This window comes from Bradyrhizobium sp. SZCCT0231 (assembly GCF_018130245.1).
In the GTDB taxonomy this organism is placed as follows: Bacteria; Pseudomonadota; Alphaproteobacteria; order Rhizobiales; family Xanthobacteraceae; genus Bradyrhizobium; species Bradyrhizobium japonicum_F.
This window is the reverse complement of sequence record NZ_JAFCKP010000003.1, coordinates 112814-569896: the sequence shown is the minus strand read 5'-3', so window position 1 is coordinate 569896 and position 457083 is coordinate 112814. Positions and strand designations below refer to the sequence as shown.

Genomic DNA, 457083 nt, shown 5'->3' with positions numbered 1-457083 from the left:
CCAATGTCTCCACGTCCGCGGCACTGAAGGCCGGGTGGGTGGCGATGTTCTCCGCGACCAGCGGCATCGCGGTCGCAACGATCTGGTCGACCGCCCTTTGCGGCAAACGCCCGCGGTAGCGTTCGTCGCTGCCTTCGCTCCAACCGGCACCGACCGCGAGATCGGGAATGCCATCATCCGACAGCAGCGCGACGACGCCATGGCGCATCTGAAGAAACGATTGCAACAGATTCACGACGTTGGCGAGCGTGGTCTCCAGCCGCGTCGGTGCCGTCAGTATCTTGGAGATCTCGAAGATCCCGGTCAGCGCGATTTCATTCAGCGGCACGATCGGCGCCGTCTGATCGGCTCTGTGTCGTTCAATCACGGGAACAGCGTGCAGCATGACGGAATCTCCGTTGCCTGAAACATCCTCCCCGCAGCCTTCTTTGGAATTTGTCTTATTCTCATTCATGTCATGTCAGGAGTCGCGCTCAACTTGTCGGCAACGCTGCAAAAAGATTCCATCGCGCTTGCACGCTTTGTCATCCGATTTACGGAATTTACCGTCGTAACGCGCGACATGCTCGAAAGCGGAGTCTCCGCATTGATCTAGCGCAAATCGGCAACTTTTCTTTCGCGACTGGCAATGACCGTTGCATCACACGTGCTGCCCTCCGTTGATCGGTACTTCCGCACCTGTGACGTAGCTGGCCGCCTCCGAGCACAGGAAGAAGATCACCTTGGCGACCTCGTCCGGCGTACCGACGCGATGCAGCGGTATGATCGGCGCAAGCTGGGCCTCCGTCTCCGGCGACAGGATGTCGGTCTTGATCTCGCCTGGCGCGATCGCATTGACGCGAATTCCGAACGGCGCGTAGTCGTGCGCCATCTCGCGGGTCAGGCAGGCGAGCGCGGCTTTCGACGTCGCATAGGCGGTGCCGGCAAACGGATGCACCCGTGAGCCCACGATCGAGGTGACGTTGACGATCGAGCCGGCGGCCCGCTTCAGCTCGTCGACCAGTCCCTGCGCGAACAGCACCGGCGCGAGCAGGTTGACGTGGAACACGCTCATCCACGTTTCGACCGGCGTCGTCAGCGAATTCAATCTCGTACCGTCAGCGGCTTTGGGCGAAATGCCGGCATTGTTGATCAGTGCGTGCAGAGGCCCGCCACCGAGCCGCTCCCTGATCTCGGCGACCGCGCGGGGCAGCGCGCGATGATCGCTCAATTCGACCTGTACGTGGTTGTCCGTTCCCGAGTCCCAGGGACATCGGTCGCCGTCGAACGGCTGCCGCGAGCAGGTGATGATCCGCCAGCCTGCTTCGGAGAACAGCTTTCCCGTCGCATGGCCGATCCCGCGCGATGCGCCGGTCAGCACGAGCGTCTTCCGTTCGCCGTGTTGGGCCCGCGACTTGTCGCCATGAAACGGACAGAGCGCGACATCGGGCGCCGACGCACGATCCGTCGCACCATCATGGTCCAGTAGATCGAGCGTCACACCAGCTCCTCACTGCGTCCGGATCGGACGCCTGCCAATTGCACACCGAGCAACTTTGCAGGATTTGGGCCACGCCGCACCGACCGATCGTTGCGATTTTCGCGGTCGAATGTCGGCTTCGCGACACGTTGCAGGGTTTGCAACAAGAGCGCGTTGGCTTCTGAACCAGGGAGGGCAGTCGCCGGTCGGAACCCGTTCCTGAATGATAGCCGGTGGTTGAGCGCTGATTTTCAATGGTTCCAAATGGCCCGGCTCTTGCTCTTCCGATTTCAGGTTCACACGCGTCCCGGCGTGCCGCGCCTCGCCTGCAAACGTGGTTTCAAATGCCCCAGCCGAACGACCAACGTCTTTTTACTGTTATCCTCGGCACCAATGAGATCGCCTCTGCGATCGGCATCCAGCTCGTGCGCGCCGGACATTGCGTGGTGCTGTCGCACGATCCGGATCCGCCGGTGATCCGGCGCAAGATGACCTTCCACGATGCTCTGTTCACCGATACGGCGCGGCTCGAGGATATCGTCGCCGAACGCGTCGACGACGGCATGCAGGTCTATCAATCCCTGCGTCGGCCGCCACGGATTCTGGTGACCTGGCTCGGCCTGCTCGATCTGCTCCCGGTCCGCCAGATCGACCTGCTGATCGATGCGCGCCTCCAGAAGCGCCGGATCACCCCCGATCTCAGGCGGCTGGCCCTGCTGACCATCGGGCTGGGCCCGGGATTTTCGTCGAACTTCAATTGCGACGCCGCGGTGGAGACCCGTCCCGGCAAGATCGGGTTGGTCACGGGCAGGCGCTGGACCGACGCCGCCGATGGCATCGCAAGTTCGCTGGGTGATGTCGGCGCCGAACGTTTCGTCTACGCGCAGTTCGCGGGCCGCTGGCACACACCGATCGAGATCGGCACCCGCGTCTACAAGGATTTCGTGCTCGGCCATCTCTCGGGGGTTCCGGTGCTCGCACCCCGCGACGGCATCCTGCGCGGCATCGCGCGCGACGGCAGCGAGGTTCCGGCCGGCGTCAAGCTGCTGGAGGTCGATCCGCGCGGGCGTGACGCCCAGTGGACCGGAATCGACGATCGCGGGCGTGCAATTGCCGATGCAACGATGGCAGCCGTCAGGCTCAACGCCATCCGACGCTCCACACAACGGAATCCGGCATGATCGTCTGTTCCTGCAACGTCATCAGCGATCACGACATCAGGGGTGTCGCGTCGAGCGACGACGAACTGTGCTCGGCCGCGCAGGTCTACGGCTGCCTCGGATGCACCGTCAGATGCGGGCTGTGCTCGCATTCCGTTAAGCGAATTCTCGAGGAGCGGCCGGCTCGCGGCGTACGATATTCGAGGATTTTGGAGCCATAGCCGTACGACGTCCGACCACAAAAACGTCGCTCGAGGCGCGTTCCGTTCTGATGCCGGGAATGAAAAAGCCCTGCATCAAGAGGGCCTGGAAATGGTGGGCACACCAGGGCTCGAACCCGGGACCCGCTGATCAAGAGTCAGCTACGGGCCGAGCACACAGCGCAAACGCCAACAAGTCGTCGATTTAGATTGGCTGAGACGAATGGGAAATTGGTAGCGGGGAGGGACTCGGACCCCCGACCCCAGGATCATGATTCCTGGACCGAATAGCGCCGCGTAAAACGCTCTCAGTTTAGCTCTTCGAGCTCGGCATCTCAGGACCGATACTATCACCCGAAATAACATCGCAGCATCGGGTGCATGCCAAATGTATGCACCGACGACGAGACAATCTGCAGTTATCTAATGCCGCTAAAGCAGCTAATTCTCGGGACAACTAATGGAAAACGTTGTCTGGCGCGCCACCCAGAACAAAACTGCGAACTCTTATGTTGTTGAGATCGCTTTGTAATGTGAATCCACGGTGTCAAAAGACAGCTTGCGCAGATAGTCTCGTGGCGGCAGCTTATCTCAGACACACGCGTCCACAGGCCGTACGCATTGCCGCGAGGGAGTTTGTGCATGTCAGCAGAGATGCCGAACGTACGTCAGGTGCAAGGTTACTGCAGTCTGTGCATCGCCCGCTGCGGTACCATCGCGACGGTGACGGATGGCAGATTCACACGCCTAGACCCCGATCCGACCCACCCGACCGGCGCTGCGATTTGTGCCAAGGGCCGAGCGGCTCCCGAACTGGTCTATCACAAGGAAAGGCTGAAGCGACCGCTGCGTCGAACACGGCCGAAAGGCGACGCCGACCCCGGATGGGAAGAAATATCATGGGATGCGGCGCTTGATCAGATCGCAACCGCCATGCGGCGCATCGCCCAGCAGCATGGACCTGAAGCGGTAGCGTTCAGTCAATCATCGCCTTCGACGACCGCAATTGCGGATTCCGCTGCGTTCATTGCCAGACTTATGAATGCATTCGGCACGCCGAACCACGTGTCGGCGCTCGAGCTGTGCGGCTGGGGACGCGGCTATGCGACACGCTACGTCTTCGGCGTCGGCAGCGTTGCGACTGGAAGTGCTGGCGGAGCGATGGCCAACATTGCCGAATCTGGCTGCCTTATCCTGTGGGGCTACAATCCATCGTTTACGCGCATTACGCATGCGACTGCGACGGTCGCCGGCCTGAAACGCGGAATGAGGTTGATCGTGATCGATCCGCGCAACGTCGGCCTTGCCAACAAAGCCGATGTCTGGCTGCGGGTGCGCCCCGGAACCGACGGCGCGCTCGCGCTGGGTCTGGCCAACATCATGATCGAGCGCGGATGGTACGACGAGGCGTTCGTCCGGACGTGGAGCAACGGCCCCCTTCTGGCGCGCTCCGATACCGACAGGTTGCTCAGAACGGAAGACCTCCTTTCCGGCAGCGGCTCGGGACAATTTGTCGCCTGGGATTCCGAATCTAGCCGCGCCGTCAGCTATGATCCGGCGACCGGCTGCTACGAGGCATCCGCTAACCATCTTGCCTTGCGAGGCGAATACACTGTCGCAACCAGAGACGGTCCGATCTCCTGCCGGCCCGTCTTCGACCGCTACGCAGCGCTATGCAGCAAATATTCGCCCGAAATGATTGAAGCGACATGCTGGATTCCTCCTGGCCACTTGGAGGAAGCTGCCCGCATCATCTGGCACGCCCGGCCTGTCTCATATTATGCCTGGAGCGGGCACGAGCATCACGCCAACAGCACGGAGACGGCGCGGGCGATGGCCATGCTCTATGCTCTTACCGGCAGTTTCGATGCGGCCGGGGGCAATGTGCTGTTCCCTGCAGTGCCGGCCGGGTCGATCAGTGGAGAGAACTTGCCTGCGGCAAAGCGGCTTGCTCCCGCAATCGGGGTCGCCGAACGTCCGCTCGGACCTGCGCGCTGGAACTATGTCTCCCCTCAGGACTTTTACCGAGCCGTTCTGGAAGACACGCCATATCCCGTCCGCGGATTAGTCGGGTTCGGCGCAAATCTGCTGCTCGCTCACGGCGATCCGGTTCGCGGACGCGCTGCGCTGGCCGCGCTCGATTTCTACGCACATGCCGATCTGTTCATGACGCCGACGGCGGCGTTTGCGGATGTCGTGCTGCCTGTCGCGTCCTGCTTCGAACGCGAAGCTCTCAAGATCGGCTTCGAAATCAGCGCGGAGGCGCAATCGCACGTTCAGCTCAGGCAGGCCATCGTCGCGCCGCCCGGCGAGGCACGGTCCGATACCGATATCGTCCTCGGCCTTGCCACACGTCTCGGTCTCGGCGAGGATTTCTGGAACGGCGATGTCGACGCCGCTTACCGTCACCAGCTTGGTCCCAGCGGCTTCTCCCTGGAGCAGCTTCGAGCGCAACCCGCCGGGTTGCGGAAACTGCTGACGACACAGCACGTCAAATACGCCGCGCGCGACGACAGGGGAAACCCGCGCGGCTTCCCGACGCCCTCGCGGAAAGTCGAATTCTGGTCGGAAACCTTCCTTGATCACGGCTATCCGGCCATGCCGGATTTTGTCGAACCACCCATGAGCCCCGTCGCCCGCCCCGACCTGGCCGCGTCCTTCCCTTTGATCCTGACGTGCGCGAAACCCAGTCTTTTTTGTCAGACCCAGCATCGTGCACTGCCGGGCCTGCGCAAGCGCGCATTGGATCCGGAGATCGAGCTGAATCCCGCGACCGCCTCGGCACGCGGCATCAGGAATGGAGATTGGGTTGATGTGCGCACTCCCGCCGGCGGAATGCGCGCCCGCGCGCGCTTCAGCGAAAAGCTCGATCCGCGCGTCGTCGTGGGCGAGCATGGCTGGTGGCAAGGTTGCGATGAACTGGGAGTTGGCGATTGCGATCCGTTCGGTCCGAACGGCGCGAACTTCAACCTGACGGTCGACACGAGTGTCCGCGATCCCGTCAGCGGCACGCCATCCCATCGATCCAACCTTTGCGAAGTCCGGCCGGTGCGGGAATCTCGTGCAGAAGAGCGTTAGGCCTACGCGAGCGATCAGTCATCGCGCGACGCTGAAGCCCGGGTCACGTGGGGCAATGTCGTAGAACAGCGCGGAATATCGTGGCTTGGCGCGCCACCCAGAATAAAACTGCGAACTCCTATATGATTGAAATTCCTTTATAATCCTGCACCGCGCTGTAATGCATCGCTGTTCACTACTGCGCCGCGCCGATCGCCGCTGAGGACGCTGCATTGCAATAGGCGCCTCCTCTCATGTGCAAGGACGGAGCGAGCAAGCCTCGCCAAGTCGTCTGAAACGATCTAAACTTCGTATTGGCTCGTAACGCCCCTGCTGGGCGTTTCGCATGAATTGCGCTCCCGCCGTGGCATAGGGAGTGCCCGGATGATCAAATTTCTTCGACGTGCATTCTTGAGACGGCCTCGCGCTGCGAGCGCCGCTGGCGCCCGTTTGCGTGAGAGCATCCCCCGACCGATGTGATTTCGAGGTTACGCGATACCTTGGGAGACAACGTATGTCAGAGAAAATAACGGCAGAAGTGTCGGAAGCCGAGATCGCGGTCCACTGGCAGGAAGAGAACTACGTCAACCCGCCGGAGCGATTTGTCGCACAGGCCAACCTGACTGACAAAACGGTCCTTGATCGATTCAGTCTCGATAATGTCCCGGACTGCTTCAAGGAGTACGCCGCTCTTCTTCACTGGTACCGGCCCTGGGACATCACGCTTGATACGAGCAATCCGCCGTTCTGGCGATGGTTCGTCGGCGGCACGATCAACGCCAGTTACAACTGCGTCGATCGCCATCTCGCCAAGTACAAGAACAAGACGGCGATCCACTTCGTCCCTGAACCGGAGCGCGAAGCAATTCAGCACGTCACCTACCAGGAGCTCTATGTGCGCGTGAACGAGGTCGCCGCATTGTTGCGAGATGGCTGCGGTCTCAAGAAGGGCGACCGGGTGACCTTGCACATGCCCATGGTGCCAGAGCTTCCGATCACGATGCTCGCCTGCGCCAGGCTCGGCGTCATTCACTCGCAAGTCTTCAGCGGCTTCAGTGGGAAGGCCACCGCAGATCGTATCGTCGATTCCGAGAGCCGTGTGCTGATCACGATGGACGCCTATTACCGTGGCGGGCAGCTGCTCGATCACAAGGAGAAAGCCGACATCGCCGTCAGCGAGGCGGAGAAAGAAGGCGTCAAGGTTGAGAAGGTGCTCGTGTGGCAGAGATACCCGGGGCGATACTCAAGCAAGACACCATTGGTTAAGGGCCGAGATTTCGTCATGAACGAGATGTTGTCGGGCTATCCGCGGCGCCGGGTCGACCCTGTGGAAATGCCCGCGGAAGATCCGCTGTTCCTGATGTACACCAGCGGCACCACCGGGAGGCCGAAGGGATGTCAGCACTCTACCGGTGGATATCTGTCCTACGTCGCGGGAACGTCGAAATACATTCAGGACATCCATCCGGAGGATGTCTACTGGTGCATGGCTGATATTGGCTGGATCACGGGTCACTCCTACATCGTCTATGGGCCGCTGGCGCTTGCCGCCTCGTCGGTGGTGTATGAGGGGCTTCCGACCTATCCCGACGCGGGCCGTCCGTGGCGCATCGCCGAAGAGCTCGACGTCAACATCTTTCATACCTCGCCGACGGCAATACGGGCGCTTCGGCGCGCCGGACCGGACGAGCCGCCAAAGTACCATCACCACTTCAAACATATGACCACCGTGGGCGAACCCATCGAACCGGCCGTCTGGAAGTGGTACTATGACGTTGTTGGCAAGGGTGAGGCGGTCATCGTCGACACCTGGTGGCAAACGGAGAACGGCGGTTTTCTGTGCAGCACGGTGCCGGCTCTTCATCCCATGAAGCCGGGAAGCGCGGGGCCGGGCGTGCCCGGCATTCACCCGATCATTTACGACGAGGCAGGCGCCGAGATTCCACAGCGCTCTGGCCGTGCCGGAAACATCTGCATCCAGAACCCCTGGCCGGGCTCATTCCAGACGATCTGGAAAGACCCCGATCGTTTCGTCCAACAGTACTACGCGCGTTACTGCAAGGACCGATCGAGCCGCAACTGGCGCGATTGGCCGTACATGGCCGGCGACGGCGCCCTGCAGGCAGCCGATGGCTACTATCGCATCCTGGGTCGAATCGACGATGTCATCAACGTGGCCGGGCATCGGCTTGGGACCAAGGAGATCGAGTCCGCGAGCCTCCTTGTTGAGGAGATCGCCGAGGCGGCAGTGGTTCCTGCCAGGGACGAAATCAAAGGCAAGGTCCCTGACCTCTACGTATCGCTGAAGCCTGGGCTCGCCCCCAGCGAGGACATCCGCAAGCGAGTGGAAGACTCCGTGATCCGCGAGATAGGAGCGATCGCTCGCCCGCGTCGTGTCGTGATCGTCCCCGATATGCCGAAAACCCGTTCCGGAAAGATCATGCGCCGCGTTCTCGGGGCGATTTCGAACAACGAGGATGCCGGCGACATCTCGACGCTCGCCAATCCCGAGATCGTCGACGAGATTCGAAAGATGAAATCCTAGTCCGCGGTCTTCGCGGCTTGTCCCGCGAAACGCGTCGGACAGAACAGTGAGGAACGATGGAAACAAACGAAATCGTCGAGTGCATCCGGCCATTGCTGGCAAGGTTCTCCGAGGATGAAGAGGTCGTGCGCCGATTGGTGGCGACAGACGGAACCTTCGACGCGCTTTGCCACCAATTCCGCCGCGTCACCGATCTCCTTAAAGCTTACGAGGCGGAAGCCGATCAGGAGGCGGAAATTGAGTGGCTCAAGCGGCGCCGGGCCGGGCTGGAAGAAGAACTGCTGACGCGCATTGAGGGATATCAGCCGCGGTAGTGCTGTTCCTGCGGGGCGTGGAGTGCGCAGCAGTCGTGGATCGAGAGCTGATTGCCCGGCGGGCGATCGGGTCGTTGGCACTGACTGCCCGATTGACTTGACAAGTCTTGAATACTCTTCGTCGGACAAGTTATTTTTCATGTAGTGAGCAATGCCATCCAAGTTCCCTCACACCCCCAAGAGCATTCCGTCGGTTCTGATCGCGATCTCTCTTTCCATGATTCCTCCTGCCATCCGGTCCTCTTCTAGACTACATTGGAAAGTGTCTATCCCGCCGAGGAAATCCCGAGTTTCCTACCCGATCGGCACGCAAGCATGCAAATATTCCGAAATCTGATGTTGGGAGGGCAAGAGCTGTGCATCGATCAATGCAGGCTTGCTTATTGTCTCCGCACGTTGAGGATCCGAAGGACTATTCTGCGGGGTGGAGGTTCGATCAACGCGCATCCGCAAGGGCCCGAGGCTCGACCAGCAGGCCTTGTCGTTCGTAGCGGCCGCGGGTCCTGCTGAAGCGTACGACAACGGCGTATCTGGTGCATTTCGCCTTCACGCGTCGCGTGAGCAAGGCATCGCCCGCCGGCAGAAATTCGAGATCATCGAGGCCAACGCAGCGCAGACACGCCGGGCCGGGAGGCTCCATCATCAGGAGATCACCGGTGCCGCCGCAGCGATGGCATGTCCACTCCGTGTTCAATGGCTGAATAACCACCAGTTCCGGGGCGCGGCTTGCTTTCGCCACCAGACGTTCGCGCTTCTTCTCGGAAAGCTCCGGCGAGACCCAATGCGTCCGATATGACGCCTCGATCCCAGGATCTCCGCTTCGACTGAAGCGCAGCTCCCGGCGTTGCGGCGTACGATCAACATAGGCTGTGGGGCTTGCGATCAGTCCTGTCTCGGTCGCCCAGGACTGGAATAGCTGCATGGCTTCCAGGATACGCGGCGGATCGATTTGGACAACTTCCTCCAGGCAGCCGACCTGTCCGCGCTGCCAGCGCTCGACCGCTCCGGGATCAAGCCACCCGATCCCGATGAGGATGTCGGTGGCGCTCACAAATTGCCGGGCCGCCAGCGCCCTTTCGGCTGCTACGGCGACGCGATCGCCAAGTGGAACCCGATTCTTCCGGCTCATTGCAACTCTCGGCACACCTTCGACTCCGGACCCGACCCGCTCGTCTCGACAGGGGCGATCCGCGATATGATCTTGAGCAGAGCCCAATCGTGGCGCCGCGTTCGTGATGGGGGTGGGCACTACTGGCCGACGGGACGTCGGTTCATTTCCTCCAAGAGCTCGCGCATTGCGTCGAACTGCGTGCCAAAGCCTTTCCAATCGCCGGAGCGCAATCGTTCAACGGCCTGATTGTAGCGATCGAGCGCCTCCCTTGCCTGACTTGTCGACGGGCCTGTAACAGGCATTTCCCCATTTGTGCTCGAGACCGGCCGCGCCCCGCCAGGCTCGATGAACAACGCGGACAAGGCCTCGCCGAGCGTCTCCCTCATCACCACATGTTCACCATAGGCTGCGATCACACGCTTTAGTTCTGGCAGGTGTCCGTGCTCCGCTCGCAAATAGAGCGGCGATACATACAGGATCGAGTTCTCGATCGGGATCACAAGCAAGTTTGCGCCGCGTATCACCCGCGAACCCATCTGATTCCACAGCGTGATTTGTTGCGATATCTCGGTACTCTGGTTGATCCGCGCCTCGATCTGGAACGGCCCGTAGACGAGCTTCTCCTTGGGAAATTCGTAGACGATCAGCTTGCCGTAGTCGGGCGCGTCACAGCGCGCGGCGAGCCACGCGATCATATTGTCGCGGCGGCTGGGCACCATGGGAAGCATGAGGAAGAACTCGGCCTGCGGCTCTCCGGGCAGCCGCATGACGATGTAGTACGGCGCCATCGTTGCAATGCCGCCGCCGCCTGGCTGGCGCGGGAATTGCCACAGATCCTCGCGGTTATAGAAAACGTCGGCGGCCTCCATATGGTAGGTCTGATAGAGCCGCGCCTGGATCAGGAACAGGTCCTCCGGATATCGAATGTGCTTCTGCAAGTCCGGAGGCATCGCCTCGAACGGCTTGAACAAGCTCGGAAAGATACGCTGATAGGTCGCCGCGACCGGGTCGCCGGTGTCAATGAGGTAAAAATCGACGGTCCCATTATAGGCATCGATGATGACCTTCACTGAATTGCGAATGTAGTTGAGATCGAAATCCTGCGCTGGCTGCGAAGAGGGGAAATAGGAACTCACCGTGTAGGCGTCCTGCATCCAGAACATCCGCCCATTGCTGATGACCAGATAAGGATCGTGATCGAGCCTGAGGAACGGAGCGATCGTTTGTACCCTTTCCCCGATATTGCGGCGGATCATGATCCGACTGTCGGTGGTGATGTAGCTTGACAGTAGCAGGTTCGGGTCATTGAAATAGTAGGCAAACAGGCCTCTCCACACCGCCGCTCCTATCGGAATGCCACCCGTGCCGTCATAAGCCGCGTAGACATTGTCTTTTCCCTTCGGATAGTCGAACTCAGCTGTGCTCCCCTTGACGATGACGTAGTTGTTGCTCTGTTCGCTGTAGTAGATGCGCGGCTCGTGGATTTTGGGGCCTCCATCCGCAACGGGCGGGATATCCCGCAAATAGAGGAGCGGCAGACCTTCAGTGCTCTTGCGCGTGACCGGGCTCATCACCGCACCATTGCCATGAGTAAACAGCACGTGGCGGTTGACCCATGTCTGGGCGTTCGGCGGCAGCAGGGAGGGCCGCAGTTCGCGTGCCGAGAGCATCACACTTTGGTAGGAGCCGTCGAGCCAGTAGCGATCGACGTCAAGATCATGGAATTTGTAGTAAGTGCGGATCTCTTGCAGCTGCGCGTAGGTGTCCGACAGAGGCAGCCAGTCCCACAGCCTGATATTATCGATTGTCGCCTTGTTGGCGTCGAGCGTCTTGGAGGTAAGCTTCTGTTCGGCCGCAAAGGGCCTGGCTGCGATCTTGTCCAGATTGTAGGCCTGCCGGGTGAGCGCAATGTTGCGCTCGATGTAGGGCTTCTCCAGATCCAACTCGCTTGGTTTGACGAAGAATTGCCAGACCAGAATGGGGACTACGCCGGACAGCACGAAAGTGCCGATGACGACGAGCAGGAACGCGGCGACAGGAAGCCGGTAGCTGCGCGTCCGCAAGTTCGCCCACGTGGCGAGAGCCGCGACGATCGAAAGTCCGATCATCAGCCACAGGGCCGGCAGCCCCACATGGACATCGGTGTAGCTTGCGCCGACCACCACGCCGTTGTCGCCGTAGAGCAGCAGATAGCGATCGAGACTATAGGACCAGGCCTTCACCGCGAAGAAAAGACCGAGCAGCGCCGAGCCGTGGCCAATCGCTGTCGGCGACATTGAACGGTGTTGAGAGTCGTATTCGATATCGCCGTGAGCCCAGTAGATCGTTCCGGCGACAAGCGCACTCAGAGCGAGCGTGAGCATCATCCAGTTCTTGATCAGGATATAGGCGGGCAACGAGAACAGATAGAAACCGATATCCTTGCTGTAGAGCGGCTCGTCAGCACCATATGGCACCTGATAGAGAAACTGCAGGAAGGTGCCCCAGTTGCCCAGTTCGGCCGCTGCGACGAGAACGGCGAGCAGGACAGCCGCGCCTGCGATGATAGAGCGCCACGGCAAGCGATCGCGCCACTGTGCCAGCGGATCCGGCGGCGCGCTGCCCGCGGCCTGCCACACCGCAGCCGCCGCAAGCTGTGTCGACCGCTTGCCGGCGACACGCAGCGCGAGCCACCCGTTCACCCAAAGTACGAGAGCAGTTGCTGTCCAGATCGCGACAAAGACTGCGGCTTTGGCGCCGATCGTCATCCAGAAGACCTGCAGATAGCCGACCGACGAAAACCATAGCCAGTCGACCAGGAAATCGCTCGCGAGCCCGAGCAGGATCAGACAAATCGTAGTGACGACAGCCGCAACGGTCAGCCCGACCACGCCACTTAGCCGTGGTGCCTTGCGTTGGGGTCCGGCAATCCGGATCGTCATGGACCTGATCATAGCGGAAATGACGGACGTCCGCCGCTTGATTCGGGCCGGGATTGCACCCACGGCGAGGGACGCACGTGGGCGAAGCCCCCGGGCGCACGCGGAACAACACAAAGCGGAAAGCTCGGCGATGCCGCCGACGCAATCAGTCAGCCCTCGCCGGAGATAGTGCTGCGGCTGCGGAGCCGTATCGTACAACGTGATAGTATAGCGCGGATTTGGCGCTCCATTCAGAATAAAACTGCGAACTCTTATGTAATTGAAGTTGCGATATAATTCTTGAATCTTCCCGAAGGTATTCAGCGCGGAGGATGGGGGCTTCCTTTGGAGGTCGGCTGTCGGAGCGCTACCGCCTTTCCCGACGCCAACCAAACCTTCGATATCGAGTATCTATAAGGCAGCCGTTTGGCACTCCAGGCCTCTCAATTGACCCGCTTGACCAGTGGGCATTCGCTGTCAGCCAATGAGGAGTAGACGTCGCCGCTCGGAACTTTCTCGAGCACGTTATAGTACTCCCAGGGCGCCTTGACCTCGAACGGATCCTTCACCTGCACAAGGTAGAAGTCGTGCACGAGCTTGCCGTCTTCGCGCAACCTCGCGCCGCGTGCGTAGAAATCGTCGACGGGCGTCGAGCGCATCTTCTCCAGCACCGGATCCGTTGCATCCGTGCCCACGGCGGCGACTGCTTTCAGATAGTGGCTGACGCCGGAATAGACCGCGGCTTGCGGCGCCGTGGGCATGGCGTTGCGAAGCTTGAAGAAGCGCCGGCCGAACGCCCTGCTGTCATCATCCAACGCCCAGTACCATGCCGTCAGCGTGGTCAGGCCCTTGGCGATTTTCGGACCCATGGCATGAACGTCGGTGTCGAACATCAGTTCGGCCACCGGCTTCTGACTTCCCGTGTTCATGCCGAACTCGTTCCATTGCTTCATCAGATTCACCAGCTGGTCGCCGGCATTGGCGAAGGCGATCGCCTTGGCGCCGGAGGCTTTCGCCTGCAGGATGAATGAGCTGTAGTCCGCGTTGCCGATCGGGTGATACACCGCGCCGACCGACTTGCCGCCCGCCGCCGCCAGCACGCGCTGCGATTCCGACACCATGTTTTTGCCGAACGCGTAATCGGCGGCGATGAAGAACCAGGTGTCGTAGCCCTGGCCGACCAGGGTGCGGATCGGTCCCGACACCAGATTGTAGGAATCGTGCAGCCAGGCCAGGCCGTTTCGCGAACATTGCTTGCCCGTCAGTTCGGTGGTCGCCACCGCCGAATAGACCGCAATCTTGTTCTTGTCGCGCGCCAGCGACTGGATCGCCAGCCCCACGGCCGAATTGGACACGTCGGCGACCATGTCGACGCCGTCGACGTCGAACCATTTGCGGACAATGCCGACGCCGATATCAGGCTTGTTCTGGTGGTCGGCGGCCAAAATCTCGACCTTGATCGACGGCACCAGCTTCTGAAAGTCTTCCGCCGCCATCTTGGCCGCCGCGACGGAGCCCGATCCGGACAGATCGGACAATGGCCCGGTCTGGTCATTGATGATGCCGATCCGGACCACGCCACCGGAGAGTTCGGCGGCGCGAGCGGCCGGAAAAGATGCGATGAAAGTGCCAACGACGAGAAGGGTAGCGATGCGACCGTGCCAGATCATGCGAACACCTTTCCAATAATGGCGCTTGTGGCATTCCTCCCTGTCGCGAACGAGCTTAAGCCGCCGTCGCTTTTGCCTTGAGTTTTGAAACCGCCTTCTGCACCGCGGTTGCGCGCTTTTGCAGCCAAGGTTCGGCCTCGCGGCGCATGCGGGAAATCAGCTCACGCGGCGCGTTCTGCACGGTGATATCGAATGGCGGCTGCGGCTGGTATTCCAGCATCAGCTGGAGGTTTTTTGCAACTTCTTCGCCGCACAGTTCAGCGGCGACCTGAAAACCGAAATCGATACCGGCGGTGACACCGCCGCCGGAAATGCGGTTGCGATCGACCACGACGCGTTCGTCGACGGCGATGGCGCCAAAGGCGGCAAGCTGGTCACTCATCAGCCAATGGCAGGCTGACCTGTATCCGTCGATAAGGCCTGCGGCGCCGAGGATCAGGCAGCCGGCGCAAACCGATGTGATGTAACGCGCTGATCCGCCCTTGTCGCGAACGAAGGCAATCACCTCGTCATCATCCATGGTGACGACCTGCCCCGGGCCGCCGCCGATGCAGAACACCTCGAGGTCCGGACAATCGGCGAAGGTCGTGGTCGGCAGCAGCGGCAGACCGACGTCGCTGACCACGGGCTCAATGCGTTTCCACAGCAGGTGCATGCGAACGTTCGGCAGGCGGGCGAACACTTCGAAGGGGCCGGTGACGTCCAGTTGCGTCATCCCGGGATAGTACAGAATTCCGATCTCGATCCGTTTGCCGGACATGTAGCCCTCCACCGCTGAACAAACCAATGTTGACAGCGGAGGCCATTTGCCGAAATGTCATAATGCACGCAATTCCTGCCAAGCGCTCCCCTGACAAAGGCGCTGCCAATGGCCCGTTCCGCCGCCCGCCGTGTGGTCTTCGTCCTGTTCGACGGTTGCCTGCTGCTCGACTTCGCCGGGCCGCTGCAGGCCTTCGAGCTGGCCTGCGAAACATCGGAGGTGGGGCGTGCGCCCTATGTCTGGCAGATCTGCTCTTTGAATGGCGGACCGGTCAAAACTTCGTCCGGCCTGGAGGTGATGACGTCAGCGCTTGCCGATTGCGACCGCAGGAATATCGACACCCTCATCGTCGGCGGCGGCCCCGGCGTTCATCGTGCTGCCGCAGAGGCGGCGCTGGTGGACTGGTTTCGTCTAGCGGCGCCGAAGGCCAGACGCGTCTGCTCGGTCTGCACCGGTACATTCGTCCTGGCCGCAGCCGGCCTCCTGCGCGGGCGGCGCGCGGTCACTCACTGGGGCTCCTGCGACCTGCTGCGCGCAAAATACCCGGACGTTTCGGTGCAGGTCGATCCGGTGTTCGTGCATGACCGCGGCATCTGGACATCGGCAGGCGTCACGGCCGGCATCGATCTCGCACTCACGCTGCTGGAAGACGACCTCGGGCATCGCGAGGCCATGCGCATTGCGCGCCGCCTGGTCGTGTTCCTGAAGCGGCCCGGCGGGCAAGCACAATTCAGCGTGCCGCTGTCCATGCAAGCCTCTGAAGACCGGGCGTTCGAGAAAATCTCGAGCTGGATGCAGGACAATCTCGGCGGCGATCTGCGCGTCGAGAGTCTGGCTGAGCGAGCCGGCATGAGCCCCCGCACCTTCGCGCGCGTGTTTCGCCAGAAAACCGGCCGCACGCCCGGCAAGGCGGTGGAAGAGCTTCGCGTCGAGGCCGCCCGCCGCGCGCTGGAAGAATCCGCGTCTCCCATCAAGGAGATCGCCGCGCGCGCAGGCTTTCAAAGCGAGGAGCATCTGCGCCGTGCGTTCCGCCGCCGCCTCAACGTGCTGCCGCATGATTATCGGGTTCGGTTCTATCATGGGCAGAGGCAATAACCGGAGGGCGGATTAGCCTGACCTTTGCGCGATTAGCGAATGCTTGGCTCGGTCATATATCGCTCAAACGAACTGATCTCGTCGCGGTTGCACGAGTTTTGGCGCGCGCTCCTCCAACAAAGCTGCCGCTAAAAAATCAACAAATCGATACTGTGCGTGGCAAGGGACTCAGGAAGCAAGGTCTGAGCATCACTTCGACGACCGTCTTATCATCCAGAGATCGTACGATGCAGGTCCAAGCGCGGTATGCAGCATCAGTGCCCGTGAACGATCGCCTCGGACTGATCGAAATGGATCGCCACCACTGTCCCAATCAAGTGACGTCGCTTTTGGGCGCCTGAGATAAGAGCGCTGAATAACGGCAGCCGATTCCTGAGAAACGACTCAATGGCCGTCTGGCGCTCCCTAGTCTAGATGCCGAACGAAAGCGGATATCTGAGGAGTTGCAGAGTGAGCCGCCCGCCCCGAAGGAAGTCGCGCTGCATCCGGCTATTCTCAAAAGATATGAGGAGCAACTCGGTCGGCTTGAAGAAGCACTGGGTAAAGGTGTCAGTGCGGGCGACGGAGAGGCCATCAGAGACCTGGTCGAGACGGTCACTGTGTTCCGCGATCCAGGACGTCCAGGTGGCGTAGCCGTGGAGATAGCAGGCCGGCTAAACGCCCTGCTCGGGGAAAAGGCCTATCCAAACCACGTCAAAGGAGTGTGGGGAAAGGTGGTAGCGGGGGAGGGACTCGAACCCCCGACCCCAGGATTATGATTCCCGTGCTCTAACCAGCTGAGCTACCCCGCCACAGGGATCGCGGCGGCGAATAAGGCCGATCTCGCGAACGCGCGGCATATAAGGAAGGGGGCGGCGGGAAGTCAAGCAAGGTGGCGGCGATCGATGGGTGATTTCGCCGGCGAAATCACCCGGTTTAGGGCCGGACTCGCCTGTTTTCATACACCAGACGCGCGGAGAGGCGAAGGACGGACCGGCCTCCGCCTACGCCAAGGCTTCGGCGCGACAAAAGCTATTTCGGCCTCACATTCGGATCGCCGCCGGGGCTGCCGGGGGGCGGGATGACCGGGGTGTTGCCACCGGTGTCGGGGGCCGGGGCGTGCATCTCGGGGTCGATGCCGGAGGGCGGGCAGAGCACGCCCTCGGATTTGGCCAGCTTGTCGCCGAGCGGTTCCCGGGACTGGCCGGTGGTGGTGCCATCAGGTGAACGGTTCGGACGGTCCTGCGGGGTGCAACCCGTCGCATGCTGCGGGGATGGCGGCGCGGTCTGTTGCGGCGGCGTTGCCGGGGCGGGCGGGGCCTGTGCGATCGCACTGCCGGAGGCGGCGATCAGGAGGCCGGCCAGAATGATGTTGGATGTCGTGCGCATGGAACGGAAACGCGCGGGGCTTGGCGCGCGTTCCCGCGGCGCGATCACGATTTGCGGTAGCGGATCAGGGAGAAATGGCCCATCGGCGGCATGGGGCGGCGCTCGGAGAGGGTGATGCCGCCGTGCCTGGCGGCCCAGCCCTCGAGGCGGGCCCACGGGAATTCCGGGCGCCAGCCGAGGCGGCGGGCGATGGGGGCGAAAGCGAGTTCGAACAGTTTTCGGGGGCCGCTCTCGGCGCCGATGTGGTTGACGAGGATCAGCTCGCCGCCCGGTTTGAGCACGCGCACGAACTCGTCGAGCGTGCCTTCGGGATCGGGCACGGCAGTGATGACATATTGCGCGACCACCGCGTCGAAGGCGTTGTCGGGGAAAGCGAGGTTTTTCGCATCCATCACCGAGAGCACCTCGACATTGGAGAGGCGCAGCGCGCGCACGCGCGCCTGCGCCTTGCGCAGCATCGGCTCGGAAATGTCGACGCCGCAGATCTTCGTGGTGCGCGAATAGTCCGAGAGCGAGAGGCCGGTGCCGACGCCGACGTCGAGAATGCGGCCGCCGATGCGGTCGGCCTCGGCGATGGTCGATTGCCTTCCGGCGTCGAACACCTTGCCGAATACGAGATCATAGACCGGCGCCCAGCGGCCATAGGCCTTCTCGACCCCGGCCCGCGAGATGTCTGCTGCCATGCCCCCTGCCCTTGCGCGAAAATTCTCTAAGGTGTGTTTGTTGGTGAGAACGGATCTTGCCCCGCGCGCGGTCTGGAGCCTCTCCCGCTTGCGGGAGAGGTCGCACCCACCGGGTCGCGCCGAAGGCGCGCCCGATGACAAGCTCCGGCGCGGGTGAGGGTTCTCTCCACACTCGGAGTATCCCATTGCGGAAGCACCCTCTCCCGCAGGCGGGCGAGGGTGCGCACTTCCGGCGTCGCGAGAGTGCGATCCAATTTCATGATCAGCCGCGCACGGCTTCCGCGAGCGGGCGCGATGTGCCCGCGCCGACCTTCGCCGCGGCGCTCTGGATGAAGCCGCCGCCGAGCACGCGGGCCTGGCCGCCAGGTGCGTCATAGAACACGCAGGCTTGTCCCGGCGAGACGCCCTCCTCGCCGGCGACGAGCTCGACCTCATAGTGACCATGGCTGCCGCGCAGCCAGGCCGGCTGGGGGCTGCGGGTCGAGCGCACGCGCACGAACATCTCTAGGCCGCCGCCGATGGCGCGGTCGATGTCGCCGCCGCCGATCCAGTTGACGTCGCGCAAGCCGATACGGTGCATCTTCAGCGCATCGCGCGGGCCGACGACGACGCGGCGGCTGGCTGCCTCCAGCCGCACCACGAACAGCGGCGAGCCGGAGGCGATGCCGAGGCCGCGGCGCTGGCCGACGGTGAAATTGGCGATGCCGTGATGCTGGCCGAGCACGCGGCCGTCGAGATCGACGATGTCGCCGGGGTCCATCGCGTTCGGCCGCAGGCGCGTGATGATGTCGGTGTAGCGGCCCGTCGGCACGAAGCAGATGTCCTGGCTGTCGTGCTTGTCGGCGACCGCGAGCCCAAAGCGGCGCGCGAGCTCGCGCGTTTGCGGCTTGGTCATGTCGCCGAGCGGAAAGCGCAAGAAGTCGAGCTGCTCCTGCGTCGTCGCGAACAGGAAATAGCTCTGATCGCGGTCGCTATCCGCCGCGCAGACCAGCGCGCGCGAGCCGTCGCCCTGACGGCGCGAGGCGACGTAATGGCCGGTGGCGAGCGCCTGCGCGCCAAGCTCGCGCGCGGTCTTCAGGAGGTCGCGGAATTTTACGCTGCGGTTGCATTCGATGCACGGCACCGGCGTTTCACCAAGAGCATAGGAGTCGGCGAAGTTGTCGATGACGGACTCGCGAAAGCGGTCCTCGTAATCGAGCACGTAATGGGGAATGCCGAGCTTGGCCGCGACATCGCGGGCGTCGTGGATGTCCTGGCCGGCGCAGCAGGCGCCCTTGCGGTGGGTCGCCGCGCCATGGTCGTAGAGCTGCAGCGTGATGCCGACGACGTCGTAGCCCTCAGCCTTGAGCAGCGCAGCCGTCGTCGAGGAATCGACGCCGCCCGACATGGCGACGACGACCCTGGTGTCCTCGGGACGGCCTTCGAGATCCAGACTGTTGAGCATGGGCCCTAAAGCGTTGTGACGGCGGCGTAGCGCGATCCGCGATTTCTGTGCTTTCTCGCGGGACATCGGCAATCCCCCGGAACTTTAGTTCCCGAAGAGCACGGCTGCCCAAGTCGAAAGCGGCTGAGGTAACCTCTTTAATATAGGCGGCATTCCGGTGAAGCAATCACGCGGGCGGCCGGCTTAGGGCAATTCTTGCCGGGGCGGCAGAAATGGCGGGGTCGCAGCGGGCTGCCCGGCAGCGCCCTCAAGCAAACAACCCATTGTTTTTGTTATATAAATAAACGAAGAGGGGCACTGGCCCGCTCCTTGCTACCCCTTGTCCGAAGTTGCTTCCAAGGGGTTGCCTGTGGTTGGTCGTACGTCAGATGTCGTGGCAAGCGTGCAAATTCAGAGCGCGCAGCAAAAGCCTGCCCGGCCGCAAGGGCCAAAGGACATGCCCGCGACCGACGCTTTCGGCTCGCTGGTCGACAGCAACACCCAGGCGATCGCCAACAATGCGCAGGCACAGGACACCGCGCCGCGCCGGAGCGATTCCACGGCGTCCGACCGCAGCCCGCGCGACGCCTCTTCCACGGACCAGCCTTCGCAGAGCAAGGCGAGCGACGACACCGACACGTCTGCGCCGGCGAAGAACGACAAGAGCGAGGCGACCAGCGATCCGGCCAAGGACCCGGGCAAGGACGCCGGCAAGATCAAGGACAAGTCCGAGACGGCAGACGCCAAATCGGCGGAGACATCCGACGAGACCAAGGGCGACAAGAGCGACGGCACCGACGCCTTCACCGCCGCCGATGCGGCTGCCGCCGTGCCGACGGATGCGACGCAGATCGCCGTGCCAGATCCGAACGTCGTCGTTGCCGCGCCTGTCGTCCCGGCCGGCCCGAATGCGGCTGCGAGCCAGGCCGGCGATGCCGCCGCCTCGCCGCTGACGATCGCCGCCGCAGGTCTTGCCGCCAGTGCCTCCACTGCGGCGCAGATCGCCGGCACCAAGACCGATACCGCCGGCGACAAGAGCGCCAAGGCCGCAGGCGCCGAGGTCGACGCCGACACCACGACGACGCTCGGCGAGACCGCAACCGGCACGAGCGAGGCCAGCACGACCGATGCGAAAGCCAACGGCGGACTGATCGCCGTCGCCAGTCAGAGCACGCCGAAAACCTCGTTCAAGGACGCTGTCACGGCGCAGGCCCAGGCCGACGTCTCGAATATCGACCAGGACACCGGCAAGGCGAACGCCGCGACGGCGCAGGCTCCGGCCAGCGCCGCGCATGCGCAAGGCCTCAAGCCGCAGGCAGATGGCGGAGCGAGCGAGGCGAAGGCAGGTCCCGCCGACCGCACCGCCGATCCGACACAAGGCGCGCCGGCCGCGCACGCAGGCACGCAAGCCGCCATCGCTCCGACGGACACCAGCGCGCAAGCCGCTTCCGCGGTGCAGGCGCCACTGACCAATACGACCTCGGCTGCCACGGCATCGACCGCGACGCTCACCGCGACCGCGGCGACCCACAACACGGCCGTGCCGATCAGCGGCGTGCCGATCGAGATCGCAGCCGCCATTCGCGCCGGCAGGTCCCGCTTCGACATCAGCCTCGACCCTGCCGAGCTCGGCCGCATCGACGTGCGCATCAATGTCGACCGCAACGGCCAGGTCACCTCGCATCTCACGGTGGAGAAGCCGGAGACGCTGCAAATGCTGCGTCAGGACGCGCCGCAATTGCAGCGCGCGCTCGACGATGCCGGCTTCAAGACCGGCAGCAACGGGCTGTCCTTCAGCCTGCGCGACCAGAATTCATCGGGCCAGCAATCCGGCCAGAACAACGACAATGGTGGCAACGCCCGCCGGCTGATCATCAGCGAGGACGAAACCGTTGCTGCCGCGCCTGTCGGGCGCGGCTACGGCCGCATGCTCGGATCGAGTAGCGGCGTCGACATCAGAGTGTGAGGAGTATCGAGACATGGCCACCACGAATGCCGCGACCGCCCCTTCCGTCGTCTCCGGGACGACCGACATCCCGAAATCCTCGTCGAATTCGTCGATGAGCTCGACCACGGGGTCGACGCTCGCCGGCAACTTCCAGACCTTCCTGACGCTGCTGACGACGCAGCTGCAGAACCAGAACCCGCTGGATCCGCTCGACACCAACCAGTTCACCCAGCAGCTGGTGCAGTTCGCCGGCGTCGAGCAGCAGCTCAAGACCAACGATTCGCTGGCCCAGCTCGTCACCCTGCAGCAGACCACGCAGGCGACCCAGGCGCTGGGCTTCGTCGGCAAGACCGCCCTGGTCGACGGCTCGACCGCCACCATGAAGAACTCGTCGGCGACCTGGCATCTCAACGTGCCCACCGACTCCACTGTCGAGATCTCCGTGGCCAATTCCAGCGGCCAGACCGTGTTCACCGGCAAATATACCGCCGCCGCCGGCACCGACATTCCCTTCACCTGGAACGGCATGGGCAATGACGGCACGCAATGGCCCGACGGCAAGTACACGATCTCGGCCACGGGCAAGGACGTCGCGAACAACAATGTCGGCATCGCCGCGCAGGTGCAGGGCGTGGTGTCGTCGGTCGACCTGACCCAGTCGCCGCCGCTCCTCACCATCGACGGCGCCAGCTACACGCTGAGCCAGGTCAAGAGCATCATCGCGACCAGCAGCAACTGATAGCACTGCAGCAACAGATTCAGTGTCATCCCCGCCCAGTGCGCAATTGCGCACGGGGGCGGAGATCCATAGCCACAGGGAGTGGTTGTAGCGCGCAGCTGGTCACTCCGAGTCTTCGTCAAACGACTCCCTGGGGTTATGGGTCCCGGGCTCGCGCGGAGCCTGTCATCGGGCCGCGCTTCGCGCGGACCCGTTGGCGCGCCCCGGGACGACGGTCAGGGCCTTTGCGACACCACGGCAGGCCCGGTTCGTTAGTAAAGTATTTACCTTCTGCCCCGCTCAGCCGGCCGAGATTGCGCCTCCCGCCGGCCGAGACGGCCGCGTTCCCGCAAGTTTCAACGAGAATTGTATTGAAGCCTTAGGCTTAGCGGATTTTTAAGCCGCCGGGGTTACGGTTACGGCGTGAGTTCAGTGGTTGAGAGTTTGTGAGTACGCCATGACAGAACCCCATCGCCCGAGGGTAAAATACGTCATCGGGCCGGACGGCAGTCCGTTGACGATCGCGGATCTGCCTGCACCCGGCACCAAACGCTGGGTCATCCGCCGCAAGGCCGAAGTCGTCGCCGCTGTCCGTGGTGGACTTCTCTCCCTTGAGGAGGCCTGCAGCCGTTATACCCTGACGGTCGACGAATTCCTCTCCTGGCAGTTTTCCATCGACCAGCACGGTCTGGCGGGTCTTCGCACCACCCGCATCCAGCAATATCGCCAGTAGGCGATCCGGAAATCTGCGGCTTTTGACGAAAATCGGCCTCGCCCAGCGAGGCCGATTTTTTTTCATGATGCACTTTTGTCCGACCTCTTAACCTTCGTTAACCATATCGAAACCATCCCCTAGGCAATAATTGCCCAGTCGGCCGCTCGGTTGCGGGTCGGATTGGTCGGGGCGGTTGCTTGCAAGGTCTTGGGGACTTCTTAAAAAGTATCGGCGCCGCCCGGTTCGGGGCGATGATCGCGGTCACCGCCGCGCTCATCGGATTCTTCGCGTTCGTCATCATGCGCGTCACCACGCCGCAGATGACGACGCTGTTCACCGACCTCAGCGTCGAGGATTCCTCCGGCATCATCAAGGACCTGGAACGCCAGGGCATCCAGTTCGAGATCCGCAACGAGGGCTCCATCATCATGGTGCCCAAGGACAAGGTCACGCGGCTCAGGATGAAGCTCGCCGAGGGCGGCCTGCCCAAGGGGGGCGGTGTCGGCTACGAGGTGTTCGACAAGTCGGACGCGCTCGGCACCACCTCCTTCGTCCAGAACATCAATCATCTCCGCGCGCTCGAGGGCGAGCTCGCCCGCACCATCCGCGCCATCGACCGCATCCAGGCCGCCCGCGTCCATCTGGTGCTGCCCGAGCGGCCGCTGTTTGCGCGCGAAGCGCCGGAGCCGTCGGCCTCGATCGTGGTGCGGGTCCGCGGCTCGCTGGAGGCCCAGCAGATCCGCGCCATCCGCCATCTCGTCGCCTCCGCCGTCAACGGGCTGAAGCCGCAGCGCGTCTCGATCGTCGATGAGGCCGGCCAGCTGCTCGCCGACGGCGCGGCGACCGATCCGGAGCAGGTCGTCGGCGACGAGCGCCGCACCGCCTTCGAGAAGCGGATGCGCAAGCAGGTCGAGGACATCGTCTCCTCGGTGGTCGGCTCCGGCCGCGCCCGCGTCCAGCTCTCCGCCGATTTCGACTTCAACAAGGTCACCCAGACCTCGGACAAGTTCGACCCCGAGGGCCGCGTGCTGCGCTCGAGCCAGACCCGCGAAGAGCAGAGCATGACCGCCGACAATAACGGCCAGGTCACCGTCAACAACGAGCTGCCCGGCAACCAGCAGAACAACGGCGCCGCGGCCAAGGACCAGAGCAAGAAGACCGAGGAGACCAACAATTACGAGATCTCCCGCACCACCAAGACCGAGGTGACCGAGGCCGGCCGGGTCAACCGCATCTCGGTCGCGGTGCTGGTCGACGGCATCTACACCAAGAACGACAAAGGCGAGCTGGCCTACCAGGACCGCACCAAGGAGCAGCTCGACCGTATCGCCACCCTGGTGCGCTCGGCGATCGGCTTCGACCAGAAGCGCGGCGACCAGGTCGAGGTCGTCAATCTGCGCTTCGCCGACGCCCCCTCCACCGCTCCGATCGGCGAACCTGGCGGCTTCCTCGGCATGCTGCAGTTCACCAAGGACGACGTCATGTACTTCGTCGAGCTCGGCGTGATGATGCTGCTCGGCCTCGTCGTGCTGTTCCTGGTGATCCGCCCGCTGGTCAAGCGCATCCTCGCCTCCGACGATGTCGCCGCCGCCATCTCCGGCGTGCTGGCGGGCCCGGCCGCCTCGGAAGAGGCGGCGCCGGCCGCCGGCCAGCAGCTGCTGCCGAGCGGCGCCGCCAGCGCCATCGACGTCGCCACCATCCAGGGCCAGGTCCACGCCCAGTCCGTTCATCGCGTCGGCGAGCTCGCCGAGCGCAACCCCAACGAAACCGTCGCGATCATCCGCCAGTGGCTGACCGAACCAGCCAAATGAACCAAGTAAGTAACTGCCAAGTGAATCAAGAAGTGATCTGACATGGCCGCCAATTTGCAGAACGCCAACTCGAACGACATCACCAGCGTGATCTCCACGCTCGGTCAGCGCGCCGGCAGCCGCGCGGGCGGCGCCAAGACCGAAGGGCTGGCCGGACCGAAGCGCGCCGCGATCCTGATGCTGGCGCTGGGCGAGCAATATGGCGGCAAGATCTGGTCGCTGCTCGACGACGACGAGGTGCGCCAGCTCTCGCTGGAGATGTCGACGCTCGGCACCGTCGAGGTCGATACCGTCGAGGACATGCTGCTCGAATTCGTCTCGCGCATGTCGGCTTCGGGCGCGCTGATGGGCAATTTCGACGCCACCGAGCGCCTGCTGCAGCAATACCTGCCGCCGGAGCGCGTCAACGGCATCATGGACGAGATCCGCGGCCCTGCGGGGCGCAACATGTGGGAGAAGCTCTCCAACGTGCAGGAAGAGGTTCTCGCCAACTACCTCAAGAACGAATACCCGCAGACCATCGCGGTGGTGCTGTCGAAGCTGAAGTCGGAGCATGCCGCCCGCGTGCTCGGCATCCTGCCCGAAGAGCTCGCGCTCGACGTCGTCAACCGCATGCTGAAGATGGAGGCGGTGCAGAAGGAGGTGATCGAGAGCGTGGAGAAGACGCTGCGCACCGAATTCATGTCCAACCTGTCGCAGACCCGCCGCCGCGACGCCCACGAGGTGATGGCGGAAATCTTCAACAATTTCGACCGCCAGACCGAAACCCGCTTCATCACCTCGCTGGAAGAGGACAATCGCGAATCGGCCGAGCGCATCAAGGCGCTGATGTTCACCTTCGACGACCTCGTGAAGCTGGATTCAGGCTCCGCCCAGACCCTGATGCGCAACGTCGACAAGGACAAGCTCGGCGTCGCGCTCAAGAGCGCCAACGAGGACGTCCGCAACTTCTTCTTCGGCAACATGTCCTCGCGCGCGGCCAAGATGCTCCAGGACGACATGGCGGCGATGGGCCCGGTACGCCTGCGCGACGTCGACGAGGCGCAGGCGCTGCTGGTCAACCTCGCCAAGGACCTCGCCGCCAAGGGCGAGATCATGCTGACCAAGAACCGCGCCGACGACGAGCTGGTGTACTGATGGCCGCTCCGGCAAAATTCCTGTTCGATACCGACTTCGCGGCGCCCGAGCGGACGACGCGCGAGAAGGCCGCGACCGCAGCCGAGATCGCCCAGAAGGTCGCGGAAGCCGAGGCGCGCGCCTATCAGGAAGGCTTTGCCGCCGGCCAGCGCGAGGCCAAGGCCGAGAGCGACCGCCGCGTCGCGCTCGCCATGGAAGAGATCAACATCGCAATTCGGGGCGTCGCCTCCGGCATCGGCAACATCGAGACCAGGATGGAGACCGAGGCGGTCGAGGTCGCGGTCGCGGTGGCGCGCAAGCTGTGCGCCGATCTCGTCGCGGCCGAGCCGCTCGGCGAGGTCATCGCGCTGGTCAAGGACTGCTTTTCGCATCTGGTCGCGACGCCGCATCTCGTCGTCCGCATCAACGATGCGCTCTACGACGCCGCGCGCGAGAAGATCGAGCGGCTCGCCAAGCAGAGCGGCTTCGAGGGCCGGCTGGTGATCCTGGCCGAGCCGGAAATTGCCACCGGCGACTGCCGGATCGAATGGGCCGATGGCGGCGTCGTGCTGGAGCGCGGCGCCATCGCGGCCAAGATCGACGAAATGGTCGGACGCTATATCGCGTCCCGCAGGGGGAGCTAAGCCATGAGCGACACTGACGGACAGGTCCCGCTGCCCGATCTCAACGGCCCGATGCCGCCTGCCGGCACCGACGTCGGCTACAACGAGGACGAATATGCGGCGCGTGCCGCCGCCGACCTCGAAGCGGTGTTCGATGTGCCGGTGCAGGTCTCGGCCGTGCTCGGCCGTTCCAAGATGGACGTCGGTGAGCTCCTGAAGCTCGGACCAGGCACCGTGCTCGAGCTCGACCGCCGCGTCGGCGAAGCCATCGACATCTACGTCAACAACAAGCTGGTCGCCCGCGGCGAGGTCGTGCTGGTCGAGGACAAGCTCGGCGTGACCATGACAGAAATCATAAAGGCCGAACGCGGCTAGCCGGAACAAGCGAATAGCGCGCGGCAGCGCGAACAGACGGACAGGAGACTGACATGCGGCTTCTCATCGTTGGCACATTGAAGGGCCAGCTCACCACCGCCACCAAAATCGCGATGGAGAACGGCGCCACCGTGACCCATGCCGAGGATCACGAGCAGGCGATGCGCGTGCTGCGCGGCGGCAAGGGCGCAGACCTGCTGCTGGTCGACGTCGCTCTCGACATCCGCGACCTCGTGCTGCGGCTGGAGGCCGAGCACATCCACGCCCCGATCGTCGCCTGCGGCATCACCAACGACGCCCGCGCCGCGGTCGCCGCGATCCACGCCGGCGCCAAGGAATACATCCCGCTGCCGCCGGATCCGGAACTGATCGCCGCGGTGCTGGCTGCCGTCGCCAACGATTCCCGCGAGCTGGTCTATCGCGACGACGCCATGGCAAAGGTGATCAAGCTGGCGCAGCAGATCGCGGGCTCCGACGCCTCGGTGATGATCACCGGCGAATCCGGCACGGGCAAGGAAGTGCTGGCCCGCTACGTTCACTCCCGCTCGGCCCGCGCCAAGCGTCCGTTCATCTCGATCAACTGCGCCGCGATCCCCGAGCACCTGCTGGAATCCGAGCTGTTCGGCCACGAGAAGGGCGCCTTCACCGGTGCGGTCGCGCGCCGCATCGGCAAGTTCGAGGAAGCAACCGGCGGCACGCTGCTGCTCGACGAAATCTCGGAGATGGACGTCCGCCTGCAATCGAAACTTCTGCGCGCCATCCAGGAGCGTGTGATCGACCGCGTCGGCGGCACCAAGCCTGTCGCCGTCGACATCCGCATCATCGCGACCTCGAACCGCAACCTGGCCGAGGCCGTGCGCGAAGGCACGTTCCGCGAGGACCTGCTGTTCCGCCTCAACGTCGTCAATTTGAAGATCCCGCCGCTGCGCGAGCGCCCCGCCGATATCCTCGAGCTCGCCCAGCATTTCGTGAAGAAATACGCCGAGGCCAACGGCGTGCCGCTGCGCCCGATCTCGACGGAAGCCCGCCGCGTGCTCTCCGCCAACCGCTGGCAGGGCAACGTCCGCGAGCTCGAGAACACCATGCACCGCGCGGTGCTGATGGCGCAGGGCGACGAGATCGGACCCGACGCCATCATCACGCCGGACGGCGACCGCCTCGACCTCGCCAAGACCGCCCCGGCCGTGGCGCATGCCACCATGGCCGCCGAGCAGGTGACGCGGGCGCTGGTGGGGCGCACCGTGGCCGATGTCGAGCGCGACCTGATCCTGGAGACGCTGAAGCACTGCCTCGGCAACCGCACCCATGCCGCCAACATCCTCGGCATCTCGATCCGCACGCTGCGCAACAAGCTCAACGAATATGCCGACGGCGGCATCCCGATCCCGCCCGCGGGAACGCCGGGCGAGTATCCACGGATGCCGATGGTGGGGGCGTGAGGCGGCGTCAGCTCAAATTGAGGATGCGAATGCCCGGGCTAGACCCGGGCATTTTGTTTTGTGCGTCCACCGGGAAGGTCCCGTAGCCCGGATGGAGCGAAGCGTAATCCGGGGTTGGCTCCGCGATCGAGATCCCGGATTACGCTTCGCTCCATCCGGGCTACGAGAGCTGAACACATGGCCGCACCGCATCCGGCGACTAGGTCACGCCTGCGCAAGGTCCTATAACCACGCCCGAAAACCACACGAGGGACCACATGTCTGAAGCTCAAATCACGGATTGGCTGGCGTCGCAGAAGCAGGCCATGATCGATCTGCTCCGCGACGTCGTGAACATCGATTCCGGATCCTACGACAAGGAAGGCGTCGATGCGGTCGGTGCGCGGTTCGAGCGGCATTTTGCCGAGCAGGGCATTCCGTTCCGGCGCGAAGCCAACGCCAGCTTCGGCGACGCGATCCATGCCGAGGTGGCAAAGCCCGGCAGCAACGAGAAGCCGGTGCTGTTAATGGGGCATCGCGACACCGTATTCGGCAAGGGCGAGGCCGGACGGCGGCCGTTCACCATCAAGGATGGCCGCGCCTATGGTCCCGGCGTTGCCGACATGAAGTCGGGCCTCGTCATGAACGTGTTCGTGGCAACCGCCTTCCACAAATTCGGCGGCGCACCGCATCCGATCAAGGTGCTGATCACCTCGGACGAGGAGATCGGCTCGCCCTCCTCGCGCCCGGTGATCGAACGCGAGGGGCGCGCCGCCCGCGCAGTGTTCAATTCCGAGCCGGGCCGTCCTACCGGAAACGTCGTCACCGGCCGCAAGGGCGGCATCTTCATGCATCTCGCCATCACCGGCAAGGCCGCGCATTCCGGCGCGAACTTCGCTGCGGGCGTCAGCGCGATCGGCGAGCTCGCGCACAAGATCGTGCAGATCCATGCGCTGACCGATCTGGACAAGGGCATCACCCTGAATGTCGGCCTCGTCTCGGGTGGGCAGTCCGTCAACACCACGGCGCCTTACGCGGAAGGGCAGATCGACCTGCGCTATGTCGATCCGGCAGATCGTGCGACCGTGATGGCCGCAATCGAAGAGATCGTCGCAACGTCGTACGTGCCGGGCACGAGCGCGACGCTCACCATCAAGGGCGAGTTCGTGCCGGTGGTGCAGAGCGCGGAGTCGAAGACGCTGTTCGAAGATTATCAGGCCGCCGCAAGAGATGTCGGCCTCACCACGCTGCAGGGCGAGTTCTCCGGCGGCTGCGCCGATTCCGGCTTCACCGCCGCGGTGGGCACGCCGACCATCTGCGGCCTCGGCCCGGTCGGCGGGCTCGCGCACACGCCGGAGGAATATCTGGAGGTCGACAGCATCGTGCCGCGCGCGCAGGCGCTGGCGCTGGCGATTTTGCGGGGGTGAACACAGGTGCCGTAGGGTGGGCAAAGCGTAGCGTGCCCACCATTCCCGGTTGTCGCCCCGGATGGATGGTGGGCACGGCGCAAGGGCGCCTTTGCCCACCCTACGAGACCGACCAAGCTCTACGAATAACTCGGCGCGTCGGGCTTGCGGAAGATGTGGATGGGATCGCCCGGCACGATCGGGTGTCCCGAGAACATCGCGTAGGCGTAGAGCGCGAGATAGGCGATCGCGAGCGCGCCGATGGCGTAGAAGACCCAGGTCGCCACGCGCTTCATCGTTCCGCTCCACTACCGTCCCGATACGGAAGGCTCTGGGCGCTTCTAGAGCGACGACGGAGAAAAGGCCAGCCTCTGCGCCGACAGCCTGCGGCGATCAAATGCCGCGCCGGCCGCGCGCGGGAACGCTGACGTCGGCGAGCCTTGCCGCATCTTCGTCCTGGTCGACCGCCACATATTGGCCGTGCCAATAGGCCAGTGCTGCGGTGCGGGTGGAGCTCCTGACGTCCCTGACGCGGCCGATGACGATGCCGTGCGAGTGCCGCTCGACGATCTCCTCGACCTCGCAATCGAAGGCCGAGAGCGCACCGACCAGGAGCGGAACACCCGAGACTGCCGTCACCCATGTCGCGCCGGCGAAGCGGTCGACGCCCTTCAGCCCGCCCTTGCCGGCAAAGCGCTCGGCGACATCGAGCTGGTCGGCGTTCAGGATGTTCACGCCGAAGGCACCGTGGCGCTTGATCAGCGGAAACGACGAGGCGTCGCGGTTGATGCTGACCAGCAGCGTCGGCGGCTCGACCGACAGCGAGGTGACCGAGGTCACCGTCATGCCGGTGATGTCCTTGCCCCGCCCGGCGGTGATGACGCTGACGCCGCCGGTGAGGTGGCGCATGGCGCCGCGGAAATCGGCGGACGAGACGGGGATTTCAGTCATGAGATCGCGGGGCACTACATTCATGGCGTTGCTCCCCGCAAGCGGGGTTCCCTGTATTTAGGTACGATCGTCCGCCGACAAAAGGTGGCTCAGGATCGAGCCTTCGAGGCCGGCAAGCTCGGCCGAGCCGCGCTGGCGCGGCCGGGCTGCGTTAACCACGACGTCATGGGCAATCCGGCCCTCCTCGATGACAAGCACCCGGTCGGCCAGGGCGACGGCTTCGGAGACGTCGTGGGTCACCAGGATCGCGGTAAAGCCCTGGTCGCGCCAGACCCGCTCCAGCAGCCGCTGCATCGAGATGCGGGTCAGCGCATCCAGCGCGCCGAGCGGCTCGTCGAAGGCGAGCACGCGCGGGCGGGACACCAGCGCGCGGCCGAGCGCGACGCGCTGTTTCTGGCCGCCCGACAGCACCGAAGGCCATTGGTCGCGCTTGTCGGCGAGGCCGACCTCGGTCAATGCCTTCTCGGCGCGGGCATGAGCATCCTGCGATGCGCGATCGCGGCCGAGACCGACCTCGACATTGGCGAGCACGCGGGCCCAGGGCAGCAGCCGCGGCTCCTGGAACATCACGCGGATGTCCTCGGGCTGGATGGCTTTTGGCTGAATGTCCTGGCCGAAGCTGATGCTGCCGGCATCGATCTTGTCCAGGCCGGCGATCAGGCGCAGCAGCGTGCTCTTGCCGCAACCGCTCTTGCCGACGATCGCGACGAACTGCCCGGCGGGGATGTGCAGATCGATGCCGCGCAGCACCTCGTTGTCACCGAAGGATTTGCGCAAGCCCCGGATGCTGAGCGGCAGGCCGCTGGCCTGAACCGGCCGCTCCTCGCGCACCACGCGGGCGTGTGGCGCGAAATTGGCGCGGCTGGCGAGCTCGGTCTCGGGAAGGGAGGTACGAAGCGCTGTCTGCATGTGATTCCCAGTATTTCTGCTCAACGTTTCTGGAAGGCGGGATGCCAGGAGAGCGTCAGGCGCTCCAGCACGCGGGAGGCGCTGTCGGCGAGCTTGCCGAGCAGGGCGTAGATCAGGATCGAAAGCACGACGACGTCGATCAGCATGAACTCGCGCGCCTGCATCGCCATGTAGCCGAGCCCCGAGGACGCCGCGATGGTTTCGGCGACGATCAGCGTCAGCCACATGATGCCGAGCGCGAAGCGGATGCCGACGAAGATCGAGGGCAACGCGCCCGGGAAGATCACGCGGCGGAACAGTTCGCCGTCGGTCATGCCGTAGATGCGGCCCATCTCGATCAGCTGCGGATCGACGGTGCGGATGCCGTGCAGCGTATTGAGGTAGATCGGGAAGAACACGCCCAGCGCCACCAAAAACAGCTTTGCGCTCTCGTCGATGCCGAACCAGAGGATGACCAGCGGGATCAGCGCCAGATGCGGCACGTTGCGCACCATCTGCAGCGTGGTGTCGGTGAGCTTGGCCGAGAGCTGCGACAGGCCGTTGGCGAGGCCGAAGGCGAAGCCGATGCTGCCGCCGATCAGGAAGCCGATCGAGGCGCGCCAGAACGAGACCCAGATGTTGCGGACGAGCTCGCCGGAGAGCAGCAGCTTCCAGCCGGCCAGCACGACGTCGCTCGGCGCCGGCAGCACGCGCGTCGGCACGAAGCCCGTGACGCTCGCGACCTGCCAGATCGCGATGATGGCGAGCGGCACGATCCACTGGATCAGGCCATCGACCCGCGGCAGGCGGATGCTGCGCGGGAGCGAGATGCTGTCGATCAGGCTCATGACTGCGACACCCGGTGCTGCGGACGAAGATCGCTGCCGACCGTCTCGCCGAAAGGACCGCCGTTGAAATGAAGTTTGGTGACGTTGCTCGGCTGCTCCAGCGAAAGCAGCGGGAACACCAGCTCGGCGAAGCGGTAGGCCTCCTCCAGATGCGGGTAGCCCGACATGATGAAGGTATCGATGCCGAGATCCTGATACTCCTTGATGCGGGCCGCGACGGTCCGGGCATCGCCGACCAGCGCCGTGCCGGCGCCGCCGCGCACCAGGCCGACGCCGGCCCAGAGGTTCGGAGCGATCTCGAGCTTGTCGCGCTTGCCGCCATGGAGCTGCGCCATGCGCTGCTGGCCCACGGAGTCCATCCGCGCAAAGTTCTTCTGCGCCAGCTCGATGGTCTCGTCGCTGACATGCTTGATCAGCTCGTTCGCCGCACTCGAGGCCTCTTCATTGGTCTCGCGGACGATGACGTGCAGACGAATGCCGAAGGAGAGTTTGCGGCCGCGCGCATCGGCGACTGCCCTCACCTTGGCGATCTTCTCCGCAACCAAAGCCGGCGGCTCACCCCAGGTGAGATATTTGTCGACGGTGTCGACTGCGACGTCGATGCCGGCATCGGACGAGCCGCCGAAATACAACGGCGGGCGCGGCGACTGCACCGGAGGGAACAGAAGCTTGCCACCCTCGATGCGGATGTGCTTGCCTTCGGCGTTCACCGTCTTGCCGGCGAGCAGATCGCTGTAGACGTTCAGGAACTCGCGGGTGACCTCGTAGCGCTCGTCATGGCTGAGGAAGACGCCGTCGCCCTTGTTCTCGATGGGATCGCCGCCGGTGACGACGTTGACGAGCAGCCGGCCATTGGTGACGCGATCGAGCGTCGCGGTCATGCGCGCCGCCACGCTTGGCGATTGCAGGCCGGGCCTGACCGCCACGAGGTAGCGCAGCCGCTCGGTGAAGGGCGCGACGCTGGATGCAACGATCCAGGAATCCTCGCAGGAGCGGCCCGTCGGCAAGAGCACGCCGAAATAGCCGAGCTGGTCGGCGGCCTGCGCGACCTGGCGCAGATAGTTGAAATTGACCTCGCGGCCGCCGATGCCGGTGCCGAGATAGCGGCCGTCACCGTGCGTCGGCAGGAACCAGAGGATGTTGGCGCTGGATTGGCTCATCGGATGTGCCCCTAGCCGTAAGTCGTGCCGACGGCGGCGGCGACGATGCCGATCGACAGCACGATGGCTGCGATCACGCGTTGAACGATGCGCTTCATGTTCAGACCTTTTTGGATGGGAAGGCTGGTCGGCACGGTCAGGCTGCCGGGTTGCGCCAGACGATGTCGCGGATGACGATCGGCTTGGGGATCAGGCCGAGCCTGTAGAAGCGGTCGGCGACGCCCTGCTGGGTGGCGACGATCTCGTCGGTGATGGGACCGACCACGAAGTTCGCGCGATTGGCGGCGACGGTCTGGATATCAAGCGGGACGAGTTTCAGAAAGTCACGACGCTGCATTCCACTCTCCCGGCCGCCTGCGGCCGTCATCGTTCACGTGCCGGCAAATGATGGTGCGGCTCGGGAGATGTGTCGAGACGTCCAGGAAAATAGCGATGCGAGCACTGTGCGTGTGGCGGAGGGCATGATTAATCTTTCAAGCGGCCGCGACGATGCAGACGGAATTTTTCCGCACGCGAATGTGAGGGCCGCACGGATTCCGTCCGGGCCCAGACCACCGGAACATAAAAGTCGCAAAACAACCCCATGCACAGTAGCCGGGGCGTGCGAAAACAATGACTTGCGTATTATCCGAAGTTCGTTTGACTCGTCGGGCAAAACAGGGGCAGAATGGCATGATCGCAAAGTGGGTGCTGAGGCGCGGAGCTCCCTCCACCCTCTCGCCGTCATTCCCCGCCTTGTGCGCAATTGCGCACTGGGGCGGGGAATCCAGTACGCCGCGGCCAATCGATTCAACCACAACTGTCTCGGATTACTGGATCGTCCGGTCAAGCCGGGCGATGACACCGAACGTGTGACGGGACACGTGCCACAAGCACCACCGGCCTAATGCCTCCACTTCACCGGCAAATTCTGCAAGCCCCGGAACGCCCAGCCGCCGATCCGCACCTCTTCGTCGCCGGCGATCTCGATGCGCCCCGCGCGCGCGAAAACCGCCGGCAGCGCGACGTCGGCGATCATCGCGCGCGAGGCGAAGGCGCCGGCGCAGAAATGCGGGCCGGCGCCGAAGGCGACGCTCTTGGTGGTGTCGCGCCGCACGTCGAACTCATCGGCGCGCTCAAAATGCTTCTCGTCGCGGTTGGCTGAGCCGAACATCAGGAATACGCGTTCGTCGAGCTCGAACGACACATCGCGAATGGTCCAGGGTCTTGCGATGCGACGCGGCGACATGCCGATCGGCGAGATCCAGCGGGCATATTCCTCGAAGGCCTGCAGCCAGGACACCTCACCGCGCAGGACCAGATCGAGCTGCTCGGGATGGGTGAGGAGCGCCCAGACCGTGCCGGCGATGGCCTTGCGCGGCTCGTTCTGGCCGCCCGAGATCGCGAGTTTTACATTCGCGCGCACGCTCTCCATGGCCATGCCCGAAGCAAGGAGCACGCCCAAAATGCTCTGGTCGGGATGCTTGCGCATCACCGGCAGGATGTCGTCGATCGCCGCGTCGATGCCGGCGGTCGCGGCGTGGCAGCGCGCCTCGACCGCGGGATCGCCGGCATAGTTGGCGATGCCCTCGATCATGCCCTGCGACCACGCGTCCATGTCCTCAAAGCCGATATTGGTGAGGCCGGTGATCGACTTCAGGCATTCGCCGGAGAACGGCAGCGCGAAGTCGCGCATGAAGTCGATCCGCCCCGGCTCGATGCGCTCGAGGATGCGGTCGGCATGGGCCTGGAAAAGCGCGGTCCAATGCGCCTTCACGGTCTTCGGAGAGATCGTCGGAAACATCGCGCGGCGCTCGACCAGATGCGCCTCGCCGTCCTTGCGCATCATGTTGTGGCCCATCAGCCGGTTCATCAGTCCGGCCGGCTGGTGCGAGGAGAACACGTCGATCTGCTTCTCGGAGATCGAGATGTCGTCGCGGCTCGTCAGCAGCGTCGAGCCGAGTTGCGGCACGAAGGCGATCGGCGCTTCTTTCCGCATCCTGGCGAGCATCGGATAGGGGTCGGCCCAGAATGTATCGGGGTCGATGTCGATGCGCGGCGCGGTGCTCAAGGCGGTTTCCCCTGATCGTCGTATGCTTCAGGGCAGACTAACAAACTCCGAAACCGGCGTCTGTCCCTAGCGCTAGGGACGGACAGATTGGGCGCGACCAGGAGCGAGGACTGAGCTACTGAACCTCGGCGATCCTCGGTCCAGATGGCAGCATCTGCGCGTTAGCCGCCGAGGGCCGGTGCGACGGCGACGCCGGGTCGGGCGATCGGGAAGCGGCGTCGGGCGGCGCTCCCTGGGATGGCTTGCGGGCAGCGGTGGCCGGAAGCACGATCACTTTCGCTCCGACCTTCACCCGCTCATAGAGGTCCACGACATCCTCATTGGTCAGCCGGATACAGCCGGACGAAACCCGCTTCCCGATCGTATCGGGCTTGTTGGTGCCGTGAATTCGATATTCGGTCTCGCCGAGATACATCGCCCGGGCGCCGAGCGGGTTGCCGGGACCGCCCGCCATGAAGCGCGGCAGATAAGGCTGACGCGAGACCATCTCCGCAGGCGGGTGCCAATCCGGCCATTCTGCCTTACGGGCCACAGTCTGCTCGCCGGACCATGTGAAACCTTCACGGCCGACACCGATGCCATAGCGCATCGCCTGCCTGTCGTTCAGGACGAAATAAAGGAACGTGTTTCCGGTATCGATGATCACGGTTCCCGACGGCTGGCGGCTGGCGTAGTCAACCACCTGCCGAACCAATGCTCCGGGAACGTCAGCGTCGGCTTTTGGCGGTTCGACCAGAGGCGCCGGGGCTGGAATCGGAGCCGGAGCCGGCGCGGATGCATGAACCGGAGGTGCCACATAAACCGGAGTCGACGATGCTTGGGCTTGGGCTGCGGACGGCTTCCGTATCGGTTGCACGCTCGCCGGGCGAGACAGCAAGCTGTACCCCAATGCGGCGACGGCCACGGCGCCAATTGCAACTCTCGCGACCATGGGGAGTGCGAGCGTCTCTGCCTTCCGACGTTTGGCCCGCTTGCTCATATCCTTCCCCAGGTCACCATGCCCTGAAGTGGTACCCAGCAAAATTTAAGAAACCTCGAAGCGATTTCGCCCAGACTGGAACCGTTCGTTGTGGTTAACACCGAACTCTCGTTCGGCTGGGAGGTCATCGCATTTGAGAGCTGTTCCCTGCGGCCATCCTTCGAGACGCCCGCTTGAGGCGGGCTCCTCAGGATGAGGGCGGAGTGCGCGGCAGCAGCTTCAACGGGCCCTGACGCCGATTAGCCTCATCCTGAGGAGGCGCGTAAGCGCCGTCTCGAAGGACGAGGCGTGCGCGCAGGTCGCCGCCGCCAGTCATATGCGATAGCCCTGGCGTGGGCTGGGAGGCTAAGCCGAAGGATCGTCCGCGATGCGCGCGCGGAGAAGGTCAATGACTCAGCCGCTCAAACCTGCAAGCTGTCGGCACCCTAATCGTCGGACTCGAACTCGCGTCAACATCGATCAAGTCCGCTGCGCTCATCGATCCCCGACGGCACGCCTGTGCGACACACAATGCGCTGCTCGATTATCGGTCTAGGTTCGGGACCCATTCCTCTGCGGTTGAGTCCCAATGATGGGTGTCGTCAAAGCGCTTCCAGAGTGGCTGCTTCTGCTTGCTTTCACCGTTCCGCCGGTTTGCCTGTCTGCGGAGCTGCAAAGCAGGAACCACAACCATCCTTACCCATTCGCGAGCACTATGTCGGGAGTTCCATTTGATTGCCGCAAGCATTGGAATGCCTCCGTCAAAGTAAGAAGCCTTCTTGAATATTAGCCCGCGCCGACGGCGCAGGGATGTAAATTAGTTCACACGCCGTCAAAATCTGGGAGCCGCAGGCGGCTCGACAAGCCAGTCCGCGTTCCATTGCGGAGGAGCAGATCGAAGCCGACAATCTGTTTGCAGGCGGGCGCGCGCCGGTTTGCTCGCTCCGGCACCTGCAAATGTCCTCTCCGTCGTGAGATGGAATGGGCCCGGAATAGAAGCAGCAATTCCTGCAACAACCGGCTCGCCCAATGATGTCGCTGCAATTGAGATTGTGACCACAGATATGGCGACTACAAGCACATCGGCCACAAGGCGGCTCCAAAAGTGCGTAGTCATGAGTTGAGCCTCACAACCAAAATGAAGTACTGCGGAGAAACAATCCTAGTTCGTGCGCAAATGGGTATTTGAACGAGCGCTCATCGCACGTAGCTTTCTCGCTCTTATAGGCCCGCAATGAACAATGTTGTAGCAGCGATACAGACCTAGACTGGCGTCGCTTCTTACGCAGGCTCAAAGTGGGGGATACTCTCATGAGCTGCATCAGTGAGGGCCGTGCACGGGAATGTGGTCGCGATCATGCGGATCACGGACCTGAAGGCATAGAGCTCGCCTCTTCGCAAGAAACCGACTCAGTTCAGGCCGTGCGGCCCCGCGAGCAGGCGCAGCACGATTCCGAACAATTCATTCTGCGAGGAGATGCCGAGCCGCTCATAGGCGCGCTTGCGGTAGGTCAGGGTCGAATGCAGGCTGATGCCAAGTCCTTGCGAGATCGCCTCGGAGCTGAAGCCCGCGAGGATGCGGCGGCAGACGTCCTGCTCGCGCGGCGTCAGAGCGGAGAGCGGCGCGCGGGTGGCGAACAAGGCAGCGAGGGACTGATCCGGCGTTGCGTTCGGCGTTGCGTTCTCCTGGAAATGCCGCGCAACACTTGCCGCGATCACCGGTGCAATGGCCTCGAGCCGCTCGCGCTGCGCGGCGCTGAAGCGGCCCTGCGCGACGATGCGGTAGAAGTTGACGTAGAAGCAGGTGTCGCCCGTCCAGATCGCGGTCGCGCATTTGTCGACGATGCCGGAATCCTGGAAGAAGATTTTCCGGTAGCGCGCGCCGTACATGCGCGGCGCGAACGCCGGCAGCATGATCGGCGCACCGCCGTCGCCTTCGAACAGCGCGTCGCGGTTGGGATCGGATTCGTGGAAATGGCCGGCATAGGCCGCCCCGAGATCGCCGCCGATCGGGATGTTGCCGGCATCGAGCAGGCAGCGCGCCGCACCGCCGCGGCTCAGCGCAAACACCATGCAATGGCCGACATCGGCCTGCCGGCGCAGCGTATCGATCAGGACATTTGGGAAATCGGAGCGGCCGATGGCGAGCACGGCCGGCGCGACATCACCCGCCGACGGATTTGTGGGCACCGCCTGAGACCGCATCGCTTCCTCCACAAGACGTTGTTTTGCGAAAGGATAGCAGCAGGGCGATTTCCACGGAAGGCTGAGACCTTTCAGCCCCCCGATCGTCATCTGAGGTGTTCAACCCACCGGCCCCAGTGTCCAATCGTCCCCCGAAAGCGGGATGACCCTTACGTCCTTAATGACTCCGCGCTCCAGACTCGGATCGAAATGGCGCATCGTTCGCTCGTTGAAGTCGATGATGCGGCCGGGCCTGAGCGGTCCGACGTCATTGATCTTGACGATGACCTTCTTGCCGACGGCCTCGACGAGCGCATATTTCGGCCTCGCGCCGAATTGGACGCCACCAAATTTCCGACGCAAGGTCGTCTTGATCGCAGCCGTCCAGGCAGAGGGATCATAACGCTCGCCGGAGGCTGTCTTCGGACCGCCCTCCTCCTTGCCGGGCTTGAAGGGATTGTACATGGATGCGGCGCCGACGACCGCATCCCCGGAGGCGGCATCGACGACGGCCTTTGAGTAACCCCCACGCGTTTCACATCTAGCAACGGTAACAGACACGGCAAGCGCAACCAGGGCGCCGCAAATTGCGGCGCTCGAGCGGAACGTCATCATAACTCCTGTGATTTTCGATCGTCGGTTCCGGCACCGCAAACGGGGCAAGCGAACGCGGAAGCGTTCATGAAGCTTGCACCGATGTTTTGCGGATTCGCGCCAACCCCTTGGCTATGGAACCGTTGTGCGAACCAGGGCGGTTCCCACGCAGTGTTTTAAGTTGTCACCGACTAAGACAGAGATTGCGTCAGCAACATGACTTAACGGACAGCTTATCCTGCGGCTGCACTGGCCGGCGCGACATTGATCGCGAGCTTGCCGTAACGATCCGTAAAAGCACGGGTGTCGATCTCTTCCAGCTTGATCTCGCCGCTCATTACGCCCTGTTTCCACGCCGTCTGCGCCCGATCGTTCTGGAACTCCGGCATCACCGCGCGGCCGAACAGCTCGAGCGAGATGGAGCGCGAGCTGGCACGCAGCCTCAGACCACGTGCAGATGCTCGCTGCCGGTCTTGGGCTGACCGAGCAGAGCCGCAAGGGCTGCGATCGCATCCTGGCGCGGCTCCGGCGTTGCCTCAACGGTCCTGAAGAACTCGCCGCAGAATTCGGTCCAGGCCTTAAGGTTGCTGCGGGGAACGCCGATCACGAGGCTCTTGCCGGACTCGATGCAATGGGCAATCAGGTCGCGCAAACCCCCGCCTTCCGCCTCGGCCTTGCCGAACTTGTTGAGAAAGACGATCTCCGCGTCGGCAAGCCGGGCTTCGACCAATTGTGCCGCTTCGAGCAGGCGCGGCGTGGAAAGACGGCAGGAGATCGCCCCTGCTCCGAGATCCTCGGAGATCGAGATCGACCGGCCGGTGGCGAGCTCGTGCAGAACCATGTCGCAGCGGGACCGGCCTGCCTGAGGTACGTCCTGCTGGATCAACCCAGCGAGGCTCTTGCCGGAGCGGCGAAGCTCGGCGACGAGCCCGGCGAACCACCGGTTGAGATCGGCGCTGGCATCATAGACCAGGGCAACGCAGATGGCAGCGGAATGTCCCGCCGCGCCGCCCGTCGCATCGCGACCTTGCGCAAGCATGTCCATCACCTCGCCGCCTTCGCCTTGGCGACGTCCGCATCCTGCAGGAAGTCGATGATGCGCTGCACGGGGCCGACCTCGTCGATATGGTCGAGCATGTCGCGGTACTCTTCCTGCGCCTTGGGCGGCAGCTTGTGTGCGATGCCCTGGTGGCAATCGATGCAGGTCTTGCCTTGCGCGAACGCGGTCTGGTGCAGCTTGGAGGCGCGAGGCTCCTGTACCGCGTACTCCATGTGGTCGAACTTGTGGCAGTTGCGGCATTCGCGCGAGTCGGTCGTCTTCATGCCGCGCCAGACGCTCTTGGCGAGGTCGATACGGTGCGCGTTGAACTTCTCCGGCGTGTCGATGGTGCCGAGGATCTTGTGCAGCACCTCGTTCGAGGCCTGGATCTTGCGGACCACCTTGTGTCCCCATTCCTTCGGCACGTGGCAATCCGGACAGCTGGCGCGGACGCCGGTGCGGTTCGAATAGTGAACCGTGTTGCGGTATTCGAGATACACGTTCTCCTTCATCTCGTGGCAGGAGATGCAGAACTGCTCGTTGTTCGTCATCTCCATCGCCCAGTTGAAGCCGCCCCAGAACACGACGCCGGCGCCGAATCCGACGACGACGATCAGTCCCCAGGCATAGCGCGCCGTCGGCGAGAAGAACCATCGCCACAGCCGTTTCAGGAGGCCCGGCCGCGCGGCTGCGACGGCGGCAGAAGTGCTGGTGTCCTGCATGTCCGCCTCACTTCGCCTGCGTCGCGTTCTGGAAGATGTTGCCGACCAGCGGCTTCGCATCGGCCTGCGGCACGTGGCATTGCTGGCAGAAATAGCGGGTGCCGGCGACCTTATCGAGCCGGACGCCCTGGCGGTCGACATAATGCGTTTCCGAGATCTTCGGCGCGTTCACCCGCGTATTGCCGGGCCAGTCGTGGCAGCCCATGCAGGCATTGTTCTGGGTGGTGATCTGGTAGCCGTCGACCTTGTGCGGGATCAGCGGCGGCTGCTGGCGATAGGCGCGCTCGAAGCCGCTCGCCGGCACCGACTGCTTGGTCACGTCGGGCGGCGGCGACATTTCGGTCAACGGGGTCTCACGCAGCGCCTTGGGCTGCTTGGCCTCCTGCGCAAGCGGCCCCGACACCGCGAACGGAATCACAAGCGCGACGGCCGCGGCTGCCGCCGCGAGCAACGGAATCAGTCGAACAAGCGTCATGGGAGGTCCCTTTCAAGGACGGCCGGCTGGGAAGAAACGACGCGCGCCGCTGGCGCCGGCGCGGTTACGGAAGAATCCGGACGCACGGCGTCGCGGCCGCGCAGACCGAGATGGAAGACCTGCTTGGAGCAGACGTCGATGCAGGCGCCGCAGAGCGTGCAATCGCCCGCGGTGATGACGGGCGTGGCACCGCTGCGCTCGCCCTTGAGCGCAGGGCTGATGACATGCGGCTCCGGACAGACGGCGAAGCAATCCATGCAATCGTTGCAGGCGGCACGGTTGTCGGCGGTGACGCGCAGCAGCGCGACCCTGCCGATCTGGCCATAGAATGCGCCGACGGGACAGAGATGACCGCACCAGCCGTTCCTGGCGACCAGGAGATCGAACACGAAGATTGCGGCCGCGCCGCCCGCACCGAACCAGAGACCGAAGACCAGCGCACGATGCAGCGCCGTCACGGGATTGATCAGCTCCCAGGCGATCGAGCCCGACAGAGCCGAGGCCGCGAGCACCGCGCCGACGAAGTAGAGCCTGAGGTCCGGGCGGACCTTGGCCGTGAAGTTGATGCCCAGCCGCCGCCTCAGCCATGCCGCGAAATCGGTCACCGGATTGACCGGACAGATCCACGAGCAATAGCTGCGGCCGCCGAACAGGAGATAGCAGGCGAACACGATGGCGGCGCCGATCGCCGAGAGCCCCTCCGGCCAATGGCGCGCGGCGAGCGATTGCAGGAAGACGAAGGGATCGGTCAGCGGCAGCGTGCCGAGCGTCATGGACGAAGCCAGCGTGCCCTTCGCGATCCAGACGCCCAGAAGCGGTCCCGACAGGAACAGTGCGAGAAAGAACAGCTGGCTGGTCCGCCGCAGCACGAGAAACCGCGTGGAAGCCCAAAGACCCTTCGCGGCGCGCGCTTCGACATATGGCCTGGCGTTCGCCGTCATGGCGCGCCTCCTTCCGGCCTGCGCACCGGCAGCTTGAGCGGCGCATCGACGAGGGCTCCGCCGGCCCTGGTCTTCTCTTCCCAGCCGCGCTTGTAGTGCTCGTCCTGCTTCAGCGCGGCGACCTCGACCGGCAGCACCTTGATCGCGGCGTCGGTCAGCACGCAGGACTTCTCGCACTTGCCGCAGCCGGTGCAATATTCGGCATGGACGACGGGCTCGAAGATCGCATGCTTGGCGGTGCGTGCGTTATGCGAGACCTCGAGCGTGATCGCCTTGTCGATCGCCGGGCAGACCCGATAGCAGACGTCGCAGCGCAAGCCCTGCAGATTGAGGCAGGTCTCGCGGCTGGTGATCACCGCGACGCCCATCCTGGCCTTGGCGATGTCCGTCAGCGCGTGCTGGAGCGCGCCGGTCGGGCAGGCCTTGACGCAGGGAATCGTGTCGCACATCTCGCACGGCACGCTGCGGGCGACGAAGAACGGCGTGCCCACGGCCGGGCCATCCGCCCAGTCCGAAAGCTTCAGGGTGTCGTAAGGACAGTCGCGAACGCAGAGGCCGCAGCGGACGCAGGCCGCCAGGAAGTCCTTCTCGGGCAGCGCGCCCGGAGGGCGCAGCGTCTGCGCGGGCCTCGCGCGCGAGGACACGCCGAATCCCGTCAGCATCGCGGCGGCGACGGCTGCGCCGCCGCCGAAACGCGTCATATCCTGCAGCGCCTTGCGGCGCCGCGGATCGCGCGGGATGCTCGAGCTCGAATCCGACATGGCTCGTCCATCGAGGGGTTTAGGCCGACGTCACGCGGCAGGCGCACTTCTTGAAGTCGGTCTCCTTCGAGATCGGACAGGTCGCATCGAGCGTGAGCTGGTTGGCGAGCTGGCTTTCGTCGAAGAACGGGAAGTAGACGAGACCCCGCGGCGGCTTGTTGCGGCCCTTGGTCTCGACCCGTGTGATCACCTCGCCGCGTCGCGTCTGGATCTTCACCGGCTGTCCGCGCAAGAGCTTGCGCTCGGCCGCATCATCCGGATGCATGAACAGCGTCGCGGCCGGCACCGCACGGTGCAGCTCGGGCACGCGGCGCGTCATCGAGCCGGAATGCCAGTGCTCCAGCACGCGGCCGGTGCACAGCCACAGATCGAACTCCTTGTCGGGCGTCTCGGCCGCCGGCTCGAACGGGCAGAAGATGATGCGCGCCTTCTTGTCCGGCTTGCCGTAGAACGACACCCCCTCGCCCGGCTTGACGTAGGGATCGTAGCCCTCGCGGAAGCGCCAGAGCGTCTCCTTGTTGTTGACGACCGGCCAGCGCAGGCCGCGCGCCTGGTGGTACTGCTCGAAGTCCGCCAGATCGTGGCCGTGGCCGCGACCGAACTTCGCATACTCCTCGAACAGGCCCTTCTGCACGTAGAAGCCGAACGCCGCGCTCTCGGAATTCTCAAAACCCTTCTGGCATTCGGTGATCGGGAACTTGTTCACCTCGCCATTGGCATAGAGCACGTCGTAGAGCGTCTTGCCGCGCACCTGCGGCTTCTTCGCGATCAACTCCTCCGGCCACACCTCCTCGATCTTGAAGTATTTCGAGAACTCGATCATCTGCCAGAGATCCGAGCGCGCCTCGCCCGGCGCCTTCACCTGCTGCCGCCAGAACTGCGTGCGCCGCTCGGCGTTGCCATAGGCGCCCTCCTTCTCCATCCACATCGCCGTCGGCAGGATGAGGTCCGCCGCCAGCGTGGTCACGGTCGGATAGGGATCGGAGACGACGACGAAGGCGGCGGGATTGCGATAGCCGGGATAGCCCTCCTCGTTCATGTTCGGGGCCGTCTGCATGTTGTTGTTGCACTGGACCCAATAGGCGTTCAGCTTGCCGTCCTTGAGCATGCGGTTCTGCTGCACGGCATGGTAGCCGACGTTGCCCGGGATGGTGCCTTCGGGAACCTGCCACAGCTTCTCGGTCGCCTCGCGATGCTTCGGGTTGGTGACGACCATGTCTGCGGGGAGGCGATGCGAGAACGTGCCGACCTCGCGCGCGGTGCCGCAGGCCGAAGGCTGGCCGGTCAGCGAGAACGGGCCGTTGCCCGGCTCCGAGATCTTACCCATCAACAGATGCACGTTGTAGATCATGTTGTTGACCCACGTGCCGCGCGCATGCTGGTTGAAGCCCATCGTCCAGTAGGAGATGACCTTCTTCTTGGGATCGGCGTAGAGCTTGGCGAGCCGCTCGAGATTCTCCTTCGGCACGCCGGATGCCTTGTGGGCATAATCGAGCGTGTAGGGTTCGAGCAGCTTCCTGTATTCCTCGAAGCCGATCTTGTCCCTGAAGCCGGCCGGATCGAGCGCGCCGTCCTTGCCGGCCTTGTGCGAGGCGTTGACCGCCTTCGCCTCGAGCGCGTGGGTCGGGCGCAAGCCGTAGCCGATGTCGGTGACGGTGGACGCGAACTCGACGTGCTTCTCGACGAAGTCCTTGTTCATCGCGCCGGAATTGACGATGTGGTTCTGGATGTAATTGAGGATCGCAAGGTCGCTCTGCGGCGTGAACACCAGCGAATTGTCGGCGAGCTCGAACGAGCGGTGCTCGAAGGTGGAGAGCACGTGGACCTCGCAGCCTTCATGCGTCAGCCGGCGATCGGTGATGCGCGACCACAGGATCGGGTGCATCTCCGCCATGTTCGAGCCCCAGAGCACGAAGGCATCGGTCTGCTCGATGTCGTCGTAGCAACCCATCGGCTCGTCGATGCCGAAGGTGCGCATGAAGCCCGCGACCGCCGACGCCATGCAGTGGCGCGCGTTCGGGTCGAGGTTGTTGGTGCGGAATCCGGCCTTGTAGAGCTTGGCCGCGGCATAGCCCTCCCAGATGGTCCACTGGCCCGAGCCGAACATGCCGACGGTCGAGGGACCACCGGCCTTCAGCGCCGCCTTCCACTTCTCGGCCATGAGCTTGAAGGCGTCGTCCCAGGAGATCGGCGCGAACTCGCCGTTCTTGTCGAACTTGCCGTTCTTCATGCGCAGCATCGGCTGGGTCAGCCGGTCCTCGCCGTACATGATCTTCGACAGGAAATAGCCCTTGATGCAGTTGAGGCCGCGATTGACCGGCGCATCGGGATCGCCCTGCGTCGCCACGACCTTGCCGCTCTTGGTGCCGACGATCACGCCGCAGCCGGTGCCGCAGAAGCGGCATACGCCCTTGTCCCAGCGGATGCCGTCGGTCTTGCCGGGCTGCGCGGCGGCGACATCCGGCAGCGTGACGCCGATCGTCGAGGCGGCAGCAACCGCAGCGGCCGCCTTGAGCGCATCGCGGCGGGTCGTCGCGGCTTCATTCCCGTTCGTCAATTTCGTAACCATCGTCGGTCTCTCCGGCTCAACGAATCTCAATCCACGGAAGGGCGCGCATGCGCGCCGGAATTCTGGCAGGGGCCGCCGCAGCACTCGGCCGCGTCGCACTCGACGACGTCTTCGTCGTCGAGCGCATCGAATGCATGGAAGATCAGCGACGCCGCGACGACGCCGGGCAGGCGGTGCATCGCCGCGATCTGATCGATCGCGAGCGAGGCCGGCGTGTCGATCACGGTCAGCGCCAACCGGTGTTCGCCGGATGCGGCTCCCAGCTCGACGCCGGGCATAGCGAGGATGCGGTCCGTCAGATCGCTCCCGGCATCCGGAGCCAGATAGACCGCGACGCCGCAGATGTTGGTGACTTCAGCCATTGTGGACGATCAGGTTTGCAAATTCGGAGACGAGCTCGATCCGGTCCCGCGGCGCGAGCGCGATGGCTTCGACGGGACAGACCGGAATGCAGTCACCGCAGCCCGTGCAGGCCGCGGCATCGATCGCGGCGCCCAGCTTCTCGCGCGCGAGAATGCGAATGGCGGAATGCTCACAGGCTTCGACGCAACGGCGACAGACCACGCCGTGCCTTTCGACGCAGGCGTTCGCGCTGGAGACGGTCGCCACCTGTTCGGCGCACGGCTGTTCCAGACGCGGCGCAAGCGCGTCACGGCCGGATGCGAAAGGAAGAACGGCGGAAAATAACGAGCGTCGTGACATTGGTCTCGGCATGTCCGAATCCCCACGGGCATGCCCGCTTCAGGAATAACCCAGGAGGTTGCGCCCCATCGGGCACATCTCGGTCGACGCCGTTGTCACCGCCGCGGACCATAGGTTCGCGCTGTCCAGATCGCATTGCGCTAGATCAAGCCGCAGCGCGGAGGCGCGCGAGCAACGACCAAATCAAGCTGCGTGTCGTTCGCCGCACGAAATTGCGTCAGCTGGCCCAGTCGTTTACCAGGGCTTTACCTCCGCTCCGGCGAATCGAAGCCGCGCCGGACCGCGGTTGCCGGCGTCGATCTTCGCTGCTGCATCCGTCTTGAAAGCAGAGGTCGAATGGTTAACTTGGAACGTGGCGAATCGCCGCCTTTCGCCCTCTTTCAAGACAGACATGGCCACTTTCACCCCGCATCAGGATGCCGCTCTGAAGGCCGTCGGCGACTGGCTCAAAGCCAAGCCGGGACGGGGCGGCACGCCGCCGATCTTCCGCCTGTTCGGCTTTGCCGGCACCGGCAAGACCACACTGGCGCGGCACATCGCCGACGGCGTCGATGGCGAGGTGAAGTTCGCCGCGTTCACCGGCAAGGCTGCGCTGGTCATGCGCAACAAGGGCTGCGACGGCGCCTCCACCATCCACTCGCTGATCTACCGTGCCCGCGAATCCGGCGAGGAGCAGCCGAGCTTCGAGCTGTGGGACGATGCGCCGGCCTCGAAGGCGAAGCTGATCGTGATCGACGAATGCTCGATGGTCGACGCCGAATTGGGCCGCGACCTGATGTCGTTCGACTGCCCGCTGCTGGTACTGGGCGATCCCGCGCAGCTGCCGCCGATCCAGGGCGGCGGCTTCTTCACCAATTCAGAGCCGGACGCGATGCTGACCGAGGTGCACCGCCAGGCCCAGGACGATCCGATCGTGCGGATGTCGATGGACGTCCGCGAAGGCCGCGAGCTCGATATCGGCCGCTATGGCGAGAGCGAGGTCGTCTCGCGCAAGGAGCTCGACCCTGATCGCGTCATGGGCGCCGATCAGATCCTGGTCGGCCGCAACAACACCCGCCGCGCCTACAATATGCGGGTGCGCCAGCGCCAGAACATCGAGGACACCTTTCCAGTCGCCGGCGACAAGCTGGTGTGCCTGCGCAACAACCGCAAGAAGGGCCTGTTCAACGGCGGCCTGTGGCGCGTCAAGTCGCGCAACACCTCGCGCTCGAAGTCGCGCATCCTGTCGATGCGGCTGTCGCCGGACGAGGATTTCGGCCACAAGGTGACCAAGGTCTCGGTGCGCGCCGATTGCTTCGAAGGCGGCATCGAGCAGATCGCCTGGGAGCAGCGCAAACCTTACGACGAGTTCGACTACGGCTACGTGCTGACCGTGCACAAGTCGCAGGGCTCGCAATGGGACGACGTCGTGCTGTTCGACGAGAGCTTTGCGTTTGGGGATTCGCGGGCGCGGTGGCTTTATACGGGGATCACGCGGGCGGCGAAGCGGTTGAGTATCGTCGTCTAAAGCGCCGCTGCCGTAGGGTGGGCAAAGGCGCAAAGCGCCGTGCCCACGATCTCTCTCCATAAGCGAATAAACGCGTGGGCACGCTTCGCTTTGCCCACCCTACGGCAGCTGCGCTTACGCTTGTCCGGGACGACACCGGATGTGTGGCACCGGCGCTCCGCACATCACGAGGCTATTTCCCCATCGCAAAATAAAAATCCTCCCGCCCCGGGGGCGAGCCGTAGGTGAACGGCTGCTGCGCGTGCTGGGTTGCGGCCCAGACGTCGTCGCGGATGATGTCGAACAATTTCCGGATCTCTACGCGCGGCTGCTTGATCTCGCGCGCCAGCGCAGTGGCGAACGGGCTGTTGGCGCTGCCGTCGCCGTCCATCGCGGTCTCGCCATGCTTGGCGGCGTAGACCACCATGAAGCCGGCGCCGGGCTCGATGTTGGAAAAGCCCTTGTCGACCAGCTTCAGCGCCAGCGTGCGCTGCATGGTGGGCGCGAACGGATTGTCGCGGCAGGCATCGAGCACCACGAGACGCATTTTTCGCGCGGCACCGACTGCGGCGATCACCTGCTCGAGCGCGACCGCTTGCGTCTCGGCGTCCTTGTCGGCGGCGAGCTTGGCATCGACCGGAACGAGATAGTTCACCCCGCCGATCTCGAAGCCGTGGCCGGCATAATAGACCACGGCCCAGTCGGCCTTTTCCGCCTCCTCCGCGAAGGCCTTCAGCGCGTCGAAGAACTTGTCGCGGGTGAGGTCGCTGACCGATATCACGGTCTGGAAGCCGACGTCGCGCAGCACGCCAGCGATCAATTTCGAATCTCGTGGCGGATTGGGCAAGGCGTGGACATTCTTGTAGGCGCCGTTGCCGATCACCAGCGCGACGCGGCGACCGGTGGGCGCGGCCCCCGGCGCCTGCGGCGTCAGGGCGGCGAGCCGCTCCTGCGCGATGGCGCGGGCGCGCGCAACCTCGGTCTCGTCGAACCTCGTCAGCGAATAGGCCGCGGCGCGATAATCGGCGCGGGCCTGCGCGAGATCCTTCCTGCGCTCGTAGATCTGGCCGCGGCCGGAATGGGCGCGGACATTGTTCGGGTTGATCTGGATGGCCGTGTTGTAATCCTTCAGCGCGGCCTCCAGGTCGCCCTTCATCATGTTGACGTCAGCGCGGTTGTTGATCGCGAACACATTCCTGGGCTGCCTCTCGATCAGGCCGTTGCAATCGGCCAGGGCCCGGTCGAACTTGCCCATCATGCCGTAAGTGACGCAGCGGTTGCCGGCGATCTGCGGCGCGGCCGCATCGATCTTCTCGGCCTCGGCGAAATCCGCGATCGCGCCGTCGAAATCCTTCATCAGCGTTCGCACGCGGGCGCGATTGGTCCAGGCGAGCAGTAATTTCGGCGTGTATTTGATCGACAGGCTGAAATCGTCGATCGCGCTCTGCAGCGCGCCGCGGCGTGCGTAGATGACGCCGCGGTTGTTGTAGGGAACGCCGTAGGCCGGGCGCTTCTGGAGCGCGAGGTTGTAGTCGGCCATCGCGAGGTCGTCCTGCCCGCTGCGCTCATGGGCGAGGCCGCGCAGGTTGAGCGCAATGACGTTGTCCGGATCGAGGTCGATGGCCATGGACAGCGTCTCGATCGCATGGACATGGTCGCGTTTGCTGAGCAGGGTATTGCCACGCACGGACAGCGCGATCGCCTTGTCCTTGCCGGTGAGACGCTCGGCGTTCAGCAGATTGTCGCAAGCCAAGGCGCGGGCCTGCATCTCGGCCTGGCGGTCGCGGCAAAGGGCGAGATCGTCGCCGGTTTGGGGATCGGCCGCGGCAGTCGCGATAAAGGCGGCCAGGGCGGCGAGGGTCAGGGAAACGACGCGCAGCATGTTGTCGGGTCAGCTCCAGCCACCATTTCGTATAGTCAATCGTCGATCGCGCCGGTTCATCTAACGCGGAGTTCCGCATCCCGCCAAGCCGCGTTCCAAGTCGGCTCCAAGTCGGCTCCAAGTCGACTCCAAGTCGCGCAGCCCGCCCCGGCGGTCTTCACGGCCTCGTGTCCGCCCCGCCGTAACAATCACCGGCGGTGCCCGTATCTCGGATGATGCGGAAACACCCCGGGCAGGCTGTTCGCCCGGTCCCGTCCGCCCTAGACTGTCAGCCCTTCCGAAAGAGGATTGCCATGCGCCGAACCGCCCTCGCCTCCCTGCTCGCCGCAACCACAGCCCTGTCGCTGGCTTTCACGATGCCGTCCCGGGCCGCGGAGGATGCGGTTGTGATCCCCGCCCCCGCATTGGACGCAGCGCCCGCGAGCGGCATCCAGACCGCCGTGATCGCCGGCGGCTGCTTCTGGGGCGTGCAGGGCGTCTTCCAGCACACCACAGGCGTCGTCAACGCGGTCTCCGGCTATGCCGGCGGCACCAAGGCGACCGCCGACTACCAGACCGTCTCGAGCGGCCGCACCGGCCACGCGGAAGCGGTCGAGATCAAGTACGACCCCAAGAAGATCTCCTACGGCAAGATCCTCCAGATCTACTTCTCGGTGGTGCATGACCCGACCCAGCTCAACCGCCAGGGTCCCGACGTCGGCCCGCAATATCGCTCGGCGATCTTCACCACCTCCGACGAGCAGAAGAAGGTGGCGGAGGCCTATATCGCCCAGCTCAACGGTGCGAAGGTCTTCAACAAGCCGATCGTGACCAAGGTCGGCGCGCTGGAGGCGTTCTACCCGGCGGAAGCCTATCACCAGGATTATCTGACGCTGCACCCGAACCAGCCCTACATCGCCTATAACGACATCCCGAAGGTTCAGAACCTGAAAAAGCTGTTCGCGGATAACTACATTGAAAAGCCGACGCTGGTGAATGCCGGCAAGGCCACCAACTGATCGCAAGATCACCAGAAAACGGGAGACCCATGCCCGACACCAAAGCGAAAACCACCGACGACAAGGTCATCAAGAACGAAGAGCAGTGGCGGCGCGAGCTGACGCCGATGCAGTACGCGGTGCTGCGCGAGAAGGCGACCGAGCGTCCCTTCTCGGGCGAATATGAGCACGACGAGCGTGCCGGCACCTATGTCTGTGCCGGCTGCGGCAATGTGCTGTTCTCTTCGGATGCCAAGTTCGATTCCGGCTGTGGCTGGCCGAGCTTCACCCAGCCCGCGGTCGAGAGCCATATCGACGAGGAGCGGGATACGAGTCACGGCATGATCCGCACCGAGGTGCTCTGCTCCAAATGCAGCGGCCATCTCGGCCATGTCTTCCCCGACGGCCCCGGGCCGACCGGCCTGCGCTACTGCATCAACTCGGCGGCGCTGAAGCTGGAGCCGAAATAAACAGCGCACGCCCGCGGGTTCCCCCGTGGAACCCGGGGGCGCGATGTGCTTTTCTCCTCTGGCGGTGCGGCCGATCATCGCATTTCGGCGACCGCCAGGGAGGATGCCATGACGCTTGGGACCATCCTGATCATCCTGGTGATCATCTATCTGGTCGGCGGCCTGTCCGGCCGGTTCGGCGGCTACGGCTATGGCCTCGGCCATTCCGGCATGGGCATCGGCGGGGTCGTGCTCGTGGTGCTGATCGTGCTGCTGCTTCTTGGCAAGGTGTAAACGATATAACTATTTGATATTACTTGTTTTATTTCGACCGCGGAGCTGCCATGCGCCGATTCATCATCTCGCATCGCAGGGGTCGCAATTTTGTCAAATCGGCTTATATTAGTGGACGAAAATGACATGCGGCGGGCCCGCTTGATTGCGGCCCCTGCCCTCCCAACCCCACGCGCTTAAAGCCCCAGAGAAGATCACGAGGTCTTTGACCATGCGTCCACTGCGTCCGTTCAACTTCAACACTTCCGCCGAACTCTTCCCCGCCGCGATCCGCAAGAAGAAGCGTGCGGGCTTCACCTATCGGCGGTTCGGCACTGCGGCCGAGGCCGTGCAGTTCGCGATGGAGCAGTTGCCGACGGATTCGCTGAACGGCGCCTATCTCCAGGTCGAGGAAGCGCGCTTCGACCAGAACGGCATCCGCTCGCTGTACGAGAGCGATGCCTTCCCGCTGCCCCGTCGGCCCAAGCCGGCTCCGGCCGCGGAGACCGACGCCGACGCGGCGTAAGCTTTTCGCAAGACTGTTCGATGTGCGCAGAAGGCGCGATGGCCGAAAGGTCGTCGCGCCTTCTGCGTTTGCGCCTCTCGTGCCCCGGACGCCATAAGCGCGTTTACGCGCGTCTTCGACGCGCTATGGCAGCGCTCCTTCAGCGGTGCGCTGCAGAGCCGGGGCCCACGGATCGACATCCCCCGTGGTTCCTGTTGGGTCCCGGCTCTGCGGCGCCGCGCTTACGCGCCGCACCTTGTCCGGGACACACGAGAGCAAGGCGGAGGAATTAAAGAGACACTACATCCGCGGCTGCTTGTCGAGCCAGCGGCGCAAGAGACGCACGTTGCGCATGTTGGCGCGGAACATGACGTCGAAGGCATCGCCCGCGAACGGGACCATGCCGACCACGCCGTCGAGCGCGACATTGCCGAGCATGCGCGCGGTGATGTACCAGGGCGCCCCCAGCGCGCGGGCCTCGCGCACCAGCCACAGCGAGATCGCAGTGGTGATGATGTCGCCAACGACGGGGATCAGGCCGATCAGCCCGTCGATGCCGTAGCGGATGTTGGTGCCGGGCAAGATGAAGGCGACGTCGAGCAGCTTTGCGATCGCCTCGAGACGCGCGATCCGCTGCTCGCGCGTCAGATTGCCGAACGGGCTCGCTTGCCCGAATTCGGAGCGAAACTCGCGAAAGCCCTGCTCCAGGCTTTCCGGCCTGATCTCGTGGCCTTCCTGGTCGATGATCGGCCCGCGCGCCTCGTTGCGAGAAAAGGTCGCGCGCGAGCTGCCGCCCGTACGGGATTTGCGCGGAGCAAGGATGTCGTCCTTGGACATGATCATGGCCTTCGGTGAACGCCCCAGCGCGGCGGAGGTTGCTGCCGCGACCGGACGCCGCGCGTCAGGTCGGCGCCGCCGCCGCTTGCGGCTCCTCGATATAGCGATGCACGAGCCAGGATGAAATCGCCGACGGCACGAACCCGACGAGGCCATACAGGATGAACTGCACCGCGCCCGAATCCGGCCCGCGCGAGCTGTAGGTGAGCGAGGCCAGAACGAAGGCGAACAGGCCGACCAGGAGCATCCGCAGACCCGGGCCGATCCGTCGGATGTGGATCAGGATGTCGTCGACCGCGCCGATCATCAGCGAGGGCAGGAAGCCGAACAGATAGCTGTATTGCAGGGTCTTGAAGAACACCGCGAACAGCTTGCCGACCTCGCCGAGATTGGTCTGGGCCCAATAGCCGGACTGGTAGGTCGTCGTCAGCAGCAGCAGGAACCCGCCGACGAACGGGCCGACCAGCGCAAACACCAGATAGCGTTTCATCAAGCACCTCACACTTTGGCAGCGTTATAGCAGCGCAGCGGGAACCTTGAACAGCCGGGGCGCGGGGTGCTGCCTTTGGGGAACAAGTGGCAGGGCGACGAGTTCAGACAGGACCAGAATTTTCCCTGCCGGACTGGAGGGGCCGATGGCCCGCAAATTTCTCCTGGCCAAATTTCTGCTGGCGACGATCGCGCTGGCGGCCCTGAGCGGCCTGTCCGACGCGCCCGCTCTTGCCCAAGGCCATAAGGGCACGCCGCAGGAGCAGCAGGCCTGCTCGCGCGATGCCTCGCGCTTCTGCCGCAAGGACCTCGGCAATGACGGCGCGGTGCAGAGCTGCCTGCAAGCCAATCGGGCCAAGCTGTCGCGCGCTTGCAGCAAGGTCTTTCAGAGCCACGGCATGTGAGGATCGGACCCATCCCCGCGAACGGAGAGTGAAGCCATGTTGCGCGACGAAGAACTCTCGATCCTGCGGGACATCAGCCAATCCGTTGCGTTTGCCGACGACCGGCAGGGCAAGGTGGGGCAACTGATCGCCGACGGCTACGTGATGAAGGACGGCGATCTGTTCGAGCTCACGGCCAAGGGCGTCACCGCCGTCGAGGAACACTCCGCCGCTCTCGGCGTGAGCGACGCGGAACCAGCATCCTCCGATCGGCCGATCTGATCGCGCGCGACGTGACTCGCGTGCAACAATTGCGAATTCCTTTGCGCTGACCATTGCAGGCTCGTGACAATGGCGCATACTTCGCTCGGGCGGCGCAGCACTTTCGATTCGACATCAAGTAATCGAGCGACCACATGCGGGACAAAGTTCCCGACGTGAAGGCTGTGACATGCGGCAGCTCAAGCCGCGTGCGGCGCCCCAAAAACCAAGTGGCTCAAGCCCACGGGAAATCGGGGACCCATTCCACATGACACGCCTTCAGACGATCGCTTCGCTCTTCGCTTGCGCTATCACCAGCCTCGCGCTCCAGACATCACCCGGCCTCGCCTTCTCGTCCGAAGCACAGCAGATGTGCTCGGGCGATGCGATGCGGCTGTGCTCCCGTGAAATTCCGGATATCCCGCGGATCACCGCCTGCATGGTGCGGAACAAGGCCCATGTCAGCCCCGGCTGCCGCGCCGTGATGGACCGCGAGCACGCAGCCGCCGCAGCATCGCGCAAGCGGGAAGCGGCGGCGCAGTAGTAATCCATACAGAATGTCATTCCGGGGCGACGCGTAGCGTCGAGCCCGGAATCCATTTCCCGGCATCACGCGCAGCACGATGGATTCCGGGCTCGCGCTTCGCACGCCCCGGAATGACGAGGATAGTGCTCGCTTGCCTCAATCGCCCCACTGCGCGAACGCGTCGTTGAAGGCGCGCTCGCCGGGGGCGCCCTTCTCGATGGCGATGATGGCGCGGCGCTGGTTGGCGTAGACCAGCGGCACGTCGAACCAGGAGCGCTCCTTCAGGAGCTGCACGTTGCGGGAACGGTCGGCATCGACATTGGAGAGGCCGACCAGGAAGAAGCCGTCGGTGACCTTGACCGCGAGGCCGGCGAGCGGGGTGCCGCGCGCCTGCTCGTTCGACTTCATCAGGATGCCCGGCACGTTGGAGACGCTGCCGCCGGGAAAATCCTGCGGCAGGATGAAGGTCAGCTCCGCAGTGTGGCTCGCCGGCAGCGAGGAGTCGGTGTTGCGGCGGAACGACATCGTCATCTTGAACTTGCGGTCGGGGATCTCGATGTCCGCGCGCACGGCGACGTCGGCCTTCTGGTTGCCCGAGGCCTTGATCGGCTCCAGCCGCCACACCACCGAGCCGACAAACTGCTTGCCCTTCGGATCGGACGGATCCTCGTCGTAGAGCACGACCTTCTGCGCCACCGGCGCGACCGGCTGGTCGCTGGCCGAGGGTTGACCGACGCGATCGGGAATCTTCGGCTTGCTCTGCGGCTGCGACGGATCCTTCGGCGCCTCCACCACCTGGGTCGGCGAGGACTTGAACAGGTTGGTGGCGGTCCGGACCAGCGACTCGCGCGTGACCATTCCGACGCCGATCAGGATCAGCACGATGCCGACGGCGATCGCGCTCTTGAACGGGAACGCGGAGCCGGCGCGCTTAGCCTTCTTGGCGTCACGGTCAGGCGCGATGCGCGGACGCGGCGAGGGCGGCTGCGGCGCGTAGCGCTCGGCCTCCTCGACCGACTCGTCGTAGGAATAGGGCGCCTCGGACTCGCCGGCGCGGCTTTCCAGGCTCGGCTCCAGCCGGTCGAATTCCGGCGAGGGCGAGGGCACGTTGGCATAGGTGCGCCGCGCGGCGCGGCTGGCCTGCGCGGCAGCGCCGCCGAGATCATTGGCATCGGCCGTGATGTCGCGGAAGCCGCGCACGCCGGGCGACTGCGGCGGCGGTGGTCCGATGTCGGGCGGACGGCGCGCAGCTTGGCGATCGCGCCCGGCCGGCGGCTCCGGCGTCGGCGGCGGGGCGGAGGGTCCCGCCTGACGCGGGGCGTCGAAACGGGGAGCGCGCGGCGGACGCGGGGCCTCGCCCTGGTCATCGACGTTGAACGACGGGCGGTCGGCCCGCGGCGGCGTCGGGGCCGGACGGGTGCGCGGCTGGGGCGCAGGCGGGCTCGCCTCGGTGGCACGGGTGCTGGCGCGGCGGAAGGCATCGCCACTGCCGCTGGGGCGGGCGCCGCCACCGGGACGCGAGGCCTCGCGGGCACGCTGGGCGGCCTCCGATTCGACCTTGCGGACGGCCTCTTCCAGCGACAGCCGTTCGCGCGTGATCTCGGATTCGGAAAGCGGCGGCTGCACACTGCGCAGCTGCGCGATCAGGGCCGTGCGCGCCCGCTCATAGAGCGCGCGACGGCTTTCGCCGGGAGCGTTGGGGTCCAGGGCGGCAATAGCGCGGGCGATCAGCGGGTAGTAATCAGCCATTTCTACTCAACTATACGCGCGTCCCGGTAAGATATCGTTAAGCCTCAAACGGATTTTGCACCAGGATAGTATCCTCGCGTTCCGGGCTGGTGGAAAGCAGCGCGACCGGGCACCCCACCAATTCCTCGATCCGCCGGACATATTTGATGGCCTGGGCCGGCAGGTCGGCCCAGGACCGCGCGCTGGCGGTCGGCTCCTTCCAGCCCTCGATGGTCTCGTAGATCGGCTCGACCCGCGCCTGGGCGCCTTCGCCGGCCGGGAAATGGTCGATCTCCTTGCCGTCGAGCTTGTAGCCGGTGCAGACCTCGATCGAATCGAAGCCGTCGAGGATGTCGAGCTTGGTCAGCGCCAGGCCATTGATGCCGCAGGTCCGGACCGCCTGGCGGACCAGCACGGCGTCGAACCAGCCGCAGCGGCGCGGACGGCCGGTATTGGTGCCGAACTCGCGGCCACGCTCGCCGATCTTGCGGCCGATCTCGTTGTCCTGCTCGGTCGGGAACGGGCCCTGGCCGACGCGGGTCGTATAGGCCTTGCACAGGCCGAGCACGTAGCCGACCGCGCCCGGCCCGAGGCCGGCGCCGGTTGCGGCCTGCGCCGCCACCGTGTTGGACGAGGTGACGTAGGGATAGGTGCCGTGATCGACGTCGAGCAGCGCGCCCTGTGCGCCCTCGAACAGCATGCGCTTGCCGGCGCGCCGCTCGATGTCGAGCAGCCGCCATACCGTCTCGGCATAGGGCAGCAGCTGCGGCGCCATCGCCATCAGCTCTTTCAGGATCACCGCACTGTCGAATTCCGGCAGGTTGAGGCCGCGGCGCAGTGCGTTGTGGTGCGCCAGCAGGCGGTCGATCTTGTGCGGCAGCGTCTGATGGTCGGCAAGGTCCATCAGGCGGATGGCGCGGCGGCCGACCTTGTCCTCATAGGCCGGGCCAATGCCGCGGCGGGTGGTGCCGATCGCGGTCGCGGCGCTGGCGGATTCGCGGTGCGCATCGAGCTCGCGGTGCAGCGGCAGGATCAACGTGACGTTTTCGGCGACACGCAGGTTGTCGGGGCTGACATCGACGCCCTGGGCCCTGAGCTTGGCGACCTCGTCGAGGAAGGCGGCGGGGTCGAACACGACGCCGTTGCCGATCACCGACAGCTTGCCCTCGCGCAGCACGCCGGAGGGCAACAGCGCGAGCTTGTAGGTCTTGCCGTTGATCACCAGCGTGTGGCCGGCGTTATGGCCGCCCTGGAAGCGGACGACGATATCCGCCTGCTCCGACAACCAGTCGACGATCTTGCCCTTCCCTTCGTCGCCCCACTGGGCGCCGACGACGACAACATTGGCCATGCGCGGGTAATCCTTCGAAGATTTCTCTGTAAGTGGCATGATCCGAACGGAAAACGGGGACCCACTTTTCCGGGATCATGCCTGCGCCCAGCCGAATTCCCGGCCGAGGCCGTTCGCACGCGAGGCAGCCCAACCGGATAAAGGAAGCGGCCCCTCTAGGCAAGCAAGAACGGGGCTTTTTTCAGGCCCAGCGCGCACTCCAAGCCTTTGATATCCCCGGAAAATCCAGAAACCTTCAGAGCCGGCGCGATGGCCTCGACCAAAGCATGAGAGGCCGCCTTCGCGGCCAGCATGGTCGCGATGCGTCCGCCCCCCGTTGATGCAACCTCGATTTCCGTGTCTTTGGACGGCGCCGGGTGATCAGCCGGCCCGGATCTCGCCGGGCCGGAGGGCTCGGCGTACTCCACGCGGGGCCCGCACATCACAATGTCCGCCACCGGCCAGACCACGAGCGCGGCAACATCCGGCCACAGCTGGATCGCCAACCAGCCTTATCTGCTGCTCAGCATCACCGCGCTGTGCTGGGCCGGCAACGCCATCGTCGGGCGGCTCGCCGCCGGCCACATCCCGCCGGTCACGCTGTCGTTCCTGCGCTGGTTCTTCGCCTTCCTGCTCGTGCTGCCGTTCGCCTGGAAGCACCTCGTGCAGGACTGGCCGGCCATCCGCGGCAAGCTCGGCCTGATGGTCACGCTCTCGGTCACCGGCATCGGCGCCTTCAACACGCTGCAATATTGGGCGCTGGAGCATACCCAGGCGCTCAATACGCTGCTGCTGCAGTCGGCCGCGCCGCTGCTGGTGGCGCTGTGGTCGCTGGTCATCCTCGGCATCCGGCTCACCGCGGCGCAGGCCTTCGGCGTGCTGCTGTCGATGTGCGGCGTGCTGACCATCCTGCTGCACGGCGATTTCACCACGCTGTCGAGCATCGACTTCAACAAGGGCGACCTGATCTTCCTGCTCGCACTCCTGATCTTCGCGCTCTATTCGGTGCTGTCACTGAAGCGGCCGCCGATGCACGGCCTCTCGTTCCTCGCCTTCACCTTCGGCTGCGGCGCCGCCTGTCTCATTCCGCTGGAGATCTGGGAACTGTCCGCGCGCCCGGTGATGAAGCTCGACGGGCCGAACCTCTTGACCCTGTTCTACGTCGCCGTTTTCCCCTCGGCGCTCGCCTATCTCTGCTTCAATCGCGGCGTGCGCCTGATCGGCGCCAACCGCGCCGCGCCGTTCTTCCACGTCGTGCCGGTGTTCGGCTCGATCATGGCGATGGCATTTCTGGGCGAGCACCCGCAGGCGTTCCACTTCATCGGTTTTGCGCTGGTGCTGGCCGGTGTGTTTGCGGCCTCGAGGAAGCAGGCGACATAGCCGCAAGTATTTTTCAAAGCGCGCAGCTGAGGGTTAGCAAGTCCGCGCACTACCTCACTTGAACTTGCTGTAGGCCTCGCTCGTCGCGATGATGACGTGCTCGGCGCAGCCGTTGACGCGATGCGGGTCGGCTTCACGCTCGTAGGCTTCCGACGTCATCATGTCGAGAAAGGCCGCGACGGACGGGTAATAGACCAGCGCGACGAAGTCCCACTGGTTACCCTGATGTGGGCCGAGCGCGACCGCCTTCGCCTCGCCGGTCCAGAGCAGCGTGCCGCCGCGCGCCCTGATCATCGGCACCGTGATCGCGCTGTAGCGCAGATACGCATCCCAGCCCGACCCATCGCCGTCGCGCGAGCGCGCGTGGAAGCGCATCAGGTTCAGCATCACCACCGGTGCATTCGGATCGAGCCGCTCCAGGCCCTCGATGTTCAACATATTAACCGCCAATGGCGCCTCCCCGGGTCATACCTGCATTGTAGCATTGCGGCCCTGTGACTTGTGTCATCACGGCAATCCGGCGCAAGCTTGCATGCAACGCTCATGACGATCGCTTCGCCCGCGCCACCGGCCGCCAGTCCGGCCAGTTGGCTCAACAACCAGCCTTATCTGCTGCTCAGCCTGACCTCGCTGTTCTGGGCCGGCAACATCGTGCTCGCACGCCATGTCGGCGCGCATGTGCCGCCGCTGACGATCACCACGATCCGCTGGTTCGGTGTGTTCCTGATCCTGTTGCCGTTCGCCTGGCCGCATCTGAAGCGCGACTGGCCTGCCTTGCGCAGGAGCCTGCCCTTGATGCTGTTCCTGTCGCTGGTCGGCTTTGCCTTCAACAACGCGATCTCGTACTGGGCGATGCAATACACCGAGGCGCTGAACGCGCTACTGATCCAGTCGGCAGGTCCGCTGTTCGTGGCGCTGTGGTCGCTGGTGCTGTTCGGCGTACGGCTGACCGGCGCGCAGCTCGGCGGCATCGCGATCTCGCTGCTCGGCGTGCTGATCATCATCCTGCGCGGCGACCTCGCCGCGCTCGCGAGCATCAGCTTCAACAGGGGCGACATCATGTTCGCCTCCTCGCTGGTGGCGTTCGGGCTCTACTCGGCCTTCATCCCGCGCCGGCCGAAGATCCATCAGCTCTCCTTCCTGTCCTTCACCACCTGCTGCGGCGCGACGATGCTGCTGCCCACCGCGATCTGGGAGGCGGCGAGCGGCCGCGTGCTGCAATTCGACGCGATCACGCTGGCGACGCTGGGCTACATCCTGATCTTTCCCTCCACCCTCGCCTATCTCTTCTTCAACCGCGGCGTCGCGCTGATCGGGCCGAACCGGGCGGCGCCGTTCTTCCATCTGGTGCCGGTGTTCGGCTCGGCGATGGCGATCCTGCTGCTGGGCGAAAAGCTCCAGCCGTTCCACCTGATCGGCTACGCGCTGGTGCTCGCCGGCGTCGTGCTCGCATCGCGCCAGGGCTCGGCGGTGAAGTAATTCCGTAGCGCGGTCATTAGGCTCTCGTGTCCCGGTTCAGCAGTGCATCACGTCGCGTAGAGCGGTGCGCTGCACTGTGCCCGGGGCACGAAACTCACGTCTTCCGATCTTGACGAAGAGAAGCTAGGTTCCCCGCCAACCAAAAAGAGGGAACGACCAGACATGATTTCAGCGTTGATTCGAAACCTGCGGACCGTCGGCGCGGCCGCACTTTGCCTCACTGCGGCATCCACGGCCCAGGCCGACAACTATCCCAGCCGCAACATCACGCTGGTGCTGCCGTTCGCGGCCGGCAGCGGCACCGACACCACGACGCGCCTGATCTCGCAGCATCTGTCGCAGGCGCTCGGGGTCGGCATCGTCATCGAGAACAAGGCGGGCGCCAACGGCATGCTCGCCGCGAGCTACGTCGCGAAAGCCGCCCCCGACGGCTACACGCTGCTGGTGACGACCAACACCACGCATTCGGCCAATCCCTATCTGCTCAAGAGCCTCACCTACGATCCGGTCAAGGATTTCACCCCGATCGCCCGCACCGGCGATTTGCCCTTCATGCTGGTCATCAATCCGGAAGTGCCGGCCAAGTCCGTCGCCGAGCTCGTCGCGTATGGCAAGGCCAATCCGGGCAAGCTGAGCTACGCCTCGGGCTCGTCGTCGGCGATCGTGTCGGGTGCGACCTTCGCGCACAATGCCGGGCTCGACCTCTTGCACGTGCCCTACAAGAGCTCGCCGCCGGCGCTCAACGACGTCATGGGCGGCCGCGTCTCGATGATGTTCGTCGACATCCTGACCGGCCTGCCCCACGTCAACGGCAACGCCCTGCGCGCGCTCGCCGTCACCACCAAGGAGCGCTCGCCGCTGGTGCCGCACCTGCCCTCGATGCAGGAGGCGGGCGTGCCGGATTTCGACATCTCGTCGTGGCAGGGCTATTTCGGCCCCGCCGGCATGCCGAAGGAGATCGTAACGCGGCTCAACGCCGAGATCCGCAAGATCGTCGAGAAGCCGGAGATCAAGGCCAAGCTCGCCACGCTCGGCATGGACGCCTTTTCCGGCACGCCGGAGCAGCTCGGCACTTTCGTGAACGAGCAGCTGGTGCTGTGGGAGAAACTGATCACGAACGCGAAGATCGAGAAGCAGTAGGCGTCCTAGGAAACTGTCATCGCCCGGCTTGACCGGGCGATCCAGTACTCCGAGACAGCGCGGCTAGAACCGAGAAGCCGCGGCGTACTGGATGCCCCGCCTTCGCGGGGCACGACAGTCAAGAAAAGAAAAGGTGGGCACGACGCTTCGCGTCTTTGCCCACCCTACGAATTCAGCGCAAGAATTTACGCCGCCCGCACCTTGGCGAGGAAGCCATCCACCGCGTTGCGCAGCGCGCCGGATTGGCTGTCCAGTTCGCGTGCGTTGGTGAGCACGTCGCCGGCCGCCGTGCCGGTCGCTTCCGCGGCCGAGGTGACGCTGCCGATATTGGCGTTGATCTCGCTCGAACCGGCCGCGACCGACTGGATGTTGCGCGCGATCTCGCGCGTCGCCTCGCCCTGCTGCTCGATCGACGCGGAAATGCCCGCGGTGATCTCGCTCATCTCGGCGATCGTCTGGGTGATGCCGGAGATGGCCGCGACCGCGTCGCTGGTCGAGGTCTGCATTGCCGCGACCTGGGCGGAGATCTCCTCGGTCGCCTTCGCGGTCTGGTTGGCGAGCGCCTTGACCTCGGAGGCGACCACGGCGAAGCCGCGGCCGGACTCGCCGGCGCGGGCCGCTTCGATGGTGGCGTTGAGCGCGAGCAGGTTGGTCTGCGCCGCGATCGAGTGGATCAGCTTGACGACCTCGCCGATCTTCTCGGCGCCGGAGGAGAGCACCTGGACGGTGGCGTTGGTACGCTCGGCATCGTTGACGGCGCGGCTCGCCACTTCGGTCGAGCGCGTGACCTGGCGGGAGATTTCCGCGACCGAGCTCGACAGCTCCTCGGCGGCCGCCGCGACCGTGCCGACATTGCCGGAAGCCTTTTGCGAGGCAGCGCCGACCGTCGCCGCACGCGACGAGGCGTCGCTGGCGGTTGCGGTCATCGACTGCGCCGTCGTCTGCATGCCGGCCGCGGCCGAGGAGACCGAGCGGACGATACCGTTGACGCTGCGTTCGAAGTCGTTGGCGATCTCGTCCATCGCACTGCGACGTTCCGCCGCGGCGCGCTCCTGGGCATCGGCTTCGGTCTTCTCGAGGTCGCGGATACGGACCGCATTGTCCTTGAAGATCTGCACCGTAGCGGCCATTGCGCCGACCTCGTCGCCGCGGCCGACGCCCGGAATGTCGCCTTCGAGCTTGCCGTCGGCGAGGTCCTTCATGCGACCGCCGAGCAGCGCCAGCGGGCGGCTGATGCCGCGGCCGATCAGCCAGGCGACGCCGCCGGCGACAATGAAGATGCCGAGCATGGCAAGGCCAAGCAGCCAGTAGACCGGGCCCATCTTCTCGTCGATGTCCTCGAGATAGGCGCCGGTGCCGAGATACATCTCGAAGCCGGGCACCGCGACGGCGTAGCCGAGCTTACGGATCGGCTTGGCCTGGCCGGGCTTCATATATTCGTAGAACAGCAGGATCTCGCCGTTCGCCTTCACACCGTCCATGAGCTCGCGAGACAGCTTCCGGCCGTTCGTCTCCACGTCCATGCGGTTCTGGCCGATCACCTTCGGATCGGGCGCAAGCTGCGTGATGCCGTCGTAGGTGGTGCCGAACAGATAGCCGGAGCCCTTGTCGTAGGTCATCGCATTGCCGTAGCGGCGCAGCTCGGCGAGCGCGGCATCCTTGGTCATCTCGCCGGCATTGACCCGCTTCACCAGCGTGGCGGCGTAGTTGCGGGCCAGCTCGACGATTGCCTTGGTCTGGTCGATGCGCGCATTCACCATCTCGCGCTTCATCAGATAGCCGGCGAGGACGCCGGAGACGCACAAGCCGAACAAGGTGACGCCGACAAGAATGCCCAGCTTGGGCGCGATCTTCAGATTGCTCAACTTCACAGGTTAACTCCGGCAATGATGGGACACGGGCACGCGATCAGATCGATCAAAATCGAATCAATTTTTAGTGGGCGAGCCCTTAGCAAGTTACTTACGTGCCTCCGTAGAAGCCCTGACCGCGCACGGAAAAACGGACATATATCGCGCTCGTGACAACCGGGAATTGTACGCACCCGCCCCGATTTCGCGTAAAAGACGCAAAGGCCCGCCACGAAGGCGGGTCACAACAAGAAACCAAATCGGGAGCAGGACATGCCGAAATACAGGGTGGTGACGCCGAAGGGTGCGAGCTTCACCGTCGCGGGCAGCGATTATTCCTACGAGCGCGAGGCGCTCGATCCGATCGATGCCGAGATCGTCGAGGCGCCCGCCGACGAGGCCGGGTTCATCGCCGCCGCGAAAAATGCCGACGCCATCTACGCCAAGGGCATCCCGATCACCAAACCGATCATCGACGCGCTCGAGGGCTGCAAGGTCATCACGCTCGGCTCGGTCGGCGTCGACAGTGTCGACGTCAAGGCCGCCACCGCCCGTGGAATTCCGGTGACCAACATCCCCGACACCTTCATCGAGGAGGTCGCCGACCACGCCATGATGCTGCTGCTCGCGGGCTTCCGCCGCCTGGTCGAGCAGGACCGGATGGCGCGTGACGGCCGCTGGGCCGAGGGCCGGCCGGCACTGCTCAAGATCCCGAGGCTGATGGGCCAGACGCTCGGCTTCATCTCGTTCGGCCGCGTGGCGCGTGCTGTTGCGAAGCGCGCCGCGCCCTTCGGCCTGCGCATGATGGCCTACGATCCCTTCATCCAGGAAACGCTGATGTACGACCACGGCGTGATCCCGGCGACGCTGAACGAGGTGCTGTCGCAGTCCGACTTCGTCTCGATGCACGCCCCGGCACGGCCCGAGGTGCATCACATGCTGACCGAGAAGCATTTTCGGCAGATGAAGAAGGGTTCGATCTTCATCAACACCGGGCGCGGGGCCACCGTGGACGAGGAGAGCCTGATCAAGGCGCTGCAAGAGGGCTGGATCGCGCATGCCGCCCTCGACGTGCTGGAGAAGGAACCGCCCTCGCACAACAATCCCCTGCTCGGCATGGAGAACGTGACCCTGACCGCCCACGTCGCCTCGGCCTCGGCACGGTTTGACGAAGCGCGCAAGCGCCGCGTGGGCTACGAATTGTCACTGGTGCTTCAGGGCATGTGGCCGGTAAGCTGCGTCAATCCGTCGGTGCTGCAGAACACCGCGCTCCGCCGCTGGCAGCCCGTCAGCATGGACCGCGGACCGAACAGCTAGACGGGCCGGCGCAAAGCGCGCCGACGACAGAAACGGCCCTTCACCGGCGGTCAACGCCGGGAAGGGAACATCATAGGGAGGTACTGATGAGGAACGACATCACACGTCGTGATGCCTTGGCGCTGGGCCTGTCCGCTGCAACGCTCGCCGCCACCGGTGCTGCAGCGCAAACATCCAATATCAAGGCTGCCGACGTGCCGGCGCCCAAGCGCGAGATCGAGAAGGGCGCATCCTTGCGCATGCTTCGCCCGGTGCGCTTCGTGCAGGCCGACGAGGACGTATTCCGCGCCAATGCGGCAAAGTTCACCAAGGAGACCGGGGTCGAGGTCAAGGTCGACTTCGTCGGCTGGGAAGACATCAACCAGCAGACCGCGGTGACCGCCAATTCCGGTGCCGGTCCTGACATCATCATCGGCTTCTCGGATGCGCCGCACATCTACATCGACAAGCTGATCGAGCTGACTGATGTCGCCGACTATGTCGGCAAGCGGTATGGCGGCTGGCTGCCGCTGGCGCAGCGCTATGGCAAGAAGAACAAGAGCGACGCCTGGATCGGACTGCCGTTCGGTGCCACGGCGGGGCCCCTGATCTACCGCAAATCCATCCTGCAATCGGTCGGCTTCGACAAGGTGCCGGAAGACCATGCCGGAATCCTCGATCTGTGCCAGAAGCTGCACAAGGCCGGCAAGCCGGCCGGCTTCGCGCTCGGCAACGCCAAGGGCGACGGCAACGGCTTCGCGAACTGGGCGCTGTGGTCGCACAACGGATCCCTGCTCGACGAAGAGGGCAACGTCGTCATCAACAGCAAGGAGACCATCGCGGCGCTGAACTGGGTGAAGCAGCTCTATCCGACCTTCATCGCCGGCACGACGTCGTGGAACGACGTCAGCAACAACCGCGCCTACTCCTCGCAGGAGATTTCCCTGACCGCCAACGGCGTCTCGCTGTACTTCTCCTTGAAGAACGATCCGGCGACCAAGGCGATCGCCGACGATAGCGAGCATCAATTGCTGCCGAAGGGCCTGGCCAAGGTGTCGCCGATGGCGGGCCTGACGCTGAACGCGATGGTGTTCAAGCACAGCCAGTATCCGAACGCTGCCAAGGCCTTCCTGCAATACATGCTGGAAAAGGATCAGTACGAGCCGTGGCTCAACGCCAACTCCGGCTACTGGTCTCAGCCGCTGGCCGCCTATGCCGAGTCCGCCGTATGGTCGCAGGATCCCAAGGTGAGGCTGTTCAAGAACACGATGAACAGCACCTATTACGACGGCTACAAAGGCCCGATCTCGACGGCGACGGGGGCCGTCAGCGCCGACTACGTGCTGATTCAGATGTTCTCGTCCGTTGCGACCGGCGCGGCCACGCCGGAGGCCGCGGCCGCGGAAGCCGAGCAGCGCTGCAAGCGGTACTTCCGGCGGCAGGGCCGGTGAGCATCGACAAAACCGCTGTCATTGCGAGGAGCTCTTGCGACGAAGCAATCCAGACTATCACCTCGAAGACAGACTGGATTGCTTCCGCCTTTGCCGAGGCTTCGGCGGACAAGTCGCTCCGCTCGCAATGACGGTGTGGTGACACTCAACGGCAGGACCACAAGCTGATGTCCGTGACGACGCTTTCCTCCCACGTACTGGCGCAGCGGCAGCCGAACTGGCTGGTCCGTCTGTTCGACTACAAGCCGTTCCTGATCGTGATGTGCCTTGCGCCCGCGATCGGGCTGCTCACGGTCTTCCTGACCTATCCGCTCGGGCTCGGCATCTGGCTCGCCTTCACCGACACCACGATCGGCAGGCGTGGCATCTATGTCGGCCTGGAGAATTTCCAGTATCTGCTCACCGACTCCCTGTGGTGGAACGCGGTGTTCTACAGCGTCCTCTACACGGCCGTCGCGACCTTCGGGAAGTTCGCTCTCGGCTTCTGGCTCGCGCTGCTGCTCAACAACCATTTTCCGTTCAAGAGCCTCTTGCGTGCGATCATCCTGTTGCCCTGGATCGTGCCGACCGTGCTCTCGGCGCTGGCTTTCTGGTGGATCTACGATCCGCAATTCTCGATCATCTCCTACCTGCTGGTCGACGTGCTGCATTGGCGCGACAGCAATATCGACTTCCTCGGCTCGCCCTGGCCGGCGCGCTTCTCGCTGATCGCCGCCAACATCTGGCGCGGCATTCCGTTCGTCGCGATCTCGCTGCTGGCGGGCCTGCAGACCATCTCGCCCTCGCTCTACGAGGCCGCGATGCTGGACGGCGCCAGCGCCTGGCAGCGCTTCCGCTACATCACCTTCCCGATGATGATGCCGATCCTCGCCATCGTCATGACCTTCTCGATCATCTTCACCTTCACCGACTTCCAGCTCGTCTACGCCATCACCCGTGGCGGTCCCGGCAACTCGACTCATCTGCTGGCAACACTGGCCTTCCAGCGTGGCATTGCCGGCGGCGAGCTCGGCGAAGGTGCAGCGATCGCGGTGTCGATGATCCCGTTCCTGGTGTTCGCGACGCTGTTCTCCTATTTCGGCCTGGCGCGCCGCAAATGGCAGCAGGGAGAGGCCAATGACTGACACTGCCGCGCAAGCCGCCGTCGCCGACGCGAAGGCGGCACCCGATACCATGGCCTGGGATTCCGGGCTGCGGCGGCTGATGATGATCTATCTGCCGCTCGGCTGCTTCGTGCTCATCCTGCTGTTCCCGTTCTATTGGATGGCGATCACCTCGTTCAAGCCGAACGCGGAGCTGATGAATTACAAGGAGCACAATCCGTTCTGGATCTCGTCGCCGACCCTGGCGCACATCAAGCACCTCCTGTTCAACACCGCCTATCCGCACTGGCTGTGGACGACGATGCTGGTGGCGATCGGGTCGACCACGCTGTCGCTGATCGCGAGCACGCTGGCGGCTTACGCGATCGAGCGCCTGCGCTTCCGCGGCAGTCCCTATGTCGGCCTCGGCATCTATCTCGCCTATCTGGTGCCGCCGTCGATCCTGTTCATTCCGCTCGCGACCGTCGTGGTGCAATTCGGCCTGTTCGACTCGCCGCTGGCCCTGATCCTGGTCTATCCGACCTTCCTGGTGCCGTTCTGCACCTGGCTCCTGATCGGCTATTTCAAGTCGATCCCCTACGAGCTCGAGGAATGCGCGCTGGTCGACGGCGCCACCCGGCTGCAGATCCTGCGGCGGATCACGCTGCCACTGGCGGTGCCCGGGCTGATCTCGGCCGGCATCTTCTCGTTCACGCTGTCCTGGAACGAGTTCATCTACGCGCTCGCCTTCATCCAGAGCGGCGCCAACAAGACCGTGCCGGTTGCGATCCTGACCGAGCTCGTCACCGGCGACGTCTACCAATGGGGCGCACTGATGGCGGGATCGCTGCTCGGCTCGCTGCCGGTCGCGATCTTCTACTCGCTGTTCGTGGATTACTACGTCTCGTCGCTGACCGGCGCGGTGAAGGAGTAGCAAAACTAGGCCAGCCGCGCCTTGAGGCGCGGCGTGGCCCAATCCAGAAAGGCCCGGAGCTTGAGCGGCGCAGGCTTTCGCTCCGCATAGACGATATGCACGGGCCAGAGCTCCTGCTCGAAATCCTCCAGCATGAGGACGAGCTTGCCGGAACGCCGCGCAGCCTCCATCTTGTAGGACATCACGCGCGCGATGCCGGCACCTGCGGCGGCAGCTTCGACCGCCGCTTCCGAATCGCTCACCGTCAATCTCGACCGTATCGGCGTCGTGACTTCGCTGCCGTCCTTGACGAACTTCCAGCTCTTCTGCGCCGCATGGCTGTCGACGCCGATACAATCGTGCGACGCGAGATCGGCGGGCTCGCTCGGATGCCCCCGCCTCGCAAGATATCCGGGACTGGCGCAGAGCACGAACCGGACCGAGCCGACCCGGGTCGCGATCAGGTTGCTGTCCGGCAGAGTGCCGATTCGAATCGACACATCGATATTCTCCTCGACGGTATTGACGATGCGATCGGTAAGGACGAGCCGCAGCGCGATCTCGGGATAAACCTCCATGAACTCGAGCGCGATCGGCAGAAGGTGCATGTGGCCCAGTCCCCACGGCGCCGTGACCGCGAGGTCGCCCCTCGGACTTCTGTACTCGCCGGAAACCTCCCTCTCGGCATCCTCCACCTGCCCGATGATCCGCTTGCAGGCTTCGATATAGGATCGTCCCGCATCGGTCAGCGTCATCTGGCGTGACGACCTCTGAAACAGCTGGGCATTCAGCCGCGCCTCCAGCTCGGCAACCGCTCGGCTAACCGTTGCGACCGGCATCCTGAGGCGCCGGGAGGCCGCCGAGAAGCTTCCTGTTTCATTGACGGCGATGATCACCGACATCGCCTCCAGCCGGTCCATCAGACGCGTCTTTCCGTAACCTGAGAAGTAGCTTCTCGATCATATGGACTGATCCCGCCGGTCGCAATCGGTTACCCGAAGCCTGCTACGGACTTTGGAATCGACGGCTGGAAGGTTGCCTGGAAAACGATCATGAGCACAGAGAACATCACACGCCCATCAGCCGGCCTCGATCGCCGACACCTCGTCCTTGGCTTGTCCGGGGTTGCCGTTGCCGCGGCTACGCCGGCTGCCGCGGCGAAACCGCAACGCGATCGCTCCGGGACCGGCGGAGGCTATCCGGTCACGTACCATCGGACCAAGACCATCGACGGGATCAATATCTTCTACCGCGAAGCCGGGCCGAAGGATGCGCCCGTGGTACTGCTGCTGCACGGCTTTCCGACCTCCTCCCACATGTTTCGCAACCTGATCCCGGCTCTGGCGGATCGGTATCACGTGATCGCTCCCGATTATCCCGGCTACGGCCAGAGCGACATGCCGCCACGCGCTTCATTCAAGTACACGTTCGATCGCTTCGGCGAACTCGTCGACGGCCTGCTGGACCAGCTCGGCGTCAGGCGCTACGCGATGTACGTCATGGACTACGGCGCTCCCGTGGGCTGGCGCCTGGCGCTGAAGCATCCCGAGCGCGTCAGCGGCCTCATCGTGCAGAACGGCAACGCCTACGATGAAGGACTGAAGGAGTTCTGGAATCCGATCAAGCAATACTGGGCCGACGGATCCGCGACGAGCCGTCAGGCGCTGATGAAGCTGTTGACGCTGGAGACGACCAAATTCCAGTACACCGACGGCATGTCCGACGTGAGCCGGATCTCGCCCGACAACTGGGTCCACGACCAGGCGCTGCTCGACCGGCCGGGCAACAACGACGTCCAGCTCGACATGTTCTACGACTATCGAACCAATCTGCCGCTGTATCCGGCGGTGCAGGCCTACTTCCGCAAGCACAAGCCGCCGACGCTGATCGTCTGGGGCAAGAACGATTTCATCTTTCCTGCCGACGGTGCCCATCCCTACAAGCGCGACCTGCCCCAGGTGGAATTTCATCTGATCAACTCCGGTCATTTCCTGCTCGAGGACAGGTTCGACGAGGTCACTCCCCTGATCCGCGATTTCCTGGCCCGCAAGATCGCCTAACCCTGTCGGATTTCGCGAGGTCGCCGCGCCGGCGGTTACCCCTCGTGAGATTCGATCGGGGGCGGGAGAGCGCTGCGGCGTTTGGCCCGGCTTCACAATACTGCAACATGCGATCCGCATAACGCGTGCGTCCGCCAACAGGAGACGCACATGCGCGCGACTTTTCTCAGCACCGTCGCAACGATCATTCTCACCGCGAGTTCTGCGCTGGCGCAGAGCGAGGGCGAATTCCCGGCCAAGCTCGCCGGCCACGTGGTGATGCCGGCCGAGTCGTTCATCGACGCGCCGGCTGACGCACCCGCCGATCTCAAGACATCGGGCAAATATACCACCGGCAAGCGGGTCGACGCGGTTGGCACCGTCATGGGCAAGTCCTATGAACGTCCGACCGGGGTGTCGCTGCCGTTCAAGGGCCAGCCGCTGCAGGGCCATTCCGGCATCAAGACCATGCCCGACGGCAGCTTCTGGGTCATCGCCGACAACGGCATGGGCGCGCGCGCCAACTCGCCGGATTCGATGCTGTACCTGAACCGCTACAAGATGGATTGGGCCAGCGGCAAGATCGAGCGGCAGGAGACGATCTTCCTGCACGATCCCGACAGGAAGGTGCCCTTCCGCATCGTGCACGAGGACACCCAGAAGCGTTACCTCACCGGCTCGGACTTCGACACCGAGGGTTTCCAGATCATCGGCGATACCTTCTGGATCGGCGACGAGTTCGGCCCCTACATCCTGAAGGCCGACAAATCAGGCAAGATCCTCGGCGTGTTCGACACGATTGCCGACGGCAAGCCGGTGCGCTCGCCGGACAATTGGGCGGTGGCGACGCCCGGCGCACCCGGCGCCACCTACACCAACGTCAATCTCCGCCGCTCCAAGGGCTATGAGGGCTTCGCCGCGTCGAAGGACGGCAAGTTCCTCTACGGCCTGCTCGAAGGACCGCTGTGGGATGCCGAGAAGAAGGACTGGGAGAAGGTCGACGGCAAGGAAGCCTCGCGCATCCTCGAATTCGACGTCGCCGCGCAAAAATTCACCGGCCGCTACTGGCAATATGTGTTCGAGCAGAACGGCAACGCCATCGGCGACTTCAACATGATCGACCCCACCAACGGTCTCATCATCGAGCGCGACAACGGCGAAGGCACGGCGGACAAGGCCTGCCCGCAGGGCCAGCGCGGCGAGAGCTGCTTCCCTGACCTCGCCAAGTTCAAGCGCGTCTACAAGATCGAGCTCTCCGACGCCAATGTCGGCAAGCCCGTGCGCAAGATCGGCTATATCGACCTGATGAAGATCAGGGATCCCGACAAGAAGGCGCGGAAGCCGCTCAACGACGGCGTCTACACCTTCCCGTTCTTCACCATCGAGAACGTCGATCGCGTCGACGACACCCACATCATCGTCGGTAACGACAACAACCTGCCGTTCTCCTCTAGCCGCGATCCCAACAAGGCCGACGACAACGAGTTCGTGCTGCTCGAGGTCGCGGATTTCCTGAAGGCGAAGTGAGGCGTCGCTCTCTCCTCTCCCGCTTCGCGCGGGAGAGGAGTTCACCGCCAGTCACTAATACCCGAACGCCACGCCGATGCTGATGGGGACCGTTGCATAGGTGATCTCGGGTGGGGCCGGCGGAAATGGCTGAGCCTGGCGCAACATCGCCATCGCCTGGGCGTCGAGGACTGCGACGCCCGAAGAGCCAGCGAGACGGCTGGACAAGACCTGTCCGCCGCGCCCGAGCGTGAAACTCAGCTTGGCCACGCCCTTCTGGCCATTGGCGCTTGCCGGGTATTGGTGGAAACGCATCAGATGCGCGCGGACCCGCTGGTTGTACGACGCGATCGCGGAAGCGACCGAGCCCGCACTCACGGCGGATGCGAGCGGGGCCTGGCGCTCCGCACGCGGCGGCGCGCTGGTGCGCGGCGCGGGTGGCGCATCCGACGGCTTCCGCGCGTCGGGGCGGACCACCGTGGGCTTTGCCGGCGCCAGCTTCTCGACCGGCGCAATCTTCGCCGGCTCCGGCTTCGGCGGAACCGGCTCGAGCTTCCGCTCCGGCGGCGCAACCACGTCCGGCTTCTCCTGCGGCGGCGTCGGCGGAAGCATTTCTTCGACGACCTGCTGCTGCATCGGCTCCGGCGGCGAGGCGTCGGCCTGCTGCATCACCGGCCCCGGCGCAATATCGAGCGGCGTCGACTGCGGCGCCGACGTCTCCGGTGTCATGTCGATCAGGATGGCGGGCATGTTGACGCCCTCGTCCGGCGCGTGTCTCAGCCAGCTCATTGCAAGCAGCGCGGCGGCGACATGCAACGCCACGATCACCGCGCCAGAGGCGCCCCAGCGCGCGCCCTCGCGCTCGCCGAGCGGCTCGTGCAGGGCGAAAGCGTTCGCGGCCATCAGCTGCGTCCGTCGAGGCCGACGAGGGCGACCTTGAGATAGCCGGCATTGCGCAAGGTGTTCATCACCTCCATCAGGTCGCCATAGGAGACGGCCTTGTCGGCGCGCAGATAGATGCGCTCGTCCTTGCGGCCTTTGGTGGCGGCATCGAGCGAGGTGCTGAGCGCGTCGCGACCTACCATGTCCTCCCCCACCGCGATCGACAGGTCCGGCTTGACGGTGACGAACACCGGCTTGTCGGGCCGCGGCGCCGGTTCGGCCGCGGTCGCCGGCAGATCGACGCCGATGTCGACGGTGGCAAGCGGAGCGGCGACCATGAAGATGATCAGAAGCACCAGCATGACGTCGATGAACGGGGTGACGTTGATCTCGTGGGTGACCTCGAGTTCGCCGGGGTCGCCGCGCGAGCCGAGCTTCGATGTCCCGAGCTTGGCGGCCATGACCTACTCCGCCGCCCGCGCCAGGCGGAAGTCGCGGTGGTCGCGCTGGCGGCTCACCAGCAGCATGAGCTGCGCCGAGGCGTCACCGAGCAGCGCGCGGTAATTGGCAATGCCGCGGACGAGATGATTGTAGATCACGACCGCCGGAATCGCGGCGACGAGACCGAGCGCCGTCGCGAGCAGCGCTTCCGCAATGCCGGGCGCGACCACCGCAAGGCTGGTGGTGTGGCTCTCGGAGATGCCGATGAAGGAATTCATGATGCCCCAGACGGTGCCGAACAGGCCGACGAAGGGCGCGATGGCGCCGATGGTCGCAAGCGCGCCGGTACCGCGCGCGATCTGCCGCGACATCGCCGCCTCGACCCGCTCCAGCCGCAACGCCACCCGCTCCTGCAGGCCGTCGTCGAGAATGCCGCCGGAGAGCTCGGCCTCCCTGGCGCAGGACTGGATGAGCTGGGCGACCGCGTCGCGCGCGTCACCGGCCCGTGCGGATGCCTCGGCCAGCGTCATGTTGCCCTCGAGGGCGTGCGTCCGCTGCAAGGCGAGCGAGCCCTTGCGGCGCAGCTCGACGGTCTTGGCGAGCCACACCGTCCATGTCACCAGCGAGGCGATGGCGAGCCCGACCATCACCGTCTTCACGACGATGCCGGCACCGACGAACATGCCCCAGGGCGACAGATTGCGCGGCAACAGGGCTTCGTCGATCGCGAAGGCCGGTGTCGGCGTGAAGGCCAGCGCGATCGTTGCGATCACGTGCCGAAGCCTGAAAATGCCCTGCATCCTGATCTCCCGACAGATGGAAGGAAGCTACGCAGCAGGCTGCGCCGCGACCCGGTCCGCAAGCTGCCGGAACCGCGCCAGCTGATCCGCCCGCAGCGCCCGGGTCTCGTCGCGACCGACGAAGACCTTGAACATGATGCCGCCGTCGGCGTTCACGAACGCGACGAAGGCCGACGTCTTGCCCATGAAGGGCCGCTCGACAAAGGCAACGCCTGCACAGCGCTCGTGGCGGAGATGACCATGCAGGCCCTTCGGCTGCATCAGGTTGAAATAGCCCCGGCCGATCTCGCCCGCGGGAATTGGGCCCGTGAACTCGAAGATCGCATCATCTGTGTGCACGATCAGCGTGACCTCGCCCCATTCCGCAATGTCCTGCATGGCGGCGGCAAAGTGCTCGCCGCCCCCGATACGCATCATGGACGGCGGCAGCGCCTCGATCACCGCACGCGGGGAGACCTTGCGCTCGCGCGCAACGTCCTCGATCACCGCGCCGGGATTGTCGGCCATGTACGCCTTGAGATCGGCGAGATCGGTGCTCAGCATGTCGGGCTCCTCTCGTGCGTCATTGACTCAGGCAGCCGCGGCCTTGCGCTCGCTCTGGATCACCTCGAAGCCCTCGAACTTGGGATGGCCGAGATACAGGCTCTCGCCAGTCCTGTTGTCGGCGCGTGCATGAGCGCGACGGAATTCCTCCGAGCGCGTCCAGGCCTCGAACGCCGCCTTGTCGACCCAGCTGGTGTGCGACGAATACAGCGTGTGGTCCTCGGCCTCCGGGCCCTTCAACAGATGAAACTCGATGAAGCCCGGCATGCCGCCGAGATAGGATTCGCGGGTCGCCCAGACGGTCTCGAACGCGGTCTCCGCGCCCTTCTTCACTTGAAAACGATTCATGGCGATGAACATGAAAGTCTCTCCTTGCTATCAAGACGAAAACGCGCCGAAGCCGCGCTGGAGCATCAGCGCGGCCCGGCGGAGGTTGTGGTGTTGCGGCGCCTTCAGGCTTACGCACCTCCAAAGTGGATCTTCATGCCGGCCTTGTAGACCCTGCCCGGTCCGGGGCTCGACCACAGCACGTCGTTCTGCGAGGTGCCGTCAGTCGAGCTGCCGGGAACGGCGTAAGGCCGGTAGTACTGGTTCAAGAGATTGTCGATCGAGGCCGTGAACACGATGTCCCTTGTCGCGTTGTAGGTCATGTACAGGTTGACCAGTTCGTAGCCGGTCGCGGGCAGATAGCCGGCGGGCACGTCGTTGTTCGCGCCGAACGAGGCCCACTGCGCCGACAGGATCAGCGTCCGATCGAGCAGGCGGACGCCGCCGGTCGTGACGACCTTGCGCGGGGTGATGGTCGCGAGCCCGATATTGGTGGCGACGTTCTTGCCCTGGATATAGTGACCGGCGACACCGATGAACCAGCTGCCGGCATCGTACATCGTCTCCGCCTCGAAGCCCTGGATGCGGGCCTGCGCGATGTTCTGGTACTGATAGTACTGAGCGAATGTGCCAACGCCCGGGAAGGTCACGAAGCCGAACGGCACGAGATCGATGTAATCGCTGACGTCGTTGCGGAACAGGTTGATCTTGCCGCGGAACGAGTCGTTGGCGCTGAAGATGTTGTCATACTTCAGATTGAAGCCGACTTCCTTGTTCTTGCCGACCTCGGGACGAAGGTTCGGGTTGGGCAGGAAGCAGAACAGGCCGACGGTACCGTTTGGACAAGGGAACAAGGCCGGTCCGCCACCGGTCGCATGCGCGCCCGAGATCACCGTCTCGGTGATGGACGGCGCGCGATAGCCTTCGGCATAGCTGACATAAGGCTGGAAGCCCGGGACCGGCGTGACGCCGATTGTGATCTTCGGCGAGAATCGGTCGCCGCCGGCGCTGGTCCTGCCGGAATCGAGGTCGTAGCGGTCATAGCGGATCGCGCTCACCGCCTCGAACCAGGTGCTGTAATTCTGCTTCAACTGAACGAAACCGCCCGAGACGGTGCGGATGCCGCTCGGCGTCGTGATGTTGGAGTTGCCGCGGCTGTCGGTCGTGATCACGTCGTCCTGGAAGGCGTCGACGCCCCAGGTGACGGCATTGCGCCAGTCGCCCACGTTGAAGCGCGTGGTGTTGTTGACGTCGATGCCGTAGGTATTGAGGACATAGCTGCGCTTGTCGCCGACGCAGCCCGAAATGTTGTTGCCGAAATTGCCGGCGCCGCAATAGGCCGCGCCGCCGGTCGAGTAGTGATAGGTCTTGGTCTGGTCGTTGTCGACGCGATTGCCGTAGATCGACATGTGCCAGTCGAACAGATTGTCGCTCGGCAGCGAATAGTTCCAGGTGATGGTGCCGGTGTAGTTCTTCGCATCGGAGGCATAGACCGACGAGCCCTGATAGAGCGCGCGCTGGGCCGCCGTTACGACCGGACCGCGATTGAACTGGCCGATGTCGTATTGGTAGTCCTGGAACACGGCGCCGAACTTGACCTCGTGACCGAGGGCCGGCCGCACCGTGAGCTTCATCAGCCCGGCCTCGACCTGGTTGCCGGTGTTGCCGATCTCGGTGCCGTTGCCGTCCTTGTAGTTGCCTTGCGTGCGGTAAACGGCGCCGCCGAAAATATCGACATCGGGCGTGGCGCGCACGCCGCCGAACACCGAGCCGAGGCCGCGATTGTTGTTGGAGCCGTAGGAGCCGGAGAGATCGACACCCCAGCGCTCGCCGGGACGCAGCACGTCGTCGATGTCCTTGGTGCGGAACGAGACCACGCCGCCGATCGCACCGGAGCCGTAGATGTTGGCGGTCGGTCCGCGCACGACGTCGACGCCGCCGATCAATTCGGGATCGAGGAAGAAGGAGCCGTTGGCGTTGTGGCCGGTGCGTTGGTAATTCTGCCGCGCGCCGTCGACCACGACCGCGACGCGGCCGAAATCCTGCAGGCCGCGGATGTTGATGACCGTTGCGGGATCGTCACCGCGCTCCTGGAACGACACGCCGGGCACCGCATAGAAGATGCCGGACAACCGGTTCGGCTGAATCCCCTGGATCTGGTCGAGCGTAATCGAGCTGACAGGCGCGAGCGCGTCGATGGCGCGCTCCTTGGTCTTGGTTGCGGCGACGGTAATGGTGTCGAGCACCTGAACGGGCGCCGTGCCGCCGGCCTGGGCGCGGGCGTTCATGACCTCAGGCGTTGCCTGCTGAGCGACTTGCGGCTTGGACGGCTTGCGCTTGGCCTGTTTCGGTCTTTCCGAGGACGCGTTTTCAGCCTGCGGCGAAGCGGTCTGCGCGAGACTGCCCTCCGTCATCATTGCCGCAATTGAAACCACCGACGCGCCCAAAATCAGGGCGCGCGAATACCTAGCCCCGTCAGCCATATCAGCCCCAGCCTGCACTTTACTTTAGCTTTTTCAGTCTGTTGGCTGGCGTACGCTCGCAACGCGAGCGACTGGCTGGCTGATTGTCTCAAAAGGCGGGCATGTTCCCCGCTGCAAGAAATGGTTACGTGGCAACACTCTGACGGTCAATGACATCGGGTTGCACTTTATATCGATTGTAAATTGCGACCGTTGGAATGCGCTTCGCGCCGCCTATACAAACAAGCGGTACTCCAAGTTTTCGAAGGCGCATCGCACCGACAATGTCAGCAACATCAGGAGACAGCAGCGGCAGCGCGGCAGGACGGGCACAAAGCCCTTCCGCAACAACGCGAACTCTCACCATGCGCGGGACCCGGATCGACAGCCGCGAGCTGTTTGCGGCCGAGCGCGAGATCATCATTGCGCATGGCGAGGACAGCTATCGTCTCCGCTTGACCTCGCAGAACAAGCTGATCCTGACGAAGTAACCTTCAATGACATTTTGCCGCACCCTCGCCAATCTCCTGCTCTCCGGCGGAATCGCGCTCACATCTGCCGCGCACGCGGCCGGCATCACCGTGCATGATGCGCGCAATCGCGAAGTTACTGTTGCCGATTTTGCGCGCACGGTCTCGATCGGCGGCGCCATCACCGAGATCCTCTATGCGCTCGGGCTGGAAAGCCGGCTGGTCGGCGTCGACACCACGAGCCTCTATCCGGCAGCGGCGCTGCACGACAAACCCAATGTCGGCTACATGCGCCAGATCTCGGCCGAGGGCGTGCTGGGCCTCAACCCCACCCTGATCCTGGCGATCCAGGGCTCGGGCCCGCGCGAGACCATGGATATCCTGGAGACGGCGAAGGTGCCGCTGGTGCTGGTGCCCGAGACCTTCTCCGAAGAAGGCCTGATCGAGAAGATAAGACTGGTCGGCCACGCCATGGGCGTCGACGCGCGCGCCGAATGTCTGAGCGCCGCTGTCGGCGCCGATCTTGCGCAGCTGCGCGCACTGCGCGCCAAGGTGACGAAGCCGGTGCGCGTGATGTTCGTGATGTCGCTCCAGAACGGGCGGGCGATGGTGGCCGGCCACAAGACCGCGGCCGACGAGATCATCCAGCTCGCCGGCGCGGCCAACGCGGTCGACGATTACGACGGCTACAAGATCATCGGCGACGAGGCGATCGTGGCCGCAAAGCCGGACGTCGTGCTGTCGATCGAGCGCGGCAAGGATTCGCTGCAAGCCGATGCCGTCTACGCGCATCCCGGCTTTGCGCTGACGCCGGTCGCGGCCAACAAGAGCTTCATCACCATGGACGGGCTCTATCTGCTCGGCTTCGGGCCGCGTACGGCGGCAGCGGCGCGCGACCTCTCGGTCAAGCTCTATCCGGCCTTGGCCGATGGCGGTGCATTCACGTCGGCTCTGTCGGCGGCGAATTGCCGGCAATGAGCGTGGCGGTCGGGACCGAGGCACGAAGCCTGCGACGACATGCGGGACGGCGGTCCGCATCGTTCGCGATCCCTCTTCTGCTTGCGGTGCTGTTCACCACCACCATCGTCGCCCTGACGGTCGGTGCAGCCGGCATTCCCCTGTCCCGGTTGCCTGCGGCACTCGGCTTTGCAGGCAACACGACCGCCGATGCCATGACCGCCCGCGACCAGCTCGTGCTGTGGTCGATCCGCATCCCCCGCATCGCCGCGGCCGCGATGGTCGGCGGCCTGCTTGCCGCGGCCGGCGCGATCATGCAGGGGCTGTTTCGCAACCCCCTCGCAGATCCCGCGCTGGTCGGCGTCTCCAGCGGCGGCGCGCTCGCAGCCGCAAGTGCGATCGTCTTCACGGATTCCCGCTTCGGCGAGGCATTGCGCTTTCTCCAGACCGAGCTGTTGCCGCTCGCGGCCTTCGCGGGATCGCTGGCGACGACGGCTGCCCTCTACGGCATCTCCAGCCGCTCGGGACGGACCTCGATCGCGATCTTCCTGCTCGCCGGCGTCGCCATCACCGCGATCGCCAACGCCGGCATCGGGCTGCTCGTGTTCATCGCCGACGACCGCCAGCTCCGCGACATCACGTTCTGGATGCTCGGCTCGATGAGCGGCGCGACCTGGACCAAGGCCGCCGTGCTCGCGCCGATCCTCGTCGCGGGACTCGCGTCCTGCGCCTTCATCGCCCGCGGCCTCGATCTGCTGGTGCTCGGCGAGGCCGATGCCTTTCACGGCGGCGTCGATGTCGAGCGTCTGAAGCGGATCTCGATCGTCATGGTGTCCGCCATGACCGGTGTCGCGGTGTCGATCAGCGGCGTCATCGGCTTCGTCGGCATCGTGGTGCCGCATCTGCTCCGTCTCGTGATCGGGCCGGCGCATCGCCTGCTGCTGCCGGCCTCGGTGCTATCAGGCGCGATCCTCATGGTCGGCGCCGACACGCTGGCGCGCACCATCGTCGCGCCGGCGGAGATGCCGATCGGCATCCTGACGGCGGCCGTCGGCGCCCCCGTCTTTCTCTTCATCCTGCTGCGGCAGCGTGGGCTGACGGCGCTATGACCGCGGTGATCGAGGCACGACGCTTGAGCAAGCGCGCCGGCCGCGCGACGCTGCTCGATGACGTCGGCCTGACGGTCGCGGCCGGCGAGATGGTCGCCATCATCGGCCCGAACGGCGCCGGCAAGTCTACGCTGCTGCGGCTGCTCTCCGGCGATCTTCGCCCGAGCGCAGGCGAGGTGCGGCTCAAGCAGCGCGACATCGGCAGCTTCACGCCGCGCGAGCTCGCCGCACGCCGCGCGATGCTGTCCCAGCACGTCAACGTCACCTTCCCGTTCACGGTCGAGGAGATCGTGCTGATGGGCGCGGGCGAGCGCAGCCTTCGCGATGCCGGCCCGCTCGTCGACGCCGCGCTGGACGAGGTGGGCCTGGCGCATTTCCGCGAACGGCAATTGCCGACGTTGTCGGGCGGCGAGCAGCAGCGCGCCCATTTCGCCCGCGTGCTGGTGCAGCTCGCCTGCGGCGAGGCGGAGCACGGACCGGGCCTCCTGCTGCTGGACGAGCCGACCTCGAGCCTCGATCTGCGTCACCAGATCGACCTCGTCGAAGCGGCGCGCCGCCGCGCGGCTGCCGGCACCGCCGTCATCGCCATCCTGCACGATCTCAATCTCGCGATCCGCTTCGCCGACCGGCTGGTCGTGCTGGCCGGCGGCAAGCTCGCTGCAGATGGCCCGCGCGCGGGTGTCGTCACGCGCGAGACGATCCGGGATATTTTCGAGATCGACGCGGCGGTCCATCGGGACGACGGCGGCGTACCGTACGTGCTGCCGCAGTCGATGCGGGCGAGCTCGACGTCGCCACGATGAAAGTACGCCACCTCGCCCCGCTTGCGGGGCGAGGTGAAGGGCGCCGTCTACCCCGCCGGGACGATCACCATGCTCTTGTCCTTCGGCCAGCGGACGCGCCAGGCGAAGTTGATGTCCTTGACCTCGCCGGGCTTGGCGTCGAACGACCATTCCAGCACGCCGCGCTTGTCGCGGATGTTGGTTGCGGTCGGCTGCGTGCTCGACGGCAGCATCTCGACGACGATGTCCTCGTTCTCGCTGACCGGCAGCTGATCTTCGATCGCCACGCGAATCGGGAAATCATGGCCGTTGCGGATCGTGGTCTTGAACGAACGCTCGTCGGTCTTCGACGTCGTCACGAGCAGGCCTGCAGAGCCTTCGTTGCGCTTGAGCACGGCGCGCTCGATTCTCACCTTGTCGTCGGCGCCGAAGCCGAGCCGCACGATGTCGTCCTTGGCGGACGCTGTGATCTTGCCGCGACCGACAAAGGTGCCGTCGCGGTAGATCGCGACCTTGCCCGGCAGCAGGGTCGTGTCGTCCGTCTGCTTGAAGCTGGCTTCGAGGAACGCGGTGGGATTCATCACCGGCGCGGCGCGCACCGCGAGATCGGCGGGTACATTCACCGAAGCGATACGGAGGCTCTTGGCGCCCTCGGCAGCGCCGAGGCTGACGCGGCCGGGAATCTTGAAGGTGGCCTGGAAGTCGCCGATCTCGGCGACGGCCTGTTGCTCGTCGGCCCGCTCGCGCGGCTCGGCTTCGAGGGCCTTGGACAATGGCATGAGTTGCGCGGAACGCTCCCGCATGGCGGGCGCGGGCCGCGCCAGATCCGACGCGGTCCCGAGCGCCAGCGGCTTCGGCACTTGCGGATATTGCGCAACCAGCGAGTTCAGCTCCGGGGCACTGCCGCCGCGGCTGATGCGGACCGTGGAGACGCCGAGCGTCACGTTCGACCAGTCCTCACCGGTCGACTGCGTGACCTCGGCGCGGCGAACGAGTTCGAGCTGCGGCTTGCGCTCCTTGGCGCCGGTATCGAGCCGGGCGTCGTAGAGCGGCACCCAGCGCGCGTTGCGCACGGCATAGGTCACGCGCAGCGTCGCCTTGGTCGCCGCGGCTGAGGCGATGTCGATCCGCACTTCCAGCTTGCTCGGCGGCTTGGCCGAGCGCTCGGCTTCCAATTCCGCGATCTGGCGGTCGATCTCGCGCTGTTTTCGCCCGGCGTCGCGAATGGCGGTGTCAGCGGTCGCGATCTCCTCGGCAACCGCGGCAAAGGCCGCGCGCCATTCGGTAATCGGGCGCGCCTCGCCTTTCTCGCCGAGGCCGGCCGGCGACGCTTCGGCAAAATGCTGCGCAAACTTGCGCCGGGCGTTGGCCGAGTCGATCGCACCCTGCAGATCGGCCCGTTGATCCCTCAATGCTTCGATGCGCTTGTCCAGCTCGGAGAGGTTCGCGGGCGGTGCGGCCTTCGGCGGCCGCGCATCGATCGTGCCGATGGTGAGCCTGGCGCCCGCCTCGCCTTCAACGCGGAGGGAAGACGGATCGAGCGAGAGCGGAAAATCCTTGGCGACCAGCGTCGAGTCACCGGAGGCGAGATCCAACGAGATGACGCGGGTGACGGTGGCGCCGTCGGGATAGACGGTGACCGTGTCGATCGTCGACGTGGCGTCCACGTTGGCCGCCCATGACGGCGACGCGAGCGCCGTGGTCACCAGGACCAGGCTCGTGGTTGCCAAATATTTCGCGGTGATGCGCATAAAGTCCCTCCTGCCGGTATCGCCGCGCCGCCAGCCGGACGCGCGCGATGAAATGCCTCGCCATCGTGGTTGGACGCGGCAGGGAAGGAACTGGTTCGATTGAGGTTTCTGTGCGGCGCCGCCACGGCGGCAGCATGGCCGCGGAACGCTTTGTCGTCCCCGGCAGCCCTTAAAACTGGGTCGGCGAGGCCTGGCCGAAGATGCGGCGCAGCAGATCGGTCACATTGCGGGCGCCGGCCTTCTTCAGGACGCTGGCGCGGTAACCCTCGACCGTCCGCGCGCTCAGATGCATGCGCCGGGCGATCTCCTTGTTGGTGAGACCGGCGGCGAGATGCTCGAGCACGTCGGCTTCGCGCTCGGTCAGGGGCTCGCAACCGGGCAACCAGCATTGCCGGATCGCGGCGGGCTGGGAGAACTCATCGATGGCGGCATCGATCCGGCCGACGATGTCGTGGGTGCGGAACGGCTTTTCGATGAAGTCGGCCGCGCCGCTCTTGATGGCGTCGACCGCCATGGCAATGCTGCCGTTCGCCGAGGTCACCAGCACCGGCGCCATGCAGTTCTCGCCGCGCAGCCGCTTGAGCACCTCGAGGCCCGAGTGATCGGACGGCAGCTCCAGCAGCACGCAGGCCGGCATCCGCGCCCTTGCTGCGGACAAGAGAGACGCACCGTCAGCGAAGCAGATCACCTCATAGGCGTTCTGTTGGAGCGCGGTCGAAAGCTGCTCGCGGGAGGCAGCGTCGGTGTCGATGACGAATATCTCACCCTTGGAAAGCATGTTTCCCGGCATGATCCCGATCCAGCAATGTCTTGGTCAAATGGTCCGAGACGGTAGCGGGCTCCATCGCCCTGCCGCGCCGTCGTAAACACGGCATTCACGCCCGTGCTTCGGTTTCCCCTATGTATGTTCCGTCCGGTTCCTGGGTTTGACTGATCGGGACAGAAAATTTACATTTCGAGACATCTGCAGGGATGGCTGGCAGGAACGGTTCGCATGACCGACCTCATTCGCAGCTCAAGCCTGAGTTATTATCCGGACGTCGCCCGGTCAGTCGGGCTCGACCCCAGGCAGATGATGCGCAAGGCAAGGCTGCCGCCAACCTGCCTCGACAAGCCCGACACGCCCATTGCCGTCGCCGGCCTGCGCCGTCTGCTCGAATCGTCGGCGGAGGCGTCCGGCGCCGAAGATTTCGGCTTGCGTCTCGCCGAGCGCGGCGGCCTGACCAATTTCGGCGCGGTCGGCCTGATCGTGCGCGAACAAGCGACCGTCGGTGAGGCCATCGATGCGTTCTCGCGCTTCATCCATATCCATCATGACGGCATGCGGCTGGACGTTGCGCGCAGCAGGCAGACCGTGACCATCACGATGCATCTGCGTGGCCGGCACCCGAGCGCGTCGCGGCAGTCGATCGACATGGCGCTCGGCAGCGTCCACCGCATCATCCGGTCGCTGTTCGGTCACGACTGGCGGCCGCAAGAGGTGCACCTGCATTATCCACCGCCGCACGACCGCAAGCGCTACCGCGAATTCTTCGGCTGCCGCGTGATCTTCAACGCGAAGGATAACGCGATCCTGTTGTCGCCGCACGATATGGAACGCCGGATCCCGAGCGCGCATCCACTGATCGCGAGCTATCTGCGCAGGCGGATCGAGGCGATCGAAACACGGCCCGCAAGCTGGGAGCAGAAGGTCGACGAGGTCGTACGCTTCCTGCTCGCCGGCGGCGACTGCACGATCGAGCGCGTCGCCGAGCATCTTGCCTGCACCCGCCGTACCATCCACCGCCGCCTCGCTGCATCGGGCACCAGCTTCTCGGCCATCCTGGACGCGCAACGCACCGATCTGGTGATCCGGCTGATCAAAGATCCCGGCCGGCCGCTGGCCGACATCGCGGTACAGCTTGGCTTCTCCGCGCGGAGCGCCATGGCGCGCTGGTTCCGCGGCCGGTTCGGCTGCACCATCACCGAGTGGCGCAAGGGCGTGCGCCCTCTGACAGCGCCGCCCTCGGCGACTGCCGCTTGAGTTCAGCGTGCCGGAGCGGGCACGCCCATCGTGGCGAGGGCACGCCACCGGCTGCCGGCGAGCAGCGGACCGAACGCGATGGCAAATCCGAGGAAGGCGACGATCCAGCCGCAGGCGGCGATGTGCAACAACACATCGTTATGCGCGGGCAATAGGACGGCAGCGACCCGGGCCAGGGCCGCGATGACGACTGCGGCATAGATTCCCTGGATCGCCGGCGACGCCGTCAACGCCTGTCCGGTATGGCCGAGGCTCGCGCGGGTCATCACCGCGAGAGTCATGGTTCCCGCCGCACCCGCCATCCAGGCGTGGATGCCGGCGCTTGGCGGCAGCACGCCGAAGGCGACCAGAGCGTTCAGAATGAAACCCAACGGCACGAAGACATAACCGACATGCAGGATCAGCAGCAGCCGCTCGCGCGTGGTGCGATCGCCGGCCCAGCGTCCAAGCCGAACCAGATGCAGCACGCCAACCACCGCCATCACGATGCCGGTGATCATGTTCAGCGGCGCCACGATCCATGAGACGAGCGCGAGCGCGCTGCATCCGATCACTGCGCCGTCGAAGCGTCCGAATGGCACGGGCAGACGGCCGGGATTGAACTTGACCAGCCAGTTGCGGGTGAAGCTCGGAATGATGCGGCCTCCGATCAAGGCGATCAGCAGGATGACCACGCCGATGCCGACGCGGATGCTGACGTCGGCCGCGCCCTCGTAATGCGTTTCGACATGAAAGGCGACATTGCCGGCGAGCAGAGCGAGCACCAGCCCCACCACGGGCAGGTTGCGCCAGTTGCCGCCTGCGATGATCTCGCGCGTCGCGGCGGCAACGACCAATGCCAGGAAGGCGGCATCGACGACCAGCGCAAACGCCCAGCCGATATTGGCCGACACCGTCACCACGATACGCCCGGCAAGCCAGACCGCCAGCAGCGCTCCCAGCGGCGTGCCCCGGATCGGCAGCCGCCCCGTCCAGTTCGGGATTGCGGTGAACAGGAACCCGGTAATCACCGCCGGCAGGAATCCATAGAGCATCTCGTGGATGTGCCAGTCGCGCGGCGCGAATGCGGAACTCACGGACAATTCGCCGTAGAACATCGGCAGCCAGGCCAGGATCGACAGCGCCGCCTGGATCGCGGCGAGCAGGAAAAAGGGACGAAAGCTGTTCGCAAACAGCGGCCAGCCCGCAAAGTTGCGGGATCGGGCGCCAGCCATGGGATCAACTCCAATGAATTCAGACCGTTATTTGGAAAAATACTGCCACCCGCCCGGCCCGTTTTGCGCTATCGCAAACTACCTGACGATTGCAGGTGCCATCACACTCCCGAGCGTCAAGGAGGCAGAATGGCCAAGGTCGACACATCGCTGGTTGCGCATTTGCCGCTGTTTGCGGGGGTGACGCCGGAAGCTCTGGACGAGATCCTGCGTGAGGCCCGCTCGGCGCGCTATCCCAAGAACAGCGCCATCTTCGAGCAGGGGGCGGACGCGCAGTCCTTTTTCCTGCTGCTGCACGGCCATGTCCGCGCGGCCAAGACCACGCCGACCGGCGAGCAGATTGTGGTGCGCTATGTCGCGCCCGGCGAGACATTCGGGCTCGCGATGGCGATCGGAGCCGCGCGGTATCCGGCGACGGCGATGGCGGTCGATGACAGCGTCGTGCTGATCTGGCCGACCTCGGCCTGGCCGCGGTTGGTCGAGCGGTTTCCGGCGCTTGCCGCCAACACTCTCCAGACCGTCGGCACGCGGCTACAGGAGAGTCACACCCGCATCCTGGAAATGTCGACCCAGCAGGTCGAGCAACGCGTCGCGCACGCACTGCTGCGCCTCGCCAAGCAATCCGGCAAGAAGCTCGACCACGGCATCGAGATCGACTTCCCGATCAGCCGCCAGGACATCGCGCAGATGACCGGCACCACGCTGCACACGGTCAGCCGCATCCTGAGCGGCTGGGAGAGCCAAGGCCTCGTCGAGAGCGGCCGCCAGCGCATCATCCTGCGCGAGCCGCACAAGATCGTCGTGCTGGCGGAGCGGAGCGCCGACGGCGGCGCGACGTGAGAGCCGCATCGGGATATCTCCGCTCAAGGTAGGGGTGAGGGGCGCTTCCGCTTACGGCGAAAGCGCTCCCTCATCCGGGAATTCGCACGCACCCGCGCGAATTCCGGACCGCGTCACGCCGGCACGCAATCGCTCAGTGCAGCGAGAAATTTCTCGCAGTCGATGCCGTGCTCGCGGCAGGCGTCATCCACGGTGTGGAAGATCGCGATCGGACAGCCGACACAAGCCATCCTGAAGGCGAGAAACACGCGGATCGTGTGCGGCGCCGTGCGCATGATGTCATCGACCAGATCGTCGGATCGGAAGGGCATGGACAACTCCGTTCCGAATTGACGATAGCGGCGAGGTCGGAAGTCTCTTTGTTGAAGCGCAAGCTGGCTTGTCATTCCGGGGCGCGCCCGGAATGACGGGAGAAAAGACCTCACACAGCCCGACTATGCAGCTGCTTGTCCGGATCCAGATGCGCGTCGAACGCGGCTGCGACGCTGCGCACCAGGAAGCGCGAGTCCTTGGCGACCGCGAGCCGATCGCCGTCCAACCTCACGACGCCGTCGGAGATCAGCGGCTTCAGACGCGCCGCCGATCTCAACATCGCGCCGGCCTCTGCGCCATGGCGCGCGCAGATGTCGCCGAGATCGGCACCGAACTCGCACATGATGCGTTCGATGATGTCGGCGCGCAGCCGGTCGTCGTCAGTGAGCCCATAGCCCTTCGCGGTGGCGAGGCGGCCGGCGGCGATGCTCTGCGCATAGGCGCCGATCTGCACCTCGTTCTGGACGTAGCCCTGCGGCAGATGTCCGATCGCGCTCGCGCCGAAGCCGAGCAGGACGTCACACTTGTCGGTGGTGTAGCCCTGAAAATTGCGCCGCAGCGTTCCCTGCTCGAACGCCACGGCCATGGCATCGTCGGGTCGCGCGAAATGATCGAGCCCGATCTGCACGTAACCTGCCTCCTTCAGGGCATTCGCGATCGCGCAGGCCTGGTCGTGGCGCGCAAGGCCGTCGGGCAGCATGGCCTCGTTGATCATGCGCTGGTGCTTCTTGAATTCAGGCACATGAGCATAGCCGAACACCGAGAAGCGATTGGGCGCGAGCGCGAGGCTGCGCCGCACGGTGTCCAGGCACGACGCGACGGTCTGGTGCGGCAACCCGTAGATCAGGTCGAAATTGATGCCCTCGATCCCGGCGCGGCGGAGCATGTCGACCACCCAAGCCGTCTGCTCGAAACTCTGCACGCGGTTGATCGCCCGCTGCACCACGGGATCGAAGCTCTGCACGCCGAGGCTCGCGCGGTTGACGCCCGAGAGCCGCATGGCCTCGACCATGTCCCCGGTCAATGTGCGGGGATCGATCTCGACGGCGATTTCGGCCGAAGGCAGCACGAAGAAGTCCTGGCGCATCGTCGCCATCAGTTCGGCGAAAGCCTCGGGCGCCATGATCGTGGGCGTACCGCCGCCGAAATGGATGTGCTCGATCTTGATACGGCGGCCGATGGTTTCGGCGACGAGTGCGATCTCGCTGCGCAGCGTCCGCTGGTAGCCGGCGATGAGCTCGTCGCGGCGGACGATCTGGGTATGACAGCCGCAGTACCAGCACATCTCGCGGCAGAACGGCACGTGCAGATACAGCGACGCGCTCGCGCCCGGCGGCAGTTCCGCCAGCCACCGGGCATATGTGTCCGGTCCGACCGCGGGCGTAAAGTGCGGTGCGGTCGGATAGCTGGTGTAGCGTGGCAGACGTTCCTCGCCGTAGATCGCCGCAAGGTCAGCTCTCATATCTTACCCATTCGTAAATTTCCGCCGCGCGCAGACATCGCGGCAAATCAGGGAATGAGTTCAATTAACCCGGATGCGCGGAAGCGACTTTGCGCTCGCGCAAAGCGCGGCGGTGGGTTCCCGACCATGATGAGAATAATTCGCGCGGCCATCCGGAGCGTTCGCCATGAGGCTTCTCGCACTCGAACTCATTCTCTCCCTGCTCGACGTCCGCGGCCATATCCCGCGTTTCGACGACTTCCGGCCGGCCCCGGCCACGCCAGCCGCCGCCGGCGTGGTGCGCGCCCTGGCCGCAGCAATCGCCGTCTTCGTCGTGCTGTCGCTGGCGATCTGGGGAACGGTCTGGCTTGCCGTGCATCTGCTCTAACTAAGACGGAATGGCTTTAGGTCGAATTGATTGCACGGCTTGATCCCTCTCCCGCAAGCGCGGGGCTATCGCATTTGAGAGCTCCCTGCGACTATCCTTCGGGACGTCCGCTGGAGTGCGCGGCTGCAATTTCCAACGGGCACTGACGCTGACCAGCCTCGTCCTGAGGAGGCGCGTAAGCGCCATCTCGAAGGACGAGGCGTGCGCGCAGGCGTCATATGCGATAGCCGGCGCGGTCGAGATCGCCATCCAACTTGAAGATGCAAACGAGTTGCGGCTGAGTGCCGATGCGGTTGCGCCGTCGTCCGCGCTCGACATCCGCATCACGCCTTCGGACGCGGTCTGGGTGACATCACCGATCCTGCCCCGCTGAGGCACCTAAGTACTGTTGCGGAGGAGGTGAATCCAGCGAAAGCTTGTCGCAGCGCAAACACGCTTGCCGCGATCGGCGCACACTGCATCCGTCATCAAAACCTTTTCACATGAAGGATGCTTCCGATGTTCACCCGCAGAGCCGCATTGATCAGCGCCGCCGCGACCGCCCTGATGCTGGCGACGCCGGCTTTCGCCGCCAGCGATCTCAAGCTGCCGCGTCAGAAGGTAGAGCTGGTCGCTCCGCCCTTCGTGCATGCGCACGAGCAGGCCACGACGCAGGGCCCCAAGATCGTCGAGTTCAAGATGACGGTCGAGGAGAAGAAGGTCGTCATCGACGACAAGGGCACCACCTTCCAGGCGATGACGTTCAACGGCTCGATGCCGGGACCGCTCATGGTCGTGCACGAGGGTGACTATGTCGAGCTGACGCTGGTCAATCCCGCGACCAACACCATGCCGCACAACATCGACTTCCATTCCGCGACCGGCGCGCTCGGCGGCGGCGAGCTCACGCTCATCAATCCCGGCGAGCAGGTCGTGCTGCGCTGGAAGGCGACCAAGACCGGCGTGTTCGTCTATCACTGCGCACCGGGCGGCCCGATGATCCCCTGGCACGTCGTCTCCGGCATGAACGGCGCCGTGATGGTGCTGCCGCGCGAGGGGCTGAACGACGGCAAGGGCCACGCGCTGAAATACGACAAGGTCTACTACATCGGCGAGCAGGACATGTACGTGCCGCGCGACGAGAAGGGTAACTTCAAGTCCTACAACTCGCCCGGCGAGGCCTACACCGAGACGGAAGAGGTGATGAAGAAGCTGATCCCGACCCATGTCGTGTTCAACGGCAAGGTCGGAGCGCTCACGGGCAAGAATGCGCTGACGGCCAATGTCGGCGAGAACGTCCTGATCGTGCACTCGCAGGCCAATCGCGACAGCCGTCCGCACCTGATCGGCGGCCATGGCGACTACGTCTGGGAGACCGGCAAGTTCGGCAATGCGCCTGAGGTCGGGCTCGAGACCTGGTTCATCCGCGGCGGCTCGGCGGGAGCTGCGCTCTACAAATTCCTGCAGCCCGGCATCTACGCCTATGTCACGCATAATCTGATCGAGGCCGCCGATCTCGGCGCCACTGCGCACTTCAAGGTCGAAGGCAAGTGGAACGACGATCTGATGACCCAGGTGAAGGCGCCTACGGATATTCCTGGACCCAAGACCAACTGACAAGAAAGGGGCCGGCGAACAACCGGCCCCTCTTCCTTTCGGGGTGACGTCATGCTGCTCGCATTCAAGCTCAAGCTGGCACTCGCCTGTGCGGCTGGCCTTGCCGGGCCGATCGCCGTCGTGCCCCTGGTTTCCGATATCGCCGCACGGCGCCCCCCGACATGGAACGAACCGGCGATCGTGCAGATCGCTTCCGGCACCCTGTCCTATCGCGCCGCCGGCGATTTCACGCATGCCGGCAAGCAGGCCGAGGCGCCGATCGTTACCGTGCGTGTTGCAAAGCCGGTTTCGATCATGAAGCACCAGGTCTCCAGCGCCGATTATCAGGTCTGCGTGCAGGACGGTGCCTGCCGTCCGCTCGAACGGAGTGTCGCAATTGCGCCGGACCTGCCCGTCGTCCAGGTGAGCTGGCATGATGCGGACGCCTATGCGAGCTGGCTGTCGCGCAAGACCGGCAGGACCTATCGCCTGCCGAGCGACGAGGAATGGGCCTTCGCTGCCGGCAGCAAATTCACGGACGACGGCGTGCCTGTGGATGTGAATGATCCCTCAAGACGCTCGCTCGGCCGCTATGAGCGCGAATCCGATCGCAACATCTCGGACCCCACCGTCTATCCGTTCGGCAAGTTCGGCAGCAACGAACATGGCGTCTCCGATCTCGCCGGCAATGTCTGGGAATGGACCTCGACCTGCTTTGTGCGCGGCCAGCTCGATGAGACCGGTCATATCACGCGCCAGCACGCAAATTGTGGCGTCCGCGTCGCCGAAGGCGCCCATCGCGCCTATGTCACCGACTTCATCCGCGATGCCCGCGCCGGCGGCTGCGCGCAGGGCCTGCCGCCCGCCAATCTCGGCTTCCGCTTGGTGCGCGAGGAGACGCCGTGGCTGGTGAGCCTGTCGCACCGCCTGAGCAAGGCGTGGCCGGCGAGGTCATAGCGGCCTGCATCATTTTTCCCTTCATCGTCTGCGGCTGCGCAGACGACAATTTGGAATGAGTCTAAAGAATACACTGGAATCGCTCTAAATCGCACCCCTTCGCGACATCGCGTCGCTGACTTTGCTACATCGCCTGCGCTACTCAATCCGGCGTTCAATCGCCCGTTGGGAGCAGCCTTTATGATCGATCTTCGTGTCCTCGCCGCATCCGCGGCGATGCTGTGCCTGACCTCCTCCTTCGTCTCGAAGGCAGCCGCCGACAATGGCGAGGTCAACGTCTATACCTATCGCGAGACCAAGCTGATCCAGCCGCTGTTCGACGCCTTCAGCAAGGATACGGGCATCAAGGTCAATGTCGTCTCCGCAAGCTCCGGTCTGGAGCAGCGCATGAAGGCGGAAGGCGCCAACAGTCCGGCCGACGTGCTGCTGACGGTGGACATCGGCCGCATCGACGAGGCCGTGCAGGCTGGCGTCACCCAGCCGATCAAGTCGGAGGTGGTCGACAAGGTCGTGCCGGCGCAGTATCGCGATCCGGACGGACACTGGGCCGGCATCTCCATGCGCGCGCGCGTGATCTATGCCTCGAAGGATCGCGTCAAGCAGGACAAGATCACCTATGAGGAGCTCGCCGATCCCAAGTGGAAGGGCAAGATCTGCATTCGCTCGGGTCAGCACATCTACAACAACGCCCTGTTCGCGGCCTACACGGCCAAGTACGGCGAGGCCAAGGCCGAGGAATGGCTGCGCGGCGTGAAGGCCAATCTCGCTCAGAAGCCGTCAGGCGGCGATCGCGAAGCCGCCCGTGACGTTGCCGCCGGCAAGTGCGACATCGGCATCGGCAACACCTATTACTGGGCGCTGATGATGAACAACGATCCCGAGAAGAAACCGTGGGCGGAGGCGACCCGCGTCATCCTGCCGACCTTCGAGGGCGGCGGCACCCACGTCAACCTCTCCGGCGTGCTGCTCGCCAAGCACGCGCCCAACAAGGCCAACGGCATCAAGTTGATCGAGTGGCTCGTTAGCGAGCAGGCGCAGCAGATGTATGCCGACCAGAACTACGAATATCCGGTTCGGGGCGGTGTCGCCATCAACTCTACCATCGCGGGCTACGGCAAGCTCGGCCCAGATCCGTTGCCGATCGCAAAGATCGCCGCCAACCGCAAGGCTGCGGCCTCGCTGGTGGACAAGGTCGGCTTTGACAACTGATCTCTGGCGGCCCTCGTCTCTCAAACTGGCAGAAGCTTCGGGCGCACGGCCTCGTTCGAGAGGCCGCGCCCACGCCGGGCGCGCCGCGACCGCAATCGCGATCGCAACCGCGATCCTGGTCGCGGCGCCCGTGATCTCGATCGTTTCGCTGGCTTTGCGGCCGGCGCCCGATGTGTGGCACGACCTGATCAACTACGTGCTGCCGGCCGCCCTCCTGGACACCGCCCTTCTGCTCGTCGGGGTCGGCGCGCTCACACTTCTGATCGGCGCCGGCACTGCATGGGTGATATCGCGCCACGATTTTCCTGGCCGGGGCATGCTCCTGTGGCTGATGCCGCTGCCGCTGGCGATTCCGACCTATCTTGCGGCTTACGTCTATGCCGACCTGTTCGAACCGCTCGGCCTGGTGCATCGCACCCTGGCGATCTGGCTGCCGCTGCGCGATGCCCTCGGCCATCTGCCCAACCTGCGCTCGCTGCCGGGCGCCATCTTCGTGATCGGGCTCGTGCTCTATCCTTACGTCTATCTGTCGGCGCGCGCGACGTTCCAGGTTCAGTCTGCCGAATTCGCCGAGGCGGCTACGACGCTGGGGGCCGGCCGATGGACCGTTTTCTGGCGCGTTTCACTGCCGATGGCGCGGCCGGCGCTTGCTGTCGGCGTGGCGCTGGTCGCGCTGGAAACGCTCAACGACATCGGCGCCAGCGAATATCTCGGCATCCGCACGCTGACGGTCTCGATCTTCACCACCTGGCTCAACCGCGGCAGCCTTGCCGGTGCGGCGCAACTCGCATGCCTGATGCTTGCGATCGTCGCCGGCCTTATCGCGATGGAGCGTTACGGCCGTCGCAACGCCAACGCCGAATTCTCGGCCGAAAGCCCGCATGTGAGGCAGCGAACCCCACTTTCGGGCGCAAGAGCGTGGATCGCGTTCGCGGTCTGCGTGCTGCCGGTGCTGATCGGCTTCGTCGTGCCGCTGTTCTATCTGGCGCATCAGGCTCTCGGTCGCGGACTGCTTGCAAATTTCGACCCGCTCCTGTGGCGCCACACCTTCCATTCGTTTGCCTATGCAGCGCTCGCGACGCTCATGGCGCTGATGCTTGCGCTCGCCACGACGATCGCGCACCGCTTTCGGCCGGATCCTCTGCGATATGTGGCGATGAGCATCGCGCAGACCGGCTACGCGCTGCCGGGTCTCGTGATTGCCCTCGGCCTGCTGACCCCCGTACTGGCGGTCGACAACGCGCTGAGCGCGGTCGCTACCTGGACGGGACATTCGCTGCCTGGGCTGATCCTGGTCGGCTCCGGGACGGCCGTCGTCATCGCCTACACGATTCGTTTTCTGGCCGTGCCGGTCGGCATGATCAAGGCCGGGTTCGACAGCATTCCGCGCGACTATGACGAGAGCGCGCGCACGGTCGGCGCTGGCCAGGCGATCATACTAAGGCAGATCTATCTGCCGTTGCTCCGGCCCGCGATGCTTGGCGCCGTCATCATCATGTTCGTCGACTGCCTGAAGGAGCTCCCGGCAACGCTGCTCTTGCGGCCCCTCAACGTCGAAACGCTGTCGACGTCGATCTACCAGTTCGCAAGCCGCGGCAATTTCGAGGACGGCGCGCTTGCGGCCCTCCTGATCATCGCCGCCAGCATCGGCCCGGTTGTCTGGTTGACCCGGTTCTCCGAGGTGCCGAGCGGCCCCGCTTGAAGGCAGGGGCCAATCGTTCGCGCATCCGTGGTGCTTCGACCAATTGAGTCGTCATCGGCCAACCTGATCGCTGAACCAAAATCGCAAGGACGCGCAGACCGTATCGTCATGCGCGCCCCCAGGGTTTCTCGCCTACGTGTTCGTCAGCGCGACGCGGAATTCGGCTTCGGTCTTGGACTTGACCTCGTCGAGCGAGACGCCGTCGGCGAGCTCGATCAGGGCCATGCCGCCGTCGCCGTGCTTGTCGATGGTGAAGACGGCGAGATCGGTGACGACCATGTCGACCACGCGCTCGCCGGTCAGCGGCAGGTTGCACTTTTTCAGCAGCTTCGGGCCGTCCTTGGCCGAATGCTCCATCACCACGACGACGCGCTTGACGCCGGCGACGAGATCCATCGCGCCGCCCATGCCCTTGACCATCTTGCCGGGGATCATCCAGTTGGCGAGATCGCCATTCTGGGCCACCTGCATGGCGCCGAGGATCGAAAGATCCATGTGGCCGCCGCGGATCATGCCGAAGGAATCCGCGCTGGAGAAATAGGACGTCGAGGGCAGCTCGCTCACGGTCTGCTTGCCGGCGTTGATGAGATCGGCGTCTTCCTCGCCCTCATAGGGAAACGGGCCCATGCCGAGCATGCCGTTCTCGCTCTGCAGGCTGACGTCCATGCCGTCCGGGATGTAATTCGAGACCAGCGTCGGGATGCCGATGCCGAGATTGACGTAATAGCCGTCACGCAACTCCTTCGCAGCGCGCGCGGCCATCTGTTCACGGGTCCAGGCCATCAGATTTCAACTCCAGTGCCGGCCGCCGGCGCCGTCGTCGGACGCGGGCGGGTGTTGCGGAATTCGATGCGCTTCTTGGCCGTGCCGACCTCGACGATGCGCTTCACGAAGATGCCGGGCGTGTGGATGTGGTCGGGATTGAGTTCACCGGCGGGAACCAGATGCTCGACCTCGGCCACCGTGATCTTCGCGGCGGTCGCCATCATCGGATTAAAATTGCGCGCGGTCTTGCGGTAGATCAGGTTGCCGGCGGTGTCGCCCTTCCAGGCGTGCACGATGGCGAGGTCGGCAAACAGGCCGCGCTCCATCAGGTATTTCTCGCCGTCGAACTCCTTCACTTCCTTGCCTTCGGCGATCAGCGTGCCGACGCCGGTCTTGGTGTAGAAGGCCGGGATACCGGCGCCACCGGCGCGGATGCGCTCGGCCAGCGTGCCCTGCGGGTTGAATTCGAGTTCCAGCTCGCCGGCGAGAAATTGCTGGGCGAACAGCTTGTTCTCGCCGACATAGGACGAGATCATCTTCTTGATCTGGCGGGTTTCGAGAAGGCGGCTGAGGCCGATACCGTCGACACCGGCATTGTTGGAGACCACCGTCAGGCCCTTGACGCCGGACTCCCGGATCGCGTCCGACAGCTCCTCGGCAATGCCGCAGAGGCCGAAGCCGCCCGACATGATCATCATGTTGTCTTTTAGAATGCCTGACAGCGCCGACTTGGCGTCGGGATAGACCTTGTTCATGCAAAAAACCTCGACTGAACCTTCGGCTTGCAGGCGTCGCGCCCTATTGGCGGCGATTATTAGGCGAAATCGTCCGAAGCCGTCAATGATAGGGGGTTCTCCACTCCTCCCCTGGGTGATAGAAGCTGCCCATGCGGTGGGCATAGCCATGCCGCGGCCTTGAAAGCGTCAAGAAAACCCATCAAGTTGCGGGGGTTGGGTGTGGGCGCGCAGGGTTTCCCGGCCCGCCCTTCTGGCTCCAACGACCAACCCGATCAGGACATGCCATTGACCATGGCCCAAGGAATGAAGCGCCTCGGGACGCCGATCGCGGCGCTGCTCGGCGTCGCCCTGATCGCCCTGATCGCGACCTCCTGGCTCATCAACCGCGACGCGCTGCGCAGGGCGGTCGAGGCGCAGATCCGCGACGTCACCGGGCTCGAGCTCAATGTCGCAGGCAACATCGACATTTCGCTCCTGCCGGCGAGCTACATCTCCTTCCAGGACGTCGGCCTCAAGGGCGGCGGCGCCAACGATCCCGCGCTCCATATCGACGTGCTCACCGCCAATTTGCGGCTGCTGCCGCTGCTGCTGCAGCGGTTCGAGATCGCCGACCTGATGCTGCTGCGGCCGCGCATCCACGTCAGCCTCAAGCCGGACGGCGAGAGCAACTGGACGCCCTTCATCCAGACCATCGCGCGCACCATGAAGCCCGGGGCCGAGAACCAGGTCTCGTTCTCCGAAATCCGGATCCAGGACGGCGTGCTCGACTACGAGGACGCCGCCACGCATGCCACCGAGAAGCTCGAGGACATCGACCTGTCGCTGGCCTGGCCTTCGATCTCGCGCTCCTTTGCTGCGACCGGACAGTTCGACTGGCGCGGCGAGCGCGTCGACGGCTCGATCAGCTTTTCCGATTTCGTCGCCGCCCTCTCCGGCGATCGGTCCGGCCTGAAGGCGCGAATCGCCAGCGCGCCGCTCAAGCTCGCCTTCGACGGCAGCGTCGCCAATCGCACCAGCCCGATGATGGAAGGCACGCTCACCATCGACAGCCCGTCCTTGCGCAACGCGCTGCGCTGGACCGGGCAGCCGCAGCCCGGCAGCGGCGGCTTCGGCCGCTTTGCGCTGAAGGCGCGCGCCAACGTCGTCGGCGCCTCGATCGCGCTCACCAATGTCAATGTCGAGCTCGACGGCAATGCCGCCGAGGGTGTCATGACCTACGCCAATAACGGCCGGCAGACGCTGCAGGCGACGCTCGCCGCCGACGCGCTCGACTTCACACCTTATATCTCGACGTTCCGCCTGCTCGCGAGCGGCGCGCGCGACTGGAACAGGCAGCTGTTCGACCTCAACGGATTGTCGACCACCGACCTCGACATGCGCCTGTCGGCCGCAAGGCTGACGGTCGGGCCGACGAAGCTCGGCCGCACCGCGATCGGCGCCAATTTGCGCAACGGCACGCTGGCGCTCTCGGTCGGCGAGGCGCAAGTCTATGGCGGGATCGCAAAAGGCTCGTTCGGCATCGCGCGGTCCGACACCGTCGCCGACATCAAGGCGCAATTCCAGTTCACCGACGTCGATCTCCAGGCCTGCGCCACCGAACTGTTCGGTCTCAACAAGCTGTCCGGCCGCGGCAACATCAACGTCTCGCTCCTCGCCTCCGGATCGAGCCCGTTCGGCCTCGTGCAGTCACTCGACGGAAGCGCCACGGTGACCGGGCATGACGGTGCGATCTCGGGCTTCAACGCCGAGCAGCTCCTGAAGCGGCTGGAGCGGCGGCCGCTGTCGGGCGGCGGCAATTTCCGCAACGGCTCGACGCCCTACAACAATCTCACCATCGCCGTGAAATTCTCCGACGGCATCGCCACCGCCGAAGACATCCGCGTCGAAGGGCCGGCGGCGAAGATCACGCTCACCGGCACCGCCTCGGTGCCGGCACGCGAATACGACATGAAGGGCGTGGCCAGCCTCAACAGTGCGTCGGGTTTCGAACTGCCCTTCGTGGTGCAGGGCCCCTGGGACGATCCGCTGATCTTCCCCGATCCGGAAAGCCTGATCCGCCGCTCGCCGGCCTCCGCGCCGCTGCTCGACATGCTGAAGGACCGCAAGGGAGGCGACGCCGTTCGCTCCGCAATCGAGCGCATCACCGGCAGCGGAAAGCGCCCCGCACCGGCGGAATCGCCGACGGCAGAGAACGCCAAAGAGAACGCCAAGTCGAACTAAAGCATGATCGGGAAAAGTGCGAAGCGGTTTTCCGAAAAGACCATGCGTAAACAACAACCTAAAACGCGATGACGATTCATCCGAATCTCATCGCGCTTTAGACTGATCGGCGTCGCGCTCTTCGGGTTCAAGCGGCCGATTGCGTCGTCGAAATCCAGCTGTTGTCCTCCCGCACCACTGGTGCCGCAGCGATCTTCGACGCGACCTCGCCCTGTCCCAGTTCACGGGCCAACACCTCGCGATCACAGGCGTCCTCCCACAGCGAGATGGTGATGGATGCGACACAGTTGCTGATCATGCTGGTCAGTGCCCGCGCCTCCGACATGAAGCGGTCGATGCCGACAAGCAGCGCCACGCCGGTCACGGGCAGGTCCGGCATCACCGATAGAGTCGCGACGAGCGCAACGAAACCGCTACCGGTGACGCCGGCGGCCCCTTTGGACGTCAGCAGCATCAATCCGAGCATCGCCGCAATCTGCCCCCATGACAGGTGAATGTCGCAGGCTTGCGCGATGAAGATGGACGCCAAGGTGAGATAAATGGCGCTGCCGTCCAGATTGAAGGAATAGCCCATCGGCAACACGAGCCCCGATACGCCTTTCCGGCATCCGAGCTGCTCCAGCTTGCGCAGCGCGCCAGGCAGCGCCGGCTCCGACGACGACGTGCCGAGCACGATCAGCAATTCTTCCTTGAAGTAGCGGATCGTCTTCCACAGGCTGAAGCCGTTCAGCCGCGCCAGCGTACCAAGCACGACCACCACGAAGACGGAGCAGGCGATATAGAAGGTCAGGATCAGCAGTCCGAGCGAGCCAATCGAACGGATGCCATAGCGGCCCACGGTGAACGCCATGGCCCCGAAGGCGCCGAGCGGAGCGAGCTTCATGACGAAACCGAAGGCCACAAACAGCACGTGCGAGAACGAGGTGACGGCCTTGGTCACCACCACACCGTCGTCACCGGCGCGGCTCAGCCCAAAGGCGATGAGAATGGAGACCAGCAGCACCGGCAGCACTTCACCATCGGCGAACGCTCCGAAGAACGAATGCGGGATGATGTGCAGGATGAAGTCCGCGAAGCCGGATACCCCTGCCTGCTTGGTGAATTTCGCGGCCACTGACGGGTCCAACGTATTGACCGCAACATGCATGCCCGCGCCCGGTTGGATCAGCGACACAGCGATCAGCCCTGCCAGCAAAGCGAGCACGGTCAGCAAGTAGAACAGCGCCATGGATTTCACCAGCGTGCGGCCGACCTCGCGGGAATCGCTGATGCTGTTGATGCCGCTCACGATGGTGCAGAATACGATCGGCGCGATCATCATCTTGACCAGCTTGACGAAGCCATCGCCAAAGGGCTTCAGCGCGGCGCCGAATTCGGGCCAGAAATGGCCGGTGAGGACACCAAGCATGAGGCCGATCAGCACCTGGACATAAAGAATCCGGTAGAACGGCTTTCGCGGCTCACTGCTCGCGGACCCAGCCAGCGCTCGCATCTGCATTCTCGTTTCTCCCTTGTCTTATTCTTGAGGTTTAAGTGCAGTCCGGCGTCAGGCCGCTAGCACCGAATGAGGCACGTGTGACCGGCGGGCGAAGACGTGGCCCTCGAAGATTCGCCGGGCCGTCCGCAGCACCCGGGCAACCGGGCCAGGCTCAAGCCTGACCACGAGCTGGCCGGAGGGGTGGGCGAGCGTGATCGGCACCGGCGGCGTCAGCGGTCCGACCATCTCTGCAGCGATCGTTCCGGGCGTGACGCACGCCGTGGCGATCGCGACGGCGCCGGTCACCGCCAGCGCGCTATGGCAGTCGTGCGGCATGAAGTATCTGGTGTTCAACGTCGCCTCGCCCCCGCGCGCAATGAGGACCGGCTTCGGGATCACCATCGTCGCCGGATCTGGAAAGCCCATCCGGCGTCCGGCCTCGATGCGCAAAGCTTCGAGACGCGCGCGAAAACGATTGTCGGCGAAGTCCGAGGGAGCCTCGCGGCCGGTCCATCCCAGATCCGCCGCGCGGACCAGCATGACGGGCATCGCCGCGTCGATGCAGGTCACATCGATCCCTTCGATGCGATCGACCGGTCGTCCGGTGGGCAGGAGACGACCGGTGCGTGCGCCGGCCGCGTTGGGGAACGACAGTTCGATCGGCGCGGCCGTTCCCGGAACACCGTCGATCTGCGCCTCGCCGTCGTAAGTCACGCGTCCTGCGGGGGTCGGAACGGTCGCGTCAATCAACTTGCCGGTGTTGACATTGTGGATGCGCACATGGGTGCGATCTGCGGCAGCGGCGACCAAGCCGGCTTCAATTGCGAACGGCCCCACGGCCGCCAGCATGTTTCCGCAATTCGGCGAGGTATCGACGATCCCTTCACGAACCCGCACCTGGGCAAACAGGTAGTCGACGTCGGCGCCGGGCACCGTCGCCGGCCCGATGATCGCGACCTTGTTGATGACGGCATTGCCACCGCCGATCCCGTCAATTCCAAGGTCGTGCCCCCCTCCCATCACGGACAACAGGACCGCGTCGCGCAGATTGGCGTCGGCCGGAAGATCACGGGCCAGGAAAAACGGCCCGCGCGAGGTGCCCCCGCGCATGACCACACAGGGAATGGCAATCTGATCGTTCATGGAACTCTTCCGTTGGGCGACATCTTCGCGCGAGCCAGAGCATCCTTCGGCAGAACTCTTTTGTGAAATGCAAATATCTGAGGTATTATTTCGTTTGTCGAAATAATGGAGCCTGCCATGAACGCGGAACTGCTCGACCTCAAGGCGTTCATCACCGTGGCGGAGACGGGAAGCTTCGTCCGCACCGCCAGGGCGCTGAACCTGTCGCAGCCGGCGCTGAGCAGACGCATTCAGAAACTGGAAGAAGGCCTCGGTGCGCCGCTGCTCGAACGGTCGACGCGCCACGTCAATCTCACCATGACCGGGCGCGACTTCCTGCCGAAGGTGCGCCGCCTCATCGACGAGTTCGAGACCTCGGTGCTCGCCATCCACGATATCGGCGCGCGAAGTTCAGGCCTCGTCTCTGTGGCTGCGGTGCCGACAGCGGTGTTCTATTTCCTGCCGCGTGCGATCGGCCGGTTTGCCGAAGCGTATCCGCGCATTCGCATCCGGATACTCGACATCGGTGCCAACGAGGGATTGGAAGCGGTCGCGCGCGGAGAAGCCGACTTCGGCATCAACTTCATCGGTTCTTCGCATGCGGAAATCGAGTTCGAGAAACTGGTTGAGGACCCTTTCGTCCTGGCCTGCCGTCATGACCATCCGCTGGCATCGCGCAAGCAGGTCAGCTGGTCGGAAATCGTGTCGCACCGGGTCATCACCGTCGGTCGCAACAGCGGCAATCGCGCGCTGATCGACAATGCGCTGGCGCGACACGGCTTGCAGTTGAACTGGTCTTATGAAGTCGCTCACCTCTCCGGCTCGCTTGGCCTGGTCGAAGCCGGCCTCGGCATCGCCGTGCTGCCGAGGCTCGCGACGCCAGCGGCCGGCCATCCGATCATTCACACCATTCGGCTGACCGAGCCGGAAGTATCGCGGACGATCGGAATCGTGCGCAGGCACGGGGCGACGCTATCGCCCCATGCCAGCCAATTTCTCAAGATGCTCCTCGAGGCATGGCGCTCGCCTGCCCGGACGAGCGTGCAAGCCAGGCCGCGCTCCCGATCTGCCGACACGAGTCCAGCCGCCGCCGCGACCGGTCCCAGAGGGAAACGCTGAACAAGGCCGCACACCACGAGGGAATTGATTGGCATGTATCGATGCGGCCTTTGGATCGATGCGCGAATTCGCATGCCCACAGCCACTCTCCAACCGCGACATAGGTCTGACAAGATGCGTTGATTGCGCTACCATCCTGCGCTAGTGTTTTATACGACCGGTTAAAAACACCGGCCGTTTGAGGGAGAAAAACGTGAGATCCAAGGTTATTGGCGCAGTATCATTGGCGGTCGCTACGGTTGGGCTTTTTGCCGCCACTGCACCCGCCTTTGCACAGCAGAAGACGATCACAGTCTGGTGGGGCAAGGGCTTCTATCGCTCCGAAGACGACGCGCTGATCGATACGATCAAGAAATTCGAAGCCAAGACCGGCATCAAGGTCGAATTGTCGCAATACGCGATCCAGGACATGATTCCGAAGACGGTTGCCGCGCTCGATGCCGGCACCGTGCCCGATGTGGCCTATTCCGATTCCTATGACGTGCAGGCGCAGGGCAAGTGGGCCTATGAGGGCAAGCTCGAGGACCTCACGGATGTCATGGAGCCGATCAAGGGCCGGTTCGTGCAGAACACGCTGGATGCGTCGATCCTCTACAACGACGTCGCCAAGAAGAAGGCCTTTTATGGCTTTCCGCTGAAACAGCAGAGCATGCACGTCCAGATCTGGAACGATATGCTGGAGAAGGCCGGTTTCAAGCAGAGCGACATCCCGAACGACTGGACGGGCTATTGGACGTTCTGGTGCGACAAGGTGCAGCCGGCGATCCGCAAGGCCACCGGCCAGCGCATCTACGCCGTGGGCCAGCCGATGGGCGTGGAATCCACCGACTCCTTCCAGTCGTTCTACACCTTCATGGATGCCTACCACGTCAAGCTGGTCGACGACGACGGCAAGTTGCTGGTCGACGACCCGAAGGTCCGCGACGGCCTGATCAAGGCGATGAAGGACTATACCGACACCTACATCAAGGGCTGCACTCCGCCCTCCTCGACCACCTGGAAGGATCCCGACAACAACGTCGCCTTCCACAACAAGACCATCGTGATGACCCACAACTTCACGATCTCGATCGCGGCGAAGTGGTTCGAGGACTCGCAGAACCAGGCGCTCACCCAGGAGCAGCGCGACGCCGGCAAGAAGGCATACGAGCAGGACATCGTCACGGCGTCCTTCCCGAAGGCGCCGGACGGCTCGACCATCCGCTACCGCTCCGACGTCAAGACCGGGCTGGTGTTCACCGCAGCCAAGAACAAGGCCGAGGCCAAGCAGTTCATCAGCTTCCTGCTCCAGGAAGAGAACGTCCGTCCCTATATCGAGGGCGCGCTCGGCCGCTGGTTCCCGGTGACCAAGGAAAGCCAGGAAAGCCCGTTCTGGCAGGCTGACAAGCACCGCAAGGCGGTCTACACGCAGTTCAAGGGCGGCACCGCGGCGTTCGACTTCACCAAGAACTGGAAGTTCACGATCCTCAACAACGAGAACGTGTGGGCGAAGGCGATGAACCGCGTCGTCAGCGAGAAGGTTCCGGTCGACAAGGCCGTCGACGAACTGATTGCCCGCATCAAGCAGGTCGCGGGTTAAGGTCTATCCCCTCCCTCTCTCCGTCCTTTGCGGGGAGAGGTGAAATGCTAACACCGGCCGCCTCGTGCGGCCGGAAGTCCTTTCAAAGAGTTTCGAAAGAATGGCGATCACGCTCTCTGGCGATCAGTCGATCCCCGCACCGCCCTTGTCGTCGCGGCTGACCCCGGCGCAGGTCTGGGGCATCATCCTGCTCGCGCCCTATCTGCTGGTTTTCCTCGCCTTCGTCGTCTATCCCGTCTGCTACGGGCTGTGGCTGGCGCGCGCTCCGGAGAACTACGTCGCGCTGTACAACGACCCGATCTTCGCGCGCGCCGCGGTCAACACGCTGATCTTCCTGGTCATCGGCATCAACATCAAGATGCTGATCGCGCTGCTCCTGTCCGGCTTCTTCGCGCAGCAGCGCACCTGGATCAAATGGCTCTCGGTGATCTTCATCCTGCCCTGGGCGGTGCCGTCGATCCCGACCATCCTGTCGGTGCGCTTCATGTTCAATCCCGAGTGGGGCGTCATCAACCACCTCATCTTCTCCTTCACCGGCGATGACGGCCCGAACTGGCTGAACGACCCGACCGTGGCGCTCAGCATGGCGATCGGCGTGCACATCTGGAAGTCGCTGCCGTTCTGGACGCTGATCCTGATCACCGGACGCCTTGCGATCTCGCACGATCTGTTCGAGGCCGCCGAAGTGGACGGCGCGAGCTGGTGGCAGAAATTCCGCTACATCACCTGGCCGTCGATGCAGACGCTCTACGTGACCTGCACGCTGCTCTCGATGATCTGGACGCTGGGCGATTTCAACAGCGTCTACCTCCTCACCGGCGGTGGCCCGGCCGACCTCACGCACGTGTTGTCGACGCTCGGTATCCGCTATCTCCGGCTCGACCAGCTCTCGCTCGCGATGGCCTCCATCGTCTGCGCGATGCCCTTCGTCCTGCCGCTCGTGTACTTCATGATGAAACGGTTGTCGCGATGAAGCTCCCCGGCGTAAGAGAGTTTTCCTGGCGCGAAGTCGCGACTGAAGCGCGGCTGCTGCTGATCGGCATCCCCGTCTTCCTGTGGACGATGATCCCGATCTATCACATGTTCCTGTTCGCGATCTCCCCGAAGGAGGACGCGTTCTCGGGCAAGCTGTGGCCGGACCATCCGACGCTGCACAATTTCGAGATCGTGTTCAAGCAGCAGCATTATTTCCTGCGCGACTTCTACGTCCAGTTCTGGAATTCGACGGTGATCGCCGTCTCCGTCGGCGTGCTGACGCTGTTCATCGCGACCGCCGCGGCGTTCTCGATCTCGCGATTGAAGGTGCCGGGCGGGCGCACAGTGCTGAACCTCGCGCTCTTCACCTACTTCATCCCGGCGGCGTTCCTCGCCGTGCCGATGTACCGCACCATGGGCAATTACGGCCTGCTCAACAATCACTGGTCGCTGATCCTGGCCATGGTGACGATCGCCTCGCCTTATGCGATCTGGGTGCTCAAGCAGGCCTCCGACAAGCTGCCGGTCGAGCTGGACGAGGCCGCGGTGATGGACGGCGCCACGACGCTGCAGATCTTCCGCCTGGTCTATCTGCCGCTGATGATGCCCTCGCTGGTCGCGATCGGCACCTATGCGGTGCTGCTGGCCTGGAACGAATATCTCTACGCGTTCCTGCTGCTGTCCAACGACCGCGAGATCACCCTCCCCGTCGCGCTCGGCAACTTCCTCGCCGCGGACGACTCGCCGTGGGAGCTGCTGATGACCACCGGCTTCATCTACGCGCTGCCGCCGGCCGCGGTCTACTACGCCTTCCGCCGCTACATGGTGGGCGGGCTCACGGCGGGTGCGGTGAAGTCGTAGTCTCGATCTCGCCGTACGTCATTCCACATACCTGTCGTAGCAACCGCTACGGCAGGTCGATGTCCATCATCTTCGCCAATCGTTGAACCTCAAGTTTCTGGCTCGCTGAGGGCTGGAGACGATTTTCCACGACTGAAGAGTGCAGCCATTCCAGCGCGACACCAAATTCTCGATTGTCGATAAACTCCGCCAGTAGCGCGCAGTCTCTGACAGAGAGTTGAGACGACATCGAGCCTACGAGGTTTGTCAGAGCCTCTTCCAGTTTACGCCATTCTTCGGCACGATTCATCGTTGCTCTCCGATAACACTACAGCGGCGCCGCGCTCTCGCCCTGCGAGCTCGACAGCTTCGAGGCGAGCGAGGCGATGACGATGACGACCGCGATCAGGGCGATCACCAGCGTGCAGATCGCGTTGATCTCGGGCTTCACCCCCAAACGCACCTCGGAATAGATCCGGATCGGCAAGGTGGCCGAGCCGGGGCCGGTGGTGAAACTCGCGATCACGAGATCGTCGAGCGACAGCGTGAACGCCAGCATCCAGCCGGCGACGATCGCGGGCGCGATCAGCGGCAGCGTCACGGACACGAATGCGCGCACCGGGTCGCAGCCGAGGTCCATCGCGGCCTCCTCCAGCGAACGATCGAGCGAGCCGAGACGGGACTGCACCACCACCGCGACGAAGCACATCGTCAGCGTGGTGTGGGCGATCGTCACCGTCCAGAAGCCGCGCTCGGCGTTCAGGGCGACGAACAGCAGCAGCAGCGACAATCCGGTGATCACCTCCGGCATCACCAGCGGCGCATAGAGCATGCCCGAGAACAGCGTGCGGCCGCGGAACCTCTCTCCGCGCGACAGCGCCACCGCCGCCAGCGTGCCGAGCAGCGTCGCGATGGTCGCGGAGGAAACCGCGACCCGCAGGCTCATCCAGGCCGCCTCGATCATGGCGCGGTCGTTGAAGAACTCGTGATACCAGCGCAGCGACCAGCCGCCCCACACGGTCACCAGGCGCGAGGCGTTGAAAGAGTAGAGAACGAGGATCAGGATCGGCAAATAGAGGAAGGAGAGCCCCAGCGCCAGCGAGGCGATGTTGAAGCGGGACAGGCGGGAGACCTTGCGCATCGCCCTACCTTCCCTGTTCCAGCTGCCGCTTCTGCAGCCGCTCGTACAAGAGCAGCGGCACCAGCAGCACGACCAGCAGCGCGATCGCGGCAGCAGAGGCGACCGGCCAGTCCTTGTTGGTGAAGAATTCGAGCCACAAGGTCTGGCCGATCATCAGCGAATTGGAGCCGGCCAGAAGATCCGGAATCACGAACTCGCCGACGATCGGGATGAAGCACAAGAGCACGCCGGCGCCGACGCCGGGCAGCGACAGCGGAAAGGTGACGAGCCAGAACACCTGCCACGGCGGCGCGCCGAGATCGGAGGCCGCCTCCTCCAGCGCCGGCTCCATCTTGGCGAGCGTGGCATAGAGCGGCAGGATCATGAACGGCAAATAGGAATAGACGATGCCGATATACATCGCGCTGTCGGTGGAGAGCCAGACCACGGGCTGGCTGACCAGATGCAGCGTCAGCAGGATCTGGTTGAGCAGGCCGTCGTGCTGCAGGATGTTGATCCAGGCATAGATGCGGATCAGGAACGAGGTCCAGAACGGCACGATCACCAGCACCATCGCCACCGCCTGCCAGCGCTTCGGCAGCCGCGCCATGCCATAGGCGATGGGATAGCCGATCAGGAGCAGCAGCGCTGTCGCGGTGATCGCGACGGTGAGGCTGCGCACATAGGCGAATACATAGATGTCGTCGGAGACGAGCAGCCTGAAATTGTCGATCGAGAATGCGGCAAAGGCGCTCCTGAGCGCGTCCCATCCCGCCGTCAGGTCGAACACCGGCTCGTAAGGCGGCTGCGCGATCGCGGTCTGCGACAGGCTGATCTTCAGCACGAAGGCGAATGGCACCAGGAAGAACAGCACCATCCAGACATAGGGTGCGATCGATGCGAAGCGCGCCGGCCTTGCGAAGATGCGGCGGGTGCTCATGATTGCAGCACCACACAATCGTCGGGTGTGAACCAGGCGACGACATGCTGGTTCAGGCTGTAGGCGTCGACGTCGAGTCGCGCGCTGTTGGCGACGGACGCCTGCACCGTTCCGCCGGTATCGAGCTTCACCTTGTAGGTGGTGGTGCCGCCGAGATAGCAGATGTCGGCGATGACGCCGTCGAGCCGGTTGATCGCCGTCTCACGACCGACCTCGCTCACCGGGCCGCGGCGCGAGAGCTTCACCTTCTCGGGGCGGATCGCGATCGAGAATCTTCCCGCACCGACCGGCTCGCGCGGCTCGGCCACCACCAGCGCACCCGCATCGCGCGTGCCGATGATCAGACGATGACCATCGCGCAATTTTGACTCGCCGTCGAACAGATTGATGTCGCCGACGAACTCCGCGATCCAGCGCGAGCGCGGCGCCTCGTAGAGCTCGCGTGGGCTCGCGACCTGGGCAAGCTTGCCTGATTTCATCACGCCGATCCGGCTCGCCATCGTCATCGCCTCCTCCTGGTCGTGGGTGACGATGATGAAGGTCATGCCGAGCCGCCGCTGCAGCTCCATCAGCTCGGCTTGGGTGCTCTCGCGCAGCTTCTTGTCCAGCGCTGCGAGCGGCTCGTCGAGCAGCAGGAGCTGCGGCCGGCGCGCCAGGGCGCGGGCAAGCGCGACGCGCTGGCACTGGCCGCCGGACAACTGGTCCGGCTTGCGCTTTTCCAATCCTTCGAGCTTCACCAGCGCGACCATCTCCGCAACGCGCATGGCGATGTCGGCGCGCGCCATGCCGGCGCGCTTGAGGCCGAAGGCGATATTGTCGCGCACGGACAGATGCGGGAACAGCGCGTAATTCTGGAACATCATGTTGATCGGGCGCTCGTGCGGCAGCGCCTGCGCGATGTCCTTGCCGCCGAGCAGGATGCGCCCCTCATCCGGCGCCTCGAAGCCGGCGAGCATGCGCAGCAGCGTGGTCTTGCCGCAGCCGCTCGGGCCGAGCAGCGCAAAAAACTCGCCGGCCTTGATATCGAGCGAGACGCCATCGACGGCCCGGAACGTGCCAAAGGTCTTGGCGACGCCCTCGATGCGCAGCAGCGGCTGGCCTGCCGCGGGCAATGCATCTCCGCCAGCCGATTCAGCCGCAACGTTCGTTCCGGGCAACTCTTCCGCCATGGTCCCTGCCAACCCCGATTCCGCCGCACGCTAGCGGCCGATCGTCCCTAGCTCAACCGGTTCGGAGCGGATCATCGGAAATTGGCCTTCATGCGAGGCGTCAAAGGGCGTATGATGACGATATGACCAAGTTGCTGGATCAGGCCCTGGAGATCGCGCGCAGTCTGCCCGCGGACGCGCAGGACGACATTGCCCGAATCGTACTCCAACTCGCCGGTGCCGACACAGCACCTCCTGTCATCCTGTCGGATGATGAAAGGTCGGCGATCGCCGCATCCAAGGCGGCGGCTGAACGGGGTGAATTCGCAACCGAGGCTCAAGTCCGAGCGACTTGGGCCAAACACGGCCTGTGAATATTCGCTACACACTTCCGGCGCTCGCCGATCTCGATTCCATTCTGACCTACATCGCAGAAGCGTCTCCTCAGGGAGCGGCACGCGTCCAAAAGCGCATTCGGGACGTCATTGGTCTGCTGCTCACGCATCCCGAGATCGGTCTACGAACGGACGATCCGGACATCCGGAGGCTGACCACAACGCCCTACCCCTTTCTCATCTTCTACGAGATCGGAGACCAGGAGATCGTCATCCATGCCATCCGCCATGGCGCTCGCGATCCCGGAGGGATGCCGGGTGCACGAGATCCCGCCTAGCTCACATCCGCCATAAACGCAGCCAGCGCGTCGCGGTCCGCCGCAGGCATTGTCAGGCCCAGCTTGGAACGGCGCCACAGAACGTCATCCGGAAAGCGCGCCCATTCGTGGGTCATGAGATAGCGCACCTCGGCGGCGGTCAGCTCGGGGCCGAAGGTGGGACCGAGTTCGCCGCGGGTCTTGGCCTCGCCCAGCACCGCCGACAGCCGCGAACCGTAGGCCGCAACCAAGCGCAGAGCTTCCGGCTCCGACAGAAAGCGCCAGCGGTCGCGTGCGAGGTCGACCTCGGTGTCGAAACGGTCCCAGGCAAAATCTCCACCCGGCAGCGCAGCGCCGGCGGTCCAGGGCGGCGACATCGGGTAGAACGGCGTCAGCTTCGTCACCGCCCGCTCCGCCCGCAGGCGCGAGGTGGTGACATCGCCGCCGAACATCGTGATCAACGGCGCCCTGCGCCGACGCGCGTGGAACAGAGTCGTGCCGTCGCGTCGCCGCGCGGACGCCGGCCTCAGATTGACGCCGGAGACCGTCCGGACCACGTCGGTCGGGACGACGCGCTCGCGGAAATAGCGGCTGGCCGCTTCGCAGAGATAGCTGACGTCGGACCCAGACATCGCCACGATGGCGGGATCCCCGGTGAAATCATGCGTGACCGTGCCGATCAGCGTGAACTCGCGCTCGAACGGGCTTGCGAAAATCAGCCGGCCATCACTGTTCTGGAAGACGTAGACATTGTCTGAATCGAACAGCCTGGGCACGATGATCTGGCTCATCTGCATGGCTGTCACGGCGGGCTGCGGCTGGCGCAGGACCGTCTCCGCGACCATCGAGGTCCAGCCACCGGTGGTGTTGGCCAGCGCCCGGGTCGTGATGGTGCGGCGATGGCCGCGATCGACCACGGCGAGCCGCCAGATGTCGGTCCTGTCGGCACGCACGCAGCGTGCCCCGGTCCGGATCGCCGCGCCACGTTCCGACGCGTCCAGCGCTGTGAGCACGACAAGGCGGGAATCGTCGACGACGCAGTCCGAATATTCGAACGCCGTGCCGAATGGGCGCTTCAGCGCGTTGCCGACCGGATGATGGGTGATGTCGAGGGTCGTCGACCCGGGCAGGCCGCGCCGGCCGGCGAGGCTGTCATAGAGGAACAGGCCGGCGCGGAGCAGCCACGGTGGACGCTCGTCCGCATGCGCAGGAATCACGAAACGCATCGGCCGGACCAGATGCGGCGCGATCCGGAGCCAGGTCCGGCGCTCGGCCAGAGCCCGGCGCACGCGCCAAAAACCGCGGCGCTCCAGCACCGAGAGATCGCCGTGGATCAGCCGCGGTGTTGCCGACGATGCCGCGCCGCCGAGATCGCCCTGCTCGAACAGGATAACCCGCAGGCCGCGACCCGCCGCATCGCGGGCGAGGCTGACACCGTTCAGGCCGCCGCCGATGATCGCAAGATCGTAATCCGCCATGAGGCCGTCGAATGGGAGCGAAGCACTCCCACCACTAGCCGGTCTTGAGCGCAAGCTCCATGGCTTCGGCGCGGCCGACAAGGCCGGCATATTTCCCGATCGGCAGCGGCTTGCCGAGCAGATAGCCCTGCACGCCGTCGCAGCCCTCCTTGGCGAGGAAGGCGAGCTGGTCCACCGTCTCGACGCCCTCGGCGATGATCGACATTTCGAGGCCGTGGCCGAGATCGATCACGGCGCGCACGATCGCCGCCGATTGCGGGTTGCGGCCGAGATTGGTGATGAAGGCGCGGTCGATCTTGATCTTGTCGAACGGGAACGCCTGGAGATAGCTCAGCGACGAATAGCCACTACCGAAATCGTCCATGGAGATGCGCACGCCGAGCGCCTTCAGCCGGCGCAGCAGCGCAAGGCCGCGGTCGAAATCCTCGATCAGCACGCCCTCGGTGATCTCGAGCTCGAGCCGCCCGGGTGCAAGCCCCGTCTCGATCAGGATCGAATGGACGAGGCCGACCACGTCGCCGTGCATGAACTGCGCCGGCGACAGGTTGACCGCGACCTGGAGCGGCTTCGGCCAGGACGCCGCCTCGCGACAGGCCTCGCGCAGGATCCACTCGCCCATCTCGACGATGAGGCCGCTCTCCTCGGCGATCGGAATGAATTCGGCCGGCGAAACCTGGCCGCGCACCGGATGCTGCCAGCGCGCCAGCGCCTCGAAGCCGATGATCTCGCTCTCGGCGACGCTGTGGCCGGCGGCCCCCTGCGGCTGGAAGGCGAGCGACAGCTCGCCGTTCTTCACCGCCATCGAAAGATCCTGGTGCAGCACGCGGCGATCGCGGATCTGCTGGTCCATCTCCGGCTGGTAGAGGCTGATCGTGCCGCGCGATTTCTGCTTAGCGCGGAACAGCGCCGCGCCGGCATTGGCGAGCAGCGAGGCGCCATCGGTGCCATTGTGCGGGAAGACCGACATGCCGGTGGTGACGCCGGCACGGACCGGCCGGCCGTCGATCTGGAATTCCTGCGCGACGGCCTCGCCGATCTGCTGCGCCAGCGCGAGACCCGCGTCCGGCTGCTTGCCGTCGATGATCAGGCCGAACTCGTCGCCGGACAGGCGCGCCACCACGCCGCCTCGGGCGGAGTCCTGGAGCCGCTGGGCCACCTCGATCAGGAGCTTGTCGCCGAGCGCATGGCCGAAGACGTCGTTGACCTCCTTGAGCCCGTCGAGGTCGACGCAGAGCACGGCGAACTCCTCGCCGGTGCCTTCGCAGGCCTCGATCATCTGGGTCAGCGCCTGCAGGAAGGCGGCGCGGTTCGGCAGATCGGTGAGGCCGTCATGATAGGCCATGTGCGCCATGCGCGACTCGGTCTGTCGGCGGTCGGTGACGTCCTCGTGGGTCTTGATCAGATATTGCGGCTCGCCGGCGTCGCTGAGCACCGTGGCGCGGCGGGTCAGGAACAGCCGCAGGCCGTCCTTGGTGGAGATCGGATGCTCCTCGGTGATCATCCCGCGCTTCTTGATCGCGGCCTCGTCGCGGGCGATGATCAGCTTGGCTTCCTTGGCGTTGAAGATGTCGGAGGCAGTCAGGCCGGTGGCTTCCTCGCGTTTGCGGTTCAGGATGGTCTCGGCGCTGCGGTTGGCGAGCAGGTAGCGGCCATCCTTGACCTCCTCCACGATCAGCGCGACCGGGATGTTGTCGACCACGAGCTCGAGGAACTTCTTGGTGCTCTCCAGCTCCTGCGACAGCGAGCGGCGGTCGGTGATGTCCTCGAACACCAGCAGCAGGAATCCGGGCCGGTTGCTTTCATTGCGCACCGCGATCCGGATCGAGGCGACCATGCGCCGCTCCCCGCCGCGCTCGACCTCGAATTCGTTGCGGAATTGGCCGTCCGGCGAATTGAGCGCGGCCTGGTCGGTTGCCTCGATCGTGGCCGCCGAGACCGGCGCAAACAGCTCGCGGGCGTTCTTGCCGACGACGTGGTCCCGCGAGAAGCCCCAGAAGCGCTCATAGGCCGTATTGGCGAAGATGTAGCGGCCATCCTCGATGTTCTTGGCGGCGACGCAGGCCGGCACGTTGTCCAGCACCGTCTCCAGGAACTGCTTGGTCGAGGCGAGCTGTCGCGACAGCCTTCGCTGGTCGCTGACGTCGAGATGCGTCGCGACCGCGCCACCGTTCGGCAGCACGAAATATTTCACCAGGATGGCCCGTCCGTCAGGCAGTTCCGTGATCAGGCCATTGGCGCTTGCCGCCTTGTCGTAAAATTCGTCGTCGGAGGCGTCCAGCACGCCGCGCTTGCGTCGCAGCTCGAGGAGTTCGCGGCCATGTATGCCGGGCCGGACATCCGACCGCGTCAAACCATAGATTTCGAGGTAGCGGTCGTTGCAGAAGATGATACGGCGCTGCGCTTCCGTCATCACCACGCCCTGATTGAGATTGTTCATGGCGGAGGAGATGAAGGCATTGCGCCGCAACTGCAGACGCCGGGTCTGGCGCAGCGAGGAATGGATCCACAGCGCGATCGCGGCGAGGAACGAGCAGACGACGATGCCGGCGATCAGGACCTCCCAGATCACGTTGGGATCGAGCTTGGCGAGATCCGGAGCGGAGAGGCCGTCCGACAGCGCAAAGGCGCGCGCAGGCGCGCCCGCACCGGCCAGGCATAAGAGGGCCTGCACAGCAATCGAAAGCGTGCTGCCCACGTGCCAGTTGTTCTCAGCCATCAGCCACCCGCGATTTCAACGTCGGATTGTCTGGCCTCGCGGGTTTGGATCGGGTAAACGCCTGTACGCACAACAGAAAAAATGCGACGCGAAATACGGCAATTGCCCTGACATGATAAATGTTTTCTTAACGGAAAATTCCCCTGCGCTGCCGCTCCCGGGCCCGATGCCACCGGTGCCGCCCGCGGACATCCTGCACAGCCATGGATAGGGTCGACTGCGTCGTCATCGGAGCGGGCGTGGTCGGTCTCGCGGTGGCCCGAAAGCTCGCGCAGGCCGGGCGCGAGGTGATCGTGCTCGAGGAAGCCGAGGCCATTGGAACCATCACCTCCTCGCGCAACAGCGAGGTGATCCATGCCGGCATCTACTACCGCGCCGGGAGCTGGATGGCGCGCATGTGCGTTGCCGGCAAGCACGCGCTCTACCGCCACTGCGCCGAGCGCGGCATCCCGCACAGAAATTGCGGCAAGCTGATCGTCGCGACCAGCCCGAAGGAAACCGAGAAGCTGCAATCGATCAAGGCGCATGCCGAAGCCAACGGCGTGCTCGACATGCAGCTGCTCTCGGGCGAGGCCGCGCGCGCGCTGGAGCCGGCGCTCGCCTGCGACGCTGCGCTGCTGTCGCCGTCAACCGGCATCATCGACAGCCACGCCTACATGCTATCGTTGCGCGGCGAGGCCGAGGACGCCGGCGCCGCCTTCGCGTTTCACACCCCGCTGGTCCGCGCCAAGGCCGCGGCCGGCGTGATCGAGGTCGAGGCCGGCGGCGAGGCGCCGATGACGCTGCAATGCGACCTTCTCGTCAACGCCGCGGGGCTGTCGGCGACGAATGTGGCGCGCAACATCGACGGCATGCCGCTGGACCGGATTCCGCCGGCCTATCTCGCCAAGGGAAACTACTTCAGCTGCAACGCCAAGGCGCCGTTCTCGCGCCTGATCTATCCGGTGCCTGAACCCGGCGGGTTGGGAGTCCATCTGACCCTGGACATGGCCGGGCAGGCGCGCTTCGGGCCTGACGTCGAGTGGATCGAAACGATCAACTACGAGGTCGACCCGTCACGGGCCGAGCGCTTCTACCCGGCGATCCGCAAATACTGGCCGACGCTGCCCGATGGCGCGCTGATGCCGAGCTATTCGGGTATCCGCCCGAAGATCGTGCCGCCGGCTGTGGCCACGCAGGACTTTTTGATGCAAGGCCCGCGCGATCACGGCGTCGCAGGGCTGATCAATCTGTTTGGCATCGAATCGCCGGGATTGACGTCGTCGCTCGCGATCGCCGATCACGTCGCCGAGCTCGCAGACATCTAGAGCGTTTTCGAGCGGAGTGGATACCGGTTCGCGTCAAGACAACGCGTCCAAACAAAAAATAGCGCCGCGCAACGATCTTGCACGGCGTTCACCTTGCAGCAGGGATGGGCACGAATGCTCTCACCCCTGCGCGAAAGGATGTGATCAACTCTACACTGTTTCGGGGGTTACTAGTGGAGCGTATCGCCTTGCTTGAGACGCTCGATCTGGTCCTTGACCATCAACTTCCGGCGCTTCAACTCAACAATTTGCAGGTCGTCTGTTGAAAGGTGCACGAGAGCTTCGTGCAATTCGTTTTCGAGAAGTTTGTGCTTCCGCTCCAATTCAACAAGATGTGCCTGAATTGTCATTCGAAACCTCCTCGGTAGGGGTGAACCTCAGGATTCGATCCGGACGGCGAAGTCTACATCACCGATTCGTTCTGTCGATGGGTATCCGTCGCCGCAGCGTCATTTTTGAAAGTTCATATGTAACGAAGCGTGACTAGGGGAACCACGCGGGAAAAATCCATGATATCAATGCGCCTGCGCAACGCCGCAGCTCCTCGCAGAAATATGTTGCGGGAGATCGGCGAGCGAGGGCCGTAGATCGCTTGCGGTCACGCTGCGCAAGGACGATAATTTCCACAGGGCGTCCACAGCCCAGATTTCACGCCTATCGGTTTTCGGCCACCGCAGACATGACCAATGAAGATGAGCGTGAGCTCGAAGCCGAGCTCACCCGGTTGCAGCAGGAACACCGAGATCTCGATGCGGCGATCGATGCGTTGCATCAATCGCCCGCCCCCGACCTGTTGCGGTTACAGCGGCTGAAGAAGCGCAAGCTGTTGTTGCGCGACCGCATCGCGTTCATCGAAGACCAGATTACCCCCGACATCATCGCCTGACCGTGAGCCGGCGTTCGCCGCGGCTCGCCACGTGAATCCGCTTGACTCGAATAGAACAAAAGAGGAACATTCGCGAGCGCCCCCCACACCTCAGAGAACGCCCGAGCACGAGACACGAGGACAACGCAGATGTCGGCAACCGCCCTTCTCGACAACAGCCACTACGAACAGGCCTGCGATCAGGCGATCGCGATGTGCGACGGCAATCTGCGCAGCACCATCAAGGCGCTGATCATGGCCAACGAATATCTGGAAGCCGAGCTGGAGGAATTGCAGGCGGCGATTTCCGCCGGCTGCATTCCGGAGACCTCGCGCAGCAAGATGCGGAGCAAGAGCAGCGCCGCCTGAGTTCATCATTGGAGCAACGCCATGTCGGATGTGACCTACTACGTTGCAATGCCCTTCTTGATCGATGCCGACGGCTCGCCGGTCGCGGGAACTGCCGAGGAATGCCAGACCTCGGCCGCCGCGTTGCGGCGCGCCGAGATATTGGCGCACGGTGCCGGCCACATCGGCGCGGTCGCGTTCAGCCGCAGCGGCGATCCCATGACCGGCGAATTCGGCGACGCCAGGCTGCTGCGCAAATTCGGCAACGTGCCGGAAGATCTGGCGACGCTGTAAATTCAGCTGCTGACCAGCCTGATCCGCGGCTCGTGCCGGCGGTGCGCCTTGCGCACGTACATGGCGGCATCGGCCTCCTCCAGGGCGCGGCCTGCGTCGGAGTGGGGACCAAGCAACGCGACGCCGGCAGAGGCGCCCGCGGTCACGTGCTGGCCGCGGAAGGCGAAGGACAATTCGTCGATCGCCTGCTCCAAGGCCGCAGCCTTCGCCTTGGCATCGGTCTCGCTGAGATTCCAGAGCAGCAGCGCGAACTCGTCGCCCCCGAGCCGGCCGACCACGTCGGAGGCACGGATTTGTCGCGTCAGCGTGGCGACAATCGCCTTGAGCACCTCGTCGCCGGCGGCATGGCCGAAGGAATCGTTGATCGGCTTCAGCCGATCGACGTCGAGCACGATCAGCGCCCCGCTGGCGCGGTAGCGCTTCATATAGGCGATGGCGCGCGCGAGCTCGCGCTCGAAGCCGCGTCGGTTGGGAATCTCGAGCAGGAAATCGGTGTCGGCCGCGGCTTCCAGTTCCGCGACCCGGCGCTGCGCCTCCTTGAGCTTGGTCCGCAAGCCCCGGATCGTCGCCCTGAAATCGTCCTTGGCTCCATCGTCGCCCAATGCGGCGCGCCGCGGCGGCTTCGCCGGACGCTTGGTCAGCCGTTTGGGGGCGGCATTGGATCGGCCGGGGCTGGTCTTCCGGCCAACTTTGGCCTTCGCAGCGCTAGCCCTTTTTGGTTTCTTCATGGGCATCCTGCTCAATGAAGGCTTGCGGGGATTCACCAAGACAGGATAGTGGATTCCCTTCTCCTTGCCACCGCCTTGCGAGCCGCCGGCCGGAACCGTTAATCTGGCCTATCTTTCTGTTTTTCCGGGCACAATTGACGTCATGACCGCGCCGATCGCCATCATCATGGGAAGCCAGTCGGACTGGGACACGATGCGGCATGCCGCCGACACGCTTGACGCGCTCGGGATTGCCGCCGACAGCCGCGTCGTCTCGGCCCACCGCACTCCCGACCGGCTGTTTGCTTTCGCCAAGGGCGCCAAGGCCGCGGGTTACAAGGTCATCATCGCCGGCGCCGGTGGCGCCGCACATCTGCCCGGCATGGCGGCGGCGCTGACGGAACTCCCGGTATTCGGCGTTCCCGTCGAATCCAAGACGCTCAAGGGCGTCGATTCGCTCTATTCGATCGTCCAGATGCCCGCGGGCGTCCCGGTCGGCACCCTCGCCATCGGCAAGGCCGGCGCGATCAACGCGGCGCTGCTGGCAGCTGCCGTGCTCGCCTTGTCTGACCCCGCCCTGTCCGATCGCCTCGCCGCCTGGCGCAAGGCGCAGACCGACGCGGTTGCCGAGCGTCCGGAGGACAAGGCGTGACTGACGCAAAGCAGGTGAAGCTGAAGCCCGGCGACACCATCGGAATTCTCGGCGGCGGACAATTGGGGCGGATGCTGGCGATGGCTGCGGCGCGGCTCGGCCTGCGCTGCCAGGTGTTCTCGCCCGATCCGGATTCGCCGGCCTTCGACGTCGTGCTGAACGCGACCTGCGCCGAATATGCCGACGTCGAAGCGCTGGAGCTGTTCGCGAGCGACGTCGACGTCATCACCTACGAATTCGAGAACGTGCCGGCGGCCGCCGCGATGGTGCTGGACGCGCGCCGCCCGGTGCTGCCCAATCGCAAGATCCTCGAGACCACCCAGGACCGGCTCGCCGAGAAGGATTTCGTGACGAAGCTCGGCATCCGAACTGCAGCCTATGCTGACGTCACCTCCGTCTCCTCGCTGCGCGAGGCGATCCTGAGGATCGGCCTGCCGGCGGTGCTGAAGACCCGCCGCTTCGGTTATGACGGCAAGGGCCAGGCCATCATCCGCGAGGGCGACGACATCGCCAAGGTGTGGACCGGTCTCGCCACCAAATCGGCAATCCTGGAGGCCTTCGTGCCGTTCGAGCGCGAAATCTCGGTGATCGCCGCGCGCTCAGTCGCGGGCGATGTCGAGTGTTTCGACGTGACCGAGAACGAGCACCGCGACCACATCCTGAAAGTGTCGCGTGCGCCCGCGCCGATCCCCGACGCGCTCGCGGACGAGGCGCGCAACGTCGCGAGCAAGATTGCGACTGCGCTCGACTATGTCGGCGTCCTGGCGGTGGAGATGTTCGTGCTTGCCAACGGCACCGGACCGAAGGTGCTGGTCAACGAGATCGCCCCGCGCGTGCACAATTCCGGGCACTGGACGCTGGACGGCGCCTCCGTCTCGCAGTTCGAGCAGCACATCCGCGCCATTGCCGGCTGGCCGCTCGGCAAGCCGGTGCGCCACGGCGAGATCGTCACCATGACCAATCTGATCGGCGACGAGATCAACGACTACGACAAGTGGCTGACCGTCCCGGGCGCGACCGTGCACATCTACGGCAAGGGCGTGCCGCGCCCCGGCCGCAAGATGGGCCACATCACCGAAGTTCGGCCGCCCAAAGGCAAGTGAATCAGGGGCAAGTGAGGGGACTGCAGCAGAGGCTGCAATCCCCTTGGTAATTGGATTTTTATTTTGACGCGTTTTCTTGACGCGAACCGGTATCCACTTCGCTCTAAAGCGCGATGAGATTTGGATGAATCGTCATCGCGCTTTAGGTTGTTGTTTGCGCATGATCTTTCCGGAAAACCGCTTCGCACTTTTCCGGATCATGCCTTAAGCCGTCTTCACGCCCGCGACGACGCCGGTGGGCTCCTCGCTGAGCCAGCGATAGATCACCCCGCCCAGCGCGCCGCCGATCAGCGGTGCAATCCAGAACAGCCAGAGCTGCGACAGCGCCCAGCCACCGACGAACAGCGCGGGGCCGGTGCTGCGCGCCGGATTCACCGAGGTGTTGGTGACGGGAATGCTGACGAGATGGATCATCACCAGCGCGAGCCCGATCGCGAGCGGTGCGAAACCCGCCGGCGCGCGGCCATGGGTGGCCCCCATGATGATGAACAGGAACATCATGGTCATCACCACCTCGGTGAGGAAGCACACGATCATGCTGTACTGACCAGGCGAATGCGCGTCATAGCCGTTGGAGGCAAAGCCCTTGGCGACATCGAATCCGGGCGCCCCGCTCGCGATGACATAGAGGAGCCACGCGGCAACGATCGCGCCCGCCACCTGGGCGATCACGTAAGGCAGGACCTGGCCCGCCGGAAAACGGCCACCGGCGGCGAGACCGACCGTGACGGCCGGGTTGAGGTGACAGCCCGAGATGTGGCCGATCGCATAGGCCATGGTGACCACGCTCAGTCCGAAGGCGAAGGAGACGCCGACGAGGCCGATGCCGACCTGGGGGAAGCCAGCGGCGATAACTGCGCTTCCGCAACCCGCGAATGTGAGCCAGAAGGTGCCGATGGCTTCGGCGGCGTATTTTTTCATGTCCATTGTGGTCCCCTCATTGCAAAGATTCCGGAACAAAGCTCCGGCTGCGGCCCCGTCCACGGCGTCAAACCGCCCAAATCGGGGCCGCATGGAGGTATTTTCGCCGCATTTAATGGCCGAACTTGGCCCGAAAACCCGCTTGGCCGGTGGACATCTCCGGTTTTGTCTGATACATCCGCGCGCTCAAGGCTAAGGGCTTGCGCGTTTTGCCATCCCCTTTGATTTACCAGAATTCAAATCCGATCCACCTGAAGAGGATGCCGCGTGCAGGTTCTCGTTCGCGATAACAATGTCGATCAAGCCCTCAAGGCGCTGAAGAAGAAGATGCAGCGCGAGGGAATTTTCCGCGAGATGAAGCTCCGCGGTCATTACGAGAAGCCGTCCGAGAAGAAGGCCCGCGAAAAGGCCGAAGCCGTCCGCCGCGCGCGCAAGCTGGCCCGCAAGAAGCTGCAGCGCGAAGGCCTGCTGCCGATGAAGCCGAAGCCGGTGTTCGGCGCCGGCCCGGGCGGTGATCGCGGCGCTCGTGGCGGCGCCGGTGCAGGCCCGCGCGGCCCGCGCTGATTTGCCGAACCTGTAAGACCTCGGTTTTCGATGACGCGGGCCCTTGGCCCGCGTCATTGTTTGTGAGCGGTGCCTTTCTGGGACGGGCACTACCGATGCGGCGCTAAAGCGCGATGAGACCAGGACGGATTATCATCGCGCTTTGGTTTTGTTTGAGCATGATCTCTTCGGAAAACCGCTTCACACTTTTCCGGATCATGCTCCAGCGCGAGCGAACCGTAGATGGCCTCTCCTTTCCCCGAGCGTGGCTTGCCGCGGCTACGCCAGATCTGGCGGCAGCCGCTCGCGCTGGCCGTGATGGGGATCGCGCTCTGCGGCTGCTCCTTCGATCTCGGATCGCTACTCCCTGAGAAGGACAAGCCGCAGGAAGCGCCCAAGGCGGCCGCGCCCGCCGAGAGCGCGGTGAGCGCCGGCAACGTCACCGAAGCCCAAGCCCACGCTGCAAAGGCCCAGTCCCTCGCCAAGTCAGGCGAGACCGCGGCAGCACTCGACGAGTTCAATCGCGCGGTCGGGCTCGATCCCTACAATGCGCAGGCACTTTATGGCCGCGCCCTGATCTACCAGGGCAAGGACCAGCACGACTTCGCGATCGCCGATTTCAGCGCCGCGAGCGGGCTCAACCCGCAAAAGGCCGAGCCGCTGCTCGGCCGTGCCAGCAGCTATCTCGCGCTCGGCAAGGTCAAGGAGGCCGCAGCCGATCTCGATGAAGCCTCCGAGGCCGATCCGCACAACGCCCAGGTCTGGACCACGCGCGGACAGGCCTATGAGCGGCTGGGCGACAGGGCCAAGGCGGCGGCGTCCTACACCAAGGCCGTCGCGCTGCGCCCACGCGATGAGGCCGCCCGCAGCGGCCTCGCCCGCGTCGGCGGCTGACGGCTTGGCGCAGCCTTAGTCGGGGGTGGCGCTCTTCGGCAGAACGGCGTTGAACATCGACTTCATGCCCGACAGCATTTCGTCGGCGACATTGGTCTTCTTCGGCCGCGGCATGGAGGCGCCAGCATCGGCACGCAGATCGAGCGGTGGCGCGATGACCGGCACGGGAATGTCGGCCGGCGGCGTCACCCGATTCGGATCGTCGCTGCCGATCGAGGCCGTGTAGGGCGGATTGGAGCCAGCATTGCCATAGGCCTCGGATGAGGGCGTCGATACCGTGATCGGCGGCGGCAGCGGACGGACCGGGGTCGGCTCCGTACTAACGACCCGCGGAGCCTCCGGCGTGCGGGCGGCTTCCCGCACCACAGGCTCTGCCGGTCTCTCGGCCGGCTTGGTATCCGACGAGCGAACCTCGGCGGGCCTGGTTTCGGAAGATCTGGCCTCCGCAGCCTTGCCCTCAAGTGACTTGCCCTCAGATGACTTGCCCTCAGATGACTTGCCCTCAGGTGACTTGCGCAGGCGCTCGATCGCAGCACGCGCGAGATCGTTGGCGTCGGGGGTGGTGGCCGGGGACGCCGCGGTCGAGGCCGAATTGGCCTCCACCACGGGAGCAGAGGCAGCCGGAGCGGACTTGGCCGCGGCCTTGTCGCGCGCAGAGGGACGGCCGCGCGGGCTGGTTTCAGCGGGAGCCACGTCCGCGGCCTTGGTCTCGGCAGCCGCCTGACGATCGGCAGGCTTCTCGACCGCCGCCTTGTCCGTGACGCTCTTCTCGGAGATGCCCTTGGCCTTGACGCCGGGGGCGGGAAGGTTGGCGGTATCCGTGGGCTTGCCGTCACTGCCGGTCTGGGCAGGCGCGACCACGGCGGCTGGGGTGTCGGCCGCCGGCTTGGCGTTGATGTAATGATTAACGATGTAGGCCCCGATGATCGTCGCGAGCACCGAGGGGAAAATGTCCATCGAAATTTTTGCGAGGTATTTCAGCATTCCGACCACTCCCCGCGCGATCTGATGCGGGAACTTTAGGGCATTGTGAGGGATCAACTGCGACGGATCGATGGCAAACAGCCGCGCCAACTTAACGTTTTAGCTCGATCTCAAGGAACACGATCTCAGTTGAGGTTTCGTTAAGTACGTCATGTTGGACGCCCGCCTTGCGGAAGTAGGATTTTCCGGCGGCGAGCTGCGCCTTGGACCGCTCGCCATTGGGCGCCACGATGGTCATCTCGCCGGCGACGACTGGAACAATCACATAGTCCATCCCGTGGGTGTGGTGCCCGGTCGCGCTGCCCGGGGCGAGCCGCCATTCGGTCACCCGGACCTCTTCGTTTTCGACCTGAATCTCGGACTTGGCGGCAAGCATTGGAATTCTCCTCACAGCATGATCCGGACCCGAAGGGCCGCGCCAGCGAAAAGTGTGGAGCGGTTTTCCGGAAAGATCATGCTCAAACAATAGCCTGAAGCGCGACCGCGCTTCAGGGCACGAAGACCATGAACACGTAGACGGCAAATACCACCATATGGACCAGGCCGAACAGGACATTGGTCCTGCCCGTGCCGAAGGTCAGCATGCTCAGAAAGAAGGTCAGCAGCAAGAGTACGCTGCCCTGGGCGCTGAGGCCGAGCTCGAGCTCCTTGTCGAGCGCGTAGGTGGCGACGCCGACGGCAGGGATCGTGAGACCAATGGTCGCCAGCGACGAGCCGAGCGCAAGGTTGATGCTCTTCTGCAGGTCGTTCCTGCGGGCCGCCGCGATGGCCGCGACGCCCTCGGGCATCAGGATCAGCAGCGCGACCAGAAGGCCGGCGAAGGCCGCCGGCGCACCGATCCTGGCACCGACGGCATCGACCACCAACGAGAATTTCTTGGCGAGCAGCACGACCGCCAGCAGCGAGACCAGGAGCAGCGCCACAGTGAGCGCGAGCGCCCCCGCCGACAGGCGCACCTCCCCGCCCTCGCCTTCCGCCCGTTCATGAACGAAGTAATCCTTGTGCAGGACGGTCTGGGTGTAGAGAAAGACGCCGTACAGCGCGAGCGTGACGACGTCGACGAAGCCGAGCTGAACCGCGGAATAGACCGGGCCCGGTGTGGTGGTGGTGTAGTTCGGCAGGATCAGCGTGATGGTCGCGAGCGCGAACAGCACGCTGAGATAGACGTTGGCGCCGGAGAGCTGAAAACCCTGCTCGCGATAGCGCAGGCCGCCGATGAAGATGCAGAGGCCGACGAGGCCGTTGCAGACGATCATGACCACGGCGAACACGGTGTCGCGGGCCAGTGCCGGGGCAGGCTTGTCGCCCAGCATGATCGTGGTGATCAGCGCCACCTCGATGATGGTCACCGAGAGCGTCAGCACCAGCGTGCCATAGGGTTCGCCGACCCGCTCCGCGATCACTTCGGCATGATGAACCGCGGCGAACACCGTGCCGAACAGGATAACCAGAAGGACGATGGCGAAGACGAGCCCGCCAAACGACAGCGTGAACACATAACCCGTCGCGCCGACGGCTGCGAACAACAGCACGGCCAGCGCCGGGAATATCCAGGCCGACCGGGGCATCGGACTATGCGCGCTCATCAACCGCTTCCATTTGCTCGAGTGAGCAGTATCAAATCAGGCGCGAGATTCAATGCCAGTGCAGGATCGGCGCGACCGGCAGGAACGTCAGCAGCAGAAATAGCGGGATCAGCACGGCGCCCGCGCGCAGGAGATAGCCGAAGAAGCTCGGCATCTCGATGCCATTCTCGCTGGCAATGCTGCTCACCATGAAGTTCGGCGCGTTGCCGATATAGGTGAGCGCGCCCATGTAGACCGCCCCCATGGAGATCGAAGCGAGCGTGCCAGAGAGCTCATGCATCAGCACCTGCGGGTCGCCACCGGCGAGCTCGAAGAACAACAGATATGTCGGCGCATTGTCGAGGAATGCCGACATCAGGCCGGTGAACCAGAAATAGGCGACCTCGCGCGGTGCGCCGTTCGGCTCCGTCACGGCCGACAGCAGCCAGGCGAACGCACCGTGATGGCCGGCATTGAGCATGGCAATGACCGGGATGATGGCGACAAAGATCGCTGCGAACAGTTTGGCGACCTCGCGGATCGGCTCCCAGGTGAAGCCGTTGGCCTGCCTGTGCTCGTCGGGCGTCAGCCACACCGACAGCGCCGCGATGGCCAGCAGCACCAGATTGCGGACGACGTCCTCCAGGTCCAGCTTGGTGCCGAGAACATCGAACGCGATGCTGGGCTTCCACATCGCCGAGGCGAGCAGGCTCGCGACGATGGCCGCGATCAGCAGCAAATTGACGAGGCCGCGGATGCGGACCGGCCGCGCGGGGCCGGTGTCAGCGGGCGGCGGCTCGCTCCGGAATCGCCAGACGTCGATGGCGACGAAGATCGCGAGCAGCAGTCCGGCGACGATCACGGTCTGCAACCAGATGGTCCGCGTGGTCCAGAAGAAGTCGACGCCGTGGAGGAAGCCGACGAACAGCGGGGGATCGCCGAGCGGGCTCAGCGCGCCGCCGACATTGGCCACCAGGATGATGAAGAAGATGACGACATGGGCGTTGTGGCGCCGCAGCCGGTTGGCGCGGATCAAGGGGCGGATCAGGATCATCGCGGCACCCGTGGTGCCGACGATGCTCGCCCCGAACGTGCCGAGCGCGAGGATGCCGACATTGGTCGCCGGCGTCGCCCTGATGTCCCCTGTGATGAGGATGCCACCGGCCACGACATAGAGCGAGAACAGCAGCACGATGAAGCCAAGATATTCGGCGAGCATGGCGTGAACGAGCGCCGCCAGCGTCGCCATGCTGCCGGCGAAGACGACGAGCGAGGCGAGCGCCAGCAGCGACCAGGCCGCGGCGATCTTGCCGTAATGATGGTGCCAGAATTTTGCAAAAAGCAGCGGCCCCAGAGCGATCGACAGCAACAAGCCGGCAAAGGGCAGCGCATAGGGCCAGCGCATCGCCGAACCGTCGAGGCCGGTTGCGGCCCACGCCTGATGCGGCAACAATGTGAGGATGGCGGCGAGGGTTAGGCTCCAGAGCCGCGTGACGAGCCGTTCAGGATCCAATGAATTGCCTTGCCTTTTCGACCGCACCGAAGGCGTCGAGATTGTCATGTCCGCCACCCGCGAAGCGAACAAACTGCTTCGGTTCGTGCGCGAGCGCGAACAAACGCTCTCCGAACATGATCGAAATGGCAAGGTCATCGGTGCCATGCATCACCAACAGCGGCACCGTGACGCGCGCAATCCGTTCGTCGGAGCGAAACTGGTCGCGCATCAAAAGGCGAACCGGCACGAACCGGAATGCCAGTGCGGCGATATCGACCGTCGAGGTATAAGGCGCTTCCAGGATCAGCCTGCCGATTGGATGTTCGGATGCGAGCGCAACCGCCACGCCCGTCCCGAGCGAAAAGCCCCAGACGACGATTCGTTCCGCTCCATAGCGCGCAGTGGTGAAGGCGTAGGCGGCTGCGGCATCGCGCAGCAACCCCTGTTCGCTCGGCATCCCGCTCGAGCCGGCATAGCCGCGATAGGACAGGGCGACGAGGCCGGTGCCGTCGGCGGTCATCGCCTTGAAACGGCTGACGCGGCCGGCGAGAAAATCGCCATTGCCCGGGAAGTACAGGATCACGGGACGCCCCGGCTTCGCCGGCGCGTGCCAGACGATGACTTTCTCGCCATCCGTCGTGGTCAGGACGTGCTCTTCCGCCTCGGGAAGGCCCGCGGCATCGGGAGCTGTGCGGCCGATGGGCGGGATCGGAAACAGCATCTCGCGCTGGCGGACATACAGCACGAGGAGACCGGCGCAATAGACAGTCACGAGGACAATGGCGATCCACTTGACGATGGTCATCATGGCCCAGCCCACCCCTCGGTTGAGACTAGGGCTTGCGCCGGCTCCGCAGCAATTTCATGACATCGGGCCGGAGGTCCGGCGGAACGTCGCGGCAACCGCACGCCGCCTTGTGGGCAGCGTGCCAGGCGATTCGCTGCTCGCGCGTCGCCTTGGCCGGCATGGGATGGGAACGGTGCCATTCCTTGTTGATGGCCACGGTCCCTTCCGTCTCACATCGCCTTGACGATGTTCTCGGTGACCTTCTTGGCGTCGCCGAGCAGCATCATGGTGTTGTCGCGATAGAACAGCGGATTGTCGATGCCCGCGTAACCCGACGCCAGCGAGCGCTTGATGAACATCACGGTGCCGGCCTTCCAGACCTGCAGCACCGGCATGCCGTAGATCGGCGAGGACTTGTCCTCTTCCGCCGCCGGATTGGTGACGTCATTGGCGCCGATCACGAAGGCGATATCGGCCTGCGCGAATTCGGAGTTGATGTCCTCGAGCTCGAACACCTCGTCATAGGGCACGTTGGCTTCGGCGAGCAGCACGTTCATGTGGCCGGGCATGCGGCCCGCGACCGGGTGAATGGCGTATTTCACCTCGACGCCCTCCTTCTTCAGGATATCGGCCATCTCCCGCAGCGCGTGCTGGGCCTGCGCCACCGCCATGCCGTAGCCGGGCACGATGATGACCTTGGAGGCGTTCTTCATGATGAAGGCGGCATCGTCAGCCGAGCCGAGCTTGGCGGGCTTCTGTTCGCCCGTGCCGCCACCGCCGGCTGCGGCGGTCTCGCCGCCGAAGCCACCGAGGATGACCGAGATGAAGGACCGGTTCATCGCGTGGCACATGATGTAGGACAGGATCGCGCCCGAGGAGCCGACCAGCGCGCCGGTGATGATCAGCGCGGAATTGCCGAGCGTGAAGCCGATGCCGGCCGCGGCCCAGCCGGAGTAGGAGTTCAGCATCGAGATCACGACCGGCATGTCGGCGCCGCCGATCGGGATGATCATGAGCACGCCGAGCAGGAGCGCCAGGATGACGTTGAGCCAGAAGAACACCGGGCTGCCGGTGACGACGAGGCCGACGATGCAGGCGACCAGCGCCACCGCGAGCGCGACGTTGATCACGTGGCGGGCCGGCAGGATGATCGGCGCGCCGCTCATCCGCGCCGAGAGCTTGAGGAATGCGATCACCGAACCGGTGAAGGTCAGCGCGCCGATGGCGACGCCGAGCGACATCTCGACCAGGCTCTGGGTGTGGATATTGCCGGGCGTACCGATGTCGAAGGCCTCGGGCGCATAGAACGCGCCGGCGGCGACCAGCACCGCGGCCATGCCGACCAGCGAGTGGAACGCGGCGACCAGCTCCGGCATCGAGGTCATCGGCACGCGACGGGCGATCACCGCGCCGATCGCGGCGCCGATCGCGATGCCGACGATCACCAGCACCCAGGCGAGCCCGTCGGCCGGCGGATGGTTGGCAAGCGTGGTGGCAACCGCGATCGCCATGCCGATCATGCCGAACAAATTGCCCTGGCGCGACGAAGCCGGGCTCGACAACCCGCGCAGCGACAGGATGAACAGCACTCCCGCCACGAGATACAGAAATGCAGAGAGGTTGGCGCTCATCTCAGGTCCCCATTGATCCCATCAGCCCGAGGTGGCCGCTTACTTCGACTTCTTCTTGTACATCGCCAGCATGCGCTGGGTGACAAGGAAGCCGCCGAAGATATTGATGCAGGCAAAGATCAGCGCAACGAAGCCGAAGGCGCGCGCCCAGCCCGAACCGCTCGAAACATTGGCGACGCCGCCGGCAAGCAGCGCGCCGACCACGATCACCGAGGAGATCGCGTTGGTCACGCTCATCAGCGGCGTGTGCAGCGCCGGCGTCACCGACCACACCACGAAATAGCCGACGAAGACGGCGAGAACGAAGATCGACAGCCGGAAGATGAAGGGGTCGACGACCTGTGCGGCATGCTCCATGGCGATCTCTCCTTACGCTTTCGGCTGGAAGTTCGGGTGAATGACGGCACCGTCCTTGGTCAGCGCCGTGGCCTTGACCAGCTCGTCGTCCCAGTTCACGGCGAGCTTCTTCTCTTTCTTGTCGACCATGGTCTCGATGAAGGAGAACAGATTGCGCGCATAGAGGCTGGAGGCCGAGGCCGCGACGCGGCCGGCGACGTTGGTGTAGCCGACGATCTTGATGCCATCGAGGTCGACGACCTCGCCGGGCTTGGCACCCTCGACATTGCCGCCGCGCTCGACGGCGAGGTCGACCAGCACCGAGCCGGGCTTCATCGACTTGACCATCTCGGCACTGACGAGCTTCGGCGCCGGGCGGCCCGGAATCAGTGCGGTGGTGATGACGATGTCCTGCTTCTTGATGTGCTCGGCGGTGAGCGCGGCCTGCTTGGCCTGATACTCTTTCGACATTTCCTTGGCGTAGCCGCCGGCGGTCTGCGCGTTCTTGAACTCCTCGTCCTCGACAGCGAGGAACTTCGCGCCAAGCGATTCCACCTGCTCCTTGGTGGCGGGACGCACGTCGGTCGCGGTCACGACGGCACCGAGACGGCGCGCGGTCGCGATCGCCTGGAGGCCGGCGACGCCGACGCCCATCACGAACACCTTGGCGGCAGGCACGGTGCCGGCGGCCGTCATCATCATCGGAAAGGCGCGGCCGAAGGCCTCGGCGCCCTCGATCACGGCGCGGTAGCCGGCGAGGTTGGCCTGCGAGGACAGCACGTCCATCACCTGCGCGCGGGTGATGCGCGGCATCAGTTCCATCGCGAAAGCGGCGACGCCGGCATCGGCGATCGCCTTCAGCGCGGTCTCGTTGCCATAGGGATCCATGATGGCGATGACCAGCGCGCCGCGCTTGTACTGCGCGAGCTCGGACGCCTCGGGGCGTTTCACCTTGATGATAATGTCCGCGTCCTTGAGCGCGTCAGTGCTGACGGTGGCGCCCACGGCGGTGAATTCGGAATCCGGCAGGCCCGACTTGATGCCGGCGCCCGGCTCGACGGCGATTTCGGCGCCCAGCGCCTTGAATTTCTTCACCGTATCAGGCGAAGCGGCGACACGCGGCTCCGACGGATCGATTTCCTTGGCAACGGCAATCTTCATAGGCCCTCCGGCGGCGCGGGAAAAAGCGCGCACGCGAACTTAGCGTCACTCCCGCAACGTTGGATACCGGTTTTGGCACCGGCTTGAATGCAAATTTTATGAGCACCGACGACGCTGGCGGTGCATCAGGCGATGGATCAGGTGAGGAAGATCGCCATCAGGATCACGATGAGCGCGACCGAGGCCGTGCCGTACTTCACCAGCTTGATGAAGCCCTCGTAGGTCTGCTCGTGGGCAACGTAGTCGTTGCCGTCGGCAGTGGTGTACGCCACTTCGCTATGGTCAGCCATGGATTGTCCCCAGTCGAAAGCCGAATTCTCGGGCTGGGATACCGCAAAGCTTTGGACAGGGCAACGGCACCGAGGCGGGGTTTTCCCGCAAATCGGGTCATTTGGAATCCCAATTGTCGCGGATCCAGCGCGTAAGGCTCTCCTCGCTGACTTCGCCGGCGGCGAGAGAGAGGATGATGGCTGCCGCCTCTGCTTCGGGCACGACGAAGTCGACTCCGTTGACACCAAGGAAAGTGTACAGCGCCAGCAGAGACGTGCGTTTGTTGCCGTCGACTAACGGATGGTTGCGCGCAATGCCGAAGGCGTACGCTGCCGCCAATTCAGCAAGATCTGCGTTCTCGTAAGACCATTTGTTTCTGGGCCGATCAAGCGCGGATTCGAGCATGCCTTCGTCCCGAAGGCCGCTTGCACCACCATGGATCGCGAGTTGCTCGTCGTGGATCGCAATGATGATCCGACGCGTCAGCCAGAACGGCTCGCTCATTTGGCAAGCTTGGCGAGGGCGTTGTGATAACGCTTCATTCCTCGCCGCGCGATTTCCATCGCTTTCTCGAAGTCGGGATCATGCGGCGTCAACAAGACGCCACCGTCCGATTGCTCGACCGGAAACAGCTTGTCGCCCTCTTTGAGATTCAGGCGAGCTGCGAGCTCCTTCGGCAGGATAACGCCAATGGAATTGCCGATCTTACGCACCTGAAGCACGGTAGAATCGCTCTTCAGGTCCTTAGGGTCCGCATTCTCGTTCATGGCCGCACCTCGTTATACATCTGTATAACATTCAGCACGCGGACGTTCAACAAATGTTTTACGGGCCGCCGCCCACCTCACCCCATCGCCTCGAGCTCATCGATCATCCCCGCGATGACCGAGAGCCCACCGTCCCAAAACTTCGGGTCCTTGGCATCTAACCCGAACGGCCGCAGCAGCTCGGAATAGTGCTTGGTGCCGCCGGCGGCGAGCATGTCGAGATAGCGCTCGGCAAAGCCTTCGGCCGCATTCTCGTAGACGGCGTAGAGCGAGTTCACGAGGCAGTCGCCGAACGCATAGGCGTAGACGTAGAACGGCGAGTGGATGAAGTGCGGGATGTACATCCAGTAGTTTTCGTAGCCCGCCTTGATCTCGATCGCCGGCCCCAGGCTCTCGCCCTGCACCGACAGCCAGATCTCGCCGAGCCGGGTCGCGGTGAGCTCGCCGTTCTTGCGCTCGGTGTGGACCGCGCGCTCGAAGGAATAGAACGCGATCTGCCGCACCACGGTGTTGATCATGTCCTCGACCTTGCCGGCGAGCAGCGCCTGGCGCTGCTTTGCGTTCTTGGTCTGGGCAAGGAGACGCTTGAAGGTGAGCATCTCGCCGAACACGCTCGCGGTCTCCGCCAGCGTCAGTGGCGTCGGCGCCATCAGCGCGCCGTTCCTGGCCGCCAGCACCTGATGGACGCCATGCCCGAGCTCATGCGCGAGCGTCATCACGTCGCGCGGCTTGCCTTGGTAGTTCATCAGCACGTAGGGGTGCGCCGACGGCGTGGTCGGATGCGAGAACGCCCCCGGCACCTTGCCCGGCCGCACCGGCGCGTCGATCCAGCGGTCGGTGAAGAAGCGCTCGGCGATATCGGCCATCTTGGGCGAGAAGCCGCGATAGGCGGTCAGCACCATGTTGCGCGCATCGGGCCAGCCGATGACGTCAGTCGCAGCGAACGGCAGCGGCGCATTGCGATCCCAATAAGCCAGCCGCTTCTTGCCGAACCACTTCGCCTTCAGCGCGTAATAGCGATGCGACAGCTTCGGATAGGCGGCGCGGACCGAGGCGACCAGCGCGTCCACCACCTCGCGCTCGACGCGGTTGTTCAGATGGCGGGAATCCGCGACGTCCTTGAAGCCGCGCCAGCGGTCGGAGATGTCCTTGTCCTTGGCGAGCGTGTTGGTGATCAGCGCAAAGGTGCGCTCATTGGCCTTGAAGGTTTTCGCCAGCGCCTCCGCCGCGCTCTTGCGCTTTGAGCCGTCACGATCCTGCAGCAGATTGAGCGTCGGCTCGATCGCGAGCTCCTTAGGCCCGACCTTGAAGCGCAGGCCCGAGATGGTCTGATCGAACAGCCGGTTGAAGGCGGAATAGCCGGTCTGCGCCTTCTCCAGGAAGAGCTGCTCGAGCTTGTCGTCGAGCTGGTACGGCTTCTCCTTGCGCAGATCCTCGATCCACGGACGATAGTGCGCGAGCTCGGTGGCCTGCATCGCGCGGTTCAAAATATCGTCATCGATACGGTTGAGCTCGAGCGCAAAGAACAACAGATGCGTGGATGCCGCCGTCAGGCGTTCGGACACATCGCCGTAAAACTTTGAAATCGCAGGGTCCACGCTGTCGCCGGCATGGACGAGGCCGGCATAGGAGCCGAGACGGCCGGCGAGATCGTCGATCGCCTCATAGCGTCGCACCGCCTCGGCGAGCCACTTTCCGCCATCTTCGTTTGCTGTCCCTGTCGCCAGCTTGCCCTTGTAGTCCGTCTCGAAGGCGACGCAGTCGGCATCCAACTTTTCGAGATCGCGCGCCACTTCCGGCGCGTCGATCCCGGAATAGAGATCGGCCAGGTTCCACTCCGGAAGCTTGCCGGTCTTGCTCGCAGGCTTTGCGAGCGAAGGCTTTGCGGGCGACGGCTTGGAGGGTTTTGCCTTGGCGGCAGATTTCTTGACGATGGATGTCTTGGTGGCTGGCTTGCGGAGAGCAGACTTCGTGGCAGCGGTCTTGGAGCGCGAATTCATTGTGTGGGAAACCTGTGTTCAACAATCGCGGCGGCGGGCGGGGGCATCAAGGTTTAAGCGTGTGTTAATCGGCTTCGGCCAGAGTGCCCCGATTCGAGACAGATAGTAGTAGCGTGCGGGGAACACCATGGCTGCCAGTATTTTGATCGCCGACGACGACGCTGTAGCCCGCCGGCTGGTCGAGAACATGGTGCAGAAATGCGGCTATGAGACGATCGTCGTGGACTCCGGCGATGCCGCAATCGCCACCCTCACCGCCCCCGATGCACCGGCCATCGACGCCGTCATCCTCGATCTCGTGATGCCCGGCCTCGACGGCATGGGCGTATTGGCCAAAATCCGCGAAGCGGGCCTCAGCCTCCCCGTCATCGTGCAGACCGCCCATGGCGGCATCGACAACGTGATCTCGGCGATGCGCGCGGGCGCGGCCGATTTCGTCGTCAAGCCGGTCGGCGTGGAGCGGCTGCAGGTCTCCTTGCGCAACGCGCTCAACACGTCCGCGCTCAAGGGCGAATTGCAGCGTATCCGTCACAGCCGCGAAGGCCGGCTGACCTTCTCGGACATCATCACGCGCGCTGAGGCCATGACGGGCGTGATGCGAGCCGCACAGAAGGCGGCAAACTCCTCGATCCCCGTGCTGATCGAGGGCGAGTCCGGCGTCGGCAAGGAGATGTTCGCGCGCGCCATCCATGGCAGCGGCGAGCGCAAGGCAAAACCGTTCGTCGCGGTCAATTGCGGCGCGATTCCCGACAATCTCGTCGAGTCCATCCTGTTCGGCCACGAGAAGGGCGCCTTCACCGGCGCGACCGAGCGGCACATGGGCAAGTTCGTCGAGGCCCATGGCGGCACGCTGTTTCTGGATGAGGTCAGCGAGCTGCCGCTGACCGCGCAGGTGAAGCTGCTGCGCGCGCTCCAGGAAGGTGCCGTGGAGGCAGTCGGCGGCCGCAAGCCGGTCAAGGTCGACGTCCGCATCGTCTCGGCCACCAATCGCAAGCTGCTGGAGCGGGTGAAGCAAGGACATTTCAGGGAAGACCTGTTCTATCGCCTGCACGTGCTGCCGCTGACGATCCCTTCGCTGCGGGCCCGGCGTGAGGATATCCCGCATCTGCTCAGGCATTTCCTGGCACGCTTTGCCGCCGAGGAGAACCGCTCGATCACCGGCATCAGCGGCGAGGCGATGGCGCAGCTTGCCCAGCTCGACTGGCCCGGCAACATCCGCCAGCTCGAGAACGCGGTCTACCGCGCCGTGGTGATGAGCGACGGCGACCAGCTCGGCCTTGGCGATTTCCCCCTGCTCGCTTCGCAGCCGCATCCCCTCACGGATATTCCAACCGCCCCGCTGATGCTCGAGCCGGCGGCGACGCCTTCTGTGATATCGGGTAATGAAATACCAATCGCTCCGCTCCCCGTCGTGGGAACTCTCGCCATGCTCACCGCGACCGGGGATGTGCGATCGCTGGAAGACATGGAGAACGAGATCATCCGCTTCGCGATCTCGCACTATCGCGGCCAGATGTCCGAAGTGGCTCGCCGCCTCAGAATCGGCCGGTCAACGCTCTACCGCAAACTCGACGAGGCAGGGGTTCCCGGACATGGCGGCAAAAGCGGTGAGGAGACGCACTGAGCCGACTTACGAACGGGGGGTCGCGCGGCGGTGCGAGACGACCGTAAGCCGTTCGCACGACGACAGAATTCGACTGCGATTTGAACCGTGACCCGGAAGTGACAGACAGAGGGAAAAGCGCGTGGCAGAAGCGCACAATCCGTTGCCAAGAGGCTCCCTTGAAGTCAGTTTGTCGTGAGTTGTCCCGGGTGGCGCTGGCTGCAAAATCGGGGCCTGTATATCGTCTGCGTAGGAATCGTTGCGTGCAGGCGTGCAACTTTCGAGAGGCCGGCGCGGTTTAGCCGAAACTCACCAATAGGCGATAACGAAGCTGTTCCACGAGGGACAGCTCACCCGAGGGGTGCGACACAATGCGTGACTGTTTGAACCACCGTGCGGGCTTTGACCGTGTCTTGATGACGGTCGCGGCGACCTTCCTCACGGTGTCGGCCAGCTCGGCCCTGGCGCAGGATCAGGCGCGCAGCAGCGCCGCAGAGCTCGCGATCGAAGCTGCGATCCCGCGCCCCGAGCCGGCAAACGTCCCGCCCCCGACTGCAGCCGACATCAAGCTCGACACCACCGCCGCGGTGCAGGATCCCGCCAAGGAGACTGCGAGGGAGTCGATTAAGGCGGATGCCGCGCCTGCGCCGGACAAGGTCGAGACCAAGCCGTCCGACGTCGCCACAACGCCCGCGCCTGAAGCGCCGAAGAGCGAGACGGCCAAATCCGAACCTGCAAAGACCGAGCCCGCCAAGACCGAACCTAGCAAGTCTGACACCGCAACCGTCACGCCGGCCGCTCCCACGGCACCTGCTGCTGCAGCTGCTCCCGCCGCCGAGCCGGTGAAGGCCGCGAGCAACGTGCCCGCCGCCGACCAGCCGGTCGCGGACAAGCTCAAGGACATCATCGGCGCCAAGACCTTGCGCCATTTCGACCGCAAGAACGAGCGCGCAGCGATCGAGAAGTTTTACGGTGCGCGCGATTTCGCGCCGGTCTGGACGCAAGGCGGCAGCCTGACCACTTCGGCCAAGGGCGTGATCGCGCGGCTGAAGGACGCGGCGTCCGACGGCCTCAATCCCGCCGACTATCCGGTGCCGGACTTCGCCGCCGCCACGACGCCCGATGCGCTGGCGGATGCCGAGCTCAAGCTCACCGCCAGCATGTTCGACTATGCGCGCCACGCCCAGAGCGGCCGCATGCATTGGTCGCAGGTCAGCGGCGACATTCTCTATCCCGAACATCCGGTCGACCCCAACGAGGTGCTCGCCAAGGTCACGACCGCGGCGGACGCCTCCGCAGCGCTCGACAGCTACAACCCGCCGCACAAGCTCTACAAGGAGCTGAAGGCCAAGCTCGCCGAGCTGCGCGGCCAGGGCAACGGCCCGGTGATCGAGATCGCCGACGGCCAGGCGCTGAAATACACCCCCGCCGGCAAGAAGCAGGCCGAGATCGTCGTGGAGGATCCGCGCGTGCCGCAGCTCCGCGCCAAGCTCGGCATCACCGAGAACCCGGGCGACACCCGCTATGACGCTGTGGTCGCCGACGCCGTGCGAAAATTCCAGAGCAGCGTCGAAATGAAGGCGACCGGCATCCTCGATGACAAGACGGTCAAGGCGCTCAACACACCGAAGCGCGACAAGCAGATCGACACCGTGCTGGTGAACATGGAGCGCTGGCGCTGGCTGCCGCGCGATCTCGGCGCGCCTTCGCTGGGGGATGCCTATGTCATCCTCAACATTCCCGACTTCACGTTGAAGGTGATGCAGCGCGGCCAGCAGGTCTGGACCACCCGCGTCGTGACCGGCAAGCCGGGAACGCATGCGACCCCGCTGCTCAGCGAGACGATGAAATACATCACGGTCAATCCGACCTGGAACGTGCCGCCGTCGATCGTCTACAACGAATACCTGCCGGCGCTGCAGCAGGACCCGACCGTGCTTCAGCGCATGGGCCTCAAGCTCGAACAGAACCGCGACGGCTCGGTGCACATCTCGCAGCCGCCCGGCGAAGCGAACGCGCTCGGCCGCGTCCGCTTCAACTTCCCGAACAAGTTTCTGGTCTATCAGCACGACACGCCGGACAAGCATTTGTTCGGCCGCGACGAGCGCGCCTTCAGCCATGGCTGCATGCGCGTGCAAAATCCGGATCAGTATGCGTCCGTGCTGCTCAACATCACCATGCCGAACGAGAGGTACACGCCTGAGCGCGTACGCAGCATGTACGGCAAGAGCGAGATCGATCTGAAATTCCCGACCCCGATCCCGGTCAACATCACCTATCAGACCGCGTTCGTGGACGACGCCGGCAAGCTGCAGTTCCGCAAGGACGTCTATGGCCGCGACGCGGTCATGATCAACATCCTGAAGAACAACCGCGGCAAGGACCTCGAGGCTGTCGTCGCCCATTCCCAGCCGAGCTATTCGCGCCCGGCGACGACGCTGCCGGCAGGGGTCGCGGTGGCCAACAATGGCGGGGGCTTCGGCTCGTCTGGGCCAAACTTCTTCGAGCGGCTGTTCGGAGCGCCGGCCCCGGCCCAGCCGCCGGCGCCGATCGGCCGTCGTCCGCAGCGGGTGTTTACCCGCTGAGGCCGGCTCAGCGCCTGGCTCACAAGAATTCTGCAATGAAATCAGCGGCCCCGTCCTCTGGATGGGGCCGCTTAACGTTAACCATGCGCCAACCTGCGCTCGGGCGGCGGGCGTTTTTTTGCCACAGTCAACCGCTTAGGATCGTACTCTGACTTGGTTTGGGGGCGGGAAGGTCAACGTCGAATTAACCTTCTCGCTTTAAGAAAGCGTTCATCCTCTTTCGCGCTGCTAACGGGGTTGGCGGGAGAGTCCATTTGAACGCTCGTCGACTGGGTGGGCTCATACGTGCTGACTGGTCTCGCACGCCAATTTGCTGTGCTGTCGTTGTCCCATGCGGGCGTGAAGGCCGGATCCCGGATCGGCCTCGCGGCTGCATTGCTGCTTGCGGCTGCCGGTTCGGTTCATGACGCGGCCGCGCTGAACGAGACCAAGACGCTCTCCTTCCACCACACCCATTCCGGCGAAGACCTCACCGTCACCTTCAAGCGCGATGGGCGCTACGACGAAGCGGCGCTGAAGCAGCTCAACCACTTCCTGCGCGACTGGCGCACCCAGGACGAGACGGTCATGGACCGTCGCCTCTTCGACATCCTCTGGGAAGTCTATCGCGACGTCGACGGCAAGCAGCCGATCCAGATCATCTCCTCCTACCGCTCCCCCGCCACCAACGCCATGCTCCGCCGCCGCTCCTCCGGTGTCGCGCGCTTCAGCCAGCACATGCTGGGACATGCGATGGACTTCTACATCCCGGGCGTGCCGCTGGAGCAGATCCGTTTCGCCGGCCTGCGCCTGCAGCGCGGCGGCGTCGGCTTCTACCCCACCTCCGGCTCGCCCTTCGTGCACCTCGACACCGGCAGCATCCGGCACTGGCCGCGCATGACGCATGACCAGCTCGCCCGCGTCTTCCCGGACGGCAAGACGGTGCATCTGCCGACCGACGGCACGCCGCTGAAGGGTTATGAGCTCGCCAAGGCCGAGATCGAGCGGCGCGGCAGCGGCGACGATGCCGGCAGCAAGCCGAATTTCTTTGCCGCCTTGTTCAGGAGCAAGCCGGCTCCCGCCGCCGCGAACAGCGACGAGGATGACGAGGGCGCGCCGGCCCCGGCCGCGAAGCCGGCGGCGCCGACCGTGGTCGCAGCCGCCGCCAAGCCCGCCGAGCCGGTGCCGACGCCGCGCGCCAAGCCGCAGATCGCCGCAACCCTCCAGCTCGCATCGGCCGATGCACAGATCGTCGCGCCGCCCAAGCCGAAGCCCGTGGCCGACAAGCCGGCGACCGGCAAGCCTGTTGACGGAAAGCCCGAGACTCCGGCCGACATCATCAATGCCCGCGGCTTCTGGGATGATGTCCCGGCCGCGCCGCAGCAGGCGACGCCGGCGCAGGTCGCAGCGTTGAAGGCGCGCCAGGCGCTGGCCGCCGCCACCGATCCGCAACCAACCGCGAGCGTGTCCAACGCAGCCTTCCAGGCCCTGGCTTACGCGCCGGCCGCCTCTCCGGTCGACCGCGCCAATGTCGTCGCCGCCTCCGCGCCGATCCCGCGCACCGGCCGCCCCGCCGCGGCGTCCCGCAGCGTGGCTCAAGCGACGGAGATCAACACGGTGGTCGGCAAGAGCATCGACGGCAGGATCGCAACCGCCACCCGCCTCTCCGCGGCCAAGGGCGAGAGCATCTGGCTCAAGATCGTGATGCTGTCGCCGAGCGCCAGCCGCGCGATGTCGGTGACGCTGATGGGCGAGCTCGATACCGCGGCGCTGCGCGGCTATTTCGTCAAGCCGCACGCCGTGATCGCGATGGGCTTCTCCGACGATCCGATGCCGGGCCTGTCCTGCGACAGTTTCTCGGGCAGCGCGACCGCAAAGCTCGAGACGACGTCCTTCGTCGTGCGCACCGCCGCGCTGCGCTGAGGCGCAGAACAACCTCCACGAACTCAGCCTCGCAGCCCGGATGAGCGCAGCGACATCCGGGAAAGCGGCGCGCGCCGAGCCATCCCGGATGTCGCTGCGCTCATCCGGATCTACAGGTTCACAGCTTCTATTTTGCTTTCCGGCCCCGCCGATCCAGATGATAGGTCAGCGCCAGCGACAAGCAGACGGCGAGTTCCCGCTTCGGCAATTTGCCCGCCACCGGCAGCAGCAACGCCCTGGTCTGCCGATACTCGAACTGATCTGGAAAGCGCTCGCGAAAGGTGTCGACCAGCGTCGTCTTGCAGTTGAACAGAATGGCGGCGCGATCGGAATCCTTCAGGCGGCCGAGCCTAATCGTCGAGCCGCTGCCCGTCTGTTCGGTCAGATAGGCGGGCTCGCCCCATTTCAGGGTTTCGCTGAGCCGACCGACCTCCTCATGCGCCGCGGCGGTCGCAAAGATCAGATCGCGCACCTGAAGGAGCCGCTTGCGCATCGGCGCCGGAAAGGCGTCGAAGGCCCGCCTTACCTCGCGCGGCAATATCGGCCCGGTCACAGTCTCACTCTCGATGGATCGGCAATTGGTCTCCGTCGTGCGCGAGATCAAGCCGGCAGGCCTGCCCGGAGCAGGCCTGCCTCATAGCGCTGACGATCAATCTGCCGCTTGTAATGCTGGGTAGCAAGATGACTGGCCACGGAAAATGCCGGCTCACGCTTGAGAACTTCGGCGGCGTGCGCGCCAGCAGCCACTGCATTGCCCATCTGCGCGAAGATCCCGGCAAGGAAGGCATGATGAGTGTGATCGGGGCGTGAGATCCTCGAGAAGGCTTCGGCGGCTTCGGCGTATTTCTCGGCACAGTAATAGGCGCGCCCGAGATGGCTCCAGAACCGCTCAGGGTGATACGGGTTGAGCCGCATCGCCTTCTTGATCCAGTCGATGCCCTCCTCCGGCCGCCCCAGCCAGGTCAGCAGTTCGCCCTGCTGCACCACCACGAGGTCATAGTTCGGGTTGAGCGCGAGCGCGCGCTCCTGATGATAGGTGGCCTTGTCATGGTCGTCGCGGTTCAGATTGAGTGCCGCGAGGATGCGGTGGACGTCGCTGTCATTGTCGTCGAGGCCGAGCGCGGTTTCCAGCTCTGCAGCCACCTGCTCAAAGGTGGCGTCGCGATCCGCGCACCAGTTATAGACCCAGGTCTGGCCGAGGACGCACGCCTTCCACGCGTGCGCGTGAGCATAGTTGCCGTCGAGTTCGAGCGCCCGATCGAGCAGAAGCTGCGCCCGCGCATTGTCTTCGCGATTGGAGCGATGGTGCAGGACCTTTGCGGCCAGCACGCATTCATAGGCTGCCATGTTGTCCGTCGGCTTGCGGTTCGCCCGATCGTGCGTCGCCGCCTCGACACGGCCGGGCAACGTGGCGGCGATCGCCCGGGTCATCTCGTCCTGGATGGCGAAGATGTCCTTGAGCTCGCCGTCATAGCGCTCGGCCCAGATATGCCGATCCGTCTCCGCATCGATCAGCTGCACGGTGACGCGGACGCGATCCCCTGCCTTTCGCACGCTTCCCTCGATGACGTAGTCGACACCGAATTCGCGGCCGACATCCTGCACCTTGACCGACTTTCCCTTGTACACGAAGGTCGAGTTGCGCGAGATCACCAGCAGGTCGTGGAAGCGGGAAAGCTCCGTGATGATGTCCTCGGTCAAACCGTCCGCAAAGAACTCCTGCTCCGGATCGCCGCTCATGTTGGCGAAGGGCAGCACGGCGATTGACGGCTTCTTCGACTTGCCAGTCGCCTTCGCAGCGGCCGTCGTGCCGGCTGGCACGCTTGCCAGCCCATCCTCCAATCGAATCCGGTAGACGCGGATGGCGCGCGCGATGTTCTTGACGTTCTGCTCGCCGATGTCTTCGAATGCGACGCCGTCGAGACGCTGGCCCAGCTGGTCGCGCACCGCGCTGGAGATGCAGATGCCTCCAGGTTCGGCCAGCGCCTCCAACCGTGCCGCGACGTTGACACCGTCGCCGAAAATGTCGTTCTGATCGACGATCACGTCGCCCAGATTGATACCGATGCGGAATTGTATCCATCGCGGCGGCGGGACATCCGCGTTGCGGCGCCCCATCCGGCTCTGAATTTCAGCAGCGCACAACACCGCGTCGACGACGCTATGGAATTCGACGAGCATGCCGTCGCCCGTCGTCTTGATGATGCGGCCGTGATTTTTGGCAATCGCCGGATCGATGAGCTCGATCCGGTGGGTCTTGAGACGCGCGAGCGTGCCACCCTCATCGACCTCCATGAGACGACTAAAGCCGACCATGTCAGCCGCGAGGACCGCGGCGAGCCTGCGCTCTGGTCCAGGCACATCCATTGCTCGGTCCCTTCACCGAGCATTCTAGCAGACCAGCGGGTTTTACCCAAGCGCGGGCCCCGCAAATTGCGGCCGGCGAGGTACTCTTACGGGTGAGTCGCGGTCCTGCGGCCCTCAGAGCATCCCCAGCGCCTGCATGTAGGTCTCGAGAATGGTCTCGGCCTCGGCACGCTCGTTGGGATCCTGCTTGCGCAGGCGCACGATGGTGCGCAGCGCCTTGACGTCGTAGCCGTTGCCCTTGCTCTCGGCATAGACGTCGCGGATGTCGTCCGAGATCGCCTTCTTCTCTTCCTCCAGCCGCTCGATGCGCTCGATGATGGATTTGAGCTGGTCCTTGGCAAATTTCGTCGCGGGCTCATCGTCGCGGACGGCGGCGGAGGTGGCCATCTTGGTACTCCCAATGGAACTGGCAAAACGAGGTGACGCCGGCATCCCTCACCGCGCGTGCTGGGTAGACCCTTAGGGTCGGCGCTCCCAGCGTTCAAGCAAGCATCGCGCTCGTCCACAGCGCGCCCACACCTTCCTGCGGCGGGTCGAAGAAAGCTGTTGTGTGGCGCGACTCAGGCGGCGATGCGGGCCGGGGCGGTTCAGTGCCCGTGGGGATGGACCTTCTTCATCGTCTCGAGCTGCTCGGGCGTGGCCGTGCCCTGGTACTTCGCCTTCCAGGTCTCGTAGGGCATGCCGTAGACGGCTTCCCGGCTCTCGTCCTTGCTCAAGGCGACGCCCTGGGCGTCCGCGGCGTCCTTGAGCCAGTTGGAGAGGCAGTTGCGGCAGAAACCAGCCAGATTCATCAGGTCGATGTTCTGGACGTCCGTCCGGCTCCGCAAATGATCGACCAGGCGCCGGAAAGCGGCCGCCTCGAGCTCCGTTCTGGTTTTGTCGTCGATTGCCATGGCTGTCTTCCTTAACCCGTCCCGATGGAGGTCACCCTTACGGGATCAGGTGGGTCCTGTCACAGATTTTGCCATATCGCGGCGCAAACGGGCCAAAGCCCGGCTATGGGGCAGCTCCCCCGCCCAACGCCAAATCGTCAATGATCTGGTATAGCTTCCGCGACAATGATTGCCGAATCTCCCCGCTTCCCGCTTCGTCTGCTCGCCCGGTTGGTCCCGGTGCTGGCGGTCGCCCTGCTGTGCCTTTGCGCCAGCCCGGCCTCAGCCGATTTCCGCCTCTGCAACAACACTTCGAGCCGGGTCGGCATTGCGCTCGGGTACAAGGACGCCGAGGGCTGGACCACCGAAGGCTGGTGGAACATCTCGTCCCGCTCTTGCGAGACCCTGCTGCGGGGCACGTTGGTCGCCCGCTACTATTACATCTACGCCATCGACTATGACCGCGGCGGCGAATGGTCGGGCCAGGCCTTCATGTGCTCGCGCGACAAGGAGTTCACCATCCGCGGCACCGAGGATTGCCTGGCGCGCGGCTATGATCGCACCGGCTATTTCGAGGTCGATACCGGCGAGCAGCGGGCCTGGACGGTGCAGCTGACCGACGCCAACGAACAGCCGGCGCAGCAGCGCGTGCCTGGCCTGCCCGGACCGGTTGGCCCGGGCGGCGTTCCGGGTTTGCCCAACGGTCCGCCCGGTGCTACGCCCCCGGGCTCGCCCGGCCTGCCACCCCCGTCTGGAAATAAGCCATGAGGCGTCTTCGCCGTATCAAGATTCTCGCGACCCTGGGACCTGCCTCTTCAGACCTCGCGATGATCCGCCGCCTGTTCGAGGCCGGCGCCGACCTGTTCCGCATCAACATGAGCCACACCCCGCATGACAAGATGCGGGAGCTGGTGGCGACGATCCGCAACGTCGAGAGCAGCTATGGCCGGCCGATCGGGATCCTGGTCGACCTTCAGGGTCCGAAGCTGAGGCTCGGCTCCTTCGCTGAAGGTGCGGTCCAGCTCCAGAACGGGCAGACCTTCACGCTGGATTCCGACAAGACGCCCGGCGATGCCACGCGCGTCCACTTACCCCATCCGGAGATCCTGGCTGCGCTCAGGCCGGGCCATGCGCTGCTGCTCGACGACGGCAAGGTGCGGCTGATCGCGGAGGAGACGTCGAAACAGCATGCGGTGACCCGCGTCGTCGTCGGCGGCAAGATGAGCGACCGCAAGGGCGTCAGCCTGCCCGACACCGACCTGCCGGTCTCGGCGATGACGCCGAAGGACCGCGCCGACCTCGAGGCGGCCCTCGTCACCGGCGTCGACTGGATCGCGCTGTCCTTCGTGCAGCGCGCCGATGACGTGCTCGAAGCCAAGAAGATGATCCGCGGCCGCGCCGCCGTGATGGCCAAGATCGAGAAGCCGCAGGCGATCGACCGCCTCGCCGACATCATCGAGGCTTCCGATGCTTTGATGGTGGCGCGCGGCGACCTCGGCGTCGAGCTGCCGCTCGAGCGGGTGCCGAGCCTGCAGAAGCAGATGACGCGGATGGCGCGCCGCGCCGGCAAGCCGGTCGTGATCGCGACCCAGATGCTGGAATCGATGATCCAGTCGCCGGTGCCGACCCGCGCCGAGGTCTCCGACGTCGCCACCGCGGTCTATGAGGGCGCCGACGCCATCATGCTGTCGGCGGAATCGGCGGCCGGCAAATTCCCGGTCGAGGCGGTCTCGACCATGAACCGCATCGGCGAGGAGGTCGAGCGCGACCCGACCTACCGCTCGGTGATCATGGCCCAGCGGCCGGACCCGGAATCGACAGTCGGCGATGCGATCGCAGACGCCGCGCGCGTGATCGCCGAGACGCTCGACCTGCCCGCCCTGATCTGCTGGACCTCATCGGGCTCGACCGCCGTGCGCGTGGCGCGCGAGCGGCCGAAGCCGCCGATCGTGGCGATCACGCCGAACATCAGCGCCGGCCGCCGGCTCGCCGTAGCCTGGGGCGTGCACTGTGTGGTGGCGGAGGACGCGCGCGACCAGGACGACATGGTGAACCGCGCCGGCCAGATCGCGTTCCGGGACGGTTTCGTCCGCGCCGGCCAGCGCGTGATCATCGTCGCCGGCGTGCCGCTCGGCATCCCCGGCACCACCAACATGGTGCGCATCGCCTCGGTCGGCCCCGAGGGCGAAGCGAACATGTAGGCCTGCCGGCGCGGCCAAACAAAAAGTCGAAAAACAACCCCATGCACAGTAGCCGGCCGGCTTGGCCGGACTTGCCGGGGTTTTGCGAAAAGGCCCGCCCAAACAACGGCCTGAACGCGACCAGGTCTCCACCTCGGCCGCGGACCCGAATTTTACGCCCCAACCAGCGCCTTGGTCGTCGGCAGCAGCGTCTGCTGCACCACGAGGCCACGGGCGCGGGCGTCCATGACGCCGACGGCGCGCAGCGCCAGCAGCGTCACGGTCTGCACCGCGTCGCGCATCTTGACGGGATCATCGAGATTGTCGGGCGCAAGCGGCCCGACCAGGGCCTCATGCAGCGCGCCGAGCAATGCGGTGGCGGCGAGCGCGGTATCCTGCGCCGGCAGATGGCCGGCGCGCACTGCAGCATCGATCCGGGAGGCGATCTCGCCGGCGATGTCGCGTCGGCTGGCGAGCCTGGAGGCGCTGACATCGACATCGACCGGCTCGGCCAGGATGCCCCAGGCCAGCCTGCGCTGCGATAGCGTATGCACCGCCACGGTGGTCACCGCGGCCGCCAGCGCCGTGGACGGCCCCGGCGCGGCATCGGCCGCCCGGCGGATTGCCGCGAGCTCGTCGCGGGAGACCTCGGCAATGAGCTCGGAGATCAGCTCGGCCTTGGAAGGGAAATAGCGGTAGACCGTGCCGGCAGCGACATTGGCCCGGACCGCGACCGGCGCGATCTGCACCGCCGCCATCCCGCCTTCCGCCGCCGCCTCCCGCGCCGCCGCCAGTATAGCGCTGCGCCGCGCCGCAAGGCGCTTAACCACTTGATGCGTCCGCCGATAAACCATGGCGCGCTTCCTGTCCCACCACGCCGGCCGCACGCCCCGCGGCCGAACGCTTCGTCACGTCAAAAGATACAAATCGCCCCGCAAGGACTGAACAACTATTCAGGGTGAATGACAAGATGCAAATGCGCGTACGAAGGCCTGGCACCTCCGGGCTGCATGCGTACGAGTCATAAACGCATCCTTGCGCGGGATGACCGCGGTGGATCGATTTGGTTTACCCCAACTTAAACGCGATCATGCTGATGTGCGGACACGCTGTCATTGCGTGGTCGATCCAACCCCGAGAGCTCAATGTCGGTTTCCATTACAAGCACCGCTCCCGCGCGCGGCGTAGCGCGCTGGATCTTGCCGTTCTGCATCGGTGCCGGTGCCTACCTGTTCTTTCTTGGCGTCGGCGACATCATGCTGCGGGATTCCGACACGCTGTGGCAGATCAAGATCGGCCAGTGGATCCTCGAACACCGCGCGCTGCCCTACAACGACATCTACTCGTTCACGCGCGACGGCGAGCCCTGGATCTCGAGTTCCTGGCTGTCGCAAGTTTTGTTCGCGCTGGTTTACGAACCGTCGAACTGGGCGGGCGTGGTTATCCTGACGTCGCTCGCGATCGGCGCGACCGCGGCGATCTTCGCGCACCTGATCGCTCCCTATCTGGATCCCGCGCGCGCCTTGCTGCTCGTCGTTCCAATTCTCGTGATGTCGATGGGCCATTTTTTCGCGCGTCCGCACATGCTGGCCCTGCCTGTCATGCTGGCCTTTGTCGGCGGACTGCTGGCGGCCGCCGACCGGCGCACCGCGCCATCCTGGCTGTTGCTGCCCTTGATGGCGCTATGGGCCAATCTTCACGGCGGCTTCGTCATGGGTCTAGCGCTGATCGGAGCCGTTGGCCTCGATGCGATCGCGTCCGCCGACCGCACGGACCGGTTTGCACTGACCGCACGCTGGACCGTGTTCGGGCTTGCCGCGCTTGCGGCAAGCTGCTGCACACCCTATGGCTGGAACACGCTCCTCGCGTCGACGAAAATCCTCAGCCTCGGCAAGCTGCTCTCGATGATCGGGGAGTGGAGGCCAGCCGACTTCAGCTCGCTCGATCTGTTCGGAGTCAGCCTGCTCGGCTTGATCGCCATTGGCTACTACAGCGGCGTGGTGCTGACCTGGACCCGTATTCTTCTGCTGCTCGGCCTGATCTGGGCGGCTCTCAACCACTTCAGGAACATCGAGGCTTTTGCGCTGTTGACGCCGCTCGTGCTGTCGAAACCGCTCGCCGAACATTTTGGAATAACGAGGACCGTCGCACTCAGGGGAGCAGAAACGCGGTCCTCTTTTGCGCTGACAGCGACCGCGGCGCTCGCGATCGTCGCGGCCGGCTGGAGCATCACGCGGTCCTATGCCACACCGCACCGCTATGCCTTCATCAGCGATCCGACTCCTGCGGCCGCGGTCGACCTGCTCGAGCAGCGGCACGCGCAGCGGATCTTCAGCACCGCTCCGATCGGCGGCTATCTTGTCACCCGCAACATAAAGTCCTTCATCGACGGCCGCGCCGAACTGTATGGCGAGCAGTTCGTGCTCGACTATTTCGACGCTGTCGAAGGCAAGAACGTCGAGACCCTGCTGCGTCTGCTCGAAACCTACCGGATCGACGCGACGCTGCTGAACAGAACCGTCCCGGCATCGAGGATCATGGACCATTTACCGGGCTGGAAGCGGCTCTATGCGGATGACATCGCCGTGGTCCATATCCGCGACGACGCACCGATCAAGCCCTCCTCGTCACAATGAGCCACGAACCAAATTCTTGAGCTGATCCGGGATCATGCTTCAGGCTGCCAGCTCTCGCGGGCCTCGCACGGGCAGGAACGCCGTCCACACGGCGCAAGACACCCGGCGCGGGCTCGCCACAATGAGAGCCGGACACCTCGGCGCAAAGCGCCACCTCGCCGTTAGCCGATCGGCCGGCGGCAAGCCCTCGCACAAAAGATAAGAGCCCCGCCGAAGACGGGGCTCTCGAAACTGTCAGATCGTGGCGGCCTTACTTGAGGCTGCTCGAGATCGAGCTGAACTTGGCGTTCAGGTTGGTGCCGAGATTGTTGACGACGGTGATGATCGCCAGCGCGATGCCGGCAGCGATCAGGCCGTATTCAATGGCGGTGGCGCCGGATTCATCCTTCACGAAACGCGCAACGAGGTTCTTCATAGAGTGCTCCAAATGAGTACACGAGGCTTACAACTGATCTGGTCTTTTCGGCTTCCCAGCGCCGCCCGACCATGGAACCGAACCTAGAGGCAAAGAATTGCGCCGCAGTTAACTCGACTGCGTAAACACCGAGCGGATTGCGTGTATTCGTCCATGGTAAATCGAATTCCAAAACAATCCGTTAAATTGTCGGGACATGAAGCCGGCCTGGCGCAGCCGGTTTACCCGAAGTTATGACCGCCGTGGTCCAATGCCGCCCGCTCGGGCTGACGCGCGATGAGATGAATCGTTCATCGCGCTTCAGGTGATTGCTCGAGCATGACCTTCTCGGAAAACCGGTACACACTTTCCGGATCATGCCCGGACCGACAAGAACAACAGGACGACGAGGCGGCATGTCCCTTTCCTTTGCCAACGGCATCGCGGTGCAGAGCCGCGCGAGGGCCCTGGTGCCGCTGTGCGCCGGTGCCGGCGCCTACCTGTTCTTCCTCTACCTCGGCGACACGCGGCTACAGGATTCCGACACGTTCTGGCAGATCAAGATCGGACAATGGATCCTCGATCACCGCGCCATGCCCACAACCGACGTCTATTCCTTCACGCGCACGGGCGCGCCATGGATTTCGACGTCGTGGCTGTCGCAGGTGCTATTCGCCTATTCCCATGCGCAATGGGACTGGGCAGGTCCCGTCGTCCTCACCGCGGTCGGGGTCGCGCTCACGGTGACGATCTTCGTCCATCTGCTCGGCGCGCGGATCGAGGCCCCACGCGCTGTGCTGTTCGCGATGCTGGCGCTGCTGCTGTCGACCCACCACGTGCTGGCGCGCCCGCATATCCTGGCGCTGCCCGTCATGGTGGCGTGGGTCGGCCTGCTGATGGCGGCCGCCGACCGCAGAAGCGCGCCGTCCTGGCATTGGCTGCCGCTGATGGCGCTCTGGGCCAATTTGCATGGCGGTTTCGTGCTGGGCCTCGCGCTGATCGGTCCGATCTCGCTCGAGGCGGTCGAGCATGCCGAGAAGGGACGTCGGCTTCAACTGTTCATGCGCTGGGTGCTGTTCGGAATCGGCGCCCTGATCGCGAGTTGCTGCACACCTTACGGCTGGCGGACGCTACAGGGTGCGACCAGCATTCTCGGCCTTGGCGAGCTGCTGTCGCTGATCTTCGAATGGATGCCGGCGAACTTTGCCACGTTCACTCCGTTCGAAGGCGCCCTGCTCGGCCTGATCGCATTCGGCTACTATCGCGGTCTCGTGCTGTCGGCGCCCCGGATCTTCCTGATCCTGTTCCTGACCTGGAGCGCGCTGACCCATGTCAGGAGCATCGAAGCATTTGCATTCCTGGTGCCGCTGGTGCTGGCAAAGCCGCTCGGCGAGATGTTCCCGCGCCCAGTGCCTGACGCCGCCGGTGCCGACCGCTGGCCGGCCCGCTATGTCACGGCGCTTGGCGCGCTGATGATCGTGGCGGCAGGCTGGACCTCGACGTCGCGCTACATGGAGCACCACCGCTTCGCCTTCACGACGACGCACACGCCGGTTGCAGCCGTCGACCGGCTCGAGCAACGCAAGGTGCAGCGTATCTTCAATGCCTACCAGTTCGGCGGCTATCTGATCTCGCGCGATATTCCGGTGTTCGTCGATGGCCGTGCCGAGCTCTATGGCGAGAAATTCGTCATGGACTTCTTCAAGGCGACGGAGGGCAAGAAGCCCGAGCTGCTGCCGCGCCTGCTGGATGAATACAAGATCGACGCGACGCTATTGGTCGCCGATGCGCCGGGCCCGCAGATCCTCGACCAGCTCAAGGGCTGGAAGCGGATCTATACGGACGACATCGCGGTGATCCACGTGCGAGACCTTGCGGACAGCGCGACCGCGGCGCCTTCGAAGTGAGGACCTACCTGAGGGCGCGTACACGTAACCGTGAGACGTCCTTCCAAATGCGGCGCGGACATGACCACCGCGCTCAAACCCCGGCGATCCCACGACATGTCTTCTTTTGACAGGCCAACCTTGACAATCCCGGCTCGGCTCGGCTCGGAGCGGTCCATGGCAATCGCCGTTCTTGCAATGCTGGTGGCCGTCTCGTTTCTGCCGGTGCTGCTGACGCCCATTCCCGCGATGGTGGATTATCCCAATCACCTCGCCCGCATGTACATTCTGAGCCAGAACGGCACCCCCGATGCCAATCCGCATTACGAGGTGACCTGGGCCTTCTATCCCAACCTCGGAATGGATCTGCTGGTCCCGCAGCTGGCGCGGCTGATGAGCGTCGAGAACGCCACACGGCTGTTTCTGCTGCTGAGCCAATTGCTGATCGTCGGTGGCGCGCTGCTGCTGGAATGGGTCCGGAAGGGACGCGTCCATCTCGCCGGCTTCGCTGCGCTCGCCTTCCTCTATTGCCTGCCGTTCAGCTGGGGCTTCGTGAATTTCGAGTTCGGGCTCGGCCTCGCGCTCTGGGGCATCGCCGTCTATCTGATGCTGGCCGAGGGCCCGTGGCCGCTGCGCTTCGTCGCCAATTTGATCTTCGTCGCCGCGCTGTACGTGGCGCATTTCTTTTCGCTCGGCATCTACGGCGCGACGCTTGGCCTCTACGAGCTTTGGCGTCTCCGCCACAAGCGAGTAGCGTACCCCGTCGCGGCCGCGCGGCTTGGCGCTTTGGCCCTCCCGGCGCTTGCGCTGTTTGCGATCATGCATGTCACGGCAGGCTCGATTGGGAGCGAGGGTACGAGCTGGTTCCTGGAGTTCAAGCCCGTCTGGCCGCTCCGCATCCTGAACGGCTACAACCTGACGACCGCGGCAGCGACCGGGCTGGCGCTGATGATCTCGTTGCTCTTCGCCGCAAGGCGCGGCGTCCTGAAGCTCGAGTCGGCCGGGATCTGGCTGGCGTTCGGCTTTGCACTCCTCTACCTCGTCATTCCCTCGAAGCTGTTCGGAACCGCGTTCGTCGACCTTCGCGTGATTCCCGCCGCAGCCTTGATCCTGCCGGCCTTCTGCTCGCTGTCCTTGCCGAGTCGGGCGTGGAGAATGGCCGCGCTCGCTGCGATCAGCGGCATCACATTGCTCAATCTCGCCGTCGTCCTCGCGGTCTGGCTGCCCTACCGCGCCGACTACGCGGCGATCATCGCCTCGTTCCAGAAGATCGATCGCGGCTCGCGCGTTCTGGTCGGCAGCACGGGCGACAATGGAGATCCGCCCTTCGCCGACCTCACCTCGTATCCGATGTACTATGCGCCGACGCTGGCCGTGCACTATGCCGACGCTTTCGTGCCCAACCTGTTCACCGAAGCGGGCAAGCAGCCCGTGCGGCCGCGTGAGGCCGTGCGCAATATTGCCATTCCCTATGGGGGTCCGGTTCCGTCAGGCCTGCTTGCCGCGATCGCGACGGGCCAGCCGCCGGCGGACGCTCCGCCGTTTGTCCGCAACTGGTACAGGGATTTCGACTACCTCTATGTGCTGGGATCGCCGGCCGCAAATCCGCTGCCGGATCTGCTGGAGGTGCTGGAGACCTCGGAGCGATTTGTCCTCTACAGGATCCGCCGCAGGTCCTAGACCGAAGCCGTGGCTGCAAAGCGTGGTTAACCGCACTTCACCATCCCGGCCCACCCCAGCAGTGCCCTGGGGCCCTAGACGCTTAACGGTTGCGGCAAGGCGACCTTAACCACCGGCTCATAGACTTCCGCCCCTGCAACCCAGCCGGAATCCCTCGCATGGCGGCCAATTCCAGATCGATCCGCTACAGCCTCGTTATCCCCGTGTTCAACGAGGAAGCCGTGTTGCCGGTCCTGTTGCGCCGGCTCGATCAGGTCATGTCCAAGCTCGACGGGCCGGCAGAGGCGATCTTCGTGGACGACGGCAGCAGCGATTCCAGCTCGATCGTGCTGCGGGCGCTTGCCGCGCGCGACGCGCGGTTTCGCTATATCGGCTTGTCGCGAAATTTCGGCCATCAGATCGCCATCACCGCCGGCATGGACGCCGCGCAGGGTGAGGCGATCATCGTCATGGATGCCGATCTGCAGGATCCGCCCGAAGTGATCGAGCAATTGATCGCGAAGTGGAAGGAAGGCAACGACATCGTCCACGCCCGCCGCCTGTCGCGCGAGGGCGAAAGCCGTTTCAAGCGTGCGACCGCGCATCTGTTCTACCGGCTACTCGGCAGGATGTCCTCCGTCGGCATCCCCGCCGATGTCGGCGACTTCCGCCTGATCGATCGCAAGGTGCTCGACGCCCTCAGGCAGATGCCGGAGCAGGATCGCTTTGTGCGCGGCATGATCGCCTGGCTCGGCTTCCGGCAGGCCGAGGTCGCCTTCCACCGCCTCGAGCGCGCCGCGGGCGAAACCAAATATCCGCTGTTCAAGATGGTCCGGCTGGCGGTGAACGCCGCGCTCGGCTTTTCCGATCTGCCCTTGCGGCTTGCGATCTGGTGCGGCTTGACGGTCTCCGGGCTCGCGCTGCTCTACGGCGGCTGGGTGGTCCTGTTATGGCTCAGCAAGGACAGCCATCTCGTGACAGGCTGGTCTTCGACGATGGTCGTCGTGTCGCTGCTGTGCGGCATCAACATGCTGATGACGGGCATCGTGGGGCTTTATGTCGGCCGCATCCATGCTGAGGTGAAACGCCGCCCGCTCTACGTGGTGCAGGCCCGCGTCGGCTTCGATCGCCACGAGACGGCAGCGACACCCGCGATCCACGCGGTCAACGAGTGACCCAGCGCATGACCGAGCTGTTCGACGGCTATCACGACAATTACCTTGACGTGGTCCAATCCTCGATCGCCTTCTCCGGCCTGCCGCATCAATTCTTCATGCGCGCGAAGGTCGATCTCCTGCGCGATCTGATCGCGCAGCGGCTGGGCGCGAAGAAGCCCGACATGCTGGACGTCGGCTGCGGTGTCGGCAGCCTGCATCCCCCGCTGCACGGCATGGTCGGCCGCTTGAGCGGCATCGACGTCTCCTCGGCCTGCCTCGCGAAGGCGCGCCTTGCCAACGGCGGGGTCGACTACCGTGAATTCGACGGCCGCACCTTTCCTTTCGAGGACGCCAGCTTCGACCTGGTCACGGCCGTCTGCGTGATGCACCATGTCGTGCCGGCCGAATGGGCGCATTTCGTCGCCGAGATGCGGCGCGTGGCGCGCCCGGGAGGGCTCATCTGCGTGATCGAGCACAATCCCTATAATCCGCTGACACGCCTCGCCGTTGCGCGCTGCGAGTTCGACCGGGACGCGGTCCTGCTCGGCGCAGGCACGACGCGGAAGCTGATGGCTGCCGGCGGCCTGCGCGAGATCGGCGCGCGCCATTTCCTGCTGCTGCCTTGGGAAAGCAAGCCGGCGCGGCGCCTTGAAGGCGCCCTGAGGGGCATGCCGCTCGGCGGTCAATACGCCGCCTTCGGGACTGCTTGAGCTATTTTGGCGCGACTTCTCGTCGCTTGTGCACGACCGCCACATCGTCGCTGTAGACGCGCTGCCACTCGGGCAGCCGGTCGAGCATCGCTATCGCCGGCGTTTGCGGTGTGAGCAGCGTCGCGCCGATCTTGTAGTCGTCGAGCAGCTTGAGGAAATCACCGAGGTCGATCAGCGCTATGGCACGATTGTAGCGGTCGATGAACGGTCCGCCGTACAGTTCGGAGCGGCCATCGATAAAGGTGGGAATGCCGGCAAAGATCAAATAGCCGCCGAAGGAATAATCGTTCAGCACGCGCTCAGTCCTGGCGAGGCCGGCTTGAGCGACGGCAGCCTGAGGGGTAATGGCCGGAGCCGGCCGTATGTCACGCGCCAGGGCAGCAACGCTCATCGCGATCAACACACCGAACGCGGCCAGATTCAGGCCGCACGACGCGCCGGCCGCATCGACCCCGGTTGGTCCGCCGAAGTTCCGGCCCAGCGGAGCCGCCAGATAGAGCGGCGCCAGCATGGCCAGCAGATCCGCATTGCGCACCTGGGCCAGCGCGAAATGGAGCAAGCCGATCACCACCAGGGCCCGCACGACCGGCAGCGTCACGCCGCGCGAGAGCGCAAAGATCCCAGCCAGCAGCAGCAACTCGAAGCCCCCGATGTGGCTGAAATCCTGCGGCCGCCACTCCGAGATCCAGGCGAGCGCGGAGCCGGCGCCGAGTGTCGTCAGCGGCATCAGCAGCGGTTCCGGCCCGTGGGGCGTCAGGCACGACGCGGCGACTGCAAGGGCCGTGAACGGCAGCCACCGCAGGATCACGCGCGGCCATGCGCTTCGCTCCTCACGCAGCAGCGCCTCGAGCACCACAGGGCCGATCAGCCCAAGCGCCAGCACCCCGCTGCCGTGGAGATTGGCCCACACGACCAGCAGCGGCAGGGCCCAATATGGCGGAGGCCCCTCGCGATCCATGCAGCGAACCAGCGCAGCCGCCCAGGTCACCATGATGGGCATCACGAGCACGTGTGGCCGCGCCAGCATGTGCGGCGCCGACAAGATGACGGCCGCGATCACCATGACCAGCGTCTGGGTTGGCGATAGCTCGCGCAGCAAGAAGAACGTGAGCAGGCCAAACGCGAGCGCTATCGCCGCGGCCGCGATCGCGATGACACCCGGCCAGCCGGCAAGCGCGTAGACGGCGGCATAGATGACCTCGGACAACCATTCGAAGGTGATCCAGGGCGCGCCGTGCATCGAAAAGGAAAACGGGTCGCTCGTCGGCAGGGTGCCATGCGCGATGATCCAGCGCCCGACCTCGATGTGAGAATAGCTGTCGGGATCACCGAGCAGCCGCGGTCCGACAGCTAGCAACACAGCGTAGACGCAAAGGCCCACTGCCCAAGGGAGCGTTGCACGCGCCGAAAAGGGTTGAACCGCGCTGTGGACGACCTGGTCAGTCATGGCGGGCCAAAGTAGGACGCAAGCGTTAAGTTCTTCTTTAATGTTTCGCGCATTTGCCCCAAGGCGGGCTGGCGGCTCCAGATTATCTCGAGCGGGTCGAAGCCATATCGAAACCCGACTGAACAGGTCCGGCGCGTGCGCAGCTGAGAGAGCGCACCGCGCCTTCAAATGCCCATCTCGGTTGGGGTTGTCGCCGGCGTGATCGCAGGCTGCGTTCACTTCTCGGTGCGGACCGTCTTGGGAGCTGACGCGCACGTTCAGTCATGCGGTATCATCCGATGGCCGACGAGGAAGGTGTCATGCTGCTTCGCAATCTCTTCATCGCACTTCTCATCACGGTCTCGGTCACGACGGCGCACGCAGCGCCGCAATGGCTCAGCCTGCCGCCGACGCCAACCTTGCCCAAGGCGGCACAGAGCGGCTTCGCACCCGTCAACGGCATCAAGGTCTGGTACGCTGTGTTCGGCCGCGGCCAGCCCGTCCTGTTGCTGCATGGCGGTCTGGCCAACGCCAACTACTGGGGCCACCAGGTCCGCGCGCTGCAACGGCACTATCAGGTCATCGTCATGGAGAGCCGCGGCCATGGCCGCAGCAGCCGCAACCAGGAGCCGTATGGCTACGGTTTGATGGGTTCGGACGTGATCGGGCTGCTCGATCATCTCAAGATCAGGAAGGCCGCGATCGTCGGCTGGAGCGACGGCGCGATCATCGGCCTCGACGTTGCAATGAAGCATCCGGAGCGGGTGAGCAGGCTGTTCGCCTTCGCGGCCAACTCGGATCCGTCGGGCGTTGCGGATATTGCGTCAAGCGACGTCTTCAATGCCTACATTGCCAGGGCTGGAGAGGAGTACAAGCGCCTTTCGCCGACCCCGACCGAGTACAAGAGCTTTGTCGCGGATATTACCAAGATGTGGGAGAGCCAGCCGAAATGGACGGCTTCGGACCTCGCTGCGATCAAGGTGCCGACCTGGATCGTGGATGGCGATCACGACGAGGCGATCAAGCGCGAGAACACCGAGTTCATGGCCGCGAACATTCCGGGCGCCGGCCTGCTGATCCAGCCAGAGGTCAGTCACTTCTCGTTCCTGCAGGACCCGGAGCAGTTCACCGACGACGTGCTGCGGTTTCTGGGGCGGCGGGATGCGACGCCGAAGTGAGATATCGTAGGTGGGCAAAGCGACAGCGTGCCCACCACTTCTGCCGCGACAGCCGAGAGATGGTGGGCACGGCGCAAGGGCGCCTTTGCCCACCCTACGAAGCCGGTGCCAAACGATTGCGCGAGCTGCATCCACATCGTCATTGCGAGCCACCGGGTCCGCGCAAAGCGCGGCCCGATGACAGGCTCCGCGAAGCAATCCAGAGTCTTTCCGCGGAGGCAGCCTGGATTGCTTCGCTGCGCTCGCAATGACGGAGTTCGTGGCTAGAGCGCACACCCCTCTTGTGTCCCGGACGCGCTGCAGCGCTCTTGGCGTTGCTGCGCAGAGCCGGGACCAACAGAAGGCCACACGCGAAGATGCGGAGACATGGGCCCCGGCTCAGCAGCGCACCACGTCGCAAGAGCGACGCGCTGCGCTGCGTCCGGGGCACGAGCCAACAAAAAACGCGGCGCTTCCGCCGCGTTTTTCAATCTCGTCTGCCGCTCGCGATCACGCCTGCGGCTGCGGCTCCAGGCCGGGATCCGCATCGGGCCGCGGGCGCGGCGACTTGCCGGCCGGGGGCACGGCGGAGGCGCGCGGCGTGGTCGGCTCGAGCACGGATTCGCGGTTCGGCTTCTTGCCCTTGAGCAGGTCGACGATCTCGTCGCCGGTCAGCGTTTCGAACTCGAGCAGGCCTTTTGCCAAGGCTTCGAGATCGGCGTGCTTCTCGGTGAGGATGCGGGTCGCTTCCTTGTAGCCTTCCTCGACCAGGCGCTTGATTTCGGAATCGATCTTCTGGACCGTCGCTTCGGAGGCGTTCTGCGTCCGCGACACCGACATCCCTAAGAACACCTCGTCCTGGTTCTCGCCGTAGGAGACCGTGCCGAGCTCTTCCGACAGGCCCCAGCGCGTCACCATCATGCGGGCGAGGCGCGTCGCCTGCTCGATGTCGGAGGCGGCGCCCGAGGTCACCTTCTCGCGGCCGAAGATCAGCTCTTCGGCAACGCGGCCGCCCATCATGATGGCAAGGCGCGAGGTCATCTGCTCCAGCGACATCGACAGCTTGTCGCGCTCGGGCAGCTGCATGACCATGCCGAGTGCACGGCCGCGCGGGATGATGGTCGCCTTGTGGATCGGATCGGTCGCGGGCACGTTGAGGCCGACGATGGCGTGGCCGCCCTCGTGGTAGGCCGTGAGCAGCTTCTCCTCCTCGGTCATGACGAGCGACTTGCGCTCGGCGCCCATCATCACCTTGTCCTTGGCCTCCTCGAACTCGGCCTGCGTCACCATCCGCTTGTTGCGGCGGGCGGCGGTGAGCGCAGCCTCGTTGACGAGGTTCATCAGGTCGGCGCCGGAGAAGCCCGGCGTGCCGCGCGCGATGGTCTTGAGGTTGATATCGGGGGCCAGCGGAACTTTACGGACATGCACCTTGAGGATCTGCTCGCGGCCGACGACGTCGGGGTTCGGCACCACGACCTGGCGGTCGAAGCGGCCCGGACGCAGCAGCGCGGGATCGAGCACGTCGGGACGGTTGGTCGCGGCGATCAGGATCACGCCCTCATTCGCCTCGAAGCCGTCCATCTCGACCAGCAGCTGGTTCAGCGTCTGCTCGCGCTCGTCATTGCCGCCGCCGAGGCCGGCGCCACGGTGACGACCGACGGCGTCGATTTCGTCGATGAAGATGATGCAGGGCGCGTTCTTCTTGGCCTGCTCGAACATGTCGCGGACGCGGCTGGCGCCGACGCCGACGAACATCTCGACGAAGTCCGAACCCGAAATGGTGAAGAACGGCACGTTGGCTTCGCCCGCGACCGCACGCGCGATCAGGGTCTTGCCGGTGCCGGGAGGGCCGACCAACAGCACGCCGCGCGGAATGCGGCCGCCGAGGCGCTGGAATTTGCCGGGATCGCGCAGGAACTCGACGATCTCCTGCAGGTCCTGCTTGGCCTCATCCACACCGGCGACGTCCTCGAAGGTGACGCGACCATGCGCCTCAGTCAGCATCTTCGCGCGCGACTTGCCGAAGCCCATGGCCTTGCCGGCGCCGCCCTGCATCTGCCGCGACAGGAAGATCCACACGCCGATCAGCGCGATGAAGGGCAGCCAGGAGACCAGCAGCGAGACGAACCAGGGCACGTTGTCGCCCGGCGGCTTCGCGGTGATCTGCACCTTGCTGTCGTAGAGGCGCTTCACCAGCGTCGGATCGTTCGGCGCGTAAGTCTGGAAGCTCGAGCCGTTGGTGAAGGTGCCGTGGATGTCCGGCCCCTGGATCACGACGTCGCGCACATTGCCGCGGTCAACTTCGCTCAGGAGCTGTGAGAAGGCGATGTCCTGCGAGGAGGCCCGCTGACCCGGATTCTGGAAGAGCGTGAACAACGCCAACAGCAGCAAAACAATGATGACCCAGAGGGCGAAATTGCGCAGATTGGCGTTCATCGATCTTCCTTCGTGGTCGCGCGGATCGCGACCCTGATCCTTGGGCAGTGGATTTGGTCAATGCGAGGAAATCCCAAGGAATCCTCTCGGTTGGACGTTATACAATTTAGGTGCCGCCCCGTTCGATGCCAAGGGAACGAGATGGGACTATTTATCCCATCTTAGAGCGATTCCCGCGGAAATAATGGCGCCCGATCGGGGGTTTTTCCGGCCTGGTTAAGGTGGCCTGACGGCGCGGAGGCGAAACGGCCGGTGCCATGATCCGCCCTCATTCGTGCTCATCTCCCGGTGCGCCGCCGGGCCGGCGCCGGCGCGATGTGGATACGCCCGCCGGCAAGGCTGATCAAGGCTCCCGCGAGGGTCTGCTTCAGGACCGGCCGGCCGGTGGCGCGGACGTCGAGACTTGCGGCAATGGCCTGGTCCAGGGCGGACAGCAGGGCTTCGACCTTGCCGAGTTCCGCCGGCCCTTCATGTCCGAGAGCATTGATGGCCCGCAGCAGGAGCCGCAGCCGGACCTCCTCCGGCAGGGCGGCAAAGGACGAGGCCTCGAAGCTTCGGAGACCCGCCAGGGGCGCATCGCCGCGATCCCGCAAACGGAGGAAGCGCTCGGCGCCGTCGGCCAGCACCTCGACCGCCGCATTGGCCCGCGCCAGCCTGGCCGCGAGCCGCGCCAGATTGCGGGCATCGCCGCCCTCGGCCGCGAGCAGCGGCAGCAGCGCGCGCAGCCGCGGCCGGGTGAAGGCGGTATCCCGGTTGGTGGGGTCCTCGGCAAAGCCGATCCTGGCCCGCCTCAAGGTCGCGATCAGCTGCGACTTGGGAACATCGAGCAGCGGACGCGCCAGCACGATTCCATCGCGCTCGCTGAGGGGGGCCATGGCCGACAGCCCGGCAAGCCCGCTGCCGCGGAACAGGCGCATCAACAGGGTCTCGGCCTGGTCGTCGCGGGTGTGGGCCGTCAGCACATGGCTGGCGCCCACGACTCGCGCGGCCTCTGCGAGCAGGCGATAGCGGGCCTCGCGCGCGGCCGCGGGCAGCCCTGTCTTCGGCTTTGCGCCGCGCCAGCGCAGGGTCCGGTGCGGCAATCCGAGCTCGGCGGCGAGCCGCTTGACCTGGCGTGCCTCGCGGGCTGCCTCGGGGCGCAGGCCGTGATCGACGGTGACGACGGTGAGCTGCGGGCCGCGCACAAGGCTGCGCTGCCAGCGTGCCGCAAGCCACATCAGCGCGACCGAGTCGGGCCCGCCGGAGACAGCGAGCACCAGCGCCGGCGCAGCCTTCAGGCCGGCGAAGAGCCGCCTCGCCTCGCGCGCCGAGATGGGAGAATTGTCGTCGCCTGACATGACGCGGCCCTGACAGTCGCCAGCGGATGGTTGCGATGTTTAGCGCAGCACCATCCGCGTTGTCAGGACCCAAGACGTCAGCACTTCACCCGCTTCTGCTCGCGATCGACCGCCGCTTTGACGCCGGCGGAGGCGCGCGGATATTTGCGGCCGACCTCGCCGAAGGCGGCGCAGGCGGCCTCCTTCTCCTTCAGCGCTGCGAGCGACTGGCCGAGCCGCAGCAGCGCATCCGGCGCCTTGGCCGATTTTTCGTATTTGGTGGTGACGGCGAGGAAGGCTTCCGCGGAGTCGCGATATTGCTGGCGCTGGAAGTAGCTCTCGCCAAGCCAGTATTGCGCGTCTCCGACCAGCGGGTCGCTCGGGAATTTCTGCGCAAAGTTCTTCATGGTCTGCTCGGCGAGCGCATAGTCCTTGCGCTGCATATAGCCGATGCCGAGGTCGAACTCGTCGCGCGGCGTCGCCGAGGGCGGCAGCGTCGCAAGGCCAGTCCCGCCCCCCTGCGCCGGATAGCCCTGCTGGGCCGGCGGATAGCCGGGCTGGGCCGCGGGCGGCACACCTTGCTGGTAGCGCGGGCTGGTGTTGGCGAGATCGAGCGGCTCGCCGACGCCGCGGCCGCCGGGTGCTCCGCTCGGAGCTCCTGCCGGCATCGGCTGCTGGCCGCCGCCGAGCGCGCGCGGCGCGCCCGGCGCGTTCGGGTTCTGGTTCGGATCGAAGGCATCGCCGCGGCGGCGCGTGCCGGGTGCGCCGGGCGCCGGCTGCTCCTGAACGATCGGCGCGGGAGCGGCGATCTGCGGCTGCTCGTAAGCAGGCTGCACGGCCTGCTGTTGCGGCGGCGGCTGGCGATAGCCGGGCGCGATCTGACCTGGTGCGATCTGCGCGGGCGGCATCGCCGCGACGCTGGGCGCCTGTCCGGGCGCGCCTTGCGCGCCGCCCTCGAGCGCCCGCAGCCGCTCCTCGAGCTGGCGGTTGCGGTATTGCAGCTCCTCGTTCTGGCCGGTGAGCTGGCGCAGCTGGTTCTCCAGCCGCTCGATCCGCATCTCCGGGTCGGCATCATCCGACTGCGCGAAGACCGATTGCGCAAGTGCGGGCGAGCACAAGGAGAGCAGCGTGGCGGTCGCCACGGTGCCGGTAAAGACCTTAAATCTGGATGACATCTTGCCCTGACGACAACAGCGAAATGGCCTGCGACGGAACATTCGACGCGCCACACATTGAAGTGGAGTACGCCAAAAATGTGACTGGTACCAAGGGGTTTCTGTCACAGAATGCTGAAACGAAACCGGCGCCCGAGAGGGCGCCGGCATCATCCAATTCCGAAGCTGAACGGCACCTGACTGATCATCAGGGACCTGACTGAACGTCAGGAGCTCGCGTTCAAGACAGTGACGGCGCGGCGGTTCTGCGACCAGCAGGAGATGTCGTTACAGACGGCGACCGGCCGCTCCTTGCCGTAGGAGATCGTGCGCATGCGGTTCGGATCGATGCCGCGCGAGGCGAGGAACGAGCGCACCGACTGGGCTCTCCGGGCGCCGAGCGCAATGTTGTATTCGCGGGTGCCGCGCTCGTCGGCGTGACCTTCGATGGTGAAGCTGTAGCGCGGATAGGTCTGGAGCCACTGCGCCTGCTTCTCCAGCGTCACGATCGCCTGCGGGGTCAGATCGGTCTGGTCGCTTTCGAAGAACACGCGGTCACCCACGTTGACGACGAAATCCTGCTGGCTGCCCGGCGTCGCCGCATTGGCCATCGCATCCGTCGCGGCATTCTTGTTGGCGCAGGCGCCCATCGACAGCGCGACGGCGAGCACCGCGGCCAGCTTCAATCCCTGGAGGATACGCATAGGATGTTTCATTCCGGAGCCTCCACGCTCACGTTAGTCCACTGCTGTCCGGTCTACAGGGGGTTGGTTAAGCGAACGTTCCGTCAACCTTGACGGAACCTTGCCACAGCCGGTCAAATGCCCCCCACCAGCGAAAAGCAACCGGCATGGTTAATGAGTTGTAAATGTGGCGCGAGGGTGAAGGCAAGCCGCGTCGGTCGGCAAAAGCGCCGGCTTTTGCTGGAAATTTGGGCCGAACGGAAGCGTGGCGGGTCCTAGTAGGCCGAACCGAGCGCTGGAGCCGCTACATCCAGGTTCCGCGGCGTGGACAGCAGCACCGGCCGCGTGGCAGCCGGGCGTGGGGTGCTGCGCTCGAACAGCATGCGCCGCTCAAACGCGCTGGAGCGCATGATCGGAAAGCGGGCCAGAACCTTGTCCCGCTGCCGCCGGACGTCGGTCGCCATCAGGACCGCCTTCTTGGTGGGCCAGCCTGGAAACCCCCGCGGCTCCGGTGAAATGGTCTCATGCAGGAAGATGCGGCGGTAAAACGCCTGATGATCGGTCCGGATCATGGCAAGCCCGGTGTCGGCATTGAAATGATCGCACGCGACAAAGGCCAGCCGGACCGTCAGGTAGGGCAGTTCGGGGAAGCGATGGTGCTTGTCGGGATCTGCAACAAGCCGGCACGGATCGACAAAGACCTCGCCGCGATCGAGGCGGGGATGCAGGATGTCGCCGAACACTTCGGTGGTATAGGACATCCGCCATTCCGAGGTCAGTAGATGGATGCGGACGGAGCTGCAAAGCTCTCCATCAACATAGATCCCGAAATTCCAGGTGTTGGGCGTTTCGTCGAAGCGATCGCTGACGCGCAGTGAAGCCGACGGCTCGATCAGACCGGCCTGCAGATAGGCGCGGTAGCGCATCAAATACAGGTTGTCCTTGTCCTCGGGAGTCTCGATGAGCCGATAATCGATGCGGTCAAACAACGCGGCGCCTCGGGGAAGGAGCGCCGGGGTCGATTCGGCTCCGGACTTCATCTGCTACCTCTAAACTCCAAGCAACTTCCGCGAGTAGCAAGAGATTAATGGTTCCTTAACGAAATTGCAAAGCCTTAGAACTGTTAGGGTTAACCTTTGTGGGTCCGCAAAATTACGGAGCAAGGGAGAGCCGATTGCGATGAAGGAGCTGCCGGGAAGGGATCAGGCCGATCGGGATGACACGACGGCGAGCTGGTCGTCAGGCACACGACGGCCATGCGAGGCGTTGAGCAATTGACGGATCCGCACCGCCGGAACGGGCCGGCTGAACAGGTAGCCCTGGCCTTCGGTCACGGTGCCGTCGGCGCTGATCAGCTCGAGCTGCTCGTTGGTCTCGATACCCTCGACCACGACGGACATGCCGAGGTCGGCGGACAGCCGCGCGACGCCGCGCAGCAGCGTCAACGGCCGGTCGGTATCGATGCCTTCGAGGAAGGAGCGGTCGATCTTCACCTTCTGCATCGGGAAATTGTGCAGGTAGCTGAGGCTGGAATAGCCGGTGCCGAAATCGTCGAGCGAGATGCGCACGCCGAGCGCGTGCAATTGCGACAGGATGTCGTGGGTGAGCTGGGTGTTGCGCAGCAGCGAGGACTCGGTGATCTCGATCTCCAGTCGATGCGCCGGCAGGCCCGACACTTCGAGCGCGTAGCGGATTTCGCTCAAGACGTCGCGCTGGTGGAATTGCTGCGGCGAGAAGTTGACGGCGACGCTGACACCCTCCGGCCACTTCATGCATTCCATGCAGGCGCGGCGCAGGATCCAGCGGCCGAGATCGACGATCAGGCCCATGTCCTCGGCAACCGGAATGATGTCGACCGGCGAAACCGTGCCGCGCACCGGATGATTCCAGCGCAGCAGCGCCTCACAGGTTGTGATCTTGCCGGACTTCAGATTGACCAGCGGCTGGAAGAACAGCTCGAATTCCTCGTTGGCGAGCGCCTTGCGCAGGTCGAGCTCGAGGATGCGGCGCGCCTCGACGGTCGCCGCCATCTCGTCGCGGAAGAAACAGAAGGTGCCGCGGCCGTCGGCCTTGGCGCGATACAGCGCCATGTCGGCGTTCTTGAGCAGCGTATCGGCGCTGGTGCCGTCCGGCGAGGTCAGCGCGATGCCGACGCTGGCGCCGATCTCGACCAGATGATTGTCGATGCGATAACGCTCGCTCAACCGCTCGACGATGCGGCGGGCGAGCGCTGCGGCGTCCTCGGGCGCGTTGAGGTTCTGCTGGAACACGACGAACTCGTCGCCGCCGAACCGGGCGACGAAATCCTCGGGGCGCAGCATCTCGCGCAGGCGGTTGGCGACGGCGCACAGGAGCTGGTCGCCGCAGGGATGGCCCAGCGTGTCGTTGACCTGCTTGAACTGGTCGAGGTCGATGAACAGCAATGCGGAGAGCTGCTCCGCGTCGTGGGAGACAGCCAGCAGGTGCTCGATTTCGTCGCGGAAATTGACCCTGTTCGGCAGCGCCGTGAGGTCGTCGTATCGCGCGAGATGGGTGATCTTGGCTTCGGCGTTGCGCCGCTCCGTAATGTCCTCGAGCAGCACCACCGCCCCTCCGTCCGCCATCGGCTGAACGGTCCAGGACAGCGAGCGATTTCGCGCGATGTTCGTATCGGCGGTGATGATCTCCCTCTCCCGCGAACTCTCGATGCCGGCGATGATATGCTCGCCGTTCGCAGCCGAGATGGATCCGGCCTGGACACAGGCCGCGATGATGTCGCGCGCGCTGGCGCCGCTCTGCGGCAGATTGTCGGGCAGGCTCATCATCGCCGCGAAACGATGATTCATCACCGCGAGCTGCCCATCGACGTGGAACATGCAAAGCCCGTGCGGCATGTTGTTCAGGGCGGTATCGAACTGGCCCGCGAGCGCCGCTTCGCGTTCGCGCGCCACCACGGCGCCCATGAATATCCGGTGCAGGTTGACCGACAGCTGCATGATCGCCAACAGGAAGGCAGCGCTCACAACCGCCATCGCGATATAGTAGGGCGTGCCGCGCCACGCCAATGCCAACACCGCAGGAGCGAAAATGAGCACGGCCTGAAGATGGAAGATCGACGGTCGTCCGTACGCCCTTCCCGCCCCCCCTGCGGCAATGCCTGTGGTGACCGACAGGGCAATCATGTGCGCGACCGCGTCGTCGGTGGCGAGCAGCGTCGTGCCGCACCAGGTGCCAATCGCAGCGGCCTGAATCTTCGCCCCGATCTGGTAGCGCGTCTGCCAGCGCTTGGCCGCCTCGGCGGTCACGCTCGACTTGCGCGCCTGATAGCGACGCAAATCGATCGCCCGCACCGTCCCGGCCAGGATGAGAAGCGCCACACACGCCCAAATCAGGGGTTCGCCCGTCCTCAGGGCCGTCAGCGCAGCACCGATCGACACGAAGATGAGACCGGCCAGCAGCGGTCCCGGCGCTTCAAAGAGCGAATCGATCTGCGCCGCCGGGTTGACCGGCGGCGGTTGCCCCTGCTCTCCGCTCTGGCTTGCGAACTGCATTTTGGTTTGTACGCGCGCGTCCTGTTTGGCGCGTAGTCTTACCCAGCCGAGATGAAGCTTTTCTGAGGGAATATCGTTAAAGTCGGGTTGTTTTTCGGCAATAGCGAAACGATTTCCGCTTACATATCAAGCAGCTAGGCAAGCCTTGCCGGGCACAAGGTGAAGGAAGTCTTGCCCTTCGCAGCAAACTCGGAAAAAAGTCGGCACGCATTTTCGAAAACATCGCGCATCTGAACGCGCGATGTTTCAGCTGCGATGGTCTCAGCCCGACGTCGAGGACAGCAGCGGCGACCATGCCGGGTCGGAGGCAAAGCCCGGCGTCGGCACCTTCAGCTCGTTGCGGCCGGAGATGTCGACCGAGTACAGCGACGGTCCGCCGTTGCCGCCGGGATCGCGGAAGAACATCAGCACGCGGCCGTTCGGCGAGAAGGTCGGGCCTTCGTTGTGGAAGCCGGAGGTGAGCAGCCGCTCGCCGGAGCCGTCCGGCTTCATGACGCCGATCGCGAACTGCCCGCCGCCTTGCCTGGTGAAGGCGATGTAATCGCCCTTCGGCGACCACACCGGTGTCGAATAGCTGGCATTGGTATCGTCCTTGGAGAAGGAGATCCGCTGCGCCTGTCCTCCGCCCGCCGCCATCACGTAGATCTGCGACCTGCCGCCACGATCGGACTCGAAGCAGATACGGCTGCCGTCCGGTGAATAAGACGGAGACGTGTCGATCGCCGGCGTGTCGGTGAGGCGCGTGGTCGAGCGCGAGCGCAGATCCATCACGAACAGGTTGGAATTGCCGCCCTGCTGCAAGCTCATGATGACGCGCTGGCCGTCCGGCGAGAAGCGCGGCGCAAAGGTCATGCCGGGGAAGTTGCCGACGATCTCGCGCTGGCCGGTCTCGATGTTGAAGAGATAGACCTTCGGATCGCCCTGGCCGAACTCCATGTAGGTGATCTCTTGCGAGTTCGGCGAGAAGCGCGGCGTCAGCACGAGGTCGGAGCCGCGGGTCAGATAGCGCACATTGGCGCCGTCCTGATCCATCATGGCAAGCCGCTTGACGCGGCGCTCCTTCGGCCCGGTCTCGTCCACGAACACGACGCGGCTGTCGAAATAGCCCTTCTCGCCGGTCATCCGCTCATAGATCTGGTCGGAGATGATGTGGGCGATGCGGCGCCAATATTCCGGCGAGGTGAAATATTGCTGTCCGGTGAGCTGCTGGCCGGAAACGACGTCCCATAGGCGGAATTCGGCCTTGAGGCGGCCGTCCGGCTGCCGCGTCATGCGGCCGGTGACGAGAGCCTGCGCGTTGATGGTCTTCCAGTTCTGGAATTGCGGCGCGACGTCGATGTTGCTGATGCGCTCGATGAAGGCGGCCTGATCGATCGGCGCGAACAGGCCCGAACGCTTCAGGTTGTTGGTGATGACCTGCGTGACGCCGTTGCCGACATCGCCGTCGGAGGGCGAGCCCGGCACGAAGCCCGTGATCGCGATCGGGATCGGCTGGAATGCCGTGGGATCGATGCGGAGGCGGCCGTCCTGGCCTTGAGCGAAGGCGCGTCCGCCCCCGAGCATGGCAAGCGTCGATCCAGTCAGGGTCATGAAGCGGCGGCGGTTCATCGAACGGGCGTCATTCATTGCAAAATTCTTTTGTTCGGATGTCACAACATGTCTTTCAGGCCGAAAGTCATCGGGATGAGCTTCCAGCTCTCGTATTGCTGCTTCGGCATGAACGAATAGACTTGGCACTGCACGATGGCGCGCTTGGCGCTCTCCGCCACCGCCTGTGCAATCGACCGCGACGGTCCTCGCACCGCGACGACAATCGGCTCCGAAGCAAGCGATCCGTCGATCTTCATAGAGATGTCGATGTCAGCTTCGTATTGATCGGCGTCCTGCCCGTTATAGGTGGGCGTGAAGCAATGTTTGACTTTCGCAACGAACGCACCGCGCCAGGTCGCGACATTGTTGGCGGCAGTCCCGGTCGCCGCCCCCAGCGCAGCCGACGCATTCAGCGCCGAGCCGGAGAGCTCGTGCCGGGTCGCGGCGCGCTTGTCGAGGTCGCGCTGGATCTGCGCGGGATCGAAGGTGCGCTCCTTCGGCTTCGGCTGCTGCTGCACCGCCGCGACCTTCTGCTCCACGGGCTTGGGCGGCGGCTTCTTGGTCTCCAGCTTCTTCTGGAGCTCGGCGATCGGATCTTCCTTGGCCGGATCAGGCTTCTTTTCCTGCGGCTTCGGCTCTTCCTTCGGCTTCGCCTCGGCAACCGGCTTCGGCGGCTCGGGCTTCTTCTCGACCGGCTTCTCGACGGGTTTCGGCGGCGGCTCGGGTGTCGAGTTGGTCTTGATCAGCTCTTTCTTCTCGGTGACCTTGCCGACGGCGTCTTCCTCGGGCCTGGCTTCCGCGATCTTCTCGACCTTGGGCTTCGGCTCTTCCTTCTTGCCGGTCTTCTGTCCCGCCATCATCTTGGCGAGCTGATCGGTGGAGATGATGTCGACCGGAAGCGACTCCTCCGGCGCGACATAGGCCTTGCTGCTAAAGGTGACGAGCCCCCATCCCAGCACGAGAACATGGAGGGCAATCGACGCAACGAGTGTCTTGTCGACGTTCACCTTCACCGCTTACCCCTGATCCGCCTCGGTCACGAGCGCCAGCTTCTTGAAGCCCGCGCCGGACAACAGGCCCATGACCTTGGCCACGGTGCCGTAATCCGCCTTCTTGTCGGCGCGCAGGTAGATGCGTTCCTCGAGCCCGCCGCGCGCGTCCGTGATCGCCTTGAGCTTCGGCACCAGCTCGTTCAGCGCGATCTCGGCATCGTTGATGAACACCTTGCCCTTGATGTCGACCGACATCTGGATCGGCTTCTGGTCGTTGTTTTCGAGGCTCTTGGCATTGGTCTGGGGCAGGTCGAGCGGCACGCCGACCGTCAACATCGGCGCCGAGACCATGAAGATGATGAGCAGCACCAGCATGACGTCGACCATCGGCGTGACGTTGATCTCGGCCACGACCGGCTTGCGCCGGCCGCGGCGCCCGCCGCCGCCGGACGAACTCGCAACGTTCATCGCCATGATCGCGTGCCCAACTTGCCCTTCACACTATACATGCCGTCCGTCAGCCCCGCTCGTCGATCTGACGAGACAAAATGGCTGAAAATTCATCGGCGAAGCCCTCCAGCCGCTGGGCCTGACGGTTCACCTCGGACGTGAACTTATTATAGAAAATAGTGGCAGGAATGGCGGCGATAAGGCCGACGGCGGTCGCAAACAGCGCCTCCGCGATACCGGGGGCCACCACCGCCAAAGAGGTATTTTTCGACGCCGCGATCGACTGGAAGCTCGACATGATGCCCCAGACCGTGCCGAACAGGCCGACGAAGGGGCCGGCAGAGCCGACGGTCGCCAGCACCAGCAGGCGCCGTTCCAGGCGCTCGACCTCGCGCGCAATCGAGACGTTCATCACCTTGTCGATGCGCATCTGCAGGCCCGCGACCGAGCGGGCGTGGCTCTCGAACGAGCGCTTCCACTCGCGCATCGCCGCCACGAAGCAGGCCGCCATGGAATGCGTCGGCTTGGCCGACAGCGTACGATAGAGCTCCTCGATCGACTCGCCGGACCAGAACGCCTGCTCGAACCGGTCCATCGAGCGCCGGGTGCGCGCGTAAAGAAAGATCTTGTCGATGGCGATCGCCCAGACCCAGACCGAGCAGGACAGAAGTCCCAGCATCACCGCTTTCACGATCCAGTGAGCCTGCCAGAACAGCGCAATCAGCGACACGTCGGCGGAGGCAGCAACCGGAAGGGCTGACTGAGCCAATTCGGCCGGATTCATAAGCAGTATCCTCTCAAGGCGATCGTTACCTAATGTCCTTCGGCCAGCAAATCGCTGCCGGTGTTCCCCAACAGCCGCGCTAGAACCGGCGCGGCCGGCAAGCCCGCTCAAAGCCTTGTCTTTCTGGGGTGCAGGGCTGGTCCAAAGCCGGCCGCCTGCATTCCCCGCCAAGATGTCAAAACTAAGGGCCCTGACACGGCTTTGGGCGCGACTGTCCGCAATTACCAGAGCCCGGCGTTGGTTAATGCGGGGTTACCGGCGGCGAATTTGGCGGCCGGAAAGGCCGCTGGGCCAGGGATTTGGCGCGGCGCTGCCCCGGCATCCCCGGGGGCGGCGGCATCAGGCCGGGAAATCGAGGGCCAAGCCCACGGAACCCGGTTTCGAGCTCCGCTTGATCGGCACGCGTCGAAAGTGCAGCGGATTGTTCCGGACCGCTGGACGAGCAATCCCTCAGGCCGCGTTCGTCGCCGCACTGCTGCGCCCGTTCGCAATTGCCCGCCGCAATGCTTCGACGAACGTGGCGAGCCGCGGTGCGTAGTTCGCCGATGCCACGTCGCGGGCAGTGACGGAAAGACAATCAACGGGATGCTTTCCGACGAGCTCCCGCATCTGGCCGAAGGCCTGATCGCTGCCGGCCCCGCCAAGCGTACAGAAGAACGCCACGGCAGGGAGTTTCGACCTGTTTGCGAGCAAGTAGGCACGGACGGGCGAAGACAGCGACCAGGCCCAGACCGGCGTTCCGATCACCACGAGATCGTAGAGAGACGGATCCCTGACGGCAGCGGCGATGCGCGATGGGATCTGCCGTCGCGCTTCGATGGCCGAGCGCAGATAACCGAATATCCCATTGCGGCTACCAGCCTCGGTGATTTCTTCGCTGTCGCAGGACAGCGCAGCCGACAGGGATTGAGCAACTTCGCGCGTCGTGCCGGTCCGGGAATAATAGACTACGAGAATCCTTGCGTTCGCCATCGTCGTGCTCCTCGCCTGTGCTCGACGGACTACATCGCGTTCGCGACGCGCACGGCTTGATTCACGTCAACAGGCGCCGAGAACGCGTCGACGATGCGTGCCGGGCCTGAAACATCTTGCCGTGCGACCTGACGGGCGAGAGCCGCGCGCCCCGAAGACGGTCCGCTCCCTCCTCCTCGTGAGTGGGAACGCATCGCGCCGTGTGCCCGAGGAACCAGCCCGTACCCGCAGAATCGTCCCGAAAACTACCTTCATGGCGGCGAAAGCCACCGCCGCGCCGCCTAAAGCGCGATGTCAGGCGGCTGAGGCGGACTCGGGGCAGTTGGTCAGTCGCGCAGGATTGCCGACGGCCGTGCAGCCAGCGGGGATGTCGCTCGTCACAACAGTGCCGGCGCCGATCTTCGCGAAGTCGCCGATGCTGACGTCGCCGAGGATGCTCGCGCCCGCGCCGATGTAGACGCCGCAGCCGATGCGCGGCGAGCGCGCCGGCAGTTCACTGCTGCGGCCGATGCTGACGTTCTGGAGGATGGTGACCTCATCGCCGATGACGACGTTGGCGCCGATCACGATGCCGGTGGCGTGGTCGAGATACACGGCGGACCCGATGCTGGCAGCCGGATGAATGCTGACCTGGAGGACGTTCGACGCCTCGTTCTGAAGCAGCAGCGCCGCGTCGCGATGGTCGTGACGCCAGAGCCAGTTCGAGACGCGCCAGGCCTGCAGCGCGATGTAACCTTTGTAATGCAGCAGTGGCGGCAGCAGGTCGGCGACGGCGGGGTCTCTGCGCGCGATGGCCTGCAGGTCCCGGCTGGCAGCTTCGATCAAGTCCGGCTCGCCGCGAAAGGCGTTGCGGGAGAAGGATGTGAAGCGCGTGCGTTCGGCGCCGCCGCCGCCGAGCCGTTGCCCGATCAGATCGGCCAAGGCGGCGGCGAAACCATCATGGGCGAGGATGGCACTGGCGACGGCCTTGCCGAAAACAGGGTCGGCATTGGCTGAGCTCTGCGCTTCGTCGCGAACCTTTTGCCAGAGGCTGTCGCTATCCAACATTGCAGCTTCCGCCATTGTCACCCCGCTCGCCGTGACGGCGAATATAGGCGGTCCGCATCGAGGCGCCAGTCTCGCCTCAGCGACGTGCTCGCTCTCGGCCGCGAGGCCAGACGATCCAAGCTCTGCTTCAAGCCAAACCGCCCGCCTGCGGGGTGCGCAGGCGGGCGGCTCGGGGCCATCAGGACTTTGGGGGCATGCGCCTGAAGGCTTTGAGAAGGTGCCGGCTAGATCAGCCCTGCGGCTGGTCGGTCGGCGGCGGGGTCGGACGCGTCTTGTGCTGAGCCATGAACTGGTCGAACTCTTCCTTGTCCTTGGCGTGACGCAGACGGTCGAGGAAGTTCTTGAACTCGACCTGCTCTTCCTCGAGCCGGCGCAGCGTCTCGCTGCGATACTCGTCGAAGGCGCGGTTGCCGGAGGACGGCGGGCCGAAGCCAAAGCCGAAGCCGCGGCGCTCCATGCGGTCGCGCATGCGATCCATCTTGTACTGCATCCGCTCCATCTTGTTCTGCCAGCGATCCTGGTGGCTCCAGCACGACATTCTTCTGCTCCCGAGTGTGAAAAAGAGAAGGGCAAGTCCGATCGGCCACCAGATGATGAAGCCGAGAATGGTCACGGCGATCCAGCCGGGATGCCAGGGCGTATCGAGCATGCGGGGACGCTCGTACTGTTGGTATTGGTCCGAAGGGCCGCGCCAGCGATTGACATCAGCGGTGTAGGCCATTTCCCATCTCCATCACGGCACCAGCGCCGTTGTGAATGTAAATAACATTTACATAGCTAGACCATCCCGCGATTTTGTCAAGCTGGCCGTAAGACACGCCCGCGTGATTATTTGCGCAATCTTATTTCGGCTTGCCCCAGGGGCCGCCGGGCGGGACGCCCGAACCGGAGGCAGCCTCCGGCGGCACCGGCGGCGGCTCGGCACGCTTGCCGGCAGGACGGCGGTCGATCGGGAAGCCGAGCCCGCGCAGGTAGATCAGCACCTCGGCCTCCAACAGCTCGTCCGGCGACATCGGCAGCTTGCGCCGCGCGGCATCGCCCCGCGAGAACAGCGAGGCGATGCCGTGCGACATCGACCAGATGTGCAGCGCCATCATCATCGCCGGCGGACGGGGAATGCCGGGCGGCGTCAGCGCGGCGAGGCGCTCGGCGGCGGCACGGATGACGCCGAATGCGCGCTCGCCCGCGGCCATCAGGGCAGGATTGGCATCGACCGGCAGGCCCGATTCGAACATCGCGTTGTAGAAGGCGGGCTCCTCGCGGGCGAAGGCGAGATAGGCCTTGCCGACCCGTTCGAACGCGGTGACCGTATCGGGCCGCCCGTCGTCCCAGGCCGCGGACAGGCGCGCCTCGAACTGCTCGAAGCCGCGCTGGGCGATCGAGGACAACAGCTCGTCGCGGTCGCGGAAATGCCGATAGGGCGCCGCCGCGCTGACGCCGGCCATGCGCGCGGCATCGGCAAAGGTGAAGCCGGCAGCCCCCTTCTCGGCGATCAGTCCGAGGGCCGCCTGCAACAGGGCCTCCTTCAGATTGCCGTGGTGATAGCCGCGCTCGGCGCGGCGCTGCTCCTTGCGCCAGCTCATGTGAACGACCTTTACATGAGCCGGGCGTGAAGGTCACTAGCGCAGGTCGGGTTTGATCAACCCGTATTTTCACCGTCATTCCGGGGCGCTGCGACGCATCGACCCCGGAATGACGATTACCCGGACCTACATCTGCGGAAGCGGCAGCACGGGCATGACCTCGATCGCCTCGCCCGGGAAGATCGCAAAATGCGGATGGTTCTCGAACAGCTTTGCAGCTTCCTCCTGCGAGGCGGCGCGCACCACCGTGAAACCGGTCAGCGCGTTGCTGACCTCGGTGATGCCATTCGCGTCGATCCTGCGGGTCTTGCCGAGCGGGCCGCCCATCTCGACGATGACGGATATGTGCTTCTCGACCCAGCCGTGCCAGGCAGCCATGCCCTCCTGCTCCTTCGCCTTCCGTTCGGCTTCGGGCAGCGCGCGCCAGGCCGCCATTTTCGTGCCGCTCATGCTGCCGAGATAGACGGCGAGGAATTTGTGTTCAGTGCTCATGGGTTTTCTCCTCAGGTTGATTGATTGGGAAATCGCAGAGGCTGTCTCGTCTACGTCTTCAGGTCGCCAAACCCGGCCATGACCTCCTGCACTTCGGGCGAATAGTCGGCGATCTCCTGCACCTGCCGGATCTCGATGATCTCGTTGGGCGAGGCAGGACACTTCTTCGCCCAGGCGATCGCCTCGGCGCGCGAGGCGACCTCGATCATCCAGTAGCCGCCCAGGACTTCCTTGGCTTCCGCGAACGGCCCGTCCGTGACGATGGGCTTGCCGGTGGCAAACGAGACGCGTGCGCCCATCGAGGGCGGGTGCAGGCCGTCGAGCGTGATCAGTACGCCCGCATCCTTCAGCGCCTCGTTGTAACGCATCATCGCCGCAACGCGCTCGGGATCGAGCTGCACCTCCGGCGGCGCGTTCTCGTAGCCGAGCGGGATCATCAGCATCATGAATCGCATGGAACTTCCTCGCTGCTCTCAGTCATTCCGATGTGTCCTGCGGGCGGAAACGGCTGGCCCGCGTTCCCCTCCAAGACGAACGACCTTCTGCCGAGCCGACAGCGGGACAGAAATTTTTTGGAGGCCGCAGCGCAACCGCAGCTGGCGCATTCCGGGCCGCATCGGGCTCGATCGGCACGGCTCGAGACCTTTCATGCCGGAACGAAACCGAAGTAAAAGGGGCCGGCGCTTTCGCGCGCCCTCCCGGACACAGGACAGATCAGCCAATGCCGCAAGCCCCGCAAAAAGTCGCCCTCGTCACCGGAGCCGCACGTGGCATCGGGCTTGCGACCGCGAAGAAATTCTTGGCCGAGGGTTGGCGCGTGGCGCTGCTCGACATCGAGGGCGAACTGCTCGGCCGCGCCGTCGCCGAAATCGGCCAAAGCGAGGCGACGCTGGCGCTGACCTGCGACGTTTCGGACGCGGCCGCAGTCGGCGCCGCAATGACGACGATCGAGCGGCGGTTCGGCCGGTTGGATGCGCTGGTCAACAATGCCGGCATCGCGGTGTTCGCGCCGCTGATGGAGACGTCAGAGGCCGACTGGCGCCGCGTGCTCGACGTCAACCTCACCGGACCGTTCCTCTGCACCAAGGCCGCGGTGCCCCTGATGCGCGACGGCAATGGCGGCGCCATCGTCAACATCACCTCGATCTCGGCTGTGCGCGCTTCGACGCTGCGCTCGGCCTACGGCACCAGCAAGGCGGGCCTTGCGCACCTCACCAAGCAGCTCGCGGTCGAACTCGCCTCCCTCAACATCCGCGTCAACGCGGTCGCGCCGGGGCCGGTCGACACCGCGATGGCGAAGCAGGTGCACACCAAGGAGATCCGCGCCGACTATCACGACGCCATTCCGCTCAACCGCTACGGCCTGGAAGAGGAGCTCGCGGAAGCGATCTATTTCCTGTGCTCCGGCCGCGCCAGCTACATCACCGGCCAAATTTTGGCCGTGGATGGCGGCTTCGATGCGGCGGGTATCGGCCTGCCGACGCTGCGCGGCCAGAGGCGCAACGGGTAGGCGCACGATTTGTAGGGTGGGCAAAGGCGCAACGCGCCGTGCCCACCATCGATCCCAAATTTGCAGTGCGGATGGTGGGCACGCTACGCTTTGCCCACCCTACAAAACCTAAGTTGGTGGAGACTCCATGCAACGCGTCACCTTGCTCAAAGCCTTGATGCTTGCATCCGCGCTGCTCGCCGTCACGCCCGCCGCGGCAGAGATCCGCATCATCCAGTCTCCGGGCGGACAGGTCGGGCCGTTCCTCGATCTGTTCGAGAAAGTGCGCGAGAGCGGCGAGCGCGTGGTGATCGACGGTCCCTGCCTGTCCGCCTGCACGCTGGTGCTGAGCATCGTGCCGGGCGAGCGCATCTGCGTCACCAAGCGCGCCGTGTTCGGCTTCCACGCCGCGCGCTCGGTGGACCGGCGCGGGCGCTTCTATGCCGAGCCGGAGGCATCGGTCGCGGTCCTTGCCGCCTATCCCGGCCCGGTGCGCGACTGGATCAGCCGCCGCGGCGGCTTGAGCTCACGGCTGCTGCTGTTGAAAGGGCGCGATCTCGCCGCGATCTACCCGCGGTGTCGGTGACGACACAGGCAGCTGCCACGCGTGTGACGGGAACGAGCTCCGTGAACCGCGTCACATTGAAGGCGATTTGCTTGGCTGATCCGAGGCCGTGCGCCATGTTCCCTGCGCTCGCATGCAGCGTCGCGCCGGGTGATCTGCGCCATCAGGCGCTGGCTGCCTTCAGAAGAGAGTCTGTATCACCGGTACCAGCTTTACGCTGGCGCAGATGAGCATTCCCCAAAGAGCAAAATTGATCTGTAGCGCCGCCGCCATCGGTCGCTCCTTCTTAGTGACGTCCATCCCAGTTTGTAACTTTTATGAATCACCAATAGCGATTCTGGCGTGCAGATCACAGCCCAATATTGCGCCAATTGTTGTGCGATGCAGTTGGTTTTTTTCACGAAGCGGCCGCAACTCGCCCGCAAAGTGATGCGAAAGCACGACTCACATTCGCCCATGCCGGCAAGTTTGGTTTGCCTTGAGTTCCATTGAACCAACGCGATGCGCGTGTCTCACGCGGATTCTGCGCGTCGCATACGCAGCGAAGGCCCGGCATGATTCGACACGGCTTCATCTTGCTCACTTTTTGCACAGCGCTGATCGGATGCGCAGGCGCTGCAGCGCAGGAAGGTCGCTCCATCGCGTGGGATGGTCTTGGCAAGGATCCGAACCGTCCTCATGTCGCGAAGCGGCGCGTCACGAACGACGCGCCCGCGGCACGTGATCCCAATCAGGAACGGGAGCGGGTGCTCGGCACCTTGCGCCCATATTCCGAGGCGTGGTGGGCGGTCCATGACGAAATACAGGCGGAGAACGACAGGCAGCTCGGCAGCAAGCTCATGATCTGCCCTCGCTGCGTGGAGTCGTCGCCGCCGCGCGAGGACGTCAGCGGATCAATCCGGTGAGAGGACAAACGGCCGAGCGGCGCGTGACGCAACGAGTCCATGCGTGTCCCCTCTCCCGCAAGCATTGGAGAGAGGGGATCGCAACTCGACGGATCGCGCGCGCCCGTCACATGCCTTCCGCCGGGCAGTTCACCATCCAGGGAATGCCGAACTTGTCGACGCACATGCCAAAGCCTTTGGCCCAGAACGTCTTGCTGAAGGGCATGGTGATGCTGCCGCCGTCGGCGAGCGCGTTGAACTTGCGCTCGCCATCTGCGGGGTCCTTGACCGTGAGCGAGATCGAGAAGCCCTGCGGCTTGTGAAAGTGCTCGCCCGGCGCGTCGGAGGCCATCAGCACGCTGCCGTCGGGAAACGACATGCGCGCATGCATGATCATCTTCTCGCGGCCGGGCGTGGCCGGCACCTCCGGCGGAGCATCCGATGCGCGCATCATCGCATCGATCTTGCCGCCCAAAACCTTGGCGTAATAGTTGAATGCCGCTTCGCAAGTGTCCTGGTAGAACAGATAGGGATTGAGCATCGTTTCTCTCCTCTTCGTTTGCAGTGAGGCTTATTGCTTCTCGGTGAGCTTCTTCAGGCCGGCGAGACCTGCCTCGAAATCCTTGCCGATCATGCTGTCCATGTTGATGAACACCTGCATCAGCTTGGACAGGAACGGGGCCGGACCGTACATCGCCCATGTGACCAGTGTGGCATCGCCTTGCGGCACAAAGGTGAACTCGGCGGTGTTGTGACCTTCGAACGGCCGCTCGAAATCGAGCCTGATGCGGAGCTTGGAGGGCCCGTTCGCCTCCAGGATCTCCATATGGCCGGCGCCGACATTGTTGTTGCCGTCCCAGGCATAGGTCGCACCCTTGCCTGCCGCGGTTCCGCCGAACGTCCGCTTCATGGCGGGATCGCGGGTCTCGTAGGGCGACCAGGCGGTCCAGCGGTGGAAATCGGCGACATGCGGATAGATCGCATCGGCCGGCGCCTTCAGCGTGAGCGAGCGTTCCACACGGAAGGTATCGGGTTTTGTCAGTGCAAAGACCAGGATGCCGGCAATTCCGATCGCAAGCACGATGGCAATGATGGCAATGGCTTTCAGCATGAATGGTTCTCCGGGATACGGAGCCTAGGACGAACGGGGCAGACCCCGGCCGACAATGGGGCAGAAATTCTTTGGCACACTGCCCACCCCACGTCATGGCCGGGCTTGTCCCGGCCATCCACGTTCTTGGTGCGGAGGGAAAGACCGTGGATGCCCGGGACAAGCCCGGGCATGACGACGTGGAAGCAGACGGGCCTACTTCGCCTTCGCGCCCTGCCTGGCGCCGCCATTGGCTCCCTTCGGCTGGCTGTCCCGGATCAGGCGGTCGAGATGCATGCGAATGTGAGCGGCTTCGGCGGACGTATTGGCGAGCGCGATGGCACGGTCGAAGGCGACGCGGGCTTCGTCGTTGCGGCCGAGCTGCATCAGGAAGGCGCCGCGCACGCCGTAGAAATGGAAGTAGTTGGCGAGCTTCGGCGCTAAGGGCTCGATCAGATCGAGCGCGGCCTGCGGCCCGCGCACCTTGGAGACCGCGACGGCGCGGTTGAGCGTCACCACCGGCGAGGGCTGCACCACTTCGAGCGCGCCGTAGAGCAGGTCGATCTGGGTCCAGTCGGTCTCCTCCGGCGTCGCTGCGCGCGCATGCAGCGCGGCGATCGCGGCCTGGATCTGGTAGGGCCCGCTGCGGCGGTGGCGCATCGCCTTGTCGATCAGCGCGAGGCCTTCCGCGATCATGGTGCCGTTCCACAAGGAACGATCCTGATCGTCCAGCAGGATCAGCGATCCGTCCTCGGCAAAGCGCGCGGCGCTACGCGCGTGCTGCAACAGGATCAGCGCCGTCAGGCCCATGATCTCCGGCTCGCTCGGAAACAGCCGCAGCAGCAGCCGCGCCAGCCGGATCGCCTCCTCGCACAGCGGCTTCCTGATTTCGGCTGTGTCGCCACTCGCCGAATAGCCTTCGTTGAAGATCAGGTAGATCATCGCGGCGACGCCGGCGAGCCGTTCGGAGCGCTCGACCGCGCCGGGCGTCTCGAACGGTGTCCCGGCCTCGGCGACCTTCGCCTTGGCGCGCGTGATGCGCTGCTCCATCGCGGCGTCCGAAACCAGGAAGGCACGCGCGATCTGCTTCACCGTGAGGCCCGAGACGATGCGCAACGCCAGCGCGATCTGCTGCGTCGCCGGCAGCCCTGGATGGCAGCAGATGAACATCAGCCGCAAAATGTCGTCGCGATAATGCGAGCCGTCGAGCCGCTCGGCGAGCACGCCTTCGGCGTCGCCGAGGTCGGAGATCGCCTGGTCGTCCTCGGGCAGCGGCTGCTGCTTGCGGGCGCGCCGCACCTCGTCGATCGCGACGTTGCGGCCGACCATGATCAGCCAAGCTGCGGGATCGCGCGGCGGCCCGTTCTGCGGCCAGGTTTTCAGCGCGCGCAGGCAGGCGTTCTGAAATGCCTCCTCTGCGGTGTCGAGGTCGCGGAAATAGCGCAGCAGCGCCCCGACCGCCTGGGGTCGCGCCGAGGTCAGCGCAGTCTCGATCCAGGCGGTATCGGCCTCGCTCACGTCAGGTTTCCTCCGGGCCGGAACACGCCGACGGGACGGACCTCATAGGCGCCGCCGGGATTGGCAGAGCCCAACTCGCGCGCGACGTCGAGCGCGTCATCGAGGTTCTTGCAGTCGACGATGTAGAAGCCGAGGAGCTGCTCCTTGGTCTCGGCATAGGGGCCGTCGAGCACCAGCGGCGGATCCTCCTTGCGCAGGGTCGCCGCCGCGGTCGTCGGCAACAGCCGCGCCACCGGCCCGAGCCGGCCCTGCTTGGTGAGCTTCTCCTGCACCACGGCAAGCTTCTTCATCACGGCCTCGTCCTGGTCCTTGCTCCAGGAGCCGACGAAGTCCTCATCGTGATAGCAAAGAATGGCGTAAAGCATGGGCGGCACTTTCCTCGTCTGCTCTAAAGACGCGCCAATATGCCCCGCGCCGACAGGGCTGCGGAAAAAATTTGCAAGAAAAATCCGGCAGATCGTGCCAAGGAGGGCCTCCAAAAGCGGAACCCGACGAGGCACTTCGAATGACCAAAGGTACACTGGCCGTCCTGATCAACAGCACGCAGCAGAACTGGCTGCCGGAGCGCTGGAAGGCCCGGTTCAATTCGGTCTGCGCCGGCCGCCGCGTGGTGCTGCTGCCCGATCCCGGGCTCGATCCGGCCGAGGTGCACTATGCGGCGGTGTGGAAGCCGGTGCCCGGCGATCTCGGTGCATTCCCCAATCTGCGTGCGATCTTCAATCTCGGCGCCGGCGTCGACGCGCTGATGGCCGACAAGAGCCTGCCCGACGTGCCGCTGGTGCGCGTCGCCGTGCCCGATCTCACCAATCGCATGACCGAATATGTCGTGCTGCACGTGCTGATGCATCACCGCCAGGAGCTTTACCTCAGGCAATCGCAGCGCGAGAAGCGCTGGGAGCCGAAATATCAGTGGCCGGCGAGCGCCGTCACCGTCGGCGTCATGGGGTTGGGCACGCTGGGTGCGGATGCCGCAGACGTGTTGCGGCGGCTCGGCTTCCGCGTCGCCGGCTGGAGCCGCAGCCCGCGGACGATCAAGGGCGTCGAATGCTTCCATGGCACTGCAGGCATGGACGCGTTCCTGCGCAAGACCGACATTCTGGTGTCATTGTTGCCTCTGACGCCTGACACGCACGGCCTCCTCAACCGCGACGTCTTCGCAAAGCTGAGCCGCAGCAGCCCGCTCGGTGCGCCGGTGCTGATCAATGCCGGCCGCGGCGGTCTGCAGAACGAGGCCGATATTCTCGCCTGCCTCGACGACGGCACGCTGGGCGCCGCCTCGCTCGACGTCTTCGTGCAGGAGCCGCAGCCGAAGGACAGCCGGTTCTGGACCCATCCCAAGGTGCTGCTGACCCCGCACAACGCCGCCGACACCGACGCGGAGGCGATCTCGGCCTATGTCGCCGAGCAGATCGCCCGGTTCGAGGCGGGCGGCGCGCTGGAGAACGTGGTGGACCGCGCAAGGGGGTATTAGGGCACGCCGACTCTACACCCTCGATGTCGTCCCCGCGCTGCGCGGGGACGACGGCTGTGCTTTTGGCCGGCGCCCACCTCCCCCACAACCACCGCGTTCCCCGCCACGTTCACCCTCTCTTAGCGAGAAGTTGATAGGCGTTGTTAATCAACGCTCAAACAACGAGTCGGACATGCGGGCGAGCCTCGGCCTCAGGATGCGGATTACGGTTGCGCTGGCGGTGACGGCCGCGGCGACCACCCTGTTTGCCGTGCTCGGCGCGATGTGGATCATCGGCGGGATCATCGACCGCGCCGACCAGCGCGAGTTGCGCAGTCATTATGACGCCCTGTTGTCGCGCATCGCCGAGGAATCCCGCCGCGCCGCCGCCATGAGCACCGTAGTTGCCGCGATGCCGGCGACGCAGGATGCAATGGCGAAACAGGACCGCAACGCGCTCATCGCCCTGTTCGGACCAGTGTTCGCCGCGACCAAATCGGAGTATGGCGTCGAGCAGTTCCAGTTTCATATGGCGCCGGCAACCTCGTTCCTGCGCGTGCACCAACCCGCCAAGTTCGGCGACGACCTCTCGGGCTTTCGCAAGACGGTCGTCGCCGCCAACCAGGACCGCAAGGTCGTGGTCGGTCTCGAGGGCGGCGTCGCCGGTCTCGGCATCCGCGGCGTGGTGCCGATCGCGCAAGCGGCTAAGCATCTCGGCAGCGTCGAATTCGGCCTGACCTTCGGCCAGTCCTTCCTCGACGACTTCAAAGCCAATCGCCATGTCGACGTCGCCTTCCATCTCGCCGATGGTTCCGGCTTCAAGCTGTTCGGCGGCACGCTGAAGGGCAAGAGCTTCTTCGATGCGACCGACTACGGCCGGGCCGCCGGCGGCGACTTCACGGTGCGGCAGGGCAAGCTCGACAGTACGCCGGTCGCCGCCCTGCTGGGACCGATCAAGGACTTTTCCGGCAAGCCGCTCGGCGCCGTCGAGCTGGTGATGGACAATGCCGACTATGTCGCTTCCGCCGATCGCGCCTGGTGGCTTTCGCTCGGTATCGCCGCGCTCGGGCTCGTGCTGGCCGCGATCGTCGGCTATCTGATCGCCCGCAGCATCGCGCGTCCGATCCTGTCGATCACATCAGTGATGCGCGAGCTCGCCGACGGCCGGCTCGATGTTGACGTTCCCGTCAGCACGACGAATGACGAAGTCGGCGCGATGGTGAAGGCGGTCGCGGTGTTCCGCGACAATGCCGTGAGCTTCAGCAAGCTTCAGGCCGAACAATTCGAGGCCAAGGCCCAGTCCGAAGCGGAGAAGCGGCGGACCTTCGCGGCGCTCGCCGACAATTTCGAAGCCAGCATCCGCGACGTCGTCACCACGGTGTCCTGGCCGCGGTCGAGATGGAGCATACGGCGCGATCGATGTCGGCCATCGTCGAACAGTCGCGGCAGCAGACCCGGATGGTCTCCTCGGCCTCGGCGCTGGCTTCCGAGAACGTGCAGACGGTTGCGGCAGCCGCGGAAGAGCTGTCCTCGTCCATGACGGAGATCAGCCGCCGCCTCGCCCACGCGACCGAGGTCGTCGGCAAGGCCGCCAGCGACGGTCAGCGGTCGAATGCGCGCGTGCAGAGCCTCGCCGATGCCGCGCAGAAGATCGGCGACGTCGTCTCCTTCATCAACGGCATCGCCGGTCAGACCAACCTGCTCGCGCTGAACGCGACGATCGAGGCGGCGCGCGCGGGCGAAGCCGGCCGCGGTTTTGCCGTGGTGGCGTCCGAAGTGAAGGCGCTGGCAACGCAGACCGCGAAGGCGACCGAGGAGATCGGCGCACAGGTCACCGCCGTGCAAGGCGAGACATCAGGCGCGGTTGACGGCATCCAGTCGATATGCGGAACCATCCAGCAAGTCGACGAGATCTCGGCCGCGATTGCCGCCGCCGTCGGCCAGCAGGGCACGGCAACGCAGGAGATTGCGCAAAACGTCCAGCAGGCCGCGGCCCGCACCGGCGAAGTCTCGCAAAACATCGCGGGCGTCACCGATGGTATCGCAGCGACGGGCACCGCCGCCGAGGAGGTGCTGGGCTCGGCAGTCGAGCTTGCCAGGCAATCGCAGCGGCTGCGCGAAGAGGTGGATCGTTTCCTCGCGCAGATTCGCGCCGCGTAGCTCAGGCCCTGGTCCCGACCCCCACCATCACGTCGATCGCGCCCTTCACGATCGCCTCGAGTTCCTTGCGCGGCACGCGGGCGCGCGAGCGGATGGCGATGGTGTGGATGGTGGCCGATGCGATCTGCGCCAGCGCGACCGGATCGGCGCTCTCCGGCAGTTCGCCTTTCTCCTTGGCGCGGCGGAAGCAACTGGCAAACGCCTTGTCGAGCCCGGTGAGGCCGTCCAGCACCATGGCGCGGATCTCGGGATCGCCGACCGCCTCGGAGGCCGCGGTCACGACCGTGAAGCAACCGCGCGGCCCGGTGTCGCCGGACAGGTAGATGTCCAGCGCGGCCGCATAGATGCGCTCCAGCCGCTGGCGCAGCGGCATCTCCTGGCGAAAGATCTCGACCATGGAAGCGGCAGCCTCCTCGCGATAGCGCTGATAGCTCTTGATGTAGAGCTCGCGCTTGTCGCCGAAGGCACCGTAAAGGCTCGGCCGGTTCATGCCGGTCGCTGCGCTGAGATCGTCGAGCGAGGTGGCCGCAAAACCCTGCTTGCGGAACAGGTCGAGCGCCTTGCCGAGCGCGATATCGGGCTCGTAGGCGCGGGGACGGCCGCGGCGCTTAGGTTGGCCGCGGCGCTCGGGTTCGCCGCGGCGCTCGGGCTGATTGGCAGCAGCTGGCGGCTTCGATTTTTGTACCATCTCGCAAAATAATCCTTGACCACACTCATATTATGCAAGATGGTACAAAAATCAATCTGGCCAGGTTGAGCGACACCCAAAGAGGAATTGCCCAAGGAGGCTACAGATGGATCTCTATTTCTCGCCGCTCGCCTGCTCGATGGCGACACGCGTCGCGCTGTATGAAGCCGGCGCCGAGGCGAATTATCTCGAAGTCGATCCGCCGACCAAGACCGTGCTGAACGACGGCTCCGACTTCCGCACCGTCAATCCGATCGGCCTGGTGCCGACGCTGCGCACAGACGAGGGCGTGGTGCTGACCGAGAACGCCGCGATCCTGCAATATGTCGCGGACCGTTTCCCGCAATCCGGACTCGGCGCCACCGCAGGTATCGAGCGCACCCGGCTGCATCAATGGCTCTGCTTCATCGGCACCGAGCTGCACAAGGGTCTCTTCCTCCCCTTGCTCGACCGCAAGGCGCCGCAGGAGACGAAGGCCTATGCGCTGGAGAAGAACCTGTCGCGGATCGACTATCTCGACGACTACCTGAAGGGGCGCGAGTTCCTGCTCGACCATTTCAGCGTGGCCGACGCTTATCTCGTCACGGTCATCAACTGGACCATGGCGACGCCGCCGATCGAGCTTGCGAAATGGCCAAACGTGAAGGCGTATTACGAGCGCCTGCGTCAGCGACCTTCGATTGCCAAGGCGATCGCGGAGGAGTTCGAGCTGTACAAGGCCGAGCTCGCGCGGAAGAAGGCGGCGGCGTAAGGCCAAACGCGATCTCCGTATTTCGCACGGCAGCGACGTCGTCCCGGCTTCCCCAGGACGACGTCGTTCTTGCACGCGATTCAGCTATTTCGGCGCCTGCAGGACGATGCCATAGCGGCCGTAGATCCGGTCGATCGTGCCGTCGCTTCGCAGCCGCTCCACGGCCTCGTCGATGGCTTCGCGCAACGCATCGTCCGGGCGGACCATGCCGACGCTGACATTCCAGTTCAGATCGGCCGTGCTCTCATCGCGATCCAGGATCCGGAGCGGATTGTCCGGATGCGTCAGATTGAAATAGCTCGCCGCAGTAGGCGTAACCGCGGCGGCATCGATCTCGCGGTTCGACACGGCCTCCAGGCTGTCGCTCTCGAAGCCGAAGGTCGATAGGGGCACGCGCCGCCGACCGATGATCATGGCTGCGATCGATCCAACCTGCACGCCGACCTTGGTCGACTCGTTGAGGCTAGCAAAAGACGTGAGTGTGCTGGATGACGGCACCGCGAGCGCGACGCCCGTGCGATAGTACGGTTTCGAGATTTTCAAGCGGGTTTCGCCTTGCGCTTCGCGGTCGGCGATGATGTCCAGAAGAATGTCGCATCCGGCGCTGCGCATCTGGTACTGCGTGATGATCCAGTCGAGCCTCAGCGCGACACCGAGCTCGCGCGCCAGCACCTGCCCCATCTCGACTTGAAAGCCGGGTGGATCGCCGGCCTTGCGCGCGAAGGGAAGCGAGTTGGGATGCGCGCACAGCCCGATCACGCCGCTCGAGCGGATCGCGTCCAGGGTTCGCGCCTGGGCCGGTCCCGACAGAACGATGGCGGCAGCGACGATGACCGGGACAAATGCCTTCATTCCGCGTTCTCTGCGTTTCAGCCCTCGCGCGGTTTCAAGGCGCGGATGTATTTGACGATCTGGTCGATCTGGACGTCGGTGAAGGCGCCGTCGAAAGCCGGCATCGCCCCTTGCTTGCCGTGCTTGATGCGATTGCGAATGAACTCGTCGTCGCGCGGCGAATTCATCAGTTGTGGTCCCTTGCCGGCTGCCCGGCCACCGTCGGAGTGACAGAAGCCGCAAGTCCCCGCGAACACCTGCTCGACCTCGAACGTCGCGTTCTCCGGCACGGGCGTCGCAGATTGTGCTTGAGCCATCGCAGCCCACAGCAACGAGGCGCCCAGCCCCGCCGGAATCGTTTTGAAAGGCAGTCTCAACAGGTACGCTCCATTCCTGAACCGCGCACGGCTGCTACAATCGACCATGGAGCGGGCTTGCGCCCGCTCCATGACCAGAACATCTGCGGCAAACTATTTCAGGCTGAAGACGACCAAGGCGCCGTCGTCACGCGGCATGCTCTTGTAGACGCCGCCGAAGTTCGGCGCATACTCGTCCGCCAGCATGCCGCCGAAGCCCGCTGTCACGGCGATATATTGCTTGCCGCCGACGGAGTAGCTGACGATGCCGCCCTGATGGCCGGTGCCGTTGTTGTGCTTCCACAGCTCGGCCCCGGTCTCGGCATCATAGGCATGCAGCACGCCGCGGGAATCAGGCACGAAGACGAGATTGCCCGCGGTCGACAGCACGCTTCCAAGCGGCGGCTCGGGATAGCGAACTTCCCATTTCTTCGCTCCCGTGATGGGGTCGCGCGCGTCGAGGTGTCCGTAGATCTCGCCGCCCGGAGGAGGCGCCATCTTGAAATCGGCACCGATGTTGAGCTGGACCTGCGGCGCGGTGACCGGCGTCGTCTTCTGGATATCCAGCGTCATGCACCATTCCTGTCCGATCTTGTAATAGAGACCGGTCTTCGGGCTGTATGAGCCGGCGTTCCAGCTGATGCCGCCGCCGATGAATGGACACAGCGGCGGTTCGGTGACCTTCCCGACCGGGAAATCGCGGCGGCCGATCAGCGCGCCGGTCTTGGGGTCGATATCCTTGACGAAGTTGATGTTCTCGACCAGCCGCCAGACGTTCTTCACTTTGAGATTGCGGTCGTAGACGAAGACGAAGCCGCCCTTGTTCGGATGAACCACGTATTTCTGGCCGTCACGCTCGAGCATCACGAACTCGCCGACGGCGCTGTCGAAGTCCCAGGCATCGTGCGGCAGTTCCTGATGGTAGAATTTCAGCTTGCCGGTATCGATATCGAGCCCGATCACCGAACTCGTGTAGAGATTGTCGCCGGGACGCGCGCCTTGCGTCTTGTAGTCGGCGCCCGACCAATCGTAGAGCGGCGCCGGGTTCGCGGTGCCCCACAGGATGGTGTTGGTCTCGGAATCGTAGGTGCCCGGCATCCAGCCGCCACCACCGCCGGTGCGCCAGGAATCGCCACCCCAGGTCTTCATGGCCTCATCGGTGCCGGCGACCGTCAGGAACTCCCACTTCTTCTTTCCAGTGGTGGCATCGACCGCGAAGATCGGGCCGCGGCCCGGCCATTCGCCGCCTTGCGCGCCGATGATCACACTCCCCTTCGCGTAGAGCGGCGCGCCGGTGAAGCCGACCGTGAGCTTCTGCGAGTCGATCAGCCTGGTCTCCCAGAGGACCTTGCCGGTTTTCGCATCCAGCCCGAAGAGACGACCATCCATCGTGCCGACGAAAACCTTGCCTTCGCCGAGAGCTACACCGCGGTTGTAGGGAGAGTGGGTCTGCCGGCTGATGAGTGCCTCATCCAGCTCCGGAAAGAACGACCAGATGACCTCGCCGGTCGCGCCGTTCAGCGCGAAGACACGGCTGTAAGAACCCGAGTAATACAGAACGCCATCGGCGACGAGCGGCATCGACTGCAGCCCGCGCGTCGATCGTCCGGGAATGTGCATCCACGCCACGCCGAGATTGCCGACATTGCTCGCATTGATCTGCGCAAGCGGGCTGTAATGATGGGATTTGTACGAACCGTGATAGGTGAGCCAATCGTTCTGGCCGGCGGCCTCGATCCGGGCCGTATCCACGGCTTGAGCCACTGCCGCCGACGCTGCAAGTGTTGCAACGACAACGACAGGCAAGGCCGAGCTGAGCCACTGCTTCCTCATTTGCACTTCCTCCCACTCTTGTGTTTGTTGATTGCGTCTCGTGAGCGCGCCGCGAGGGAATTTGCAATTCAGCGTGCGTCGATCGTCCTCCATCGGACTGAGTCGGCAACAGACGTCCCCTCTCTCGGCGCATCGCGCCGAGGAGCCACGTTCACTGGAGTGATTGCTATTGTACTTCCGCTTGCGGTTACAGTGTACGACGGATCACAGGACGTGCAAACACGGAATGCGCGCAAGAGCGACTTTGATGCAGGGGCGAATTGAAACGGCAGCGGCGCTGACGTTTCCGCCTCGATCGGCCGATCCCGGAACGGAGCGGTTTATCCGTAAAGCATTTTCGGCAGGATCGTGACGATGCCGGGCCAGAGCGTCAGCAGCATCACGAAGCCGATCATGATCATCAGATATGGCATCGTGACGCGCGCGATGTAGCCGAGGCCATCCTCGGTCAGGCCTTGGATCACGAACAGGTTGAAGCCGACCGGAGGCGTGATCTGCGCCATTTCGACGGCGAGCACGAGGAAGACGCCGAACCAGACCTCGTCGAAGCCGGCGCCCTTCACGATCGGCAGCACGATCGGCAGCGTCATCACGATCATCGAGAAGCCGTCGAGGAAGCAGCCGAGCACGAGATAGAAAACGATCAGCGCCACGATCAGCATGAACGGCGACAGGCCGAGGCCCTTGACGAAGGCGGCCACCGCCTGCGGGATGCCGAGGAAGGCCGCGGCATTGCCGAGGATCGAGGCCCCTAACACGATCAGCGCGATCATCGAGCAGGTGACGACCGAGCCGATCAGCACGTCGCGCAACACCTGCTGCGACATCGAGCCCTGCGCCCAGGCGACCAGGCCCGCGCCGAGCACGCCGACGGCGGCGGCCTCCGAGGGCGTTGCGAGCCCGCCATACATCGAGCCGAGCACGCAGGCGATCAGGAACAGCGCCGGCGCGAGGTCCTTCAGCGCGGCGAAGCGTTCGCCCCACGGCACCTGCGAAAGCTTGGCTTCCGTCTCCGGGACCATCGTGCCGTTGAGGCTCGTGTGCAGCATCACCCAGGCCATGAAGGTCGCAGCCAGCAAGAATCCCGGCAACACGCCGGCCGTGAACAGCTTCAGGATCGAGACGTCGCCGAGCACGCCGTAGATGATCATGATGTTGGACGGCGGGATCAGGAAGCCGAGCGTGCCGGCGCCGGCGAGCGAGCCGATCGCGATGTCGCGGGAATAGCCGCGGCGCAGCAGCTCGTTGAGCGACATGCGGCCGATCACCTGCGTGGTCGCGGCCGACGAGCCCGAGATCGCCGCGAAGATGGTGCAGCCGATCACGTTCACATGCAGCAGGCGGCCGGGCAGCAGACCGGCCCACGGTGCCAATCCCTGAAACAGCGATCGCGACAGGCGGGTGCGGAACAGCAATTCGCCCATCAGGATGAACAGCGGCAGCGCCAAGAGCTCCTGCGTGGTGAGGATGTTCCAGGCGTATTGCGGCAGCAGCTTGTCGAGCGGGATCGAGCGGAACATCGCGAGCAGCAGCGTCGCGGTGAGCGCAAGCGTGAGGCCGATCCAGACGCCGCAGGCCAGCAGCACAAACAGGATCGCGAACAGGGCGACGACTTCGATGGTCATGCGATCTTGGATCCGGGAGCGGGCAAAGCGGTCATTCGACGGGCGAGGCCTTCATGCGATGATCCTCCAGCGGCAGGCCGAGCGCGGCCTGGATCGCGCGCGCCAGGAACTGCAGCGTGAGCAGCAGCATGCCGAAGGTGACGACGGCCTGCGGAAACCACAGCGGCGTGTCGCTGGAGGTCGAGACCTGGCCGCGAACGAACGCGCTCCAGGCGAATTTCGCCATGGCCGAGGTCAGGAACGCCATGAAGGCGAAGCCGGCCGCCGCCGAGAGGACCTCGAGCGCGCGCTGCACCGGCACTGGTGCGTTCTTCAGGAGCAGCACGACGCGGATGTGCCCGCCGACGCGCAGCGTCATCGCGGCGCCGAAGGTGAAGGACGCCGCCATCAGGTAGGAGGAGTATTCCCACGCGATCGAGATGGTCGGCGGGAAGAACGGTAGGAAGTTCGACAGGAAGCGGGTTGCGACCTCGCACAGCATCAACAGCGTCAGCATCAAGAGGCAGAACCCGCCGATCCAGCCATCAAGCCGGCCGAGACGATCGATGCCGTCGAGGACGATGCGCAGCGGCGCGGGCGCCGCTGCATTGAGGCTTTGCGGTGCTTCGGGCGAAAGGCTCACCACGCCTCTGCCCTCAGCCGCGCTTCATTTCGGCGAGATAGGCCCGCACCGGCTTGTCGGCCGCCGGCACGCGCTTGAGGAAGGCATCTAACTGTGGCGCGGTCTTGGCCCGGATGTCCGTCATCATGGCTTGCGAGACCGGCACCACCTCCATGCCGCCTTCCTTGAGGCGGCTGAGGCTGTCGACGTCGGCCTTGAGCGAGTTGGCCCAGAAGCCCGGCTCCATCTTCGCCGCGATATCCGCGACGAGCTTCTGCTGATCTGCGGAGAGTGTCTTCCAGGAATCGAGATTGACGGTGAGCATCTGCGACGACCAGACATGGTTGGTCGGATAGACGTATTTCAGGAATTCCCAGAACTTGCCGTCGACGCCCGACACCGACGAGGTGGAGACGCCGGCCACCGCGCCGGAGGCGAGCGCGGGAATCGTCTCGCCCCAGGGGATCATCACCGCCGCCATGCCGATCGCATTGAGCATGTCGACCGCGTTCTTGTCGGGCACGCGGATCTTGATGTTCTTGAGGCCCTCGACGTCGGCGACCTTCGCCTTGAGATGCAGATACTGCGTCGGCCACGGCACGATATAGAGAATCTTCTGGTTGTTGCGCGCGGCGATCTTCTCGTATTCGGGCCGCACATATTTGTGCAGCACCTTGAGCTCGTCCACCGAGCCGCAGAGGAAGGGAATGCTCTCGACGCCCATGAAGGGCTCGTCGCCGACCTGCTGGATGTTGAGGACGTCGGCGAGCGGCACCAGACCGTCGCGCACGGCGCGCAGGTGCTCGGGCCCCTTGAAGCCGAGCTGGCCGCCGGCCTTGACGGTGATGGCGACCGTGCCACCGCTCTGCTTCTTCACCTCTTCCGCGAAGGCCATCGCGTTCCGGGTGTGAAAATTGCCGTCGGGCCACACCGTCGACATGTCCCAGCTTGTCGTCGCCGCCCGCGCACGGGTGGAGATGTGGCCTGCGGCGAGCAGCGTCGCTGCGCCCGTGGTGAAATTCCTTCGCGTGATCATTGAGCCCCTCCGTTTGTTACCAAATGCGCTGACGCATCAGCGCGCGTACCCGTAAACTGCAACTGCGTTGTCAGCGGACACGAGCCCGCTCTCGATATCGTCCTTGACCGCCGCACGCTCGCGCGTCGCGGGATCGCCGATGCCAGCGCCACCAGGCGTCAGCACCACCAGCCGGTCGTCCGGAGGCACCTGCTGAAAGCCCTTGCCGCGCAGCTTCTTGCCCGACTTCAGGCCGACATAGCCGGCCTCGCCGTTCCAGCCGCCATCGCGGCCGCGCGGCGGATGATCGATACGGTCGAACGCCGCGAGGATGTCGAACGGCGCATCGACGCCGCTGCCGACTTCGATGATCTGGCCGAGGCCGCCACGGGTGCGCCCTGCCCCGCCGGAATCCGGGCGCAGCTCCTTGCGCCAGAAGATCAGCGGCGTCTGAGTCTCCGCGATCTCCACCGGCGTGCCGCGCACGCCGCTTGGGTAAGCGGTCGCCGACAGCCCGTCCTTGCCGAAGCGCGCGCCGGTGCCGCCGTTCGAGGTCACTGCCATGGAGAACCCGTAATTGCCGCCGACGCCGCTTCGCGTCTGGCCGCGCACATTGAGATTCCACAGGCACGAGGTGCCTTCCGCCGGAACTCGCTCGGGAATGATCTGGCGCAGGCAACCGAACACGACGTCAGGCAGCATCTGGCCGATGATGTGGCGCGACGCGACCGGCGCCGGCTTCGGGGCATTGAGGATGGCACCAGCCGGCGCCGACACCGTCAGCGGCGAGAGCGAGCCGGCATTGTTGGGAATCTGCGAGGCGACGACGCAGCCGAGGCCGAACACGGTGTAGGCCGTGGTATAGGACAAGGGCACGTTGATGCCGAACTTCGAGGCCGCGGATGTGCCGTCGAAATCAACGTGGATGCCGGTATCCGAGATCGTCAGCGTCGCCGCCAGCGTCACCGGCGCATCATAACCGTCGACCGCCATGGTGTTGCGCCAGCTGCCCTTCGGCAGTTTTGCGATCTCGGCCAGCACGGCCTCGCGCGAGCGATCGCAGATGTAATCGCCGAGCTCGTCGAGCGTGTCGATGCCGAACTCGGTCATCATCTCGACCAGGCGCTCGCAGCCGACGTCGTTGCAGCCGGCGAGCGAATAGGTGTCGCCCTCGGTGTCTACAGGCAGCCGCGTGTTGGTGCGGATCATCGCCATCAGCGTCTCGTTGACGACGCCCTGGTCGATCAGCTTCAGCATCGGGATGTAGAGCCCCTCCATGAACACGTCGGTGGCGTCAGGCCCGAAGCCGATGCCACCGATGTCCATGAGATGGCTGGTGCAGGAGAACAGCGCGACGACCTTGCCGTCCTTGAAGCAGGGCGTGGTGACGACGAAGTCGTTGAGGTGGCCGGTGCCCATCCAGGGATCGTTGGTGATGTAGGCATCGCCCTGCTTCATCGTCTCGATCGGGAAATGGTCGATGAAGTGCTTGACCGATTCCGCCATCGAGTTGACGTGACCCGGCGTGCCGGTCACCGCCTGCGCCAGCATCCGCCCCTTGAGGTCGAACACGCCGGCGGAGAGGTCGCCGCATTCGCGCACGATCGGGCTGAAGGCGGTGCGCAGAAGCACCTGCGCCTGCTCCTCGACCACGGCGATCAGCCGGTGCCACATGATCTGGAGGTCGATCAGGCTCGCGCCATTTGTCTTGCTCATGATCAGGCCGCCTTTCGTTCCATGACGATGCTGCCGGCACCGTCGATATGGGCGTCGAAACTGGTGGAGACGAAGGTGGAGGTCTCGTCTTCCGCAATTACGGCGGGACCGGCAATGGTCGCGCCCGGCGCCATGTCCTCGCGGCGATAGAGCGGGATCTCGATCAGCTCACCTGCCCGGCCGTCGAAGAATTTTCGGCTGCCGGACGCCTTGGCCGCGGGCTTGCGCGCGACGGAAGCGACGGCAGGCGGATTGCGCGCCTCGGTGGTGGCAAGCACCGACCAGCTCAAGACCTCGATCGCGGCGCCCGGGATCGGACGCTCGAACATCGCGGAATAATCCGCCTCGAAGTTCTGGCGCAGGCCGGCGAGGTCAGCCGTCGTCAGCGGTCGGTTCGGCAGCTCGACGGTGATCTCGTGGCCCTGGCCGACATAGCGCATGAAGGCCGCGCGGCGCTCGCGCACCGGCGCGCCGGCGGCGCCAGGCTCGACCAGCGCGCGCGCTTCGGTCGCCATCTCCTGAAGCAAGTCAGAGACCGCCTCGGTATCGAAATCGTCGAGCCGGACGTGGCGGCTGCGCACCAATTCATACGCGATGGGAGCCGCCAGGAAGCCGACCGCCGAGCCGACGCCGGCATTGGAGGGCACGATCACCCGGGAGACACCGATCTTCTCGGCGACCCGCGCCGCATGCAGCGGGGCGGCACCGCCGAAGGCGATCAGCGTGTGCTGGCCGACCACGGCACCGCGCTCGACCGCATGCACGCGCGCCGCGCTCGCCATGTTCTCGCAGACGACCTCGTGCACGGCATAGGCCGCTGTCTCCGCCGACAGGCCCAGCGGCGCACCGACATCGCGCAGCAGCGCCTGCTTCGAAAGCTCCGGATCGAGCTTGATCGTGCCGGCCGCGAAGGCATCGGGATCGATCATGCCGAGCGCAACGTCCGCATCGGTCACGGCCGGGCGCTGGCCGCCGCGGCCGTAGCAGGCAGGCCCCGGCTCCGACGAGGCGCTCTCCGGGCCGACGGTGACACGCTTCATCGCGTCGACATGGGCGATCGAGCCGCCGCCCGCGCCGATCTCGACCATCTCGATCACGGGAATACGCACCGGCAGGCCGGAGCCTTTGAGGAAGCGCGCGGCGCGGTCGACCTCGAACACGCGTGAGGTCTCGGGCTGGTACTTCTCGATCAGGCAGATCTTTGCCGTGGTGCCGCCCATGTCGAAGGAGAGCACCTTGCTCTCGCCGAGACGCGCCGCGATCTGCGCCGCGAAGATGGCGCCGCCGGCCGGACCGGATTCGACGAGGCGCACCGGAAAGCGCCGCGCCGTCTCGATCGAGGTGACGCCGCCGCCTGACGTGACGAGATAAATCGCACCGCGGAACTGCTCGACCTGCAGGGCATCGGCCATGCGGGCGAGATAACCGTCGATCAGCGGTTGCACATAGGCGTTCGCGACCGCGGTGGAGGTGCGTTCATATTCGCGGATTTCCGGACACACCGCCGATGACACCGTCACGGAAATGCCGGGCATCTCCTCGGCCAGGATCGCGGCCGCGCGGCGCTCGTGCTCGGGATTGGCGTAGGAGTGCAGGAAAGCGATCGCGACGCTCTCGACGCCGAGCTCGCACAATTTCGGCGCGAGTGCGCGCACCGAGGCTTCGTCCAGCGGGAGGCGAACGGCTCCGTGGGCGTCGATGCGCTCGGGCACGGTGAAGCGTAGGGAACGCGGCGTCAGCGGCTTCGGCTTGTCGATGCTGAGATCATATTGGTCGTAGCGGCTTTCGGTGCCGATATCGAGCACGTCGCGGAAGCCCTCGGTTGCGATCAGCGCCGTCTTGGCGCCGCGGCGCTCGATGATGGCGTTGGTCGCGAGCGTCGTGCCGTGAATGAAGACGTCGATGTCGCTGATATGCGCACGTGCATCGGCAAGAATGAGCCGCATGCCGTCCAGCACCGCCTGCTCCGGGCGCTGCGGCGTGGTCAGCACCTTGCGCGTCTTGCGATCCAAACCTACGTCCAGCACGATGTCGGTGAACGTGCCACCGATATCCACGGCAAGCCGCACCTCGGCTCCCTCAAGCATTCCAAATTCTCCGTGCTGATCGTCAAGACTGGGGTCGAAAGCGCAGCAATTTCCATGCCATGAGGCATGCCGGCAACGCTGTGCCCGGCTATTCTGCGCGGCACCTATGCAATAGGCAAGGCGTGTTCGCCGCCTGCGCGATCAGAGCAGGAATGCAAGCGCCGCTTCGCAGCGCTCCTCGACCTTCAGCGTCAGGAGATCGTTGGCGCGGGTGCGTCCGAAACTTCAATCCGCCACTGCACCGCTGTCAGTGCGACATAGAATAATTCCGATCAGCATGACTATCGAAACGGCAGCCATTCACGACTGCCGCAATTCCAGGACGCAGCCGTCGTCATGACCGGTTTGGCAACGCGCGGATGAAATCGATGAGCGCGGCGCTCACCTCGCCAGGCCGCTCCTGCTGGGTCCAGTGGCCGCAGCCGGGCAACATCTGAATCTTGCGCAAGCCTGGAACGAAATTCTTCTGGTTGGCCAGCAACTGGTCCGTTCCGGGGGACGAAAGCAGGAAGTCACGATCGCCAGCGACGTACAGTGCCGGTATCGACACCTGCAGGCCGGCCAATGCGCCCGTGATTTCCCAGTTGCGATCGAGATTACGATAATAGTTCAGCGCGCCGCGAAACCCGGTGCGCCTGAACTCCTCGCCGTAATGGTCGATGTCGCGCTCGCTGATCCAGGACGGCAGGGTTGCCGGCGCGCCGGGTCCTTGCAGGAAGCCGCCGCCCTTCGGGACCATCGCAAGGTTCGGTGTCGGCCCGCCGGCCGCACGGGCCGCGGCCACGCCGTCGCCCGATGCGCCGAACAGCATGTTGCGAAGGGCTGCACGCGGATCGCGTCCGAGTTCGGCTTCCGCGGGTCCCGGCTCCTGGAAATAGAGCTGGTAGAACTGCGCAGTCTCGGTGCGTGGCATCAGGGTGGTCGGCGGCGCCTTGGTGCGCGGCCGGAACGGAACGCTGAGAGCGGCGATGGCCCTGAAGCGATCAGGCCGCGTGAGCGCCGCCTGCCAGGCGACGCTGGCGCCCCAATCATGCCCGACGATGACGGCGGTCGGCACGCCCAACGCATCGAGAATGCCGACCATGTCACCGACGAGGTGCAGGATCGTGTATTGGTCGATCGCCTGCGGCGCCTCGCTCTTGCCGTAGCCGCGCATGTCGGGAGCGACCGCGCGGAAGCCGGCCGCAGCAAGATCGTCGATCTGATGCCGCCAGGAGTACCACGTCTCGGGAAAACCGTGGACCAGCAGCACCAGCGGCCCTTCGCCCTGCTCGGCAATGTTGATGCGGATCCCGTTGGCTTCGATAATTCGTTGCGTTGTCCTCGTCATCTTGTCATCCCGTTCCGAACTCGCTGCAGAGGCGCTTGACGTCACCGCGTGTGGCGCCGCTTGCAATGCGAGCGGGGCCAGGGCCGCGGCCAAGAACCGGCGTCTGTCCATGAGCATTCCTCCGGCTAGGGCGTTGCCTTGGCGGCGGGCGCCAGCAATTCGGACTGCCGCTCGCGAACGAATTGCTCGAACGTCTTCGGCACCGCACCGCCGATCTTCTCGATGATGTCGTTGACGGCGAAGCGCGCGGTCTCGGCCGAGAGCCGGGCAGCCCGTAGCGACTTCCAGAGCGAGGACAGATGCTCGACCGCGTGCGCGTTCCAGCCGCGCGACAGAACCTCGCCGCGCCATGCCTCGTCGCTGATCTCTTCGTAGTGGACGTCCCTGTCGAAGACGTGCGCGAACGCTCTGACGATGTCGCCCACGGAATTGACGCTCCCGATGATGGGATACGCGGATCCCGCAGCTTGCTTGGGACCTGCGAGCAGACCGACGGCGACCCGGGCCACGTCCTCAGCCGAGATCAACGGCAGAAGGGTGCTTTCATCGCCGAGCGGCAGACGGATGGCGCCGCGCTCCGGCAGGTTGGCCCCGACAAGTCGCGCCACGTTCTCGTAGAAGACGGTGGCCCGCAGATGCAACGGCCCGACGCCGGCCCATTCGAAGACCTGCTCGGACAAATAGTTCTGCCGCATGCGCGGTGTCGGTGCGTCGATCGACGACTGGTACATCACGAGATTGACGAGCCGGGAGACGCCATGCCGGCGCGCCGCGAACGCCATCGCCGCGGTTGCCTCGGCCAGTCCGTCTTGGACCGGATAGGCGAAATAGATCGACGAGACGCCTTTCGCTGCCTGCTCGACTGAGCGGACGTCGAGGAAATCGCCGGCGAATATCTCGGCGCCGAGTGACTTGAGCCGGTCGGAGCGGCTGTCGATCTGGCGCACGAATGCACGAACGTGATGACCGCGCCGGAGCAGCATTTCGGACACGTGCCGGCCCGTCTGGCCTTGGGTGCCCCCTGCCGCGGAGGTCACGAGGATTATTTCCGTCATCGTCTCGATCCTTTCCCGTCTCACTTCGTTCTGGTACGATGCAGTACCACACAAGGCCCGATATGGTACCGTAGGGTACCAAGTCAAGGGGAATCAGGGAAAGTTTGCGTCGATGAGTCCGAAGATCGAGCCGCCCGAGGCGGACGCTGAGGGATTGGAGGTCCGGAAGCGGATCCTGAGCGCGGCGCTTTCAGCGTTCATGGAAGGTGGCTACGCGCAGACCAGCACCCTGGAGATCGCGACGCGTGCGCGGGTCTCAAAGCGCGAGCTTTATTCCCTGTTCGGCAACAAGGAGGCGATGCTGGTTGCGTGCATCACCGAGCGCGCCCAGCGGATCAAGGCGCCGGCGGACCTGCCCGCGGTCCGCGACAGGGGGATGCTGGAGAAAGTGCTCACCGCGTTCGGGACGAAGCTTCTGACGGAAACGACCGACCCGGTCGTCGTTGCCGTGTTCCGGCTGGCGATATCCGAAGCCGTCCACGCACCAAAGGTCGCCCATGCGCTGGATAGCATCGCCCGCAAGCCCATCCGCGATTCGCTCCGGACGATCATGGCGAACGCCAGATCGACGGATCTCGTCGGCGGCGAGCCGGACGTCATGGCCGAGACCTTCCTGGGACTGTTATGGGGAGACCTGATGACGGGTCTGCTGCTGCAGGCGATCAACCGCCCGAGCACCAGCGAGATCGCGCGGCGCGCCAGCGGGGCGTCCACAGCATTCCTGAAGCTCTATCCGACGCCCGACTAATCTCATCGCGCTTTAGCCGCGGCGTTCAGAGCAGGAATGCAAGCGCCGCTTCGCAGCGCTCCTCGACCTTGAGCGTCAGGAGATCGTCGGCGCGGGTGCGGCCGAGATTGACCGCCGCAATCGGGATATTGCGGCGCGCGGCGGCCTGGACGAAGCGGAAGCCGGAATAGACCATCAGCGAGGAGCCGACGATCAGCATGGCGTCGGCCTCTGCCAGATGATCCTGCGCGGTGGCAACGATGTCGCGGGGGACGTTCTCGCCGAAGAACACGACGTCGGGCTTGAGGATTCCGCCGCAAGCTTCGCATGGCGGCACCTTGAAGGAGGAAAAATCCTCATGCTCCAGATCGGCGTCGCCGTCAGGTGCATCGGCGGCATCGAGCGTCAGCCATGCCGCATTCGCGCGGCCAAGATCGTGCTGAAACTCGTCGCGCGGCATCTTGCGGCCGCAACCCATGCAGCGGACAAGATCGAGCCGGCCGTGCAGGTCGATGACCTGCCGGTGGCCTGCCGACTGATGCAGCCGGTCGACGTTCTGGGTCAGCAGCATCCCGCACCGGCCGCTCGCCTCGAGGCGCGCAAGCGCATGATGCGCATCGTTCGGCTTCGCCTTGCCGAACCGCCGCCAGCCGATCAGGCTGCGCGCCCAATAGCGCCGGCGCGTATGCTCATCCGACATGAAGGCCTGGAAGTTGACCGGCTGGGTCCGCTTCCAGTTGCCTTGGCTGTCGCGATAGTCGGGAATGCCTGAATTGGTGCTGCAGCCGGCGCCGGTCAGCACAAACAGACGGTCGTGCCGACCGATGAAATCCTGGAGCAGAAGGTTTGGCAGCGAAGCATTTACCATGGCGCATGATGTAGTTCGCGCGGGCGGGCTTTGCCAGACCACGACAGAGCCCGAATAGGCGGCTATCGCGGAGACCGGCGCCCCGTGAGATCGAGCGGACGAGCTTTCTCTTGTCCTGCAATGCGGGCAGCTTGCTGCAGCGCCAGCCGGAATTCGTCCCGCTTCGCGTGCACAGAGGCAACCGCATGCCCGACCGCGACTCCGAGGCCGACCAGTGCAGCTTCGGAAAGTTGCAGGCTTGCCTCGATGGTCTCCGGCACCACATCGGTTGCGCCGATCGCATAGAGGTGACGGGCATGATCAGCGTCGCGCGCGCGCGAAACGATCAACACATCCGGCCGCACCGCACGGATCCGCTCGACGACGGCATCGATCGCCGTTCGCGACTGAACCGTAATGATCACACCGGTCGTCTGCATCAGGCCGCAAGCTTCGAGAAAGCCCGGCTCTGTCGCGTCGCCAAAGAAGACCTTATGGCCGTCGCGGCGGTCCCGCGCCACGGCGATCGGCTCGCGATCGACCGCAATGTAGTTCAGGCCATGGCTCGTCAGCAGCGAGCAGACGACCTTTCCGACGCGGCCGTAGCCGACCACGATGGCTTGCGCCCGGTCGCCGGGCGGCCGAACCGCGAGTTCTGGATCGGGCGTGCGCTCGCTATCCAGCTTCGCGGCCAATCGTCGTCCGACCATGCCCAGAAGCGGCGTCAATGCCATCGTCACGGCGGTGATGGCGACGGCGAAGCTCGACACGCGAGGCTCGATCAGGCCGCCGGCCGCCGCCATTCCGATGCTGACGAAGGCGAATTCGCCGACGGGCCCCAGCAGGAAGCCGATCTCGATCGCCGCCGGCCATGACAGCCTGAAGAGGCGCCCCAGGATGATGAGCACGATCGCCTTGCCGGCGAGAATGCCGATAACGGCAGCCAGTAGCCAACCGGGCTCGCGCACGAACACGCGAAAGTCGATCGCCATGCCGACGGTGAAGAAGAAGATGCCGAGCAGCAGGCCCTTGAACGGCTCGACGGTGGCCTCAATGGCCTTGCCATACTCGGTCTCCGCCAGCATCAGTCCTGCAACGAATGCCCCGAGCGCCATCGACAGGCCGGCCTGGTGCGCGGCAAGCCCTGCGCCGACGATGACGAACAAGGTTGCGGCGACGAACAACTCCGTCGAATGGGCGCCCGCAACCATCTGGAAGAGCGGACGCATCAGCAGCCGTCCGATCAGAATGAGAAAGGCGACCGCCACGACCGCCTTCAGGATCGCAGTGGAGATGTGCGTCACGACCGAGCCACCGCTGCCTGCGCCGAGCACCGAGACGAAGACGAGAATGGGGACCACGGCAAGGTCCTGGGCCATCAGCACCGAGAAGCTGGCGCGCCCGGCTGTGGTCGCAAGCCGCTTCTCGGCGGAGAGAAGCTCGAGCACGATAGCCGTCGAGGACAGCGCGAGGCTCGCGCCAATGATAACGGCGGTATCGGAGCTTTGCCCGGAGAGAAGCGCCACGCCGGATATCAAGGCGGACGTCGCCACCACCTGCAGGCCGCCAAGCCCGAACACCAGCCGTCGCATCGTGACGAGTCGCCTGAAGGACAGCTCGAGCCCGATCAGGAATAGCAGGAATACGATGCCAAGATTGGCGATACCCTCGACGTTCTGCGCATCCGTCACCGTGAACCAGTACAGGAGCGGGAGATCCCGAACGAGCGAGCCGAGCCCGAGCGGGCCGAGAATGGCGCCGGCACCGAGAAAGCCCAGCACGGGATTGATGCCCCAATGGCGGACAATTGGCACCACGACACCGGCAGTGCCGAGGACCACCAGCGCGTCACTATAGGCATTGATGTTGATGGTTGTGGTCACGAGCCCGTCACGTGTCGGCGCCTGCCAATAGCGGCAGCGTCGTCCATGGTCGATAGCACACGGCGCCGCAGCCCCCAACCCGCCTTGATTACACTGGGCGGCCGCCGATCCGGATGGTCCGAGCTGACGTTCAGCTCGCCCAATTCTCCCGGAATTCAGGGAACAGCGTCAGGCCTCCGCAGACATAGAGGGTCTGTCCAGTGATGTAGCTCGCGTCCTCCGAGGCGAGGAAGGCGAACACGGCGGCGATCTCTTCCGGCGTGCCGACGCGGCCCAGCGGAATGTGGCTGGTAACGACGCCGCGCTTTTCGCGGTCGCCGGTCCATGCCGCGTTGATCGGCGTGTCGATCGCGCCCGGACCCACCGCGTTGACGCGGATGCCCCGGCCGGCAAATTCGAGCGCCAGCGTGCGCGTCAGATTGGCCATGCCTCCCTTGCTGATCGAATAAGCGAGATAGCCGGGCTTCGGGATGATCTGGTGGACGCTGGAGCAATTGATGATGGAGCCCCCTCCACCGCGTGCGACGAAGTGAGCGAGCGCCTTCTGCGCGCAGAGTACGGCACCATTGAGATTGACGTCGATGATGCGGCGATAGGTGTCGACGTCGAGCGCCTCGCTCGGCGATTCCTTCTGGAAGCCGGCGTTGTTGACGAGACAATCGAGACGTTTCCAGCGCGAAAGGATCGCCTCGAACATCGCGGCAATGTCCTGCTCATCGCCGACATTGGCCCTGACGATACAATGATCGGGCTCGCCGTGGCCGCGATCGCTCGAAGCTGCGCGAGCGAGCGCGAGCGTCTCCTCCGCCCGCTCCACGTTCTCGAAATAATTGATGGCGACGGTTGCGCCTTCCTGGGCGAGCCGGACGGCGACGGCGCGGCCGATGCCTTGTGAGGCACCGGTCACCAGCGCGTATTGGCCTGCGAGACGCGACTGAAACGAGGTTGAACGATCGGTTTGTGGCATGAGTGTGATCTCCGGGATGCCTGATCATCGAGGGAACCGGCGGTTTGTTCCATCTCTCAACGCATTGCTGCGATTCATTCGGCGTGGCGGTCGGGCGTCAAGGCCAGGATCTGGTACAGGATGATGGCGCCGAAGGTTGCGGTGCCGATTCCGCCGATCGTGAACGCACCGAATTTGAGCGTGAGATCGCCGGCGCCTGCGGTGAGCGCCACCGCGACGGTCATCAAGTTCGCGGGATTTGCGAAGTCGACCTTGTTCTCGACCCAGATCCGTCCCGCCATCGCCGCGATCAACCCAAACAGCACGATCGAGAGGCCGCCGATGACGGGACCGGGGATCGACAGGATGAGCGCGCCGAATTTTGGCGAGAAGCCGAGCAGGATCGACACCGTGGCCGCGAAGGCGAACAACAAGGTGGAATAGACCTTCGTCGCCGCCATGACGCCGATATTCTCCGCATAGGTCGTGACGCCGGTGCCGCCGCCGCAGGCGGCCACGATGGTCGCGAGGCTGTCGGCGAACAGGGCGCGGCCGAGATAGGCATCGAGGCTCCGGCCCGTCATGGCGCCGACGGCCTTGATGTGCCCGAGGTTCTCGGCGACGAGAATGACCGCAACCGGCGCGATGAGGAAGATCGCATCGGCATGGAAGCTCGGCGCAGTGAAGCTCGGCAGGCCGAGCCACGGCGCGGCCGAGAGTTGCGTGAAGTCGATCGGCTTGCCGAAGCCGAGGCCGTTTGCGAACAGCAAGTACAAGAGATATCCGCCGATCGCGCCGAGGATGATCGGCAGGCGGCGCCACAGGCCTGGAGCGGCAACGGCCACCACGCCAATGATCACAACGGTCGCGAGCCCGATCCAGGTGTCGAACGCGCCTCCGCTCACCGCCTTGACCGCCACCGGCGCGAGGTTGAGGCCGATCGCGGCGACCACGGCGCCGGTGACGGCCGGCGGCAGCAGCCTTTCGATCCAGCCGACGCCGGACCACATCACGACCAGCGAAATCAGGCCGTACAGCACCCCGGCGCCGACGATGCCGCCGAGCGCAACCGACAGGTTCGGGTTCGGTCCCTGCCCGGCATAGCCGGTGGCGGCGATGACGACGGCGATGAACGCGAAGCTCGAGCCGAGATAGCTCGGCACGCGCCCGGCGACGATGACGAAGAAGATCAGCGTGCCGATGCCGGAGAACAGGACCGCAACATTGGGATCGAACCCCATCAGCAGCGGCGCGATGATCGTCGAGCCCGACATCGCGACGCAATGCTGAAGACCGGAGACAACGGTCTGGCTCCAGGACAGCCGCTCCTCCGGCATGATCACGCCCGAGGTCTTCAACGTCCAGCGCGGAAAATAGCCTTGCTGGTCCGAGCCTGTTGCAGTCGACATGTTTCCCCCAATTGCGGCGCAACGACCCGATCTTCGTGCGAACAGACAAAAATGTGATTGTCGCTTCTGCGGCGGCCATCACATGATGCAAGTCATGCAAGATTCAAATCCTGCAAGATCAATGCGTTCCGGGGCTCACTCTATGACACAAGTCGCGATCCAGCCAGCCATCCATCGCCGGCACCAGCCCTGGTACAGGATCCTCTACGTCCAGGTCCTGATCGCGATCGTGCTCGGCGTGCTGATCGGCTATTTCAATCCTGATCTCGGCAAGGCCTTGAAGCCGCTTGGCGACGGTTTCATCGCGCTGATCAAGATGATGATCGCGCCGGTCATCTTCTGCACCGTGGTGCACGGCATCTCCTCGATGGGCGATCTCAAGCGTGTCGGCCGGGTCGGGCTGAAGTCGCTGATCTATTTCGAGACGGTCTCGACCGTCGCGCTCGCGGTCGGCCTGCTGGTCGGCGAGGTGCTCCAGCCCGGACACGGCTTCAACATCGATCCCGCCACGATCGACCCGAAATCAGTGGCGACCTACGTCACCAAGGCCAAGGAAGAAGGCATCGTCGCCCATCTGATGGCGATCATCCCCGACAGCTATCTGGGCGCCATCGCGCGCGGCGATCTCTTGCAGGTGCTGCTGATCTCGATTCTCTCCGGCTTCGCCATCGCCTTCCTCGGCAAGGCTGGCGAGCCCATTGCGGACGCGATCGACAAGGCGGCGAAGATGTTCTTCGGCATCATCCGCATCATCGTGCGCGTCGCGCCGATCGGCGCCTTCGGCGCGATGGCGTTCACCGTGGGGGCCTACGGACTCGGCTCGCTGCTCAACCTCGCCGCCCTGATCGGCACGTTCTATCTCACCAGCATCCTGTTCGTGCTGATCGTGTTAGGTGCGATCGCCCGCCTCGCCGGCTTCTCGATCCTGCGCTTCATCGCCTATATCAAGGACGAACTGCTGATCGTGCTCGGCACCTCTTCCTCCGAGACGGTGCTGCCGCAGATGATCCAGAAGATGGAGCATCTCGGCGCCTCGCGCTCGGTGGTCGGCCTCGTGATCCCGACCGGCTACAGCTTCAACCTCGACGGCACCAACATCTACATGACGCTGGCGACGCTGTTCCTGGCGCAGGCCACCAACACCCATCTGACCATCTGGCAGGAGCTCGGCATCCTCGGCATCGCCATGATCACCTCGAAGGGCGCTTCGGGCGTGACCGGCGCCGGCTTCATCACGCTCGCCGCGACGCTTTCGATCGTGCCTGATATCCCCATCCAGTCGATCGCGATCCTGGTCGGCATCGACAAGTTCATGAGCGAATGCCGCGCGCTGACCAATCTGATCGGCAACGGCGTCGCCTGCGTCGTCATCAGCATCTCCGAAGGCGAGCTCGACCGCGACGCGCTGCACGAGACCATGGCCCATCCGCTGGAGATCGGCGAGGCGCTGGAACCGGGCGGAGGCGCTTAACACCGCGCGGCCCCGATGCGGTAGTTTCCCGGAGTGGAAAATCGCCGAGATACGCGTCACAACGATGGCGTTGGGATCACGGATTGATACTCATTTTTTCCACCCGACGCGCTGGGGGCAGGGCGTCGGGTTTTTGTTACTCGAACGATGAGCCTGTGGACTCACGTCCGTCGGCGAGATCGAGCCGCCGCGTGACCCCGATTGCCCGCAAGAATGCCTCGTCATGACTGACGACAAGCAGCGCGCCGTCAAAGGCGCGCAAGCCTGCTTCAACGGCTTCGATCGACTCGATATCCAGATGGTTGGTCGGCTCGTCCAGAATCAGCAATGATGGTGGTGCTCCGCCAAGCACGCAAGCAAGGCCTGCACGAAACAACTGTCCGCCACTCAGGCTGCCGACGATCTGCAAGGCAGCATCGGCGCGAAACATGAACCGCGCCAGCGCGGCATGGCATTCATTTGCCCCCGCGTTCGGATTAAAGCGCCCAAAATTGTCCAGGATCGAGAGCGCGGGATCGAGCAGGCTGACCTTCTGATCGAACAACGCGAAGTCCGGCCGGCCCCTCACGGTGCCCGAGAGCGGGCGCAGCTCGCCCGCGATCAGTCTCAGCAGCGTCGTCTTGCCGGAACCGTTCGGCCCGACCAGCGCGACGCGTTCCGGTCCGACGATCGTAAGCGAAAGATCGCACAAGACCGGCCGCTCCGGCCGATAGCCGGCGCTGATCCGGTCGAGCGAAAGCACCTCCCTGCCCGCTGGCAGGCCAGTCGCAGGCAGCTTGACCGACAGCGGCTGGAGAATCTCGACGCGCCGGCGCGCCGTGTCGACGGCCTCGAGTGCCTCCGCACGCCGCCTTTCGGCGATTTGTGCGTTCTTGCCGCCGGTATCCTCGCTGCGATCCTTGCGCGCGCCGGCCAGAATGCGCGGCATGTCGCCCTTGGCGCGCTTCTTCCTGCCGCCGCTGTCCTTGCGCGCTTTCCTTTCCGCGACCTCTTGTGCCTTGCCGTCGATCTCGGACAGACGCTTCTCGGCATGCGCGAGGTCATGCCTGACGGCGGCGAGTTCGACCGCCTTCTGCGCGCGGTACCGGCTCCAATTGCCGCCGTATCGCGTGGCTCCGAGCGACGTCAGCTCGACGATCGCATCCATGGTCTCCAGCAGGCTCCGGTCGTGGCTGACGACGATCGCGCCGCCGCGCCAGGCGGCGAGGAGATCGGTCACCGCCCTGCGTCCGTCCCTGTCGAGATTGTTGGTGGGCTCGTCCAGGAGCAGGAAGTCGGGTTCGGCGAACACCAGTGCGGCGAGTCGAACCCGCGTGATCTGGCCCCCGGACAGGCAAGACAGCTCCGTGTCGGGAGACGGATCGAACCCGAGGCGCGCCAGCGCGGCCTCGAGCCGCGTGTCGAGCGTCCAGTCGATCGCGGCGACATCGTCGGCCGAGGCGTCGCCGCGCTCCGCACGGCGAAGCAGGTCCAGCGCCTGGCGGGCGCCGAACAGGTCGGCCACGGTCGCTCCGGCAAGGACCTGCACGTCCTGGCGCAGCAGGCCGATGGTGCCGTTGATCCGAACGCGCCCCGATTGCGGAGCATGTTCCCCTAGGATCGACGCAAGCAGCGTCGTCTTCCCGACGCCGCTGCGGCCGACGAGACCGGTTCGCTCGGCCGCGAATGTCAGATCGATGTTGGAGAGAAGAGAACGGCCGTCAGGCGTGGACAGCGACAGGTCGGACAGCGTGATCGAAGCAGGCATGGAATTCCCCGTGGGCAAGGCAGGTGGGCTTTGCGGTCGGGGTGAAATCCATGGCTGTGACTATCCTGATTGAGGAACTCCCTAGGTAGTCCCATCGAAGGGCGAGATCAAGGCACGGCGCGAAGGACGACGGCGCGGAGAGCGCTGACGTCCTTCGCCGGCCTATCGCGTTCAGCCCTTGAGCGCGGTCACCACCACCTCGATCAGCGCGCCGCCGCCGAGATCGGCGACGCCGACTGTGGCACGGGTGGGGAGGTTGTCGCCGAAGAACTCGGTCCAGGCCGCATCCATCTCCTTCTTCTTGGAGAGATCGGTGACGAAGATCGAGGCGCTGACGACGCACGACTTGTCGGTTCCCGCTTCCTTCAGGTAGCCGGCGATCTTGCCGAGGATATTGCGGGTCTGCTCGCCCATCGAGACCGAGGTGTCGTCGGCGATGGTGCCGCCGAGGAAGACGAAGCCGCCTGCCTCGACGGCGCGGTGCATGATGGGCGTGCGGATGCTGCGGGTGATGCTCATGATGTCCTCTTCTTAGAGCGTGGAGGGATGGAAGCGGTCGATGCCGAGATCACTGATGCGGGTCTGGGTGCCGCCGTTGACGATCAGTTCCGCCATGACGGCGCCGGCGCCGGGGCCGAGCTGGAAGCCATGCAGCGAGAAGCCGAACTGGTGATAGAGTCCCCTGTGACGGGAGCTCGGCCCGAACACGGGGATGTCGTCCTTCATCTTGGCCTCGATGCCGGCCCAGGCGCGGACGATGGTCGCGCTGCGCATCACCGGGAACAGCTCGAACACGGTCTGCGCGCTGGTGGCAAGGCTCTTCCAGTCCAGCACCGTTTCGTTGCGGTCCTGATAGGGCGTCGCGAGATGGCCGCCACCGATCAGCACGGTGCCGTTCTTGAACTGCTTGAAGGACAGCTTTCGCCCGCGCAGGATCACGACGGGATCGATGAAGTGCGGCACGCGCGAGGTGATCATCAGCATCGGCGCCACGGTCTCGACCGGCACCGGCTCGCCGAGATCAGCCGCGATCCTGCCGGCCCAGGCGCCGGCGGCATTGACCAGCACCGGCGCGGCAAAGGTTTCATTGCCGACATCGACATGCCAGAGGCCGTCACGGTGCCGGATGTTGCCGGCGGCCACGCCTTCGCGCACGGTCGCACCTAGCTGCTCCGCCTTGCGCCGGAACGCCGTCGTCGTCTGCGCCGGGTTGGCCGCGCCGTCGCGGCGTGAGACCACGCCGCCGGGACAGGTCTCGGCCACCGCAGGCACCAACCGGCGCAATTCGGCAGCATCGATCAGCTCCTCATGGGTGAAGCCGAGCGCGTTGAGCTCGGCGACGCGGGCGCGGCAGACGGCGAGCTCATCCTCGTTCTCGGCAACCAGCACCTGGCCGTAGCTCTCGAAGCTGCAGTCGTCGTCGACGAGATCTGAAATCTTCTCCCAGATGCCCATCGAGCGGATCGAGAGCGGAATCTCGGGAATGTGCCGCGCGAGCTGGCGTACACCGCCGGCATTGACGCCGGAAGCGTGGCGGCCGGCATAGTCCTTCTCGATCAGCACCGGCTTCAGGCCGGCGAGGCACAGATGCAACGTGGTCGAGCATCCGTGGATGCCGCCGCCAATGACGATCGCATCCACGTTCTTGCTCATCCGCGCACCACGGCCTTGACGTCGGCTTCGCTCTTCGGAACGGCGGCGAGCTCGGCGAGCGTGATCGGCTTCACCGGCGCGCGCAGCCGGTAATAGCCGATCTCCTGCGGCGTCTTCCCGCGCGCCTGCGCCATCAGCTCGGTGACGGTGAGGCCGCAGAGCCGGCCCTGACATGGCCCCATGCCGGTGCGGCGATAGGCCTTGAGCTGGTTCGGCCCGGTCGCACCGATCGCGACGGAATCCAGAACGTCCTTCGCGGTCACCTCCTCGCAGCGGCAGACGATGGTGTCGCCCTTGGGAATGCGGAACTGCGGCGCGGGGCGGAACAGCGTGTCGAGGAACAGGCGGCCACGCTCGGCCTTGGCGAGATCGGCGCGGAGCGTTGCCATTGCGGGAAGTTTTGCGGCAGAAGCGGGCGCCAGTACCTCGACCGCTGCGCGCGCGGCAATGCGACCGCGCACCACGGCTGCATTGGCACCACCGATGCCCGCACCATCGCCGGCGATCGCGATGCCGGCGACCGACGAATTGCCGCTCGCGTCCAGCACCGGTGACCAGCACAATTGCAGATCATCCCAGCGATGCTCGATGCCGGCGGACATCGCCAGATTGACGTTGGGCACGACGCCCTGATGCAGCAGCAACAGGTCCGCAGCGATAGTCTCGCGCTTGCCGCCTGCGACATAGCTCACGCTGGCGAGCTGACCATCACCGGAGGCGGAGAGCTCGACGACGCCGGATACGACCTGCACCTTCGCCTTCACCTCGCGCATCATCGACAGGCCCTTGGCAAAATAGGGCGAGGTCAGGAACGCGAAGGCGTGCGGCAGCGCTGCGAAATAATTGCCGCGTTCGGTGGTGTCGAGGATGCGATCGATGCGGCCGCCAAGCCGCAGGATCTGCGCGGCGAGCAGCCAGAGCAGCGGCCCCTGCCCCGCGATCACCGTGCGCCCGTCGGGCACCAGCGCCGAGGATTTCAGCATGGTCTGCGCCGCGCCTGCGGTCATCACGCCCGGCAGCGTCCAGCCTGGAATCGGGAACGGCCGCTCCAGCGCACCGGTCGCCAGGATCACGCGCTTCGCCTTGACGAAGGCCGAGGCGCCGCCGATCGAGACGGCGATGTCGAGATTGCGGTCGAGGCTCCAGACGGTCGCACGCTGGATGACCTCCGCGTTGCTTGCGCACAGCGACTGCACGAGATCGGCACCGACCCAATAATCGGCGCCGAGCTGGTTGCGATCGGTCACGGGAGTCGAGGCGATGGCACGAAACACCTGACCACCCGGGCCGATGTTCTCGTCGAGCAGCAGCGTCGACAGGCCCGCCTCGGCGGAGGTCGCAGCGGCGGCGAGGCCCGCAGGCCCGGCACCGATCACCACGACGTCGTAATCGTCGCGCTTGGGAGCCACAGTCATTTTCCGATCTCCCGCTTGCCCTTCTGAATCTCGATCTGCATGCCTTCGGCGACGGGCACGAGGCAGCCTTGTCGATTGCCGACGCCATCGATGGTGACGAGACAGTCGAAGCACACGCCCATCATGCAATAGGGCAGACGCGGCGCGCCGCTCACTGCGGTGGAACGGCGTGCGTCCTGACCGGATGCCAATAGCGCGGCGGACACGGTGTCGCCCTGGCGCGCCGCGACGGCGACGCCGTCGACGAAGATCTGCACCTGTGGCCGCTTGTCCTGTTCGGATCGTCTAAACATGGGGTGCCTCTTGGCTCCTTCTCAGACTCTTCAATAGCCGCTGCTGTTGGCAGCGCCCGCGCCACCAAAACGGCTGGCCGAGAACGCACCGACCAGCTCCGGCTCGAGCGCGCCCTGCCCCACCATGCGCGCGATCTCGAAAGCATGGTTGGAGGCGAGCGTCACGCCGGAATGGCAGCAGGCGACGAAGGCGCCGGGATGCGTCTCCGACTGGTCGTAGATCGGAAAGCCGTCCTGCGGCATGACGCGAATGCCGGACCAGCTCCTGACCACGTTGAGCCGCGACAGATGCGGGAACATCCGCTGCGCCCGGTCGGCCATGACGCCGCTGATCGACGGCTTCAGCGTGCGATCGTCCAGCTCGTCCTCCTTGCTGTCGCCGATCATCACCGTACCCTCATCGGTCTGGCGGATCGTGGTCAGCGGATGCGGCAGGAACGGCATGGTGCGCTCGGTCACCACGACCTGGCCGCGGGTCGGCCCCATCGGCGCGTAAAGACCGACCATCGGTGCCAACGTCTGGTTGGCATTGCCCGCGGCGAGCACGATCTTGGCGGCACGCAGCTCGCCCTTGGGCGTCGTCAGGCGGAATTCACCGCCGCTCTTGCTGATCGCGGACACCGGCCGCTCCGGAAAATAATCGATGCCGAACGCCCTGAAGCCGGTGTGGAACGCGCGAAACGTGCGCAACGAATTGACATGGCCGTCGAGCGGACAATAGCTGCCGCCGGAAACCTCGGGCCCGATCAGCGGCAGCGCCTTCTTGACCTCGGAGGGCCGCAACATCTCCATCTTGTAGTCGGCCGCGCCGACCTGGTTGTGCATGCGCTTGACGAGCTCGGCGCGCTGGCCGAATTCGTCCTCGCCGAGAGTGAGATGAAAGCCGCCGTTCTGCTGCAGCGAGACATCGAGGCCGGTCTGCTGCTTCAGCTCGGAGGCAAGCCGGCCCCATGCCTGCGATGCCTGCACGGTCCACACCGTATAGGCGGGCATGCCGAGCCCCTTGCTCTGCACCCAGACCAGCGCAAAGTTCGCGCGCGAGGCGCGCTTGGTGATGTCGCCTTCGTCGAGCACGGCGACCTTCTTGCCGAGCCGGCCGAGGCCCCAGGCAATGGCGGAGCCGAGCAGTCCGCCGCCGACGACGGCGACGTCGTAGTCCGTTCGCATAGGTTCTCCTATCGTCCCGTATCGCCCTTGCCGGCGAGCACGCGGTCGAGCCCGTAGAAGCGGTCGAGCAGAATGAGGGCGGTCATGGTGATCGCGATCACGCAGGCCGAGACCGACGTCACCAGCGGATCGATGTTGTCCTGGATGTAAAGGAACATGCGCACCGGCAACGTCTCGGTGCCGGGTGCCGCGAGGAAGACGGTCATGGTGAGATCGTCAAAGGACTGGATGAAGGCGAGGGCCCAGCCGCTGATGACGCCGGGCAGGATCAGCGGCAGCGTCACACGGCGGAACAGCGTCCAGCCGACCGCACCGAGCGAGACAGCGGCCATTTCGACCGAGCGATCCATGCCGGTCGCAGCCGCCAGCGTCAGCCGCAGCGCGAACGGAAACACGATGATGACGTGCGCGATGATCAGCGCGGCGAAGCTGCCGCCGAGACCGGCCGAGGTGAAGAATCTCAGGAAGGCGATGCCGAGTACGACATGCGGGATCATCAGCGGCGACAGGAAGAGAGCCGCGAGCACATCGCGACCGCGGAAGCGATAGCGCGCGATTGCCAGCGCCGCAGGCACCGCGAACAGCAGTGCCACCAAGGACGAGAGCGCCCCGAGTCCAAGACTGACCCAGAAGGCGTGGATGAATTCGGGGTAGTTCGCGATGGTCCTGAACCAGCGCAACGAAAAGCCGTTGGTCGGCAGCGACAGAAAACCTTCGGGCGTGAAGGCAACGAGGCAGACGACCAGGATCGGCGCCACCATGACGATGACGAAGATGGTGTGGAAGATCAGCGCCAGCGAGCCGTTCCGTCTCATCGGAACACCTCCGCATAACGGCGCTCGATCAGCGCGTTGCTGCCGACGACGATCAGCACCAGCGCCACCAGCAGCAGCGTCGCGACGGCAGCACCGAGCGGCCAGTTCAGCGTGTTGAGGAATTCGTCATAAGCCAGCGTCGCCGCGACCTTGAGCCGGCGGCCGCCGATGATCGCGGGCGTCGCAAAGGCGCTGGCCGAGAGCGAGAACACGATGATCGCGCCCGACAGAACGCCCGGCATGATTTGCGGCATGATGATGCGGCGGATGATGGTGACGGGACCAGCGCCGAGCGACATCGCGGCATTCTCGATCTGCGGATCGAGCCGTTGGAGCGCGGCCCACACCGACAGCACCATGAACGGCATCATCACATGCGCGAGCGCGACGACCATGCCGGTTTCGGTGAACATGAAGGGAATGGGGGAGCGGATCGCGCCGAGCGACATCAGGAGCTTGTTGACGAGGCCGTTGTTGCCGCCGAACAGCAAGGCCCAGCCGAGCGTGCGCGCCACCACCGAGATCAAGAGCGGCCCGAGAATGACGAGCAGGAAGAAGCTCTTCCAGCGGCCGCTCATGCGGTTGAGGATGTAGGCTTCGGGCGCCCCTAACAGTGCGGTGAGCAGCGTTGTCAGGATCGCGATGCGGAAGGTCCGCCAGAACATCTCGGCGTAATACGGATCGGTGGCGATCTCGTGCCAGTTCTTGAGGATGAAGACCGGCTCGATGCCCTTGTACTGGCCCCAATCGTGGAACGACAGCATCACCGTCATCGCCAGCGGAATCAGCAGCACGCCGACGAACAGCATCAAGGCGGGCGCCGTCAGCGCCCACGGCGCACGGGCGTTTCGTTCGTCGGCGGCCATGCTCATGCGGAGGCTCCGCCGCGCACGCTCATGTCCTCCGGCCGCCACGTGAGACGTACTGCCTCGCCTTCGGCTGGCTGCGGCTTGCCATCGTTCTGACGGATCACGATGGCCGGACCACATTCGCTATCGCACTGAAACAGCCAGTGATTCCCCTGAAAGATGCGCGTGATAATCTTGGCGCTGAGCCCCGTATCACCAAAGCCGATTCGTTCAGGGCGAACACTCACTGTCACGGGTCCGCCGAGCCCGGCCGGCGCCGGCGCGCGCCAGGAGCCTGCCACCAACTGGGTAGGCGATACGACCCGGTCGATCATCCCGGGAAAATCATTTGTCTTGCCCAGGAACTGCGAGACGAAAGCCGAAGCGGGCTTCTCATATGTCTCTTGCGGCGTGCCGATCTGCTCGATCTTGCCCTGGCTCATCACCACGATGCGGTCGGACAGCGACATCGCCTCGTTCTGGTCGTGCGTGACCAGGATGGTGGTGGTGCCGATGGTGCGCTGGATCTGGCGCAGCTCGATCTGCATCTCCTCGCGCAGCTTGGCGTCGAGGTTCGACAGCGGTTCGTCGAGCAGCAGCACGCTCGGCTTGATCACAAGCGCGCGCGCCAGCGCCACGCGCTGCTGCTGGCCGCCGGACATGCGGCGCGGATGGCGGTCCTCGTAACCGGCGAGCCCCACCATCGCGAGCGCGGCGCGGACGCGCTCGGACCTTTCAGCGCGCGGCACGCCACGCATCTCGAGGCCGAAGGCGACATTCTCCGCCGCGGTCATGTGGGGAAACAGCGCGTAACTCTGGAACACGATGCCGAGGCCACGTTTCGCCGGATGGATCGCGGTCAGGTCCTTGCCCTCGAGGCGGATCGCGCCGCGCGTGGGATCGAGGAAGCCCGCGATCATCTGCAACGTCGTGGTCTTGCCGCAGCCGGACGGGCCGAGGAAGGAGATGAACTCCCCCTTCCCCACGGACAGGCTGAAGTCGTCGACGACGGTCTGGGCGCCGAACTGCTTGGCGACCCGATCGAGCTCGAGATAGGCCATGACGCTGTCTCCGCTGCGACCGGTCAGCGTTCGACCTCGCGATTCCAGCGCTTGGTCCACTCCTCGCGTTTCTCGTTGATGACGGTCCAGTCCGGATTGTAGAGCTTGGCCGCGCGCTCGCCGATCGGCGCCATCTTGCCGAGCTCCGGCGGGATCACCAGCGACTTCAGCACCGGGCCGTAACCGTAATCCTTGAGCATCACGAGCTGGATCTTCGGGTCGAGCAGCATCTTGACGAAGCTCGCCGCCAGCGGCGAAGCATTGGGCTTGTTGATCGGGCACGCCGTCGTCAGCAGCGTCGCCGCGCCTTCCTTGGGATAGACGAAGTCGACGGGGAAGCCGGTATTGGCGAAGCTCTGCACGCGGCCGGTGCCCCACACCGCGATCACGGCCTGGCCGGACTGAAACAGCTCGGTCATCTTGCCCGGCGACGGCTCATAGGCGAGCACGTTCGGATTGATCTGCTCCTTGAAGATCTTGAAGCTGGAATCGACATTGGTCTCGCCGCCGCCGTTCATCTTCGCCAGCATCACCAGCGCTTCGAGACCATAGGTGTTGTTGATCGGCGGGATCACGAGCTGCTTGGCGTATTTCGTGTCTTTCAGGTCGTTCCACGAGGTCGGCGGCGCCCAGCCTTTTTCCTTGAACACCTTGGTGTTGTACATCAGGCCGGTGGCGACGATGCCGATCGCGACCGCGCGATCGTCCTTGAAACGGGCGGTGTCGTAGAGATCGGCCGGCAGGCCGTCGAGCTTGCCGCAGAAGCCGAGCTGGATCGCCTGATACATCGGACCGTCGTCGACGATGGCGACATCGATCTGCTGATTGCCTTTCTGCGCCTGGAGTTTCGCCAGCGTATCGGTGGAATTGCCGGCAACGTATTCGACCTTGACGCCGTTCTCCTTCTCGAAGGCCGGGATCACCTCGTCGCGGATGGTCTTCTCGAACGAGCCGCCATAGCCGGCGACATAGAGCGTTTTCTGCTGGGCCGAGGCGACCGACGGGGCGGCAATGAGCGCTGCGATGCTGACCGCGGTCAGAAGGCGAAGAGTCTTCATATGGACCGATCTCCAATACCGGAATGAGGTGACGTGCCGACAAGTCTCGCTGGCTGGAGCGCGTTGCCGCATTTCCTTCCGCGCCAATCCGTTTCCGATCAGGGCTCCGGCCCCCATTCGGCGGGTTTTGGCGCGATCTGGAGGTTTGAACCCCTCCAATCTGCCGAAAAAGCGGGCTGTCTCCAGTCCTGATGAAAAAGATCGCAACCTATACTTCCATCGTCCAGTGAATAATGGCACCCTTTGCATGCCGAAATGTTATGGATGGAATTTGGAATGGCGCGGATCAATTCGCGGCAGGTTGAGGCCTTCCGGGCGACGATGCTGACCGGCAGCGTCACCGAGGCGGCGAAGCTGATGGTGGTGACGCAGCCGGCGGTGAGCCGGCTGCTGCGCGACCTCCAGGCGCTGCTCAAGATGGAGCTGTTCGAGCGCCGCGGCACCGGCCTTGTGCCGACCGCCGCGGCGATGGCGCTCTATACCGAGGTCGAGCGTTCCTTCGTCGGTCTCGAGCGCATCACCGCAGCGGCCGAGGAAATCCGCGGCCGCCGCACCGGCTCGCTGCGCATCGCCGCGTTGCCGGCGCTGGCGAACGGATACTTGCCGCGCCTTGCCGGAAATTTCCTGATGGAGCGGCCCAACCTCAACCTCGCCTTCTTCGGCGTGATCTCGCCGATCGTGGTCGACTGGGTCTTGAACAACCAATGCGACATCGGCTTTGCCGAGGTGCCGATCGCGCATTCCGGCCTGCCGAGCCAGCGGCTGCCGGCACTGGCGCGCGTCGCGGTGCTGCCGACCGGTCATCGCCTGGCCGAGAAGGAGGTGCTGGAGCCGCACGATTTCGAGGGCGAGACCTTCATCTCGCTGTCGGCGGGATCGTCGAGCCGGCATCTCGTCGACCAGGTCTTCCATCGCCACGATGTCCGCCGCGTGCTCAGGGTCGAGACCACGCTGTCGGAAATCATGTGCGGCATGGTGTCGTCAGGGCTTGGCGTCGCGATCTGCGATCCCTTCACGGCGCAGGAATTTGCAACGCGCGGCGTCGTCGTGCGCCGCTTCCTGCCGCGCATCGACTTCGAATTCTCCGCGGTGTTTCCGGCGCAGCGCAGCCCTTCGCCAGTTGCGCTAGACCTGGTCGAGACCATGCGCAAGGCGCTGGTGGAACTCGAGGATTAGGGCTTGGGTTTGAACAGTGCGGCTACAAGCTCGCTGCAACCTCTCCCGCTTGCGGGAGAGGTCGGCGCGTAGCGCCGGGAGAGGGCTGTCTCCCCACGGGGAGTGTCCCTACGAGGAGAGGGTGGCGCTTATGGCACTCAGCCGTTGAACGCCGCCCGCGCCTCCGGCAGATCCCAGATCTTGCCGATCGCGGCCGTGCCGGCCGCCGTGATCGCGGCTTCATCCGCGCCGAGATAGCGTCCCTCATCGACCAGCACGCGGCCGTCGACCATGACCTGGTCGATGTTGGCGCGGTTGGCGAGCGCGATCAGTGCGCGGCGCGGATCGAACAGCGGCTGCAGGTGCGGATGGGTGAGATCGACGACGGTGAGATCTGCAGTCGCGCCCGGCTCGACGCGGCCGAGATCCGGCCGCTTGATGACGTCGGCCGCGACCGCCGTGTTGGCCTCGATCAGCTCGGGCGAGTTCGCGACATCAGGGCGCGCCGAGGTGATCTTGGAGATCAACGATGCCGCATTGAGCTCGCCGAGCAGATCCATGTTGTAGCCGTCGGTGCCGATCACGGTGCGCACGCCGTGCGCGGCGAAGCGGCTGAAGGCCGCGGTGATGCCGGCGCGCGCGAACACGCGCGGGCAGTTCAGCACGGTCATGCCGCGGGAAGCCATCAGCTTGAGATCGTCATCGCTGCTGAACATGCAATGCGCCGCCATGAGATCGGGCGCGAGCAGGCCGAGCCAGTCCAGATATTGCGCCGGGGTACGGCCGCCATAGCGCTTGCCGATGGTCTCGACCTCGGCGCGGCTCTGCGCCATGTGCGTGGTGATGGGCACACCCAGCTCGCGCGCCCGCGTGGCGCAGGCCTTCAGGAGATCCGGGCCGCAGGTGTCGGTGGCATGCGGGCTCATCGCAAGACTGATGCGGCCGTCGCCGCGATTGTTCCAGCGCTGATAGAGCGCATCCCATGTCGCCATGTCGGCGGCGCCGTCATCGCCGGAATAGCGGACCACGCCGTCCGGGCCGGCCTTGGCGTCGGACGTGGAGAACAGATAGGGCGCGCCATAGAAGCGGATGCCCATCTCTTCCGCTGCGTCGAACATCTCGGGGATCGAGTTGCGGAACGGCTCCATCACCGTGGTGGCGCCGCCCTTGAGCAGTTGGAGGATGCCGAGCCGCGCGACCGCGAGCCGTTCTTCCGCCGACAGGATATCGGCGCCGCGCTTGGTGAGCGGCAGCAGCACCGTGTAGACGATGCTTTGATTATTCTTGCGGCCATTGCCGTCCTCGGTGTGGCTGCGCGCGACCGCCTCCGAGAAGCAGTGATTGTGCAGGTTCAACAGGCCCGGCAGGATGAACCGGCCGGGCCGGTCATAGACCGCATCGGCGCGCGGCCTGTCGCGCATGATCGCGGCGATCTTGTTGCCTTCGACCAGGACCCAGTGGTCGCGCAGCACATCCTGCGCGCCGTCTTTCCGTGACAGCACGTAGCTGCCGAAGATGGCTGTGGTGCTCATGCGGGTCGCACGTTCCAGAAGACGGCGGTGCCGTCGAGAATGCCGGTGATGGCCTTGCGATAGGCGGTCGGCTGCTTGTACAGGCCGATCGGAATATAGGGGATTTCCTCGAACGCGACTGCCTGGATCTCGCGGCAGATACGCTGCTGCTCGGCGAGCTCGGACGCCGCCAGCCATTGGCTGCGCAACGCGCCCATCTTCGTGCTCGCATACCAGCCGGCGACCTTGCCTTCGCCGCGGATGTTGGTGTTGCCGGCCGGGTTGAGCCAGTCGATGCCCTGCCAGTTGCCGACCGCCGCACTCCAGCCGCCCTGCCCGATCGGGTCCTTCTTCAGCTGGCGCTGCAACACCACGGCAAAATCGAGCCCGGCATATTCGACGTTCATGCCGGCCTTGCGCAATGAGTCGACCGCGATCTCGCCGAGCGGTTTCTGCGCCAGCGAGTTGGTGGGGACGAGCAGCACGATCTTCTCGCCATTGTAGCCGGCGGCCTTGAGGTCGGCCTTGACCTTGTCGTAGTTGCGCGGGCCGCGGAAGACGTCGAGGCCGACGTCGCTCGCCATCGGCGTGCCGGGTGCGAAATAGCCGATCGGCGAGACCTGGAAGGCGGGATCGACGCCGGCAACCGCGGTCATGAACGCGGACTGGTCGATCGCGCCCAGCAGCGCGCGGCGGATCGCGGGATTGTCGAACGGCGGCTGGAGGTGATTGAGGCGCAACATGCAGGCGTAGCCTCTGGGGTCGAGAACGCGGGTCTCGATGTCGCCGGCGGCCTTGATCACCGGGAGCAGATCATGCGGCGTGGTCTCCTGCCAGTCCTGCTCGCCGGTCTGGAGCGCGGCGACGCCGGTGCCGGCATCGGGCGTGGTGGTCCAGACCACGCGGTCGTAGTGCACGATCTTCGGCCCCGCGGTCCAATCCGGCTTGCCGTCGGTGCGCGGCTGGTAGCGCTCGAACTTGGCATAGGCGTTGCGCGCGCCCTGCACGCGCTCGTCGGCGAGATAGCGGAACGGACCGCTGCCGATGACCTCGGTGAGCGGCTTGAACGGATCCTGGCTCGCCAGCCTCTCCGGCATCATGAAGCAGGCATTGATCGCGGCCTTGCCGAGCGCGTGCGGCAGCAACGGGAACGGACGCTTGAGGCGAAAGCGGATGGTGCGGTCGTCGGCGGCCGAGAGCTCGGCCGTCGCCTCCAGCAGCTCGCCGCCAAAGCCGTCGCGCGCGGCCCAGCGGCGGATGCTGGCGACGCAGTCGCGGGCGAGAACGCGCTCGCCGTCGTGCCAGAACAGGCCTTCGCGAAGTGTAAGGTCCCACTGCAGCTGGTCGCCGGAGATGGCGTGGCCCGACAGCATCTGCGGCGAGACCTGGAGCGAGGAGCTCATGCCGTAGAGCGTGTCGTAGACCATGAAGCCGTGGTTTCGCGACACCTGCGCGGTCGAATAGATGGGATCGACGAAGGCGAGATCGATGACCGGGATGAAGCGCAGCGTGGATTGGGATTCAGCACGGACGATGCCCGGCAGCGACAACGCCGGGAGCGCTGCGCCAGCCTTGAGGAGCGAACGGCGGGAGATGGACATGACGAGAGGCTCCTGAAGGATATTACGTGTTCAACAAAACCGCGCCGATGGCCGCAGCCACCGCCTGTTGCGCCGGCTCGACCACCGGCACGCCGATCGCCTCCGCGATGGCCGCGCGGTGCGACGCCATGCCGGCGCAGCCCATCACCACGACATCGGCGCGGCATTGCGTGACCAACGCGCGGCCGGCGTCGATCAAGCGGCCGCGGATGTCTGCGCCCGCCGTCTCCGCCGCGCTGGCGCCGACCGACCAGCTTCCGGCATAGCGACCATCGACGCCCATCACTCGCACCATGCGCTGCTGGCGGCGGATGCTCGACGGCGACAGTGCGATCACGCCGAAGCGCTCGCCCAGCATCAGCGCGCGGAAGATGCCGCATTCGGCAATGCCCATGACCGGGCGTCCACCGGCGGCCTCGCGCACGGCATGCAGGCCGGGATCGCTGAAGCAGGCGAGCACGAACGCATCCGCATCGTCGCGCGACACGCGGTTCACCAGCGGCATGACGACGCTGTCGGCATCGCGCTGCGAGCTGATGCTCGGCGGCCCTTCGGCAAGGCCGACCACCTCGACGTCAGGCCCGCCGGCGATCCGCAGCGGCGCCACCGCGTCGTCGATCGCCGCCGTCACCGACGCCGAGGAGTTGGGGTTGATGACGAGGATGCGAGTCATGGTGCTGCTCAGCGATTACCGGCCTCGTGGCGCAGAAAGTTTTCCGCGATCTTCTCGCCCGTGGCGATCCAGACGTCGGGGCACGACTTCGCGTAGGTGAGAAACTCGCGCAGCAGGCGCAGCCGCATCGGACGGCCGCTGCATTGCGGATGCAGCACCGTCGTCACCATCGCGCCCCAGTCGCGGACTTCGTCCAGCTCGTCCTTCCACAGCGAAAGCACATGCTCCCTCGGGAAGATCGAGCGCGGGCTGAAGCGTGCTGACAGGCCGTGCATCCAGTCGTCATAGCTCGCGGTGACCGGCAGCTCGATCGTGCCGGGCTTGCCGTCGGCGAGACGATGGCGATAGGGCCTGACGTCGTCGCGGAACGAGGACGTATAGACGATGCCATGCCGCACCAGCGCGACGCGCAGCTCCTCGGTGAACTCGCCGTAAGGCGCGCGATAGCCGGTCGGCTTGACGCCGAGCCGGCGCTTCAGCGCCTCGAAGCCGCGCTCCAGCTCGTCCTCGATCCAGGGATCGCCGGGATCTGGCAAGAGATGGTGATAACCATGATGGCCGATCTCGTGGCCGGCCTTCAGGATGGATTCGGCCATCGCCGGATGCGCGTCGACCGACCATCCCGTGACGAAGAACGTCGCCTTGAGATCGAGCTGGTCGAGCAGCTCAAGCAGCTTCGGCGTGCCGACGCGCGCCTCATAGCCGCCATAGCTCATGGTGATGAGCCGCTGCGCATGACCTGCGTCCTTGCTGGTCCAGGCGCTCTCGGCGTCCACGTCGAAGGACAGGAACATCGCGGATGTGTACGGCTTCGGCCAGGGATAGTCAGGCGCGGGATCCGCGGTGTTGGCCGGAACCAGCGGGATGCTCTGGAGTGCCTTACTGTCCAGCATTGATGGTCGCCTTCTCGATTGCGTTGTCGCTCAATTTCCACTTCGCCAGCAGGGTCTTGTAAGTGCCGTCGGCGATCAGCGCATCGACGGCCTCCAGCATCGCCTGATGCAGCACCTTTTCCTTCACCGGCAGGGCAATGCCGGTGAATTGCTGCGCAAGGGTCTGGCCGACCGGCACATAGGTGCCGGGCTCCTGATCCATGATGTAGGGCAGCGTCTCGTCACCCTGCACGGCGGCATCGATACGTCCCTGCCTGAGCTGGGTGCGGGCATCCGCCGAACCGTCGGTGCCGACGAACTGAATCGGATTGCTGCCGCAGTTCTTCTCGCTCCAGGCCGCGATCTGGGCCGGGAACATGGTGCGGCGGCTGGCGCCGACCTTCTTGCCGCAGAGCGCGACAGCCTCCTTGAACTCCGCGGCGCGCGACTGCTGAACGAAGAAGCGCGGACCGCTGCGAAGATAGTCGACGAAGGTCGCGGTCTCATGCCGGCTCGCATAGTCGGTGAAGCCCGACAGGATCGCGTCCGCCCGCCCCGTCGCGATCGACGGCATGAACTCGGCGAAACTGGTCTCCTGCCATTCGATCTTGACGCCGAGCTTGCGGCCGATCGCCTCACCGAACTCGACATCGAAGCCGGACAGCGCGTTGGTGGCGGGATCGCGGAATTCCATCGGCGGATAGTTCGGTACCAGCGCCACCTTGAGACTGCCACGCTTGACGATCTCAGGTGGCAGCTCGATCGCCATCACCGATACGTTCATGGCGCCCAGGAACGCCGCCGCAACCAAAAGTCTCTTCATCACCACGCCCCCATGTCAGATCACTGCCGAAAGAAATGCCTTGGTGCGCTCCTCGCGCGGCGCACCCAGAACGTCCGAGGCGCGCCCCTGCTCGACGATCGCGCCCTGGTCCATGTAGACGACGCGGTCGGCGACCTCGCGCGCAAAGCCGAGCTCGTGCGTCACCACCATCATGGTCATGCCGCTTCGCGCCAGCTCCTTCATGACCGCGAGCACCTCGCCGACGAGCTCGGGATCGAGTGCGCTGGTGGGCTCGTCGAACAGCATCAACATCGGCTTCATGGCGAGCGCCCGCGCGATGGCGACGCGCTGCTGCTGGCCGCCGGAGAGCTGCGCAGGATACCAGTCCGCCTTGGCCGACAAGCCGACGCGACGGAGCAGCTCGAGCGCTTCAGTGCGCACCTCATCTAGCTTGCGCCCCTGCACTTGGGTCGGACCTTCCGTGATGTTCTCCAGCGCAGTCTTGTGCGGAAACAGGTTGAAGCGCTGGAACACCATGCCGGTCTTCAGCCGCTGCCGCCCGATCTCCCGTTCGCTGAGTCGATGGAGCCGTCCGCCGTGCTCGCGCACGCCCAGCAGCTCGCCGTCGAGCCAGATGCCGCCGGCATCGATCGTGGCGAGCTGGTTGATGCAGCGGAGCAGCGTGGTCTTGCCCGAGCCGGAGGCACCGATCAGGCACATCACCTCGCCGGGCCGAACGTCGAGCGAGACGTTCTTGAGAGCCTGGAACTCTCCAAAGTTCTTGCTGACGGAGCGGATCGCGACGAGGGGTTTTGTCATCGCGCCAGCCGCAATGTGCCGCGTGCAAAGCGGCGTTCGAGCAGCATCTGGAGCGGCGTCAGGATCGAGACCACGAGCAGGTACCAGAGCCCCGCGACAATGAGCAGCTCGATGACGCGGGAGTTGGCGTAGTAGATGTTCTCGGCATTATGCAGCAGTTCGGGATACTGGATCACGCTCGCGAGCGAAGTCGCCTTCACCATGCTGATGAACTCGTTGCCGAGTGGCGGGATCACCACGCGCATCGCCTGCGGCAGCACGATCCGGCGCAGCGCGCGCAGCCGTCCCATGCCGATCGCCTGCGCCGCCTCGTACTGTCCGATGTCGACCGACAGCATGCCGGCACGCATCACTTCCGAGGTGTAGGCGCCCTGGTTGATGCCGAGCCCGAGCAATGCGGCGAGGAACGGCGTCATGACGTCGACGGCGCGCGCGCTCCACAGGCCGGGAATGCCGATGGTCGGAAACACCAGTGCGAGGTTGAACCACAGCAGCAATTGCAGGATCAGCGGGGTGCCACGGAACAGCCAGGTGTAGCCGGCGGCCACCGATTTCAGCACTGGATTGGGCGACAGCCGCATGATCGCGACGACGATGCCGAGAAAGATGCCGAGCGCCATCGCCAGCACCGCCATCACCATGGTGTTGACGATGCCTTCGAGGATGACCTTTGCGGTCAGGAAGCGGCCGACATAGGACCATTCGATCTGGCCGTTCGCAAAGGCGCGCGCGATCGCCGCCAGCACGAGGACGATCAGGCCCGCACTGATCCAGCGAAACCAGTGCGGCTCGCGCGCGATCCGCAGGCCCGACAGATCGGGAAATCCCTCCGCGAGTGCCGGCGCCGGCTTCATTGCGGCGCCGCGTTCAGCATGGGCTGGGCCACCGCGTTGGCGCCGAGACCCCATTTGTCGAGGATGGCCTTGTACGAGCCGTCGGCGATCATCGCCGCGAGCTTCTCCGTCACCACCTCGCGCAAGGCCGCATCGTCCTTGCGGAACATGATGCCCTGATAGCCTTTTGCAAAGGGTTCGCCGACCACGCGGTATTTGCCGGGCTCCTGCGTCTGCGCATAGGGCAGCGTCTCGCTGCCCTGCACGGCGGCGTCGATGCGGCCCTGCTTGAGCTGGTTGCGCACGTCGATCGAGTTCTCGCCCGGAACGTACTGGATCGCGGGCTTGCCGGCCGGCTCGCAATTCTGCTTGCTCCACTTCTCGATCTCGACCGGGAAGCTGGTGCTGCGGGTGGTGCCGACCTTCTTGCCGCAGAGATCGCTCGCGTCCTTGGCCGCGTTGTCCGCCATCACGAAGAACTGCGGACCGGTCGCGAGGTAATCGACGAAATCTGCAGTCTCGCGCCGCGAGGCGCGATCGGAGATGCCGGAGATGATGAAGTCGGCGCGCTTGGTCTGGAGCGCGGGGATCAGCTCGGCGAACGGCGTCTCGCTCCAGACGATCTTGAGGCCGCCCAGCCGCTTGGCGAGCTCGTTTGCAAGATCGATGTCGAGCCCGACCAGCTCGTTGCTCGCGGGATCGCGATATTCCATCGGCGCGTAAGTGGAGTTGACCGTGAGTTTTAGCGCGCCAGTCTGCTTGATCTCCGCCGGAAGCTCGGCGGCTCGCGCGCAGGTCACCGCAGCCAGCGTAGCAACAGCGAGAGAAAATGAGAGGCGCGTCATGTCAGCTCCTTTGCCCATGTCAGCTCCTTTGCCAGCGCCGTGCCACCTGCTCAGTCGGCGTCGAGAACGGCCGGCTCGATCACGCCGGCGCGTTCGGTGATCACCCTGTATTGCTCCGGCCGCCGGTGGGCGGCGAAGTTGAACATCTTGTCCTTGCCCTGGCGGCAGAGATCGAGATCGATGTCGGCGACGATCACCTCGTCAGCCAGTGTCTGCGCCTGTGCGACGATGCGCCCGTTGGGATCGACGATGCAGGAGCCGCCGATCAGCCCGGAGCCATCCTCCTCGCCCGCCTTCGCCACCGAGATCGCCCAGGTCGCGTTCATGTAGGCGTTGGCCTGCGTCACCAGCGTCGAGTGGAAGGTGCGCAAGGCTCCATCTTCCGTCGTGCCGCCATTGGGATCGTAGGCCGCCGAATTGTAGCCGATGCAGACGAGCTCGACGCCTTGCAGACCGAGCACGCGCCAGGATTCCGGCCAGCGGCGATCGTTGCAGATCATCATGCCCATGATGGCATGGGCCCAGGACGAGCCGGTGCGGAAGGCGGGAAAGCCGAGGTCGCCATATTCGAAATAGCGTTTCTCGAGCTGCTGGTAGCGCGCGCCCGGCCGCGGCTCGACCGAGCCCGGCAGGTGCACCTTGCGATAGCGGCCGAGGATCTCGCCGTCGCGATCGACCAGGATCGCGCAATTGTAGCGGCGGCCGTCCGGCGTCAGCTCGGCATAGCCGACATAGAAGCCGACGCGGAGCGCACGTGCGCGGTCGAACAGCTTTGCCACCGCCGGGTTCGGCATGCTGCGCTCGAAATACCGGTCGAGCGCCTCGCCCTCGAGCAGCCAGCGCGGAAAGAAGGTGGTGAAGGCAAGTTCGGGAAACACCACGAGGCTCGCGCCACGGCCCGCCGCCTCCTCCAGCATGTCGAGCATCCGCGCCAGCGTATGCTCGCGCGTATCGGCTTTTTGCGTCGGCCCCATCTGAGCGGCGGCGGCGCGAAGGACACGAACCAAGACTGCCTCCAATCTGTGCGCAGTGCTGCCTCAATGGGCGAATGAACCCTTTGATGCGACGCGCAAATCCGCTGCCATTACGCTGAAGCGGTGCTGCAAAATCAATTCGCTTTGCTATGATGTTTTGGCCCTGAGTATAATCGGCAGTGATATGAACCTGCGTCAGCTCGAGATCCTGCGTGCCGTCATCCGCCACCGCACCACGGTGGCGGCGGCGGACGAACTGGCGCTGTCGCAGCCCGCGGTCAGCAATGCGCTGAAGACGATGGAAGCGCAGGCGGGCTTCGCGCTGTTCGAGCGCGTCAACAACCGGCTGTTTCCGACCGCCGAAGCGATGGCGCTCTACAAGGAGAGCGAGGCGATCTTCGCGCTGCACGCCAAGCTCGAGAACCGCGTGCGCGATCTGCGCGAGAACCGCTCCGGGCATCTCGCCATCGTGGCGACGCCGCCGCTCGCCTACAGCATCATTCCCTCGGCGCTGTCAGGGTTCCTGCGCTGCCGCCCGGAGACGCGCATGTTCTTCGACGTGCGCCGCTACGAGGGCATCATCGAGGGTGTGCTGAGCCGCGTCGCCGAGCTCGGCTTCGCGCTCGGGCTGACGCATCATCCCGGCATCGCGCATGAGGTGGTGCATACCGGCGAGATGGTGTGCGTGCTGCCGCCGCAGCATCCGCTCGCCGAACGGCCGGTGATCTCGGCCGCTGATCTCTCCGGCCTGCCCTTCATCGGGCTCGAGCGCGGTACGCGGCTGGGCGAAGCCGTGCGCGACAGCTTTGCCCGGGCCGGCGCGCCATTCCAGCCGACGGTCGAGGTGCGCTACTGCAACACGGCCTGCGTGCTCGCGGCTGCCGGCGTCGGCGCCGCGGTGGTCGATCCCTTCTCGCCGCGGCAGAACGGCGGCAGCGGCCTCGTCGTCCGTCCGTTCACACCGACGACGCAGGCGGTCGCCTATATGCTATGGTCGGAAGCCGAGCCGCTGTCGCGTCTGGCCAAGGCCTTTCTCAACGAGGTCCGCAAGGAAAGCGCGCTGCTGGAGCGCACAGCGCCGCACCAGCAACATGGTGCAGAAAGCAGCTGAGCTTGCGACCGCACGCGTAACCTTTCGGCTGGGAGGCACATGGCACGCATCACGATCATCGAGACTGGGCTCGTTCCTCAAAAATATCGCGAGCGCCACGGCTCGTTTCCGGACATGTTCGAACGGATGATCCGCACCGAGGACCCCACAGCCACGGTCGACGTCGTCAGCATCCCGAATGGCGATGCGCTCCCCGACCCGCGCAAGCTGGAGGCCGTCCTGATTACCGGCGCCGCCGCCGGCGTCTATGACGAAGTGGACTGGATGGTGCCGCTGGAGGACTTTGTCCGCAAAGCCTACACCAACAAGACACCGATGGTCGGCGTCTGCTTCGGCCATCAGCTGATCGCGCAGGCGCTCGGCGGCACCGTGCGCAAGTCCGAGAAGGGCTGGGGCATCGGCCGCCACGTCTATCAGGTGCTGCCGGAGAATGGAGTCGTCGAAGGCGACGCGGTCGCGATCGCCGCCTCACATCAGGACCAGGTGATCGAGCCGCCAAACGACGCGCTGACGATCCTCTCCTCCGACTTCACCCCGCATGCCGGCCTGCTCTACGCCAACGGCACGACGCTGACAGTGCAGCCGCATCCGGAATTCGACGTGGCGTTTGCGCAAGTGTGTTGCGATCTGCGCGACGGCAAGGTGCCGGAGGATGCCGTTGCCACAGCAAGGGCGTCGCTGGCGGAGCCGATGGACAGCGCGAAGCTCGGCGGCGCGATCACGCGGTTTCTGGCGAGGCGGTGATCTCACCTCGCCCCGCTTGCGGGGAGAGGTCGGATTGCGCCCCGACCCTCTCTCCGTAAGAACGGGGAGAGGGAGAGGAAGCAGTTCAGAACGGCTCACTTCCCAACCCCGGCACATCGGCCGGCCGCGGGCCCGGCGCCGCCCAGTGAAGCCGGCGGTCCTTCTCCGCAATCGCGATGTCGTTGATCGAGGCCTCGCGCCGCTTCATCAGGCCGTGCTCGTCGAACTCCCACTGCTCGTTGCCGTAGGAGCGATACCACTGGCCGCCAGCATCGTGCCATTCGTACTGGAAGCGCACGGCGATGCGGTTGCCGTCGAAGGCCCAGAGGTCCTTGATCAGCCGGTAGTCCTGCTCCTTCTCCCATTTGCGGGTGAGGAAGGCGACGATGGCCTCGCGGCCCTGAAAAACGTCCGAACGATTGCGCCAGCGGCTGTCCTCGGTATAGGCGAGCGAGACCCGCACCGGATCGCGTGAATTCCAGGCGTCCTCGGCCATGCGGGCCTTTTGCGCTGCGGTCTCGCGGGTGAAGGGTGGAAGCGGCGGGCGCGACATGATGGCCTCATCGGTTGATCGGGGCCGCGAATTTATCGCCGCAGCTGGCGGAGTCGATAGGCCATCACAAATCAGGCGATCACTTATCGGGTGATCACGAAATCAAATCGGCTTTCATCAGAGTGCGGATCGACTTCGGGATAGGCTGGGCGCGACCGCCGCTGATGAAGGCAACACGGACCTCGGCTTTCACCAGCACGTCGTCGCCGCGCCGCACCTCCTGCGCCAGCATGATGGAGGCCCCCTTCACCGCGATCGGCCAGGTCACAACATCGAGCACGTCGTCCATTCTCGCGGGCTTCAGAAAGTCCAGATGCATCGAGCGCACCACGAAGGCGAAGCCGGCACCTTCCGTCTCGGTCTCCTCGAACAGCGCCTGCTGCTCGGCGCCCATCAGCCTGAGATGATTGGTGCGCCCGCGCTCCATGTAGCGCAGGTAATTGGCGTGATAGACGATGCCGGAAAAATCCGTGTCCTCGTAGTAGACGCGGACCTGCATGTGGTGGCGGCCGTCGCGGATCTCGCCGTCGAGATGGGCTGTCATTTCGAAAACTCTCGCTTCATGTCTCGACGTCCATCCAGCACCCGCACAATGACGATGCGATCCGTCTGGACGACGTAAAAGGCAACATAACCATCAATCGACAAGCCCCGAAGCGTTTCCCTCAACTCACTCCGATCCGGCCCCAGAAACGGGAATTTTTTGTAGCTCGTCGAACCGCTCCGAGAATCGTGCAGCCAATCGATCTGCTGCAGCCGGACTGCGCTCGGCGAGATATGAATGGATGTCAAGTAGGTCTGTGCGAGCGCGCAAGGACAGAACAACCTGCACGCCACCTCCTACCGTTTGGTCCGAGTTAGCTTGAGAAACTCGTCGAGGTCCCACGGGACCACGCGCCCAGCGTCTACGTCCGCCATCCCTTCGTCGATCGCGTCTTTGAGTGCTCGAAACTTCCTGGCTTGGGACAACAGATAATCAGCCGCCGACTCCTGCATGTCCTCAGGCAACAGCTCAAGTGCTTCGACAGCTTTCTCGATGGCAGAACTCATGCCATCAATATAGCGCAGCCTTTGGCGGGTGCCCAGATGCTCGCTCGAAATTTGACAGCTACGCCACCACCGGCGCCCGCCCCAGCGTCACCTCGACGATCTCCGGCGGCACGCCGACGCGGAGCGGCATGATGCTGCAACCGAGGCCGCCGGAGATGATGACGTCGCATTTCAGCCTGACATGACCATAGGCGAGGCGGACGCCTTGCTGCGGCGGAACCGCGGGGGACCAGCCGAGCAGGCGGACCTGACCGCCATGGGTGTGGCCGGACAGTTGCAGCGCGACGCGCGCGGGCACGCGCGGCGCGATGTTGGGCTCATGCGCGAGCAGGATGATGGGCGCATCGTCCGTGACCTTGGCGAGCGTCGCATTGAGATCGTCGGCACCGAAGCGCACCATGCTCCGAAACCGGCGCGCCGGCAGGAAGGCGAGCTGATCGCCGAGGCCGGCGAGCCAGAACGGACGGCCGTCCTTAGTAAGGCGCACGACATCGTTCTCGTAGACGGGGATGCCGGCCGCCTCCAGCGCACGATGCGCGACGGTCGCCCCCTGCCCGGCCCGCTGCACCGTCCTGTCATCCCAATAGTCGTGGTTGCCCATGACGGCGTGGACGCCGAGCGGCGCCTTGAGGCCAGCGAGCACCCTCGCCCATTCGCTCGACGGAATGAAGCGCGTGACCTGATGCAGGCCGGCGACATAATCGCCGAGCAGCACGATGAGGTCGGCGTTCAGCGCGTTGGTGCGGTCGACAATGGCCGCGATCCGGTCCAGCGGCATCCAGGGGTCGCAGGCGTGGATGTCGGCGATGACGGCGATCTTCAGCGGAAGATCCGCCGGCCATTGCCGCGGCGTCGGATGATAGCGGGTGACGCGGAGCCGCAGCATCGGCTCGACGCCGACGCCATAGGCCGCGGTCGAGACGCCGAGGGCGGAAAGGCCGCCGATGGAACGGATGAGATGACGGCGCGTGATCATGGAAGCCCGATGGTGATGCGGCGTCTTGATGATATCCGATTGGAGCGGAATTGGGGTGCGCTCGTGCAGATCGTCTGCACGAGATTACCGAAAATTCATCAAAGCCGGAACGGCGAATGTTTCAGCAGCTCACTCGTCGCCGTCATCCGTGCCGAACAGGCCGAACTGCGCCGCCGCATCGCGCGAGGGTTCGGCGATGCCGAGATGGCGGAAGGCGTGCGAGGTCAGCAGGCGGCCGCGGGGCGTGCGCTGCAGATAGCCGCACTGGATCAGATAAGGCTCGATGATGTCCTCGATGGCATCGCGCGGCTCCGACAAGGCCGCGGCCATGGTCTCGACGCCGACCGGGCCGCCGCCATAGTTGAGCGCGATGGTCGAGAGATAGCGGCGGTCCATGGCGTCAAGCCCTGCGGCATCGACCTCGAGCGCGCTCAGCGCGTGGTCAGCGATCTTGCGGTCGATCTTGTCGGCATCGGCAGCCGAAGCGAAATCGCGCACACGGCGGAGCAGGCGCCCGGCGATGCGCGGCGTGCCGCGGGCGCGGCGCGCGATCTCGTTGGCGCCGTCCGCGCTCATGCCGACATTGAGCACGCGCGCGCCGCGGCTGACGATGCTCTCGAGTTCTTCAATGGTGTAGAAATTGAGCCGGACCGGGATGCCGAAGCGATCGCGCAAGGGATTGGTGAGCAGGCCGGCGCGCGTGGTGGCGCCGACGAGGGTGAATTTCGACAGCTCGATCTTCACCGAGCGCGCCGCCGGGCCCTCGCCGATGATGAGGTCGAGCTGGAAATCCTCCATCGCAGGATAAAGCACTTCCTCCACCGCCGGGCTGAGGCGATGGATCTCGTCGATGAAGAGCACGTCACGCTCTTCGAGATTGGTGAGGAGCGCGGCGAGATCGCCGGCCTTGGCGATGACGGGACCCGACGTGGCGCGAAAGCCGACGCCGAGCTCTTTCGCCACGATCTGCGCCAGCGTGGTCTTGCCGAGGCCCGGGGGACCTACGAACAACACATGATCCAGCGCCTCGCCGCGCTTGCGCGCCGCCTCGATGAAGATCGAGAGGTTCTTGCGCGCCTGCTGCTGGCCGACGAAATCGGTCAGCGACTGCGGACGCAGCGCGGTGTCGCCGACATCATCGCTGCGGCGCTCGGGCGAGACCATGCGGCTGGCCTTGGGATCGCTCACTCAGCGAACTCCTCGTAGGGTGGGCAAAGGCGCTCTTCGCGCCGTGCCCACCATATCTCTCCAATCGCTCCGAAAGTGGTGGGCACGCTGCGCTTTGCCCACCCTACGAGACTGACCATCGACGCGCTCACTTCGCAAGCTCCTTCAGGCCGAGGCGAATGAGCTGCGCCGTCTCGGCGTTCTCACCCGCACTGCGCGAGGCCGAGGCAATCGCCGCGGCGGCCTGCGGCTGGCCATAGCCGAGATTGACCAGCGCGGAGATCGCATCCGCCACCGGGCGTGGCGCGCGCTGGTCGTCGACGGCGCCGGCAAGATGCACCACGTGCGGATCGACATTGGCGAAGGCCGGCGCCTTGTCCTTCAATTCGGTGACGATGCGCTCGGCGACCTTGGGGCCGACGCCGGGCGTGCGCGACACCGCGGCCTTGTCGCGCAGCGCGATCGCGTTGGCGAGATCGGAAGGCTGTAACGTGCCGAGCACCGCGAGCGCGACCTTGGCGCCGACGCCCTGCACGGTTTGGAGCAGACGAAACCATTCGCGCTCCTGGTCGGTGCGGAAGCCGAACAGTTTTATCTGATCCTCGCGGACATAGGTCTCGATCGACAGCACGGCCGCTTCGCCGGGCGACGGTAGATGCTGCAAGGTGCGCGACGAGCAGTGCACCTGGTAGCCGACGCCGCCGACGTCGAGGATGACAAAATCCTCGCCGTAGGAATCGATCAGGCCCTTGAGCTTGCCGATCATATCCCCACCACCTTCAGCCGGAGCGCCGTGCTCTGGCGGTGATGGGCGTGGGTGATGGCGATGGCGAGCGCGTCGGCAGCGTCGGCGGACGGCGGCTCGGCTTTCGGCAGCAATATCTTCAGCATCATCGCGATCTGTTGCTTGTCGGCGTGGCCGGCGCCGACCACCGTCTTCTTGACCTGGTTCGGCGCGTATTCGGCGACAGAGATGCCGAACATTGCGGGCGCCAGCATGGCGACGCCGCGGGCCTGGCCGAGCTTCAGCGTCGCGACACCGTCCTTGTTGACGAAGGTCTGCTCGACCGCGGCTTCCATCGGCTGGTGATTGGACAAAACGGCCGCGAGCCCTTCATGGATCGCGAGCAGCCGGCCCGACAGCGGCAGGTCGTCCGGCGGTTCCACCGAGCCGCAGGCGACGTAGATCAGGCGATTGCCCTCGGCCTCGATCACGCCCCAGCCGGTGCGGCGCAGGCCGGGGTCGATGCCGATGATGCGAACGGGGCCACGAATCGGGAGCGCAGTCATGGGCCAGTGATAGCGGCTGGCCGCGGGATGCGAAACAGAAACAGAACGGAAGTAACAGGGGAAGTGGGGTCTCATGCCCCGGGCGCAGCGCAGCACGAAGTGATGCGCGGCTGAACCGGGGCCCATGTTGCCTCCAGCGCGCACGGCGCTGTGGGTCCCGGCTCCGCGTCGCACCGCTTCGCGCTGCGCCGCGTCCGGGACACGCGAGCCCTACCCGCCCATCTTCGCAACAAGCGTGTCCGACACCTCGAAATTGGCGTAGACGTTCTGGACGTCGTCGTGCTCGTTGAGCAGGTCCATCAGCTTGAGCAGCTTCTCGCCGGTCTCGTCGTCCACGGCGACCGTGTTCTGCGGCTTCCAGATCAGCGCGGCCTTGCGCGGCTCGCCGAACTTGGCTTCCAGCGCCTTGGCGACATCGCGATAGCTTTCGGTCGAGGCGTAGATCTCATGGCCGCCCTCGCCGGAAACGACGTCGTCTGCGCCGGCTTCGATTGCGGCATCCAGCACCGCATCGTCGGAGGCGACGCTGCGGTCGTATTCGATGATGCCGGTGCGGTCGAACATGAAGGACACCGAGCCGGTTTCGCCGAGATTGCCGCCGGACTTGGTGAAGAAGGAGCGGATGTCGGACGCGGCGCGGTTGCGGTTGTCGGTCAGTGCCTCGACGATGACGGCGACGCCGCCGGGGCCATAACCCTCGTAGCGGATCTCGTCATAGTTCTCGCCGTCGCTGCCGAGCGCCTTCTTGATGGCGCGCTCGATATTGTCCTTCGGCATGTTCTCCTGCCGCGCGGCGATCACGGCGGCGCGCAGGCGCGGGTTCATGGCGGGGTCGGGCGTGCCGAGCTTGGCGGCGACGGTGATTTCCCGCGCCAGCTTGCCGAACAGTTTCGACTTCTGGGCATCCTGCCGCCCCTTGCGGTGCATGATGTTCTTGAATTGGGAATGTCCGGCCATGCGTGGTCTCGTAAGGAATCGCGCCAAGGTGTGAGCGTGGGAAGCGCGGCCTTATAGGCCGTCCACCCACCGGAATGAAAGAGGCTCTACGACTTTAAGGTAACACCGTACTGGCCCGTGCCTAGAGGTCGGGCACCGTTAACCCTGATTTCATTCCGGGCTGCGAAAATAGCGCCCGACCGTTCCCCGACAAGAGAGAGCTGATGGCATTCGGACTGTTTCGGAAGCGTCTGCCCGATATGGCGGCGCCGGCGGCCACCCCGCAGGCTGCGCAGCCAGGGGCCATTGCCGAGCCCGTCCCGGCCGGCGAGGGCGATTCGGCCAAGGAAATCCTGGAACTGCTGGAACTCGAGCTCGGGGCCATGATTCGCCAGCTCGAACGTGCCGCCAATTCGGTGGCCGGCGGCGCCGAGGCGACCGCCACGACGCTTGCCGCCATTCGCGACCGCACCGACGCCCTGACCGGCCGCACCAACGCGGCGCAGTCGACCGCCTCCACCTTCGCCCATGCCGCCGACAAGTTCACCCAGTCCGCCCTGGGCATCGGGGCGCAGGTCCGCGAAGCCGGCAAGCTCGCCGACGAGGCCAGCGCCGCGGCGCAGGAAGCCCGCGCCAATGTCGACCGCCTGCGCGAGTCCTCCGCCGCCATCAGCAATGTCGTCAATCTGATCGCGCAGATCGCGCGGCAGACCACGCTGCTCGCACTCAACTCGACCATCGAGGCCGCGCGCGCGGGCGATGCGGGCAGAGGCTTTGCTGTCGTCGCCACCGAGGTCAAGGCGCTCGCGGTGCAGACGCAAGGAGCGACGGAAGAAATCACCAGGAAGATCGACGCGCTGCAGCGCGACGCCGCAGGCTCGGCGGATGCCGTGCACCGCATCTCGCAGGCGATCGAGGCGATCCGCCCGGTGTTCGACACCGTCAACGGCGCGGTCGCCGAGCAGAACGCCACGACGAGCGAAGTCTCCGGCAATGCCGCCAGCGCCTCGGAGTTCATCGTCTCGGTCGGCGAGAGCGCGGCCGAGATCGATGCCGCGACCAAGGCCGCCGAGACCCATGGCGAGAGCGTCGCCAGTGCCGGCAAGGCCGTCACCACTTTTGCTCAAAAGCTGAAATCGCGCTGCGCCGTGCTGCTGCGCCAGAGCGAGCACGACGACCGCCGCAAGACCGAGCGGCTGCCCTGCCATCTCAAATTCGAGACCACGCGCGGCACGATGCCGGTCTATGAAATCGCGATGGAGGGCGTGCTGATCGGCGGCACGGACGCCGGCCGGCTTGCAGCGCAAGCAACGGTCGAAGGCAACCTCGAAGACATCGGCGCCTGCCGCCTGCGCGTGGTCGAGCAATCCAAGGCCGGCGCCCGCGCGCAATTCGTTGGTCCCACCGCCGCGCTCAACGCGAAGATCGAGGACAAGCTCTGGTCGATCCATGAGGAGAACACGGAGTTCGTCACCCGCGCCTTGGAGGCGGGCAATGCGCTGACCAAGATATTCGAGCAGGCGCTCGCGCGCGGCGAGGTCAAGATCGAAGACCTCTTCGACATGGACTATTTGGAAATCGCGGGCACCAATCCGCAGCAATACCGCACGAAATATCTCGACTGGGCCGACCGCGCCCTGCCGCCGTTCCAGGAAGCTTTTCTGGCGAGGGAGCCGCGGATGGCGTTCTGCGCCATGGTCGATCGCAACGGCTTTCTGCCGGTGCACAACAAGATCTATTCGCATCCGCAGCGGCCGGGCGACGTCGCCTGGAACATGGCCAACAGCCGCAACCGGCGCATCTTCAACGATCCGGCGGGGCTCGCCGCCGCGCACAACCTGCGTTCGTACCTGGTCCAGAGCTATGCACGCGACATGGGCAACGGGAACACGGTGATGATGCGCGAGATCGACGTCCCGATCCGCGTGCAGGGCCGGCACTGGGGCGGATTTCGCACGGCTTACAAGCTGTAGTGCACGCTCAGGCAAGACGCCGGCCCCGAATCATCCTCTAAGTCGCAAATTGGAATGGGAATGCCGCGGAGGGCCGGCGAACGGCTCTGACTGGAGGAAGCCCCAAGACATGTCCGCCGCACAATTTGCAGTATTGGACACCGGATCCAACCGGACGCTCGCCGAACGGCTGATCGACCAGCTCGCCGACCGCATCGGCGGCCTTGGCGTCGAGCTCGCCGACATTGCCGGCAACGTCCAGGAAGTCGCGAACCGCGTCGCCAACCAGTCGGAGCGGTTCCACCACCTCCAGAAGACGGCGGAGACGATGGTCTCGGCCAACCACGACATCGCCAATGCATCGCAGGCGGTGCAAACCACGACGTCGGCGGCGGTCGGCGAGATCGCGCAGTCGCGCAGCGCCGTCGACACCGCGGTCAGCCACATCTCCGAGCTCGTCGCAGCCGTGGAGCGGATCGAGGCGCGCCTGAGCGCCGTCGGCTCGGCGCTGGCGCAGGTGGCAAAGGTATCCGGCTCGATCGAGGCGATCGCGAAGCAGACCAATCTGCTTGCGCTCAACGCCACCATCGAAGCGGCCCGCGCCGGCAATGCCGGCCGCGGCTTTGCGGTGGTTGCAAGCGAGGTCAAGAACCTCGCGGAGGCCACCCGCCAGGCCACGCACCAGATCTCCGACACCGTGCGCGACCTCGACGGCCAGATCGAAGGCCTGATCGGCGAGAGCAGCGACGCTTCGCAGCGCGCCAAGACCGCCGGCGAAGGCGCGCAAGCGATCTCCGGCATCATCTCACGGGTGCAGCAGGGCTTCGCCTCCGTGGAGGCGGAGATCGGCAGCGTCACGCGCGCGGCGACCTCCAACCTCGGGCATTGCGACACCGTCATCAGCGAGCTCAACGAGCTCGCCAAGGGCGTCGACCTCTCCTCGCGCGACCTCAAGAACGCCGACGAGCGGGTGGCGAATCTGCTCGACGCCTCCGAAGGCCTGATCGCGCTGATCGCCGACAGCGGCGTGGAGACGTCGGACGCGCCGCTGATCCGTATCGTCGTCGACACCGCGAAACGGATTTCGGCGGAGTTCGAGGCCGCGATCGACCGCGGCGAGATCACGCTCGACCAGCTCATGGACGAGAACTACCGCGAGATATCAGGCACCGATCCGAAGCAGTACCTGACCAGCTACGTCGCGTTCACCGACCGCGTGCTGCCCGCGATCCAGGATCCGATCCAGAAATCCGATCCCCGCATCGTGTTCTGCGTCGCCTGGGCCAGGGGCGGGTACCTGCCGACCCACAATCCGAACTACCGCCTGCCGCAGGGCAAGGACCCGGTCTGGAACAACGCCAACTGCCGCAACCGCCGCCTGTTCACCGACCGCGCGGTGAAGAAGGTCGCGGCCAACACGAAACCGTTCCTGCTGCAGACCTATCGCCGCGACATGGGCGGCGGGCAGTTCGTGCTGATGAAGGACCTGTCCTCGCCGATCGTGATTCGCGGCAGGCACTGGGGCGCCTTCCGGATGGGTTTTCGGCAGGGCTGACGGTTCTCGCGACCGCGCTCCGGCCTCCCCAAGGCAAAAAGTTCGAAAACAACCCCATGCACAGTAGCCGGGGTGCGCGGAATCAATGGCTTACGCCGGCAGGCCATGGCGCGCGTTGACTCGTCGGGCAAAACAGGGGCATAATACTATTATTCCGAAATTGCACATATGAGCTTGGCGGGGCCTGAGCGCGCGCCTCGTCCTTCGAGACGACCGCTTCGCGGTCCCCTCTCCATGAACCACCTGTCAGACGACGTCTGGCAGGTGGTTCATGGTTCCATGTGCAGCGTCCGCTTTCGGCGCTGACGGCTCAGGATAAGGCTGAGCCGCATCGGTGCTCGTCAAAACTACGGCCGCACACTCGGTCCTCATCCTGAGGGCCCGCCAACGGCGGGCGTCTCGAAGGATGGCCGCAAGCAAGGACGTGCTGCCGCCTGACTTTTCCCAATCGCACGAATTTCGTCATCGCATGATTTTGCGCATTCGCACGACCGTCTGCGGTGATCGACGACGCGCGCGACGAAAATGCGTCAAAACATGATGATTATCATATCAAATAGCCCACAATCTTCGCAGCGATCGCCGCACAAATTCGTGAACGTCATGGCCAGAGGCTTCAACCGCGCAAATATGCATTGCCGGAAATTTCGATGCTTCATCGTTTCGCATCGATATGAGGGTCGCGCAAAGTTCGTCGACGTGATCGCCGCAAGCGATCGTCGAGCAAAGGAATGCATATGGCAACTGTTCTCACCATCAACGGCGAAACGAAATCCTTCGACGCGCCACCTGACATGCCGCTGCTGTGGGTGCTGCGCGACATCCTCGGCATGACCGGCACCAAGTTCGGCTGCGGCATCGCGCAATGCGGCGCCTGCACGGTGCATGTCGACGGCAAGGCGGTGCGCTCCTGCGTGCTGCCGGTGAGCGCGGTCGAGAACCGCACTGTGACCACCATCGAACATGTCGGCAGCACGCCGGCGGGCGCGAAGGTGCAGAAGGCCTGGCTGGAGGCCGAAGTGATCCAGTGCGGCTATTGCCAGTCCGGCCAGATCATGGCGGCTGCGGCGCTGCTGGCGGCAACGCCCAACCCTGATGATTCCGACATCGACGCCGCGATGGCCGGCAACATCTGCCGCTGCGGCACTTATGTGCGCATCCGCGAGGCCATCAAGCAGGCCGCCAACGGCCGCCAGTCCTGAGGTTCGCCATGAATGCACATCACAGCGTCTCCCGCCGCGCAGTTCTGACCGGCGGCCTCGCCACCGGCTTCCTGCTCGCCTTCCATCTGCCGCTGCGCGCCGCCGTCAACGAGCCGGTGCAGCCGCGCGACACCACCGAGGGCAAGTTCGCGCCCAATGCCTTCATCCGCATCGACAAGACCGGCCGCACCGTGCTGATGATGCCGCAGGTCGAGATGGGCCAGGGCACCTATACCTCGATCTCCGCCGTGCTCGCCGAGGAGCTCGATGCCGACTGGAGCAAGGTCGAGGTTCAGCACGCCCCGCCGAACGACAAGCTCTACGGCAATCCGACCTTTGGCCTGCAGGTCACCGGCAATTCCAACTCGATCCGCGCCTGGTGGCTGCCGCTGCGCCAGGCCGGCGCCACCGCGCGCGCGATGCTGGTGCAGGCCGCGGCCATCCAGTGGGGCGTCGAACCTGCAAGCTGCACCGCGTCGAAGGGCGAGGTCGCGCATGCCGCCAGCGGCCGCAAGCTCGGTTACGGCGAACTGGCGCTCGCAGCCCAGGGCCAGACGCCACCAAAGGACGTCGCCATCAAGGATCCCCGGGATTTCGTCCTCATCGGCCAGCCGCTGAAGCGGCTCGATACGCCCGACAAGGTCAACGGCAAGGCCATCTACGGCATCGACGCGATCCTGCCCGGGATGAAGTTCGCGACCGTCGCGGCCTGCCCGGTGTTCGGCGGCAAGGTCGGCAAGGTCGACGACAGCGCTGCGGTGAAGCTGCCCGGCGTGCGCAAGGTCGTGGTGCTCGACGACATGGTCGCCGTGATCGGCGACCACATGTGGGCGGCGAAGAAGGGCCTCGAAGCACTCAAGATCGAGTGGAACGAGGGACCGAACGCTGAGATCACCACGAAAGATATCTGGGAGGATCTGCGCAAGGCCAGCCAGAAGGACGGCGCAGTCGCAAAATCCGACGGCGACATCGCCAAGGCGCTGGCGAGCGGCGACAGGTTCGAGGCGGCCTACGAGCTGCCGTTCCTGGCGCACGCCTCGATGGAGCCGATCAACGCCACCGTTCACGTCAGGCCGGATGCCTGCGAGATCTGGACCGGCACGCAGATCATGACGCGTGTGCAGTCCGAAGCGGCGAAGGCCGCGGGCCTGCCGGTGGACAAGGTGATCGTCAACAATCACCTCCTCGGCGGCGGCTTCGGCCGCAAGCTCGAGCCCGACATGGTGATCGCGGCGGTCAAGATCGCAAGACAGGTCGACTACCCCGTGAAGGTGGTGTGGACCCGCGAGGAGGACATCCAGCACGACGTCTACCGGCCGGTCTATCGCGACCAGATCACGGCGTCGCTGGTCGACGGCAAGGTCTCAGGGTGGAAGTACAAGGTCGCCGGCTCCGCCGTGCTGGCGCGCTGGCTGCCGCCGGCGTTCCAGAAGGGCATCGACATCGACGCGATCGACGCCGCGGTCGATGCGCCCTACGACTTCGCCAACTTCCACGTCGAATATGTCCGCGCCGAGCCGCTGTCGGTGCCGACAGGCTTCTGGCGCGGCGTCGGCCCGAACAACAACGTGTTCGCGGTCGAATGCGCGATGGACGAGCTCGCGCGCAAGGCCGGCAAGGACCCGATCGAATTCCGCAAGTCCATGCTGACCAAGAACCCGCGCATGCTCGCGGTGCTGGGCCAGGTTGCGGAGAGATCCGGCTGGGGGCAGAAGCTGCCGCCGCGCGTCGGCCGCGGCGTCTGCGTGCAGCCGTCATTCGCAAGCTTCATCGCAACGGTGGTGGAAGCCGAGATCGACGACATCGGCGAGATCACGCTCCGCCGGATCACCTCGGTGGTCGACACCGGCATCGCGGTCAACCCCGACACGGTGAAGGCGCAGATCGAGGGCGGGCTGATCTTCGGCCTCACCGCCGCGCTCTATGGCGAGATCACCATCGACAAGGGCCGCGTGCAGCAGTCGAACTTCCACGACTACCGCATGATGCGCATCAACGAGACGCCGAAGGTCGAGGTGATCGTCGTGAAGAGCGGCGAGGCCCCTGGCGGCATCGGCGAAGCCGGCGTCAATGCAGGGCCGCCGGCGCTGCGCAACGCGATTTACGCGGCAACCGGCGTGGCGCTGCGGCGCCTGCCGATCGATCGGAAACTGCTGGCTGCGGGGAAGAAGGCATGAGCGGCAAGATGCGTATCCTCACCAGCCTCGTTGCGATCGCCATCGTCGCGGTGGCGCTCGGAGTCTGGATCATCCGCGGCCCCGGCCCGCTCGACTTCGCCGGCGGCACCAAGGTGGCGCTGGCAGACTACCGCGCCGGCAAGCCGACCGGCGTGCCGGCCAAGCTGGAAAAAGCGAGCCTGGTCGAACGCGGCGAATATCTGGCGAAGGCAGCCGACTGCATGGTCTGCCACACCAAGCCGGGCGAGAAGGACTATTCCGGCGGGCTCGCTTTCAAGCTGCCGTTCGGCACGCTCTATTCGACCAACATCACGCCGGACAAGGACACCGGCATCGGCAGTTACAGCGACCAGGATTTCCTGAACGCGGTCCAGCACGGCAAGCGCCGTGACGGGGCGCGGCTCTATCCGGCGATGCCGTACACGTCCTACACGTTCATGACGGACGAGGACGTGCTGGCGGTGAAGGCCTATCTGTTCAGCCTGCCGGCGGTGCGCGCCAAGGCGCCCGACAATACGCTGTCGTTCCCGTTCAACCAGCGCTGGGCGATGATGTTCTGGTCGGCCGTGTTCAACCCGGATACGCGCTTTGCGCCTGATACCTCGAAGAGCCCGGAATGGAATCGTGGAGCATATCTCGCCGAGGCGCTGGCGCATTGCGGCGAGTGCCACACGCCGCGCAATCTCGGCTTCGCGCTGGATAACCGCAAGAAGTTCGCCGGCGCCATCACTGCCGGCTGGCGCGCCTTCAACATCTCCTCGGACAAGGCGACAGGTCTCGGCAATTGGAGCGACCAGGATCTGATCGCCTATCTGTCGCTCGGCCACGCGCCGGGCCACGGCTCGGCCTCGGGCCCGATGGGCGAAGCGGTCGACCACAGTTTTAGCCAGTTCGCCCCCGAGGACATCAGCAGCATCGTTGCCTATTTGCGCAGCGTGCCGCCGCAGCCCTCGCCCGACCTGCCGGCGACCACGGCGCCCGTCGCCCCCGCCTCGCACAAGGAAGGCGTGACAGCGGACGCGCGCGGCAAAAAAGTGTTCGCCAGCGCCTGCGCCAGCTGCCATGGCTGGAGCGGCGAAAGCCCGGTCTCGCCGATGGCGACGCTGACCGGCACCTGGGCCGTCAACGACCCCGCCGCCACCAACGTCGCGCAGATCGTGATCTCGGGCACGAAGCGCCATACGCCCGACGGTGCGCTGTCGATGCCGGCGTTCGGCAGCGCGTATACCGACGACGAGATCGCGGCGGTGGCGAACTACGTCACGGCGCGGTTCGGTGCAAAGGGCTCGAAGCTGACGGCGAAGGACGTGGCGGAGTTAAGGGAGCAGACGGCGGAGTAGGCGGGCTGCTCTTACCCTCCCCTGGAGGGGTCCGGGACGAGCGGAGCTCGCCCGTGGGTCGGCTCACATTGAGCGCAGCGAAAATGTGAGACGGGGTGGGGTGACGGTCTCTCTGCATCGAACAGTGCCCGAGTGGAGAGATCACCCCACCCCGCTCGCGCTGCGCGCGATCGACCCTCCCCCTCCAGGGGAGGGTGGCAGCAGCGTTTGCCGCAAGACCGTCAACTCAACCAGAACTTCGGCGTCGTCGGCTCCAACCTTCCCCCCACGCGCACCGGTGCGATGCGGAGCGCTAACCCCGTTGCGTCGTCCGTCTCCACGGCGACGGCGCTGAGCGTTGCAGCGCCTGCTGCCGGCTCGAAGCGGCCCGACGGAATCCCCGTGGTGAACCGGCGCAGCGGCTCTTCCTTCTGCATGCCGATGATGGAATCGTAGTCGCCGGTCATGCCGGCGTCTGTCAGGTAGGCGGTGCCGCCCGAGAGGATCTGGTGGTCGGCGGTCGGCACATGCGTGTGGGTGCCGACGACGAGGCTGGCGCGGCCGTCGCAGAAGAAGCCGATGCCCTGCTTCTCGCTGGACGCCTCGCAGTGGAAATCGACCACGATGGCGTCGGCGGCAACGCCGAGCGGACAGGCCCCTAACTCGCGCTCGAGCGCAGCGAAGGGATCGTCGAACGGGGTCATGAAGACGCGGCCCAGCGCGTTGACCACGAGCGCATGCTTGCCGTTCTTGGTCTCGACCAAGGCGGCGCCGCGGCCGGGCGTGCCGCGCGGATAGTTCGCCGGACGCACCAGGCGGTCGGCGCGCTCGATGAACACCAGGGCTTCGCGCTGGTCCCAGGAGTGGTTGCCGAGCGTCACCGCATCGGCGCCGGCCTCGAGAAACTCGTGGTAGATCGCTTCCGTGATGCCGAAGCCGCCGGCCGAATTCTCGCCGTTGACCACGACGAAATCGAGCGACCAGTCCTTGACCATGCCGGGCAGATATTCGGCGATGGCCTCGCGCCCGCTACGGCCGACGACATCACCCACGAAGAGAATGCGCAACTTCAGAACTCCGGAAATCGAACACGTCCGATTCCGTTAGCACATAATCCAGCGCGACGTCGTGGGATAGTGCCGGGACCGCCTCGATCTCCTGCGCCGCAAAGGCGAGCCCGATGCCGACGATGTGCTTCGTTTTCCGCAAATGCGCGAAGGTGAAATCGTAATGCCCCGCGCCATAGCCGATGCGATGGCCGAGGCGGTCGAAGGCGGCCAGCGGCGTCAGCATGATGTCGGGAATGACCTCGGCCGCTGCAGGCGACGGCTCGGGAATGCCGAGCGGGCCGAGCATCAGGCGGTCGTTCGGCTGGAAGATGCGGAAGATCAGCGACTGGCCGCGCGCGGTGACGCAAGGCAGCGCCAGCCTGGAGCCTTGCTCCGCGAGCTTCGTCAACAGCGGCATCGGATCGATCTCGCTGCGGATCGGCGAATAGCCGGAGACGATGCTGCCCGGCAGCAGCTCGAACGGCAAGCCGCGCTTGGCCAGCTTTGCAGCCGCAGCAGCGCGCTTCTTCTCGCTCAGCGCATCGCGCTTGGCGAGGGCCTTGGCACGGAGCTCGGCTTTGGAGTTGGGCATGCGCGTTTTCCCCCGAAGGCGGGCCTTGCTCCGCTGTCATCACCCGCGAAGGCGGGTGATCCAGTATTCCAGAGACGCCAGTGCTAGAACCTCGACGCCGCGGCGTACTGGATGCCCCGGTCAAGCCGGGGCATGACACCGAGATTGAACCGCAAGCGTGTCGGGGACGCAATTCGACAGGCACGAACCAGAAGGAAGAAACAGTGCGAAGCCGCGTACGCCGTTGAAGCACTCGATCCCGGAGTTCCCTACGAAAGTAGGTGGGCACCATATGTCCGGGCCCACGGGCCCGGCCAGGGACAGTTCCCTAAAGGATCGATAAGGCCCCGGGGATATATGGCTCCTGACGCACGTCGCAGCCTCGCGCGGCCAATGTAACAACGATACTGACGAATCGCCAGCCCGGCGAGCGCGCCGCTTTCTTACCCTCCCCTGGAGGGGAGGGTCGTGACGCATGGAGCGAAGCGAAATGCGGCGCGGGGTGGGGTGATCTCTCCACTCAAACACTGCCCGAGTGGAGAGATCACCCCACCCCGATCGCGCTGCGCGCGATCGACCCTCCCCCTCCAGGGGAAGGTAAGGCGCGCGGCTACATCGAGTTCTACCCGATCGCAATTCCATTCCCGACGGTGCGGTTCAGGACCTGGGTCGATTTCTCGATGCGCTCGGCGGCGGCGTTCAGGGCGTTCACCACCGCGGTCTGGGTCATGCGGGCGCGCTCGACGGCGGCGTTGCGGAAATCCCGCAGCTCGGTCAATTCCTGCTCGAGGGTTCGGACACGGTTGCCGGTGTCGATCAATTCGTCGCACACGGTCAGCGCGGCCATCACCGTGAGACGCGCATCGCCGATCTCGCCGAATTTTCCGCGCAGCGACTGGATGCGTGTCTCCAGGGTTTCGGCGAGCTTGAGCAGCCGCACCTCCTGGCCCTCCTCGCAGGCCATGCGGTATTGCCGGCCGTTGATGGTGACGTTGATGTGGCTCATCCATCCTCTCCGGTATCGAGCACCGAGCGTATCGTGACGATTGCGGAATCCAGCCGGTCGGAGATCTCGCGATTGGTACGCTCGAGCTTGCGCGCCTTCACCAGCGCGCCATCGAGCTCGTCGGCAAGGCGCGAGCGATCCGCGCCGAGCGCCTGGATCCGCGCAGCGAGCTCGTTCTCGTCGCGATCGGCATCGCGCCGCCGCTCGACCGCGCTTTCGAGCGCATCGAGCGCCGCCATCAGCCTGCGGGTCGCGATCTCGATCTCGACGGCGGAGGACTCCGTCATGGCAGAGCTGTTGGACACGCGATCGTTCATGCAGTCAGCGGCGGAACCTGGCGGCCTTTGCCCAGTGGCCTTTCCCTGGAGCTTGCCGTCCGGCAAAAGACTCGGTTCGGCAAGCGGTTAGAAGCAGAAATTTACGTGGCAAGCTAGCCCAGCGCAACGCCGCCGCGAAACTATGCACCGATAGATCGGCCCTCGGCATGCCGGCCGGCTGGTTCCGGATCTGCATGATCCGCGGCTGCGGCTTTTCCGGACCATGCCGTAAGCAACTTTTGCGGCCAAACCGGCGTTTGATTGCCTTGGACTCCCGGAACCGAGATGCTATCCAGCCCCCAACCTCCCGTGACCGCCAGGCTCGATCCAGCGCGGCGCACACGGCCATCAAGCACCTCATTCCAGACGGATTTTCATCATGATGCAGCTCGACGCCACCCGTATGGCCCATACGCAGGTCGATGCCACCCGTATGGCCAACGCGATCCGCGGCCTTTCGATGGACGCTGTCGAGAAGGCGAAATCGGGCCATCCCGGCCTGCCGATGGGTGCCGCCGACATTGCCACGGTGCTGTTCACGCAATTCCTGAAATTCGACGCCGCCGCGCCCGCCTGGCCGGATCGCGACCGCTTCGTGCTGTCGGCCGGTCACGGCTCGATGCTGCTCTATTCGCTGCTGTACCTGACCGGCAATGCCGAGATGACGCTGGACCAGATCAAGCAGTTCCGCCAGGTCGATTCGCTCACCCCCGGCCACCCCGAGAATTTCCGCACCAAGGGCATCGAGACCACCACCGGCCCGCTCGGCCAGGGCATCTCGACCGCCGTCGGCATGGCGCTCGCCGAGAAGATGCTCGCCGCCGAGTTCGGCAAGAAGATCGTCGACCACCACACCTATGTGCTCGCCTCCGACGGCGACCTCATGGAGGGCGTGTCGCAGGAAGCGATCGCGATGGCCGGGCACTGGAAGCTGAACAAGCTGATCGTGCTCTACGACGACAACGGCATCTCGATCGATGGCCCGACCTCGCTCGCCGATTCCGTCGACCAGGTGAAGCGCTTCAAGTCGGCGGGCTGGGCCGCCGAGAAGATCGACGGCCAGGATCAGGCCGCGATCGCCGCTGCGATTACGCGCGCGAAAAAATCCAACAAGCCGACGCTGATCGCCTGCCGCACCACCATCGGCTTCGGCGCGCCGCACAAGGCCGGCACCTCGAAGGTGCATGGCGAGGCGTTAGGGGCCGACGAGCTCAAGGCCGCCAAGGAGAATCTCGGCATCTCGCTCGAGCCGTTCGCGGTCGCCGACGACGTGCTGAAGGCCTGGCGCGCGGCCGGCAGCCGCGGCGCGGCGGCACGCCAGGAATGGGAAGCTCGGCTCGGCGAGCTCGGCAGCCGCAAGCGCGCCGAGTTCGAGCGCCGCCTCCGCCATGAGCGTCCGGCCTCGCTGGCAAAGGCGCTGCGCGCGCACAAGAAGGAGCTGCTGGAGAAGCCGCTTGTTGCTGCCACGCGCAAATCGTCGGAAGCGGCGATAGAGGCAATCGCCGCCGCGATGCCGATGGAGTTCCTGGCCGGCTCGGCCGATCTCACCGGCTCCAACAACAACAAGGCGAAGTCGGCGACCGCCTTCTCGGCCAAGACGCCGAAGGGCCGCTTCATCCATTACGGCATCCGCGAGCACGGCATGGCCGCCGCGATGAACGGCATCTTCCTGCACGGCGGCTTCGCGCCGAACGGCGCGACCTTCCTGGTGTTCACCGACTACGCACGTCCCGCGATGCGCCTTGCCGCGCTGATGGGTGCCGGCGTCGTCTACGTGATGACCCACGACTCCATCGGCCTCGGCGAGGATGGCCCGACGCATCAGCCGGTCGAGCATCTCGCCGCGCTTCGCGCCATTCCCAACATGCGTGTGTTCCGCCCCTGCGATGCCATCGAGGTCGCCGAGTGCTGGGAGCTCGCGCTCAACCGCGTCGACGGTCCGACCGTGCTGGCGCTGACGCGGCAGAACCTGCCGCAGCTGCGTACTGCCGCACCGAACGACAATCCCTGCGCGGCCGGCGCGTATGAGCTGGTCGCAGCCCAGGGCGAAGCCAAGGTGACGCTGTTCGCTTCCGGCTCCGAAGTCGAGATCGCGGTCGCAGCCCAAAAGCAGCTCGCGGAACGCGGCATCGCGTCACGCGTTGTCTCTGTTCCCTCGCTGGAGCTGTTGTTAGCGCAACCAGAGGCGAAACGCGCCGCCATCATCGGCAACGCGCCAGTCAAGATTGCGATCGAGGCCGCCGTGCGCTGGGGCTGGGATGCCGTGATCGGCCAGGACGGCGAATTCATCGGCATGCATTCCTTCGGCGAAAGCGGCCCTGCCAAGGAGCTTTACAAGCATTTCGGCATTACCGCCGAGGCCGCAGTTAACGCTGTGCTGAAGCGCGTTTCCTGAGAGTTGAGCTTGCCGCAAAAAAGGACTACCTAATCTCCCATATGATCAAGCACCGCCCGGCCGAACCGGGCGTCCGCCCCTAAAAAACCCTCGCAGGCGCGTTAGTGGCGCGCTGTGCGGGATGACAACGGTCATTGAAGGAGACGAAACATGGCAGTCCGCGTCGGAATTAACGGTTTTGGCCGCATCGGCCGCAACGTCCTGCGGGCTATCGCCGAGTCAGGCCGCAAGGACATCGAGGTCGTCGGCATCAACGATCTCGGCCCGGTCGAGACCAACGCCCATCTGCTCCGTTTCGACAGCGTCCATGGCCGCTTCCCCGGCACCGTCACCGTCGATGGCGACTCGATCAACCTCGGCAGCGGCAAGATCAAGGTGACCGCCGAGCGCGATCCCTCGAAGCTGCCCTGGAAGGATCTCGGCGTCGACATCGCGCTCGAGTGCACCGGCATCTTCACCTCGAAGGACAAGGCCTCCGCGCATCTGACCGCCGGCGCCAAGCGCGTGCTGGTCTCCGCGCCCGCCGACGGCGCCGATGCCACCATCGTCTACGGTGTCAACCACGAGACGCTGACCAGGGATCATCTGGTCGTCTCCAACGGCTCCTGCACCACGAACTGCCTGGCTCCGGTCGCCAAGGTGCTGAACGATCTCGTCGGCATCGAGACCGGCTTCATGACCACGATTCACGCCTATACCGGCGACCAGCCGACGCTCGACACGCTGCACAAGGATCTCTACCGTGGCCGCGCGGCTGCGATGTCGATGATCCCGACCTCGACCGGCGCTGCCAAGGCAATCGGCCTCGTGCTGCCGGAACTGAAGGGCAAGCTCGACGGCGTCGCGATCCGCGTGCCGACCCCGAACGTCTCGGTGGTCGACCTCAAGATCGTCGCCAAGCGCGCCACCGATGCCAAGGAAATCAACGCGGCGATGAAGCGCGCCAGCGAGCAGCAGCTCAAGGGCATCCTCGGCTACACCAGCGCGCCGAACGTCTCGATCGACTTCAACCACGACCCGCACTCCTCGACCTTCCACGAGGACCAGACCAAGGTGCAGAATGGCACGCTGGTGCGCGTGATGTCCTGGTACGACAACGAGTGGGGCTTCTCGAACCGCATGGCGGACACCGCCGTCGCGATGGCGAAGGTGATCTGAGCAAGGTCTCGTGTCCCGGGCGCGGTGCAGCGCCTAAGCGCTGCTCCGCAGAACCGGGACCCATTCAACCGCGGGACTCGCCGTCATGTGGGTCCCGGTTCTGCAGCGCACCGCTCCGCGCTGCGCAGCGCCCGGGACAAGAGAGCCGAACATGACCAACAAATTCCGCACCCTCGACGACGTCGACGTGAAGGGCAAGCGCGTGCTGCTGCGCGTCGACCTCAACGTGCCCATGGACAACGGGCGCGTCACCGACGCGACGCGGCTCGAGCGCGTCGCGCCGACCATCGGCGAAATCTCGGACAAGGGCGGCAAGGTCATCCTGCTCGCGCATTTCGGCCGGCCGAAGGGGCGCGATGCCAAGGACTCGCTCAAGCCGGTCGCCGAGGCGCTGGCGAAGGTCGTCAAGAAGCCCGTCGCCTTCGCGGACGACTGCATCGGCGAGCCCGCAGCCACCGCCGTTGCGGCACTGAAGGATGGCGACATCCTGTGTCTCGAGAACACCCGCTTCCACAAAGAGGAAGAGAAGAACGATCCCGCCTTCGTCGCGGAGCTGGCAAAGCTCGGCGACATCTGGGTCAGTGACGCGTTCTCGGCCGCACACCGCGCCCATGCCTCGACCGAAGGCCTCGGCCACAAGCTGCCCGCCTATGCCGGCCGCACCATGCAGGCCGAGCTCGATGCGCTGGAGAAGGCGCTGGGCTCGCCGACCAAGCCGGTCATCGCCATCATCGGCGGCGCAAAGGTCTCGACCAAGATCGACCTCCTGGAAAATCTCGTGACCAAGGTCGATGCGCTCGTGATCGGCGGCGGCATGGCCAACACCTTCCTGCACGCCCAGGGCGTTGCGGTCGGCAAGTCGCTGGCCGAGAAGGACCTCGCCCCGACCGCGCTGCGCATCCTGGAGAAGGCGGAAGCCGCCAACTGTGCGATCATCCTGCCCGTGGACGCCACCGTCGCCTATCATTTCGCGGCCAACGCGCCCGCGCACGCCTATGGGCTCGACGCGATCCCGGCCGACGGCATGATCCTCGACGTCGGCCCGCAATCGGTCGCGCGCGTCCACGCCGCGATCGACGACGCCGCGACGCTGGTCTGGAACGGTCCGCTCGGCGCCTTCGAGCTGCAGCCGTTCGACCGCGGCACGGTCGCGGCCGCCAAGCACGCCGCCGAGCGCACCAAGGCCAAGAAGCTGATCTCGATCGCCGGCGGCGGCGACACCGTCGCCGCGCTCAACCAGGCCCATGTGGCCGGCGACTTCACCTATGTCTCGACCGCCGGTGGCGCGTTCCTTGAATGGATGGAAGGCAAGCCCCTGCCGGGCGTCGAAGTTCTGCGCATCAAGTAATCAAGCGGCCTTGCAGGCCCCAACGGGAGAAGAAGACAGATGGCTCGGATCACGTTACGTCAACTGCTCGACCACGCGGCGGAGAACGATTACGGCGTACCGGCCTTCAACATCAACAACATGGAGCAGGCGCTGGCGATCATGGACGCGGCCAATCAGGTCGACGCGCCCGTCATCATCCAGGCCTCGCGCGGTGCGCGCTCCTACGCCAACGACGTCATGCTCAAGCACATGATGGACGCGGTGACCGAGATCTATCCGCACATTCCCGTCTGCGTGCATCTCGATCACGGCAACGAGCCGGCGACCTGCATGACCGCGATCCAGGCCGGCTTCACCTCGGTGATGATGGACGGCTCGCTCAAGGCCGACGGCAAGACCCCGGGCGACTGGGGCTACAATGTCGGCGTCACCAAGACCGTGACCGACATGGCCCATCTCGGCGGCATCTCCGTCGAGGGCGAGTTAGGGGTGCTCGGCTCGCTCGAGACCGGCATGGGCGACAAGGAAGACGGCCACGGCGCCGAAGGCAAGCTCAGCCACGACCAGCTCCTGACCAACCCGGACGAGGCCGTGAAGTTCGTGCAGGAGACCAGGGTCGACGCGCTCGCGATCGCGATGGGGACGTCCCACGGTGCTTACAAGTTTACCCGCAAGCCCGACGGCGACATCCTCGCCATGAACGTGATCGAGGAGATCCACCGCAAGCTGCCGAACACGCATCTCGTGATGCACGGCTCCTCCTCGGTGCCGCAGGACCTCCAGGACATCATCAACGCCTATGGCGGCAAGATGAAGCCGACCTGGGGCGTGCCTGTTGCCGAGATCCAGCGCGGCATCAAGAACGGCGTGCGCAAGATCAACATCGACACCGACAACCGCATGGCGATGACCGGCCAGATCCGCAAAGTCCTGAAGGACAACCCGGAAGAGTTCGATCCGCGCAAGTACCTGAAGCCGGCGATGGAAGCGATGACCAAGCTGTGCAAGCAGCGGCTGCAGGAGTTCAATACCGCAGGCCAGGCCTCCAAGATCAAGAAGGTCCTGACCACCGCCGAGATGGCCAAGCGCTACGCCAAGGGCGAGCTGGACCCCCGCGTCGCGTAAGCGATCGCGAGGTGGCGTAAGGCCTCCGTCACATCCTCCCGTCATTCCGGGACACGCCAACGGGTCCGCGCGAATGCGCGGCCCGATGACGGGCTCCGCGTGGGCCCGGAATCCGTAACCACAGCCTGGGGTTATGGATTCCGGGCCTGCGCCTTTCGGCGCATCCCGGAATGACAGAAAGACCCTTTACCCTGCGACGAACGTTAACTCGGCAATTGCCCGAGAACGGTCTATTTTCACGGGCAAGGGCAGAATCGTTTTGGGAGGACCTCTCGATGAATCTGACTGAGCTCAACAGGATCGCGACCGCCATGGTCGCCCACGGCAAGGGCATCCTTGCCGCCGACGAATCCTCCGGCACCATCAAGAAGCGCTTTGATGCCATCGGCGTGGAATCGACGGAAGAGAACCGCCGCGACTATCGCGAGATGCTGTTTCGCTCCAAGGACGCCATGAGCCAGTACATCTCCGGCGTGATCCTCTATGACGAGACGATCTGGCAGACGGCCGCGGACGGCACGCCGCTGGTCAAGCTGATCGAACAGAGCGGCGCCATTCCCGGCATCAAGGTCGACGAGGGCACGCAAGGCTTACCGATGTGCCCGGGCGAGCTCGTCACGATCGGGCTCGACAAGCTCGCCGAGCGCCTGAAGAAATACTATGAGCGCGGCGCGCGCTTTGCCAAATGGCGCGCGGTGATCGACATCGGCAGCGGCACTGACGGCCGGGGCATCCCCTCGATGACCGCGATCAGCGTCAACGCCCATGCGCTGGCGCGCTACGCCGCGCTGTGCCAGGCCGCGCAGATCGTGCCGATCGTCGAGCCGGAGGTGCTGATGGACGGCGACCACGACATCGATCGCTGCTATGAGGTGACGCAACGCGTGCTCGACACGACGTTCCAGGAGTTGCGCGTGCAGCGCGTCGCGCTCGAAGGCATGGTGCTGAAGCCGAACATGGCGATCTCCGGCAAGAAATGTCCGAAGCAGGCCTCCGTGGAGGAAGTCGCGGAGAAGACGATACGGCTGCTGAAGGCCTGCGTGCCGGCGGCGGTGCCCGGCATCGCTTTCCTCTCCGGCGGCCAGTCCGACGAGGAGGCGACCGCACACCTCAACGCCATGCACAAGCTCGGCCCGCTGCCCTGGGGCCTGACCTTCTCCTACGGCCGCGCGCTGCAGGCCGCGCCGCAGAAGGCCTGGTCCGGCAAGGCCGAGAACGTCGCGGCCGGCCAGCGCGCCTTCAGCCATCGCGCGCGGATGAACGGCCTTGCTTCCAAGGGCGAATGGCAAAGCAGTCTGGAACAGAAGGCAGCCTAGATCTTGTCGAACAAACCGCCTCCGCCGCGCCCGGCGCCGCGTCTCTATCTCGCGACGCCCGTCGTCGATGATCCCGCTGCGCTCGTCGCCGAGCTGCCGGCCCTGCTCGCCGCTGCCGACGTCGCGGCCGTGCTGCTGCGGCTGAAGGAGACCGACCAGCGCACCATGATCTCGCGCATCAAGGCATTGGCACCGCCGGTGCAGAAGGCGGGCGCCGCACTGCTCGTCGACGGCCATGCCGAGCTGGTCGCGCGTGGCGGCGCCGACGGCGCGCACCTGCCCGGCATCGCCGCGCTGAAAGAGGCGATGCCGTCGCTCAAGCCCGATCGCATCGCCGGTGTTGGCGGGCTGACGACGCGGCACCATTCCATGGATGCGGGCGAGATGGGCGCGGATTACGTGCTGTTCGGCGAGCCCGATGCGAAAGGCCAGCGTCCCTCGGCGCAAGCCATCGCAGAACGGCTGGACTGGTGGGCAGAGCTGTTCGAGCCGCCCTGCGTCGGCTTTGCGACGTCATTGGAGGAGGCCCACGACTTCGCCCTCAGCGGCGCCGATTTCGTGCTGGTCGGCGACTTCATCTGGACCGATCCGCGCGGGCCCAAGGCCGCGCTGATCGAAGCTGACGCCGCGATCAAGAAGGCCCATGCGACGGCGACGGCCAGCCAGAATCCTGCGGGCAGCGAGCACGGCTAGCGCCCGACATGAAGCTTCCATGCATCACCATGCTGGCCGCGCTGCTGCTCACAGCGCCCGCGGCCGCGCAGCTCCAGATCACTCCGCCGGCCACAACGCCGAGCGCACCCGCCGAAAAGCAGAAGCCGAAGCCGCCCACGATCGCCAAGAAGAAGGAGGCCGCGCCGGCGCCGAAACCTTCGGCTTCTCCCAAGCCGTCCCCCTCACCCAAGCCGGCTGCGACCGTGATCCCGGCGCCGCCGACCGACGATCCCAATGTCGACCTAGTGTTCGGCGCCTATCAGCGCGGCCAGTACAAGACCGCGTTCGAGCTCGCCACCGCCCGCGCGCAAGGAGGCGATCCCAAGGCGATGACCATGCTGGGCGAGCTCTATTCCAACGCCATGGGCATCCGGCGCGACTACGCCAAAGCAGCCGAATGGTACAAGCGCGCGGCGGATGCCGGCGATCGCGAGGCGATGTTCGCGCTCGCCATGCTGCGCATTTCGGGCCGCGGCGGCCCGGTCGACAAGACCGAGGCAGTCAGGCTGATGGCCTCCGCCGCCAAGCTCGGCGAGCCCAAGGCGGCCTATAACCTTGCCTTGCTCTATCTGGACGGCCAGACGCTGCCGCAGGACGTCCGGCGGTCAGCGGAGCTGCTGCGCCAGGCCGCCGATGCAGGCCTGCCGGAGGCGCAATACGCGCTGGCGACCTTCTACAAGGAAGGCACCGGCGTGCCGAAGGACCCGGAACGCGCGGTGCGGCTGCTCCAGGCAGCCTCGCTCGCCGACAATGTCGATGCCGAGGTCGAATATGCGATCGCAATGTTCAACGGCACCGGCACGCCGAAGAACCAGCCGGCGGCCGTCGCGTTGCTCCGCAAGGCGTCCCGCCAGGGCAGCTCGATCGCGCAGAACCGGCTGGCATGGGTGCTGATCAACGGCGTGGGTACATCCATGGACAAGGTCGAGGGATTCAAATGGCACCTGGTGGCCAAAACGGCCGGCAAGGGCGACCCTGAGCTCGACAAGCAATTGTCCGACCTGCCGGCCGAGGAGCGGGCCAAGGCGGAGGCCGCCGCCAGGAAATGGCTCGGGACCAAATGACTTGACGCGGGCCCCCTCACGGGGCACCCAGTCCCTCAAACAGGCGTGTTTCTGCGCCCATCTCCCCGATCAAGACCAGAGCTCATGCTGTATTCCGCCACTATCAACGTCATGGTCAAGGCCGCGCGCCGCGCCGGCCGCAGCCTCAAGCGCGATCTCGGCGAGATCGAGCATCTCCAGGTCTCGCTGAAGGGGCCGGCGAATTTCGTCTCGCTCGCCGACAAGCGTGCCGAGGAGATCCTGTACCAGGACCTCGCCAAGGCCAGGCCCGGCTACGGCTTCATCGGCGAAGAGGGCGGCACCCGCGAGGGCACCGACAAGAGCCACACCTGGATCGTCGATCCACTCGACGGCACCACCAACTTCCTGCACGGCATCCCGCAATTCGCGATCTCGATCGGCCTCGCCCGCGAGGGCACGGTGATCGCCGGCGTGATCTACAACCCCGCCAATGACGAGCTCTACATCGCCGAGCGCGGCAAGGGCGCCTTCCTCAACGACCAGCGCCTGCGCGTCGCCGGCCGCCGCCAGCTCAATGAATGCGTGGTGGCCTGCGGCCTGCCCCATATCGGCCGCGGCAACCATGAGGAATTCCGCCGCGAGATGACCGCGATCCAAAACCGCGTCGCCGGCCTGCGCCGCTTCGGCGCCGCCTCGCTCGACCTCGCCTTCGTCGCCGCCGGCCGCCTCGACGGCTATTGGGAGCGCAATCTGCAATCCTGGGACATCGCCGCCGGGCAGATCATGGTCAAGGAAGCCGGCGGCACGGTGAGCGACATCGACACGCCCGGCGATGCACTGACGACGGGGCACGTCGTGTGCGGCAACGAGTTCGTGCACGGGGAGTTGGTGAAGATTTTGAGGAAGGCGGCGTAGCGCCGCCTCGTCATTCCGGGGCGCGCCCCTTGGCGCGAACCCGGAATCCATTGATCCGCATCATTGGTGTCACGATGGATTCCGGGTTCGCGCTACGCGCGCCCCGGAATGACGGGGGTGCGTCAGTGGCCGGTGTGCGCCCGCGCCGGCGGCCCGTACGCCTCGCCTTCCTTCGCCGCCGCCTTCGGCTCGCGATCCCCGCCCAGCACGCGCTGCACCGAGACGAAGAACACCGGCACCATCAACAGCGCCAGGATCACCACGGCGATCATGCCGCCCATCACGATTGAGCCGAGCGCCTGCTGGCTGGCGCCGCCGGCGCCGTGCGCAATCGCCATCGGCAGCACGCCGCAGATGAAGGCGAGACCGGTCATCAGGATCGGGCGGAAGCGCAGGCGGCAGGCTTCGATAGTGGCTTCCACCAGCGGCTTGCCCTCCTTGCGCAGGTCCTTGGCGAACTCGATGATCAGGATCGCGTCCTTTGCCGCAAGGCCGATGATGGTGATCAGGCCGACGGTGAAATAGACGTCGTTGGGCAGGTTCCGCAGCGTCGCAGCAGTGACCGCGCCGACGATGCCCAGCGGCACGGTCAGCAGCACCGCCAGCGGAATGGTCCAGCTCTCGTACAGCGCGGCTAGGCACAGGAACACCACGAACACCGACAACGCCAGCAGGAACGGCGCCTGCGAGCCCGAGAGCTTCTCCTGAAGCGACTGTCCGGTCCATTCATAGCCGAAGCCGCGCGGCAATCGGTCGGCCAGCCGCTCCATCTCGGCGATGGCATCGCCCGAGGTGAAGCCGGGCCTGGCTTCGCCGGAGATGCGCACCGCCGGATAATAGTTGAAGCCGGCGATCTGCGTCGGACCGCGCGCCCATTCCACCGTGGCAAAGGACGAGAACGGCACGAGCTGGCCGCGGCTGTTCTTGACGTTGTAGTTGAGGATGTCCTCGGTCCGCATGCGGTCGCGGGCATCCGCCTGCACCACGACGCGCTGCATGCGGCCGCGGTTCGGGAAGTCGTTGATGTAGTTCGAGCCGAGATTGGTCGAGATCGTGTTGTTGATGTCCTCGAAGGTGACGCCGAAGGCGCCGGCCTTCTCGCGGTCGATCACGAGATTGACCACGCCCGCCTCGGGCAGACCTTCGATATAGACCTTCTGCAGCACCGGGCTCGCATTGGCCTCCGCGACCAGTTGGTCGGCCGCGCGCATCAATTGCTGATAGCCCTTCTGGCCGCGGTCCTGGAGACGGAACGAGAAGCCGGAGGAGTTGCCGAGGTTGTCGATCGGCGGCGGCTGCAGCGCCGAGATCTTGGCGTCGCGGATCGATGAGAGATCGCGGTTGATGTCGTTGACGATCGCCGAGGCCGAGTCCTTCGGCCCGCGTTCCGACCAGTCCTTCAAGGTGATGAAGGCCTGCGCGGTGTTCATGCCCTGGCCGGAGAAGCTGAAGCCGGTGAGGAAGGTGACGTCCTTCACGCCCGGTCGTGCGGCGAGATATTTTTCGACCTTCTCGATCACGGCCTCGGTGCGGGGATATGACGAATCCGACGGCGTCTGCACGTCGGTGGTGACGAAGCCCTGGTCGTCGACGGGCAGGAAGCCGCCGGGCAAATTGACGAAGGCCCAGGACAGGCCGACCAGCAGCGCGGCATAGACCAGCATCAGGCGGCCGGTGCGCTTCAGCGAGAAGCCAACCGTACCCGCGTAGCGAAATCGCGCGGCCTCCAGCAGGTGGTTGAACCAGCCAAACACGAAATTGCTCGAATGACCGTGTCCCTTGGCGACGGGCTTGAGCAGGGTCGCACACAGCGCCGGCGTCAGCGACAGCGCGAGGAAGGCGGAGAAGCCGATCGCGGCGACCATGGTGACCGAGAACTGGCGGTAGATGATGCCGACCGAACCCGGGAAGAACGCCATCGGCACGAACACCGCCATCAGCACCAAGGTGATGCCGATGATGGCGCCGGTGATCTGCGACATGGCTTTCCGCGTCGCCTCCCTCGGCGAGAGGCCTTCCTCGGCCATGATGCGCTCGACGTTCTCGACCACGACGATGGCGTCGTCGACGAGGATGCCGACCGCGAGCACCATGCCGAACATCGAGAGCATGTTGATGGAGTAGCCGGCGAGCAGCAGCGTGGAACAGGCCCCTAACAGCGCCACCGGCACCACGATGGTCGGAATGATGGTGTAGCGGATGTTCTGCAGGAACAGGAACATCACCACGAACACCAGCACCACGGCTTCGACCAGCGTCGACAGCACCTTCTTGATCGAGGCCTCGACCACGGGCGTGATGTTGTAGGGGATCTCGTAGGTGATGTTGGCCGGGAAGAAGCGCGACAGCTCCTGCATCTTGGCTTCGACCGCGCTCGCGGTCGCCAGCGCATTGCCGGTCGGCGACATCAGCACCGACAGACCCGCAGTCGGCCTGCCGTTGAGGCGCGTGTTGAACTGGTAGCTGAGGCCGCCGACCTCGATGCGCGCGACGTCGCGCAGGCGCACGGTCGAGCCGTCGGCATTGGCACGCAGGATGATGGCGCCGAACTCCTCCGGGGAGGAGAGCTGACCCTTGACCAGAACCAGCGCGGAGGTGCGCTGGCTGGACGTCGACGGCTCGGCACCGATGCTGCCCGAGGCGACCTGCGCGTTCTGCGCGGCGATCGCCTTGTTGACGTCGTCGGCGGTCAGCCCATAGCCGACCAGCTTGGCCGGGTCGACCCAGACGCGAAGCGAGCGCTCGGTCGAATACAGCGTGGCGCGGCCGACGCCGGGAATGCGGCGTATCTCGCCGAGCACGTTGCGGATCATGAAGTCGCCGAGGCCGACCTCATCCAAGCTGCCGTCGGTCGAGTTCAGCGTGATGATCTGAAGCACCGCGCTGGAGGCTTCCTCGATCAGGATGCCCTGCTGCATCACCGCGCGCGGCAGGCGCGCCTCGACGCGCTTGATGCGGTTTTGCACCTCGACGGAGGCGGCGCTGGTATCGGTACCCGGCTGGAAATTGGCGATGATCTCGACCTGACCGAGCGAGTCGCTGGTCGATTCGAAGTTGAGGATGTTGGCGGCGCCGTTGAGCTCCTCCTCGATCAGCCGCGTGACGCTGTTGTAGAGGTTTTCCGGCGAGGCGCCGGGATAGCTGGTCGAGACCGAGATCGAGGGCGGCGCGATGATCGGATATTGCGCGATCGGCAGCAGCGGCACCGCGATCGCACCGATCAAGCAGATGAACAGCGCGACCACCCAGGCGAAGATCGGCCTGTCGATGAAGAAGCTCGGCATAGCGCGTTACCGCGTGAGCTGCTGGGCGTGCCGGTTGTCCGCGGTCGCGTCCGCCTCCGACCAGGATTGCGGCTTGACCTTGTCGCCGGCCGCGAACTTCTGGAAACCTTCGACCACGACCTTGTCGCCGGCCTTCAGGCCCTCGGTGACGAACCAGAGTCCGTCCTGCACCGAGCCGGTGCGCACCGGCTGCACGGCGATGTGGTTGTCGTCCTTGACCACGAACACCTCGCTGCCGCCGCCGCCATTGCGCTGGATCGCCTGCTGCGGCACCGCGATCGCGTCGGAATCGAGACCCTGGTCGATGCGGACCCGGACATACATGCCGGGCAGCAGCTCGCGCTTGGGATTGGGGAACTCGCCACGCAACGTCACCTGCCCGGTGTGGGCGTCGACCTTGGCGTCGGAGAACAGCAGCTTGCCGTCGAGCGAATAGATGGTGTTGTCGTCGAGCACCAGGCGCACCTTGGCGGCATCGGCCGCGATGCGCTCGAGGTCGCCGGACTCGAAGGCACGGCGGAGCTGGTTGAGCTCGGTCACCGACTGGGTGAAGTCGGCATAGATCGGATCGAGCTGCTGGATGGTGGCGAGATTGGTCTCGTTCTGCACGGCGAGCGCACCCTCGCTGACAAGGGCTGCACCAACCACGCCGTCGATCGGCGCGCGCACGGTGGCGTAGTCGAGATTGAGTCTGGCCCGCGAGAGGTCGGCCTTGCGACCTTCGACCTCGGCATGGGCCTGGCGTTCAGCCGCGATCGCCTTCTCGTTCTCGGCTTCCGGGGCAGCGCGATCCTTGGTGAGGGTGGCGATACGGTGCGCCTGCTGCTTGGCCTGCATCAATGCCGCTTCGGCCTTGGCCAGTGCGGCCTCGTTGGCCATCACCTCGACCTCGAACGGACGCGGATCGATGCGGTAAAGCGGATCGCCCGCCTTCACTTCGCTGCCCTGGCGGAACAGACGCTCGACCACGATGCCGGACACGCGCGGCCGCACGTCGGAGACCCGCGTCGGTGCGATGCGGCCCGGCAGCTCACGAACCACGGCGCGGGACTGCGGCTTGACGACGACGACGCTGACGTCAGGGGCGGGCGGCTGGGCGGCGGACACAGCGGAGCTGGATTCGTCGCAAGCACCCAGCAGCGGCGCAAGGGCCGCGAGCATCAATGCAACGCATGCCGATCGCGCGCGAAGTCCTGACATGAAGTGGGGTGCCCCGATGTTGTTGACACTGGTCGCGCGCGACCCGTTCTGGGCCTTTTCGACGCGGCTGATGCCGCCAAAATAGAATGCATCTGCTGCGATGCAACGCATGACGCGGGCGGCTCATTGTCACATAGCTTATGCCATTGAGTTCAGGTGGCTTTTGCCGTCTCACTTGATTGTGAGTCGAGCTCCATCGCCGCGTGTTGCGACGGAACATCGCAATCACCCGGCGCTCTTCATGCGATAGTGCCTGGGACCGCATTCGGTTCCATCGGCGCAGCCGATCAGGCCCGATGTCGAGCAGGAACCGGCGCCGGCGACGCATCCAAAGATGCGGTCCCCTCGCCATAGACCCTGCGCAAGGACGCACTCGATGGCATCGCGATGCGCACCGAAATCGGCGCAACCGGCGCTTTTTTTGGGCTGGCGCTGTGCCATAGTGCGCCCGCAATCAAGCTTCGTAACGGATGATACCGGCATGCGGTCTGGCACTTCCCGCTCCACCATGGACATCGAGTACACCAAACTGTCCTCGCCCAGCGTCTTCCTGGTGCGGATGCTGGTCTTCCTGGTGCTGTGCACGCTGGTGGGCGTGGTGCTCTACAAGCAGATCATCCAGGCCTTCTTCGCCAATCCCGGGCTCAATGCCCTGATCGGGGCAGTGCTGTTCATCGGCATCGTGCTGGCCTTCCGCCAGGTCATCCGGCTCTATCCCGAGGTCTCCTGGGTCAACAATTTCCGTATCGCCGATCCCGGCCTGGCCCCGGCCCGCCACCCCAGGCTGCTGGCGCCGATGGCGGCAATCCTGGGCGGCGAGCGCTTTGGGCGGATGACCATCACCCAGACCACGATGCGGCACCTGCTCGATTCGATCGCGACCCGGCTGGACGAGGCCCGCGACATCTCGCGCTACATGACCGGCCTCCTGGTCTTTCTCGGCCTGCTCGGCACCTTCTGGGGCCTGATCGAGACGGTCGGCTCGGTCGGCAAGGTGATCGACGGGCTCAAGGTCGGCGGCGATGCCGGCTCGCTGTTCGACACGCTGAAGGAGGGCCTCGCCGCCCCGCTCGGCGGCATGGGCATCTCGTTCTCAAGCTCGCTGTTCGGCCTTGCCGGCTCGCTGATCCTCGGCTTCCTCGATCTGCAATCGAGCCAGGCGCAGAACCGCTTCTACACCGACCTCGAAGACTGGCTCGCCAGCACCGTGCGGGAATATGGCAACGGCGAAGCGGCCGTCGCGTCAGGCGGCGGCCTCGCCAGCGGCGAGCTCCAGGCCGCCGTCGAGCGGCTGCGCTCGGTGCTCGAGGACGGCAGCGCCAGCCGCGGCACCACGGCGGCGATGGCGAGCCTTGCCGAAGCGATCCAGGCGCTGGTCTCGCACATGCGCACCGAGCAGCAGATGATCCGCGAATGGGCCGACGGCCAGGGCGAGCAGAACCGCGAGATCCGGCGCCTGCTGGAGCGGATCGCGCGCCAGCCCGAGAAGAGTTGAGCAGCAATGGAGAGAGCATGCCCCGGACGCAGCGCAGCACCAGAAGCGCGTCTACGCGCGTCTTCGACACGCTATGGTGATGCGCTGCAGAGCCGGGGCCCAGAGAACGAGAGATGGGTCCCGGCTCTGCGAAGCAGCGTTGCACGCTGCATCGCGTCCGGGACACGAAAGTGGAGACGGACAACATGGCTCTAGCGCGCGGCCGCCGCAGCGAAGGCGCCTTCAACTACTGGCCCGGCTTCGTCGACGCGCTGTCGACGCTGGTGCTGTCGATCGTGTTCCTGCTGTCGGTGTTTCTGGTGGTGCAGTTCTTCCTGTCGCAGGAGGTCACCGGCAAAGACAAGGCGCTGGAGCAGCTCAACGCCAAGATCGCGCAGCTCAACGAGCTGTTGTCGCTGGAGAAGCTCGGCAAGCTCTCGCTCGATGACCAGGTCTCGCAATTGAAGGCGGGCCTCGCCTCGGCCGAAACCGAGCGCGACCGCATCAAGGGTCTCTATGAGGGCTTAGCCGCCACCGGCAACGACGCGCAAGGCAAGACCGCCGAGCTCGGCAAGGCGCTGGATTCGGAGAAGGCGGTCTCGGCGCGGGCGCTGGCGCAGATCGAGGTGCTGAACCAGCAGATCAGCGCGCTCCGCCGGCAATTGGCGGCGCTGGAGGAAGCACTGGATGCATCCGAGAAGCGCGACAAGGAATCGCAGAACCGCATTGCCGACCTGGGCTCCCGCTTGAACGTTGCATTGGCGCAGCGCGTGCAGGAATTGTCGCGCTACCGCTCGGAGTTCTTCGGCCGCCTGCGCGCCATCCTCGGCAACCGCCCCGACATCCGCATCGTCGGCGACCGCTTCGTGTTCCAGTCCGAGGTGTTCTTCGACACCGGCCAGGCGACGCTGCTGCCCGAGGGCCGCACCGAGCTCGACACGCTGGCGACCGCGCTGATCGAGCTCGACAAGAAGATCCCGAGCGAGATCCCCTGGGTGCTGCGCGTCGACGGCCACACCGATGTGCGTCCGGTGAGCGGCGCGAACTTCAAGTCGAACTGGGACCTGTCCGCGGCGCGCTCGATCTCGGTGGTGCAATATCTGATCTCGCTCGGCGTGCCCGCCCAGCGCCTCGTCGCGGCCGGCTTCGGCGAATTCCAACCGCTCGATACCGGCAACACCGAGGAAGCCTACAAGCGCAACCGCCGTATCGAGCTGAAACTGACGGAGCGGTAGTGAACGCCCTCCGCCTCCGCCCCTACCGCCCCGAGGACGAGACCGCCGCGATCGATCTCTGGCATCGCACCTGGCAGCAGGCCTATCCGCAGATCGACTTCGCGGCACGGCTGGAATGGTGGCGCGAGCGCTGGCGCAAGGATCTGGTGCCGAAGGCCCAGGTCGTGGTGGCGGAACAGGACGATGCGCTGGTCGGTTTCGTCACCATCGACGGCGAAGGTTATCTCGATCAGCTCGTCGTCGATCCCATCCATTGGGGATCAGACGCAGCAAGGCTGCTGGTGGACGAGGCCAAGCGCCTGTCCCCTTCAGGCATCACGCTGCTCGTCAACAAGGACAACAGCCGCGCCATCCGCTTCTACGAGCGCAACGGCTTTGCCCATGCCGGCGACGATGTGAACCCGACCTCGGGGCGGCCGGTGTTGAAGATGGTGTGGCGGGCGTAGGTCACGACTCCCGTGCCCCGGACGCAGCGCAGCGCTTCTTCAGCGGTGCACTGCAGAGCCGGGGCCCAGAGTTGCTGGGTCCCGGCTCTGCGCAGCGGCACTGCGCGCCGCACCGCGTCCGGGACACGGGAGCTCTCACGCGCCTTCAAATTGCAACCGTGCCAGCCTCGCATAGAGTCCGTTCGCCGCCACGAGCTCGGCATGCGTGCCCTGCTCGACGATCTTGCCCTGGTCCATCACCAGGATGCGGTCGCAGGACAAGACGGTGGCGAGGCGATGGGCGATCACCAGCGTGGTGCGGTGGCGCATCAGCTCTTCCAGCGCGGTCTGCACCAGCGTCTCGCTTTCGGCGTCGAGCGCGGAGGTAGCTTCATCGAGCAGCAAGAGCGGCGCGTCGCGCAGGATGGCGCGCGCGATCGCGATGCGCTGGCGCTGGCCGCCGGAGAGCGTCACGCCGCGCTCGCCGAGCGCCGTCTCGAAACCTTCGGGCAGGCGGCGGATGAATTCGGCGGCATGCGCGAGCTCGGCGGCGCGTTCGACCTCGGCATCGGTCGCATCGGGCCGGCCGAAGCGGATGTTCTCGCGGGCGGTCGCCGCGAACACCACCGAGTCCTGCGGCACCAGCGCGATGCGGGCGCGGAAATCGCCGGGGTCGGCAGATTTGACCGGCACGCCATCGAGCGCGATCATCCCGCTGCGCGGATCGTAGAAGCGCAGCAGCAGATGAAAGATCGTGCTCTTGCCGGCGCCGGAGGGGCCGACGATCGCGACCTTCTCGCCGGGACGCACGGTGAACGACACGGCGTCCAGCACCTTGACGTCGGACCGTGCCGGATAGGCGAAGCTGACCTGATCGAAGCCGACCTCGCCGCGCGCCGGCACCGGCAGCGCAAGCGGCGCCGCGGGCGCGGTGATCTCGGGCGTCACGTGCAGGATCTCGAACAGGCGCTCGGCCGCGCCGGATGCCGCCGAGACCTCTCCCCAGACCTCGCTGAGCTGGCCGAGGCCCGCTGCGGCGAACACCGCATAAAGCACGAACTGACCGAGCCGGCCCGGCGTAATCGCGCCGGTGAGCACGTCATGCGAGCCGATCCAGAGGATCGCGACCACGCTTGCGAACACGATGAAGATGATGATGGCGGTGAGCACGGCGCGGGCCTGGGTCGAGGTGCGCGCGGCTTCATAGGCCTGCTCGACCTCGCCGCCGAAACGCTTCTCGGCAAACCGCTCGCTGGTATAGGCCTGCACGGTGCGGATCGCGCCGACCAATTCGCCGGCATAGGCGGACGCATCGGCGAGCGTGTCCTGCGCATTGCGCGACAGGCGCCGCACCCAGCGCCCGAACGCCACCAGCGGCAGCACGATCAAGGGAATGGCGAGCAGCACGAAGCCCGACAGCTTCGGGCTCGTGATCACCATCATCGCCGCGGCGCCCAGAAACATCATCAAATTGCGCAGCGCGATCGAGACGGAGGCGCCGACGGCCGATTTGAGCTGGGTGGTGTCGGCAGTGAGCCGCGAGATCAATTCGCCGCTGCGCGCCGAATCGAAGAAGGCGGGGGAGAGCGACAGCAGATGGGCGAAGACGTCGCGCCGGAGATCGGCGACGATGCGTTCGCCGATCGTCATCACGAGGTAGTAGCGCGCGGCGCTCGCCAGCGCGAGCACGGCGACGACCGCGAGCATCACCGAGAAGTAGCTGTTGATGAGCTCGATGCCCTCGGGCGTCAGGCCGAAATCGATCATCCTGCGCACCGCGACCGGCACCAGCAGCGTCGTCAGCGCGGCGATCGTGAGCGCGACGAAGGCCAGCGCCGCCCGGCCGCGATAGCGGCTCACATAGGGCGCGAGCGCGAGCAGCGGCCGCAGCTTCGCGCGGCCCTTGGCGGGCTCTTCGATCAGCTCGGCCTCGATCGAGGGCGTGTCCGCGGCGTTCATTTCGGACCGATCGACATACTGGTCATCAAGCCGTTCCACTGCGCTCATGAGATCCGACCCATTGCATGCTTTTGCTCCCAATAGGCCGGTGCAGAGGTAGTGGCAAATCCGGGATGTCCCTTAGGGGCAAACCCCGGTCCGACAGCTCGGCATGGCTTGTTTTGCGGGGTTTCGTGAGGTATAGAGCCGGCCAAATCCGTCATTCGCTAGCCACCCAAGAAGGCGCCGGAGCGCCGAGGAATTGCCATGAAAGCCGAAATTCATCCGGATTATCATACGATTAAGGTCGTCATGACCGACGGAACCGAGTACCTGACCCGCTCGACCTGGGGCAAGGAAGGCGACACGCTGAACCTCGACATCGACCCGAAGTCGCACCCGGCCTGGACCGGCGGCTCGGCCCAGATCATGGACCGCGGCGGTCGCGTCTCGCGCTTCCAGAAGAAGTTTTCGGGCTTTCTCAAAAAGGATTGAGCCGCCCGCAAGGCTGGACACGAAAACGCCCCCGGGAGACCGGGGGCGTTTTTTATTGAGCTGTCATTCCGGGGCGCGACGAAGTCGCGAGCCCGGAATCCATAACCACAATCGGGAGTATGGATTCCGGGCCCGCGCCAAGGGGCGCGTCCCGGAATGACGACCGAGTTGATGACCTTACCGCTCGAACGCGGCCTTCAGCGCGTTGAGGTGCGGCACCAGCGGGTTGCCGATCGCGACATGCTCGGCCGGCGGGGTATGGATCGTGTTGTCGAGGCGGCGCACGCGGGTCTGCAGGCTCATCGAGCGATGGATCAGGTCCTGGAGCTGCGCCGGCAGCTTCTCAATGGTGTCGACGGGGCCGGGATCGGCGGCGGAGAGCTTGACCTTGGTCTTCTCACGGTTGGCCTGGCTCAGCGTCATCTCGCCTTCCTTCACCGCGCGGTGGAGCAGCAGCCAGGAAGCAAGCTGCATCAGGCGCGTGGTGAGACGCATGCTCTCGGTCGCATAGGTGAGGCTGACGGCGCGGTCGAGCGCCTTGGCCTCGACGCGGCCGGCGCCGTCGAGATAGGCGGCGGTTTCCTCGACGAGGTCCATGCCCTCGCGGAACAGCGCGCCGAACGCCGCAGAATTGGTGAACCGCTCGCTGAGTTGAACGAGAGCGCCCTCGGCCTGCAAACGTTCCATGGTTAACGCCTCTTACGCAACTGTTTGACTGTCCGGCTTTGGCGCCGGCTTATGATGAACAAATCATTGCGCGGGCGGAGCGCGGAGTCCAGCGGCAAGCGCGGATATGGTTTCCGCGGGTCATTGCTCGGAATGCAACTGTGGGAGAGACTCTTGTTTTGACGCGTTTTCTTGACGCGAACCGGTACCCGAAAACGCTTTGGACGCAAAAAAAGAGCCGCCGGAGACCGGCGGCTTTGAAAGTTGATAACAGGGAGGCGTCAAACAGAGTGGACAGGAGCCACTCGGTGTCCAAACGAGGACAGTTCCGGTCATAAACCCGAAAGCTTAATCTGAAGTAAACGAGCCAATTTTTTGAGAGTTCGTTAGCCATGTCGGCCAGTGGCCGAGTGCGGTGCGGAACAATTTCGGAAGTCGTCCCAGCAGGCCGACCAGCGCCAGACATATTGCGCAGCTGGCGCAACACACTCCGCTGTCGTCCCGGACAAGCGTGAGCGCCGATCCGGGATCCATAGCCACAGGCGGATGTGGTGACGGGACTCGGAGTTGCCGGCTTGGCGCGACGACTTCACCCTGTGGGTATGGGTCCCGGATCGGCGCGCGCTTTGGCGCGCTTGTCCGGGACGACGGTGATGGTGTGGCGGCGACTTACGACTTGAAAAAGCTGTTCGCCGCATCGCGCGAGGCGCGCTTCCTGGTGGCGGCTTCTTCCAGCCTTGCGATCTCGGTCTTGAGCAGCGTGACGCGCTCGGTCAGCTCCTCGACCGACAAGAGTGAGAGATCCTGTCCGATCTCATGCGTGATCTTCTTGCCCGGGCGGTCGTCGTCTTCCATCGCCATCCTCGTTCCTCCCAAAGTCCGCGGACCGGACCCCACGGCTGAGGCGGTTGCCAGCCCGGACCGCGCTGGCTAATCAAGAGCCTCGTTCATCCCGCACCTTTGCTCAAGGACACATCATGGACAAGCTGCCCGCGCAAATGACCGTGGTCGCCATTTCCAAGCCCGGCGGACCGGAGGTGCTGGTGCCGGAACAACGCAGCCTTCCGCAGCCCGGGCCCGACGAAATCCTGGTCAAGGTCGAGGCTGCCGGCGTCAACCGGCCCGACGTCGCGCAGCGCTCCGGCGCCTATCCGCCGCCGCCCGGCGCCAGCGACCTGCCCGGCCTCGAGATATCAGGTGAAGTGGTGGCGGTCGGCAGCAATGCCAAGCGGCACAAGGTCGGCGACAAGGTGATGTCGCTGGTCGCCGGCGGCGGCTATGCGCAGTACTGCATCGCGCAGGACGCCCAGGCGATGAGCGTGCCGCCGGCATTTTCGATGAAGGAAGCCGGCGCGCTGCCGGAAACCCTGATGACGGTCTGGCACAATTTGTTCGAGCGCGGCGGCCTCAAGGCCGGCGAGACGCTGCTGATCCATGGCGGCTCCTCCGGCATCGGCACCATGGCGATCCAGCTCGCGAAGGCGTTCGGCGCGAAGGTGTTCGTCACCGTGGGATCGCAGGACAAGATCGATGCCTGCCTCAAGCTGGGCGCCGACCGCGCCATCAACTACAAGACCGAGGACTTCGTCGCCGTGGTCAAGGCGGAGACCAACAATCTTGGCGTCAACCTGATCCTGGACATGGTCGCCGGCGACTATGTCGACCGCAACTATGATGCCGCGGCGGTCGACGGCCGCATCGTCCAGATCGCGACCCTCAACGGCCCCAAGGTCAGCGTCAACATCGCCAAGGTGATGGTCAAGCGCCTGACCCATACCGGCTCGACCTTGCGCCCCCGTAGTAATGCGGACAAGGCGGCAATGGTGGCCGCGATCGAACAGAAAGTGATGCCGCTCTTGCGCGAAGGCCGCATCAAGCCGGTGATGGACAGCTCTTTCCCGCTGGAAAAGGCGGCGGACGCCCACCGGCGCATGGAGACGAGCGCACATATTGGCAAAATTGTGTTGGAGGCCTAGGCCGCCGGCCCACAGGGCCAGCCGGAAACCCTTTGATTTTCCTCGCTTTCGTGGCATCTATCGCGACGCACCGAACCAATTCTGTCCGGTGTGAAATCGTCTTCCACCGAAGAGTTGCGTCGAACGCGGAGAACTGGCCTTGCGTCTGATCAGGTGCCTCGCGCCCATCGCGCTGGGCCTCATGATTCTTGTCGCCGCGTATCCCGCGCGCGCGCTCGACGCCGTCAGCGTCCGCAGTGACGCGCCCGCGATCGACCTCACCGGCGTGATCGAGCATCAGCGCAGCGATGCCGACCGCATCCAGGTCTCCACCGCGCCCGGCACCGACGGCATCGTCCGCCGCATCGAGGTGCGCGCCCGCGAAGGCGGCCAGAACTGGGTGGTGTTCGCGCTCGCCAACAACACCGACGACCAGCTCGACCGCCTGATCGTCGCCCCGCATTACCGCATCGTCTCCTCGGGATTGCTGTGGCCCGACCTCGGCCTGTCGCGCATCGCGACCATCACGCCCTCGATCGGCGACCGGCCGGAACGGCAGGAAAGTGCCACCGCGGACGTGTTCCGCATCACGCTCGACCCCGGCGCCGTCGTCACCTTCGTTGCGGAGCTGCGCACCGACAAGCTGCCGCAGCTCTATCTGTGGGAGCCGGAAGCCTACAAGGACAAGGTCAACTCCTTCACGCTGTACCAGGGCATCGTGATCGGCATCTCCGGGCTCCTGGCTCTCGTCCTCACCATTCTGTTCGTGGTCAAGGGCAGCATCATGTTCCCGGCGGCGGCGGCGCTGGCCTGGGCGGTGCTGGTCTATATCGGGGTCGATTTCGGCTTCTGGGGCAAGGTGCTCGACATGTCGAACAACGCCGAGCGCATCTGGCGCGCGGCGGGTGAGGCGATCCTGGCGGCAACGCTGCTGGTGTTCCTGTTCGCCTATCTCAATCTCAGTCGATGGCATGTGCGCTATTCGCACATCACGGTCGGCTGGCTTGCCTTCCTCGGCTCGCTGGTGGCGCTCGCGCTGTTCGATCCGGCGGTGGCCTCCGGCATCGCGCGCATCTCCCTGGTGCTGATCGCCTTCGCCGGCTTCGCCTTGATCGTCTATCTCTCCACCCACGGCTTCGACCGCGCCGTGCTCTTGATCCCGACCTGGTTCCTCCTGGTGGTCTGGGTGGTGGCGGCCGGCATGACGGTCGCGGGCTCCGTCACCAACGACATCGTCGGCCCTGCCCTGCTCGGCGGCCTCGTGCTCATCGTGATGCTGATCGGCTTCACGGTGATGCAGCACGCCTTTGCCGGCGGCGGCGCCAGCACCGGCGTCGTCTCCGACATCGAGCGCCGCGCCCTGGCGCTGGCCGGCTCCGGCGATCTGATCTGGGACTGGGACGTATCCGCCGACAAGGTGTTCACCAGCCCGGAGACCGAAGCCCTGCTGGGACTGAAGCGCGGCACGCTGGAAGGCCCGGCCGCCTCTTGGCTCGAGGTGCTGCATCCGCTCGACCAGGACCGCTTCCGCGCCGCGCTCGACAGCGTGCTCGACCAGCGCCGCGGCCGCCTGGTGCAGGATTTCCGCCTGCGCACGCCGGACGGCCATTTCATGTGGTTCGCGCTGAAGGCCCGCCCGGTGGTCGGCTCCGACGGCGAGGTCTCGCGGGTGGTCGGCACGCTCACCGACGTCACCGAGCTGCGCAACGCCGAGGAGCGCCTGCTGCACGATTCCGTGCATGACAACCTCACCGGCCTGCCCAACCGCAAGCTGTTCATGGACCGGCTCGGCGCGGTCGCAAACTTCGCCAAGACCGTGCCGACGCTGCGGCCGACGCTGATGGTGATCGACCTCGACCGCTTCAAGCAGGTCAACGATTCCGTCGGGATTGCGGTCGGCGATTCCATCCTGTTGACGCTCGCCCGCCGCCTCACCCGCATCCTGAAGCCGCAGGACACGCTGGCGCGGCTCTCCGGCGACCAGTTCGGCCTGATCCTGCTGTCGGAGCAGGATCCGGCGCGGATCACCAATTTCGCGGAGACCATCCGCAAGACCATCCGCGCGCCGATCGCCTTCAACGATCGCGAGATCTTCCTGACCGCCTCGATCGGCCTTGCGCTCTCCGATCCGCAGGTTCAGCTGACGGACGAGATCATCAAGGACGCCGAGCTTGCGATGTATCATTCCAAGCGCATCGGCGGCGACCGCATCGATGTGTACAAACCAGCAATGCGTGCGCGAAAAACCGACCGCCTGACGCTGGAGAGCGAATTGCGCCGCGCCATCGAGCGCCAGGAGATCACGATCCTGTACCAGCCGATCGTGCGGCTGGAGGATCGCTCCGTCGCCGGCTTCGAGGCGCTGGCGCGCTGGGATCATCCGAAGCTCGGGCGCATGGCGCCGTCGGAGTTCATCTCAATCGCAGAAGAGACCGGCCTGATCGTCGATCTCGGCATGTTCGTGCTCGACCAGACCGCAAAGCAGCTTTCGGTGTGGCAGCGCGCGATGCGCTCGCGCGAGCCGATCTTCGCCTCCGTCAATGTGTCGTCACGGCAATTGCTGCGCCACGATCTGATCCACGACATCCGCACCGTGCTGTCGCGCTCCTCGGTGGCGCGCGGCACGCTCAAGCTGGAACTGACGGAATCGCTGGTGATGGAGAATCCGGAGCACGCGGCGCAGATGCTGACGCGGATCCGCGAGCTCGGCACCGGGCTGTCGCTCGACGATTTCGGCACCGGCCATTCCTCGCTGGCCTATCTGCAGCGCTTCCCGTTCGACACCATCAAGATCGACCAGTCCTTCGTGCGCACCACCAACCGCGGCACCCGCCCGGTGATCCTGAAGTCGATCATCGCGCTCGCGCATGACCTCGGCATGGACGTGGTGGCCGAGGGCGCCGAGACCGATTCCGACGCAGTCGAGCTCTACCAGATGGGCTGCGAATACGCGCAAGGCTTTGCCTTCGGCGAGCCGATGGACGCCGACGCGGCGATGCGCCTCTTGACGGAAGTGCGGCTGGAAGCGGCGAGCTGACTGCTCTCTTACCCTCCCCTGGAGGGGGAGGGTCGATCGCGCGTAGCGCGAGCGGGGTGGGGTGATCTCTCCACTCGGGCACTGTTGGACGTGGAGAGACTGTCACCCCACCCCGGCTCACATTTCGCGGCGCTCAATGTGAGCCGACCCTCCCCCTCCAGGGGAGGGTTGGCAGCGTCGCCAGCCGCGCTAGCGTCGCCTATCGTTCTTCCGCTTTGTAAACCGCACGCTCGCCCCATCGGGCATGCGCGTCGCCACGAAGCCGGCGGCGAGGCAGGCTTCGCGTTGCGGCATCTGGATGTCGGGGCTGCGCAGGCTGTCCCACCATGAGGCACGATGCGCCGCGCGCGGCAGCGCCGCGCCGATGATCTCCTCGATCTGCTCGAAGCTCAGCACGAACTCGTCCTGCTTCTGCCGCACCAGATAATCGCGCAACGCGTGGTAGTCGTTCACAATCGTCCTCTCGTCCCGCTCACATGCAGCTGCCAAAAACCGTGCGCCGCATACACCGATTCTTAACTCATTGCGGTAGCGCCGTCCTGCCTTAAACACTACTCAAGCTTTCGGGCGCATCCACTAGTGCCAGGAGCGAACGATGCTGTCTGGATGGCGCGACGTCATGGCCCGCCGGCCGTGGCGGATTTCGGCGAAGCTGCTGATCATCTCGTCCGTGGTGACGGTGATCGGCTTCTCCGCCATTTGCGTCAACGTGATGCTGGACATGCGCCGCGGCGAGGAGGCTCTCGCCCGTCAGACGCTGGAGAACCTCGCGACCACCATCGAGTCCGACGTCAGCCGCAACGTCGAGATCTACGATCTGTCGCTGAAGGCGGTCGCCAGCAACATGCTGCTGCCCGAGCTCGCGGCGGTCTCCAAGACGATCCGCCACCTGATCCTGTTCGACCATGCGACCACCGCCAAGCATTTCGGCGCCATCCAGGTGTTCGACGCCGAGGGCCGGCTGACCATCGACGCCTCCACGCTCGATCCCCTCCCCGAGAACCGGAGCGAGGAGGATTACTTCAGGGTGCATCGCGACAATCCCGGCGCGGGGCTCTTCATCAGCCGCCCGATGCTGTTTCGCGGCGCTTATTCCATCGTGCTGAGCCGGCGCATCAGCGATACCGACGGCGGCTTCATGGGCGTCGTCGCGGGCTCGATCCGCTTCAGCTATTTCCACGAATTGTTCGAGCGGCTGAGCCTCGATCCCGAAGACACCATCACCGTGCTCAGGCGCGACCGCACCATCATGATGCGGCGGCCGTTCGATCTCGACATCATCGGCACGAACCTGAACGACCGCCAGAACTGGAAGGCCGCCAATCTCCCGGTCGGTGCCTCCTATTCCGGACAGGGCCCGGTCGATCCGACGCCGCGGCTCTATGTCCGCAGCAGCAACAGCGGACCGCTGTTCGTGGTGGCGGGCAAACCCCTGGCCGCAGTGTTCGCGCTCTGGGAGAAGGAGGCGTTCCGCATCGGCGCCGTGGTGCTGGCGCTCGCGCTGTTCGTGCTGGGATCGACGCTCGTGCTCGCGCGCGAGATCGGCCGGCGCGCCGAGGCCGAGCGCAAGCTCGAGGAGATGGCGACGACGGACGCGCTCACGGGCCTGAAGAACCGCCGCAAGTTCGATTCCGTCATCGACACCGAATGGCGGCGCGCCATGCGCCAGAAGGCGCCGATCGCGCTGTTGATGATCGATGCCGATCATTTCAAGGCCTACAACGACACGTTCGGCCATCAGGCCGGCGACCAGGTGCTGGTCGGCATCGCCATCTGCATTTCCGATTCGGTGGGCCGCGCCGGCGACTGCGCCGCGCGTTATGGCGGCGAGGAATTCGCCGTGCTGTTGCCGAACACCTCGGCTGCCGATGCCTTCAAGGTGGCCGAAACGATCCGCCTCAAGGTGCAGGGCTGGTCCGACGATCAGGCGATGTCGACGGTGTCCTGCGGCATTGCCAGCCTCGTGCCCGTCGCCGGCATGGACTGGTCGATCCTGGTCGCCGCCGCCGACAAGGCGCTCTATGCCGCCAAAGCCGGCGGGCGCAACCAGTCGGTGGTTGCCAGCTTGCAACAGCTGTCGCTGGTGGCGTGAGGCGTTCTCTCCCCGTCATTGCGAGGAGCTCTTGCGACGAAGCAATCCAGACCTTCTCCGCGGAAAGATTCTGGATTGCTTCGCGGAGCCTGTCATCGGGCCGTGCTTCGCGCGGATCCGTTGGCCCGCAATGACGGCGGGAGCTACTGCCCCAGATACTTCTTCATCTCGGCGATCAGCCCGTCGCGCAATTCCGGGCGCTTCATGCCGTAGGCGATGTTGGCGCGCAGGAAGCCGGGCTTGGAGCCGCAATCATGGCGCTCGCCCTCGAACTCGACGCCGTAGAATTTCTGCGTCTTGGCGAGCCCGATCATGGCGTCGGTGAGCTGGATCTCGCCGCCGGCGCCGCGCTCCTGGGTCTCCAGGATCTTGAAGATCTCCGGCTGGAGGATGTAACGGCCGGTGATCGAGAGATTGGAGGGCGCCGTGCCCTTGGCCGGCTTCTCGACCATGCCGTCGACCTCGAACATCTTGCCATTGCGCTTGCCGACGCCGCAGATGCCGTATTGATGGGTCAGGTGATCGGGCACCGCCTCGACCGCAACCAGGTTGGATTTTTCGCCAAGCGAGGATGCCATCTCGATCATCTGCTTCAGGCAGCCGGGCGTGTTGAGCACGAGCTCGTCGGGCAGCACCACCGCGAACGGCTCGTTGCCGACGATGTCGCGCGCGCACCAGACGGCGTGGCCGAGGCCGAGCGGCGCCTGCTGGCGGGTGAAGCTGACGGCGCCGGCGTCCGGCTGGTTCTGCGCCAGGATGTCCTGCTCGGCCTTCTTGCCGCGGACGGCCAGTGTCGTGTCGAGCTCGAACATCCGATCGAAATGATCCTCGATGACAGCCTTGTTGCGGCCGGTGACGAAGATGAAGTGCTCGATGCCGGCTTCCTTCGCTTCGTCATAGACGTACTGGATCAAGGGCTTGTCGACGATGGTCAGCATTTCCTTCGGCATCGCCTTGGTGGCGGGCAGGACGCGGGTGCCGAGGCCGGCGACGGGGAATACAGCTTTGCGAATTTTCATGTGATCGATCGAATACCTGAGGACGTGAACGGAGCAATGGCATCTTGCTAGCTTGTTTGCAGCCGGCAACAAAGGCGGATGTGGGGCCTCGCCCCGACAGAGTTAAGAAAAAAGCCGCCACCAAAATTTCACCTTTGTTAAGCAATTGGCAACGCTAACCAGGCCTCCTGTGGCGGATTTTCAGGCCGACGGGTGGGAGATGATGCAAACGATGGCAGGGCCGGCAAAACGGGCGGGATTTCTGACCGGCGCAGCGGTGATTGCTGCCGCTTTGCTGCTGCCGGCCGGCGCGCACGCCCAGGCGCAGAACGGCCTGTCCAACCTGTTCGGCGGCATCTTCTCCGGGTCGAACCCGGCACCCGCGCAACCCTCGCCTGGCCCAAGCGGCGCGCAGACGGGAGCATTGCCTTGGAGCGGCGAGGACGGCGCCTCCGGCCATCCGCTGATGACGGCTGCCGCGATCCGCGAGGCCGCCGGCAACTTCAGCAATTGCGTCGCCGCGATGTGGCCCGATGCCGCACGGCGCGGCATCACGCAGGAGAATTTTCAGCGCTTCACCGCCGGGCTCTCTCCTGACCTGCGCATCATGGATCTCATGGACTCGCAGCCGGAGTTCACCAAATCGATCTGGGACTATCTCGACATCCTGGTGAACGACAACCGCCTCGCCAAGGGCCGCGAGATCCTCGCCAAATACAAGGCGCAGTTCGACGCCACCGAAAAGGCCACCGGTGTCGACCGCTACATCATCGCCTCGATCTGGGGCATCGAGTCCAACTACTCGACGCAGATGGGCGACCGCAGCGTGCTGCAATCGACCGCGACGCTCGCCTGCATCGGCCGCCGTCAAGCCTATTTTAGGGATGAGTTCCTCTCCGCGCTGGAGATCCTCAACCGCGGCGATCTGCGCCCGGAGCAGCTGCGCGGCTCCTGGGCCGGCGCCTTCGGCCCGACCCAGTTCATGCCGACCGCGTTCAAGCGCTTCGCGGTGGATGGTGACGGCGACGGCCGGCGCGACGTCGTCGACAATCCGACCGACCTGATTGCGTCGACCGCCAACAACCTGAAGAAGGACGGCTGGCAGCCTGGCCAGACCTGGGGCTACGAGGTCGTGGTGCCGCAAGGATTCAACTACATGCTGGCCGACCGCGCCAAGGCGATGCCGATCGGGCAATGGGAGAAGCTCGGTCTCAGGCGTCCGACTAGCCAGCCCTTCCCGCACCCGGCGGAAAAGGCCTATCTGCTGGCACCGGCCGGCGCGCAGGGACCGGGCTTCCTGATGCTGCAGAATTACCGCGTCATCATGAAGTACAATCCGGCCGAAGCCTATGCGCTGGCGATCGGCCATTTCGCCGACCGCCTGCGCGGGGGACAGCCTTTCGTGCAGCCCTGGCCGCGCCAGGAGCGGGAGCTGGCGCGCACCGAGCGGCTGGAACTGCAGCAGCTCCTGGCCCAGCGCGGCTTCTACAAGGGCACCCCGGACGGCCAGTTCGGCGGCCAGACAAGGGAAGCCCTGCGCAATTTCCAGGCCTCGATCGGGGTGCCCGCGGACGGGTTTGCGTCGTCCGACGTGCTGGACCGGCTGCGCGGGCGGTAAAATCGCGCCCAAAGTAACCTTGAACGGGGATTTTGGCGGGCAGCCTTGACCGGGACTGGTGTTCCCCGGTGTATGGGCGAGAATTCACAAAGAGAATCTGCCCGTTTGCGGCCGGATTCCGTTATTATATCGAGCTACCTCCGATCCCCATTGCGCGTGCCCGAGATCGCATGTCGAAGAAGTCCCTGTTCAAGGCGCTGACCGAGACCGGCCCGTTGATCGCGCTGGGGACGGCGCTTGCGATCCTGGTCTCGGTCGCAGGACCTGCTTCGGCGCAGTTCTTCAACTTCCCCGGCTTCGGCGGCCCGCCGCAGCGTTCGGCCCCGCCCCCGCCAAGGGGCGGCGGCGGAGGCGGCGGCTGGTTCGGCGGCGACTTCTTCGCGCCGTTCCAACAGCCGCCGCCGCAGGCACCGCGGCAGGATTTTTCGCGCGCGCCGGCACCAGCCAAGCGCGACACGATTCCTGAGAAGAACGTGCTGGTGATCGGCGACGCCATGGCCGACTGGCTCGCCTACGGCCTCGAAGACGCCTACGCCGAGCAGCCCGACATGGGCGTGATCCGCAAGCACAAGACCACGTCCGGCCTGATCAAGTACCAGCCCAAGGGTGAGCCCGCGGACTGGGCGGCGGCGGCCAAGGGCATTCTCGAGACCGAGAAGCCCGACGTGATCGTCGTCATGCTCGGCCTCAACGACCGCATCGCGATCCGCGAGCCCGCCGCCGACAAGTCGGACAAGGCCACGGACAAGGACAAGAAGAACGACAAGGGCGCGCGCGCCAAGCAACCGGCGAAGCCCGGCGACGCCAAGCCCGATGCCGCCGCCAAGCCCGACGACAAGCCTGCCGATGCCGACCTGCCGCAGGATGACGCCGACAATGCCGACACGCCGGCGGCCGCGCCGGAAAAGACGGCGCGCAACCCCAACGGCCTCTACGAATTCCGCGACGAGCGCTGGGTCGAGCTCTACGGCAAGAAGATCGAGGAGCTCGCGGGCGTCCTCAAGGCCAAGGGCGTGCCGGTGCTCTGGGTCGGCCTGCCCGCAGTTCGCGGACCGAAGGGCACCGCGGACACGCTGTTCCTGGATTCGCTGTACCGTGAGGGCGCGGCCAAGGCCGGCATCACCTATGTCGACGTGTGGGACGGCTTTGTCGACGAAGCCGGCCGCTTCCTGCAGAAGGGCCCGGACTTTGAAGGCCAGATCCGTCAGCTCCGCAGCTCCGACGGCGTGTATTTCACCAAGGCCGGCGCGCGCAAGCTCGCGCACTATGTCGAGCGCGAGATCACGCGCCTGCTGGCGGGACGCTCCGGCCCGATCGCGCTGCCGAGCGAGCCTGCAACCCCCGATACCAGCGCCGAGCCGGGCAAGCCCGCGCCGCGGCCGCTGGCAGGGCCGATCGTGCCGCTGGTTGCAGCCTCGATCTCGACCGATCAGTTGCTGGGCGGGCCGGGCACGCGTCCCGCCGCCGTCGATGCGCTCGCTGCGAAGACCATGGTGAAGGGTGAGCCGCTGGCGGCTCCGGCCGGCCGCGCCGACGATTATGCCTGGCCGCGCCGGGAAGTCGGCCGCGAGCAGGCCAAGGGCGATACGCCGGTGGCCGCAACGACACCCGATGGCAATGCCGCCTCTCCCAATGCATCGGGAGCGGCCGCTGTGATCGCGCCGCCCAAGCTCGCGCCGAAGAAGCCACAGGTCGCCCCGCAGCAGCCGGCGCAGGCAACGCCCTCATTCCGGGATTTCTTCGGCTTCGGCTCGCCGCAACCGGCGCCACGTCAACTGGCGCCTGCGCCCGGGCCGCGCAATCCGAACTCAAATCCAGGGATTCCGCGACCGCCTGCCAACGTCGGGCGATCGGCGGAGATGTTCCGGTAATTCGTCTCTGACGATTTCAGATGTCATTCCGGGGCGCGCGTAGCGCGAACCCGGAATCCATCGTGCCACCAGCAATGTTGATGAATGGATTCCGGGCTCGCGCCAGGAGGCGCGCCCCGGAATGACGCACGACAACTAGCCATAATAGCGCCAGCGCGACGGCGGCGGGCGGCGCGCGGGGCGCGACATCAGAAGCGCCAGCGCGAAGCCGATGCCGCCGGCAACGAGCAGCGCGCCGAGCGGGTTGTCCTGCACTTTCTTCGTCAGCGCCTGCGTGCCATCGCGGAAGGTGTCGCCGCTGCTCTCGTAGGCGTCCTTGGCGTAGTCCGTCGCGGTGTCCGCGGCGTCACGCACGGCATCCTTGGCCTGGCCGTAGAGGTTCTGCACCGTGCCCGCAGCTTCGCGCGCCTTGCCCGACGCTTGCGTCTTGGCATCGCCTGCCATGTCTCCGATCGCGCCCTCCGCGCGACCGGCATATTCCTTGGCCGATCCGACAATCCGATCCGTGTCCATGATGATCCTCCTCGGTGGTCAGCCGAAGTAACCGATCAGAAGCAGCGCGGTTCCTTGGCCTTGCCTACAGAATGAGGCCGCCATCGACGACCAGCGTCTGGCCGATGATGTAGGACGACAGCGGCGAGGCCAGGAACAGCGCCGCACCCGCCATGTCGGCCGGCGTGCCCAATCGCCGCAGCGGGATGCGCGCGAGCGCGCCTTCGAGCCGCTTCGGATTGTCGGTCGTCACCTTCGTCATCTTGGTGTCGACGAGACCAGGCGCGATGCCGTTGACGCGGATGCCGTCCTCGGCCCAGGCCTCGCCTAGCGTCCGCGTCAATCCGACCGCACCGGTCTTCGACGCATTGTAGGCGGGATTGCCCATGGTGGAATGATAGGCCGCGGTCGAGGACACGATGATGAGCGAGCCCTTCGCGTCCCGCAACATGGAATGAAAGCGCGTCGCGCAGGCCATCAGACTCATCAGATTGACCTCGACGACCTTGCGAAAGCCAGCCATCTCGAACTCGCCGCGGCGATAGAGCACCGCGCCCTGCGCGAGCACCAGGATGTCGAGACGGTCGAAGGACGGCTTGAATGCTTCGATCGCACTCGGGTTGCTGACATCGAGCTGCGCGTACGCAAGACCCGTGAGATCGGAGCCTTCGTCGGCTGAATATTCCGTTGCGTGAGCACGCGTGCCGCAAACCGCAACTGCTGCACCCTTCGCTCGAAAGGCCTGCGCGATGCCGTTGCCGATGCCGCTGGAACCGCCGACCACGAGCACCTGCCTGCCTGAGAAATCGAGCTCGTTCGTCATCGCGACCTCCCTCTTGTCTTGCTTGTCTGACCTGTCTGCGGATCGCTGCCAGCCTTGTCAATCATAACAAGAACAACACGTAGCCCGGATGCAGCGCAGCGCAATCCGGGGTTCTCACCTCGCGGAAAGACTTCCCGGATTACGCTTTCGCTCCATCCGGGCTACGGGCTGCCATGCGCGCCGAGCGTTGACAACTCCGAGTGCGGGAGTAGCTTTTTTCGCCGACAGAGCGGGACCAACCGCTCGCGACCCGCGGGAGAGAACGTCATGACGATCGCCATCCGGCAGCTTCAAAAACATTTCGCCGGCGAGGTGTCCGGTCTCGATCTGCGCAAGCCCCTCACCGAGGCGGAGGCGCGCGAGGTCGAGGCGGCCATGGACAAATATGCGGTGCTGGTTTTCCATGACCAGGACATCACCGACGAGCAGCAGATGGCCTTCGCGCTGAATTTCGGCCAGCGCGAGGACGCGCGCGGCGGCACCGTGACCAAGGAGAAGGATTACCGGCTGCAGTCCGGCCTCAACGACGTCTCCAATCTCGGCAAGGACGGCAAGCCGCTGGCGAAGGACAGCCGCACGCATCTGTTCAATCTCGGCAATTGCCTCTGGCATTCCGACAGCTCGTTCCGCCCGATCCCGGCAAAATTCTCGCTGCTGTCGGCACGCGTGGTGAACCCGAAGGGCGGCAACACCGAATTCGCCGACATGCGCGCGGCCTATGACGCGCTCGACGACCAGACCAAGGCGGAGATCGAGGACCTCGTCTGCGAGCACTCGCTGATGTATTCGCGCGGATCGCTCGGCTTCACCGAATACACCGACGAAGAAAAGCAGATGTTCAGGCCGGTGCTGCAGCGGCTGGTGCGGACCCATCCCGTCCATCGCCGCAAGTCGCTGTATCTCTCATCGCATGCCGGCAAGGTCGTCGGCATGAGCATGCCCGAGGGCCGGCTGCTGCTGCGCGACCTCAACGAGCACGCGACGCAGCCAGAATTCGTCTACGTGCACAAATGGAAGCTGCATGACCTCGTGATGTGGGACAACCGCCAGACCATGCACCGCGTCCGCCGCTACGACCAGTCGCAACCGCGCGACATGCGGAGGGCAACGGTGGCGGGGACCGAGCCGACGGTGCAGCAGCAGGCGGCGGAGTAGGCGCGGCAGTCCTCCCCCGTCGTCCCGGACAAGCGTAGCGCTGGGCAACGCGCAGCGTTGTCTAGAGCGAAGCGCCGATCCGGGACCCATAACCACAGGGCGTGGTTTGGCGAAGACTCGTGGTGACTGGCCTGCCTCAAACTAATCCCTGGGGTTATGGGTCCCGGATCTGCGCGCGCTTGAGGCGCGCTTGTCCGGGACGACAGCCGAGAGTACGCCACGACGGCGGAAGGCCGGACGACTGCGGAGCGAGCTACGCGTGCCCGGCCTCGTTCGAGAGCATGCCGGGGTCGATGCCGATCTTGCGCAGGGCGCGGCCGTATTTCTCGTCGACGTCGTCGCCGAAAATCAGATCCGCATCCGCATCGCAATGCAGCCAGCCGTTGCTCTGGATCTCCGTCTCGAGCTGGCCCGGCGCCCAGCCGGCATAGCCGAGCGCGAGGATGGCGTGTTTGGGGCCGGAGCCGTTGGCGATCGCGCGCAGGATGTCGACGGTCGCGGTGAGGCAGACGCCCTCGTCGATCCGCAGCGTCGCGTTCTCGATGTAGAAGTCGCTGGAATGCAGCACGAAGCCGCGGCCGGTGTCGACCGGTCCGCCGCGCAGCACCTTCATGCTTTCGGCATTCTCCGGCAGCTTGATGTGCTCGCCCTTCTTGATGATGCCGAGTTGCTGCAACAGCTCGGGGAAGTCGATGCTGCCGGCGGGGTGGTTCACGATGATGCCCATCGCTCCCTCGGCGGAATGGGCGCAGAGATAGATTACCGAGCGCTCGAAGCGGGAATCGCCCATCACGGGCATTGCGATCAGGAGCCGGCCGTCGAGATAACCGGCCGAATTAGGCAGCGCGGGGCCCGAGCCGCGGGTGCCTTCGCCCGTCCTCTTGCCTGTGGGAGCCATCGGTGAAGCACTCCGGTTTCAATTCCTATCCTGATGTCGGGCCGGGCAGCTGTCAAATCAAGGCTTGCGGCGACTTGATTCAAGTGCATCCATCACAAGCAATTCAATGGTTTGGCCTGGGGCCACCCTGTAAAGACGTGCTATGCTGACAAGAGTTCCCCTGCGTGCGGCGATTGGCGTCGCAACAACCCTGCTTGCGTCGTCGTTGGCCATCGCCGCCCGTGCCGATGACGCTTCGCCGTGGCAGCGCGACGGACATTCCGCGGTGCGGCTGCTCGCGGGATCGCGCAGCGGCGCGGTCCTGCTCGGCGGTATCGCGTTCCAGCTCCAGCCGGGATGGAAGACTTACTGGCGTACGCCCGGCGATTCCGGCGTTCCACCCCGGTTCGACTTCTCGAAGTCCGATAATGTCGAGGCGGTGACGATCATGTGGCCGGCGCCGCTGAAATTCGACGACGGCGCGGGCGGCCATTCGATCGGCTATCACAACCAGGTCGTGCTGCCCCTGCGCATCGTCGCCAAGGCCGCCGACAAGCCGGTGACCTTGCGCGCCGAGATCAACTACGCGGTGTGCGAGAAGCTCTGCATTCCGGTCGAGGCCAGCGCCGAGCTCGGCTTCAACAGCGTCGCCTCGACCGAGGATGCGAACTTGCGTGCCGCGCTCGACACCGTGCCGAAGCCGGCCAATATCGGCGACCCCAATCCGCTCACCATCCGCGACGTCAAGCGTGACGGGCCCAAGAATGTAGTGGTCGACGTGGTGACGCCGGACAGCCGCAACGTCAACCTGTTCGTGGAAGGCCCGACACCCGATTGGGCGCTGCCGATTCCGGCGCCGGTGCAGCCCAGCCCGCCCGGGGTGATGCGGTTTACTTTCGAACTCGACGGCCTGCCGCCCGGCGCCAAACCGGATGGAGCCGCGCTGAAGTTCACGCTGGTCGGGCCGGAGAAGGCGTACGAGTTCAATACGAATTTGGAGTGAGTGCCGTCCGAACGGCAACTGAACTACCCGCTGGCACCACACATTCACCGTCGTCCCGGACAAGCGTAAGCGCAGATCCGGGACCCATAGCCACAGGGCGTGGTTTAACGAAGACTCGTGGTTGCCGGCTCGCGCTCCAACTTCTCCCTGGGGTTATGGGTCCCGGATCGGCGCGCGCTTGAGGCGCGCTTGTCCGGGACGACAGCGGGGATTGGGGCGATAGCGTCTTCACCCAACCGAATCTTAACGAATGGTTGCTAAGTCCCGGCCTGCCGCAGCATGCGGGATGCCCGGGGACTGTTCGAATTGGCCGTGATGGATGCACAACCCGCAACGACCGGACCGGCCGGGCTGATCGCGCGGCTGCGCGCCAAGCTCGCGGGCGGATCGAGCGAGGCGTCGCTGACGCGGCGGCTGGCGGGCACCATCTTCGTCATCCGCGTCATCAGCGCTGGCCTTGCCTATGTCTCGCAGGTGCTGCTGGCGCGCTGGATGGGCACGTCCGACTACGGCATCTATGTCTATGTCTGGACCTGGGTGCTGCTGCTCGGCAGCATGATGGATTTCGGCATCTCGGCCTCCGCACAAAAAATCATTCCGGAGTACCGCACCAGCGGCGAGCACGCGCTGCTGCGCGGCTTCCTCTCCGGCAGCCGCTGGCTGACCTTTGCCGTCTCCACCCTGGTGTCGCTCGGCCTTGCCGGCATCGTCAAACTGCTGTCGCCCTGGATCGATCCGGCCGAGGTGCTGCCGCTCTATATCGGCTGCATGACACTGCCGGCTTTCGTGGTCGCCAACACCCAGGACGGCATCGCGCGCTCGCACGACTGGATGCAGCTCGGCCTGATGCCGCAATTCATCATCCGCCAGGCGCTGATCATCGGCATCACGGCCGCGGCCTTCCTGCTCGGCTATCATCTCGGCGCGGTCGCCGCGATGGTCGCGAGCCTGGGCGCAGTGTGGATCGCGATGACCGGTCAGATGGTGGCGCTGAACCGCAAGCTCGCCGATCACATCACACCGGGGCCGAAGGCCTATGACGTCAGGGGCTGGCTCGCCGTCTCATTGCCGATCCTGCTGGTCGAGAGCTTCTACCTGCTCCTGTCCTACACCGACGTGCTGGTGCTGCAGCAGTTCCGCCCGTCCGACGAGGTCGGCGTCTATTTCGCGGTCGTGAAGACGCTGGCACTGGTCTCGTTCATCCATTACGCGATGTCGGCCACGACGGCGCATCGCTTCGCGGAATACAATGCGCTCGGCGACAAGGCGCGCCTGTCGGCCTATGTGGCGCACGCCATCAACTGGACGTTCTGGCCGTCGCTGGCCGCGACCATCGTGCTGCTCGCGCTCGGCAAGCCGCTGCTGTGGCTGTTCGGGCCGCAATTCGTGATCGGCTACGACATCATGTTCGTGGCCGCGATCGGCCTCGTGGTGCGCGCCGCGATCGGCCCGGTCGAGCGCCTGCTCAACATGCTCGGCCAGCAAAAGATCTGCGCGCTGGCCTATGCGCTGGCCTTCGTGATGAACGTCGTGCTCTGCATTGCGCTGGTACCGCACTACGGCGGCCACGGCGCCGCGGCCGCGACCTCGATCTCGCTGACCTTCGAGACGGTGCTGCTGTTCTGGATCGTGCGGCAGCGGCTGGGCCTGCACGTACTGGCATTTGGCAAATAGACCATTCGGCTGGCTGCCCGATGGGGAACGGTGATTTCGCAAGCCGCCGGTGAACAGAGCAAAATGGCTATGCAGCTCCCACCTGCAGCATGATTTTTCTTATTTGATCCAGGCGGTTGCAGGCCGGGGAAAGTTTATTCTACGTCGTATTGCCCAACCGACGAGTTAAACCTAACATTCCCCAGACCATGATCGATCCACTCTACGTCGCCTCCGGATTCGGCGTCGGCCTGCTTGTCGGCATGACCGGCGTAGGCGGCGGCTCGTTGATGACACCGCTGCTGATCCTGTTGTTCGGCGTCCATCCCTCCACCGCGGTCGGAACCGACCTGCTCTATGCCGCCGCCACCAAGACCGGCGGCAGCGTCGTGCATGGCTGGTCGCGCAGCGTGCACTGGCCGGCGGTGCTGAGGCTCGCCTGCGGCAGCATTCCGGCAAGCGCGCTGACGCTGCTCGTGTTGTGGAAGCTCGACCTCAGAAGCGATGCCGAGCGCAGCCTCGTCAATCTCGTGCTGTGCTTCGCGCTGCTGCTGACCGCGACGTCGCTGATCTTCCGCAAGGCGATCATGGAGCGCTATCGAAAGCGCCTCGAGCAGGTCGACGAGCGCACCACTGCGACTGCAACCGTGATCACCGGCATCGTGCTCGGCGTGCTGGTCTCGATCTCCTCCGTCGGCGCCGGCGCGGTCGGCGTCACCGTCTTGCTGCTGCTCTATCCACGCCTGCCGATGGCGACCATCGTCGGCTCGGACATCGCCCATGCCGTGCCGCTGACGCTGGTTGCCGGGATCGGACACTGGGCGCTCGGTGACGTCGACTGGGCGCTGATGGGTGTGCTGCTGCTGGGCTCCCTGCCCGGCATCATCGTCGGCAGCTATAGCGCAACGCGCGTGCCCGAGACCGTGCTGCGCCTGACGCTTGCGAGCGTGCTGTTCATGGTCGCCGGCAAGATCATGTTTGCGGAATTGAACCTGTCATCGGCGTTCGTGACGGCGCTGGCCTGGGCGCATTGAGCCGGCAACGGTTACCTCGTTCTCGCTCTCGTAGGGTGGGCAAAGGCGCGCTCTTCGCGCGCCGTGCCCACCACGCATCCACATCCGTGAAACGAATGGTGGGCACGGCGCTGACGCGCCTTTGCCCACCCTACGCATCGAGATCCTACTCCGCCGTCCAACCGCCATCGATCGAGAGATTGGTGCCGGTGATCTGGGCGGCATCATCGCTGCACAGGAACAGGGCGAGGGCGGCGACCTGCTCGGAGGTGACGAACTCCTTGGTCGGCTGCGCGTCGAGCAGCACGTCGTTGATGACCTGCTCGCGCGTCAGGCCTCGCGCCTTCATGGTGTCGGGGATCTGCTTCTCGACGAGCGGCGTCCAGACGTAGCCGGGGCTGATGCAGTTGCAGGTGATCTTGTGGGTCGCGACCTCGAGCGCCACGGTCTTGGTGAGGCCGGCGATGCCGTGCTTGGCCGACACGTAGGCCGACTTGAAGGGCGAGGCGACCAGCGAATGTGCGGACGCGGTGTTGATGATGCGGCCCCAGCCTTTCTTCTTCATGCCGGGGACGGCGGCACGGATGGCATGGAAGGCCGAGGACAGGTTGATCGCGATGATCTGGTCCCACTTCTCGAGCGGGAATTCCTCGATCGGCGACACGAACTGGATGCCGGCGTTGTTGACGAGGATGTCGACCGAGCCGAACGTCTTCTCGCCGAGCGCGATCATGCCGGCGATCTCGGCCGGCTTGGTCATGTCGGCGGGCGAGTAGACCGCCTTGACCTTGAAGTCGGATTCGATCTTGGCGCGTTCCTTCTCGATGTCCTCGGGCGAGCCGAAGCCGTTGATGACGACGTTGGCTCCGGCCGCGGCGAAGGCGCGCGCGTAGGCGAGCCCGATGCCGCTGGTCGAACCGGTCACGACGGCGTTCTTGCCTGACAGAGTACCCATGCTATTCGCTCCTTTTTGCCGGGGGCGCGGTGACGTCCCCCGTGAGATCGTAGGTCACCATGGTCTCGCCGGACTGCGGCTGGTCGAGCCAATCCTTGTGACGCATCGACAGATGCACGTCGCGCACGCCGGCTTCCCAATGCTCGACCATGGCGACATGCGAGAAATCGTAGTCCTTGGACGAGGATTCGTAGTTCTTGCTGCGATAGATCAAATGCACCACCGTGACGGTGCTCTCACGAGATGCCTTGGCAAGGAATTCGACGGAAGGGTCGTTCTTGAGATAATCGGGCAATTTGGAAATCAGGTCGCGCACCGCCCGACGGGCATTGTGGATCTGCTTGTTCTTGTCCGTATTCATGCGCGTGCGGCTGGAATAGCGGATGTCCTTCTCGCGCTCGGCGGCCTCGAGCAGCGAATTCGGCAGATCGCCGCGGGCGGAAAACAGATCGACCTGGAAGATCAGCATGTCGCGCGCGAGCTCGGCGTCGAGCACGTAGTCGAGCGGGGTGTTGGAGGCGATGCCGCCGTCCCAATAATGCTCGCCGTCGATCACGACGGACGGAAAGCCCGGCGGCAGTGCGCCGGAGGCCATGATGTGCTCGGGACCGATCTTCTTGCCGAGCTTCTTGAACTCGTAATTGTCGAAATATTTGAAGTTGCCCGAGGTGACGCCGACCGCGCCGACCGACAGGCGTGTCTTCAGATCGTTGATGCGGTCGAAATCGACCAGACGCTCCAGCGTCTTCTTGAGCGGCGAGGTGTCGTAATAGCTTTCCGCTTCGGGATGCCCCGGCGGCCAGAGCGGCGCCGGCGGAATGCGCGGCGTGAAGAAGCCGGGCACGCCGAACGTCGCAATCAGCGCAGCACTGGTCGAATTGAACAGCTCGCGGCTGTGGTCGCTCTTGCCGACCGGCTTCCACGGCACCGGGGCCGACACCATTTCCCAGAATTCCTTGAGCCGCTCGACGCGGATGTGCCCCTCGTTGCCGGCGATGATGGCGGCGTTGACCGCGCCGATCGAGATGCCGGCGACCCATTCCGGCTCGAAACCGTAGCCGCACAGCGCCTGAAAGGCGCCGGCCTGGTACGAGCCGAGCGCGCCGCCGCCCTGGAGGACCAGGACGCGTTGCGCATTCGCGGGGACGCTGGCGGCTTCAGGGCTATGATCGGTCATGAGGAAACAATAGCAAAAGGCGAGCCACCGTGGCGACACTCCGCCGCGGCGTCAATGCATCCCGGATCAAGTCTGGCTTATCGGGGATCCGTCGAGGCCAGGATCATGGTCCAGAACACCTTGTATTTGGTGCCGGGAGCATAGCTCGCCGCGATGCCCAATTTTGTGACACCGCCCTTGAGCATGTTGGCGCGGTGAGGAGGCGAGTCGCGCCAGCCGGAAAACGCTTCCGCCAGCGTATGATAGCCGGCCGAGACGTTCTCGACGGCAACCGTGGCCGGATAGCCGCCGGTGGCAAGGCGCTTGGCCAGCGGCGCGCGGACGTCGTGGTCCATCTTGTTGGCCGCAGCCATGGCCTGGGACTGGGATTCGGCGAGCCGCATCAGATCAGGATCGATCACGACGGTGCCGAGCATGTTGTTCTGGCGGTATTGCGAGATCATCACCGCGGCGGCCTGCGCATCGAGCTTGGAGCCCGGCACCGCCATGTCGGTATACATCGACGGCTGCTGGACCGGTGCTTCGTTGCCGGCACAACCGGCCAGCAGCAAAGTGACGAGAATTGCGGCCGCAGCACGCATGTTTAGAGGCCCCCAAATGAGGGGCCGTTGTTGCATACCAACCGTGGCTGAAAGGTGAATTTTGAGGAAAATCGTGCCTGTCATTCCAGGGCGATGCAAAGCATCGAGCTATGGTGCGCAATTGCGCACCAGAGAATGACGGGGATTTCTAGCCCGCAAATATCCGGTATCGCCGGGGATTGAGGCCGATGGTGTCGCCGGCCCGCAGTTCCCGGTCGCGGGGGGCGTCGATCTCGATGGTTTCGCCGCCTGACAGCGCGACCTCGGCCCGCTGCACGGGGCCGAAATTACGGACGTGCTGGACCGCGCCCTCGAAGGCGCCGGTGCCGGGCGGGCCGACCAGCATGTCATGTCGCCGTACGAACAGCTTTGACGCGCCAGGCGCAAGCCCGTCTGCGGCGAGCTGAAGCGGCCGGTCGCCGAGCCTGATCACGCCGCCATCGACATGGACCGGCAGCTCGATGGATTCGCCGATGAAGCCGTGAACGAAGGCCGTCGCCGGAGTCTCATAGACGTCGTCGGGGGAGCCGATCTGCTCGATCCGGCCCTTGTCCATCACCACGACGCGGTTGGCGACTTCCAGCGCCTCCTCCTGGTCGTGGGTGACGAAGATCGAGGTGACGTTGATCTCGTGATGCAGCGAGCGCAGCCATCTGCGCAGCTCTTTCCGCACCTTGGCATCGAGCGCACCAAACGGCTCGTCGAGCAGCAGGATGCGCGGCTCAATCGCGAGCGCGCGGGCCAGCGCAATGCGCTGGCGCTGGCCGCCGGAGAGCTGGCTCGGATAGCGGTCGGAAAGCCAGTCGAGCTGCACGAGATCGAGCAGCTCCTTGACGCGGGCCCGGATCCCGGCCTCGTCCTTGCGGACCGCGCGCGGCTGCACGCGCAGGCCGAACGCGACGTTCTCGAACACGGTCATGTGTCGGAACAGCGCATAGTGCTGGAACACGAAACCGACATGCCGCTCGCGCGCACCTTGTGCCAGCGCGTCCTCGCCACTGATGAAGACCTCGCCGGAATCGGGCCAGTCGAGCCCGGCGACGATCCGCAGCAGCGTGGTCTTGCCGGAGCCGGACGGACCGAGCAGCGCCACCAGCTCGCCGCCGTCGACCTTGAGATCGACGCCGTCGAGGGCCTTGAAGCTGCCGAAGGTCTTGACGAGATTCCTGACTTCAATGGTCACTGGCGTCTTGTCCTTCATCCAGATGGCGTTCGAGAACGGTCTTCGCGATCAGCGTGATCAGCGCCAGCATCGCCAGCAGCGAGGCGATCGCGAAGGCGGCGACGAACTGGTACTCGTTGTAGAGAATCTCGACCAGCAGCGGCATCGTATTGGTCTCGCCGCGGATGTGGCCGGAGACGACGGAGACCGCGCCGAACTCGCCCATCGCGCGGGCGTTGCAGAGCAGGACGCCGTAAAGCACGCCCCATTTGATGTTGGGCAGGGTCACGCGGAAGAAGGTCTGCAGGCCGGAGGCGCCGAGCGAGGTCGCGGCCTCCTCCTCCTGCGTGCCCTGCTCCTGCATCAGCGGGATCAGCGCGCGCGCCACGAACGGGAAGGTCACGAAGGTGGTGGCGAGCACGATGCCGGGCACCGCGAACAGGATCTGGATGTCGTGGTCGCGCAGCCAGCTGCCGAAATAGCCCTGCGCGCCAAACAGCAGCACGAAGACGAGGCCCGAGATCACCGGGCTGACCGAGAACGGCAGGTCGATCAGCGTGATCAGGAAGGTCTTGCCCGGGAAATCGAATTTTGCAATCGCCCAGGCGGCGACGAGGCCGAACACCAGATTGAGACCGACCGAGATCGCGGCAACGATCAACGTCAGCTTGATCGCCGCCATCGCCTCGGGCTCGGCGAGCGCGGTGAAATAGGCGAGGATGCCGCGCGAAAACGCCTGCGCGAACACGACGACGAGCGGCAGCACGACGAAGACGGTGAGAAACAGCACCGCCAGCGTGATGATGGCGATGCGCACAGCACGCGGCTCGGTGCGGAGGTTGTCACGGGCTGCCGCCGCCTGCGCGCGGGCCTTTGAGTCGGAGGCCGAGAGCGACATGGTGTCTGCGATCTGCATCGTCATGATCCGCCCTCAGCGCGCCGGGATCCGGCTCCGCGCCCAGCGCTGGAGCCGGTTGACGGCAAAGATGATGACGAAGGAGACGACGAGCATGACCACCGCGATGGCGGTTGCATCGGCATAGCGGAACTCGGAGAGCCGGATCACGATGAGGAGCGGCGCGATCTCGGAGACGTTGGGCAGATTGCCGGCGATGAAGATCACAGAGCCATATTCGCCGACCGCGCGGGCGAAGGCAAGCGCGAGGCCGGTGAGCAACGCCGGTGCAAGCGAGGGCAGGATCACGCGGATCATGGTCTGCCAGCGGCTGGCGCCCAGGCTGCCCGCGGCTTCCTCGATCTCGGGGTCGAGATCCTGGAGCACCGGCTGCACCGTGCGCACCACGAAGGGAATGCCGATGAAGATCATGGCGACGAAGATGCCGACCGGCGTGAACGCCACCTTGATGCCGAGCGCTGCGAGCGGCGCGCCCAGCCAGCCCTTCTCGGCGAACAGCGCGGTCAGCGCGACGCCGGCCACCGCCGTCGGCAGCGCGAACGGCACGTCCACGATGGCATCGAAGATGCGCCGCCCCGGAAAGCGGTAGCGCACCAGCGCCCAGACGATGATGCTGCCCATGACGAGATTGACGGAGGCCGCCGCAAAGGCGAGGCCGAAGGACACCCGCAGGGCGTTCAGGGTGCGCCGGCTGGAGAGGATGTTCCAGAACTGCTCGGGGCTCAGCTCGAACGATTTCAGGAACAGGCCGGCGAGCGGAATCAGGATGATGACCGACAGCCAGGAAAGCGTCAGTCCCATGGTGAGACCGAAGCCCGGCAATGTCCGGCGTCGTGCTGCGAATGCGCTCACCAGGCCCCCTGCAAAAAGCCTCCTAAGGACAGCGCCCGATCAATTCTTGTAAATTTGATCGAAAACGCCGCCGTCGGCAAAATGTTCCTTCTGGGCCTTGGTCCAGCCGCCGAAGACGTCGTCGATCGTGAACAGCTCGACCTTGGCGAAGGCATTCTCATACTTCTTGGCGATTTCGGCATCGCGCGGGCGGTAGAAGTTGCGCGCGGCGATCTCCTGCCCTTCCTTGGTGTACCAATATTGGAGGTAGGCGTCAGCGGCGTTGCGGGTGCCTTTTTTATCGGCGACCTTGTCGACGATGGCAACCGGCGGTTCGGCGAGGATCGACTGCGGCGGCGCCACGATCTCGAACTTGTTCGCGCCGAACTCCTTCAGAGCAAGGAACGCCTCGTTCTCCCAGGCGAGCAGCACGTCGCCGACGCCGCGCTCGACAAAGGTCACGGTCGCGCCGCGCGCGCCGGTGTCGAGCACCGGCACCTGCTGGTAGAGTTTTCCGATGAAGTCCTTGGCCTTGTCGGCCGAGCCGTATTTCTTCTGCGCAAAGCCCCAGGCTGCAAGATAGTTCCAGCGCGCGCCACCCGACGTCTTCGGATTCGGCGTGATCACGGCAACGCCCGGCTTGATCAAATCGTCCCAGTCCTTGATGCCCTTGGGATTGCCCTTGCGCACCAGGAACACGATGGTCGAGGTGTAGGGCGACGAATTCTGCGGCAGCCGCTTCTGCCAGTCGGCGGCGATGAGGCCCTTGCCGGCGATCGCATCGATGTCATAGGCGAGCGCAAGCGTCACCACATCGGCCTGCAAGCCGTCGATAACGCTACGCGCCTGCGACCCGCTGCCGCCATGCGACTGCTTGATCTCGACGCTCTTGCCGGTCTCCTTCCGATAGGCGGTCGCGAATGCCTTGTTGAACTCGCCATAGAGTTCACGCGTCGGATCGTACGACACGTTCAAAAGATTGATGTCAGCGGCGAGAGCCGAGCTTGCCCAGAGGAGTCCTGCCGCGAGCGGAACGATACGGCGCATCATGTCCATCTCCATTCACCTCGACGGCATCGGCGCCGTCGACGGCAGGCATAACTCGGGGCGAAACGCTCTTAAGTCAACGGAACCGGATTTTCTTGTTTGAAGACAAGCAGACTGACTGTGCTACGAAATCTTCATGGTGTGGATGCCGCATTCTGTCTTCGCCCGGCCGCGCCAGCGACCGGCGCGCGCATCCTCGCCCTCGGCCGTTCTGCTGGTGCAGGGCATACACCCGACCGACAGGAAACCGGAGGCGGCCAATGGATGACGCGGCAATTTGGCGCGGGTGAAGATCGCCTCGATCTCCTCGCGCGAGACATTGGCGAAGGGATTGAACTTCAACCGCGCGCCGTCGTCCTCGACGACCGGGATCTCGGCGCGCGCACTGCCCTGGAAACGCTTGCGGCCGTTGAGCCAGGCATCGAACGGTTTCAGCGCACGCGCCAGCGGCTCGACCTTGCGGATGCGGCAGCAGGCGTCGGGATCGGAAAACCAGAGGTCGCGGTCGGGATCTTCGCGCGACAGCGTCTCCTCGGCAGGCTTGATCGAGCGGACGTCCTTCAGGCCCAGCGTCGCAATCAGCGTATCGCGATAGGCCAGCGTCTCCTCGAACAACCAGCCGGTGTCGAGAAAGATCACCGGGATCGCCGGATCGACGTCCGCCATGACCTTCAACAGTGTTGCCGATTCCGTGCCGAAGGACGACACCAGCGCAAGCCTGTCGCGCCCGACCGTCTTCAACGCGGCAGCGATGATTTCGGCGGGCGAAGCATCGCGCAGGGCGCGATCGAGCTCCTCCGCCGAAGGCCGCGCAGACACGGACGAAACCTGAGGCGCGATCGCGCTCACGTGCCGACACCTTCCGAGTGACGCAACTGCATGCGCCGGTGCAGCGCCGTGATGCGGCCGTCGCCGGTCGGCTGGTAGAACACCGAATAGCGCTTGGCGGTCTGCATGAAGGCTTCCGCGTCGGCCTGCTTCTTGACCTCGAAGGCATCGAAGCCGGCACGCAGCATGAACACGAACTGGTCGCGCAGCACCTGACCGGTCGCACGCAGCTCGCCGCGATAGTCGTAACGTTCGCGCAGCAGCCGCGCCTGGCTGTAGGCGCGCCCGTCGCGGAAGGTCGGGAACACCAACGCGACAGCGGCGATCTTGCCGAGATACGGCACGAGCTCGGCGATGTCGCGATTGTTCGGCCAGATCACGCCGACCTTTCCGGCACGCTCGAGGAAGCCCTCGGCATCGCCGAGGAAGCGCTCGGCCGGCACCAGGATGTCGCCGCCCTCGGGCAGCGGGGTATCGACGGCAAGCTTGACGAAGCTGTCGTCGACGATCTTTCCGCCGTTAACGAGTGGCATAGACGCGCTCCTTGAAGGGTTCGACGCCGAGGCGCTTCACCGTGTCCATGAACAGCTCTTCGGGCCGCTCGCGCAGCGCGAGGTAAGCCTCCACGATGTCCTCGACGACGTCGGCGACCTCGTCGAACTTGACGCCGGGGCCGATCAGAGTGCCGAGCGCGGCGTTCTCGTCGGCACGGCCGCCGATGGTGATCTGGTAGACTTCCTCGCCGTTCTTCTCGACGCCGAGAATGCCGATATGGCCGACATGGTGATGGCCGCAGGCATTGATGCAGCCGGAGATGTTGATGTGCAGACGGCCGATGAGATTGGCCAGCTCGTGATTGGCGAAGCGCCGCGTCAGCTCCTGCGCGATCGGGATCGAGCGCGCATTCGCCAGCGAGCAATAATCGAGCCCGGGGCAGGCGATGATGTCGGTAATCAGGTTGACGTTGGGCGTTGCGAGGCCAAGCTTGTCGAGCGCCTTCCACAGCGCCGGCAGGTCGCGCTTGGCAACGTGCGGCAGCGCCAGGTTCTGCTCATGGCCGACGCGGATCTCGCCGAAGGAATATTTGTCGGCGAGATCGGCGAGCACATCCATCTGCTCGGCCGTGGCGTCGCCCGGAGGCCCGCCGGTCGGCTTCAGCGAGATCGTGACGATCGAATAGCCCTGCACCTTGTGTGGAGCCACAGAGTTCTTGCGCCATGCCTCGAAATCAGGGTCGGCCGCGGCCTGGCGCAGCTCGTCCGGCATGTGCGGCAGCTTCTCGTAAGAAGGATAGGTGAAGCGCGAGCGGATGTCCTCGATCACCTCGTCGTCGATCTGGAGCGAGGAGTTGCGGATCTGCTGCCACTCTTCCTCGACCTCGCGGGAGAATTTTTCGATGCCGAGCTCGTGCACCAGGATCTTGATGCGCGCCTTGTAGATGTTGTCGCGGCGGCCGTACTGGTTGTAGACGCGCAGGATCGCCTCGATATAGCTCAGGATATCGCGGCCATGGACGAAGTGCTTGATGGTCTTGCCGATGAACGGGGTGCGGCCGAGACCGCCGCCGACCAGCACCTCGAAACCGGTTTCGCCCTTCTCGTTCTTGATCAGCTTGAGGCCGATATCGTGAACCTTGATCGCGGCGCGGTCGTGCTCCGACGCGGTGATCGCGATCTTGAACTTGCGCGGCAGGAACGAGAATTCCGGATGCAGCGTGGTGTGCTGGCGGATCAGCTCCGACCAGATCCGGGGATCCTCGATCTCGCCCGGCGCGACGCCGGCCCACTGGTCCGAGGTGACGTTGCGCATGTTGTTGCCGGAGGTCTGCATCGCGTGGATGCCGACCTCGGCGAGATCGGCCAGCGCATCCGGCAGGTCCGAAAGCTTGATCCAGTTGAACTGGATGTTCTGGCGCGTGGTGAAATGGCCGTAGCCGCGGTCATATTTGCGCGCGATATGGGCAAGCGCCCGCAACTGGTTCGACGCCAACGTCCCATAGGGGATCGCTACGCGGAACATGTAGGCGTGCAGTTGCAGATAGACGCCGTTCTGCAAGCGCAGCATCTTGAATTCGTCCTCGGTGAGCTCGCCCGAGAGGCGGCGCTGCACCTGGTCGCGGAATTCCGAGACGCGCTCATTGACCAGCGTGCGGTCGATTTCGTCGTAAGCGTACATGAAAAGTGCCTTGAACCTAGACCGGCAGATCGATGGTTACGCCGGTGCGACGGATCTCTTCGCGCAGATTGCCCGGCAGGATCTTGCCGGCATCGTCGACCTGCACCGGCGCGATATAGGGACCGATCGCGCCGACGTCATCGGCCACAGACTCAGCAAGCAACGCTTTCGCCTCGTCAGCGTTTCTCACGATCGCGGCATCGGCGAGTTGCTCCGACCAGTCCTTTGCGGCCGTGCGATAGATCACGACGCCATCCCAGGTGCGGTTGGCGGTCACGATGGAGGGGCCCGTGATTTTCAGTTTTTGTTGCAGAGGGGAAGTCATTCGGCAGCATCCAGGAGGTCAGAGATGATTTGTTCGGGTGTCGGGCGGCGAAGCGAGCCGGCATGCCGGACCACGTCACCGATGATGAGGATGGCGGGACCGCCATGGATCCGCCGCACCAGCTCGGGCAGGTCGCGCAGCGTACCGATCGCGCCTTGCGCATCGGGCCGCGTGACACGGGCGAACACGCCGACCGGCGTCTCCGGCGAGCGGCCGGCCGCGAACAGGCCCTCGCGTATCGCAGGCGCTGCGGTCCTGCCCATGTAGACCACGACCGTCATTTTGGTGTCGGTCAGCGTCGACCAGTCCACATTCTCGGCATCGCGCGCCTTGTGCGCGGTGAGGAAGGTGATGCGGTTCGCTTCGTGACGATAAGTGAGCGGCACCTCGAAATCGGCAGCGCCACCGAGCCCTGCGGTGATGCCGGGAATGATCGAATAGGCGACGCCGGCGGCGCGCAGCGCCTCAACCTCTTCGCCGCCGCGGCCGAACACGAAGGGATCGCCGCCCTTCAGCCGCACCACACGCTGGCCTGATTGCGCGGCCTCGATCATGCGCTTGTTGATGGCGTCCTGGCCGATGCCGGGCTTGCCGACGCGGCGGCCGACCGCAACGCGCGTGGTGTCGCGGCGGATGCGGTCGAGAATTTCGGGCGAGACCAGCTCGTCGTGGAAGACGATGTCGGCGTTCTGCAACGCCCGCAGCGCCTTGATGGTGAGCAGATCGGGATCGCCGGGACCGGCACCGACCAGCGCGACCGAGCCTTCCGGCTTGTCGGCGCGCGCGAATTCGGAAGGATCGGAGATCGCCTTGAGCGATGCGTCCGCTTCGTTCTTGCGGCCGGCGAGCACGGCGGCACCGATCGGGCCGTCGATGACGCGCTCCCAGAAGCGGCGGCGCAGCGGAAACTCGGCGATGCGCTCGTTGATGGATTTGCGGAAGGTGCCGATGAACTCGGCGAGCTCGCCGATGCGCGCCGGCAACAGCGCCTCGATCATCTCGCGCACGCGCCGCGCCACCACCGGCGAGGCGCCGCCGGTGCCGACCGCGACCACGACGTCGCCGCGATCGACGATCGCCGGGAAGATGAAGCTGGAGTGCTCGAGATCGTCCATGACGTTGACGGGCAGGCCGAGCGCCTTGGCGCGCACCGACATGGCGACGCCGACATCGCCCGCACCCGCGCAGACGATGGCGATGACGCCGGAGAGATCAGCGGTCAGCGGATCGACGCTCGCGGTCTCAACGCGCGCGGTGTCCTCGGAGCCGAGGCCAAAATCCTGATTGCCGTCGATCGCATGCACGCGGACGCGCGCGCCGGCAGCGGCGAGCACGCGCAACTTGGCGCGCAAAAGCTCACCCGCGCCGATGACGACCACCGGACCGGCCTTCAGATCGAGAAACACCGGCAAGAACCGCATGCGATACTCGCTTCCCCCACATCCGGGGTTGACTGGAATTATTTTCTATATATGTGTCGTTTCGAGCGCGCAAAGAGAAAATTTTTTCTTCTCTTCTGCAACGCAACTATAGAATTTTCGCCTCCAAACGCAAAGTGGCAGAGATGCATCTTCTCAAGGACGATTCCGCGCTTGTCGGAGTGAGCAGCCCGGCCTCCGTCAGTCGCTCAGGCTCGCAAGAATTTTCTGCTGATGTTGCGTCCAGCATGGACCATCTCGACCAGCTCGAGGCGCAGAGCATCTACATCTTTCGCGAGGCCTTCGCCCGCCTGAAGAAGATCGCCCTCTTGTGGTCGCTCGGCAAGGACTCCAACGTCATGATCTGGCTGGCGCGCAAGGCGTTCTTCGGCCGCATGCCGTTTCCGGCACTCCATGTCGACACCGGCAAGAAGTTTGCGGAGATGTATCGCTTCCGCGATCATTACGGGAAGGAGTGGGATCTCGACCTGCGCGTCGAGCCCTGCCCACCCATCGATGCCGTCGACCCAACGCTGCCGCCGGCCGCCCGTTCCGCCGCACGCAAGACCGAGGGCCTCAAGATGGCGCTCGCCAAATATGGCTTCGACGGCCTGATCGCCGGCATCCGCCGCGACGAGGAAGCAACCCGCGCCAAGGAGCGCGTGTTCTCGCCGCGCGGGCTCGAAGGCAATTGGGACGTGCGCGATCAGCCGCCGGAATTCTGGGATCATTTCAATGCCTCGCCGCCGCAAGGCGCGCATTTGCGCATCCACCCGATCCTGCATTGGACCGAGGCCGACATCTGGGCCTACACCAAGCGCGAAAACATCCCGATCATCCCGCTTTATCTGTCGCAGAACGGCAAGCGCTATCGTTCGCTGGGCGATCAGGACATCACCAACCCCGTGAATTCGACGGCGTCCAGCATCGACGAGATCCTGATCGAGCTCGAGCAGACCAAGGTGCCGGAGCGCGCCGGACGCGCGCTCGACCACGAGACCGAGGACGCGTTCGAGCGCCTTCGCGTCGCCGGCTATCTCTGATCAAGGACGCGAGCGCGATATGAACATGATCGTCACCCCCGCTTCGCCGGCCACTCCGAACGGCACCACGCGTCCGCAGGTGCGCATCGTCATCGTCGGCCATGTCGACCACGGCAAGTCGACGCTGGTCGGCCGCCTGCTGCATGAGACCGGCAGCCTGCCCGACGGCAAGCTCGAAATGCTGAAAGCCGTCAGCGCGCGGCGCGGCATGCCGTTCGAATGGTCGTTCCTGCTCGACGCGCTCCAGACCGAGCGCGACCAGGGCATCACCATCGACACCACGCAGATCCGCTTCCGCACCAATTCGCGCGACATCGTGCTGATCGACGCGCCGGGCCACGCCGAATTCCTGCGCAACATGATCACCGGCGCCTCGCAGGCCGACGGTGCGGTGCTGATCATCGACGCGCTCGAAGGCGTGCGCGACCAGACCAGGCGGCACGGCTATCTCCTGCATCTGCTCGGCGTGAAGCAGGTCGCCGTCGTCGTCAACAAGATGGACCGTGTCGATTTCTCGTCCGAGCGCTTCAAGGATATCAGCGACGAGATCTCGGCGCATCTCAACGGCCTCGGCGTGAAGCCCACGGCCGTGATCCCGATCTCGGCGCGCGACGGCGACGGCGTCGCGGAGCGCACCGACCGCATCGGCTGGTACAAGGGGCCGACCGTGGTCGAGGCGCTCGATCGGCTCGAGCCGGCGCGTCCGCTCGAAGCGCTGGCGCTGCGGCTGCCGGTGCAGGCGATCTACAAGTTCGACGACCGCCGCATCGTGGCGGGCCGGATCGAATCCGGCAGCCTGGTTGCCGGCGATGAGATCGTGATCATGCCGGCCGGCAAGATCGCCAAGATCAAGACGGTCGAGAGCTGGCCGGTGACGCCGGTGGCGGGACGGCAAGGCGCGGGCCGCTCGGTCGGCATCACGCTCGACCGCGAATTGTTCATCGAGCGCGGCGACATCATCGCACATGCCGGCACCGCCCCGCGCGAGACGCGGCGGCTGCGCGCGCGCATCTTCTGGCTGCACGACAAGCCACTCGCCAAGGGCGACCAGTTGCTGGTGCGCTGCGGTCCGAAGGAAAGCCGCGCCACCGTCGTCGCCATCGAGAAGGCGGTCGATCCCGGCGAATTGTCGAGCAGCGAGAACAAGGCGATCGGCCGCAACCATGTCGGCGAGATCGACATCTCCCTGTCCAATCCGATCGCAACCGATCCCTACACCGAGAATCCGCGCACCGGCCGTCTCGTCATCGAAGTGTCCGGGCGCATCGCCGGCGGCGGCCTCGTGCTGTCGGTCGATGCCGGCCAGCGCGCCGTGCCGGTCGACATCGTGCCGGTGGAATCCGCACTCCGTCCCGACGAGCGCTCGGCGCGCTATCAGCACAACGGCGCCGTGGTCTGGCTCACCGGCCTGCCCGCCTCGGGCAAGTCGACGCTGGCGCGGGCGCTGGAGCGGCGTCTCTTCACCAATGGCGGCTCGCCGATCCTGCTCGATGGCGACACGCTGCGCGCCGGGCTCAACAGCGATCTCGGCTTCTCCGCCACGGATCGCAGCGAGAACATCCGCCGCCTCGCCGAGGTCGCGACGCACCTTGCCCGCAACGGCCATATCGCCATCGTCGCCGCGGTCTCGCCGGCCCGCGAGGACCGCGCCACCGCGCGCCGCATCGCCGACACCGCGTTCCGCGAGATCCATGTCGCGACGCCGGCCGGAATCTGCGAGGAGCGCGATCCCAAGGGCCACTACAAGAAGGCCCGCGCCGGCACACTGGCTTCGTTCACCGGCATCGGCAACGACTACGAAGCACCGCAGGCCGCCGAGCTCGTGATCGACACGTCGAAGCGAACGGTCGCCGAGGCGGCGGACGAGATCGAGCAGATGCTGAAGACGACCGGCGTGCTGTTCGACGAGCTCGTAGACCTCGCCGCGAATATTTGAGGCCGCCCTAATCCCCCGCTGTCGTCGCCCGGCTTGACCGGGCGCCCCAGTATTCCAGAGACAGCATTGAAGTACGGAGAAGCTGCGGCGTACTGGATTCCCCGCCTTCGCGGGGAATGACAGCTGTGCGTGGGGCCGCCCCACACCTCTCCTTGACATTTTGACAAACCCCTGGGGGTCTTCTCACCGCCCCGATTTTGGGGCTAATAGGTCCCCGAAAGCCGCCCCGCGTGGGCGCATTTTGCTGCTGTCGGGTCAAAAGCAGCCAAAAACAGCCATTTCCAACAAGAAAGCCCATCATGAAACGCGTCGACGCCCACGGATTGAAGATCGCTCCCGCCCTGTTTGACTTCATCGCCAAGGAAGCAGCCCCGAAAACGGGGATCGCGCCGGACGCGTTCTGGGCCGGGGTTGCCGCCATCATCACGGAGCTCGGGCCGAAGAACCGCGAGCTGCTGGCGGTGCGCGACACGCTGCAGGCCAAGATCGACGACTGGCACCGCGCGGGCAAGGGCAAGGCGTTCGACCTCGATGCCTACACCGCCTTCCTGAACGAGATCGGCTATCTCGTCCCCGAGCCGGCGACGCAGAAGGTCGAGACCGCCAATGTCGACGAGGAGATCGGCAAGATCTGCGGCCCGCAGCTCGTCGTGCCGCTCACCAACGCACGCTATGCGCTGAACGCAGCGAATGCGCGCTGGGGCTCGCTCTACGATGCCTTCTACGGGACCGACGCGATCCCGCACGACCCCTCCGAGAGCGGCAAGGGCTACAACAAGGCGCGCGGCGACAAGGTGATCGCCAAGGCCAAGGCGTTCCTCGACGCCGCCGCCCCGCTCGCGACCGGCAGCCACACCGACGTCACCGCCTATAGCGTCGTCGCAGGCCAGCTCGCGGTGAAGCTGAAGAGCGGCAACGCCACCGCGCTGAAGAACGCCGCGCAGTTCGCGGGCTTCCAGGGCGATGCGGCCGCGCCGAGCGCGGTGCTGCTCGTCAACAACGGCCTGCATGTCGAAGTGAAGATCGATCGTGGCAGCACGATCGGCAAGGATGATCCGGCCGGCGTCGCCGACATGATCATGGAAGCTGCGGTCTCGACCATCCTCGACATGGAGGACTCGGTCGCCGCGGTCGATGCCGAGGACAAGGTGCTGGTCTACCGCAACACGCTCGGCCTGATGAACGGCACGCTGTCGGCGGACTTCGAAAAAGGCGGCAAGACGCTGACGCGCTCGCTCAACGCCGACCGCGTCTACAAGATGCCGGACGGCAAGGGTGAGCTCAAGCTGCACGGCCGCAGCCTGCTGCTGATGCGCAATTGCGGTCACCACATGTTCACCGACGCGGTGCTGGACGAAAAGGGCGAGGAAGTGCCGGAAGGCCTGCTGGACGCCGCCGTCTCCGGCCTGCTCGCCATTCACGACCTCAAGGGCAATTCGAAGGTCAAGAACAGCCGCACGGGATCCGCCTATATCGTCAAGCCGAAGATGCACGGCCCCGACGAGGTGTCGCTCACCTGCGAGATCTTCGACCGCGTCGAGAAGATGCTCTCGCTGCCCGAGAACACGCTCAAGGTCGGCATCATGGACGAGGAGCGGCGCACCACCGTCAACCTCAAGGCCTGCATCCAGCGCGCTTCCAAGCGCATCATGTTCATCAACACCGGCTTCCTCGACCGCACCGGCGACGAGATCCATACCTCGATGGAAGCGGGTCCCATGATCCGCAAGAACGAGATGAAGGCGCAGGCCTGGATCAAGGCTTATGAGGACTGGAACGTCGACATGGGCCTGACCTGTGGCCTGCCAGGCCACGCCCAGATCGGCAAGGGCATGTGGGCCGCCCCCGACAAGATGGCGGACATGCTGGCGCAGAAGCTCGGCCATCCGCAGGCCGGCGCCACCACGGCCTGGGTGCCCTCGCCGACCGCCGCGACGCTGCACGCGCTGCACTACCACCAGGTCAACGTCATCGCGCGCCAGCAGGAGCTGACCAAGGGCGGTCCGCGCGCCAAGCTCTCCGACATCCTCACCATTCCGGTGTCGAAGTCGAACTGGGCGCCTGACGACGTCAAGCAGGAGATTGACAACAACTGCCAGGGCATTCTCGGCTATGTCGTGCGCTGGATCGACCAGGGCGTGGGCTGCTCCAAGGTGCCCGACATCCACGATGTCGGCCTGATGGAAGACCGCGCGACGTTGCGCATCTCCAGCCAGCATCTCGCCAACTGGCTGCACCAGGGCGTGATCACCGAGACGCAGGTGATGGAATCGCTGAAGCGCATGGCCGTGGTCGTCGACAAGCAGAACGCCGGCGATCCGATCTACAAGCCGATGGCGCCGGCCTTCGACGGCGTCGCCTTCAAGGCGGCCTGCGACCTCATCTTCAGGGGACGCGAGCAGCCGAACGGCTATACCGAATACATCCTCACCGCCCGCCGCCGCGAGGCCAAGGCGCTGGGTTGAGCGAAGTCACTGGAACGTCAAAAGCCCCGGCGCGAGCCGGGGCTTTTTCGTTGGGGCATGGGTAGCCCGGATGGAGCCAACGGGTCGGCGCAAAGCGCCGCCCGATGACAGGCTCCGCGTAATCCGGGACCAGTGTCGCTCGAGGCAGGACCCCGGATTGCGCTGCGCTCCATCCGGGCTGCGAGAGCATCGCACATCGCGGACGAAACATCGCGACAGCCCGCGGAACGGCTGCGCGCGCCTCGCGTTGTCCGGCCATCAACCCATGGGAGATGGTCATGGATTGGAATCGGATCGAAGGAAACTGGAAGCAGTTCAAGGGCTCGGCCAAGGAGAAATGGGGCAAGCTCACCGACGACGACCTCAAATTGATCGAGGGCCGCCGCGAGCAGCTCGAGGGCCGGCTGCAGGAGCGCTACGGCAAGGCCAAGGACCAGGTTCGCCAGGACGTCGACGACTGGCTGGAGTCGCTGCACTAAAGCGCGATGAGATTTGGATGAATCGTCATCGCGCCTTAGGTCTTTGTTTGAGCATGATCTCCGCGCAAGCGCGCTCCGCGTTTGTCGCGCGGAAAACCGCTTCACACTTTTCCGGATCATGCTCTAGCGCGGCACGAACGAAGCCCCGGCTCACGCCGGGGCTTTTTGTTTGGGAGCGGGAGCCGGCGCGATCATGCTCAACGCCGTCCTACTCCTTCGCCACCACCGGGACCCGGCGGAATTTGGCGCGCACCGATTCCGGCAGCGGCGAGAAATTCATCGCGACGCCGCGGCGGTCGTTGGCGTTGCGGCTGGCGACCACGAGGCCGCCGGCGCCGGCGACGATGTCGCCCTTGCGCAGGGTGGGGTCGTCCTCGACCTTGACCTGGGCGAGACCGACCGGGTCCTTGCCGTTGCAGGTGCAGCCTGCCACGATCTCGTTGCGATAGCGGAACGCGTTCGGCAGGTCGAAATAGGACTTTCCGCTCTCCGTCGTGGCGTCGTCGATATTGCTGCCGTAGACCAGCGAGGTTTCGGACGCCGGGCAGAAGCTCTTGCAGGACTGCGCCTTGCTCTCGGCATCGCTTCCCTGCGCCGGGAAATAGCGGCCATCGCAGCCGCGCACGCAATAGGCGGTGCCGCCGCCATAGGCGGCCCGTTGGCGCGGCACGTCGTAGCGCGGCATCTCGTCATTCGGGAACGGCACTCGAATCTGTGGAGGCCGCGCTCCGAACGCGCCGAACAGCGCCGAGAAGAAATCCTCCGCATGCGCCGAGGGCGTCAGCACAAGACCGAAGAAAGCCACGGCAAGCATTGCCGCCGCGCCAACGGCCGGTTTGCCGATCGAGCGTTTACTCATGTGACCTCACTGAACTCCTAGTTCACCGACGACGCCGAAATATTCAGCGCCTGCCGACCCGTAGGCACGACCGTCACGGCCGGACGCTTGCGTACGGGGTCGCCGCCTTTGGCCATCAGCGGAGCGTGCTTCGGCAGCACCACGACCTTGGCACCGACATTGACGCGGTTGAACAGGTCGATGACGTCCTCGTTGGTCATGCGGATGCAGCCGGACGAGACGAACTTGCCGATGGTGGAGGGATCGTTGGTGCCGTGGATGCGGTATTGGCTCGAGCCGAGATACATCGCACGCGCACCGAGCGGGTTGCCGGGCCCGCCGGCGACGAAGCGCGGCAGATAGGGCTGGCGCGCGATCATTTCGGCCGGTGGATGCCAGTCCGGCCACTCGGCCTTCCGGCTGACGCTCTGCACGCCGGACCAGGTAAAACCTTCGCGGCCGACGCCGACGCCGTAGCGGATCGCGCGGCCGTTGCCGAGCACGTAATAGAGATAGGTACTGTTGGTGTCGATGACGATGGTACCGGCCGGCTCGCTCCTGTCGAAGCCGACGATCTGCTTGCGCAGCCGGTCGGGCAACTGGGCGTCCTCGTCGGCGGCCTGCGGCGCCTCGTTGGCGTCGTCCCGAGAGTAACCCTGGTCCTGCGGGTACGCCCGCAGCTGCATCGGCGCATAGCCGAAGGTTTGCGCGCTCGCGGTCCCCAAGGGCACTGCGAGCAGAGCGGTTGCGAAAACGCATGCGGTAACGCCCCGCGGCGAGAAGCTGCGACGGACTGCAAACAACTTTGTCATGTGCTGCCCCGTTGGATGCGTGCATCAGGGTGACGCACTGCCCAACAAACTCCCGCGGCTGGATCGAAGTTCCGGTACAGCGTGCGGCAGCGACGTCACAGTCAAGCGAGCAGCTATTCACGAAGCCGCGATGGAACCGGCACGCCGTCCACGCGTTGTGAGGTCGTCAATGGGCGCGCGGATCGCGTTTCCGTGCGGGAGAGATATTGTGCGCGTCCTTCCCAGCGAGCGTCTGATTCCCGGCAACAGCGAAGACGATCTGCTTCCCGGGGGCCATGCCGAGCTGCCGCCGGTGATCCACCGCACCGAGTTCACCGCCTTTGCGCTCGCAGGCTTGCTGCTGATTGCGGTCGTCACCGTGCTCTATGTCGGGAGGGCATTCTTCCTGCCCGTGGTGATGGCCTTCGTCACCGGCACCATGCTGTCGCCGGCGGCGAGCTTCCTCGAGCGCGGCAAGGTACCCCGCGCGCTCGGTGCCGTCCTGATCGTGGTCGCGGGGACCGCGGTGGTCGCCTTCATCGTGGCGCTGATCGCCTCCCCGATTATGGAGTGGAGCACGCGCCTGCCGGAGCTCGGCGCGCAACTGAAGGACAAGTTGCACGTGTTCGACCGGCCAGTTGCGCTGTGGCGGGAGATGCAAGCCATGCTGGGCGGCTCGGACGAATTGCCGACCTTCCAGATGCCCAATGTCGAGTGGGTGCAGCCGACGCTGGAATTCCTGTCACCGACGTTTACCGAGTTCGTGCTGTTCTTCGTCACCCTGATCCTGTTCATCGCAAGCTGGCGCGACCTGCGGCGGGCCATGATCATGACCTTCAGCGATCATGACGCTCGGCTGCGCACGCTTCGGATTCTCAACGAGATCGAGGTCAATCTCGGCAACTATCTCCTGACCGTCACCCTCATCAATGTCGGTGTCGGCGTCGCCACCGGCCTCATCTGCGCGCTCACCGGAATGCCCAATCCGGCCGGGCTCGGCGCGCTGGCGGCAACGCTCAACTACATCCCGATCATCGGGCCTGTGGCGATGTTCGCGGTGCTGGTCGTGGTCGGGCTGGTCGCCTTTCCGACCATCGGCGGCGGCCTGATGGCCGCGTTCGCCTTCGGCGGTCTCACCTTTCTCGAGGGGCACTTCATCACGCCGACGATCATCGGGCGGCGGCTCGCCCTGAACGCACTCGCCGTGTTGCTCGCACTCGCGTTCTGGACCTGGCTATGGGGGCCGATGGGCGCGTTCCTGTCGTCGCCGCTCCTGATCGTCGCACTGATCCTGAAGGAGCACCTGTTGCCGGAGAATTCGCCGCAGCTCCCGCAAGCCTGACCGGTTTCAGCGAACGGAACTTACCCGTCGACGAAACGTTCTCCGCCCATCTCAGCCGTCAACAGTTCGGAGCTCCTGATGTCCACGACCAATGCCGAAGCCGGGATGAGAGACTGGACCGACAAGGCCAGCAGAGAACGCCTCGAGAAGGATGTAGCAGCCGTGAAAAGCGATATCGCCGCCCTCACCGACCAGATCACCGACGCGCTCAATACTTTTGCCCATTCCACCAGCAAGCAGGCTCGCCGCGGCTATCGCCAGGCGCGCGAGAACATGGATACCGCGATCGACGACATGTCGGAGCGCGGCAGCGCGATGATGGAGGCGGCACAGGACGCCTACGGCTCGATCGAGGAGATGCTGGAAGACACGATCAGGCAGCGGCCGCTCGCGACCGTCGGCCTCGCGCTCGGCATCGGCTTCCTGATCGGCGCCGCCTGGCGCCGCTAAGGTCGCTAACGCGCATCGAAACGGCGGCGCACCGCCGGGGTCGGCCTGTGACGATTCGGCTGGTGGGGATTGAGGAGTAAGGCCATGTTTCAGCGCATCATCGACGGGATCAGTGCATCCACCGGCACGACTGTTCGGCTGACCTCCCTTGCCGCAGGCGCGGCCTTCGCGCTGTTGGTGACGACAGGCTTCCTTTGTGCCGCCGCCTTCATCTCGGTCCTGCAGAAATATGGCCCGGTGCAGGCCTGCCTTACCGGCGCGGGCATCTTCTTCCTGCTGACCCTGGCTGCGGCAGGCTCCTATTGGGGCTACAAGCGCGAGGTGCAGAAGCGCGCCCGGATCGCGGCCGAGCGCGCCGCGAAGTCGGCCGCGCACAGCATGCTTGCAGATCCGATGCTCCTCGCCACCGGACTTCAGATCGTTCGCGCCATCGGGGTCAAGCGGCTATTGCCGATCCTGGCGATCGGCGGTATCGCCCTCGGCATCCTGGCGAGCCGCGCCGGTGTGTCCGAGGAGATGTCGGCCGAACCTGCCGAGTAACGGTCAGAGCGGGTTAGAAAATTTCGTCGTAAGTCCCGCGGGCGCATCTATCCGAATTCGACCCAGGCGACGCCGCGCAATTTTGCGCCATCCGGCACGAATGTCCTGCCGCTCACGGAAACGCTACTCGGATGGGCCGCCGGTTGCCGGTAAAAGCATTACCCTGATTCCAAAAGCTATTTTACTCAATGAAACCGTCCGTCAAGGCGAACCTCGCCGCATTCCAACACGACGCCAGGCTCTATTTGACGCTCGGCATTGCCAATTGGTCGGTGTTCGCCGACCACATACCGAACAACGTCGTCAACCTGCTGACGCTGCGCAATTTCGGCTTCAGCGGCGCGGCCGATCTCTTCGTCTTCGTGGTGGGCTACGGGGTTGCCGTCATCCATGGCAGGATGGCGCTGGAGCGCGGCTACGTGGTCGCGGCGACGCGAATTTTTCGCCGCGTCTGGCGGCTCTACGCCGCTTATGTCGTGCTGTTCGTGATCTATATCGACACCATCGCCTATGTCGCCTCGCAATCGATGGCGCCGGAGATCATCCACGAATACAACATCTCGGGGATTCTCGAGCACCCGCTGCGCATACTGATCCGCGGTCTCGTGCTCCAGGAAGAGCCGCGGAACCTCGACCTGCTTCAGCTGATGATCCCGCTGATGGCCTTCTTTCCGTTTGTGCTGTGGGGCCTGCTGCGGCGGCCCAACGTGACGCTTGCGGCATCGGTCGCGCTGTATGTTGCCGCACGCTGGTTCGACTGGAATTTTCGGGTCTATCCGGACCAGGAATGGACCTTCAATCCGCTCTGCTGGCAGATGCTGATGGTACTGGGCGGCTGGTTCGCCGTCACAGGCGCGCCCGGGCGGGCGCTGCGCGACCTCCCCTGGCTGCGCATGCTCGCAGGGAGCTATCTCGTCTTCGCGATGGCGGTCACCCTGTTGCGCCATTCGCCGGGATTGTCCGCCTATCTGCCTGACCTTCTGCTCGACAGCATCACGCCGACCGACAAGGAGGACCTCGCGCCTTACCGCGTGGTTCACTTCCTCGCGCTCGCCCTCCTCGCGACCCATCTTGTCCCGGCCGATCACCCCGGCCTGCGATTGAAGCCGCTTCAGGCCGTCATCCGATGCGGGGAGGAATGGCTCGCGGTGTTCTGCGTCGGCGTGTTCCTGTCCTTTGCCGGCCACCTCATCCTGATCACCGGGCCCAATCTGGTGGCGATGCAGATCGTGGTGAGCATCGTCGGCTTCGCCGCGATGACCGCGGTCGCCTACTACGTGACCTGGTCGAAGCGGCAGGACCTCCCCGCCGCCTTGCGGCAGCAGGCCTAAAGCGCGATGAGATCGGGCTGAATTGTCATCGCGCTTCAGGTTATTGTTCGAGCATGATCTCCGCGCAAACGCGTTCCGCGTTTGTCGCGAGGGAAAACCGCTACACACTTTCCCGGATCCTGCTCCAGGCACAAAATCGTGTGATTCTGCTAGGCCGAAGGCTGTGGCTGCGCTATGCCGGGAATCTGCGTGAGGAGACCGGGCGTGGCGATGGCGAAAGGCGGGGGTGACGAGGCTGACAGCGCGCCCCGGCGCGGCCGGCCGAGGTCGATCGAGACCAGCAACGCCATTCTCGAAAGCGCCTATGCGCTGATGGCCTCCACCGGCCTTGCCGCCACCACCATCGACGCGGTCGCGCGGCACTCCAGCGTCTCCAAGATGACGATCTACAAATGGTGGCCGTCCCGCGAGGCGCTCTTGATCGACGCCTTTCTTCACCACGCCGCGCAGATGCTGCCGCTGCCGCCGGCGAGCTCCGGCAGCCCCGCGGCGCGCACGCGCCGCCATGCGGCGGCCTATGCCGAGGCACTCCAGGGCGAATTCGGCAAGGTGCAGCTCGCCGTCATCTCCGAATGCATCTCCAAGACCGGCTCGGCAGAGCTGTTCTACGCGCGCTATCTGCAATTCCGCCGCGACGCGCTGGTCGAGATGATCGCCGCGGGCCAGAAGGATGGCAGCATTCTGGTCGGGGGGCCTCCTGAAGATCTCTACGACGCGATCTATGGCAGCCTGTTCTATCGCTACGTTTTCGGCATCGCGCCGGTCACGCCGGCTTACGCGCGTAACCTCGTCGACCTCGTGTTGCGGCCGAAGGGTTAGCTGCGCACAGGCCTGACCGGGGCCGAGATCTTGTCCGTGCGGTCGCGCTCGGACATGTCGACCACCGTCTCCATCGGCGCGGTCAATTCATAGACGTAGGAGACGTCGGTGAAGAAGCGCTTGGCGGTGCCCCCTAACGCCTCGGGCGCGACGCGGTCGAGCAGGATCAGGCCGAAATCGGAATCGGGCCGGCGCGTCGCCTCGCTGGTGTTGAACTCCTCCCAGCGGAAATGGAAGACCTCGTCGCCGTCCTCGCCCGTCACCGTCCAGGCGGCGGTGATATGCGGATGCTTTCCAACCAGCGACAGCCCCTCGTCGGAATGCGAGGCAAGCTCGAAGAACAGCAGCGACAGGCTCTGCGCCGCGCGTGCGCTGACCGCGATATCAGGACCGGTGACGGCGATGCGGTCGGCATGCGGGATGGCGCGCGCCTCGAACAGGCCCTTCAGCTTGACGCCCTGCCACTGGCTCTCGCTGAGCAGCGAGACCACGTTGGACATGGCGTGGATGCGCCCGATCAGGAGCTCGCGCGCGGTGTCGATGTCCGAGCCGTGGCGCAAGGTGCGCGTCACGATCGACTGGATCACCGCCAGGATGTTCTTGACGCGGTGGTTGAGCTCGTCGATCACGGCGGTCAGCCGGCGTTCGAAGCCGATTCTGACCTGGATCTCCCGGCTGAGCCGCAGATTGTTGTAGGCGACATAACCGAACAGGCCGCACACCATTGCCGTGATCGCAAAGCCGATCGCCGCCACGATGATCGCGGTCTGCTCGGCGCGGCGCATCGAGTTGGTCTTTGCGTAATATCCGAGCTGCCAATCACGGCCGCCGAAGCTCACCGTGCGCGTCGCCGACGGCGCCGGCCCGTCCGCCGCCATACGCGTCGAGACCACGCCCTGGTCGTTGGCGATCAGCTCGCCGCCTTCCTTGCGCGGATCCCTAAGCGCGACCGCGAACAACGACATGTCGTCATTGGTCAGCATCAGCGAGGCGAGCTCGTAGGAAAATGTGACGAACCCGGCCGGCTCCGTTGCTCCCTCGGGGATGACGGGCGCAGCCACGATGATGCCGACCGCCCCGTTTCCGCGGATCAACGGCACCGGGTCCGAGGCAACCGACCTCTTATCGGCGCGCGCACGCGTCAGCATCGCACTGCGAATCGGATCCTGATCGTAGCTGCGGCCGGGCAGCGTCTTGGTCTCGTTGCTGCGTGGCTCGAGGTCCATCAACACGTCGATCGGCTGAGTGATTTCGGCCGGATTGATCGGCTTGTCGTCATAGGAGCGAATCTGCGGATTTGGGAAGCCGGCGCCGGCGATGGCGGCTTGCGCCGCCGCAAGCTCGTTCGGCTTCAGCCGGGCGATCCAGCCGGCCACCACGAAATCGGTCTTGAAGGCGTAGATCGCCGAGCGCAGCGGCTCCAGCACGTTCGGCTTGATCACGGATGGCGCGCGGAACAGGCCCGAGGCGACACGCGCGAGCAGCTCCCGCTCGGTGAGGCGGTCCTGAACCAGGCTCGCATGAACGTCGATCGCACGCGCGAGCGCGATACGATCCAGCGCCAGCTCCTGGTCGTGGACGCGATAGGCTGCAAGCCCGGAGAGCAGGACCCCGAGCAGAGCGATGAAGCCGATAATGAAACCCAGCCTGACCACGCGACTACTCAGGCGAAAGCAGGAGGTCGGCAATAAACACAGAGCATATGAACGCCGCTCGAACGGCCATGTGCCGAAACAGGGTCAACCCCAGTGGCGGAGATAATGGAGGAGGAGGCATCAGTACGCAACTTGGGTCGCCTGAAAAGCTTAATCCGCCCGGCCGATGGTCTGGACGGGATGAATTCGCCCCCGGGCGCTGGAGGTAGTTAATCGCCGTGTCCGAAATTTGTTCCGCGGTTGCGGCGTTGCCCGGGCGTTAACGGCGAAAAACGCCTGCGCCAAGTGGTCGCGTCCGGTCAGCCCTGCCGTTTCAGGCCGCCTTTGGCCTCGATGAAGCCGACGATCCGGTCGAGCCCCTCGCTTTTCTTCAGGTTGGTCATGACGAAGGGCCGCTCGCCGCGCATGCGCCTGGCGTCCGTCTCCATCTTCTCCAGGGAGGCGCCGACATGGGGCGCGAGGTCGGTCTTGTTGATGACCAGGAGGTCGGACCGGGTGATGCCGGGGCCGCCCTTGGACGGGATCTTGTCGCCGGCGGCGACGTCGATGACGTAGATGGTGAGGTCGGCCAGCTCCGGGGAAAAAGTGGCAGCGAGATTGTCGCCGCCGGACTCGATCAGCACGAGATCAAGTCCGGGAAACTTGGCGCGCATGTCCGCGACCGCGGCAAGGTTCATCGAGGCATCCTCGCGGATCGCGGTGTGCGGGCAGCCGCCGGTCTCGACGCCGGCGATGCGATCCGGCGTCAGCGATCCCGAACGTACGAGGAACTCGGCATCCCATTTGGTGTAGATGTCGTTGGTGATCGCCGCAATGTCATAGCGCTCGCGCATGGTCTTGCAGAGCAGGTCCATCAGCGCGGTCTTGCCCGATCCGACCGGGCCGCCGACGCCGACACGCAAGGGGCCGTGAGATTTCGACATGTAGCTCGCTCACTCTCGATAGGTTGAAGGCCGCACGGGATCACGACCGAAACAGCCGCGTATATTGCGTCTCGTGGCGCAAGCTGGCGAGATCGGCGCGGAAGGTCGCGCTGCCGAGATCGTCCAACGCCGCGTTCAGCGCGCGATTGGCGGTCGCGGCGACGGCGGCTTCCAGCCTCACCAGAACGCGCTGGCCATCGGTCTGGCCGAGCGGAATGAGCCGGCTGGCCGCGGAAATCCAGTTCGAGACCAGCGCATGCAGGAAGGCGTGCAGCGTCGGCGCCAGCGGCACGGCGTGCTTAGCTGCGACCACACCGACGGCGACCGGATAGACCAGCGGCGTGCTGCATGCCGCGACCGTGGCATCGAGTCCGTCGGCATCCCACGCGGCGCGGGCGATGTCGATGAAGGCGCGGCCCTGCGAGGTCGTCTCCAGTTGCCGCTCGCGCGACGGCACGAAGGCGCTCGCGAGCTCGGCGATCTCGTTCAAAGCGGTCGTCTCGTCCGCTTCCGTGGCGCGATAGGCGTGGACCAGAAACGTCGCGTCACAAAAGCCGGAGCCGTCGCCGAGCATCGCATCGAGCCAATCCGCCAGCGTCGTCGCGTCGGTGATGTCGCCCGCCTCGACCGCCCATTCGAGGCCGCTGGAATAGGAGAAACCGCCGACCGGGAACGCCGGCGACAGCCAGGTCATCAGCCGGTAGAGCGCCGCCGCCTCACCCTCGGCGAGGGCACCGGCTCCGACCGGCTCATTTGTGGTCATGAGCATGCTTGTGGCCGTGGTGATGGTCGGGATGGTCGCAATGCTCGTCGTGGTGATGGTGGTGCTCGTGGCCATGGTCGTGGTGGTGATCGCCGCGATCGTGGTGCGCATGGTCATCGTGCCCATGCGCATGACCGGCGTCGGCGTAGGCGCCGCCCTCGGGATCGAACGGCGCCTCGATCTCGATCACGCGTGCGCCGAGACCCTTCACCATGGCCTCGATGACGTGATCGCGGCGGATGCGCAAGGCCTTGGCCATGATCTGCGTCGGCAGATGACGGTTGCCGAGATGCCAGCCGACGCGAATGAGGTGGTGCGGATCGCGACCGCGGATCTCCAGCAGCGGCTCGGGCGCCGCCACCACCTCGATCAGCCTTCCGTCCTCCAGCACCAGTGCATCGCCGCCCCGCAGCGCAACGGCATGCTCCAGGTCGAGCAGGAATTCGAGCCCCCGCGTGCCCGTCATCGCCATGCGTCGGCGATGCCGGTCGTCGAAATCGAGCACGACCGTGTCCGCTGGCGCTTCCGTGAAGCGGTGCTGTCCCTTGACCTGCGTCGCCCGGATCATGCGTCTTACCTCGTTACCGTGTCTCGACCTTCTCGGGCGTGATCACCTCGATTTTCGGCGGTGCCGTGAAGCACTTCACCGCGACGCGGCCGAACGTCTTCATGTGCTCCATGCCACGATGCGGCACCAGCGCCTCGGCATTCTCCCACTGCTCGACGAACACCATCTTGGCGGGATCGGTGACGCTTTCGTGCAGATCATAGGCGATGTTGCCGGGCTCCTTCCGCGTCTCCTTGATGCAGGCGGTGGCGGCCGCGATGAATTCGGCGCGTGTCTCGGGCTTGATGGTCAGGGTGGCAACGACGTAGATCACGAGAAATCCTCCCGGCTTTTCTTCTAAGGGTTACGATACCGGGCGGGACATTAGACCAGCCGGGACCGAACGCAAAACCGAAAAGCCGTCCCCGGACACGCGGTGGGACTTTCCTCCTTGGACATGCGTCGAGGCGCTATTTCAGTACATGAAATATCGCTGCGCCATCGGCAGCACCTCGGCGGGCGCGCAGGTCAACAGCTCGCCATCGGCGCGAACCTCGTAGGTCTCCGGATCGACCTCGATATTGGGCGTGGCGTCGTTGTGGATCATGCTCTTCTTGGAGATCTTGCCGCGGGTGTTCTGGACCGCATAGAGCTTCTTCTCGATGCCGAGCTTTCGCGCCAGGCCGCCGGTGACTGCGGCCTTCGAGGTGAAGACGACCGAGGACGCGGTGCGCGCCTTGCCGAACGCGCCGAACATCGGCTGGTAGTGCACCGGTTGCGGCGTCGGGATCGAGGCGTTGGGATCGCCCATGGGCGCTGCGACGATGGTGCCGCCCTTGACGATGCAGTCCGGCTTGACGCCGAAGAAGGCCGGCGACCACAGCACGAGATCGGCGAGCTTGCCCTTCTCGACCGAGCCGATCAGCTTCGACACGCCGTGCGCGATCGCGGGGTTGATGGTGTATTTGGCGATGTAGCGCTTGACGCGGAAATTGTCGTTGTCCTTGCCCTTGTCCTGCGGCAGGGACCCGCGCTGCTTCTTCATCTTGTCGGCGGTCTGCCAGGTCCGGATGATGACCTCGCCGAGGCGGCCCATGGCCTGGGAGTCCGAGGACATCATCGAGAGCGCGCCGAGGTCGTGCAGGATGTCTTCGGCCGCGATCGTCTCCTTGCGGATGCGGCTCTCGGCGAACGCCAGGTCTTCGGCGATGGAGGGATCGAGGTGGTGGCACACCATCAGCATGTCCAGATGCTCGTCGATGGTGTTGCGGGTGAAGGGCCGCGTCGGATTGGTCGAGGACGGCAGCACGTTCTTCAGGCCGGCGACCTTTATGATATCGGGGGCGTGGCCGCCGCCGGCGCCTTCGGTGTGGAAGGCATGGATGGTGCGGCCCTTGAACGCCTTGATGGTGTCCTCGACGAACCCGGATTCGTTCAGCGTGTCGGAGTGGATCATCACCTGGATGTCGTGATCGTCGGCGACCGACAGGCAGTTGTCGATCGCGGCCGGCGTGGTGCCCCAATCCTCGTGCAGCTTCAGCGCGCAGGCGCCGGCCTTGATCATCTCGACCAACGCGGCGGGCCGCGAGGCGTTACCCTTGCCGGAGATGCCGAGATTGACCGGGAAGGCATCGAACGACTGGATCATCCGCCCCATGTGCCACGGTCCCGGCGTGCAGGTGGTGGCGAAGGTGCCGTGCGACGGGCCTGTGCCGCCGCCCAGCATCGAGGTGACGCCTGACATCAGCGCGTGCTCGATCTGCTGCGGGCAGATGAAATGAATGTGGCTGTCGAAGCCGCCGGCGGTGAGGATTTTTCCTTCGCCCGCGATGACGTCGGTGCCGGGACCGATGATGATGGTGACGCCGGGCTGGATGTCGGGATTGCCGGCCTTGCCGATCGCCGAAATCATGCCGTCCTTGATGGCGACGTCGGCCTTCACGATACCCCAGTGATCGACGATCAGCGCGTTGGTGATGACGGTGTCGGCCGCGCCCTGCCTGTTGGTGACCTGCGACTGCCCCATACCGTCGCGGATCACCTTGCCGCCGCCGAACTTCACCTCCTCGCCGTAAGTGGTGAAATCCTTCTCGACCTCGATGATGAGGTCTGTGTCGGCCAGCCGCACCTTGTCGCCGGTGGTCGGGCCGAACATGTCGGCATAGACGGAACGTTTTATTTTGACGGACATCACAAGCCCCGTTTGCGATTGAATGTTTGGCTATTCACAGCAAGGCTCTCGCTGCTTTCACGGCATCATCGAATTTCTCGTCGAGCCACGCATTGCCGCCGCGGCAACCCGCCGCGACCTGCGTGGCCCAGTCGCTGTAGTCGGCGAGGTCGTCGCGCTCTTCAGCGGTCGGATCGGTTTGGATGCGCGCGCCGATGTTGCTGATCTTGTCGGCGATCTTGATCAGCTTGGCGCCGGGCGATTTGTGCGGAGCGTCCTCGATCTGCTTCTGCCGTCGCTTTGCCATGGGCAGGCTCATGTCGTCGGTGCATTCGACGACGAGGGACGCAACACGCTCGGAGAATGTCTGCGCGAGCTCCTCGCGCGTGGTGTCGGTGTCCTCGATCGCATCGTGCAGCCAGCCGGCCGCGACCAGCTCGGCATCGGCGCCATCGGTCGCGGTCGCAAGCAGATTCGCGACCTCGGCAAGGTGATTGATATAGGGTTCATTGCCGCGCCCCTTGCGCGCCATGCCGTTGTGGCGGTGAGCGGCGAGCTCGGCAGCTTCTGAGACGAGGCGGATTGGGGACAGCATGCTTGTCACTCCTCCCGACCGTTGAGTACACAGCGAACATGCCACATCACTCCCGTCGGAGTGCCCAGCATACCCCTCTCCCCAACCCTCCCCCGCAAGGGGGGAGGGAGCCTGACCAGCGTGCTCACCTCACATCGGATCACAGCTTCCCCATGACGTCGCCGCGGAAGCCGTAAATCGTCTTCTTCCCCGCCATCGCGACGAGCTGGACGTCGCGGGTCTGGCCGGGCTCGAAGCGGACGGCGGTGCCGGCGGCGATGTCGAGGCGCATGCCGCGAGCCTTCTTGCGATCGAACTTCAGGGCCGGGTTGGTCTCGAAGAAATGGTAGTGCGAGCCGACCTGGATCGGGCGGTCGCCGGTATTGGCGACCGTCAGAGTCACGGTCTTGCGGCCGGCATTGAGCTCGATCTCGCCGTCCTGGATGAAGAGTTCGCCGGGGATCATACTCTGCTCCTACCTGATCGGCTCGTGCACGGTGACGAGCTTGGTGCCGTCCGGAAAGGTCGCCTCGACCTGGATGTCGTGGATCATCTCGGGAATGCCCGGCATCACCTGGTCGCGGGTGAGGACCTGTGCGCCCGACTGCATCAGCTCGGCGACGGTGCGGCCGTCGCGAGCGCCTTCGAGGATGAAATCGGAGATGATCGCGATCGCCTCGGGATGGTTGAGCTTGACGCCGCGGTCCAGCCGGCGGCGGGCCACGATCGCCGCCATCGAGATCAGAAGCTTGTCCTTTTCGCGGGGAGACAGGTTCATGAAGAATCTCTTCCGTTCAACACGTCAATTCAGCCACTCAATTCAGCCAGAGCCGCGGCAAGGCGGCACCCGTGCGCGCCAGCACGGCCATCATATCGGCGCGCAAGCGCGCCGCATCTTGGGCACAGAACCGCGCCATTGCAAAGCCATTCCATGCCGAGATTCCGACCTCGCCGGAGAAAGACTCCGACGCCTCCCGGATGCGCTCGATCAGTGCCTCATCGCCGGGCACGATCAGGGCCGTGCCGATCGCCGCACCACCTTTGGCGACCGCGGATCGCGCAAGCTTGGCGCCGATATCGCCGTCGAGCCGGACGGTTTCTGCGAACACCAGCTTGCCGCCGCGGCGCATCCGCCAACGGTCCACGAATTCGCCCTGCTCCATCCGCTCGCCCATGGCGGTACGGCCGAATACGACAATCTCACAAAGCAGAAGCGAGGCCGTCTCGTCGAGCGCGATGTCGAAGCGGCGCTGCACGCGGGCGCGGTCGAACAGTATCGTCTCCTGCGGAAGCCAGGACAAATGCGCGCCTGCGCCGACGTTCAGGGCGACATTGAGCCGCGCCGGCGGGCCCGGCGTGCGATAGACCTTTTCGGCAGCCGCCGTGGTCAGTGTCAATCGCGCGCTATCCGCCGCCGATATCTCGATGTCGAAACGATCTCCGCCGGCGACTCCGCCGGCCGTGTTCACGAACACGCCAGACAGGCCCTGATCTTCGGGCGACGGAAAGCGAACACGGAGCGAGCCGGATTCATGCAAGGCCCCGCGCCGCGTCACGCCGTCGCGCGCATGCACGTCGAAGCGCACCGCGCCGCGAGCGCGGTTCGCCTCGAATACCGTGGACGTGGCTGACAGTTCGCTGCGCATCCGTCTCCCCAGCCGGTCGCGGCAGGATTTTCCCGCTTACAGCGCCATCTGGCGGCTGATTTCGCCGGGATCGAGATTGGCGCGGTCGCAGGTGAATTTCACTGCGCCGCGATCCATCACCGCGAAACTGTCGCCGAGTTCGCAGGCAAAGTCGAGATATTGTTCGACCAGCACGATGGCGATGTTGCCGAGATTGCGCAGGTAAGAGATGGCGCGGCCGATGTCCTTGATGATCGAGGGCTGGATGCCCTCGGTCGGCTCGTCGAGCAGGAGCAGCTTTGGCCGCATCACCAGCGCGCGGCCGATCGCGAGCTGCTGCTGCTGGCCGCCGGAGAGGTCGCCGCCGCGCCGGCCGAGCATGGATTGCAGCACCGGAAACAGCGAGAACACGTCGTCCGGAATGTGCTTGTCCTCGCGCTTGAGCGGACCGAAGCCGGTCTTGAGGTTCTCCTCGACCGTCAGCAGCGGAAAGATCTCGCGGCCCTGCGGCACGAAGCCGATGCCCTTGCGCGCGCGCTCATAGGGCTTCAGGCCCGTGATGTCATTGCCGTCGAGCACGATCGCGCCCGAGGAGATCGGATATTGCCCGACCATCGCGCGGAGCAGCGAGGTCTTGCCGACACCGTTGCGCCCGAGCACGCAGGTCACCTTGCCCGGCTCTGCCGAGATCGAGACGCCGCGTAGTGCTTGGGCAGCACCATAGTAGAGATTGATATCTTTCACTTCCAGCATCTTCGGTGCCTCTTGGCGAATGGCGCGTGGCGAGTGGCGAATGGAGATGACAGAGTCACCTTTTCCTATTCGCTACTCCCTATTCGCCATTCGCGCTTCCCAGCTATCTACCCAAATACACTTCGATGACCCGCTCGTTGGACGAGACCTGGTCGATGGTCCCTTCCGCGAGCACCGTGCCTTCGTGCAGGCAGGTGACCTTGACGCCGAGCTCGCGCACGAAGGTCATGTCGTGCTCGACCACCATGACCGTGTGGGTCTTGTTGATCTCCTTCAGCAGCTCCGCGGTGAGATGCGTCTCGACGTCGGTCATGCCGGCAACGGGCTCGTCGACCAGCAGCAGCTTCGGATCCTGCGCCAGCAGCATGCCGATCTCGAGCCACTGCTTCTGGCCGTGGCTGAGGCTGCCGGCGAGGCGGTTGCGGGCCTCGGTGAGACGGATCGTCTCCAGCACCTTGTCGATGCGCTCGGACTCGGCCTTGCTGCCGCGCCAGAACAGCGTGGCCTTGACGCTGTGATCGACATTGAGCGCCAGCAGCAAATTGTCCTGCACGGTCTGGCTCTCGAACACGGTCGGCTTCTGGAATTTGCGGCCGATGCCGAGCTCGGCGATGCGGGTCTCGTCGAGCCGCGTCAGGTCAGTGACGCCGTCGAACAGCACCGTGCCCTCGTCGGGTTTGGTCTTGCCGGTGATGATGTCCATCATCGTGGTCTTGCCGGCGCCGTTCGGGCCGATGATGGCGCGCATCTCGCCGGGCTCGAGCGTCAGCGACAGATTGTTGATGGCGTGGAAGCCGTCGAAGGAGACGTGCACGCCGTCGAGATAGAGCATCGCGGAGGTCGCGCGGGTGTCCATGACGTTCATGACCGCTTACTCCGCCATCTTGGGTTCGGTGACGCCATCTTCGGCCGCGGCGCTCACGGAGGTCGCGGCGCGTTTTTCCTTCGACTGGGCCCACCAGGCGTTGAAGGTGCCGACGATGCCCTTCGGCAGCAGCAGCGTCACCAGGATGAACAATGCGCCCAGCATGAACAGCCAGTACGGTGCCAGCACGCCCGAGGTGAAGAACGTTTTGGCGTAGTTGACGACGACGGCGCCGAGCGCGGCGCCGACCAGCGTGCCGCGGCCGCCGACCGCGACCCAGATCACCGCCTCGATCGAATTGCCCGGCGCGAACTCGCTCGGATTGATGATGCCGACCTGCGGCACGTAGAGCGCGCCGGCGACGCCGGCCATGCAGGCCGACACCGTGAACACGAACAGCTTGTAGGATTCGACGCGGTAGCCGAGGAAACGCGTGCGCGATTCCGCGTCACGCACGGCGATCAGCACCTTGCCGAGCTTGGAGGAGACGATGGCGCGGCAGATCAGGAAGCCCACGATCAGCGCCAGGCAACTCAGCGCGAACAGCGCGGCACGCGTCCCCTCCGCCTGCACGTTGAAGCCGAGGATGTCCTTGAAGTCGGTCAGGCCGTTATTGCCGCCGAAGCCGAAATCGTTGCGGAAGAAGGCGAGCAGCAGCGCGTAGGTCATGGCCTGCGTGATGATCGACAGATACACGCCGGTGACGCGGGAGCGGAAGGCGAGCCAGCCGAAGCAGAAGGCGAGCAGGCCGGGCACGAACAACACCATCAGCGCTGCGAACCAGAACATGTCGAAGCCGTACCAGTACCAGGGCAGCTTCTGCCAGTTCAGGAACACCATGAAGTCAGGCAGGATCGGATTGCCATAGACGCCGCGGGTGCCGATCTGCCGCATCAGATACATGCCCATGGCGTAGCCGCCGAGCGCGAAGAAGGCGCCGTGGCCGAGCGAGAGGATGCCGCAATAGCCCCAGATCAGGTCGATCGCGAGCGCCAGGATCGCGTAGCAGACATATTTGCCCCAGAGCGCAACGAGATAGGTCGGCACCTGCAGGAACGAGTCCGCGGGCAGCAGCAGGTTGGAGAGCGGGATGAGGATGCCGCAGGCCGCGACGATCGCGAGGAAGATCGTCGCGCCGCGGTCCAGCGATCGCGTCAGCATGTGAGGGGTCATGCTTCCACCGCACGGCCCTTGAGCGCGAACAGGCCGCGCGGCCGCTTTTGAATGAACAGGATGATGAGAACGAGGATCGCGATCTTGCCGAGCACGGCGCCGGCGACCGGCTCCAGGAATTTGTTGGCGATGCCGAGCGTGAAGGCGCCGACCAGGGTGCCCCAGAGATTGCCGACCCCGCCGAACACCACGACCATGAAGCTGTCGATGATGTAGCTCTGGCCGAGATTGGGGCTGACATTGTCGATCTGCGACAGCGCCACGCCGGCGATGCCGGCAATGCCCGAGCCGAGGCCGAAGGTGAGCGCGTCGACGCGCGAGGTGGCGATGCCCATCGAGGCCGCCATGCGGCGGTTCTGCGTCACCGCGCGCATCTCCAGCCCCAGCGCGGTATAGCGCAGCATCGCGAGCAGGATCGCGAACACCGCGAGCGTGAAGCAGAGGATCCAGAGCCGGTTATAGGTGATGGTGATCTGGCCGAGCTCGAACGCGCCGCTCATCCAGGAGGGGTTGCCGACCTCGCGGTTGGTCGGGCCGAACATGGTGCGCACCGCCTGCTGCAGCACCAGCGACAGGCCCCAGGTCGCCAGCAGCGTCTCCAGCGGCCGGCCGTAGAGGAAACGGATGATGCTGCGCTCGATCAGCACGCCGATCGCGCCGGCGACGACGAAGGCGAGCGGCACGGCGATCAGCAGCGAGTAGTCGAACAGGCCGGGATAGCGAGTGCGGATCACCTCCTGCACCACGAAGGTGGTGTAGGCCCCCAACATCACCATTTCGCCATGGGCCATGTTGATGACGCCCATCACGCCGAAAGTGATGGCGAGCCCGATCGCGGCGAGCAGCAGCACCGAGCCGAGCGAGAGGCCGTACCAGGCGTTTTGCACCGTGGACCAGACCGCGAGCGAAGACTGGATCGAACTGATGGCGCTGGCTGCGGCCTTGGTCACCGAGTCCGGCTGGTCACCCATGCCGGTGAGCAGCGCCAGCGCGTCCTGGTCGCCGCGCGCCTTAAGGGTTGCGACCGCCTCGAGCTTCTCGACCTCCGTGGCATCGGACTTGAACAGCAGGATCGCCGCGCGGGCTTCACCGAGCGCCGTCTTGACCGACTTGTTGCTTTCCTTGGCGAGCGCGGCATCGACGGCCTCGAGCGCGGTTTCTTCGTGCGACTTGAAGACGGACTGCGCGGCCTGCAGCCGCGTTCCAACGTCCGGCGACTGCAGCGTCAGGCTGCCGAGCGCGGCATCGACGCTGCGACGCAGGCGGTTGTTGAGGCGAACCGCGCTCGCACTGTCGGGAACGCTGGCGACGGCCTCGCCAGTCGCAGCGTCGATCGACTTGCCGTCGGCGCCGGTGACGTAAACCTTCTTGCTATCGGGATCGGCCATGAGGCGGCCGTCCTGAAGTGCGCTGATGATGGGGAAAGCCAGCTTGTTGCCGCTGCCCGCGACCACTCCGATCGCCTCTTCCGTGTCGGAAAAATCGTCATTGGCGAATTTGGCGACCGCATCCTCGAACGGACCGGCGAAGGCCGGCAGCGCGAACGCGATCAGGAACAGCGAGAGTGCAAGCGAGCAGAGACGGGCAGACAAATGGGCTGGCACGGTGAATGACCCCGGCAGAAATGAGTGGAGAAGGCGGCGGGATCGCCGCCTTCCCCGATCGTGCAATGGAGCGTCAGATCGGGATCAGGAGCCCGAACCGAGGCACTTGTTGGTCTTGGTGTTGAAGTTGCCGCACTTCTTGCCGACCCAGTCGCCGATCAGGTCCTTGGAGCCGTCGAGCTCCTTCGACCAGGCATCGCCCGCGACGAGGCCGGGAGTCTTCCAGACCACGTCGAACTGGCCGTTGCCCTTGATCTCGCCGATGAACACCGGCTTGGTGATGTGGTGGTTCGGCAGCATCTTCGACACGCCACCGGTCAGGTTCGGCGCCTCGATGCCGGGCAGCGCGTCGATCACCTTGTCCGGATCGGTCGACTTCACCTTCTCGACCGCTTTCACCCACATGGCGAAGCCGATCACGTGCGCTTCCATGGGGTCATTGGTCACGCGCTTCGGGTTCTTGGTGTAGGCCTGCCAGTCCTTGATGAACTTCTCGTTCGATCCGTCCTTTGTCTTGATCGACTGGAAGTAGTTCCAGGCGGCGAGATGGCCGACCAGCGGCTTGGTGTCGATGCCGGCGAGCTCTTCCTCACCCACCGAGAACGCCACGACCGGGATGTCCTTGGCCTTGATGCCCTGGTTGCCGAGCTCCTTGTAGAAGGGAACGTTGGCGTCGCCGTTGATGGTCGAGACCACCGCGGTCTTCTTGCCGGCGGAGCCGAACTTCTTGATGTCCGCCACGATCGTCTGCCAGTCGGAGTGACCGAAGGGCGTGTAGTTGATCATGATGTCTTCCTGGGCGACACCCTTCGACTTCAAATAGGCTTCCAGGATCTTGTTGGTGGTGCGCGGATAGACGTAGTCGGTGCCCGCAAGCACCCAGCGCTTCACCTTCTCTTCCTTCATCAGATAGTCGACCGCGGGGATCGCCTGCTGGTTCGGCGCCGCACCCGTGTAGAACACGTTGCGCTCGCTCTCCTCGCCCTCGTACTGCACGGGGTAGAACAGGATGTTGTTGAGCTCCTTGAACACCGGGAGCACCGACTTGCGCGACACCGAGGTCCAGCAGCCGAACACGACCGAGACCTTGTCCTTGGTGATCAGCTCGCGCGCCTTTTCGGCGAACAACGGCCAGTTCGACGCGGGGTCGACGACGACGGCTTCCAGCTTCTTGCCGAGCACGCCGCCCTTCTTGTTCTGCTCGTCGATCAGGAAGAGGATGGTGTCCTTCAGCGTGGTTTCGCTGATCGCCATGGTGCCGGACAGGGAGTGGAGCACACCGACCTTGATGGTGTCGTCCGCGGCCTTCGCGCCAGTCAATGAAGCCAGACCAAGCACCAGTCCGGCGGTCGCGGCGAGCACGCCGCGGCGGCTAAATGACGCCGCTATATCGTGAGTGGATTTGCTAAACATGAGTGTCTCATCTCCCTGACGCAGACGTGAAAATGCTGCGAAACGGCCCCACGGCCGCCTGCGATTAACGGAATCGCAAGAACCATGCCATGGACTGGGCACCTATCAACTCATTGACTTCACTAACATAATTGTCAGAAATCGAAGTTTAGCCGCAGGCAAACCGCTCAAATTATAGGCGACCTAAATGTATGCGAAAGCGGCAGGCAGATCATTCTCTGAGCATATTGCCAGATCTGGCTAAATTTCCGGCATCACTATTTCTGCACCGCAATCGCTATTTCGGGCAGAGCTTGCCTTGAAAGCGCCCCCTCGATGTTCCATATGAACGGCCGAGACCTCTTGCGAATCAAGGGGTCGTTGCGAGCCGCGTGTTCTTAAGCCCTCTACGGGCGTCTGGCTTGCCCCATATCTCCCAAGCCCATCCGACACCCCAAACACGCAGGTGTCTTCTCGACACCCTTTTGCGCGCGCCGCGCTGAATGCGCCGGGCGCCCGCTTTTGACATGGAAAGAACCCTCTTTTGACTTCGTTTCAGGACTTCGGCCTCGCCGAACCCATCGCGCGCGCTCTTCGTGAAGAGAACTACGTCACCCCCACCCCGATCCAGGCCCAGACCATCCCGCTGGCGCTGACCGGCCGCGACGTCGTCGGCATCGCCCAGACCGGCACCGGCAAGACCGCTTCCTTCGCGCTGCCGATCCTGCATCGCCTGCTTGAGAACCGCATCAAGCCGCAGCCCAAGACTGCGCGCGTCCTGGTGCTGTCGCCGACCCGCGAGCTGTCCGGCCAGATCCTCGACAGCTTCAACGCCTACGGCCGCCACATCCGCCTGTCCTCGACCCTGGCCATCGGCGGCGTTCCGATGGGCCGCCAGGTCCGCGCCCTGATGCAGGGCGTCGAGGTTCTGGTCGCCACTCCCGGCCGCCTGCTCGACCTCGTGCAGAGCAACGGGCTGAAGCTTGGAAGCGTCGAGTTCCTCGTGCTCGACGAGGCCGACCGCATGCTCGACATGGGCTTCATCAACGATATCCGCAAAATCGTCGCCAAGCTGCCGATCAAGCGGCAGACGCTGTTCTTCTCGGCCACCATGCCGAAGGACATCGCCGAGCTCGCCGATTCCATGCTGCGCGATCCCGCCCGCGTCGCGGTGACCCCGGTGTCCTCGACCGCCGAGCGGATCAACCAGCGCATCCTTCAGGTCGACTTCACGGCCAAGCCCGCCTTCCTGACCAAGCTGCTGCAGGACGAGGCGATCAACCGCGCGCTGGTCTTCACCCGCACCAAGCACGGCGCCGACAAGGTGGTGAAGACGCTGGCCAAGGCCGGCATCGCCGCCAACGCCATCCACGGCAACAAATCGCAGAACCACCGCGAGCGCACGCTCGCCCAGTTCCGCTCGGGCGAGATCCGCACCCTGGTCGCCACCGACATCGCCGCCCGCGGCATCGACGTCGACGGCATCAGCCACGTGATCAATTTCGACCTGCCCAACGTGCCGGAAACCTACGTCCACCGCATCGGCCGCACCGCGCGCGCCGGGGCCGATGGAACCGCGATCTCGCTGGTCGCGGGCGGCGAGGAGCTCAGCTATCTCCGCGACATCGAGCGGCTGATCCGCGTGGCGCTGCCGCGGGAGGACCACCGCACCGACGCCGGCCGCCGCGATGCCGGGCCCGCCCCGTCGCAGCAACGACAGGGCCGGCCGGGCGGCCGCCCAGGCCAGCGCCCGCAAGGCGCACGGCATGGCGACGGGCGGCGTGCCGACGAACGGCATGCCGACGGGCGCCACCACAGTGCCGGCAAGCAAGGCGACGGCAGGCACGGTGAAGGCCGGCACGCCGAGGCCAGGCATGCTGACGGACGGCCCGGCAGTGGCCCGAATGCCTCCAAGGGTTCTCGCCGCCGCCGCTCCGGTGGTAAGATGCATTCATCGCCGGTCGACCGTCCGGAACAGCGTTCCGCGCATGGCGCCGGGACGCCCGATGGGATACAAGGCGTTGCCTTTTTGCGCCGCGAGAGTCGGCCAAACAGCCAACCGAACCGCAAACCCTATTCGCACTAGCCGTCCACGACCTGGAGAAATTCATGGCTAAGGAAGAGCTGATCCAGTTCGAAGGACTGGTCACCGAAATCCTCCCCGACGCCCGCTACCGCGTGCAGCTCGACGCCGGACACGAGATCGTTGCCTATACCGCCGGCAAGATGAAGAAGAACCGCATCAAGACGCTCGCGGGCGACCGCGTGACGGTGGAGATGTCGCCCTATGACCTCGAGAAGGGCCGGCTGATTTTCCGCCACAAGGACGAACGTCCCAGCTCGGCGGGCGGACCGCCCCGTCCCGGACAGCGCGGCGGCCAGTTCCGCCGCCGCTAGTCGGCGGGGGCGCGAGATAAAATTCCAAATTATATTTTGATCCGCCGTTGATTCACGGCGGATCAAAAAATCGTGCACGCCCGGATTGTTTCGGACCCGTGTTTTCGATAAAATCAATTAATCGATTTTCGGCCGGACGACATTAGCATCCACCGGTACAGCCGGTTCAGACACGCTGACGACCCTTCCAGAAATTCGATCTAACCTGCCCGCGCGAGCGGGCTCCGACACTATGTTATCTGAGAAGGGACTACCCCCGTGAGCATGGGAACCGTGAAGTGGTTTAACGCAACCAAGGGCTTCGGCTTCATCCAACCCGACGATGGCGGCCAGGACGTCTTCGTGCACATAAGCGCCGTCGAGCGCGCCGGCCTCGGCACGCTGCGCGAAGGCCAGAAGATCTCCTACGAGATCGTGGCCGACCGCCGCTCCGGCAAGTCGGCGGCGGACAACCTCCGCGCTGCGAGCTGAGCCCGCCGGGCCCTTGGCCCGATCGGCGCGAGCGAGGCAAAGCAAACAAAAGGCCGTGCGTCATGCACGGCCTTTTTCATTTCAGGGACGGCTCGTAAACCTCAACACGTCGACGGTACGCCGTTGTAGGGCACGCAGGTGACCTGGCGCGGCCGCGTGTAGGAGAGATCGCTCAGCGTTATGCTCGACTTCAGCACGTAGCCGATGGTCGGGGTGTAAGTGTAGTTGGCTTCGCTCAGTATGAGATAGCTCGACGGGATCAACAGCGTCGGGGGAATCATCGCGGTGACCTTTTCGCCGGCGTTCCGAGCCGAGGTCGCCAGCGTGGCTTGCGTCGCGCCGCTCGCGATGGTGCCGGCCTTGCTCCACTGGACCGTGGCAATGCTGTCGGCATCGATGTAGATCTGGGTGATCGCGCCCTTCACGAGCGTAGCGTCGTAAGGCATGATGACCGAGATGCTTGCCGTGAACGCATCCTTCATGCCCGCATCGTCGAGCTTCGTCGACTGTGACGTCAAATCGGACAGTGTCCGCGCGATCAACGTGACTTTGCGGTCGATCGCCACGGCAGACGAAAATTCGACGGTGCCGAAGAACATCACCAGCATCAACGGTACGATGACCGCAAATTCGGTCGCCGCCAGCGCGCGCTTGTCGGCGACGAAGCCGCGCACCGAGCAACGTGCATTACTCCAGATATTCGCAATCGCCCGCATCGGTCCGCTCAGATCCATCTGCCTCAGAAGGGTTCGTTCTTGAAGGCCGCTGTCGCCACCATCAGGCGCTTGTTGTTGCACCCCATGTTGTAGCCGAGGCCGGTGACGATGAGCGGCCACTGATAGAACAGGCGCACCACGACGACCTGGCCGGAGGTCCCGGCACTGTACTGCATGCCGGTCGGGTTGAAATTGCAGGAATTGCCATAGCTTGTGAGGCTGAGCGTCCCGAAGGAGCTGGTGCTGACAACGTCGACGTAAAGCTTGCTGCAATCGAACAGCGCCGGGATCTTGGTGCAGACATAGGCCTTGAACGTCGTCTGATCACATGCAGAGACCGTGTTGGGTGCGGTCTGACAGGCCGCCAACGAGCCGCCCTGTGCCTGCGCCTGGCCGGTCAGAATCGCACGCGCGGAGTCCTGCGCAATGGTCTCGAGCACCTGGCTCGAGAAGAACATCAGCGCCGTCTCGATGATCGCGAACAGCAGCCCGAAGAACATCGGTGCGACCAGCGCAAACTCGACGGCTGCGGAGCCGCGGCGGTTGCCGCGAAACCGGACCAGCGCTTTCCGGAGCGTGAACCTCGTAGGTGCAGGCGATGGCATCTCGTCAAATTCCCCAGCAACGGGCGATCATCTGCCCGTTCAATAGCGGAAACTGATTGTCTAAGTGTTCCAGGCGATCCGCGTCCGGCGGACCGCGCCGTTAGGAATGCGTTAACCAGATGCGCCCCGAAGCACACGGAGACACGGCGCGCGCGGAGAGACGCCGCCCTCGAATCCGCAAGCAGCCTGGCGGGACGCTGTGCCGGCAGACCCGCCGGTCGGCTAGTTGGATTTCGCGGCCGCACCGCCACCGCCGCTGGCACTGCTGCTCAGCGAGCCGGCCTGGCTCATCGTGTTGTTGAAGTAGGTATCGCTGTCGCCGAGCGTCACGCGACGCTGGCAAAGCGGTACGCAGCTGTAGGACTCGCGCTCGATCCCGCGATAGACGGTGACGAGCCGGTCGCTGGGGCCTTCAACCTGGATCTGGCGGTCGACCAGAATCTCGCCGCCCCGGTCGAGCGCGATGAAGTTGGTGGCCCCATAGCCCTTCCCGGTCACGACGATCATGCCGCCCGGCTGGAGCGTGACGTCGGCGATCAGGGGATTGCCGACCACGATGGTCGCGACCTTGCCGGGCAGCCGGACCAGCTTGGCCTGGTCGACGTTGACGGCGATGATGTCGGCGGTGGGCTCGGCAAGGCCAGCCGCCGGCCATGCCAGCACCGCGGCGGCAACCAGAAGACAGACGCGCGCATGACGGCGCAGCAATTCTTTACGCATACTCTTACCCCCGGGACGTCACAAACCGGCAGAAGCGACTCGACACGGCGGAGCCGGTGCCCGACCCGGCTAGCCTGCCTTTAATTCGTGAACGTTCCGCAAACTCGCCGACTATTGTTTGAACGGACTGGCATTTGCGGGTCTCGCTACCCCTCCTAGTGGCGGAACGGATAGGCGAGCTGGCCCCCGATCTCCTTCGGCATGGCCGCTTCGTCCTTGCCGTAATCCTGCGGCAGCCTCCCCTCCGGCATGCGGAAGGTGCCGAACAGCACGTCCCAGATCGGAAACGTCCCGGCGAAATTGGTGTCGCCGCCCTCTTCGAGCGAAGTGTGGTGCCAACGATGGAATACCGGCGTCGCCAGCACGTATTTGAACGGTCCGAAGGTCCAGTTCAGGTTGGCGTGCACGAAGGCCGAATGAAAGGTGGTGAACGGGCCGACCCAGATCATGATGTTCGGGGAGATACCGGCCATCAGCAGCACGACGTCGACGCTGATCGTCCCGAGCAAGAGATTGACGGGATGGAAACGGGCCGCGGAGATCCACCCGATCTCCTCCGACGAATGATGGATGGCATGGTACTTCCAGAAGCCGCCGTCGTGGAAAAGCCGGTGCAGCCAGTACAGCATGAAATCGGATAGCACCAGGAACAGCAGGCCCTGCACCCACAGCGGCAGCTGCGCCAGCGGACCATGGCCATTGTCGTAGAAGGCGATGAGTTCGTCGGCGTCGTGGATGTTGAAGACGGCGCCGGCGCCGACGATCAGAAGTCCGATCCGCATGGTGCGGGCGAACACCGGCACGAAGAACCAGTAGCAGATGTCGGTGACGATCTCCCGCTTGCGCCACCACGGCGCGCCGGGATTGCAGGCCCAGAAATGCTCCAGCACGGTGAAGACGGCTGCGAGCACGAAGGTGACGGGGATCACCTTCACGATGGTCTCGCCGAGCATCAGGGCGACTTGCATGGGCAGGCTCGGCATCGTCGCCTCTCTTGCTAATTCCAGCGGTGCTTAGGCCTACTCCGCGAAATTTAAGGGAGGGTGAAGCAGGCGCCACGCTGCCGATGCAGCCGGAACCGGAATGAATTGCAGCTGCCGTCTTAAGGCGAAATTCACTCTGGGTAAAAGCATCGCGCCGAACGTGGGTTTACCCGATCGGATTAACTCTACCGAAAGAGCTCGGCTCTCATGGTCATCGCGTCAAAGACAGCGCCGAACGAGGCGATCCCACCCAGATGGAGTTTTGTTCATGAAGAACTTGATTGCGCGCTTCGCGAAGGATGAATCCGGCGCCACCGCCATCGAATACGGTCTGATCGCCGCCGGCATCGCGCTGGCTATCATCACCGTCGTCAACAATCTCGGCACCAACCTGAACGCCAAGTTCTCCTCGATCAGCTCGTCGCTGAAGTAAGCGACCGACGAACGACGGCAAAAGCCCCGGATCTCCGGGGCCTTTGTTTTTGTGAAGACGGCGAGTTCCAGTGGCGTTGCACAAGTTCAGAACCGATACCGCGGTCGCGGCGCACGAGGCAGAGGCGGCGCAAGCCGGCTCGCCGGCCTATTGGATCTGCCTTGCGCTGCTGCTTGCGACGGTCGCACTCGCCGCGCGCATTGCCAGCTTCTGGTGAAGGCGCATTCGGCGGCCTCGGCCGCGCGCCCCTGCCGCCGTTGTCGGTTTGTTTAGCACTGCGCTCTAGCATCCGGCGACGCCAGCTCCCGCGGCAAACCCAGGCCTCAAGACGCAGCCCATGATCCTCGACCTTGCGCGCCTTCTGCTCTTCCCGGCCATGATGGCATTCGCCGCCGCGAGCGATCTCTTCACGATGACGATCTCGAACCGCGTGTCGCTGGCGCTGGTGGCAGGCTTCTTCGTGCTCGCCCTCGCCGGTGGCATGGCACCTTACGAGATGCTGGGTCATGTCGGCGCCGGTGCGCTCCTCCTGGTCGTGGCCTTCACCTGCTTCGCGATGGGCTGGGTGGGCGGCGGCGACGCCAAGGTCGCGGCGTCCGTCGCGCTCTGGTTCGGCTTTGCGCATCTGATGAACTTCCTGCTCTACGCCTCGCTGTTCGGCGGCGCGCTGACGCTGCTCCTGCTCCAGTTCCGGCAATGGCCGCTGCCCTACGGGCTGGCGGGTCAGGCCTGGCTCGCACGGCTGCACGCCAAGGAGAGCGGCATTCCCTACGGCATCGCGCTCGCGCTGAGCGCGTTGATGGTCTACCCGGAGACCGAATGGGTGAAGGCGATCGACCTCGCTCACCTCGCACTGCGCTGAACGCACTGGGTAAACCCGGCGTTAAGGCGATTTAGATACGCCTCATTAACCATGCCTTGACGAATAGCTGGTCAACTGCCGATCACGGCGGCGGCAGCGTCGCGGCGTATTGTTGGAAAGTTGAAGCGTATGAATAGGGCACGCATTGTCGTCCTGACGGTCGCCATCTGCGCCGGCGGCATCGCCGCGTACCTGGCGAGCGGCACCGACAATTCTGCGCCGCCTCCGCTTCCGGTCGCCCAGCTGCCGACCGTCGACGTCCTCGTGGCCAAGAACGACATCGGCCTCGGCCAGACCGTGAAGCCGGAAGACGTGCAATGGCAGACCTGGCCGGCCGCAACCGCCAGCGCCACCTTCATCCGCCGCAACGAGCGCCCCGACGGTGCGACCCAGGTGGCCGGCTCGATCGCGCGGGCTCCGTTCATTCAGGGTGAGCCGATCCGCGACCAGAAGCTGGTCAAGGTCGAGGGCTCCGGCTTCATGGCGGCAATCCTGCCCACCGGCATGCGGGCGATCTCGACCGAGATCTCGCCGGAGACCGGCGCAGGCGGCTTCATCCTGCCCAACGATCGCGTCGACGTCCTGCTCACGCGCCGGTTGAAGAACCCGGACCAGAGCAGCGGCGCCCCCGACGTCGTCACCTCCGAGATCATCCTGGCCAATATCCGTGTCCTCGCCATCGACCAGGCGCCCAAGGAGAAGGACGGCCAGAACGCGGTGATCGGCAAGACCGTCACCCTCGAGCTCAGTCCCGCGCAGACCGCAACGCTCTCCGCGGCGCGGCAGAGCGGCACGCTGTCGCTGGCGCTGCGCAGTATCGTCGACGTCAAGATGAGCGAAATCACGCTCGATGACTCCGCGCAGAAGCGAGAGGGTGTTTCGATCATTCGCTATGGCATTCCAAGTCAGACGGCTAAGGCACGATGAAGACAGTCGATATCAAATGCAGGGCAGGTTCGGCGACGATGCGAACTTCACTGGTCCGTGCCCTGTCGTTTTCGGCCGCCCTCGCGCTGGCGCTCAACCCGGCGATCGCCCCGGTGGTCGCTGCCGATTACCGCCCGGTGGCTCCGGCCGCTGCGGACGGCCAGATCAGCGCGCGCTTCCTCTCGCTCGGCGTCGGCAAATCCATCGTGATCGACCTGCCGCGCGACATCAAGGACGTGCTGGTCGCCGATCCCAAGATCGCCAATGCGGTGGTCCGCTCGGCGCAGCGCGCCTATATCATCGGCGCCGCGGTCGGCCAGACCAACATCGTGTTCTTCGATTCCGCCGGTCAGCAGATTGCGGCCTATGACATCGCGGTCAAGCGCGACCTCAACGGCGTACGGGCCGCGCTGAAGCAGGTCCTGCCCAATTCCGACATCCAGATCGACGGCCTCGGCGATGGCATCGTCCTGACCGGCACGGCCGCCAACCCGATGGAGGCGCAGCAGGCCAACGATCTCGCCGCGCGCCTGGCCGGCGGCGCCGACAAGGTGGTGAACTCGATCGTGGTGCGCGGCCGCGACCAGATCATGCTCAAGGTGACGGTGGCGGAAGTCCAGCGCAGCATCATCAAGCAGCTCGGCATCGACCTGACCGCCAACCTCAACTACGGCACGTCGGTGGTGAGCTTCACCAATTCGAACCCGTTCACGGCACTCGGCAAGAACCTCGTGGACGGCAACAACCTGACCACGAAGTTCGGCGCCGCGCCGTCGGTGCAGGCCACCCTGCGCGCGATGGAAACCGCTGGCGTGATCCGCACGCTGGCCGAACCGAACCTGACCGCGATCTCCGGCGAATCGGCGACGTTCATCGCCGGCGGTGAATTCCCGGTTCCGGCAGGCTATGCGTGCGACCCCACCACGCATGTCTGCACCACCCAGATCAGCTTCAAGAAGTTCGGCATCTCGCTGAACTTCACCCCCGTCGTACTGAGCGAGGGCAAGATCAGCCTGCGGGTGATGACCGAGGTTTCCGAGCTGTCGAACGAGAATGCGATCACTCTGTCGCAGGCGGTGACCTCGAACACGGTGAACTCGCTGACGGTGCCCTCGATCAGGACCCGCCGCGCCGAGACCTCGCTGGAAATTCCCTCCGGCGGCGCGATGGCGATGGCCGGCCTGATCCAGCAGCAGACCAAGCAGGCGGTCAGCGGATTGCCGGGACTGATGCAGCTGCCGATCCTGGGCACGCTGTTCCGCAGCCGCGACTTCGTCAACAACGCGACCGAGCTGGTCGTGATCGTGACGCCCTATGTCGTTCGCGCGGTGGCACCGAAGGATCTGTCGCGGCCGGATGACGGCTTCGCACCGCCTGCGGATCCGCAGGCCCAGCTCATCGGCAATATCAACCGGCTCTACGGCGTGCCCGGACGGACCGAACCGGCCAAGAACTACCGCGGCACCTACGGCTTCATCACCGACTGAGGCGGAACGGGGACTTCACGATGACCACAAGACCACCCCAGCTTCGCAAACGCGCCATCCGCCTCGGTGGCGCGCTCGTCGGCATGGCGCTCGTGCTCGGCGGCTGCCAGCACGACGAAGTCGTCACGGCCTCCATTCCCGACGATTACAAGCAGCGCCATCCGATCGCGGTCGAGGAGCAGAACCGCTCGATCGTCGTCTTCGTCGGCCATGCCCGCGGTGGATTGACCGCCGCCCAGCGCGCCGACGTGATGGGCGTCGCATCGGCATGGCTGCACGAAGGCACCGGCGCCATTCGCATCGACGTGCCGTCCAATACGCCCAATGCTCGTCCGGTCGCGGACACGATGCGTGAGATCCAGGCGATGCTGTCGGCGGCAGGCGTTCCGCCGCGCGGCGTCAGCGTTCACCCGTATCAGCCGGAAGACAAGCGCTTCCTGCCGCCGATCCGGCTCACCTATTCCAAGATCGCGGCGGTCGCCGGCCCCTGCGGCCTGTGGCCGGAGGACATCGGCCCCTCGATGAAGAACAAGCGCTGGTTCGAGAACAAGGATTACTACAATTACGGCTGCGCCTATCAGCGCAACCTCGCGGCCATGGTCGACAATCCGTCGGACCTCGAGCAGCCGCGGCCTGAAACTCCGTCATACACGCCGCGGCGCATCACCGCTCTCGAGAAATATCGCAAGGGAATGACGACGGCGACCACCTATCCCGAGGCCGACAAGGCCAAACTCAGCGACACCGGCAGATGATCAGCTACGCGCGTCAGACACAAGAAGAGCAGGCGGCAGCAGCTCCTCCGCCGGTCGAGGAGCATATTGCGCCCGCGCCGCGCGTCTCGGTCCAGGCCTTCTGCGAGACCGTGGAGACTGCCGCCGCGGTACAGTCGGCCGGCGAGGATCGCCGTCTCGGCAAGGCCCATCTGAAGATCCAGATGGGCGGCATGGCGGCCGCCATCGAGGCCTACCGCTCGGCCCCCACGCCGAACGTGATCGTGCTCGAGAGCGACGGCCGCAGCGATCTCTTGGGCGGGCTCGACCAGCTCGCCACCGTTTGCGACGCCGGCACCCGCGTGGTCGTGATCGGCCGCATCAACGACGTCACGCTCTATCGCGAGCTGGTTCGCCGCGGCGTCAGCGATTACGTGCTCGCGCCGGTCGGCGCGATCGACGTCGTGCGCTCGATCTGCAACCTGTTCTCGGCGCCGGAAGCCAAGGCGGTCGGCCGCATCATCGCCGTGGTCGGCGCCAAGGGCGGCGTCGGGGCTTCCACCATCTCCCACAATGTCGCCTGGGCGATCGCGCGCGACCTCGCGATGGATGCCGTCGTCGCCGACCTCGACCTCGCCTTCGGCACCGCCGGGCTCGACTACAACCAGGATCCGCCGCAGGGCATTGCCGACGCCGTGTTCTCGCCGGACCGCGTCGACACGGCGTTCATCGACCGCCTGCTGTCGAAATGCACCGACCATCTCAGCCTGCTGGCGGCACCTGCGACGCTCGACCGGGTCTATGATTTCGGCACCGACGCTTTCGACGCCGTGTTCGACACGCTGCGCTCCACCATGCCCTGCATCGTGCTCGACGTTCCGCATCAATGGTCGGGCTGGACCAAACGGGCCTTGATCGGAGCGGACGACATCCTGATCGTGGCCGCGCCAGACCTTGCCAATTTGCGCAACACCAAGAACCTGTTCGATCTGTTGAAGGCCGCCCGCCCCAACGACCGGCCGCCGCTCTACTGCCTGAACCAGGTCGGCGTGCCGAAACGGCCCGAAATCGCCGCCGCGGAGTTCGCCAAGGCGATCGAGAGCCAGCCGGTCGTCTCGATCCCGTTCGAGCCGCAGATCTTCGGCTCCGCCGCCAACAACGGCCAGATGATCGCGGAGATCTCCGGCAACCACAAGTCGATCGAGATGTTCCTGCAGATCGCCCAGCGCCTGACCGGCCGCAGCGAGACCAAAAAGCAAAAGTCGTCCCTGCTTTCACCTCTGATTGAGAAGTTGCGGGGAAGATAAGCCGCCGCATGGAGTTGTTAAGTGTTCGGTAAGCGTAGCGGAACAGACACCGACTTTCGGGCGCCCAAGCCCGGCGCCGTGTCGCTCGAGCCTGCCCAGGCTCAGGCGCCGACGGTGTCGCGCGCCCCGCCTCCGCCGGCCGTCACCTCGCCGCCGCTCGCTCCTGCCAAGGCCCCGCCGCCTCCGGCCATGGAGAGCCGGCGTTCGGATAATTATTACGAGGTCAAGGCGACCATCTTCGGCGCCCTGATCGAGGCCATCGACCTTGCCCAGCTCGCCAAGCTCGATTCGGAGTCCGCGCGCGAGGAAATCCGCGACATCGTCAACGAGATCATCGCGATCAAGAACATCGTGATGTCGATCGCCGAGCAGGAGGAGCTGCTCGACGACATCTGCAACGACGTCCTCGGCTACGGCCCGCTCGAACCGCTGTTGTCGCGCGACGACATCGCCGACATCATGGTCAATGGCGCCAACACCGTCTACATCGAGGTCGGCGGCAAGATCCAGCGCACCGGCATCCGCTTCCGCGACAACCAACAGCTTCTCAACATCTGCCAGCGCATCGTCAGCCAGGTCGGCCGGCGCGTCGACGAATCCTCGCCGATCTGCGACGCGCGCCTCGCCGACGGCTCCCGCGTCAACGCCATCGTGCCGCCGCTGTCGATCGACGGCCCCACGCTCACCATCCGCAAATTCAAGAAGGACAAGCTGACGCTGGATCAGCTGGTCAAGTTCGGCGCGATCACGCCGGAAGGCGCCGAGATCCTCCAGATCATCGGCCGCGTCCGCTGCAACGTGCTGATTTCCGGCGGTACCGGCTCGGGCAAGACCACCCTGCTCAACTGCCTCACCAATTACATCGAGCACGACGAGCGCGTCATCACCTGCGAGGACGCCGCCGAGCTCCAGCTTCAGCAGCCCCACGTGGTGCGGCTGGAAACCCGCCCGCCCAACATCGAGGGCGAGGGCCAGGTCACCATGCGCGAATTGGTGCGCAACTGCCTGCGTATGCGGCCCGAGCGGATCATCGTCGGCGAGGTCCGCGGACCCGAGGCGTTCGACCTGCTCCAGGCCATGAACACCGGCCATGACGGCTCGATGGGCACGCTGCACGCCAACAACCCGCGCGAGGCGCTGTCGCGCTGCGAATCCATGATCACGATGGGCGGCTTCTCGCTGCCCTCACGCACCATCCGCGAGATGATCTGCGCTTCCATCGACGTCATCGTCCAGGCCGCGCGCCTGCGCGACGGCTCGCGCCGCATTACCCACATCACCGAGGTGATGGGCATGGAAGGCGACACCATCATCACCCAGGACATCTTCCTCTACGACATGGTCGGAGAGGACGCCAACGGCAAGATCATCGGCCGGCACCGCTCGACCGGCATCGGCCGTCCGAAGTTCTGGGAACGCGCCCGCTATTACGGCGAGGAGAAGCGCCTCGCCGCTGCGCTCGACGCAGCGGAAGTCGCTCCGAAGACGTGAGCAGGTCAGCGCCGCCATGAACATGCAGGTCCTCGCCCTCGCCTTCCTCGCCACCGCAGCCGTCGGCGGCATCGCCTGGGTCTTCCTCTATCCCTTGCTGTCCGGGGAGCGAAAGGCGGAAAGCCGGCGCGCATCGGTCGCGCGCGCCGAGGCGCCGACGGCCCGCCAGGCCGAGAAGACCCAGCGCTCGCGCCGCGAGCAGGTCGAGACCACGCTCAAGGACCTCGAGGCGCGGCGCGCCCAGGAGAAGAGCGCTCCGCTCAGCGTCCGCCTGTCGCAGGCGGGGCTTGACTGGACGCCGCAGAAATTCTGGATCGCGTCCGCCGTCGTGGCGGGCGTGTTCTTCGCGGTCGCGCTGATCGGCGGCGGCGGCATGATCGGTGCCGCCGGGCTCGCCTTTGCCGGCGGCTTCGGCCTGCCGCGCTGGGCGCTCAGCTTCCTGAAGAAGCGTCGCGAGGCCAAGTTCCTGGCTGCGCTGCCCGACGCGGTCGACGTGATCGTTCGCGGCATCAAGGCGGGCCTGCCGCTGTTCGAATCGATCAAGGTCGTCGCCGCCGATTCTCCCGAGCCGCTACGCAGCGAATTCCTGGCTATCATCGAGACGCAGGCGATCGGCATGCCCTTGGGCGAGGCCTGCGCGCGGCTCTACGAGCGCATGCCGCTGCCGGAGGCCAATTTCTTCGGCATCGTGGTGTCGATCCAACAGAAGTCGGGCGGCAACCTCTCCGAAGCGCTCGGCAACCTCTCCAAGGTGCTGCGCGACCGCAAGAAGATGCGGGAGAAGATCCAGGCGATGTCGATGGAAGCCAAGGCCTCGGCCGGCATCATCGGCTCGCTGCCGCCGATCGTGATGTTCCTCGTCTATCTCACGACGCCGCAATACATCTCGGTGCTTTGGACTCATCCTACCGGCCAGCTGATGCTGGTCGGCTGCGTCGTCTGGATGTCGATCGGCATCATGGTGATGAAGAAGATGATCAACTTCGATTTCTGACGGTGCCGTATGGTCGAATTCCTCGTCTCGAAACTGCACGACGTCCGTTTCATGACCATGCTGCTAGCGGCCGTCGCCGCCAGCGCAACCGTGTATACGCTGGTGATGCCGTTGTTCGCCGGCGAGGGCCTCTCCAAGCGCATGAAGGCGGTGGCGAGCGAGCGTGAGCGCATCCGGCAGCGCGAGCGTGAGCGTCTCAACAAGAACGAGAAGGTCTCGCTGCGCCAGACGCCGAAGCAACTCGTCTCCAAGGTGGTCGAGGACTTCAACCTGACCAAATGGCTCGCGCAGGAAGCTGCGCGGGAGAAGCTCATCATGGCAGGTTACCGCGGCCAGGCGCCCTATGTCACCTTCCTGTTTGCCCGCATGGTCGCGCCGATCGTGCTCTTGATCGGCTCGGCACTCTACGTCTTCGTGATCGCCAATATGCAGCAGGCGATGCCGATCAAGATCGGCATCTGCGTCGGCGCTGCCTATCTCGGCCTCCAGGCACCGATGCTGTTCCTCAGGAATGCGATCTCCAAGCGCCAGCTCTCGATCAAGCGTGCATTTCCCGACGCGCTCGACCTGCTCCTGATCTGCATCGAATCCGGCATGTCGGTCGAGATGGCCTTTCGGAGAGTTGCGAACGAAATCGTGGGCCAGTCGATCGCACTGTCGGAGGAGTTCACCCTGACCACGGCCGAGTTGTCCTATTTGCAGGATCGCAAGGTCGCCTATGAGAACCTGGCACGGCGCACCGGGCTCGAGGGCGTCAAGTCGGTGTGTCTGGCGCTGCAGCAGGCGGAGCGTTACGGCACGCCGCTCGGCCATTCCTTGCGCGTCATGGCGCAGGAGAATCGCGACATGCGCATGAACGAGGCCGAGAAGAAGGCGGCCGCGCTGCCGCCGAAGCTGACCGTGCCGATGATCCTGTTCTTCCTGCCGGTGCTGTTCGTGGTCATTCTCGGACCCACCGCCATCAAGGTCACCGAGATGCAGTGAGCCGGGCTGGACCACACGGTCCGCCACCAACGCCCGGAAGAGCAGCTCTGATCAGTCGGGCTGGCTCAGCGAAGCGACCGGCGTCCGCTTCGGCGCGCCGCGCGGGGCGTCGCTGCGGCTCAGCATGTCCTTGAGATAGGCGACATTGGCCGCGGCCTGGTCCGGCGGCAGGTCCGCCTTCACGATGGTCTCCGCTTCCGCGAAGCGGCCCTGGAGACCGACGACCAGGCCGAGATTCTGCCGCACCCGGCTGCTGGCGCGCGGCGACGCATAGGCCTGCCGCAGCGCCTCCTCGGCCTTGGGCAGGTCCCTCGACAGCATGTAGGACAGGCCGAGATTGGAGAGCACGCCGGGATCACCCGGTGCGATCTTGAGCGCGCTCGCGTAGTAGGATCGCGCCTCCTCATGACGGCCCATCTGGTCCAGCGCCGTGCCCTGCACCGAAAGCAGGCGCCAGTCCGGATTGTCGGGCGAGTGCGCCTTCGACAGGACGTCGTAAGCCTGCTGGAAATTGCCGTTGTCGGCGAGTGCGCGGCCGTACTGGGCGAGCAGCGCCTTGTTGCCGGGATTGGCGATGGTCGCCTGCTCGAGCACGGCGGCGGCCTGGGCGCGCTGGCCGTTGGCGCGCAAGGCCTGTCCGTAGGCGAGTGCGGCGTCGGCATCCTTGGGATTGGCGCGGTAGCGCTGGCCATAGGCGTCGACGGCCCGCGCCGGATCGGTGGACGCGCGGTCGGCGGAAGCCGCCTCCGCCCGGGAGCCGACCGAGCCCGTCACGTCGGAGAGTTTCGACATGGCCGTGCAGCCGCCGAGGCCCATGGCCACCGCTGCGATCAGCGACGTCGAGGCAAGAAGCCGGGCAGGACTGATCCGTTGACGCATGAAGCCTTGATTCTGGAGCCGCTTGATCGAGCCGAACGCGCCAGCAATAGAATGTTAACCCTAACGGCCGGTTAACGACGCCCTCTGGCCTCTCGCGGCGGCATCACGATCGCAACGCTCGTAAAGGCGTGAGGCCGTCCCCTTCCAACCCGTAGCTCTCGGCGCGGGATACGAGATCCGCCCGAGGACGGCGTCCTCTCGCCCGGTCAATATTCGATCGCGAGCCGCCTGCGGATTTCGTCGATGCGCTTGTCGAGCGCATCGAACCGCGCGTGGACGGAGCGATCGTGGAGATAGAAGACGTAGCCGCCGGCAAGGAACGCGAAGATCCAATGGTGATGTTCGATATAGCCAAAAATCGCCTCGACGGCCTGGCCGACGAATGTGACCACGCTCCACACAAATTCCATCGCATTTCCTCCCGGCGCTTCCTGGTCGGTCGCCTCCGATCTCCACATCTGGCGGCCGCCCCCCGAACCTAGCATGGCCTTGCGGCGCGGCGCAGTTCGCTGAACGGTGACGGCAATGCCGATTGCAGCGGCGCCGAAACTCTGCGAAGTCTCGTCGGTTCGCATGACCCCGCTTGATCTGACGATCCGGACCCGCCAATGCCCTCTGTCTTCGAGACGTCGCCCACCGCCATCCCGATCACTTTCGTCACCAAGTCGAGCTGGGATCAGATTGCCGAGACGCTGCCCCCGGCGCAGCGCCAGTTCGCCGCCGCAAGCGCCTTTGCCGCCAAGCCGGGCGGCTATCTGGCACTTCCCGCGCCGGACGGGACGATTGCTCAGGTGCTGTTCGGTCTCGAGGATGAGCGTGCAAGATCGCGCGACCTGTTCCGACCAGGGGCCCTGCCCGGCCTGTTGCCGCCGGGAACCTATCGCTTTGCCAACGCGCCGCACGATCCGCGGCTGGCGGCGCTCGCCTTCGCACTGGGGTGCTACCGCTTCGCCCGCTACCGCAAGGCCGATCGCCCGGAAGTCCGGCTGGTGCCGCCTGACGGTGTCGACGCGGCCGAGATCGAGCGGATCGCCGATGCCGCCATGCTGGCGCGCGACCTCATCAACACGCCGTCCAACGACATGGGCCCGTCGGAGCTCGCCGCAGCCGCGCAAGCGCTCGCTGCCGAGTTCGGCGCAAGCTTCGCCTGCACCGTCGGCGAGGATCTGAAGGCGAACTTCCCGCTGATCCACGCCGTCGGCATGGCCTCCAGCCGCACGCCGCGGCTGATCGACATCGGCTGGGGCGATCCTGAGCATCCCAAGGTGACCTTGGTGGGCAAGGGCGTTTGTTTCGACACCGGCGGGCTCGACCTGAAGCCGTCGAGCGGCATGCTGATCATGAAGAAGGACATGGGCGGCGCCGCCAACGTGCTGGCGCTTGCGCGCATGGTGATGGATGCAAAGCTGAAGGTGCGGCTGCGCGTGCTGATTCCGGCGGTGGAGAACGCCGTCGCGGGCAATGCCTTCCGCCCGCTCGACATCTTTACCTCGCGCAAGGGCATCACGGTCGAGATCGGCAACACCGACGCGGAAGGCCGGCTCGTGCTCGCCGACGCGCTGGCGCTGGCCGACGAGGAGAAGCCCGATCTGCTGATCGACCTCGGCACGCTGACCGGCGCGGCGCGCGTCGCGCTGGGCCCGGATCTGCCGCCCTTTTACACCAATGATGAGACGCTGGCCACTGAGGTCGCGCGCTGCGCGGTGAAGGAAAACGATCCGTTGTGGCGCATGCCGCTATGGCCGCCTTACGATTCCTGGCTGGACTCCAAGACGGCGACCATCACCAATGCGCCGTCGGGCGGCTTTGCCGGCTCGATCACCTGCGCGTTGTTCCTGCAACGCTTCGTCGAGCACGCCGCGAGCTGGCTGCATGTCGACATCTACGGCTGGACGCCGTCGGCGAAACCGGCACGGCCCGAAGGCGGCGAGTGCCAGGCCGCGCGCGCCATCTACGCACTCTTGAGCGAACGCTATGCATGACCCGCGGCTGACGCCGTCGCGGGGCGACATCGCCGCGAAATATCTCGAAGGCCAGGTCGAGGCGGAGCGCTTCGTCACCGGAGAGGAATTCGAGGCGATCGACGCGATTGCCCCGATGCGCGAGCAGCCATCCTCGAACGCCATGCTGATGACGGAGGCGCTGCGCGGCGAGCGCGTCACGGTCTACGACCGCAACGGAGAAGGCTGGGCCTGGGGCCAGCTTGCAGGCGATGGCTATGTCGGCTGGCTGCCCGACGCGGCGCTCCTGAGGCCGACGGCCACGCCGACACACTTGGTCAGCGTACTTCGGACGTTTGCGTTTCCCGGCCCGTCGATCAAGCTGCCGCCGGCCGACACGCTGGTGCTGGGATCAAGACTCACGATCGTGCGCGAGGATGGGATCTTCGCGGTGACGCGCGAAGGAACGTTCTTGCCAAGGACGCATCTCGCGCCGCTCGATCATCGCGAGCCGGACTTCGTCGCGGTGGCCGAGCGCTTTGTCGGAACCCCCTATCTCTGGGGCGGCAAGAGCAGCTTTGGCATCGATTGCTCGGGCCTGGTACAGGTGTCGCTGACATCAGCCGGGATCGGCTGCCCGCGCGACAGCGACATGCAGCTGGCGGGGCTCGGCCGCGCGCTGGAGCCGCATGAGCGGAGCAGCTTGCTGCGCGGCGATCTGATCTTCTGGAAGGGCCACGTCGCCATCGTCCGCGACGGCGACACCATGGTTCATGCCAACGCGTATCACATGGCGACCGTCATCGAGCCGATCGAACCGGCGATTGCGCGGATCAGGCAGGCCGGCAGCGAGGTCGTCGCGATCAAGCGGCTGTAGCGAGACCTCGTAGGATGGGTAGAGCGCCGCGAAACCCATCGCTGCGCGGCCGCGTCGTTAGAATGATGGGTTTCGCTGCGCTCTACCCATCCTACTGAAGATTACGTCGCCACCGCCCCGTTGCCCGCCGTCTCCAGCCGGAACGCCGCGGCGAACAGTGCGCGCGTGTAGTCAGTCTTCGGATTCCTAAACAGCTCGGCGGCCTGGCCCTCCTCGACCACCTTGCCGCCGCGCATCACGATGAGGTGGCTGGCGAGCGAGGCGACGACGCGCAGATCGTGCGAGATGAACATGTAGGTGAGGTCGCGTTTGCGCTGGAGCTCGCGCAACAGATCGACCATCTGCGCCTGGAACAGCATGTCGAGCGCGCTGGTCGGCTCGTCCAGCACGACGAAATCCGGCTCCAGCACCACTGCGCGCGCGATGCTGATGCGCTGGCGCTGGCCACCGGAGAATTCATGCGGATAGCGGAAGCGCGTATCCGGATTGAGCCCGACATCCTCCAGCGCCTTGACGACGCGCCCCTCGCGCTCTTCGCGCGACAGCTTCGGCTGATGCACGGACAGGCCTTCGGCGATGATGTCGGCCACCGACATGCGGGGGCTGAGCGAGCCGAACGGGTCCTGGAACACGATCTGCATGTCGCGCCGGAACGGCCGCATCTCCTTGAAACGCAGGCCCTGGATGTCCTTGCCCAGGAACACGATGCGCCCGTCCGAGGAGATCAGCCGCAGCAGGGCGAGACCCAGCGTGGTCTTGCCCGAGCCGGATTCGCCGACGACCCCGAGCGTCTCGCCCTTGCGCACGGCGACGCTGACGCCATCGACCGCCTTGATGTGGCCGACCGTCTTGCGCATCAGGCCGCGCTTGATCGGAAACCAGACTTTGAGATCATTGGCCGACATCACCACCGGCGCATCCGGCTGCGGCGGCGCCGGATCGGGCTTCGGCTCCGCCGCGAGCAGGTCGCGCGTATAGGGATGCTTCGGGGTCTTGAAGACCTGCTCGACCGGTCCCTGCTCGACGACCACGCCACCCTTCATGACGCAGACGGTGTCGGCGATGCGGCGAACGATGCCGAGATCGTGGGTGATGAACAGCAGGCTCATGCCGAGCCGCGAACGGATCTCGGCAAGCAGCGCCAGGATCTGCGCTTGCACGGTGACGTCGAGCGCCGTCGTCGGCTCGTCCGCGATCAGAAGGTCCGGCTCGTTGGCGAGCGCCATCGCGATCATCACGCGCTGACGCTGGCCGCCGGAGAGCTGGTGCGGATAGCTCTTCAGCCGCGTCTCGGGCTCGGGAATGCCGACCTGCGTCAGCAATTCCAGCGTCCGCCTGCGCGCCTCGGCATTGCTGGTGGGATTGTGCAGCTGGATGATCTCGCCGATCTGCGCCTCGATCGTGTGCAGCGGATTGAGCGAGGTCATCGGCTCCTGGAAGATGATGGAGATGTCGCTGCCGCGAATCTCGCGCATCTTCTGCTCGGACCGGTCGATCAGCTCCTGTCCCTTGAAGCGGATGCTGCCCGAGGGATGCGACGCGTTCGGATAGGGCAACAGCTTCAGGATCGAGAGCGCGCTGACCGACTTGCCGGAACCGGATTCGCCGACCAGCGCCACGCATTCGCCGCGCTTGATCTGGAACGAGACCTTGTCGACCGCGAGCGTGGTGGCGCCGCCCTGGTGGAAGGCCACCGAAAGGTCGCGCACGCTGAGCAGGGGCTGGTTGATCGCGTCCATAGCCTTACCTGAACGTCTTGCGCGGATCGAAGGCATCGCGCACGGCTTCGCCGATGAAGATCAACAGCGACAGCATGATCGCGACCGAGAAGAAGCCGGAGAAACCGAGCCAGGGTGCCTGCACATTGGACTTGGCCTGCGACAGCAATTCGCCCAGCGAAGGCGATCCCGGCGGCAGGCCGAAGCCCAGGAAATCGAGCGCCGTCAATGTCATCACCGAACTCGACACGATGAAGGGCAGGAACGTCATGGTCGCAACCATCGCGTTCGGCAGCAGGTGGCGGAACATGATGACCGGGTTGGAGACGCCGAGCGCCCGCGCCGCCTGGATGTATTCGAAGTTGCGCCCACGCAGGAACTCGGCCCGCACCAGACCGACCAGAGAGACCCAGGAGAACAGCAGCAAGATGCCGAGCAGCACGAAGAAGCCGGGCACGAGGACCGAGGACAGGATCAGGAGAAGGTAGAGCGAGGGAATCGCCGTCCAGATCTCGATGAAACGCTGGAAGATGAGGTCGACCCGGCCGCCGAAATAGCCCTGCACCGCCCCCGCCGCGATGCCGATGACGGACGAGACGATCGTGAGACAAAGTCCGAACAGCACCGAGATGCGGAAGCCGTAGATCAATCGCGCCACCACGTCGCGGCCCTGATCGTCGGTACCGAGCCAGTTATATTCGAGGTCGCGGCAGCTCTTCAGTCCCTTCTTCTCCACCACCGGCTGACACTGCTTCTCCGTCAACATCCAGGTCGGCGGCGACGGCGCCGGCGTCGGCAAATCGAGATTGTGAGTATCGTAGGAATAGCGGATCAGGGGCCAGACGATTGTGCCGTTCTTGTCCTTGATGAGCTTCTGCAAGTACGGATCGCGATAGTCGGCCGCCGTCTCGAAATCGCCGCCGAAGGTCGTTTCCGAATAGGTCACGAAGGCGGGCCAATAGAGCCGGCCGTCGAACTTGATCAGGAAGGGCCGATCGTTGGCAATCAGCTCGGCGAACAGCGACACCACGAACAGGCCGATGAAGAGCCAGAACGACCAGTAGCCACGGCGGTTGGCCTTGAAGTTCTGCCACCGGCGCCTGTTGAGCGGCGAAGGCACGAACGGCTTGCGCGTGATCGGCACCGAATCGCCGAGCGGCGATTTCGCCGTGGTTTCGATCGGCGTCGTTGGGGCGGCCAGCGTCATCAGACCTCCCGCGCCTCGAAATCGATCCGGGGGTCGATCCACATATAGGTCAGGTCGGAGATCAGGTTGATCACGAGACCGACCAGCGAAAAGATGTAAAGCGTGCCGAACACCACGGGATAGTCGCGGTTGAGCACGCTCTCGAAGCTGAGCAGCCCCAGCCCGTCCAGCGAGAAGATGGTCTCGATCAGAAGCGAGCCTGAAAAGAAGGCGTGGATGAAGGTCCCGGGGAAGCCGGCGATCACGATCAACATCGCATTGCGGAAGACATGGCCGTACAGCACCCGGTTCTCGCTGCACCCCTTGGCGCGCGCGGTCATGACGTATTGCTTGCGGATCTCGTCAAGGAACGAGTTCTTGGTCAGGAACGTCATGGTGGTGAACGCGCCGAGGCCCATGGCGATCAGCGGCAGCGTCAGATGCCAGAAATAGTCGATGATCTTCCAATACCAGGGAAACTCCGACCACCCGTCTGACGTCAACCCGCGCAGCGGAAACCAGTTGAAGAAGGAGCCGCCGGCGAACAGGATGATCAGAAGAATGGCGAACAGGAATCCGGGAATGGCATAGCCGAGCACGAGGACGGTCGATGTCCAGGTGTCGAGGCGCGTACCGTCCTTCATCGCCTTGCGGATGCCGAGCGGGATCGAGATCAGATAGGTGATCAGTGTCAGCCAGATCCCCAGCGAGATCGAGACCGGCAGCTTCTCCTTGATCAGCTGGATCACGCTGACGTCGCGAAAATAGCTCTTGCCGAAATCGAAACGGGCGAAATTCCAAACCATCAGCGCGAAGCGTTCCGGTGCCGGCTTGTCGAATCCGAACTGCACCTCCAGCTTCTTGATGAAATCGGGGTCGAGCCCCTGCGCGCCGCGGTATTTGGAGTTGATGGCATCGGCGCCGGCACCGACCTGCCCGGGAGCGCGCTGCGCAAAATCGCTGCCGCCAGAGATGCGCGAGGTACCGCCGGTGTCGGCGCCCGAGAGCTGCGCGATCACACGCTCGACCGGGCCGCCCGGCGCGAACTGCACGACGATGAAGGACACGAAGAGGATCCCGAGCAGCGTCGGGATCATCAGGAGGATGCGGCGGGCGATATAGGCGCTCATGGCTATTTTGCCTGCTCGAGCTTGGCCGCCTTGGCGGGTTCATGCCACCAGATGTCGGGCGCGCCGACGCCGTTGGCATAACGCGGCAGCTTCTGCGGATGGCCGAACTGGTCCCAATAGGCCAGCCGGTGCGTCTTGTTGTACCATTGCGGCACCCAGTAGCGGCCGGCGCGGAACAGGCGATCAAAAGCGCGGCAGGCGACGGTCAGCTCTTCGCGGCTGTCAGCCGCCATGATTTTTTCGATCATGGCGTCGATGGCCGGGCTGGCGATGCCCGCGAGATTGTACGAGCCCTTGGTGTTCGCGACCTGCGAGGAGAAGAACGAGCGCATGGCGTCGCCCGGCGTCGCGGACATGCTGAAGCGCTGGATCGTCATGTCGAAATCGAAGTCATCCTGACGCGCCCTGTATTGCACCGCATCGACGAGGCGCACGTTCGCTTCGATACCAAGCGTCGCGAGATTCTTGATGTAGGGCGCATGATGCGGCTGGAAGGAAGGCTCATCCAACAGGAACTCGATCTTGAACACCTCGCCATTCGGCAGCATCCGCTTGCCGTCCTTGATCGGCACACCCGCCTCGCTCAGCAGTTGCTGCGCCTTGCGCAAGAGGCTGCGGTCCTGCCCGGAGCCGTCCGTGACCGGAGGCGTGAACGGTGCGGTGAAAACGTCGTCCGGAACCTGGCCGCGAAACGGCTCCAGCAATTTCAGCTCTTCCGGCGAAGGCGGCGTATTGCCTGCCATGAGGTCCGAGTTCTGGAATGGCGACACCGTACGGGCATAGGCGCCGTACATGATGGTCTTGTTGGTCCATTCAAAATCGAAAGCGTTGATCAGGGCCTCGCGCACGCGCGGATCCCTAAATTTGTCGCGTCGCGTGTTGATGAACCAGCCTTGCGCTCCGGAGGGCGTGTCATCGGGCACGACCTCCATCTTGACCCGGCCATCCTTCACGGCCGGAAAGTCATAGCGCGTTGCCCAGATGCGTGAGGTGAATTCTTCCCGATAGAGATAGCTCTTGCCGGTGAAACCTTCGAAGGCGACGTCGCGGTCGCGATAGAACTCGTAGCGCACGACATCGAAATTGTAGCTGCCGCGGCAAACCGGCAGATCGGCGGCCCACCAGTCCTTGACCCGCTCGAATTCGATGTAGCGATTGACCTCGAACCTGCCGACCTTGTACGGACCGGAGCCGAGCGGAATATCCAGCGTCGATTCATCGAACGGCCGGGACGCATAATAGGCCTTCGAGAAGATCGGCAGTCCGGCAACATAGAGCGGCACGTCGCGGGCGCGTCCCTTGGCGAAGGTGACGACGAGCGTCGCGTCGTCGATGGCTTCCGCGTTCACGAAGTCACGCATCTGCACGATGATCAGCGGGTGGCCCTTGGCCTTCAGCGTTGTCAGCGAAAACGCCGCGTCGTGGGCGGTGAGCCTGGTGCCGTCGTGGAATTTCGCCTCCGGCCGCATCGTGAAGCGATAGACCAGCCTGTCCGGCGATATCTGCACGGATTTTGCGGCAAGTCCGTACATCGCGTCCGGCTCGTCGCTGCCGCGCACCATCAGCGGCGAAAACGTCATGTCCATGCCTTGCGCGCCATCGCCCTTGAGGATGTAGGCGTTGAGCGAGTTGAAGGTCTGGTAGGACTGGTTATACGACCTCGTCGATGGGATGAGCGAGAACGTGCCGCCCTTCGGCGCAGACGGATTGACGTAGTCGAAATGGTGGAAATCGGCGGGATATTTGAGATCGCCGAACGCAGAGATGCCGTGCGCGTCGGTCCCCGCTTCCGACGCTCGCGCGCTGCGCAGCAGCGGCGAACCGAGGGACGCCCCGAGGGCGCCGCCGACACCCAAGGCCAGCACATGGCGGCGTGACATCTGCGTCATGCGGGACATGTCCTTCACGACTTCTTTGCGATCCGTGCCGCCTTGTCTGCGTCGTACCACCAGATGAACGGGAAGCCGGACTGACCGTATTTGGGCAGTTCCGCCGGCCGGCCGAACCGATCCCAGCGCGCGGTACGCACCTTGTTGTAGGTCCATTGCGGCACGACGTAGTGATTCCACAGCAGCACGCGGTCGAGTGCCTTGGTGGCCGCGACGAGATCGTCGCGATCTCTAGCGTAGATCACCCGCTCGATCAGCTTGTCGACGGCCGGATTCTTGATGCCGGCGATATTACGCGAACCGGCGATGTCGGCCGACTTGGAGGACCAGAACTCGCGCTGCTCGTTGCCCGGCGATTGCGACTCGCCCCAGGAGTTGGTGACGATGTCGAAGTCCCACTCGCGCGTCCTGTTCTCATATTGGGTCGGATCGACCGTCCGCACGCTCACGGCAATGCCGAGCCGCTCCAGCGACGGCTTGTAGAACAGCGTGATCCGCTCGAAGCTCGGATCCGAGTTCAGCAATTCCAGGGAGAACTGGGCGCCGGTCTTGACGTCGATCAGCTTGCGGTCGCGCACCTCATAACCGGCCTCCTTGAACAGGCGCAGCGCCTCGCGCAGATTGTCGCGCACGGCCTCCGGACTGCCGCCGACCGGATTGGTGTAGGCCGTGGTGAAGACTTCAGGCGGGACCTGGGCGCGGACGGTCTCGAGGATCTCGAGCTCCTTCCCCTGCGGCAAGCCGGTCGCCATCAGATCTTCGATGCCGTCGAAATAGCTGCTGATGCGCTTGTACTGACCGTAGAAGATCTGCTTGTTCATCTCCTCGAAGTCGAACGCGCAGTTGAGTGCACGACGAACACGCGGATCGCTGAACTTGGCGCGGCGCAGGTTCGGCACGAAGGCTTGCATCACGCCCGAGCTGCGATTGGCGAATTCCTCGAGGATCACCCGCTTTTCGGTCACAGCCGGGAAGTCATAGGCGGTCGCCCAGTTCTTCGCGCTGTTCTCGGTGCGCCAATCGACCTGGTCGGCCTTGAACGCCTCGATCGCGACCGTGGCGTCGCGGAAATATTCGTAGCGCAGCTCGTCGAAATTGTTGCGGCCGACATTGGCCGGAAGGTCGCGGCCCCAATAGTCCTTGACGCGCTCCAGCGCGATCGAGCGTCCTGCGACGAACTCCTTGACCCTGTAGGGGCCGGAACCAAGCGGCACTTCCAGCGTGGTGGCGGAGACATCGCGCTTGCGGCCCTGCGCGTCCGTCCCCTCCCACCAATGTTTCGGCAAGACGATCAGCTGCCCCACGATCTGCGGCAGTTCGCGGTTGCCGGGGGCGTCGAACACGAACTTCACCTCGCGCTCGCCGACCTTCTCGGCCTTCACCACATGGCTGTAGTACGCCGAGTACATCGGATGGTGCTTCTTGAAGGAATCGAGCGAGAAGATCACGTCCTCCGGCGTGACCGGCTTGCCGTCATGCCATTTCGCCTGCGGCCGCAAACGATAGGTGACGAAGGAAAAATCGTCGGGATGGCTGACGGCTTCGGCCAGTGCGCCGTATTCGGTCGAGACCTCGTCAAGCGAGGGCGTCGTGAGCGATTCGTAGATGAAGGCGACGGCGCCGGCGACCTGCCCCTTCACACCCGAGACGACGATATTGAAATTGTCGAACGTGCCGACGGCGATCTGGCGCGCGATGCCGCCCTTCGGCGCGTCCGGATTGACGTAGTCGAAGCGCTTGAAGTCGGCGGGGTACTTGACCTTTCCGAACAGCGAGAGCGCGTGGCGCCAGGGCAGCTCATTGGAAGACTGCGCTTCGGCCGTGCCGACGACGGAAACGCCCGCGACGGAACCGAGGGCGGGAAGCGCTGCGGCCGCAGTGCCGGTGAGCAGAAGATCGCGTCGGGTAATGGCCAAATCAATAGTCCTGTCTTGAAGGAGGCTACTCCTTTAAGTTCCCAATATAGGCGAGGTTTCGACCGAATATGTTGCTTTTTCCTCATCTTGGAAGCCCCGGCGGCCCACCGGATGCGGCCAAACGCCCCGATAAATTCGCCGCGAGGCCCGGATAAGGAAACGGCCAGGCTTTTCAGCCTGGCCGCACGTTCCAAAACGGGTTCTTGGGGCCTTACTTCGACGCGGTCGGCAGCGGCTGAGGATGCTCCGACAGCGAGTTCAGATAGGCAATGACGTCGGCGCGCTCGGAATCCTTCGGGATGCCGGCAAAGCCCATGGCGGTGCCGGGAATGAAGCCCTTCGGATTGGCGATGAACTTGTTGAGGTCATCGAACGTCCAGGTGCCGCCCTTGGCTTTCATGGCCGCCGAGAAGTTGAAGCCACCACGGCCCTGGCCTCTTGGCTCGCCGACGACGCCATAGAGGTTTGGACCGACCCGATTCGGGCCGCCCTTCTCGAACGTGTGGCAGGCGCCGCACTTCTTGGCGGCGGCAGCACCCTTCTCGACGGAGGCGGTCTGGAGCAGCTTCTCGATCGGCTCGGACGGTGCGGCCGCAGCGGCACCTTCCTTGCCGTGGCCGGCATCTTCCTTCACGGCGATCTCGAAGCCCGGCTTTTCCGGCATCTTGGGGGAGAACAGCGCACTCGCGGTGAAGCTCGTCACCAGCAGAAAGAGACAGGTGCCGAGCACGGCACCGAGAATCTTGTTGAGTTCGAAAGAGTCCATTTCCGGCCAGGCCCCACCGCAAGAAGGAAACAGCGGCCCATGCGGCCGCCAGGACGAGCCTCGGGAGAATCAAAAACGTTCCTTATTGTTTCCCCGAGTTTTGCCATTGAGATATCGGTTTGCCCGGGGTCTGGCAACCCGTATAAGCGAGCCGGCTTTCAGCCCGTCCCACTCCATTTCTCGGCACGGAAAACGCCCCGTTTCCAGGCTCTTGACCCCAGACCTTTGAACCCAATGACCGATCCTCGCATCCTGGTGCTGATCCCGGCCCGCATGGCCGCCACCCGCCTGCCCGGCAAGCCGCTCGCCGATATCGCGGGCCTGCCGATGATCGTGCATGTGCTGCGCCGCGCCGAGGCCGCGGCAATCGGCCGGGTCGCGGTCGCAACCGACACCGATGAGATCGCCTCGGTCGTGACCGCCCATGGCGGCGAGGCCGTGATGACCCGCGCCGACCACCCCTCCGGCTCCGACCGCATCCACGAGGCCATGCAGAAGCTCGATCCCGAGGGCAAGGCCGAGATCGTGATCAATCTCCAGGGCGATTTCCCGACCATCACGCCGGCAGCGATCCGCGAGGTGCTGCCGCCCTTCGACGACCCCGCAGTCGACATCGTCACATTGGCCTCGCAGATCCACACCGAGGAGGAGGACCTCGCGCCGAGCGTGGTGAAGGCGATCGGTTCGCCGATCGGGCCGAAGCGGTTGCGGGCACTTTATTTCACCCGCGCCACAGCCCCTTACGGCAACGGACCGCGATACCACCACATCGGCCTTTACGCCTATCGCCGCGCCGCGCTGGAGCGGTTCGTATCGCTGCCGCCTTCGCCGCTCGAGCGTCAGGAGAGCCTGGAACAGCTGCGGGCCGTGGAGGCCGGCATGCGCATCGACATCATGATCGTCGACAGCGTGCCCCGCGGCGTCGACACGCCGCCCGATCTCGAAACCGCCCGCAGCATCCTTTCCAAATCCTGAGGCGCTGTTACAAGGCCGACCATGAGCAAGCTGAAGATCGCATTCCAGGGCGAACCCGGAGCCAATTCCCACATCGCCATCGTCGAGGCCTATCCCGACGCCGAGCCGATGCCCTGCGCTACTTTTGAAGACGCGCTGTCGGCAATCTCGTCGGGCGAGGCCGATCTCGGCATGATCCCGATCGAGAATTCGGTCGCAGGCCGCGTTGCCGACATCCATCATCTGCTGCCGGCCTCCGGCCTCTTCATCGTCGGCGAATGGTTCTTGCCGGTCCGGCATCAGCTGATGGCAGTGAAGGGCACCAAGCTCGAAGACATCAAGAGCGTCGAGAGCCATGTGCATGCGCTCGGCCAGTGCCGGCGCATCATCCGCAAGCTCGGCATCAAGCCGATCGTGCACGCCGACACCGCCGGCAGCGCCCGCGACATTTCCGAGCGCAAGGACAAGACGGTCGCCGCGATCGCCTCGCGCCTTGCCGCAAAGATCTACGGCCTCGACATCCTCGCCGAAGACATCGAGGACGAGGCCCACAACACCACGCGCTTCGTGGTGCTGGCGCGCGAGCCGAAATGGGCGCCCCAAGGCACCGGCCCGCTCGTCACCACTTTTGTTTTCCGCGTGCGCAATTTGCCTGCCGCGCTCTACAAGGCGCTCGGCGGTTTCGCCACCAACGGCGTCAACATGACCAAGCTCGAGAGCTACATGGTCGACGGCAATTTCTTCGCCACGCAGTTTTACGCCGACGTCGAAGGCCACCCCGATGACAAGGGCCTCGCCTTCGCGATCGAGGAGCTGAAATTCTTCTCGCGCGAATTCCGCATCGTCGGCGTGTATCCGGGACATCCGTTCCGGGCAACGTTCAGCGAAGCGCAGGATTGATTGCGTGTCCCGGACGCGCGAAGCGCGAGCCGGGACCCAGGGGGCTGCAAGACTCGGGGCTGCGATAGGCCGCCGGCTCTGCAGCGCACCGCACCGGACGATGCTTCGCATCGCCGGGAGCGCTGCGTCCGGGGCACGAGAGCGGCTTACGCGGTTTCTCTTTTCGCCAGCCCGAACGCCTCCGCCAGCAGCGAATACGACTTCTTCCGCGCCTCGTGGTCGTACACCGCCGTGATCACCATCAGCTCGTCCGGCTTGCTGGCGTAGATCAAGGGCTGCAGCTTCTTCTGCACCGTCGCGGGGCTGCCGACGAACAGGCGCGAGCGGTTGCGGAGGATCGAGGTCCGCTCGGCGTCCGTATACGGATAGGCCATCGCCTCCTCGACGCTTGGCAGCGGCAGATATTGACCGCGGTCGCGGCGAAGGCGGTTGAGGTCGAAGGAAGAGGCGAGCCTTTCGGCCTCCTCGTCGGTATCAGCCGCAATGACAGCGACCGCGAGAACGGCATGCGGACTCGCACGCCAGGCCGAAGGCTGGAAACGATTGCGGTAATGCACCATCGCGTCGATCGCGTCGTGGGATGCGAAATGATGGGCGAAGGCGAAGCCCATGCCGACTTGCGCGGCGAGCTCCGAAGAATAATCGCTGGAGCCGAGCAGCCAGATCGGCGGCAGGGCGGTGTCGTCAGGCATCGCCACGACGTTGTTGTAGGGGTGCCCAGCAGGGAATTCGCGGGTTTCCCACAGGATCAGCTCGTGCAGCCGCTCCAGGAAATCGTCGCCCTCGCGACGGTCGAGCCGGCTTCTCAGCGCATAGGCCGTAGCGCCGTCGGTGCCGGGCGCGCGGCCGAGCCCGAGATCGATCCGGCCGGGAAACAGCGCCTCCAGCATCTTGAAGCGCTCGGCCACCACCAGCGGCGCGTGATTGGGCAGCATCACGCCGCCGGAGCCGACCCGGATGTGCTTCGTCACCGCCGCGATCTGCCCGATCATCACGTCGGGTGCGGGACTCGCGACGGAGGCGAGGTTGTGATGCTCGGCGAGCCAGTAGCGGACATAGCCGAGCCCATCGACGTGGCGCGCCAGATCGATGCTGTTGCGCAGCGCCGCGGCGGGCTTGGTGCCGGTGGTGACCACGGAGAGGTCGAGGACGGAGAGCGGGATCATGGCGGCTTAACGTAATCGAGGCCGGCGCGGCGGCAATGGGCTGGCTCCGCAGGTCTGACGTGTGCAGGCGGAGCGGCCACGTGCCTCGGCCGAGGCCGGAGCGGTGGGACAAGGACAGCCGCAATCACGCAGATTCACGTCGCCCACATAGAATAGGGGCACTCACTGCCGAATCAATTTCCTACTAATTGGCTGATTTACATTATAAATTATTCTCATCTCAAATTTCCCACTCAGATCGCGCCATGCTCGATAATTCGGATATTGGCAGCACAAGTGGGCCACTTCCCATCACTGATGGGCTGTCGATCGAACTGGCTTTGCCCTATCTTAGGCCTTCCGCGCCGGATGCGGCTGCTGGCCGCCGTGGCTGAGCGAGATCCTTGGAGTGAGTGGTGCCATGACCGATCTGACGACGCCTGCCCAACCCGACGGGCAAGACGGGCACCTGAAGCGGCCTGCGATCTCCTTCGAGTTCTTTCCGCCCAAGACGGAAGAGATGGAGCGCAATCTCTGGGAGACGATCAAGCGGCTGGCCCCGCTCGAGCCGAAATTCGTCTCGGTGACCTATGGCGCCGGCGGCTCGACCCGCGAGCGCACCCATTCGACCATTACCCGCATCCTCAAGGAGACCGCGCTGCTGCCGGCCGCGCATCTGACCTGCGTCGGCGCCTCGCGCGGCGAGATCGACGAGATCGTCGACCGCTATCACGAGGTCGGCGTCCGCCACATCGTGGCCTTGCGCGGCGATCCCGTCGGCGGCATCGGGACACCCTATTCCAGCCATCCCCAAGGCTATCAGAGCTCGGCCGAGCTGGTCGCGGGAATCAAGAAGCGGCACGGCGATATCGAGGTGTCGGTCTCGGCCTATCCCGAGAAGCACCCGGAGGCGCGCGACTTCGATGCCGACATCGACACACTGAAGGCCAAGGTCGATGCCGGCGCGACGCGCGCGATCACGCAGGTGTTCTTCGATAACGACCTCTACTTCCGCTATCTCGATCGCGTCCGCGCCCGCGGGATCAATATCCCGATCGTGCCGGGCATCATGCCCATGCACAATTTCAAGCAGGCGCGCAATTTCGTCACCCGCGCCGGCACCACCGTGCCGGACTGGTTCGCCGCGAAGTTCGAGGGCCTCGATGACGACGCCGAGACCCGCAAGCTGGTGGCGGCTACCGTCGCCGCCGGCCAGGTGCAGAAGCTCGCCAAGCACGGCGTCGACACCTTCCATTTCTACACCATGAACCGCGCCGATCTCGTCTTCGCGATCAGCCATTTGCTCGGCATTCGCGCCAAGAGCGCGCAGAAGGCAGCGTAAGATGACCGCTCCCGTTTCTCCCAAGCGAACTGCCCTGCTGAACGCCGCACGCGAGCGCATCCTCGTGCTCGACGGTGCCATGGGCACGATGATCCAGAACCTGCAGCTCGACGAGAAAGCCTTCCGCGGCGAGCGCTTCAAGAACTTTCATCGCGACCTGCGCGGCAACAACGACCTGTTGATCCTGACCCAGCCGCAGGCGATCGAGGACATCCACGCCGCCTATTTGCGCGCCGGCGCCGACATCGTCGCGACCAACACCTTCTCCACGACCTCGATCGCGCAGGCCGATTACGACCTCACCGGCATCGTCTACGAGATGGCGCGCGAGGGCGCCCGCCTCGCCGGCAATGCGGCGCGGCGCGTCGAAGCCGAGGACGGCAAGCCGCGCTTCGTTGCCGGTGCCATCGGCCCCACCAACCGCACCGCCTCGATCTCGCCCGACGTCTCCAATCCCGGCTATCGCGCCGTCACCTTCGACGATTTGCGCAAATCCTATGGCGAGCAGATCCGCGGCCTGATCGACGGCGGCGTCGACCTCTTGCTGGTCGAGACCATCTTCGACACGCTCAACGCCAAGGCGGCGCTCTATGCGATCGCCGAGATCACCGAAGAGCGCAGCATCGACATGCCGGTGATGGTGTCGGGCACCATCACCGACAAGTCCGGCCGCCTGCTGTCGGGGCAGATGCCGGAAGCGTTCTGGAATTCGGTGCGGCATGCCAAGCCAATTACTATCGGTTTCAACTGCGCGCTCGGCGCCGAGGATCTGCGCGCCCATATCGCCGATATCGGCCGCGTCGCCGACACGCTGGTCTGCGCCTATCCGAACGCCGGCCTGCCCAACGAGTTCGGACAGTATGACGAGACGCCCGAGTACATGGCGCGCCTGATCGGCGAGTTCGCCCGCGACGGCCTCGTCAACATCGTCGGCGGCTGCTGCGGCACCACGCCGGACCATATCGCGGCGATCGCTGCCGCAGTGGCCCCGCACAGGCCGCGCATCGTGCCGGAGATCACCCCGCGCCTGCGGCTCTCCGGCCTCGAGCCGTTCGTGCTGACGGATGCGATTCCCTTCGTCAATGTCGGCGAGCGCACCAACGTCACGGGATCGGCCCGCTTCCGCAAGCTGATCACCGCCGGTGACTACACCGCCGCGCTCCAGGTCGCGCGCGACCAGGTCGAGAACGGGGCGGTAGTTATCGACGTCAACATGGACGAGGGCCTGCTCGATTCCGAAGCGGCGATGGTGACGTTCCTCAACCTCGTCGCCGCCGAGCCCGACATCGCCCGCGTGCCCGTGATGGTCGATTCCTCGAAATTCTCTGTCATCGAGGCCGGCCTGAAATGCGTCCAGGGCAAGCCGGTCGTCAACTCGATCTCGATGAAGGAGGGCGAGGAGAAGTTCATCCACGAGGCGAAGATCGCCCGCCGCCACGGCGCGGCCGTCGTCGTCATGGCGTTCGACGAGGTCGGCCAGGCCGACACGTTCGCGCGCAAGACCGAGATCTGCAAGCGCGCCTACGACATCCTGGTGAACAAGGTCGGCTTCCCGCCTGAGGACATCATCTTCGATCCGAACATCTTCGCGATCGCGACCGGCATCGAGGAGCACAACAATTACGGCGTCGACTTCATCGAGGCGACGCGCTGGATCCGCCAGAACCTGCCCGGCGCGCACATCTCGGGCGGCGTCTCCAATCTGTCGTTCTCGTTCCGCGGCAACGAGCCGGTGCGCGAGGCCATGCACTCGGTGTTCCTGTACCACGCCATCAAGGCCGGCATGGACATGGGCATCGTCAATGCCGGGCAGATGATCGTCTATGACGACATCGATCCCGAGCTGCGGCAAGTGTGCGAGGATGTCGTCCTCAACCGCGACCCCGGCGCGTCCGAGCGCCTGCTGGCGCTCGCCGAGAAATTCCGCGGCAAGAAGACGGAAAGCAAAGAAGCCGATCTCGCCTGGCGCGAATGGCCGGTGGAGAAGCGGCTGTCGCATTCGCTGGTGCACGGCATCACCGAATTCATCGAGCAGGACACCGAGGAGGCCCGCAAGAATTCCTCGCGCCCGCTCGACGTCATCGAAGGACCGCTGATGGCCGGCATGAACGTCGTCGGCGACCTCTTCGGCGACGGCAAGATGTTCCTGCCGCAAGTGGTGAAGTCCGCGCGCGTGATGAAGCAGGCCGTTGCTTACCTGATGCCGTTCATGGAGGAGGAGAAGGCGCGCAACCTCGCCAGCGGCATCGGCACCGAAGGCTCCTCGTCGGCCGGCAAGATCGTGCTCGCGACGGTGAAAGGTGACGTCCACGACATCGGCAAGAACATCGTCGGCATCGTGCTCCAGTGCAACAATTTCGAGGTCATCGACCTCGGCGTGATGGTGCCGGCCGCCAAGATCGTCGAGACCGTGAAAGCGGAGAAGGCCGACATCGTCGGCCTCTCGGGCCTGATCACGCCCTCGCTCGACGAGATGGCGTTCTTCGCCGGCGAATTGCAGCGCGAAGGCTTGAGGCTGCCTCTCTTGATCGGCGGCGCCACGACCAGCCGCGTGCATACCGCCGTGAAGATCGACCCGAGCTATCGGGCCGGTCCCGTCGTGCACGTCAACGACGCCAGCCGCGCGGTCGGCGTTGCCTCCGCGCTGCTCTCGCCGGAGAAGCGCGAGACCTATGCCGCCGAGGTGCGGGCCGAATACGCAAAAATCTCGGAGGCGCATCTGCGCGCGCAGGCCGACAAGAAGCGCCTGAAGCTGGCGGCCGCCCGCGCCAATCGCGTGCCGGTGGACTTTGCCGTCAACCGGCCGGTGAAGCCGACCTTCCTGGGCATCCGCAGCTTCGACGCATACGATCTCGCCGAGCTCGTGCCTTACATCGACTGGACGCCGTTCTTCCAGACCTGGGAGCTCGCCGGGCGCTTCCCCGCCATTCTCGACGACGCCAAGGTCGGCGAGGTCGCGCGCTCGCTCTACGACGATGCGCGCAAGATGCTCGACACCATCGTCAAGGAAAAATGGTTCCGGGCCCGCGCCACCATCGGCTTCTGGCCGGCGAATGCGCAAGGCGACGACATCGTGCTCTATGCCGACGAGAGCCGAACCAAGAACATCGCGACGCTGCACACGCTGCGCCAGCAGCTCGAGAAGCGCGAGGGCCGCTTCAACGCGGCGCTCGCCGACTTCATCGCGCCTGCCGGCGTGCCCGACTATATCGGCGGCTTCGTCGTCACCGCAGGCATCGGCGAGGACGCCGTCGCCGACCGCTTCAGAAGCGCCAATGACGACTACTCCTCGATCCTGTGCAAGGCGCTGGCCGACCGCCTTGCGGAGGCCTTCGCCGAGCGCATGCATGCCCGTGTGCGCCGCGAGTTCTGGGCCTATGCGCCGGACGAGGCGCTCTCCAGCGAGGAGCTGATCCTCGAAAAGTATCAAGGCATCCGCCCCGCGCCCGGCTATCCCGCGCAGCCCGACCACACCGAGAAGGCGACGCTGTTCGAACTGCTCGATGCCGAGAACACGGCAGGCGTGAAGCTGACCGAGAGCTTTGCGATGTGGCCGGGCTCGTCCGTATCGGGGCTCTATTTCGCGAACCCTGCAAGCTATTATTTCGGCGTCGGCAAGATCGAGCGCGATCAGGTCGAGGACTACGCGGCACGCAAGGGCATGACGGTGGCAGAAGCCGAGCGCTGGCTCGCGCCGGTGCTGAACTACATCCCGTCGCAGCAGGACAAGGCCTTCGCGGCAAGGCCGGCGAACGACGAGATGCCGAAAGACCTCGCCTCGCATCCGCCGGGCTGCACCTGCGCGGTGCACCTCGTCTGGCAGAAGAAGCGCGCCGGGGCGGGGTAGACGCGCCTGCAAAACAAAAAATGAGAAAACAACCCCATGCACAGTAGCGATGGGGTTGAAAGGGCTGGATAATTTCGGTATTGCCGAAAACGAGTTGCGGCGTCGGGCAAAACAGGGGTAATATTCCATCATCGCCGACCGCGCCGGTTTCGCAACTCGGGCGGATGCGAGTGCCCTTTCACCTCTTCCTACACGCGCGGTCCCCATCCTCCCCTGGAGGGGGAGGATCGGTTCGCATGCAGCGAAGCGGAATGCGGACCGAGGTGGGGTGACGGTCGCTCCACGTTGAACACTGCCCGCGGTGAGAGATCACCCCACCCCGCTCGCGCTGCGCGCGATCGACCCTCCCCCTCCAGGGGAGGGTAAGAGACCCTCACCCCTTCGGCGGGGACAGTGGCTGCACGATTTCCTGGAACGGGGCCAGCGCCTCGCAACGCTCGCTATGCGCCGCGAGCGCCGGATAGCGCGAAGCATCGAACAGCTGCGGGTGTGCCTCGCGGGTGAAGCGGACGACGCAGGCCACGGCGACGTCGGCGTGGCCGATGCGCATCCCCAGCCAGTACGGCGTCGTCACCTTGGCGCGCTCGGCTTCGAGCACGCCGAGCACGTCCGCGATCTGCGCCTGGCAACGCTCGACCCACAGCACGAGCTGCTCCTTCCGCAGCACGCGCTCGTAGAGCAGGCTGACCGCCTTGTCGCCGAGGCCGGAGGCGAGCGCGCAGATGCGCAAATGCCTGCGCCGCTCGGTGCCGCCGCGCGGCAGCATCGCCTTCTCGGGGCCGACGAGGTCGTCGAGATAATCGAGGATGATCATGCTCTCGATCAGCGCCTCGCCGTCATCGAGCACCAGGGTCGGCACGCGGCGCAACGGATTGTACGGCGCGATCTTGTCCGCATCGCCGAAGGTCGACCACGGTCTGTGCTCGAAAGCGAGCCCGTAGAGCCGGAGCGCGATCGCGACGCGGCGGACGAAGGGGGAATCATATTGGCCGATCAGGAACATGGTTCTCGCTCTTCTCAGTCGTTGAACAAGGCAGGGCCGATCAGTTCATCGCCAATGCGCGGAGGCTGCAACAACTATCTTGGAAGAAGAGCATTGCGCATGGCGCAACAAAGCGGGATCAATGGACAATCAACCAGCCGGGGCTCTCGTCATGCATCTGCGATTATTCACCTCGCTTGCCCTGCTCGCCACCGCGGACTTCGCCCGCGCCCAGGACCGCCCGATCGGCTTCCTGACGCCGTCGAAGAACATCGCCTGCCAGTTCTTCAGCGACAACGGACAGGGCGTGCTCCGCTGCGACATCATGAACATGGACGCGCGCCCGCGCCGGCCCGTCGATTGCGAGCTCGACTGGGGCCATGCCTTCGAGATGAGCGCGAAAGGCAGTGCGGGCCGCATCTGCGCCGGCGACACTGTGATGGATCCCTCGCTGCCGGTGCTCGCCTATGGCGACGTGTGGCAGCGGGCGGGATTCACATGCCGGTCGGAGCAGACGGGGGTGACGTGCTTCAACGCGATGCAGCGGGGGTTCTCGCTGGCGCGGGGGAAGCAGGAGGTGTTTTGAGTTCGTAGCCCGCATGGAGCAGAGCGGAATGCGGGGACACTCTCCCGGATTTCGCTTCGCTCATCCGGGCAGTGCTGCCACAAGCTCAACCGTCATCCTGAGGTGCTCCCCATGCGATGCGCCAGCATCGCAAGGGGAGCCTCGAAGGATGGGCCACAGGCGCCCGCAGCCCATCCTTCGAGGCGCGCAAGAGCGCGCATCTCAGGATGACGGCGGAGTGCGCGGCAGCGGGGAAATCGCCCCCGGATTAGGCTGCGCTCCATCCGCATCTACGCTCTTCCGTACTATTCGATGATCGGCACGTGTTTCGCCGCATCGCGCGGCGCGGTGCCGTCGAGGCGCGGGTCGTCGGCGATCTCGATCTGGCGGCGGAAGGGGCGGAAACCGGAGCGCTGGTAGAACGCGACGGCGGAGGGATGATCGAAGGTGCAGGTGTGGACCCAGACGCGGCGGAGGTCGCGCGACCAGGCGCGCTCCAGCGCGCGGTTCATCAGGAAGCGGGCGGCGCCCTTGCCGATCAAGGGTGCGGTGACGCCGAAATAGACCAGCTCGCACTGGCCGGGCTCGCGGAAGTCCAACTCGAGCAGGCCTTCGTCGCGGCCGTCCACGACCAGAGCATAGACTTCGATTCCCGGCGCGTGGAGGATTGCGGCGAGTTCGGCATCGGTCATGCGTGGCCGTGAGAACCATAGCCAGTCCTCGCCGACGCGGCGGAAGAGATCGCGGTACCAGGCGAGCGCCGGCGCATCGACCTTGCGCAGGGTCCACGGACCCGGCGGATCGTCGCGGCGCGGAGGGCGCGCGAACATCTCCAGATGGGTGACGACGGCGGCGATCTTGCCGGCGGGGACGTCGGAATAGCCGTCGGGGAGGATCATTGTTCTCGCAACCGTGTAGCCCGGATGAAGCGCAGCGTAATCCGGGGTTTGTGCCACCAGCGACAGCGGTCCCGGATTGCGCTGCGCTCCATCCGGGCTACGAAGTTTACCGCTACCCCTCCCCCTCGTCACTCGCCAGCACGCCCTTCACCGCCCTTGCCCACCCCGCGAGCTTCCGCTCCCTTGTCGCCTGGCTCATGTTCGGCTTGAAGCGGTGCTCGAGGCGCCAGTTGTCGGCGAATTTGGTCGGCTCGGGATAGACGCCGGCATTGAGGCCCGCGAGATAGGCGGCGCCCAGCGCTGTGGTCTCCTGGATCACGGGGCGGTCGACCGGAGCATCCAGGAGATCGGCGAGGCGCTGCATGGTCCAATCGGAGGCGGTCATGCCGCCGTCGACGCGGAGCACGACGCTGGCGGTTTCCGAGCTCGGCCAGTCCGCGCGCATTGCGGCCCAGAGGTCGAATGTCTGGTAGCAGACGCTTTCCAGCGCGGCATGGGCGAGCTCGGCGGGGCCGGTGTTGCGGGTGAGGCCGAACAGGGCGCCGCGCACGCGCGGATTCCAGTAGGGCGCGCCCATGCCGACGAAGGCGGGGACGAGATAGACGCTCTGCATCGAATCCGACTGATCGGCGAGAGGTCCGGTCTCGGCGGCGTGCTTGATGATGCCGAGGCCGTCGCGCAGCCATTGCACCGCGCTGCCGGCAACGAAGATCGAGCCTTCCAGCGCGTAGGTGCGCTTGCCCTCGAGCTGATAGGCGACGGTGGTGAGCAGCTTGTTCCTGGAGACGACCGGCGTGGTGCCGGTGTTGAGCAGGGCAAAACAGCCGGTGCCGTAGGTGGACTTCATCATGCCCGGGCGGAAGCAGGCCTGGCCGATGGTGGCGGCCTGCTGGTCGCCGGCGATGCCCGAGATCGCGATGGCACCGCCGAACAGGTCGGGCGTGCTCTCGCCGAAGCGGGCGGACGAATCCTTCACCTCGGGGAGCATCGAGCGCGGCACGCCGATGATCTCCAGGAGCTCGTCGTCCCACTCGCCGGTGTGGATGTTGAACAGCAGCGTGCGCGAGGCATTGGTGGCGTCGGTGGCGTGCACCTTGCCGCCGGTGAGGCGCCACAGCAGGTAGCAATCGACGGTGCCGAACATCAATTCGCCGCGCGCGGCGCGGGCGCGGGCGCCGGGGACGTGGTCGAGGATCCAGGCGACCTTGGTGCCGGAGAAATAGGGATCGATGATCAGGCCGGTCTTCTGCGAGATCACGGGCTCGCGGCCGTCGGCTTTCAGCTTGGCGCAGATGTCGGCGGTGCGGCGGTCCTGCCAGACGATGGCGCGGTGCACGGCCTGGCCGGTGGCGCGGTCCCACACCACCGTGGTCTCGCGCTGGTTGGTGATGCCGATCGCGGCGATGTCCTTTGCGCTGATGCCGGCGTGCTCGATTGCCTCGCGGCAGACCATCACGGTCGAGGTCCAGATGTCCTCCGGCTCGTGCTCGACCCAGCCCGAGGCCGGAAAGTGCTGCGGAAACTCGGCCTGCGCCTTCGCCGCGATGGAAATGTCGCCGCGAAACACGATCGCGCGCGAGGAGGTGGTGCCCTGGTCGATGGCGAGGACGAAAGACATGGCGGCTTACCTTGGCGTTTCCCAGGAGGGAGTCGTTGTGTCGCGCCAAAGGGAGCGGATTGGAGGCGGAAGGTCAATATCCCAGAAGAGCGCCCCAAGCTCGCCGTCGTCCCGGCGAACGCCGGGACCCATAACCCCAGGGAGAAGTTGTGGCGCTGGCGGGTCACCACGAGTCTTCGCCAAACCACTCCCTGTGGCTATGGGTCCCGGATCTGCGCTTGCGCTTGTCCGGGACGACCCGCGGAGAGATCAGCGCCAGCCCGCTACACCGCCGCCGTGGTGACGCCGCCGTCGATGACGATGGTCTGGCCGGTCATGAAGCTCGAGGCGTCGGAGGCGAGGTAGGCGACGGCGCCGGCGATCTCGTCGGGCTCGCCGATGCGGCGCAGCGGCGTGGTGGCGGTGCGGCGCTTGAGGCTGGCTTCGTCTTCCCAGAGGGCGCGGGCGAAGTCGGTCTTGACGAGGCCGGGCGCGATGCAGTTGACGCGGACGCCCTTCGGGCCCCATTCGCCGGCGAGCGAGCGGCACAGCGCGAAGTCGGCGGCCTTCGAGATGCCGTAGGCGCCGATCACGGTGGAGCCGCGCAGGCCCCCGATCGAGGAGATGATGATCACGGAGCCGTTGCCGCGCTCCGCCATCTGCGGGATCGCGAGCGCGGAGAGCCAGATGTTGCTCTTGACGTTGGAGCCCATGATCTTGTCGAAGGCTTCATCGGTGATGTCGAGCAGCGGGCCGTAGTAGGGATTGACCGCGGCGTTGCAGACGAGGATGTCGATCTTGCCATAATGCTTCGTGGCACCCGCGATCAGCGCCTCGACCTCGGCCTTGCGCGCGATGTTGCAGGGGATGACGGTTGCCTCGCCGCCGGACGCAATGATGCCATCGGCGACCTCCTTGCAGGCCTCAAGCTTGCGCGAGGAGACCACGACTTTCGCGCCGAGCTTGGCGAGCAGCTCGGCGGAGGAGCGGCCGATGCCGCGGCTGGAGCCGGTGACCACGGCGACCTTGCCGGTGAGATCGAACGGGGTGTTTTTCATTGTTGTTGCTCCGCTGATGCCGCTTGTTCGGTGTCATCGCCCGACTTGATCGGGCGATCCAGTACTCCGTGGCGGGAATTGTGTAAACGAACTCCCGCCACGGCGTACTGGATGCCCCGGTCAAGCCGGGGCATGACAGTTTTTGCTTGGCCTCAGATCAACCCGCCCGCATCCGCGACGCGGCGCTGGTGGTAGTCGGTGTCGCCGAACGAATTCTCGATCATGGTGAGGCGCTTGAAGTAGTGGCCGATCTTCGCCTCCATGGTCATGCCGATGCCGCCATGGAGCTGGATCGACTGCTGGCCGACGAATTTCAGCGACTTGCCGACCTGCACCTTGGCCGCGGCGATCGCATTCGTGCGCTCCTTGGCGTCCTCGAAATCGTTCGCCATGGTCGCGAACATCGACATCGAGCGCGCCTGCTCGGCCGCGACGAACATGTCGGAGGCGCGGTGCTGCAGCGACTGGAACGAGCCGATCGCGACGCCGAACTGTTTTCGCGTCTTGATGTACTCGACCGTGGTCTTGAGCGACTCGTCCATCAGGCCGACCGCCTCGGCGCAGAGCGCGACGCGGGCCTCGTCCACCACGCGCTCGATCAGCGCGAGGGAATCCTCGGGGTTGCCGAGCACGGCATCGGCGCCGACCTCGACACCGGTGAAGGTGATGTCGGCGGCGTGCAGGCCGTCCTGGGTCGGATAGGACTTCTTCGCGACGCCCTTGGCATTCGCGGGCACCAGGAACACGCCGATGCCGCTTCTGTCGCGGCGGTCGCCCCTGGTGCGGGCGGTGACGATCAGGGTGTCGGCATTCTCGCCGTTGAGCACGACGAACTTCTCGCCGTCGATGATGTAAGCGTCGCCCTTCTTCTTCGCGGTCGTGGTGACGTCGAACAGATCGTAGCGCGAGCTCTTCTCGAGCTGGGCGAAGGCGAGCGTCTTGCTGCCGTCGATGATCCCGGGCACATGCGCGGCCTTCTGCGCGTCGGTGCCGGCATGGCGCAGGAAGCCGCCGCCGATCACGACCGTGGCGAGATAGGGCTCCAACACCAGCGCCTTGCCGAGCGCTTCCATCACGATCATGGTCTCGACGCCGCCGCCGCCGAAGCCGCCGTCGGCCTCCGAGAACGGCAGGCCGAGCAGACCCTGCTCGGCGAGCTTGAGCCAGACCGTTTTGCTCCAGCCGCCCTTCTCCGCCATGTACTTCTTGCGCTGCTCGAAATCGTAGGAATCGGTCAGCAGGCCGTCGATGCTTTCCTTGAGAAGCCGCTGCTCCTCGGACAGATCAAAATCCATGTTCTTTGGTTCCTCGTACCCGGACTTATTTGGCTTCGTCATTCCGGGATGGCCCGAAGGGCCAGGCCCGGAATCCATTTCGCCTCAGCGTATGCGGCCCGATGGATTCCGGGCTCGCGACTTCGTCGCGCCCCGGAATGACGGTGGAAATATTGCCCTCCCCGCCTGCACGGAGAGGGGTGCGATCACAGCCCCAGCACCGCCTTGGCGATGATGTTGCGCTGGATCTCGTTGGAGCCGCCGTAGATCGAGACCTTGCGGTTGTTGAAGTAGCTCGGCGCGATCTGGGCGGTCCAGTCCATGGCTTCGTTGGAGCCGTCGTCGCCGTGCACGTCGTAGGGCGCGGCGAACGGGCCGATCACTTCCATCAGGAGCTCGGTGGTGGTCTGCTGGATCTCGGAGCCCTTGATCTTCAGCACGGACGAAGCCGGATTGGGCTTGCCCTTGCCGTGCTTGCCCTCGTCGGCGACGACGCGCAGCTGCGTCAGCTCGAGCGCCTTCAGCTCGATCTCGCAGGCCGCCAGCTTCTCGCGGAACGCGGCATCCTGGATGATCGGCTTGCCGCCGGACTCGACCTTGGAGGCGAGTTCCTTGATGCGGCGGATGCGCTCCTTGGAGACGCCGACGCGAGCGATGCCGGTGCGCTCATTGCCGAGCAGGAACTTTGCGTAGTCCCAGCCCTTGTTCTCCTCGCCGATCAGGTTCTCGACAGGAACTTCGACGTCGTCGAAGAAGACTTCGTTGACCTCATGGCCGCCGTCGATGGTCTGGATCGGACGCACGGTGACGCCCTTCGACTTCATCGAGAACACGATGAAGGAGATGCCCATCTGCTTCTTGGCGTTGTTGTCGGTGCGGCAGAGGCAGAAGATCATGTCGGCGTGCTGGGCGAGCGTGGTCCAGGTCTTCTGGCCGTTGATGATCCACTTGTCGCCCTTGCGCTCGGCTTTCGTCTTCAGCGAGGCGAGATCGGAGCCGGAGCCGGGCTCGGAGAAACCCTGACACCACCAATCATCGACATTGGCGATGCGCGGCAGGTACTTCTTCTTCTGCTCCTCGTTGCCGAAGGTGTAGATGACGGGGCCGACCATGCTGACGCCGAAAGCGAGCGGCTGCGGCGCCGGATAGGACTGCAGCTCCTCGTTGAAGATGTAGTGCTGCACGCTGGTCCATCCCGTTCCGCCATATTGCGTCGGCCAGTGGCTGACGCCCCAGCCCTTCTTGTTGAGGATGCGCCACCACGTCACCATCTCGTCCTTGGTGAGGTGGCGGCCCTCGACCAGCTTGCGGCGCGTGTCCGGCGGCACGTTGTCGCGGAAGAACTGCCGCACTTCCTCGCGAAACGCCTGCTCTTCTTTCGTGAATGCGAGATCCATCGGATCCTCCTGTGAGCGAATTTTGTTCTTGCCGAATTCCGCCGTCATTCCGGGATGCGCCGTAAGGCGCAGGCCCGGAATGACAGAAACACTTACTGCAACACCTCGAACAGTCCCGCCGCGCCCATGCCGCCGCCGACGCACATGGTGACGACTGCGTATTTGGCCTTGCGGCGGCGGCCTTCGATCAGGGCGTGGCCGGTAAGGCGCGCGCCGGACATGCCGTAGGGATGGCCGACCGCGATCGCGCCGCCGTCGACGTTGATCTTCTCGGGGTCGATGCCGAGCTTGTCGCGGCAATACAGCACCTGCACCGCGAAGGCTTCGTTCAGCTCCCAGAGGCCGATGTCATCGACGCTGAGGCCATGGCGCTTCAAGAGGCGCGGCACCGCGAAGACCGGACCGATGCCCATTTCGTCCGGCTCGCAGCCGGCGGAGACGAAGCCGCGGAAGATGCCGAGCGGCTTGAGGCCGCGCTTGGCGGCTTCCTTGTCGCTCATGATCACGCAGGCGCTGGCGCCGTCGGAGAGCTGGCTGGCGTTGCCGGCGGTGACCGAAAAGCCCTCGCCACGCACGGCCTTGAGGCCGGCGAGGCCTTCGATCGTGGTCTCGGGGCGCGGGCCCTCGTCCTGCGACAGCGTGACCTCCTTCATCGAGACGGCACCGGTCGCCTTGTCGGTGACCGCCATCTGCGTCGTGATCGGCGCGATCTCGTCCTTGAACTTGCCGCCCTGCTGCGCGGCAGCGGTGCGGCGCTGGCTCTCCAGCGAATATTCGTCCTGGCGTTCGCGCGAGATGCCGTAGCGCTTGGCGACGATTTCGGCGGTGTCGATCATGGGCATGTAGACCTCGCCCTTGATCTCGAGCAGCGCCGGATCCTGGGCGTGGAAGCCGTTCATCTTGTCGTTCTGCACCAGCGAGATCGACTCGCCGCCGCCGCCGACCGCGATCTCGACGCCGTCGAAGATCACCGAGCGCGCGGCGAGCGCAATCGCCTGCAGGCCCGAGGCGCATTGCCGGTCGATGGTGGTGCCGGCAACGGTGACGGGGAGACCGGCGCGGAGCAGCGCCTTGCGCGCGATGTTGCCGCCGGTCGCGCCCTGCTGGAGGGCGGCGCCCATCACGACATCCTCGATCTCCTTCGGGTCGACTTTTGCGCGCGCGACAGCCTCGCCGATGGCATGGCCGAGCAGCGTTGCGCCCTCGGTGGCGTTGAGCGCGCCGCGATAGGCCTTGCCGATCGGGGTGCGGGCGGTGGAAACGATGACGGCGTCGGTCAAGAGCGACCTCCTGATGGAGCTAGAGTGGATTGTGACGGTTTCTGCTGCTGGCGCAATTCGTGGCGCGACAATTTTCCGACCGGCGTGCGCGGCAGGTCGGCAACGAACTCGACCGCGGCCGGCAACTCGTGCTTGCCGAGCTTCCCAGTGAGCTGCGCGCGCAGCTCGTCGAGCGAGAACGGCTTTGCGTCGGGCTTGAGCTTGATGAAGGCCTTTGCGGCTTCGCCCCGATACTGGTCGGAAATGCCGAGCACGATCACCTCGTGCACGCCCGGGATGGTGTAGATCGCCTGCTCGATCATCTGCGGATAGACGTTGAAGCCGCCGGAGATGATCATGTCCTTCTTGCGGTCGACCAGGAAGAAGTAGCCGTCGGTGTCGACATAGCCGATGTCGCCGGTGAGAAAGCGGCCGTCGACGAAGGCATCCGCGGATCCCTCCGGCTTGTTCCAGTAGCCCTTGGTGACGTTCGGGCCCTTGATGCGGATCTCGCCGACCTCGCCCGGCGGCAGCACGCGTTTGGGATCGTCGAGCGCGACGACGTCGAGCTCGATGCCGGGCAGCATCAGGCCGATCGAGCCGGACTTCTCCGGGCCCGTGGGCGGATGGCCGGTGCCGGGTGAGCAGGTTTCGGTCATGCCCCAGCCGCTGCGCAGCTTCTTGCCGACCTTGCGCTCGAAGAAGCTCGCGATTTCCACCGGCAGCGGCGCGCCGCCGGAACCGATCGTGGCGAGCGAGGAGAAGTCGCGCTTGTCCAGGTCAGGGAGCGCGGCGATCGCGATCCACATCGTCGGCACGCCCGGAAAATAGGTCGCGCGCTTGATTTCGATGTCGCGCATCACGGCTTCGACGTCGAAGCGCTGATGCAGCGAGATCAGATTGCCGCGGCGGAGCGAGGACAACAGCACGACGGTGAGCGCATAGATGTGGAACAGCGGCAGCACGCAGATGACGCGCTCGATCGTCTCGCCGCGCGCGGCGCGCGACGGCTTGCCCCAGACGTCGTAAATCGACACCGCCGCGGTGAGATTGCCGTGCGTCAGCATCGCGCCCTTGGGCAGGCCGGTGGTGCCGCCGGTATATTGCAGCAGCGCGACGTCGTCGGCGGTCACGTTCGGCCACTGTGCAGGCAGGGTGGCGCCGTCGACGAAGGTCTTGAAGGTGACGATGCGGGGATCGCTCGGGATCTTCGCCTGCGGCGTGCCGACCTTGCCCCAATTGTCGTCCTCGCAGACGACGAGGCGATCGATCAGGCCCTTCTCCAGAAACTTCAGCGCGGTCGGCAGCAGCGCCGCAAGGTTGGAGGTGACGAGCAGGCGCGAGCCTGAGTCGGAGACCTTGTGCGCGAGCGCGATCTCGCCGTCGAGCGGCGACAGATGCGCGACGCGGGCGCCGGCCTTCAGCGCGCCGAAGAAGTTGACGGGGTGGTCCGGCGTGTTGCCGAGGAACAGCGCGACCGAGCTGCCCTTGCCGCAGCCGGCGCGCAGGAATGCCGCCGCCGCGCGCTCGGCCTGAGCTGCGAGCTCGGTGTAACTGATCGGACGGTCCCGGAACTCCAGCGCGGTGCGCGGGCCGTAGTCGGCGGCGGCTTTCGACAAGAGGTCAGGCAGCGTGCCCTGGACGATGGTGTCGTCCCACCGCACGCCCTCGGGGTAAAACTGTTCGCCGGGATGGGTCATGGATTCCTCAAACCACACTAGCCGTCATTCCGGGGCGACGCGAAGCGTCGAGCCCGGAATCCATCAGGCGGCACGCTCAACGGCGAAATGGATTCCGGGCCTGGCCCTTCGGGCCATCTACGTTGCGCAATTGCGCAACGGAGAATGACGCCGAGAGTGCAAACTCCCATCACGCCGCTCTCGACGCGGCCGCCAGCGAGGCGAACGTCTTGCCTTCGGCCGCGAGCTTCTTCAGCAGCGGGGCAGGCTCGAGGCTCGGATCGTTGGTCTCCTTGGCGTAGAAGGCGAGGCGGTCGGCGATGTGCTTGAGGCCGACGCTGTCGGCCCAGAACATCGGGCCGCCGCGATAGATCGGCCAGCCATAGCCGTAGAGCCAGACCACGTCGATGTCGCTAGGACGCGCGGCGATGCCCTCTTCGAGGATCTTCGCGCCCTCGTTGATCATCGGGTACATCATGCGCTCGAGGATCTCCTCGTCGCTGACGACGCGCTTCTTGCGGCCGAGGCGGGCAAGCGTCTCGTCGATCAGCTTCTCGACCTCGGGATCGGGCAGCGGCGCGCGAGAACCCTGCTCGTACTTGTAGTAGCCCTTGCCGGTCTTCTGGCCGAAGCGGCCGGCCTCGCACAGCGCGTCCGCGATCTCGGACTTGATGCCGCGGTCCTTGCGCGAGCGCCAGCCGATGTCGAGGCCGGCGAGGTCGCCCATCGCGAACGGCCCCATCGGCATGCCGAATTTAGTCACCACGGCGTCGACCTGCTGCGGCAGCGCGCCTTCGAACAACAGCTTCTCGGCCTGCTTGCCGCGCTGCGCCAGCATGCGGTTACCGACGAAGCCATCGCAGACCCCGACCACGGCCGGCACCTTCGCGATCTTGCGCGCGATCGTGACGGCGGTGACCAGCGCATCCGGCGCGGTCTTGTCGGCGCGCACGATCTCGCACAGCTTCATGACGTTGGCCGGCGAGAAGAAGTGCATGCCGAGCACGTCCTGCGGACGCTTGGTCGACTTCGCGATCTCGTCGATGTTGAGATACGAGGTGTTGGAGGCGAGCACCGCGCCGGGCTTGGCGAACTGGTCGAGCTTGCCGAACACCTCCTTCTTCACCGCCATGGTCTCGAACACGGCCTCGATGACGAGGTCGGCATCGCCGACATTCTCGATGCCGACGACGCCGTTGATCAGCGCCATGCGCTTGGCGGGCGCATCGGCCGGGATGCCGCCGCGCGCGGCGGTCGCTTCCCAGTTCTTCTGCATGATGCCCATGCCGCGCTTGAGCTGCTCCTCGCCGGTCTCGATCAGCGTGACGGGCACGCCGGCATTGGCAAAGGACATCGCGATGCCGCCGCCCATGGTGCCGGCGCCGAGGATGGCGACGCGGTTGACGGGGCGCGACTTGGTGCCTTCGGGCACGCCCGCGATCTTGGCCGCTTCACGCTCGGCGAAGAAGGCGTAGCGCTGCGCCTTGGACTGGTCGCTGGCGACGAGCTTGAGGAAGCCCTCGCGCTCTTTCTTCAGGCCCTCGTCGAACGGAAAATCGATGGCGTAGCCGACGGCGTCGGCCGCCGCGAACGGCGCCTCCAGGCCGCGCGACTTCTTGGTCATGGCCGCAACCGCATTGGTGAAGATCGAGCGGTCGGCCTTGGCGGCCGCGAGCTTGGAATCGTCGTCGCGCAGGCGCCGCAGCGGGCGCTTCTCGGCGAGCAGCTTGCGCACGAAGGCTTCGCCGCCCGAGGCCGGTCCTTCGATGATCTCCTCGATCAAGCCGTTCTTCAGCGCTTCCGCCGCACCGATCGGGTCGCCGCCGACGATCATCTTGACGGCGAGCTCTGGGCCCACCGCGCGGGGCAGGCGCTGGGTGCCGCCGGCACCGGGCAGAAGTCCGAGCTTCACCTCGGGCAGGCCGAGCTTGGCCTCTTTCACCGCGACGCGGAAATGACAGGCGAGCGCGACCTCGAGGCCGCCGCCGAGCGCGGTGCCGTGGATCGCGGCAACCACCGGCTTCGGCGAATTCTCGATCTCGGACAGCACGTCGTTGAGGGCGGGCGGCTTCGGCGGCTTGCCGAACTCGGTGATGTCGGCACCGGCAATGAAGGTGCGGCCGGCGCAGGTCAGCACGATGCCCTTGATGGCGGAATCGGCGACCGCAGCCTTGATGCACTCGAGGATGCCGCCGCGGACCGCGGCACTCAGCGCGTTGACCGGCGGGCTGTTGACCGTGACGATCCCGACTTCATCATGACGCTCAAGCTTGACCACTTCGCTCACGGTGTCCCTCCTTGGTGGGGATTTACTTTTATTTCGATTTCGCGGTGCGGAATTTAATTCCGCATCTTGACGGCAGGGTTATTTTGAAGCACGGACGTTGTCAACGACTCCGCGCAAGAAGCAGATCAGGGATGAAGCGTACAGGAAAGAAGACTGCGACCGATCGGAATTTCGTCGTCGCGCTTTCCCGCGGACTGGACGTATTGCGCGCATTCCAACCCAATGACGGCCTGCTCGGCAATCAGGAGATTGCGGCCCGCACCAACCTGCCGAAGCCAACGGTATCGAGGCTGACCTATACGCTGACCAAGCTCGGCTATCTGACGCCGGTTCCCCGGTTCGAGAAGTACCAGCTCGCACCTGCAGCGATGTCGCTCGGTTACGCGGCATTGGCCAATCTGGGCGTTCGGCATTTGTCCGAGCCGTTCCGCGAGGAACTGATGCGCGCGACCGGCGGCGCCGTCGCCGTCGGCGGCCGCGACCGTCACAGCATGATCTATTTCGGGCAGAGCCGCGGCAGCGAGACGGTCGGCGTTCAACTTGACGTCGGCTCGCGCGTGCCGATTGCAACCAGCGCGATGGGCCGTGCCTATTTCTGGGCGCTCGACGACGAGGGTCGCGCCGAAGTGTCGCGCATTCTGCGCGAACATTACGGCAGCCGCTGGCCGAAGATGCGCGACGGACTGGAACGTTCCGGCGAGACCGTTGCGAAACACGGCTTTGCGATTTCGGTCGGCGACTGGCACGACGATATTGGCGCGGCCGGAGTCGCGCTCAAGCTCAACGACGGAACCGGACCTTACGCATTCAATTGCGGCGCGCCGGCATTCCGCTTCACGGAAGAGCGTTTGATCAACGACGTTGGACCGCGTCTCCTAGCGATGGTAAGGAACATCGAAGCGGCGCTCGGGGGTCTGATGCCGCATTCCAAAAAAGACATCGGCAAAAAGCTGAAATCAGGAGGAAAAGTTGCGCGTGTGGCCGAGGGGTTCAGATAGCCTTTGTCATCATCGGGAGCGGTTCGCATCGCCCCACCGCTCACTGAACGACGTGAGCGAGACGAGATGACGCAGGCACAGCTCGCGCGGGGGACATCGCCCCTGCTCGCAGTTCGCGACGTCAGCGTCGTGTTCGGCGGCATCGTTGCGCTCAACGGCGTGTCCTTCGACATGCACAAGGGCCAGATCCTCGGATTGATCGGCCCCAACGGCGCCGGCAAGACCACGCTCTTCAACTGCCTTTCGCGCCTGTATCAGCCGTCGTCCGGCGACATCCTGATGGAAGGCGTCAGCATCCTGTCGCGGCCGCCGCACCGGATCGCCGAGATCGGCATCGGCCGCACCTTCCAGAACGTGGCGCTGTTCCCGAACCTGTCGGTGATGGACAACGTCCGCGTCGGCGCGCATTCGAAGACCTCCAGCGACATCATCAGCGATTCCCTGAAGCTTGCCTGGGTCCGGCGCAGCGAGACCGACGTCAACAAGAAGGTGCACGAGATCCTCGCCTATCTCGACCTCGAGGACGTCGCCCACACCATCGTCTCCGGCCTGCCCTTCGGCACGCAGAAGCGGGTCGAGCTGGCGCGCGCGCTGGCGGCCGATCCGAAGATCCTACTGCTCGACGAGCCGGCCGGCGGCCTCAATCACGAGGAAGTCTATGTGCTGGGCGACCTCATCCGCCGCATCCGCGATGAGCGCCACATGACCGTGCTGCTGGTCGAGCACCATATGGGCCTCGTGATGTCGATTGCCGATCACGTCGTCGCGCTGAATTTCGGCAAGAAGCTCGCGGAAGGCACCCCCGCACAGGTGCAGGCGGACCCCGACGTCATCAAGGCTTATCTCGGGAGCAAGGACCAATGACGACACTGCTCAACGTCAAGGACCTGCGTGCCTTTTACGGCCAGGTCCAGGCGCTTCATGGCCTGTCCTTCTCGCTCAACGAGGGATCGCTGACGACGCTGCTCGGGGCCAACGGCGCCGGCAAGACCACCACGCTGCGCGCGATCTGCAACATGGTGCGCTCGACCGGCGCGATCGAGTTCGACGGCAAGCCGCTGAACAACCGCTCGACCGAGAACATCGTGCGGTTCGGCATCGCCCATGTGCCGCAGGGCCGCGGCACCTTCACCACCATGACGGTGGAGGAGAACCTCCAGCTCGGGGCCATCACCCGCAAGGACAGCGCCGGCATCGTCTCCGACATCGAGCGCATGTATGCGCATTTCCCGGTCTTGAAGCAGCGCCACACCCAGCAGGCCGGCACGCTCTCCGGCGGCGAGCAGCAGATGCTCGCGGTCGCCCGGGCGCTGATGCTGCGGCCGCGGCTGATGCTGCTGGACGAGCCCTCCTTCGGCCTCGCGCCGCTGGTGGTGCGTGACCTGTTCGGCATCCTCGGCAAGATCAACCGCGAGGACAAGGTGTCGATCCTGGTGGTCGAGCAGAACGCCCAGCTCGCGCTCGAGCTGGCCGACCACGCCTATGTGATCGAGACCGGCCGCATCGTGATGTCCGGCAAAGCCAAGGACATCGCGAACAACGAAGAAATCCGCAAATCCTATCTGGGTTACTGAGGGAGCCGGGACAATGGAGCTGTTCACCAACCAAGTCCTGGCCGGCATCGCCACGGGCGCGATCTATGCCTGCATGGCGCTCGCCGTCGTCATGATCTACCAGGCCATCGACCATCTCAATTTCGCGCAAGGAGAGATGGCGATGTTCTCGACCTTCATCTCCTGGCAGTTGATGCAGTGGGGCCTGTCCTATTGGGCCGCCTTCGTGCTCACGCTGGCATTTTCCTTTGCCGCCGGCATCGCGATCGAGCGCATCCTGTTCAAGCCGCTCGCGAAGGCACCGATCTTGACCAACGTCGCCGGCTTCATCGCCCTGTTTGCGATCATCAACTCCTCGGCCGGCCTGATCTGGGACTTCACCATCAAGCAATATCCGACCCCGTTCGGCTCCGCACCATTCCTGGGCAGCCAGCTGATCTCCACCCACCAGGCCGGCATGATCGGGGTCACCGTGCTGCTGCTGCTCGGGCTCTATTTCTTCTTTCAGTACACCCGCATCGGTCTCGCCATGCGCGCCGCCGCGTCGGTGCCTGAATCGGCCCGTCTTGTCGGCATCAACACGAGCTGGATGATCGCGCTCGGCTGGGGCATGGCGACCGCGATCGGCTCGATCGCCGGCATGCTGATCGCCCCCGTCGTGTTCCTCGAGCCCAACATGATGGGCGGCGTCCTGATCTACGGCTTCGCCGCGGCGGTGCTCGGCGGACTGTCGAGCCCGTTCGGCGCCGTGGTCGGCGGCTTCCTGGTCGGCGTCTTCGAGAATCTCGCCGGCACTTACATCCCAGGCGTCGGCAACGAGCTGAAACTCCCGATCGCGCTCGCGCTGATCATCTCCGTCCTGGTCGTCAAACCCGCTGGCCTGTTCGGCCGGCACATCGTCAAGCGAGTTTGATCATGAGCGCTGCAGAAGAAGTCGTCGCCGAAGGCCACGAAGCGGTCGAGGCGGTTCCGAAGCGGGCCATGACGCTGGGCACCGGCACCTCGCTGCTGGTGCTGGCGGCGTTGTTGATCGTGCCGGCGTTCGTCAAGAACTTCATCATCTTCCAGATGACGATGCTCCTGATCTACGGGCTCGCCGTGCTGGCTCTGAACATCCTGACCGGCGGCTCCGGCCAGTTCTCGCTCGGCCAGAGCGCGTTCTACGCCGTCGGCGCCTATACCTCGGCGGTGCTGATGGAGCACGCCAACATCAACTACGCGCTGACCATTCCGATTTCCGCCGCGGTCTGCTTCGCATTCGGTTACCTGTTCGGCAAGCCGGCGCTGCGGCTGTCGGGCGTCTATCTCGCGCTCGCGACCTTCGCGCTCGCCACGGCGATGCCGCAGCTGTTGAAGCTGAACTTCCTCGAGCACTGGACCGGCGGCGTGCAGGGCCTCGTCGTCACCAAGCCGGACGCACCGTTCGGCCTGCCGATGTCGCAGGATATGTGGCTGTACTATTTCACGCTCGTCGTGACGGTCGCGATCTACATCTTCTCGGTGAACCTGCTGCGCTCCCGCTCCGGCCGCGCCTTCATGGCGATCCGCGACAACGAGATCGCGGCCTCCTCGATGGGTGTCAACGTCGCGCTGTACAAGACGCTGGCTTTCGGCGTGTCCGCCGGCATCACCGGCGTTGCCGGCTCGCTTGGCGCCATTGCCGTGCAATTCGTCGCGCCCGACAGCTACACCATCACGCTCGCGATCTCGCTGTTCCTCGGCATGGTGGTCGGCGGCGTCGGCTGGCTGCCCGGCTCGTTCGTCGGTGCGGCCTTCATCATCTTCGTGCCGAACATGGCGGAAAGCATCTCCAAGGGCCTCTCCGGCGCGGTGTTCGGCGTACTGTTGTTCCTCGTCATCTACCTCGTGCCGCACGGCGCAAGGCAGATCGCGATCCTGGGCCAGCAATTCGTCGGCAAGCTCAGGAAGAACTGAAAACTCTCACGGACTGTTGTTTAACGAAGGAGACCCAATTGCTTTTTGGAAGAACACTGCGAGCCGCCGCGCTGGTCACGGCAACGGCGGCCATTACCCTCACCTCCGGCGCTGCACTCGCCCAAAAGAAATACGACACCGGCGCGTCCGATACCGAGATCAAGATCGGCAACATCATGCCGTACAGCGGTCCGGCGTCGGCCTATGGCATCATCGGCAAGACCGAAGAAGCCTATTTCAAGATGATCAACGACAAGGGCGGCATCAACGGCCGCAAGATCAATTTCGTGACCTATGACGACGGCTATTCGCCGCCGAAAGCCGTCGAGCAGGTCCGCAAGCTGGTCGAGAGCGACGAGGTGCTGGCCGTCTTCAACCCGCTCGGCACGCCCTCGAACACGGCGATCCAGAAATACCTCAACGCCAAGAAGATCCCGCAGCTGTTCGTCGCCACCGGCGCGACCAAGTGGAACGATCCGAAGAACTTCCCCTGGACCATCGGCTGGCAGCCCTCCTACCAGAGCGAAGCGCACATCTACGCGAAATGGCTGATGAAGGAGAAGCCCGACGCCAAGATCGCGATCCTCTATCAGAACGACGACTTCGGCAAAGACTACCTCAAGGGCACCAAGGACGGGCTCGGCGCCAAGGCCTCCTCCATGATCATCATGGAAGAGAGCTACGAGGTCTCCGAGCCGTCGATCGACGGCCACATCGTCAAGATCAAGGCGGCCAATCCCGACGTGCTGCTGATCTACGCGACGCCGAAATTCGCGGCGCAGACCATCAAGAAGACCGCCGAGCTCAGCTGGAAGCCGCTCCAGATCCTCACCAACGTGTCGATCTCGGTCGGCAGCGTGATGAAGCCGGCCGGCTTCGAGAATGCGCAGGGCGTGCTGTCGGCGGCCTATGCCAAGGATTCGACGGATCCGCAGTGGGCCAACGATCCCGGCATGAAGAGGTGGAACGAGTTCGTCGACAAGTACATGCCGGGCGCCGACAAATCCGACACCAGCATGGTCTATGGCTACGGCGCCGCGTCGACCCTGGCCAAGGTGCTGGAAATGTGCGGTGACGATTTCACCCGCGCCAACCTCATGAAACAGGCGGCGAGCCTGAAGGACTTTGCGCCGGATACCCTGCTGCCCGGCGTCAAGATCAACACCGGCGCCGGCGACTTCGCTCCGATCGCGCAGCTCCAGATGATGCGCTTCAAGGGCGAGAAGTGGGAACTGTTCGGCGAGATCATCAGCGGCGACATCGCCTCCGAATGACACGCTGACGCAACAATTCAGCGCGAAGAGCCCCCGCGGGCAACCGCGGGGGCTTTTTGTTGACGTCTGGCCGCAATCTTGTTCAATGCGGCGCCGATCCAGGTCGGGGTAGGAGAACAATGACTGCCGTTCGTTTTCAGGTTGCGACCCTCTGCGTCGCATTCGCGTTGTGCACTGCAATGAGCAGCGAAGTGCTGGCGCAGAAGAAATACGACAGCGGCGCTTCCGATACCGAGATCAAGATCGGTAACATCATGCCCTATAGCGGTCCGGCCTCCGCCTATGCCGCGATCGGCAAGGCCGAGGAGGCCTATTTCAACAAGGTCAATGCCGAGGGCGGCATCAACGGCCGCAAGATCAAATTCATCTCCTATGACGACGGCTATTCGCCGCCGAAAACGGTGGAGCAGGCGCGCAAGCTGGTCGAGAGCGACGGTGTGCTGTTGATCTTCGGCTCGCTCGGCACCTCCACCAACAGCGCCATCCGCAAATACATGAACGAGAAGAAGGTGCCGCAACTGTTCGTGGCGAGCGGCGCGTCGAAATGGAACGATCCCAGGCAATATCCCTGGACCATGGGCTGGCAGCCGAGCTACGTGAGCGAGGCGCGCATCTACGCCAAGTACGTCATGAAGGAGAAGCCGGACGGAAAGATCGGCGTGCTCTACCAGAACGACGATTTCGGCAAGGACTATCTGACGGGGCTGAAAGAGGGTCTCGGGGCCAAGGCTTCGATGATCGTGCTGGAAGAAGCCTACAACACCTCGGAGGCGGCGATCGACGAGCACGTCGTCAAATTGAAGGCGTCCGGCGCCGACGTCTTCATCAGCATCACCACGCCGAAATTCACAGCGCAGGCGATCAAGAAGGCGGCGGAAATCAACTGGCATCCGGTCCAGATCATCTCCAACGTCTCGGCCTCGGTCGGCGGCGTGATCGAACCGGCGGGCTTCGAGATCTCGCAAGGCGTCCTGTCGGCGAGCTACACCAAGGACGGCTCCGATCCGCAGTGGAATGCCGATGACGGCATGAAGAAGTTCTACAACTTCCTCGTCCAATACGACCCCAAGGCCAACAAGCTCGATGCCGGCGTCGTGTTCGGCTATGCCGCCGCACAGACCATGGTGAAGGTGCTGCAGATGTGCGGCGACGATCTCACCCGCGAGAATGTCATGAAGCAGGCCGCCAGCCTGAAGGACTTCGAGCCCGATACGCTGCTGCCCGGCATCAAGGTTAATACCGCGCCGGACAATTTCGCCCCGATCGAACAGCTCCAGATGATGCGGTTCAAAGGCCGGAAGTGGGAGCTGTTCGGCGATATCATCTCGAGCGGCATCGGCCACTGAGCGCCGCGGCGGCGCAATTCAAGATAGCCGCGCCTGCGTAGAGCAACTCGAGCGGTGGATCGGCGGCCCGAAATCTCTCGCGCCGGAATATTCAGCATCGTCGTCGAGGAGATCGCCGATGCTGCGACGCTCATGCGGGGCGTTCTTCTTGCTGCCGGCCGTGGATAGGTATTGAATAGGCGACGGAGCGACAACGATCGCTCCCAACAAGAATAATCGACACATTCAAACCTGCCCAGGGAGAACAAGATGCCTGCAATGCATGTGCGATTGGGGGCCCTCTCGGCTGCCCTCGTGCTGGCTGCCGCCCTTTCCACGACGGCGTCCGCGCAGAAGAAATACGATACCGGTGCATCCGACACCGAAATCAAGATCGGCAACATCATGCCCTACAGCGGACCGGCCTCCGCCTACGGCGTGATCGGCAAGACCGAGGAGGCCTATTTCCGCAAGATCAACGCAGAAGGCGGCATCAACGGCCGCAAGATCAACTTCATCAGCTATGACGACGCCTACTCGCCGCCGAAGACAGTCGAACAGGCGCGCAAGCTGGTCGAGAGCGACGAGGTGCTGCTGATCTTCCAATCGCTCGGCACGCCGCCTAACTCCGCGATCCAGAAATACATGAACTCGAAGAAGGTGCCGCAGCTGTTCGTCGCCACCGGCGCCACCAAGTGGAACGATCCGCGAAACTTCCCGTGGACGATGGGCTGGCAGCCCAACTACCAGATCGAGTCGATCATCTACGCCAAGTACATCCTGAAGAACCATCCGAACGCCAAGATCGCCGTGCTCTACCAGAACGACGATTACGGCAAAGACTATCTGAAGGGCTTCAAGGACGGGCTCGGCGCCAAGACCTCGATGATCGTGGTGGAGGAAAGCTACGAGGTATCGGAGCCGACAATCGACTCCCACATCGTCAAGCTCAAGGCGACCGGCGCCGACGTGTTCTTCAACATCACGACGCCGAAATTCGCGGCACAGGCGATCAAGAAGAACGCCGAGATCGGCTGGAAGCCGCTGCACTTCCTCAACAACGTCTCGGCCTCGATCGGCAGCGTGATCAAGCCGGCCGGCTTCGAGAACGCCCAGGACATCATCTCGTCGCAATATTTCATGGATCCGACCGACGCGCAGTGGAAGGACGACAAGGCGATGATCGGCTGGAACGAATTCCTGGACAAGTACTATCCGGAAGCGAACCGCGCCGACGCCTCGGTGATGTACGGCTACGTCGTCGCGCAAGGCCTGGCGCACGTGCTGAAATCCTGCGGCGACAATCTGACCCGCGAGAACGTCATGAAGCAGGCCGCCAATATCAAGGACTACGAGCCGGCCGGCCTGTTGCCGGGCATCAAGGTCAACACCTCGGCCACCGATTTCGCGCCACTCTCGCAGCTCCAGTTGATCCGATTCAAGGGCGAGCATTGGGAGCGATTTGGCGAGGTCCTGAGCGGAGACGTCGGCGGCTGACCTTACCCAGTTGCTCAAGATGTAGCCAAATCGGCTAAAGACGCAGCCCCTGCGGCCATGCCGCAGGGGCTTTTCCTTGAAGCGTTCGGGCAAATCGTATTGAATTGCGGCCGCGTCGCGAAAAAACGAGACAAGAAAAGGGACGCACACACAAAGAAAAACAGGGAGATTGGAATGCCTGCTGTCACCGGCAAGCTCGCGGCCGCATCATTGGCGCTCACGCTCATCGCGGCTTCGACCTCAACTGCATCGGCCCAGAAGAAATACGATACCGGCGCGACCGACACCGAGGTCAAGATCGGCAACATCATGCCCTACAGCGGACCGGCCTCCGCCTATGGCATCATCGGGCGCACCGAAGCCGCCTACTTCAAGAAGGTCAACGACGAGGGCGGCATCAACGGCCGCAAGATCAATTTCGTCTCCTACGACGACGCGTACTCACCGCCGAAGACGGTGGAGCAGGCCCGCAAGCTGGTCGAGAGCGACGAGGTGCTGCTGGTCTTCAACTCGCTCGGCACACCGCCGAACACGGCGATCCAGAAATACATGAACTCGAAGAAGGTGCCGCAGCTGTTCGTCGCCACCGGCGCCACCAAGTGGAACGATCCGCGGAACTTCGCCTGGACCATGGGCTGGCAGCCCAACTACCAGAGCGAGACGCAGATCTACGCGAAGTACATCCTGAAGGCCATGCCAAATGCCAAGATCGGCGTCCTTTACCAGAACGACGATTACGGCAAGGACTATTTGAAGGGCCTGAAAGACGGCCTCGGCGCCAAGGGCGCAAGCATGATCGTGCTGGAGGAAAGCTACGAGACTTCGGAGCCGACCATCGACAATCACATCGTCAAGCTGAAGGCGACCGGCGCCGACGTCTTCATCAACATCACCACGCCGAAATTCGCGGCACAGGCGATCAAGAAGATCTCCGAAATCGGCTGGAAACCGACTCACTTCCTCAACAACGTCTCGGCCTCGGTCGGCAGTGTGATCAAGCCCGCCGGCTTCGAGAACTCGCAGGACATCATCTCGGCCGCGTATCTGAAGGACGTCTCCGATCCGCAGTGGAAGGACGATGCCGGCATGAAGGGCTTCCTCGACTTCATGACGAAATATTTCCCGGAAGGAGACAAGCTCGACGGCGGCACCATCGTGGGCTATGGCGTGGCACAGACGCTGGTCGAAGTGCTGAAGAAGTGCGGCGACAATCTCACGCGCGAGAACGTCATGAAGCAGGCGGCGAGCCTGAAGGATTTCCGCACCGAAGTGCTGCTGCCCGGCATCAAGATCAACACCGGCGCGAACGACTTCGCACCGATCAGTTCGCTCCAGCTCATGAAGTTCAAGGGCGACAAATGGGATCTGTTCGGCGACGTGATCAGCGCCGACGCCGGCGGCTAGCCGCAAAAAAGCACGGAAAACAAGCCCCCTGCGAGCTCACGCAGGGGGCTTTTGCTTGCGCGCCGATTATGATCACGCGATTGCACAATCGAATGATGGTAAAGCCTGCTTACGCTTTCGCGCCCGATGCGGTAGGCATGTGACTGGCGCTTGTCGCCGATCTCTCCTGTCTGCCGAAGGCCTTCGTCATGACCGACCGCCGTCCCTTGCTCCGCGCGCTCTACGACGCCGCCGTTGCCGCCGCCCATCCCAATGTGGTGCTGGCACCGCACTTGCGGCCTGTGCCCAAGGGACGCGTGATCTGTCTCGCCGCCGGCAAGGGTGCCGGCGCGATGGCCGCGTCGGCGGAACGGCACTATCTCGACACGCTCAAGCTCGCGCCGGAGCGGCTGGTCGGCATCGCCACCACGCGCCACGGCTACGGTGTGCCGACACGCCGCATCCGCGTGGTCGAGGCCGGTCATCCCGTGCCCGACGAAGCCGGCCTCAAGGGCGCAGCCGACACGCTGGCGCTCGCCGGCGAGGCCGGCCCTGACGATCTGCTGCTGGTGCTGCTCACCGGCGGCGGCTCGGCGAACTGGATCGCGCCCGTGGACGGCATCAGCTTCGCGCAGAAGCAGGCCGTCAACAAGGCGCTGCTGCGCTCGGGTGCGCCGATCGGCGAGATGAATGTCGTGCGCAAGCACCTGTCGCGCATCAAGGGTGGCCGGCTCGCGCGCGCCGGCAGGAATGCCGCCGAGATCGTCACGCTCGCGATCTCCGACGTGCCGCATGACGATCCTTCCGCGATCGCCTCCGGCCCCACCGTGCCCGACGCGACGACGCTGGCGGATGCGCGCGCGATCGTGGCCAAGTACAGGCTCGACATCGACGATGCCGTGCGCCGCGCCCTCGACGATCCCAATAACGAGAGCTGCAAGCCGGGCGACGCGGCGTTTGCGCGCGCGCATTTCGAGCTGATCGCGCGGCCCAAGCAATCGCTGGACGCCGCGGTGAAGCTCGCGCGCGAGTCCGGCTACGAGACGATCGATCTCGGCGCCGATCTCGAAGGCGAGGCCCGCGAGGTCGCAGCCGATCATGCCAGCCTGGCGCTGCAGGCACGCGCCCAGGGCAAGCGCGTCGCGATCCTCTCCGGCGGCGAGCTCACGGTCACCGTGCGCGGCAATGGGCGCGGCGGGCCGAACCAGGAATACGCGCTGGCGCTCGCCGAGCTGCTCAAGGACACGCCGGACATTTCGGCGCTCGCCGGCGACACCGACGGCGCCGACGGCGGCGCCGGCAACCCCACCGACCCCGCCGGCGCGCTGATCGACGCTGCGACCTTCGCGAAGATGAAGACGCAAGGGCTGCAGCCGCAGGCCTATCTCGACAACAACGACGCGACGGCGTTCTTCGAGGCGACCGGCGACCTGCTGCAGCCCGGCCCGACGCTGACCAATGTGAACGACGTCAGGGTGATTTTGGTGGATTAGCGTGGGCGCGGCTTACCGTTTGCCGCTGACGTGCTCCAGCAGCGCGAGCAGGCCCTTCAACAAGTCCGTCGGCGACGGCGGGCAGCCCGCGATGTGCAGATCCACCGGAATGGTCTCGGACACGCCGCCGACGCAGGCGTAGCTGCCTCTGAAAATGCCGCCATCGATCGCGCAGCCGCCGACCGCGACGACCCATTTCGGATCGGGCGTCGCGTTGTAGGTCCGCTCCAGCGCCTGTCGCATGTTCTTCGTCACCGGACCCGTGACCAGCAGCACGTCGGCGTGGCGCGGCGAGGCGACGAAGCGCAGGCCGAAACGTTCGATGTCGTAGAAGGCGTTGGAGAGCGCGTGGATCTCCAGCTCGCAGCCGTTGCAGGACCCGGCATCGACCTCGCGAATGGCAAGAGAACGCCCAAGCCTGGCCTGGGCGGCGCGGTCGACTTTCGCTGCAAGCTCCGCCAGCGCCGCCTCGTCCGGCGCCGGCGCGGGCTCCGTCAGCGAGCCATGGGTGAGGCTTTCGAGCAGGGTCTTGCGCATGGCTTAGAGGTCCGCGCCCGAATAGGAACAGTTGAACGACTTGTTGCAGAGCGGAAAGTCGGCAATGATGTTGCCCTCGATCGCAGTTTCCAGCAGCGGCCACTGGAACCACGAGGCGTCGCGCAGGTGGCAGCGTTCGACGCGCAACTCGCCATCGAGCCGCAGCCACACCAGCACGTCGCCGCGGAAAGCTTCCGTCAGCGCCAGGCCTTCGCAAGCGCCGCGCCCCGCTGGCGTCGCGCTGCTGATCTCGCCCGGCTCCATCAGGTCGAGGATCTGCGCGATCAGCTCGACGCTCTGCTCGACCTCGCGGATGCGGATCCAGACCCGTGCGTTGACATCGCCGGCTTCCAGCACCGGCACCTCGAACGACAATTGATCGTAGGGCGCGTAAGCAAGCGTGCGTCGTGCATCGAAATTTCGACCCGAGGCGCGGCCGACATAGCCGCCGGCGCCGAACTGCCGCGCATAGTCCGCCTTCACGATGCCCGTGGTGACGGTGCGGTCCTGCAAGGATGCGGTGTTGTCGTAAAGCTCGATCAGGCGCGGGAATACCTTCTTGATTTCAGCAAGCAGCGTTCGCAGCGCCGGGATACCGTCCGGCGCGATGTCGCGCGCCACGCCGCCGGGCACCACGACGTCCATCATCAGGCGATGGCCGAACGCAGCATCCGCAGCGCGCAGGGTCCGCTCGCGCAAAATGCCGGTCTGGGCGTGCATCAGCGCGAACGACGCATCGTTGCAGATCGCGCCGATGTCGCCGAAATGATTGGCGAGCCGCTCCAATTCCGCCATCAGCGCCCGCAAGTACGTCGCGCGCCTGGGCACCTCGACGTCGAGCGCGGCTTCCGCCGCGCGGGCAAAGGCGAAGGCGTAGGCCACCGCGCTGTCGCCGGAAGTGCGGTTGGCGAGCTTTGCCGCGGCCTCGAGGCTCGCGCCCTGCATCAGCGACTCGATGCCCTTGTGGGTGTAGCCGAGCCACTGCTCCAGCCGCACCACATGCTCGCCATTGGCGGTGAAGCGGAAATGGCCGGGCTCGATGATCCCGGCATGGACCGGGCCGACCGCCACCTGGTGCAACGCCTCGCCCTCGGCCGGCAGGAACTGGTACGGCTGCACGTCGCGCGATGCGTTGCGGCCGGAGAGCGGATAGGACTTGCCCCAGACGTAGTGATCGAGCCATGGCCGCAGATCGTCAGCGCCGGCCGGAACAAGCCCGAACAGATCATGAATGGTCCGCTCGAGCCGAAGCGCCGGCGGATGACGGCTGGCGACGCTTGGAAATGTGCCGGCCGTACACGCGTAGGTCACGACCGCGATCTCGGCCGAGCCTCCATCGAGCATCGCCATATGCACCGCGGTCGGCTCGCCCCAGAAGCCGAGCAGTGTGAGGCCTCCCTCGACCAGCCGATCGATCGCCGCCTGCCAGCCCGCCTCCGTCACGACCGCGCGCGGCCAGGGCCGGTGCGACGGCACCGCATTGACATGGGGGATGCTGTCGAGGATGCCCATGGCCTACCCCAGGAGCTTCGCGACGTTCTGGAAGCCGGTGACCAGCACCGGCGGCAGATAGATGCCGGCCATCAGAACCAATCCGAGATGCGTGAACATCGGCACGTAGGAGGCTTCCGCGGGCGCGGTCTTGCCCTTGGGCTCGCCGAACATCACCGGGCCGATCCGCAAGAAAAGCCCGCCGAGCGCGATGATGATGCCGAGCACCAGGATCACCGTCAGCCCGGGCGCGCGGGCGAAAGTCGAGCTCACCACCAGGAACTCGCTCATGAAGATGCCGAGCGGCGGTAGCCCGACGATGGCGATGACGCCGAGCATCAATCCCCAGCCGAGCACGGGATTGGTCACCGTGAGCCCGCCGATGTCGGCGATCTTCTGCGTGCCCTTGACCTGCGCAATGTGGCCGACCGCGAAGAAGATCGCCGACTTGGTCAGCGAATGCATGGTCATATGCAACAGCCCTGCGAAATTCGCGAGCGGCCCGCCCATGCCGAAGGCGAAGACGATGATGCCCATATGCTCGATCGAGGAATAGGCGAACATCCGCTTGATGTCGCGGCGCCGGTACAGCATCAGCGCGGCGAAGATCACCGACATCAGGCCCATGGTCACCATCAACGGACCCGGCGCGATCGCCGCAGAGTTGACCGCGAGCATCATCTTGAAGCGCAGGAGCGCATAGAGCGCGACATTGAGCAACAGGCCGGACAGCACCGCCGAGATCGGCGTCGGGCCCTCGGCATGCGCATCCGGCAACCAAGCATGCAGCGGTGCGAGGCCGACCTTGGTGCCGTAGCCGAGCAGGAGGAAGGCAAAGGCGACGTTGAGCAACGCCGGGTCGAATTGTGCGGCGTGCTTCACCAGCACCGTCCATACCATGCCGTCCAGCCCCTCGCCCACCACGGGGCGCGCCGCCATATAGACCAGGATGGTGCCGAACAGCGCGAGCGCGATGCCGACGCTACCGAGGATGAAATATTTCCAGGCTGCCTCCAGCGCCTCGTGGGTCCGGTAGATGCCGACCATCAGGACGGTCGTCAGCGTCGCCACCTCGACCGCGACCCACATCAGGCCGATATTGTTGGCGAGGAGCGCGAGGTTCATCGCGAACATCAGCGTCTGATACATCGCGTGATAGAAGCGCAGGAACGCCGGCGCCAGGCGACCGGTCTCGATCTCGTGCTGGATGTAGCTCGCGCTGAACACCGACGTGGTGAAGCTGACGAAGGTGGTCAGCACGATGAAGACCTTGTTGAGGTCGTCCATCAGCAGATACTGCCCCGATACCGGTTCGACCACGAACAGCGAGAGTGAGGTGAGGAAGGTCGCGAGCGCTGCCACGACGTTCAGCTTCGCCGTCAGCCGGTAGCCGGGCAAGATTGCCAGCAGCGCCGCCGAGAATGCCGGAATCAAGAGGATGGCGCTGAGGGCGTCGATGCTCATCGCCGCTCTCCGCGAAAGCGATCAAGCTCCTGCACGTCCACGCTGTCGAAACGCTCGCGGATGCGGAACAGGAAGATGCCGATCACGATGAAGGCGATCAGCACCGAGAAGGCGACGCTGATCTCGACCACCAGCGGCATGCCCTTGGCGCCGGTCGCCGCCAGCACCAGCCCGTTCTCCAGCGACATGAATCCGACGACCTGGCTCACGGCGTTGCGTCGCGTCACCATGATCAGGAGCCCCAGCAGCACCACCGACAGCGCGAAGGCAAGGTCCTCGCGCGCGAGCGCGTCGGCGCCCGGCGTCACCCGCAGCATCACCACCATCGACAGCGCGACGAGGCCGATGCCGGCCATCATGGTCAACCCGACGCCGATCGCATTCTCGATCTCGCGATGGATACCGAGCCGCTTGATGATCCGGTGCAGCGCCACCGGGATGATGATGGCCTTGAAGACCAGCGCGATCAGCGCCGTGACATAGAGATGCGGCGCTTGCTGCACATAGGCCTGCCAGGCTACCGATAGCGCCAGCACGCCGGCATGCAGCGCATAGACATTGAGCAGCGCATAGAGCCGGTCCTGATAGAGCATCATGAAGCTCGCCAGCACGAGGGAGCCGGCGAGCAGATGGGCGATGTCGAATTGCAGGCTGCTCATCTCTCAGAGGCTCCCCGACACGAAGCGCAACAGGGTGGCAAGCAACGCCAGCATCAGCGCCGCGCCCAAGAACTCCGGAATCCGGAACACGCGCATCTTGGCGATCGACGTCTCGAACACGGCGAGCAAAAAGCCAAGCACCGCCAGCTTGCCGAAATAGAGCAGCGCGCCAAAGACGAGCCTCGCAACGCCCGCGTCCGCAGTCGCCGTGCCCCATGGCAGGAACACGCAGGCGATCAGCGAGACATAGAGCAGGAGCTTGAGCTGCGACGACAGATCGATCAGCGCGAGATGCCGGCCCGAATATTCCAGCACCATGGCCTCGTGCACCATGGTGAGCTCGAGATGGGTGGCGGGGTTATCGACGGGGATGCGGGCATTCTCCGCCAGCGCTACGATGGTCAGTGCCACGAACGCCATGCCCAGGGACACACGCAGACCGACCGCGTCCGAGCCCATGAACTCGGCCACGTTGGAGAGCTGCGTCGAGCCGGCGATCATCGCAACCGAGAACACCGTGATCAGCATCGCGGGCTCGGCGAGGGAGGCGATCATGACCTCGCGGCTGGAGCCGATGCCGCCGAAGGCGGTGCCGACGTCCATGCCGGCGAGCGCCTGGAAGAAACGGGCGCTGCCGAGCAGCGCAATGATGGCGATGAGATCGGCGGTCCAGGAGAACAACAGGCCATTGCCGAAAGTCGGCACCAGCGAGGCGGCGACCCAGGTGCCCGCGAAGATCAGATAGGGAATGACGCGGAACAGCCAGGATGCGTTGTTGGCGAGCACGACGTCCTTGCGCATCAGGCGGATGAGGTCGCGATAGGGTTGGAGCAGCGGCGGCCCGCGCCGGCGTAGCAGCCGAGCCTTCACCTTGCGCACGAAACCCGTCAGCAGCGGCGCGAGCCCCAGCACCAGCAACATCTCGGCGCCCTGGGAGAGGATATCGCGCAGCGCATTCATAGTGCCACCACCAGCAGCAGCACGATCAGCGCCACGAAGACCAGCGTCAGGTAGCGGCGGATGGTGAGGAACTGCAGGATATTGATGCGGTCGGTCGCAAAGCCGATGGCCTTCGCAATCGGCGCGTACAGCGCATCCCAGATCAGATCGCGCAATTCGACCTTGAGCCGCGCAGGAAGCGGCGAGGACGGCGGCGGCATCTCGCCGATCTCGCGCGCGGCAAAGATGACGCCGCCGAACACGCGGCGGATCGGCTGCGAGAAGCTGGAGGCCGAGTACTGGATCAAAGGGTTCGGATCGGGATAGCCGCAATCCCAGGCCGGCGCGCGGCGTAAGCGGTCGGAGGCGAAACGGTGAATGGCCGTCGCCGCCGTCGTGCCGCAGAGTGCCGCGAACAGGAACACCAGAAGGCCGTTATAGGAGCTGCGGCTTTCGGCGATCGGCACGATGGTGAGCCACTGCAATCCGACTTGATGCGGCATGATGTTGCCGACCATGCTCTTGCTCACCGGCGCCAGCGCATCGATGAACAACCCGGGCAGGATGCCGGCAACGAGGCAAAGGGCGGCAAGCACGAGCATCGCGGTCAGCGAGAAGCGGTCGGTCTCATGTGCTGACGCCGCGACATCCGAACGCGGCCGGCCGAGGAAGCTGATGCCATAGAGCTTGACGAAGCAGGCCGCGGCAAAGGCGGCCGCAAGCGCCAGCAAACCGCCGACCGCCGGAATGATCAGCTTGAGGCCCCAGGAGGGCAGCTGCGGTGAGAGCAGAATCGCCTGGAAGGTCAGCCATTCCGAAACGAAGCCGTTGAATGGCGGCAATGCCGAGATCGCGACGCAGCCGACCAGCACCGCGAACGCCGTCTTCGGCATGCGATGGATCAGCCCGCCGAGCTTCTCCATGTCGCGCTCGCCGGTTGCTCCCAGCACCGCGCCGGCGCCGAAGAACAACAGGCTCTTGAACAGCGCATGATTGAAGACATGCAGCATCGCCGCGGTGAACGCGAGCGCCGCCACCCAGTCGAGCCCTTCCGCCTTGAAAGCCAGCGCCAGCCCGAGGCCGGTGAAGATGATGCCGATATTCTCAATCGTCGAATAAGCGAGCACGCGCTTGATATCGCGCTGCATCAGCGCATAGAGCACGCCCAGCGTCGCCGACGGACCGCCGACCAGCAGCACCACCATGCTCCACCACCACACCGGTTCGGGCAGAAGATCGAAGACGATGCGCACGAAGCCGTAGACGGCGACCTTGGTCATGACGCCGCTCATGAGGCCGGAGACGTGGCTGGGTGCGGCGGGATGGGCGAGCGGCAGCCAAGCATGCAGCGGCACCAGGCCAGCCTTGGAGCCGGCGCCCAGCAGCATGAGGATCATCACCACGCCGCTCAGCGCAGCGGAAGGATGCGAGGCTCGGATCGCATCGAAATCGTAACCGGCGCCGCTGGCGAGCAGGCCGAAAGCGAGCAGCAGCACCAGCGTGCCGAAACTTGCCATCAAGAGATAGACATAGCCAGCGCGGACATTCTCGGCCTCCCGGTGATGCGAGACCACCATTGCCCAGGAGGTCAGCGACATGAATTCCCAGGCGACCAGGAAGCTGAAGGCATCGTTTGCCAGCACGACGACGTTCATCCCCGCGAGATAGGCGGGATAGAACGGCAGCACGCGGCCGGGGGAGTCCTCGTGCCGGCCATAGCCGAGCGCGAACAGGCTCGCAGCGGCGCCGCCGAGATTGACGACGACGAGGAAGAAGGCGGACAGCGCATCGAGCCGGAAATGCGCACCGAGCCAGGGCAGGCCGATCGGCAGGGTCGCACTCGGCGTCAGATGAGGGAAAAAGAGCAGGTCTGACAGCGCCGTGATACATAGCGTCGATGTGGCGATCAGGCATCCGCCGTAGAGGATGATCGAGCCGCGCGGGCGCGTCGACAGCACGACTCCCGCAGGCGCCAGCGCCAGCAGAGCCGCCACTGACCATAGCGCCACGGCGATCATAGCCGCTCCTGGATCATGATTTGCGCGCGCGTCATCGCTATCGGCCGCCTGCGCTCGGGGGTGGAGACTTCAGCCGCACACCGCGCCCCCCGGCGCTCGACACAGCCCCCTCGGCGATCAGCTCGATACCCGCGACCGACAACGCCTCGACCAGCTTCACCAGGGAATCGACATTGCCGCGGATCACCCCTTCGGAGGCCTCCATGCGCTGGATCGTCGGCAGCGACAGCGAACAGCGCTGCGCGAGTTCGCGCTGGTCGATCCTGAGCAAGGCACGGGCGGCTCGAAGCTGCGCGGCGGTGATCACGGGGCACAATGTCCGTGGCAGTTACAGCGCTTGATTTGCCAAGCTTAGGGCGCGCAAAATGACGTTTCAAGCATCATTTTCTAGATGCAACGCGTCATTCCGTTCGATGTCCTCGGAGCTTACACCCTCCGGGCGCGTGTGGCGCGCTGTTCGATGCTGCGACCTTCGCGAAGATGAAGGCGCAAGGGCTGCAGCCGCAGGCCTATCTCGACAACAACGCCGCGACGACGTTCTTCGAGGCCACGCGCGATCTGCTGCTGCCGGGCCCAACGCTGACCAATGTGAACGACGTCAGGGTGATTTTGGTGGATTGACGTTGGCTTACCCTCCCCTGGAGGGGGAGGGTCGGCTCGCGATCGAGCGCAGCGAGACGCGAGACGGGGTGGGGTGACAGTCTCTCCACTGATGCAGTGCCCGAGTGGAGAGATCACCCCACCCCGCCCACGCTACGCGCGGGCGACCCTCCCCCTCCAGGGGAGGGTTAAAAGTCAAAACTCGTTGGCGATCTTCGAGAGCATCCCGATCAGGGCCTCGCGGTTGGCCTGGCCGAGCAGGTCGTTCAGCCGCGCCTCGTGCTTGGTGGCGACGAGCTTCTTCGCCCGCGCCAGCACGGCCTTGCCCTTGTCGGTCAAGACCAGGATGTGCGAGCGGCGGTCGTTGGTGGAGCGGATCCGCGCGCAGAGGTCGCGGCTCTCCAGATTGTCGAGCATGGCCACGAAGTTCGGCCTGAGGATGCCGAGGGTGGAGGCGATCTCGGTCTGGTTACGGCCGGGGTTCTTCTCGACCAGCAGCAGCACCGAGAACTGCGCCGGCGTCAGCTGGAGCGAGGCCATGCAGCGCAAGAAGTTCTCGAACACCTTGAGCTGGGCCCGCTTCAGGACATAGCCGAGCTGCTCGGAAAGCTCGCCGAGCTGGAGGGCTTCCGCCTGCGGCTCGGCCGCGTCCTTGCGGCCCTTGGCCGGGTCGGCGGGCTTTTCGGAAGACTTTTCAGCGGTTTTGGAAACGGTCATCGCCTCGTGCTCGTAATCCCGCTAAATTCGGGACGGGTCGGTCCCCACCCTTGATGTTATATTTGATAATTGTTATGGACCATATCAAATATCGTCAGCGTATTTCAATGGCTGTGAGGGGACCATCCACCGCAATTGCGGGGACCGGTCCTCGATCTTGAGGGGGAGCGTCCGGTCTTGAACACCACCATCATGCTGTTCCTGGTGCAGGACGGCATCACCAATGGCGCAATATACGCGCTGCTCGGCCTGGCGCTGGTGCTGGTGTTCGCCGTCACCCGCGTCATCCTCATTCCGCAAGGCGAATTCGTCACCTACGGCGCGTTGACCTATGCCTCGCTGGCCGCGGGCCAGATGCCGGGCACCGCCAAGCTCGCGCTTGCGCTCGGCATCGGCGCCTTCGCCTTCGACCTGTTCGTGGCGCGCAAGGCGCTGCACGCGCGACTGGTCGTGCGCAGCCTCATCACCAACATCGTGCTGCCGGCCATCGTGCTGGCGCTGACCGTTTACTTCGCCAGCCAGAAGCCGCCGGTCGCGGTCTGCATCGCGCTGTCGCTGGTGATCGTCGCCATGATCGGCCTCTATCTCTACCGCATCGCCTTCCAGCCGCTGGCGCACACGTCCGTGCTGGTGCTGCTGATCGCGTCCGTCGGCGTCCACCTCGCGCTGCAGGGCCTCGGCCTGTTGTTCTTCGGCGCCGAAGGCCAGCGCGGGCCTGCCGTGCTGTCCGGCGCCTTCACCGCCGGCGCGCTGCGCTTCACCGGCCAGAGCATCACCGTCTACGCCATCACCATCGCCTTCATCGTCGGGCTCTGGCTGTTCTTCGGCCTGACCCTGTACGGCAAGGCGCTGCGCGCAACCGCGGTGAACCGGCTCGGGGCGCGGCTCGCCGGTATCCGCACCACGCTGTCGGGGCAGATCGCCTTCCTGCTGGCCTCGGTCATCGGCGCGCTGTCGGGCATCATGATCGTGCCGATCACGACGCTCTACTACGACTCGGGTTTCCTGATCGGGCTGAAGGGTTTCGTCGCCGCCATCATCGGCGGGCTCGTCAGCTATCCCCTCACCGCCGTCGCGGCGCTTGTGGTCGGCATCGTCGAGGCGTTCTCGTCCTTCTATGCCTCCAACTACAAAGAGGTGATCGTTTTCATGCTGCTGATCCCCGTGCTGCTGCTGCGCTCGCTCGCCGCGCCCGCGGTCGAGGAAGAGAAGGACTGACGCCAAGATGCAGAGCCGGCTTCCCATCCTCATCTTCGCAGCTCTCATGGCGGCGATCCCATTCGTTCCCGGCATGCCGCCGTTCTGGATCGTGCTGCTCGACAATATCGGCCTTGCCGCGCTGGTCGCGATGGGCCTCGTGCTGCTGACCGGCGTCGGCGGCCTCACCTCGTTCGGACAGGCGGCCTTCGTCGGCTTCGGCGCCTACACCACCGCGGTGCTGTCGACGGCCTATGGCCTGTCGCCGTGGCTGACGCTGCCGCTGTCGCTTCTGGTCAGCGGATCGCTGGCGGTGCTGCTCGGGCTGATCACGGTCCGCCTCTCCGGCCATTACCTGCCGCTCGGCACGCTCGCCTGGGGGCTCGGGCTGTTCTATCTCTTCAGCAAGCTGGAATTCCTGGGGAGAAACGACGGCATCTCGGCGATCCCGCCGCTGTCGATCGGCGCGTTCAAGATGCTCTCGCCCGGCTCGATCTATTACGCGATCTGGGTCGCCGTGATCGTCTCGGCCCTGCTGACGATGAACCTCCTGGACTCCCGCACCGGCCGCGCCATCCGCGCGCTCAGGCGCGGCCATGTTGCGGCCGAGGCCTTCGGCGTGCACACGCCGCGCGCAAAGCTGCTGGTGTTCATCCATGCCGCGGTGCTCGCCGGCCTTTCGGGGTGGCTCTACGCCCATCTTCAGCGCGCGGTGAACCCGACGCCGTTCGGCGCCCAGGCCGGCATCGAATATCTCTTCATCGCGGTCGTCGGCGGCGCCGGCTATGTCTGGGGCGGCGTCTTGGGCGCGGCGATCGTCGTGGTGCTGAAGGAGGTGCTGCAAAGCTATCTACCGTTGATCCTGCCCGGCTCCGGCCAGGTCGAGACCATCGTGTTCGGCATCATGCTGGTGGCGCTGCTGCAGCTTGCGCCCGGCGGTCTGTGGCCGTGGCTGATGTCCTTCCTGCCCGAGCGCACAAGCGGCAGGAAGCCGGACACCTCGCTGAAGCTGGAGCAGCGCAGCCGCGCGCCCGCCGAGGCCGGCGTGCTGCTCCAGGTCGAGAAAGCGCGCAAGCAGTTCGGCGGCGTGGTCGCGGTCAACAACGTCTCCTTCGACGTCCAGGCCCGCGAAATCGTCGCACTGATCGGCCCGAACGGCGCCGGCAAGAGCACGACGTTCAATCTGATCACCGGCGTGCTGTCGGCGACCTCGGGCTCGATCTCGGTGCTCGGCAGGAAGGTCGACAACGCGCCGCCGCAGGAGATCGTCAAGCTCGGCATCAGCAGGACCTTCCAGCACGTCAAGCTGGTCCCCGACATGACCGTGCTGGAGAACGTCGCGATCGGGGCGCATCTGCGCGGCCACTCCGGGCCGATCTCATCGATGCTGCGGCTCGACCGCACTGATGAGGCCAAGCTGCTGGCGGAAGCCGCGCGCCAGATCGAGCGCGTCGGCCTCACCGAGCAGATGCACCAGCTCGCAGGTTCGCTCTCGCTCGGCCAGCAGCGCATCGTCGAGATCGCGCGTGCGCTGTGCGTCGATCCGATGCTGCTGCTGCTCGACGAGCCGGCGGCGGGCCTGCGCCACATGGAGAAGCAGCGCCTTGCCGCGCTGCTCCGCGAGCTGCGCGACGGCGGCATGAGCGTGCTGCTGGTCGAGCACGACATGGGCTTCGTCATGAACCTCGCCGACCGCATCGTGGTGCTCGATTTCGGCACCAAGATCGCGGAAGGCGCGCCCGCCACGATCAAGACCAATCCCGAAGTGATCAAGGCCTATCTCGGAGTGGCGGCATGACCGCGCTGTTGTCCGTCACCGACGCCCATGTCGCCTATGGCAAGGTCGAGGCCGTACGTTCGGTCTCGCTCGAGGTCGGCACCAACGAGATCGTCACCATCGTCGGTGCCAACGGCGCCGGCAAGACCACGCTGCTCTCGGCCATCATGGGCATCCTGCCGCTGAAGGGCCGCGTTGCCTTTGCCGGCCAGGACCTCGCCCGACTCGACATCGAGGACCGCGTCGCGATGGGGCTCGGCCTCGTCCCCGAGCACCGCGAATTGTTCGTGACCATGAATGTCGAGGACAATCTCGAGCTCGGGGCCTTCCGCATCGAGCGCAGCAAGGCGAAAGCCTCGATGGAGCGGGTGTACGCGTTGTTTCCGCGGCTCAAGGAGCGTCGCAAGCAGCTCGCCGGCACGCTCTCCGGCGGCGAGCAGCAGATGCTCGCGATGGGCCGCGCGCTGATGGGCGAGCCGAAGCTCCTGATGCTGGACGAGCCGAGCCTCGGTCTCGCTCCCATCATCGTCGCCGACATCTTCCGCATCGTCACCGAGCTGCGCGCCAGCGGCGTCTCCGTGCTGCTGGTCGAGCAGAACGCGCAGGCCGCGCTGAAGATCGCGGACCATGCCTATGTGATGGAGCTCGGCGAGTTCGTGCTCAGCGGCAAGGCCAGCGACATCGCCGCGAACGAGCGCGTGGCGGCGAGCTATCTCGGCTTCCAGCACGAAGGCGAGAGTGTGATTTGAGTCGCTTACCCTCCCCTGGAGGGGGAGGGTCGCTTCGCATGTAGCGGAGCGGAATGCGAAGCGGGGTGGGGTGACGGTCTCTCCATCTCGAACACTGCCCGCGTGGAGAGATCACCCCACCCCGCTCGCGCTTCGCGCGATCGACCCTCCCCCTCCAGGGGAGGGTAAGCAAGAGGCGGCTTACGTTGCCGCCTTCTCCCCCTTCAGCGCGGCGACTTCCGCCTCCAGCTCCGCGATCCGCTGGTCTCTCGCCGCCAGCGCTGCTGCGACATCGCCCGCATCGAACTTCTGCGGGATGTGCTGCGGGCAGTTGGTGTCCCAGGCTGTGATCTTGAACAGGATCACCTGCTCGGGCCGCGCGCGGTAGCCTTTCGGCATCAACGACGTGGTCAGCGCCTCGTCGTCCTCGACCACGCGCGCCTCGCCCCAGATCTTGACCCGGCGGCGATGGGCGTAGTCCATCACGAAGATGTAGGCCTTGGGATTCTCCGAGAGATTGCCCTGGGTGATGAACTGCTGGTTGCCGGCATAATCGGCGAAGGCGAGCGTCTGCTTGTCCAGCACCGTGAGAAATCCCTTGGGGCCGCCGCGGTGCTGGATATAGGGCTGGCCGTCCGCCGCGGCGGTGGCGAAGTAGAAGCTGTTGGCGTCGGCCAGGAACGCAGCGAGGTTGTCATCGACCTCGGTGCGCCAGCCGCGCTGCTCGCTGCGCGCGTAGGCCTCACGCGAACCCTTGCGGGCCTGGATCGCCTTCACCGCCGGCGAGAACGCGACGTCGCTGGGATAGGTGTGGACTGCCGTCATCGGAACATCTCCTGAGATTCCGGCGCATTGCTGCGTCTTCGAGGGCAAAGGTGGACCTTCCGGCGGCTAAAACAATCTGGCCGCTTGACACTTCATCATTGCGATATATGCAATAATGCCATGGACCGCCTGGAAGCCATGCACGTCTTCGTCACCGTCGCCGATCTGCGCGGCTTTGCGCCGGCAGCGCGCAAACTGCGGCTGTCGCCCTCGGCGGTGACGCGGCTGATCGCGGCGCTGGAGGAGCATCTCGGTGCGCGGCTGCTGCAGCGGACCACACGGCAGGTGACGCTGACCGACGTCGGCACGCGCTATCTGGAGCGTGCGCGGCGCATCCTCGCCGATGTCGAGGAGGCCGACGGCTCGGCACGGGAGGAGCGCAACCGGCCGAGCGGACGGCTGGTGGTGTCGGCCCCGGTCGGCTTCGGCCGGCTGCATGTCGGGCCGGTCATGACCGCCTATCTCAAGCGCTACCCTGAGGTCGCCGCCGAGCTCAGGTTGTCCGACCACCTCGTCAACCTCGTGGAGGACGCCGTCGACGCCGCGGTGCGGATCGGTCATCTCGCCGATTCTTCGCTTGTTGCGCGCCAGGTCGGCGAGATGCGGCGGATCGTGGTGGCCGCGCCCGGCTATCTGAAGCGCCATGGCGAGCCGAAGACGCCGGAGGCGCTCGCCGCGCATCAGACCATCCAGTTCGGCCCATCGGCCAACTGGCACTTCGTGCAGGACGGCCGCGACATCGAGGTGACGCCGATCCCGCGTTTCACCAGCAACAGCGCCGACGCCGCCCTGCAATATGCCGAGGCCGGCGGCGGCGTGACGCGCGTGCTGGCCTATCAGGCCGCCGAGGGGCTGAAGCGCGGGCGCTTGAAAATCGTGCTCGCAAAGTACGAGCAGCCGGCGCTGCCGATCCACATCGTCTATCCGACCTCGCGACTGCTCTCGGCCAAGGTGCGCGCGTTCGTCGACCTCGTGGTCGAGACGGCGGAGTGGAGGTTCGGCTAGGTCCGTGTCCCGGACGCAGCGCATCACTACGTGCTGCGCTGCGTCCAGGGCACGAGCGTCACCCCTTCTTCGGCACCACGCGAAACGTGCCGCTGGCGCGCGCGATCACGGCGTCGTCGGCTTTCACCAGGCATTGCGCGAAGCAGATCGTGCTGCCGGTCTTGATCGCCTCGCCCTCGACCGCGAGCCACTGGCCGATCTCGGCCGCGCCGACGTAATCGACCGACAACGAGATCGTGACGAAGGACGTCGTCCAGCCCGTCGCCTGGGCGCAGCTGTAGCCCATGGCGGCATCGGCCAGCGCCGCAATCAGCCCGCCGTGGATCAATCCGCGCGCGTTGGTGTGCGGCGTCGCCAGACGTAATCCGACGGTGACGCCCTTGTCGGTCTTCTTGGAGTAGAGCGGCTCCCAGGGATCGGTGAGCGGCGCTTTGCGGAAATGCGGCTCGAAGCCGGCGGGGACGTCGGGAGAGGTCATGGCGGTCTCGCTTCATTGCTTTGGCTACATTGGAGGCGAATGAAGCGGCGAATGCATCACCTACAAAGCTTTAAACGGAATTTGTGCAGGTGTTTGAAACGAGCTCCGCCGTCGCCTCAACGGCCCGGCCCCGATGATTGCGACTTTTGTCCGCAATACTTGCTCCTCCCGATGCTGTAGGCTTTCGTCGCGGCCCGCTTGTGGCAAGGGCCCGCAGACGATAATTATATCATATAACGTTTGCGCAAAGGGGGAGCGGTCGTCGCCCGAGCAGCGACAAATCCATGCAACATGGCTGACATAGATGGCGCGACAAGGCGCGCGTCAGTTCCGGCTTGAACGCGCCGGCCAATTAGATAACATGTTAATTAACGAGCCGGGCCATCGAAGCCCGCCGTCGAAAAAGGGAGAGACGCGTGATGAGGAAAGCCTGTCTGGCGTTGCTGCTGGCAGCAAGCGTGAGCCCAGCGTTCGCGCAGGACAAGACATTTGACCTGAAGGTCTCGCACTGGGTGCCGGCGTCGCATCCGCTGCAGAAATCGCTGGAAGACTGGGTGGCCGCGGTGAACAGGGATTCCGGCGGCACCATCACAGGCAAGGTGTTTCCGGCCCAACAGCTCGGCAAGGCGTTCGACCATTACGACATGGCCCGCGACGGCATCGCCGATGTCACCTACGTCAATCCCGGCTACCAGCCTGGCCGCTTCCCGATCATCGGCGCCGGGGAATTGCCGTTCCTGATCTCGGACGCCAAGGGCGGCTCGATGGGGCTGGACGCCTGGTATCGCAAATATGCCGCGAAGGAGATGAAGGACGTCAAATACTGTCTCGCCTTCGTCCACTCGCCCTCCTCGTTCCATTCCCGCACCAAGAAGATCGTCAACCCTGAGGACGTGAAGGGCCTGAAGATCCGCCCCGCCCACGCCACCATGGCGAACTTCGTCACCTCGCTCGGCGGCACCAACGTGCAGTCGTCCGCGCCGGAAGTGCGCGACATCATCGAGCGCGGGGTCGCCGACGGCGTCACCTTCCCCTGGGGCTCCCTGGTGCTGTTCGGCATCGACAAGGTGACCAAATACGACATGGAGGCGCCGCTCTACACCACGACCTTCGTGTTCGTGATCAACAAGGACAAGTACAATGCGATGTCCGACAAGCAGAAGGCCGCGATCGACAAGAACTGCACGGTCGAGATGGCGGGCGCAGTCGGCGAGCACTGGGGCAAGTTCGAGGATGCCGGCATTGGCAAGATCAAGGCGGAATCCGGCCACGAGGTCTACAAGCTGACGGCCGAGCAGACCGCCGCCTGGAAAAAGGCCGCCGAGCCGCTGGTCAAGACCTGGGGCGACGGCGCCAAGAAGGCAGGCGCCGATCCGGACGCGGCGCTGGCCGATCTGAAGGCCTCGCTGAAGAAGTACAACGCGCTGGCGGAATGAAGTCGCGCCGGCGCGGCGGCTTCCTCTTCTCCCTCGCCCCGTTCTTACGGGGAGAGGGTCGGGGTGAGGGGCTGCCTCCGCACAAAAAGTAAGAGATGGACTCGCGGAGAGTCCCCCTCACCTGCCGCGCTTTGCGCGTCGGCCTCTCCCCGCACGCGGGGAGAGGCGAAGAGCCGCCGCCGGAGTCGAGATCAAGCAATGACAGCAAACGACGGGACACCCCCCATAAGACGCGCCTGGATGGATCGCGTGATCGACTCGATCGAATGGATCGCGGCCGGCTTCGTCGGCCTTGTCGCGCTCGACATCTTTCTGTCGGTGCTCTTACGCAACACGCTGAACTACGCGATCCCCGACAGCTTCGACATCGGCCGCATGCTGCTCGGCATCCTCATTTTCTGGGGCATCGCCGCGACCTCCTATCGTGGCACCCACATCACGGTCGACCTCGTCTGGGGTAATGTCGGTCCGCGCTACCAGCGCTGGATCGACGTGTTCGCGACGCTGGTGCTGCTGTTCGTCGTGACCGTGCAGACCTGGACGCTGTTCGACAAGGTGCGCGGCACCTACAACGACAACGTCCAGACCTTCGACATGCACATGCCGACCTGGCCGTTCTTCGCGATCGCCTGGATCGGCGACGTCTCCGCCGTGCTGCTGATCGCGATCCGCACCTACCGGCTGATCTTCCATCCCGAAGAGATGCACGACCCCAAGATCAAGGCGACGGAGTAACCATGAGCACCGATGCCGTCGCCGTTATCGGCTTCGTCTCCCTTTTCGTCCTGATGCTGCTGCGCGTGCCCGTCGGCATGGCCATGGGCCTCGTCGGCGTCTCCGGCTTCTCCTATCTCGTCGGCGCCACGCCGGCGCTGAAGCTGGTCGGCCAGACCTCGATGCGCACGGTCACCGACTACACCTTCGGCGTCATCCCGATGTTCCTGCTGATGGGCTCGTTCGTTTCCAACTCCGGCATGAGCCGCGAGCTGTTCCGCGCCGCCAACGGCTTTGTCGGGCACTTGCGCGGCGGGCTCGGCATTGCCACCGTCGGTGCCTGCGGCGGCTTTGCCGCGATCTGCGGCTCATCGGTCGCGACGGCCGCGACCTTCTCCGCCGTGGCCTATCCCGAGATGCGCCGCTTCGGCTACCCGCAATCCTTTGCCACCGGCGTGATCGCGGCCGGCGGCACGCTGGGCGCGATGCTGCCACCCTCCACCGTTCTTGCGGTGTACGGCATCATCACCGAGCAGGACATCGGAAAGCTGTTCATCGCCGGGATCATCCCGGGCCTGCTCGCGATGACGATGTACATGATCACGATCTTCCTGATCGGTTATTTTCGACCCGACTTCCTGCCCAAGGGCAAGGTGACACCGTGGCGCGAACGCTTTGCGGGCCTGAAGGAGATCTGGGCGCCGGTGCTGCTGTTCGTGTTCGTGATCGGCGGCCTCTACGGCCTGCCGTTCCTGCCGCGCTTCACGCCGACGGAAGCCGGCGGCGTCGGCGCCACCGGCGCCTTCATCATCGGCGTGCTGACCGGCCGTCTCGACCGCGAGAAGGTGCTGGCCTCGCTGCTGCAGGCAACGCGCACCGCGGCCGCAGTGTTCACCGTGCTGATCGGCGCGCTGATCTTCGGCTATTTCCTCACGGTGACGCAGACGCCGCAGAAGGTCACGGAGTTCCTCACCGGCCTCGGCCTCGGGCCCTACGGCGTGCTGGCGCTGATCATGGTGATGTATCTCGTGCTCGGCTGCCTGATGGACGCCATGGCGATGATCATCCTCACCGTGCCGATCATCTTCCCCGTGATCATGCATCTCGGCTTCGATCCGATCTGGTTCGGCGTCATCATCGTGATGACCGTCGAGCTCGGCCTGATCCATCCGCCGGTCGGCATGAACGTCTTCGTCATCAAAAGCGTGGTGAAGGACGTGTCGTTCTCCACCATCTTCAAGGGCGTGATCCCGTTCGTGGCGACGGACCTCGTGCGGCTCGTGATCCTGATCGCGTTCCCGCTGCTGGCGACCTGGCTGCCGACACGCATGATGGCGCATTAGCGGATCGAAGATCGTAGCTATGGTTTGCCCCCTGTGGTTCTTGCGCACAGGGCGCGCGGGTACCAGCCGGCGCCTGGCTACCCTGTGAGCATCTCGAGGGAGCGCTGTCTGGCACAACAGGGTGAAACGCACCGCGAGAAGGCGGACGTGTGCCCGACGCGAGGCGAAAGTCGATCGCAATCCGGCTTTGACCTGGGGCTCGCCTGGTTTCAGGATGGTCCGGCGCAAGGTTGCGCAGACCGGGGGAGGTGCCACCATGTCCCTTATGGCTTCCAGCGACTCGAGCCCGCAGCACCGCTTCGATCCTGCCGAAATGGGCGCTATTGCCCACCTCTACCGCGGCGAGGTCTATCGCTCGACGATCTGGCGAACGCGGCTCGACAACACGACCAACTGGGCGATCGTCACGATGGGGATCGCGCTGTCGACGACTTTTTCGAGCCCGGGGGCGTCGCCCCTGCCGCTCGTGCTCGTCGGCCTGCTGGTCGCCGTGTTCCTCGCGATGGAGGCGAGGCGCTATCGCTATTTCAACGTCTGGCGGGCTCGCGCGCGCTGGCTGGAGAAGAATTTCTACGCCCCGATGTTCACGGGCGAAGCACACGACGATAGCTGGCAGGCCATTCTCGCGCGCGACTACACCGCGCCTCGTCACCACATCTCGTTCGTCCGCGCCGCAGGACGGCGGCTGCGTCGCAACTATGTTTGGATCCTCGTCATCCAGGCGGTCGCCTATTACGGCAAGATTGCCATCCATCCGACGCCGGCCGCGAACCTGGCGGAATTCGTCGATCGTGCCGCCGTCGGACCGCTTCCCGGCGGGATCGTCCTGATCATGGGCTTTGCCTACGATTTCGGCTGGCTGGCGTTTGCGCTCGGCACGCTGTGGCTCGACCAGCGCGAGCACGGCGCCAAGGGCGACGGAGTGGCGATGGGCTAGCGACGGGGTGTTGCGACCACAGACCCGGCGCGGCCGTCGCCATCTTGTCCTCGCCCTCTTGGGGCGGGAACGCTGTCCCTTGTTGACTCCCCCAGAATTCGTTATACAACATAACTATTCTGACAAGGACGCAAATGACACAGGGAAACGCCGAGACCGCTGACGCGGGCGCCTCCGGGCTTTTGAGGATCGAGCGGGCGGACCGGGTTCTGACCGTGGGTCTGAACCGGCCGGCCAAGCGCAATGCGCTCAATGACGGCATCATCCTCGAAATCGGCGAGTGTTTTGCGAACCTGCCCGAGGATATCGGCGCGGTCGTCATCCACGGCATCGGCGACCATTTCTCCAGTGGTCTCGACCTCTCCGAGCTGACCGAGCACGACGCGACCGGCGGGCTCCTGCATTCCCAGATGTGGCACCGGGTGTTCGACCGCATCCAGTACAGCCGCGTGCCCGTGATCGCAGCGCTCAGGGGCGCCGTGATCGGCGGCGGGCTGGAGCTTGCCTGCGCCGCGCATATCCGCGTCGCCGAGCCCTCGACCTATTTCGCGCTGCCGGAGGGGCAGCGCGGCATCTTCGTCGGCGGCGGCGGCTCGGTGCGGCTGCCGCGGCTGATCGGCGTCGCCAGGATGATGGACATGATGCTGACGGGGCGCGTCTACAGCGCGACCGAAGGCGCCTCCTACGGCTTCGCGCAATATCTGACCGAGGCCGGCAACGGGCTCGGCAAGGCGCTGGAGCTTGCGACCAAGATCGCCTCCAACGCGCCGCTGACGAATTTCGCCGTGCTCCAGGCGCTGCCGATGATCGCGGAGGCCAATCCCCAAACGGGCCTCTTGATGGAATCGCTGATGGCCACCGTGGCACAGAGCGACAAAGAGGCAAAACGCCGGATCCGCGAATTCCTCGAACACAAGACCGCAAAGGTAAAGCCGAAGTCATGAGCGCGCAGCCGTCCTCTTCCAGCACGGAGCGCGGCGCGAGCACTTTCCCGCTGCGGCCCATTTCGTTCGGCGATCCCGTCGTCAACATCGAGCGCCGCGACGACGGCACGATCTATCTCAGGCCCAAGCAGCCGCTCGGCGACTATCCGATCCGCATCACCGACCGCCTGCATCATTGGGCGAACACGACGCCCGACCGTGTCTTCATGGCCGAGCGCGAAGGCGGCCGCGGCTGGCGCAAGATCACCTATGCCGAGCTGCTCACCGCGAGCCGGCACATTGCCTCCGCATTGATCCAGCGCGGCCTGTCGGCGGAGCGGCCGGTCGTGATCCTGTCCGGCAACTCGATCGACCATGCGCTGCTGGCGTTCGGCGCGTTCTATGCCGGCGTTCCGTTCTGTCCGGTGTCGCCGGCCTATTCGCTGGTGTCGAAGGATTACGGCAAGCTGTCTTACCTGATGAAGCTGCTGACGCCGGGCCTCGTCTTCGCCGAGGATGCCGGCAAGTTCGCCGATGCGCTCGCGGCCAATGTCTCGCTCGGCACCGAGATCGCGGCATCCTACGGCAACGTGCCGGGCCGCGACGTCACCCTGCTTGCCGATCTCATGGCAACGCCGCTCCGCGGCGATCTCGACGACGTCCACGGCAAGATCGGCCCCGACACGATCGCGAAATTCCTGCTGACGTCGGGCTCGACCGGCAATCCCAAGGCCGTCATCAACACCCAGCGCATGATCTGCGCCAACCAGGTGATGCTGCGCGAGACGCTCGCTTTCCTCAAGGACGAGCCGCCCGTCATCATCGACTGGCTGCCCTGGAATCACACCTTCGGCGGCAACCACAATATCGGACTGACGCTCTACAATGGCGGCTCGATGTATCTGGACGCCGGCAAGCCGGTGCCGGGCGGCATCGAGGAGACCGTGCGCAATCTCCAGGAGATCTCGCCGACGGTCTATTTCAACGTGCCCAAGGGCTACGAATCGCTGCTGCCCTATTTGCGCGACGACCAGGGCCTGCGCGCAAAGTTCTTCGACCGGCTGCATGCGATGTTCTTCTCGGGCGCGGCGCTGTCGCCGTTCGTCTGGAACAGTCTCGACGAGCTCGCGGTGAAGGAGAAGGGCTATCGCGTGCCGATGCTGACCGGCCTTGGTGCGACCGAGACCGCGCCGTTCTTCATGTCGGTCAATCCGCGCACCAGCCGCTCCGGCCATGTCGGCCTCCCGGTGTCCGGCAATGACGCCAAGCTGGTGCCGAACAACGGCAAGCTGGAGGTCCGCGCCAAGGGGCCGAACGTGATGCCCGGCTACTGGCGCCAGCCGGACATCACCGCAAAATCCTTCGACGAGGAAGGATTTTACAAGATGGGCGACGCGCTCAAGCCCGCCGATCCCGATGATTTCAATGCCGGCTTCGATTTCGACGGCCGCGTCAGCGAGGACTTCAAGCTGGCGAGCGGCACCTGGGTCAGCGTCGGCCCCTTGCGCGCGCGCCTCACCGCGGCCTGCGCGCCCTTGGTGCGCGACGTCGTCATCGCCGGCATCAACCGCGACGAGGTCTCCGCGCTGGTCGTGCTCGACCTCGACGGCTGCCGGCTGATCAATCCGACGCTGCCGCCCGACGATCTCGTCGTCGCGACGCGCGACCGGCTGGTGCGCGAGGCTTTCCGCGAGCGCCTGACCCGTTTCCTCAGCCAAGCCACGGGCTCCTCGACGCGGATCACGCGCGCGATCCTGATGGACACGCCGCTCTCGATCGACAAGGGCGAGGTTACCGACAAGGGCTCGATCAACCAGCGCGCCGTGCTGGAACATCGCACCGCATTGATCGACGAGCTCTACGCTGCCAATCCGTCGGACCGTGTGATATCGGTCGGGTAAGAAATCATCGCCAAAGGAGAACGCCATGTTGTTGAAGGATCAGGCAGCCATCGTCACCGGCGGCGCATCAGGGCTTGGCGCGGCCACCGCGCGAAAACTGGCGGCGCAGGGCGCCAAGGTCGCGGTGTGCGACCTCAATGCCAAGCTTGCGGAAACAGTCGCCGCCGAGATCAAGGGCGTGGCCATCACCTGCGACGTTTCCGATGCCGCTTCCGCTGAGGCTGCCATCGCGCAGGCGACCAAGGCCCATGGACCGGCGCGCGTGCTGGTCAATTGCGCCGGCATCGGCGTTGCCAAGCGCGTGGTCGGCCGCGACGGCCCGATGGCCCTCGCCGATTTCGACAAGGTGATCAAGGTCAACCTGATCGGCACCTTCAACATGCTGCGCCTCGCCGCCACCGAAATGTCCAAGCTCGAGCCGCAGGCGACCGGCGAGCGCGGCGTCATCATCAACACGGCGTCCGTTGCCGCCTATGACGGCCAGATCGGGCAGTCGGCCTATTCGGCGTCCAAGGGCGGCATCGTCGGCATGACGCTGCCGATCGCGCGCGAGCTCGCGCAGTTCGGCATCCGCGTGCTGACCATTGCGCCGGGCCTGTTCCTGACCCCGCTGCTCGCCAACCTGCCGCAGGAGGCGCAGGACTCGCTCGCCGCCGCGATCCCCTTCCCGCGCCGGCTCGGCAATGCCGACGAGTTCGCCGCGCTCGCCCTGCATATGGTCGAGAACGCCTACCTGAACGGCGAAGTGGTGCGCCTCGACGGCTCGCTGCGCATGGCGCCGAAGTAAATTCGTAGAGTAAGGCGCGACACATGTTCGTGAACCGGCGCGAGGTCCAGATCCAGTGGGGCGATTGCGACCCCGCCAACATCGTCTATTACCCGCGCTATTTCGCGATGTTCGACGATTCGACCTCGACCCTGTTCGAGGTCGCCGGCTTCTCCAAGCAGGATCTGGTCCGCAAGTACGGCCTGGTGGGCATCCCCATGGTCGACACGCGGGCCAAGTTCTACATCCCCTCGACCTATGGCGACTGGATCACCATCGAAACCAGGATCGAGAGCATCAAGCGCTCGAGCTTCGAGGTGAAGCACAACGTCTACAAGGGCGAGGCGCTGGCGATCGAGGGGTTCGAGACCCGCGTCCTGGTCGGCCACGACCCTGACAACCCCGACAAGCTGAAATCGGCACCGTTTCCGGCGGAAATGGTCGCCAAATTCACGGGGAGTTAGGTCTGGAGCTAAATCGCCGCATCACCAAAAGAGGGGGCTGAATTACCCCCCGATTTCTGCTTTCAAAGAACGACGTCAAGGGAGGAATAGATGAAACGCTTTTATTTGACCGCTGCCATCACCGCGGCCGCACTTGCCCTGCCGGCATTGCCCGCGCTGGCACAGACCAGCGAAGTTACCATCGGCATCACCACCACCACGACCGGCCCGGGTGCCGCGCTCGGCATTCCCGAGCGCAACGCGCTGGAATTCGTGCCGAAGGAGATCGGCGGCGTGCCGCTGAAGGTGATCGTGCTCGACGACGGCGGCGATCCCACCACCGCGACCACCAACGCCCGCCGCTTCGTGACCGAATCCAAGGCCGACCTCATCATGGGCTCGGCGCTGACGCCGCCGACCATCGCGGTCTCCAACGTCGCCAATGAAGCCGGCATCCCGCACTTCGGTCTCGCGCCGTTCCCGATCACGCCCGAGCGCATGAAGTGGTCGGTCGCGATGCCGCAGCCGATTCCGATCGTGGGCAAGGTGCTGTACGACCACATGAAGACCAAGGGCGTGAAGACGCTTGGCTATATCGGCTATTCCGATTCCTACGGCGACCTCTGGTTCAACGACCTTAAGGCCCAGGCCGTGCCGATGGGCATGACCATTGTCGACGAGGAGCGCTTTGCACGTCCTGACACCTCGGTGACCGGGCAGGTGCTGAAGCTGGTCGCCGCCAATCCGGACGCGATCCTGATCGGCGCCTCCGGCACCGCGGCCGCGCTGCCGCAGACCGAGTTGCGCGAACGCGGTTACAAGGGCCTGATCTACCAGACCCACGGTGCTGCCAGCATGGACTTCATCCGCATCGCCGGTAAAGCGGCCGAGGGCGTGCTCATGGCCTCCGGTCCCGTCATGGACCCCGAGGACCAGCCGGACACCGCGCTCACCAAGAAGCCGGGCCTCGCGCTGAACTCGGCCTATGAGGCCAAGTACGGTCCGAACAGCCGCAGCCAGTTCGCCGGCCACTCCTACGATGCCTTCGAGATCCTCAAGCGCATCATTCCCGCGGCATTGAAGACCGCCAAGCCCGGCACGCCGGAATTCCGCGAAGCGATCCGCCAGGCGCTGCTGACAGAGAAGGAGCTGGCGGCGAGCCAGGGCGTCTACAACTTCACCGAAAAGGACCGCTACGGCCTCGACGAGCGCTCGCGCATCCTGCTCACGGTGAAGGACGGCAAGTACTCGCTGGTGAAGTAGGCGCTGCGAAAGATCCGAGACGACGAGAGCCGGCCCATTGGCCGGCTCTTTTGGTTTTGCTCCGGACTCTCAGCTCGTCATGGCCGGGCTTGTCCCGGCCATCCACGCCTTTCCACCCGGTCCAAAGAACGTGGATGCCCGGGACAAGCCCGGGCATGACGATGTGGAAGGTTCAGCGCCCGTCACTGCCAACAGCCGAACGCTACGCCGCCTGCCGCAGCGGGGTCCAGGCGAACTCTGGATAGTAATTGTCCATCATGCGGTCGACATAGGCGGTGAGGTTTGGAAATCCCTCGGCGCGCTCGCGCAAAGCCGATTCGAAGAACGGCGAAAGAACGCCGGCGAGCATGCCGAAGGCTGTCGCGTCAACGCCGCAGGGCTTGCTGCCCATCAGGTAGGCCTTGTCGCCGAGCTGCACCGACAGCGCGAACAGCGAGCGCACGGCGAGATCGACGTCGTCATCGGGCGCATGGCGGCCGAGGCCGGAGAGCAGATAGTTCTCGGCGACGCGGAACTGTGCGTCCTCGCGCAGTTTTTCGCGGTTGTGCTCCGGTGCACCGTCGAAGAAATGCGCAGGGCCCTTGGCGAAATTGACCGGATCGACCCAGCGCGCGCCGACCAGCGCCCAATAGACGTGATGCTCGATCATGCGCTCGAACGCCCAGGCCTGCGCACGCTCGGCCAGCGACAGGCCGGCATCGAAATCGAAGCCGTAGCGGCGCTCGATATGGGCGCGGATGAAGGTGGAATCGGCCACCGCCTCGCCGCCGTCGTCGATGAAAGGCAGCTGTCCCTTGGGCGAGGCGGGCGGCATCGCCCGCTCCTTCCGGTAAGGCAGCCCCGCCATCTTCAGCTGCACCTCGGTCTTGGTGACAAAGGGGCTGATTTCCGGCAGGCCGAAGCCGGCGCCAAAGCCGTAAAGCGTGATCATGCGAGCTCTCCTGAACCTGTCGAACGAGTTGAAGGAACCTAGCGGCCGGCTGCTGCCACCATGGTGGCAGCAGCCGTGATATCTTCTGCGAAGCGAGCCCCTCGCCAGGCGCGGCCCATGACGTGACGGACCAGCGCGTCCGCGGCATGGACCAGCGAACGCGTCACGGCGGTCGCGAGCGCAAGGCGGAGGTCGACGACCATGAGATCGAGCGAAACGAGGCGGCCAAAGGCCCAAGCCCGCAACATTTGGCCGTGCCACAACTGCGCCCGCCACAGCGGACCGGCCAGGCCGAGATGGATTGGAGTGATCATGGACAAATCCTCTTCAGTCGATGTGTTGTCCCGGTATAGAACCACCCTGCTGCCAACATCCTGTCAGCAGCCGCGCGCCGATTTCTGATCCGTCGTTCGAGAAGAGAATTGTCATGAGACGCGCCGACCGGCTGTTTCAGATCATCCAGGTGCTCCGGCGCACGCGTAAGCCGCTGACGGCGGACGCGATCGCGGCCGAGCTCGAGACCTCGAAGCGCACCATCTATCGCGACATCGCAACCCTGATCGGCCAGCGCGTGCCGATCCGCGGCGAGGCCGGCATGGGTTACATCCTGGAAAAGGGTTTCGACCTCCCGCCGCTCATGCTGACACCCGACGAGATCGAGGCGGCGGTGCTGGGCGCGCAATGGGTCGCGGGCCACGCCGACTCCGCGCTGGCGCGCGCGGCCGAAGACTTGATGGCCAAGATCGCCGACACCGTGCCCGAGCGCCTGCGGCCCTTCGTGCTGGAGCCGGCGAGCCGGGCGCGGCCGAGCTGGAACAGGGAGCCGGACCGCCTGGACATGGCGCGCACCCGCACCCAGATTCACGAAGGCAAGAAGATCATGCTGCGCTATCGCGACGAGCAAGGCCGCCCCAGCGAGCGCGTGATCTGGCCGATCTCGGTCGGCTATCTCGAGGCGGTGCGGCTGCTGGCGGCCTGGTGCGAGTTGCGCAGCGACTTCCGCAGCTTCCGCACCGACCGCGTGGTCGAGGCGACCTATCTCGACGAGAAATATCCGGAGCGGCGCGACGTGCTGCGCGCAAGATGGCGGCAGAGCCTGGTCTGGGGTCCGCCAAAGGATACGTGAGGACGATGGAAGAGATCGACCTGTCGAGCTGTTGCCAGGGTTGCGGCGCCTGCTGCGGCTATTCGCAGAACTGGCCGCGCTTCTCGATCGAGAGCGACGAGGAGCTTGCCGCGATTCCCGAAACGCTGGTCAACGCACGCCAGTCCGGCATGCGCTGCGAGGGCGATCGCTGCTCGGCCTTGCAGGGAGAGATCGGAAAGATGACGGCCTGCGGCATCTATGACGTGCGGCCGGAAGTGTGCCGCACCTGCATGCCGGGCGATGCCGAATGCGCGATGGCACGGCGGAAGTTCGGGCTGCCCGTTATTGAGGCCGCTTAGGCCGGAACGGCTTCGCTGATCTCGTCGTCGAGCTCGTCATCGAGCGGTGCGAGCACCGAGAGCGGCTTGGTCGACAGCGTGATCGGCTTGCGTCCGCCCGACAGCGACGGCGACGATTTGGCCGATCTCTCACGCGACAGCGCGTAGAGCGTCGAGCCGACGCGGCCGCCGTTCTCGATCAGGTCGCGCTCGCTGCAGCTTGCTGCGACCGCGACCGCCAGCGAGTGCAAATGGCTGCGGCGGTAGCAGAACAGCGCCAGCCTGGCGCGAACGTCAGGGGAAACAGTCTCAACCAGCCTCGGCAGGCCACTCTCGCTGGCGCGATACATCTCGCCAAGGAGCTCGTCGCGGACCGGGCAGAAATCGCCTTCAAAGGTGTCGCGGCTTGAAAACATTGCAGTTCTCCCTCGTGTGCGGAAGATGCAGCGCAATTCTCTAACGAACGGTTAACCACGCTGCCCGGTGGTCGTCCGGGGTCGTTGCGCGTGAATCGCGAATCAGGGGAACCCGGCAGGCAGCTTCCCTGCGGCCATCCTTCGAGACGCCCGCCTTCGGCGGGCCCTCAGGATGAGGTCTTGGTTCGCGGGGAAAGGTCAGACCCTCATGGTTCGAGACGCGCCGCCTTACGGCGCGTCTCGAACCATGAAGGTCGAGCAGCCAGCCGTGGCTACCCCCCTCAGTTCGCCGCCATGAAGATGGAGAGGCCGAAGCCGGTCAGGTGATGCAGCGCCTGGTCGACGCCGATCAGGGTCCAGAACCAGGGATGCGCGAGGTCGACGCCAAAATTGGCCGAGACGAATCCCTTGGCGCGGTCGATCGTGATGTGGATCACGAAATCTATGAAGGCCACGAACCAGAATTTTGGCGCCACGATCAGGATCAGGGGCAGCGCAACGGCAAGGTGGACCAGGCAGTGCACCAGAAGCGGCAGGGCCCAGCCATGCTTCTGGTCCTTGCCGTGCGCCATCCAGGCGGTCTGAAGAACGAAATCGGCGATGATGTGCTTGAAGGTGAGCAGCAACATCCAGCCAATGAGCGCTTCAACCGGAATCGCCGATGACATGGGTGGAAACGACAAGCTGACGCCCTCATTGACGTGACGAGAAGAATTGGAGCGTTCAGCGCAACTTCTTCTTGGACCGGTCAAATGGCCGGGACGCGTGATTTATGACATCTCCCGCGACGGAATGCAGCCGGGTGGAACCGGAAAATCGCCAACTGTGGCTAACTGGTGATAGGATGACCAATCGCCGCGGTCGCATCGAGTAAGGTTACCCTCGGCTCGAAATTTGCATTCCGCTACCGTCGCGCTATCATCGGCGATAGAGAATATCGTTCTTTTTTCAGGCGCTTACGAATTACAGGGCGTGCGCAGCGATCGCACAAGCGAACCGCCCGCCACCGAAGAATGAAGAATAAGGCCAGAGTGCTGCCATGAGTACTGACGGCCCCATCGCATCGCCGACCGTGCCGCCGCCGCGGCGTCCCAAGGTGATCAAGACCAACCAGCAGCAGGTTTTCCTCTACGTCGTGCTGACCCTGCTGCTGTCGCTTGCCACCGTCTGGGCCGGCCGCACGCTGGTGCACAATTCGGAAACGCTCACCTTTGCCGTCGGTGGCCCCAACAGCGACGAGGCGCTGTTCGCGGCCAAGCTCGCCGCTCTTCTGAAGAACAACGCATCGCGCTTCCGGATCAAGATCGTCAACAACGCCGACAACACCAAGGCGGTCGCCCAGTTCGACCGCAAGCAGGCCGACCTCGCCGTGCTGCGCACGGACGCCAAGGTGCCGCTGCGGGCGCGCACGCTCGCGATCCTCGAGCACGATCTCGTGCTCCTGCTCGGTCCCGGCAACAAGAAGATCAAGTCGCTCGCCGAGCTGAAGAAGAAGAAGGTCGCCGTCATCGCCGAGAACGAATCCTCACTCGCTTTCGTCCGCAGCATCCTCGACGTTCCCGACGGCCCCGAGGCCACGAAGATCCAGATGGCGCCGCAGGGCGCAACGCTCGACAAGCTGTTTGCCCCGGCAAGCGGCTTTGGCGCCGTGATCGCGATCGTCCACGCCTCGAAGGCGGTGCGTGACAAATCCTTTGAGCAAGCCGCCAAGCGCGGCGGCTACACGCTGAACGCCATCGACGAAGCCAAGACGCTGGCGCGCAAATTCCCCGGCATTTCCGACGAGACGCTGACAGCGGGCACGTTGTCGACGTCGCCGCAAATTCCCGACGACGATCTCGACACGATCGGGCTCGAATGGCTGCTGGTCGCGCAATCCGGGATGTCCCCCACCACCGCCGGCGAGCTCGCGCGCACCATCTACGAGAACAAGCCCGCGCTCGGGCTCGACAACGGCTTTGCCACCAGGATCGAGCCGGCATCCGTCGAGAAGGATGCCTTCGTGATCGCGCATCGGGGCGCCGCCGACTACATCAACGACGACACCAAGTCGTTCATGGATAAGTACAGCGACCTGATGTATCTGGGCGCCGCCGCGCTCAGCGTCATCGGCTCGATCTTCGCAGCGATCTACGCCAAGATCACCCGCATCGCACCTGAGAAGGCCAGCGAGCTCTCGACCGCCATCCTCGACATCGGCGAGCGGATCGAGCACGCCCACTCGCTGGATCAGCTCGAATGTCTCCAGGACGAGCTCGAGGCCATCTTGCGCGGCGCCGTTATCGGCCTCAGAGACGGCACGATCAGTACCGACGGGCTCGACACCTTCAAGCTCGGCTACGAATTCGTCCGCGACGAGATCGGCATGCGCCGCGACTATCTGAAACGTCATGCCAGCGAAGCTGAAAAGACGGCGCGCGATGCCGGCCCGGCCCAGCTGGACGACAGCAATGTCGTGGTGGTGAAGACCGCCCAGAGCGCCTGACCCGCCGGATCGGGCAACCCACCACTCCCGTGTCCCGGACAAGCTGCAATGCCGAAGGCATTGCAGCGCTGAGCCGGGACCCAGGAACCCACACACTGTCCGGCCACATGGGCCCCCGGCTCTGCGGCGTTGACGGCCGCGGCCCGGACAGGCACTTTGGCGCCGACGTCCCAACCGGGGCCTCGAGACTTGCCCCGAGACCGAATAGCCTTCCCGCATGTCCAAGCCGCTGATCTCCGCTCTGGCCCAGTTCGCGGCCGCCACGGCCGGCCGCAACATGACCAAGGTGGCCTATGTCGCGGTGATCGTCGGCGTGCTCGGCATGGTGCTGCTGACGGACAACCGGGCCAAAGAGGCGTGGGGCTGGGTCGGCGCCCTGCTCTGGACCTGCCTCGCCTATTTCGTGTTCGAATGGCTGGTCCGGCTGCGCCACATGGTGCGATCGGGACGCCTTGCGCTCTACATGTCCTCCTCCGCCGGCATCGTCGACGCGGTCGGGGCGCTGGCCGTGCCGGTCGCGCTTCTCCTCGGCGTCGAGCCGAAGACGGCCTGGCTGCTCGGCGTGCTCTGGGTGCTGAAGGTGGTGCCGGGCATTCCCGGCCTGCGGCAGCTGCGCCGCGTGCTGGTGCTGGAATCGGGACCGCTGGTCAGCGTGCTCGTGATCTTCCTGATGGTGGTCTTCCTCGCCTCCGTCGCCGAATATTTCCTGGAGCGGGACGTGCAGCCGCAGACATTCGGCAGCGTCCCGCACGCACTGTGGTGGGCCGTCGTAACCCTCACCACGACGGGCTACGGCGACGTCGTGCCGGTCACGCCGCTCGGACGCGTGGTGGCGGCCCTGGTGATGATCTCCGGCCTCGGCGTGTTCGGCCTCTGGACCGGTATCCTGGCGACCGGCTTTGCCGCGGAGACGCGGCGCGACAATTTCCTCAAGACCTGGGAGTCCGTCAGTAAGGTGCCGTTCTTCGCGACCCTGGGACCCGCAGCCATCGCCGACGTCACTCACATGCTGCGCACCATCGAGCTGCCGGCGCGCACCACGATCATCCGCAAAGGTACGCAAGGCGACTGCATGTATTTCATCGCCGCCGGCGAGGTCGAGGTCGATCTGCCCGGCAAGAAGGTGCAGCTCGGCGAAGGCGCCTTCTTCGGCGAGATGGCGCTGCTCGGCAACAACAAGCGCGGGGCCAACGTCTCGACCACGAAAGTGTCACGCCTGCTGGTGCTCGACCTCGTCGATTTCCGCGTGCTGATGGCGCGGCATCCCGATCTCGCCGAGACCATCGACGCCGAGGCGAAGCGGCGCGCGCTCGAAAACAAGTAATGGAGACAAGAATGTCGGACACAGCCGACGCAGCCACAGGCCCCCTGCTCGAGATCACCGGCGCCCGCGCCACCATCCGCCTCAACCGGCCGAAGCATCTCAACCGGCTCCAGGCGGAGGATCTCGACGAGCTGACAAGACTGTTCGACCGGGTAGAGGCCGATCCTGATATTCGCGTGCTGGTGCTGACCGGCACCGGGCGCGCCTTCTCCGCGGGCTACGATCTCAATTCGGTGGCGGAGCGCGCGGTCAGCGCGAGCGAGCGGCAGAGCGCGGGCTCGGCCTTCGAGGTGGTCGTCAACCGGCTCGAGGATCTCGGCGTGCCGACGATCTGCCGGCTCAACGGCGGTGTTTATGGCGGCTCGACCGACCTCGTGCTCTCCTGCGATTTCCGGATTGGCGTCGATACCGCGGAAATGTTCATGCCGGCGGCACGGCTCGGGCTGCACTACTACCCGAGCGGCATCAAACGCTACGTGACGCGGCTCGGCGTCGACAATGCGAAGAGGCTGTTTTTGACCGCGCAGAAGATCAGCGCCCCGGAGATGCTGCGCATCGGCTATCTCACCGCGATGGTGGCGGAGGAATTCCTGGACGAGGAGGTCGACAAGCTCGCTGGCCTCCTCGCCGGCAACGCCCCGCAGGCGATGCGCGGCATGAAGCGCGCGATCAACGAGTTCGCCCGCGGCGAGCTCGATGAACCCGCCGCCGACCAGCGCCACCGCGACAGCATGCGCGGCGACGAGATCAAGGAAGGCATCAAGGCGTTCGCGGAGAAGCGGGCACCGAATTTCTGATCACGCCCGTTTCGACCGCATCGCGCGCACCTGCGTCAGCTTGGGATCGCGGACGAACGCTTGGTACCGTTTGCTGTCGATGGCGTAAATCGCGAGCCGGCCTTCACTGTCGGCATGAATGCCCCAGCCGAAGCGCTTGCCCAGGCTCGACGCCCTCATGCATGCCTGCCCCCGGGAGAAGAATGCTTCACGGGCCGCACGCCTCTCCGCTTTCGTCGTCTCCACATCGAGTTCGCGTCCCGGCGCAGATGTCGCGAAGATCACATCGTCGGACGTGTATTTGTAGGGTGCCTTGGCAATCATCCCGTATTGCAGGCACGCCACCGTCGGCTTTCCCGCGCGCAGCGGCGGCTCCTCGCCAGTACGCGCGGGACAGTCTTCAGCAACACGGATGAAGGTGTTGAAGCAGTTGGTCGTGTGCGTCGGCTTCGTCATCTACAATCCTGATTCACCAGCAACCTTAGCATGCTGCGCCGCCATCTCATCGTCGGCGGCATTGATGCGCTGGAACGCCGGCCGTGAGGTCATGCGCTCGGCATAACGGACGAACACGTCCCTCTTCGGCACGATGCCGAACATCATGGTCCAGCTGAAGGCGACGCCCCACAACACGTCCGCGGCCGTCATGCGCTCGCCGAGCAGATAAGGCCCCTTCGACAGCTGCGCCTCGAGCGCGCCCAGCATGGTGTCGTAATCGGCATAGGGCGATTGTGTGATCGGCGCCGGCTCGCGCTGCATGAACTTGTCGATCATGGCCGGCTCGAACGATGAGCCGTAATAGGCGATCCAGCGCAGATAAGGCCCGCGCAGCGGATCGTTCAGGGCGGGCGTGAGGCCGGCCTGCGGAAACAAATCGGCGAGATGGATGGTGATGGCGACCTGCTCGGTCACCAGCGCTTCGCCGTGGCGAACCGCCGGCACCTTGCCGAGCGGGTTGATGGCGAGGTAGGCGGGCTTGCGCTGCTCGCCGGCCTTCATGTTGAGGACATGGAGATCGTAAGGAGCCCCCAGCTCCTCCAGCAGCACCCGCGTGCCGGTGGCTCGCGTCTGCGGCGAATAATACAGCGTGATGCGGTTCGGATCGGTCATGGCGGGACTCCCATCTGGCCTCTTGGCGATGGCGCAGCTTGTAGCGGACCATACCTGACATCTTCTGTCAGGTATGGTTTAAAGGAATCATGCGCGCGAGCCGGATGCTGTCGATCCTCACCACCCTCCAGGCCAGGGGGCGGGTCACCGCGCCCGAGCTCGCGGAGGCCTGCGAAGTCTCGGTGCGCACGATCTACCGCGACATCGATGCACTCGCGGCATCCGGCGTCCCTGTTTACGCCGACCGCGGCGCGGGTGGCGGCTATCGCCTGCTCGACGGCTATCGCGTGCGGCTGAACGGGCTGTCGCAGAGCGAGGCGGGCGCGCTGTTCCTGGCGGGATTGCCGGGCCCGGCCGCGGCGCTCGGGCTCGATGCCGCGATGATCGCCGCGCAGAACAAGCTGATGGCGGCGCTGCCAGCGAATTTGCGCGAGGACGCCGGACGGATGCAGGAACGTTTTCATCTGGACGCGCCGGGCTGGTTCGGCGAGGCGGAAGACCCGAAGCACCTGCGCAGCATCGCCGGCGCCGTGCTGCGCGGGACGTTGATCAAGATCCGCTACCAGAGCTGGCGCGCGGAGAAGCAGCGCCGCATCGCACCGCTCGGCCTCGTGCTGAAGGGCGGCAGCTGGTATCTCGCAGGGCAAGTCGACGACAGCGTGCGCACCTATCGCGTCGCGCGCGTGCTCGACTGCACGGCGCTCGACGACCGCTTCGATCGCCCCGCCGATTTCGATCTCACTGCTTACTGGCAGGCCGCGACAATTCGCCTCGAGGCCGAGATGCATCCCAATGTCGCGGTCGTCCGGCTGTCGCCGTTCGGCGTCAAGCTGCTCGACGCGCTGAGCCAGCCCTACGTCAAGGCACGCACGCAGCTCGAAGAGACGGTCGATGCAGACGGCTGGCGCATTGCGCGCGTGCCGGTCGGCAAGACGTCGTGGCACGCCGCAGCCGAATTGCTGCGGCTCGGCCCCGAGGCCGAAGTGCTGGAACCCGCCGATCTCCGCGACAAGATGGCCGAGCTGGCGCAGGCGATGGCCGTGCGCTATCGCGCGGTGCGAAAAGCCTGACCGCGGCACATTCTGGCCGCAGCCGACGAAACAATCCTGAAACACGATTCTTCCCTCCCGCCGTGAACGCATCCGCGTTTCGTCTCGACCGAGATGCAGGGACACAACATGGCCCTAGCGCCAAACGGAGAATGAAGATGTTTCGTAAGCTTGCACTTGGTCTGATCGCCGCCGGTTCGCTCGGCGTTGCCGCTCTCGCCCCCACCGCCGCTTCGGCCGGCGGTTTCCATCACCACCACTGGGGTCACGGCTGGGGTCCGGGCTGGGGCTTCGGCGGCGTCTACGTCAACACCGGCGTCAGCAACTGCTACCAGGAGCGCCTGGTCCAGACCCGTCATGGCCTGCGCGTGCGCGTCGTCAATGTCTGCGCCTACGGGATCTACTGATATCTCGCATTCACGACAAAGCTCCGGTCGCATCGCGGCCGGAGTTTTGCGTTGACGAACCAGCCTGCCGCTGCCGGCGAAACCAGGCCCAGGTCTCGCGCGTCGTTCTGATGTAGCCGCGGCCGCGATGGACGATCTCGCCATCAACGATCGCGTTCAGCTTCGGCAGGGCGTGAAAGGGGATCGAGGGATAAGCGTGGTGCTCGACATGGTAGGGCATGTTCCACGCGAACCATTTGACGATGGCAGCGGTATAGGTGGTGCGGGTGTTCTGAAAGGCGCTGCGGGTACGGTCGCAACCGGTGTGCTCGGCCAAGAGATAGGGCCGCAGGAAGAATTGCCCGATCACCAGCGGAACGACCCAGACCATAAGCAGCAGCGCGGAGGAGAACCACAGTGAGAGCGCGAGCAGCAGAACATAGAGGGCGGCATAGACGCGCGCTTCGGTCACGATAACGGCGCGCTTGTTCTCGGGGACCCAGGGCACCGTGACCTTGCCGGTGACGGCATGGCCGAACATCAGGCGGAGGCGGCCCGCAACCTGGAGCAAGCCGCTATAGGCGATCACGAGCTGGGTGTCGGATTTCGGCTTCACGCCGACGATCAGTTCCGGGTCCTTCTCGGGATCCTGGGTGTAGCGATGATGGTCCCAGTGGTACAAGCAGTAATATTCGTAAGGCTGCCCGATGATGAAGGCCGAGAGATAGCCGACCGCGAGGTTGAGGCCACGGCTCTTGAACGCGGTCTTGTGCGCGGTCTCGTGCACCGCCATGAACAGGAAGGCGACGAAATAGCCCTGTACCACTATCAGCGGCAGCGCCCAAAGGACGCCATAGCTCGAGCTGACTTTCCAGATCAACGACCCGACCAGAATGACCACGCCATAATGGCAAAGGCTGCGCGCCGCGCCCTGGAAATTGGAGCGGGCCGACAGTTCGCGCAGCATCGCCGGGCTCAGCGGCTTCAGGCGATGGCCGGACTCAGAAACGGTTGCGTCAGTCATGATCGGGTGCCTGTCTTACTTGCGGAGGAGCCCGGCGATCTCGGCCTTGATGAAGGCCTGGTCGCGGGGATTGTTGACGGGATTGCCGGCGCGATGGCCCTGCAGCGATGGGATCGGATGCAGCACGGCTGACTTTGCATTGACCAGCTTGTCGAGTTCGTCCTCGTTGTCGCGGACGTCGAAATAGCGATCGGTCGCGCCCGGCATCAGCAGCATATGCGCCTTGATCGCGGCGAGCGCGCGATCGAGATCGCCGCCGAAGGCCGAGCACCGGCTGATGTCGCCGCGCTGCCAGATGCCGATCTGCGCCAGGAGATCGTTGGCATCGCGCCGCGCGAAAGTCGCATCCCAGGCGCGGACGAGATAGTCCTCCAGCGAGGCGAAGCCGGCCTCGCGCCAGAGCTCGTCGCGATAGAAGCCGTGCGACATCGCCCAGCCGGCATAGACGCGTCCCATGGCGCGATAGCCGGCGACGGGTTTTTCGGCGAAACGGCCATCGCGGAAGGCGGGATCGGCCGTGAGCGCGGCCTTCACGCTTTCCAGGAAGACGTAGTTGTAGGGCGCGCAGCGGGCGCTGCCGCACACGACCGCGGCACGCGCGACCATATCAGGATACAGTGCCGCCCAGTGATAGGCCTGCATGCCGCCCATCGACCAGCCATAAACCAGCGCGAGCTTTGTGATGCCGAAGCGCTCGGCGAGAAGGCGATGCTGAACGGCGATCGCGTCGTGATAGCTGAGCTCGGGGAACGGCGCGGCGGAGTTCGACGGCGAGGACGACAGGCCGTTACCGAACAGATTCGGGATGACGATGAAATAGCGCGAGGGATCGAGCGCGCCGTCAGGCCCGATCAGCCACTCGGTGTCGAAGTGCTGCGCGCTGAACGAGGTCGGATAGAGGATGACGTTGTCTCTGGCCGGGCTCAGCGTGCCGTAGGTCTTGTAGGCGAGCTTCAGCTTCGGAAAGACGACGCCGGATTGGAGCACGACGTCGCCGGCCTCGAAGATCTCATAGTCGCGCTCCGCCATTGGCGTCCCACTCTCGCTCGCGGCCCCCACGACGCGACGCGGAAACGGCGATGCATCGATCATGCCAGCCGCGCGCCATCGCGTCGCACTCAATAACTGTACTACTAGTACATTTATTATGGACCGGCAAGATAAATCCGATCGGGCGCCGGGTCTCAGGCGATGGCCATGAGATATCGCGCCACCGATGCCGCAAACGCCGCCTTGGCGCCGCTAGCGATATTGCGGCCCCACCAGGCTCCGTAGATCCGGTCGAAGGCGAGCGGCTCGACGGCTGCCGCAATCCGCCGCACCGCGGCGGCGTTGAGCGGCATGTAATTCGGATAGGAATACATGAAGCTGACGAAGCGCCGGTCCATCGTCACCTGGGCGATGTCCCCGGCGAGCAGCGCACCTTTGCCGTCCGCACCACGCGCATAGTGCAGCACGGTGGCGCCGGCGAAGTGGCCGCCGGTGCGCAGCAGCAGCACGTCGTCGGAGATGCAATGGCTTTCGCCGGTCCAGTGCACGATCGCCGGATGAGGCCGGGTGACGAAGGCGCGATCGTCGGCGTGCAGATAGACCGGCACGCCGCCGAACGTGTCGCTCCAGTCGGCGACCGCGCCATAGTAATGCGGATGCGAGATCGCGATGGCCTTGAGCCCGCCGAGTGCTGCGACGTATTGGATGGCCTCGTCGGTCGCGAGCGGAATGCAGTCCCACATCACGCAGCCGTCGTCTTGAGGCACCAGCAGCGCGCGCTGCCCGATGGCAAAGCTCGGCTCCATCCCGATCCCGGTGAGGCCAAGATCGTCGCGTCCCACCAGTCGGTGCCTCCGCGCGAGCGCCTCGCGCGTGAGAAAGGCCTGCCCGTTCCAGTTCACGAATTGTCGCTCGTCCTCGCAAATCGGGCAGGAGGCGGGCGGTGCTCCGCGTGAGGGAAATTGAGCGCCGCAGGTTTCGCAGGTCCAGAGAGGCATGACTCATGCTCCGTGGGAAGACCGCAGGATGACATTGCGGACAAGCTCCCGGCAAGATCGATGACCGGCAGCCGAGTCTGGAACCAACGCGGCGAGCGCCCGTTACGTTCAGGCGCACGCCAGACCGATTGGCCAAGAGGGTCACGACGCACGAGAAGCATGTTTAGGTATCGATGGCATCGCGGTCCCCCTGCTCGTCCCGTATCTGCTCGTGCTTGCACTCGCGCTCGCCCTGTTCCATCTCGGCAACGCCGCCGTCGTGCCGCTCTATGGGCTTGCGGCGGTCGCCGAGGATCAGGCCAATGGCCCGAGCTTCGTCGCGACGACCGTGGTGATCGCACAAGGCGTGATGATCGTGACCTCTCTGGTCGCGATGTCCCGCACTCGGCGGCTGGATCGCGCAATGGATCGGCTACGGCCCGACCTTCCTGCTGCTCGGCGGCTTGGCCTGGCGTCGACGGCGCTGTGGCTGGCCTTCGGGGCGGCGGTGAAGAAGTATTGAATCGGAGCGCCATACGGGGCTCACGGCGCAACGTATCCCCCTTCGATCTGCACCAACGGCAGGCTGCGGCACCTGGTCGCTGGCTCAGCGCGCCGTTGCGAGTGGCTTTTTGCGCAATCCAGCGTTTTTCTGGTTGCCGCACCCCGGGGGCCCCGACGAAATTGCGAACCGCAATGAATCGGCAATAGGCGTTTCCAGCGATCGATGACCCAGCCTCAACTCTCATTCGATGGCGACCCCAACGGTCAGTCCTATGAAAGATGGCGCGAGCAGTTTTGCCGTCAGGTGGCGAACGTCGATTTCGTGCCGGTCGGCGAAGGGCACGTTCACCGGACCATTGCGCCGGCCATTCTTCCCCGCCTCAGACTCTCGGCCTCGTTCGGCACGCCGATGTCCTTCGTGTCGTTGGGAACGAATGACGAGTTGGTGATCACGATGTCGCCCAATTCGGCATTGCGTGGGGCCATGGGGAAACGCCCGCTGGAGGTCGCCGCCGGCGACATCACGATCGGCGATCCCTCGATCAAGGGGGCCCAAATCACGCAACTGGCGTATGGTAATTTCCAGACCGCGCTGCTGCCGCGCAAGGCCCTGCTGCGCGCGTGCCCGAATGCCGAGGATCTGATTGCGCGGTCGATCTCCGGCGCCAACCCGATCACGTCGATATTTCTGCGGTATTACGACCTCGCGCATGCGTATGCCGACAAGCTCGCGCCTGCGGAGCTCGATGCGGTCTCGCAGCACCTGTTCGACCTCTCCGTGCTGATGATCGGAGCGCGCGGCGATGTCGCCGAGGAGGCGCAACTACGCGGCCTCGCGGCAGCGCGTTTCGAAGCCATCAAGGCAGACATTCTGGCGCAGCTGGACAGCGCCGCGCTGTCGCTGTCCGACCTTGCCACCACGCACCGCATCAGCCCGCGCACGATCCAGTTGCTGTTCGAGAAGGCCGGCATCACCTATAGCGGATTCGTGCTCGAGCAACGTCTGCTGCGCGCCGAGCGGCTGCTTCGGAACCCGGGCCTGCGCTCGCGCAAGATCATCGAGATCGCGCACCTCGCGGGATTTCACGACATTTCCTACTTCCATCGCGCGTTTCGCCGCCGTTTCGGAGCGACGCCCGACGATGTCAGGAAGCTGGCCGGCGAGACCAAATAGGCCGGCTCCGCCGCGACGGCGCCGGACAGCGCCTGCTACGTCCCAAAGCTCTTCTGGACCGCCTTGTCGAGCGTCTCGCTGCCGACGAAGCGCTGGCGCAGCTCGCGCTTGAGCAGCTTGCCGCTCGGATTCTTCGGCAGGGCATCCACGAAGATCACGCGCTTGGGCACCTTGAAATGGGCCATATGGCCGGCGCAATGCTTGATGACGGTGTCTTCGTCGAGCTTCTCCCCGGTCTTGACCACGACGATGGCGGTCACCGCCTCGATCCAGCGCGGATCGGGCAGGCCGACCACGGCGACCTCGGAGACTCCTGGAATGCGGTAGACCATCTCCTCGACCTCGCGGCTCGCGACGTTCTCGCCGCCGGTCTTGATCATGTCCTTGACGCGGTCGACCACGGTGATGTGGCCTTCCTCGTCGACGGTGGCGAGATCGCCGGAGTGAAACCAGCCGCCGGAGAACGCCGCCGCGGTCTTGACGGGATCGTTGTAATAGCCGGAGAGCAGGTGCGGCGAGCGGTGCACGATCTCGCCGACTTCGCCGACCTTGACGTCCTCCATCGCCGTGTTGACCACGCGCGTCTCGACATTGAGCACGGGCTTGCCGGCGGAGCCGGCCTTGCGCAGCTGGTCCTCGGGACGCAGCACGGTCGCGAGCGGCGCGACCTCGGTCTGGCCGTAGAAATTCCAGAACCTGACATTGGGCAGGCGACGCTGGAGCTCGAGCAGCACCTCGACCGGCATGATCGAGGCGCCGTAATAGCCCTTCTGCAAGGTCGACAGATCGGTCTTGTCGAAGTTCGGCGAGCGCAGCATCGCGATCCAGATCGTCGGCGGCGCGAAGAACGAGGTGATCTTGTGCGCCTGGATCAGCGCCAAAATATTGTCGGCGGTCGGCTTGCCCGTGATCACGCCGGAGGCGCCGAGATAAACCTGCGGTCCCAGGAACACGTCGAGCTGGGCGCAGTGATACAGCGGCAGCGCGTGCAGGAATTTGTCCTCCACGCTCATGCCGCCGTCGATGATGCAGCTGACATACTGCCACATCACGGCTTCATGGGTCAGCATCGCGCCCTTGGGCAGTGATTCCGTGCCGCTGGTGTAGACGATCTGCGCGAGATCGCGGCTGTCGACGGACGCCTCCAGGAACGAGCCGTCGGGATGAAGAAGATCGTCGAAAGTGGCGAGACCCGCAGGCGCCGTGGCCGGATCCTCGCCCGGCAGCCAGATCATCTTCTCGACCGCGCAATCCTTTGCGCTCGCCGCGCGTGCGGGCTCGACGAAATCAGGTCCGGTCGCGAGCAGCATTGCGCCGGAGCTCTTCAGGATGAAATTGATCTCGTCCGGATTGAGCATGAAGTTGATCGGCACCAGCACGGCGCCGATCCGCGCCAGTGCGAAGCGCAGCGCGGCGAAGGCGTGCGAATTGCGCGAGAGCACGGCGAGGCGGTCACCCTTCCTGACGCCGAGACCGAGCAGGCCACGGCCGAGCCGGTTGCAGATCGCGTCCATCTCGGCAAAGGCCCAGCTGACATCGCCGCAGCTCACCGCGAGCTTGTTCGGCTCGCGCCCCGCCGAGCGGCGCAGGAGATCGCCGATGGAATGCTCGCGCGCTTTCGAGATGGTGGCTGCGGTGTCGCCGGTCATGTGTTCCCCCTGAATCTTTAACTTGCGTGAATGGCGGCCTGAGCATTCGTCAGCCCACCGCATTCAAGCGTATTTTGCGTTTGCGCAAACGTAGTCGGCGCGATTGGCTGCGTCAAATCAACCGGCCTGCGCGGCGCCAGCACGCAAGAATCGACGCTCCGGAGCAGCAAATCTGGATTCGTGCACCAACTATAGTATTGGGGGGGAAATGAGCGCCGCATTCGCTACGTTTGCCGTCTGCCTTCTCATGCCCAGCAGGCGCCCCTCAAATAGAGGCATGACGCTTCGCGGCGCAGTCTGATCTGCATCAAGTTGCGATGCAAAATTCGCTGCAATGTTGAACCCGCCCCTTCCGCGCGATCAGCGGTCGGGCGTTCGTGTCTCAACAGTGGGCGCCGCCGCACGGCGTTATGAACAGATGAACTTTACACCGGGTCGCGTCGTCGCCGCGCTCGCCGTTCTGCTCGCGGGCGGCGGATATTACTATTGGCAGCACCGCGATACCAACGCGCTGCCACCGGGTTTCGCCCGCGGCAACGGCCGCATCGAGGCAGTCGAGATCGACATCGCCACCAAGACGCCGGGACGGATCCGCGAGATCCTGGTCAACGAAGGCGATTTCGTCAGCGCGAGCCAGGTGCTGGCACGCATGGACACCGAGCAGCTGCAGGCCCAGCGCCGCCAGGCCGAGGCGCAGCTCCAGCGCGCAACGATCAATGTCGAGACCGCGAAGAGCCTGGTGAACCAGCGCGAGGCCGAACGCAAGGCCGCCGAAGCGGTGGTCGACCAGCGCATCGCCCAGCTCGACACCACGAGCCGCAAGCTCGACCGGTCCGAGCAATTGATCAGGACGAGTGCGGTGTCCCAGCAGGTCCTGGACGACGACCGCTCCGCCAACGCCACGGCGAAGGCGGCGCTCGCCGCTTCCCAGGCCCAGGTCGCGGCATCGGAAGCCGCAATCAGCTCCTCCCGCGCCCTGGTGATCGATGCCGGCGCTGCAGTCGACGCGGCAAAGGCCGCGATCGAAAGCATCAACGCCGACCTCAACGACAGCGTGCTGAAGGCGCCGCGCGACGGCCGCGTGCAGTATCGTGTGTCGCAGCCCGGCGAGGTGCTCGCCGCCGGTGGCCGCGTCCTCAACATGGTCGACCTCGGCGACGTCTACATGACGTTCTTCCTGCCGACGGCCGATGCCGGCCGCGTCGCGATCGGCGCCGAGGTCCGCCTCGTGCTCGACGCCATCCCGCAATATGTGATCCCCGCCAAGGCCACTTTCGTCGCCGACGTCGCGCAATTCACCCCCAAGACGGTCGAGACCGAGGAAGAACGCCAAAAGCTGATGTTCCGCATCAAGGCGCATATCGCGCCCGATCTGCTGCGCCAGCACATCGAGCAGGTGAAGACAGGCCTGCCCGGCATGGCCTATGTGCAGCTCGATCCGGCCGCGCAATGGCCCGACAACCTCAAGATCAAGCTGACGAGATGAGCACGAAAGCCGCAGCCGAAGCACCGGCTGCCGCTGGCAGCGTGGTGCATCTGAAAGGCGTAGGCCTGAGCTACGGCAAGAGCCGGGCGCTCGAGGCCATCACGCTCGACCTGCCGTCCGGCTGCATGGTCGGGATGATCGGCCCGGACGGCGTCGGCAAATCGAGCCTGCTCGCCCTGATCGCGGGCGCGCGCGCGATCCAGGAGGGGCGTATCCACGTGCTCGGCGGCGACATGGCGAGTTCGCGCCATCGCCGCAACGTGTGCCCTGATATCGCCTACATGCCGCAGGGCCTCGGCAAGAATCTGTATCCGACATTGTCGGTGTTCGAGAACATCGACTTCTTCGGTCGCCTGTTCGGACATGACAAGGCGGAGCGGAACAGGCGGATCGCCGGCCTGCTGCGCGACACCGGGCTCACGCCCTTCGCCGACCGGCCCGCGGCAAAACTCTCCGGCGGCATGAAGCAGAAGGTCGGCCTGTGCTGCGCGCTGATCCACGATCCCGAGCTCTTGATCCTGGACGAGCCGACCACCGGTGTCGATCCGCTGTCGCGGCGCCAGTTCTGGGAATTGATCGCCTCGATCCGCAACAGCCGGCCCGGCATGAGCGTCATCGTCTCGACCGCCTACATGGAAGAAGCTGCGCAGTTCGATGTCCTGATTGCGATGAATGCCGGCCGCGTGCTGGCGACCGGAACGCCCGCCGAACTCAAGCGGCAGACCGGCGCCGAGACGCTCGATGAGGCCTTCATCCGTCTCTTGCCCGACGCGGAACGCAGGAACCACACCAATGTCGTCATTCCGCCGCGGAGCGAAGACCATGACGAGATCGCGATCGAGGCCGATCACCTGACCCGGCGGTTCAACGGTTTCGTTGCCGTCGACGACGTCAGCTTCCGCATCAGGAAGGGCGAGATCTTCGGCTTTCTCGGCTCGAACGGCTGCGGCAAGACCACGACCATGAAGATGCTGACCGGCCTCCTGCCGGTGAGCGAGGGCACCGCGCGGCTGTTCGGCAAGACCATCGATGCCGGCGACATGTCGGTGCGGCGGCGCATCGGCTACATGTCGCAGGGCTTCTCACTCTATTCGGAGCTCACGGTCGCGCAGAATCTCGATCTGCATGCGCGTCTGTTCGAGCTGCCGGCGGATATCATCGCCGCGCGCATCGACGAGATGATCGCCCGGTTCGATCTTGCCGATGTCGCAGGCGCCCTGCCCGATGCCTTGCCGCTCGGGCTGCGGCAGCGGCTGTCGCTGGCGGTCGCCATGATCCATGCGCCCGACATCCTCATCCTCGACGAGCCGACCTCCGGCGTCGATCCGGTCGCCCGTGACCGCTTCTGGCAGATCCTTGCCGAGCTCTCCCGCAAGGACAACGTCACCATCTTTGTCTCGACCCATTTCATGAACGAGGCCGAGCGCTGCGACCGGGTCTCGCTGATGCATGCCGGCAAGGTGCTGACGTCGGACACGCCCGCCTCGATCGTGGCCGCGCGCGACACCGCCACGCTGGAGCAGGCCTTCATCGCCTGCCTGGAAGAGGCGATCGCGGACACGGCGGAGCCGGCCGGCCAGCCGGCGGCCGCCTCGCCGCCGCCCGCACCCGCAAACCCCGCGCCGGCCCGTCGGCGCAGCGCCGCATTCAATCCGACCCGCATGCTCGCCTATTCCCGGCGCGAGACGCTCGAGCTGCGGCGCGATCCGATCCGCGCCACGCTCGCGATCCTCGGCAGCGTGCTGCTGCTGTTCGTGCTCGGCTACGGCATCAGCATGGACGTCGAGAACCTGACCTTCGCCGTGCTCGACCGCGACGACAGCGCGATCAGCCGCGACTACAGCCTTCAGATCGCCGGCTCGCGCTACTTCACCCAGAAATCCCCGATCACCGACTATGCCGATCTCGACCGCCGCATGCGCGCCGGCGAGATCGGCCTCGCCATCGAGCTGCCGCCCGGCTTCGGCCGCGACGTCAGCCGCGGCCGCCATGTCGAGATCGGCGCCTGGGTCGACGGCGCCAATCCGACGCGGGCGGAGACGCTGCGCTCCTACGCCCAGGCCATCCACGCGACCTGGCTGGCGCAGAAAGGCCGCGAGCTCTATGGCGAGGCGGCGCTCGCCGGCGCCTACCAGCTGCAATTGCGCTACCGCTACAATCCCGATGTCATCAGCGTCGTCGCCATGGCGCCGGGCATCATCCCGCTGCTGCTGATCATGATTCCGGCCGTGCTCGCCGCGCTGGCGGTGGTGCGCGAGAAGGAGCTCGGCTCGATCGTCAATTTCTACGTCACGCCGGTGACGCGGCTGGAGTTTTTGCTCGGCACGCAGCTGCCCTATGTCGTGCTGGCATTCGGAAACTTCCTCCTCCTCGTCGGCTTTGCCCTCGCCGTGTTCCGCGTGCCCTTCACCGGGAGCTTTCCGACCTACGCGCTGGCCGCGCTGCTCTACGTCACGGCCACGACCGGCATGGGGCTGGTGATCTCGGCCTTCATGAACAGCCAGATCGCGGCGCTGTTCGGCACCGTTCTGATCACGCTGATACCGGCCATCCAGTATTCCGGGCTGATCGACCCGGTGTCGTCGCTGCAAGGACTCGGCGCCCTGATCGGACGGATCTACCCCACCACCTATTTCGTCACGATCTCGCGCGGCACGTTCTCCAAGGCTCTGGCGCTCGACACGCTGCACAACGATCTCTTCGTGCTCGCCGTCATGGTCCCCGTCCTGGTGATCGCCGGCGCGATGCTGCTGAAGAAACAGGCCCGCTGACCATGCGCTTCGACAACGTGTTTCAGCTCGGCATCAAGGAATTGCGCGGCCTGGTGCGCGACCCCATGCTGCTCGTGCTCATCGTCTATTCGTTCACGCTGGCGGTTTATGCCGGCGCGAAGGCGCTGCCGGAAACCTTGAACCGCGCCGCGATCGCCATCGTCGACGAGGACCATTCGCCGGTCTCGACCCGGATCGGGATGGCGTTCACCGCACCCTATTTCTCGACGCCGCGCCTGATCTCGCAATACGAGATGGACCGCAGGATGGATGCCGGCCTCGACACCTTCGCGCTCGACATCCCGCCGGATTTTCAGCGCGATCTCCTGGCGCGCAAATCGCCGGCGATCCAGCTCAACGTCGATGCGACGCGCATCTCGCAGGCGTTCAACGGCGGCGGCTATGTCGAGCAGATCGTCAGCGCCGAGATCGCGGAGTTCCTGGCGCGCTCGCGCAATGCGCAGACCGCGCCGATCGAGCTGGCGCTGCGGGCAAGGTTCAATCCGGAGCTGAAGAAGTCGTGGTTCGGCGCCATCGATCATGTCATCACCTCGATCACCATGCTCTCGATCATCCTGACCGGCGCGGCGCTGATCCGCGAGCGCGAGCACGGCACGATCGAGCACCTCCTGGTGATGCCGGTCACGCCGCTCGAGATCATGGTGAGCAAGGTCTGGTCGATGGGAGCCGTGGTGCTGATCGCCTCGGCGCTGTCGATCGCCTTCGTGGTCAAGGGATGGCTGGCGGTGACGATCGACGGCTCGCTGGCGCTGTTCCTCGTCGGCGCGGCGCTGCAGCTGTTTGCCACCACCAGCATGGGCATCTTCCTCGCCACCGTCGCCGGGTCGATGCCGCAGTTCGGGCTGCTGCTGATCATGATCCTGCTGCCGCTGCAAACCCTGTCGGGCAGCATGACGCCGCGGGAGAGCATGCCGCAATTCGTCCAGGACATCATGCTGGCGGCACCCAATACGCATTTCGTGATGCTGGCGCAGGCGATCCTGTTTCGCGGCGCGGGCCTGGAGGCGGTATGGCCGCAGCTTGCCGCGCTCGCCGTGATCGGCAGCGTCTTCTTCGTGATCGCGCTGCGCCGGTTTCGCGCCTTTCTGGCGTGACGGGCGAGGGCTTCGCTTCAAAAGGAGCGAAAACAACCCCATGCACAGTAGCGATCCCCTTGTTTTAGCTGCGGAATTTATTTGACGCGTCGGGCAAGGTCGTGCCGGCGGCAGCGATATCGCCAGCCTGATCGGGAGCAGGCTCAGCTGGGCCGGTCGTCCCGGGCGAGAATCCCGGTCAGCATCGCTTCGGCCTGGTCGGCGCGCAAGAAGGCCAAGGTGACGAGCCAGAACTTCCAGAAGTTCCTGGGCGAAGGCTCCGGCGGCAAGCCCGACACCTGCTACGAGACCGGCGACTTCCTGGCGAACGGCGTGCACGCGGCGACGCCAAGGAATTTTGCGGAGTTCGTCGAGGGTGGCAAGACGATCAAGTTTCAGCCGGAGGGGCTGGTGTTTGGGGAAGCGCCGTCGACGCTGGTCGGGGGCGGATGGGAAGGTGATTAAGGAGTTTTGAGCGCGCGCGTCCCGAGACGCTCCATTAAGTGCACTGGACTGCACTGGACTGCCCCCCTGGAATGAGACACGATAATTTCTGTGACACTGCGGTTGCCGCCCGGCACTCCTTCCGGGAGTACCAAAATCTGTGCCCGCCCTCTTGAACGGCCCCCCTTCTTTCATAGGTCGAATTTGTGCCAAGGCTGGTTTCTGGCCCCCGTCCTGTGACATCGCTGATCGCTTAAGGAGGACATGCAAGTAATCCCGACCACTGAATGAGCGCACGGTCGTGCACCGCATGCATGCCGAGAAGGCGACTCAGGGCGAGAATCTGAAAATCATTTCAGGGAGGTTCGCATCATGGTTGCCAAGGACGTGAAATTCTCCACAGAGGCACGCGAAAAGATGCTGCGCGGCATCGATGTTCTGGCGAACGCCGTGAAGGTCACGCTCGGTCCCAAGGGTCGCAACGTCGTTCTTGACAGGTCGTTCGGTGCGCCGCGCATCACCAAGGACGGCGTCACGGTCGCGAAAGAGATCGAGCTGGAGGACAAGTTCGAGAACATGGGCGCGCAAATGGTGCGCGAGGTCGCCTCCAAAACGAGCGACGTCGCGGGCGACGGCACCACCACCGCGACCGTGCTGGCGGAGGCCATCGTCAAGGAAGGCGCCAAGTCGGTCGCCGCCGGCATGAACCCGATGGATCTGAAGCGCGGTATCGATCTTGCGGTGGATGCGATCGTTCGCGACCTGAAGAGCCATGCCAGGAAGGTCACCACCAACGAAGAAATCGCCCAGGTTGCCACCATCTCCGCAAATGGCGATGCCGAGATCGGCAAGTTCTTGGCCGATGCCATGAAGAAGGTCGGCAATGAGGGCGTCATCACGGTGGAAGAGGCCAAAAGCCTCAACACCGAACTCGAGGTGGTCGAGGGCATGCAGTTCGACCGCGGCTATGTCTCGCCCTATTTCGTCACCAATGCCGAGAAGATGCGGATCGAGCTCGAGGACGCCTATATCCTGATCCACGAGAAAAAATTGTCTGTGCTTCAGAGCCTACTGCCGCTGCTTGAAGCCGTGGTGCAATCGGGCAAGCCGCTTCTGATCATTGCCGAGGATGTCGAGGGCGAGGTGCTGGCGACACTTGTCGTCAACAAGCTGCGCGGCGGCCTAAAGGTCGCCGCCGTCAAAGCGCCGGGATTTGGCGATCGGCGCAAGGCGATGCTGGAAGACATCGCGGTGCTGACCGCCGGCACAATGATCTCGGAAGATCTCGGCATCAAGCTCGAAAACGTCACGCTCAACATGCTCGGGTGCGCCAACAAGATCGTGGTCGAGAAGGAGAACACAACCATCGTCAGCGGCGCCGGCGCGAGAAAGGACATCGACGGCCGTATCGCGCAGATCAAGGTACAGATCGAAGAGACCACTTCTGATTACGACCGCGAGAAGCTGCAGGAACGCATGGCAAAGCTCGCGGGTGGTGTCGCAGTGATCCGCGTTGGTGGCGCGACCGAGATCGAGGTGAAGGAACGCAAGGACCGCGTCGACGACGCGCTGCATGCAACCCGCGCAGCGGTGGAAGAAGGCATCCTGCCCGGCGGTGGGGTGGCGCTGCTCAGGGCGCAGAAGGTGCTCAAGGGCATCAAGACCGCCAGCTCCGACCAAAAGGCGGGCGTCGACATCGTGCGCCGCGCGCTCCAGACGCCGGCGCGCCAGATCGTGGAAAATGCCGGCGAGGACGGCTCGCTGGTGGTCGCAAGACTGCTCGAGAAGGATAACTATAATTGGGGCTTCAATGCCGCGACGGGCGAATATGAGGATATGGTCAAGGCCGGCGTGATCGATCCCGCCAAGGTCGTCCGCACCGCGCTACAGGATGGCGCCTCGATCGCTTCGCTTCTGGTCACGACCGAGGCCCTCGTCGCTGAAAAGCCGAAGAAGCCGGACGCACACGCTCCAGCCACGCCGCCGATGGATTTCTGATGAGCGCAGCCAACCGGCGAAACCGAGCTATTGATTTTGCTAAAGCGAGCCTGGCGCATCAAAAGCAAAAACCCAGCAATCCAATGAGATTGCTGGGTTCTTTTCGATCGTCTTGGTTGCGGGGATAGGATTTGAACCTATGACCTTCAGGTTATGAGCCTGACGAGCTACCGGGCTGCTCCACCCCGCGTTAAACTGTTGCGCGCCTTTGCCGAAAGGCCGGGGACGGTCGGTTGCGGCCGGCGCTGTTCGCGCAGCTTGCTTCTTCCGTCCCAAAGGCTTCCTTGGAAGGCAACCCGGGGGCAATGCCCGTCGGGTGCGGGGCGTATGTATCAAGGCGGGGTGCCTTTGGAAAGGGCTGCGGGAACGTTTTTTTCGACTTTATGACAGGGAGATGGACGAATTTCCGCGCAGTTCCGCGCGCTCTTGCCAGAAGTTCCACAAAGAGCCAGCTTGCGGCAACAAGATTAAGGCTGAAACGCCGGTTCGAGGGAGGAACGCCGTGGACAAATCCCTGACGAGCGCCCCGCTGCGGGCCCTCGAAGAGGCCTTCCACGCCATGCGCGCGCGGTCGCGGGACGAGCCGGCGCCCGACCTTGCTCAGCGGCTCGACCGGCTGGCGCGGCTGCGCAGCGTGGTCGCCGACAAGAGCTGGATGACGCCGCACCGCGTCGCGATCGCTCCAGGTTCAACCGCCTCGCCGATCTCTATCCGCCCTATGGCGGCAAGATCGCGCGGCTGGAGAAGTTGATGCGGTTCATGTCGTAGGAGCTCGTCATTCCGGGGCGCCTCGAAGAGGCGAACTATGGTGCGCAATTGCGCACCATAGTTCGCGCTGCGCGCGCCCCGGAATGACGAGAAGAAAATGCAGGGGGAAACAGGTGACCGACACATTCGATTTCGTCGTCGTGGGCGCAGGCTCGGGCGGCTGCACGGTGGCGGGCCGGCTGTCGGAGGATGCGGCGACATCCGTTGCGCTGCTCGATGCGGGCGGCGCATGCGACAACTGGATCGTGACCACGCCGGGCGCGCTGGTGCTGATGGTCGCCGGTAACGTCAACAACTGGGCCTTCAATACCGTGCCGCAGAAGGGGCTGAACGGCCGCATCGGCTATCAGCCGCGCGGCAAGGGTCTCGGCGGCTCCTCCGCGATCAACGCCATGGTCTATATCCGCGGCCATCGCGCCGATTACGACCGCTGGGCTTCGCTCGGCAACAGCGGCTGGTCGTACGCAGACGTGCTGCCCTATTTCAAGCGCGCGGAGAACAACGCCGATTTCGACGGCGAATATCACGGCAAGGGCGGGCCGCTGTTCGTCAACAAGCTGCGCTCCGGCAATCCGGTGCAGCAGATCTTCCTGCAGGCGGCGCAGGAGGGGCAATTCCGCATCCGCGAGGATTTCAACACTGACGACCATGAAGGGCTCGGCATCTACCAGGTGACGCAGAAGAACGGCGAGCGCTGGAGCGCGGCGCGGGCCTATGTCCACCCGCACATGGGCAAGCGCGCGAACCTGCGCGTCGAGACGCAGGCCCATGCCACGCGCATCCTGTTCGAAGGCAGGCGCGCGGTCGGCGTCGAGTACCGGCAGGGCAAGCAATTGAAGCAGCTTCGCGCCCGGCGTGAGGTGATCCTGGCCGCCGGTGCGTTTCAGTCGCCGCAGCTTTTGATGCTGTCGGGCATCGGCGATGCCGCCGCGCTTCGCGCCCACGGCATCGCAAGCGTGCATCATCTGCCGGGCGTCGGACGAAACCTGCAGGACCATCCCGACTTCATCTTCGGCTACATGTCCGACAGTCCCCATTTCGCGGGCATCTCGCTCAAGGGCATGCCGCGGCTGATCCGCGCCATCCTGCAATACAGGCGCGAGCGCCGCGGTCCCCTCACCTCCAATTTCGCCGAATGCGGCGGCTTCCTGAAGACGCGGCCCGATCTCGACATTCCCGATATCCAGCTGCATTTCGGCATGGCCATGGTCGACGATCACGGCCGCAAGCGGCATGGCGGCACCGGCTTTTCCTGCCATGTCTGCCTGCTCCGCCCGAAGAGCCGCGGCAGCGTTTCACTCGCGAGCAATGATGCGATGCAGGCTCCGCTGATCGATCCGAATTTCTTGGGCGAGGACGAGGATCTCGAGGCGATGGTGGCGGGCTTCAAGACCACGCGCCGCCTGATGGAGACGCCGGCGCTGCGCGCGCTGCAGACCAGGGACATGTTCACCGCCAACGTCCGCAGCGACGACGATATCCGCGCCGTGCTGCGCGAGCGCGTCGACACCGTCTATCATCCCGTCGGCACCTGCAAGATGGGCACGGATGCGCTTGCCGTGGTCGATCCGGCGCTGAAGGTGCACGGTGTCGAGGCCCTGCGCGTCGTCGACGCCTCGATCATGCCGACGCTGATCGGCGGCAACACCAATGCGCCGACGATCATGATCGGGGAGAAGGCGGCGGATATGATCGGTGCGGAGATGCGGGCGAGCTAGGCGACGCTGCCACGTCATTCTCCGCTGTCGTGCTGCGAAGGGCAAGCTGCTGCCGCACTCTCCGCTGTCGTCCCGGACATGCCGAGCAATACGGCGGCTCAGTTCAGCAGAAACCCGCCGTCCACCGTCACAACGCTTCCCGTCATGTAGCGCGACGCATTCGATGCCAGCAGCAGGATGGCGCCGTCGAGATCGGACTCGGCGCCGACGCGGCGCTGCGGAATGCGCTTGGCGAGGCGCTCGCCTGCGGGCGTCGACCAGAACGCGTGATTCATCTCGGTGTCGATATAGCCGGGCGCGAGCGCGTTGATGCGGATGTTCTGCCCCGCGAGCTCCAGCGCCATCGCCTTGGTCGCCTGGATGATGCCGGCCTTGGAGATCGCGTAAGGCGAGACCGCCTTCAAGACGCCGGTGCCGAGCACGGAGGCGATGTTGACGATGTTGCCAGACTGCTTGCGCGCGATCATGCGCCGCGCCACTTCCGTCGCGAGGAAATAGGCGCCCTTCAGGTTGGCGCCGATCACCGCGTCCCAGTCCGCCTCGGTCTGCTCGGTCGCGAGCTTCTCGATGGCGATGCCGGCATTGTTGATCAGCACCGTGACGGGGCCGAGCGCGGCTTCGACGGCATCGACAGCCCTGGCGATCGAGGCTGTGTCGGTGACATCGAGCGCGACCGCAGCCGCGCGGCCGCCCTTGCCGCGGATCTCCTCCTCGAGGCTCTTCAGCTTGTCAGTCTGCCGCGCGGCGAGCGCGACGGCCGCACCATGTGCCGCCAGCACCCGGGCAAATTGCCGGCCCAGCCCCTGGCTCGCGCCCGTGACGAGGATGGTTTCTTGACTGACGTCGAATAGGCCTGACATGACGCATTCCTTGGACGATTTCCCCGAGCTTTGGAGCCACCAATACAGACGATTTTAGCGACCGGAAACCGGAATGATCGGTTCGGCGTTCATTCGTCCCGTCAAGGCAGGGTTGTGCTCATGAACAGTTTCGATCTCGCCGTCTATGCCGCGATCGACCGCCTCAAGCAGGAGCGGCGGATCTGATCAGGCGCATTTGCATCGCTAGTGCCGGCGCGCATGCATTTTGGTGCGGGCACCTCCCTTATCAGCGGCGTCACAGTTGGCTAGAGTGCGGCCCGTTCAAAACCTGCCTGACATTTACGGGAGTGAAACAGTGGATCTTGGGATCAAAGGTCGCCGCGCCATCGTCTGCGCATCCAGCAAAGGCCTGGGGCGCGCCTGCGCCATCTCGCTGGCCGAAGCCGGCGTTGACGTCACGCTGACCGCGCGCGGCGCCGAAGCCCTGAAGAAGACCGCCGACGAGATCCGCAAGGCCTATCCCGGCGTGAAGGTCACCGAGATCGTCGGCGACATCACGACGCCGGCGGGGCGCGAGGCCGTGCTGAAGGCCTGCCCCGATCCCGACATCCTGATCAACAATGCCGGCGGCCCGCCGCCCGGCGATTTCCGCAACTGGACCCGCGACGACTGGATCAAGGCGATCGACGCCAACATGCTCACCCCGATCGAGCTGATCAAGGCGACCGTCGACGGCATGATGGCGCGCAAGTTCGGCCGCATCGTCAACATCACCTCGGCCGCGGTGAAGGCGCCGATCGACATCCTCGGCCTCTCCAACGGCGCGCGCGCCGGCCTCACCGGCTTCATCGCCGGCCTGTCGCGCAAGACGGTGATCAACAATGTCACCATCAACGGCCTGCTGCCGGGCCCGTTCGAGACCGATCGCCTGACCAGCACCGCGAAGGGCGAAGCCGACAAGCGCGGCGTCACGCCGCAGCAGATCCTGGCCGAGCGCGCCAAGCTGAACCCCGCCGGCCGCTTCGGCCAGCCCGACGAGTTCGGCTACGCCTGCGCCTTCCTGTGCGGCGCCAAGGCCGGCTTCATCACCGGACAGAACATTCTGCTGGATGGCGGCGCGTTCCCGGGCACGCTGTAATACTTCTTCTCTCTCCCCGTGCCTGCGGGGAGAGAGTTCACGGTACTCACCGCTGCTTCGTCGGCTCGTCCTCGTCCCGTTCGCTGGGATCGGAGGAATCGGCGGTGAGTCGCTCGCCGGTCCAGTCGATGCCGAATTCGTCGAGCCCGCCCGCGAGCAGGTCGCCCAGCATCGGCTCGCCAAGCAGATAGTGCACCGTTTCGCGACGCGGGCTGCGATACTCACCCCGCGCCTCCACGGCGCGGGCCCGCAAATCGTCCCAATCCTCGATCGTGCCGTCACCGCGACCGAGCCAGGTCAGCGCGACGAGATCGACCTGCTCGTCCTCGTTCAGGGCGATCATGAAGCTGCCGAGCTCTTGGACGACAGGGTCGGAGCCATCGTCCTCGAGGACATCGACCGCATCGTCATCGCTCGGGTTGGAGCCGGAATCCGGATCGGAGCCCGCCTCCTTGACGTCGAATTCGCGTGCCTTCTCGATGATGAAGGCGACCTTATCAGCGGATATTGCAAGCTCTGGCATGGCTCCTTCTCCGGTTCCCGCGATAACGCCGCATCGCGTCAGATGATCCATTGCGCTCGATGGCGGAAAACCGCATGTTTCGGCGCCAAAAAGAACATGGGAAGGTGCCGGATGCAGTGGAAGGTGGGCAGGGTCAAAATCACCAAGGTGGTGGAATTGGAGACGGTCGGCTCGACCCGCTTCATCCTGCCGCTCGCGACCGACGACGAAATCCGCAAGCTGCCCTGGCTGATCCCGCATTTCGCCACCGAGGAAGGCCGGCTGAAGATGTCGATCCATTCGCTGGTGGTGGAGACGCCGACGCGCCGCATCGTGGTCGACACCGGCCTTGGCAACGACAAGCAGGGCCGCAGCGTCCCGACCTGGAACAATCGCAGCGCGCCATTCCTGGAGACGATGACCGCGGCCGGCTTTGCGCCCGACAGCATCGACACCGTGCTGTGCACGCATCTTCATGTCGATCATGTCGGCTGGAACACGAAGCTGGTCGATGGCAAATGGGTGCCGACCTTCCCGAAGGCGCGCTACGTTTTCGGCAGGACCGAATACGAGCACTGGCGCGACCATTCCACGGAGCCGGACAAGGCGGCGGTGTTCAATGATTCCGTGCAGCCGATCGTCGATGCCGAAAGGGCCGATCTGATCGCGAGCGACCACCGGCTCTGCGAGGAGATCAGCATGATCCCGACCCCGGGCCACAGCCCCGGCCATATGAGCATCCTGATCAAATCTGACGGCGAGCAGGGCCTGCTCGCCGGCGACGTCGCCCATCACCCCTGCCAGATGGCGCATCTCGACTGGTGCTCGGTCGTCGACACCGATCCCGCCCAATCGGCAGCGTCCCGGCACAAGGTGTTCTCGCGCTTTGCCGACACGGAGGCGCTGGTGATCGGCGGACACTTTTCGGCGGGACATATCAGGCGGGAGGGGGACGCGTTCAGGTTTGTAGCGCTGGGGTGATCTCCGTTTTGGGCGGTTGAATTTCCTGCCGCCCTGTTCCATGAAGCTGTTAACCGATCGGTCCAATCTCCAGGGAGAAACGAGAATGAAGCTTGTTCGTTACGGCGAGAAGGGTGCGGAAAAGCCCGGCCTGATCGACAAATCCGGCCAGTTGCGCGACCTGTCGGCGCATGTGAAGGACCTCACCGGCGAGGCCTATTCGCCTGAGTCCCTGAAGAAGCTGGCGGCGCTCGACCCCGCCTCGCTGCCCGCCGTGTCCGGCAAGCCGCGGTTCGGAGCGCCCGTCACCGGCATCTCGAAATTCGTGGCGATCGGCCTCAACTACAGCGATCACGCCAAGGAGACGGGCAACCCGATTCCGGCCGAGCCGATCTTCTTCCTCAAGGCGAACACCTCGCTCTCCGGCCCGAACGATCCGGTCGAGAAGCCGCGCGGCTCGACCAAGCTCGACTGGGAGGTCGAGATTGCCGCGATCATCGGCACCCGTGCGAAATACGTCTCGGAAGCCGATGCACTCAACCACGTCGCCGGCTACTGCGTCTGCAACGACGTCTCCGAGCGCAATTTCCAGATCGAGCGCCTGGGCCAGTGGACCAAGGGCAAGTCGCACGACACGTTCGGCCCGCTCGGGCCGTGGCTCGCGACCAAGGACGAGATCAAGGACGTGCAGAACCTTTCGATGTGGCTCGACGTCAACGGCCAGCGCCGCCAGACCGGCTCGACCGCGACCATGATCTTCACCATGGCCAAGTGCATTTCCTACGTCTCGCAATTCATGACGCTGCTGCCCGGCGACGTCGTCACCACGGGCACCCCGCCCGGCGTCGGCATGGGCATGAAGCCGCCGACCTTCCTCAATGTCGGCGACGTCGTGACGCTGGGCATCGAAGGCCTTGGCGAGCAGCGCCAGGAGATCGTCGCGGCGTAAGCCTCCGCTCTCTCCCCGTCATTGCGAGGAGCCCGCGACAAAATTGCGAAGCAATTTTGCGCTGGCGACGAAGCAATCCAGGTTCTTTCTGCGGAGACAGTCTGGATTGCTTCGCTTCGCTCGCAATGACGAAAACAACTGCCCGATGTTCATCAGGATCGTTCCATGAAGCTCACCTTCTCCCCCGCCTCGCCCTTCGCCCGCAAGGTGCGTATCGCCGCGATCGAGCTTGGGCTGATCGACAAGATCGAGTTCGTGCCCGCGGCCGTGACGCCGGGCACGGCCAACGAGGACTATTCGAAGATCACGCCGCTGAAGAAGCTGCCGGTGCTGATCACCAATGACGGCGACGTGATTTTGGACTCCTACGTCATCGTCGAATATCTCAACGAGATGGCCGGCGGCAGCCTGATCCCCGATTACGGTCCGCGGCGCTGGAAGGCCAAGACCAACCACTCGCTGATCAACGGCATGCTCGATTCCATGCTGCTGTGCCGCTACGAGAAGATGGCGCGGCCGCAGGGCCTGCAATGGCAGGCGTGGTCGGACGATCATTGGAACAGGGCCTGGACCGGCATGGCGCGCTTCGAGAACATGCCGGAGGTGCTGAACGGCCCGTTCGACATCTCGCAGATCGGCCTCGTTTGCGTGCTCGGCTATGCCGACTTCCGCTTCGCCGATTGCGGCTGGCGCAAGGCCTATCCCAAGCTCGACGCCTTCCACCAGAAGATGCTGGAGCGGCCCTCGGTGAAGATCTCGGTGCCGCCGGCGGCGTAAAGTGCGGGAGTTCTCATGAGCCTCAAATACTCGGTCGGCGATCTCACCATCCATCGCATCATCGAGCAGGAAACCTCGTTCGTCCCGGCGCTGGAGATGCTGCCGGGACTGACGGCAGAGGTGCTGGCCGAGAACCGGGCCTGGATGCGGCAGGCCAAAGCACTCGACGATGACGATGTGCTGCTGCTCTGCTTCCAGTCCTATGTGGTGAAGACGCCGCACCACACCATTTTGATCGACAGCTGCATCGGCAACGACAAGCCGCGCCCCAATCGGCCGAAATGGAACATGAAGACCGACGACACCTATTTGCGCGGTCTCAGCGCCGCGGGGTTCTCGGTCGATGACATCGACTTCGTGATGTGCACGCATCTGCATGTCGACCATGTCGGCTGGAACACGCGGCTGGAGAACGGCCGCTGGGTGCCGACCTTCCCGAAGGCACGCTACGTCTTTGCCAGGCAGGAATTCGATCATTGGTCCGCGCAGAATGCGAAGGCGGAAGTCCCGCCTTTCGCCGACAGCGTGCTGCCGGTGGTCGAGGCCAACAGGCACGAGCTCGTCGGCAACGACCATCAGATCGGCGACCACGTCCGCATCCTGCCGACGCCCGGTCACACGCCGGGCCATATCGCCATCACGATGGGCCGCGGCAAGGACGATGCGGTATTCTCGGGCGATCTCATGCACTCGCCGCTGCAGACGCTCTATCCGGAGCTGTCGATCAAATTCGACGTCGATCCGACCAAGGCAGCCGCGACGCGCCGCAGCTTCCTGGAGCGCTATTGCGACACCGACACGCTGTGCTGTACGGCGCATTTTCCGTCACCGTCGGTCGGCAAGATCAAGCGCAAGGGCAACGGGTTCGTGTGTGCTGCGGTGTGATCTGGCCGAGATCCCGTAGGGTGGGCAAAGGCGCGCGCTTCGCGCGCCGTGCCCACCACACCTGATGGTGGGCACGCTCCGCTTAGCCCACCCTACGATTCCACCCGTGTGGAGAGAATTGATGACCGTACTCCCCGACATTCCCCTGCCCGCCGGAATCCGCTCGCGTTATGTCGACGACATCAACGGCTTGCGGATGCATGTGCTGGAGGCCGGCTTCGAGACCAAGGGCCGGCCCTGCATCCTCTTGCTGCACGGTTTTCCGGAGCTGGCGTTCTCCTGGCGCAAGGTGATGCCGGCGCTCGCCGCGGCCGGCTATCACGTGATCGCGCCGGACCAGCGCGGCTATGGACGCACGACGGGATGGCGTGCGGAGTATGACGGCGGTCTTGCGCCCTTCTCGCTGTTCAACCTGGTGCGCGACGCGCTCGGCCTGGTGTCGGCGTTCGGTTACAGGCAGGCCGATGTGGTCGGACACGATTTCGGCAGCCCGGTCGCGGCCTGGTGCGCCTTGATCCGGCCCGATGTGTTTCGCTCGGTGACGATGATGAGCGCGCCGTTCGGCGGACCGCCGCCGCTGCCGTTTGGCACCGTCGACATGCCGGCAAAGCCTGCGGCCGAAGATCCTGTTCATCGCGAGCTCGCCGCGCTGCCGCGGCCGCGAAAACACTATCAATGGTACTACTCGACGCGCGAGGCGAATGCCGACATGCACCGCGCGCCGCAGGGCCTGCATGATTTCCTGCGCGCCTATTATCATCACAAGAGCGCGGACTGGACCGGGAACAAGCCCTATCCGCTGCAATCGTGGTCGGCGCAGGAGCTGGCGAAGCTGCCGACCTATTACGTGATGGATCTGAACGAGACCATGGCCGGGACGGTTGCGAAGGAGATGCCGTCGCCGGCCGCGATCGCCGCCAACCAATGGCTGCCGGACAGCGACCTCGCCTATTACAGCGCCGAATATGGCCGCACCGGATTCCAGGGCGGGCTGCAATGGTATCGCTGCGGCACCTCGGGCGCCTTCAACAGCGAGCTGCAATTGTTTGCCGGCCGCAGCATCGACGTGCCCTCCTGCTTCATCTCGGGGAAACAGGATTGGGGCACGTATCAGCGTCCGGGCACGTTCGAGTCGATGCAGGGGCGCGCGTGCACGAAGATGCTCGGCTGCCATCTCGTCGACGGCGCCGGCCATTGGGTCCAGCAGGAGCAGCCGGCCGAGGTGAGCGGGTTGCTGCTGGACTTCCTCACCAAGGCGAGCACCGCCTGATTTGACCCGGAAACGGCCGCGCTTTATATAGTTTAGAATAATTCTAATCAATGCCAGGGCCGCCGTGAAGAATTTTGCCGATCTGACCGAGCGCGAGGTGCTGGCGGTCGCGATCTCCTCCGAGGAGGAGGACAGCCGCATTTACATGACCTTCGCCGAGGACCTGAGGGAACGCTACCCGGACTCGGCCAAGCTGTTCGAGCAGATGGCCGAGGAGGAGCGCGGCCATCGTCACATGCTGCTGGAATTGTACGAGCAGCGCTTCGGCCAGCATCTGCCGCCGATCCGCCGCGAGGACGTCAAGGGATTCCTGCGCCGCCGCCCGATCTGGCTGACCAAGAACCTGCCGCTCGACACGATCCGCCGGGAAGTCGAGACCATGGAGCTCGAGGCCGAGCGCTTCTATGCGAAGGCCGCCGAGCAGGCCGAGGACATCAGCGTGCGCCGGCTGCTTGGCGACCTCGCCGAGGCCGAGAAAAGCCACGAGCACACCGCCGCCAGGCTGACCGACGAGATCCTGAAGCCCGACGTGCGCGCGGAGGAAGACCGCACGCGACGGCGGATGTTCGTGCTGCAATATGTGCAGCCGGGCCTTGCCGGGTTGATGGACGGCTCGGTCTCGACGCTGGCGCCGCTGTTCGCCGCCGCGTTCGCCACGCACCAGAACTGGCAGACTTTCCTGGTCGGCCTCGCCGCTTCGATCGGCGCAGGCATCAGCATGGGCTTCGCGGAAGCTTTGTCCGACGACGGCTCCCTCACGGGGCGCGGCTCGCCCTGGCTGCGCGGCATCACCTGCGGCGCGATGACGACGCTCGGCGGGCTCGGTCACACCGCGCCCTATCTCGTGCCCGACAGCTGGGCCAACGCGTTCTGGATCGCGACGGCAATCGCCTGCGTCGTCGTGTTCTTCGAATTGTGGGCGATCGCCTTCATCCGCTCGCGCTACATGGACACGCCGTTCCTCCAGGCCGTGTTCCAGATCGTGCTCGGCGGCGCCATCGTGCTGGCGGTGGGGATCGTGATCGGGGCGGCGTAGCTCGCGTCACATTCGCTGTCATGCCCCGCGACCCGGCTACGCCAAGGCTTCGCCGGGGTTAAGGTCTAGGGGCGCCGAAGCTTTAGCGAAGGCGGCAGGCGGGGCATCCAGTACGCCGCGGCCTATCAGTTCAGTCACAACCGTCTCTGGAATACTGGATCGCCCGCCCCTGTGCGCAATTGCGCACTAGGCGGGCGATGACAGATTGAGACACATCAATCACGATCAAACAGCGGTTGCAGCGTTCGGCCAAACTGCGCATCATCCTTCGACAACCAGAGCGGGAGACGCGTCGTGGCCAAATCGGAATGGAATTTCAAGAGCGCGGTCGAGCTGTCGGCCGCATTGAGCGCGAAGAAGGTCTCGGCGGTCGAGCTCACGCAGGATGCGATCGCCCGTATCGAGCGTCATGACGGCAAGATCAACGCCATCTGCGTGCGCGATTTCGATCGCGCGCTCGTTGCGGCGCGCGAAGCGGACGCCGCATTGGCCCGCGGCGAGCGCAAGCCGCTGCTCGGCCTGCCCATCACGATCAAGGAATCCTTCAACATCGCCGGCCTGCCGACGACCTGGGGGTTCGTGCCGCAGAAGAACTTCAAGCCCGTGGAAGACGCGCTGGCGGTGACACGCATCAAGCAGGCCGGCGGCGTGATCCTGGGCAAGACCAACGTGCCGGTCGGCCTCGGCGACTGGCAGAGCTACAACGACATCTACGGCACCACCAACAACCCCTATGATCTCGGCCGCACACCGGGCGGTTCTTCCGGGGGATCGTCGGCAGCCCTTGCCGCGGGCTATTGCGCGCTCGCCACCGGCTCCGACATCGGCGGCTCCCTGCGTGTGCCGGCATTTCATTGCGGCGTCTTCGCTCACAAGCCGACCATCAATCTGTGCGCGGCGCGCGGCGAGACCCCGCCGCCGTTTCCAGCCATTCCGCGCGAGGGCGACCTCGCTGTCATCGGGCCGATGGCGCGCACGGCGGCGGATCTTTCCTTGCTGCTCGACGTCATGGCAGGACCCGATCCGCTCGATGCCGGTATCGCCTACAAGCTCGACTTGCCTGTCGCACGGCATCAGTCGCTGCGGGATTTTCGTGTCCTGGCGATCGACAGCCATCCGCTGCTGCCCAGCGACCGGGATGTCCGCGGCGCGATCGACAAGCTCGCAACCGATCTTGCGAAGGCCGGCGTCACCGTCGCACGCGAGAGCGCGCTGCTCCCGGACTTTGCGGAGACGTCGCGGCTTTACATGCGCATGCTGCTGGGCTTCCTCGGCGCGTTCTTCTTGCCCGACGAGCTGGCGGATGCGCAGGCACGGGCGAGCCAGCTGTCGCCGGAGGACCGGAGCCTCGGTACGGAACGACTGCGCGGCATCACCGCGAGCCACCGCGCCTGGGTGCTCGACGCGGGTAGCCGCGCCGGCCTGCGCGCACAATGGCGCGCGTTATTCACGAGCTTCGACGCGGTGATCTGCCCGATCATGCCGACGCCGGCCTTTCCGCATGATCATTCGCCGGAGCAGCGCCTGCGAACGATCGGCATCGACGGCAAGGACTATCCCTATTCCGACCAGCTCGCCTGGCCGGGCATCGCAACGCTCCCGGGCCTGCCTGCGACGGCCGTTCCGCTCGGTCTGTCGAAAGACGGCCTGCCGGTCGGCGTTCAGATCGTCGGTCCCTTCCTCGAGGACAGGACGCCGCTCAAGCTCGCCGAGCTGATCGAGCGGGCGTTCGGCGGCTTCGTGCCGCCGTCATTGTTTGATGATTAGCCTTCCGGTCGTTGCGAGCGGAGCGAAGCGATCCGGACTGCATCCGCGGAGACATTTCTGGATTGCTTCGCTCCGCTCGCAATGACGGAGCAAAACAACTGCGAGATTCCGGGTTCGCGCTCCGCGCGCGCCCGTTTTTCTAAAGCATTTGCTAACCAAACAATACGTTCGCGTGCGATCGGCCGATTGCACAATCGATTTCTTATGCAACCGGCAATTGATTTCCCGTATAGGTTGATTGCGAGCGAGAAGCTCCAACTGCTGTTGCAATCCTGAAGAAGTCACCATGGACCGGCGCGAAGCTCGGGGTGCCTCTCTGTTCGAGGGAGCGCCAACCAACAACTACGACCTGAATTCCAGAATCCATGTCTTGCCGAAGTCATGGGCACGGCCCGTGTTCGTCGACGGTCGTGCACGATTTCAGCAAGAGTGATGGCGTGACTAGAAACACGATTGCGATCGGCACGCAGCCTGGGCCCGGCCGCCGCGTCAATCCGGACGATGCGTTGCCCAAGACGTCGCAGCTTGCGATCGTCCTCATGCTGGCGTGTGGATTTGCGGGCATTGCACTCCGTTACCTCGCCCGGGAGCACACCAATATCGATACCTTCCAGTTCCTGATCCCCTGGTATGTCTTTGCTCGGGATCACGGCATTGGTGGGCTGGCCGAGCCTTTCACCAACTACTCACCGTTTTACAGCTACCTCCTGCTGATTGCGGCCCGCTTCGACTGGCTCGGCCAGCCGCTTTCCCTGGTGAAGGCGCTTTCGGCAATGTTCGAGCTCGGCTGCGCGATCGTCATCGCCCAGATGGTCTGGCGAGCGACAAGGGTACCATTGCGCGCGTCCATGGCCTTCTGCGCGGTTTGGCTTGCACCGACGGTGCTTTTCAATGGCGCAATGTGGGGACAGGCCGATTCGATCTGGACCTTTTTTGCGCTGCTGTCCGTGGCGATGTTCATGCGCAACCGAAACGGCGTTCTGCCTTTCGCCGTAGGCTGTTCGGTGAAGGCGCAGGGCGTGTTCCTGGGACCGTTCGTGCTCGGCATGATTTTGCGCCGCAAGATTCACCTGGCGTGGCTTGCCGCCATTCCGGGAGTCTATGCGATCACTGCCATTCCGGTCCTGGTTGCGGGCCGATCCCTGGTCTCCGTGCTCGGCGTCTATCTCGGCCAGGCCAACATGTATCATCACCTGACCATGAATGCAGCGAACGTCTGGGTGTTCGCAGGGCGAACGCCGTACACAGTCGGCGTCGCCATTGGCCTCGTGCTCGCGGCAGCGAGCGGGCTTGCCCTCTCGATCTTCATCGCACAGTCCAAGCGGACCGGACCGGAGTTCATTCTGCTCGTCGCGTGCGCGTCGCTCATTCTGATGCCGTACCTGCTTCCCAAGATGCACGAGCGCTATTTCTATGGGTTCGAACTTGCGAGCATCGCCCTGGCCTGCCTCAACCTGCGCTATCTGCCGTTCGCGGTCATTGCCCAGGTCGACGGCGTGCTATCCTATCTCGCATTCGAGAGCGAGATCGTCATGGGCCTGTTGCCGGCGGCGCTCTGCAACACCTTTTTGGTGTTCTATCTGGTGCTCGATCTCCGCCAGGGCGAACGTGGATTTCGCCTTCCGAGATTGACCTGGCTTGGCTTCGCCGCGTCGACGGCGGGACTGTTCTCCTATTTGCTGTTGGCAGGCGCCGGCTTGAACGTATCCCCGGCCTATATGCTCGCCGCGGGCCTTGCCGCGCTCATGGCGCTGCTGCTCGTCAAGGAGTCGCGCTGCGCCTCGAGCGACGGTCCGGCCCCGTCGCATTGACATCATGGGCTAGCTATCGAACATGATCACGCTGCGCAGCGTCTTGCCGGCTTTCATGTTGGCAAAACCCTCGTTGATCTCGCTCAGCTTCAGCTTGGCCGAGATCCAGTCTTCGAGATGCAGCCGGCCGCGCAGGTAGAAATCGACCAACCTGGGCATGTCGACTCGGAAATGGTTGGAGCCCATCGAGGAGCCCTGGATCTTGCGCTCGCGCAGGAAATCGAAGCCGTGCAGCTCGATCTTCTGGCCGAACGGGATCATGCCGACGATGGTGGCGGTGCCGCCGGAGGCGAGCATGCCGAACGCCTGCTCGGCGGTCTCCTTGCGGCCGAGCACCTCGAAGGAATGATGCACGCCGCCATTTGTGAGGTCGCGCACCTGCTTCACCACGTCGCCGTCGGCAGGATTGATGATGTCGGTGGCGCCCAGCTTGGTCGCGAGCTGGAGCTTGGCCGGATTGGTGTCGATGGCGATGATGCGGCCGGCGCCGGCGATCTGCGCGCCGTTGATCGCGGCCATGCCGACGCCGCCGCAGCCGATCACGGCCACGGTCTCGCCCGCAGTCACCTTTGCCGTGTTCACCACCGCGCCGTAGCCGGTGATGACGCCGCAGCCGATCAGCGCGGCGAGATCGAGCGGCATCTCCCTGCGGATCTTCACGATGGCGTTCTCGTGTACCAGCATCTGCTCGGCGAAGGAGGACAGATTGAGAAACTGGTGCAGCTTCTCCGGCTTCGACCATTGCATCCGGTTGGAGACGCCCGGCATCATCTTCACCGTGGTGTCGGTGCAGAGCACGGTCCGGCCCGTGGTGCAGTTGTCGCAGGTGCCGCAAAACACGGACAGACAGGTGACGACATGGTCGCCCGGCTTGACGTAGGTGACATCGGAGCCGACCTGCTCGACCACACCGGCGGATTCGTGCCCGAGCACCGCAGGCAGCGGATGCGGATAAAGGCCCTCCATGAAGTGCAGGTCGGAGTGGCAGAGGCCCGCGACTGCCGTGCGGATCAGCACCTCGCGCGGGCCGGGCTTCGGCAGGCTGATGTCCTCGATGACGAGCGGCTGGTTGACTTCATGGAGGACGGCGGCCTTCATCGGTGTTTCCTCATTGTTTTTGTTTCGTTGCTTGCAGGGACTCCACCCCTCCCATGGGAGAGATGAAGACCGAGCCTACGCCGCCAAAATCAGTTCGCCAACCTCGCTCATGCTGCCTGCACGATCGCCGAGCAGCAGCGCGGCGATGTTCGCTTGCGCGGCATTTTCCGTCAGCCGGAACGGATCGCTCGGCGTCACGCGATGGTCGATCACGAGGCGCGACAGCAGCAGCCGGCGTGCATCGCCGCGCATCTCGTGGATGCGGTGCGCCTCCCAGGCCAGCGCGACGGAGCTCGCGACATGATAGAGCAGGCTGGTGGCGCGGCGCGCATCGGCTTCGTTTTCAGACTTGGCCGCGACTTTGCGCGCAAATCCGACGGCGCGATCGACGAGGCCACGCAGATGATCGCGCCAGGCCTGCGGCACCGAGGCGCTGTCGTCGAGCCGAGCGTGCAGATCGGCCGCGAGTGCGGACTCCGCGCCGTGACGACCGACTGCCCGCCGCAGCGCATCGATCGCGACGATGTTGCCGGTGCCTTCCCAGACCGAGCCGAGATGGGCATCGCGCAGCAGGCGGGCGGTGGCGAATTCCTCGATATAGCCGATGCCGCCGCGCATCTCGAGCGCATCGCCGCAGACCTTTCGCGCGTCACGCGTGGCGCGGAATTTCAAGGTCGGGGTGAGGATGCGCAACAGCGCCGCCGCATCCTGGCTGCCGGCTTCGGCGCGGTCGAGCGCGTCCGCGGTGAGAAAGCTCATCGACAGCGCCTGCTCGACCGGCAGCATGATCTTCAGCATCTGCCGCCGTCCCAGCGGCAGGTCGATGATGCGGCTGCCGAACACGACGCGGTTTGTCGCCACGGTCATCGCGTCATGATAGGCGCGGCGCATCAGCGCGGCCGACTTGACGCCGTTGGAGAGCCGCGAGGAATTCACCATCTCGGCCATCTGCACGAAGCCGCGGTCGAGCTTGCCGACCGCGTACGCAAGCGCGCCTTCGAGCTTGATCTCGCCCGAGGCCATCGAGCGCGTGCCGAGCTTGTCCTTGAGGCGCACGATCCGGTAGTTGTTCTGCGAATCGTCGTCGAGAAAGCGCGGCATCAGGAATAGGCCGACGCCGCGCGTGCCGGGGCCGGCGCCTTCGGGGCGCGCCAGCAGCATCACGACTTTCGCGTCCGCATTCGAGCAGAACCATTTCTCGCCGTAGAGACGCCAATGGTCGCCCTCCTGCACCGCGCGCGTGGTCAGCGTGCCGACATCGGAGCCGCCCTCCTTCTCGGTCATGAACTGGCCGCCTTGGGTCAGCTTGCTCATGTCGGTCGAGGTCAGGCCGTCGAGATATTTTGCCTTCAGGGCCTCGCTGCCGAAATTCGCCAGCAGCTTGGCGCAGCCGTCGGTGACGTTGATCGGGCAGCCCATGCCGAATTCGGTCTGGTTGAACAGGAAGGTGAAGGCGTGCTTGGCAACGACGGGATATTTGTCCGGCCAGCCCATGATGCCCTTGCGGATCGAGAGCGCGTGGATGCCGAACTCGCCGAACGCGGCGTTCTCCAGTTCACGATAGGCCGGATGATATTCGATCCACTGCACGTCGCGGCCGAACTTGTCGCGCTGGTGCAGAATGGGCGTGTGCCGGTCGGCGAGCCGCGCGCACTCGTCGAGATGGCCGCCGGCGAGCTCGCCGAGGCGATCGAGATGCGGCTCGATGTGGCGGAACAGTGGCTCGGGCAGATGGATGCGCAAGAGATCCGCCAGCGCCGGATCGGCGCGGTAGAAATTCATGCCCGACGTATCGGGCGCCAGCAGGCCGGATGGTGCGGCCGCGACATCTTTTGGCTGCGCTGTGACCGGCTTGTGCATGATCGTCCTCTTCGTTTCCGTCCGACGGCAATTCTTTGCGCTTGCCGCTTCGGATGATGTCGATCATGCTCCAGTCGCGGACAGCGATAAAGCCGCAAATCGTCAGGGCGGCATGATCGCCGCGAGGGAGCAATTCGCCCTGCGGAATTGTGACCGCGCCGGCTGGTTGTCCGCGCGGACCATGCATAGATCAACGGCTCCCTGTCTGCGAGAGATCACGCCATGGAACATCCGAAATACAAGATCGCCCTCATCGTCGGTGCCGGCGAAGGCCTGAGCGCATCGCTGGCGCGCCTGCTTGCAGCGCAGGGCATCCGCGTCGCGCTCGCCGCGCGCAAGATCGAAAAGCTTGGCGCGCTCTGCACCGAGACCGGGGCCAAGGCCTATGCCTGCAACGCCACCGATCCCGACGAGGTGGAGCGGCTGTTCGGCCTCGTCGAACGCGAGATCGGCACGCCCGACCTCGTCGTTTACAATGCCAGCGGCCGCACGCGCGGGCCGTTCGTCGACCTCGTTCCGGCCGACGTCGCGCAGGCGATCGCGGTCAGCGCCTATGGCGGCTTCCTGGTGGCGCAGCAGGCAGCCAAACGCATGCTGCCGAACCAGCGCGGCGCGATCCTGTTCACCGGCGCTTCGGCCAGCGTCAAGGGCTATGCGCAGTCGGCCCCCTTCGCGATGGGCAAGTTCGCGCTGCGCGGCCTCGCGCAGAGCCTGGCGCGCGAATTGTCGCCGCAGGGCATCCATGTCGCGCATTTCGTCATCGACGGCGGCATCAAGAGCGCGGCGCGGACGGAAGCCGCGGACAAGCCGGATTCGATGCTCGATCCCGATGCGATCGCGCAGAGCTATTGGAGCGTGTTGCAGCAACCGCGCAGCGCCTGGAGCTGGGAGCTGGAGCTGCGGCCCTGGGTGGAGAGGTTTTGAAGGCACACTGCCGTAGGGTGGGCAAAGGCGCGAAGCGCCATGCCCACGATCTCGAACTTAAGAAACAATGGTGGGCACGCTTCGCTTTGCCCACCCTACGAGAGCGGGGAGGAACAATGAGCAGCGAAACCACCATCGACACCGGCATCCACGAGCTCATCTGCGTCATCCGCGACCGCGTCGCCATCATCACGCTGAACCGGCCGGAGGCGCGCAACTCGCTGTCGGATGCGCTGACGCCGGCGCTGCGCACGATGATCCGGATCTGCGCCGAGGATCCGAATGTCGGCGCGCTGCTGCTCACCGGCGCGGGCGAAGCATTCTGCGCCGGCGGCAACGTCAAGGGCATGGGCGCGCATCGCGACAAGGCAAAGCTCGACATGTCCTTTGACGACAAGGTCGCCGATCTCCAGGAGCGACAGCGGCTGCTCACCGGCGCGCTGGTGTCGTTGCGCAAGCCGACCATCGCTGCGCTCCCCGGCCCCGCGGTCGGCGCCGGGCTCGCCATCGCCATGGCCTGCGACATCCGCATCGCCGCGCAATCCGCCTTCGTCGCCACCGGCTATGCCCGCATCGCGCTCAGCGGCGATTACGGCATCGCCTGGCTGCTCACCCGCCTCGTCGGCACCGCGCGGGCGCGCGAATTGATGTTCACCGGCGACCGCATCGATGCAGCACGCGCCGAAGCGATCGGCCTCGTCAACCGCGTCGTGCCCGACGACAAATTGCAGACCGAGGCGTTCGCGCTGGCCAAATCGCTCGCCGAAGGCCCGCGCCTCGCGCTGCGCTACATGAAGGACAATCTCGACGAGGCCCTGCTGTTCGACTTCGAAACCGCCAGGGATCACGAAGCCGAGCGACTGATCCGCCTCACCACGACCGCCGATCACAAGGAGGCGGTGCAGGCCTTCATCGAGAAGCGCAAGGCGGTGTTCACGGGGAAGTAGCTCCGAAACGAGGGCCGTCATTCCGGGGCGATGCGCAGCATCGAACCCGGAATCCATTGGGCCGCAGAACGCGCGGTGAAATGGATTCCGGGTTCGCGCTGCGCGCGCCCCGGAATGACGATGGAGAGAGGGACCTCGGTGGCAAAAAAACGCCCGGCTCTGGCTTGGCCAGGCCGGGCTTACAGTCATGTCAGGCCGAGGCTGAGGGGCTGTCGGCCTGACGGGAAAGGGCGGCGAGGCGCCAGCTCGCGCAGGGAATGTCCTTGGGCGCGAGGTTGATCTCCTTGTCGAAGCGCACCAGCTTCCAGTCGTCGGGATGGTTGACGAAGGCGAAGCCGGATTTGCGTGCGAGCGAGACCATGGCCTCGTTGGAGCGCAGCGTGTCGCCGAACATGTGCTCGGCGCCGAGCGCGGCCGCGCGGCATTCGAGGTTTTTCATCAGCGCAGTGGCGATGCCGTGGCCGTGCCAGCGGTCATCGACCGAGAGGCCGAACTCGAGCGTCGCCGTTTCCGCATGCAACGCATAGCGTGCTTCGGCCACGATGGTCTCGAAGCCGTCGACCATCATGGTCGCCACAACGGTGAAACGATCGCGCTCGCCGACCTCGAGGAAATCGTTCAGCAGCCCCTTCGGCAATTCGCTGATCGCGCCGAAGAAGCGGTTGTAGCGGGAGCGGGTCGAGAGCGAGCGGAAATAGTGCTGGAGCTCGTCGGTGTCGCGCGGCTCGACGAAGCGGACATTGAGCCGCTCACCGTGCCGGGTGCGCAGCACGTCCGAATATTGCTGGAGGTCTTCGAGGCGGAGGGTGCTCATGACACGTGCCCTTCACAAAAAGGGACCGCCGGCGCCCCGTGATCAGGCGGCGCCGGCCTGGCGGCCAATCAGGCCCGCCAGAAGGGTTTGTCGGCCTCATAGGCAATGTCGGACCAGGACAGTCCGACATCCTGGAGATCTCGCGCGGTCCAGTTGGTGAGCTCACGACGGGTGCGATAGCGCTCATGCCAGACGTGGACGGTCTCGCCGATCTGCTGGAGCAGGCCGGGTGCATGATGATTTGTCATCGAATTGTCGGTCAGCGTAGACATTTTCAGCTCCTGGAGCTAAGTTGGCCGCTAATATCCGCTTCCTATTGCGCTGCGACAAACGACAATTTGTACCTTTTCGCATGAAATAACGTCATGTATCCTGCTGCCAAATGACTGCCAGATTACCGTCCCTCAACGGATTGCGGGCGTTCGAGGCCGCCGCGCGCCATCTCAGCTTCACGCTGGCAGCCGGCGAACTGAACGTGACCCAGACCGCGATCAGCCATCAGATCCGCAGGCTGGAGGAGGAGCTCGGCATCCGCCTGTTCATTCGGCAGAACCGCGCACTGGCGCTGACGCCGGAGGCGCGCGACTATCTCCCGGGCGTCCGCGCCGCCTTCAACGACCTCCGCCTTGCGACCGACCGCCTGCTGCGGAAAGAGGACGACAAGGTGCTGACGGTATCGACGCTGGCCTCGCTCGCAGCAAAATGGCTGCTGCCGCGGCTGACCGATTTCCAGGAGCAGCATCCCGGCATCGACGTGCACATCACCACCTCGGCCAGCCTCGTCGATTTCCAGCGCGACAATGTCGATGCCGCGATCCGCTATGGCCGCGGCCAATGGCCGGGCGTGCGCGCCGACTGGCTGATGGCGGACGAGCTGTTTCCGGTGTGCAGCCCTTCGCTCATTCGCGGGGACAAGCCGCTGCGCCGGCCCGAGGATCTGCGCAACCATCCCCTGCTGCACACCTCCAACGCCAATAGCGACGACTGGCGGCTGTGGCTGACCGCGGCGGGCCTGCCGGCCGACATCGCAAGGCAACCCGGCATCACCTTCGACATGATCTTCATGACCATCCAGGCCGCGATCGACGGCATCGGCGTCGCGATGGGGCGGACCTCCTACGTCCAGGACGACATCGCCAAGGGCCGGCTCGTGGTCCCCTTCAAGATCGCGCTCCCGGCCGACGCCGGGTTCTACCTGGTCGCACCGGAAGGCCGCCGCGAGGCGCCGAAGCTTGCCGCGTTCCGGCAATGGGTGCTCGCGGCGGCGCAGAGTAAAGCCTGAGAAATCAGCAGCTTCCCGCGCTTGGCTGTCATTCCGGGGTGCCTCGAAGAGGCGAGCTATGATGCGCAATTGCGCATCAGAGAATCCATTTCTCCCACCGTTCCCGCTGCACGATGGATTCCGGGCTCGCGCTACGCGCGCCCCGGAATGACAGCGGGGGCTACAGTTCGACCACCACGTAATCGCTCTCGACGCTGACCGGGATCGTCTCGGCGACATACGGCCCCTTCACCACGCTCGCGCCCGGCTCGACATGGGCCGGATAGGCTTTCACGCGGAAGCGGCGGGGATCGCAATAGGATTGGCCGGTGCGGATGTCGAACTCCCAGCCGTGCCAGGGGCAGCGGATGATCTCGCCTAACTTGGTGTATTCGATCTCGCCGGGATTGCTCGACTGTGCGAGGCCGATCAGCGGGCCCTCGCACAGCGCCGCGCCCTGGTGCGGGCAGCGGTTCATCAGGCCGAAATATTCGCCCTTGATGTTGAAGACGGCGATCGGCCGTCCGTCGATCTCCAGGAATTTTCGGGTGCCGGGCGGAAGCTCGTCCACTGGCGCAATGACGTGACGCGCCATCAATTTATTCCGTAGAGCTTCTTCGCATTGCCCAGATAAAAGGCCTCGCGGTTGGCCTCGCTGACGCCCGCCGGCAGCACGCGCGAGGGCTCGTCATAGTCCCAATGCGGATAGTCGGTCGCGAACAGCAGCCGGTCCCAGCCGATCCATTTGATGACGTCGAACAGATCCTCGCGGCTTTCAGGATCCTCCATCGGCTGTGTGGTCCACCACACCTGCTCGCGGATATATTCCGACGGCGGCCGCTTCACATGCGGCACCTCGCTCCTGAGCCGCTGCCAGGCCTTGTCGAGCCGCCACGCCAGCGACGGCGCCCAGCCGAAGCCGGCCTCGATCATCACCATCTTCAGTTTCGGGAAGCGCTCGAACACGCCTTCGAGCACGAGGCTCGCCAGCGCCGATTGCTGGCATTGCGAGTGGCCGACCATCTCCTCGATATAGTAGGACGGCCAGCCCGACGGCGTGATCGGGTTGCCACCGAAGCCGAAGGCGTGGACGCCGACGGGAAGGCCCGCCTCTTCCGCGGCCTGGTAGATCGGCCAGTAACGGCGCTGGCCGAGCGGCTCGACGTTGCGGCTGAGCAGCAGCACCTGCACGAAGTTCTTGTCGCCGGCGCGCTCGCGGATCTCGGCGGCAGCCGACAGCCCATCCTCATTGCCGACGACGATGGACGCCTTCAGCCGCTTGTCCTTGCTGGTCCATTTGTCGATCTGCCAGTCGTTGATCGCCGAGCATAACGCTGCCGAGAGCTCGTGATTGCGGATGCCCTGCCCGGTGTTGAGCGGATTGAGCACACCTAACTGCACGTTGTTGGGATCGAGCAGCTGCTTCTGCATGAAGGAGAGCGAGGAGCCTTGCGGCCCGCCTTCCGGCGGATAGGCATCGCGGCGCGAGGCGTTGGGCTGGGCCTTCGGATAGGGCGGGCCTTCCATCACGCCCTGATAGGCGTGGACGCCGTAGACTTCGAGGTGATGCTGCCAGCGTTTGGCGAGGTAGGGATAGAGCTCGGTGCGGGTGGCGCGTGCCGGGTGGATGTCGCAGTCCGCGATTGCGGTTTTGACGGTCAGTGGGGAAGCGGCTTCTTGGTTTTCGCGGAACTGGATATTCATCGCCTTGCCTCCTTTGGCAGCGGGCTCACGTCAGGCGGGGATAGGTTGCATGGGGATTGTCGATCATGATCTTGCGCACGAGATCGGGGGACAGACCTTCGGGCAACGCATCCTGGCCGTCGAACTGCCAGTGCGGATAATCGGTGGAGAATAGGACCAATTCGTCGGACTGCATATGCTGAAACAGGCGAATTAATGTCTCAGGTTCCGGCGGCGCATCAAATGGTTGTAACGAGAAGCGGATGTTGCTGCGCACAATCTCCAGCGGCGCACGATCGACCCACGGTGTCTCCATTCGCACCCCGCGCCAGAACTTGTGCAGGCGCCAGAGATAGGGCGCGATCCAGGAGACTCCGGACTCCAGCATCACCATTTTCAGCCGCGGATATTTGGCGAACACGCCCTCGACGATCAGGCTGGTGAGCTGGGTCTGGAACGCCTGGGCCTGCCCGACATAATCCTCGATGTGATAGGACCCCCAGCCCACGGCGGTCGGCGGATTGTGATAGGCGGAACCGGCGTGGATGCCGACCGGGAGTTCCAGACGTTCCGCGGCCTCATAGATCGGCCACAGCGCGCGCTTGCCGAGCGGCGTATCGCCCATCACCAGCATGAGCACTTGCACGAAGCGCTTGTCCTGTGCGCAGCGCTCGATCTCGGCGACGGCTTTCTCGACGCTTTGCATGGGGATCACGATGGAACCGCGCAACCGCGTGTCGCGATCGAGCCATTCCTTCGCCAGCCAATCGTTCAGCGCGCGGCAGAAGGCGGCCTGCATGTCCTCGGAGAACACCATCTGCACGCCGTACAGCGGATTGCAGATGGCATGCTTGAGCTGGAAGGGATCGAGTACATGGCGCTGCATGGCCTCCAGACTCTCGCCGGGCTTGCCGGTCTCGGGGCGCCAGTCCGGCCGCGCGGTGATCGGGGAGTTCTGCGGATAGGATTGCGAGATAAGGTCGACCATGCCGCGCGTCGTCACCTGATCGCGCCAATAGTCGTTCAGGTACGGCAGCAGGCTGGTCAGATGCGGTACGGCCGGATGCACGTCGCAATCGATGCCGCCGGCGATCAGGGACGTCATCGCGTCTCCCTTCTCACGTTTCCTCGCATGTCTCTTCTTGCACCCGCCATTCAAGCAGGCCTGCCCGCCGCCCGCAACTCGGCCAAGCATCCTGTCATATGCTAGGAAGGCTGAGCTCGGTTGCGAAGGAATGGGGTACTGGAGATGAAGGAGCTCGTCGGCATCGCGGAACAGGTCGCGGCACAATTGATCGCGCGCAAGCAGACCATTGCGGTTGCGGAATCATCGGCCGGCGGCCTGATCTCGGCCAGCCTGCTCGCCGTGCCCGGCGCCTCCGCCTATTACCTCGGCGGCGCCGTGGTCTACACCCGCGATGCCAGGCGCGTGCTGATGGATATTTCGGACGAGGGAATGAAGGGCTTTCGCTCCTCGTCGGAGCCCTATGCACAATTGCTGGCCGAGCAGATGCGAACGCGCTTTGGCAGCGACTGGGGCCTGTCCGAGACCGGCGCCGCCGGCCCCACCGGCAACCGCTACGGCGATGCCGCCGGCCACAGCTGCATGGCGGTTGCGGGGCCTGCGTCAGAGGTGATGACGCTGGAGACGGGGAGCGGGGACCGGTTCGGCAACATGCAGGTGTTCGCAGCGGCGGCGCTGAAGCTGTTGTTGAGAAAGCTTGAGGGGTGAGCGGAGCCCACGCTCATCTCACCATCGATGCCCCTGCTCAGGGGCAAGACAAGCTATTACCGGGTTCGCGGCACAGCTTCGCGCGGACCTCGACGACATCGATTTTGCTATCCCTGGCTCGCCGCAGGCGCGAGGCGTAAGCCGAGTAAACTCTGTCTGCTGACAGCAGATTGAGCTGCTTCTTGATGGCCGCGCTGCACATCAGAGCGGGGTTGCCGTCGAGGTATCTCGACTGTGCCCCGAGCTCCTGCCGGGTGAGCTCCGCGAAAGGCCCCCGACGCAATTGCATCTCGATCGCTCCGAGCTCCTCGTCGCCAGCCTGCGCCCGGGCGACACCCTTTGTCTTGCGTTCGAATCCGTTCGCGATCGCCGCCCCGTGAGCCGCCCCGAGCTCCGCAAGTTCTTGTGCTGCGTCCGAAAACTCGCCGCGCTGGAAACCCGCCATGAGGAAGGACTTGCATGCCAATGGATCGCTCATGAGCTTCAGAAGGGCTGTCAGCTCCGCCCGGTCCACCGCATTGATGTGTTCGTCATCGGCATAGGCTTCCATCTCGTTCGCCAGAATGATGTTGAGCACGCCATTCGCGGCGGGCCATCCGCCTTCATTGAACGCCGCCTCGGTCTTTCGGAGCAAGACCTCCCGGAGGGCGGGATCGCTGCGGGCGATAGACGCCGCCAGTGGGAATCGCGCGAGGTTCTGATCGAAATCGCGTGCAAACCCGCTGGGCCCGGAGAGGCTGGCATATGCCAGATTTCCGGCCAGCAGGGCGACGGCGACGAGCAGCAGGAGTGATCTTCTGGTCATGCGAGAATGTTGGCGTGAATTACCGCGAGACATCATCGCACGCCGGGTCGGCGCCATCCATTGCAACTACAGGCTGCCGTTAACGAATCCTTTCGCAGCCAATCCTTTCACCGCCTGGCGGATCGCATGCAGGCTGGATTATTTTGCCAAATGCCGCATGAAAATCCGTACCACGTAACCTTGAAACCGCGGCGCCTCGTCGTAGAGATCTGACGCGATCCGCTCGATGGTCTCGCGCAGCGACAGGAATTGCGCCTGACGCGCACTGCTTTCGGTGCCCTGCATGCCCGCGAGCTCGTCCATCGCGGCGTCGCTGATCTGGCACTGCACCACATCGCCGTCGTTCAGCATGGTGAAGCGAAAGGCCAGCCGTTCAAGGTCATGGCCGATGATCTTGTCGCGCGTCAGCGGCATCAAGTCGTCCCGGTCGAGCCCCCCGCGCCGGACAATGCTGAAAATCGCCCCGCTTGTCAGCAGCAAAGTGCAGCTCGGCCCTACTGGAACGCCACTTCGGCAAAGCTTCGAAGCTTGCGCGAATGCAGCCGTTCGGATTCCTGCTGCTTGAGCCGTTCCAGCGCCTTCAGGCCGATCTCGAGATGCTGGCCGACGCGGCGGCGGTAGAATTCACTGGCCATGCCGGCGAGCTTGATCTCACCGTGCAGCGGCTTGTCGGAGACGCACAGCAGCGTGCCGTAGGGAACACGGAAGCGGTAGCCGTTGGCGGCGATCGCGGCCGATTCCATATCGAGCGCCACCGCGCGCGACTGCGACAGGCGGCGGATCACTTCGCGCCCGGAAATCTCCCAATTGCGGTTGTCGACGCTCGCCACCGTGCCGGTGCGCATCAGGCGCTTGAGCTCGAAACCTTCAAGCCCCGTGACGTCCTCGACCGCCTCCTCGAGCGCGACCTGCATCTCGGCCAGCGCCGGGATCGGCACCCACAGCGGCAATTCGCGATCGAGCACATGGTCCTCGCGCACATAGCCATGCGCGAGCACGTAGTCGCCGAGGCGCTGCGTGTTGCGCAGGCCCGCGCAATGGCCGAGCATCAGCCAGGCATGGGGCCGCAGCACCGCGACGTGGTCGGTGACGTTGCGCGCATTGGACGGACCGGTGCCGATATTGATCAGGGTGATGCCGCGATAGCCGGGCGCGACCAGGTGGAAGGCCGGCATCTGCGGTGCGCGCAGGGGCGCCGTCCCGCTGATGGCGCCGCCGCTGCTCGTGATCGCATTGCCGGGCGCGACGAAAGCATCGAGACCAGCCTCGCCCGACTGAAGCCGCTGCTGGCAGAGCTGCGCGAAGGCGTCGACATAGAACTGGTAATTGGTGAAGATCACGAAGTTCTGGAAATATTCGGGATCGGTACCGGTGTAGTGATAGAGCCGGCGCAGCGAGTAATCGACGCGGGCGGCGCGGAACAGGGACAGCGGCTCCGGCGCGCCCGGCTGGAGCTCGAAGGTGCCGTCGGCGATCGAATCGTCCATCGTCGCGAGATCGGGCACATCGAACGCATCGCGGAGCGAGCGCGTGACGGCGGAGCTCTCGCTGGTGGTGATGGCGGCCTCGATATTGATGTCGCGGCGATAGGCGAAGTGGATCGGGATCGGCTCGGCGGACTCGCCGATCTCGACGGGCACGCCGTGATTCTGGATCAGGAGCCCGATCTGCTCGGTAAGATAGCTGCGGAACAGATCCGGCCGCGTGACGCTGGTCTCGTGCACGCCCGGACCGGCGACGAAGCCATAGGCGAGACGAGAATCCAGCCGCGCATGCGTCGCGGTGGTGAGACGGACGAAGGGATAATAGGCCCGGACCCGCGTCGTGATCGCTTCGCCGCCAACATAAGCCTCGAACCGGTCACGCAGGAATTTCGTGTTGCGCTCGTAGATTTCTTCGAGCCGGGCAACGGCCGCGGACGCATCGGAGAAGGATTCGGTGGCGATGGAGGGTGGAGATTGCATGGTTCGACCGCCGGATTGTTTGGAGCTTGAGCCGAACTATAGCAAAGAAGGCGGTGCCGTAGGGTGGGCAAAGCGAAGCGTGCCCACCAATATGCGCGTCGTAAGAAAGATGGTGGGCACGGCGCGTTGCGCCTTTGCCCACCCTACGAGACCGAGTGCGTGGCACGAGATCCCGGATGCGCGTTAAGCGCGCTCCGGGACGACGCGCTTTCGCGCGTCACTTCTCGCGGAACGCCCGCATCAGCTGGTCGTGCAGCGGCTTCATCAGATAGGACAGCATGGTGCGGTCGCCGGTCTGGACGAAGGCTTCCACGGGCATGCCGGGAATCAGCTTGACGTCGCCGAGCCGGGCGACCTCCTCGGCCGGCATCGAGACGCGGATTGTGTAGTAGCCTTGGCCGGTGCGCTGGTCGGTGGTGACGTCGGGCGAGACGCGGCTGACGACGCCGTTGAGCTCGGGCGTGGTGCGCTGGTTGAAGGCGGAGAGGCGCAGCAGCGTCTTCTGGCCGATCTGGAGCTTGTCGATGTCGACCGGATTGACCTTGGCCTCGACCTGGAGATCGTCGGCCTGCGGCACGATCAGCATCAAGGTATCGCCGGCGGTGACGACGCCGCCGACCGTGTGCACGCTCGATTGCAGCACCATGCCGTCCTGCGGCGCGCGGATGTCGACCCGGCGGAGCTGGTCTTCGGCAGCGACCTTGCGCTCGATCAGCTCACCGATCTTGTCGTTGGTCTCGCGCAGGTCCTTGGAGACCTCGCTGACCACGTCCTTGTCGATCTGGATGATCTGGAGCTCGGTCTCGGTGATCTTGCCCTTGGCCTGGGCGCGCGAGGCGATGTACTGCGCGCGCTCGCCGTTGAGGCGGGCCGAGTCGCGTTCGAGCTGGGTCAGGCGCGAGATCTGCACCAGACGCTTGTCGTAGAGCTCGCGCACGCCGGTGAGCTCGTTCAGCACCAGCGCGATCTCCTGATCCTTGGCCTTCTCCTGGGCGCTGAGACCGGCAATTTCCTCGTTGAGCTGGGTGATGCGCTCGCGCAGCTGGGCCTTCTGTCCGGTGCGGCCGTTGACGCGGACGTCGAACAGCTTGGTTTCGGCCGACAGCAGCACCTTGACGTCCGGATCGTTGGCGCGCTCGAGGAGGCTTTGCGGGAATTCGATCTTGTCGACACCGCGCTGCTCGGCCTGCAGTCGTGCCGCGCGCGCCTGCGCGGCGTCCAGATTCTTGGTGACGATCGCAAGGTTCGCCTTGGTGACGGTGTCGTCGAGGCGCACCACGATGTCGCCGGCCTTGACCAGGTCGCCGTCGCGGGCGCGCAGCTCGCCGACCACGCCGCCGGTCGGATGCTGCACCTTCTTGACGTTGGATTCGACAACGATCTGCCCCGGCGCGATCAGCGCGCCCGAGATCAGCACGGTCGACGCCCAGCCGCCGAGGCCGACGACCAGGACCAGCACGATCACAAGGCCGAGGATCAGGTGAAACTTGATAGAGTCGCGTACGGTCTTCTTCGCGGCAGGCTTCGCGTCGCCGATGGCCATCGTGCTCATGACTTTGTACTCATGATTTGGCCACTCCGCCTTCGCTGACGATCTTGATCGGTGCCGGCGGCGTCACGCGCGGCTGCAGCACCTGGGCGAGCACCTGCTCCTTCGGTCCGAACGTCTGCATGCGGCCGTCGCGCAGCACCAGGATCTGGTCGACCGCCTCGACGCCGATCGGGCGGTGCGCCACCACGACGACGATGGCGCCGCGCTCGCGCGCTGAGCGGATGGCACGGGTCAGCGCCTCATCGCCTTCGGTGTCGAGATTGGAGTTGGGCTCGTCGAGCACGATCAGGAAGGGGTTGCCGTAGAGCGCGCGCGCCAGCGCCACGCGCTGCGCTTGGCCTGCCGACAGCGCAGCGCCCTGCTCGCCGACTTGCGTGTTGTAGCCCTCGCGCATCTTGATGATCATCTCGTGCACGCCGGCTTCCTTCGCAGCCGCGATGATGCCTTCAGAGGTCGCCGCGGGATCGAACCGGCTGATGTTCTGCGCGATGGTGCCGCCGAACAATTCGACATCCTGCGGCAGATAGCCGACGTGGCGGCCGAGCATGTCGGACGACCATTGATCGAGCGCCGCGCCGTCGAGCCGCACCTTGCCGCGCACCGGCTGCCAGACCCCGACCAGCGCGCGGATCAATGACGACTTGCCGGAACCGCTCGGGCCGATCACGCCGAGGCCGTTGCCTGCGGCGAGCGCGAAGGTGATGTCCTGCACCACGAGACGCTGATCGCCGGGCGGCACCATGGCGACACCTTCGACCGAGAGCCGGCTGGTGGGCGCCTGCAACTGGGTCGGCATCGTCTGCGCCGGCATCTGCTCCAATAGGCGCGTGAGGCGGTGCCAGCTCTGACGCGCGGCGACGAAGGATTTCCAGTGCGCAATGGCGAGATCGACCGGCGCGAGCGCGCGGGCGGACAGGATCGAGCCGGCGATGATGATGCCGGCGGTCGCCTCCTGGTGGATGACGAGATAGGCACCGACCGCGAGCACGGCCGATTGCAGCATCATGCGCAGCACTTTTGCGACCGCGCCGAGACCGCCGGCGACGTCGCTCGCCCGCTGATTGCCGGCGAGATATTTTTCGTTGGCCTCGCTCCAGCGCTGGTTCATCCGTCCGGCCATGCCCATCGACACCATCACCTCGGCGTTGCGGCGGCTGGCCTGGGCGAGATCGTTGCGCTGGGCGGCAAGGCCCATCGCCTCCTTCGCCGGCTGGCGGGACATGAACTCGGTGACCAGCGTCAGGCCGACCAGGATGATGGCGCCGGCCAGCGCGGTGACGCCGATCAGGACGTGGAAGGCGAAGCAGATGGCGAGATAGAGCGGCAGCCAGGGCAGGTCGAAGAACGCGCTGGGGCCCATGCCGCCGAGGAAGGAGCGGACATTGTCGAGATCGCGCAGCGGCTGCAGACCCTCGTTGCGGCTGCCGACCAGGAGCGGCAGGCGCACGATGGTGTCGAACACGCGCTTGTTGAGGGCTTCGTCGAGCGAGGTACCGATCCGCCCCAGGATGCGGTTGCGGATCATGTCCAGCACACCCTGCGCCATGTAGAGGAAGCTGGCGAGGATGATGAGGCCGACCAGGGTCGGAATGCTGCGGCTCGGCAGCACCCGGTCGTAGACCTCCAGCATGAAGATCGACCCGGTCAGATAAAGCAGGTTGATCATGCAGCTCATCAGGCCGACGCCGATGAATGCCGTGCGACAGGCGCGCAAGGCGTCACCGAGCTCTGAACGGCGGACGCCAGGGATGGCTGCCATCAGTCTGATCTCTTTCAGGTGGGGGCCACAGCCCCTGATTTCACGGGCAATTCAGGGTACTCGCCCCGGATTAACATCATGTTCGCTCTGCGTCCAACGCAGCCGAGTTCACCCAGAACCCTGATAGGCCACATCTACCTCTGACGGCCCCGCACGCAAGTCCGGTATTTCACAGTCTTTGCGGCTTTTTGGTGCAGAGGCTGCCGCCCTCCCCAGCTCAGGAGAGGCGGCAAGTTCCGATCCATCGAACCGAGCGGCCGGCTAGAGCCGGCCGCCGCCGCGCACCAGCCGCACCACCAGCAGCAGGATGACCGCGCCGATCGCGGAATAGACGATCTCGGATATCAGGCCGGTGCCGAGCCGAATGCCGAGCTTCGGAAACAGGAAGCTCGCCACCAGCGCGCCGGCGATGCCGACCACGATGTCGCCGATGACGCCGAACCCGGTCCCGCGCACCACCTTGCCGGCAAGCCAGCCGGCGACCAGGCCAACGAACAGGATGACGAGCAGGCCTTCGTTGGAAATGTACATAAGTGAGGTCCCTCTCCGTGAACGGAGCCATGGAACGGGAACCGGGATGAATGGGGTGTGAATGCTGCTCGCGGCCGGCCGGTTGGGCCGCGGCTAC

431 protein-coding genes, 2 tRNA genes, 1 other RNA gene and 6 pseudogenes (2 of these 440 only partly in view) are annotated in these 457083 nt (G+C 64.9%); 189 read left to right on the top strand and 251 right to left on the bottom strand.

Annotation, left to right across the window (positions count from 1 at the left end; genetic code table 11):
• Window positions 1-385: the beginning of a nif-specific transcriptional activator NifA gene (gene nifA / locus JQ566_RS13075; protein ID WP_212372622.1), read on the bottom strand. It extends 1349 nt beyond the left edge of the window; the window shows 385 of its 1734 coding nt (coding positions 1-385); its start codon is at window positions 383-385; the stop codon falls past the left edge of the window.
• A gap of 255 nt (window positions 386-640) precedes the next feature.
• Window positions 641-1465: an SDR family NAD(P)-dependent oxidoreductase gene (locus tag JQ566_RS13070; RefSeq protein WP_249139441.1), complete on the bottom strand. Its 825-nt coding sequence runs from the start codon at window positions 1463-1465 to the stop codon at window positions 641-643.
• A gap of 338 nt (window positions 1466-1803) precedes the next feature.
• Between JQ566_RS13070 and JQ566_RS13065 the strand changes: the two genes are divergently transcribed.
• The 5 genes from JQ566_RS13065 (at window position 1804) to JQ566_RS13050 (ending at window position 8735) form a co-directional block, all read left to right on the top strand.
• The gene (locus JQ566_RS13065; RefSeq protein WP_212372620.1) at window positions 1804-2640 is read left to right on the top strand and encodes a xanthine dehydrogenase; all 837 of its coding nucleotides are present in this window, start codon (window positions 1804-1806) and stop codon (window positions 2638-2640) included.
• On the top strand, window positions 2637-2840 hold the full coding sequence (locus JQ566_RS34570; protein ID WP_434057815.1) for a (2Fe-2S)-binding protein: 204 nt from the start codon (window positions 2637-2639) through the stop codon (window positions 2838-2840). Before JQ566_RS13065 ends, JQ566_RS34570 begins: the two co-directional genes overlap by 4 nt.
• A gap of 621 nt (window positions 2841-3461) precedes the next feature.
• Window positions 3462-5897 carry a molybdopterin-containing oxidoreductase family protein gene (locus tag JQ566_RS13060; protein WP_212372619.1) on the top strand — a complete coding sequence of 812 codons (2436 nt, stop codon included), beginning with the start codon at window positions 3462-3464 and terminating at the stop codon, window positions 5895-5897.
• Between the two features lie 493 nt (window positions 5898-6390).
• A complete protein-coding gene (gene acs / locus JQ566_RS13055; RefSeq protein ID WP_212372618.1) occupies window positions 6391-8421 on the top strand; it encodes an acetate--CoA ligase in 2031 nt (676 codons plus the stop codon).
• Window positions 8422-8477: 56 nt separating this feature from the next.
• On the top strand, window positions 8478-8735 hold the full coding sequence (locus tag JQ566_RS13050; RefSeq protein ID WP_212372617.1) for a hypothetical protein: 258 nt from the start codon (window positions 8478-8480) through the stop codon (window positions 8733-8735).
• Window positions 8736-9171: 436 nt separating this feature from the next.
• Here the strand turns inward: JQ566_RS13050 and JQ566_RS13045 are convergent, their stop codons facing one another.
• The 4 genes from JQ566_RS13045 to JQ566_RS13030 all read right to left on the bottom strand — a co-directional run bounded on the left by JQ566_RS13045 (window position 9172) and on the right by JQ566_RS13030 (window position 15176).
• Complete coding sequence (locus JQ566_RS13045; RefSeq protein WP_212372616.1) at window positions 9172-9864, bottom strand: hypothetical protein; 693 nt, start codon at window positions 9862-9864, stop codon at window positions 9172-9174.
• A 119-nt stretch (window positions 9865-9983) separates the two neighbouring features.
• Window positions 9984-12767 (bottom strand): UPF0182 family membrane protein, encoded by a 2784-nt coding sequence (locus tag JQ566_RS13040; protein ID WP_212372615.1) that lies wholly within the window; start codon window positions 12765-12767, stop codon window positions 9984-9986.
• A 422-nt stretch (window positions 12768-13189) separates the two neighbouring features.
• Complete coding sequence (locus JQ566_RS13035; RefSeq protein ID WP_212372614.1) at window positions 13190-14416, bottom strand: ABC transporter substrate-binding protein; 1227 nt, start codon at window positions 14414-14416, stop codon at window positions 13190-13192.
• A gap of 55 nt (window positions 14417-14471) precedes the next feature.
• Window positions 14472-15176 (bottom strand): DJ-1/PfpI family protein, encoded by a 705-nt coding sequence (locus JQ566_RS13030; protein WP_212372613.1) that lies wholly within the window; start codon window positions 15174-15176, stop codon window positions 14472-14474.
• A 108-nt stretch (window positions 15177-15284) separates the two neighbouring features.
• Here JQ566_RS13030 and JQ566_RS13025 point away from each other — a divergent pair, with 108 nt between their 5' ends.
• Complete coding sequence (locus JQ566_RS13025) at window positions 15285-16271, top strand: GlxA family transcriptional regulator (protein WP_212372612.1); 987 nt, start codon at window positions 15285-15287, stop codon at window positions 16269-16271.
• A gap of 714 nt (window positions 16272-16985) precedes the next feature.
• On the opposite strand, the gene JQ566_RS13020 is transcribed toward JQ566_RS13025, so the two are convergent.
• From JQ566_RS13020 to mnmA, 4 genes are all read right to left on the bottom strand, one after another.
• Window positions 16986-17062 (bottom strand) — tRNA-Met (locus tag JQ566_RS13020).
• Between the two features lie 220 nt (window positions 17063-17282).
• Window positions 17283-17639, bottom strand: a complete 357-nt coding sequence (locus JQ566_RS13015) for a hypothetical protein (protein WP_212372611.1) — start codon at window positions 17637-17639, stop codon at window positions 17283-17285.
• A gap of 44 nt (window positions 17640-17683) precedes the next feature.
• Window positions 17684-18322, bottom strand: a complete 639-nt coding sequence (locus JQ566_RS13010; protein ID WP_212372610.1) for a class I SAM-dependent methyltransferase — start codon at window positions 18320-18322, stop codon at window positions 17684-17686.
• Window positions 18323-18584: 262 nt separating this feature from the next.
• Window positions 18585-19766 carry a tRNA 2-thiouridine(34) synthase MnmA gene (mnmA, locus tag JQ566_RS13005; protein ID WP_212372609.1) on the bottom strand — a complete coding sequence of 394 codons (1182 nt, stop codon included), beginning with the start codon at window positions 19764-19766 and terminating at the stop codon, window positions 18585-18587.
• A 349-nt stretch (window positions 19767-20115) separates the two neighbouring features.
• On the opposite strand from mnmA, the gene JQ566_RS13000 reads away from it, so the two are divergent.
• The 9 genes from JQ566_RS13000 to JQ566_RS12960 all read left to right on the top strand — a co-directional run bounded on the left by JQ566_RS13000 (window position 20116) and on the right by JQ566_RS12960 (window position 29896).
• Complete coding sequence (locus JQ566_RS13000) at window positions 20116-21711, top strand: flagellar hook-length control protein FliK (protein WP_212372608.1); 1596 nt, start codon at window positions 20116-20118, stop codon at window positions 21709-21711.
• Window positions 21712-21724: 13 nt separating this feature from the next.
• Window positions 21725-22432: a flagellar hook assembly protein FlgD gene (locus JQ566_RS12995; protein ID WP_212372607.1), complete on the top strand. Its 708-nt coding sequence runs from the start codon at window positions 21725-21727 to the stop codon at window positions 22430-22432.
• A 436-nt stretch (window positions 22433-22868) separates the two neighbouring features.
• A complete protein-coding gene (gene sciP / locus JQ566_RS12990) occupies window positions 22869-23144 on the top strand; it encodes a CtrA inhibitor SciP (RefSeq protein WP_002714638.1) in 276 nt (91 codons plus the stop codon).
• Window positions 23145-23323: 179 nt separating this feature from the next.
• Window positions 23324-24937, top strand: coding sequence for a flagellar basal-body MS-ring/collar protein FliF (gene fliF / locus JQ566_RS12985; RefSeq protein ID WP_212372606.1), 1614 nt, complete (start codon window positions 23324-23326; stop codon window positions 24935-24937).
• A gap of 42 nt (window positions 24938-24979) precedes the next feature.
• Window positions 24980-26074, top strand: coding sequence for a flagellar motor switch protein FliG (fliG, locus tag JQ566_RS12980; protein ID WP_212372605.1), 1095 nt, complete (start codon window positions 24980-24982; stop codon window positions 26072-26074).
• Window positions 26074-26697 (top strand): FliH/SctL family protein, encoded by a 624-nt coding sequence (locus JQ566_RS12975; protein WP_212372604.1) that lies wholly within the window; start codon window positions 26074-26076, stop codon window positions 26695-26697. Before fliG ends, JQ566_RS12975 begins: the two co-directional genes overlap by 1 nt.
• Before the next feature lie 3 nt (window positions 26698-26700).
• Window positions 26701-27051 carry a flagellar motor switch protein FliN gene (fliN, locus tag JQ566_RS12970; RefSeq protein WP_035704875.1) on the top strand — a complete coding sequence of 117 codons (351 nt, stop codon included), beginning with the start codon at window positions 26701-26703 and terminating at the stop codon, window positions 27049-27051.
• 53 nt (window positions 27052-27104) lie between these two features.
• A complete protein-coding gene (flbD, locus tag JQ566_RS12965) occupies window positions 27105-28490 on the top strand; it encodes a sigma-54-dependent transcriptional regulator FlbD (RefSeq protein ID WP_212372603.1) in 1386 nt (461 codons plus the stop codon).
• A 257-nt stretch (window positions 28491-28747) separates the two neighbouring features.
• A complete protein-coding gene (locus tag JQ566_RS12960; protein WP_212372602.1) occupies window positions 28748-29896 on the top strand; it encodes a M20 family metallopeptidase in 1149 nt (382 codons plus the stop codon).
• Between the two features lie 119 nt (window positions 29897-30015).
• Here JQ566_RS12960 and JQ566_RS12955 read toward each other — a convergent pair whose 3' ends face one another.
• The 20 genes and pseudogenes from JQ566_RS12955 to JQ566_RS35030 all read right to left on the bottom strand — a co-directional run bounded on the left by JQ566_RS12955 (window position 30016) and on the right by JQ566_RS35030 (window position 46717).
• Window positions 30016-30171, bottom strand: coding sequence for a hypothetical protein (locus JQ566_RS12955; protein ID WP_212372601.1), 156 nt, complete (start codon window positions 30169-30171; stop codon window positions 30016-30018).
• Between the two features lie 97 nt (window positions 30172-30268).
• Window positions 30269-30850 carry a flavin reductase family protein gene (locus tag JQ566_RS12950; protein WP_212372600.1) on the bottom strand — a complete coding sequence of 194 codons (582 nt, stop codon included), beginning with the start codon at window positions 30848-30850 and terminating at the stop codon, window positions 30269-30271.
• A gap of 33 nt (window positions 30851-30883) precedes the next feature.
• Window positions 30884-31735 (bottom strand): ATP-binding cassette domain-containing protein, encoded by an 852-nt coding sequence (locus tag JQ566_RS12945; protein ID WP_212372599.1) that lies wholly within the window; start codon window positions 31733-31735, stop codon window positions 30884-30886.
• A gap of 20 nt (window positions 31736-31755) precedes the next feature.
• Complete coding sequence (ssuC, locus tag JQ566_RS12940) at window positions 31756-32562, bottom strand: aliphatic sulfonate ABC transporter permease SsuC (RefSeq protein WP_212372598.1); 807 nt, start codon at window positions 32560-32562, stop codon at window positions 31756-31758.
• Entirely contained in the window at window positions 32559-33722 is a 1164-nt protein-coding gene (ssuD, locus tag JQ566_RS12935) for an FMNH2-dependent alkanesulfonate monooxygenase (RefSeq protein WP_212372597.1), read from the bottom strand. Before ssuD ends, ssuC begins: the two co-directional genes overlap by 4 nt.
• An 11-nt stretch (window positions 33723-33733) precedes the next feature.
• Window positions 33734-33856, bottom strand: coding sequence for a hypothetical protein (locus JQ566_RS34850; protein ID WP_283814340.1), 123 nt, complete (start codon window positions 33854-33856; stop codon window positions 33734-33736).
• A 2-nt stretch (window positions 33857-33858) separates the two neighbouring features.
• Window positions 33859-34032: pseudogene (locus tag JQ566_RS12930) on the bottom strand (sulfonate ABC transporter substrate-binding protein); the annotation flags it as partial.
• 573 nt (window positions 34033-34605) lie between these two features.
• Window positions 34606-35772, bottom strand: coding sequence for a cytochrome P450 (locus JQ566_RS12925; protein ID WP_212372596.1), 1167 nt, complete (start codon window positions 35770-35772; stop codon window positions 34606-34608).
• A 115-nt stretch (window positions 35773-35887) separates the two neighbouring features.
• Complete coding sequence (locus tag JQ566_RS12920; RefSeq protein WP_212372595.1) at window positions 35888-36751, bottom strand: L,D-transpeptidase; 864 nt, start codon at window positions 36749-36751, stop codon at window positions 35888-35890.
• A 1389-nt stretch (window positions 36752-38140) separates the two neighbouring features.
• Window positions 38141-38935 (bottom strand): helix-turn-helix transcriptional regulator, encoded by a 795-nt coding sequence (locus JQ566_RS12915; protein WP_212372594.1) that lies wholly within the window; start codon window positions 38933-38935, stop codon window positions 38141-38143.
• Between the two features lie 99 nt (window positions 38936-39034).
• Window positions 39035-39529, bottom strand: a complete 495-nt coding sequence (locus JQ566_RS12910; RefSeq protein ID WP_212372593.1) for a septal ring lytic transglycosylase RlpA family protein — start codon at window positions 39527-39529, stop codon at window positions 39035-39037.
• Between the two features lie 212 nt (window positions 39530-39741).
• Window positions 39742-39924 (bottom strand): annotated as a pseudogene (locus tag JQ566_RS12905) (LLM class flavin-dependent oxidoreductase); the annotation flags it as partial.
• 26 nt (window positions 39925-39950) lie between these two features.
• A complete protein-coding gene (locus JQ566_RS12900; protein WP_212372592.1) occupies window positions 39951-40547 on the bottom strand; it encodes a DUF2478 domain-containing protein in 597 nt (198 codons plus the stop codon).
• Window positions 40548-40552: 5 nt separating this feature from the next.
• Entirely contained in the window at window positions 40553-41269 is a 717-nt protein-coding gene (locus JQ566_RS12895) for a NapC/NirT family cytochrome c (RefSeq protein WP_212372591.1), read from the bottom strand.
• Between the two features lie 7 nt (window positions 41270-41276).
• A complete protein-coding gene (locus tag JQ566_RS12890) occupies window positions 41277-41744 on the bottom strand; it encodes a nitrate reductase cytochrome c-type subunit (protein ID WP_212372590.1) in 468 nt (155 codons plus the stop codon).
• Window positions 41741-42685, bottom strand: a complete 945-nt coding sequence (napH, locus tag JQ566_RS12885) for a quinol dehydrogenase ferredoxin subunit NapH (protein WP_212372589.1) — start codon at window positions 42683-42685, stop codon at window positions 41741-41743. The genes JQ566_RS12890 and napH overlap by 4 nt, the downstream gene beginning before the upstream one ends.
• On the bottom strand, window positions 42682-43446 hold the full coding sequence (gene napG / locus JQ566_RS12880; protein ID WP_212372588.1) for a ferredoxin-type protein NapG: 765 nt from the start codon (window positions 43444-43446) through the stop codon (window positions 42682-42684). The genes napH and napG overlap by 4 nt, the downstream gene beginning before the upstream one ends.
• Window positions 43447-43465: 19 nt before the next feature.
• Window positions 43466-46015 (bottom strand): nitrate reductase catalytic subunit NapA, encoded by a 2550-nt coding sequence (gene napA / locus JQ566_RS12875; RefSeq protein ID WP_212372587.1) that lies wholly within the window; start codon window positions 46013-46015, stop codon window positions 43466-43468.
• Window positions 46016-46041: 26 nt separating this feature from the next.
• Entirely contained in the window at window positions 46042-46377 is a 336-nt protein-coding gene (locus tag JQ566_RS12870) for a chaperone NapD (protein WP_212372586.1), read from the bottom strand.
• The gene (locus JQ566_RS35030) at window positions 46370-46717 is read right to left on the bottom strand and encodes a 4Fe-4S dicluster domain-containing protein (protein ID WP_434057817.1); all 348 of its coding nucleotides are present in this window, start codon (window positions 46715-46717) and stop codon (window positions 46370-46372) included. Before JQ566_RS35030 ends, JQ566_RS12870 begins: the two co-directional genes overlap by 8 nt.
• A 391-nt stretch (window positions 46718-47108) precedes the next feature.
• Here JQ566_RS35030 and JQ566_RS12860 point away from each other — a divergent pair, with 391 nt between their 5' ends.
• Window positions 47109-48224, top strand: a complete 1116-nt coding sequence (locus tag JQ566_RS12860) for an ATP-dependent DNA helicase (protein ID WP_212372584.1) — start codon at window positions 47109-47111, stop codon at window positions 48222-48224.
• 172 nt (window positions 48225-48396) lie between these two features.
• On the opposite strand, the gene JQ566_RS12855 is transcribed toward JQ566_RS12860, so the two are convergent.
• The gene (locus tag JQ566_RS12855) at window positions 48397-50085 is read right to left on the bottom strand and encodes a caspase family protein (RefSeq protein ID WP_212372583.1); all 1689 of its coding nucleotides are present in this window, start codon (window positions 50083-50085) and stop codon (window positions 48397-48399) included.
• Between the two features lie 293 nt (window positions 50086-50378).
• Between JQ566_RS12855 and msrA the strand changes: the two genes are divergently transcribed.
• The 4 genes from msrA to JQ566_RS12835 all read left to right on the top strand — a co-directional run bounded on the left by msrA (window position 50379) and on the right by JQ566_RS12835 (window position 52310).
• Entirely contained in the window at window positions 50379-51083 is a 705-nt protein-coding gene (gene msrA / locus JQ566_RS12850) for a peptide-methionine (S)-S-oxide reductase MsrA (protein WP_212372582.1), read from the top strand.
• A 29-nt stretch (window positions 51084-51112) separates the two neighbouring features.
• Window positions 51113-51532, top strand: a complete 420-nt coding sequence (msrB, locus tag JQ566_RS12845; protein WP_212372581.1) for a peptide-methionine (R)-S-oxide reductase MsrB — start codon at window positions 51113-51115, stop codon at window positions 51530-51532.
• A 108-nt stretch (window positions 51533-51640) separates the two neighbouring features.
• The gene (locus JQ566_RS12840) at window positions 51641-51805 is read left to right on the top strand and encodes a DUF3309 family protein (RefSeq protein WP_100233652.1); all 165 of its coding nucleotides are present in this window, start codon (window positions 51641-51643) and stop codon (window positions 51803-51805) included.
• 211 nt (window positions 51806-52016) lie between these two features.
• Window positions 52017-52310 carry a hypothetical protein gene (locus JQ566_RS12835; protein WP_024337713.1) on the top strand — a complete coding sequence of 98 codons (294 nt, stop codon included), beginning with the start codon at window positions 52017-52019 and terminating at the stop codon, window positions 52308-52310.
• Window positions 52311-52589: 279 nt separating this feature from the next.
• On the opposite strand, the gene JQ566_RS12830 is transcribed toward JQ566_RS12835, so the two are convergent.
• Both JQ566_RS12830 and JQ566_RS12825 read right to left on the bottom strand, forming a co-directional pair.
• Entirely contained in the window at window positions 52590-53132 is a 543-nt protein-coding gene (locus JQ566_RS12830; protein WP_212372580.1) for a DUF4112 domain-containing protein, read from the bottom strand.
• Between the two features lie 58 nt (window positions 53133-53190).
• Complete coding sequence (locus JQ566_RS12825; RefSeq protein ID WP_212372579.1) at window positions 53191-53616, bottom strand: DUF5413 family protein; 426 nt, start codon at window positions 53614-53616, stop codon at window positions 53191-53193.
• A 145-nt stretch (window positions 53617-53761) separates the two neighbouring features.
• Between JQ566_RS12825 and JQ566_RS12820 the strand changes: the two genes are divergently transcribed.
• The 3 genes from JQ566_RS12820 to JQ566_RS12810 all read left to right on the top strand — a co-directional run bounded on the left by JQ566_RS12820 (window position 53762) and on the right by JQ566_RS12810 (window position 54803).
• Window positions 53762-54019, top strand: coding sequence for a hypothetical protein (locus tag JQ566_RS12820; RefSeq protein WP_212372578.1), 258 nt, complete (start codon window positions 53762-53764; stop codon window positions 54017-54019).
• Between the two features lie 36 nt (window positions 54020-54055).
• A complete protein-coding gene (locus JQ566_RS12815) occupies window positions 54056-54280 on the top strand; it encodes a hypothetical protein (RefSeq protein WP_212372577.1) in 225 nt (74 codons plus the stop codon).
• A gap of 247 nt (window positions 54281-54527) precedes the next feature.
• A complete protein-coding gene (locus JQ566_RS12810; protein ID WP_212372576.1) occupies window positions 54528-54803 on the top strand; it encodes a hypothetical protein in 276 nt (91 codons plus the stop codon).
• Window positions 54804-54941: 138 nt separating this feature from the next.
• Here the strand turns inward: JQ566_RS12810 and JQ566_RS12805 are convergent, their stop codons facing one another.
• The 3 genes from JQ566_RS12805 to JQ566_RS12795 form a co-directional block, all read right to left on the bottom strand.
• Window positions 54942-56534, bottom strand: a complete 1593-nt coding sequence (locus tag JQ566_RS12805; protein WP_212372575.1) for a hypothetical protein — start codon at window positions 56532-56534, stop codon at window positions 54942-54944.
• Window positions 56535-56571: 37 nt separating this feature from the next.
• Window positions 56572-57864, bottom strand: a complete 1293-nt coding sequence (locus JQ566_RS12800) for an adenylosuccinate synthase (protein WP_212372574.1) — start codon at window positions 57862-57864, stop codon at window positions 56572-56574.
• Between the two features lie 155 nt (window positions 57865-58019).
• On the bottom strand, window positions 58020-58157 hold the full coding sequence (locus tag JQ566_RS12795; RefSeq protein WP_212372573.1) for a hypothetical protein: 138 nt from the start codon (window positions 58155-58157) through the stop codon (window positions 58020-58022).
• A 133-nt stretch (window positions 58158-58290) separates the two neighbouring features.
• Here JQ566_RS12795 and JQ566_RS12790 point away from each other — a divergent pair, with 133 nt between their 5' ends.
• Window positions 58291-59223, top strand: coding sequence for a DMT family transporter (locus JQ566_RS12790; RefSeq protein ID WP_212372572.1), 933 nt, complete (start codon window positions 58291-58293; stop codon window positions 59221-59223).
• A 54-nt stretch (window positions 59224-59277) separates the two neighbouring features.
• Here JQ566_RS12790 and JQ566_RS12785 read toward each other — a convergent pair whose 3' ends face one another.
• Window positions 59278-59661: a DUF1330 domain-containing protein gene (locus JQ566_RS12785; RefSeq protein WP_212372571.1), complete on the bottom strand. Its 384-nt coding sequence runs from the start codon at window positions 59659-59661 to the stop codon at window positions 59278-59280.
• 105 nt (window positions 59662-59766) lie between these two features.
• Between JQ566_RS12785 and JQ566_RS12780 the strand changes: the two genes are divergently transcribed.
• Together JQ566_RS12780 and JQ566_RS12775 are read left to right on the top strand one after the other, a co-directional pair.
• On the top strand, window positions 59767-60702 hold the full coding sequence (locus JQ566_RS12780) for a DMT family transporter (protein WP_212372570.1): 936 nt from the start codon (window positions 59767-59769) through the stop codon (window positions 60700-60702).
• Between the two features lie 162 nt (window positions 60703-60864).
• Window positions 60865-61842 (top strand): Bug family tripartite tricarboxylate transporter substrate binding protein, encoded by a 978-nt coding sequence (locus tag JQ566_RS12775; protein ID WP_212372569.1) that lies wholly within the window; start codon window positions 60865-60867, stop codon window positions 61840-61842.
• A 185-nt stretch (window positions 61843-62027) separates the two neighbouring features.
• Here the strand turns inward: JQ566_RS12775 and JQ566_RS12770 are convergent, their stop codons facing one another.
• Window positions 62028-63713 (bottom strand): methyl-accepting chemotaxis protein, encoded by a 1686-nt coding sequence (locus tag JQ566_RS12770; RefSeq protein WP_212372568.1) that lies wholly within the window; start codon window positions 63711-63713, stop codon window positions 62028-62030.
• A gap of 252 nt (window positions 63714-63965) precedes the next feature.
• Between JQ566_RS12770 and JQ566_RS12765 the strand changes: the two genes are divergently transcribed.
• The 4 genes from JQ566_RS12765 (at window position 63966) to JQ566_RS12750 (ending at window position 68455) form a co-directional block, all read left to right on the top strand.
• Complete coding sequence (locus tag JQ566_RS12765) at window positions 63966-65009, top strand: C-terminal binding protein (protein WP_212372567.1); 1044 nt, start codon at window positions 63966-63968, stop codon at window positions 65007-65009.
• 86 nt (window positions 65010-65095) lie between these two features.
• A complete protein-coding gene (locus JQ566_RS12760; RefSeq protein ID WP_212372566.1) occupies window positions 65096-66439 on the top strand; it encodes an ABC transporter substrate-binding protein in 1344 nt (447 codons plus the stop codon).
• Between the two features lie 167 nt (window positions 66440-66606).
• Complete coding sequence (locus JQ566_RS12755; RefSeq protein ID WP_212372565.1) at window positions 66607-67563, top strand: carbohydrate ABC transporter permease; 957 nt, start codon at window positions 66607-66609, stop codon at window positions 67561-67563.
• The gene (locus JQ566_RS12750; protein WP_212372564.1) at window positions 67556-68455 is read left to right on the top strand and encodes a carbohydrate ABC transporter permease; all 900 of its coding nucleotides are present in this window, start codon (window positions 67556-67558) and stop codon (window positions 68453-68455) included. The genes JQ566_RS12755 and JQ566_RS12750 overlap by 8 nt, the downstream gene beginning before the upstream one ends.
• Window positions 68456-68460: 5 nt before the next feature.
• Here the strand turns inward: JQ566_RS12750 and JQ566_RS12745 are convergent, their stop codons facing one another.
• Complete coding sequence (locus tag JQ566_RS12745) at window positions 68461-69354, bottom strand: LysR family transcriptional regulator (RefSeq protein WP_212372563.1); 894 nt, start codon at window positions 69352-69354, stop codon at window positions 68461-68463.
• A 132-nt stretch (window positions 69355-69486) separates the two neighbouring features.
• On the opposite strand from JQ566_RS12745, the gene JQ566_RS12740 reads away from it, so the two are divergent.
• Together JQ566_RS12740 and JQ566_RS12735 are read left to right on the top strand one after the other, a co-directional pair.
• Window positions 69487-70494 (top strand): alpha/beta fold hydrolase, encoded by a 1008-nt coding sequence (locus tag JQ566_RS12740; RefSeq protein ID WP_212372562.1) that lies wholly within the window; start codon window positions 69487-69489, stop codon window positions 70492-70494.
• Between the two features lie 150 nt (window positions 70495-70644).
• The gene (locus tag JQ566_RS12735; protein WP_212372561.1) at window positions 70645-72000 is read left to right on the top strand and encodes an esterase-like activity of phytase family protein; all 1356 of its coding nucleotides are present in this window, start codon (window positions 70645-70647) and stop codon (window positions 71998-72000) included.
• Window positions 72001-72054: 54 nt separating this feature from the next.
• Here JQ566_RS12735 and JQ566_RS12730 read toward each other — a convergent pair whose 3' ends face one another.
• The 6 genes from JQ566_RS12730 to JQ566_RS12705 all read right to left on the bottom strand — a co-directional run bounded on the left by JQ566_RS12730 (window position 72055) and on the right by JQ566_RS12705 (window position 77455).
• Window positions 72055-72882, bottom strand: coding sequence for a TonB family protein (locus JQ566_RS12730; protein WP_212372560.1), 828 nt, complete (start codon window positions 72880-72882; stop codon window positions 72055-72057).
• A complete protein-coding gene (gene exbD, locus JQ566_RS12725) occupies window positions 72882-73322 on the bottom strand; it encodes a TonB system transport protein ExbD (RefSeq protein WP_212372559.1) in 441 nt (146 codons plus the stop codon). The genes JQ566_RS12730 and exbD overlap by 1 nt, the downstream gene beginning before the upstream one ends.
• Window positions 73323-73325: 3 nt before the next feature.
• Window positions 73326-74102, bottom strand: coding sequence for a tonB-system energizer ExbB (exbB, locus tag JQ566_RS12720; protein ID WP_212372558.1), 777 nt, complete (start codon window positions 74100-74102; stop codon window positions 73326-73328).
• Between the two features lie 27 nt (window positions 74103-74129).
• Window positions 74130-74645, bottom strand: a complete 516-nt coding sequence (gene hutX / locus JQ566_RS12715; RefSeq protein ID WP_212372557.1) for a heme utilization cystosolic carrier protein HutX — start codon at window positions 74643-74645, stop codon at window positions 74130-74132.
• Window positions 74646-74672: 27 nt separating this feature from the next.
• Window positions 74673-75005, bottom strand: coding sequence for a heme-degrading protein HmuQ (gene hmuQ, locus JQ566_RS12710; RefSeq protein ID WP_212372556.1), 333 nt, complete (start codon window positions 75003-75005; stop codon window positions 74673-74675).
• Between the two features lie 98 nt (window positions 75006-75103).
• The gene (locus JQ566_RS12705) at window positions 75104-77455 is read right to left on the bottom strand and encodes a TonB-dependent hemoglobin/transferrin/lactoferrin family receptor (protein WP_212372555.1); all 2352 of its coding nucleotides are present in this window, start codon (window positions 77453-77455) and stop codon (window positions 75104-75106) included.
• A gap of 263 nt (window positions 77456-77718) precedes the next feature.
• On the opposite strand from JQ566_RS12705, the gene JQ566_RS34560 reads away from it, so the two are divergent.
• From JQ566_RS34560 to JQ566_RS12685, 4 genes are read left to right on the top strand one after another with little or no spacing between them, the layout of a single operon-like run.
• Window positions 77719-77925: a hemin uptake protein HemP gene (locus JQ566_RS34560; protein ID WP_249139399.1), complete on the top strand. Its 207-nt coding sequence runs from the start codon at window positions 77719-77721 to the stop codon at window positions 77923-77925.
• A gap of 6 nt (window positions 77926-77931) precedes the next feature.
• Window positions 77932-78882: a heme/hemin ABC transporter substrate-binding protein gene (locus JQ566_RS12695; RefSeq protein ID WP_212372554.1), complete on the top strand. Its 951-nt coding sequence runs from the start codon at window positions 77932-77934 to the stop codon at window positions 78880-78882.
• Window positions 78879-79970 carry a FecCD family ABC transporter permease gene (locus JQ566_RS12690; protein WP_212372553.1) on the top strand — a complete coding sequence of 364 codons (1092 nt, stop codon included), beginning with the start codon at window positions 78879-78881 and terminating at the stop codon, window positions 79968-79970. The genes JQ566_RS12695 and JQ566_RS12690 overlap by 4 nt, the downstream gene beginning before the upstream one ends.
• The gene (locus tag JQ566_RS12685) at window positions 79967-80773 is read left to right on the top strand and encodes a heme ABC transporter ATP-binding protein (protein ID WP_212372552.1); all 807 of its coding nucleotides are present in this window, start codon (window positions 79967-79969) and stop codon (window positions 80771-80773) included. Before JQ566_RS12690 ends, JQ566_RS12685 begins: the two co-directional genes overlap by 4 nt.
• A gap of 47 nt (window positions 80774-80820) precedes the next feature.
• On the opposite strand, the gene JQ566_RS12680 is transcribed toward JQ566_RS12685, so the two are convergent.
• Both JQ566_RS12680 and JQ566_RS12675 read right to left on the bottom strand, forming a co-directional pair.
• A complete protein-coding gene (locus JQ566_RS12680) occupies window positions 80821-82503 on the bottom strand; it encodes a mucoidy inhibitor MuiA family protein (protein WP_212372551.1) in 1683 nt (560 codons plus the stop codon).
• 169 nt (window positions 82504-82672) lie between these two features.
• Window positions 82673-83293, bottom strand: coding sequence for a response regulator transcription factor (locus tag JQ566_RS12675; protein ID WP_212372550.1), 621 nt, complete (start codon window positions 83291-83293; stop codon window positions 82673-82675).
• A 204-nt stretch (window positions 83294-83497) separates the two neighbouring features.
• On the opposite strand from JQ566_RS12675, the gene JQ566_RS12670 reads away from it, so the two are divergent.
• Window positions 83498-84526: an AraC family transcriptional regulator gene (locus JQ566_RS12670; protein ID WP_212372549.1), complete on the top strand. Its 1029-nt coding sequence runs from the start codon at window positions 83498-83500 to the stop codon at window positions 84524-84526.
• 2 nt (window positions 84527-84528) lie between these two features.
• Here JQ566_RS12670 and JQ566_RS12665 read toward each other — a convergent pair whose 3' ends face one another.
• A complete protein-coding gene (locus JQ566_RS12665; RefSeq protein ID WP_212372548.1) occupies window positions 84529-85740 on the bottom strand; it encodes an NnrS family protein in 1212 nt (403 codons plus the stop codon).
• A 129-nt stretch (window positions 85741-85869) separates the two neighbouring features.
• On the opposite strand from JQ566_RS12665, the gene JQ566_RS12660 reads away from it, so the two are divergent.
• Complete coding sequence (locus JQ566_RS12660; protein WP_212372547.1) at window positions 85870-86580, top strand: Crp/Fnr family transcriptional regulator; 711 nt, start codon at window positions 85870-85872, stop codon at window positions 86578-86580.
• A 113-nt stretch (window positions 86581-86693) separates the two neighbouring features.
• Here the strand turns inward: JQ566_RS12660 and JQ566_RS12655 are convergent, their stop codons facing one another.
• Together JQ566_RS12655 and hemN are read right to left on the bottom strand one after the other, a co-directional pair.
• Window positions 86694-86891, bottom strand: a complete 198-nt coding sequence (locus tag JQ566_RS12655; RefSeq protein WP_212372546.1) for a DUF1858 domain-containing protein — start codon at window positions 86889-86891, stop codon at window positions 86694-86696.
• Window positions 86892-87001: 110 nt separating this feature from the next.
• Window positions 87002-88354, bottom strand: a complete 1353-nt coding sequence (gene hemN / locus JQ566_RS12650; RefSeq protein ID WP_212372545.1) for an oxygen-independent coproporphyrinogen III oxidase — start codon at window positions 88352-88354, stop codon at window positions 87002-87004.
• Between the two features lie 166 nt (window positions 88355-88520).
• On the opposite strand from hemN, the gene JQ566_RS12645 reads away from it, so the two are divergent.
• The 6 genes from JQ566_RS12645 (at window position 88521) to JQ566_RS12620 (ending at window position 94164) form a co-directional block, all read left to right on the top strand.
• Entirely contained in the window at window positions 88521-88721 is a 201-nt protein-coding gene (locus JQ566_RS12645; RefSeq protein WP_212372544.1) for a hypothetical protein, read from the top strand.
• Between the two features lie 115 nt (window positions 88722-88836).
• Entirely contained in the window at window positions 88837-89094 is a 258-nt protein-coding gene (locus tag JQ566_RS12640; RefSeq protein WP_212372543.1) for a hypothetical protein, read from the top strand.
• A gap of 125 nt (window positions 89095-89219) precedes the next feature.
• A complete protein-coding gene (gene nirK / locus JQ566_RS12635) occupies window positions 89220-90317 on the top strand; it encodes a copper-containing nitrite reductase (protein WP_212372542.1) in 1098 nt (365 codons plus the stop codon).
• A gap of 51 nt (window positions 90318-90368) precedes the next feature.
• A complete protein-coding gene (locus JQ566_RS12630) occupies window positions 90369-91253 on the top strand; it encodes an SUMF1/EgtB/PvdO family nonheme iron enzyme (RefSeq protein ID WP_212372541.1) in 885 nt (294 codons plus the stop codon).
• 216 nt (window positions 91254-91469) lie between these two features.
• Window positions 91470-92462, top strand: a complete 993-nt coding sequence (locus JQ566_RS12625) for a Fe(3+) ABC transporter substrate-binding protein (protein ID WP_434057816.1) — start codon at window positions 91470-91472, stop codon at window positions 92460-92462.
• 130 nt (window positions 92463-92592) lie between these two features.
• Window positions 92593-94164, top strand: a complete 1572-nt coding sequence (locus JQ566_RS12620; protein WP_349643322.1) for an ABC transporter permease — start codon at window positions 92593-92595, stop codon at window positions 94162-94164.
• 132 nt (window positions 94165-94296) lie between these two features.
• Here JQ566_RS12620 and JQ566_RS12615 read toward each other — a convergent pair whose 3' ends face one another.
• Complete coding sequence (locus tag JQ566_RS12615) at window positions 94297-94947, bottom strand: CoA transferase subunit B (RefSeq protein ID WP_212372539.1); 651 nt, start codon at window positions 94945-94947, stop codon at window positions 94297-94299.
• Entirely contained in the window at window positions 94947-95684 is a 738-nt protein-coding gene (locus JQ566_RS12610; protein ID WP_212372538.1) for a CoA transferase subunit A, read from the bottom strand. The genes JQ566_RS12615 and JQ566_RS12610 overlap by 1 nt, the downstream gene beginning before the upstream one ends.
• Window positions 95685-95957: 273 nt before the next feature.
• Here JQ566_RS12610 and JQ566_RS12605 point away from each other — a divergent pair, with 273 nt between their 5' ends.
• The gene (locus tag JQ566_RS12605; protein WP_212372643.1) at window positions 95958-97886 is read left to right on the top strand and encodes an AsmA family protein; all 1929 of its coding nucleotides are present in this window, start codon (window positions 95958-95960) and stop codon (window positions 97884-97886) included.
• A 127-nt stretch (window positions 97887-98013) separates the two neighbouring features.
• Here JQ566_RS12605 and dctA read toward each other — a convergent pair whose 3' ends face one another.
• Window positions 98014-99378 carry a C4-dicarboxylate transporter DctA gene (gene dctA, locus JQ566_RS12600; protein WP_212372642.1) on the bottom strand — a complete coding sequence of 455 codons (1365 nt, stop codon included), beginning with the start codon at window positions 99376-99378 and terminating at the stop codon, window positions 98014-98016.
• A 54-nt stretch (window positions 99379-99432) separates the two neighbouring features.
• The gene (locus JQ566_RS12595) at window positions 99433-100506 is read right to left on the bottom strand and encodes a 4-oxalomesaconate tautomerase (protein WP_212372537.1); all 1074 of its coding nucleotides are present in this window, start codon (window positions 100504-100506) and stop codon (window positions 99433-99435) included.
• Between the two features lie 117 nt (window positions 100507-100623).
• Here JQ566_RS12595 and JQ566_RS12590 point away from each other — a divergent pair, with 117 nt between their 5' ends.
• The 4 genes from JQ566_RS12590 to JQ566_RS12575 all read left to right on the top strand — a co-directional run bounded on the left by JQ566_RS12590 (window position 100624) and on the right by JQ566_RS12575 (window position 105019).
• The gene (locus JQ566_RS12590) at window positions 100624-101604 is read left to right on the top strand and encodes a LysR family transcriptional regulator (protein WP_249139397.1); all 981 of its coding nucleotides are present in this window, start codon (window positions 100624-100626) and stop codon (window positions 101602-101604) included.
• Window positions 101605-101797: 193 nt separating this feature from the next.
• A complete protein-coding gene (locus JQ566_RS12585) occupies window positions 101798-103183 on the top strand; it encodes an ABC transporter substrate-binding protein (RefSeq protein ID WP_212372535.1) in 1386 nt (461 codons plus the stop codon).
• A 100-nt stretch (window positions 103184-103283) separates the two neighbouring features.
• On the top strand, window positions 103284-104156 hold the full coding sequence (locus tag JQ566_RS12580; RefSeq protein WP_212372534.1) for a carbohydrate ABC transporter permease: 873 nt from the start codon (window positions 103284-103286) through the stop codon (window positions 104154-104156).
• Window positions 104153-105019, top strand: a complete 867-nt coding sequence (locus JQ566_RS12575) for a carbohydrate ABC transporter permease (RefSeq protein ID WP_212372533.1) — start codon at window positions 104153-104155, stop codon at window positions 105017-105019. The genes JQ566_RS12580 and JQ566_RS12575 overlap by 4 nt, the downstream gene beginning before the upstream one ends.
• A 46-nt stretch (window positions 105020-105065) precedes the next feature.
• Here the strand turns inward: JQ566_RS12575 and JQ566_RS12570 are convergent, their stop codons facing one another.
• From JQ566_RS12570 to JQ566_RS12555, 4 genes are read right to left on the bottom strand one after another with little or no spacing between them, the layout of a single operon-like run.
• A complete protein-coding gene (locus JQ566_RS12570) occupies window positions 105066-105308 on the bottom strand; it encodes a hypothetical protein (protein ID WP_212372532.1) in 243 nt (80 codons plus the stop codon).
• An 18-nt stretch (window positions 105309-105326) separates the two neighbouring features.
• Window positions 105327-106139, bottom strand: a complete 813-nt coding sequence (locus JQ566_RS12565) for an ABC transporter permease (RefSeq protein WP_212372531.1) — start codon at window positions 106137-106139, stop codon at window positions 105327-105329.
• 4 nt (window positions 106140-106143) lie between these two features.
• A complete protein-coding gene (locus JQ566_RS12560) occupies window positions 106144-107058 on the bottom strand; it encodes an ABC transporter permease (RefSeq protein ID WP_212372530.1) in 915 nt (304 codons plus the stop codon).
• Window positions 107055-108227 carry an ABC transporter ATP-binding protein gene (locus tag JQ566_RS12555; RefSeq protein WP_212372529.1) on the bottom strand — a complete coding sequence of 391 codons (1173 nt, stop codon included), beginning with the start codon at window positions 108225-108227 and terminating at the stop codon, window positions 107055-107057. Before JQ566_RS12555 ends, JQ566_RS12560 begins: the two co-directional genes overlap by 4 nt.
• A gap of 122 nt (window positions 108228-108349) precedes the next feature.
• On the opposite strand from JQ566_RS12555, the gene JQ566_RS12550 reads away from it, so the two are divergent.
• Window positions 108350-108580, top strand: coding sequence for a hypothetical protein (locus tag JQ566_RS12550; protein ID WP_212372528.1), 231 nt, complete (start codon window positions 108350-108352; stop codon window positions 108578-108580).
• Window positions 108577-108879, top strand: a complete 303-nt coding sequence (locus tag JQ566_RS12545; protein WP_212372527.1) for a type II toxin-antitoxin system RelE/ParE family toxin — start codon at window positions 108577-108579, stop codon at window positions 108877-108879. The genes JQ566_RS12550 and JQ566_RS12545 overlap by 4 nt, the downstream gene beginning before the upstream one ends.
• Here JQ566_RS12545 and JQ566_RS12540 read toward each other — a convergent pair.
• Together JQ566_RS12540 and JQ566_RS12535 are read right to left on the bottom strand one after the other, a co-directional pair.
• The gene (locus JQ566_RS12540; protein ID WP_212372526.1) at window positions 108876-110336 is read right to left on the bottom strand and encodes a glycerol-3-phosphate dehydrogenase; all 1461 of its coding nucleotides are present in this window, start codon (window positions 110334-110336) and stop codon (window positions 108876-108878) included. The two genes, JQ566_RS12545 and JQ566_RS12540, sit on opposite strands and share 4 nt — an antisense overlap.
• Window positions 110337-110370: 34 nt before the next feature.
• Window positions 110371-113052, bottom strand: coding sequence for a sensor domain-containing protein (locus tag JQ566_RS12535; RefSeq protein ID WP_212372525.1), 2682 nt, complete (start codon window positions 113050-113052; stop codon window positions 110371-110373).
• Between the two features lie 203 nt (window positions 113053-113255).
• Between JQ566_RS12535 and JQ566_RS12530 the strand changes: the two genes are divergently transcribed.
• Complete coding sequence (locus JQ566_RS12530; RefSeq protein ID WP_212372524.1) at window positions 113256-114359, top strand: NAD(P)/FAD-dependent oxidoreductase; 1104 nt, start codon at window positions 113256-113258, stop codon at window positions 114357-114359.
• Between the two features lie 170 nt (window positions 114360-114529).
• Here the strand turns inward: JQ566_RS12530 and JQ566_RS12525 are convergent, their stop codons facing one another.
• A complete protein-coding gene (locus JQ566_RS12525) occupies window positions 114530-114709 on the bottom strand; it encodes a YdcH family protein (RefSeq protein ID WP_025034152.1) in 180 nt (59 codons plus the stop codon).
• Between the two features lie 329 nt (window positions 114710-115038).
• Here JQ566_RS12525 and JQ566_RS12520 point away from each other — a divergent pair, with 329 nt between their 5' ends.
• The 3 genes from JQ566_RS12520 to JQ566_RS12510 all read left to right on the top strand — a co-directional run bounded on the left by JQ566_RS12520 (window position 115039) and on the right by JQ566_RS12510 (window position 115866).
• On the top strand, window positions 115039-115245 hold the full coding sequence (locus tag JQ566_RS12520) for a YdcH family protein (RefSeq protein ID WP_008546179.1): 207 nt from the start codon (window positions 115039-115041) through the stop codon (window positions 115243-115245).
• A gap of 129 nt (window positions 115246-115374) precedes the next feature.
• Window positions 115375-115593: a hypothetical protein gene (locus JQ566_RS12515; protein ID WP_007596256.1), complete on the top strand. Its 219-nt coding sequence runs from the start codon at window positions 115375-115377 to the stop codon at window positions 115591-115593.
• 21 nt (window positions 115594-115614) lie between these two features.
• Window positions 115615-115866 (top strand): hypothetical protein, encoded by a 252-nt coding sequence (locus JQ566_RS12510; RefSeq protein WP_212372523.1) that lies wholly within the window; start codon window positions 115615-115617, stop codon window positions 115864-115866.
• 2 nt (window positions 115867-115868) lie between these two features.
• Here JQ566_RS12510 and JQ566_RS12505 read toward each other — a convergent pair whose 3' ends face one another.
• On the bottom strand, window positions 115869-116594 hold the full coding sequence (locus tag JQ566_RS12505) for a GGDEF domain-containing protein (RefSeq protein WP_212372522.1): 726 nt from the start codon (window positions 116592-116594) through the stop codon (window positions 115869-115871).
• Window positions 116595-116736: 142 nt separating this feature from the next.
• Between JQ566_RS12505 and purE the strand changes: the two genes are divergently transcribed.
• Together purE and JQ566_RS12495 are read left to right on the top strand one after the other, a co-directional pair.
• Window positions 116737-117225: a 5-(carboxyamino)imidazole ribonucleotide mutase gene (purE, locus tag JQ566_RS12500; protein WP_212372521.1), complete on the top strand. Its 489-nt coding sequence runs from the start codon at window positions 116737-116739 to the stop codon at window positions 117223-117225.
• Window positions 117222-118328 (top strand): 5-(carboxyamino)imidazole ribonucleotide synthase, encoded by a 1107-nt coding sequence (locus tag JQ566_RS12495; RefSeq protein ID WP_212372520.1) that lies wholly within the window; start codon window positions 117222-117224, stop codon window positions 118326-118328. The genes purE and JQ566_RS12495 overlap by 4 nt, the downstream gene beginning before the upstream one ends.
• A 204-nt stretch (window positions 118329-118532) precedes the next feature.
• On the opposite strand, the gene aqpZ is transcribed toward JQ566_RS12495, so the two are convergent.
• Entirely contained in the window at window positions 118533-119255 is a 723-nt protein-coding gene (gene aqpZ / locus JQ566_RS12490) for an aquaporin Z (protein ID WP_212372519.1), read from the bottom strand.
• A gap of 261 nt (window positions 119256-119516) precedes the next feature.
• Between aqpZ and rpsU the strand changes: the two genes are divergently transcribed.
• Window positions 119517-119813 (top strand): 30S ribosomal protein S21, encoded by a 297-nt coding sequence (rpsU, locus tag JQ566_RS12485; protein WP_027573137.1) that lies wholly within the window; start codon window positions 119517-119519, stop codon window positions 119811-119813.
• A 222-nt stretch (window positions 119814-120035) separates the two neighbouring features.
• Complete coding sequence (locus JQ566_RS12480; protein WP_212372518.1) at window positions 120036-120686, top strand: tetratricopeptide repeat protein; 651 nt, start codon at window positions 120036-120038, stop codon at window positions 120684-120686.
• 15 nt (window positions 120687-120701) lie between these two features.
• On the opposite strand, the gene JQ566_RS12475 is transcribed toward JQ566_RS12480, so the two are convergent.
• The 13 genes from JQ566_RS12475 to JQ566_RS12415 all read right to left on the bottom strand — a co-directional run bounded on the left by JQ566_RS12475 (window position 120702) and on the right by JQ566_RS12415 (window position 131682).
• Complete coding sequence (locus JQ566_RS12475; protein WP_212372517.1) at window positions 120702-121670, bottom strand: hypothetical protein; 969 nt, start codon at window positions 121668-121670, stop codon at window positions 120702-120704.
• Between the two features lie 91 nt (window positions 121671-121761).
• The gene (locus JQ566_RS12470) at window positions 121762-122046 is read right to left on the bottom strand and encodes a cupin domain-containing protein (RefSeq protein WP_212372516.1); all 285 of its coding nucleotides are present in this window, start codon (window positions 122044-122046) and stop codon (window positions 121762-121764) included.
• Window positions 122047-122158: 112 nt separating this feature from the next.
• Window positions 122159-123256 (bottom strand): calcium:cation antiporter, encoded by a 1098-nt coding sequence (locus JQ566_RS12465; RefSeq protein ID WP_212372515.1) that lies wholly within the window; start codon window positions 123254-123256, stop codon window positions 122159-122161.
• 49 nt (window positions 123257-123305) lie between these two features.
• Window positions 123306-124748 (bottom strand): sodium:proton antiporter, encoded by a 1443-nt coding sequence (locus JQ566_RS12460; RefSeq protein ID WP_434057814.1) that lies wholly within the window; start codon window positions 124746-124748, stop codon window positions 123306-123308.
• Window positions 124738-125535: an alpha/beta hydrolase gene (locus JQ566_RS12455; RefSeq protein WP_212372641.1), complete on the bottom strand. Its 798-nt coding sequence runs from the start codon at window positions 125533-125535 to the stop codon at window positions 124738-124740. Before JQ566_RS12455 ends, JQ566_RS12460 begins: the two co-directional genes overlap by 11 nt.
• 28 nt (window positions 125536-125563) lie before the next feature.
• Window positions 125564-125734, bottom strand: a complete 171-nt coding sequence (locus tag JQ566_RS12450; RefSeq protein ID WP_212372513.1) for a hypothetical protein — start codon at window positions 125732-125734, stop codon at window positions 125564-125566.
• A 13-nt stretch (window positions 125735-125747) separates the two neighbouring features.
• Entirely contained in the window at window positions 125748-127148 is a 1401-nt protein-coding gene (locus tag JQ566_RS12445) for an NAD(P)(+) transhydrogenase (Re/Si-specific) subunit beta (RefSeq protein WP_212372512.1), read from the bottom strand.
• Between the two features lie 39 nt (window positions 127149-127187).
• Window positions 127188-127505 carry a proton-translocating transhydrogenase family protein gene (locus JQ566_RS12440; protein WP_014492434.1) on the bottom strand — a complete coding sequence of 106 codons (318 nt, stop codon included), beginning with the start codon at window positions 127503-127505 and terminating at the stop codon, window positions 127188-127190.
• Window positions 127506-127517: 12 nt separating this feature from the next.
• Entirely contained in the window at window positions 127518-128645 is a 1128-nt protein-coding gene (locus JQ566_RS12435; protein WP_212372511.1) for a Re/Si-specific NAD(P)(+) transhydrogenase subunit alpha, read from the bottom strand.
• A 137-nt stretch (window positions 128646-128782) separates the two neighbouring features.
• Window positions 128783-128935 (bottom strand): aa3-type cytochrome c oxidase subunit IV, encoded by a 153-nt coding sequence (locus JQ566_RS12430; protein ID WP_008136857.1) that lies wholly within the window; start codon window positions 128933-128935, stop codon window positions 128783-128785.
• Window positions 128936-129032: 97 nt separating this feature from the next.
• A complete protein-coding gene (locus tag JQ566_RS12425) occupies window positions 129033-129419 on the bottom strand; it encodes a type II toxin-antitoxin system death-on-curing family toxin (protein WP_212372510.1) in 387 nt (128 codons plus the stop codon).
• Window positions 129416-129682, bottom strand: coding sequence for an AbrB/MazE/SpoVT family DNA-binding domain-containing protein (locus JQ566_RS12420; protein ID WP_212372509.1), 267 nt, complete (start codon window positions 129680-129682; stop codon window positions 129416-129418). Before JQ566_RS12420 ends, JQ566_RS12425 begins: the two co-directional genes overlap by 4 nt.
• Before the next feature lie 77 nt (window positions 129683-129759).
• Window positions 129760-131682: a M3 family oligoendopeptidase gene (locus tag JQ566_RS12415; RefSeq protein WP_212372508.1), complete on the bottom strand. Its 1923-nt coding sequence runs from the start codon at window positions 131680-131682 to the stop codon at window positions 129760-129762.
• 127 nt (window positions 131683-131809) lie between these two features.
• Here JQ566_RS12415 and JQ566_RS12410 point away from each other — a divergent pair, with 127 nt between their 5' ends.
• The 3 genes from JQ566_RS12410 to JQ566_RS12400 all read left to right on the top strand — a co-directional run bounded on the left by JQ566_RS12410 (window position 131810) and on the right by JQ566_RS12400 (window position 137772).
• On the top strand, window positions 131810-133306 hold the full coding sequence (locus JQ566_RS12410; RefSeq protein WP_212372507.1) for a sigma-54-dependent transcriptional regulator: 1497 nt from the start codon (window positions 131810-131812) through the stop codon (window positions 133304-133306).
• 350 nt (window positions 133307-133656) lie between these two features.
• Window positions 133657-135870: a L,D-transpeptidase family protein gene (locus JQ566_RS12405; RefSeq protein WP_212372506.1), complete on the top strand. Its 2214-nt coding sequence runs from the start codon at window positions 133657-133659 to the stop codon at window positions 135868-135870.
• Window positions 135871-136143: 273 nt separating this feature from the next.
• Window positions 136144-137772 carry a peptidoglycan L,D-endopeptidase MepK gene (locus JQ566_RS12400; RefSeq protein WP_212372505.1) on the top strand — a complete coding sequence of 543 codons (1629 nt, stop codon included), beginning with the start codon at window positions 136144-136146 and terminating at the stop codon, window positions 137770-137772.
• 127 nt (window positions 137773-137899) lie between these two features.
• On the opposite strand, the gene JQ566_RS12395 is transcribed toward JQ566_RS12400, so the two are convergent.
• From JQ566_RS12395 to JQ566_RS12380, 4 genes are all read right to left on the bottom strand, one after another.
• Window positions 137900-138325 carry a DUF1801 domain-containing protein gene (locus JQ566_RS12395; RefSeq protein ID WP_212372504.1) on the bottom strand — a complete coding sequence of 142 codons (426 nt, stop codon included), beginning with the start codon at window positions 138323-138325 and terminating at the stop codon, window positions 137900-137902.
• 47 nt (window positions 138326-138372) lie between these two features.
• On the bottom strand, window positions 138373-140139 hold the full coding sequence (locus JQ566_RS12390) for an adenylate/guanylate cyclase domain-containing protein (RefSeq protein ID WP_212372503.1): 1767 nt from the start codon (window positions 140137-140139) through the stop codon (window positions 138373-138375).
• 114 nt (window positions 140140-140253) lie between these two features.
• A complete protein-coding gene (locus JQ566_RS12385) occupies window positions 140254-140526 on the bottom strand; it encodes a DUF2312 domain-containing protein (RefSeq protein WP_018641571.1) in 273 nt (90 codons plus the stop codon).
• 200 nt (window positions 140527-140726) lie between these two features.
• Entirely contained in the window at window positions 140727-141032 is a 306-nt protein-coding gene (locus JQ566_RS12380; RefSeq protein ID WP_212372502.1) for a DUF1244 domain-containing protein, read from the bottom strand.
• A 165-nt stretch (window positions 141033-141197) separates the two neighbouring features.
• Between JQ566_RS12380 and JQ566_RS12375 the strand changes: the two genes are divergently transcribed.
• Together JQ566_RS12375 and pyk are read left to right on the top strand one after the other, a co-directional pair.
• Complete coding sequence (locus tag JQ566_RS12375; protein ID WP_212372501.1) at window positions 141198-141779, top strand: DUF1036 domain-containing protein; 582 nt, start codon at window positions 141198-141200, stop codon at window positions 141777-141779.
• Window positions 141776-143212 carry a pyruvate kinase gene (pyk, locus tag JQ566_RS12370; RefSeq protein ID WP_212372500.1) on the top strand — a complete coding sequence of 479 codons (1437 nt, stop codon included), beginning with the start codon at window positions 141776-141778 and terminating at the stop codon, window positions 143210-143212. The genes JQ566_RS12375 and pyk overlap by 4 nt, the downstream gene beginning before the upstream one ends.
• Before the next feature lie 152 nt (window positions 143213-143364).
• Here the strand turns inward: pyk and JQ566_RS12365 are convergent, their stop codons facing one another.
• Window positions 143365-144045, bottom strand: coding sequence for a TetR/AcrR family transcriptional regulator (locus JQ566_RS12365; RefSeq protein ID WP_100234494.1), 681 nt, complete (start codon window positions 144043-144045; stop codon window positions 143365-143367).
• Window positions 144046-144336: 291 nt separating this feature from the next.
• Here JQ566_RS12365 and JQ566_RS12360 point away from each other — a divergent pair, with 291 nt between their 5' ends.
• Entirely contained in the window at window positions 144337-145827 is a 1491-nt protein-coding gene (locus JQ566_RS12360; protein WP_212372499.1) for a hypothetical protein, read from the top strand.
• Between the two features lie 250 nt (window positions 145828-146077).
• Here the strand turns inward: JQ566_RS12360 and JQ566_RS12355 are convergent, their stop codons facing one another.
• On the bottom strand, window positions 146078-146242 hold the full coding sequence (locus JQ566_RS12355; RefSeq protein ID WP_212372498.1) for a Flp family type IVb pilin: 165 nt from the start codon (window positions 146240-146242) through the stop codon (window positions 146078-146080).
• Between the two features lie 395 nt (window positions 146243-146637).
• On the opposite strand from JQ566_RS12355, the gene JQ566_RS12350 reads away from it, so the two are divergent.
• The 4 genes from JQ566_RS12350 to JQ566_RS12335 all read left to right on the top strand — a co-directional run bounded on the left by JQ566_RS12350 (window position 146638) and on the right by JQ566_RS12335 (window position 151633).
• A complete protein-coding gene (locus JQ566_RS12350; RefSeq protein ID WP_212372497.1) occupies window positions 146638-148128 on the top strand; it encodes a hypothetical protein in 1491 nt (496 codons plus the stop codon).
• Between the two features lie 156 nt (window positions 148129-148284).
• Window positions 148285-149787, top strand: coding sequence for a hypothetical protein (locus JQ566_RS12345; RefSeq protein WP_249139391.1), 1503 nt, complete (start codon window positions 148285-148287; stop codon window positions 149785-149787).
• A 158-nt stretch (window positions 149788-149945) separates the two neighbouring features.
• Entirely contained in the window at window positions 149946-150941 is a 996-nt protein-coding gene (locus tag JQ566_RS12340; RefSeq protein ID WP_212372495.1) for a glycosyltransferase family 2 protein, read from the top strand.
• 8 nt (window positions 150942-150949) lie between these two features.
• Window positions 150950-151633: a class I SAM-dependent methyltransferase gene (locus JQ566_RS12335; protein WP_212372494.1), complete on the top strand. Its 684-nt coding sequence runs from the start codon at window positions 150950-150952 to the stop codon at window positions 151631-151633.
• A gap of 1 nt (window position 151634) precedes the next feature.
• Here JQ566_RS12335 and JQ566_RS12330 read toward each other — a convergent pair whose 3' ends face one another.
• Window positions 151635-153080, bottom strand: a complete 1446-nt coding sequence (locus tag JQ566_RS12330; RefSeq protein ID WP_212372493.1) for a hypothetical protein — start codon at window positions 153078-153080, stop codon at window positions 151635-151637.
• 299 nt (window positions 153081-153379) lie between these two features.
• Between JQ566_RS12330 and JQ566_RS12325 the strand changes: the two genes are divergently transcribed.
• On the top strand, window positions 153380-154237 hold the full coding sequence (locus JQ566_RS12325; protein ID WP_212372492.1) for an alpha/beta fold hydrolase: 858 nt from the start codon (window positions 153380-153382) through the stop codon (window positions 154235-154237).
• Window positions 154238-154726: 489 nt separating this feature from the next.
• On the opposite strand, the gene ftsH is transcribed toward JQ566_RS12325, so the two are convergent.
• The 16 genes from ftsH to JQ566_RS12245 all read right to left on the bottom strand — a co-directional run bounded on the left by ftsH (window position 154727) and on the right by JQ566_RS12245 (window position 171700).
• The gene (ftsH, locus tag JQ566_RS12320; RefSeq protein ID WP_008546307.1) at window positions 154727-156652 is read right to left on the bottom strand and encodes an ATP-dependent zinc metalloprotease FtsH; all 1926 of its coding nucleotides are present in this window, start codon (window positions 156650-156652) and stop codon (window positions 154727-154729) included.
• Window positions 156653-156930: 278 nt separating this feature from the next.
• Entirely contained in the window at window positions 156931-157989 is a 1059-nt protein-coding gene (gene tilS / locus JQ566_RS12315; RefSeq protein ID WP_212372491.1) for a tRNA lysidine(34) synthetase TilS, read from the bottom strand.
• A gap of 77 nt (window positions 157990-158066) precedes the next feature.
• On the bottom strand, window positions 158067-159143 hold the full coding sequence (gene ybgF, locus JQ566_RS12310; protein ID WP_212372490.1) for a tol-pal system protein YbgF: 1077 nt from the start codon (window positions 159141-159143) through the stop codon (window positions 158067-158069).
• A gap of 206 nt (window positions 159144-159349) precedes the next feature.
• Window positions 159350-159838 (bottom strand): peptidoglycan-associated lipoprotein Pal, encoded by a 489-nt coding sequence (pal, locus tag JQ566_RS12305; RefSeq protein WP_018641585.1) that lies wholly within the window; start codon window positions 159836-159838, stop codon window positions 159350-159352.
• 242 nt (window positions 159839-160080) lie between these two features.
• Window positions 160081-160845, bottom strand: coding sequence for an N-acyl amino acid synthase FeeM domain-containing protein (locus tag JQ566_RS12300; protein WP_212372489.1), 765 nt, complete (start codon window positions 160843-160845; stop codon window positions 160081-160083).
• Between the two features lie 162 nt (window positions 160846-161007).
• On the bottom strand, window positions 161008-163335 hold the full coding sequence (locus JQ566_RS12295; protein ID WP_212372488.1) for a putative bifunctional diguanylate cyclase/phosphodiesterase: 2328 nt from the start codon (window positions 163333-163335) through the stop codon (window positions 161008-161010).
• A 261-nt stretch (window positions 163336-163596) separates the two neighbouring features.
• A complete protein-coding gene (gene tolB / locus JQ566_RS12290) occupies window positions 163597-164943 on the bottom strand; it encodes a Tol-Pal system beta propeller repeat protein TolB (protein ID WP_212372640.1) in 1347 nt (448 codons plus the stop codon).
• Window positions 164944-164984: 41 nt separating this feature from the next.
• Window positions 164985-165938, bottom strand: a complete 954-nt coding sequence (locus tag JQ566_RS12285) for a protein TolA (protein ID WP_212372487.1) — start codon at window positions 165936-165938, stop codon at window positions 164985-164987.
• Between the two features lie 3 nt (window positions 165939-165941).
• Window positions 165942-166391: a protein TolR gene (tolR, locus tag JQ566_RS12280; RefSeq protein WP_212372486.1), complete on the bottom strand. Its 450-nt coding sequence runs from the start codon at window positions 166389-166391 to the stop codon at window positions 165942-165944.
• A gap of 43 nt (window positions 166392-166434) precedes the next feature.
• Window positions 166435-167151 (bottom strand): protein TolQ, encoded by a 717-nt coding sequence (tolQ, locus tag JQ566_RS12275; RefSeq protein WP_172784782.1) that lies wholly within the window; start codon window positions 167149-167151, stop codon window positions 166435-166437.
• A 450-nt stretch (window positions 167152-167601) separates the two neighbouring features.
• Complete coding sequence (locus JQ566_RS12270) at window positions 167602-168123, bottom strand: flavodoxin family protein (protein ID WP_212372485.1); 522 nt, start codon at window positions 168121-168123, stop codon at window positions 167602-167604.
• A gap of 294 nt (window positions 168124-168417) precedes the next feature.
• A complete protein-coding gene (locus tag JQ566_RS12265) occupies window positions 168418-169185 on the bottom strand; it encodes a serine acetyltransferase domain-containing protein (protein ID WP_212372484.1) in 768 nt (255 codons plus the stop codon).
• 214 nt (window positions 169186-169399) lie between these two features.
• Entirely contained in the window at window positions 169400-169891 is a 492-nt protein-coding gene (locus JQ566_RS12260) for a DUF2852 domain-containing protein (RefSeq protein WP_212372483.1), read from the bottom strand.
• A 121-nt stretch (window positions 169892-170012) separates the two neighbouring features.
• Window positions 170013-170753: a TetR/AcrR family transcriptional regulator gene (locus JQ566_RS12255; protein WP_212372482.1), complete on the bottom strand. Its 741-nt coding sequence runs from the start codon at window positions 170751-170753 to the stop codon at window positions 170013-170015.
• Window positions 170754-170879: 126 nt separating this feature from the next.
• Window positions 170880-171245: a YciI family protein gene (locus tag JQ566_RS12250; protein ID WP_212372481.1), complete on the bottom strand. Its 366-nt coding sequence runs from the start codon at window positions 171243-171245 to the stop codon at window positions 170880-170882.
• Window positions 171246-171295: 50 nt separating this feature from the next.
• Window positions 171296-171700, bottom strand: coding sequence for a YciI family protein (locus tag JQ566_RS12245; protein ID WP_212372480.1), 405 nt, complete (start codon window positions 171698-171700; stop codon window positions 171296-171298).
• 266 nt (window positions 171701-171966) lie between these two features.
• On the opposite strand from JQ566_RS12245, the gene JQ566_RS12240 reads away from it, so the two are divergent.
• The 3 genes from JQ566_RS12240 (at window position 171967) to JQ566_RS12230 (ending at window position 174204) form a co-directional block, all read left to right on the top strand.
• Window positions 171967-172755: an SDR family NAD(P)-dependent oxidoreductase gene (locus tag JQ566_RS12240; protein WP_212372479.1), complete on the top strand. Its 789-nt coding sequence runs from the start codon at window positions 171967-171969 to the stop codon at window positions 172753-172755.
• Between the two features lie 127 nt (window positions 172756-172882).
• Window positions 172883-173320 (top strand): hypothetical protein, encoded by a 438-nt coding sequence (locus tag JQ566_RS12235; protein WP_212372478.1) that lies wholly within the window; start codon window positions 172883-172885, stop codon window positions 173318-173320.
• A 533-nt stretch (window positions 173321-173853) separates the two neighbouring features.
• Window positions 173854-174204 carry a hypothetical protein gene (locus JQ566_RS12230; protein WP_212372477.1) on the top strand — a complete coding sequence of 117 codons (351 nt, stop codon included), beginning with the start codon at window positions 173854-173856 and terminating at the stop codon, window positions 174202-174204.
• A gap of 106 nt (window positions 174205-174310) precedes the next feature.
• Here JQ566_RS12230 and JQ566_RS12225 read toward each other — a convergent pair whose 3' ends face one another.
• From JQ566_RS12225 to JQ566_RS12210, 4 genes are all read right to left on the bottom strand, one after another.
• Window positions 174311-174724, bottom strand: a complete 414-nt coding sequence (locus tag JQ566_RS12225) for a VOC family protein (protein WP_212372476.1) — start codon at window positions 174722-174724, stop codon at window positions 174311-174313.
• Between the two features lie 30 nt (window positions 174725-174754).
• Complete coding sequence (locus JQ566_RS12220; RefSeq protein ID WP_212372475.1) at window positions 174755-175294, bottom strand: SRPBCC family protein; 540 nt, start codon at window positions 175292-175294, stop codon at window positions 174755-174757.
• A gap of 195 nt (window positions 175295-175489) precedes the next feature.
• A complete protein-coding gene (locus tag JQ566_RS12215; protein ID WP_212372474.1) occupies window positions 175490-176791 on the bottom strand; it encodes an RNA polymerase sigma factor in 1302 nt (433 codons plus the stop codon).
• Window positions 176788-177156, bottom strand: a complete 369-nt coding sequence (locus JQ566_RS12210) for a YciI family protein (protein WP_212372473.1) — start codon at window positions 177154-177156, stop codon at window positions 176788-176790. Before JQ566_RS12210 ends, JQ566_RS12215 begins: the two co-directional genes overlap by 4 nt.
• Before the next feature lie 140 nt (window positions 177157-177296).
• On the opposite strand from JQ566_RS12210, the gene JQ566_RS12205 reads away from it, so the two are divergent.
• Together JQ566_RS12205 and JQ566_RS12200 are read left to right on the top strand one after the other, a co-directional pair.
• Entirely contained in the window at window positions 177297-178262 is a 966-nt protein-coding gene (locus tag JQ566_RS12205) for a 2-hydroxyacid dehydrogenase (RefSeq protein WP_212372472.1), read from the top strand.
• Window positions 178263-178434: 172 nt separating this feature from the next.
• Window positions 178435-180401 (top strand): annotated as a pseudogene (locus JQ566_RS12200) (methyl-accepting chemotaxis protein).
• A 1-nt stretch (window position 180402) separates the two neighbouring features.
• Here JQ566_RS12200 and JQ566_RS12195 read toward each other — a convergent pair.
• Window positions 180403-181089 (bottom strand): TetR/AcrR family transcriptional regulator, encoded by a 687-nt coding sequence (locus JQ566_RS12195; protein ID WP_212372471.1) that lies wholly within the window; start codon window positions 181087-181089, stop codon window positions 180403-180405.
• Between the two features lie 106 nt (window positions 181090-181195).
• On the opposite strand from JQ566_RS12195, the gene JQ566_RS12190 reads away from it, so the two are divergent.
• Complete coding sequence (locus JQ566_RS12190; protein ID WP_212372470.1) at window positions 181196-181840, top strand: glutathione binding-like protein; 645 nt, start codon at window positions 181196-181198, stop codon at window positions 181838-181840.
• Window positions 181841-181924: 84 nt separating this feature from the next.
• Here the strand turns inward: JQ566_RS12190 and JQ566_RS12185 are convergent, their stop codons facing one another.
• The 11 genes and pseudogenes from JQ566_RS12185 to JQ566_RS12140 form a co-directional block, all read right to left on the bottom strand.
• Entirely contained in the window at window positions 181925-182692 is a 768-nt protein-coding gene (locus tag JQ566_RS12185) for a substrate-binding periplasmic protein (RefSeq protein ID WP_212372469.1), read from the bottom strand.
• A 17-nt stretch (window positions 182693-182709) separates the two neighbouring features.
• Complete coding sequence (locus JQ566_RS12180) at window positions 182710-183048, bottom strand: c-type cytochrome (RefSeq protein WP_249139389.1); 339 nt, start codon at window positions 183046-183048, stop codon at window positions 182710-182712.
• Between the two features lie 93 nt (window positions 183049-183141).
• Window positions 183142-184860, bottom strand: a complete 1719-nt coding sequence (locus JQ566_RS12175) for a pyrroloquinoline quinone-dependent dehydrogenase (RefSeq protein ID WP_212372467.1) — start codon at window positions 184858-184860, stop codon at window positions 183142-183144.
• Window positions 184861-185180: 320 nt separating this feature from the next.
• Window positions 185181-186485, bottom strand: a complete 1305-nt coding sequence (locus JQ566_RS12170) for a TRAP transporter large permease (RefSeq protein ID WP_212372466.1) — start codon at window positions 186483-186485, stop codon at window positions 185181-185183.
• A 31-nt stretch (window positions 186486-186516) separates the two neighbouring features.
• Entirely contained in the window at window positions 186517-187110 is a 594-nt protein-coding gene (locus JQ566_RS12165) for a TRAP transporter small permease subunit (protein WP_212372465.1), read from the bottom strand.
• 10 nt (window positions 187111-187120) lie between these two features.
• A complete protein-coding gene (locus JQ566_RS12160; RefSeq protein ID WP_212372464.1) occupies window positions 187121-188122 on the bottom strand; it encodes a TRAP transporter substrate-binding protein in 1002 nt (333 codons plus the stop codon).
• Between the two features lie 36 nt (window positions 188123-188158).
• Entirely contained in the window at window positions 188159-189817 is a 1659-nt protein-coding gene (locus tag JQ566_RS12155) for a hydantoinase B/oxoprolinase family protein (protein WP_212372463.1), read from the bottom strand.
• A gap of 2 nt (window positions 189818-189819) precedes the next feature.
• Window positions 189820-191904, bottom strand: a complete 2085-nt coding sequence (locus JQ566_RS12150; RefSeq protein WP_212372462.1) for a hydantoinase/oxoprolinase family protein — start codon at window positions 191902-191904, stop codon at window positions 189820-189822.
• 141 nt (window positions 191905-192045) lie between these two features.
• Window positions 192046-192129 (bottom strand): annotated as a pseudogene (locus JQ566_RS34550) (NAD-dependent protein deacetylase); the annotation flags it as partial.
• 109 nt (window positions 192130-192238) lie between these two features.
• Window positions 192239-193234 carry an alpha/beta fold hydrolase gene (locus JQ566_RS12145; RefSeq protein WP_212372461.1) on the bottom strand — a complete coding sequence of 332 codons (996 nt, stop codon included), beginning with the start codon at window positions 193232-193234 and terminating at the stop codon, window positions 192239-192241.
• Between the two features lie 125 nt (window positions 193235-193359).
• Window positions 193360-194289, bottom strand: coding sequence for an NmrA family NAD(P)-binding protein (locus tag JQ566_RS12140; RefSeq protein WP_212372460.1), 930 nt, complete (start codon window positions 194287-194289; stop codon window positions 193360-193362).
• A 112-nt stretch (window positions 194290-194401) separates the two neighbouring features.
• Between JQ566_RS12140 and JQ566_RS12135 the strand changes: the two genes are divergently transcribed.
• On the top strand, window positions 194402-195037 hold the full coding sequence (locus JQ566_RS12135; RefSeq protein ID WP_249139388.1) for a TetR/AcrR family transcriptional regulator: 636 nt from the start codon (window positions 194402-194404) through the stop codon (window positions 195035-195037).
• 25 nt (window positions 195038-195062) lie between these two features.
• Here JQ566_RS12135 and JQ566_RS12130 read toward each other — a convergent pair whose 3' ends face one another.
• The 4 genes from JQ566_RS12130 to JQ566_RS12115 all read right to left on the bottom strand — a co-directional run bounded on the left by JQ566_RS12130 (window position 195063) and on the right by JQ566_RS12115 (window position 200101).
• Complete coding sequence (locus JQ566_RS12130) at window positions 195063-195884, bottom strand: NAD-dependent protein deacetylase (RefSeq protein WP_212372459.1); 822 nt, start codon at window positions 195882-195884, stop codon at window positions 195063-195065.
• Window positions 195885-195946: 62 nt separating this feature from the next.
• Window positions 195947-197746, bottom strand: a complete 1800-nt coding sequence (locus tag JQ566_RS12125) for a cation:proton antiporter domain-containing protein (protein WP_212372458.1) — start codon at window positions 197744-197746, stop codon at window positions 195947-195949.
• A 130-nt stretch (window positions 197747-197876) separates the two neighbouring features.
• Entirely contained in the window at window positions 197877-198713 is an 837-nt protein-coding gene (locus JQ566_RS12120; protein ID WP_212372457.1) for an SDR family oxidoreductase, read from the bottom strand.
• Window positions 198714-198787: 74 nt separating this feature from the next.
• Complete coding sequence (locus tag JQ566_RS12115) at window positions 198788-200101, bottom strand: solute carrier family 23 protein (protein ID WP_212372456.1); 1314 nt, start codon at window positions 200099-200101, stop codon at window positions 198788-198790.
• 142 nt (window positions 200102-200243) lie between these two features.
• Here JQ566_RS12115 and JQ566_RS12110 point away from each other — a divergent pair, with 142 nt between their 5' ends.
• Window positions 200244-201572, top strand: a complete 1329-nt coding sequence (locus JQ566_RS12110; RefSeq protein ID WP_212372455.1) for a dicarboxylate/amino acid:cation symporter — start codon at window positions 200244-200246, stop codon at window positions 201570-201572.
• Between the two features lie 136 nt (window positions 201573-201708).
• Here the strand turns inward: JQ566_RS12110 and JQ566_RS12105 are convergent, their stop codons facing one another.
• The 10 genes from JQ566_RS12105 to JQ566_RS12060 all read right to left on the bottom strand — a co-directional run bounded on the left by JQ566_RS12105 (window position 201709) and on the right by JQ566_RS12060 (window position 211629).
• Window positions 201709-203319, bottom strand: coding sequence for an ABC-F family ATP-binding cassette domain-containing protein (locus JQ566_RS12105; RefSeq protein ID WP_212372454.1), 1611 nt, complete (start codon window positions 203317-203319; stop codon window positions 201709-201711).
• A 171-nt stretch (window positions 203320-203490) separates the two neighbouring features.
• Window positions 203491-203838 carry a RidA family protein gene (locus tag JQ566_RS12100; RefSeq protein WP_212372453.1) on the bottom strand — a complete coding sequence of 116 codons (348 nt, stop codon included), beginning with the start codon at window positions 203836-203838 and terminating at the stop codon, window positions 203491-203493.
• A gap of 12 nt (window positions 203839-203850) precedes the next feature.
• Window positions 203851-204972: an NAD(P)/FAD-dependent oxidoreductase gene (locus JQ566_RS12095; protein ID WP_212372452.1), complete on the bottom strand. Its 1122-nt coding sequence runs from the start codon at window positions 204970-204972 to the stop codon at window positions 203851-203853.
• Window positions 204969-206387 (bottom strand): (2Fe-2S)-binding protein, encoded by a 1419-nt coding sequence (locus tag JQ566_RS12090; RefSeq protein WP_212372451.1) that lies wholly within the window; start codon window positions 206385-206387, stop codon window positions 204969-204971. The genes JQ566_RS12095 and JQ566_RS12090 overlap by 4 nt, the downstream gene beginning before the upstream one ends.
• Window positions 206384-206680, bottom strand: coding sequence for a (2Fe-2S)-binding protein (locus JQ566_RS12085; RefSeq protein ID WP_212298280.1), 297 nt, complete (start codon window positions 206678-206680; stop codon window positions 206384-206386). Before JQ566_RS12085 ends, JQ566_RS12090 begins: the two co-directional genes overlap by 4 nt.
• 30 nt (window positions 206681-206710) lie before the next feature.
• Complete coding sequence (locus JQ566_RS12080; protein WP_212372450.1) at window positions 206711-207847, bottom strand: NAD(P)/FAD-dependent oxidoreductase; 1137 nt, start codon at window positions 207845-207847, stop codon at window positions 206711-206713.
• 8 nt (window positions 207848-207855) lie between these two features.
• Window positions 207856-208662 (bottom strand): ABC transporter permease, encoded by an 807-nt coding sequence (locus JQ566_RS12075; protein WP_212372449.1) that lies wholly within the window; start codon window positions 208660-208662, stop codon window positions 207856-207858.
• Window positions 208659-209534 carry an ABC transporter permease gene (locus tag JQ566_RS12070; protein ID WP_212372448.1) on the bottom strand — a complete coding sequence of 292 codons (876 nt, stop codon included), beginning with the start codon at window positions 209532-209534 and terminating at the stop codon, window positions 208659-208661. The genes JQ566_RS12075 and JQ566_RS12070 overlap by 4 nt, the downstream gene beginning before the upstream one ends.
• A complete protein-coding gene (locus JQ566_RS12065) occupies window positions 209531-210571 on the bottom strand; it encodes an ABC transporter ATP-binding protein (protein WP_212372447.1) in 1041 nt (346 codons plus the stop codon). The genes JQ566_RS12070 and JQ566_RS12065 overlap by 4 nt, the downstream gene beginning before the upstream one ends.
• 23 nt (window positions 210572-210594) lie before the next feature.
• Window positions 210595-211629, bottom strand: a complete 1035-nt coding sequence (locus tag JQ566_RS12060; RefSeq protein ID WP_212372446.1) for an ABC transporter substrate-binding protein — start codon at window positions 211627-211629, stop codon at window positions 210595-210597.
• Between the two features lie 276 nt (window positions 211630-211905).
• On the opposite strand from JQ566_RS12060, the gene JQ566_RS12055 reads away from it, so the two are divergent.
• Complete coding sequence (locus JQ566_RS12055) at window positions 211906-212805, top strand: LysR substrate-binding domain-containing protein (protein WP_212372445.1); 900 nt, start codon at window positions 211906-211908, stop codon at window positions 212803-212805.
• Window positions 212806-212942: 137 nt separating this feature from the next.
• Here the strand turns inward: JQ566_RS12055 and JQ566_RS12050 are convergent, their stop codons facing one another.
• The 9 genes from JQ566_RS12050 to JQ566_RS12010 are packed head-to-tail and all read right to left on the bottom strand — an operon-like array spanning window position 212943 to window position 221729.
• Window positions 212943-214316 carry an amidohydrolase family protein gene (locus tag JQ566_RS12050; RefSeq protein WP_212372444.1) on the bottom strand — a complete coding sequence of 458 codons (1374 nt, stop codon included), beginning with the start codon at window positions 214314-214316 and terminating at the stop codon, window positions 212943-212945.
• The gene (locus JQ566_RS12045; protein ID WP_212372443.1) at window positions 214313-215896 is read right to left on the bottom strand and encodes an ABC transporter substrate-binding protein; all 1584 of its coding nucleotides are present in this window, start codon (window positions 215894-215896) and stop codon (window positions 214313-214315) included. The genes JQ566_RS12050 and JQ566_RS12045 overlap by 4 nt, the downstream gene beginning before the upstream one ends.
• A 22-nt stretch (window positions 215897-215918) precedes the next feature.
• The gene (locus tag JQ566_RS12040) at window positions 215919-216569 is read right to left on the bottom strand and encodes an aspartate/glutamate racemase family protein (protein WP_212372442.1); all 651 of its coding nucleotides are present in this window, start codon (window positions 216567-216569) and stop codon (window positions 215919-215921) included.
• Between the two features lie 8 nt (window positions 216570-216577).
• On the bottom strand, window positions 216578-217462 hold the full coding sequence (locus JQ566_RS12035; RefSeq protein WP_212372441.1) for a polysaccharide deacetylase family protein: 885 nt from the start codon (window positions 217460-217462) through the stop codon (window positions 216578-216580).
• The gene (locus JQ566_RS12030; protein ID WP_212372440.1) at window positions 217449-218264 is read right to left on the bottom strand and encodes an ABC transporter substrate-binding protein; all 816 of its coding nucleotides are present in this window, start codon (window positions 218262-218264) and stop codon (window positions 217449-217451) included. The genes JQ566_RS12035 and JQ566_RS12030 overlap by 14 nt, the downstream gene beginning before the upstream one ends.
• Window positions 218265-218279: 15 nt before the next feature.
• On the bottom strand, window positions 218280-219044 hold the full coding sequence (locus JQ566_RS12025; RefSeq protein WP_212372439.1) for an amino acid ABC transporter ATP-binding protein: 765 nt from the start codon (window positions 219042-219044) through the stop codon (window positions 218280-218282).
• Window positions 219041-219898 carry an amino acid ABC transporter permease gene (locus tag JQ566_RS12020; protein ID WP_212372438.1) on the bottom strand — a complete coding sequence of 286 codons (858 nt, stop codon included), beginning with the start codon at window positions 219896-219898 and terminating at the stop codon, window positions 219041-219043. Before JQ566_RS12020 ends, JQ566_RS12025 begins: the two co-directional genes overlap by 4 nt.
• Window positions 219895-220722, bottom strand: coding sequence for an ABC transporter substrate-binding protein (locus JQ566_RS12015; RefSeq protein ID WP_212372437.1), 828 nt, complete (start codon window positions 220720-220722; stop codon window positions 219895-219897). Before JQ566_RS12015 ends, JQ566_RS12020 begins: the two co-directional genes overlap by 4 nt.
• A 50-nt stretch (window positions 220723-220772) precedes the next feature.
• On the bottom strand, window positions 220773-221729 hold the full coding sequence (locus JQ566_RS12010) for an N-carbamoyl-D-amino-acid hydrolase (RefSeq protein ID WP_212372436.1): 957 nt from the start codon (window positions 221727-221729) through the stop codon (window positions 220773-220775).
• Between the two features lie 151 nt (window positions 221730-221880).
• Between JQ566_RS12010 and JQ566_RS12005 the strand changes: the two genes are divergently transcribed.
• Window positions 221881-222807: a LysR family transcriptional regulator gene (locus JQ566_RS12005; protein WP_212372435.1), complete on the top strand. Its 927-nt coding sequence runs from the start codon at window positions 221881-221883 to the stop codon at window positions 222805-222807.
• A 39-nt stretch (window positions 222808-222846) separates the two neighbouring features.
• Window positions 222847-223551 carry a type 1 glutamine amidotransferase gene (locus JQ566_RS12000; RefSeq protein WP_212372434.1) on the top strand — a complete coding sequence of 235 codons (705 nt, stop codon included), beginning with the start codon at window positions 222847-222849 and terminating at the stop codon, window positions 223549-223551.
• An 85-nt stretch (window positions 223552-223636) separates the two neighbouring features.
• Here the strand turns inward: JQ566_RS12000 and JQ566_RS11995 are convergent, their stop codons facing one another.
• From JQ566_RS11995 to JQ566_RS11955, 10 genes are all read right to left on the bottom strand, one after another.
• Window positions 223637-224104, bottom strand: coding sequence for a nuclear transport factor 2 family protein (locus JQ566_RS11995; protein WP_212372433.1), 468 nt, complete (start codon window positions 224102-224104; stop codon window positions 223637-223639).
• 94 nt (window positions 224105-224198) lie between these two features.
• Complete coding sequence (gene ybgC / locus JQ566_RS11990) at window positions 224199-224648, bottom strand: tol-pal system-associated acyl-CoA thioesterase (RefSeq protein ID WP_212372432.1); 450 nt, start codon at window positions 224646-224648, stop codon at window positions 224199-224201.
• Entirely contained in the window at window positions 224645-224752 is a 108-nt protein-coding gene (locus JQ566_RS34845; RefSeq protein ID WP_283814338.1) for a hypothetical protein, read from the bottom strand. Before JQ566_RS34845 ends, ybgC begins: the two co-directional genes overlap by 4 nt.
• Before the next feature lie 22 nt (window positions 224753-224774).
• Window positions 224775-224936, bottom strand: coding sequence for a type II toxin-antitoxin system RelE/ParE family toxin (locus JQ566_RS34840; protein ID WP_349643319.1), 162 nt, complete (start codon window positions 224934-224936; stop codon window positions 224775-224777).
• An 8-nt stretch (window positions 224937-224944) separates the two neighbouring features.
• Window positions 224945-225154 carry a hypothetical protein gene (locus JQ566_RS11980; protein WP_212372431.1) on the bottom strand — a complete coding sequence of 70 codons (210 nt, stop codon included), beginning with the start codon at window positions 225152-225154 and terminating at the stop codon, window positions 224945-224947.
• A gap of 58 nt (window positions 225155-225212) precedes the next feature.
• Window positions 225213-226130: a metallophosphoesterase gene (locus JQ566_RS11975; RefSeq protein WP_212372430.1), complete on the bottom strand. Its 918-nt coding sequence runs from the start codon at window positions 226128-226130 to the stop codon at window positions 225213-225215.
• Between the two features lie 129 nt (window positions 226131-226259).
• Window positions 226260-227318: a Holliday junction branch migration DNA helicase RuvB gene (ruvB, locus tag JQ566_RS11970; RefSeq protein ID WP_349643318.1), complete on the bottom strand. Its 1059-nt coding sequence runs from the start codon at window positions 227316-227318 to the stop codon at window positions 226260-226262.
• 127 nt (window positions 227319-227445) lie between these two features.
• Window positions 227446-228063: a Holliday junction branch migration protein RuvA gene (ruvA, locus tag JQ566_RS11965; RefSeq protein ID WP_212372429.1), complete on the bottom strand. Its 618-nt coding sequence runs from the start codon at window positions 228061-228063 to the stop codon at window positions 227446-227448.
• Complete coding sequence (gene ruvC / locus JQ566_RS11960) at window positions 228060-228587, bottom strand: crossover junction endodeoxyribonuclease RuvC (protein WP_212372428.1); 528 nt, start codon at window positions 228585-228587, stop codon at window positions 228060-228062. The genes ruvA and ruvC overlap by 4 nt, the downstream gene beginning before the upstream one ends.
• Before the next feature lie 210 nt (window positions 228588-228797).
• The gene (locus JQ566_RS11955) at window positions 228798-229544 is read right to left on the bottom strand and encodes a YebC/PmpR family DNA-binding transcriptional regulator (RefSeq protein ID WP_212372427.1); all 747 of its coding nucleotides are present in this window, start codon (window positions 229542-229544) and stop codon (window positions 228798-228800) included.
• A gap of 203 nt (window positions 229545-229747) precedes the next feature.
• Here JQ566_RS11955 and JQ566_RS11950 point away from each other — a divergent pair, with 203 nt between their 5' ends.
• The 5 genes from JQ566_RS11950 (at window position 229748) to JQ566_RS11930 (ending at window position 237749) form a co-directional block, all read left to right on the top strand.
• Window positions 229748-231496 (top strand): methyl-accepting chemotaxis protein, encoded by a 1749-nt coding sequence (locus JQ566_RS11950; protein WP_212372426.1) that lies wholly within the window; start codon window positions 229748-229750, stop codon window positions 231494-231496.
• Between the two features lie 109 nt (window positions 231497-231605).
• Window positions 231606-233030, top strand: coding sequence for a methyl-accepting chemotaxis protein (locus JQ566_RS11945; protein WP_212372425.1), 1425 nt, complete (start codon window positions 231606-231608; stop codon window positions 233028-233030).
• Window positions 233031-233767: 737 nt separating this feature from the next.
• On the top strand, window positions 233768-234232 hold the full coding sequence (locus tag JQ566_RS11940; protein ID WP_212372424.1) for a (2Fe-2S)-binding protein: 465 nt from the start codon (window positions 233768-233770) through the stop codon (window positions 234230-234232).
• Window positions 234233-234240: 8 nt separating this feature from the next.
• Window positions 234241-236409: a xanthine dehydrogenase family protein molybdopterin-binding subunit gene (locus tag JQ566_RS11935; RefSeq protein ID WP_212372423.1), complete on the top strand. Its 2169-nt coding sequence runs from the start codon at window positions 234241-234243 to the stop codon at window positions 236407-236409.
• On the top strand, window positions 236406-237749 hold the full coding sequence (locus JQ566_RS11930; protein ID WP_212372422.1) for a c-type cytochrome: 1344 nt from the start codon (window positions 236406-236408) through the stop codon (window positions 237747-237749). Before JQ566_RS11935 ends, JQ566_RS11930 begins: the two co-directional genes overlap by 4 nt.
• Before the next feature lie 221 nt (window positions 237750-237970).
• On the opposite strand, the gene JQ566_RS11925 is transcribed toward JQ566_RS11930, so the two are convergent.
• The 5 genes from JQ566_RS11925 to JQ566_RS11905 all read right to left on the bottom strand — a co-directional run bounded on the left by JQ566_RS11925 (window position 237971) and on the right by JQ566_RS11905 (window position 240671).
• Window positions 237971-238795, bottom strand: a complete 825-nt coding sequence (locus JQ566_RS11925) for a TIGR00282 family metallophosphoesterase (protein ID WP_212372421.1) — start codon at window positions 238793-238795, stop codon at window positions 237971-237973.
• Window positions 238773-239369, bottom strand: coding sequence for a 5-formyltetrahydrofolate cyclo-ligase (locus tag JQ566_RS11920; protein ID WP_212372420.1), 597 nt, complete (start codon window positions 239367-239369; stop codon window positions 238773-238775). The genes JQ566_RS11925 and JQ566_RS11920 overlap by 23 nt, the downstream gene beginning before the upstream one ends.
• A gap of 204 nt (window positions 239370-239573) precedes the next feature.
• Window positions 239574-239734, bottom strand: a non-coding RNA gene (ssrS, locus tag JQ566_RS11915) — 6S RNA.
• 236 nt (window positions 239735-239970) lie between these two features.
• A complete protein-coding gene (locus JQ566_RS11910) occupies window positions 239971-240354 on the bottom strand; it encodes a cell division protein ZapA (RefSeq protein WP_212372419.1) in 384 nt (127 codons plus the stop codon).
• Window positions 240351-240671 carry a DUF4164 domain-containing protein gene (locus JQ566_RS11905; RefSeq protein ID WP_020608063.1) on the bottom strand — a complete coding sequence of 107 codons (321 nt, stop codon included), beginning with the start codon at window positions 240669-240671 and terminating at the stop codon, window positions 240351-240353. Before JQ566_RS11905 ends, JQ566_RS11910 begins: the two co-directional genes overlap by 4 nt.
• 379 nt (window positions 240672-241050) lie before the next feature.
• Between JQ566_RS11905 and tkt the strand changes: the two genes are divergently transcribed.
• From tkt to JQ566_RS11865, 8 genes are all read left to right on the top strand, one after another.
• Window positions 241051-243066, top strand: a complete 2016-nt coding sequence (gene tkt / locus JQ566_RS11900; RefSeq protein WP_212372418.1) for a transketolase — start codon at window positions 241051-241053, stop codon at window positions 243064-243066.
• A 150-nt stretch (window positions 243067-243216) separates the two neighbouring features.
• Window positions 243217-244224 (top strand): type I glyceraldehyde-3-phosphate dehydrogenase, encoded by a 1008-nt coding sequence (gene gap, locus JQ566_RS11895; RefSeq protein ID WP_212372417.1) that lies wholly within the window; start codon window positions 243217-243219, stop codon window positions 244222-244224.
• Between the two features lie 151 nt (window positions 244225-244375).
• Window positions 244376-245572 carry a phosphoglycerate kinase gene (locus tag JQ566_RS11890; protein ID WP_212372416.1) on the top strand — a complete coding sequence of 399 codons (1197 nt, stop codon included), beginning with the start codon at window positions 244376-244378 and terminating at the stop codon, window positions 245570-245572.
• 39 nt (window positions 245573-245611) lie between these two features.
• Window positions 245612-246679 (top strand): class II fructose-bisphosphate aldolase, encoded by a 1068-nt coding sequence (fba, locus tag JQ566_RS11885; protein ID WP_212372415.1) that lies wholly within the window; start codon window positions 245612-245614, stop codon window positions 246677-246679.
• Between the two features lie 275 nt (window positions 246680-246954).
• Window positions 246955-247995, top strand: coding sequence for a class I fructose-bisphosphate aldolase (locus JQ566_RS11880; protein ID WP_212372414.1), 1041 nt, complete (start codon window positions 246955-246957; stop codon window positions 247993-247995).
• A 3-nt stretch (window positions 247996-247998) separates the two neighbouring features.
• The gene (locus JQ566_RS11875; RefSeq protein WP_212372413.1) at window positions 247999-248688 is read left to right on the top strand and encodes a thiamine phosphate synthase; all 690 of its coding nucleotides are present in this window, start codon (window positions 247999-248001) and stop codon (window positions 248686-248688) included.
• 8 nt (window positions 248689-248696) lie between these two features.
• A complete protein-coding gene (locus JQ566_RS11870) occupies window positions 248697-249773 on the top strand; it encodes a tetratricopeptide repeat protein (protein WP_212372412.1) in 1077 nt (358 codons plus the stop codon).
• 84 nt (window positions 249774-249857) lie between these two features.
• Entirely contained in the window at window positions 249858-250649 is a 792-nt protein-coding gene (locus JQ566_RS11865) for an inositol monophosphatase family protein (RefSeq protein ID WP_212372411.1), read from the top strand.
• A gap of 122 nt (window positions 250650-250771) precedes the next feature.
• Here the strand turns inward: JQ566_RS11865 and JQ566_RS11860 are convergent, their stop codons facing one another.
• Together JQ566_RS11860 and JQ566_RS11855 are read right to left on the bottom strand one after the other, a co-directional pair.
• Window positions 250772-253933: a multidrug efflux RND transporter permease subunit gene (locus tag JQ566_RS11860; protein ID WP_212372410.1), complete on the bottom strand. Its 3162-nt coding sequence runs from the start codon at window positions 253931-253933 to the stop codon at window positions 250772-250774.
• Window positions 253934-253939: 6 nt separating this feature from the next.
• Window positions 253940-255133 carry an efflux RND transporter periplasmic adaptor subunit gene (locus JQ566_RS11855; protein ID WP_212372409.1) on the bottom strand — a complete coding sequence of 398 codons (1194 nt, stop codon included), beginning with the start codon at window positions 255131-255133 and terminating at the stop codon, window positions 253940-253942.
• Window positions 255134-255614: 481 nt separating this feature from the next.
• On the opposite strand from JQ566_RS11855, the gene JQ566_RS11850 reads away from it, so the two are divergent.
• From JQ566_RS11850 to JQ566_RS11840, 3 genes are all read left to right on the top strand, one after another.
• Window positions 255615-256628 carry a flagellar motor protein MotA gene (locus JQ566_RS11850; RefSeq protein ID WP_212372408.1) on the top strand — a complete coding sequence of 338 codons (1014 nt, stop codon included), beginning with the start codon at window positions 255615-255617 and terminating at the stop codon, window positions 256626-256628.
• A 185-nt stretch (window positions 256629-256813) separates the two neighbouring features.
• Window positions 256814-257842 (top strand): peptidoglycan -binding protein, encoded by a 1029-nt coding sequence (locus JQ566_RS11845; RefSeq protein ID WP_212372407.1) that lies wholly within the window; start codon window positions 256814-256816, stop codon window positions 257840-257842.
• On the top strand, window positions 257842-258288 hold the full coding sequence (locus JQ566_RS11840; protein WP_212372406.1) for a GNAT family N-acetyltransferase: 447 nt from the start codon (window positions 257842-257844) through the stop codon (window positions 258286-258288). The genes JQ566_RS11845 and JQ566_RS11840 overlap by 1 nt, the downstream gene beginning before the upstream one ends.
• A gap of 135 nt (window positions 258289-258423) precedes the next feature.
• On the opposite strand, the gene JQ566_RS11835 is transcribed toward JQ566_RS11840, so the two are convergent.
• Window positions 258424-260274, bottom strand: coding sequence for an ABC transporter ATP-binding protein/permease (locus JQ566_RS11835; protein ID WP_212372405.1), 1851 nt, complete (start codon window positions 260272-260274; stop codon window positions 258424-258426).
• Window positions 260275-260472: 198 nt separating this feature from the next.
• Between JQ566_RS11835 and rpmE the strand changes: the two genes are divergently transcribed.
• Window positions 260473-260700 (top strand): 50S ribosomal protein L31, encoded by a 228-nt coding sequence (gene rpmE / locus JQ566_RS11830; RefSeq protein ID WP_024337552.1) that lies wholly within the window; start codon window positions 260473-260475, stop codon window positions 260698-260700.
• Between the two features lie 177 nt (window positions 260701-260877).
• Here rpmE and rcdA read toward each other — a convergent pair whose 3' ends face one another.
• Together rcdA and JQ566_RS11820 are read right to left on the bottom strand one after the other, a co-directional pair.
• Window positions 260878-261387 (bottom strand): protease adaptor protein RcdA, encoded by a 510-nt coding sequence (rcdA, locus tag JQ566_RS11825; protein WP_212372404.1) that lies wholly within the window; start codon window positions 261385-261387, stop codon window positions 260878-260880.
• 648 nt (window positions 261388-262035) lie between these two features.
• Window positions 262036-262227 (bottom strand): DUF1192 domain-containing protein, encoded by a 192-nt coding sequence (locus tag JQ566_RS11820; protein ID WP_212372403.1) that lies wholly within the window; start codon window positions 262225-262227, stop codon window positions 262036-262038.
• Between the two features lie 116 nt (window positions 262228-262343).
• Here JQ566_RS11820 and JQ566_RS11815 point away from each other — a divergent pair, with 116 nt between their 5' ends.
• Together JQ566_RS11815 and JQ566_RS11810 are read left to right on the top strand one after the other, a co-directional pair.
• Window positions 262344-263342, top strand: a complete 999-nt coding sequence (locus JQ566_RS11815; RefSeq protein WP_212372402.1) for an NAD(P)H-quinone oxidoreductase — start codon at window positions 262344-262346, stop codon at window positions 263340-263342.
• Window positions 263343-263481: 139 nt separating this feature from the next.
• Window positions 263482-266358 carry an EAL domain-containing protein gene (locus tag JQ566_RS11810; protein ID WP_212372401.1) on the top strand — a complete coding sequence of 959 codons (2877 nt, stop codon included), beginning with the start codon at window positions 263482-263484 and terminating at the stop codon, window positions 266356-266358.
• A 189-nt stretch (window positions 266359-266547) separates the two neighbouring features.
• On the opposite strand, the gene JQ566_RS11805 is transcribed toward JQ566_RS11810, so the two are convergent.
• The gene (locus tag JQ566_RS11805) at window positions 266548-266811 is read right to left on the bottom strand and encodes a DUF7662 domain-containing protein (protein ID WP_212372400.1); all 264 of its coding nucleotides are present in this window, start codon (window positions 266809-266811) and stop codon (window positions 266548-266550) included.
• Between the two features lie 142 nt (window positions 266812-266953).
• Here JQ566_RS11805 and JQ566_RS11800 point away from each other — a divergent pair, with 142 nt between their 5' ends.
• The gene (locus tag JQ566_RS11800) at window positions 266954-268450 is read left to right on the top strand and encodes a sensor domain-containing diguanylate cyclase (protein WP_212372399.1); all 1497 of its coding nucleotides are present in this window, start codon (window positions 266954-266956) and stop codon (window positions 268448-268450) included.
• Between the two features lie 143 nt (window positions 268451-268593).
• Here the strand turns inward: JQ566_RS11800 and JQ566_RS11795 are convergent, their stop codons facing one another.
• Entirely contained in the window at window positions 268594-269469 is an 876-nt protein-coding gene (locus JQ566_RS11795; RefSeq protein ID WP_212372398.1) for a UTP--glucose-1-phosphate uridylyltransferase, read from the bottom strand.
• A gap of 202 nt (window positions 269470-269671) precedes the next feature.
• Between JQ566_RS11795 and JQ566_RS11790 the strand changes: the two genes are divergently transcribed.
• Window positions 269672-271066, top strand: a complete 1395-nt coding sequence (locus JQ566_RS11790; protein WP_249139428.1) for a lytic murein transglycosylase — start codon at window positions 269672-269674, stop codon at window positions 271064-271066.
• 170 nt (window positions 271067-271236) lie between these two features.
• A complete protein-coding gene (locus JQ566_RS11785) occupies window positions 271237-272937 on the top strand; it encodes an SGNH/GDSL hydrolase family protein (protein WP_212372396.1) in 1701 nt (566 codons plus the stop codon).
• Window positions 272938-273072: 135 nt separating this feature from the next.
• Here JQ566_RS11785 and JQ566_RS11780 read toward each other — a convergent pair whose 3' ends face one another.
• Window positions 273073-273450, bottom strand: a complete 378-nt coding sequence (locus JQ566_RS11780) for a CsbD family protein (protein WP_212372395.1) — start codon at window positions 273448-273450, stop codon at window positions 273073-273075.
• Window positions 273451-273514: 64 nt separating this feature from the next.
• Window positions 273515-274252, bottom strand: a complete 738-nt coding sequence (locus JQ566_RS11775) for an SDR family NAD(P)-dependent oxidoreductase (RefSeq protein WP_212372394.1) — start codon at window positions 274250-274252, stop codon at window positions 273515-273517.
• A gap of 267 nt (window positions 274253-274519) precedes the next feature.
• On the opposite strand from JQ566_RS11775, the gene JQ566_RS11770 reads away from it, so the two are divergent.
• On the top strand, window positions 274520-275407 hold the full coding sequence (locus JQ566_RS11770) for a TauD/TfdA dioxygenase family protein (protein ID WP_212372393.1): 888 nt from the start codon (window positions 274520-274522) through the stop codon (window positions 275405-275407).
• Window positions 275408-275660: 253 nt separating this feature from the next.
• On the opposite strand, the gene JQ566_RS11765 is transcribed toward JQ566_RS11770, so the two are convergent.
• Complete coding sequence (locus JQ566_RS11765) at window positions 275661-276305, bottom strand: YqgE/AlgH family protein (RefSeq protein WP_212372392.1); 645 nt, start codon at window positions 276303-276305, stop codon at window positions 275661-275663.
• Between the two features lie 142 nt (window positions 276306-276447).
• Here JQ566_RS11765 and JQ566_RS11760 point away from each other — a divergent pair, with 142 nt between their 5' ends.
• The 3 genes from JQ566_RS11760 (at window position 276448) to JQ566_RS11750 (ending at window position 279974) form a co-directional block, all read left to right on the top strand.
• Window positions 276448-277287 (top strand): protein-disulfide reductase DsbD domain-containing protein, encoded by an 840-nt coding sequence (locus tag JQ566_RS11760; protein WP_212372391.1) that lies wholly within the window; start codon window positions 276448-276450, stop codon window positions 277285-277287.
• Between the two features lie 306 nt (window positions 277288-277593).
• On the top strand, window positions 277594-278961 hold the full coding sequence (locus JQ566_RS11755) for a flippase (RefSeq protein ID WP_212372637.1): 1368 nt from the start codon (window positions 277594-277596) through the stop codon (window positions 278959-278961).
• Window positions 278962-279149: 188 nt separating this feature from the next.
• Window positions 279150-279974 (top strand): sulfite exporter TauE/SafE family protein, encoded by an 825-nt coding sequence (locus JQ566_RS11750; protein WP_212372390.1) that lies wholly within the window; start codon window positions 279150-279152, stop codon window positions 279972-279974.
• A gap of 145 nt (window positions 279975-280119) precedes the next feature.
• Here JQ566_RS11750 and JQ566_RS11745 read toward each other — a convergent pair whose 3' ends face one another.
• The 12 genes from JQ566_RS11745 to cysG form a co-directional block, all read right to left on the bottom strand.
• Window positions 280120-280908, bottom strand: coding sequence for a 3-hydroxybutyrate dehydrogenase (locus JQ566_RS11745; RefSeq protein WP_212372389.1), 789 nt, complete (start codon window positions 280906-280908; stop codon window positions 280120-280122).
• Between the two features lies 1 nt (window position 280909).
• Window positions 280910-282085: a DUF3734 domain-containing protein gene (locus JQ566_RS11740; RefSeq protein WP_212372388.1), complete on the bottom strand. Its 1176-nt coding sequence runs from the start codon at window positions 282083-282085 to the stop codon at window positions 280910-280912.
• 77 nt (window positions 282086-282162) lie between these two features.
• Window positions 282163-282666 (bottom strand): CAP domain-containing protein, encoded by a 504-nt coding sequence (locus JQ566_RS11735; RefSeq protein WP_212372387.1) that lies wholly within the window; start codon window positions 282664-282666, stop codon window positions 282163-282165.
• Between the two features lie 148 nt (window positions 282667-282814).
• The gene (locus JQ566_RS11730; RefSeq protein ID WP_212372386.1) at window positions 282815-283849 is read right to left on the bottom strand and encodes a sulfate/molybdate ABC transporter ATP-binding protein; all 1035 of its coding nucleotides are present in this window, start codon (window positions 283847-283849) and stop codon (window positions 282815-282817) included.
• Window positions 283839-284750 carry a sulfate ABC transporter permease subunit CysW gene (cysW, locus tag JQ566_RS11725; RefSeq protein WP_212372385.1) on the bottom strand — a complete coding sequence of 304 codons (912 nt, stop codon included), beginning with the start codon at window positions 284748-284750 and terminating at the stop codon, window positions 283839-283841. The genes JQ566_RS11730 and cysW overlap by 11 nt, the downstream gene beginning before the upstream one ends.
• Before the next feature lie 9 nt (window positions 284751-284759).
• Window positions 284760-285596: a sulfate ABC transporter permease subunit CysT gene (gene cysT / locus JQ566_RS11720; protein ID WP_212372384.1), complete on the bottom strand. Its 837-nt coding sequence runs from the start codon at window positions 285594-285596 to the stop codon at window positions 284760-284762.
• A gap of 39 nt (window positions 285597-285635) precedes the next feature.
• A complete protein-coding gene (locus tag JQ566_RS11715) occupies window positions 285636-286637 on the bottom strand; it encodes a sulfate ABC transporter substrate-binding protein (protein WP_212372383.1) in 1002 nt (333 codons plus the stop codon).
• A gap of 108 nt (window positions 286638-286745) precedes the next feature.
• The gene (locus JQ566_RS11710) at window positions 286746-287471 is read right to left on the bottom strand and encodes a phosphoadenylyl-sulfate reductase (RefSeq protein ID WP_212372382.1); all 726 of its coding nucleotides are present in this window, start codon (window positions 287469-287471) and stop codon (window positions 286746-286748) included.
• The gene (locus tag JQ566_RS11705; RefSeq protein ID WP_212372381.1) at window positions 287468-287983 is read right to left on the bottom strand and encodes a DUF934 domain-containing protein; all 516 of its coding nucleotides are present in this window, start codon (window positions 287981-287983) and stop codon (window positions 287468-287470) included. Before JQ566_RS11705 ends, JQ566_RS11710 begins: the two co-directional genes overlap by 4 nt.
• A complete protein-coding gene (locus tag JQ566_RS11700; RefSeq protein ID WP_212372380.1) occupies window positions 287970-289625 on the bottom strand; it encodes a nitrite/sulfite reductase in 1656 nt (551 codons plus the stop codon). The genes JQ566_RS11705 and JQ566_RS11700 overlap by 14 nt, the downstream gene beginning before the upstream one ends.
• Before the next feature lie 16 nt (window positions 289626-289641).
• Complete coding sequence (locus JQ566_RS11695; protein ID WP_212372379.1) at window positions 289642-289950, bottom strand: DUF2849 domain-containing protein; 309 nt, start codon at window positions 289948-289950, stop codon at window positions 289642-289644.
• A complete protein-coding gene (gene cysG / locus JQ566_RS11690; protein WP_212372378.1) occupies window positions 289947-291371 on the bottom strand; it encodes a siroheme synthase CysG in 1425 nt (474 codons plus the stop codon). Before cysG ends, JQ566_RS11695 begins: the two co-directional genes overlap by 4 nt.
• Before the next feature lie 245 nt (window positions 291372-291616).
• Between cysG and cysD the strand changes: the two genes are divergently transcribed.
• From cysD to JQ566_RS11670, 4 genes are all read left to right on the top strand, one after another.
• Window positions 291617-292411, top strand: coding sequence for a sulfate adenylyltransferase subunit CysD (gene cysD / locus JQ566_RS11685; RefSeq protein WP_212372377.1), 795 nt, complete (start codon window positions 291617-291619; stop codon window positions 292409-292411).
• 19 nt (window positions 292412-292430) lie between these two features.
• Entirely contained in the window at window positions 292431-294347 is a 1917-nt protein-coding gene (gene cysC, locus JQ566_RS11680) for an adenylyl-sulfate kinase (RefSeq protein WP_212372376.1), read from the top strand.
• A 299-nt stretch (window positions 294348-294646) separates the two neighbouring features.
• Window positions 294647-296812 (top strand): malate synthase G, encoded by a 2166-nt coding sequence (locus JQ566_RS11675; RefSeq protein WP_212372375.1) that lies wholly within the window; start codon window positions 294647-294649, stop codon window positions 296810-296812.
• A gap of 278 nt (window positions 296813-297090) precedes the next feature.
• A complete protein-coding gene (locus JQ566_RS11670; protein WP_212372374.1) occupies window positions 297091-297291 on the top strand; it encodes a CsbD family protein in 201 nt (66 codons plus the stop codon).
• A 208-nt stretch (window positions 297292-297499) separates the two neighbouring features.
• Here the strand turns inward: JQ566_RS11670 and JQ566_RS11665 are convergent, their stop codons facing one another.
• Both JQ566_RS11665 and JQ566_RS11660 read right to left on the bottom strand, forming a co-directional pair.
• On the bottom strand, window positions 297500-298150 hold the full coding sequence (locus JQ566_RS11665) for a DUF2865 domain-containing protein (protein WP_212372373.1): 651 nt from the start codon (window positions 298148-298150) through the stop codon (window positions 297500-297502).
• A gap of 17 nt (window positions 298151-298167) precedes the next feature.
• Window positions 298168-298941, bottom strand: a complete 774-nt coding sequence (locus JQ566_RS11660; protein ID WP_212372372.1) for a L,D-transpeptidase — start codon at window positions 298939-298941, stop codon at window positions 298168-298170.
• A gap of 208 nt (window positions 298942-299149) precedes the next feature.
• Here JQ566_RS11660 and JQ566_RS11655 point away from each other — a divergent pair, with 208 nt between their 5' ends.
• From JQ566_RS11655 to JQ566_RS11635, 5 genes are all read left to right on the top strand, one after another.
• Complete coding sequence (locus tag JQ566_RS11655; protein ID WP_212372371.1) at window positions 299150-300262, top strand: AI-2E family transporter; 1113 nt, start codon at window positions 299150-299152, stop codon at window positions 300260-300262.
• Between the two features lie 78 nt (window positions 300263-300340).
• Window positions 300341-300712 carry an ElaB/YgaM/YqjD family protein gene (locus JQ566_RS11650; RefSeq protein WP_212372370.1) on the top strand — a complete coding sequence of 124 codons (372 nt, stop codon included), beginning with the start codon at window positions 300341-300343 and terminating at the stop codon, window positions 300710-300712.
• Window positions 300713-300796: 84 nt separating this feature from the next.
• Window positions 300797-301252, top strand: a complete 456-nt coding sequence (locus tag JQ566_RS11645; RefSeq protein WP_212372369.1) for a hypothetical protein — start codon at window positions 300797-300799, stop codon at window positions 301250-301252.
• 188 nt (window positions 301253-301440) lie between these two features.
• Window positions 301441-302583, top strand: coding sequence for an OpgC domain-containing protein (locus JQ566_RS11640; RefSeq protein ID WP_212372368.1), 1143 nt, complete (start codon window positions 301441-301443; stop codon window positions 302581-302583).
• Between the two features lie 210 nt (window positions 302584-302793).
• The gene (locus tag JQ566_RS11635; RefSeq protein WP_212372636.1) at window positions 302794-303402 is read left to right on the top strand and encodes a TetR/AcrR family transcriptional regulator; all 609 of its coding nucleotides are present in this window, start codon (window positions 302794-302796) and stop codon (window positions 303400-303402) included.
• Here the strand turns inward: JQ566_RS11635 and JQ566_RS11630 are convergent.
• The 15 genes from JQ566_RS11630 to urtA form a co-directional block, all read right to left on the bottom strand.
• The gene (locus JQ566_RS11630) at window positions 303399-305057 is read right to left on the bottom strand and encodes a CHASE domain-containing protein (RefSeq protein WP_212372367.1); all 1659 of its coding nucleotides are present in this window, start codon (window positions 305055-305057) and stop codon (window positions 303399-303401) included. The genes JQ566_RS11635 and JQ566_RS11630 overlap by 4 nt on opposite strands.
• 299 nt (window positions 305058-305356) lie before the next feature.
• Window positions 305357-305980, bottom strand: a complete 624-nt coding sequence (ureG, locus tag JQ566_RS11625) for an urease accessory protein UreG (protein ID WP_212372366.1) — start codon at window positions 305978-305980, stop codon at window positions 305357-305359.
• A 40-nt stretch (window positions 305981-306020) separates the two neighbouring features.
• A complete protein-coding gene (locus tag JQ566_RS11620) occupies window positions 306021-306749 on the bottom strand; it encodes an urease accessory protein UreF (RefSeq protein WP_212372635.1) in 729 nt (242 codons plus the stop codon).
• The gene (gene ureE, locus JQ566_RS11615) at window positions 306730-307311 is read right to left on the bottom strand and encodes an urease accessory protein UreE (protein WP_212372365.1); all 582 of its coding nucleotides are present in this window, start codon (window positions 307309-307311) and stop codon (window positions 306730-306732) included. The genes JQ566_RS11620 and ureE overlap by 20 nt, the downstream gene beginning before the upstream one ends.
• 13 nt (window positions 307312-307324) lie before the next feature.
• Window positions 307325-307624, bottom strand: coding sequence for a putative quinol monooxygenase (locus JQ566_RS11610; RefSeq protein WP_018318764.1), 300 nt, complete (start codon window positions 307622-307624; stop codon window positions 307325-307327).
• Window positions 307625-307765: 141 nt separating this feature from the next.
• The gene (gene ureC / locus JQ566_RS11605; protein ID WP_212372364.1) at window positions 307766-309481 is read right to left on the bottom strand and encodes an urease subunit alpha; all 1716 of its coding nucleotides are present in this window, start codon (window positions 309479-309481) and stop codon (window positions 307766-307768) included.
• Window positions 309482-309515: 34 nt separating this feature from the next.
• Window positions 309516-310055, bottom strand: a complete 540-nt coding sequence (locus JQ566_RS11600; RefSeq protein WP_212372363.1) for an HD domain-containing protein — start codon at window positions 310053-310055, stop codon at window positions 309516-309518.
• Window positions 310056-310194: 139 nt separating this feature from the next.
• Entirely contained in the window at window positions 310195-310500 is a 306-nt protein-coding gene (locus tag JQ566_RS11595) for an urease subunit beta (RefSeq protein WP_026202067.1), read from the bottom strand.
• 9 nt (window positions 310501-310509) lie between these two features.
• Window positions 310510-310812 (bottom strand): urease subunit gamma, encoded by a 303-nt coding sequence (locus JQ566_RS11590; RefSeq protein WP_007605424.1) that lies wholly within the window; start codon window positions 310810-310812, stop codon window positions 310510-310512.
• Window positions 310813-310849: 37 nt separating this feature from the next.
• Window positions 310850-311680, bottom strand: a complete 831-nt coding sequence (locus JQ566_RS11585) for an urease accessory protein UreD (protein ID WP_212372362.1) — start codon at window positions 311678-311680, stop codon at window positions 310850-310852.
• 36 nt (window positions 311681-311716) lie between these two features.
• Entirely contained in the window at window positions 311717-312412 is a 696-nt protein-coding gene (urtE, locus tag JQ566_RS11580; RefSeq protein WP_212372361.1) for an urea ABC transporter ATP-binding subunit UrtE, read from the bottom strand.
• A gap of 103 nt (window positions 312413-312515) precedes the next feature.
• On the bottom strand, window positions 312516-313277 hold the full coding sequence (urtD, locus tag JQ566_RS11575) for an urea ABC transporter ATP-binding protein UrtD (protein WP_212372360.1): 762 nt from the start codon (window positions 313275-313277) through the stop codon (window positions 312516-312518).
• Window positions 313278-313283: 6 nt separating this feature from the next.
• Window positions 313284-314450, bottom strand: coding sequence for an urea ABC transporter permease subunit UrtC (gene urtC, locus JQ566_RS11570; protein ID WP_212372359.1), 1167 nt, complete (start codon window positions 314448-314450; stop codon window positions 313284-313286).
• Window positions 314447-316054: an urea ABC transporter permease subunit UrtB gene (gene urtB / locus JQ566_RS11565; protein ID WP_212372358.1), complete on the bottom strand. Its 1608-nt coding sequence runs from the start codon at window positions 316052-316054 to the stop codon at window positions 314447-314449. The genes urtC and urtB overlap by 4 nt, the downstream gene beginning before the upstream one ends.
• A gap of 84 nt (window positions 316055-316138) precedes the next feature.
• Window positions 316139-317467, bottom strand: a complete 1329-nt coding sequence (gene urtA / locus JQ566_RS11560) for an urea ABC transporter substrate-binding protein (RefSeq protein WP_212372357.1) — start codon at window positions 317465-317467, stop codon at window positions 316139-316141.
• Window positions 317468-317990: 523 nt separating this feature from the next.
• Between urtA and JQ566_RS11555 the strand changes: the two genes are divergently transcribed.
• From JQ566_RS11555 to JQ566_RS11545, 3 genes are all read left to right on the top strand, one after another.
• A complete protein-coding gene (locus tag JQ566_RS11555; protein ID WP_212372356.1) occupies window positions 317991-319532 on the top strand; it encodes a DEAD/DEAH box helicase in 1542 nt (513 codons plus the stop codon).
• A gap of 23 nt (window positions 319533-319555) precedes the next feature.
• On the top strand, window positions 319556-319843 hold the full coding sequence (gene infA / locus JQ566_RS11550; RefSeq protein WP_212372355.1) for a translation initiation factor IF-1: 288 nt from the start codon (window positions 319556-319558) through the stop codon (window positions 319841-319843).
• 258 nt (window positions 319844-320101) lie between these two features.
• Entirely contained in the window at window positions 320102-320314 is a 213-nt protein-coding gene (locus tag JQ566_RS11545; protein WP_212372354.1) for a cold-shock protein, read from the top strand.
• A 101-nt stretch (window positions 320315-320415) separates the two neighbouring features.
• On the opposite strand, the gene JQ566_RS11540 is transcribed toward JQ566_RS11545, so the two are convergent.
• From JQ566_RS11540 to JQ566_RS11525, 4 genes are all read right to left on the bottom strand, one after another.
• The gene (locus tag JQ566_RS11540; RefSeq protein WP_249139384.1) at window positions 320416-321030 is read right to left on the bottom strand and encodes a TadE/TadG family type IV pilus assembly protein; all 615 of its coding nucleotides are present in this window, start codon (window positions 321028-321030) and stop codon (window positions 320416-320418) included.
• 23 nt (window positions 321031-321053) lie between these two features.
• Window positions 321054-321635: a TadE/TadG family type IV pilus assembly protein gene (locus JQ566_RS11535; RefSeq protein WP_212372352.1), complete on the bottom strand. Its 582-nt coding sequence runs from the start codon at window positions 321633-321635 to the stop codon at window positions 321054-321056.
• Window positions 321636-321857: 222 nt separating this feature from the next.
• On the bottom strand, window positions 321858-322355 hold the full coding sequence (locus JQ566_RS11530) for a pilus assembly protein N-terminal domain-containing protein (RefSeq protein ID WP_212372351.1): 498 nt from the start codon (window positions 322353-322355) through the stop codon (window positions 321858-321860).
• Window positions 322356-322510: 155 nt separating this feature from the next.
• Complete coding sequence (locus tag JQ566_RS11525) at window positions 322511-323338, bottom strand: sterol desaturase family protein (RefSeq protein ID WP_212372350.1); 828 nt, start codon at window positions 323336-323338, stop codon at window positions 322511-322513.
• A gap of 268 nt (window positions 323339-323606) precedes the next feature.
• On the opposite strand from JQ566_RS11525, the gene JQ566_RS11520 reads away from it, so the two are divergent.
• The 10 genes from JQ566_RS11520 (at window position 323607) to JQ566_RS11475 (ending at window position 332536) form a co-directional block, all read left to right on the top strand.
• The gene (locus JQ566_RS11520) at window positions 323607-323771 is read left to right on the top strand and encodes a Flp family type IVb pilin (RefSeq protein ID WP_212372349.1); all 165 of its coding nucleotides are present in this window, start codon (window positions 323607-323609) and stop codon (window positions 323769-323771) included.
• 76 nt (window positions 323772-323847) lie between these two features.
• Window positions 323848-323988, top strand: coding sequence for a hypothetical protein (locus JQ566_RS11515; protein WP_212372645.1), 141 nt, complete (start codon window positions 323848-323850; stop codon window positions 323986-323988).
• Between the two features lie 120 nt (window positions 323989-324108).
• The gene (locus JQ566_RS11510; RefSeq protein WP_212372348.1) at window positions 324109-324633 is read left to right on the top strand and encodes an A24 family peptidase; all 525 of its coding nucleotides are present in this window, start codon (window positions 324109-324111) and stop codon (window positions 324631-324633) included.
• 129 nt (window positions 324634-324762) lie between these two features.
• Window positions 324763-325560 (top strand): Flp pilus assembly protein CpaB, encoded by a 798-nt coding sequence (gene cpaB / locus JQ566_RS11505; protein WP_212372347.1) that lies wholly within the window; start codon window positions 324763-324765, stop codon window positions 325558-325560.
• Window positions 325557-327047, top strand: coding sequence for a type II and III secretion system protein family protein (locus tag JQ566_RS11500; protein ID WP_212372346.1), 1491 nt, complete (start codon window positions 325557-325559; stop codon window positions 327045-327047). Before cpaB ends, JQ566_RS11500 begins: the two co-directional genes overlap by 4 nt.
• 20 nt (window positions 327048-327067) lie before the next feature.
• Window positions 327068-327802 (top strand): CpaD family pilus assembly protein, encoded by a 735-nt coding sequence (locus JQ566_RS11495; RefSeq protein ID WP_212372345.1) that lies wholly within the window; start codon window positions 327068-327070, stop codon window positions 327800-327802.
• Window positions 327799-329067 carry a CpaE/TadZ family protein gene (locus JQ566_RS11490; protein ID WP_212372344.1) on the top strand — a complete coding sequence of 423 codons (1269 nt, stop codon included), beginning with the start codon at window positions 327799-327801 and terminating at the stop codon, window positions 329065-329067. The genes JQ566_RS11495 and JQ566_RS11490 overlap by 4 nt, the downstream gene beginning before the upstream one ends.
• A 21-nt stretch (window positions 329068-329088) precedes the next feature.
• Window positions 329089-330558 carry a TadA family conjugal transfer-associated ATPase gene (locus JQ566_RS11485; RefSeq protein WP_212372343.1) on the top strand — a complete coding sequence of 490 codons (1470 nt, stop codon included), beginning with the start codon at window positions 329089-329091 and terminating at the stop codon, window positions 330556-330558.
• Between the two features lie 16 nt (window positions 330559-330574).
• Window positions 330575-331552, top strand: coding sequence for a type II secretion system F family protein (locus JQ566_RS11480; protein WP_212372342.1), 978 nt, complete (start codon window positions 330575-330577; stop codon window positions 331550-331552).
• A gap of 9 nt (window positions 331553-331561) precedes the next feature.
• Entirely contained in the window at window positions 331562-332536 is a 975-nt protein-coding gene (locus JQ566_RS11475; RefSeq protein ID WP_212372341.1) for a type II secretion system F family protein, read from the top strand.
• Window positions 332537-332587: 51 nt separating this feature from the next.
• On the opposite strand, the gene JQ566_RS11470 is transcribed toward JQ566_RS11475, so the two are convergent.
• Window positions 332588-333415: a tetratricopeptide repeat protein gene (locus JQ566_RS11470; protein WP_212372340.1), complete on the bottom strand. Its 828-nt coding sequence runs from the start codon at window positions 333413-333415 to the stop codon at window positions 332588-332590.
• Between the two features lie 206 nt (window positions 333416-333621).
• Window positions 333622-333825, bottom strand: a complete 204-nt coding sequence (locus JQ566_RS11465; RefSeq protein ID WP_028177287.1) for a hypothetical protein — start codon at window positions 333823-333825, stop codon at window positions 333622-333624.
• Window positions 333826-334023: 198 nt separating this feature from the next.
• Between JQ566_RS11465 and JQ566_RS11460 the strand changes: the two genes are divergently transcribed.
• Both JQ566_RS11460 and JQ566_RS11455 read left to right on the top strand, forming a co-directional pair.
• Window positions 334024-335397, top strand: coding sequence for a leucyl aminopeptidase family protein (locus tag JQ566_RS11460; RefSeq protein WP_212372339.1), 1374 nt, complete (start codon window positions 334024-334026; stop codon window positions 335395-335397).
• Window positions 335390-336232, top strand: a complete 843-nt coding sequence (locus tag JQ566_RS11455; protein ID WP_212372338.1) for a C40 family peptidase — start codon at window positions 335390-335392, stop codon at window positions 336230-336232. Before JQ566_RS11460 ends, JQ566_RS11455 begins: the two co-directional genes overlap by 8 nt.
• 101 nt (window positions 336233-336333) lie before the next feature.
• Here JQ566_RS11455 and JQ566_RS11450 read toward each other — a convergent pair whose 3' ends face one another.
• From JQ566_RS11450 to JQ566_RS11425, 6 genes are all read right to left on the bottom strand, one after another.
• The gene (locus JQ566_RS11450) at window positions 336334-337971 is read right to left on the bottom strand and encodes an ABC transporter ATP-binding protein (protein ID WP_212372337.1); all 1638 of its coding nucleotides are present in this window, start codon (window positions 337969-337971) and stop codon (window positions 336334-336336) included.
• A gap of 4 nt (window positions 337972-337975) precedes the next feature.
• On the bottom strand, window positions 337976-339157 hold the full coding sequence (locus JQ566_RS11445) for an ABC transporter permease (protein ID WP_028177291.1): 1182 nt from the start codon (window positions 339155-339157) through the stop codon (window positions 337976-337978).
• Window positions 339157-340266, bottom strand: a complete 1110-nt coding sequence (locus tag JQ566_RS11440; protein WP_028177292.1) for a microcin C ABC transporter permease YejB — start codon at window positions 340264-340266, stop codon at window positions 339157-339159. Before JQ566_RS11440 ends, JQ566_RS11445 begins: the two co-directional genes overlap by 1 nt.
• A gap of 2 nt (window positions 340267-340268) precedes the next feature.
• Window positions 340269-342155, bottom strand: coding sequence for an extracellular solute-binding protein (locus JQ566_RS11435; protein ID WP_212372336.1), 1887 nt, complete (start codon window positions 342153-342155; stop codon window positions 340269-340271).
• A gap of 14 nt (window positions 342156-342169) precedes the next feature.
• The gene (locus JQ566_RS11430; RefSeq protein WP_212372335.1) at window positions 342170-344071 is read right to left on the bottom strand and encodes an extracellular solute-binding protein; all 1902 of its coding nucleotides are present in this window, start codon (window positions 344069-344071) and stop codon (window positions 342170-342172) included.
• A 211-nt stretch (window positions 344072-344282) separates the two neighbouring features.
• Complete coding sequence (locus JQ566_RS11425) at window positions 344283-344837, bottom strand: c-type cytochrome (protein WP_212372334.1); 555 nt, start codon at window positions 344835-344837, stop codon at window positions 344283-344285.
• A gap of 234 nt (window positions 344838-345071) precedes the next feature.
• Between JQ566_RS11425 and JQ566_RS11420 the strand changes: the two genes are divergently transcribed.
• The gene (locus JQ566_RS11420) at window positions 345072-345812 is read left to right on the top strand and encodes a 3-deoxy-manno-octulosonate cytidylyltransferase (RefSeq protein ID WP_212372333.1); all 741 of its coding nucleotides are present in this window, start codon (window positions 345072-345074) and stop codon (window positions 345810-345812) included.
• Window positions 345813-345833: 21 nt separating this feature from the next.
• Window positions 345834-346691, top strand: a complete 858-nt coding sequence (locus JQ566_RS11415) for a prephenate dehydratase (RefSeq protein WP_212372332.1) — start codon at window positions 345834-345836, stop codon at window positions 346689-346691.
• A gap of 146 nt (window positions 346692-346837) precedes the next feature.
• Here JQ566_RS11415 and JQ566_RS11410 read toward each other — a convergent pair whose 3' ends face one another.
• On the bottom strand, window positions 346838-347857 hold the full coding sequence (locus JQ566_RS11410) for an LLM class flavin-dependent oxidoreductase (RefSeq protein WP_212372331.1): 1020 nt from the start codon (window positions 347855-347857) through the stop codon (window positions 346838-346840).
• 400 nt (window positions 347858-348257) lie between these two features.
• Here JQ566_RS11410 and metF point away from each other — a divergent pair, with 400 nt between their 5' ends.
• Both metF and metH read left to right on the top strand, forming a co-directional pair.
• Entirely contained in the window at window positions 348258-349178 is a 921-nt protein-coding gene (metF, locus tag JQ566_RS11405; RefSeq protein ID WP_212372330.1) for a methylenetetrahydrofolate reductase [NAD(P)H], read from the top strand.
• 1 nt (window position 349179) lies between these two features.
• Window positions 349180-353025: a methionine synthase gene (gene metH / locus JQ566_RS11400; RefSeq protein WP_212372329.1), complete on the top strand. Its 3846-nt coding sequence runs from the start codon at window positions 349180-349182 to the stop codon at window positions 353023-353025.
• Between the two features lie 373 nt (window positions 353026-353398).
• On the opposite strand, the gene JQ566_RS11395 is transcribed toward metH, so the two are convergent.
• Complete coding sequence (locus tag JQ566_RS11395) at window positions 353399-354028, bottom strand: glutathione S-transferase family protein (RefSeq protein WP_212372328.1); 630 nt, start codon at window positions 354026-354028, stop codon at window positions 353399-353401.
• A gap of 151 nt (window positions 354029-354179) precedes the next feature.
• Here JQ566_RS11395 and JQ566_RS11390 point away from each other — a divergent pair, with 151 nt between their 5' ends.
• The gene (locus tag JQ566_RS11390; protein ID WP_212372327.1) at window positions 354180-354593 is read left to right on the top strand and encodes a DUF6636 domain-containing protein; all 414 of its coding nucleotides are present in this window, start codon (window positions 354180-354182) and stop codon (window positions 354591-354593) included.
• A 284-nt stretch (window positions 354594-354877) separates the two neighbouring features.
• On the opposite strand, the gene JQ566_RS11385 is transcribed toward JQ566_RS11390, so the two are convergent.
• The 8 genes from JQ566_RS11385 to JQ566_RS11350 all read right to left on the bottom strand — a co-directional run bounded on the left by JQ566_RS11385 (window position 354878) and on the right by JQ566_RS11350 (window position 366022).
• On the bottom strand, window positions 354878-355471 hold the full coding sequence (locus JQ566_RS11385; protein ID WP_212372326.1) for a GNAT family N-acetyltransferase: 594 nt from the start codon (window positions 355469-355471) through the stop codon (window positions 354878-354880).
• A 112-nt stretch (window positions 355472-355583) separates the two neighbouring features.
• Window positions 355584-357089, bottom strand: a complete 1506-nt coding sequence (gene glpK / locus JQ566_RS11380; protein ID WP_212372325.1) for a glycerol kinase GlpK — start codon at window positions 357087-357089, stop codon at window positions 355584-355586.
• A 263-nt stretch (window positions 357090-357352) separates the two neighbouring features.
• Window positions 357353-358126: an SDR family NAD(P)-dependent oxidoreductase gene (locus JQ566_RS11375; protein WP_212372324.1), complete on the bottom strand. Its 774-nt coding sequence runs from the start codon at window positions 358124-358126 to the stop codon at window positions 357353-357355.
• A 152-nt stretch (window positions 358127-358278) separates the two neighbouring features.
• Complete coding sequence (pimD, locus tag JQ566_RS11370; RefSeq protein WP_212372323.1) at window positions 358279-359421, bottom strand: pimeloyl-CoA dehydrogenase small subunit; 1143 nt, start codon at window positions 359419-359421, stop codon at window positions 358279-358281.
• A gap of 185 nt (window positions 359422-359606) precedes the next feature.
• Window positions 359607-360797, bottom strand: coding sequence for a pimeloyl-CoA dehydrogenase large subunit (pimC, locus tag JQ566_RS11365; RefSeq protein ID WP_212372322.1), 1191 nt, complete (start codon window positions 360795-360797; stop codon window positions 359607-359609).
• Window positions 360798-360889: 92 nt separating this feature from the next.
• Window positions 360890-362077 carry an acetyl-CoA C-acyltransferase gene (locus tag JQ566_RS11360; RefSeq protein ID WP_212372321.1) on the bottom strand — a complete coding sequence of 396 codons (1188 nt, stop codon included), beginning with the start codon at window positions 362075-362077 and terminating at the stop codon, window positions 360890-360892.
• Entirely contained in the window at window positions 362074-363756 is a 1683-nt protein-coding gene (gene pimA, locus JQ566_RS11355; protein ID WP_212372320.1) for a dicarboxylate--CoA ligase PimA, read from the bottom strand. Before pimA ends, JQ566_RS11360 begins: the two co-directional genes overlap by 4 nt.
• A 169-nt stretch (window positions 363757-363925) precedes the next feature.
• The gene (locus JQ566_RS11350; RefSeq protein ID WP_212372319.1) at window positions 363926-366022 is read right to left on the bottom strand and encodes a 3-hydroxyacyl-CoA dehydrogenase NAD-binding domain-containing protein; all 2097 of its coding nucleotides are present in this window, start codon (window positions 366020-366022) and stop codon (window positions 363926-363928) included.
• A gap of 131 nt (window positions 366023-366153) precedes the next feature.
• Here JQ566_RS11350 and JQ566_RS11345 point away from each other — a divergent pair, with 131 nt between their 5' ends.
• The 10 genes from JQ566_RS11345 to JQ566_RS11300 all read left to right on the top strand — a co-directional run bounded on the left by JQ566_RS11345 (window position 366154) and on the right by JQ566_RS11300 (window position 377480).
• On the top strand, window positions 366154-367020 hold the full coding sequence (locus JQ566_RS11345) for an IclR family transcriptional regulator (protein ID WP_212372634.1): 867 nt from the start codon (window positions 366154-366156) through the stop codon (window positions 367018-367020).
• Window positions 367021-367086: 66 nt separating this feature from the next.
• A complete protein-coding gene (locus JQ566_RS11340; protein WP_100232354.1) occupies window positions 367087-367884 on the top strand; it encodes an ABC transporter ATP-binding protein in 798 nt (265 codons plus the stop codon).
• Complete coding sequence (locus JQ566_RS11335) at window positions 367881-368594, top strand: ABC transporter ATP-binding protein (RefSeq protein ID WP_212372318.1); 714 nt, start codon at window positions 367881-367883, stop codon at window positions 368592-368594. Before JQ566_RS11340 ends, JQ566_RS11335 begins: the two co-directional genes overlap by 4 nt.
• Window positions 368595-368607: 13 nt before the next feature.
• Window positions 368608-369486 (top strand): branched-chain amino acid ABC transporter permease, encoded by an 879-nt coding sequence (locus tag JQ566_RS11330; RefSeq protein WP_212372317.1) that lies wholly within the window; start codon window positions 368608-368610, stop codon window positions 369484-369486.
• A 2-nt stretch (window positions 369487-369488) separates the two neighbouring features.
• Complete coding sequence (locus JQ566_RS11325; protein WP_212372316.1) at window positions 369489-370508, top strand: branched-chain amino acid ABC transporter permease; 1020 nt, start codon at window positions 369489-369491, stop codon at window positions 370506-370508.
• Window positions 370509-370546: 38 nt separating this feature from the next.
• Complete coding sequence (locus tag JQ566_RS11320) at window positions 370547-371782, top strand: ABC transporter substrate-binding protein (RefSeq protein WP_212372315.1); 1236 nt, start codon at window positions 370547-370549, stop codon at window positions 371780-371782.
• 119 nt (window positions 371783-371901) lie between these two features.
• A complete protein-coding gene (locus JQ566_RS11315; RefSeq protein ID WP_212372314.1) occupies window positions 371902-373128 on the top strand; it encodes an ABC transporter substrate-binding protein in 1227 nt (408 codons plus the stop codon).
• A gap of 249 nt (window positions 373129-373377) precedes the next feature.
• Window positions 373378-374604 carry an ABC transporter substrate-binding protein gene (locus JQ566_RS11310; RefSeq protein WP_212372313.1) on the top strand — a complete coding sequence of 409 codons (1227 nt, stop codon included), beginning with the start codon at window positions 373378-373380 and terminating at the stop codon, window positions 374602-374604.
• Between the two features lie 174 nt (window positions 374605-374778).
• Window positions 374779-376008, top strand: a complete 1230-nt coding sequence (locus tag JQ566_RS11305) for an ABC transporter substrate-binding protein (RefSeq protein WP_212372312.1) — start codon at window positions 374779-374781, stop codon at window positions 376006-376008.
• Window positions 376009-376196: 188 nt separating this feature from the next.
• Window positions 376197-377480 carry a glycerate kinase type-2 family protein gene (locus JQ566_RS11300; RefSeq protein WP_212372311.1) on the top strand — a complete coding sequence of 428 codons (1284 nt, stop codon included), beginning with the start codon at window positions 376197-376199 and terminating at the stop codon, window positions 377478-377480.
• Window positions 377481-377492: 12 nt separating this feature from the next.
• On the opposite strand, the gene JQ566_RS11295 is transcribed toward JQ566_RS11300, so the two are convergent.
• The 7 genes from JQ566_RS11295 to JQ566_RS11265 are packed head-to-tail and all read right to left on the bottom strand — an operon-like array spanning window position 377493 to window position 384895.
• On the bottom strand, window positions 377493-378017 hold the full coding sequence (locus JQ566_RS11295; protein ID WP_212372310.1) for an NADH-quinone oxidoreductase subunit B family protein: 525 nt from the start codon (window positions 378015-378017) through the stop codon (window positions 377493-377495).
• A gap of 3 nt (window positions 378018-378020) precedes the next feature.
• The gene (locus JQ566_RS11290; protein ID WP_212372309.1) at window positions 378021-379529 is read right to left on the bottom strand and encodes a hydrogenase large subunit; all 1509 of its coding nucleotides are present in this window, start codon (window positions 379527-379529) and stop codon (window positions 378021-378023) included.
• Between the two features lie 3 nt (window positions 379530-379532).
• The gene (locus JQ566_RS11285; RefSeq protein ID WP_212372308.1) at window positions 379533-380972 is read right to left on the bottom strand and encodes a hydrogenase 4 subunit F; all 1440 of its coding nucleotides are present in this window, start codon (window positions 380970-380972) and stop codon (window positions 379533-379535) included.
• Window positions 380969-381631: a hydrogenase-4 component E gene (locus JQ566_RS11280; RefSeq protein WP_212372307.1), complete on the bottom strand. Its 663-nt coding sequence runs from the start codon at window positions 381629-381631 to the stop codon at window positions 380969-380971. The genes JQ566_RS11285 and JQ566_RS11280 overlap by 4 nt, the downstream gene beginning before the upstream one ends.
• A 3-nt stretch (window positions 381632-381634) precedes the next feature.
• Window positions 381635-382591, bottom strand: coding sequence for a respiratory chain complex I subunit 1 family protein (locus JQ566_RS11275; RefSeq protein WP_212372306.1), 957 nt, complete (start codon window positions 382589-382591; stop codon window positions 381635-381637).
• Window positions 382588-384588, bottom strand: coding sequence for a hydrogenase 4 subunit B (gene hyfB, locus JQ566_RS11270; RefSeq protein ID WP_212372305.1), 2001 nt, complete (start codon window positions 384586-384588; stop codon window positions 382588-382590). The genes JQ566_RS11275 and hyfB overlap by 4 nt, the downstream gene beginning before the upstream one ends.
• Window positions 384589-384625: 37 nt before the next feature.
• Complete coding sequence (locus tag JQ566_RS11265) at window positions 384626-384895, bottom strand: helix-turn-helix domain-containing protein (protein WP_212372304.1); 270 nt, start codon at window positions 384893-384895, stop codon at window positions 384626-384628.
• A 122-nt stretch (window positions 384896-385017) separates the two neighbouring features.
• Between JQ566_RS11265 and JQ566_RS11260 the strand changes: the two are divergent.
• Window positions 385018-385209: pseudogene (locus JQ566_RS11260) on the top strand (MOFRL family protein); the annotation flags it as partial.
• 174 nt (window positions 385210-385383) lie between these two features.
• Here JQ566_RS11260 and JQ566_RS11255 read toward each other — a convergent pair.
• Window positions 385384-385905, bottom strand: a complete 522-nt coding sequence (locus JQ566_RS11255) for a MarR family winged helix-turn-helix transcriptional regulator (protein WP_212372303.1) — start codon at window positions 385903-385905, stop codon at window positions 385384-385386.
• A gap of 177 nt (window positions 385906-386082) precedes the next feature.
• On the opposite strand from JQ566_RS11255, the gene JQ566_RS11250 reads away from it, so the two are divergent.
• Genes JQ566_RS11250 through JQ566_RS11240 form a run of 3 tightly spaced genes read left to right on the top strand, consistent with a single transcriptional unit; the run spans window position 386083 to window position 389628 of the window.
• The gene (locus JQ566_RS11250; protein ID WP_212372302.1) at window positions 386083-387123 is read left to right on the top strand and encodes a branched-chain amino acid ABC transporter permease; all 1041 of its coding nucleotides are present in this window, start codon (window positions 386083-386085) and stop codon (window positions 387121-387123) included.
• Window positions 387124-387130: 7 nt separating this feature from the next.
• Complete coding sequence (locus JQ566_RS11245) at window positions 387131-388900, top strand: branched-chain amino acid ABC transporter ATP-binding protein/permease (RefSeq protein WP_212372301.1); 1770 nt, start codon at window positions 387131-387133, stop codon at window positions 388898-388900.
• Window positions 388897-389628: an ABC transporter ATP-binding protein gene (locus JQ566_RS11240; protein ID WP_212372300.1), complete on the top strand. Its 732-nt coding sequence runs from the start codon at window positions 388897-388899 to the stop codon at window positions 389626-389628. Before JQ566_RS11245 ends, JQ566_RS11240 begins: the two co-directional genes overlap by 4 nt.
• A gap of 180 nt (window positions 389629-389808) precedes the next feature.
• On the opposite strand, the gene JQ566_RS11235 is transcribed toward JQ566_RS11240, so the two are convergent.
• On the bottom strand, window positions 389809-390432 hold the full coding sequence (locus tag JQ566_RS11235) for a pyridoxamine 5'-phosphate oxidase family protein (RefSeq protein WP_212372299.1): 624 nt from the start codon (window positions 390430-390432) through the stop codon (window positions 389809-389811).
• A gap of 120 nt (window positions 390433-390552) precedes the next feature.
• Between JQ566_RS11235 and JQ566_RS11230 the strand changes: the two genes are divergently transcribed.
• A complete protein-coding gene (locus JQ566_RS11230) occupies window positions 390553-391437 on the top strand; it encodes a LysR family transcriptional regulator (protein WP_212372298.1) in 885 nt (294 codons plus the stop codon).
• Between the two features lie 58 nt (window positions 391438-391495).
• Here the strand turns inward: JQ566_RS11230 and JQ566_RS11225 are convergent, their stop codons facing one another.
• Complete coding sequence (locus tag JQ566_RS11225) at window positions 391496-391915, bottom strand: PaaI family thioesterase (RefSeq protein ID WP_212372297.1); 420 nt, start codon at window positions 391913-391915, stop codon at window positions 391496-391498.
• Between the two features lie 419 nt (window positions 391916-392334).
• On the opposite strand from JQ566_RS11225, the gene JQ566_RS11220 reads away from it, so the two are divergent.
• The 9 genes from JQ566_RS11220 (at window position 392335) to JQ566_RS11180 (ending at window position 401641) form a co-directional block, all read left to right on the top strand.
• Window positions 392335-393351: a TRAP transporter substrate-binding protein gene (locus JQ566_RS11220; protein WP_212372633.1), complete on the top strand. Its 1017-nt coding sequence runs from the start codon at window positions 392335-392337 to the stop codon at window positions 393349-393351.
• Between the two features lie 225 nt (window positions 393352-393576).
• Window positions 393577-394086 carry a TRAP transporter small permease gene (locus tag JQ566_RS11215; RefSeq protein ID WP_212372632.1) on the top strand — a complete coding sequence of 170 codons (510 nt, stop codon included), beginning with the start codon at window positions 393577-393579 and terminating at the stop codon, window positions 394084-394086.
• Window positions 394087-394088: 2 nt separating this feature from the next.
• Entirely contained in the window at window positions 394089-395408 is a 1320-nt protein-coding gene (locus JQ566_RS11210; protein WP_212372296.1) for a TRAP transporter large permease, read from the top strand.
• 256 nt (window positions 395409-395664) lie between these two features.
• Window positions 395665-396345, top strand: a complete 681-nt coding sequence (locus tag JQ566_RS11205; RefSeq protein WP_212372295.1) for a DUF2270 domain-containing protein — start codon at window positions 395665-395667, stop codon at window positions 396343-396345.
• Between the two features lie 134 nt (window positions 396346-396479).
• The gene (locus JQ566_RS11200) at window positions 396480-397289 is read left to right on the top strand and encodes a crotonase/enoyl-CoA hydratase family protein (RefSeq protein WP_212372294.1); all 810 of its coding nucleotides are present in this window, start codon (window positions 396480-396482) and stop codon (window positions 397287-397289) included.
• Window positions 397286-399169 carry a feruloyl-CoA synthase gene (locus tag JQ566_RS11195; protein WP_212372293.1) on the top strand — a complete coding sequence of 628 codons (1884 nt, stop codon included), beginning with the start codon at window positions 397286-397288 and terminating at the stop codon, window positions 399167-399169. The genes JQ566_RS11200 and JQ566_RS11195 overlap by 4 nt, the downstream gene beginning before the upstream one ends.
• 25 nt (window positions 399170-399194) lie before the next feature.
• Window positions 399195-399956 (top strand): SDR family NAD(P)-dependent oxidoreductase, encoded by a 762-nt coding sequence (locus tag JQ566_RS11190; RefSeq protein ID WP_212372292.1) that lies wholly within the window; start codon window positions 399195-399197, stop codon window positions 399954-399956.
• Window positions 399957-399979: 23 nt separating this feature from the next.
• On the top strand, window positions 399980-400399 hold the full coding sequence (locus JQ566_RS11185; protein ID WP_212372291.1) for an acyl-CoA thioesterase: 420 nt from the start codon (window positions 399980-399982) through the stop codon (window positions 400397-400399).
• Window positions 400400-400489: 90 nt separating this feature from the next.
• Window positions 400490-401641, top strand: a complete 1152-nt coding sequence (locus JQ566_RS11180) for an ABC transporter substrate-binding protein (RefSeq protein ID WP_212372290.1) — start codon at window positions 400490-400492, stop codon at window positions 401639-401641.
• A gap of 202 nt (window positions 401642-401843) precedes the next feature.
• Here the strand turns inward: JQ566_RS11180 and JQ566_RS11175 are convergent, their stop codons facing one another.
• Together JQ566_RS11175 and JQ566_RS11170 are read right to left on the bottom strand one after the other, a co-directional pair.
• On the bottom strand, window positions 401844-402572 hold the full coding sequence (locus tag JQ566_RS11175; RefSeq protein WP_212372289.1) for a glutathione S-transferase family protein: 729 nt from the start codon (window positions 402570-402572) through the stop codon (window positions 401844-401846).
• A gap of 38 nt (window positions 402573-402610) precedes the next feature.
• Complete coding sequence (locus JQ566_RS11170) at window positions 402611-402886, bottom strand: hypothetical protein (RefSeq protein ID WP_212372288.1); 276 nt, start codon at window positions 402884-402886, stop codon at window positions 402611-402613.
• A 113-nt stretch (window positions 402887-402999) separates the two neighbouring features.
• Here JQ566_RS11170 and JQ566_RS11165 point away from each other — a divergent pair, with 113 nt between their 5' ends.
• A complete protein-coding gene (locus JQ566_RS11165) occupies window positions 403000-403698 on the top strand; it encodes a helix-turn-helix transcriptional regulator (protein WP_212372287.1) in 699 nt (232 codons plus the stop codon).
• A 5-nt stretch (window positions 403699-403703) separates the two neighbouring features.
• Window positions 403704-404018, top strand: coding sequence for a YkgJ family cysteine cluster protein (locus tag JQ566_RS11160; RefSeq protein WP_212372286.1), 315 nt, complete (start codon window positions 403704-403706; stop codon window positions 404016-404018).
• On the opposite strand, the gene JQ566_RS11155 is transcribed toward JQ566_RS11160, so the two are convergent.
• On the bottom strand, window positions 404015-404413 hold the full coding sequence (locus tag JQ566_RS11155; RefSeq protein ID WP_212372285.1) for a hypothetical protein: 399 nt from the start codon (window positions 404411-404413) through the stop codon (window positions 404015-404017). The genes JQ566_RS11160 and JQ566_RS11155 overlap by 4 nt on opposite strands.
• A 281-nt stretch (window positions 404414-404694) precedes the next feature.
• Window positions 404695-405042, bottom strand: a complete 348-nt coding sequence (locus tag JQ566_RS11150; protein ID WP_049820470.1) for a DUF3307 domain-containing protein — start codon at window positions 405040-405042, stop codon at window positions 404695-404697.
• Between the two features lie 410 nt (window positions 405043-405452).
• Here JQ566_RS11150 and JQ566_RS11145 point away from each other — a divergent pair, with 410 nt between their 5' ends.
• The 3 genes from JQ566_RS11145 to JQ566_RS11135 all read left to right on the top strand — a co-directional run bounded on the left by JQ566_RS11145 (window position 405453) and on the right by JQ566_RS11135 (window position 409019).
• Window positions 405453-406898, top strand: a complete 1446-nt coding sequence (locus JQ566_RS11145) for a TAXI family TRAP transporter solute-binding subunit (protein WP_212372284.1) — start codon at window positions 405453-405455, stop codon at window positions 406896-406898.
• Between the two features lie 217 nt (window positions 406899-407115).
• The gene (locus JQ566_RS11140; RefSeq protein WP_212372283.1) at window positions 407116-408222 is read left to right on the top strand and encodes a cyclic nucleotide-gated ion channel; all 1107 of its coding nucleotides are present in this window, start codon (window positions 407116-407118) and stop codon (window positions 408220-408222) included.
• Window positions 408223-408233: 11 nt separating this feature from the next.
• Window positions 408234-409019, top strand: a complete 786-nt coding sequence (locus JQ566_RS11135) for an enoyl-CoA hydratase/isomerase family protein (RefSeq protein WP_212372282.1) — start codon at window positions 408234-408236, stop codon at window positions 409017-409019.
• On the opposite strand, the gene JQ566_RS11130 is transcribed toward JQ566_RS11135, so the two are convergent.
• Both JQ566_RS11130 and JQ566_RS11125 read right to left on the bottom strand, forming a co-directional pair.
• On the bottom strand, window positions 409020-409454 hold the full coding sequence (locus JQ566_RS11130) for a DUF6157 family protein (protein WP_212372281.1): 435 nt from the start codon (window positions 409452-409454) through the stop codon (window positions 409020-409022).
• A complete protein-coding gene (locus tag JQ566_RS11125; protein ID WP_212372280.1) occupies window positions 409455-410108 on the bottom strand; it encodes a glutathione S-transferase family protein in 654 nt (217 codons plus the stop codon).
• Between the two features lie 89 nt (window positions 410109-410197).
• Here JQ566_RS11125 and JQ566_RS11120 point away from each other — a divergent pair, with 89 nt between their 5' ends.
• Both JQ566_RS11120 and JQ566_RS11115 read left to right on the top strand, forming a co-directional pair.
• Window positions 410198-411178 carry a helix-turn-helix transcriptional regulator gene (locus JQ566_RS11120; protein WP_212372279.1) on the top strand — a complete coding sequence of 327 codons (981 nt, stop codon included), beginning with the start codon at window positions 410198-410200 and terminating at the stop codon, window positions 411176-411178.
• A gap of 137 nt (window positions 411179-411315) precedes the next feature.
• Window positions 411316-411564 (top strand): hypothetical protein, encoded by a 249-nt coding sequence (locus JQ566_RS11115; RefSeq protein ID WP_128936708.1) that lies wholly within the window; start codon window positions 411316-411318, stop codon window positions 411562-411564.
• A 10-nt stretch (window positions 411565-411574) separates the two neighbouring features.
• On the opposite strand, the gene JQ566_RS11110 is transcribed toward JQ566_RS11115, so the two are convergent.
• The 3 genes from JQ566_RS11110 to JQ566_RS11100 form a co-directional block, all read right to left on the bottom strand.
• Window positions 411575-412567 carry a fatty acid desaturase gene (locus JQ566_RS11110; RefSeq protein ID WP_212372278.1) on the bottom strand — a complete coding sequence of 331 codons (993 nt, stop codon included), beginning with the start codon at window positions 412565-412567 and terminating at the stop codon, window positions 411575-411577.
• 15 nt (window positions 412568-412582) lie between these two features.
• Window positions 412583-413596, bottom strand: coding sequence for an alpha/beta fold hydrolase (locus tag JQ566_RS11105; protein WP_212372631.1), 1014 nt, complete (start codon window positions 413594-413596; stop codon window positions 412583-412585).
• A 155-nt stretch (window positions 413597-413751) separates the two neighbouring features.
• The gene (locus JQ566_RS11100) at window positions 413752-414555 is read right to left on the bottom strand and encodes an MBL fold metallo-hydrolase (protein ID WP_212372277.1); all 804 of its coding nucleotides are present in this window, start codon (window positions 414553-414555) and stop codon (window positions 413752-413754) included.
• Window positions 414556-414760: 205 nt separating this feature from the next.
• On the opposite strand from JQ566_RS11100, the pseudogene JQ566_RS11095 reads away from it, so the two are divergent.
• Window positions 414761-415057: pseudogene (locus tag JQ566_RS11095) on the top strand (hypothetical protein); the annotation flags it as partial.
• A 204-nt stretch (window positions 415058-415261) separates the two neighbouring features.
• Window positions 415262-416212, top strand: coding sequence for an AraC family transcriptional regulator (locus tag JQ566_RS11090; RefSeq protein ID WP_212372276.1), 951 nt, complete (start codon window positions 415262-415264; stop codon window positions 416210-416212).
• Between the two features lie 35 nt (window positions 416213-416247).
• Here the strand turns inward: JQ566_RS11090 and JQ566_RS11085 are convergent, their stop codons facing one another.
• Complete coding sequence (locus JQ566_RS11085) at window positions 416248-417861, bottom strand: acyl-CoA synthetase (protein WP_212372275.1); 1614 nt, start codon at window positions 417859-417861, stop codon at window positions 416248-416250.
• A 418-nt stretch (window positions 417862-418279) separates the two neighbouring features.
• On the opposite strand from JQ566_RS11085, the gene JQ566_RS11080 reads away from it, so the two are divergent.
• The 5 genes from JQ566_RS11080 (at window position 418280) to groL (ending at window position 425654) form a co-directional block, all read left to right on the top strand.
• A complete protein-coding gene (locus tag JQ566_RS11080; RefSeq protein WP_212372274.1) occupies window positions 418280-419347 on the top strand; it encodes an HlyD family secretion protein in 1068 nt (355 codons plus the stop codon).
• Complete coding sequence (gene rbbA, locus JQ566_RS11075; RefSeq protein ID WP_212372273.1) at window positions 419344-422118, top strand: ribosome-associated ATPase/putative transporter RbbA; 2775 nt, start codon at window positions 419344-419346, stop codon at window positions 422116-422118. The genes JQ566_RS11080 and rbbA overlap by 4 nt, the downstream gene beginning before the upstream one ends.
• Before the next feature lie 2 nt (window positions 422119-422120).
• Entirely contained in the window at window positions 422121-423233 is a 1113-nt protein-coding gene (locus JQ566_RS11070) for an ABC transporter permease (protein ID WP_212372272.1), read from the top strand.
• Between the two features lie 219 nt (window positions 423234-423452).
• On the top strand, window positions 423453-423677 hold the full coding sequence (locus tag JQ566_RS11065) for a hypothetical protein (protein ID WP_249139380.1): 225 nt from the start codon (window positions 423453-423455) through the stop codon (window positions 423675-423677).
• A 351-nt stretch (window positions 423678-424028) separates the two neighbouring features.
• Window positions 424029-425654, top strand: a complete 1626-nt coding sequence (gene groL / locus JQ566_RS11060; RefSeq protein ID WP_212372271.1) for a chaperonin GroEL — start codon at window positions 424029-424031, stop codon at window positions 425652-425654.
• A gap of 113 nt (window positions 425655-425767) precedes the next feature.
• On the opposite strand, the gene JQ566_RS11055 is transcribed toward groL, so the two are convergent.
• A tRNA-Met gene (locus JQ566_RS11055) sits at window positions 425768-425844 on the bottom strand.
• A gap of 312 nt (window positions 425845-426156) precedes the next feature.
• Here JQ566_RS11055 and JQ566_RS34545 point away from each other — a divergent pair.
• On the top strand, window positions 426157-426405 hold the full coding sequence (locus tag JQ566_RS34545) for a hypothetical protein (protein WP_249139442.1): 249 nt from the start codon (window positions 426157-426159) through the stop codon (window positions 426403-426405).
• A gap of 130 nt (window positions 426406-426535) precedes the next feature.
• Window positions 426536-428140, top strand: a complete 1605-nt coding sequence (locus tag JQ566_RS11045; RefSeq protein WP_212372270.1) for a GMC family oxidoreductase — start codon at window positions 426536-426538, stop codon at window positions 428138-428140.
• 98 nt (window positions 428141-428238) lie between these two features.
• Here the strand turns inward: JQ566_RS11045 and JQ566_RS11040 are convergent, their stop codons facing one another.
• Entirely contained in the window at window positions 428239-429000 is a 762-nt protein-coding gene (locus JQ566_RS11040) for an SDR family oxidoreductase (RefSeq protein ID WP_212372269.1), read from the bottom strand.
• Between the two features lie 316 nt (window positions 429001-429316).
• On the opposite strand from JQ566_RS11040, the gene JQ566_RS11035 reads away from it, so the two are divergent.
• The gene (locus tag JQ566_RS11035; protein WP_212372268.1) at window positions 429317-430099 is read left to right on the top strand and encodes an SDR family oxidoreductase; all 783 of its coding nucleotides are present in this window, start codon (window positions 429317-429319) and stop codon (window positions 430097-430099) included.
• A 46-nt stretch (window positions 430100-430145) separates the two neighbouring features.
• Here the strand turns inward: JQ566_RS11035 and JQ566_RS11030 are convergent, their stop codons facing one another.
• Window positions 430146-430622 (bottom strand): DUF3775 domain-containing protein, encoded by a 477-nt coding sequence (locus JQ566_RS11030; protein WP_212372267.1) that lies wholly within the window; start codon window positions 430620-430622, stop codon window positions 430146-430148.
• Window positions 430623-430733: 111 nt separating this feature from the next.
• On the opposite strand from JQ566_RS11030, the gene JQ566_RS11025 reads away from it, so the two are divergent.
• The 8 genes from JQ566_RS11025 to JQ566_RS10990 all read left to right on the top strand — a co-directional run bounded on the left by JQ566_RS11025 (window position 430734) and on the right by JQ566_RS10990 (window position 440056).
• Window positions 430734-431582, top strand: coding sequence for an MBL fold metallo-hydrolase (locus JQ566_RS11025; protein ID WP_212372266.1), 849 nt, complete (start codon window positions 430734-430736; stop codon window positions 431580-431582).
• An 85-nt stretch (window positions 431583-431667) separates the two neighbouring features.
• Window positions 431668-432510 (top strand): fumarylacetoacetate hydrolase family protein, encoded by an 843-nt coding sequence (locus JQ566_RS11020; protein ID WP_212372265.1) that lies wholly within the window; start codon window positions 431668-431670, stop codon window positions 432508-432510.
• A gap of 165 nt (window positions 432511-432675) precedes the next feature.
• Window positions 432676-433287, top strand: coding sequence for a glutathione S-transferase family protein (locus tag JQ566_RS11015; protein ID WP_212372264.1), 612 nt, complete (start codon window positions 432676-432678; stop codon window positions 433285-433287).
• A 15-nt stretch (window positions 433288-433302) separates the two neighbouring features.
• Window positions 433303-434172 (top strand): MBL fold metallo-hydrolase, encoded by an 870-nt coding sequence (locus JQ566_RS11010; protein ID WP_212372263.1) that lies wholly within the window; start codon window positions 433303-433305, stop codon window positions 434170-434172.
• 121 nt (window positions 434173-434293) lie between these two features.
• On the top strand, window positions 434294-435442 hold the full coding sequence (locus JQ566_RS11005; RefSeq protein WP_212372262.1) for an alpha/beta fold hydrolase: 1149 nt from the start codon (window positions 434294-434296) through the stop codon (window positions 435440-435442).
• Window positions 435443-435506: 64 nt separating this feature from the next.
• Window positions 435507-436478, top strand: coding sequence for an iron exporter MbfA (gene mbfA / locus JQ566_RS11000; RefSeq protein ID WP_212372261.1), 972 nt, complete (start codon window positions 435507-435509; stop codon window positions 436476-436478).
• A gap of 294 nt (window positions 436479-436772) precedes the next feature.
• Complete coding sequence (locus tag JQ566_RS10995; RefSeq protein WP_212372260.1) at window positions 436773-438245, top strand: amidase; 1473 nt, start codon at window positions 436773-436775, stop codon at window positions 438243-438245.
• Between the two features lie 410 nt (window positions 438246-438655).
• Window positions 438656-440056 carry a hypothetical protein gene (locus JQ566_RS10990; RefSeq protein ID WP_249139378.1) on the top strand — a complete coding sequence of 467 codons (1401 nt, stop codon included), beginning with the start codon at window positions 438656-438658 and terminating at the stop codon, window positions 440054-440056.
• Window positions 440057-440065: 9 nt separating this feature from the next.
• Here JQ566_RS10990 and JQ566_RS10985 read toward each other — a convergent pair whose 3' ends face one another.
• Window positions 440066-441154 carry a Zn-dependent alcohol dehydrogenase gene (locus JQ566_RS10985; RefSeq protein ID WP_212372259.1) on the bottom strand — a complete coding sequence of 363 codons (1089 nt, stop codon included), beginning with the start codon at window positions 441152-441154 and terminating at the stop codon, window positions 440066-440068.
• Window positions 441155-441229: 75 nt separating this feature from the next.
• Entirely contained in the window at window positions 441230-443014 is a 1785-nt protein-coding gene (locus JQ566_RS10980) for an acyl-CoA dehydrogenase family protein (RefSeq protein WP_212372258.1), read from the bottom strand.
• A 222-nt stretch (window positions 443015-443236) separates the two neighbouring features.
• Here JQ566_RS10980 and JQ566_RS10975 point away from each other — a divergent pair, with 222 nt between their 5' ends.
• Both JQ566_RS10975 and JQ566_RS10970 read left to right on the top strand, forming a co-directional pair.
• Complete coding sequence (locus tag JQ566_RS10975; protein ID WP_212372257.1) at window positions 443237-443938, top strand: SDR family NAD(P)-dependent oxidoreductase; 702 nt, start codon at window positions 443237-443239, stop codon at window positions 443936-443938.
• Window positions 443939-444054: 116 nt separating this feature from the next.
• Window positions 444055-444885: an enoyl-CoA hydratase gene (locus tag JQ566_RS10970; protein WP_212372256.1), complete on the top strand. Its 831-nt coding sequence runs from the start codon at window positions 444055-444057 to the stop codon at window positions 444883-444885.
• A gap of 190 nt (window positions 444886-445075) precedes the next feature.
• On the opposite strand, the gene JQ566_RS10965 is transcribed toward JQ566_RS10970, so the two are convergent.
• Both JQ566_RS10965 and JQ566_RS10960 read right to left on the bottom strand, forming a co-directional pair.
• A complete protein-coding gene (locus JQ566_RS10965) occupies window positions 445076-445699 on the bottom strand; it encodes a GNAT family N-acetyltransferase (protein ID WP_212372255.1) in 624 nt (207 codons plus the stop codon).
• 68 nt (window positions 445700-445767) lie between these two features.
• Window positions 445768-445971, bottom strand: coding sequence for a DUF1127 domain-containing protein (locus tag JQ566_RS10960; RefSeq protein ID WP_212372254.1), 204 nt, complete (start codon window positions 445969-445971; stop codon window positions 445768-445770).
• 110 nt (window positions 445972-446081) lie between these two features.
• Here JQ566_RS10960 and JQ566_RS10955 point away from each other — a divergent pair, with 110 nt between their 5' ends.
• Window positions 446082-446981: a transcriptional regulator GcvA gene (locus tag JQ566_RS10955; RefSeq protein WP_212372253.1), complete on the top strand. Its 900-nt coding sequence runs from the start codon at window positions 446082-446084 to the stop codon at window positions 446979-446981.
• A gap of 160 nt (window positions 446982-447141) precedes the next feature.
• Here JQ566_RS10955 and JQ566_RS10950 read toward each other — a convergent pair whose 3' ends face one another.
• The 3 genes from JQ566_RS10950 to JQ566_RS10940 are packed head-to-tail and all read right to left on the bottom strand — an operon-like array spanning window position 447142 to window position 449748.
• Window positions 447142-447555: a Rieske (2Fe-2S) protein gene (locus JQ566_RS10950; protein ID WP_212372252.1), complete on the bottom strand. Its 414-nt coding sequence runs from the start codon at window positions 447553-447555 to the stop codon at window positions 447142-447144.
• Window positions 447555-448664: an amidohydrolase family protein gene (locus tag JQ566_RS10945; protein WP_212372251.1), complete on the bottom strand. Its 1110-nt coding sequence runs from the start codon at window positions 448662-448664 to the stop codon at window positions 447555-447557. The genes JQ566_RS10950 and JQ566_RS10945 overlap by 1 nt, the downstream gene beginning before the upstream one ends.
• Window positions 448665-448689: 25 nt before the next feature.
• Complete coding sequence (locus tag JQ566_RS10940; RefSeq protein ID WP_212372250.1) at window positions 448690-449748, bottom strand: amidohydrolase family protein; 1059 nt, start codon at window positions 449746-449748, stop codon at window positions 448690-448692.
• Between the two features lie 144 nt (window positions 449749-449892).
• Here JQ566_RS10940 and JQ566_RS10935 point away from each other — a divergent pair, with 144 nt between their 5' ends.
• Window positions 449893-450375 carry a CinA family protein gene (locus JQ566_RS10935; protein ID WP_212372249.1) on the top strand — a complete coding sequence of 161 codons (483 nt, stop codon included), beginning with the start codon at window positions 449893-449895 and terminating at the stop codon, window positions 450373-450375.
• A gap of 37 nt (window positions 450376-450412) precedes the next feature.
• Here the strand turns inward: JQ566_RS10935 and JQ566_RS10930 are convergent, their stop codons facing one another.
• From JQ566_RS10930 to JQ566_RS10900, 7 genes are all read right to left on the bottom strand, one after another.
• On the bottom strand, window positions 450413-451180 hold the full coding sequence (locus JQ566_RS10930; RefSeq protein WP_212372248.1) for a hypothetical protein: 768 nt from the start codon (window positions 451178-451180) through the stop codon (window positions 450413-450415).
• Between the two features lie 138 nt (window positions 451181-451318).
• A complete protein-coding gene (locus JQ566_RS10925) occupies window positions 451319-451594 on the bottom strand; it encodes a DUF1488 family protein (protein ID WP_212372247.1) in 276 nt (91 codons plus the stop codon).
• A gap of 80 nt (window positions 451595-451674) precedes the next feature.
• Entirely contained in the window at window positions 451675-453144 is a 1470-nt protein-coding gene (locus JQ566_RS10920) for an AMP nucleosidase (protein WP_212372246.1), read from the bottom strand.
• 217 nt (window positions 453145-453361) lie between these two features.
• Window positions 453362-454696, bottom strand: a complete 1335-nt coding sequence (locus tag JQ566_RS10915; RefSeq protein WP_212372245.1) for an HlyD family type I secretion periplasmic adaptor subunit — start codon at window positions 454694-454696, stop codon at window positions 453362-453364.
• Between the two features lie 10 nt (window positions 454697-454706).
• Complete coding sequence (locus JQ566_RS10910) at window positions 454707-456455, bottom strand: type I secretion system permease/ATPase (RefSeq protein ID WP_212372244.1); 1749 nt, start codon at window positions 456453-456455, stop codon at window positions 454707-454709.
• A gap of 261 nt (window positions 456456-456716) precedes the next feature.
• Window positions 456717-456986, bottom strand: a complete 270-nt coding sequence (locus JQ566_RS10905; protein WP_212372243.1) for a GlsB/YeaQ/YmgE family stress response membrane protein — start codon at window positions 456984-456986, stop codon at window positions 456717-456719.
• Window positions 456987-457079: 93 nt separating this feature from the next.
• Window positions 457080-457083, bottom strand: partial view of an ABC transporter ATP-binding protein gene (locus tag JQ566_RS10900; RefSeq protein WP_212372242.1) — the 3' portion only. Its footprint extends 971 nt past the window's final position; the window shows 4 of its 975 coding nt (coding positions 972-975); its start codon lies beyond the right edge, outside the window — the gene reads right to left on this strand; the stop codon is at window positions 457080-457082.

Coding starts and splice junctions, on each gene's coding strand:
- JQ566_RS13065 (WP_212372620.1), top strand. CDS start 1,804: ATGCCCCAGCCGAACGACCAACGTCTTTTTACTGTTATCCTCGGCACC.
- JQ566_RS34570 (WP_434057815.1), top strand. CDS start 2,637: ATGATCGTCTGTTCCTGCAACGTCATCAGCGATCACGACATCAGGGGT.
- JQ566_RS13060 (WP_212372619.1), top strand. CDS start 3,462: ATGTCAGCAGAGATGCCGAACGTACGTCAGGTGCAAGGTTACTGCAGT.
- acs (WP_212372618.1), top strand. CDS start 6,391: ATGTCAGAGAAAATAACGGCAGAAGTGTCGGAAGCCGAGATCGCGGTC.
- JQ566_RS13050 (WP_212372617.1), top strand. CDS start 8,478: ATGGAAACAAACGAAATCGTCGAGTGCATCCGGCCATTGCTGGCAAGG.
- JQ566_RS13045 (WP_212372616.1), bottom strand. CDS start 9,864: ATGAGCCGGAAGAATCGGGTTCCACTTGGCGATCGCGTCGCCGTAGCA.
- JQ566_RS13040 (WP_212372615.1), bottom strand. CDS start 12,767: ATGACGATCCGGATTGCCGGACCCCAACGCAAGGCACCACGGCTAAGT.
- JQ566_RS13035 (WP_212372614.1), bottom strand. CDS start 14,416: ATGATCTGGCACGGTCGCATCGCTACCCTTCTCGTCGTTGGCACTTTC.
- JQ566_RS13030 (WP_212372613.1), bottom strand. CDS start 15,176: ATGTCCGGCAAACGGATCGAGATCGGAATTCTGTACTATCCCGGGATG.
- JQ566_RS13025 (WP_212372612.1), top strand. CDS start 15,285: ATGGCCCGTTCCGCCGCCCGCCGTGTGGTCTTCGTCCTGTTCGACGGT.
- JQ566_RS13015 (WP_212372611.1), bottom strand. CDS start 17,639: ATGCGCACGACATCCAACATCATTCTGGCCGGCCTCCTGATCGCCGCC.
- JQ566_RS13010 (WP_212372610.1), bottom strand. CDS start 18,322: ATGGCAGCAGACATCTCGCGGGCCGGGGTCGAGAAGGCCTATGGCCGC.
- mnmA (WP_212372609.1), bottom strand. CDS start 19,766: ATGCTCAACAGTCTGGATCTCGAAGGCCGTCCCGAGGACACCAGGGTC.
- JQ566_RS12995 (WP_212372607.1), top strand. CDS start 21,725: ATGGCCACCACGAATGCCGCGACCGCCCCTTCCGTCGTCTCCGGGACG.
- sciP (WP_002714638.1), top strand. CDS start 22,869: ATGACAGAACCCCATCGCCCGAGGGTAAAATACGTCATCGGGCCGGAC.
- fliG (WP_212372605.1), top strand. CDS start 24,980: ATGGCCGCCAATTTGCAGAACGCCAACTCGAACGACATCACCAGCGTG.
- JQ566_RS12975 (WP_212372604.1), top strand. CDS start 26,074: ATGGCCGCTCCGGCAAAATTCCTGTTCGATACCGACTTCGCGGCGCCC.
- fliN (WP_035704875.1), top strand. CDS start 26,701: ATGAGCGACACTGACGGACAGGTCCCGCTGCCCGATCTCAACGGCCCG.
- flbD (WP_212372603.1), top strand. CDS start 27,105: ATGCGGCTTCTCATCGTTGGCACATTGAAGGGCCAGCTCACCACCGCC.
- JQ566_RS12960 (WP_212372602.1), top strand. CDS start 28,748: ATGTCTGAAGCTCAAATCACGGATTGGCTGGCGTCGCAGAAGCAGGCC.
- JQ566_RS12955 (WP_212372601.1), bottom strand. CDS start 30,171: ATGAAGCGCGTGGCGACCTGGGTCTTCTACGCCATCGGCGCGCTCGCG.
- JQ566_RS12950 (WP_212372600.1), bottom strand. CDS start 30,850: ATGAATGTAGTGCCCCGCGATCTCATGACTGAAATCCCCGTCTCGTCC.
- JQ566_RS12945 (WP_212372599.1), bottom strand. CDS start 31,735: ATGCAGACAGCGCTTCGTACCTCCCTTCCCGAGACCGAGCTCGCCAGC.
- ssuC (WP_212372598.1), bottom strand. CDS start 32,562: ATGAGCCTGATCGACAGCATCTCGCTCCCGCGCAGCATCCGCCTGCCG.
- ssuD (WP_212372597.1), bottom strand. CDS start 33,722: ATGAGCCAATCCAGCGCCAACATCCTCTGGTTCCTGCCGACGCACGGT.
- JQ566_RS12920 (WP_212372595.1), bottom strand. CDS start 36,751: ATGAGCAAGCGGGCCAAACGTCGGAAGGCAGAGACGCTCGCACTCCCC.
- JQ566_RS12915 (WP_212372594.1), bottom strand. CDS start 38,935: ATGCGGTCTCAGGCGGTGCCCACAAATCCGTCGGCGGGTGATGTCGCG.
- JQ566_RS12910 (WP_212372593.1), bottom strand. CDS start 39,529: ATGATGACGTTCCGCTCGAGCGCCGCAATTTGCGGCGCCCTGGTTGCG.
- JQ566_RS12900 (WP_212372592.1), bottom strand. CDS start 40,547: ATGCTTGCGCAAGGTCGCGATGCGACGGGCGGCGCGGCGGGACATTCC.
- JQ566_RS12895 (WP_212372591.1), bottom strand. CDS start 41,269: ATGCAGGACACCAGCACTTCTGCCGCCGTCGCAGCCGCGCGGCCGGGC.
- JQ566_RS12890 (WP_212372590.1), bottom strand. CDS start 41,744: ATGACGCTTGTTCGACTGATTCCGTTGCTCGCGGCGGCAGCCGCGGCC.
- napH (WP_212372589.1), bottom strand. CDS start 42,685: ATGACGGCGAACGCCAGGCCATATGTCGAAGCGCGCGCCGCGAAGGGT.
- napG (WP_212372588.1), bottom strand. CDS start 43,446: ATGTCGGATTCGAGCTCGAGCATCCCGCGCGATCCGCGGCGCCGCAAG.
- napA (WP_212372587.1), bottom strand. CDS start 46,015: ATGGTTACGAAATTGACGAACGGGAATGAAGCCGCGACGACCCGCCGC.
- JQ566_RS12870 (WP_212372586.1), bottom strand. CDS start 46,377: ATGGCTGAAGTCACCAACATCTGCGGCGTCGCGGTCTATCTGGCTCCG.
- JQ566_RS35030 (WP_434057817.1), bottom strand. CDS start 46,717: ATGTCACGACGCTCGTTATTTTCCGCCGTTCTTCCTTTCGCATCCGGC.
- JQ566_RS12860 (WP_212372584.1), top strand. CDS start 47,109: ATGGCCACTTTCACCCCGCATCAGGATGCCGCTCTGAAGGCCGTCGGC.
- JQ566_RS12855 (WP_212372583.1), bottom strand. CDS start 50,085: ATGCTGCGCGTCGTTTCCCTGACCCTCGCCGCCCTGGCCGCCTTTATC.
- msrA (WP_212372582.1), top strand. CDS start 50,379: ATGCGCCGAACCGCCCTCGCCTCCCTGCTCGCCGCAACCACAGCCCTG.
- msrB (WP_212372581.1), top strand. CDS start 51,113: ATGCCCGACACCAAAGCGAAAACCACCGACGACAAGGTCATCAAGAAC.
- JQ566_RS12840 (WP_100233652.1), top strand. CDS start 51,641: ATGACGCTTGGGACCATCCTGATCATCCTGGTGATCATCTATCTGGTC.
- JQ566_RS12835 (WP_024337713.1), top strand. CDS start 52,017: ATGCGTCCACTGCGTCCGTTCAACTTCAACACTTCCGCCGAACTCTTC.
- JQ566_RS12830 (WP_212372580.1), bottom strand. CDS start 53,132: ATGATCATGTCCAAGGACGACATCCTTGCTCCGCGCAAATCCCGTACG.
- JQ566_RS12825 (WP_212372579.1), bottom strand. CDS start 53,616: ATGAAACGCTATCTGGTGTTTGCGCTGGTCGGCCCGTTCGTCGGCGGG.
- JQ566_RS12820 (WP_212372578.1), top strand. CDS start 53,762: ATGGCCCGCAAATTTCTCCTGGCCAAATTTCTGCTGGCGACGATCGCG.
- JQ566_RS12815 (WP_212372577.1), top strand. CDS start 54,056: ATGTTGCGCGACGAAGAACTCTCGATCCTGCGGGACATCAGCCAATCC.
- JQ566_RS12810 (WP_212372576.1), top strand. CDS start 54,528: ATGACACGCCTTCAGACGATCGCTTCGCTCTTCGCTTGCGCTATCACC.
- JQ566_RS12805 (WP_212372575.1), bottom strand. CDS start 56,534: ATGGCTGATTACTACCCGCTGATCGCCCGCGCTATTGCCGCCCTGGAC.
- JQ566_RS12800 (WP_212372574.1), bottom strand. CDS start 57,864: ATGGCCAATGTTGTCGTCGTCGGCGCCCAGTGGGGCGACGAAGGGAAG.
- JQ566_RS12795 (WP_212372573.1), bottom strand. CDS start 58,157: ATGCTGGCCGCGAAGGCGGCCTCTCATGCTTTGGTCGAGGCCATCGCG.
- JQ566_RS12790 (WP_212372572.1), top strand. CDS start 58,291: ATGTCCGCCACCGGCCAGACCACGAGCGCGGCAACATCCGGCCACAGC.
- JQ566_RS12785 (WP_212372571.1), bottom strand. CDS start 59,661: ATGTTGAACATCGAGGGCCTGGAGCGGCTCGATCCGAATGCACCGGTG.
- JQ566_RS12780 (WP_212372570.1), top strand. CDS start 59,767: ATGACGATCGCTTCGCCCGCGCCACCGGCCGCCAGTCCGGCCAGTTGG.
- JQ566_RS12775 (WP_212372569.1), top strand. CDS start 60,865: ATGATTTCAGCGTTGATTCGAAACCTGCGGACCGTCGGCGCGGCCGCA.
- JQ566_RS12765 (WP_212372567.1), top strand. CDS start 63,966: ATGCCGAAATACAGGGTGGTGACGCCGAAGGGTGCGAGCTTCACCGTC.
- JQ566_RS12760 (WP_212372566.1), top strand. CDS start 65,096: ATGAGGAACGACATCACACGTCGTGATGCCTTGGCGCTGGGCCTGTCC.
- JQ566_RS12755 (WP_212372565.1), top strand. CDS start 66,607: ATGTCCGTGACGACGCTTTCCTCCCACGTACTGGCGCAGCGGCAGCCG.
- JQ566_RS12750 (WP_212372564.1), top strand. CDS start 67,556: ATGACTGACACTGCCGCGCAAGCCGCCGTCGCCGACGCGAAGGCGGCA.
- JQ566_RS12745 (WP_212372563.1), bottom strand. CDS start 69,354: ATGGACCGGCTGGAGGCGATGTCGGTGATCATCGCCGTCAATGAAACA.
- JQ566_RS12740 (WP_212372562.1), top strand. CDS start 69,487: ATGAGCACAGAGAACATCACACGCCCATCAGCCGGCCTCGATCGCCGA.
- JQ566_RS12735 (WP_212372561.1), top strand. CDS start 70,645: ATGCGCGCGACTTTTCTCAGCACCGTCGCAACGATCATTCTCACCGCG.
- JQ566_RS12730 (WP_212372560.1), bottom strand. CDS start 72,882: ATGGCCGCGAACGCTTTCGCCCTGCACGAGCCGCTCGGCGAGCGCGAG.
- exbD (WP_212372559.1), bottom strand. CDS start 73,322: ATGGCCGCCAAGCTCGGGACATCGAAGCTCGGCTCGCGCGGCGACCCC.
- exbB (WP_212372558.1), bottom strand. CDS start 74,102: ATGCAGGGCATTTTCAGGCTTCGGCACGTGATCGCAACGATCGCGCTG.
- hutX (WP_212372557.1), bottom strand. CDS start 74,645: ATGCTGAGCACCGATCTCGCCGATCTCAAGGCGTACATGGCCGACAAT.
- hmuQ (WP_212372556.1), bottom strand. CDS start 75,005: ATGTTCATCGCCATGAATCGTTTTCAAGTGAAGAAGGGCGCGGAGACC.
- JQ566_RS12705 (WP_212372555.1), bottom strand. CDS start 77,455: ATGGCTGACGGGGCTAGGTATTCGCGCGCCCTGATTTTGGGCGCGTCG.
- JQ566_RS34560 (WP_249139399.1), top strand. CDS start 77,719: ATGTCAGCAACATCAGGAGACAGCAGCGGCAGCGCGGCAGGACGGGCA.
- JQ566_RS12695 (WP_212372554.1), top strand. CDS start 77,932: ATGACATTTTGCCGCACCCTCGCCAATCTCCTGCTCTCCGGCGGAATC.
- JQ566_RS12690 (WP_212372553.1), top strand. CDS start 78,879: ATGAGCGTGGCGGTCGGGACCGAGGCACGAAGCCTGCGACGACATGCG.
- JQ566_RS12685 (WP_212372552.1), top strand. CDS start 79,967: ATGACCGCGGTGATCGAGGCACGACGCTTGAGCAAGCGCGCCGGCCGC.
- JQ566_RS12680 (WP_212372551.1), bottom strand. CDS start 82,503: ATGCGCATCACCGCGAAATATTTGGCAACCACGAGCCTGGTCCTGGTG.
- JQ566_RS12675 (WP_212372550.1), bottom strand. CDS start 83,293: ATGCCGGGAAACATGCTTTCCAAGGGTGAGATATTCGTCATCGACACC.
- JQ566_RS12670 (WP_212372549.1), top strand. CDS start 83,498: ATGACCGACCTCATTCGCAGCTCAAGCCTGAGTTATTATCCGGACGTC.
- JQ566_RS12665 (WP_212372548.1), bottom strand. CDS start 85,740: ATGGCTGGCGCCCGATCCCGCAACTTTGCGGGCTGGCCGCTGTTTGCG.
- JQ566_RS12660 (WP_212372547.1), top strand. CDS start 85,870: ATGGCCAAGGTCGACACATCGCTGGTTGCGCATTTGCCGCTGTTTGCG.
- JQ566_RS12655 (WP_212372546.1), bottom strand. CDS start 86,891: ATGCCCTTCCGATCCGACGATCTGGTCGATGACATCATGCGCACGGCG.
- hemN (WP_212372545.1), bottom strand. CDS start 88,354: ATGAGAGCTGACCTTGCGGCGATCTACGGCGAGGAACGTCTGCCACGC.
- JQ566_RS12645 (WP_212372544.1), top strand. CDS start 88,521: ATGAGGCTTCTCGCACTCGAACTCATTCTCTCCCTGCTCGACGTCCGC.
- nirK (WP_212372542.1), top strand. CDS start 89,220: ATGTTCACCCGCAGAGCCGCATTGATCAGCGCCGCCGCGACCGCCCTG.
- JQ566_RS12630 (WP_212372541.1), top strand. CDS start 90,369: ATGCTGCTCGCATTCAAGCTCAAGCTGGCACTCGCCTGTGCGGCTGGC.
- JQ566_RS12625 (WP_434057816.1), top strand. CDS start 91,470: ATGCTGTGCCTGACCTCCTCCTTCGTCTCGAAGGCAGCCGCCGACAAT.
- JQ566_RS12615 (WP_212372539.1), bottom strand. CDS start 94,947: ATGGCCTGGACCCGTGAACAGATGGCCGCGCGCGCTGCGAAGGAGTTG.
- JQ566_RS12610 (WP_212372538.1), bottom strand. CDS start 95,684: ATGAACAAGGTCTATCCCGACGCCAAGTCGGCGCTGTCAGGCATTCTA.
- JQ566_RS12605 (WP_212372643.1), top strand. CDS start 95,958: ATGGCCCAAGGAATGAAGCGCCTCGGGACGCCGATCGCGGCGCTGCTC.
- dctA (WP_212372642.1), bottom strand. CDS start 99,378: ATGCGAGCGCTGGCTGGGTCCGCGAGCAGTGAGCCGCGAAAGCCGTTC.
- JQ566_RS12595 (WP_212372537.1), bottom strand. CDS start 100,506: ATGAACGATCAGATTGCCATTCCCTGTGTGGTCATGCGCGGGGGCACC.
- JQ566_RS12590 (WP_249139397.1), top strand. CDS start 100,624: ATGAACGCGGAACTGCTCGACCTCAAGGCGTTCATCACCGTGGCGGAG.
- JQ566_RS12580 (WP_212372534.1), top strand. CDS start 103,284: ATGGCGATCACGCTCTCTGGCGATCAGTCGATCCCCGCACCGCCCTTG.
- JQ566_RS12575 (WP_212372533.1), top strand. CDS start 104,153: ATGAAGCTCCCCGGCGTAAGAGAGTTTTCCTGGCGCGAAGTCGCGACT.
- JQ566_RS12570 (WP_212372532.1), bottom strand. CDS start 105,308: ATGAATCGTGCCGAAGAATGGCGTAAACTGGAAGAGGCTCTGACAAAC.
- JQ566_RS12565 (WP_212372531.1), bottom strand. CDS start 106,139: ATGCGCAAGGTCTCCCGCCTGTCCCGCTTCAACATCGCCTCGCTGGCG.
- JQ566_RS12560 (WP_212372530.1), bottom strand. CDS start 107,058: ATGAGCACCCGCCGCATCTTCGCAAGGCCGGCGCGCTTCGCATCGATC.
- JQ566_RS12555 (WP_212372529.1), bottom strand. CDS start 108,227: ATGGCGGAAGAGTTGCCCGGAACGAACGTTGCGGCTGAATCGGCTGGC.
- JQ566_RS12550 (WP_212372528.1), top strand. CDS start 108,350: ATGACCAAGTTGCTGGATCAGGCCCTGGAGATCGCGCGCAGTCTGCCC.
- JQ566_RS12540 (WP_212372526.1), bottom strand. CDS start 110,336: ATGGCGGATTACGATCTTGCGATCATCGGCGGCGGCCTGAACGGTGTC.
- JQ566_RS12535 (WP_212372525.1), bottom strand. CDS start 113,052: ATGGCTGAGAACAACTGGCACGTGGGCAGCACGCTTTCGATTGCTGTG.
- JQ566_RS12530 (WP_212372524.1), top strand. CDS start 113,256: ATGGATAGGGTCGACTGCGTCGTCATCGGAGCGGGCGTGGTCGGTCTC.
- JQ566_RS12525 (WP_025034152.1), bottom strand. CDS start 114,709: ATGACAATTCAGGCACATCTTGTTGAATTGGAGCGGAAGCACAAACTT.
- JQ566_RS12520 (WP_008546179.1), top strand. CDS start 115,039: ATGACCAATGAAGATGAGCGTGAGCTCGAAGCCGAGCTCACCCGGTTG.
- JQ566_RS12515 (WP_007596256.1), top strand. CDS start 115,375: ATGTCGGCAACCGCCCTTCTCGACAACAGCCACTACGAACAGGCCTGC.
- JQ566_RS12510 (WP_212372523.1), top strand. CDS start 115,615: ATGTCGGATGTGACCTACTACGTTGCAATGCCCTTCTTGATCGATGCC.
- JQ566_RS12505 (WP_212372522.1), bottom strand. CDS start 116,594: ATGAAGAAACCAAAAAGGGCTAGCGCTGCGAAGGCCAAAGTTGGCCGG.
- purE (WP_212372521.1), top strand. CDS start 116,737: ATGACCGCGCCGATCGCCATCATCATGGGAAGCCAGTCGGACTGGGAC.
- aqpZ (WP_212372519.1), bottom strand. CDS start 119,255: ATGGACATGAAAAAATACGCCGCCGAAGCCATCGGCACCTTCTGGCTC.
- JQ566_RS12480 (WP_212372518.1), top strand. CDS start 120,036: ATGGCCTCTCCTTTCCCCGAGCGTGGCTTGCCGCGGCTACGCCAGATC.
- JQ566_RS12475 (WP_212372517.1), bottom strand. CDS start 121,670: ATGCTGAAATACCTCGCAAAAATTTCGATGGACATTTTCCCCTCGGTG.
- JQ566_RS12470 (WP_212372516.1), bottom strand. CDS start 122,046: ATGCTTGCCGCCAAGTCCGAGATTCAGGTCGAAAACGAAGAGGTCCGG.
- JQ566_RS12465 (WP_212372515.1), bottom strand. CDS start 123,256: ATGAGCGCGCATAGTCCGATGCCCCGGTCGGCCTGGATATTCCCGGCG.
- JQ566_RS12455 (WP_212372641.1), bottom strand. CDS start 125,535: ATGACCATCGTCAAGTGGATCGCCATTGTCCTCGTGACTGTCTATTGC.
- JQ566_RS12445 (WP_212372512.1), bottom strand. CDS start 127,148: ATGAGCGCCAACCTCTCTGCATTTCTGTATCTCGTGGCGGGAGTGCTG.
- JQ566_RS12440 (WP_014492434.1), bottom strand. CDS start 127,505: ATGGAGCATGCCGCACAGGTCGTCGACCCCTTCATCTTCCGGCTGTCG.
- JQ566_RS12435 (WP_212372511.1), bottom strand. CDS start 128,645: ATGAAGATTGCCGTTGCCAAGGAAATCGATCCGTCGGAGCCGCGTGTC.
- JQ566_RS12430 (WP_008136857.1), bottom strand. CDS start 128,935: ATGGCTGACCATAGCGAAGTGGCGTACACCACTGCCGACGGCAACGAC.
- JQ566_RS12425 (WP_212372510.1), bottom strand. CDS start 129,419: ATGAGCGAGCCGTTCTGGCTGACGCGTCGGATCATCATTGCGATCCAC.
- JQ566_RS12420 (WP_212372509.1), bottom strand. CDS start 129,682: ATGAACGAGAATGCGGACCCTAAGGACCTGAAGAGCGATTCTACCGTG.
- JQ566_RS12415 (WP_212372508.1), bottom strand. CDS start 131,682: ATGAATTCGCGCTCCAAGACCGCTGCCACGAAGTCTGCTCTCCGCAAG.
- JQ566_RS12410 (WP_212372507.1), top strand. CDS start 131,810: ATGGCTGCCAGTATTTTGATCGCCGACGACGACGCTGTAGCCCGCCGG.
- JQ566_RS12405 (WP_212372506.1), top strand. CDS start 133,657: ATGCGTGACTGTTTGAACCACCGTGCGGGCTTTGACCGTGTCTTGATG.
- JQ566_RS12390 (WP_212372503.1), bottom strand. CDS start 140,139: ATGGATGTGCCTGGACCAGAGCGCAGGCTCGCCGCGGTCCTCGCGGCT.
- JQ566_RS12385 (WP_018641571.1), bottom strand. CDS start 140,526: ATGGCCACCTCCGCCGCCGTCCGCGACGATGAGCCCGCGACGAAATTT.
- JQ566_RS12380 (WP_212372502.1), bottom strand. CDS start 141,032: ATGGCAATCGACGACAAAACCAGAACGGAGCTCGAGGCGGCCGCTTTC.
- JQ566_RS12375 (WP_212372501.1), top strand. CDS start 141,198: ATGATTGCCGAATCTCCCCGCTTCCCGCTTCGTCTGCTCGCCCGGTTG.
- pyk (WP_212372500.1), top strand. CDS start 141,776: ATGAGGCGTCTTCGCCGTATCAAGATTCTCGCGACCCTGGGACCTGCC.
- JQ566_RS12365 (WP_100234494.1), bottom strand. CDS start 144,045: ATGGTTTATCGGCGGACGCATCAAGTGGTTAAGCGCCTTGCGGCGCGG.
- JQ566_RS12360 (WP_212372499.1), top strand. CDS start 144,337: ATGTCGGTTTCCATTACAAGCACCGCTCCCGCGCGCGGCGTAGCGCGC.
- JQ566_RS12355 (WP_212372498.1), bottom strand. CDS start 146,242: ATGAAGAACCTCGTTGCGCGTTTCGTGAAGGATGAATCCGGCGCCACC.
- JQ566_RS12350 (WP_212372497.1), top strand. CDS start 146,638: ATGTCCCTTTCCTTTGCCAACGGCATCGCGGTGCAGAGCCGCGCGAGG.
- JQ566_RS12345 (WP_249139391.1), top strand. CDS start 148,285: ATGGCAATCGCCGTTCTTGCAATGCTGGTGGCCGTCTCGTTTCTGCCG.
- JQ566_RS12340 (WP_212372495.1), top strand. CDS start 149,946: ATGGCGGCCAATTCCAGATCGATCCGCTACAGCCTCGTTATCCCCGTG.
- JQ566_RS12335 (WP_212372494.1), top strand. CDS start 150,950: ATGACCGAGCTGTTCGACGGCTATCACGACAATTACCTTGACGTGGTC.
- JQ566_RS12330 (WP_212372493.1), bottom strand. CDS start 153,080: ATGACTGACCAGGTCGTCCACAGCGCGGTTCAACCCTTTTCGGCGCGT.
- JQ566_RS12325 (WP_212372492.1), top strand. CDS start 153,380: ATGCTGCTTCGCAATCTCTTCATCGCACTTCTCATCACGGTCTCGGTC.
- ftsH (WP_008546307.1), bottom strand. CDS start 156,652: ATGAACGCCAATCTGCGCAATTTCGCCCTCTGGGTCATCATTGTTTTG.
- tilS (WP_212372491.1), bottom strand. CDS start 157,989: ATGTCAGGCGACGACAATTCTCCCATCTCGGCGCGCGAGGCGAGGCGG.
- ybgF (WP_212372490.1), bottom strand. CDS start 159,143: ATGTCATCCAGATTTAAGGTCTTTACCGGCACCGTGGCGACCGCCACG.
- pal (WP_018641585.1), bottom strand. CDS start 159,838: ATGAAACATCCTATGCGTATCCTCCAGGGATTGAAGCTGGCCGCGGTG.
- JQ566_RS12300 (WP_212372489.1), bottom strand. CDS start 160,845: ATGAAGTCCGGAGCCGAATCGACCCCGGCGCTCCTTCCCCGAGGCGCC.
- JQ566_RS12295 (WP_212372488.1), bottom strand. CDS start 163,335: ATGCAGTTCGCAAGCCAGAGCGGAGAGCAGGGGCAACCGCCGCCGGTC.
- tolB (WP_212372640.1), bottom strand. CDS start 164,943: ATGAACCGCCGCCGCTTCATGACCCTGACTGGATCGACGCTTGCCATG.
- tolR (WP_212372486.1), bottom strand. CDS start 166,391: ATGGCGATGAACGTTGCGAGTTCGTCCGGCGGCGGCGGGCGCCGCGGC.
- tolQ (WP_172784782.1), bottom strand. CDS start 167,151: ATGAATCCGGCCGAATTGGCTCAGTCAGCCCTTCCGGTTGCTGCCTCC.
- JQ566_RS12270 (WP_212372485.1), bottom strand. CDS start 168,123: ATGGCGAACGCAAGGATTCTCGTAGTCTATTATTCCCGGACCGGCACG.
- JQ566_RS12265 (WP_212372484.1), bottom strand. CDS start 169,185: ATGGCGGAAGCTGCAATGTTGGATAGCGACAGCCTCTGGCAAAAGGTT.
- JQ566_RS12260 (WP_212372483.1), bottom strand. CDS start 169,891: ATGGCCTACACCGCTGATGTCAATCGCTGGCGCGGCCCTTCGGACCAA.
- JQ566_RS12255 (WP_212372482.1), bottom strand. CDS start 170,753: ATGAGCTGGCGCAAGGAGCAGCGCCGCGCCGAGCGCGGCTATCACCAC.
- JQ566_RS12250 (WP_212372481.1), bottom strand. CDS start 171,245: ATGAGCACTGAACACAAATTCCTCGCCGTCTATCTCGGCAGCATGAGC.
- JQ566_RS12245 (WP_212372480.1), bottom strand. CDS start 171,700: ATGCGATTCATGATGCTGATGATCCCGCTCGGCTACGAGAACGCGCCG.
- JQ566_RS12240 (WP_212372479.1), top strand. CDS start 171,967: ATGCCGCAAGCCCCGCAAAAAGTCGCCCTCGTCACCGGAGCCGCACGT.
- JQ566_RS12235 (WP_212372478.1), top strand. CDS start 172,883: ATGCAACGCGTCACCTTGCTCAAAGCCTTGATGCTTGCATCCGCGCTG.
- JQ566_RS12230 (WP_212372477.1), top strand. CDS start 173,854: ATGATTCGACACGGCTTCATCTTGCTCACTTTTTGCACAGCGCTGATC.
- JQ566_RS12225 (WP_212372476.1), bottom strand. CDS start 174,724: ATGCTCAATCCCTATCTGTTCTACCAGGACACTTGCGAAGCGGCATTC.
- JQ566_RS12220 (WP_212372475.1), bottom strand. CDS start 175,294: ATGCTGAAAGCCATTGCCATCATTGCCATCGTGCTTGCGATCGGAATT.
- JQ566_RS12210 (WP_212372473.1), bottom strand. CDS start 177,156: ATGCTTTACGCCATTCTTTGCTATCACGATGAGGACTTCGTCGGCTCC.
- JQ566_RS12205 (WP_212372472.1), top strand. CDS start 177,297: ATGACCAAAGGTACACTGGCCGTCCTGATCAACAGCACGCAGCAGAAC.
- JQ566_RS12195 (WP_212372471.1), bottom strand. CDS start 181,089: ATGGTACAAAAATCGAAGCCGCCAGCTGCTGCCAATCAGCCCGAGCGC.
- JQ566_RS12190 (WP_212372470.1), top strand. CDS start 181,196: ATGGATCTCTATTTCTCGCCGCTCGCCTGCTCGATGGCGACACGCGTC.
- JQ566_RS12185 (WP_212372469.1), bottom strand. CDS start 182,692: ATGAAGGCATTTGTCCCGGTCATCGTCGCTGCCGCCATCGTTCTGTCG.
- JQ566_RS12175 (WP_212372467.1), bottom strand. CDS start 184,860: ATGAGGAAGCAGTGGCTCAGCTCGGCCTTGCCTGTCGTTGTCGTTGCA.
- JQ566_RS12170 (WP_212372466.1), bottom strand. CDS start 186,485: ATGACCATCGAAGTCGTCGCCCTGTTCGCGATCCTGTTTGTGCTGCTG.
- JQ566_RS12160 (WP_212372464.1), bottom strand. CDS start 188,122: ATGATCACGCGAAGGAATTTCACCACGGGCGCAGCGACGCTGCTCGCC.
- JQ566_RS12155 (WP_212372463.1), bottom strand. CDS start 189,817: ATGAGCAAGACAAATGGCGCGAGCCTGATCGACCTCCAGATCATGTGG.
- JQ566_RS12150 (WP_212372462.1), bottom strand. CDS start 191,904: ATGCTTGAGGGAGCCGAGGTGCGGCTTGCCGTGGATATCGGTGGCACG.
- JQ566_RS12145 (WP_212372461.1), bottom strand. CDS start 193,234: ATGACGAGGACAACGCAACGAATTATCGAAGCCAACGGGATCCGCATC.
- JQ566_RS12140 (WP_212372460.1), bottom strand. CDS start 194,289: ATGACGGAAATAATCCTCGTGACCTCCGCGGCAGGGGGCACCCAAGGC.
- JQ566_RS12135 (WP_249139388.1), top strand. CDS start 194,402: ATGAGTCCGAAGATCGAGCCGCCCGAGGCGGACGCTGAGGGATTGGAG.
- JQ566_RS12130 (WP_212372459.1), bottom strand. CDS start 195,884: ATGGTAAATGCTTCGCTGCCAAACCTTCTGCTCCAGGATTTCATCGGT.
- JQ566_RS12120 (WP_212372457.1), bottom strand. CDS start 198,713: ATGCCACAAACCGATCGTTCAACCTCGTTTCAGTCGCGTCTCGCAGGC.
- JQ566_RS12115 (WP_212372456.1), bottom strand. CDS start 200,101: ATGTCGACTGCAACAGGCTCGGACCAGCAAGGCTATTTTCCGCGCTGG.
- JQ566_RS12110 (WP_212372455.1), top strand. CDS start 200,244: ATGACACAAGTCGCGATCCAGCCAGCCATCCATCGCCGGCACCAGCCC.
- JQ566_RS12105 (WP_212372454.1), bottom strand. CDS start 203,319: ATGCCTGCTTCGATCACGCTGTCCGACCTGTCGCTGTCCACGCCTGAC.
- JQ566_RS12100 (WP_212372453.1), bottom strand. CDS start 203,838: ATGAGCATCACCCGCAGCATCCGCACGCCCATCATGCACCGCGCCGTC.
- JQ566_RS12095 (WP_212372452.1), bottom strand. CDS start 204,972: ATGAGCAAGAACGTGGATGCGATCGTCATTGGCGGCGGCATCCACGGA.
- JQ566_RS12090 (WP_212372451.1), bottom strand. CDS start 206,387: ATGACTGTGGCTCCCAAGCGCGACGATTACGACGTCGTGGTGATCGGT.
- JQ566_RS12085 (WP_212298280.1), bottom strand. CDS start 206,680: ATGTTTAGACGATCCGAACAGGACAAGCGGCCACAGGTGCAGATCTTC.
- JQ566_RS12080 (WP_212372450.1), bottom strand. CDS start 207,847: ATGCGAACGGACTACGACGTCGCCGTCGTCGGCGGCGGACTGCTCGGC.
- JQ566_RS12075 (WP_212372449.1), bottom strand. CDS start 208,662: ATGAGACGGAACGGCTCGCTGGCGCTGATCTTCCACACCATCTTCGTC.
- JQ566_RS12070 (WP_212372448.1), bottom strand. CDS start 209,534: ATGAGCATGGCCGCCGACGAACGAAACGCCCGTGCGCCGTGGGCGCTG.
- JQ566_RS12065 (WP_212372447.1), bottom strand. CDS start 210,571: ATGGCCTATCTCGAGCTCGATCGGGTCGCCAAGCAGTTCGGCGCCCAG.
- JQ566_RS12060 (WP_212372446.1), bottom strand. CDS start 211,629: ATGAAGACTCTTCGCCTTCTGACCGCGGTCAGCATCGCAGCGCTCATT.
- JQ566_RS12055 (WP_212372445.1), top strand. CDS start 211,906: ATGGCGCGGATCAATTCGCGGCAGGTTGAGGCCTTCCGGGCGACGATG.
- JQ566_RS12050 (WP_212372444.1), bottom strand. CDS start 214,316: ATGAGCACCACAGCCATCTTCGGCAGCTACGTGCTGTCACGGAAAGAC.
- JQ566_RS12045 (WP_212372443.1), bottom strand. CDS start 215,896: ATGTCCATCTCCCGCCGTTCGCTCCTCAAGGCTGGCGCAGCGCTCCCG.
- JQ566_RS12040 (WP_212372442.1), bottom strand. CDS start 216,569: ATGACTCGCATCCTCGTCATCAACCCCAACTCCTCGGCGTCGGTGACG.
- JQ566_RS12035 (WP_212372441.1), bottom strand. CDS start 217,462: ATGCTGGACAGTAAGGCACTCCAGAGCATCCCGCTGGTTCCGGCCAAC.
- JQ566_RS12030 (WP_212372440.1), bottom strand. CDS start 218,264: ATGAAGAGACTTTTGGTTGCGGCGGCGTTCCTGGGCGCCATGAACGTA.
- JQ566_RS12025 (WP_212372439.1), bottom strand. CDS start 219,044: ATGACAAAACCCCTCGTCGCGATCCGCTCCGTCAGCAAGAACTTTGGA.
- JQ566_RS12020 (WP_212372438.1), bottom strand. CDS start 219,898: ATGAAGCCGGCGCCGGCACTCGCGGAGGGATTTCCCGATCTGTCGGGC.
- JQ566_RS12015 (WP_212372437.1), bottom strand. CDS start 220,722: ATGACGCGCCTCTCATTTTCTCTCGCTGTTGCTACGCTGGCTGCGGTG.
- JQ566_RS12005 (WP_212372435.1), top strand. CDS start 221,881: ATGAACCTGCGTCAGCTCGAGATCCTGCGTGCCGTCATCCGCCACCGC.
- JQ566_RS12000 (WP_212372434.1), top strand. CDS start 222,847: ATGGCACGCATCACGATCATCGAGACTGGGCTCGTTCCTCAAAAATAT.
- JQ566_RS11995 (WP_212372433.1), bottom strand. CDS start 224,104: ATGTCGCGCCCGCCGCTTCCACCCTTCACCCGCGAGACCGCAGCGCAA.
- ybgC (WP_212372432.1), bottom strand. CDS start 224,648: ATGACAGCCCATCTCGACGGCGAGATCCGCGACGGCCGCCACCACATG.
- JQ566_RS11980 (WP_212372431.1), bottom strand. CDS start 225,154: ATGAGTTCTGCCATCGAGAAAGCTGTCGAAGCACTTGAGCTGTTGCCT.
- JQ566_RS11975 (WP_212372430.1), bottom strand. CDS start 226,130: ATGATCACGCGCCGTCATCTCATCCGTTCCATCGGCGGCCTTTCCGCC.
- ruvA (WP_212372429.1), bottom strand. CDS start 228,063: ATGATCGGCAAGCTCAAGGGCCTGATCGATTCCTACGGCGAGGATTTT.
- ruvC (WP_212372428.1), bottom strand. CDS start 228,587: ATGACTGCGCTCCCGATTCGTGGCCCCGTTCGCATCATCGGCATCGAC.
- JQ566_RS11955 (WP_212372427.1), bottom strand. CDS start 229,544: ATGGCCGGACATTCCCAATTCAAGAACATCATGCACCGCAAGGGGCGG.
- JQ566_RS11950 (WP_212372426.1), top strand. CDS start 229,748: ATGGCATTCGGACTGTTTCGGAAGCGTCTGCCCGATATGGCGGCGCCG.
- JQ566_RS11945 (WP_212372425.1), top strand. CDS start 231,606: ATGTCCGCCGCACAATTTGCAGTATTGGACACCGGATCCAACCGGACG.
- JQ566_RS11940 (WP_212372424.1), top strand. CDS start 233,768: ATGGCAACTGTTCTCACCATCAACGGCGAAACGAAATCCTTCGACGCG.
- JQ566_RS11935 (WP_212372423.1), top strand. CDS start 234,241: ATGAATGCACATCACAGCGTCTCCCGCCGCGCAGTTCTGACCGGCGGC.
- JQ566_RS11930 (WP_212372422.1), top strand. CDS start 236,406: ATGAGCGGCAAGATGCGTATCCTCACCAGCCTCGTTGCGATCGCCATC.
- JQ566_RS11920 (WP_212372420.1), bottom strand. CDS start 239,369: ATGCCCAACTCCAAAGCCGAGCTCCGTGCCAAGGCCCTCGCCAAGCGC.
- JQ566_RS11910 (WP_212372419.1), bottom strand. CDS start 240,354: ATGAGCCACATCAACGTCACCATCAACGGCCGGCAATACCGCATGGCC.
- JQ566_RS11905 (WP_020608063.1), bottom strand. CDS start 240,671: ATGAACGATCGCGTGTCCAACAGCTCTGCCATGACGGAGTCCTCCGCC.
- tkt (WP_212372418.1), top strand. CDS start 241,051: ATGATGCAGCTCGACGCCACCCGTATGGCCCATACGCAGGTCGATGCC.
- gap (WP_212372417.1), top strand. CDS start 243,217: ATGGCAGTCCGCGTCGGAATTAACGGTTTTGGCCGCATCGGCCGCAAC.
- JQ566_RS11890 (WP_212372416.1), top strand. CDS start 244,376: ATGACCAACAAATTCCGCACCCTCGACGACGTCGACGTGAAGGGCAAG.
- fba (WP_212372415.1), top strand. CDS start 245,612: ATGGCTCGGATCACGTTACGTCAACTGCTCGACCACGCGGCGGAGAAC.
- JQ566_RS11880 (WP_212372414.1), top strand. CDS start 246,955: ATGAATCTGACTGAGCTCAACAGGATCGCGACCGCCATGGTCGCCCAC.
- JQ566_RS11870 (WP_212372412.1), top strand. CDS start 248,697: ATGAAGCTTCCATGCATCACCATGCTGGCCGCGCTGCTGCTCACAGCG.
- JQ566_RS11865 (WP_212372411.1), top strand. CDS start 249,858: ATGCTGTATTCCGCCACTATCAACGTCATGGTCAAGGCCGCGCGCCGC.
- JQ566_RS11860 (WP_212372410.1), bottom strand. CDS start 253,933: ATGCCGAGCTTCTTCATCGACAGGCCGATCTTCGCCTGGGTGGTCGCG.
- JQ566_RS11855 (WP_212372409.1), bottom strand. CDS start 255,133: ATGTCAGGACTTCGCGCGCGATCGGCATGCGTTGCATTGATGCTCGCG.
- JQ566_RS11850 (WP_212372408.1), top strand. CDS start 255,615: ATGCGGTCTGGCACTTCCCGCTCCACCATGGACATCGAGTACACCAAA.
- JQ566_RS11845 (WP_212372407.1), top strand. CDS start 256,814: ATGGCTCTAGCGCGCGGCCGCCGCAGCGAAGGCGCCTTCAACTACTGG.
- JQ566_RS11835 (WP_212372405.1), bottom strand. CDS start 260,274: ATGAGCGCAGTGGAACGGCTTGATGACCAGTATGTCGATCGGTCCGAA.
- rpmE (WP_024337552.1), top strand. CDS start 260,473: ATGAAAGCCGAAATTCATCCGGATTATCATACGATTAAGGTCGTCATG.
- rcdA (WP_212372404.1), bottom strand. CDS start 261,387: ATGGAACGTTTGCAGGCCGAGGGCGCTCTCGTTCAACTCAGCGAGCGG.
- JQ566_RS11820 (WP_212372403.1), bottom strand. CDS start 262,227: ATGGCGATGGAAGACGACGACCGCCCGGGCAAGAAGATCACGCATGAG.
- JQ566_RS11815 (WP_212372402.1), top strand. CDS start 262,344: ATGGACAAGCTGCCCGCGCAAATGACCGTGGTCGCCATTTCCAAGCCC.
- JQ566_RS11800 (WP_212372399.1), top strand. CDS start 266,954: ATGCTGTCTGGATGGCGCGACGTCATGGCCCGCCGGCCGTGGCGGATT.
- JQ566_RS11795 (WP_212372398.1), bottom strand. CDS start 269,469: ATGAAAATTCGCAAAGCTGTATTCCCCGTCGCCGGCCTCGGCACCCGC.
- JQ566_RS11790 (WP_249139428.1), top strand. CDS start 269,672: ATGCAAACGATGGCAGGGCCGGCAAAACGGGCGGGATTTCTGACCGGC.
- JQ566_RS11785 (WP_212372396.1), top strand. CDS start 271,237: ATGTCGAAGAAGTCCCTGTTCAAGGCGCTGACCGAGACCGGCCCGTTG.
- JQ566_RS11780 (WP_212372395.1), bottom strand. CDS start 273,450: ATGGACACGGATCGGATTGTCGGATCGGCCAAGGAATATGCCGGTCGC.
- JQ566_RS11775 (WP_212372394.1), bottom strand. CDS start 274,252: ATGACGAACGAGCTCGATTTCTCAGGCAGGCAGGTGCTCGTGGTCGGC.
- JQ566_RS11770 (WP_212372393.1), top strand. CDS start 274,520: ATGACGATCGCCATCCGGCAGCTTCAAAAACATTTCGCCGGCGAGGTG.
- JQ566_RS11765 (WP_212372392.1), bottom strand. CDS start 276,305: ATGGCTCCCACAGGCAAGAGGACGGGCGAAGGCACCCGCGGCTCGGGC.
- JQ566_RS11760 (WP_212372391.1), top strand. CDS start 276,448: ATGCTGACAAGAGTTCCCCTGCGTGCGGCGATTGGCGTCGCAACAACC.
- JQ566_RS11750 (WP_212372390.1), top strand. CDS start 279,150: ATGATCGATCCACTCTACGTCGCCTCCGGATTCGGCGTCGGCCTGCTT.
- JQ566_RS11745 (WP_212372389.1), bottom strand. CDS start 280,908: ATGGGTACTCTGTCAGGCAAGAACGCCGTCGTGACCGGTTCGACCAGC.
- JQ566_RS11740 (WP_212372388.1), bottom strand. CDS start 282,085: ATGACCGATCATAGCCCTGAAGCCGCCAGCGTCCCCGCGAATGCGCAA.
- JQ566_RS11735 (WP_212372387.1), bottom strand. CDS start 282,666: ATGCGTGCTGCGGCCGCAATTCTCGTCACTTTGCTGCTGGCCGGTTGT.
- cysW (WP_212372385.1), bottom strand. CDS start 284,750: ATGACGATGCAGATCGCAGACACCATGTCGCTCTCGGCCTCCGACTCA.
- JQ566_RS11715 (WP_212372383.1), bottom strand. CDS start 286,637: ATGGAGATGGACATGATGCGCCGTATCGTTCCGCTCGCGGCAGGACTC.
- JQ566_RS11705 (WP_212372381.1), bottom strand. CDS start 287,983: ATGCCACTCGTTAACGGCGGAAAGATCGTCGACGACAGCTTCGTCAAG.
- JQ566_RS11700 (WP_212372380.1), bottom strand. CDS start 289,625: ATGTACGCTTACGACGAAATCGACCGCACGCTGGTCAATGAGCGCGTC.
- JQ566_RS11695 (WP_212372379.1), bottom strand. CDS start 289,950: ATGACTTCCCCTCTGCAACAAAAACTGAAAATCACGGGCCCCTCCATC.
- cysG (WP_212372378.1), bottom strand. CDS start 291,371: ATGCGGTTCTTGCCGGTGTTTCTCGATCTGAAGGCCGGTCCGGTGGTC.
- cysD (WP_212372377.1), top strand. CDS start 291,617: ATGGACCATCTCGACCAGCTCGAGGCGCAGAGCATCTACATCTTTCGC.
- cysC (WP_212372376.1), top strand. CDS start 292,431: ATGAACATGATCGTCACCCCCGCTTCGCCGGCCACTCCGAACGGCACC.
- JQ566_RS11675 (WP_212372375.1), top strand. CDS start 294,647: ATGAAACGCGTCGACGCCCACGGATTGAAGATCGCTCCCGCCCTGTTT.
- JQ566_RS11670 (WP_212372374.1), top strand. CDS start 297,091: ATGGATTGGAATCGGATCGAAGGAAACTGGAAGCAGTTCAAGGGCTCG.
- JQ566_RS11665 (WP_212372373.1), bottom strand. CDS start 298,150: ATGAGTAAACGCTCGATCGGCAAACCGGCCGTTGGCGCGGCGGCAATG.
- JQ566_RS11660 (WP_212372372.1), bottom strand. CDS start 298,941: ATGACAAAGTTGTTTGCAGTCCGTCGCAGCTTCTCGCCGCGGGGCGTT.
- JQ566_RS11650 (WP_212372370.1), top strand. CDS start 300,341: ATGTCCACGACCAATGCCGAAGCCGGGATGAGAGACTGGACCGACAAG.
- JQ566_RS11645 (WP_212372369.1), top strand. CDS start 300,797: ATGTTTCAGCGCATCATCGACGGGATCAGTGCATCCACCGGCACGACT.
- JQ566_RS11640 (WP_212372368.1), top strand. CDS start 301,441: ATGAAACCGTCCGTCAAGGCGAACCTCGCCGCATTCCAACACGACGCC.
- JQ566_RS11635 (WP_212372636.1), top strand. CDS start 302,794: ATGGCGAAAGGCGGGGGTGACGAGGCTGACAGCGCGCCCCGGCGCGGC.
- ureG (WP_212372366.1), bottom strand. CDS start 305,980: ATGTCGAAATCTCACGGCCCCTTGCGTGTCGGCGTCGGCGGCCCGGTC.
- JQ566_RS11620 (WP_212372635.1), bottom strand. CDS start 306,749: ATGCTCATGACCACAAATGAGCCGGTCGGAGCCGGTGCCCTCGCCGAG.
- ureE (WP_212372365.1), bottom strand. CDS start 307,311: ATGATCCGGGCGACGCAGGTCAAGGGACAGCACCGCTTCACGGAAGCG.
- ureC (WP_212372364.1), bottom strand. CDS start 309,481: ATGTCCGTCAAAATAAAACGTTCCGTCTATGCCGACATGTTCGGCCCG.
- JQ566_RS11600 (WP_212372363.1), bottom strand. CDS start 310,055: ATGCTGTCCCCAATCCGCCTCGTCTCAGAAGCTGCCGAGCTCGCCGCT.
- JQ566_RS11595 (WP_026202067.1), bottom strand. CDS start 310,500: ATGATCCCCGGCGAACTCTTCATCCAGGACGGCGAGATCGAGCTCAAT.
- JQ566_RS11590 (WP_007605424.1), bottom strand. CDS start 310,812: ATGAACCTGTCTCCCCGCGAAAAGGACAAGCTTCTGATCTCGATGGCG.
- JQ566_RS11585 (WP_212372362.1), bottom strand. CDS start 311,680: ATGCGCAGCGAACTGTCAGCCACGTCCACGGTATTCGAGGCGAACCGC.
- urtE (WP_212372361.1), bottom strand. CDS start 312,412: ATGCTGGAAGTGAAAGATATCAATCTCTACTATGGTGCTGCCCAAGCA.
- urtD (WP_212372360.1), bottom strand. CDS start 313,277: ATGAACGTCATGGACACCCGCGCGACCTCCGCGATGCTCTATCTCGAC.
- urtC (WP_212372359.1), bottom strand. CDS start 314,450: ATGACCCCTCACATGCTGACGCGATCGCTGGACCGCGGCGCGACGATC.
- urtA (WP_212372357.1), bottom strand. CDS start 317,467: ATGTTTAGCAAATCCACTCACGATATAGCGGCGTCATTTAGCCGCCGC.
- infA (WP_212372355.1), top strand. CDS start 319,556: ATGGCTAAGGAAGAGCTGATCCAGTTCGAAGGACTGGTCACCGAAATC.
- JQ566_RS11540 (WP_249139384.1), bottom strand. CDS start 321,030: ATGCGGGCGATTGCGAATATCTGGAGTAATGCACGTTGCTCGGTGCGC.
- JQ566_RS11535 (WP_212372352.1), bottom strand. CDS start 321,635: ATGCCATCGCCTGCACCTACGAGGTTCACGCTCCGGAAAGCGCTGGTC.
- JQ566_RS11530 (WP_212372351.1), bottom strand. CDS start 322,355: ATGCGTAAAGAATTGCTGCGCCGTCATGCGCGCGTCTGTCTTCTGGTT.
- JQ566_RS11525 (WP_212372350.1), bottom strand. CDS start 323,338: ATGCCGAGCCTGCCCATGCAAGTCGCCCTGATGCTCGGCGAGACCATC.
- JQ566_RS11520 (WP_212372349.1), top strand. CDS start 323,607: ATGAAGAACTTGATTGCGCGCTTCGCGAAGGATGAATCCGGCGCCACC.
- JQ566_RS11510 (WP_212372348.1), top strand. CDS start 324,109: ATGATCCTCGACCTTGCGCGCCTTCTGCTCTTCCCGGCCATGATGGCA.
- cpaB (WP_212372347.1), top strand. CDS start 324,763: ATGAATAGGGCACGCATTGTCGTCCTGACGGTCGCCATCTGCGCCGGC.
- JQ566_RS11500 (WP_212372346.1), top strand. CDS start 325,557: ATGAAGACAGTCGATATCAAATGCAGGGCAGGTTCGGCGACGATGCGA.
- JQ566_RS11495 (WP_212372345.1), top strand. CDS start 327,068: ATGACCACAAGACCACCCCAGCTTCGCAAACGCGCCATCCGCCTCGGT.
- JQ566_RS11490 (WP_212372344.1), top strand. CDS start 327,799: ATGATCAGCTACGCGCGTCAGACACAAGAAGAGCAGGCGGCAGCAGCT.
- JQ566_RS11480 (WP_212372342.1), top strand. CDS start 330,575: ATGAACATGCAGGTCCTCGCCCTCGCCTTCCTCGCCACCGCAGCCGTC.
- JQ566_RS11475 (WP_212372341.1), top strand. CDS start 331,562: ATGGTCGAATTCCTCGTCTCGAAACTGCACGACGTCCGTTTCATGACC.
- JQ566_RS11470 (WP_212372340.1), bottom strand. CDS start 333,415: ATGCGTCAACGGATCAGTCCTGCCCGGCTTCTTGCCTCGACGTCGCTG.
- JQ566_RS11465 (WP_028177287.1), bottom strand. CDS start 333,825: ATGGAATTTGTGTGGAGCGTGGTCACATTCGTCGGCCAGGCCGTCGAG.
- JQ566_RS11460 (WP_212372339.1), top strand. CDS start 334,024: ATGCCCTCTGTCTTCGAGACGTCGCCCACCGCCATCCCGATCACTTTC.
- JQ566_RS11455 (WP_212372338.1), top strand. CDS start 335,390: ATGCATGACCCGCGGCTGACGCCGTCGCGGGGCGACATCGCCGCGAAA.
- JQ566_RS11450 (WP_212372337.1), bottom strand. CDS start 337,971: ATGGACGCGATCAACCAGCCCCTGCTCAGCGTGCGCGACCTTTCGGTG.
- JQ566_RS11445 (WP_028177291.1), bottom strand. CDS start 339,157: ATGACGCTGGCCGCCCCAACGACGCCGATCGAAACCACGGCGAAATCG.
- JQ566_RS11440 (WP_028177292.1), bottom strand. CDS start 340,266: ATGAGCGCCTATATCGCCCGCCGCATCCTCCTGATGATCCCGACGCTG.
- JQ566_RS11435 (WP_212372336.1), bottom strand. CDS start 342,155: ATGACGCAGATGTCACGCCGCCATGTGCTGGCCTTGGGTGTCGGCGGC.
- JQ566_RS11425 (WP_212372334.1), bottom strand. CDS start 344,837: ATGGACTCTTTCGAACTCAACAAGATTCTCGGTGCCGTGCTCGGCACC.
- JQ566_RS11420 (WP_212372333.1), top strand. CDS start 345,072: ATGACCGATCCTCGCATCCTGGTGCTGATCCCGGCCCGCATGGCCGCC.
- JQ566_RS11415 (WP_212372332.1), top strand. CDS start 345,834: ATGAGCAAGCTGAAGATCGCATTCCAGGGCGAACCCGGAGCCAATTCC.
- JQ566_RS11410 (WP_212372331.1), bottom strand. CDS start 347,857: ATGATCCCGCTCTCCGTCCTCGACCTCTCCGTGGTCACCACCGGCACC.
- metF (WP_212372330.1), top strand. CDS start 348,258: ATGACCGATCTGACGACGCCTGCCCAACCCGACGGGCAAGACGGGCAC.
- metH (WP_212372329.1), top strand. CDS start 349,180: ATGACCGCTCCCGTTTCTCCCAAGCGAACTGCCCTGCTGAACGCCGCA.
- JQ566_RS11395 (WP_212372328.1), bottom strand. CDS start 354,028: ATGTTCCTGATCGGCCAATATGATTCCCCCTTCGTCCGCCGCGTCGCG.
- JQ566_RS11390 (WP_212372327.1), top strand. CDS start 354,180: ATGCATCTGCGATTATTCACCTCGCTTGCCCTGCTCGCCACCGCGGAC.
- JQ566_RS11385 (WP_212372326.1), bottom strand. CDS start 355,471: ATGATCCTCCCCGACGGCTATTCCGACGTCCCCGCCGGCAAGATCGCC.
- glpK (WP_212372325.1), bottom strand. CDS start 357,089: ATGTCTTTCGTCCTCGCCATCGACCAGGGCACCACCTCCTCGCGCGCG.
- JQ566_RS11375 (WP_212372324.1), bottom strand. CDS start 358,126: ATGAAAAACACCCCGTTCGATCTCACCGGCAAGGTCGCCGTGGTCACC.
- pimD (WP_212372323.1), bottom strand. CDS start 359,421: ATGGATTTTGATCTGTCCGAGGAGCAGCGGCTTCTCAAGGAAAGCATC.
- pimC (WP_212372322.1), bottom strand. CDS start 360,797: ATGGATCTCGCATTCACGAAAGAAGAGCAGGCGTTTCGCGAGGAAGTG.
- pimA (WP_212372320.1), bottom strand. CDS start 363,756: ATGACCCATCCCGGCGAACAGTTTTACCCCGAGGGCGTGCGGTGGGAC.
- JQ566_RS11345 (WP_212372634.1), top strand. CDS start 366,154: ATGAAGCGTACAGGAAAGAAGACTGCGACCGATCGGAATTTCGTCGTC.
- JQ566_RS11340 (WP_100232354.1), top strand. CDS start 367,087: ATGACGCAGGCACAGCTCGCGCGGGGGACATCGCCCCTGCTCGCAGTT.
- JQ566_RS11335 (WP_212372318.1), top strand. CDS start 367,881: ATGACGACACTGCTCAACGTCAAGGACCTGCGTGCCTTTTACGGCCAG.
- JQ566_RS11330 (WP_212372317.1), top strand. CDS start 368,608: ATGGAGCTGTTCACCAACCAAGTCCTGGCCGGCATCGCCACGGGCGCG.
- JQ566_RS11325 (WP_212372316.1), top strand. CDS start 369,489: ATGAGCGCTGCAGAAGAAGTCGTCGCCGAAGGCCACGAAGCGGTCGAG.
- JQ566_RS11315 (WP_212372314.1), top strand. CDS start 371,902: ATGACTGCCGTTCGTTTTCAGGTTGCGACCCTCTGCGTCGCATTCGCG.
- JQ566_RS11310 (WP_212372313.1), top strand. CDS start 373,378: ATGCCTGCAATGCATGTGCGATTGGGGGCCCTCTCGGCTGCCCTCGTG.
- JQ566_RS11305 (WP_212372312.1), top strand. CDS start 374,779: ATGCCTGCTGTCACCGGCAAGCTCGCGGCCGCATCATTGGCGCTCACG.
- JQ566_RS11300 (WP_212372311.1), top strand. CDS start 376,197: ATGACCGACCGCCGTCCCTTGCTCCGCGCGCTCTACGACGCCGCCGTT.
- JQ566_RS11295 (WP_212372310.1), bottom strand. CDS start 378,017: ATGCGCAAGACCCTGCTCGAAAGCCTCACCCATGGCTCGCTGACGGAG.
- JQ566_RS11290 (WP_212372309.1), bottom strand. CDS start 379,529: ATGGGCATCCTCGACAGCATCCCCCATGTCAATGCGGTGCCGTCGCAC.
- JQ566_RS11285 (WP_212372308.1), bottom strand. CDS start 380,972: ATGAGCATCGACGCCCTCAGCGCCATCCTCTTGATTCCGGCATTCTCG.
- JQ566_RS11280 (WP_212372307.1), bottom strand. CDS start 381,631: ATGAGCAGCCTGCAATTCGACATCGCCCATCTGCTCGCCGGCTCCCTC.
- JQ566_RS11275 (WP_212372306.1), bottom strand. CDS start 382,591: ATGAATGCGCTGCGCGATATCCTCTCCCAGGGCGCCGAGATGTTGCTG.
- hyfB (WP_212372305.1), bottom strand. CDS start 384,588: ATGATCGCCGTGGCGCTATGGTCAGTGGCGGCTCTGCTGGCGCTGGCG.
- JQ566_RS11255 (WP_212372303.1), bottom strand. CDS start 385,905: ATGACCGTTTCCAAAACCGCTGAAAAGTCTTCCGAAAAGCCCGCCGAC.
- JQ566_RS11245 (WP_212372301.1), top strand. CDS start 387,131: ATGCAGAGCCGGCTTCCCATCCTCATCTTCGCAGCTCTCATGGCGGCG.
- JQ566_RS11240 (WP_212372300.1), top strand. CDS start 388,897: ATGACCGCGCTGTTGTCCGTCACCGACGCCCATGTCGCCTATGGCAAG.
- JQ566_RS11235 (WP_212372299.1), bottom strand. CDS start 390,432: ATGACGGCAGTCCACACCTATCCCAGCGACGTCGCGTTCTCGCCGGCG.
- JQ566_RS11230 (WP_212372298.1), top strand. CDS start 390,553: ATGGACCGCCTGGAAGCCATGCACGTCTTCGTCACCGTCGCCGATCTG.
- JQ566_RS11225 (WP_212372297.1), bottom strand. CDS start 391,915: ATGACCTCTCCCGACGTCCCCGCCGGCTTCGAGCCGCATTTCCGCAAA.
- JQ566_RS11220 (WP_212372633.1), top strand. CDS start 392,335: ATGAGGAAAGCCTGTCTGGCGTTGCTGCTGGCAGCAAGCGTGAGCCCA.
- JQ566_RS11210 (WP_212372296.1), top strand. CDS start 394,089: ATGAGCACCGATGCCGTCGCCGTTATCGGCTTCGTCTCCCTTTTCGTC.
- JQ566_RS11205 (WP_212372295.1), top strand. CDS start 395,665: ATGTCCCTTATGGCTTCCAGCGACTCGAGCCCGCAGCACCGCTTCGAT.
- JQ566_RS11200 (WP_212372294.1), top strand. CDS start 396,480: ATGACACAGGGAAACGCCGAGACCGCTGACGCGGGCGCCTCCGGGCTT.
- JQ566_RS11195 (WP_212372293.1), top strand. CDS start 397,286: ATGAGCGCGCAGCCGTCCTCTTCCAGCACGGAGCGCGGCGCGAGCACT.
- JQ566_RS11190 (WP_212372292.1), top strand. CDS start 399,195: ATGTTGTTGAAGGATCAGGCAGCCATCGTCACCGGCGGCGCATCAGGG.
- JQ566_RS11185 (WP_212372291.1), top strand. CDS start 399,980: ATGTTCGTGAACCGGCGCGAGGTCCAGATCCAGTGGGGCGATTGCGAC.
- JQ566_RS11180 (WP_212372290.1), top strand. CDS start 400,490: ATGAAACGCTTTTATTTGACCGCTGCCATCACCGCGGCCGCACTTGCC.
- JQ566_RS11175 (WP_212372289.1), bottom strand. CDS start 402,572: ATGATCACGCTTTACGGCTTTGGCGCCGGCTTCGGCCTGCCGGAAATC.
- JQ566_RS11170 (WP_212372288.1), bottom strand. CDS start 402,886: ATGATCACTCCAATCCATCTCGGCCTGGCCGGTCCGCTGTGGCGGGCG.
- JQ566_RS11165 (WP_212372287.1), top strand. CDS start 403,000: ATGAGACGCGCCGACCGGCTGTTTCAGATCATCCAGGTGCTCCGGCGC.
- JQ566_RS11160 (WP_212372286.1), top strand. CDS start 403,704: ATGGAAGAGATCGACCTGTCGAGCTGTTGCCAGGGTTGCGGCGCCTGC.
- JQ566_RS11155 (WP_212372285.1), bottom strand. CDS start 404,413: ATGTTTTCAAGCCGCGACACCTTTGAAGGCGATTTCTGCCCGGTCCGC.
- JQ566_RS11150 (WP_049820470.1), bottom strand. CDS start 405,042: ATGTTGCTGCTCACCTTCAAGCACATCATCGCCGATTTCGTTCTTCAG.
- JQ566_RS11145 (WP_212372284.1), top strand. CDS start 405,453: ATGAGTACTGACGGCCCCATCGCATCGCCGACCGTGCCGCCGCCGCGG.
- JQ566_RS11140 (WP_212372283.1), top strand. CDS start 407,116: ATGTCCAAGCCGCTGATCTCCGCTCTGGCCCAGTTCGCGGCCGCCACG.
- JQ566_RS11135 (WP_212372282.1), top strand. CDS start 408,234: ATGTCGGACACAGCCGACGCAGCCACAGGCCCCCTGCTCGAGATCACC.
- JQ566_RS11130 (WP_212372281.1), bottom strand. CDS start 409,454: ATGACGAAGCCGACGCACACGACCAACTGCTTCAACACCTTCATCCGT.
- JQ566_RS11125 (WP_212372280.1), bottom strand. CDS start 410,108: ATGACCGATCCGAACCGCATCACGCTGTATTATTCGCCGCAGACGCGA.
- JQ566_RS11120 (WP_212372279.1), top strand. CDS start 410,198: ATGCGCGCGAGCCGGATGCTGTCGATCCTCACCACCCTCCAGGCCAGG.
- JQ566_RS11115 (WP_128936708.1), top strand. CDS start 411,316: ATGTTTCGTAAGCTTGCACTTGGTCTGATCGCCGCCGGTTCGCTCGGC.
- JQ566_RS11110 (WP_212372278.1), bottom strand. CDS start 412,567: ATGACTGACGCAACCGTTTCTGAGTCCGGCCATCGCCTGAAGCCGCTG.
- JQ566_RS11105 (WP_212372631.1), bottom strand. CDS start 413,596: ATGGCGGAGCGCGACTATGAGATCTTCGAGGCCGGCGACGTCGTGCTC.
- JQ566_RS11100 (WP_212372277.1), bottom strand. CDS start 414,555: ATGCCTCTCTGGACCTGCGAAACCTGCGGCGCTCAATTTCCCTCACGC.
- JQ566_RS11090 (WP_212372276.1), top strand. CDS start 415,262: ATGACCCAGCCTCAACTCTCATTCGATGGCGACCCCAACGGTCAGTCC.
- JQ566_RS11085 (WP_212372275.1), bottom strand. CDS start 417,861: ATGACCGGCGACACCGCAGCCACCATCTCGAAAGCGCGCGAGCATTCC.
- JQ566_RS11080 (WP_212372274.1), top strand. CDS start 418,280: ATGAACTTTACACCGGGTCGCGTCGTCGCCGCGCTCGCCGTTCTGCTC.
- rbbA (WP_212372273.1), top strand. CDS start 419,344: ATGAGCACGAAAGCCGCAGCCGAAGCACCGGCTGCCGCTGGCAGCGTG.
- JQ566_RS11070 (WP_212372272.1), top strand. CDS start 422,121: ATGCGCTTCGACAACGTGTTTCAGCTCGGCATCAAGGAATTGCGCGGC.
- groL (WP_212372271.1), top strand. CDS start 424,029: ATGGTTGCCAAGGACGTGAAATTCTCCACAGAGGCACGCGAAAAGATG.
- JQ566_RS11040 (WP_212372269.1), bottom strand. CDS start 429,000: ATGTCAGGCCTATTCGACGTCAGTCAAGAAACCATCCTCGTCACGGGC.
- JQ566_RS11030 (WP_212372267.1), bottom strand. CDS start 430,622: ATGCCAGAGCTTGCAATATCCGCTGATAAGGTCGCCTTCATCATCGAG.
- JQ566_RS11025 (WP_212372266.1), top strand. CDS start 430,734: ATGCAGTGGAAGGTGGGCAGGGTCAAAATCACCAAGGTGGTGGAATTG.
- JQ566_RS11020 (WP_212372265.1), top strand. CDS start 431,668: ATGAAGCTTGTTCGTTACGGCGAGAAGGGTGCGGAAAAGCCCGGCCTG.
- JQ566_RS11015 (WP_212372264.1), top strand. CDS start 432,676: ATGAAGCTCACCTTCTCCCCCGCCTCGCCCTTCGCCCGCAAGGTGCGT.
- JQ566_RS11010 (WP_212372263.1), top strand. CDS start 433,303: ATGAGCCTCAAATACTCGGTCGGCGATCTCACCATCCATCGCATCATC.
- JQ566_RS11005 (WP_212372262.1), top strand. CDS start 434,294: ATGACCGTACTCCCCGACATTCCCCTGCCCGCCGGAATCCGCTCGCGT.
- JQ566_RS10985 (WP_212372259.1), bottom strand. CDS start 441,154: ATGAAGGCCGCCGTCCTCCATGAAGTCAACCAGCCGCTCGTCATCGAG.
- JQ566_RS10980 (WP_212372258.1), bottom strand. CDS start 443,014: ATGCACAAGCCGGTCACAGCGCAGCCAAAAGATGTCGCGGCCGCACCA.
- JQ566_RS10975 (WP_212372257.1), top strand. CDS start 443,237: ATGGAACATCCGAAATACAAGATCGCCCTCATCGTCGGTGCCGGCGAA.
- JQ566_RS10970 (WP_212372256.1), top strand. CDS start 444,055: ATGAGCAGCGAAACCACCATCGACACCGGCATCCACGAGCTCATCTGC.
- JQ566_RS10965 (WP_212372255.1), bottom strand. CDS start 445,699: ATGAGCACCCTCCGCCTCGAAGACCTCCAGCAATATTCGGACGTGCTG.
- JQ566_RS10960 (WP_212372254.1), bottom strand. CDS start 445,971: ATGTCTACGCTGACCGACAATTCGATGACAAATCATCATGCACCCGGC.
- JQ566_RS10955 (WP_212372253.1), top strand. CDS start 446,082: ATGACTGCCAGATTACCGTCCCTCAACGGATTGCGGGCGTTCGAGGCC.
- JQ566_RS10950 (WP_212372252.1), bottom strand. CDS start 447,555: ATGGCGCGTCACGTCATTGCGCCAGTGGACGAGCTTCCGCCCGGCACC.
- JQ566_RS10945 (WP_212372251.1), bottom strand. CDS start 448,664: ATGAATATCCAGTTCCGCGAAAACCAAGAAGCCGCTTCCCCACTGACC.
- JQ566_RS10940 (WP_212372250.1), bottom strand. CDS start 449,748: ATGACGTCCCTGATCGCCGGCGGCATCGATTGCGACGTGCATCCGGCC.
- JQ566_RS10935 (WP_212372249.1), top strand. CDS start 449,893: ATGAAGGAGCTCGTCGGCATCGCGGAACAGGTCGCGGCACAATTGATC.
- JQ566_RS10930 (WP_212372248.1), bottom strand. CDS start 451,180: ATGACCAGAAGATCACTCCTGCTGCTCGTCGCCGTCGCCCTGCTGGCC.
- JQ566_RS10925 (WP_212372247.1), bottom strand. CDS start 451,594: ATGCCGCTGACGCGCGACAAGATCATCGGCCATGACCTTGAACGGCTG.
- JQ566_RS10920 (WP_212372246.1), bottom strand. CDS start 453,144: ATGCAATCTCCACCCTCCATCGCCACCGAATCCTTCTCCGATGCGTCC.
- JQ566_RS10915 (WP_212372245.1), bottom strand. CDS start 454,696: ATGAGCACGATGGCCATCGGCGACGCGAAGCCTGCCGCGAAGAAGACC.
- JQ566_RS10910 (WP_212372244.1), bottom strand. CDS start 456,455: ATGGCAGCCATCCCTGGCGTCCGCCGTTCAGAGCTCGGTGACGCCTTG.
- JQ566_RS10905 (WP_212372243.1), bottom strand. CDS start 456,986: ATGTACATTTCCAACGAAGGCCTGCTCGTCATCCTGTTCGTTGGCCTG.